Source organism: Micromonospora sp. L5, assembly GCF_000177655.2.
GTDB classification, from domain to species: Bacteria; Actinomycetota; Actinomycetes; order Mycobacteriales; family Micromonosporaceae; genus Micromonospora; species Micromonospora aurantiaca.
Genome location: NC_014815.1, coordinates 5,860,998 through 6,322,370, shown reverse-complemented (window position 1 = coordinate 6,322,370; position 461,373 = coordinate 5,860,998). Strand labels below are relative to the sequence as shown.

At 73.7% G+C, this 461,373-nt stretch carries 415 protein-coding genes, 6 pseudogenes and 2 riboswitches (2 of these 423 running past the window's edge); of the genes and pseudogenes, 225 read left to right on the top strand and 196 right to left on the bottom strand.

Going from position 1 to position 461,373, the window contains the following annotated elements:
• The 6 genes from ML5_RS29050 to ML5_RS29025 all read left to right on the top strand — a co-directional run.
• Positions 1–567, top strand: the 3' portion of a protein-coding gene (locus tag ML5_RS29050; protein WP_013477243.1) for a GMC oxidoreductase. Its footprint begins 1,131 nt before the window's first position; only the last 567 of its 1,698 coding nucleotides appear in the window; its start codon lies off the left edge, out of view; its stop codon occupies positions 565–567.
• Positions 568–698: 131 nt separating this feature from the next.
• Positions 699–1,514, top strand: a complete 816-nt coding sequence (locus tag ML5_RS29045) for a TIGR02452 family protein (protein WP_013285688.1) — start codon at positions 699–701, stop codon at positions 1,512–1,514.
• Positions 1,507–1,959, top strand: a complete 453-nt coding sequence (locus ML5_RS29040) for an OsmC family protein (RefSeq protein ID WP_013285689.1) — start codon at positions 1,507–1,509, stop codon at positions 1,957–1,959. The genes ML5_RS29045 and ML5_RS29040 overlap by 8 nt, the downstream gene beginning before the upstream one ends.
• A 250-nt stretch (positions 1,960–2,209) precedes the next feature.
• Positions 2,210–3,679, top strand: coding sequence for a family 43 glycosylhydrolase (locus tag ML5_RS29035; protein ID WP_013477242.1), 1,470 nt, complete (start codon positions 2,210–2,212; stop codon positions 3,677–3,679).
• A gap of 23 nt (positions 3,680–3,702) precedes the next feature.
• Positions 3,703–5,214 (top strand): family 43 glycosylhydrolase, encoded by a 1,512-nt coding sequence (locus tag ML5_RS29030; protein WP_013477241.1) that lies wholly within the window; start codon positions 3,703–3,705, stop codon positions 5,212–5,214.
• Positions 5,215–5,270: 56 nt separating this feature from the next.
• Entirely contained in the window at positions 5,271–6,932 is a 1,662-nt protein-coding gene (locus tag ML5_RS29025; RefSeq protein ID WP_013477240.1) for an RICIN domain-containing protein, read from the top strand.
• A 44-nt stretch (positions 6,933–6,976) separates the two neighbouring features.
• Here the strand turns inward: ML5_RS29025 and ML5_RS29020 are convergent, their stop codons facing one another.
• A complete protein-coding gene (locus ML5_RS29020) occupies positions 6,977–7,642 on the bottom strand; it encodes a TetR/AcrR family transcriptional regulator (RefSeq protein WP_013285693.1) in 666 nt (221 codons plus the stop codon).
• Between the two features lie 105 nt (positions 7,643–7,747).
• On the opposite strand from ML5_RS29020, the gene ML5_RS29015 reads away from it, so the two are divergent.
• On the top strand, positions 7,748–8,692 hold the full coding sequence (locus ML5_RS29015; protein WP_013477239.1) for an SDR family NAD(P)-dependent oxidoreductase: 945 nt from the start codon (positions 7,748–7,750) through the stop codon (positions 8,690–8,692).
• Between the two features lie 58 nt (positions 8,693–8,750).
• A complete protein-coding gene (locus tag ML5_RS29010) occupies positions 8,751–10,991 on the top strand; it encodes a membrane protein (protein ID WP_013477238.1) in 2,241 nt (746 codons plus the stop codon).
• 42 nt (positions 10,992–11,033) lie between these two features.
• Here the strand turns inward: ML5_RS29010 and ML5_RS29005 are convergent, their stop codons facing one another.
• Complete coding sequence (locus tag ML5_RS29005; protein ID WP_013477237.1) at positions 11,034–13,373, bottom strand: lysylphosphatidylglycerol synthase domain-containing protein; 2,340 nt, start codon at positions 13,371–13,373, stop codon at positions 11,034–11,036.
• A 249-nt stretch (positions 13,374–13,622) separates the two neighbouring features.
• Positions 13,623–14,204: a TetR/AcrR family transcriptional regulator gene (locus tag ML5_RS29000; RefSeq protein WP_013477236.1), complete on the bottom strand. Its 582-nt coding sequence runs from the start codon at positions 14,202–14,204 to the stop codon at positions 13,623–13,625.
• 51 nt (positions 14,205–14,255) lie between these two features.
• Here ML5_RS29000 and ML5_RS28995 point away from each other — a divergent pair, with 51 nt between their 5' ends.
• From ML5_RS28995 to ML5_RS28975, 5 genes are all read left to right on the top strand, one after another.
• Positions 14,256–15,311: a hypothetical protein gene (locus ML5_RS28995; protein ID WP_236619317.1), complete on the top strand. Its 1,056-nt coding sequence runs from the start codon at positions 14,256–14,258 to the stop codon at positions 15,309–15,311.
• 107 nt (positions 15,312–15,418) lie between these two features.
• Entirely contained in the window at positions 15,419–17,374 is a 1,956-nt protein-coding gene (locus ML5_RS28990) for a translation factor GTPase family protein (RefSeq protein ID WP_013477235.1), read from the top strand.
• A gap of 124 nt (positions 17,375–17,498) precedes the next feature.
• A complete protein-coding gene (locus ML5_RS28985; protein ID WP_013477234.1) occupies positions 17,499–18,317 on the top strand; it encodes a hypothetical protein in 819 nt (272 codons plus the stop codon).
• Between the two features lie 96 nt (positions 18,318–18,413).
• Positions 18,414–18,947, top strand: coding sequence for a SigE family RNA polymerase sigma factor (locus ML5_RS28980; RefSeq protein ID WP_013477233.1), 534 nt, complete (start codon positions 18,414–18,416; stop codon positions 18,945–18,947).
• Entirely contained in the window at positions 18,934–20,127 is a 1,194-nt protein-coding gene (locus tag ML5_RS28975; RefSeq protein WP_013477232.1) for a hypothetical protein, read from the top strand. The genes ML5_RS28980 and ML5_RS28975 overlap by 14 nt, the downstream gene beginning before the upstream one ends.
• Positions 20,128–20,181: 54 nt before the next feature.
• On the opposite strand, the gene ML5_RS28970 is transcribed toward ML5_RS28975, so the two are convergent.
• From ML5_RS28970 to ML5_RS28960, 3 genes are all read right to left on the bottom strand, one after another.
• The gene (locus ML5_RS28970) at positions 20,182–22,935 is read right to left on the bottom strand and encodes a beta-L-arabinofuranosidase domain-containing protein (RefSeq protein ID WP_013477231.1); all 2,754 of its coding nucleotides are present in this window, start codon (positions 22,933–22,935) and stop codon (positions 20,182–20,184) included.
• A 52-nt stretch (positions 22,936–22,987) separates the two neighbouring features.
• Complete coding sequence (locus ML5_RS28965) at positions 22,988–24,370, bottom strand: glycoside hydrolase family 43 protein (RefSeq protein ID WP_013477230.1); 1,383 nt, start codon at positions 24,368–24,370, stop codon at positions 22,988–22,990.
• Between the two features lie 244 nt (positions 24,371–24,614).
• Positions 24,615–24,827: a hypothetical protein gene (locus ML5_RS28960; protein ID WP_013285733.1), complete on the bottom strand. Its 213-nt coding sequence runs from the start codon at positions 24,825–24,827 to the stop codon at positions 24,615–24,617.
• Positions 24,828–24,995: 168 nt separating this feature from the next.
• On the opposite strand from ML5_RS28960, the gene ML5_RS28955 reads away from it, so the two are divergent.
• Together ML5_RS28955 and ML5_RS28950 are read left to right on the top strand one after the other, a co-directional pair.
• Positions 24,996–26,222, top strand: coding sequence for a sensor histidine kinase (locus ML5_RS28955; protein ID WP_013477229.1), 1,227 nt, complete (start codon positions 24,996–24,998; stop codon positions 26,220–26,222).
• The gene (locus ML5_RS28950) at positions 26,210–26,863 is read left to right on the top strand and encodes a response regulator transcription factor (RefSeq protein WP_013477228.1); all 654 of its coding nucleotides are present in this window, start codon (positions 26,210–26,212) and stop codon (positions 26,861–26,863) included. Before ML5_RS28955 ends, ML5_RS28950 begins: the two co-directional genes overlap by 13 nt.
• A 60-nt stretch (positions 26,864–26,923) precedes the next feature.
• On the opposite strand, the gene ML5_RS28945 is transcribed toward ML5_RS28950, so the two are convergent.
• Positions 26,924–28,090, bottom strand: coding sequence for a serine hydrolase (locus ML5_RS28945; protein WP_013285736.1), 1,167 nt, complete (start codon positions 28,088–28,090; stop codon positions 26,924–26,926).
• Positions 28,091–28,324: 234 nt separating this feature from the next.
• On the opposite strand from ML5_RS28945, the gene ML5_RS28940 reads away from it, so the two are divergent.
• Positions 28,325–28,795, top strand: coding sequence for a hemerythrin domain-containing protein (locus ML5_RS28940; RefSeq protein ID WP_013477227.1), 471 nt, complete (start codon positions 28,325–28,327; stop codon positions 28,793–28,795).
• A gap of 52 nt (positions 28,796–28,847) precedes the next feature.
• On the opposite strand, the gene ML5_RS28935 is transcribed toward ML5_RS28940, so the two are convergent.
• Positions 28,848–29,732 (bottom strand): hypothetical protein, encoded by an 885-nt coding sequence (locus tag ML5_RS28935; RefSeq protein WP_013477226.1) that lies wholly within the window; start codon positions 29,730–29,732, stop codon positions 28,848–28,850.
• A 339-nt stretch (positions 29,733–30,071) separates the two neighbouring features.
• Here ML5_RS28935 and ML5_RS28930 point away from each other — a divergent pair, with 339 nt between their 5' ends.
• The gene (locus ML5_RS28930; protein ID WP_013477225.1) at positions 30,072–31,691 is read left to right on the top strand and encodes a cellulose-binding domain-containing protein; all 1,620 of its coding nucleotides are present in this window, start codon (positions 30,072–30,074) and stop codon (positions 31,689–31,691) included.
• 141 nt (positions 31,692–31,832) lie between these two features.
• Entirely contained in the window at positions 31,833–33,341 is a 1,509-nt protein-coding gene (locus ML5_RS28925; protein ID WP_013477224.1) for a PLP-dependent aminotransferase family protein, read from the top strand.
• Here the strand turns inward: ML5_RS28925 and ML5_RS28920 are convergent.
• The 14 genes from ML5_RS28920 to ML5_RS28855 all read right to left on the bottom strand — a co-directional run bounded on the left by ML5_RS28920 (position 33,286) and on the right by ML5_RS28855 (position 46,995).
• Complete coding sequence (locus ML5_RS28920) at positions 33,286–34,749, bottom strand: UbiD family decarboxylase (RefSeq protein WP_013477223.1); 1,464 nt, start codon at positions 34,747–34,749, stop codon at positions 33,286–33,288. The genes ML5_RS28925 and ML5_RS28920 overlap by 56 nt on opposite strands.
• Positions 34,746–35,090 carry a chorismate mutase gene (locus tag ML5_RS28915; protein WP_013477222.1) on the bottom strand — a complete coding sequence of 115 codons (345 nt, stop codon included), beginning with the start codon at positions 35,088–35,090 and terminating at the stop codon, positions 34,746–34,748. The genes ML5_RS28920 and ML5_RS28915 overlap by 4 nt, the downstream gene beginning before the upstream one ends.
• The gene (locus ML5_RS28910; protein WP_013477221.1) at positions 35,087–35,434 is read right to left on the bottom strand and encodes a cupin domain-containing protein; all 348 of its coding nucleotides are present in this window, start codon (positions 35,432–35,434) and stop codon (positions 35,087–35,089) included. Before ML5_RS28910 ends, ML5_RS28915 begins: the two co-directional genes overlap by 4 nt.
• Complete coding sequence (locus ML5_RS28905; protein ID WP_041784324.1) at positions 35,424–36,128, bottom strand: flavodoxin family protein; 705 nt, start codon at positions 36,126–36,128, stop codon at positions 35,424–35,426. Before ML5_RS28905 ends, ML5_RS28910 begins: the two co-directional genes overlap by 11 nt.
• Positions 36,129–36,185: 57 nt before the next feature.
• Positions 36,186–37,490, bottom strand: a complete 1,305-nt coding sequence (locus tag ML5_RS28900; RefSeq protein ID WP_013477219.1) for a TrpB-like pyridoxal phosphate-dependent enzyme — start codon at positions 37,488–37,490, stop codon at positions 36,186–36,188.
• Positions 37,491–37,519: 29 nt separating this feature from the next.
• Complete coding sequence (locus ML5_RS28895; RefSeq protein ID WP_013285746.1) at positions 37,520–38,743, bottom strand: MFS transporter; 1,224 nt, start codon at positions 38,741–38,743, stop codon at positions 37,520–37,522.
• Complete coding sequence (locus ML5_RS28890) at positions 38,734–39,969, bottom strand: ATP-grasp domain-containing protein (protein ID WP_013477218.1); 1,236 nt, start codon at positions 39,967–39,969, stop codon at positions 38,734–38,736. The genes ML5_RS28895 and ML5_RS28890 overlap by 10 nt, the downstream gene beginning before the upstream one ends.
• Positions 39,966–40,751, bottom strand: a complete 786-nt coding sequence (locus ML5_RS28885) for a B3/4 domain-containing protein (RefSeq protein ID WP_013285748.1) — start codon at positions 40,749–40,751, stop codon at positions 39,966–39,968. The genes ML5_RS28890 and ML5_RS28885 overlap by 4 nt, the downstream gene beginning before the upstream one ends.
• 121 nt (positions 40,752–40,872) lie before the next feature.
• Positions 40,873–42,162 (bottom strand): amidohydrolase family protein, encoded by a 1,290-nt coding sequence (locus ML5_RS28880; protein WP_236619316.1) that lies wholly within the window; start codon positions 42,160–42,162, stop codon positions 40,873–40,875.
• Positions 42,163–42,167: 5 nt separating this feature from the next.
• Positions 42,168–42,842, bottom strand: a complete 675-nt coding sequence (locus ML5_RS28875; RefSeq protein ID WP_225319513.1) for a prephenate dehydratase — start codon at positions 42,840–42,842, stop codon at positions 42,168–42,170.
• Complete coding sequence (locus ML5_RS28870; protein ID WP_013477216.1) at positions 42,826–44,247, bottom strand: phenylacetate--CoA ligase family protein; 1,422 nt, start codon at positions 44,245–44,247, stop codon at positions 42,826–42,828. Before ML5_RS28870 ends, ML5_RS28875 begins: the two co-directional genes overlap by 17 nt.
• 24 nt (positions 44,248–44,271) lie before the next feature.
• Positions 44,272–44,982, bottom strand: coding sequence for an SDR family NAD(P)-dependent oxidoreductase (locus ML5_RS28865; RefSeq protein WP_013477215.1), 711 nt, complete (start codon positions 44,980–44,982; stop codon positions 44,272–44,274).
• Between the two features lie 16 nt (positions 44,983–44,998).
• Complete coding sequence (locus ML5_RS28860; protein ID WP_013285753.1) at positions 44,999–45,589, bottom strand: aminodeoxychorismate/anthranilate synthase component II; 591 nt, start codon at positions 45,587–45,589, stop codon at positions 44,999–45,001.
• Positions 45,586–46,995, bottom strand: coding sequence for an anthranilate synthase component I family protein (locus ML5_RS28855; protein WP_236619315.1), 1,410 nt, complete (start codon positions 46,993–46,995; stop codon positions 45,586–45,588). The genes ML5_RS28860 and ML5_RS28855 overlap by 4 nt, the downstream gene beginning before the upstream one ends.
• 398 nt (positions 46,996–47,393) lie before the next feature.
• Here ML5_RS28855 and ML5_RS28850 point away from each other — a divergent pair, with 398 nt between their 5' ends.
• From ML5_RS28850 to ML5_RS28830, 5 genes are read left to right on the top strand one after another with little or no spacing between them, the layout of a single operon-like run.
• Positions 47,394–48,803: a PLP-dependent aminotransferase family protein gene (locus ML5_RS28850; RefSeq protein ID WP_236619314.1), complete on the top strand. Its 1,410-nt coding sequence runs from the start codon at positions 47,394–47,396 to the stop codon at positions 48,801–48,803.
• Between the two features lie 41 nt (positions 48,804–48,844).
• Positions 48,845–49,654 carry an ABC transporter ATP-binding protein gene (locus ML5_RS28845; protein ID WP_013477212.1) on the top strand — a complete coding sequence of 270 codons (810 nt, stop codon included), beginning with the start codon at positions 48,845–48,847 and terminating at the stop codon, positions 49,652–49,654.
• Positions 49,655–49,682: 28 nt separating this feature from the next.
• The gene (locus ML5_RS28840; RefSeq protein ID WP_013477211.1) at positions 49,683–50,672 is read left to right on the top strand and encodes an iron-siderophore ABC transporter substrate-binding protein; all 990 of its coding nucleotides are present in this window, start codon (positions 49,683–49,685) and stop codon (positions 50,670–50,672) included.
• Between the two features lie 5 nt (positions 50,673–50,677).
• Positions 50,678–52,780, top strand: a complete 2,103-nt coding sequence (locus ML5_RS28835; RefSeq protein ID WP_013477210.1) for an iron ABC transporter permease — start codon at positions 50,678–50,680, stop codon at positions 52,778–52,780.
• A 45-nt stretch (positions 52,781–52,825) separates the two neighbouring features.
• On the top strand, positions 52,826–53,728 hold the full coding sequence (locus ML5_RS28830; RefSeq protein ID WP_013477209.1) for a siderophore-interacting protein: 903 nt from the start codon (positions 52,826–52,828) through the stop codon (positions 53,726–53,728).
• A gap of 61 nt (positions 53,729–53,789) precedes the next feature.
• Here ML5_RS28830 and ML5_RS28825 read toward each other — a convergent pair whose 3' ends face one another.
• From ML5_RS28825 to ML5_RS28810, 4 genes are read right to left on the bottom strand one after another with little or no spacing between them, the layout of a single operon-like run.
• Positions 53,790–55,574, bottom strand: coding sequence for an IucA/IucC family siderophore biosynthesis protein (locus tag ML5_RS28825; RefSeq protein WP_013477208.1), 1,785 nt, complete (start codon positions 55,572–55,574; stop codon positions 53,790–53,792).
• Positions 55,571–56,155, bottom strand: a complete 585-nt coding sequence (locus tag ML5_RS28820; RefSeq protein ID WP_041784323.1) for a GNAT family N-acetyltransferase — start codon at positions 56,153–56,155, stop codon at positions 55,571–55,573. The genes ML5_RS28825 and ML5_RS28820 overlap by 4 nt, the downstream gene beginning before the upstream one ends.
• 8 nt (positions 56,156–56,163) lie before the next feature.
• Positions 56,164–57,450 carry a lysine N(6)-hydroxylase/L-ornithine N(5)-oxygenase family protein gene (locus ML5_RS28815; protein ID WP_013477206.1) on the bottom strand — a complete coding sequence of 429 codons (1,287 nt, stop codon included), beginning with the start codon at positions 57,448–57,450 and terminating at the stop codon, positions 56,164–56,166.
• A gap of 28 nt (positions 57,451–57,478) precedes the next feature.
• On the bottom strand, positions 57,479–59,035 hold the full coding sequence (locus ML5_RS28810; protein ID WP_013477205.1) for an aspartate aminotransferase family protein: 1,557 nt from the start codon (positions 59,033–59,035) through the stop codon (positions 57,479–57,481).
• A 229-nt stretch (positions 59,036–59,264) separates the two neighbouring features.
• On the opposite strand from ML5_RS28810, the gene ML5_RS28805 reads away from it, so the two are divergent.
• On the top strand, positions 59,265–61,307 hold the full coding sequence (locus ML5_RS28805; RefSeq protein WP_013477204.1) for a penicillin acylase family protein: 2,043 nt from the start codon (positions 59,265–59,267) through the stop codon (positions 61,305–61,307).
• Positions 61,304–61,861: a GNAT family N-acetyltransferase gene (locus ML5_RS28800; protein ID WP_013477203.1), complete on the top strand. Its 558-nt coding sequence runs from the start codon at positions 61,304–61,306 to the stop codon at positions 61,859–61,861. Before ML5_RS28805 ends, ML5_RS28800 begins: the two co-directional genes overlap by 4 nt.
• 10 nt (positions 61,862–61,871) lie before the next feature.
• Here the strand turns inward: ML5_RS28800 and ML5_RS28795 are convergent, their stop codons facing one another.
• Positions 61,872–64,097: a hypothetical protein gene (locus ML5_RS28795; RefSeq protein ID WP_013477202.1), complete on the bottom strand. Its 2,226-nt coding sequence runs from the start codon at positions 64,095–64,097 to the stop codon at positions 61,872–61,874.
• A gap of 207 nt (positions 64,098–64,304) precedes the next feature.
• Here ML5_RS28795 and ML5_RS28790 point away from each other — a divergent pair, with 207 nt between their 5' ends.
• Together ML5_RS28790 and ML5_RS28785 are read left to right on the top strand one after the other, a co-directional pair.
• Positions 64,305–65,207 (top strand): redoxin family protein, encoded by a 903-nt coding sequence (locus tag ML5_RS28790; protein ID WP_013477201.1) that lies wholly within the window; start codon positions 64,305–64,307, stop codon positions 65,205–65,207.
• 22 nt (positions 65,208–65,229) lie between these two features.
• On the top strand, positions 65,230–66,459 hold the full coding sequence (locus ML5_RS28785) for an epoxide hydrolase family protein (RefSeq protein ID WP_013477200.1): 1,230 nt from the start codon (positions 65,230–65,232) through the stop codon (positions 66,457–66,459).
• A gap of 57 nt (positions 66,460–66,516) precedes the next feature.
• On the opposite strand, the gene ML5_RS28780 is transcribed toward ML5_RS28785, so the two are convergent.
• Both ML5_RS28780 and ML5_RS32475 read right to left on the bottom strand, forming a co-directional pair.
• Positions 66,517–67,482, bottom strand: coding sequence for an N-acetylmuramoyl-L-alanine amidase (locus ML5_RS28780; RefSeq protein ID WP_013477199.1), 966 nt, complete (start codon positions 67,480–67,482; stop codon positions 66,517–66,519).
• The gene (locus ML5_RS32475; RefSeq protein WP_013285768.1) at positions 67,482–67,634 is read right to left on the bottom strand and encodes a hypothetical protein; all 153 of its coding nucleotides are present in this window, start codon (positions 67,632–67,634) and stop codon (positions 67,482–67,484) included. The genes ML5_RS28780 and ML5_RS32475 overlap by 1 nt, the downstream gene beginning before the upstream one ends.
• Before the next feature lie 210 nt (positions 67,635–67,844).
• Between ML5_RS32475 and ML5_RS28775 the strand changes: the two genes are divergently transcribed.
• Positions 67,845–69,128, top strand: coding sequence for a glycoside hydrolase domain-containing protein (locus ML5_RS28775; RefSeq protein ID WP_013477198.1), 1,284 nt, complete (start codon positions 67,845–67,847; stop codon positions 69,126–69,128).
• Between the two features lie 56 nt (positions 69,129–69,184).
• Here the strand turns inward: ML5_RS28775 and ML5_RS28770 are convergent, their stop codons facing one another.
• On the bottom strand, positions 69,185–70,075 hold the full coding sequence (locus ML5_RS28770) for an SGNH/GDSL hydrolase family protein (RefSeq protein WP_013477197.1): 891 nt from the start codon (positions 70,073–70,075) through the stop codon (positions 69,185–69,187).
• Between the two features lie 399 nt (positions 70,076–70,474).
• Here ML5_RS28770 and ML5_RS28765 point away from each other — a divergent pair, with 399 nt between their 5' ends.
• The gene (locus ML5_RS28765; protein ID WP_013477196.1) at positions 70,475–71,452 is read left to right on the top strand and encodes a hypothetical protein; all 978 of its coding nucleotides are present in this window, start codon (positions 70,475–70,477) and stop codon (positions 71,450–71,452) included.
• A 54-nt stretch (positions 71,453–71,506) separates the two neighbouring features.
• Here the strand turns inward: ML5_RS28765 and ML5_RS28760 are convergent, their stop codons facing one another.
• The 13 genes from ML5_RS28760 to ML5_RS28700 all read right to left on the bottom strand — a co-directional run bounded on the left by ML5_RS28760 (position 71,507) and on the right by ML5_RS28700 (position 86,456).
• The gene (locus ML5_RS28760) at positions 71,507–73,357 is read right to left on the bottom strand and encodes a BTAD domain-containing putative transcriptional regulator (protein ID WP_013477195.1); all 1,851 of its coding nucleotides are present in this window, start codon (positions 73,355–73,357) and stop codon (positions 71,507–71,509) included.
• Between the two features lie 103 nt (positions 73,358–73,460).
• Positions 73,461–74,417 (bottom strand): Gfo/Idh/MocA family oxidoreductase, encoded by a 957-nt coding sequence (locus ML5_RS28755; protein ID WP_013285773.1) that lies wholly within the window; start codon positions 74,415–74,417, stop codon positions 73,461–73,463.
• Positions 74,401–75,267, bottom strand: coding sequence for an inositol monophosphatase family protein (locus ML5_RS28750; RefSeq protein ID WP_013477194.1), 867 nt, complete (start codon positions 75,265–75,267; stop codon positions 74,401–74,403). Before ML5_RS28750 ends, ML5_RS28755 begins: the two co-directional genes overlap by 17 nt.
• Positions 75,264–75,797: a flavin reductase family protein gene (locus ML5_RS28745; protein ID WP_013477193.1), complete on the bottom strand. Its 534-nt coding sequence runs from the start codon at positions 75,795–75,797 to the stop codon at positions 75,264–75,266. The genes ML5_RS28750 and ML5_RS28745 overlap by 4 nt, the downstream gene beginning before the upstream one ends.
• A complete protein-coding gene (locus tag ML5_RS28740; protein WP_013477192.1) occupies positions 75,797–77,287 on the bottom strand; it encodes an amino acid adenylation domain-containing protein in 1,491 nt (496 codons plus the stop codon). Before ML5_RS28740 ends, ML5_RS28745 begins: the two co-directional genes overlap by 1 nt.
• A gap of 68 nt (positions 77,288–77,355) precedes the next feature.
• Positions 77,356–78,456 (bottom strand): acyl-CoA dehydrogenase family protein, encoded by a 1,101-nt coding sequence (locus ML5_RS28735; RefSeq protein WP_013477191.1) that lies wholly within the window; start codon positions 78,454–78,456, stop codon positions 77,356–77,358.
• Positions 78,449–79,609, bottom strand: a complete 1,161-nt coding sequence (locus ML5_RS28730) for an acyl-CoA dehydrogenase family protein (RefSeq protein WP_013477190.1) — start codon at positions 79,607–79,609, stop codon at positions 78,449–78,451. Before ML5_RS28730 ends, ML5_RS28735 begins: the two co-directional genes overlap by 8 nt.
• Positions 79,606–79,860 carry a phosphopantetheine-binding protein gene (locus ML5_RS28725; RefSeq protein ID WP_013477189.1) on the bottom strand — a complete coding sequence of 85 codons (255 nt, stop codon included), beginning with the start codon at positions 79,858–79,860 and terminating at the stop codon, positions 79,606–79,608. Before ML5_RS28725 ends, ML5_RS28730 begins: the two co-directional genes overlap by 4 nt.
• Positions 79,861–79,864: 4 nt before the next feature.
• The gene (locus ML5_RS28720; RefSeq protein ID WP_013477188.1) at positions 79,865–81,112 is read right to left on the bottom strand and encodes a decarboxylase; all 1,248 of its coding nucleotides are present in this window, start codon (positions 81,110–81,112) and stop codon (positions 79,865–79,867) included.
• Entirely contained in the window at positions 81,105–82,604 is a 1,500-nt protein-coding gene (locus ML5_RS28715) for a class I adenylate-forming enzyme family protein (RefSeq protein ID WP_013477187.1), read from the bottom strand. The genes ML5_RS28720 and ML5_RS28715 overlap by 8 nt, the downstream gene beginning before the upstream one ends.
• Positions 82,601–83,845, bottom strand: a complete 1,245-nt coding sequence (locus ML5_RS28710; protein WP_013477186.1) for an acyl carrier protein — start codon at positions 83,843–83,845, stop codon at positions 82,601–82,603. The genes ML5_RS28715 and ML5_RS28710 overlap by 4 nt, the downstream gene beginning before the upstream one ends.
• Positions 83,846–83,921: 76 nt before the next feature.
• Complete coding sequence (locus ML5_RS28705) at positions 83,922–85,142, bottom strand: inositol-3-phosphate synthase (RefSeq protein ID WP_013285783.1); 1,221 nt, start codon at positions 85,140–85,142, stop codon at positions 83,922–83,924.
• Positions 85,143–85,181: 39 nt separating this feature from the next.
• Complete coding sequence (locus ML5_RS28700; protein WP_236619313.1) at positions 85,182–86,456, bottom strand: DegT/DnrJ/EryC1/StrS aminotransferase family protein; 1,275 nt, start codon at positions 86,454–86,456, stop codon at positions 85,182–85,184.
• A 105-nt stretch (positions 86,457–86,561) separates the two neighbouring features.
• On the opposite strand from ML5_RS28700, the gene ML5_RS28695 reads away from it, so the two are divergent.
• From ML5_RS28695 to ML5_RS28685, 3 genes are read left to right on the top strand one after another with little or no spacing between them, the layout of a single operon-like run.
• Complete coding sequence (locus ML5_RS28695) at positions 86,562–87,761, top strand: glycosyltransferase (protein ID WP_013477184.1); 1,200 nt, start codon at positions 86,562–86,564, stop codon at positions 87,759–87,761.
• 14 nt (positions 87,762–87,775) lie between these two features.
• Positions 87,776–89,215, top strand: coding sequence for a condensation domain-containing protein (locus ML5_RS28690; protein WP_013285786.1), 1,440 nt, complete (start codon positions 87,776–87,778; stop codon positions 89,213–89,215).
• A 38-nt stretch (positions 89,216–89,253) separates the two neighbouring features.
• Positions 89,254–90,489 (top strand): MFS transporter, encoded by a 1,236-nt coding sequence (locus ML5_RS28685; protein ID WP_013477183.1) that lies wholly within the window; start codon positions 89,254–89,256, stop codon positions 90,487–90,489.
• Between the two features lie 21 nt (positions 90,490–90,510).
• On the opposite strand, the gene ML5_RS28680 is transcribed toward ML5_RS28685, so the two are convergent.
• Positions 90,511–91,539: a ribonucleotide-diphosphate reductase subunit beta gene (locus tag ML5_RS28680; protein WP_013285788.1), complete on the bottom strand. Its 1,029-nt coding sequence runs from the start codon at positions 91,537–91,539 to the stop codon at positions 90,511–90,513.
• Positions 91,530–93,926: a ribonucleoside-diphosphate reductase subunit alpha gene (locus tag ML5_RS28675; protein WP_013477182.1), complete on the bottom strand. Its 2,397-nt coding sequence runs from the start codon at positions 93,924–93,926 to the stop codon at positions 91,530–91,532. Before ML5_RS28675 ends, ML5_RS28680 begins: the two co-directional genes overlap by 10 nt.
• A 114-nt stretch (positions 93,927–94,040) precedes the next feature.
• Positions 94,041–94,257: riboswitch (cobalamin riboswitch) on the bottom strand.
• Positions 94,258–94,377: 120 nt separating this feature from the next.
• Here ML5_RS28675 and ML5_RS28670 point away from each other — a divergent pair.
• The gene (locus ML5_RS28670; protein ID WP_013477181.1) at positions 94,378–95,223 is read left to right on the top strand and encodes a PrsW family glutamic-type intramembrane protease; all 846 of its coding nucleotides are present in this window, start codon (positions 94,378–94,380) and stop codon (positions 95,221–95,223) included.
• Between the two features lie 87 nt (positions 95,224–95,310).
• Here ML5_RS28670 and ML5_RS28665 read toward each other — a convergent pair whose 3' ends face one another.
• From ML5_RS28665 to ML5_RS28655, 3 genes are all read right to left on the bottom strand, one after another.
• Positions 95,311–95,934 (bottom strand): LysE family translocator, encoded by a 624-nt coding sequence (locus tag ML5_RS28665; RefSeq protein WP_013285791.1) that lies wholly within the window; start codon positions 95,932–95,934, stop codon positions 95,311–95,313.
• Positions 95,935–95,937: 3 nt separating this feature from the next.
• A complete protein-coding gene (locus tag ML5_RS28660) occupies positions 95,938–96,450 on the bottom strand; it encodes an acyl-CoA thioesterase (protein WP_013477180.1) in 513 nt (170 codons plus the stop codon).
• A gap of 130 nt (positions 96,451–96,580) precedes the next feature.
• Positions 96,581–96,788: riboswitch (cobalamin riboswitch) on the bottom strand.
• 30 nt (positions 96,789–96,818) lie between these two features.
• A complete protein-coding gene (locus ML5_RS28655; RefSeq protein ID WP_013477179.1) occupies positions 96,819–97,385 on the bottom strand; it encodes a DM13 domain-containing protein in 567 nt (188 codons plus the stop codon).
• Between the two features lie 101 nt (positions 97,386–97,486).
• On the opposite strand from ML5_RS28655, the gene ML5_RS28650 reads away from it, so the two are divergent.
• Positions 97,487–98,185, top strand: a complete 699-nt coding sequence (locus ML5_RS28650; protein ID WP_041784320.1) for a response regulator transcription factor — start codon at positions 97,487–97,489, stop codon at positions 98,183–98,185.
• 8 nt (positions 98,186–98,193) lie between these two features.
• Positions 98,194–99,210, top strand: a complete 1,017-nt coding sequence (locus ML5_RS28645) for a sensor histidine kinase KdpD (protein ID WP_013477177.1) — start codon at positions 98,194–98,196, stop codon at positions 99,208–99,210.
• 9 nt (positions 99,211–99,219) lie between these two features.
• Here ML5_RS28645 and ML5_RS28640 read toward each other — a convergent pair whose 3' ends face one another.
• A complete protein-coding gene (locus tag ML5_RS28640) occupies positions 99,220–100,857 on the bottom strand; it encodes an ABC-F family ATP-binding cassette domain-containing protein (RefSeq protein WP_041784318.1) in 1,638 nt (545 codons plus the stop codon).
• A gap of 117 nt (positions 100,858–100,974) precedes the next feature.
• A complete protein-coding gene (locus ML5_RS28635) occupies positions 100,975–103,125 on the bottom strand; it encodes a hypothetical protein (RefSeq protein ID WP_041784316.1) in 2,151 nt (716 codons plus the stop codon).
• 81 nt (positions 103,126–103,206) lie between these two features.
• Between ML5_RS28635 and ML5_RS28630 the strand changes: the two genes are divergently transcribed.
• The 11 genes from ML5_RS28630 to ML5_RS28580 all read left to right on the top strand — a co-directional run bounded on the left by ML5_RS28630 (position 103,207) and on the right by ML5_RS28580 (position 129,703).
• Complete coding sequence (locus ML5_RS28630) at positions 103,207–103,971, top strand: thioesterase II family protein (protein ID WP_236619312.1); 765 nt, start codon at positions 103,207–103,209, stop codon at positions 103,969–103,971.
• A 161-nt stretch (positions 103,972–104,132) separates the two neighbouring features.
• Entirely contained in the window at positions 104,133–105,146 is a 1,014-nt protein-coding gene (locus ML5_RS28625) for a class I SAM-dependent methyltransferase (RefSeq protein ID WP_013285799.1), read from the top strand.
• A complete protein-coding gene (locus tag ML5_RS28620; RefSeq protein WP_013477173.1) occupies positions 105,143–107,770 on the top strand; it encodes an amino acid adenylation domain-containing protein in 2,628 nt (875 codons plus the stop codon). The genes ML5_RS28625 and ML5_RS28620 overlap by 4 nt, the downstream gene beginning before the upstream one ends.
• Positions 107,751–108,902 (top strand): hypothetical protein, encoded by a 1,152-nt coding sequence (locus ML5_RS28615; protein ID WP_013477172.1) that lies wholly within the window; start codon positions 107,751–107,753, stop codon positions 108,900–108,902. The genes ML5_RS28620 and ML5_RS28615 overlap by 20 nt, the downstream gene beginning before the upstream one ends.
• Positions 108,899–110,254, top strand: a complete 1,356-nt coding sequence (locus ML5_RS28610; protein ID WP_013477171.1) for a DUF6002 family protein — start codon at positions 108,899–108,901, stop codon at positions 110,252–110,254. The genes ML5_RS28615 and ML5_RS28610 overlap by 4 nt, the downstream gene beginning before the upstream one ends.
• Positions 110,251–112,599 carry a non-ribosomal peptide synthetase gene (locus ML5_RS28605; RefSeq protein WP_013477170.1) on the top strand — a complete coding sequence of 783 codons (2,349 nt, stop codon included), beginning with the start codon at positions 110,251–110,253 and terminating at the stop codon, positions 112,597–112,599. Before ML5_RS28610 ends, ML5_RS28605 begins: the two co-directional genes overlap by 4 nt.
• Complete coding sequence (locus ML5_RS28600; protein WP_013477169.1) at positions 112,596–114,245, top strand: polyketide synthase; 1,650 nt, start codon at positions 112,596–112,598, stop codon at positions 114,243–114,245. The genes ML5_RS28605 and ML5_RS28600 overlap by 4 nt, the downstream gene beginning before the upstream one ends.
• Positions 114,242–117,754, top strand: a complete 3,513-nt coding sequence (locus ML5_RS28595) for a non-ribosomal peptide synthetase (RefSeq protein WP_013477168.1) — start codon at positions 114,242–114,244, stop codon at positions 117,752–117,754. The genes ML5_RS28600 and ML5_RS28595 overlap by 4 nt, the downstream gene beginning before the upstream one ends.
• The gene (locus tag ML5_RS28590; protein ID WP_013477167.1) at positions 117,751–120,066 is read left to right on the top strand and encodes a lantibiotic dehydratase; all 2,316 of its coding nucleotides are present in this window, start codon (positions 117,751–117,753) and stop codon (positions 120,064–120,066) included. The genes ML5_RS28595 and ML5_RS28590 overlap by 4 nt, the downstream gene beginning before the upstream one ends.
• A complete protein-coding gene (locus ML5_RS28585; RefSeq protein ID WP_013477166.1) occupies positions 120,063–124,400 on the top strand; it encodes an SDR family NAD(P)-dependent oxidoreductase in 4,338 nt (1,445 codons plus the stop codon). Before ML5_RS28590 ends, ML5_RS28585 begins: the two co-directional genes overlap by 4 nt.
• On the top strand, positions 124,397–129,703 hold the full coding sequence (locus ML5_RS28580; RefSeq protein ID WP_013477165.1) for a non-ribosomal peptide synthetase/MFS transporter: 5,307 nt from the start codon (positions 124,397–124,399) through the stop codon (positions 129,701–129,703). Before ML5_RS28585 ends, ML5_RS28580 begins: the two co-directional genes overlap by 4 nt.
• On the opposite strand, the gene ML5_RS28575 is transcribed toward ML5_RS28580, so the two are convergent.
• The gene (locus ML5_RS28575; protein WP_236619311.1) at positions 129,671–131,893 is read right to left on the bottom strand and encodes a lantibiotic dehydratase; all 2,223 of its coding nucleotides are present in this window, start codon (positions 131,891–131,893) and stop codon (positions 129,671–129,673) included. The two genes, ML5_RS28580 and ML5_RS28575, sit on opposite strands and share 33 nt — an antisense overlap.
• A gap of 138 nt (positions 131,894–132,031) precedes the next feature.
• On the opposite strand from ML5_RS28575, the gene ML5_RS28570 reads away from it, so the two are divergent.
• The 6 genes from ML5_RS28570 (at position 132,032) to ML5_RS28545 (ending at position 138,235) form a co-directional block, all read left to right on the top strand.
• Positions 132,032–133,042, top strand: coding sequence for a 3-oxoacyl-[acyl-carrier-protein] synthase III C-terminal domain-containing protein (locus ML5_RS28570; RefSeq protein WP_013477163.1), 1,011 nt, complete (start codon positions 132,032–132,034; stop codon positions 133,040–133,042).
• Positions 133,039–133,278 (top strand): acyl carrier protein, encoded by a 240-nt coding sequence (locus ML5_RS28565; RefSeq protein WP_018786864.1) that lies wholly within the window; start codon positions 133,039–133,041, stop codon positions 133,276–133,278. The genes ML5_RS28570 and ML5_RS28565 overlap by 4 nt, the downstream gene beginning before the upstream one ends.
• Entirely contained in the window at positions 133,275–134,177 is a 903-nt protein-coding gene (locus tag ML5_RS28560) for a thiamine pyrophosphate-dependent dehydrogenase E1 component subunit alpha (protein ID WP_013477161.1), read from the top strand. The genes ML5_RS28565 and ML5_RS28560 overlap by 4 nt, the downstream gene beginning before the upstream one ends.
• The gene (locus tag ML5_RS28555; RefSeq protein WP_013477160.1) at positions 134,174–136,210 is read left to right on the top strand and encodes a 2-oxo acid dehydrogenase subunit E2; all 2,037 of its coding nucleotides are present in this window, start codon (positions 134,174–134,176) and stop codon (positions 136,208–136,210) included. The genes ML5_RS28560 and ML5_RS28555 overlap by 4 nt, the downstream gene beginning before the upstream one ends.
• A 176-nt stretch (positions 136,211–136,386) precedes the next feature.
• Positions 136,387–137,610, top strand: a complete 1,224-nt coding sequence (locus tag ML5_RS28550) for a multidrug effflux MFS transporter (protein ID WP_013477159.1) — start codon at positions 136,387–136,389, stop codon at positions 137,608–137,610.
• A 49-nt stretch (positions 137,611–137,659) separates the two neighbouring features.
• Positions 137,660–138,235: a hypothetical protein gene (locus ML5_RS28545; protein ID WP_013477158.1), complete on the top strand. Its 576-nt coding sequence runs from the start codon at positions 137,660–137,662 to the stop codon at positions 138,233–138,235.
• On the opposite strand, the gene ML5_RS28540 is transcribed toward ML5_RS28545, so the two are convergent.
• The 3 genes from ML5_RS28540 to ML5_RS28530 are packed head-to-tail and all read right to left on the bottom strand — an operon-like array spanning position 138,236 to position 140,385.
• Positions 138,236–139,183 carry an acyltransferase domain-containing protein gene (locus ML5_RS28540; RefSeq protein ID WP_013477157.1) on the bottom strand — a complete coding sequence of 316 codons (948 nt, stop codon included), beginning with the start codon at positions 139,181–139,183 and terminating at the stop codon, positions 138,236–138,238.
• A 48-nt stretch (positions 139,184–139,231) separates the two neighbouring features.
• Positions 139,232–139,543: a TraR/DksA C4-type zinc finger protein gene (locus ML5_RS28535; RefSeq protein WP_013285817.1), complete on the bottom strand. Its 312-nt coding sequence runs from the start codon at positions 139,541–139,543 to the stop codon at positions 139,232–139,234.
• 2 nt (positions 139,544–139,545) lie between these two features.
• On the bottom strand, positions 139,546–140,385 hold the full coding sequence (locus tag ML5_RS28530; RefSeq protein ID WP_013285818.1) for a rod shape-determining protein: 840 nt from the start codon (positions 140,383–140,385) through the stop codon (positions 139,546–139,548).
• A 451-nt stretch (positions 140,386–140,836) separates the two neighbouring features.
• Between ML5_RS28530 and ML5_RS28525 the strand changes: the two genes are divergently transcribed.
• Positions 140,837–141,067: a hypothetical protein gene (locus tag ML5_RS28525; protein WP_013285820.1), complete on the top strand. Its 231-nt coding sequence runs from the start codon at positions 140,837–140,839 to the stop codon at positions 141,065–141,067.
• Positions 141,068–141,109: 42 nt separating this feature from the next.
• On the opposite strand, the gene ML5_RS28520 is transcribed toward ML5_RS28525, so the two are convergent.
• Entirely contained in the window at positions 141,110–142,336 is a 1,227-nt protein-coding gene (locus ML5_RS28520) for a CdaR family transcriptional regulator (protein ID WP_013285821.1), read from the bottom strand.
• Positions 142,337–142,416: 80 nt separating this feature from the next.
• A complete protein-coding gene (locus tag ML5_RS28515; protein ID WP_013477156.1) occupies positions 142,417–143,367 on the bottom strand; it encodes a hypothetical protein in 951 nt (316 codons plus the stop codon).
• Positions 143,368–143,558: 191 nt separating this feature from the next.
• Between ML5_RS28515 and ML5_RS28510 the strand changes: the two genes are divergently transcribed.
• Genes ML5_RS28510 through ML5_RS28480 form a run of 7 tightly spaced genes read left to right on the top strand, consistent with a single transcriptional unit; the run spans position 143,559 to position 151,301 of the window.
• The gene (locus ML5_RS28510) at positions 143,559–146,393 is read left to right on the top strand and encodes a Na+/H+ antiporter subunit A (protein WP_013477155.1); all 2,835 of its coding nucleotides are present in this window, start codon (positions 143,559–143,561) and stop codon (positions 146,391–146,393) included.
• The gene (locus ML5_RS28505) at positions 146,390–146,857 is read left to right on the top strand and encodes a Na(+)/H(+) antiporter subunit C (protein ID WP_013285824.1); all 468 of its coding nucleotides are present in this window, start codon (positions 146,390–146,392) and stop codon (positions 146,855–146,857) included. Before ML5_RS28510 ends, ML5_RS28505 begins: the two co-directional genes overlap by 4 nt.
• The gene (locus ML5_RS28500) at positions 146,854–148,425 is read left to right on the top strand and encodes a Na+/H+ antiporter subunit D (protein ID WP_013477154.1); all 1,572 of its coding nucleotides are present in this window, start codon (positions 146,854–146,856) and stop codon (positions 148,423–148,425) included. The genes ML5_RS28505 and ML5_RS28500 overlap by 4 nt, the downstream gene beginning before the upstream one ends.
• Positions 148,422–149,021: a Na+/H+ antiporter subunit E gene (locus tag ML5_RS28495; RefSeq protein WP_013477153.1), complete on the top strand. Its 600-nt coding sequence runs from the start codon at positions 148,422–148,424 to the stop codon at positions 149,019–149,021. The genes ML5_RS28500 and ML5_RS28495 overlap by 4 nt, the downstream gene beginning before the upstream one ends.
• Positions 149,018–149,281, top strand: a complete 264-nt coding sequence (locus ML5_RS28490; RefSeq protein ID WP_013285827.1) for a monovalent cation/H+ antiporter complex subunit F — start codon at positions 149,018–149,020, stop codon at positions 149,279–149,281. The genes ML5_RS28495 and ML5_RS28490 overlap by 4 nt, the downstream gene beginning before the upstream one ends.
• Complete coding sequence (mnhG, locus tag ML5_RS28485) at positions 149,278–149,676, top strand: monovalent cation/H(+) antiporter subunit G (protein WP_013477152.1); 399 nt, start codon at positions 149,278–149,280, stop codon at positions 149,674–149,676. The genes ML5_RS28490 and mnhG overlap by 4 nt, the downstream gene beginning before the upstream one ends.
• 32 nt (positions 149,677–149,708) lie before the next feature.
• The gene (locus ML5_RS28480) at positions 149,709–151,301 is read left to right on the top strand and encodes an amidohydrolase (protein WP_013477151.1); all 1,593 of its coding nucleotides are present in this window, start codon (positions 149,709–149,711) and stop codon (positions 151,299–151,301) included.
• Between the two features lie 43 nt (positions 151,302–151,344).
• On the opposite strand, the gene ML5_RS28475 is transcribed toward ML5_RS28480, so the two are convergent.
• From ML5_RS28475 to ML5_RS28455, 5 genes are all read right to left on the bottom strand, one after another.
• Positions 151,345–152,274: a phospholipase domain-containing protein gene (locus ML5_RS28475; RefSeq protein ID WP_013477150.1), complete on the bottom strand. Its 930-nt coding sequence runs from the start codon at positions 152,272–152,274 to the stop codon at positions 151,345–151,347.
• 139 nt (positions 152,275–152,413) lie between these two features.
• Complete coding sequence (locus tag ML5_RS28470; RefSeq protein WP_013477149.1) at positions 152,414–153,412, bottom strand: helix-turn-helix domain-containing protein; 999 nt, start codon at positions 153,410–153,412, stop codon at positions 152,414–152,416.
• Between the two features lie 121 nt (positions 153,413–153,533).
• A complete protein-coding gene (locus ML5_RS28465; RefSeq protein WP_013285832.1) occupies positions 153,534–154,025 on the bottom strand; it encodes a hypothetical protein in 492 nt (163 codons plus the stop codon).
• 59 nt (positions 154,026–154,084) lie between these two features.
• Entirely contained in the window at positions 154,085–155,041 is a 957-nt protein-coding gene (locus ML5_RS28460) for a hypothetical protein (protein ID WP_013477148.1), read from the bottom strand.
• A gap of 123 nt (positions 155,042–155,164) precedes the next feature.
• Positions 155,165–155,896 (bottom strand): FadR/GntR family transcriptional regulator, encoded by a 732-nt coding sequence (locus ML5_RS28455; RefSeq protein WP_013285834.1) that lies wholly within the window; start codon positions 155,894–155,896, stop codon positions 155,165–155,167.
• Between the two features lie 138 nt (positions 155,897–156,034).
• Between ML5_RS28455 and ML5_RS28450 the strand changes: the two genes are divergently transcribed.
• From ML5_RS28450 to ML5_RS28415, 8 genes are all read left to right on the top strand, one after another.
• Entirely contained in the window at positions 156,035–157,660 is a 1,626-nt protein-coding gene (locus ML5_RS28450; protein WP_013285835.1) for an ABC transporter substrate-binding protein, read from the top strand.
• Positions 157,661–157,761: 101 nt separating this feature from the next.
• On the top strand, positions 157,762–158,718 hold the full coding sequence (locus tag ML5_RS28445) for an ABC transporter permease (protein WP_013285836.1): 957 nt from the start codon (positions 157,762–157,764) through the stop codon (positions 158,716–158,718).
• Positions 158,718–160,676, top strand: a complete 1,959-nt coding sequence (locus ML5_RS28440; RefSeq protein WP_013477147.1) for a dipeptide/oligopeptide/nickel ABC transporter permease/ATP-binding protein — start codon at positions 158,718–158,720, stop codon at positions 160,674–160,676. Before ML5_RS28445 ends, ML5_RS28440 begins: the two co-directional genes overlap by 1 nt.
• On the top strand, positions 160,673–161,740 hold the full coding sequence (locus ML5_RS28435) for an ABC transporter ATP-binding protein (RefSeq protein ID WP_013285838.1): 1,068 nt from the start codon (positions 160,673–160,675) through the stop codon (positions 161,738–161,740). The genes ML5_RS28440 and ML5_RS28435 overlap by 4 nt, the downstream gene beginning before the upstream one ends.
• Positions 161,737–162,675: a dihydrodipicolinate synthase family protein gene (locus ML5_RS28430; protein WP_013285839.1), complete on the top strand. Its 939-nt coding sequence runs from the start codon at positions 161,737–161,739 to the stop codon at positions 162,673–162,675. The genes ML5_RS28435 and ML5_RS28430 overlap by 4 nt, the downstream gene beginning before the upstream one ends.
• 2 nt (positions 162,676–162,677) lie before the next feature.
• Positions 162,678–163,607 carry an ROK family protein gene (locus ML5_RS28425; RefSeq protein ID WP_013477146.1) on the top strand — a complete coding sequence of 310 codons (930 nt, stop codon included), beginning with the start codon at positions 162,678–162,680 and terminating at the stop codon, positions 163,605–163,607.
• The gene (locus tag ML5_RS28420; RefSeq protein ID WP_013477145.1) at positions 163,604–164,293 is read left to right on the top strand and encodes an N-acetylmannosamine-6-phosphate 2-epimerase; all 690 of its coding nucleotides are present in this window, start codon (positions 163,604–163,606) and stop codon (positions 164,291–164,293) included. Before ML5_RS28425 ends, ML5_RS28420 begins: the two co-directional genes overlap by 4 nt.
• Positions 164,284–165,255 (top strand): acetylxylan esterase, encoded by a 972-nt coding sequence (locus ML5_RS28415; RefSeq protein ID WP_013477144.1) that lies wholly within the window; start codon positions 164,284–164,286, stop codon positions 165,253–165,255. The genes ML5_RS28420 and ML5_RS28415 overlap by 10 nt, the downstream gene beginning before the upstream one ends.
• Here ML5_RS28415 and ML5_RS28410 read toward each other — a convergent pair.
• Together ML5_RS28410 and ML5_RS28405 are read right to left on the bottom strand one after the other, a co-directional pair.
• Entirely contained in the window at positions 165,252–166,295 is a 1,044-nt protein-coding gene (locus ML5_RS28410; RefSeq protein WP_013477143.1) for a polyprenyl synthetase family protein, read from the bottom strand. The two genes, ML5_RS28415 and ML5_RS28410, sit on opposite strands and share 4 nt — an antisense overlap.
• 7 nt (positions 166,296–166,302) lie before the next feature.
• A complete protein-coding gene (locus ML5_RS28405) occupies positions 166,303–166,713 on the bottom strand; it encodes a hypothetical protein (protein WP_013477142.1) in 411 nt (136 codons plus the stop codon).
• 175 nt (positions 166,714–166,888) lie between these two features.
• Between ML5_RS28405 and ML5_RS28400 the strand changes: the two genes are divergently transcribed.
• Genes ML5_RS28400 through ML5_RS28385 form a run of 4 tightly spaced genes read left to right on the top strand, consistent with a single transcriptional unit; the run spans position 166,889 to position 170,987 of the window.
• Positions 166,889–168,451: a phenylacetate--CoA ligase family protein gene (locus tag ML5_RS28400; RefSeq protein WP_013477141.1), complete on the top strand. Its 1,563-nt coding sequence runs from the start codon at positions 166,889–166,891 to the stop codon at positions 168,449–168,451.
• A gap of 3 nt (positions 168,452–168,454) precedes the next feature.
• Complete coding sequence (locus ML5_RS28395; RefSeq protein ID WP_013285846.1) at positions 168,455–168,895, top strand: hypothetical protein; 441 nt, start codon at positions 168,455–168,457, stop codon at positions 168,893–168,895.
• Entirely contained in the window at positions 168,892–169,974 is a 1,083-nt protein-coding gene (locus ML5_RS28390) for a GNAT family N-acetyltransferase (protein WP_013477140.1), read from the top strand. The genes ML5_RS28395 and ML5_RS28390 overlap by 4 nt, the downstream gene beginning before the upstream one ends.
• Positions 169,975–169,976: 2 nt before the next feature.
• A complete protein-coding gene (locus ML5_RS28385; protein WP_013477139.1) occupies positions 169,977–170,987 on the top strand; it encodes a nitroreductase in 1,011 nt (336 codons plus the stop codon).
• 12 nt (positions 170,988–170,999) lie between these two features.
• On the opposite strand, the gene ML5_RS28380 is transcribed toward ML5_RS28385, so the two are convergent.
• The gene (locus ML5_RS28380; RefSeq protein ID WP_013477138.1) at positions 171,000–172,037 is read right to left on the bottom strand and encodes a LacI family DNA-binding transcriptional regulator; all 1,038 of its coding nucleotides are present in this window, start codon (positions 172,035–172,037) and stop codon (positions 171,000–171,002) included.
• A 387-nt stretch (positions 172,038–172,424) separates the two neighbouring features.
• On the opposite strand from ML5_RS28380, the gene ML5_RS28375 reads away from it, so the two are divergent.
• The 4 genes from ML5_RS28375 to ML5_RS28360 all read left to right on the top strand — a co-directional run bounded on the left by ML5_RS28375 (position 172,425) and on the right by ML5_RS28360 (position 179,435).
• Positions 172,425–173,813: a glycoside hydrolase family 43 protein gene (locus ML5_RS28375; protein WP_013477137.1), complete on the top strand. Its 1,389-nt coding sequence runs from the start codon at positions 172,425–172,427 to the stop codon at positions 173,811–173,813.
• Positions 173,814–173,827: 14 nt separating this feature from the next.
• Positions 173,828–175,192, top strand: a complete 1,365-nt coding sequence (locus tag ML5_RS28370; RefSeq protein ID WP_013477136.1) for a glycoside hydrolase family 43 protein — start codon at positions 173,828–173,830, stop codon at positions 175,190–175,192.
• Between the two features lie 36 nt (positions 175,193–175,228).
• Positions 175,229–176,536 (top strand): cellulose binding domain-containing protein, encoded by a 1,308-nt coding sequence (locus tag ML5_RS28365; RefSeq protein WP_013477135.1) that lies wholly within the window; start codon positions 175,229–175,231, stop codon positions 176,534–176,536.
• A gap of 88 nt (positions 176,537–176,624) precedes the next feature.
• Positions 176,625–179,435 carry a glycoside hydrolase N-terminal domain-containing protein gene (locus tag ML5_RS28360; RefSeq protein WP_013477134.1) on the top strand — a complete coding sequence of 937 codons (2,811 nt, stop codon included), beginning with the start codon at positions 176,625–176,627 and terminating at the stop codon, positions 179,433–179,435.
• Between the two features lie 52 nt (positions 179,436–179,487).
• Here the strand turns inward: ML5_RS28360 and ML5_RS28355 are convergent, their stop codons facing one another.
• Entirely contained in the window at positions 179,488–180,201 is a 714-nt protein-coding gene (locus tag ML5_RS28355; protein WP_013477133.1) for a hypothetical protein, read from the bottom strand.
• A gap of 73 nt (positions 180,202–180,274) precedes the next feature.
• Here ML5_RS28355 and ML5_RS28350 point away from each other — a divergent pair, with 73 nt between their 5' ends.
• Positions 180,275–181,102 (top strand): PIG-L family deacetylase, encoded by an 828-nt coding sequence (locus ML5_RS28350; protein WP_013477132.1) that lies wholly within the window; start codon positions 180,275–180,277, stop codon positions 181,100–181,102.
• Between the two features lie 34 nt (positions 181,103–181,136).
• On the opposite strand, the gene ML5_RS28345 is transcribed toward ML5_RS28350, so the two are convergent.
• On the bottom strand, positions 181,137–182,279 hold the full coding sequence (locus ML5_RS28345) for a glutamate--cysteine ligase (protein ID WP_013477131.1): 1,143 nt from the start codon (positions 182,277–182,279) through the stop codon (positions 181,137–181,139).
• 141 nt (positions 182,280–182,420) lie between these two features.
• Positions 182,421–183,845 (bottom strand): type I glutamate--ammonia ligase, encoded by a 1,425-nt coding sequence (gene glnA, locus ML5_RS28340; RefSeq protein WP_013477130.1) that lies wholly within the window; start codon positions 183,843–183,845, stop codon positions 182,421–182,423.
• 233 nt (positions 183,846–184,078) lie between these two features.
• Here glnA and ML5_RS28335 point away from each other — a divergent pair, with 233 nt between their 5' ends.
• Positions 184,079–185,863: an N-acetylglutaminylglutamine amidotransferase gene (locus ML5_RS28335; RefSeq protein WP_013477129.1), complete on the top strand. Its 1,785-nt coding sequence runs from the start codon at positions 184,079–184,081 to the stop codon at positions 185,861–185,863.
• A 14-nt stretch (positions 185,864–185,877) separates the two neighbouring features.
• A complete protein-coding gene (locus ML5_RS28330) occupies positions 185,878–186,138 on the top strand; it encodes a hypothetical protein (RefSeq protein ID WP_013477128.1) in 261 nt (86 codons plus the stop codon).
• A gap of 90 nt (positions 186,139–186,228) precedes the next feature.
• On the opposite strand, the gene ML5_RS32470 is transcribed toward ML5_RS28330, so the two are convergent.
• The 12 genes from ML5_RS32470 to ML5_RS28275 all read right to left on the bottom strand — a co-directional run bounded on the left by ML5_RS32470 (position 186,229) and on the right by ML5_RS28275 (position 198,522).
• Complete coding sequence (locus tag ML5_RS32470; protein WP_013285860.1) at positions 186,229–186,399, bottom strand: hypothetical protein; 171 nt, start codon at positions 186,397–186,399, stop codon at positions 186,229–186,231.
• A 104-nt stretch (positions 186,400–186,503) separates the two neighbouring features.
• On the bottom strand, positions 186,504–187,205 hold the full coding sequence (locus ML5_RS28325; RefSeq protein ID WP_013477127.1) for an aspartate/glutamate racemase family protein: 702 nt from the start codon (positions 187,203–187,205) through the stop codon (positions 186,504–186,506).
• Entirely contained in the window at positions 187,202–188,482 is a 1,281-nt protein-coding gene (locus ML5_RS28320) for an FAD-binding oxidoreductase (RefSeq protein ID WP_013477126.1), read from the bottom strand. Before ML5_RS28320 ends, ML5_RS28325 begins: the two co-directional genes overlap by 4 nt.
• A gap of 13 nt (positions 188,483–188,495) precedes the next feature.
• Complete coding sequence (locus ML5_RS28315) at positions 188,496–189,374, bottom strand: family 3 encapsulin nanocompartment shell protein (RefSeq protein ID WP_013477125.1); 879 nt, start codon at positions 189,372–189,374, stop codon at positions 188,496–188,498.
• Positions 189,375–189,388: 14 nt separating this feature from the next.
• Positions 189,389–190,228 (bottom strand): class I SAM-dependent methyltransferase, encoded by an 840-nt coding sequence (locus ML5_RS28310; protein ID WP_013477124.1) that lies wholly within the window; start codon positions 190,226–190,228, stop codon positions 189,389–189,391.
• Between the two features lie 29 nt (positions 190,229–190,257).
• Positions 190,258–191,088, bottom strand: coding sequence for an SDR family NAD(P)-dependent oxidoreductase (locus ML5_RS28305; RefSeq protein WP_013285865.1), 831 nt, complete (start codon positions 191,086–191,088; stop codon positions 190,258–190,260).
• 4 nt (positions 191,089–191,092) lie between these two features.
• Positions 191,093–192,064: a sulfotransferase domain-containing protein gene (locus ML5_RS28300; RefSeq protein ID WP_013477123.1), complete on the bottom strand. Its 972-nt coding sequence runs from the start codon at positions 192,062–192,064 to the stop codon at positions 191,093–191,095.
• Positions 192,061–193,245: an MFS transporter gene (locus ML5_RS28295; protein WP_013285867.1), complete on the bottom strand. Its 1,185-nt coding sequence runs from the start codon at positions 193,243–193,245 to the stop codon at positions 192,061–192,063. The genes ML5_RS28300 and ML5_RS28295 overlap by 4 nt, the downstream gene beginning before the upstream one ends.
• On the bottom strand, positions 193,242–194,555 hold the full coding sequence (locus ML5_RS28290) for a DegT/DnrJ/EryC1/StrS aminotransferase family protein (protein WP_013477122.1): 1,314 nt from the start codon (positions 194,553–194,555) through the stop codon (positions 193,242–193,244). Before ML5_RS28290 ends, ML5_RS28295 begins: the two co-directional genes overlap by 4 nt.
• A gap of 837 nt (positions 194,556–195,392) precedes the next feature.
• Complete coding sequence (locus tag ML5_RS28285) at positions 195,393–196,130, bottom strand: serine/threonine protein kinase (RefSeq protein ID WP_013477121.1); 738 nt, start codon at positions 196,128–196,130, stop codon at positions 195,393–195,395.
• A 57-nt stretch (positions 196,131–196,187) separates the two neighbouring features.
• Positions 196,188–197,192, bottom strand: coding sequence for a nitroreductase (locus ML5_RS28280; RefSeq protein ID WP_013477120.1), 1,005 nt, complete (start codon positions 197,190–197,192; stop codon positions 196,188–196,190).
• 106 nt (positions 197,193–197,298) lie between these two features.
• Positions 197,299–198,522 (bottom strand): CdaR family transcriptional regulator, encoded by a 1,224-nt coding sequence (locus ML5_RS28275; RefSeq protein ID WP_013477119.1) that lies wholly within the window; start codon positions 198,520–198,522, stop codon positions 197,299–197,301.
• Positions 198,523–198,606: 84 nt separating this feature from the next.
• Between ML5_RS28275 and ML5_RS28270 the strand changes: the two genes are divergently transcribed.
• The 6 genes from ML5_RS28270 to ML5_RS28245 all read left to right on the top strand — a co-directional run bounded on the left by ML5_RS28270 (position 198,607) and on the right by ML5_RS28245 (position 207,482).
• Positions 198,607–199,698, top strand: a complete 1,092-nt coding sequence (locus tag ML5_RS28270) for a ferredoxin reductase (protein WP_013477118.1) — start codon at positions 198,607–198,609, stop codon at positions 199,696–199,698.
• 14 nt (positions 199,699–199,712) lie between these two features.
• Positions 199,713–200,852 carry an acyl-CoA desaturase gene (locus ML5_RS28265; RefSeq protein WP_013285873.1) on the top strand — a complete coding sequence of 380 codons (1,140 nt, stop codon included), beginning with the start codon at positions 199,713–199,715 and terminating at the stop codon, positions 200,850–200,852.
• A gap of 168 nt (positions 200,853–201,020) precedes the next feature.
• The gene (locus ML5_RS28260; RefSeq protein WP_013477117.1) at positions 201,021–202,421 is read left to right on the top strand and encodes a glycosyltransferase family 4 protein; all 1,401 of its coding nucleotides are present in this window, start codon (positions 201,021–201,023) and stop codon (positions 202,419–202,421) included.
• 437 nt (positions 202,422–202,858) lie between these two features.
• Positions 202,859–204,052, top strand: coding sequence for an alanine--tRNA ligase-related protein (locus tag ML5_RS28255; protein ID WP_013477116.1), 1,194 nt, complete (start codon positions 202,859–202,861; stop codon positions 204,050–204,052).
• 132 nt (positions 204,053–204,184) lie between these two features.
• Positions 204,185–205,645, top strand: coding sequence for a 26S protease regulatory subunit (locus ML5_RS28250; protein WP_013477115.1), 1,461 nt, complete (start codon positions 204,185–204,187; stop codon positions 205,643–205,645).
• Positions 205,646–205,661: 16 nt separating this feature from the next.
• Positions 205,662–207,482: an acyl-CoA dehydrogenase gene (locus tag ML5_RS28245; protein WP_013477114.1), complete on the top strand. Its 1,821-nt coding sequence runs from the start codon at positions 205,662–205,664 to the stop codon at positions 207,480–207,482.
• A gap of 287 nt (positions 207,483–207,769) precedes the next feature.
• Here the strand turns inward: ML5_RS28245 and ML5_RS32465 are convergent, their stop codons facing one another.
• A complete protein-coding gene (locus tag ML5_RS32465; RefSeq protein ID WP_168168205.1) occupies positions 207,770–208,294 on the bottom strand; it encodes a hypothetical protein in 525 nt (174 codons plus the stop codon).
• Positions 208,295–208,489: 195 nt separating this feature from the next.
• Positions 208,490–208,812 (bottom strand): annotated as a pseudogene (locus tag ML5_RS33020) (HD domain-containing protein); the annotation flags it as partial.
• 144 nt (positions 208,813–208,956) lie between these two features.
• On the opposite strand from ML5_RS33020, the gene ML5_RS28235 reads away from it, so the two are divergent.
• Positions 208,957–209,739: an IS5/IS1182 family transposase gene (locus tag ML5_RS28235; RefSeq protein WP_013473716.1), complete on the top strand. Its 783-nt coding sequence runs from the start codon at positions 208,957–208,959 to the stop codon at positions 209,737–209,739.
• Between the two features lie 68 nt (positions 209,740–209,807).
• On the opposite strand, the gene ML5_RS28230 is transcribed toward ML5_RS28235, so the two are convergent.
• On the bottom strand, positions 209,808–210,554 hold the full coding sequence (locus tag ML5_RS28230) for a GntR family transcriptional regulator (protein WP_013477113.1): 747 nt from the start codon (positions 210,552–210,554) through the stop codon (positions 209,808–209,810).
• 204 nt (positions 210,555–210,758) lie between these two features.
• On the opposite strand from ML5_RS28230, the gene ML5_RS32170 reads away from it, so the two are divergent.
• Genes ML5_RS32170 through ML5_RS32460 form a run of 4 tightly spaced genes read left to right on the top strand, consistent with a single transcriptional unit; the run spans position 210,759 to position 211,517 of the window.
• The gene (locus tag ML5_RS32170; RefSeq protein ID WP_143766961.1) at positions 210,759–210,956 is read left to right on the top strand and encodes a hypothetical protein; all 198 of its coding nucleotides are present in this window, start codon (positions 210,759–210,761) and stop codon (positions 210,954–210,956) included.
• The gene (locus tag ML5_RS33335; protein WP_013477112.1) at positions 210,953–211,132 is read left to right on the top strand and encodes a hypothetical protein; all 180 of its coding nucleotides are present in this window, start codon (positions 210,953–210,955) and stop codon (positions 211,130–211,132) included. The genes ML5_RS32170 and ML5_RS33335 overlap by 4 nt, the downstream gene beginning before the upstream one ends.
• Entirely contained in the window at positions 211,129–211,347 is a 219-nt protein-coding gene (locus ML5_RS28220; protein ID WP_013477111.1) for a hypothetical protein, read from the top strand. Before ML5_RS33335 ends, ML5_RS28220 begins: the two co-directional genes overlap by 4 nt.
• Entirely contained in the window at positions 211,344–211,517 is a 174-nt protein-coding gene (locus ML5_RS32460) for a hypothetical protein (RefSeq protein WP_013477110.1), read from the top strand. The genes ML5_RS28220 and ML5_RS32460 overlap by 4 nt, the downstream gene beginning before the upstream one ends.
• A 30-nt stretch (positions 211,518–211,547) precedes the next feature.
• Here ML5_RS32460 and ML5_RS28215 read toward each other — a convergent pair whose 3' ends face one another.
• The gene (locus ML5_RS28215) at positions 211,548–212,132 is read right to left on the bottom strand and encodes a GIY-YIG nuclease family protein (RefSeq protein WP_041784312.1); all 585 of its coding nucleotides are present in this window, start codon (positions 212,130–212,132) and stop codon (positions 211,548–211,550) included.
• 164 nt (positions 212,133–212,296) lie between these two features.
• Here ML5_RS28215 and ML5_RS28210 point away from each other — a divergent pair, with 164 nt between their 5' ends.
• The gene (locus tag ML5_RS28210) at positions 212,297–212,641 is read left to right on the top strand and encodes a helix-turn-helix domain-containing protein (protein WP_201766714.1); all 345 of its coding nucleotides are present in this window, start codon (positions 212,297–212,299) and stop codon (positions 212,639–212,641) included.
• A 160-nt stretch (positions 212,642–212,801) separates the two neighbouring features.
• Positions 212,802–213,734: an AEC family transporter gene (locus ML5_RS28205; protein ID WP_013477108.1), complete on the top strand. Its 933-nt coding sequence runs from the start codon at positions 212,802–212,804 to the stop codon at positions 213,732–213,734.
• A 6-nt stretch (positions 213,735–213,740) separates the two neighbouring features.
• Here ML5_RS28205 and ML5_RS28200 read toward each other — a convergent pair whose 3' ends face one another.
• Positions 213,741–214,394, bottom strand: coding sequence for a Type 1 glutamine amidotransferase-like domain-containing protein (locus ML5_RS28200; RefSeq protein ID WP_013477107.1), 654 nt, complete (start codon positions 214,392–214,394; stop codon positions 213,741–213,743).
• 143 nt (positions 214,395–214,537) lie between these two features.
• Positions 214,538–214,900, bottom strand: coding sequence for a nuclear transport factor 2 family protein (locus tag ML5_RS28195; protein WP_013477106.1), 363 nt, complete (start codon positions 214,898–214,900; stop codon positions 214,538–214,540).
• Positions 214,901–215,037: 137 nt separating this feature from the next.
• Between ML5_RS28195 and ML5_RS28190 the strand changes: the two genes are divergently transcribed.
• On the top strand, positions 215,038–215,619 hold the full coding sequence (locus tag ML5_RS28190; protein ID WP_013477105.1) for a dihydrofolate reductase family protein: 582 nt from the start codon (positions 215,038–215,040) through the stop codon (positions 215,617–215,619).
• A 113-nt stretch (positions 215,620–215,732) separates the two neighbouring features.
• On the opposite strand, the gene ML5_RS28185 is transcribed toward ML5_RS28190, so the two are convergent.
• On the bottom strand, positions 215,733–216,713 hold the full coding sequence (locus ML5_RS28185; RefSeq protein WP_013477104.1) for a hypothetical protein: 981 nt from the start codon (positions 216,711–216,713) through the stop codon (positions 215,733–215,735).
• Positions 216,628–217,200, bottom strand: coding sequence for a DUF664 domain-containing protein (locus tag ML5_RS33330; protein WP_369751998.1), 573 nt, complete (start codon positions 217,198–217,200; stop codon positions 216,628–216,630). Before ML5_RS33330 ends, ML5_RS28185 begins: the two co-directional genes overlap by 86 nt.
• Positions 217,201–217,222: 22 nt before the next feature.
• Here ML5_RS33330 and ML5_RS28175 point away from each other — a divergent pair, with 22 nt between their 5' ends.
• Entirely contained in the window at positions 217,223–217,975 is a 753-nt protein-coding gene (locus tag ML5_RS28175; RefSeq protein ID WP_013477103.1) for a GNAT family N-acetyltransferase, read from the top strand.
• A 60-nt stretch (positions 217,976–218,035) separates the two neighbouring features.
• Here the strand turns inward: ML5_RS28175 and ML5_RS28170 are convergent, their stop codons facing one another.
• The gene (locus tag ML5_RS28170; protein WP_236619310.1) at positions 218,036–218,737 is read right to left on the bottom strand and encodes a hypothetical protein; all 702 of its coding nucleotides are present in this window, start codon (positions 218,735–218,737) and stop codon (positions 218,036–218,038) included.
• Positions 218,738–218,902: 165 nt separating this feature from the next.
• On the opposite strand from ML5_RS28170, the gene ML5_RS28165 reads away from it, so the two are divergent.
• Positions 218,903–219,646, top strand: coding sequence for an SDR family NAD(P)-dependent oxidoreductase (locus ML5_RS28165; RefSeq protein ID WP_013285894.1), 744 nt, complete (start codon positions 218,903–218,905; stop codon positions 219,644–219,646).
• A gap of 110 nt (positions 219,647–219,756) precedes the next feature.
• The gene (locus tag ML5_RS28160) at positions 219,757–220,134 is read left to right on the top strand and encodes an MmcQ/YjbR family DNA-binding protein (protein WP_176739821.1); all 378 of its coding nucleotides are present in this window, start codon (positions 219,757–219,759) and stop codon (positions 220,132–220,134) included.
• A gap of 97 nt (positions 220,135–220,231) precedes the next feature.
• Here ML5_RS28160 and ML5_RS28155 read toward each other — a convergent pair whose 3' ends face one another.
• Positions 220,232–220,699, bottom strand: coding sequence for an SAM-dependent methyltransferase (locus ML5_RS28155; protein WP_013477100.1), 468 nt, complete (start codon positions 220,697–220,699; stop codon positions 220,232–220,234).
• Positions 220,700–220,799: 100 nt separating this feature from the next.
• Between ML5_RS28155 and ML5_RS28150 the strand changes: the two genes are divergently transcribed.
• The 4 genes from ML5_RS28150 (at position 220,800) to ML5_RS28130 (ending at position 223,811) form a co-directional block, all read left to right on the top strand.
• Positions 220,800–221,657 carry a PhzF family phenazine biosynthesis protein gene (locus ML5_RS28150; RefSeq protein ID WP_013477099.1) on the top strand — a complete coding sequence of 286 codons (858 nt, stop codon included), beginning with the start codon at positions 220,800–220,802 and terminating at the stop codon, positions 221,655–221,657.
• 270 nt (positions 221,658–221,927) lie between these two features.
• A complete protein-coding gene (locus tag ML5_RS28140) occupies positions 221,928–222,296 on the top strand; it encodes a YciI family protein (RefSeq protein ID WP_013477097.1) in 369 nt (122 codons plus the stop codon).
• A 351-nt stretch (positions 222,297–222,647) separates the two neighbouring features.
• Complete coding sequence (locus ML5_RS28135; RefSeq protein WP_013477096.1) at positions 222,648–223,394, top strand: hypothetical protein; 747 nt, start codon at positions 222,648–222,650, stop codon at positions 223,392–223,394.
• Positions 223,395–223,403: 9 nt separating this feature from the next.
• Entirely contained in the window at positions 223,404–223,811 is a 408-nt protein-coding gene (locus ML5_RS28130) for a VOC family protein (protein WP_013285901.1), read from the top strand.
• A gap of 90 nt (positions 223,812–223,901) precedes the next feature.
• Here ML5_RS28130 and ML5_RS28125 read toward each other — a convergent pair whose 3' ends face one another.
• Together ML5_RS28125 and ML5_RS28120 are read right to left on the bottom strand one after the other, a co-directional pair.
• A complete protein-coding gene (locus tag ML5_RS28125) occupies positions 223,902–224,291 on the bottom strand; it encodes a VOC family protein (RefSeq protein WP_013285902.1) in 390 nt (129 codons plus the stop codon).
• Between the two features lie 26 nt (positions 224,292–224,317).
• On the bottom strand, positions 224,318–224,512 hold the full coding sequence (locus ML5_RS28120) for a hypothetical protein (protein ID WP_013477095.1): 195 nt from the start codon (positions 224,510–224,512) through the stop codon (positions 224,318–224,320).
• Between the two features lie 213 nt (positions 224,513–224,725).
• On the opposite strand from ML5_RS28120, the gene ML5_RS28115 reads away from it, so the two are divergent.
• The gene (locus tag ML5_RS28115; RefSeq protein WP_369752324.1) at positions 224,726–226,117 is read left to right on the top strand and encodes an alpha/beta hydrolase; all 1,392 of its coding nucleotides are present in this window, start codon (positions 224,726–224,728) and stop codon (positions 226,115–226,117) included.
• Positions 226,118–226,129: 12 nt separating this feature from the next.
• Here ML5_RS28115 and ML5_RS28110 read toward each other — a convergent pair whose 3' ends face one another.
• The 5 genes from ML5_RS28110 to ML5_RS28090 all read right to left on the bottom strand — a co-directional run bounded on the left by ML5_RS28110 (position 226,130) and on the right by ML5_RS28090 (position 229,753).
• Positions 226,130–227,191 carry a hypothetical protein gene (locus ML5_RS28110; protein ID WP_013477093.1) on the bottom strand — a complete coding sequence of 354 codons (1,062 nt, stop codon included), beginning with the start codon at positions 227,189–227,191 and terminating at the stop codon, positions 226,130–226,132.
• A gap of 33 nt (positions 227,192–227,224) precedes the next feature.
• Positions 227,225–227,545 carry a PadR family transcriptional regulator gene (locus tag ML5_RS28105; protein WP_013477092.1) on the bottom strand — a complete coding sequence of 107 codons (321 nt, stop codon included), beginning with the start codon at positions 227,543–227,545 and terminating at the stop codon, positions 227,225–227,227.
• Positions 227,546–227,586: 41 nt separating this feature from the next.
• Complete coding sequence (locus tag ML5_RS28100; RefSeq protein WP_013477091.1) at positions 227,587–228,084, bottom strand: YcxB family protein; 498 nt, start codon at positions 228,082–228,084, stop codon at positions 227,587–227,589.
• A gap of 95 nt (positions 228,085–228,179) precedes the next feature.
• Positions 228,180–228,923, bottom strand: coding sequence for a cyclopropane-fatty-acyl-phospholipid synthase family protein (locus ML5_RS28095; protein WP_013477090.1), 744 nt, complete (start codon positions 228,921–228,923; stop codon positions 228,180–228,182).
• Positions 228,924–228,976: 53 nt separating this feature from the next.
• The gene (locus tag ML5_RS28090; protein ID WP_236619309.1) at positions 228,977–229,753 is read right to left on the bottom strand and encodes a hypothetical protein; all 777 of its coding nucleotides are present in this window, start codon (positions 229,751–229,753) and stop codon (positions 228,977–228,979) included.
• Between the two features lie 305 nt (positions 229,754–230,058).
• On the opposite strand from ML5_RS28090, the gene ML5_RS28085 reads away from it, so the two are divergent.
• Positions 230,059–230,934: an alpha/beta fold hydrolase gene (locus ML5_RS28085; RefSeq protein WP_013477088.1), complete on the top strand. Its 876-nt coding sequence runs from the start codon at positions 230,059–230,061 to the stop codon at positions 230,932–230,934.
• 24 nt (positions 230,935–230,958) lie between these two features.
• Here the strand turns inward: ML5_RS28085 and ML5_RS28080 are convergent, their stop codons facing one another.
• From ML5_RS28080 to ML5_RS28070, 3 genes are all read right to left on the bottom strand, one after another.
• Positions 230,959–231,564, bottom strand: coding sequence for a YdeI family protein (locus tag ML5_RS28080; RefSeq protein ID WP_013477087.1), 606 nt, complete (start codon positions 231,562–231,564; stop codon positions 230,959–230,961).
• Between the two features lie 29 nt (positions 231,565–231,593).
• Positions 231,594–232,004 (bottom strand): hypothetical protein, encoded by a 411-nt coding sequence (locus ML5_RS28075; protein WP_013477086.1) that lies wholly within the window; start codon positions 232,002–232,004, stop codon positions 231,594–231,596.
• A 162-nt stretch (positions 232,005–232,166) separates the two neighbouring features.
• Complete coding sequence (locus ML5_RS28070) at positions 232,167–232,823, bottom strand: HAD family hydrolase (RefSeq protein ID WP_013285913.1); 657 nt, start codon at positions 232,821–232,823, stop codon at positions 232,167–232,169.
• Positions 232,824–232,885: 62 nt separating this feature from the next.
• Here ML5_RS28070 and ML5_RS28065 point away from each other — a divergent pair, with 62 nt between their 5' ends.
• Both ML5_RS28065 and ML5_RS28060 read left to right on the top strand, forming a co-directional pair.
• Positions 232,886–233,467: a carboxymuconolactone decarboxylase family protein gene (locus ML5_RS28065; protein WP_236619308.1), complete on the top strand. Its 582-nt coding sequence runs from the start codon at positions 232,886–232,888 to the stop codon at positions 233,465–233,467.
• Positions 233,468–233,701: 234 nt separating this feature from the next.
• A complete protein-coding gene (locus ML5_RS28060; RefSeq protein ID WP_013285915.1) occupies positions 233,702–234,346 on the top strand; it encodes an alpha/beta fold hydrolase in 645 nt (214 codons plus the stop codon).
• 17 nt (positions 234,347–234,363) lie between these two features.
• Here ML5_RS28060 and ML5_RS28055 read toward each other — a convergent pair whose 3' ends face one another.
• Entirely contained in the window at positions 234,364–235,602 is a 1,239-nt protein-coding gene (locus tag ML5_RS28055; RefSeq protein WP_013285916.1) for an MFS transporter, read from the bottom strand.
• A 112-nt stretch (positions 235,603–235,714) separates the two neighbouring features.
• On the opposite strand from ML5_RS28055, the gene ML5_RS28050 reads away from it, so the two are divergent.
• Positions 235,715–236,641, top strand: coding sequence for a LysR family transcriptional regulator (locus ML5_RS28050; protein ID WP_174361709.1), 927 nt, complete (start codon positions 235,715–235,717; stop codon positions 236,639–236,641).
• Here the strand turns inward: ML5_RS28050 and ML5_RS28045 are convergent, their stop codons facing one another.
• The 14 genes from ML5_RS28045 to trxA all read right to left on the bottom strand — a co-directional run bounded on the left by ML5_RS28045 (position 236,642) and on the right by trxA (position 247,396).
• Entirely contained in the window at positions 236,642–237,409 is a 768-nt protein-coding gene (locus ML5_RS28045) for a trans-aconitate 2-methyltransferase (protein ID WP_013285918.1), read from the bottom strand. It lies immediately after the preceding gene.
• A gap of 32 nt (positions 237,410–237,441) precedes the next feature.
• A complete protein-coding gene (locus ML5_RS28040; protein WP_013285919.1) occupies positions 237,442–238,212 on the bottom strand; it encodes a maleylpyruvate isomerase N-terminal domain-containing protein in 771 nt (256 codons plus the stop codon).
• Positions 238,209–238,763: an AAA family ATPase gene (locus tag ML5_RS28035; protein ID WP_013477085.1), complete on the bottom strand. Its 555-nt coding sequence runs from the start codon at positions 238,761–238,763 to the stop codon at positions 238,209–238,211. The genes ML5_RS28040 and ML5_RS28035 overlap by 4 nt, the downstream gene beginning before the upstream one ends.
• 40 nt (positions 238,764–238,803) lie before the next feature.
• Positions 238,804–239,895 carry a winged helix DNA-binding domain-containing protein gene (locus tag ML5_RS28030; RefSeq protein WP_013477084.1) on the bottom strand — a complete coding sequence of 364 codons (1,092 nt, stop codon included), beginning with the start codon at positions 239,893–239,895 and terminating at the stop codon, positions 238,804–238,806.
• Between the two features lie 86 nt (positions 239,896–239,981).
• A complete protein-coding gene (locus ML5_RS28025; protein WP_041784308.1) occupies positions 239,982–240,161 on the bottom strand; it encodes a hypothetical protein in 180 nt (59 codons plus the stop codon).
• Between the two features lie 86 nt (positions 240,162–240,247).
• Complete coding sequence (locus ML5_RS28020) at positions 240,248–241,927, bottom strand: long-chain-fatty-acid--CoA ligase (protein ID WP_013477082.1); 1,680 nt, start codon at positions 241,925–241,927, stop codon at positions 240,248–240,250.
• Positions 241,928–242,028: 101 nt separating this feature from the next.
• Positions 242,029–242,208 (bottom strand): hypothetical protein, encoded by a 180-nt coding sequence (locus ML5_RS28015; protein ID WP_013285924.1) that lies wholly within the window; start codon positions 242,206–242,208, stop codon positions 242,029–242,031.
• Positions 242,209–242,280: 72 nt separating this feature from the next.
• Entirely contained in the window at positions 242,281–242,991 is a 711-nt protein-coding gene (locus ML5_RS28010; RefSeq protein ID WP_013285925.1) for a hypothetical protein, read from the bottom strand.
• 82 nt (positions 242,992–243,073) lie between these two features.
• Complete coding sequence (locus tag ML5_RS28005) at positions 243,074–243,682, bottom strand: bifunctional 2-polyprenyl-6-hydroxyphenol methylase/3-demethylubiquinol 3-O-methyltransferase UbiG (RefSeq protein WP_013477081.1); 609 nt, start codon at positions 243,680–243,682, stop codon at positions 243,074–243,076.
• Entirely contained in the window at positions 243,621–244,517 is an 897-nt protein-coding gene (locus tag ML5_RS28000; protein ID WP_013477080.1) for a sulfite exporter TauE/SafE family protein, read from the bottom strand. Before ML5_RS28000 ends, ML5_RS28005 begins: the two co-directional genes overlap by 62 nt.
• Positions 244,514–245,098: a rhodanese-like domain-containing protein gene (locus tag ML5_RS27995; RefSeq protein ID WP_013477079.1), complete on the bottom strand. Its 585-nt coding sequence runs from the start codon at positions 245,096–245,098 to the stop codon at positions 244,514–244,516. The genes ML5_RS28000 and ML5_RS27995 overlap by 4 nt, the downstream gene beginning before the upstream one ends.
• Before the next feature lie 85 nt (positions 245,099–245,183).
• Positions 245,184–246,584, bottom strand: coding sequence for an MBL fold metallo-hydrolase (locus ML5_RS27990; RefSeq protein ID WP_013477078.1), 1,401 nt, complete (start codon positions 246,582–246,584; stop codon positions 245,184–245,186).
• 138 nt (positions 246,585–246,722) lie between these two features.
• Positions 246,723–246,992, bottom strand: a complete 270-nt coding sequence (locus ML5_RS27985; RefSeq protein WP_013285930.1) for a metal-sensitive transcriptional regulator — start codon at positions 246,990–246,992, stop codon at positions 246,723–246,725.
• A 53-nt stretch (positions 246,993–247,045) separates the two neighbouring features.
• Positions 247,046–247,396: a thioredoxin gene (gene trxA / locus ML5_RS27980; RefSeq protein WP_013285931.1), complete on the bottom strand. Its 351-nt coding sequence runs from the start codon at positions 247,394–247,396 to the stop codon at positions 247,046–247,048.
• Positions 247,397–247,793: 397 nt separating this feature from the next.
• Between trxA and eccB the strand changes: the two genes are divergently transcribed.
• Complete coding sequence (gene eccB / locus ML5_RS27975; protein WP_013477077.1) at positions 247,794–249,203, top strand: type VII secretion protein EccB; 1,410 nt, start codon at positions 247,794–247,796, stop codon at positions 249,201–249,203.
• Between the two features lie 39 nt (positions 249,204–249,242).
• Here eccB and ML5_RS27970 read toward each other — a convergent pair whose 3' ends face one another.
• From ML5_RS27970 to ML5_RS27950, 5 genes are read right to left on the bottom strand one after another with little or no spacing between them, the layout of a single operon-like run.
• Positions 249,243–249,848 carry a bifunctional 2-polyprenyl-6-hydroxyphenol methylase/3-demethylubiquinol 3-O-methyltransferase UbiG gene (locus ML5_RS27970; RefSeq protein ID WP_013477076.1) on the bottom strand — a complete coding sequence of 202 codons (606 nt, stop codon included), beginning with the start codon at positions 249,846–249,848 and terminating at the stop codon, positions 249,243–249,245.
• A gap of 32 nt (positions 249,849–249,880) precedes the next feature.
• A complete protein-coding gene (locus tag ML5_RS27965) occupies positions 249,881–250,483 on the bottom strand; it encodes a phosphatase PAP2 family protein (RefSeq protein ID WP_013477075.1) in 603 nt (200 codons plus the stop codon).
• A 22-nt stretch (positions 250,484–250,505) separates the two neighbouring features.
• On the bottom strand, positions 250,506–251,372 hold the full coding sequence (locus tag ML5_RS27960; RefSeq protein WP_013285935.1) for a carbohydrate ABC transporter permease: 867 nt from the start codon (positions 251,370–251,372) through the stop codon (positions 250,506–250,508).
• A complete protein-coding gene (locus ML5_RS27955; protein WP_013477074.1) occupies positions 251,372–252,331 on the bottom strand; it encodes a carbohydrate ABC transporter permease in 960 nt (319 codons plus the stop codon). The genes ML5_RS27960 and ML5_RS27955 overlap by 1 nt, the downstream gene beginning before the upstream one ends.
• Positions 252,328–253,719, bottom strand: a complete 1,392-nt coding sequence (locus tag ML5_RS27950) for an ABC transporter substrate-binding protein (protein WP_013477073.1) — start codon at positions 253,717–253,719, stop codon at positions 252,328–252,330. Before ML5_RS27950 ends, ML5_RS27955 begins: the two co-directional genes overlap by 4 nt.
• A gap of 121 nt (positions 253,720–253,840) precedes the next feature.
• Between ML5_RS27950 and ML5_RS27945 the strand changes: the two genes are divergently transcribed.
• From ML5_RS27945 to ML5_RS27935, 3 genes are read left to right on the top strand one after another with little or no spacing between them, the layout of a single operon-like run.
• Positions 253,841–254,878, top strand: coding sequence for a zinc-binding dehydrogenase (locus tag ML5_RS27945; RefSeq protein ID WP_013477072.1), 1,038 nt, complete (start codon positions 253,841–253,843; stop codon positions 254,876–254,878).
• Complete coding sequence (locus ML5_RS27940) at positions 254,878–255,696, top strand: sugar phosphate isomerase/epimerase family protein (RefSeq protein ID WP_013477071.1); 819 nt, start codon at positions 254,878–254,880, stop codon at positions 255,694–255,696. Before ML5_RS27945 ends, ML5_RS27940 begins: the two co-directional genes overlap by 1 nt.
• A complete protein-coding gene (locus ML5_RS27935) occupies positions 255,693–257,030 on the top strand; it encodes a hypothetical protein (protein ID WP_013477070.1) in 1,338 nt (445 codons plus the stop codon). Before ML5_RS27940 ends, ML5_RS27935 begins: the two co-directional genes overlap by 4 nt.
• A gap of 47 nt (positions 257,031–257,077) precedes the next feature.
• Here the strand turns inward: ML5_RS27935 and ML5_RS27930 are convergent, their stop codons facing one another.
• Both ML5_RS27930 and ML5_RS27925 read right to left on the bottom strand, forming a co-directional pair.
• Positions 257,078–257,782, bottom strand: a complete 705-nt coding sequence (locus ML5_RS27930) for a CBS domain-containing protein (RefSeq protein ID WP_013477069.1) — start codon at positions 257,780–257,782, stop codon at positions 257,078–257,080.
• A 94-nt stretch (positions 257,783–257,876) separates the two neighbouring features.
• A complete protein-coding gene (locus tag ML5_RS27925) occupies positions 257,877–259,991 on the bottom strand; it encodes a molybdopterin-dependent oxidoreductase (protein ID WP_013477068.1) in 2,115 nt (704 codons plus the stop codon).
• Positions 259,992–260,139: 148 nt separating this feature from the next.
• Between ML5_RS27925 and ML5_RS27920 the strand changes: the two genes are divergently transcribed.
• From ML5_RS27920 to ML5_RS33320, 12 genes and pseudogenes are all read left to right on the top strand, one after another.
• Entirely contained in the window at positions 260,140–260,532 is a 393-nt protein-coding gene (locus tag ML5_RS27920; protein WP_013477067.1) for a DUF2267 domain-containing protein, read from the top strand.
• Between the two features lie 341 nt (positions 260,533–260,873).
• Entirely contained in the window at positions 260,874–264,323 is a 3,450-nt protein-coding gene (locus ML5_RS27915) for an AMP-binding protein (RefSeq protein ID WP_236619307.1), read from the top strand.
• On the top strand, positions 264,320–267,430 hold the full coding sequence (locus ML5_RS27910; RefSeq protein ID WP_013477065.1) for a thioesterase domain-containing protein: 3,111 nt from the start codon (positions 264,320–264,322) through the stop codon (positions 267,428–267,430). Before ML5_RS27915 ends, ML5_RS27910 begins: the two co-directional genes overlap by 4 nt.
• Positions 267,427–269,730 (top strand): lantibiotic dehydratase, encoded by a 2,304-nt coding sequence (locus ML5_RS27905; RefSeq protein WP_013477064.1) that lies wholly within the window; start codon positions 267,427–267,429, stop codon positions 269,728–269,730. Before ML5_RS27910 ends, ML5_RS27905 begins: the two co-directional genes overlap by 4 nt.
• Positions 269,727–273,230, top strand: a complete 3,504-nt coding sequence (locus ML5_RS27900) for a non-ribosomal peptide synthetase (RefSeq protein WP_013477063.1) — start codon at positions 269,727–269,729, stop codon at positions 273,228–273,230. The genes ML5_RS27905 and ML5_RS27900 overlap by 4 nt, the downstream gene beginning before the upstream one ends.
• Positions 273,231–273,259: 29 nt before the next feature.
• Positions 273,260–278,710 carry a type I polyketide synthase gene (locus tag ML5_RS27895; protein WP_013477062.1) on the top strand — a complete coding sequence of 1,817 codons (5,451 nt, stop codon included), beginning with the start codon at positions 273,260–273,262 and terminating at the stop codon, positions 278,708–278,710.
• A 32-nt stretch (positions 278,711–278,742) separates the two neighbouring features.
• The gene (locus tag ML5_RS27890) at positions 278,743–279,696 is read left to right on the top strand and encodes a TauD/TfdA family dioxygenase (protein ID WP_013285949.1); all 954 of its coding nucleotides are present in this window, start codon (positions 278,743–278,745) and stop codon (positions 279,694–279,696) included.
• A 1-nt stretch (position 279,697) separates the two neighbouring features.
• Positions 279,698–279,886, top strand: a complete 189-nt coding sequence (locus ML5_RS27885; RefSeq protein WP_013477061.1) for an MbtH family NRPS accessory protein — start codon at positions 279,698–279,700, stop codon at positions 279,884–279,886.
• Positions 279,883–283,002, top strand: a complete 3,120-nt coding sequence (locus ML5_RS27880; protein ID WP_013477060.1) for a non-ribosomal peptide synthetase — start codon at positions 279,883–279,885, stop codon at positions 283,000–283,002. Before ML5_RS27885 ends, ML5_RS27880 begins: the two co-directional genes overlap by 4 nt.
• Positions 283,002–288,488 (top strand): non-ribosomal peptide synthetase/MFS transporter, encoded by a 5,487-nt coding sequence (locus tag ML5_RS27875; protein WP_013477059.1) that lies wholly within the window; start codon positions 283,002–283,004, stop codon positions 288,486–288,488. The genes ML5_RS27880 and ML5_RS27875 overlap by 1 nt, the downstream gene beginning before the upstream one ends.
• 94 nt (positions 288,489–288,582) lie before the next feature.
• Positions 288,583–289,167: pseudogene (locus tag ML5_RS33325) on the top strand (DUF885 family protein); the annotation flags it as partial.
• 98 nt (positions 289,168–289,265) lie between these two features.
• On the top strand, positions 289,266–290,198 hold the full coding sequence (locus ML5_RS33320) for a DUF885 domain-containing protein (RefSeq protein ID WP_369751997.1): 933 nt from the start codon (positions 289,266–289,268) through the stop codon (positions 290,196–290,198).
• On the opposite strand, the gene ML5_RS27865 is transcribed toward ML5_RS33320, so the two are convergent.
• The 3 genes from ML5_RS27865 to ML5_RS27855 form a co-directional block, all read right to left on the bottom strand.
• Positions 290,144–291,358: a hypothetical protein gene (locus ML5_RS27865; protein WP_013477058.1), complete on the bottom strand. Its 1,215-nt coding sequence runs from the start codon at positions 291,356–291,358 to the stop codon at positions 290,144–290,146. The genes ML5_RS33320 and ML5_RS27865 overlap by 55 nt on opposite strands.
• A 42-nt stretch (positions 291,359–291,400) precedes the next feature.
• Positions 291,401–291,913 (bottom strand): NUDIX hydrolase, encoded by a 513-nt coding sequence (locus ML5_RS27860; RefSeq protein WP_013285954.1) that lies wholly within the window; start codon positions 291,911–291,913, stop codon positions 291,401–291,403.
• A 94-nt stretch (positions 291,914–292,007) separates the two neighbouring features.
• Positions 292,008–292,604 (bottom strand): DUF4291 domain-containing protein, encoded by a 597-nt coding sequence (locus ML5_RS27855; protein ID WP_236619306.1) that lies wholly within the window; start codon positions 292,602–292,604, stop codon positions 292,008–292,010.
• 79 nt (positions 292,605–292,683) lie between these two features.
• Between ML5_RS27855 and ML5_RS27850 the strand changes: the two genes are divergently transcribed.
• Positions 292,684–293,178 carry a type II toxin-antitoxin system PemK/MazF family toxin gene (locus ML5_RS27850; protein ID WP_013477056.1) on the top strand — a complete coding sequence of 165 codons (495 nt, stop codon included), beginning with the start codon at positions 292,684–292,686 and terminating at the stop codon, positions 293,176–293,178.
• A 168-nt stretch (positions 293,179–293,346) separates the two neighbouring features.
• On the opposite strand, the gene ML5_RS27845 is transcribed toward ML5_RS27850, so the two are convergent.
• The gene (locus ML5_RS27845; RefSeq protein WP_030269102.1) at positions 293,347–293,982 is read right to left on the bottom strand and encodes a GGDEF domain-containing protein; all 636 of its coding nucleotides are present in this window, start codon (positions 293,980–293,982) and stop codon (positions 293,347–293,349) included.
• A gap of 223 nt (positions 293,983–294,205) precedes the next feature.
• On the opposite strand from ML5_RS27845, the gene ML5_RS27840 reads away from it, so the two are divergent.
• From ML5_RS27840 to ML5_RS27825, 4 genes are all read left to right on the top strand, one after another.
• On the top strand, positions 294,206–294,463 hold the full coding sequence (locus tag ML5_RS27840) for a DUF397 domain-containing protein (protein ID WP_013285958.1): 258 nt from the start codon (positions 294,206–294,208) through the stop codon (positions 294,461–294,463).
• Positions 294,464–294,567: 104 nt separating this feature from the next.
• The gene (locus ML5_RS27835) at positions 294,568–295,455 is read left to right on the top strand and encodes a helix-turn-helix transcriptional regulator (RefSeq protein WP_013477055.1); all 888 of its coding nucleotides are present in this window, start codon (positions 294,568–294,570) and stop codon (positions 295,453–295,455) included.
• Positions 295,456–295,530: 75 nt separating this feature from the next.
• The gene (locus tag ML5_RS27830) at positions 295,531–296,367 is read left to right on the top strand and encodes an SAM-dependent methyltransferase (RefSeq protein WP_013477054.1); all 837 of its coding nucleotides are present in this window, start codon (positions 295,531–295,533) and stop codon (positions 296,365–296,367) included.
• Positions 296,368–296,429: 62 nt separating this feature from the next.
• Positions 296,430–297,872: a serine/threonine-protein kinase gene (locus ML5_RS27825; RefSeq protein ID WP_013477053.1), complete on the top strand. Its 1,443-nt coding sequence runs from the start codon at positions 296,430–296,432 to the stop codon at positions 297,870–297,872.
• A 3-nt stretch (positions 297,873–297,875) separates the two neighbouring features.
• Here the strand turns inward: ML5_RS27825 and ML5_RS27820 are convergent, their stop codons facing one another.
• A complete protein-coding gene (locus tag ML5_RS27820) occupies positions 297,876–298,568 on the bottom strand; it encodes a carbon-nitrogen hydrolase family protein (RefSeq protein WP_041784304.1) in 693 nt (230 codons plus the stop codon).
• 66 nt (positions 298,569–298,634) lie between these two features.
• Between ML5_RS27820 and ML5_RS27815 the strand changes: the two genes are divergently transcribed.
• Complete coding sequence (locus tag ML5_RS27815; protein WP_013285963.1) at positions 298,635–299,408, top strand: DedA family protein; 774 nt, start codon at positions 298,635–298,637, stop codon at positions 299,406–299,408.
• A 7-nt stretch (positions 299,409–299,415) separates the two neighbouring features.
• On the opposite strand, the gene ML5_RS27810 is transcribed toward ML5_RS27815, so the two are convergent.
• Complete coding sequence (locus tag ML5_RS27810) at positions 299,416–300,774, bottom strand: S9 family peptidase (protein WP_013477051.1); 1,359 nt, start codon at positions 300,772–300,774, stop codon at positions 299,416–299,418.
• Between the two features lie 152 nt (positions 300,775–300,926).
• The gene (gene gdhA, locus ML5_RS27805; protein WP_013477050.1) at positions 300,927–302,258 is read right to left on the bottom strand and encodes an NADP-specific glutamate dehydrogenase; all 1,332 of its coding nucleotides are present in this window, start codon (positions 302,256–302,258) and stop codon (positions 300,927–300,929) included.
• A gap of 92 nt (positions 302,259–302,350) precedes the next feature.
• Here gdhA and ML5_RS27800 point away from each other — a divergent pair, with 92 nt between their 5' ends.
• From ML5_RS27800 to ML5_RS27785, 4 genes are read left to right on the top strand one after another with little or no spacing between them, the layout of a single operon-like run.
• Positions 302,351–302,692 (top strand): MazG-like family protein, encoded by a 342-nt coding sequence (locus ML5_RS27800; RefSeq protein ID WP_013285966.1) that lies wholly within the window; start codon positions 302,351–302,353, stop codon positions 302,690–302,692.
• Between the two features lie 30 nt (positions 302,693–302,722).
• Positions 302,723–303,556, top strand: coding sequence for a hypothetical protein (locus tag ML5_RS27795; protein ID WP_013477049.1), 834 nt, complete (start codon positions 302,723–302,725; stop codon positions 303,554–303,556).
• Between the two features lie 15 nt (positions 303,557–303,571).
• Complete coding sequence (locus ML5_RS27790; protein ID WP_013477048.1) at positions 303,572–304,543, top strand: pirin family protein; 972 nt, start codon at positions 303,572–303,574, stop codon at positions 304,541–304,543.
• 45 nt (positions 304,544–304,588) lie between these two features.
• Positions 304,589–305,257: a hypothetical protein gene (locus tag ML5_RS27785; protein WP_013285969.1), complete on the top strand. Its 669-nt coding sequence runs from the start codon at positions 304,589–304,591 to the stop codon at positions 305,255–305,257.
• 321 nt (positions 305,258–305,578) lie between these two features.
• Here ML5_RS27785 and ML5_RS27780 read toward each other — a convergent pair whose 3' ends face one another.
• Positions 305,579–305,848, bottom strand: coding sequence for a DUF2795 domain-containing protein (locus tag ML5_RS27780; RefSeq protein ID WP_013285970.1), 270 nt, complete (start codon positions 305,846–305,848; stop codon positions 305,579–305,581).
• Positions 305,849–306,025: 177 nt separating this feature from the next.
• Here ML5_RS27780 and ML5_RS27775 point away from each other — a divergent pair, with 177 nt between their 5' ends.
• On the top strand, positions 306,026–306,430 hold the full coding sequence (locus tag ML5_RS27775) for a DUF2267 domain-containing protein (RefSeq protein WP_013477047.1): 405 nt from the start codon (positions 306,026–306,028) through the stop codon (positions 306,428–306,430).
• A 12-nt stretch (positions 306,431–306,442) separates the two neighbouring features.
• Here ML5_RS27775 and ML5_RS27770 read toward each other — a convergent pair whose 3' ends face one another.
• Entirely contained in the window at positions 306,443–307,639 is a 1,197-nt protein-coding gene (locus tag ML5_RS27770; protein WP_013477046.1) for a CaiB/BaiF CoA-transferase family protein, read from the bottom strand.
• 242 nt (positions 307,640–307,881) lie between these two features.
• Here ML5_RS27770 and ML5_RS27765 point away from each other — a divergent pair, with 242 nt between their 5' ends.
• The 4 genes and pseudogenes from ML5_RS27765 to ML5_RS33005 all read left to right on the top strand — a co-directional run.
• The gene (locus ML5_RS27765; protein WP_013285973.1) at positions 307,882–308,916 is read left to right on the top strand and encodes a TerC/Alx family metal homeostasis membrane protein; all 1,035 of its coding nucleotides are present in this window, start codon (positions 307,882–307,884) and stop codon (positions 308,914–308,916) included.
• A 50-nt stretch (positions 308,917–308,966) separates the two neighbouring features.
• Positions 308,967–309,566 (top strand): sulfite oxidase-like oxidoreductase, encoded by a 600-nt coding sequence (locus ML5_RS27760; RefSeq protein WP_013285974.1) that lies wholly within the window; start codon positions 308,967–308,969, stop codon positions 309,564–309,566.
• Between the two features lie 40 nt (positions 309,567–309,606).
• Positions 309,607–310,326, top strand: a complete 720-nt coding sequence (locus ML5_RS27755; protein WP_201766756.1) for a ferredoxin reductase — start codon at positions 309,607–309,609, stop codon at positions 310,324–310,326.
• Between the two features lie 17 nt (positions 310,327–310,343).
• Positions 310,344–310,544: pseudogene (locus tag ML5_RS33005) on the top strand (DUF6510 family protein); the annotation flags it as partial.
• Here the strand turns inward: ML5_RS33005 and ML5_RS27750 are convergent.
• Together ML5_RS27750 and ML5_RS27745 are read right to left on the bottom strand one after the other, a co-directional pair.
• Positions 310,470–312,242: a glycosyltransferase family 2 protein gene (locus tag ML5_RS27750; RefSeq protein WP_013477044.1), complete on the bottom strand. Its 1,773-nt coding sequence runs from the start codon at positions 312,240–312,242 to the stop codon at positions 310,470–310,472. The pseudogene ML5_RS33005 and the gene ML5_RS27750 sit on opposite strands and share 75 nt — an antisense overlap.
• A 172-nt stretch (positions 312,243–312,414) precedes the next feature.
• A complete protein-coding gene (locus ML5_RS27745; RefSeq protein WP_013285977.1) occupies positions 312,415–313,068 on the bottom strand; it encodes a C39 family peptidase in 654 nt (217 codons plus the stop codon).
• Positions 313,069–314,246: 1,178 nt separating this feature from the next.
• Here ML5_RS27745 and ML5_RS32165 point away from each other — a divergent pair.
• Positions 314,247–314,774, top strand: a complete 528-nt coding sequence (locus ML5_RS32165) for a GNAT family N-acetyltransferase (protein WP_236619305.1) — start codon at positions 314,247–314,249, stop codon at positions 314,772–314,774.
• A gap of 32 nt (positions 314,775–314,806) precedes the next feature.
• Here ML5_RS32165 and ML5_RS27735 read toward each other — a convergent pair whose 3' ends face one another.
• Complete coding sequence (locus ML5_RS27735) at positions 314,807–316,252, bottom strand: M20/M25/M40 family metallo-hydrolase (protein ID WP_013477042.1); 1,446 nt, start codon at positions 316,250–316,252, stop codon at positions 314,807–314,809.
• A gap of 100 nt (positions 316,253–316,352) precedes the next feature.
• Between ML5_RS27735 and ML5_RS27730 the strand changes: the two genes are divergently transcribed.
• Positions 316,353–317,651 (top strand): NAD(P)/FAD-dependent oxidoreductase, encoded by a 1,299-nt coding sequence (locus ML5_RS27730; protein ID WP_013477041.1) that lies wholly within the window; start codon positions 316,353–316,355, stop codon positions 317,649–317,651.
• A gap of 27 nt (positions 317,652–317,678) precedes the next feature.
• Here ML5_RS27730 and ML5_RS27725 read toward each other — a convergent pair whose 3' ends face one another.
• From ML5_RS27725 to ML5_RS27715, 3 genes are read right to left on the bottom strand one after another with little or no spacing between them, the layout of a single operon-like run.
• Positions 317,679–318,794, bottom strand: a complete 1,116-nt coding sequence (locus ML5_RS27725; protein ID WP_013477040.1) for an AI-2E family transporter — start codon at positions 318,792–318,794, stop codon at positions 317,679–317,681.
• A gap of 39 nt (positions 318,795–318,833) precedes the next feature.
• On the bottom strand, positions 318,834–319,667 hold the full coding sequence (locus tag ML5_RS27720; RefSeq protein ID WP_013477039.1) for a spermidine synthase: 834 nt from the start codon (positions 319,665–319,667) through the stop codon (positions 318,834–318,836).
• A gap of 26 nt (positions 319,668–319,693) precedes the next feature.
• A complete protein-coding gene (locus ML5_RS27715; RefSeq protein ID WP_013477038.1) occupies positions 319,694–320,665 on the bottom strand; it encodes a DUF2267 domain-containing protein in 972 nt (323 codons plus the stop codon).
• Positions 320,666–320,848: 183 nt separating this feature from the next.
• Here ML5_RS27715 and ML5_RS27710 point away from each other — a divergent pair, with 183 nt between their 5' ends.
• Positions 320,849–321,163, top strand: coding sequence for a hypothetical protein (locus ML5_RS27710; RefSeq protein WP_013285984.1), 315 nt, complete (start codon positions 320,849–320,851; stop codon positions 321,161–321,163).
• Between the two features lie 93 nt (positions 321,164–321,256).
• On the opposite strand, the gene ML5_RS27705 is transcribed toward ML5_RS27710, so the two are convergent.
• Positions 321,257–321,604 (bottom strand): STAS domain-containing protein, encoded by a 348-nt coding sequence (locus ML5_RS27705; protein WP_236619304.1) that lies wholly within the window; start codon positions 321,602–321,604, stop codon positions 321,257–321,259.
• A gap of 43 nt (positions 321,605–321,647) precedes the next feature.
• Entirely contained in the window at positions 321,648–321,992 is a 345-nt protein-coding gene (locus tag ML5_RS27700; RefSeq protein WP_013477036.1) for an STAS domain-containing protein, read from the bottom strand.
• A 253-nt stretch (positions 321,993–322,245) separates the two neighbouring features.
• On the opposite strand from ML5_RS27700, the gene ML5_RS27695 reads away from it, so the two are divergent.
• From ML5_RS27695 to ML5_RS27675, 5 genes are all read left to right on the top strand, one after another.
• Complete coding sequence (locus ML5_RS27695; RefSeq protein ID WP_013477035.1) at positions 322,246–324,006, top strand: PP2C family protein-serine/threonine phosphatase; 1,761 nt, start codon at positions 322,246–322,248, stop codon at positions 324,004–324,006.
• Entirely contained in the window at positions 324,003–325,049 is a 1,047-nt protein-coding gene (locus tag ML5_RS27690) for a B12-binding domain-containing protein (protein WP_013477034.1), read from the top strand. The genes ML5_RS27695 and ML5_RS27690 overlap by 4 nt, the downstream gene beginning before the upstream one ends.
• Positions 325,050–325,125: 76 nt before the next feature.
• Positions 325,126–325,473 carry an STAS domain-containing protein gene (locus ML5_RS27685; protein WP_013477033.1) on the top strand — a complete coding sequence of 116 codons (348 nt, stop codon included), beginning with the start codon at positions 325,126–325,128 and terminating at the stop codon, positions 325,471–325,473.
• Positions 325,474–325,544: 71 nt separating this feature from the next.
• Positions 325,545–325,991 (top strand): response regulator, encoded by a 447-nt coding sequence (locus ML5_RS27680; protein WP_013285990.1) that lies wholly within the window; start codon positions 325,545–325,547, stop codon positions 325,989–325,991.
• 118 nt (positions 325,992–326,109) lie between these two features.
• Positions 326,110–326,595 carry a H+transporting two-sector ATPase B/B' subunit gene (locus ML5_RS27675; RefSeq protein WP_013285991.1) on the top strand — a complete coding sequence of 162 codons (486 nt, stop codon included), beginning with the start codon at positions 326,110–326,112 and terminating at the stop codon, positions 326,593–326,595.
• An 11-nt stretch (positions 326,596–326,606) separates the two neighbouring features.
• Here the strand turns inward: ML5_RS27675 and ML5_RS27670 are convergent, their stop codons facing one another.
• Positions 326,607–327,437 (bottom strand): hypothetical protein, encoded by an 831-nt coding sequence (locus tag ML5_RS27670; RefSeq protein ID WP_369751995.1) that lies wholly within the window; start codon positions 327,435–327,437, stop codon positions 326,607–326,609.
• Positions 327,438–327,801: 364 nt separating this feature from the next.
• On the opposite strand from ML5_RS27670, the gene ML5_RS27665 reads away from it, so the two are divergent.
• Positions 327,802–328,740: an endonuclease/exonuclease/phosphatase family protein gene (locus tag ML5_RS27665; RefSeq protein ID WP_236619303.1), complete on the top strand. Its 939-nt coding sequence runs from the start codon at positions 327,802–327,804 to the stop codon at positions 328,738–328,740.
• A 4-nt stretch (positions 328,741–328,744) separates the two neighbouring features.
• Here the strand turns inward: ML5_RS27665 and ML5_RS27660 are convergent, their stop codons facing one another.
• On the bottom strand, positions 328,745–329,173 hold the full coding sequence (locus ML5_RS27660) for an OsmC family protein (protein ID WP_013285994.1): 429 nt from the start codon (positions 329,171–329,173) through the stop codon (positions 328,745–328,747).
• An 80-nt stretch (positions 329,174–329,253) separates the two neighbouring features.
• The gene (locus tag ML5_RS27655) at positions 329,254–330,201 is read right to left on the bottom strand and encodes a serine/threonine-protein kinase (protein ID WP_013477030.1); all 948 of its coding nucleotides are present in this window, start codon (positions 330,199–330,201) and stop codon (positions 329,254–329,256) included.
• Between the two features lie 128 nt (positions 330,202–330,329).
• Between ML5_RS27655 and ML5_RS27650 the strand changes: the two genes are divergently transcribed.
• Entirely contained in the window at positions 330,330–330,554 is a 225-nt protein-coding gene (locus ML5_RS27650) for a hypothetical protein (RefSeq protein ID WP_013285996.1), read from the top strand.
• 30 nt (positions 330,555–330,584) lie between these two features.
• Here the strand turns inward: ML5_RS27650 and ML5_RS27645 are convergent, their stop codons facing one another.
• Positions 330,585–331,382, bottom strand: coding sequence for an alpha/beta fold hydrolase (locus ML5_RS27645; RefSeq protein WP_013285997.1), 798 nt, complete (start codon positions 331,380–331,382; stop codon positions 330,585–330,587).
• Complete coding sequence (locus ML5_RS27640) at positions 331,379–332,272, bottom strand: SDR family oxidoreductase (protein ID WP_013477029.1); 894 nt, start codon at positions 332,270–332,272, stop codon at positions 331,379–331,381. The genes ML5_RS27645 and ML5_RS27640 overlap by 4 nt, the downstream gene beginning before the upstream one ends.
• A gap of 135 nt (positions 332,273–332,407) precedes the next feature.
• On the opposite strand from ML5_RS27640, the gene ML5_RS27635 reads away from it, so the two are divergent.
• The 5 genes from ML5_RS27635 to ML5_RS27615 all read left to right on the top strand — a co-directional run bounded on the left by ML5_RS27635 (position 332,408) and on the right by ML5_RS27615 (position 339,234).
• The gene (locus ML5_RS27635) at positions 332,408–333,154 is read left to right on the top strand and encodes a response regulator transcription factor (RefSeq protein WP_030269147.1); all 747 of its coding nucleotides are present in this window, start codon (positions 332,408–332,410) and stop codon (positions 333,152–333,154) included.
• Positions 333,132–334,664 (top strand): cell wall metabolism sensor histidine kinase WalK, encoded by a 1,533-nt coding sequence (locus ML5_RS27630; protein ID WP_013286000.1) that lies wholly within the window; start codon positions 333,132–333,134, stop codon positions 334,662–334,664. Before ML5_RS27635 ends, ML5_RS27630 begins: the two co-directional genes overlap by 23 nt.
• A gap of 45 nt (positions 334,665–334,709) precedes the next feature.
• Positions 334,710–337,148, top strand: coding sequence for a glycosyltransferase family 39 protein (locus ML5_RS27625; RefSeq protein WP_013477028.1), 2,439 nt, complete (start codon positions 334,710–334,712; stop codon positions 337,146–337,148).
• 3 nt (positions 337,149–337,151) lie between these two features.
• The gene (locus tag ML5_RS27620) at positions 337,152–338,375 is read left to right on the top strand and encodes a dolichyl-phosphate beta-glucosyltransferase (RefSeq protein WP_013477027.1); all 1,224 of its coding nucleotides are present in this window, start codon (positions 337,152–337,154) and stop codon (positions 338,373–338,375) included.
• A 133-nt stretch (positions 338,376–338,508) separates the two neighbouring features.
• Positions 338,509–339,234, top strand: a complete 726-nt coding sequence (locus tag ML5_RS27615; protein WP_013477026.1) for a helix-turn-helix transcriptional regulator — start codon at positions 338,509–338,511, stop codon at positions 339,232–339,234.
• A gap of 34 nt (positions 339,235–339,268) precedes the next feature.
• Here ML5_RS27615 and ML5_RS27610 read toward each other — a convergent pair whose 3' ends face one another.
• Complete coding sequence (locus ML5_RS27610; RefSeq protein ID WP_013477025.1) at positions 339,269–339,670, bottom strand: VOC family protein; 402 nt, start codon at positions 339,668–339,670, stop codon at positions 339,269–339,271.
• Between the two features lie 182 nt (positions 339,671–339,852).
• On the opposite strand from ML5_RS27610, the gene ML5_RS32450 reads away from it, so the two are divergent.
• From ML5_RS32450 to ML5_RS27595, 4 genes are all read left to right on the top strand, one after another.
• Entirely contained in the window at positions 339,853–340,011 is a 159-nt protein-coding gene (locus ML5_RS32450) for a hypothetical protein (protein WP_013286005.1), read from the top strand.
• Positions 340,008–341,423, top strand: coding sequence for a methyltransferase domain-containing protein (locus ML5_RS27605; protein ID WP_013477024.1), 1,416 nt, complete (start codon positions 340,008–340,010; stop codon positions 341,421–341,423). The genes ML5_RS32450 and ML5_RS27605 overlap by 4 nt, the downstream gene beginning before the upstream one ends.
• Positions 341,416–343,461: a sulfatase-like hydrolase/transferase gene (locus tag ML5_RS27600; RefSeq protein ID WP_013477023.1), complete on the top strand. Its 2,046-nt coding sequence runs from the start codon at positions 341,416–341,418 to the stop codon at positions 343,459–343,461. Before ML5_RS27605 ends, ML5_RS27600 begins: the two co-directional genes overlap by 8 nt.
• A gap of 176 nt (positions 343,462–343,637) precedes the next feature.
• Positions 343,638–344,921, top strand: a complete 1,284-nt coding sequence (locus tag ML5_RS27595; RefSeq protein WP_013286008.1) for a citrate synthase — start codon at positions 343,638–343,640, stop codon at positions 344,919–344,921.
• 177 nt (positions 344,922–345,098) lie between these two features.
• On the opposite strand, the gene ML5_RS27590 is transcribed toward ML5_RS27595, so the two are convergent.
• Positions 345,099–346,496: a glycosyltransferase family 4 protein gene (locus ML5_RS27590; RefSeq protein WP_013477022.1), complete on the bottom strand. Its 1,398-nt coding sequence runs from the start codon at positions 346,494–346,496 to the stop codon at positions 345,099–345,101.
• 317 nt (positions 346,497–346,813) lie between these two features.
• Between ML5_RS27590 and glgX the strand changes: the two genes are divergently transcribed.
• From glgX to treZ, 3 genes are read left to right on the top strand one after another with little or no spacing between them, the layout of a single operon-like run.
• A complete protein-coding gene (gene glgX / locus ML5_RS27585; protein ID WP_013477021.1) occupies positions 346,814–348,934 on the top strand; it encodes a glycogen debranching protein GlgX in 2,121 nt (706 codons plus the stop codon).
• 3 nt (positions 348,935–348,937) lie between these two features.
• Complete coding sequence (gene treY / locus ML5_RS27580) at positions 348,938–351,238, top strand: malto-oligosyltrehalose synthase (RefSeq protein ID WP_013477020.1); 2,301 nt, start codon at positions 348,938–348,940, stop codon at positions 351,236–351,238.
• Positions 351,235–352,968 (top strand): malto-oligosyltrehalose trehalohydrolase, encoded by a 1,734-nt coding sequence (gene treZ / locus ML5_RS27575; protein WP_013477019.1) that lies wholly within the window; start codon positions 351,235–351,237, stop codon positions 352,966–352,968. Before treY ends, treZ begins: the two co-directional genes overlap by 4 nt.
• Before the next feature lie 5 nt (positions 352,969–352,973).
• On the opposite strand, the gene ML5_RS27570 is transcribed toward treZ, so the two are convergent.
• Together ML5_RS27570 and ML5_RS27565 are read right to left on the bottom strand one after the other, a co-directional pair.
• Positions 352,974–355,790: a BTAD domain-containing putative transcriptional regulator gene (locus ML5_RS27570; RefSeq protein WP_013477018.1), complete on the bottom strand. Its 2,817-nt coding sequence runs from the start codon at positions 355,788–355,790 to the stop codon at positions 352,974–352,976.
• A 121-nt stretch (positions 355,791–355,911) separates the two neighbouring features.
• Positions 355,912–356,526: a calcium-binding protein gene (locus ML5_RS27565; protein WP_013477017.1), complete on the bottom strand. Its 615-nt coding sequence runs from the start codon at positions 356,524–356,526 to the stop codon at positions 355,912–355,914.
• A 234-nt stretch (positions 356,527–356,760) separates the two neighbouring features.
• Between ML5_RS27565 and ML5_RS27560 the strand changes: the two genes are divergently transcribed.
• Positions 356,761–357,408, top strand: a complete 648-nt coding sequence (locus ML5_RS27560) for a maleylpyruvate isomerase family mycothiol-dependent enzyme (RefSeq protein WP_013477016.1) — start codon at positions 356,761–356,763, stop codon at positions 357,406–357,408.
• Between the two features lie 53 nt (positions 357,409–357,461).
• Here ML5_RS27560 and map read toward each other — a convergent pair whose 3' ends face one another.
• The gene (gene map, locus ML5_RS27555) at positions 357,462–358,235 is read right to left on the bottom strand and encodes a type I methionyl aminopeptidase (protein WP_013477015.1); all 774 of its coding nucleotides are present in this window, start codon (positions 358,233–358,235) and stop codon (positions 357,462–357,464) included.
• Positions 358,236–358,301: 66 nt separating this feature from the next.
• Here map and ML5_RS27550 point away from each other — a divergent pair, with 66 nt between their 5' ends.
• From ML5_RS27550 to bla, 3 genes are all read left to right on the top strand, one after another.
• The gene (locus tag ML5_RS27550) at positions 358,302–358,592 is read left to right on the top strand and encodes a helix-turn-helix domain-containing protein (RefSeq protein ID WP_013477014.1); all 291 of its coding nucleotides are present in this window, start codon (positions 358,302–358,304) and stop codon (positions 358,590–358,592) included.
• A 45-nt stretch (positions 358,593–358,637) separates the two neighbouring features.
• Complete coding sequence (locus ML5_RS27545) at positions 358,638–359,246, top strand: DUF6518 family protein (protein ID WP_225319618.1); 609 nt, start codon at positions 358,638–358,640, stop codon at positions 359,244–359,246.
• A 153-nt stretch (positions 359,247–359,399) separates the two neighbouring features.
• A complete protein-coding gene (gene bla / locus ML5_RS27540) occupies positions 359,400–360,338 on the top strand; it encodes a class A beta-lactamase (RefSeq protein WP_013477012.1) in 939 nt (312 codons plus the stop codon).
• 24 nt (positions 360,339–360,362) lie between these two features.
• On the opposite strand, the gene ML5_RS27535 is transcribed toward bla, so the two are convergent.
• Positions 360,363–361,841, bottom strand: coding sequence for a glutamate--cysteine ligase (locus ML5_RS27535; RefSeq protein WP_013477011.1), 1,479 nt, complete (start codon positions 361,839–361,841; stop codon positions 360,363–360,365).
• Positions 361,842–361,997: 156 nt separating this feature from the next.
• Between ML5_RS27535 and ML5_RS27530 the strand changes: the two genes are divergently transcribed.
• Positions 361,998–362,369 carry a DUF3817 domain-containing protein gene (locus ML5_RS27530; RefSeq protein ID WP_013477010.1) on the top strand — a complete coding sequence of 124 codons (372 nt, stop codon included), beginning with the start codon at positions 361,998–362,000 and terminating at the stop codon, positions 362,367–362,369.
• Here the strand turns inward: ML5_RS27530 and ML5_RS27525 are convergent.
• Together ML5_RS27525 and ML5_RS27520 are read right to left on the bottom strand one after the other, a co-directional pair.
• Positions 362,350–363,240 carry an alpha/beta fold hydrolase gene (locus ML5_RS27525; protein ID WP_013477009.1) on the bottom strand — a complete coding sequence of 297 codons (891 nt, stop codon included), beginning with the start codon at positions 363,238–363,240 and terminating at the stop codon, positions 362,350–362,352. The genes ML5_RS27530 and ML5_RS27525 overlap by 20 nt on opposite strands.
• A gap of 36 nt (positions 363,241–363,276) precedes the next feature.
• Positions 363,277–363,816 (bottom strand): hypothetical protein, encoded by a 540-nt coding sequence (locus ML5_RS27520; protein WP_013477008.1) that lies wholly within the window; start codon positions 363,814–363,816, stop codon positions 363,277–363,279.
• 151 nt (positions 363,817–363,967) lie between these two features.
• Between ML5_RS27520 and ML5_RS27515 the strand changes: the two genes are divergently transcribed.
• Genes ML5_RS27515 through ML5_RS27505 form a run of 3 tightly spaced genes read left to right on the top strand, consistent with a single transcriptional unit; the run spans position 363,968 to position 367,931 of the window.
• On the top strand, positions 363,968–365,092 hold the full coding sequence (locus ML5_RS27515) for a Vms1/Ankzf1 family peptidyl-tRNA hydrolase (RefSeq protein WP_013477007.1): 1,125 nt from the start codon (positions 363,968–363,970) through the stop codon (positions 365,090–365,092).
• On the top strand, positions 365,085–366,833 hold the full coding sequence (locus ML5_RS27510) for a thiamine pyrophosphate-requiring protein (protein WP_013477006.1): 1,749 nt from the start codon (positions 365,085–365,087) through the stop codon (positions 366,831–366,833). The genes ML5_RS27515 and ML5_RS27510 overlap by 8 nt, the downstream gene beginning before the upstream one ends.
• A 51-nt stretch (positions 366,834–366,884) precedes the next feature.
• On the top strand, positions 366,885–367,931 hold the full coding sequence (locus ML5_RS27505; RefSeq protein ID WP_013477005.1) for an iron-containing redox enzyme family protein: 1,047 nt from the start codon (positions 366,885–366,887) through the stop codon (positions 367,929–367,931).
• A gap of 97 nt (positions 367,932–368,028) precedes the next feature.
• On the opposite strand, the gene ML5_RS27500 is transcribed toward ML5_RS27505, so the two are convergent.
• The gene (locus ML5_RS27500) at positions 368,029–368,253 is read right to left on the bottom strand and encodes a CDGSH iron-sulfur domain-containing protein (protein WP_013286027.1); all 225 of its coding nucleotides are present in this window, start codon (positions 368,251–368,253) and stop codon (positions 368,029–368,031) included.
• Between the two features lie 188 nt (positions 368,254–368,441).
• On the opposite strand from ML5_RS27500, the gene ML5_RS27495 reads away from it, so the two are divergent.
• A complete protein-coding gene (locus ML5_RS27495) occupies positions 368,442–369,857 on the top strand; it encodes a hypothetical protein (RefSeq protein WP_013477004.1) in 1,416 nt (471 codons plus the stop codon).
• 244 nt (positions 369,858–370,101) lie between these two features.
• The gene (locus ML5_RS27490; protein WP_013477003.1) at positions 370,102–371,235 is read left to right on the top strand and encodes a SigB/SigF/SigG family RNA polymerase sigma factor; all 1,134 of its coding nucleotides are present in this window, start codon (positions 370,102–370,104) and stop codon (positions 371,233–371,235) included.
• A gap of 100 nt (positions 371,236–371,335) precedes the next feature.
• On the opposite strand, the gene ctaD is transcribed toward ML5_RS27490, so the two are convergent.
• From ctaD to ML5_RS27470, 5 genes are all read right to left on the bottom strand, one after another.
• The gene (gene ctaD, locus ML5_RS27485; protein WP_013477002.1) at positions 371,336–373,339 is read right to left on the bottom strand and encodes a cytochrome c oxidase subunit I; all 2,004 of its coding nucleotides are present in this window, start codon (positions 373,337–373,339) and stop codon (positions 371,336–371,338) included.
• Positions 373,340–373,426: 87 nt separating this feature from the next.
• A complete protein-coding gene (locus ML5_RS27480; RefSeq protein ID WP_013286031.1) occupies positions 373,427–374,158 on the bottom strand; it encodes an ATP-binding protein in 732 nt (243 codons plus the stop codon).
• 133 nt (positions 374,159–374,291) lie between these two features.
• On the bottom strand, positions 374,292–374,573 hold the full coding sequence (locus tag ML5_RS33145) for a DUF4383 domain-containing protein (protein WP_255348689.1): 282 nt from the start codon (positions 374,571–374,573) through the stop codon (positions 374,292–374,294).
• Entirely contained in the window at positions 374,462–375,613 is a 1,152-nt protein-coding gene (locus ML5_RS27475; protein WP_013477001.1) for a glycosyltransferase, read from the bottom strand. Before ML5_RS27475 ends, ML5_RS33145 begins: the two co-directional genes overlap by 112 nt.
• 28 nt (positions 375,614–375,641) lie before the next feature.
• On the bottom strand, positions 375,642–376,625 hold the full coding sequence (locus tag ML5_RS27470; protein ID WP_225319619.1) for a glucosyl-3-phosphoglycerate synthase: 984 nt from the start codon (positions 376,623–376,625) through the stop codon (positions 375,642–375,644).
• Positions 376,626–376,873: 248 nt separating this feature from the next.
• Here ML5_RS27470 and ML5_RS27465 point away from each other — a divergent pair, with 248 nt between their 5' ends.
• The 6 genes from ML5_RS27465 (at position 376,874) to ML5_RS27440 (ending at position 383,750) form a co-directional block, all read left to right on the top strand.
• Positions 376,874–377,896 (top strand): Gfo/Idh/MocA family protein, encoded by a 1,023-nt coding sequence (locus tag ML5_RS27465; protein ID WP_013477000.1) that lies wholly within the window; start codon positions 376,874–376,876, stop codon positions 377,894–377,896.
• Positions 377,889–378,977 (top strand): zinc-binding alcohol dehydrogenase, encoded by a 1,089-nt coding sequence (locus ML5_RS27460; RefSeq protein ID WP_013286036.1) that lies wholly within the window; start codon positions 377,889–377,891, stop codon positions 378,975–378,977. Before ML5_RS27465 ends, ML5_RS27460 begins: the two co-directional genes overlap by 8 nt.
• A gap of 174 nt (positions 378,978–379,151) precedes the next feature.
• The gene (gene secA2, locus ML5_RS27455) at positions 379,152–381,446 is read left to right on the top strand and encodes an accessory Sec system translocase SecA2 (protein ID WP_030274274.1); all 2,295 of its coding nucleotides are present in this window, start codon (positions 379,152–379,154) and stop codon (positions 381,444–381,446) included.
• 203 nt (positions 381,447–381,649) lie between these two features.
• Positions 381,650–382,366, top strand: a complete 717-nt coding sequence (locus ML5_RS27450; RefSeq protein WP_221488905.1) for a GAF and ANTAR domain-containing protein — start codon at positions 381,650–381,652, stop codon at positions 382,364–382,366.
• A gap of 76 nt (positions 382,367–382,442) precedes the next feature.
• Complete coding sequence (locus ML5_RS27445) at positions 382,443–382,946, top strand: DUF2231 domain-containing protein (protein ID WP_013286039.1); 504 nt, start codon at positions 382,443–382,445, stop codon at positions 382,944–382,946.
• Positions 382,947–382,997: 51 nt separating this feature from the next.
• Positions 382,998–383,750, top strand: coding sequence for a class I SAM-dependent methyltransferase (locus tag ML5_RS27440; RefSeq protein WP_013476998.1), 753 nt, complete (start codon positions 382,998–383,000; stop codon positions 383,748–383,750).
• Here ML5_RS27440 and ML5_RS27435 read toward each other — a convergent pair.
• Positions 383,728–384,708, bottom strand: coding sequence for a DUF3500 domain-containing protein (locus ML5_RS27435; RefSeq protein ID WP_049800121.1), 981 nt, complete (start codon positions 384,706–384,708; stop codon positions 383,728–383,730). The two genes, ML5_RS27440 and ML5_RS27435, sit on opposite strands and share 23 nt — an antisense overlap.
• A gap of 23 nt (positions 384,709–384,731) precedes the next feature.
• Positions 384,732–385,124 carry an ankyrin repeat domain-containing protein gene (locus ML5_RS27430; RefSeq protein ID WP_013476997.1) on the bottom strand — a complete coding sequence of 131 codons (393 nt, stop codon included), beginning with the start codon at positions 385,122–385,124 and terminating at the stop codon, positions 384,732–384,734.
• A gap of 70 nt (positions 385,125–385,194) precedes the next feature.
• Here ML5_RS27430 and ML5_RS27425 point away from each other — a divergent pair, with 70 nt between their 5' ends.
• From ML5_RS27425 to ML5_RS27380, 10 genes are all read left to right on the top strand, one after another.
• On the top strand, positions 385,195–385,572 hold the full coding sequence (locus ML5_RS27425; protein ID WP_013476996.1) for a hypothetical protein: 378 nt from the start codon (positions 385,195–385,197) through the stop codon (positions 385,570–385,572).
• A gap of 105 nt (positions 385,573–385,677) precedes the next feature.
• Positions 385,678–386,130 (top strand): cysteine dioxygenase family protein, encoded by a 453-nt coding sequence (locus tag ML5_RS27420; RefSeq protein WP_013286044.1) that lies wholly within the window; start codon positions 385,678–385,680, stop codon positions 386,128–386,130.
• 38 nt (positions 386,131–386,168) lie between these two features.
• Positions 386,169–386,660 (top strand): rhodanese-like domain-containing protein, encoded by a 492-nt coding sequence (locus tag ML5_RS27415; protein WP_013476995.1) that lies wholly within the window; start codon positions 386,169–386,171, stop codon positions 386,658–386,660.
• A gap of 52 nt (positions 386,661–386,712) precedes the next feature.
• Positions 386,713–387,306 carry a winged helix-turn-helix domain-containing protein gene (locus ML5_RS27410; protein WP_013476994.1) on the top strand — a complete coding sequence of 198 codons (594 nt, stop codon included), beginning with the start codon at positions 386,713–386,715 and terminating at the stop codon, positions 387,304–387,306.
• Positions 387,307–387,597: 291 nt separating this feature from the next.
• Positions 387,598–388,209, top strand: a complete 612-nt coding sequence (locus ML5_RS27405) for a winged helix-turn-helix domain-containing protein (RefSeq protein ID WP_013286047.1) — start codon at positions 387,598–387,600, stop codon at positions 388,207–388,209.
• 99 nt (positions 388,210–388,308) lie between these two features.
• Positions 388,309–388,938 (top strand): uridine kinase, encoded by a 630-nt coding sequence (locus tag ML5_RS27400; protein WP_013476993.1) that lies wholly within the window; start codon positions 388,309–388,311, stop codon positions 388,936–388,938.
• Between the two features lie 182 nt (positions 388,939–389,120).
• Positions 389,121–389,519 carry a TraR/DksA C4-type zinc finger protein gene (locus tag ML5_RS27395; protein WP_013476992.1) on the top strand — a complete coding sequence of 133 codons (399 nt, stop codon included), beginning with the start codon at positions 389,121–389,123 and terminating at the stop codon, positions 389,517–389,519.
• Positions 389,520–389,567: 48 nt separating this feature from the next.
• Positions 389,568–390,437 (top strand): DUF72 domain-containing protein, encoded by an 870-nt coding sequence (locus ML5_RS27390; protein ID WP_013476991.1) that lies wholly within the window; start codon positions 389,568–389,570, stop codon positions 390,435–390,437.
• A 95-nt stretch (positions 390,438–390,532) separates the two neighbouring features.
• Complete coding sequence (locus tag ML5_RS27385; RefSeq protein ID WP_013476990.1) at positions 390,533–390,715, top strand: hypothetical protein; 183 nt, start codon at positions 390,533–390,535, stop codon at positions 390,713–390,715.
• Positions 390,716–390,720: 5 nt separating this feature from the next.
• Positions 390,721–391,149, top strand: coding sequence for a DUF2267 domain-containing protein (locus tag ML5_RS27380; RefSeq protein ID WP_013286052.1), 429 nt, complete (start codon positions 390,721–390,723; stop codon positions 391,147–391,149).
• Here ML5_RS27380 and ML5_RS27375 read toward each other — a convergent pair.
• Both ML5_RS27375 and ML5_RS27370 read right to left on the bottom strand, forming a co-directional pair.
• Positions 391,134–391,328, bottom strand: coding sequence for a hypothetical protein (locus tag ML5_RS27375; RefSeq protein WP_013476989.1), 195 nt, complete (start codon positions 391,326–391,328; stop codon positions 391,134–391,136). The two genes, ML5_RS27380 and ML5_RS27375, sit on opposite strands and share 16 nt — an antisense overlap.
• A gap of 9 nt (positions 391,329–391,337) precedes the next feature.
• Complete coding sequence (locus ML5_RS27370) at positions 391,338–392,081, bottom strand: PIG-L deacetylase family protein (protein ID WP_013476988.1); 744 nt, start codon at positions 392,079–392,081, stop codon at positions 391,338–391,340.
• Positions 392,082–392,266: 185 nt separating this feature from the next.
• Here ML5_RS27370 and ML5_RS27365 point away from each other — a divergent pair, with 185 nt between their 5' ends.
• A complete protein-coding gene (locus tag ML5_RS27365; RefSeq protein WP_013476987.1) occupies positions 392,267–392,569 on the top strand; it encodes a hypothetical protein in 303 nt (100 codons plus the stop codon).
• Between the two features lie 3 nt (positions 392,570–392,572).
• Positions 392,573–393,850, top strand: coding sequence for a cupin domain-containing protein (locus tag ML5_RS27360; RefSeq protein WP_013476986.1), 1,278 nt, complete (start codon positions 392,573–392,575; stop codon positions 393,848–393,850).
• A 69-nt stretch (positions 393,851–393,919) separates the two neighbouring features.
• Here the strand turns inward: ML5_RS27360 and ML5_RS27355 are convergent, their stop codons facing one another.
• The 5 genes from ML5_RS27355 to ML5_RS27335 form a co-directional block, all read right to left on the bottom strand.
• On the bottom strand, positions 393,920–394,591 hold the full coding sequence (locus ML5_RS27355; protein WP_013476985.1) for a hypothetical protein: 672 nt from the start codon (positions 394,589–394,591) through the stop codon (positions 393,920–393,922).
• Complete coding sequence (locus ML5_RS27350) at positions 394,588–397,260, bottom strand: FtsK/SpoIIIE domain-containing protein (RefSeq protein WP_013476984.1); 2,673 nt, start codon at positions 397,258–397,260, stop codon at positions 394,588–394,590. The genes ML5_RS27355 and ML5_RS27350 overlap by 4 nt, the downstream gene beginning before the upstream one ends.
• On the bottom strand, positions 397,253–398,131 hold the full coding sequence (locus tag ML5_RS27345) for a hypothetical protein (protein ID WP_013476983.1): 879 nt from the start codon (positions 398,129–398,131) through the stop codon (positions 397,253–397,255). Before ML5_RS27345 ends, ML5_RS27350 begins: the two co-directional genes overlap by 8 nt.
• Before the next feature lie 8 nt (positions 398,132–398,139).
• Positions 398,140–398,400 carry a hypothetical protein gene (locus ML5_RS27340; protein ID WP_013286060.1) on the bottom strand — a complete coding sequence of 87 codons (261 nt, stop codon included), beginning with the start codon at positions 398,398–398,400 and terminating at the stop codon, positions 398,140–398,142.
• 176 nt (positions 398,401–398,576) lie between these two features.
• Entirely contained in the window at positions 398,577–398,954 is a 378-nt protein-coding gene (locus tag ML5_RS27335) for a hypothetical protein (protein WP_013476982.1), read from the bottom strand.
• 112 nt (positions 398,955–399,066) lie between these two features.
• Between ML5_RS27335 and ML5_RS27330 the strand changes: the two genes are divergently transcribed.
• The 3 genes from ML5_RS27330 (at position 399,067) to ML5_RS27325 (ending at position 402,199) form a co-directional block, all read left to right on the top strand.
• Complete coding sequence (locus tag ML5_RS27330) at positions 399,067–401,616, top strand: ATP-dependent Clp protease ATP-binding subunit (RefSeq protein ID WP_013476981.1); 2,550 nt, start codon at positions 399,067–399,069, stop codon at positions 401,614–401,616.
• Between the two features lie 62 nt (positions 401,617–401,678).
• A complete protein-coding gene (locus tag ML5_RS32445) occupies positions 401,679–401,849 on the top strand; it encodes a hypothetical protein (RefSeq protein WP_013286063.1) in 171 nt (56 codons plus the stop codon).
• Positions 401,849–402,199, top strand: coding sequence for a DUF3140 domain-containing protein (locus ML5_RS27325; protein WP_013286064.1), 351 nt, complete (start codon positions 401,849–401,851; stop codon positions 402,197–402,199). Before ML5_RS32445 ends, ML5_RS27325 begins: the two co-directional genes overlap by 1 nt.
• Positions 402,200–402,246: 47 nt before the next feature.
• Here ML5_RS27325 and ML5_RS27320 read toward each other — a convergent pair whose 3' ends face one another.
• Genes ML5_RS27320 through ML5_RS27310 form a run of 3 tightly spaced genes read right to left on the bottom strand, consistent with a single transcriptional unit; the run spans position 402,247 to position 404,155 of the window.
• A complete protein-coding gene (locus ML5_RS27320; RefSeq protein WP_013476980.1) occupies positions 402,247–402,483 on the bottom strand; it encodes a hypothetical protein in 237 nt (78 codons plus the stop codon).
• A 20-nt stretch (positions 402,484–402,503) separates the two neighbouring features.
• A complete protein-coding gene (locus tag ML5_RS27315; RefSeq protein WP_013286066.1) occupies positions 402,504–403,490 on the bottom strand; it encodes a LysR family transcriptional regulator in 987 nt (328 codons plus the stop codon).
• Between the two features lie 47 nt (positions 403,491–403,537).
• Entirely contained in the window at positions 403,538–404,155 is a 618-nt protein-coding gene (locus ML5_RS27310) for a hemerythrin domain-containing protein (RefSeq protein ID WP_013476979.1), read from the bottom strand.
• A gap of 127 nt (positions 404,156–404,282) precedes the next feature.
• Here ML5_RS27310 and ML5_RS27305 point away from each other — a divergent pair, with 127 nt between their 5' ends.
• A complete protein-coding gene (locus tag ML5_RS27305) occupies positions 404,283–405,611 on the top strand; it encodes a M20/M25/M40 family metallo-hydrolase (RefSeq protein ID WP_013286068.1) in 1,329 nt (442 codons plus the stop codon).
• A 61-nt stretch (positions 405,612–405,672) separates the two neighbouring features.
• Positions 405,673–406,326, top strand: a complete 654-nt coding sequence (locus ML5_RS27300) for a hypothetical protein (protein WP_013286069.1) — start codon at positions 405,673–405,675, stop codon at positions 406,324–406,326.
• A gap of 57 nt (positions 406,327–406,383) precedes the next feature.
• Here the strand turns inward: ML5_RS27300 and ML5_RS27295 are convergent, their stop codons facing one another.
• The gene (locus ML5_RS27295) at positions 406,384–406,575 is read right to left on the bottom strand and encodes a DUF5703 family protein (protein WP_030274256.1); all 192 of its coding nucleotides are present in this window, start codon (positions 406,573–406,575) and stop codon (positions 406,384–406,386) included.
• A 70-nt stretch (positions 406,576–406,645) separates the two neighbouring features.
• Positions 406,646–407,614, bottom strand: coding sequence for an aldo/keto reductase (locus ML5_RS27290; RefSeq protein WP_013476978.1), 969 nt, complete (start codon positions 407,612–407,614; stop codon positions 406,646–406,648).
• A gap of 164 nt (positions 407,615–407,778) precedes the next feature.
• Between ML5_RS27290 and ML5_RS27285 the strand changes: the two genes are divergently transcribed.
• A complete protein-coding gene (locus ML5_RS27285; protein ID WP_013286072.1) occupies positions 407,779–408,831 on the top strand; it encodes an LLM class F420-dependent oxidoreductase in 1,053 nt (350 codons plus the stop codon).
• Complete coding sequence (locus ML5_RS27280; RefSeq protein ID WP_013286073.1) at positions 408,828–409,664, top strand: undecaprenyl-diphosphate phosphatase; 837 nt, start codon at positions 408,828–408,830, stop codon at positions 409,662–409,664. The genes ML5_RS27285 and ML5_RS27280 overlap by 4 nt, the downstream gene beginning before the upstream one ends.
• Before the next feature lie 79 nt (positions 409,665–409,743).
• Here the strand turns inward: ML5_RS27280 and ML5_RS27275 are convergent, their stop codons facing one another.
• The gene (locus ML5_RS27275; RefSeq protein WP_013476977.1) at positions 409,744–410,334 is read right to left on the bottom strand and encodes a hypothetical protein; all 591 of its coding nucleotides are present in this window, start codon (positions 410,332–410,334) and stop codon (positions 409,744–409,746) included.
• A gap of 879 nt (positions 410,335–411,213) precedes the next feature.
• Here ML5_RS27275 and ML5_RS31690 point away from each other — a divergent pair.
• The 5 genes and pseudogenes from ML5_RS31690 to mshC all read left to right on the top strand — a co-directional run bounded on the left by ML5_RS31690 (position 411,214) and on the right by mshC (position 415,604).
• Positions 411,214–412,080, top strand: a pseudogene (locus tag ML5_RS31690) (IS5 family transposase).
• Between the two features lie 20 nt (positions 412,081–412,100).
• Positions 412,101–412,814: a histidine phosphatase family protein gene (locus ML5_RS27260; RefSeq protein ID WP_041784302.1), complete on the top strand. Its 714-nt coding sequence runs from the start codon at positions 412,101–412,103 to the stop codon at positions 412,812–412,814.
• An 87-nt stretch (positions 412,815–412,901) separates the two neighbouring features.
• Positions 412,902–413,483 carry a DUF3090 domain-containing protein gene (locus ML5_RS27255; protein WP_013286077.1) on the top strand — a complete coding sequence of 194 codons (582 nt, stop codon included), beginning with the start codon at positions 412,902–412,904 and terminating at the stop codon, positions 413,481–413,483.
• Positions 413,480–414,298 (top strand): SCO1664 family protein, encoded by an 819-nt coding sequence (locus ML5_RS27250; RefSeq protein ID WP_013286078.1) that lies wholly within the window; start codon positions 413,480–413,482, stop codon positions 414,296–414,298. The genes ML5_RS27255 and ML5_RS27250 overlap by 4 nt, the downstream gene beginning before the upstream one ends.
• 67 nt (positions 414,299–414,365) lie before the next feature.
• Entirely contained in the window at positions 414,366–415,604 is a 1,239-nt protein-coding gene (gene mshC / locus ML5_RS27245; RefSeq protein WP_013476974.1) for a cysteine--1-D-myo-inosityl 2-amino-2-deoxy-alpha-D-glucopyranoside ligase, read from the top strand.
• 426 nt (positions 415,605–416,030) lie between these two features.
• On the opposite strand, the gene ML5_RS27240 is transcribed toward mshC, so the two are convergent.
• Both ML5_RS27240 and ML5_RS27235 read right to left on the bottom strand, forming a co-directional pair.
• Positions 416,031–416,822, bottom strand: coding sequence for a GntR family transcriptional regulator (locus ML5_RS27240; protein ID WP_013286080.1), 792 nt, complete (start codon positions 416,820–416,822; stop codon positions 416,031–416,033).
• A 115-nt stretch (positions 416,823–416,937) separates the two neighbouring features.
• On the bottom strand, positions 416,938–417,807 hold the full coding sequence (locus ML5_RS27235; RefSeq protein ID WP_013286081.1) for a PAC2 family protein: 870 nt from the start codon (positions 417,805–417,807) through the stop codon (positions 416,938–416,940).
• A gap of 241 nt (positions 417,808–418,048) precedes the next feature.
• Between ML5_RS27235 and metH the strand changes: the two genes are divergently transcribed.
• Positions 418,049–421,564 carry a methionine synthase gene (gene metH / locus ML5_RS27230; RefSeq protein ID WP_013476973.1) on the top strand — a complete coding sequence of 1,172 codons (3,516 nt, stop codon included), beginning with the start codon at positions 418,049–418,051 and terminating at the stop codon, positions 421,562–421,564.
• A gap of 166 nt (positions 421,565–421,730) precedes the next feature.
• Here metH and ML5_RS32160 read toward each other — a convergent pair whose 3' ends face one another.
• The 3 genes from ML5_RS32160 to ML5_RS27220 all read right to left on the bottom strand — a co-directional run bounded on the left by ML5_RS32160 (position 421,731) and on the right by ML5_RS27220 (position 424,391).
• Positions 421,731–422,918 (bottom strand): hypothetical protein, encoded by a 1,188-nt coding sequence (locus ML5_RS32160; RefSeq protein ID WP_143766960.1) that lies wholly within the window; start codon positions 422,916–422,918, stop codon positions 421,731–421,733.
• A gap of 549 nt (positions 422,919–423,467) precedes the next feature.
• Positions 423,468–423,923: a hypothetical protein gene (locus ML5_RS27225; protein WP_013476971.1), complete on the bottom strand. Its 456-nt coding sequence runs from the start codon at positions 423,921–423,923 to the stop codon at positions 423,468–423,470.
• Positions 423,924–424,151: 228 nt separating this feature from the next.
• Positions 424,152–424,391 (bottom strand): GntR family transcriptional regulator, encoded by a 240-nt coding sequence (locus ML5_RS27220; RefSeq protein ID WP_013476970.1) that lies wholly within the window; start codon positions 424,389–424,391, stop codon positions 424,152–424,154.
• A 418-nt stretch (positions 424,392–424,809) separates the two neighbouring features.
• Here ML5_RS27220 and ML5_RS27215 point away from each other — a divergent pair, with 418 nt between their 5' ends.
• Positions 424,810–425,028 (top strand): hypothetical protein, encoded by a 219-nt coding sequence (locus ML5_RS27215; protein WP_013476969.1) that lies wholly within the window; start codon positions 424,810–424,812, stop codon positions 425,026–425,028.
• Positions 425,025–425,198 carry a hypothetical protein gene (locus ML5_RS32440; protein WP_013476968.1) on the top strand — a complete coding sequence of 58 codons (174 nt, stop codon included), beginning with the start codon at positions 425,025–425,027 and terminating at the stop codon, positions 425,196–425,198. The genes ML5_RS27215 and ML5_RS32440 overlap by 4 nt, the downstream gene beginning before the upstream one ends.
• A 115-nt stretch (positions 425,199–425,313) precedes the next feature.
• Here ML5_RS32440 and ML5_RS31850 read toward each other — a convergent pair whose 3' ends face one another.
• From ML5_RS31850 to ML5_RS27200, 3 genes are all read right to left on the bottom strand, one after another.
• A complete protein-coding gene (locus tag ML5_RS31850; protein WP_041784299.1) occupies positions 425,314–425,520 on the bottom strand; it encodes a hypothetical protein in 207 nt (68 codons plus the stop codon).
• A gap of 110 nt (positions 425,521–425,630) precedes the next feature.
• Entirely contained in the window at positions 425,631–426,032 is a 402-nt protein-coding gene (locus tag ML5_RS27205; RefSeq protein WP_013476967.1) for a hypothetical protein, read from the bottom strand.
• A 71-nt stretch (positions 426,033–426,103) separates the two neighbouring features.
• Positions 426,104–426,505 (bottom strand): hypothetical protein, encoded by a 402-nt coding sequence (locus tag ML5_RS27200; protein ID WP_013476966.1) that lies wholly within the window; start codon positions 426,503–426,505, stop codon positions 426,104–426,106.
• Positions 426,506–426,721: 216 nt separating this feature from the next.
• On the opposite strand from ML5_RS27200, the gene ML5_RS27195 reads away from it, so the two are divergent.
• Positions 426,722–427,126, top strand: coding sequence for a hypothetical protein (locus tag ML5_RS27195; RefSeq protein WP_013476965.1), 405 nt, complete (start codon positions 426,722–426,724; stop codon positions 427,124–427,126).
• Between the two features lie 3 nt (positions 427,127–427,129).
• Here ML5_RS27195 and ML5_RS27190 read toward each other — a convergent pair whose 3' ends face one another.
• The 5 genes from ML5_RS27190 to ML5_RS27170 all read right to left on the bottom strand — a co-directional run bounded on the left by ML5_RS27190 (position 427,130) and on the right by ML5_RS27170 (position 429,992).
• Positions 427,130–427,828 carry a DUF6069 family protein gene (locus ML5_RS27190; RefSeq protein ID WP_013476964.1) on the bottom strand — a complete coding sequence of 233 codons (699 nt, stop codon included), beginning with the start codon at positions 427,826–427,828 and terminating at the stop codon, positions 427,130–427,132.
• Positions 427,828–428,826 carry an RNA polymerase subunit sigma-70 gene (locus tag ML5_RS27185; protein ID WP_013476963.1) on the bottom strand — a complete coding sequence of 333 codons (999 nt, stop codon included), beginning with the start codon at positions 428,824–428,826 and terminating at the stop codon, positions 427,828–427,830. Before ML5_RS27185 ends, ML5_RS27190 begins: the two co-directional genes overlap by 1 nt.
• A gap of 75 nt (positions 428,827–428,901) precedes the next feature.
• The gene (locus ML5_RS27180; RefSeq protein ID WP_013286088.1) at positions 428,902–429,237 is read right to left on the bottom strand and encodes a YnfA family protein; all 336 of its coding nucleotides are present in this window, start codon (positions 429,235–429,237) and stop codon (positions 428,902–428,904) included.
• 3 nt (positions 429,238–429,240) lie between these two features.
• Positions 429,241–429,663 (bottom strand): MerR family transcriptional regulator, encoded by a 423-nt coding sequence (locus ML5_RS27175; RefSeq protein WP_013286089.1) that lies wholly within the window; start codon positions 429,661–429,663, stop codon positions 429,241–429,243.
• The gene (locus tag ML5_RS27170) at positions 429,663–429,992 is read right to left on the bottom strand and encodes a hypothetical protein (protein WP_013476962.1); all 330 of its coding nucleotides are present in this window, start codon (positions 429,990–429,992) and stop codon (positions 429,663–429,665) included. The genes ML5_RS27175 and ML5_RS27170 overlap by 1 nt, the downstream gene beginning before the upstream one ends.
• An 87-nt stretch (positions 429,993–430,079) precedes the next feature.
• On the opposite strand from ML5_RS27170, the gene ML5_RS27165 reads away from it, so the two are divergent.
• The 3 genes from ML5_RS27165 (at position 430,080) to ML5_RS27155 (ending at position 431,442) form a co-directional block, all read left to right on the top strand.
• Positions 430,080–430,406, top strand: coding sequence for a helix-turn-helix transcriptional regulator (locus ML5_RS27165; RefSeq protein WP_013476961.1), 327 nt, complete (start codon positions 430,080–430,082; stop codon positions 430,404–430,406).
• The gene (locus ML5_RS27160) at positions 430,406–431,080 is read left to right on the top strand and encodes a cation transporter (protein WP_013476960.1); all 675 of its coding nucleotides are present in this window, start codon (positions 430,406–430,408) and stop codon (positions 431,078–431,080) included. Before ML5_RS27165 ends, ML5_RS27160 begins: the two co-directional genes overlap by 1 nt.
• Positions 431,081–431,259: 179 nt before the next feature.
• Positions 431,260–431,442 carry a hypothetical protein gene (locus ML5_RS27155; RefSeq protein WP_013286093.1) on the top strand — a complete coding sequence of 61 codons (183 nt, stop codon included), beginning with the start codon at positions 431,260–431,262 and terminating at the stop codon, positions 431,440–431,442.
• A gap of 9 nt (positions 431,443–431,451) precedes the next feature.
• Here ML5_RS27155 and ML5_RS27150 read toward each other — a convergent pair whose 3' ends face one another.
• Entirely contained in the window at positions 431,452–431,838 is a 387-nt protein-coding gene (locus tag ML5_RS27150) for a hypothetical protein (protein WP_013476958.1), read from the bottom strand.
• 104 nt (positions 431,839–431,942) lie between these two features.
• Here ML5_RS27150 and ML5_RS27145 point away from each other — a divergent pair, with 104 nt between their 5' ends.
• Together ML5_RS27145 and ML5_RS27140 are read left to right on the top strand one after the other, a co-directional pair.
• On the top strand, positions 431,943–432,683 hold the full coding sequence (locus tag ML5_RS27145) for a neutral zinc metallopeptidase (RefSeq protein ID WP_013476957.1): 741 nt from the start codon (positions 431,943–431,945) through the stop codon (positions 432,681–432,683).
• A gap of 115 nt (positions 432,684–432,798) precedes the next feature.
• A complete protein-coding gene (locus ML5_RS27140) occupies positions 432,799–433,437 on the top strand; it encodes an HAD family phosphatase (protein WP_041784297.1) in 639 nt (212 codons plus the stop codon).
• Between the two features lie 52 nt (positions 433,438–433,489).
• On the opposite strand, the gene ML5_RS27135 is transcribed toward ML5_RS27140, so the two are convergent.
• The 5 genes and pseudogenes from ML5_RS27135 to ML5_RS27120 all read right to left on the bottom strand — a co-directional run bounded on the left by ML5_RS27135 (position 433,490) and on the right by ML5_RS27120 (position 440,253).
• A complete protein-coding gene (locus ML5_RS27135; RefSeq protein WP_013476955.1) occupies positions 433,490–436,039 on the bottom strand; it encodes an ABC transporter permease in 2,550 nt (849 codons plus the stop codon).
• Positions 436,039–436,803 carry an ABC transporter ATP-binding protein gene (locus ML5_RS27130; RefSeq protein WP_013476954.1) on the bottom strand — a complete coding sequence of 255 codons (765 nt, stop codon included), beginning with the start codon at positions 436,801–436,803 and terminating at the stop codon, positions 436,039–436,041. Before ML5_RS27130 ends, ML5_RS27135 begins: the two co-directional genes overlap by 1 nt.
• A 260-nt stretch (positions 436,804–437,063) precedes the next feature.
• The gene (locus tag ML5_RS27125; RefSeq protein WP_013286098.1) at positions 437,064–437,747 is read right to left on the bottom strand and encodes a response regulator transcription factor; all 684 of its coding nucleotides are present in this window, start codon (positions 437,745–437,747) and stop codon (positions 437,064–437,066) included.
• Positions 437,748–438,705: 958 nt separating this feature from the next.
• A pseudogene (locus tag ML5_RS31675) lies at positions 438,706–439,061 on the bottom strand (ADP-ribosylglycohydrolase family protein); the annotation flags it as partial.
• Between the two features lie 274 nt (positions 439,062–439,335).
• On the bottom strand, positions 439,336–440,253 hold the full coding sequence (locus ML5_RS27120; protein WP_030274008.1) for a PD-(D/E)XK nuclease family protein: 918 nt from the start codon (positions 440,251–440,253) through the stop codon (positions 439,336–439,338).
• A 214-nt stretch (positions 440,254–440,467) separates the two neighbouring features.
• Here ML5_RS27120 and ML5_RS27115 point away from each other — a divergent pair, with 214 nt between their 5' ends.
• From ML5_RS27115 to ML5_RS27105, 3 genes are all read left to right on the top strand, one after another.
• Entirely contained in the window at positions 440,468–441,526 is a 1,059-nt protein-coding gene (locus tag ML5_RS27115) for a M50 family metallopeptidase (protein ID WP_236619461.1), read from the top strand.
• The gene (locus tag ML5_RS27110; RefSeq protein ID WP_013476951.1) at positions 441,523–442,467 is read left to right on the top strand and encodes a tRNA (adenine-N1)-methyltransferase; all 945 of its coding nucleotides are present in this window, start codon (positions 441,523–441,525) and stop codon (positions 442,465–442,467) included. The genes ML5_RS27115 and ML5_RS27110 overlap by 4 nt, the downstream gene beginning before the upstream one ends.
• A gap of 175 nt (positions 442,468–442,642) precedes the next feature.
• Complete coding sequence (locus tag ML5_RS27105) at positions 442,643–443,215, top strand: hypothetical protein (protein WP_013476950.1); 573 nt, start codon at positions 442,643–442,645, stop codon at positions 443,213–443,215.
• A gap of 59 nt (positions 443,216–443,274) precedes the next feature.
• On the opposite strand, the gene ML5_RS27100 is transcribed toward ML5_RS27105, so the two are convergent.
• Positions 443,275–443,568, bottom strand: coding sequence for a ferredoxin (locus ML5_RS27100; RefSeq protein ID WP_013286103.1), 294 nt, complete (start codon positions 443,566–443,568; stop codon positions 443,275–443,277).
• Between the two features lie 177 nt (positions 443,569–443,745).
• On the opposite strand from ML5_RS27100, the gene arc reads away from it, so the two are divergent.
• The 8 genes from arc (at position 443,746) to ML5_RS27060 (ending at position 451,213) form a co-directional block, all read left to right on the top strand.
• On the top strand, positions 443,746–445,527 hold the full coding sequence (arc, locus tag ML5_RS27095; RefSeq protein WP_013286104.1) for a proteasome ATPase: 1,782 nt from the start codon (positions 443,746–443,748) through the stop codon (positions 445,525–445,527).
• A gap of 167 nt (positions 445,528–445,694) precedes the next feature.
• Positions 445,695–447,212 carry a depupylase/deamidase Dop gene (dop, locus tag ML5_RS27090; RefSeq protein WP_013476949.1) on the top strand — a complete coding sequence of 506 codons (1,518 nt, stop codon included), beginning with the start codon at positions 445,695–445,697 and terminating at the stop codon, positions 447,210–447,212.
• 107 nt (positions 447,213–447,319) lie between these two features.
• Positions 447,320–447,526 carry a ubiquitin-like protein Pup gene (locus ML5_RS27085; RefSeq protein WP_013286106.1) on the top strand — a complete coding sequence of 69 codons (207 nt, stop codon included), beginning with the start codon at positions 447,320–447,322 and terminating at the stop codon, positions 447,524–447,526.
• 3 nt (positions 447,527–447,529) lie between these two features.
• Positions 447,530–447,784 carry an endonuclease domain-containing protein gene (locus ML5_RS31670; protein WP_083816961.1) on the top strand — a complete coding sequence of 85 codons (255 nt, stop codon included), beginning with the start codon at positions 447,530–447,532 and terminating at the stop codon, positions 447,782–447,784.
• Positions 447,703–448,542 (top strand): proteasome subunit beta, encoded by an 840-nt coding sequence (gene prcB / locus ML5_RS27075; protein ID WP_013476948.1) that lies wholly within the window; start codon positions 447,703–447,705, stop codon positions 448,540–448,542. Before ML5_RS31670 ends, prcB begins: the two co-directional genes overlap by 82 nt.
• Positions 448,543–448,596: 54 nt before the next feature.
• Entirely contained in the window at positions 448,597–449,430 is an 834-nt protein-coding gene (gene prcA, locus ML5_RS27070; protein WP_013476947.1) for a proteasome subunit alpha, read from the top strand.
• 146 nt (positions 449,431–449,576) lie between these two features.
• On the top strand, positions 449,577–450,935 hold the full coding sequence (pafA, locus tag ML5_RS27065; RefSeq protein WP_013286109.1) for a Pup--protein ligase: 1,359 nt from the start codon (positions 449,577–449,579) through the stop codon (positions 450,933–450,935).
• 59 nt (positions 450,936–450,994) lie between these two features.
• Positions 450,995–451,213 (top strand): hypothetical protein, encoded by a 219-nt coding sequence (locus tag ML5_RS27060; protein WP_013286110.1) that lies wholly within the window; start codon positions 450,995–450,997, stop codon positions 451,211–451,213.
• Positions 451,214–451,225: 12 nt separating this feature from the next.
• Here ML5_RS27060 and ML5_RS27055 read toward each other — a convergent pair whose 3' ends face one another.
• Positions 451,226–452,170 carry a hypothetical protein gene (locus ML5_RS27055; protein ID WP_013476946.1) on the bottom strand — a complete coding sequence of 315 codons (945 nt, stop codon included), beginning with the start codon at positions 452,168–452,170 and terminating at the stop codon, positions 451,226–451,228.
• A gap of 235 nt (positions 452,171–452,405) precedes the next feature.
• Here ML5_RS27055 and ML5_RS27050 point away from each other — a divergent pair, with 235 nt between their 5' ends.
• Positions 452,406–452,954, top strand: coding sequence for a carboxymuconolactone decarboxylase family protein (locus ML5_RS27050; RefSeq protein ID WP_013476945.1), 549 nt, complete (start codon positions 452,406–452,408; stop codon positions 452,952–452,954).
• 12 nt (positions 452,955–452,966) lie between these two features.
• Here the strand turns inward: ML5_RS27050 and ML5_RS27045 are convergent, their stop codons facing one another.
• Positions 452,967–454,052, bottom strand: coding sequence for a DUF3866 family protein (locus ML5_RS27045; protein ID WP_013286113.1), 1,086 nt, complete (start codon positions 454,050–454,052; stop codon positions 452,967–452,969).
• Between the two features lie 44 nt (positions 454,053–454,096).
• Positions 454,097–455,089, bottom strand: a complete 993-nt coding sequence (locus tag ML5_RS27040; RefSeq protein WP_013286114.1) for a cation diffusion facilitator family transporter — start codon at positions 455,087–455,089, stop codon at positions 454,097–454,099.
• A gap of 104 nt (positions 455,090–455,193) precedes the next feature.
• Here ML5_RS27040 and ML5_RS27035 point away from each other — a divergent pair.
• The 6 genes and pseudogenes from ML5_RS27035 (at position 455,194) to ML5_RS27010 (ending at position 460,529) form a co-directional block, all read left to right on the top strand.
• A pseudogene (locus tag ML5_RS27035) lies at positions 455,194–456,194 on the top strand (helix-turn-helix transcriptional regulator).
• Positions 456,191–457,198, top strand: coding sequence for a YafY family protein (locus tag ML5_RS27030; RefSeq protein ID WP_013286116.1), 1,008 nt, complete (start codon positions 456,191–456,193; stop codon positions 457,196–457,198). The pseudogene ML5_RS27035 and the gene ML5_RS27030 overlap by 4 nt, the downstream one beginning before the upstream one ends.
• A gap of 10 nt (positions 457,199–457,208) precedes the next feature.
• Positions 457,209–457,457 carry a hypothetical protein gene (locus tag ML5_RS27025; protein ID WP_013286117.1) on the top strand — a complete coding sequence of 83 codons (249 nt, stop codon included), beginning with the start codon at positions 457,209–457,211 and terminating at the stop codon, positions 457,455–457,457.
• A 216-nt stretch (positions 457,458–457,673) separates the two neighbouring features.
• Positions 457,674–458,012, top strand: a complete 339-nt coding sequence (tatA, locus tag ML5_RS27020) for a Sec-independent protein translocase subunit TatA (RefSeq protein WP_013286118.1) — start codon at positions 457,674–457,676, stop codon at positions 458,010–458,012.
• A 21-nt stretch (positions 458,013–458,033) separates the two neighbouring features.
• Positions 458,034–458,987, top strand: coding sequence for a twin-arginine translocase subunit TatC (gene tatC / locus ML5_RS27015; RefSeq protein ID WP_013476944.1), 954 nt, complete (start codon positions 458,034–458,036; stop codon positions 458,985–458,987).
• Between the two features lie 462 nt (positions 458,988–459,449).
• Positions 459,450–460,529, top strand: coding sequence for an IS110 family transposase (locus ML5_RS27010; protein WP_013473518.1), 1,080 nt, complete (start codon positions 459,450–459,452; stop codon positions 460,527–460,529).
• A 42-nt stretch (positions 460,530–460,571) separates the two neighbouring features.
• Here ML5_RS27010 and ML5_RS27005 read toward each other — a convergent pair whose 3' ends face one another.
• A protein-coding gene (locus ML5_RS27005) for an ABC transporter substrate-binding protein (protein ID WP_041784295.1) crosses the window boundary here: on the bottom strand, positions 460,572–461,373 show its 3' portion. The gene runs 83 nt beyond the window's last position; 802 of the gene's 885 nt are visible here — the last part of the coding sequence; the start codon falls outside the window, past its right edge — the gene reads right to left on this strand; it ends in the stop codon at positions 460,572–460,574.

Sequence of the window (461,373 nt, the reverse complement as noted above, 5' to 3'; positions counted from 1 at the left end):
GTGGACTGGCTGGCGGAGTCGTCCCGGCTGTCCGGCGCCCCGGCCCGCCGGCTGCGGTTCGCTGTGGACTGGCTGTCGGCCCGGCTCACCGGCTCGCCCCGCAGCGGTCTGGGCGGGGGACTGGCCCGGCTGCTCGGCGACGGCCGGCTCTCCGCCGGCTCGCTGCCGATCCTCGGTATGGGACGGGACGTGCCGGACGGCGTGTTCCGGCTGCGCGGCGACCACCTCGACGTGGACTGGACGACCCGGACCAGCGCCGGCTATTTCGCGGCGGTCCGGTCCACGATGCGAGCGGTGGCCGACGTCCTGGGTGGCCGCTACACCGACAACCCCGCGTGGTGGCTGCGCCGGGTGGTCACCGTCCATCCGCTCGGGGGCGCGCCGATGGGCCGCCACCGGGGGGACGGGGTGTGCGACGGGCACGGCCAGGTGTTCGGTCATCCCGGGCTCTACGTGCTCGACGGCTCGGCGATGCCCGGGCCGGTGGGACCGAATCCGGCGCTCACGATCGCGGCGGTGGCCGACCGGGCCCTGGACCGGCTGCTGGGGGAGCCGGCGGGGCGGTAGCCCTCGGTCCGCGGTCGGGACCGGCTGCACTTGACCCGGCGAGCCGACCGGCGGCGGCCACTAATCGGTTGCCCGACGCGGCAGGGACTGCCTAGATTGCCGATCATGCACGACATCGGCGGGTATGCCGGATGAGTGGCCGTCTCCGCGAGATCGCCCGGCAGACGGTCGCGATCACCGAAGCCGGACGCTATCGCAACAATGCCGGCGAGGACATCGCGATCGAAGCGGCGGTACGCGCCGCCGTCGCCGGCACCCGTGAGCACCTGCCGGACGAGGTCCTCCACGTCGACGGCGCGAAGCCCGGCACCGGCGACCTTGAGGTGACGCACGAGTCGACGTTGCAGGCGGCCCGCCGGCTCGGGCCCGGCGCGGCGTGTCTGGTGTTCGCGTCGGCGAAGAACCCGGGCGGCGGGTTCCTGGGCGGCGCGAAGGCGCAGGAGGAGAGCATCGCCCGCGCGTCCGCGCTGTACCCGTGTCTGCTCGCGGCGCCCGACTTCTACGCCTTCCACCGGGCGCAGCGGGATCTGCGGTACAGCGACCGGGTCGTCTACTCGCCGGGCGTGCCGGTGTTCCGGGACGACAAGGGCGACCTGCTCGACCAGCCGTACACGACGTCCTTCCTGACCGCGGCGGCGCCCAACCTGGGCGCGATGGTGCGCAATCAGCCGGAGCACGCCGCGGACGTGCCGGCGGCGCTGGGCCGGCGCGCCCGGCGGGTGCTGGAGGTGGCGGCCGCGCACGGGCATCGGACAGTGGTGCTGGGCGCGTGGGGGTGCGGGGTGTTCCGGAACGACCCGGCGACGGTGGCCGGCGCGTTCGCCGACGCGCTCCGGGTGGTCGACCGGTTCGACCTCGTGGTGTTCGCCGTTCGTGACGGGTTGCCGGGCACACCGGTGTACCGCACGTTCGCGGAACGCTTTTCGGTAGGTTCGTCGCATGAGTGACGACACCTTCCGGTCGGTGGAGATCGAGCGCACCAGCGTGGGCAGATACGTCGCGCGCAACGCCCGCGGTGGCGAGCTGTCGATGGGTACGGGGGAGGACGCGACCTTCACGCCCGTGGAACTGCTGCTGGCGGCCCTCGGCGGCTGCACCGCCGTGGACGTCGACCACGTGACCAGCCGGCGCGCCGAACCGACCCGGTTCGCCGTCACGGTGAGCGGCGACAAGATCCGTGACCCGGAGGCCGGGAACCGGATGGAGAACCTCACCGTCACGTTCGCGGTGACGTTCCCGGACGGCGCGGACGGTGACCGGGCACGAGAGGTGCTGCCGCGTTCGCTGCGGCAGTCGCACGACCGGCTCTGCACCGTGTCCCGCACGGTGGAGCTGGGCACTCCGGTCTCCATCGTGGACGCGAACGACCCGGGTCCGGCCGACCCGCGCTAAGCCGGCGACGCGGCTCCGGCGTGCGGCCGGAGCCCTGTCAGCAGCTCTGTTAGCGCTAACTAACCGCCCGCGCCGTGAGACGAGTGCGCCGTGATGTGACGTCGGGCGGGAGCGGAAATCAGCGAGACCTTGACAGATATCGATGTTATCGACAACATGACCGGTAACCCGGACGTAACGCCGCCGCCATCATCCTTCGCCCCCGATCGTGCTTCCGGGAGCCGGAGGCGGCCGAGCGCAGGAGGTTTCGGTGACAGGGACCGCTCGGACGACGCGTACGGCCGCGGTCGTGGTCTCGGCGGCGGCCGTCCTCGCCGCGGGGGTGGTGGCAGGGATGCCGCCGGCGTCGGCGGCGACAGTCGACACGTCCGCGTCGTACGTCGTCGTGAACCGGCACAGCGGCAAGGCGATGGACCTGTACGACTGGTCGACCGCGGAGAACGCGCCGGTGAACCAGTGGACGCGCAACGACCTCGCGGTGCAGCAGTGGCAGTTCGTGGACGCCGGCGGCGGGTTCTACAAGGTGCGATCCCGGCACAGCGGAAAGGTGCTGGAGTTGCCGAACGGCGGCGACGGCACGCAGCTCGTGCAGAGCACCGACCGCTCGTCGGCCACCCAGCAGTTCCGGTTGCAGGACTCCGCGGGCGGGTTCGTGCGGTTCGTGAACCGGCAGTGGGGCAAGGTCGTCGACGTGTGGCAGTGGTCGACGGCCGACGGTGGCCGGCTGGCCGGCTACGCCGATCTCGACGGCGCCAACCAGCAGTGGCAACTGATCCGGCTGGGCGGCGGCACACCCACCACACCCGCGCCCACCACCCCGGCACCGACCACCCCGGCGCCCGCCTACCCGCAGCCCGGCCGGGTGACCGGGGACATCGGCGTCCACGACCCGACTGTGGTCAAGCGACCCGACGGCACCTACCTCGTCGCGCACACCGGTGACGGCATCGCGCTGAAGACCTCCGCCGACCGGATCGCCTTCCGCAACGCGGGCGCCGTCTTCCCCGGCGGCGCGCCGTGGACCACCACCTACACCGGGGGAGCGCGCAACCTGTGGGCGCCGGACCTGTCGTACCGCAACGGGCGCTACCACCTGTACTACTCGGCGTCGACGTTCGGTTCCAACCGCTCGGCGATCTTCCTGGCGACCAGCACCACCGGGAACTCCGGGAGCTGGACCCACGAGGGGCTCGTCGTCGAGTCGCGGACCACCGACGACTTCAACGCCATCGACCCGAACCTCACCGTCGACGACCAGGGCCGCTGGTGGCTCACCTTCGGCTCGTTCTGGTCCGGCATCAAGATGATCCCGATCGACCCGGCCACCGGACGCCGGCTCGGCACCGCCATGTACGCGCTCGCCAACTACGGCCCCGGCATCGAGGCGCCCGTCCTGGTCAAGCGCGGCGCCTGGTACTACCTGTACGTCTCGTTCGACAGATGCTGCCAGGGCGCCGCCAGCACGTACCGGATCATGGTCGGTCGCTCGGCGAGCCCCACCGGGCCGTTCGTCGACCGCGCGGGCCGGGACATGCTCGCCGGGGGCGGCACGCAGATCCTGGCCTCGCACGGCAGCGTGCACGGCCCCGGCCACCAGGCGGTCCTCGCCGACACCGACGGCGACGTCCTCTTCTACCACTACTACGCCGAGAACGGCGCGTCGCTGCTCGGCGTCAACCGCATCGGCTACGACGCCGCTGCCTGGCCCTACGCGTACTGAACCGGCCACCAGGGAGGGCGCGCATGTCGCCTCGTCACCTTCGCCACCCGGCCCGCCGCACGGCCGCCGACCCGGCCCGCACCGCCGACCCGGCCCGCCGTCGTCTGCGGCCGATCCTGGCCGCGGCGCTCGCGATGCTCACCGCGTCCGCCGGTCTCACCGCGCCCGGCCCCGCGCAGGCGGCGCCCGCTGTGAACTACGCCAACCCGCTGGTCGACCAACGCGCCGACCCGCACATCGTCAGGCACACCGACGGCTACTACTACATGACCGCGACGGTGCCGCAGTACGACCGGATCGTGCTCCGGCGGGCCACCACGCTGCAAGGGCTGGCCACCGCCACGGAGACGACGATCTGGCGCCGGCACACGAGCGGCGAGATGGGCGCCCACATCTGGGCCCCGGAGATCCACTTCATGAACGGCAGGTGGTACGTCTACTTCGCCGCCGGGCGGACCGACGACGTGTGGCGGATCCGGATGTACGTGCTAAAGAACGCGAGCGCGAACCCGCTGACCGGCTCGTGGACCGAACGCGGCCGGATCACCACCCCGTGGGACACCTTCAGCCTGGACGCCTCGACGTTCGTGGTGAACGGGGTGCGGTACCTGACCTGGGCCCAGCAGGAACCGGGCATCGCCACCAACTCCAACGTCTACCTCGCCCGGACGGGCGCCGAACCGTGGCAGATCACCGGCCCGGTGGCCCGGCTGGTCGTGCCGGCGTACGACTGGGAGACCCGCGGTTACCGCGTCGCCGAAGGACCGGCTGTGATCCAGCGCAACGGCCGGGTCTTCCTCACGTACTCGGCCAGCGCCACCGACGCGAACTACTGCCTCGGCATGCTCACCGCGTCGGCCGGCGCGAACCTGCTCGACCCCGCCTCCTGGAGCAAGAGCCCGACCCCGGTGTTCGCGAGCAACGCCGCCACCGGCCAGTACGGCCCCGGCCACAACTCCTTCACCGTCTCCGAGGACGGGCAGAGCGACATCCTCGTCTACCACGACCGCAACTACCGGGACATCAGCGGTGATCCGCTCAACGACCCGAACCGGCGGACCCGGATCCAGAAGCTGTACTGGAACGCCGACGGCACGCCGAACCTCGGCATCCCCGTACCCGACGGCGCCACACCGGTCCGGTTGCGCTCGCACGATCTCCCGGCCGCCTACGTCCGGCACTACGACTACCGGGCCCGGGTCGAACCGAACGTCACCAACCTCGCCGACTCGCAGTTCCGCCTCGTCCCCGGTCTCGCAGGCGCCGGATCGGTGTCGCTGGAGTCGACGAACTTCCCCGGTTACTACCTGCGGCACCGGGCCTTCGCTCTCTCCGTCGAACGCGACGACGGCTCGGCCCTGTTCGACGGCGACGCGAGCTTCCAGCGCCGACCGGGCCTGGCCACGACCGAAGGGCTCTCCCTGGAATCGCAGAACTACCCCGGCCGGTACGTCCGCCACCGGGACGGACTGCTCCAGCTCGAAACGGCGGGTACGGGCGCGGACCGGGCCGCGGCCACGTTCCACCTGGAGTAGGCGCCCCGACAACCGCTGCGCCGGACTCGGCGTACCCCTTTCTCGGAGGTCGAACGATGCTCAACCCCGCAGTGACGTCGCCGCCCGGCGCCCGCCGGGGCCGGCGCGCCGGCCTGGCGCTGACCCTGGTGGCGGCGCTGGCCGCCGCGATCGGCGTGGCAGTGGTGGCCGCGCCGTCGGCGCAGGCGGCCACCATCGACACCAGCGCCTGGTACGTGCTCGTCAACCGCAACAGCGGCAAGGTCCTCGACGTCCGGGACACCTCGACCAGCGACGGCGCGGCGATCCAGCAGTGGTCCCGCAACGACGGCGAGTGGCAGCAGTTCCAGTTCGTCTCCTCCGGCAGCGGCTACTACCGCCTCCGTGCCCGGCACAGCGGCAAGGTGGTCGACCTGTGGGAGTGGAACGTCGCGGACGGCGCGGAGTACCGGCAGTGGCCCGACCTCAACGCCGCCAACCAGCAGTTCCAGGTGCGCGACTCGGACGGCGGCTACATCCGGCTGATAAACAGGCACTCCGGGAAGGCACTGGAGGTCTGGGAGAGGTCGACCGCCGACGGCGCCCGGGTCAGCCAGTACGCCGATCTCAACGGCACCAACCAGCAGTGGCAGATGGTCCGGGTGGGCACCGGCGGCACGCCGACCACGCCGCCGCCGTCCACCGGGTGCGGCAGCGGCTCCTACCAGGCCGAGGCCGTGCTGAACGGCGGCACCTGGACGGCCCGCAACGGATCGTCGACCGTGTACTCGGGCGGGGACATGCTCGCCGCGATGCAGGCAGCGGTGAACTCCCTGCCGGCGGGACGGACCGCGAAGCAGCGGGTGGTGGTGCGCGGCTCCGGGTCGATGAGCGCGGGGTCGCGGTTGTCGCTGCCGTCGTACACGACGCTCGCGGTCTGCGGCACGATCAACGTGACCGGCTCGGGGTCGGGTGACTACGCGCCCGTGTACTCGCGCGGGACCACCGACGTCGAGGTGCAGAACCTGACCCTCACCGGGGCGCCGCTGTACGGGATCTTCATGCGCAACGTGAACAACCTGACGCTCGGCCAGATCGACATGCGGCTGTCCGGCGGCCTGGGGGTGCGGATCGACAACCACGGCGGCGACCGGGCGGTCAAGGTGCGCAACGTGCGGATCGACACCGTGTACGTGTCGGGGACCGGCGCGCACGGCGTGGAGACGTACGGCGTGGACGGCCTGACGATCGGCACCGTCACCGCGCGCAACACCGGCTACTCCGGCCTGCTGCTCAACGACACGATCAACGCCACAGTCGGCACCGTCGACGCGCAGGGCGCCGGCACCGGAACCGGGTACGCGGCGTTCCGGATGGCCAACCGCAACGGCCGGGTCGGCAGCTCGTACCCGACGAACATCCGGGTCGGCACCGTGATCGCGTCCGGCGGTGGCCGGGGGGTCTTCTGCGTGTCGGAGTCCGGCGGCGCGGTCATCGACCGGGTGACGATCTCGAACACCGGGAACAACTCGATCCTCGTGGAGAACTGCTACAACGTCACCATCGCCGGGGTGTCCGGCACGGTGACGGGCGGTGGTGAGGTGCGGATCGCCTCGCGGACCGAGTTCCCGATCTCCTCCGGTATCCGCTTCCAGAACCTGACGGTCACCAACACGAACATCACCCAGAGTCCGTGCGGCGGGGCGAACAACACGATCAGCAACGTCACGCGGGTCAACTCGACGCTGACCTGGTGCTGACGGTCCGGCTGCCCCGCAGCGCCGGTGGCGCGCGGGGCAGCCGGTCAGGCCCGGGGCAGCACGCCCAGCAGGGTCGCGGTCAGGGCCATCGTCAGCGAGTCCGCCATCTCCAGGTGCAGGCGGGCCAGTTCGGGCTCGGCCCGGTAGGCCGCCGCGAGGCTCGGCGGTGGTGTGCTGTACGCCGACAGCGCTCCCGCCAGAACCATGGTCTGGAGGCTGAACAGCATCGCGTTCCCGCCCAGCTCCGGCAGGTATTTCCGCATCAGGTCGGTCATGGTCGCCAGGCGGTCCAGAGAGGCGCGCTTGTAGCGGGCCACGACCTCGACGGAGACGTTGTGCTCCAGGACGCTGCCCTGTGCCCCGAAGAGGTCGCACATCACCGATCGGCGGGCGAGCGAGCGGCTGACGATCCCGGCCACGGCGGTCGCCCGCTCGGCCATCGGCAGGTTCGCGTCGACGCCGTCGGCCAGCTCGTCGGCCAGCTCGGTCAGCCACTCCCGCAGGTAGCGGTCCAGCAGCTCCAGCAGCACCGCCTCGCGGGACTCGAAGTAGCGCAGCACGTTCGGCTTCGCCAGGCCGACCCGGCGGCTCAGCTCGTTCAGCGTGACGGCGGCGACAGGCATCTCGTCGAGCATCGCCGACGCCACGTCGAGGATCGCCCGCCGGCGGATCTCCCGCTGCTCCTCGGTCCGGGCCCGCTGGAAAGTCACGCCCGCCAGCCTAACTTAGGTACCTCCGGTACGTTGACAACATACCGGAGGTACCTTAACGTCTACGGCACAAGATACTTCCGGTACTTTAAGTGGAGGCGTGGCATGGACGAGATGTGGACGACGGCGGACATCCCGGACCAGCGCGGGCGGGTGGCGGTGGTGACCGGGGCCAACACCGGACTGGGGTACGAGACCGCGAAGGCACTGGCCGAGCGCGGCGCGTCGGTCGTGCTCGCCGTCCGCGACGTCGGGAAGGGCGAGCGGGCCGCGGCCGGCCTCACCGGCGACGTGAGCGTGCAGGCGCTGGACCTGACCTCGCTCGACTCCGTCCGCACCGCCGCGGCGGCGCTGCGGTCCCGGTTCGGCCGGATCGACCTGCTGGTCAACAACGCCGGCGTGATGTACACCCCGAAGCGGACCACCCGCGACGGCTTCGAACTCCAGTTCGGCACCAACCACCTCGGCCACTTCGCGCTCACCGGGCTGCTGCTGGACCTGATGCTGCCGGTGCCCGGCTCACGCGTGGTGACGGTCAGCAGCACCGGCCACCGCATCCGGGCCGCGATCCACTTCGACGACCTGCACTTCGAGCGCTCGTACGGCCGGGCCGCCGCCTACGGGCAGTCCAAGCTGGCCAACCTGATGTTCACGTACGAGCTGCAACGCCGGCTCGCCCCGTACGGCACCACTGTCGCGGTGGCCGCGCACCCCGGCATGTCCAGCACCGAACTCGCCCGCAACACCCCGGCGGCCCTGCGGCTCCCGCTCACCTGGCTCGCGCCGCTGATCACCCAGACACCCGCGATGGGCGCGCTGCCCACGCTGCGGGCCGCCACCGACCCCGCCGTGCTCGGCGGCCAGTACTACGGCCCCGGCGGACGGTACGAGGTGAAGGGTCACCCCCGGCTGGTCACCTCCAGCCCGCAGTCGTACGAGGTGGCCGTCCAGCAGCGGCTCTGGGCCGTCTCCGAGGACCTCACCGGCGTGCGGTTTCCCGTCCGGTCCGGTCCGCACCCGGTTACCGCCGCCGCGGCCGGCATGAGGTGACAGCGGCCCTCTGTTCCGCGTTCGGCAGCGCGGGGCGGGCCGTCTTTGTGACGCTTCGATGGTGGAGATACCCGGCGGCGACAGAGGCGTCGAGCTGCGCATCCACGGGGTGTCCGGTGCGTCGGCGGAGACGATCGTCGACCATCCGATAGTGGTGCGTGTGGCCGGCGACGGGCACGCCGGGTTCTACCGGGTCCGGGAAGGGCTCGGCTCGGCCGGCGGCGCGACTGCCGGGGTGGTGGTGGAGGCGTACCGGTGGGGAACCCTGACCGCCGGGGTGGCGGTGCGCACGGCGTCGATGCTGGTGCTGCTGCCGTTCATGCTGAGCAACCTGGCGGTGTGGATGCGTTCCACGCCGGTGGACCGCTGCGGCCTGCTCGGCGGGCTGTGCCGCCTGCTGGCCGGATCGCTGACCGTGGCGTTCACGCTGGCGCTGGTCGGGGTCACCATGAACCTGACCGGCTGGCAGTGCGTCCCGTACGCCGAGTGCCGGGAGGGGAGACCGTACCTGTCGTGGCTGGTGGCGTTGCCGATCGGCCCGCGCCTGGCCGTGCTGGCACTGGTCCCGCTGCTGGCGCTGCGGGTGTTCTGGGCCGTCGGGAAGCGGTCGGCCGCCGCTTTCGAGGGCTTCGGATCGGCCCCGCCGCGCGGGCGGTTCCTGGAGTCCACCGGGAGTCTCGCCGCCCCCGGGGTCTGGCACGACGAGCAGATGACCTCGTGGCTGCGCCAGATCCACGTGGGTCTCGGTGCCGGCACCGTCGGCGTCAGCCTCGTCGTCGCGGTGTCGCACGGCCGGTGGGGCGCCGTCGCCGTCGGGCTGCTCGGCCTCACCGCCGGGCTCGTGGTCCTCTGCGCCGTGCTGCTGACAGTGACGGTCCCCGCCGGGCGGGCCGGGCCGTTGCGCCGCGTGGTCTGGATCCTGGTCGCGGTCGCCACCGTGTCGAGCCTGGGGTACGCCGTGTCCCGGCGGGAGGTTCCCGTGCCGGCCGGGCAGATGCCCGGCTACGAGGGCGCCGTCGCCGGTCTGGTCGCGGCGCAGGGCCTGATGCTGGTCCTGATCGCCGCGGTGACGCTCGTGCGCCGGCGCGCCCGGCCGGCCGGTTCCCGCGCCCTGCTCCGGGGGCTCGGCACACCGCTGGTCGCCGCCATGTCGGTCACCGTCGCCTCGGCCTACACGGCCACTCTCGTGTTCCGGACGGCGGACCAGCTCGACCGGGGCCGCATCCCCGACCCGATCCGGAACAACCCACCCGCCCTGGGCCCGCTGGAACCCCCCGTCGGGTACTGGTGGGCGGCGCTGGCCGGGCTCGCCGCTCTGCTGGTCGTCAGCGCGGCGATCGCCGTCACCCTGCCGGTGGCCCGGCGCCGGCGGCGGGCGTACGCGCGGCACGTGGTCGAGCACGACTATCCCGACGCGCCCACCGAGGCGACACCACGACTCGACGCGGTCCGCTCCACGATCGCCCGGTCCTTCGTGACCGACGAACTGGGGCCGACGTTCGTGGCGTTCTTCGTGATCTCGTCGGTCGGGCTCGCCACCGTCGCGCTCGACCTGATCGGGATCGGCCCGACCCAGCTCGTCGCCCGCCTCGGCCGCCGGCACGACACGCTCGCCGTGCTGACCGCGTACGTGACGGACGTCGGCATCTGGGCCATCAGTCTGCTCGTCATCGGGCTGCTGATCCTGGGCTACCGGGCGTACCGGTCGCCGGAGACCCGCCGGCTCGTCGGCGTCCTGTGGGACCTGGGCACGTTCTGGCCGCGTACGGTGCACCCGTTCGCGCCGCCGTGCTACGCCGCCCGCGCCGTACCGGAGCTGGCCCGGCGGGTCTCCGCGCTCGCCGCGCAGGGCCCGGTGGTGATCTCCGGACACAGCCACGGCTCCGTCCTGGCCGCCGCCACCGTCCTGCAACTGCCGCCGGAGGCCCTGCCCCACGTCGCGTTGCTGACCCACGGCAGTCCACTGCACCGCATCTACGCCCGCCTCTACCCCGCCTATCTCGGTGAGGAGGCGCTGCGCGACGTCGGCGACCGGATCGGCTGGCGCTGGCGCAACCTGTGGCGCGACACCGATCCGATCGGCGGCCCGATCTTCGCCGACCCGGGTCTGCGGGCCCACCTGCCCCCGGCCGCCGAGGCGGTCGACGTCCGGCTGCGGGATCCGCGCAGCGTCGTCGTGGAGGCGCCGGACACCGTGCCGCCACCCGTCGAACGCCACTGGCACTACCACAACGAGCCGGAGTACCGGGAGGCCGTGCGGGAACTCGTCGACGACATCCGGGCCGGTGCCCCCGGCTGAGGCCGCCCCGCGTACCGCCGCCGGCCGCCGCGACTGTGGCGCTCACAGCAGCCGGCGGCGGGTCAGGAGCCGGAAGGCCACATACCCCGGCGGTACCGGGAGCCAGAACGTCGCGAGACGGTAGATCAGGGTGCCCGCGACGGCGGCGTCCAGTGGCACTCCGTAGAGCAGCAGCCCGGAGACGAGCGCGGCCTCGGTGGCGCCGAGCCCGCCGGGGGTGGGCGCGGCGGACGAGACTCCCTCGCCGACGAGGCAGACCAGGATCACCGGGGGCAGGTGCGCGAGGGGGAGCGGGCCGGTGGCGAGAAGCGCGAGGTAGAGACAGAGGCCGTAGGTGAGCGTGAGCGCCGTGGACGCGACGACGAGCCACCACAGGCCGTGCTGACGGGTCAGGGCGCGCAGGGCGGTGACGACCTGGCCGGCCGCGTCGCGTCCGCGCCGCCGGAGCCGTGGCGCGGCGAGGACGGCCGCCAGGACGAGCAGCACAGCCAGGGCGCCCAGCAGCAGCGGTATCGCCCTGGTCGCGTCATGGGTGAGGATGCGGGCGGGCCGGCGGGCGAACGGCAGCAGCACCGGCAGGAGCAGCACGACCGACACCGCACCGGCGGCGCGGGAGACACCGACGGCAGTGGCCGCGTCGGCGGTGGTGAGTTCCCTCTGGTGCAGGTACCGCAGGCTGAGCGCGGCGCCGCCGAGGCTGCCGGGAGCCAGCCGGTTGGCGAACGACGCGGCCACCTGCACCAGGGTGGCCTCGCCCAGCGGGATCCGCTTGGCCGCGGCGAGCCGGAGCACGACGCCGCTGAGCAGGTAGGTCAGGGCTGAGCCGAGCAGCGCCGCGGCGACCGCGAGCGGATCGGCGTGCAGGATCAGACGCGCCGCGGTGCGTATCTCGCCGAGCTGCGGAAGCAGCAGGTGCACGATCAGCCCCAGGATCAGCAGCTCCAGGACGGTGCGGCGGTTGAACCGGACCACCTTCGCCGCCGGGCGGTCGCGGTCGGGGCAGCGCCGCACGATCTCCTGACGGAGGCTGTCGAGCATGCCGGGACGGCCGCGCAGGGCGCTGCGGCCGGCGCGGGACAGCACCGCGGGTTGCAGGAACGGCACGCTGTCCGCGACCGCCGCGGCGCCCAGACGGTCGACCGCGGCGGCGACCACAGCGGCGGGGTCCACCCGCGTGGACAGCGCGACCATCAGCTCGACGACGTCACGGGCCCGCTGGTCGGCCGGGGCGTCGTCGGCGGCGAAGCCCAGGTCCACCAGGTAGACGTGGTCCCGGCCGACGAGCACGTTCGCGGCGCGCAGGTCGCGGTGTGCGATGCCGGCCCGGTGCAGGCGACCCACCTGGTCCCACGCGTCGCGCACGGCGGCGGGCGGGACCGGTCCGACGACGGCGTGCAGCGGGGCGGCGTCGATGAACTCCTGCACCAGGACGGCGTCCCCGCCGGACATCGCGGCGGTCGTGACGACCGCCGGGATCCGCACGCCTCCGCGCTCGGCCAGCAGGGTCATGCAGGTTTCGTGTTCGCTCTGCTGGCGGGCGCTCAGATACGGGGGCGCGTCGGCCACGTGCCGGTACCGCGCCCGGCGGTAGAGCTTGTAGGCCCAGTCCGCGTCGCGTTGCTCGCCGCCGGTCACCTTGACGAACAACTGCCGCCCGCCGGTGGTGACCGCCCGCCACGGCTGCGAACCCCGGGCGTCACCGTGGATCGGCGTCAGCCCTGCCACGTCGATCCCGCGTCGCCGCAGCGCCGCCCGCAGGGCGGGCACCGACCGCTGCGGCCCGACCTCGCCGACCACGAGCCGTGTCACGCAGACCGCGAGCCAGCCGACGAGGAACCCGCCGAGCACGTCGACCGGCAGGTGCGCCCCGACGTGGATCCGGGCCCCGGCCACCAGGGCGATCGCCACCCAGGCCGCCCGGCGCCACCGGGTGCCCCCGGCCCGCGCCGCGACGAGCGCCAGGGCGGTGGCGACCGCGACGTGTCCCGAGGGGTATCCGTACCGTCCGGTGATCGTCTCCCGCAGGACCACATCGGTGAGCAACGCCGCCGGCCGCTGCCGGGCGACCGCGGCCTTGGCGGCGACCGCGAGCCAGTACGCCAGGTTCCCGGCCAGCAGCAGGCTCCACGCCGTGCCGATCCGGCGGGCCAGGACGGCCGCGGTGGCGGCGACGAACACCGCCGGGTAGGAGCCGAGCTGCATGACCAGGACCAGGACCGGAGTCAGCCCGGCGGGAAGGTGGTTGAGGAGGGCGAACAGGTCCCGCTCCCAGGGCGGCACCCGGCGGCTCCGGACGGCCGCGCTCAGCGCTGCCAGCAGACCGGTCGAGGTGGCCAGGCTGACCAGCAGGGCGGGCGACGGGCGATGCGTACGCGCTGCCACCGGTCCTCGGCCGCCCCTCAGTCGGCGCAGATGCCTGCTGTCGATCCGAACCCTACGGATCGCCGACCCGGCGGATGCTCCGGTTCGCCACCGGTCAACCCGTTGGGGGCGACGATCAGCTGGTGGTGGACAAGGCGGTGGAGACGCTCGTCGGGCTGCCGCCGGTACGGCCCGGGTGTGCTCGCCCGCGCTCCACGGGTGCTGCGCCGGCGCCTCGACATCGCGCGGGTCCGCCGATGAACTGTGGCGTCAGCCGCGACCACGTACCAGGGGCAGGAACACCTCGTCCACGATCTCGACCAGCACCTCGTCGGGGACGGACGGGACGCCGCGCATCGCGTACTCGGCGCGCAGCAGCATCATCGGTACCGTCGCCACCCGGTGACGGACGGCCGCCGCAGGCGCCTCGCCCCGGGCCGCGGCCCGTTCCAGCATCCCGGTCCACGCACGGTCCATGGTGTCGGCGCCGGATCGTTCGCGCATGAGCGTGAGCAGCTCCGGATCGTCGGCCGCGGCGGCGAGCAGGCCGCGCAGGACGGCCCCGTGCGGCGACGACCACGTCTCGTTCGCGAGCCGGAGCATCTCGAGCGCGTCGCCTCGCAGCGTGCCCGTGTCCGGATTCGGCATGGCCGCGTCGGACAGGTGGCGGTACGCCGCGACGCCCAGCGCCGCCCGGTGCGGCCACCGGCGGTAGATGGCGTTCTTGTTGGTTCCGGCGCGGGCGGCCACCCGGTCCATCGTCATCCCCGCGTATCCGGACTCGCGTAGTTCCTCCGCCGCGGCCCGCAGGATCGCCTGTTCCAGTTCCTCGCCCCGTCGCCTCCTGCTCATGCCTTGCAGGGTACGCGCCGTACCTTATAGGGTACGCGTCGTACCCTAAGAGTGGAGTTCTCGATGCGCGTCTTCGGCATGAACTACGACACCGGCTTCGTCAGCGCCGGATCCACCACCCACGAGCCGTTCGACCCCGACGTCGTGCGCAGCGACCTGCGTGTCATCCGCGACGAGCTGCGCTGCGACGCGGTCCGCGTCACCGGCGGCGTGCAGGACCGGCTGGAGCTGACCGCGCGGCTGGCGGCCGAGGCGGGGTTGGAGGTGTGGTACTGCCCGTTCACCAACGGCCTGGACCGCGACGGCCTCATGGCGTTCCTGCTCGACGGCGCCGAGCGGGCCGAGCGGCTGCGGCGTGACGGCGCCCCGGTCGTCTACCTCACCGGTTCCGAGATCTCCCTGTTCACCGACGGTTTCCTGCCCGGCCGTGACCTGACCGAGCGCATGGCGGTGTTCACCGACCCGATGCGGATGCGGGAGGCGGTCCCCGCCGCGCGGGCGGCGGTGCGCGACTTCCTCGCGGAAGCGGTGCCCGCGGTGCGGGAGCGCTTCGGCGGCCCCGTCGGGTACGCCTCGATCCCGCTCGAGGACGTCGACTGGACGGCCTTCGACATCATCGCCAGCGACGCCGGCTACCGTGACGCGACCAACTCCGCGGTGTTCCCGCAGTCCCTGGCGGCGGCCGTGGGGCAGGGCAAGCCGTACGCGGCGACCGAGTTCGGCTGCTGCACGTTCCGCGGCGCGGCCGACGTCGCGGGCGCGACGGAGCCCGTGGCCTACGACGAGCACGGCCGTGCGGCGAAGCTCACCGCGGAGCTGGAGCGCGACGAGGAGGGCCAGGCACGCTACCTCGTCGACCTGCTGCGCGACTACGAGGCCGGCGGGGCGGAGGCGGCGTTCGTGTACACGTTCGCGAACCGGCACCTGCCGACCACCGGCGACCCCGAGCACGACTACGACCTGGCGTCACGGGGGATCGTGCGCGTGCTGCCGGACGGCTCGTGGACGCCCAAGGCCGCCTTTCACGCCCTGGCCGAATATGGCCGCGTCCGTGCGCTGAGCCGGACCGAATTCGGTGGTGGTGGTCGCGGCGGACGGGCAAAGTAGGACTGCGCACCGGCGGCGAGCGCCGCCACCACGACTGTCACCAGGAGAAACAATGCGAGCAGCTTCCACGCTTCGGACCCTTGCCCGTCCTACCGTGGAGCTCCGCCTTGGCCCTGTTGAACCTCGGAATCGTCGCGCATGTTGACGCCGGAAAGACCAGCCTGACCGAACGCCTGCTCTACGAGGCGGGCGCGGTGGCCGAGCCGGGCAGCGTCGACGCCGGCACGACCCGGACCGACTCGATAGAGCTGGAACGCCGCCGCGGCATCACCATCCGGGCGGCCGTCACCTCGATCACCATCGGCGACCTCAGCATCAACCTGCTGGACACCCCCGGCCACCCCGACTTCATCGCGGAGGTCGAGCGGTCGCTGGCCGTCCTCGACGCCGCAGTGCTCGTGGTGTCGAGCGTGGAGGGCGTCCAGCCGCAGACAGTCGCCATCTGGCGGGCGCTGCGCCGCATCGGCGTACCGACTGTGTTCTTCTTCAACAAGGTGGACCGTGGCGGCGCCGACGTGGACCGGGCGACGGCCCAGGTGCGGCAGCGGCTCGGGGCGCGGCCGGTCCTGCTCACCACTGTCACCGGCCAGGGCAGCCGCGAGGCCCTGGTGCATGCCGTGGACCTCGACGCCGAACCCGTGGTGGCGGAGGTGGCCGAGGTCGACGACGCGGTGGCGGCACGCTGGCTGACCGACCGGCCGGTACGTGTCCGCGACGTCCGCCGGGCGCTCCGCCGCGCGGTACGAGGCGCCGAGCTGGTCCCGGCGGTGTGCGGCTCGGCCATCACCGGCGCCGGGGTACGCCGGCTGTGCGACGTCCTGGCCGACCTGCTCCCGTACGGCGAGGCGCGGGACGGTCCGCCGGCGGGCACCGTCTTCGCCGTCGACCGGGACGGGCACGGCCGGCGCGTCTGGCTGCGGTTGTGGTCCGGGCGTCTGCGGGTGCGGGACCGGGTGCAGCTCGCCGGCGGTCGTCCGGAGCCGGTCACCGAGATCGCCGTCATCGAGCCCGCCGGCGTGCTGGTGCGCCGGTCGGTCTCCGCCGGGCAGATCGCGGCGGTACGCGGGGTGTCGGCCCGGATCGGCCAGCACATCGGCGACCCGCCACGGCGGCACGGCTACCGGTTCCCGCCACCGACCCGGCAGGCGGTCGTCGAGCCGGTCGACCCGGCGCAGCGCCTGGCGATGTTCGCCGGCCTGGCCGAGCTGGCCGACGAGGACCCGCTCGTGGACCTGCGCCTCGACGAGCAGCAGGCGGAAGCGGTGATCCGCCTGCACGGCGAGGTCCAGAAGGAGGTCCTCGCCGCCCTGATGGAGGACCGCTACGGCGTCCGGGTGCGGTTCTCCGGCACGCTCACCGCCTGCATCGAACGGGTCGCCGGCACCGGCCCCGCCGAGGAGCGGTTGCGCGAGCGCGGCAACCCGTACCTGGCCGGGCTGGGGTTGCGCATCGACGCCGCACCGGCCGGGCACGGCATCGAGTTCCGTCCCGGGATCGAGCCGGGCCGACTGCCGCCGGCCTTCGTCGCCGCCACCGAGGAGGGCGTGCGGGCCGCGCTGCGGCAGGGCCGGCACGGCTGGCCGGTCACCGACTGCACTGTCACCATGACGGCGTCCCGATACTGGCCCCGGCAGAGCCGGCCGCACCAGAAGTTCGACAAGTCGATCTCGACGGTGGCGGCGGACTTCCGCAACCTCGCCCCGGTCGTGGTCGCCGCCGCGCTGCGGCAGGCCGGTACGCGGGTGTGCCAGCCGATCGAGCGGTTCGACGTCAACCTGCCCCGGCACGCGGTCGAGACGGTGCTGGCGCTGCTCGGCCGGCTCGGCGCGGTCGTCCACGACACCGCAGTCGCTGGCGGCTACCTGGAGGTGAGCGGCACCCTGCCGTCCGCCCGGGTGCCGCGGGTCGTCGCCGCCCTGCCCGACCTCACCGGCGGCGAGGCGGTGCTGACCACCACCTTCGACCACTACGCTCCGGTCACCGGCGAGGAACCCCCGACACTGCCCCGGCGCGGACCGGACCCGGACGACCGGGAGGCGTGGTTCCGGGCCGTACCGAGGTAGGCCGCGCCGGGCGGCGACGGGAGCGTTGCGGCGATAGGATCACCGGCGCCCGCCGCCGCCCGTACCCGTTGGAGCCCCGCTGTCAGCGCAGCCGGTCACCCACCTCGCCCGGCGTGTCCGCCGGGTGCTGACCGCGGTGTGTCTGCTCGTCGTTGCCGGGTTGCCCGCAGGGTCGTCGGGCGCCGGCGCCGCCGGCGCGGGAACGCTGCGGGTGCTCCAGATGAACCTCTGCAACAGCGGCCGGGCCGGCTGCTACACCGGCCGGGCCGTCCCGCAGGCCGCCGACGTCATCGCCGCGGAACTGCCCGACGTGGTCACGCTCAACGAGGTCTGCCGCGACGACATGGCGACGCTTGCGCGTACGCTGCGGGCCGTCCGTGCCGGTGGCACGACGGTGTCCGCGTTCCAGGCCGCCGGTGACCGCCCCTCCGGCGGTCCCACCCGGTGCAACAACGGCGAGCCGTACGGGATCGGGTTGCTGGCCCGCCTCGACGCCCGCGATGCGCGGCCGTCGGTGCACCGGGGGACCTATCCGGCGCAGGACCTCGCCGACCCCGAGGAGCGGGTCTGGCTCTGCGTCCGGGCCGACGGGCTGCACGCGTGCACCACGCACCTGGCGAACACCAGCGGCCAGGTGGCGCTGGCCCAGTGCGGGCAGTTGCTCGGCACCGTCGTGCCGGGCGTCCGGGGCGACGCCGTCGGCGCGCCGACCGTCCTCGGGGGTGACCTCAACCTGCGGGCCGGAGGCATGCCGGACGTGCGGTCGTGCGTGCCGGTGGGCTACCGGCGGATCGACGACGGCGGCCGCCAGCAGATCCTGGCCTCGAGCGGCGTGACGATCTGCTGCCGCCGCGCGGTGGACATGCGCGGGGCGACCGACCATCCGGCGCTGCTGGCGACCATGATCCGCTCGTGGCCGGCGCCGCCACCGGGACGGTACTGACCGAGGTCTCCGGACACGCGGCGGAATTGGTCCGCCGTCCGTGCAACTTCCCGGGCGGGCGTAGCCGTTCTACCTCCGTCACGAGGAGGCAGTCGATTGAAAGCCGAAGACGAGCAAGCGTTCCGCGAGTTCGTGACGTCACAGATGGCGTCCCTGCGCAAGCTGGCGTACATGACCTGCGGCGACTGGCACGCCGCGGAGGACGCCGTGGCAAACGCGCTGGTCAAGCTCTATCCACGCTGGCGGAAGCTGGAGCGGCCCGATCTCTACGTCAAGACCATGGTCTACCGGGCCGCGATCGACGAGACCCGCCGGCCCTGGCGGCGCGAGCGGTCGGCCGGCGACGCCATGCCGGACTCCGCGGTGCGGGACACGGCGGCGGTGACTGACGAGCGGATGCGCCTGCGGGCGGCGCTCGAAGCCGTCCCGGCGGGACAGCGGGCCGCCGTGGTGCTCCGGCACTACCTGGACCTGAGCCTGGAGGACACGGCCGCCGTGCTCGACTGCACGGTCGGCACGGCCAAGAGCCAGGTCTCCCGTGGGCTGGCGAAGCTGCGCGAGTCACTCGGCGGCGAACACCTCAATCTCACCGGCAGGCCGATGGAGGAGTGGACAAATGCAGTTGCGTGAGCTGGTGGACGCCGTGACCGGCGACGAGCCGCCGATGGGCCGTACCGTCGACGACATCGTCGCGGCCGGGCGGCGCGCCGAGCGGCGCCGCCGGAACCGGTTCGCGACAGCCGGCGCGGCGGGCCTCGTCGCGGTGGCGGTCGCCGCCGCGATCACGGTGCCGACCCTGGACGCGAGGCGCACCGCCTCGGCGCTGTCCGAGGCGCCGCGTCCGGGCGTCAGCCCCTGGCCGGACGCCTCGCCGTTCACCTTCACCTTCACCGGGTACGACGCCGGCACGCTGCACGTGCAGGACCCGATCGTCGTGTCGACCGCGTACCAGATCGCCCCCGTCTACTCCGACCGGCACACCTCGAACGACAAGCCCGTCAGCCAGGACGAGGCCGAGGCGTTCGAGCAGGAGAGGACGGCCGCCGGGGCGAAGCCGACTCTGTGGGCGTACCTGACCGTCTACCGGCCCGGCGCCTTCGATCCGGCCGCGGTCAAGGACGGTCGGAGCGTCAGGGTGGCCGGGCGCAGGGCGGTGCAGGCGACGCTGCCGTTCGGCCTCGACCCGCGCAACCCGGTGGATCCGGGCAACAAGCTGTTCGCCTGGGAGTACGCCCACAACGCCTGGGCGGCCGTCACGTCGATCGCCGGCGACGCGGCGACGCCGAGCTTCGCGGACCTGAGCGGCCTGGTCGCGGGCCTGAAGCCGGCCGGGCCGACGCCGGCGCCGCTGCCGTTCACGGTGGGCTACCTGCCGCGGGGTTACGTGCCGCTCCAGGTGGGCACGCACGCCATGCCCGGCCTGAGCGGCATCGCCACCGCCCGCGCCGGTGACTACGGCGGCGCGACGTACACCAGGCCGCCCCTGCGCACCTCGGGCCTGACCGCGCCGTTCGACTCGGTCGAGGGCGGGATCAGGGACGGGTTCCACATCTTCGTCACGCCGAGCACCAGCTCCAACCAGTCACCGGAGCCCGGTGCGACGAAGTGCTACCCGGGGGCGGCCCGCGGAGGCGGGTTCTGCAACATCTGGAGCGCCGACGGCACTGTCGTCGTCCAGGTCAGCTCCGAGGGCGTCGGCGGCCGGCTGCCCCAGGCCGAGCTGCTGCGGATCGCCGAGGGGATCACCGTCGCCGACGACGTGCGGGACGAGTCGACCTGGACTCCCGCCCCGGACGCCCTGACGCCCTGACCGATCCCGGTGGCGGTGGGAGCGGCCGGACCGCTCCCACCGTCACCGCCTGATCTACAGGAACCGCCAGCGCTGGTGCGCGGCCCCGGTGTCGTCGGCGAGGACCGCCTGCGCACCCTGGGCGCCGGAGCCGCCGCTGAGCCCGAGCACCCGGCCCCCGTTCGCGCACTGGATGCGGAACCAGCCGCCTCCGCCGTGCCGCAGCCGCCACCTGTGGTCGGCGGTGCCGTTGTCGGCCCACTGGACGATCCGGGCGCCGGCCGCTGTCGAGCCGCCCTCGACGCCCAGCACCTTGCCGCTGTTGCCGTTGCGCAGCCGCAGGTAGCCGCCGGTGTCCACGAGCGCGGTCCAGAGGTGGTCGGCGGTGCCGGTGTCGCCCCACTGGACGACCAGCCCGCCGTCCGCTGCGGACATGTTCTGCACGCCGAGCACCAGACCGCTGCCGAGGTTCTGGATCCGCCGCGCCCCGTTGGGCAGGAACCGCCACTGGTTGTCCAGGCTGCCGTTGTCCGGGTCCTGCACGGCGAACGCGCCCTGGGCGGTCGAACCGCCGGAGATGCCGAGCAGCTTGCCGGTGTGCACGTTGCGCAGCTTGTGGCTGCCGTCGCCCACGTCGACCACTGTCCACAGGTGGTCGGCGGTGCCGTTGTCCGCCCACTGGAGGATCCGGGCGTTGTCAGCCGTGGACATGTTCTCCACGCCCAGCACCTTGCCGCTGTTGACGTTGCGCAGCCGCAGCGCCGACCCGTCGACCACCAGCTGCCAGTCGTGGTCGGCGGTGCCGGTGTCGCCCCACTGGAGCGCGAGCCCGCCGTCGGCTGTGGACATGTTCTGGATGCCGAGCACCAGGCCGCTCGCCGCGTTGGCGAGCCGGAAGCTCGCCTCCCCGCCGCCACCGCCCGCGCCGACCCGCCAGTAGACCGTGTAGTTGTGCCCGTGGGCGTCGTAGAACGGGCCGAGGTTGACGGTGGCGCCGTCGGCCCGGGCGGTGAACGCGAGACTGCCGGCGGCGGTGCGGGTCACCGAGCCGGGGTCCAGCGTCGGCAGGCCGCTCAACGTGGCGTTGCCGTAGTTACCGGAGAGCACCACCGGCCCGTACGTGACGGCCTGCACAGCGGCGTCGTCGTTGGCCGCCACAGTGGTGACCCGCATCGGCAGCCGGACCGTGACCGTGTCGCCGGACGTCCAGGCGCGGGTCAGGACGGCGTAGCTGCCCGGCGTGGCGGCGATGCCCGCCGCGACGCCGTTGACGCTGACGCTCGCCCCGCTGGTCCACGCCGGGATCCGGATCCGCATCGTCCACGACCCGGCCACCGAGCCGGTGACGGTCAGCGTCGTGGTGTCGCCGACCGGGTACGAGGTGGCCTGCGTGACGGTGATGCCGCGCTGGCTCCAGGTGAGCACCGAGGGGACGAACAGGTTGACGGTCAGCGTGGTGCCGTTGTGGAAGTAGATCGCGTCCGCCAGCGTCGTGTTGGTCTCCAGCCCGGTGCCCTGGCAGCACCAGAACGAGTTGTAGTCGGTGCTCCACGTGCCGCCGCCCCACGCCGGGCCGACACCGCGGCGCCCGCCCGGGTTGAGCGGGGTGAAGTACGTGACGTGGCCGTGCGCGTCGGCCGGGTTCTGCTGGCCGATCATGTGGTTGAGCAGCGCGCGCTCGTAGAAGTCGGCGTACGCGACCCGGTCCGGGTCGAGCTGCCAGAGTTCCCGGGTCAGCTTGAGCATGTTGTACGTGTTGCAGGCCTCGCACGTGTCGTTGCGCAGGTAGCCGGCGATCGCGTTGGGTGCCCGGAAGTGCTCGGCCTGGCTGTTGCCGCCGATGGCGTACGTGTGCGCGCCGACCGTGATGGCCCACGCGTTCGCGGCGATGTCCCGGTAGCGGGTGACGCCGGTGGCCTTGTACTCCCGGGCCGCGCCGATCCACTTGGGCACCTGCGTGTTGGCGTGCAGCCCGTTGAGCTGGTCGGAGTTGGCGGCGAGCGGGTTGAACACGGCGGCGTGGTCGAACCGCTGCGCGACAGTCAGCCACCGCCCGTCACCGGTCTGCTGGTAGAGGTCGGTCAGCACCGCGTTCATGCCGCCGAACTCGGTGCCGAGCATGGCCTGCATCTGGGCCGAGGTGAGCCGGCCGGTGCGCTGGTCGACCCACCCGGCCAGCGCCAGCAGCACGTCCCGGGCCTGGGTGCTGCCGATCAGCCGCCACACGTCCAGCAGCCCGGCGAGCGTCTTGTGGATGCAGTAGTAGGGCACGTTGCCGTTGCTGAGCGTCCGCGCCTCCAGCGCGGTGAAGTCGGACTCCGGGAAGCCGGACAGGTACCCGGCGCTGAACCCGGCCGCGCCGTTGTTGGCCTGGCAGCGGGCCAGTTCGGCGACCATGGTGAGTGCCTTGTCCCGGCAGGTGGTGTCGCCGAGCACCGCCCACGCCTGTGCCCAGGCGGTCAGGAAGTGCCCCTGCATGTGGGTGCGGAACGGGAAGTTGGGCGCGTCCCAGCCGCCGTTGGCGGCGGCGCCGCCGGTGGACAGGCGGTGGTTGGCCCGGAAGTTGTAGAGCAGCCGGTTCACGTCGACGAAGCGCAGGTAGGCGACCGTACGGTTCTGGTTGTCCTGCCAGCGGCCGGCGGTCAGCCGTACCTGGCCGGGGTCGAACGCGTACGCGGACACGCCGATGTCGGGGCGGGCCGGTGGCAGCGCGGCGTGTGCCGTACCGCCTGCGGAGACGGACCCGGCGGCGGCGCCGGCGGTGGCCGCGACGGCTGTCGCGGCGGTCGTACGCAGGAGGAATCGGCGGTTCACCAGGGGAGCGGGCATGGCGGCCTCCGTGGCGGGGGACGGTGGTGGTGGGGGACGGTGGTGGGGGCGGTTACGCGGTGACCCGGAACGTGGCGTCCTGCCTGTCGATCGCGGGGGAGCCGGCGCCGAGCGGGTCGATGCGCAGTCGGTAGTCGTAGTGCCGCAGGTAGCGGGTGGGGAAGTTGTGCGAGCGGAACGACGACCAGGTGCTGTCCGCCAGGCCGGCGGTGAGGTGGAAGGTGGCGTCGGCGCGGAACGTGGCGGTGCCGTCGTTCGGGTCCAGCCGGACCGCGTAGTCGTAGTGCCGCAGGTAGTTGCCGGGGTAGTTGACCGACTCGAACGAGACGGCGGCGGAGTCGGCCAGGCCGGGGACCATGCGCCACATCTGGTCCTGGTAGGGGTCGAACGGGTACGCGTCGACGCGGGCGATCCGGTCGGCGTGCCGGACGTAGCGGTCGGGCAGGTTCGACGACTTGAGCCGCACCCAGTTCGGCGTGCCCCAGCGGTTGACCATCCCGGCGTACTCGGCGTCGCTGATGCCGACCATCGAGCCGTGCTTGGAGTTCAGCGGTGGGGTGTAGTCGCGCTGGTTCAGCGGCGTCCACGAGTTGCCCGCGATGGTGGTGGTGGACCAGGCGTAGTAGTCGTTGTTGACCGGGCTGAACGAGTCGCCCCACAGCCGCCAGCCGCCCTCGTTCGTGCGCAGCAGCAGCGGCGCCTCGATCGCGTTGCCCTGCCGCAGCCCGCTGGTGTACGTGGTGAAGCTGTTCGGCGCGCCGGTGGCGGACCGGGCGCCGTACAGGTACCCGTCGTCGAGGTTCTTGTAGTAGAGGTACGTGGTGCCGCCGTCGACCACCACGTCGCCGTCGAGCACGCCGAAGCCCGGGCTGAAGTAGACCTGCGGTGCGCTGACGGTGCGGAAGTCGCTTGTGTAGTTGACGAACAGCACGTCCCGGCCGTTGTTGGCGGAGTAGACGATGGCGTACTGGCCGCGGGCGGCGTCCCAGAACGCGGTCGGCGCCCACGTGTGGGTGTCCAGCGTGTGCATCCGGATGCGCCGGTAACCGGTGAACGCGGTCAGGTCGGTGGAGTCCCACACGTGCAGGTACTGGCTGGTCAGCCCCCAGTTGGTGCCCTTGAGGTCGGTGGCGAGCACCACGAACGTGCCGTCGGTTCTGCGCAGCACGAACGGGTCGCGCAGGCCGAGCTGCCCGGCGGTCGGGGTGACGACCGGGTTGTTCTGGTTCAGCGGGGTCCAGTTGAGGCCGTCCCGGCTGACGGCCAGGTGCAGGCCGTAGTCGGCGCCGAGACCGTTCGGCGTCTCGGTGAAGTAGGCCATGGCGTAGGCCGTGTTCGGCGCGGCGAGCGCGCCGCGGGGCAGGCTGAGCGCGCCGGAGGCGGCTGCAGCGGTGGACAGGGCACCGAGGGTGAACGCGCGTCGGGTCAGGGGCACGAGGGGCCCTCCTCTGCGGTGGGGATGACGTCCGCGTTAGCGCTAACAATCTCCCCTAGCCTGGCGTTCACATAGTCGTCTGTCAATCGAGTGGTGACGTTAACGCGCTCAGCCGCGGACCTCCCGCGACGACACCAGTCGTACCAGCCGGGGGAGTGGTCGCCGGGCGAACGCCGCAGGGCGGGCCGATCGTCGTCCCGGCCCGCCCCGCCCGGCTTCCCGGCGCCGCCCGCACGGCGGCGGGTCAGCGGTTGCGGTAGTGGTTCACTGCCAGCGCCGCGCCTGATGCGAGCGCCAGCGCGCCGAAGGCCGAACCGGCCCACGGGTTGCCCAGGACGCTCGACAGCGTCACGTTCGCCGCCACGCTGACGACGAGCACCAGCCAGAGCAGCGGGCGCATCCGGGTGACGGGCGTCGTCGCGGCGGTGTTCTCGGCGGTACGGTCCAGGTCGTTCACGGCTGCCTCCTCGGGTGACGTCCTTGCACCTCGACGCTAGGCGCGCGGCCGGCCGGGAACGATCCCGCCAGCACGACGACCGGGGTACAGCAGGCTGTACTTTCCGCGCCCGGACCTGACGGACGGCGACAGCGGTGACCTATCGTGGCGGCCGGGGGTGGGCCGGGGATGGAGTACGTACACAGGCGGTTCCGCGCCGCGGTGGACGCGCTGGAGCACCTCGTCGGCGGGCTCGGCACCGCCGTGCTGGCGCTCGGCGCGCTGTTCGGGGCCGTCGTCGTGGCGGCGGCCTGCGTCGGCGGGGTCGGACTGCTGCTCGTACCCGGGATGCTGCGGGCGGTGCGGTCGGTGGCCGACCGCGAGCGTGCCCGGCTGTCCCGGTGGGGGCCGCCGATCCCGTCGCCCGGCCCGGTGCCGGCCGGGGTTCGCCCGGCGCTGCGCGACCCGGTCGTCCGGCGGGAACTGCGCTGGGTGGCCACCCACGGAACGCTCGGCTTCGGCGCCGGGCTGATCGCGCTCGCGCTGCCGATCTACGCCGTGCAGGACATGACGTTCCCGCTGTGGTACCGGCTGGTGCCGCCGGACGCCGGTGCGCCGGGGATCGGCTGGTGGCGCGTCGACGGACTCGGCGACGCGCTCACTGTCGGCGTGCTCGGCATCGGGTGGCTGGTGCTCGCGGTCGCGACCGGGCCGGCCCTGGCGCGGATCCAGGCCCGGCCGGGCCGCCGGCTGCTGCCCCCGCCGCCCGGGTTCGACCTGTCGCTGCGGGTCGCCGAACTCACCGCCACCCGGGCCGCCGCGCTCGACGCCCACGCGGTGGAGCTGCGCCGGATCGAACGCTCGCTGCACGACGGCACGCAGAACCGGCTGGTCGCGGTGAACGTGCTGCTCGGCGCCGCGCGGCGGGCGGTACGCCGTGACCCGGCCCGCGCCGACGAGATCCTGGAACGCGCGCAGAACGCGGCCGAGCAGGCGCTCGGTGAGCTGCGTACGGTGGTGCGCGGCATCCTGCCGCCGGTGCTCGGCGACCGGGGCCTGGCCGGGGCGCTCGACGGACTCGCCGCGGAGTGCGCGGTGCCGTGCCGCCTGTCGGTGGACGTCGACGTGCGCTGCGCGGCGTCGGTCGAGGCCACCGCGTACTTCGTGGTGGCCGAGGCGTTGACGAACGTGGTCCGGCACAGCGGCGCGAGCGCGGTGGACGTCGCCGTGCGCCGGGAGGGGAACCGGCTGCTCGTCATAGTCACCGACGACGGGCGCGGGGACGCCGACGAGACGCGCGGCTCCGGGCTGACCGGCATCCGCCGCCGGGTCGAGGCGTACGACGGGCGGATGACGCTGACGAGTCCACCGGGAGGACCGACGAGGATGCACGTGGAGCTGCCATGCGGATCGTGATCGCCGAGGACGACGCGCTGCTGCGCGAAGGGCTGGCGCTGCTGCTGCGCGCCGAGGACCTGGACGTGGTGGCCACCGCGGGCACGCCGGGGGAGTTCCTGGCCGCCGTGGACGAGCACCGGCCGGACGTGGCGATCGTCGACGTGCGGATGCCGCCCACGCACACCGACGAGGGGATCGTCGCCGCGGTCGAGGCCCGCCGCCGCCTGCCGGGCCTCGCGGTGCTGGTCCTGTCGGCGTACGTCGAGCAGGCGTTCGCCACCGAGCTGTTCTCGGTCGGTGCCTCCGGGCTCGGCTACCTGCTCAAGGAGCGGGTGGGCCGGGTCGAGGAGTTCCTCGCCGCGCTGCACCGCGTCGCGGCCGGCGGCAGCGTGATCGACCCGGAGGTGGTCGGGCAGCTGCTCGCCCGCAACCGGCGGCCGGACACCGCGCTGGCCGAGCTGTCGCCGCGTGAGCACGAGGTGCTGGCGCTGATGGCCGAAGGGCTGGGCAACGGCGCGATCGCGGAACGGCTGTTCGTCACCGACGGCGCGGTGCACAAGCACATCCGCAGCATCTTCGCGAAGCTGAGCCTGCCGCCTGACGACCGCGCCGGCCGCCGGGTCACCGCCGTGCTGCGCTACCTCGACGGCCGGCGGTAGACGCACGCACGTCCGCGCGCCGCCTCGCGGGAGGCGGCGCGCGTGCGGTGTCGAGGCGGATCAGCGGCGGGTGCCGCACAGGGCCGCGTCGACGGTGCTGGTGACCGCCTCCAGCATCTCCATGCTCGTCGGCAGCCCGGTCACCGCGACCACCGCGCTGCGCCCGTCCGTGGTGGACAGGTTGCGGGTCTGGAAGCCCTGGATGTCACCGCCGTGCCCCCAGGCGTGACCGCCGCAGGGCAGCTCGTGCCGGGCGATGCCCAGGCCGTACTCCCAGACGCCGCTGGGCTCGAAGTCGGGCGCCGGCACGGTACGCGTCAGGGCCGCCTGCTGGGCCGGCTCGAGCAGCCGGCCCGCCAGCAGTGCCTCGAAGAACGTGCGCAGGTCCGACGGCGTCGAGACGAGCTGGCCGGCGGCCCAGCCCAGCGACGGGTCCATCCGGGTCACGTCGACCCACGGCGCGCCGGGCTCCACCGCCACGTATCCGCGCGGCAGCCGGCCGGGCAGGTCCTGCTCGCCGGTCTGCGGCCAGTACGTGTCGCGCAGCCGCAGCGGCTCGATGATCCGCCGGGTGATCTCCTCGCCGACCGGGCGCTGGGTGACCCGCTCGACGATCAGTCCGGCCAGGACGAAGTTGGTGTTGCTGTACTCCCACTTCTCGCCCGGCGGGAAGTGCCGCGACTGGGTGAGCGCCTCGTCCAGCAGCCGGCGCGGGTCGAAGTAGTCGCTGCGCCGGTCCACGAGGTCCTGCGCCTTGCCGAACACCACGTCGTCGTAGTCGGGCAGGCCGCTGGTCTGCTGGAGCAGCTGGCGTACGGTGATCCGCCGCCCGTCGTTGCCGTTGGCGCGCACCAAGCCGGGCAGGTAGCGCTCGACGCTGGCGTCCAGGTCGATCCGGCCCTCGCCGACGAGCTGGAGGACGACCACGGCGGTGAACGTCTTGGTGTTGCTGCCGACGCGCACCCGGGCGTCGCGGGGAATCCCGGCGCCGGTGCGCAGGTCACCGACCCCGGCGGTGTAGTCGCGCACCCGGCCGTCGCGGCGTACGGAGGCCAGCGCCCCGGGGAAGCCGTGCTCGGCGACCAGGCCGTCCAGTCGCTGCTGGACGGCGTCGGCGGCCGGACGCCGGGCGTCGGTGGTGGTGGCGGACGCGGCGGGCACACCCAGCGCGGTGACGGTGAGCAGGGCCGCGGCGCCGACGGCCACCGGGAAGGTACGGCGGGTCATGGGAACTCCTCGACGGAGGTGAACGGGTACGACCTCAAGCCTCGGAGAACCGGGCCCCGCGCTCCATACCGCCAGCTGCCGAACCGGGGTAGCGCTGGCACTACTTGATGGCGCCGATGCCGCCGGTTAGGCTCCGCCCAGCGTCGCGTGCCGGTGGCAGACCGTGTCAGGCATGGAGGCGCCGGATCGAAGGGAGTACGACGATGACACTCGTCGTCCCTTCGCCCTCGCCTCATGGCTGAGGGCGAACAGACCAGGCTGGTGGCCTGGAGCCGCGAGATGCGCGCCGTTCACGAGCGGCTGCGCGAGGCGCTGGCGGTGACCCGGCGGGCGCTCGCCGACGGCGAGCCGGCCCGCCCGGCGACACGTGAGCTGCTGTTGTTCTGCCACGGGTTCTGCGCGGCGCTGACCGCGCATCACGAGGGCGAGGACCACAGCCTCTTCCCGGCGATCGCAGCGCGGCATCCGGAGCTGCGCGGCACGCTGGACCGGCTGCGGCAGGACCACTCGATGATCGGGTACCTGCTGACCGGGCTGAGCGCGGTGGTGGCCCGCGACGCCCCGCCCGGGGAACTGGCCCGGCACCTGGAGGGCGTGGCGGCGATCATGGAGTCGCACTTCCGGTACGAGGAACGGCAACTGCTCACCGTGCTGGAGACGCTCTCGCTGGACGCCGACCCGGGCGACGTGTTCGGGCCGTTGTGACCGCTGTCGCGGCCCGGCGGGATGCGCACCGCCGGGCCGCGACCGGTCCCTGTCAGTTCAGGCCGCAGGTGGCGAACCCGTCCAGGTTCGGCCGCTGCGCGCCGACCCGGTTGAACGCGATCTCGATGCGGTCGAGCGCCGCGACGCGCTTGCTGCGCAGCGGGCCGAGGATGGCGTTGTCGATGAACGCCGGTCCGCCCTCGGGGCGTACCGCGAGCCGGGCCAGCCGGGCGTCGGCCTCGGCGATCTGCTTGTCCAGCGTGGCCAGTTCGGCCTGCACCTGGCCCGCGGCCGCCGCCGGGACGGCGGGGAGCACGACGCGGGGGCAGTTGACGGTCCGCGCCGCGCCGCCGACGTTACCGTTCTGGCCGCCCGCGTTGCCGTTCTGACCCCCGGCGTTGCCGTTGCCGTTCTGAGCGTTGCCGTTCTGCCCGCCGGCGTTGCCGTTGCCGTTCTGGCCGGCACCGTTCTGGCCGGCGCCGCCGTTGACGGCGCTCGGCACGCCCGGGGCGTTGAGCGAGCAGGCCGCCAGCGCGTCCAGGTTAGGTCGCTGCGCGCCGATCCGGTTGAAGGCGATCTCGATGCGGTCGAGCACGGCGACGCGCTTGCTGCGCAGCGGGCCGAGGATGGCGTTGTCGATGAACGCCGGTCCGCCCTCGGGGCGTACCGCCTGCCGGGCCAGCCGCTCGTTCTGCCGGGCGATCTCCTGGTCCAGGTTGGCCAGTTCCCGTTCCACCTGGGCCGACGCCGCAGCGGGCACGGCGGGCAGCTTGTCGCGTACGGTCGGGCAGTTCACGGTCTGCGCGGCGGCTGTGGTGGCCGGGCGGTTGTTCTCGCCCGCCGACGCCAGTTGCAGTCCGCCGGCGAACAACAGCGCCGCGAGGGCGCCCACCCCGCCGAGCTTCAGGACCGCGGTCTTGCGCGTACCCCTGGCCATGCACCTCTCCTCTGGTTGACCGGGAGGGCCGGTGCGGCGGCTGCCGCCCCGTCTCCACGGTGCGAAGTGACGACTGGAGGAATCGTGCTCGTGCCCGCTCCGGCATCGCGGTTCCGGCCGATGTTCCGGTCGGCAGTGGATACGGACGGCGCGTCGAGATCGTTCAGTACGTACCGAGGTTTGACCACATCGACGTCCGTCGTTAGGCTGCGCTGAAAGCGCTTACTGCGCGGGAGACGTGAGCGTTCGTGGGACGTCCGGGTATCAAGGCCCGCCCCCGACACCGACAGGGCATCGGTGCCGGCGCGGGCATGGCACCACCACCCGCAGGAGACCAGCATGATCAACCGACACCACCGTACGGTGTTGTGGACGTCCGCCGCGGCGACGGCCGCGCTCGCCGCGTCCGGCCTGGCCGTCGGCGCGACCGCCGCGCAGGCGGCCGCCGGCTGCCGCGTCGACTACGCCGTCACCGCGCAGTGGGGCGGCGGCTTCACCGCCAACGTCAACCTGACGAACCTCGGCGACCCGCTCAACGGATGGGCCGTCACCTGGACGTTCGCCGCCGGTCAGACCGTCGCCCAGGCCTGGGGCGCCGAGATCACCGCCAGCGGCGCCTCGGTGCGGGCCGCCAACGTCAGCTACAACGGCAGCCTGGGCACCAACGCGAGCACGTCGTTCGGCTTCAACGGCACCTGGAACAACAGCAGCAACCCGGTCCCGGCCTCGTTCGCCGTCAACGGTGTCACCTGCACCGGCGGCGTCACCCCCACCACCGGCACGCCGCCGACCAGCGCCCCGCCGCCGAGTACGCCGCCGCCCAGCAGCCCGCCCCCGAGCACGCCGCCGCCCAGCACGCCGCCGCCGACCGGCGGCGCGATCTACGCCGCGCCGAACGGCACCGCTGGGGCGGCCGGCACCCAGGCCAGCCCCACCACGATCGCCGCGGCGATCACCCGCGTCGGCGCGGGCGGCACGATCTACCTGCGCGGCGGCACCTACAACCTGTCCCAGACGGTCACCGTCGCCGCCGGCAACAACGGCACGTCGAGCGCCCGCAAGAACCTGTACGCCTACCCGGGTGAGACGCCGATCCTGAACTTCTCCGCGATGAGTGAGGACCCGGCCAACCGAGGGCTCGCGCTGAACGCCTCGTACTGGCACGTGCGCGGGATCGTGGTGGAGCGGGCCGGTGACAACGGCATCTTCGTCGGCGGCAGCAACAACATCATCGAGCGGACGGTGACCCGCTTCAACCGCGACACCGGACTGCAACTGTCCCGGATCGCCTCCAGCACGCCCCGCGACCAGTGGCCCGCCAACAACCTCATGGTCAGCGTGGAGTCGCACGACAACGCCGACTCCGACGGCGAGGACGCCGACGGCTTCGCGGCCAAGCTCACCGTCGGCGGCGGCAACGTCTTCCGGTACGCGGTGTCGCACCACAACATCGACGACGGGTGGGACCTGTACACCAAGTCCGACACCGGCGCGATCGGCACGGTGACCATCGAGGACTCGCTCGCGTACAGCAACGGCACGCTGAGCAACGGCACGCAGAACGGCAACGGCGACCGCAACGGCTTCAAGCTCGGCGGCGAGGACATCGCGGTGAACCACACCGTCCGGCGCACCATCGCGTACCGCAACGGCAAGCACGGGTTCACGTACAACCGCAACCCGGGCACGATGACGATCTCGAACAACCTGAGCATCGACAACACCGAACGCAACTTCTCGTTCGACGCCGGCACCTCGGTGTTCCGGAACAACACGTCCTGCCGCTTCGCCGGCAGCGGCTCCAACGACAAGACGGTCGGCAACGTGGACGGCTCGAACCAGTTCTGGTCCGGCAGCAACGGCTCCCGCTGCTCCACGTACTCCGGCGCCCTCGCCTGGTCCTTCACCGGCGACGGCCGCCTCACGGTGACCCTGGGCGGCCGCCCCGTCTCCCTCTGACCCCCGGCCCACCCGGTTGATCATGAGGTTGGCGGCCGGATCGGAGATCGAGAACGCCGTCAACCTCATGATCGACCGGATGTGGGGGTGGGGTGGGACTAGGATCGCGGGAAGGGGCGGCTAGGTGGGGGAGCGTCGCGGGTGGGGTCGTCGCAGCTGCTCGTGGTGCTCGACCGGGACAGCCCGGTGCCGTTGCAGCAGCAGCTCTGCGACCAGATCAGCGGATCCGTCCGCGCCGGCCGGCTGCGCCCCGGCGACCCGGTGCCGCCCAGCCGGGAACTGGCCCACCAGCTCGGCGTCTCCCGCACCGTGGTCACCCGCGCGTACGAGCTGCTGCGCGCCAACGGCGTCCTCACCTCCCGGCGCGGCTCCGGCACCCGGGTCAGCGACGCCCTGCCCGACCTGCCGCACCGCGACCCGCCGGCCCGCGCCCCGCTGCGCCCCGAACCGCCGCTGCCCACCGACGCCGGCAGCCCGCTGTGGCGGCCGTGGGAGCCGGCACCCATGCACCGGCCGGACGGTGCGTACGACTTCCGGCACGGCACCCCGGCGCTGGCGAGCTTTCCGGTGGCGCGCTGGCGGCAGTCGCTCGCCACGGCGGTGAGCCGGGCCGACGCGGTGGCGCTGGGCTACGGCCCGGCGGAGGGCTCACCGGCGCTGCGCGCGCAGATCGCCGCGCTGCTGCGGCGCAGCCGGGCGCTCGACGTCGCCCGCGAGCACACCATTGTCACCAGCGGTGCCACCCAGGCCATGGACATCCTGGTCCGGCTGCTCGTCGGCCCCGACGACGTGGTGGTGATCGAGGACCCCAGCCACACCGTGCTGCGGCAGATCTTCGGCTACTCCCGGGCCGCCGTGGTGCCCGTGCCGGTCGACGAGGAAGGGCTGCGGGTCGGCGAGATCGAGGACCGGGTACGCGGCCACGGCCTGGACCCGGCCCGGGTCCGCCTGGTCTACGTCACACCGTCGCACCAGTTCCCGACCGGGTTCGTCATGTCCGAGCGGCGACGGCGGGCGTTGCTGCGCTGGGCACGCGAGCACGCCGTCACGGTGCTGGAGGACGACTACCACAACGAGTTCACGTTCGCCGCCGAACGGCTGCCGTCGCTCGCCGCCGACCCGCAGGGCGCCGACGTGGCCTACGTCGGCAGCTTCAGCAAGACGCTGTTCCCGTCGCTGCGCATCGGCTACGCGGTGCTGCCCCCGCACCTGGTCCGGCCGTTCCTCGGCATCAAGTGGATCACCGACCGGCTGACCCCGACGCTGACCCAGGAGGCGCTCGCCGAGTTCATCGACTCCGGCGCGTACGCCCGGCACATCGCCCGGATGGACCGCCTCTACCGGCAGCGCCGGGCCCGGCTGCTGGAGGCGCTCTACGAGCACTTCGGCGCCGGGGTGCGCGTCTCCGGCGCCGCCGCCGGGCTGCACGTCCTCGTCACGCTCGGCGGCACGCCCGGCGCCGGCGAGGCGGCGATCGTGCGCGCCGCCGCCGCGCGCGGCGTGCGGGTCTATCCCGCCTCCGGCTACTTCGTCACCCACCCGCCGTCGGAGCCGACGTTCCTGATCGGGTACGCGGCGCTGCCGACCGCCCGGATCAGCGAGGGAGTGGCGCTGCTGGCCGGCGCGGCACGGGAAGTGACGGCTCGGTGAACCGGGGCCGGCGGAACCGGTCCCGCTGGGCGTACGGCACCGTGCAGTCGAACACCGCCTTCGCGGTGCGCCCGTCGGCGGACAGCGACCGGGAGTAGCCGGTGTGCTGGCTCGGGTCGAGCGGGAAGCCCTCCCGGTCGGCCAGTACACGCAGATCCTGGTCCGCCTGGAACCGCGTCACCATGGCCCACCACAGGTCCTGGTCGGACTCCATGTCGACGTCCTCGTCCACGCAGAGCACCAGCTTGGCCATCCGGAAGCCGTCCAGCACCGCCTCCGCCGCGTCCCGTACCGCGTCGTCGTCGGCCGGGCCGCGCTTGGCCGGCCACTGGAGCACCACCATGAGCTGGCCGCCGCCGGCTGTGTGGCAGTGCGCGGCCAGCGCCGGTGTGCCCCGGCGGCGCAGCAGGTCCAGCACCGCGGCCTCCATCCCGAAGCCGAGCAGCACCGACTGCTCGTGCCCGGGCCCGGACACGGCCTGGAGGATCGGGCTCTCCCGAGCGGTGATCGCGGTGACCCGGATCAGCGGCAGCGACGGGTGCGCGCGGCCCTGGTAGCCGAGGAACTCCGGGGTGGCGACCGCGCCGTGCCGGCTCTCCGGCGCGTGCTCGGCCAGCAGTTCGCCCTCGATGACGTACTCGGCGTGCGCGACGAACTCGGCGTCCACAGTGGTGCAGGGCAGCAGCTCGACCGGCCGGCCGGCGAGCGCCCCGGCCACCGCCAGCTCGTCCAGGTCCGGCGGCACCAGCGAGGTGGGGCAGCAGGACGACAGCAGGACCGCCGGGCCGAGCCCGAGGTGGATCGCCACCGGCAGCGCCGCGTCCCGGCGCAACGCGGCCTGGTGGGCCAGTTCCAGGTCGCGGCCGGGGACCATCCAGATGGTCAGCGTGTCCGGACCCTGGACACACATCCGGTGCACGGACAGGTTGCGTACCCCGGTGTCCGGATCGGTGGCGAGCACCGCCCCGAGCGTCAGGTACGGGCCGGCGTCCTCGTCGGTGAGCACCGGCACCGGCAGCGCGGTGAGATCCAGCGGCAGCCGATGCCGGGGCCAGCGCGCCGGGTCGGTGGCGGGCACCGGCGGCCGGGGCGCGGCCACCGCGTCGAGCAGCCGGTGCGGCAGCTCGGCCGGGGTGACACCGAGCAGCCCGGCGGCGCGGCGCCGGGTGCCGTAGAGGCCCATCAGCACGGCCCGGGTGGGGCCGTGCGCGGGGCGTACCCGGTCGAACAGCACCGCGGGGCCGGGGCCGGTGGGCGGCGCGGCGGGCGCGCCGGCCCACCGGGCGTAGTGCGCGGAGACGCCGTAGCGGGCGGGCAGCTCCTCGGCGACCCGGACCAGCTCGCCGGGCAGCGGGTCGAGCGTGGCGAGCGCGTGCCGCAGGTCGACGGGTGCCCGGCCGCCGGTCATCGCCGCTCCGGCGCCGCCGGGGCGGCCGGAGCCGTCCCGGCGGCACGGCGGTCCGCCAGCATGTCCAGCTGCATCCGGGTCAGCTCCTCGATCAGCGTGCGGTACGTGGCCACCGCGACCTCCGGCGGCATGCCGTGCCGGCCGGCCAGCTCGGCGACGCGGTCGAGCACCTGCCGGACCCGGTCCGGCGACCGCACGGCCGCCTCGTCGGACTTGTGCGCGGTCAGCTCCCGGACCACCCGGGTACGGACCGCCAGCAGCTCGACGATCCGCTGGTCGAGCCGGTCCACGGCGGCCCGCAGCTCGGTGATGCGGGCCGCGCCGGCGGGGGCGTCGCTCACGGCTGGTCGACCCGGTCGACCACGAACACGACAGTGGGCTCGTCCGCGCTGCCCTGGGAGCGGTGCTCCTCGTCGTCCGGGATGACGAAGCCCATGCCGGGGCGGCAGGGCACCGAGCGGTCCCGGAAGTGGATGGTGAACTCGCCCCGCAGCACGTAGCCGGTGTGCCCGCGCAGGCACCAGTGGTGCTCGTCGAACCCGGCGGGCAGCTCCAGCAGGCGCAGCCGCTGCCCCCCGACGTACGCGATCTTGACCCGGCCCTCGGCGCCGGGCTTGTCCCACTTCTCCCACTCGGTGGCGGGGAAGTCGATGCCGACCGGAACGGTCGCCTGCTCAGTGGACACTCTCGCTGTCTCCTCTGGTCGGTACGGATTCGGCGCGGCGGGGCCGCGGCACGCGTTCGTTGCGGTCCCGCGAGGGCAGGACCGGGCCGCCGGTGACCCGCTGGTGGCGTTTGAGCAGCTGCACCATGTCGACCATGCGGTGCACCATGCGCTCCAGCGCGTCGACACCCTCGGGGTCGGTCAGGCCGGGCGTGCCGGTGGTGTTGCGCAGCAGGACCGGGAAGCCGCTGCCCACCAGGATCATGCGGTTGAGCAGCAGGTTGTTGACGATCTGGTTGTGCACCGACGAGTCGCTGTAGCGGCGTCCGGTGACGATGATGCCGCCGACCTTGTCGGCCAGCGGGCGGGTGAAGCGCAGATAGCCGACCCCGGCCCGCTCGATGAAGATCTGCATCAGGTGGGCCAGGCCGAACCCGTGCACCGGCGCGGCGTAGATCAGCCCGTCGGCGCGGACCATCTGCTCCACCAGGGCGGGGACGTCGTCGTCCACGGTGCACGGCAGCGTACGGCTGTTGCAGTCGCCGCACGGGCTGCACGGCGAGATCCGGTGCTCGCGCAGCCGGATGGTGCGCAGGACGGCCCCGCGCTCGGCGATCAGGCGTCCGGCGTGCGCGACCGCGAGGTCGGTGTTGCCGCCCGCCCGTTCGGAACCGTTGATGGCCAGGATGGTGGCTGCTTCGCTGGGCAATCGCACCCCCGAGGGCTCGTCGGCCGGGACGCGGCGCCGCACCGCGCCGCGTCCCGGCCGGTGTCAGTCCGTCAGCTTTCCGGCGAAATAGTCGATGTACGCCTGCATGTCGAAGTGGCCGTGCCCGGACAGGGAGAACAGGATCGCCTTCTCCTCGCCGGTCTCCCGGCAGCGCAGCGCCTCGTCCACGGCGACCCGCACCGCGTGGCTGGACTCCGGCGCCGGCACGATCCCCTCGCTGCGGGCGAACCGCACGCCCGCCTCGAAGCAGGCGGTCTGCGGCACCGCCCGCGCCTCGATCAGGTCCACCTCGCTCAGCGCGCTCACGATCGGCGCCATGCCGTGGTAGCGCAGCCCGCCGGCGTGGATCGCGGGCGGCCGGAAGTCGTGGCCGAGCGTGTGCATCTTTGCCAGCGGGGTGAGCCCGACGGTGTCGCCGAAGTCGTAGTCGTAGCTGCCCCGGGTCAGCGACGGGCAGGACGCCGGCTCGGCGGCCAGGAACCGGACGGCCGGACCGCCGTCGAGCTGGCGGCGCAGGAACGGCAGGGCCAGGCCCGCGAAGTTGGAGCCGCCGCCGGCCGCGCCGACCACCACGTCGGGGTAGTCGCCGGCCAGCCCCATCTGCGCCAGCGCCTCCTGCCCGATGATCGTCTGGTGCATCAGCACCAGGTTGAGCACCGAGCCGAGCGCGTACCGGGCGGCGCCGCCGCTGTGCAGCGCGGCCTCCACCGCCTCGGAGATGGCCAGGCCGAGGCTGCCGGGGGAGTCCGGGTCGGTGGCGAGCACCGCCCGTCCGGCCTCGGTACGGTCGCTGGGGCTGGCGGTGACCGAGGCGCCGAACGTCTCCATCAGGCCGCGCCGGTACGGCTTCTGGTCGTAGCTGACCCGCACCATGAAGACCTCGCACTCGAGGTCGAAGTAGGCGCACGCCATCGACAGCGAGCTGCCCCACTGGCCGGCGCCGGTCTCGGTGGTCAGCCGCCGCACCCCGTCGAGCTTGCTGTAGTACGCCTGCGGGACGGCGGTGTTCGGCTTGTGGCTGCCGGCCGGGCTGACCCCCTCGTACTTGAAGTAGATCCGCGCCGGGGTGTCCAGGTCGCGTTCCAGCCGGCGGGCCCGGATCAGCGGGCTGGGCCGCCACTGCCGGTAGATGTCGAGCACCGGGCCGGGGATGTCCACGTCCCGTTCGGTGGAGAACTCCTGCGCGATCAGCTCGGAGGCGAACAGCGGCGCCAGGTCGGCCGGGGTGATCGGTTCCCGGGTGCCGGGGTGCAGCATCGGCGGCAGCCCCTTGGGCAGGTCGGGAACCACGTTGTACCAGGTCGTCGGGATGTCACTCTCGGGCAGGACGAACTTCGTGGCGGTCATGGGCCTCTTCCGGTGAGGGGTCGGGCGGGTCAGGGACGGGCGGGGGCCGGCGCGGCGGGCTCCGGCACCGGCCGGGCCTCGGGTCGGATCCGCAGCGCTGCGAACGCGACGACGCCGGCCAGCGGAGTCAGCAGCAGCAGGAGCAGCACGGGCTGGTGCCCGTGCGCCTGCCAGACGAAGCCCAGCCCCATCGGCACCACCAGCCGGGCGGAGCTGAGCACGAAACCGTTGAGCGCCATGAAGGCGCTGACCCGGCGCGGCTCGACGTGGTCGGCGATGTAGGTGGGCACCACCACCGAGGCGATGATCTCGCCGAGCGTCCAGACGACTGTGGACAGCAGCACCGCGGGCAGTGAGAACGCGAACACCAGCACCGCCATCCCGGCCGACCAGAGCAGGCCGGCGACGACGAGCAGTGTGCGGGTCGGGTACGCCTTGATCCGTTTCTCGATCAGCATGCCGGCGCCCACCACGACGATGCTGTTGATGGTGTAGACCGCGCCGACCACCGCCACCGACGAGTTCAGCACCCCGGTGACCGCCAGCGGCAGCGTGTACTCCAGCCCGATCAGCGGCGCCACGTAGCAGAACGAGAGCACCACCAGCACCGCGACGTCCAGGTCGCGCCGCAGCGCTGCCCGGCGCAGCCCGGTCTTCGCCGGTGTCCCGGCCGCGTCGCGGCCGGTGTCGGCGGGCACGCTGAGCCGGATGGTGAGCGCCGCGAGCAGCCCGAGCAGGATGTTCCCGGCGAACATCAGGCCGTACGAGTACGCCGCGGCCAGGCCGCCCAGCAGCGGCCCGACGCCCATGCCGAGGTTGTTGGCGATGTAGCTGACGGTGTACGCGAACGGCCGCTGCTCCGGCTCGGCGAGGTCGGCGATCAGCGTGTTGGCGGCGGGGGCGAACATGCCCATGCCGACGAGCGCGACGAACAGCAGCGCCGCGTACGTCCACGGCGGGCCGTCCAGCACCGCCAGCCCGAGGTAGCCGGCCGCGTTGAGCAGCAGGCTGGACACCAGCGCGGCCCGCCGGCCGGCGCGGGCGCAGACCGGGCCGCTGAGCAGGCTCCCGGCGAGCAGGCCGGTGCTGCCGACCGAGATCAGCACACCCGCCTCGCCGGTGCTCAGCCCTCGGCTGCGCACCAGGTATACCGCGAGCAGCGGGAAGACGAACATGCCCGCGCGGTTGATGAAGGAGGCGAGCACCAGCATCCGCAGCGGACGGGGCAGCGCCCGGAACCGGCTCAGCCACATGACGCCTCCCCGGCCGGTTCGGTACGCACCTGGAAGGCGTCCCGGATGGTCTTGAACCGGGCCCGCACGTCGTCGAAGTCCCGGCCCTCGCAGACGTACCAGCCGAGCACGTCGTTCGAGGCGGTCGGCGGCGCGAGCACGTCGCCGACGCCCTTCCACACGTCGGCGTCGAGGACCGAGTCCAGCGCCCGCAGCTCGTCGGCGGTGGTGATCGCGGTGATCCGGCCGTACCGGTCGGAGCAGAGGTACTCGGTGCCGGTCTCCGCACCCAGCGCGGCGGCGGGCCGGTGCCCGGGGTCCAGTTCCAGCCGGCACCACTCGCCCGCGAGGTTGATGCCGCGCCCGGCCTCGATGGCCGGGACGATCGATCCGCCGCCGGCCCGGGCCGCCGCCTCGCCGAAGACCACCTCGCCGTCGTCGCGCAGGAAGAACTCCACGTGCGCGACCCCGGTACGCATGCCGAAGCCGCGCAGGAGCCCCGCGTTGGCGGTCAGGATGCGCTGCTCGGCGGGGGTCAGGTCGTGCTTGCGGGAGATCGTGCCGCCCGGCTCGTCGCGGAACTCCAGCACCGAGTACGTGTAGCGGGAGAGCTGCTCGAAGACCACCTCGCCGTCGCGCAGCAGCGAGTCGACGTGGTACTCCGCGCCGCGGACGTACTCCTCGACCCGGTAGTCGTGGCGCGCGTCGGCCACGAGCGGCCACACCCGGGCCAGGTCGTCGGCCGAGTCCACCCGGTGGGTGTCGCCGCAGGCCCAGCCGGCGTACGGCTTGACCACGACCGGCCAGCCCACCTCGGCGGCGAACTCGGCGACCGCGCCGATGGTGTCCGGGCGGCAGGAGCGGGCCACCGGCACGCCCAGCTCGACGGCCCGGCGGTGCATCACGTTCTTGTCCCGGAAGGCGAGCGCCTGCTCGGGGTCCAGGCCGGGGATGCCGTGGTCGCGCCGGCACCGCGCGGCGGTCAGCACGTCGCCCTCGAACAGCGGGAAGATCCGCTCGATCGGACGGTCGGCGACGATCGCCGCGACCGCCGCCCGGACCGCCTCCGGGTCGTCCAGGTCGGCCCGGTGGCAGGGCAGCCCGGCGGTCTCCGGCGCCGGCCCGCCGGTGGGCAGCAGCACCACGCTGTCCACGCCGAGGTCGGTGGCGGCGGCGGCGACGCTGCGGAACTGGGCGGCGTAGCGGCTGGCCGCGGGCCGGTAGACGATCAGGATCGCGCGGTTCACGAGCGGACCCCCGGGGTGCCGGCGGGGCTGAGCGGCGCCTCGACGGGGAACGCGGCGTCCCGGGCCTCCCGGTCCAGCACCGCCCGGTGGCGGGGCGCGGCGGTCAGCTCGCCGAGCACGGCGTCGAGGCGGTCCAGCGCCGCCTCCACCTCCGCCCGGCCGCCCGGATGGGCCGCCTCGACTGTGAGCAGCAGCCGCCGCCGGCCCAGGTCGGTGCGGACCAGGTGGCCCTGGCGCCAGTTCCAGCGCCGGGAGTGGGCCCGCCCGTGGTCGTCGGCGTAGACGACCTCGCCCGGTTCGGGCCGCTCCGGCGCATCGGGCGCGCCCAGCGGCAGGTACGCCTCCGTGCCGTCGGCCGGCCGGACGGCGAGCGCGCCGATGCCGTCCACCGCGCAGGAGGCCACCGGCAGCGCCGAGCCCAGCGAGACGGCGTTGCAGAGGTCCACGAGCGCGTTGATCCGGGGCAGCCGGTCGCCCCGGGCCACCCGGCGGGCGATCGACTCGGCGGCGCACGGGAACCGGTTCGGGTTCACCGCCACCGCCCGGTACGCCGCCCGCCACCCGGCGATGCCCGGCAGCTCGGACACCCCGGCCTTGTCCAGGCCGGCCCGGTGCAGCGCGTCCTCGGCGGCGGTCAGCCGCTCCGCCACGGCCGGGTGGGCCGGCCCGACCTCGATCGCCGGCACGGCGAGCAGGCCGAGGACGTAGTCCGGCACGCTCGCCGTCACCCGGTCGTCGATGCGGACGGACAGCCGGTCGGCGCCGTCGCTGAGCTGGGTCATCGTCATCCCCGTCGGTTCGGTTCACACGGTCGCCCCGACCGTACGAAGCGGGGCCGCCACCGGTTGTGGCCAATCCCCGCCGATCCGGTGAGGCCAATCCGGGCCCGCGCGGCCGGCCGCATCAGGCGACCCCGGCCGGCCGGCGGTCCCGGTAGGCGGCGGCGTCCCCGGCGACCACCCGCCCGCCCAGCAGCACCATCTCGATCGCCTCGGGCCGCCCCAGCACCGTGATGTCCCGCGCCGGGTCGCCGTCGGTGACCACCAGGTCGGCCAGCCGGCCCGGCTGCACCGTCCCGGCCTCGCCGCCGCGCCCGGCCAGTCGCGCGCCGTTGGCGGTGGCCCAGGTCAGCACCGTCGGTGCGGGGATGCCGGCCATGCTCACGTACGTCTCGAGCTCCTCGGCGTACCGGCCGTGCGGGGTCCAGGCGAACCCGAAGTCGTCCCCGGCCACGATCGGGATGCCCATCTCCACCATCAGCGGCAGGATCCGCAGCGTGTTCTCCACCTCGGCCTGGAACTCCAGCGTCTCCAGGTACTCCGGGGTCTTGCCGTGCGCGGTGCCGGTGGTGAGCAGCCGGTGCGGCTGGTGCAGGCTCGGCACCACGAAGATGCCGCGTTCGGCGATCGCCTCCAGCGCCGCGTCGTCGGCGTACGTGGCGTGGTCGATCACGTCCACCCCGGCGGCGATGGCGTTGCGGATGCCGCCCAGCCCGCGTGAGTGCGCCCGGATCCGTACCCCCCGCTCGTGTGCGGCGCGGGCCGCGATCACCAGTTCCTCGGCGGTGAACAGCAGCTCGTGCGAGCGGCCGTTGGGGAACGTGTCGTCGCCGGTGGAGAACACCTTGATGATCTCCGCGCCCTGGGCGACCTCGGTGTCGACGTACTCGACCAGTTCCTCCGGTGTGTCGGCCAGCCGCATCAGGTCGGTGGGGATGCGCTGCTTGACCGCCGGGTTGCGCCGCTGCGGCGGCCCGGAGACCATCAGGTCCCGGCTGCACGGCGTGATCCGCGGGCCGGGCAGCCGCCCGGCGTCGATCGCCCGGCGCAGCGCCATGTCGATGCCGGCCACCGAGCCGGCGCCGACGAACGCGGTGTAGCCCAGCCGGAGCATGGCCGCCGCGTTCGCCGCCGCGCCCAGCGTCACCTCCGGGATCGAGTGCTTGAACAGCGTCTCCCGGCCGTCGAGCACGTTCAGGTAGGCGATGTGGGTGTGGCCGAGCGTCATGCCCGGCATCACGGTCCGCCCGTCCAGGTCCAGCACGTCGACGTCCGGGTCGTGCAGCGGGGCCTGCGCCTCGGGCAGCACCGCGACGATCCGCTCCCCGTCGAGCAGCACGCTGTGGTGCGGCCGGGACGCCACCCCCAGCCCTTCCTGGACGGTGGCGCGGTGCAGCAAGGTTCGTCGGGACACGGCTGTCACTCCGGTTCTCCTCGAAGGTGCGGTCGGCGGTGGCCGAAGAGCAGCCAGACGATCTCCGCGCCGGGGCGGCGGACCACCCAGCGCAGCGCGTGCCGGCGTACCCCCGGGGCGTTCGTCACCGCGAGGTCGGCGGCCCCGGCGGCGAGCAGCTCGGCGGCGTGCTGGGTGGACTCGGCGTCGAGCCACCGCATCGGACGGTCGCGCAGCGCGGGCGGGGCCAGGTCGGCGAAGATCCGCCGGACCTCCCAGAGCGCGGCCACAGTGACCTCGCCGTCGCCCGGGTGCGCGTCCCGTTCCCGCGCCGCGATGCCGTACTCCGGGGTGGCCTGCGCGAAGTAGGCGTCCAGGCGCAGGTCGCGGTGCCAGTGGAAGCGGGTGGCGCCCTGGTACGCGCTGGGCACCAGCGCCTGGTCGACGCGGCGTTCCACGAGCGCGCCGAGCACCTCGTCGAACGTGTCGCACAGCTCGATGCGCAGCGCGTGCCGCTCGGCCAGGAACGCGGCGGTCAGGTGGCTGGACGTGCCGGCCGGCCCGAGCGTGGCCACCGCCGTGCCGGGGTGATCCGCCCACCGGTCCACCACCGTCCGCCACCGCCGCCCGTACGCCCCGGCGAGCAGGCCGGGCAGCGCGGGCACCGGCGCGGCGGCTGCGGTGTCAGGTGTCGTAGCCACGCCTGCCCGCCATCCGCCGGGCCACCCGGGTCTCGTGGTCGTCGGCGACCCGCCGGTCCACGATCCGTGCGGCCTTCCAGCTCACGAACGCGCCGGTGCTGACGATCGGGTCCAGCCCGTCGCTCAGCTCGACCTCCACCGGCACGCCGAGCGCGGCGGCGGCACGCCGGCGCACCCCGTCGGCCACCGTGGCCGGGTCGTCCACCAGGTCCTTGAGCAGCTCCAGCCGGACGGTGAGCCGGTCGCCGCCGGTCGGGTCGTGGTCGATCACCACCTGGTAGCCGGCCGAGCCGGTGACGCCGGTGAGCACCGCGCTCTCGATCTGCCCGGCGGTACGGCGCTGCCCGCCCAGGTCGATGCGGTCGAGCGTGCGCCCGACGATCTGCACCAGGTCGCCGGGCATCTCGCAGTCGCAGTCCGACGCGCCGACCACCACCGCGTCGCCGGTGCGGTAGCGGATCAACGGCTTCACGCCGTCGACGAGCATGGTCACCGTGAGCTCGCCGGTGCCGCGCGGGCCGTGCGACGCGCCCGTCTCCGGGTCGACCACCTCGATCAGGTAGTTGGTCTGGGACAGGTGCATCCGCTTGTTGCGGCAGGCGGTGGCGATCACGAACGCCTCCTGCGAGCCGTACAGGATGTTGTAGACGTCAGCGCCCCAGACCGACTCCAGGTTGTGCGCCAGCGCCGGCGTGCACATCTCGCCAGTGACGAACAGCAGCTTGACCGCGAAGTCCTCGCGCAGCCGGTAGCCGTGGTGCTCGGCGGCCTTGGCCAGCATCAGCGCCACGCCCGGCGTGCAGCAGATCACCTCAAGTTCCAGGTCCCGCATCAGCTGGAGGGCCTTGGCGAACCCGATCACCGGCGAGTACGGCCAGATCTTCGCGTTCATCGCGCCGGTGTTGCGGGCCACGTCGCCGAGCGTGTCGCCGAACGAGTGCACCTCGGTCGGGCCCATCAGCCCCACGCGGGGCGCGTGGTCGCCGAAGTGGTGGCGGAAGATCGACGCCCAGGACTCGGTGACGTGGGCGTTGCTGGCCACCACCTCGCGGCCGTCGCGGGGGCAGGGCGTGGCGGGCCCGGTGGTGCCGGTGGTCTCGTAGAAGAAGACGGCCTCGGCCAGCGGGCGGCTGAGCACGTCGAGCATCTCCTCGCGCAGGTGCGCCTTCGTGGTGAAGGGCAGCCGGTCGAGCGTGGCCGGGGTGATCGTGGACAGGTCGATCCCGGCGAGGTGCCGGGCGTAGAACGGTGAACCGGTGCCGACCTGGTCGAGCACCCGGCGCAGCTGCCGGTCCCGCCAGTCACCGAGCTGCTCGGCGGTGAGCGTGCGGTCGTAGAACGCGCGGTGCAGACGCAGGTAGTCGGCGGCGAAACCGGCTGCCGGGCCGGTGGTGGGAAGCCACATGGATCGGGGTCCTCTCGGTGTGCGTCAGTGCAGGCCGCCGTCGACGTCCAGCACGGAGGCGGTGACGTAGCTGCTGTCCGGGCCGGCCAGCCAGGCGACGGCGGCGGCGATCTCGTCCGGGGCGCCGAAGCGGCCGGCCGGGATACGGGCCCGGTAGTCGTCCCGGCGGGCCGCCGGGATCCGGGCGGCCATCGGCGTCTCGACCAGCCCGGGGGCGACCGCGTTGACCCGGATGCGGTGCGCGGCGAGCGCCCGGCCGAGGCTGCGGGTGAGCGCGACGACAGCGCCCTTCGAGGCGCCGTACGCGGCGTCCGGGCTGCCGATCCGGCCACTGATCGAGGCGACGTTGACCACGGTGCCCGAACGTCCGGCGGCCACCAGCGCCCGGGCGTACGCGAGCGTGCCGAAGAACGTCGCGCCGAGGTTCGTGTCCAGCACCTCGGCGTACGTGCGCGGGTCGTAGTCGAGGAAGTCCCGGGCCGGGTAGACGCCGGCGTTGTTCACCAGCACGGCGGGCAGGCCGTGCCGCTCGTGCACGTCGTCCAGCAGCCGCTGCGCCTGATCCGGCACGGCCAGGTCGGCGACGAGCGCCGCGTACGCGGACGGGTCGGCGGCCGGCTCGCGGTCGACGCTGAGCACCCGGTGACCGGCGCGGGTGAGCGCCGCGGTGACTGCCCGGCCGATGCCGCCGGCCCCGCCGGTGACCACGGCGAGCGGGGGTACGGACCCGGACATGATCCGTCTCCGCCGCTCAGCCGGCGACCGGCAGCGCCGCCGGTACGCCGCGCAGGAAGTTGTCGAACAACCGCAGCCCGTCCTGGGTGGTCACGCTCTCCGGATGGAACTGCACCCCCTCGACGGCGAGCGTGCGGTGGCGCAGGCCCATCACGTAGCCGTCGTCGCCGGAGCGGGCGGTCACCTCCAGCGGGGGCGGTACCGGGTCGGCGACGATGAGCGAGTGGTAGCGGGTGACCGTCAGCGGCGCCGGCGCCCCGGCGTACACCCCGCGGCCGTCGTGCGTGACCTCGCTGGTCTTGCCGTGCATCAGGTGCCGGGCCACAGCGATCGTGCCGCCGTACGCCAGGCCGATCGCCTGGTGGCCGAGGCAGACGCCGAGCAGCGGCACCCGGCCGGCGAACGCGTGGACCAGCTCGACGTGGCCGGAGTCGCCGGGGTGGCCGGGCCCGGGGCCGAGCACCACCGCGTCGGGGCGCAGCGCGGCGAGGTGCCGGGGGCTGCGCGCGCGGGACCGGACCACCACCGTCCGCGCGCCGAGCGTGCGCAGGTACTGGTCGATGATGTGGGTGAAGCTGTCGTACGCGTCGACGAGCAGGACCTTCACGGCAGCAGCTCCTCGCCGGTCAGGGCCCAGTAGGCGGCGCTCATCTTGGCCAGCGTCTCCCGCCACTCGGCGGCCGGTGTGGAGTCGGCGACCACCCCGGCGGACGCCTGGGTGTGGTAGCGGTGCCCGTCGTGCACGACGGTGCGGATGCAGAGCGCGAGCACCGCGAACCCGCGGACGTCGACCAGGCCGATGGCGCCCGCGTAGATGCCCCGGGGCTCCGCCTCCAGCCCGTCGATGATCTCCATCGACCGCAGCTTCGGCGCGCCGGTCATGGTGCCGGCCGGGAACGCGGCGCGGACCGCCGCCCACACGTCCGCGCCGTCGTCGAGGCGGCCGGACACGGTGGAGACCAGGTGGTGCACGTACGCGAACGGCTCGACGTCGAGCATCGCGTCCACCGACAGCGTGCCCGGCTCGCAGACCCGGCCGATGTCGTTGCGGCACAGGTCGACGAGCATGACGTGCTCGGCGCGCTCCTTCTCGCTGGCCCGCAGCTCGGCCACCCGGCGGCGGTCGGTCAGCGGGTCGGCCGAGCGGGCGGCGGTGCCGGCGATCGGGCGCATCGACAGCCGGTCGCCGTCCAGGCGCAGGAACAGCTCCGGGCTGGCGCCGATCACCGTGCGCCCGGCCCAGGGCGCCAGGTACATGTACGGTGACGGGCTGCGGTGCCGCAGGCGCCGGTAGACGTCCAGCGGGGTGAGGGTGGTCTCCACCTCGATGCGGTGGCCGATCTGCACCTGGTAGCTGTCGCCGACCCGGATGTGCCGCAGGCACCGCCGCACCCGCTCGGCGAACGTCTCCTCGTCGACTGTGTCGCGCACCCGTTCCGGCGTGGGCGCGGGTGGCGGCGGCTGGTCGGCGGGCACGCCGGTGAGCAGCCGCGTCACCGGCGGTGCCGGCTGCGGCGGCAGGTGCGGGCCGGTGGCGTGCAGCTGGTGCGCCGTCCCGGCGCGAAGGTCCCACCAGACGGTGTGCCGGAACAGTGTCAGCGCGCACCGGGGGAGGTCGTCGTCGGCCCGGTCCAGGGTCAGCTCGTCCATGTCGCGGGCGGCCTCGTAGGCCAGGGTGGTGAGGAAACCGAAGGCGAACCGGCCGGCTGGCACGGGCGTCTCGACGGTGAAGGCCCGCTGCGCGGCGCGGACCACCGACCAGAGCTGCGCCGGGCCGGGGACGTGCCAGGCGGACGTGGTGTCGCGCTGCCGGGCCGGCGCGCCGAGGACGGCGGTGACCACCGCGCGCAGCGCGTCGCCCAGCGGCCCGGCGGCGGTCAGCTCGCACCTGTCGGCCAGGAACCGCAGCTCGGCGAGGCGGCCCCAGCCCACCGCCGCGGCCTGCCGGTCGGCGGCCGGCCCGTCCAGGCTTTCGAAGAGGTACGCGTCGTGCGCGGCATGGCTTTGTGTCAATGCGGTGTACAACGCGAGCGGATTGATGGACGGCAGTGTGATTGAGGTCACGGAAATCGGAATGCGGTCGGCCGGCGTCGTGCCTCCCGGCGTCTCCGAACGGTGGTCTGTGGTTTCCGCACCCACCGCAGTCGACAATGAGGACACTGTGGAACCCCCCTTTGAGCAGCCCGGATGCCCCCACGCGGACCGGCTGGGCCGCGTTCGGTGACAGATCGGACTTCCCCCGTTGAAAAGGACGCGCGGCACCCCCCGGGTTCGGCCGGGAATGGGTTGCGGTCCCGGGAAACACTTTCACCAAGTGCGGTTCCCGCTGTCCATACCACTTCGGTGACCGGGGAGAGGACCAATCGGTGTGGCATCTGAATCTGTCAATTGACGGCGACGCGCGCGAAACGTTGTCGGCGCAGCTCCGCAACGCTCTGCGCGGCCGGATCACCGACGGCACGCTGCGCCCCGGGACGCGCGTCCCGTCGACCCGGCAGCTCGCGACTGATCTCGGCGTGTCCCGGACCGTGGTCGTCGAGGCGTACGAACAGCTCTGCGCCGAGGGCTACCTGACGTCGCAGCGCGGTTCCGGCACCTCGGTGGCGGACTCCGCGCGCGCCGGTGTCGCCTCCGCGCTCACCGCCGACGAGGCGCCCGCGCCGGAGGTGTGGGACCTGCGCGCCGGCGGCACCGACGTGTCCACGTTCCCGCGCCAGGACTGGATCCGCTGTGTCGGCGCGGTGCTCCGCTCGGCCGGGCCGCGGGAACTGGGCTACGCCCCGCCGTCCGGTCTGCCGCCGGTCCGCCGCACGCTCGCCGGCTACCTCGGCCGGGTCCGGGGCGTCCGCGTCCGCCCCGAGCACCTGATGATCACGTCCGGCTTCGCCCAGGGGCTGGCGCTGCTCTGCCGGGTGCTGCGCGACCAGGGACACGAGGCGATCGGCGTCGAGGATCCCGGGCACCCGGGGGAGTGGGCGTTCATCGCCGATGCCGGGCTGCGGCCGGTGAGCGTGCCGGTGGACCGGGAGGGCATCCGCGTCGACGAGCTGGCCGCCACCGGCGTACGCGCCGTGCTCACCACCCCGGCCAGCCAGTTCCCCACCGGCGCTCCGCTGAGCCGGCCGCGCCGGGAGCAACTGCTCGACTGGGCGCGGGCAGTGGACGGGTACGTCGTCGAGGACGACTTCGACGCCGCGTTCGTGCCACCGGCGCAGCGGATGCCCGCGTTGCAGAGCGTCGCGCCGGACCGCGTGGTCTACGCGGGCAGCGCCAGCAAGGTCCTCGCCCCGGCGCTGCGGCTCGGCTGGCTGGCCGCGCCGACCGGGCTGGCCGCCTCGATCGAGCGGGTCCGGGCCGGCTGGGACATCGGCTGCTCCGGGCTGGACCAGCTCGCCTTCGCGCGGCTCGTGGACACCGGCGCGTTCGACCGGCACCTGCGCCGGCTGCGCGCCGAGTTCCAGCGCCGCGGCCAGGCGGTACGCCAGCACGTCGCGCGCCACCTGCCCGGTGTGGCGCCGCTCGACGCCAGTGGCGGCCTCCAGACGTACCTGGTGCTGCCCCGCTGGTGTGCTGAGGAGTCCATGGTGGCCGCCGCGCGGCGCCGGTCCGTGCTGGTTCGCGGCGGCCGGTTCTACGCCCTGCGCGCCGACGACCGGCCACCGGCGCTGGTCATCGGGTACGCCGGGGTGCGCGGCGCCGAGCTGGGCCGGGGGCTGGCCGGGGTCGCCGCTGCCTACCGCGACGTGACCGCCCGTCACGCGACCGGTGTCAATGCGCGGCGGGTCGCCGATTCCGACCGAAGGACCGGCTTGACAGCGTGATCGTTGATTAGGTTAGCCTAACCTCCGTGACGAGCAGAACGGTGCGAGCCGACGGCTTGAGCGGCAGCGACCTGCGGCTGGGCTACCACGGCACGACGGTGGTGCACGACGCCGCCATCACGCTGCGGCCCGCGGCGGTGACCGCGTTGGTCGGCCCCAACGGCAGCGGCAAGTCGACGCTGCTGCGCGGGCTGGCCCGCCTGCACCCGCTGGAACACGGCGAGATCGTGCTGGCCGACGGCACGCCGGCCCGGACGCTGTCCGCCCGGGACTTCGCCCGCCGGGTCACGCTGCTCGCGCAGAGCCGCCCCACCCCCAGCGGGGTGACGGTGCGGGACGTGGTCGGGTACGGCCGGCACCCGTACCGGCAGCGGTGGCGCGCGAACGACCTCGACGGACCGGCCGCGATCGACCGGGCCATGCGGGTGACGGGCGTCGACGGCATGGCCGGCCGGCCGGTCGACGAGCTGTCCGGCGGCGAGCTGCAACGGGTCTGGCTGGCCACGTGCCTGGCCCAGGACACCGCGATCCTGCTGCTGGACGAGCCGACCACGTTCCTGGACCTGCGCTACCAGGTGGAGATCCTCGACCTGATGCGCGAACTCGCCGACACCGCCGGCGTCGCCGTCGGTGTGGTGCTGCACGACCTCAACCAGGCCGCCGCCGTCGCCGACCAGGTGGTGCTCCTGCACGAAGGCCGGGTCCGCGGCGCCGGCACGCCGCACGAGGTGTTCACCGAGGAGGCGCTCACCGAGGCGTACGGCATCCGCGTCGAGGTGAGCGTCGACCCGGTCACCAACCTGCTCTCCACTCGTCCCGTCGGCCGGCACACGACCCGCGTCTCCGCCTGACCGACTCCTGCACACAGAAGAGAAACCGATGCTGCGTACCCGTCTGACCCTGCTCGCCGCCGCCGCGGCGAGCGCGCTGCTGATCGCCGGCTGCGGCACCACCGAGGAGCCCGCCGCCGCACCGTCCCCCTCCGACGCCGCGTCCACCGGCCCGGTCACCGTCACCGACAGCCGGGGCAAGACCATCACCCTCAAGAGCCCCGCCACCAAGGTCGTCGGCCTGGAGTGGGGCGAGGTGGAGATGCTCGTCGGCCTCGGCGTGATGCCGGTCGGCGTGGCCGACCCGAAGGGGTACGCCACCTGGGTGACCGCCGCCCCGCTCGACGCGAGCGTCAAGGACGTCGGCACCCGGGGTGAGCCGAGCGTCGACTCCATCGTCGCCCTCCAGCCGGACCTCGTGGTGATGGAGGCCGAGCGCGGCTCCGCCGTGGTCACCCAGCTGGAGAAGTACGTCCCGGTGCTGGTCACCAAGGGCAGCGACGCCTCCGACAACATCGGCCGGATGCGCGCGGACCTGAAGATGATCGCCACCGCGACCGGCCGTACCGCGCAGGCGGACAAGCTGCTCGCCGACTTCGACGCCGCGCTCGCCGACGGCAAGAAGAAGATCGCCGACGCCGGGGCGGCCGGTAAGCAGTTCGCCATCGCCGACGGCTGGAAGGAGGGCAGCACCGTCTCGATCCGGATGTTCGGCCAGGGCGCGCTCGTCTCCCAGCTCGGCATCCAGCTCGGCCTCAAGAACGCCTGGACCGGCAAGACCGACGAGATGTGGGGCCTGGGCCAGACCGACGTCGAGGGCATGACCGTCCTCAAGGGCCAGGACGTGCACTTCTTCTACAACGCCTCGGACGGCACCGACGTGTTCGCCGACGGCCTCGCCGGCAACGCGATCTGGCGTTCCCTGCCGTTCGTCCAGCAGAACAAGCTGCACAAGATGCCCAACGGCATCTGGACCTTCGGCGGCACGCTGTCCGCCAAGCAGTACATCGACGAGCTGGTCAAGGTCTACACGGCTTGAGCGCGATGACCGCCCCCGCCCCGCCGGGGCCGGCCACCCGGCCGGCCCCGGTCGGGCCGCCGCCCGCCCGGCGCAGCCGGGTGGCCGGCGCGTTCGCCCTCGCCGCCGCGCTGCTCGTCGCGATCACCGCGGTGCACCTCACCCAGGGCACCTCCTCGGTGGGGGCGCTGGACCTGCTCCGGCTGATCACCGGCGGCGACGACGAGACCGCCCGGGTGCTCGTCGCCTCCCGCCTGCCCCGGCTGCTCACCGGCCTGGCCGTCGGCGTCGCGCTCGGCTTCGCCGGCGCGGCGTTGCAATCGACCACCCGCAACCCGCTCGCCTCGCCGGACACGCTCGCCGTCAACGCGGGCGCCCACCTGGCGATCGTCGCCACCGCCGCGTTCGGGATCGCGCTGCCCGCGCTGCCCGCGGGCGGGCTGGCGTTCTGCGGCGGCCTCGCCGCCGCCTCCCTGGTCATGCTGCTCTCGGCCGGCGGTCAGGCCGCCACCACCCGGCTCATCCTCGCCGGCTCGGCCACCGCGATGGCGCTCTCCTCGCTGACCATGCTGCTCATGCTGCTGTTCGAGCAGGCCACCATCGGCCTGTTCGCCTGGGGCAACGGCTCGCTCGTGCAGGGCGACCTGGTCGCGTTCACCCAGCTCGCCCCCGTGATCGGGGTCGCCGCGCTGGTGCTCGTGGCCCTCGGGCACCGGCTGGACCTGCTCGCCCTCGGCGACGACACCGCCACCGTGCTCGGGCTCAACGTGCGCCGTACCCGGCTGACTGTCGTGCTGCTGGCGGTGCTGCTCTCCGCCGCGGCGGTCACCCTGGCCGGCCCCATCGGCTTCGTCGGCCTCGGCGCGCCGGTGATCGTCCGGCTGCTCGGCCGGTGGGTGCCCGAGGTGCACCGGCACCGCATCCTGATGCCGCTGTCCGGCATCGTCGGCGTGGTCATCGTGCTCGGCTCCGACGTGCTGCTGCGCGCCGTGCTCGGCGGGCAGGCCGGAGTCGACGTGCCGACCGGCGTGGTGACCACGCTCTTCGGCGCGGTGCTGCTGGTCTGGCTGGCCCGCCGCCACCGCGACGCCGGACCGACCCGGCAGGCGCCGGGCGGCCACGCCGCCGTCCGCTCCCGCGGCTTCGTCGCCACCGTCGTCGCGGTCTGCGCGGTCGTCGTCACCGCCGCGCTGGTGCTCGGCATGCTCGCCGGTGACACGTGGGTGCTGCTCGGGGACATCGTCAACTGGGTGCAGGGCCGCACCGGACCGGCGTACACATTCGTGCTGGACGCCCGCTGGCCGCGGGTCGCCGCGGCGCTGCTGGCCGGCGCCGCGCTGGCCCTGGCCGGCACCACCGTGCAGGCGGTGTGCCGCAACCCGCTCGCCGAACCGGGCATCCTCGGCATCACCGGCGGCGCCGGCATCGGCGCGGTGTCGCTGCTGACGTTCGCGCCGATGGCCGGCGTGCTCGCCCTGTCCGGCGCCGCCGGTCTCGGCGCGGTCGTCGCGTTCGCGCTGGTCTACGGCCTGGCCCGGCGGCGGGGGCTCAACTCCGACCGGCTGGTGCTGATCGGGTTCGCGGTCTGGCAGGGCGGTACGGCGATCATCACGTTCATCGTGGTGTCGTCCGACCCGTGGAACACCGGCAAGGCGCTGACCTGGCTGTCCGGCTCCACCTACGGGCGTACCGCGCCGCAGGTGCTGCCGGTGGCGATCGCGCTGCTGATCGCGCTGCCGGTGGTCGCCGCCGTACGCCGCGAGCTGGACCTGCTCGCGCTCGACGACGACACGCCCCGGGTGCTCGGCGTCCGGCTGGAACGTGCCCGGCTGGTCGCGCTCGGCCTGGCGGCGTTGCTCACCGCCACCGCCGTGTCGGCGGTCGGCGTGATCGGCTTCGTCGGCCTGGTCGCGCCGCACGCGGCTCGGGCGCTCGTCGGCGGGCGACACACCCGCGTCCTGCCGGTCGCGGTGCTGCTCGGCGCCACCCTGGTCAGCCTCGCCGACACGCTCGGCCGCAGCGTCATCGCTCCCGCCCAGGTCCCCGCCGGTCTGGTCACCGCCATGATCGGCACCCCGTACTTCGTCTGGTTGCTGTGGCGTTCCCGCGCCGCGGCAGCCGCCCGTTAGCCCGTTCACCGACGCAGCCCCCACCGGCCGTGAGAGGAATGACGCATGACCAGCACCCTGGCCGTCGCGCCCTGGCGAGTCTTCACCGTCGAGGTCCGCGCGCTACGCCGGCTCGGCCCGTCCTTCCTGCGGGTGACGCTCACCGGCCCGGACCTGGACCGGTTCGCCGACAACGGGTACGACCAACGGATCAAGCTGGCCCTGCCGCCGGTCGACGGCGCGCCGGGGGAGCTGCCCGACGGGCCGGACTGGTTCCCGCGGTGGCGTGAGCTGCCGGACGCGCTGCGCAGCCCGATCCGCACGTACACGGTCCGCGCCGTCCGGCCGGAGGCGTACGAGGTGGACGTGGACATGGCGCTGCACGGCGACGGCGGCCCGGCCACCCGGTGGGCCCGGCGGGCGCGGCTCGGCGACCGGATCGCCGTCGTCGGCCCGGACGCCGGCTGGGACGGCCCGCACGGCGGGGTCGAGTTCCAGCCGCCGGCCGGCGCGACGCTGCTGCTGGCCGGCGACGAGACCGCCGCGCCGGCGATCTGCGCGATCCTGGAGCGGCTGCCCGCCGAGGCGCGCGGGCACGCGCTGGTGGAGGTGCCGGAGACCGGCGACGAGCTGCCCTGCCGGGCTCCGGCCGGCGTCACCGTGACCTGGCTGCCCCGCGACGGCGCCCCGCACGGCAGCCGGCTCACCCCGGCCGTGACAAGTCTGGCCGGGCGGCTGGTGCCGGTACCGGTCGCGGTGGCCGCCGCACCGCTGGCCGAGGTGGACGTGGACCGGGACATCCTGTGGGAGGTGCCGGAGCGGCCCGACGGCGCGGCGCTCTACGCCTGGCTGGCCGGGGAGGCGGCGGTGATCCGCGGCCTGCGCCGGCACCTGGTCACCGAGCGGGGCATGGACCGGCGCGCGGTGGCGTTCATGGGCTACTGGCGGGCCGGTCGCGCGGAGAACTGATCGTCCCCACCACCGACGGAAGCGGGCCGGCGCATCGCGCCGGCCCGCTTCCGTCATGCCATCAGTCGCGCGGTGCGTACGGGGCGAGCGGGTTGACCAGCGTGCCGGCGAACTGCAACGCGGCGGACGGGTCGGACAGGTCCACCATCTGCTGGTTGTTGCGCAGCTGGAGCCGGTTGAGGCAGGACAGCGTGAACTCCGGCGCGAACAGGTCGTGCCGGCGCATCCGGTCGGCCAGGTGCGGCACTGTCGCGGCGTAGTCGGCGGCGCACTCGGCGACGGTGCGCCAGAACTCGTCCTGGTCGAGGACGCCCCGGGTGTGCAGGGCGGCGCTCAGGTGCCGCAGGAAGCAGTCGAACACGTCGGTGAAGATGGACAGGATCTTCTCGTCCTCGGGGATCGCGGCCCGGATCCGCCGCACCCGCTCCGGCAGGTCCGCCTCCGGGTTCATCACCACGATCTCCTCGGCGATGTCCTTGAAGACGACCCGCTCGACCACGCCGTCGTGCAGCACCAGGATGACGTTCTCGCCGTGCGGCATGAACGCCAGGTCGTGGGCGTACAGGCTGTGCAGCAGCGGCACCAGGTAGGCGTCCAGGTAGCGGCGCAGCCAGTCGGCCGGCGCCAGCCCCGACTCGTCGATCAGCGCGGCCGCGAGCGACCGCCCGTCCCGGTCCAGGTGCAGCAGCGAGGCCATGGTGGCCAGCCGCCGCCCGGGTTCCAGCCCTGGTACCGGGCTCTCCCGCCAGAGCGCCGCCAGCATCTTCCGGTACGGGGAGTACCTGTCGGTCGCCGCCTCGTACTGCCGGTGCCGGTAACCGATGGCGGCCCGCTCCCGGATGATCGACAGTCCGGTGCGCTTGAGCACCGGGTCGCCCTCGATCAGCCCGGCCAGCCAGTCGTTGATCGCGGGCGTCGCCTCCATGTACGCGGCGGACAACCCGCGCATGAAGCCCATGTTCAGCACCGACAGCGCGGTCTTCACGTAGTGCTTGGCCGGGTCGGTGACGTTGAAGAAGGTACGGATGGACTGCTGCGCCAGGTACTCGTCCGGCCCCTCGCCGAGGCAGACCAGCCGGCGCGCGGCCACCTCACCGGCGAACGTGACGGCGAGCTTGTTCCACCACTGCCACGGGTGCACCGGGACGAACAGGTAGTCGGCCGGGTCCAGGCCCAGCCCGGTGAGCGTGGCGGTGAACCCGGCAATCGTCTGCTCGCCCAGCTCGGCCCGGACCAGCGTGTCGTAGTCCAGGTCGTCGGCGCAGGTGAACGTGGTGTGGTCGCGGTGCGCGGCGAGCCAGAGCAGCCGTACCGGCGCGGCGGCCTCCGGGGCGTACGCGTGGTATTCGTGCACTCCGAAGCCGATGCGGCCGTTGTTGGCCACGAAGCAGGGATGCCCCTCGGTCATGCCGGTCTCGATCGCCTGGAAGTCGGCGGCGGCCAGCTCGGCGGCGCTCAGCGCGGGCTTCGCGAGCTTGTACGCGGTCCCGGCCAGCGTGGAGGTGACCTCCTCCAGGTAGACCGGCAGGATCGCGTCGGTGAGGCCGAGCGCCCCGCGCAGCTCCACGCACAGGTCCACGGCGTCGGGCGGCAGCTCCGCGCCGTCGCGGCGGCGCACGATGCTGTCCGCGTCGACCTCCCAGTGGTCCAGCGCCAGCCGCTGCGCGGCGAACCGGTACTCGACGCTGCCGTCGTCGCTGCCGACCAGCCACCGTCCCGGGCCGTCGGGCTCGGGGGTGATCAGGCGCTCGTGGGCGAACTCGGCGAGCGCCTTGCGCACCAGCAGCCGGTTGGCCGTCGCCCACGCCTCGGGGGTCAGGTGGTCCACGGATGCGCTGGCGTTCACGCCGGTGCCCCTTCCTCGCCTGCGGGCGCGCCGGTGGCGGCCCGGAACTGGTCCCGGGTGCAGACGCTGAGCAGCGCCTCCTTCTCGGGCTTGCGGATCGGGCCGACGACTGTGAAGCCGACTGCCGCGTTGAGCGCGTGCACCGCCGTGTTGCGCACGTCCGGCTCCACCACCACCCGGCGCGTCGCCGGGTCGGCGAACAGCCAGGCCAACACCGTGGTGATGACGGCACGGGTGAAGCCGTGCACCGGCGTGTCGGCGGGTGCGCAGAGGAAGTGCATGCCCACGTCGCCGGGCTCCGGGTCGTACAGGCCGACCAGCTCCACCCGGGCCGGGTCGTACCGCTCGGCCAGGAACGCCGGAGCGCCGCGCCACGAACCCAGGTACGCGTCGTGGTGCGGATGGTCGGCGATGCGCCGGTACTCGGCGGCGACCGCCGCCACGTCGGCGTCCTGCATCAGCCAGAACGCGGACTTGGGATGGGTGACCCAGCGGTGCAGCAGCGCGGCGTCGGCGTCCGGGTCCAGCGGGCGCAGCGTGAACTCGCCCAGCGCGTCGTCGACGCGGGTGAAGGTGGTCATGCGGGCGCTCATGCCGGCGCTCCGGCCGGCGCGCCGAACTCCTGGAAGGCGATGGTCTTCTCCACCGGGTAGTGCTCCCGGCCGGTCATCTCCCGGATCAGCCACGAGTTGCGGTACGGACCCATGCCCAGGTCGGGCGAGGTGATGCTGTGCGTGTGGGTGCCGCCGTTCTGGAGGAACACGCCCCGGCCGGTGTGGTCGATGCTGTAGTTGCGGGCCACGTCGAAGCGGCCGTGCGCGTCGAAGCGGAGCCGGTCGCGTACCGGCGCGAGGAACTCCGGCACCCGGTAGTGGTAGCCGGTGGCCAGCACCAGTCCTTCCGTGTCGAGGGTGAACGCGCGGTCCTGCTCTGTGTGGCGCAGCCCGAGCCGGTAGCGGCCGTCGGTGTACGCCGCCTCGGCCAGCTCGGTGTTGGTCAGCAGGCGCGTCGGCGCCGGTCCGTGCAGGCTCTTGGCGTACAGCAGGTCGTAGATGTCGTTGATCAGGTCGGCGTTGATGCCCTTGAACAGCGGCTTCTGCGCGGCCTCCAGCGCGTAGCGGGTCGGCTCGGGCAGCGCGTGGAAGTAGTCCACGTAGTCCGGCGAGGTCATCTCCAGCGTGAGCTTGGTGTACTCCAGCGGGAAGAACCGTGGCGAGCGGGTCACCCAGGTGAGCTGGTAGCCGTACGTGTCGATGTCGCCGAGCAGGTCGTGGTAGATCTCCGCGGCGCTCTGGCCGCTGCCGACGACCGTGATGCTGTCCTTGGCCCGCAGCGCCTCCCGGTGCTCCAGGTAGCGCGAGTTGTGGATCATGTCACCGCCCAGGCCGGCGCAGGCGGGCGGCAGGTACGGCGGCGTGCCGGTGCCGAGCACGAGGTGCCGGGCCCGGTGGGTGACCGGCCCGTCCGGCGTGTCCGCGTGCACCACGTACCGGTCGTCGCTCTCGTCGTACTCGACAGCGGTGACGCTGTGCCGGAAGCGCAGGTTCGGCAGCTTCCCGGCGGCCCAGCGGCAGTAGTCGTTGTACTCGGCGCGCAGCGGGAAGAAGCTCTCCCGGATGTAGAACGGGTAGAGCCGGCCGGTCTCCTTGAGGTAACTCAGGAACGAGTACGGCGAGGTCGGGTCCGCGAGCGTGACCAGGTCGGCGATGAACGGCGTCTGGAGCCGGGTGGATTCGAGCAGCATGCCGGGATGCCAGTCGAAGCTGTCGCGGGCCTCCAGGAACAGGCCGTCGAGGTCGTCGATCGGCGCGGTGAGGCAGGCCAGGCCGAGGTTGTAGGGGCCCAGCCCGACGGCGATGAAGTCGTGGGTCGACATGGGGATTCTCGTTCTCCTCGACGGGGGGTCAGACCGGGCAGGACAGCTCGGCGGCGGCCGCGGTCCGGGCGTACCAGGCGGCGTGGTCGGCGATGAGGTCCAGCACGTGGGCGACGTCGTCCACTGCGGTCTCGGGGTTGAGCAGGGTGAGCTTCAGGTGGTGGGCGCCGTCGACCTTGGTGCCGGCGACCAGGGCCGCGCCGGAGGCGGCGAGCGCGTCGCGGGCGTGCAGGTTGGCCTCGTCGACCAGATCGGGGGCGAGACCGGACGGCCGGTACCGGAAGACCACTGTGCTCAGCTGCGACGGCGCGGCCACCTCGAAGCGCGGGTCGGCGTCCAGCCGCCGCCACGCCTGCGCCGCGAGGTCGACGACCTGGTCGAACAGCGTGCCGATCGCGTCCGGTCCCATGATCCGCAGGGTCAGCCAGAGCTTGCACGCGTCGAAGCGGCGGGTGGTCTGGATGCTCTTGTCGACCTGGTTCGGGATCCCCTGCTCGACCGCGCGGACCGGGTTGAGGTAGTCGGCGTGCCAGGTGGCGTGGCGCAGCACCCGGCCGTCGCGGACCAGCAGCGCGCTGGAGCTGACCGGCTGGAAGAACGACTTGTGGTAGTCCACTGTCACCGACGCGGCCCGTTCGATGCCGTCGAGCAGGTGCCGGCGGGTGGGTGAGACCAGCAGGCCGCAGCCGTACGCGGCGTCGACATGCAGCCAGACCCCCGCGGCGGCGCAGATGTCGGCGATCTCCGGCAGCGGGTCGACGGTGCCGAAGTCGGTGGTGCCGGCGGTGGCGACGACGGCCATCACCACCTGACCGTCGCGGTGGCAGCTGTCGATCGTGCGGGCCAGCTCGTCGGTGCGCATCCGGCGGGTGGCGTCGGTGGGCACGGTGAGCACCGCGTCGGCGGCCAGGCCGAGCAGCTTGGCGGCCTTCTGCACGCTGAAGTGCCCGGCCGCGGAGGTGAGGATGCGCAGCCTGGACAGCACCTGCGGCCGGTCCGGCCGACCGGTCGTGCCGCCGCCCACCACAGTGCGGTACGCCTCCTCGCGCGCCAGCAGCATCGCCTGGAGGTTCGACTGGGTGCCGCCGCTGGTGAAGACCCCGTCGGCGGTGGCGCCGAGCCCGATGCGCCCGGCGGTCCACTCGATCAGGCGCCGCTCCATCAGCGTCGCACCGGCGCTCTGGTCCCAGGTGTCCAGTGAGGAGTTGACGGCGCTGAGCACCGCCTCGCCGAGCAGCGCCGGGATGACCACCGGGCAGTTCAGGTGGGCCAGGTAGCGCGGGTGGTGGAAGTAGACCGCGTCACGCAGCCACACGTCGTGCAGCTCGTCCAGGGCGGCGTCGGTGTCGCCGAGCGGCCGGTCCAGGTCGATGGCACCGATGAGCGGCGCCAGCTCGTCGGGCGTGACGCCGGTGAACGGCCGGTCCGCCTCGCCCACCCGGCGGGCGACCCGGTCCACGCCGCGCGCCAGCACGTCCCGGTACCGACCGAGCGAGCCGGCGTTGAACAGGTGGCCGCGTGCCGTGGCGGCGGCGCTGCCGGTGTCGGCGGGCGCGGCGCCGGTCGGGCTCCCGATCGAACTCATGCGACTTCCCAGCGGTCGTACGGACAGGACGCGCGGCGATCAGCCGCGGCGATCAGGTTAGGTTAGGCTGGCCTAACTAGCAAGCACGACTCGGGGTGCTTTGTCCCGCATGTACTGCCGGTTGGCGTCCCGCCCGCGTCGCGGTAAGGTCGCCCTCGGTTAGGGGAGGTTATCCTAAGTTGACTGTCGAACGGAACCGTCGCCCGGCGCGCCGAGGCGGCGCGAGACGATGACACACGTCGATCGCGATCAGTGGGGCGTGCCCCAGTTGTGGGCCGGCGACGCCGACGCGCTGGCGCGTCTGCAGGGGCGTGTCGCCGCTGTCGACCGGGCCTGGCAGATCAGTGTCGAACGTTGGCGCGCCGAGGGTCGCCTGGCCGCCCACGTCGGCCCGGCCGAGCTGGCGTGGGACCGGTTCGCCCGCCGCGTACGGCTGGACGACACCGCCCGGCGCTGCTACGAGCGGCTGGACCCTGACACCCGGCGGTGGGTCGAGGCGTACGTCGACGGGGTCAACTCCGGACTCGCCGAGGGCGCCGCCGCCGCGCCGGAGTTCGCCGCCACCGGCACCGCGCCCGAACCGTGGCACCCCTGGTCACCGCTCGGCGTGTTCCTCGTCCAGCACGTGCTGTTCTCCACGTTCCCGAACAAGCTCTGGCACGCGCACGTGGCCCGGACGCTCGGCCCCGAGGCGGCCGGACTGTTCGCGGTCGAGGGACCGGCCTCGTCCGGCAGCAACGCCTGGGCGGTGCCCGCCGATCCGGCCACCGGGCGCGGCCCGCTGATCGCCGGTGACCCGCACCGGCTGCTCGAACTCCCCGGCGTCTACCAGCAGGTCCGGCTGGCCTGCCCGGAGTTCGACGTGGTCGGTCTGGCCTTCCCCGGCGTGCCGGGCGTGCCGCACTTCGGCCACACCGGCCGCGTGGCCTGGGCCGTCACCAACGCGATGGCCGACTACCAGGACCTCTACCGCGAACGGCTGCGCCGCGACGGTGACCGCGTGCTGGTGCGCGACGCCGACGGCTGGACGCCCGCCGCGCGCCACGTCGAGGAGATCGAGGTTCGCGGCGGCGCCCCGGAGACGGTCGAGGTGATCGAGACGCCCCGCGGGCCGGTGATCGACCACGACCGGGTCACCGGCGAGGCGATCGCCCTGCGCACCCCGAGCCGGGTCGAGGCCCGGCTCGGCTTCGAGGCGTTGCTGCCGCTGCTGCGTGCCCGGCGTACGGGCGACGTCGCCGACGCGCTGCGCCACTGGGTCGAGCCGGTCAACAGCGTGCTCGCCGCCGACACCGGGGGAGGCGTCCGCCGCCTGGTCGCGGGCCTGGTCCCGGTACGTGACGAGCGGTGCCGCCGGGAACCCGTGCCGGCCTGGGAGCCGGCCTACCGGTGGCGGGGCGGCTACCTGCCGCTGGTCGACGAGCAGGTCGACGGCGTGGCGGTGTGCGCCAACGACCGGCGCGACGACGTCGCAGCGCACGGTGCCGACTTCGCCCCGCCGCACCGGGCCCGCCGGATCCGGGCGCTGCTCGCCGACGGCGCCGAGCCGTCCACAGTGCACACGGACGACCGGCTCCCGGCCGGACCGCTGTACCGGCTGCTCGACCGGCTCGACCCGGACCGGCTCGACGAACCCGCCCGCGCGCTGCTGCTGCGGCTGCGCGGATGGGACCGGGCGATGGCGGCCGGCTCGGCCGGGGCCGGCGCGTACGCGGCCTGGCGGGCGGCGCTGGCCCGGCGGTTGCGCGTACACCCGAGGTTGCGTGGCCTCGACGAGCCGTGCGGGTTCGACGAGCTGTTCGCCCCCTGGACCGACCCGGCCGCCCGGATCGGCCTGGCGCTGGACCACCTCGCCGCCGAGTTCGGCGCCGGCCTCGCGGCACCGGCGGCCGAGGCGCTGGCCGAGGTGGCCGCCGGCCCGGCGCCCGGTGAGTGGGGCGGCCGGCACCTGCTGCACCCGGTGCATCTGGGTGTCGCCCCGGCGGTCACCGACGCGGTCGCGGCGATGCGGCAGCGGGTGGCGCTGGCCGGTGACACCGACTGCGTGCTGGCCACGTCCAGCGTGCCGGGCGTCTCCGACGCCTGCTGGCGCGGCCCGGTGGCCCGCTACGTGTGGGACCTGACCGACCGGGCGGCCAGCCGCTGGATCGTCCCGTTCGGCGCATCCGGGCGCCCCGGCGACGCGCACTTCGCCGACCAACTCACCCACTGGGCCGCCGGGACGCTGATCCCGGTGCCCGCCGGCCCACTGACGGGAGACGAGTCGACGTGATCCACCTGGAAAGGATCCCCGGCCTCGGCGAGCTGGCGCTGGAGCCGGTACGCCCCGACCGGCACGCCGAACTGCTGCACGGCTGGGTGGTCCGGCCCCGCAACCGGTTCTGGGGCATGGGCTCGCACACAATCGACGAGGTACGCGAGATCTACGCGTTCGTCGACGGGCTGGACACCCACCACGCGTACCTGATCCGGCTCGACGGCGAGCCGATCGGGCTGTTCCAGACCTACCAGCCGGAGGCGGACCCGGTCGGCGACCGCTACCCGGTGCTGCCCGGCGACGTCGGGATCCACCTGCTGCTCGACGCGCCCCGGCGGTATCCCGGTTCGCTGACCGGGGCGGTCTTCCCGGCCCTGGTCCGGTTCCTGCTGCGGGACCCGGCCGCGCGCCGCGTGGTGGTCGAGCCGGACGTGCGCAACGACGCGATGCTGCGCCGGCTGCGCATCGAGGGCTTCACGCTCGGCGACGAGATCGACATGCCGGACAAGCGGGCGAGGCTGGCGTTCCTCACCCGGGACCGGTTCGAGGCGGACCACCCTCCGGCGTGACCCGTCCGCGTCACGGTCCGGTGGCGCGCAGCCGCCCGGCCAGGTCCCGCACCGTCTCGGCGTACGCCGGGTCGTCCTCGGACGGGAGGTGACCCTGGATCGGCGGCGGGACGCTGTCCCAGGCGGGCGCCACCAAACTCTCCGGATCCCGGAGACGGCGATCCACCGCCGCCTCCGGGCCGCTGACGCGGGCCGGCTCGTCCGCGCGGTGTGGGGAGAAGATCCATCCGCCCAGCGCGTCGGTGTCCCGCCACAGGTTGCGCCACCGCCACCCCACCCGGCCGCCGATCCCGCGCAGCATCTCGTCGCCCACGTAGGCGGGGAACAACCGGGCGTAGAGCCGACGCAGCGGCGAGCTGTAGGTGAGCAGGGCGACCCGTGCGCTGATCTCCGCCGGCAGTTGCAGGACTGTCGCGGCGACGAGCACCGATCCGTGGCTGTAGCCGGAGAGCAGCACCCCGCTGCCGCTGTGCACCAGGTACGTGATCCGCCGGGCCAGCTCCGGCACGGCCCGCTCGGCGTAGCAGGGCGGTGCGAACGGGTGCGCCGCCCGGGGCCAGAACGTGGCCAGGTCGAAGAGCACGCCGACGTGGTGCCGGAACCCAGGGCTGCGGTAGGCGAAGACCCCTGCGAGGATGAGGGCCAGCACCGCCGCCGAGATCGCCACCCCGCCCACCTCGATGCCGAACATGACCAGCTCGGCCGGGACGTGCGTGCGGCGTTCCAGCGTCTCGCCCGGCTCGGGACGGACCAGCGCCATCGCGGTGGTCGCCGCGCCCGCCCCGGCCATGACGGCGAACAGCACCGCCAACGGCACCATCAGGTCGGTGAACCGGGCCCGGACGATCATCGTCCGGACCTGCCGCAGCCGCGGCGCCGCCTCGGCCGGCGGCGCCGGGAAGTCCCGCTCGACGATCGCCTGGGCGGCCCGTGTCCGGCCGCGCCGGGACACCAGCGCCACCACTGCGGCGGCCGCGAGCGTGACCAGCAGCGCCCGGAAGAAACCGTAGATCGCCCAGGTGTACGCGCGCGCCGGACCCGGTATGTCGTCCGCCGGGGACACGCCCCGGTCCAGCAGGTCGGCGGTGCGCTGGACCAGCTCGGCGGAGTACGCGACCGCGAGCCCGCCCGCCGCCGCCGCGACCACGAGCGCGCCGAGCCCGTTCGGCGGCCGGTGGCCGCGTACCCGCAGGCGGTGCCAGAGCAGCACGGCACCCAGTGCGCCCAGCAGGACCGCGTGCGTCACCAGCAGCCAGGTCAGGATCGAGCCGTAGCCGGGCAGGCCCCCGCCGGTACGCCAGCGGGCCGGGGCGAACAGCAGGTACCCGGCCACCACGACGGTGAGCCCGACCGCTGTAGCGCGCAGCGCACGGGCGACCCGGTCACGTCGCGGGTCGGTGGGCGCCCGGTCGACGAGCGGCGGAACGCAGACCAGTACCACGCAGGCGAGCAGCACCGCGCCGGTGACCGCCAGCAGCGCCGCCACAGTGGGCGGGACACCCTGCGCGGCCCGGGCGGCCAGCAGACAGCCGTCGAGGGTGGCGAAGGCCGCCGCGATGTGGATCGAACGCAGCCGGCCCATCAGCGGCTCGGCGTCCCACTGGCCGATCGTGCTCAGCGGCGGCCCGGCGGACGCCCGCTCCGGCGCCCGGAACGCGGTGAACGAGCGACCCGGCCGCCGGGCGCCCCACCAGACCAGGCTCACCGCGGCGGCCGGGACCAGCGCCAGCACCACGAGCCGCAGCCCCACCGGCCGCCCGCCCATCCAGGACAGCCACTCCCGGTCGGCGATGCAGGCCGGGACGGACAGGCACTGCCAGGCCACCAGGTCCAGCGCCACCCCGGCGCCGGCGAGCACGTACAGCGCGGTCAGGCTCAACCCCAGCACCCGGCACAGCGCCCGCACGACCGCGCCGCCGACCGCGTCCCCCGGCCGCATCCACACGGCCACGTTGAGCAGCATGAAGGGCATCAGGAACAGCAGCGAGAGGGTACGCAGCGCGGTGCCGGACGGCAGGTCGTTCCACTGGTACGCCTCCAGCGTCACCCCGCCCGCCCCGTGCTCGTCGGCGTGTCCGTGACGGGGACGGTAGAAGCCGGCGCTGCGGTCACCCGCGACCTGCCGGACCAGCGGCCGGTCCAGCACCTCGGCGGCCCCGCCCGCGGAGACGCCGTGCACCCGCAGCTCCACCACCTCGCCCGACGGCGCCTGTGCCCGCCCTGGTCCAGCCGTCATCGACCCTCCGCGACGTCCCGGCCGCCCACGCCGCCTGCACGGCCCGCCCTCGGGTGGCGCAGCGTCCTACCCGGCCGGGCCGGGGGCAAACGCCCGCGGGCCGGGCGGGCGGCCCGTTCGAAGCCGCGCCCTCCGGGTAACCGCCGCCGGACGTACTCGGAAGGGAGCCCGCATGACCGGCACACCATCACCGCGCGGCGCGGCCGGATGACGGGGGCCGCGGTGGCGACCCGGCTGCCGCCGATCGACGTCCACCGGTGGGTGAACTCCGCGCCGCTGACGCCGCAGGAGCTGCGCGGACGCGTGGTCCTGGTGGACGTCTGGGAGTACACCTGCGTGAACTGGATCCGTACCGCCCCGTACGTGCGGGCCTGGCACCGCGACTACCGCGACCTGGGGGTCACGGTGATCGGCGCGCACGCGCCGGAGTTCGCGTTCGGCCGGCTTCCGGAGAACATCGACCGGGCGATCCGCGACCACGGGCTCACCTACCCGATCGCGATCGACGACGACTACACGTTCTGGCGGGCCCTGCGCAACGACGCCTGGCCGGCCAGGTACCTCTTCGACGCCGACGGGCGGCTGGCCGACCGCTGGATCGGCGAGGGCGGCTACGACCGGACCGAGGCGCTGATCCGGCGGCTGGTCGAGGCCGCCACGCCCACGCCCGCGCTGCCGCCGGTCACCGCGGAGGTGACCGCGTTCGTGACCAGCCCGCAGCCCACGTACGCCGGGATCACCCCGGAGACCTACCTCGGCGCCGACCGGGGTGTTCCCGGCACGTACGCGCTGACCGGCGACTGGCGGGTCGAGGGCGAGTACGTCGAGACGGGCAGTGCCGGGGCGGAACTGGTCCTGCCGTTCACCGCCGGTGAGGTGAACCTGGTGGCCGACCCGGGACCGGAGGGACCGGCAGCGGTTCGGGTGCTGCTGGACGGGAAACCGGCCGGTGACGCGCGCGGCGCCGACGTGGACCCGGACGGCACGGCCGTCGTCGACCGGGCCGCGATGATCCGGCTGGTGGACGGCGCGACGCCGGGGGAGCACCGGCTCACCCTGCGCGCCGAGCGGTCCGGTCTCCGCGCGTACGTCTTCACGTTCGGTCCCTGACCCGACCCGAGGAGGACAACCCGTGGCCGTCAAGACCATGACGCCGACGCGTACCGCCGCCGGCATCCGCGACTTCCGCGTCGACGTGCCGGAGGCGGACCTGGAGGACCTGCGGAACCGGATCGCGGCCACCCGCTGGCCGGAACGGCAGACCGTGGACGACCAGTCGCAGGGCGTCCCGCTGGAGACCAGCCAGGCGCTCGCCCGCTACTGGGCCACCGGGTACGACTGGCGCAAGGTCGAGGCGCGGCTCAACGACCTGCCGAACTTCGTCACCGAGATCGACGGCCTGGACATCCACTTCATCCACGTACGCTCGCCGCACCCCGACGCGCTGCCGCTGATCGTCACGCACGGCTGGCCCGGGTCGGTGATCGAACAGCTGAAGATCATCGGTCCGCTCACCGACCCGACGGCGCACGGCGGCCACGCCTCGGACGCGTTCCACCTGGTGATCCCGTCGATGCCCGGCTACGGCTTCTCCGGCAAGCCGGACCGGCCCGGCTGGGATCCGCAGCACATCGCCCGCGCCTGGACCGAACTGATGCGGCGGCTGGGCTACACCCGGTTCGTGGCCCAGGGTGGCGACTGGGGCGCGCTGATCACCGACATGCTCGGCGTGCAGGCGCCGCCGGAACTGGCCGGCATCCACACGAACATGCCGTGCGTGGTGCCGCCGGACATCGACGCGCTGTTGCAGACCGGCATCACCGGCGTGAACAACCCCCTCGCCGACCTGCCGTCCGGGCTCTCGGCCGAGGAACGGGCCGCCTGCGAGCGGATCGACTTCTTCTGGAAGCACTCCGCGTACGCGCTGATCATGACCACCCGCCCGGAGACCCTGACCGCGCTCGCCGACTCGCCGGTCGGGCTGGCGACGTTCATGCTCGACCACGACGCCGCGAGCCTGGACCTGATCTGCGCCGCGTTCGCCGGCCGGCCCGGCGGCCTGAGCCGTGACGACATCCTGGACAACGTCACGCTCTACTGGCTCACGAACACGGGTGTGTCCTCGGCCCGGCTCTACGCACAGAACGCGCTGTCGTTCTTCGCCGCCAAGGGCGTGCAGGTCCCGGCCGCGGTGAGCCAGTTCCCGGACGAGATCCTGCTCGCGCCGCGCAGCTGGGCCGAGCGGGCGTACCCGAACCTGATCCACTACAACACGCTCGACCGGGGCGGGCACTTCGCCGCCTGGGAGCAGCCGGAGCTGTTCGCCCAGGAGATGCGGGCCGCCTTCCGGTCGCTGCGCTGACCGACGGCGGACGCGGCCGGGTGGGGCGCCCACCCGGCCGCGTCGGTACGCCCGGGGTCAGACCTCGGTCAGCCGGACCGCGTCGGCGATGACCAGGCCGGCGGCGGAGCTCCATCGGCTGACCGCGACGCGGTTGGCGTCCCCGGCCGGCAGCGTGAACGTGCCGAGCGAGCGCCACTGCCCGCCGGTCGCCCGCTGGTCGACCACTACCGTCCGGTTGCCGGTGGTGGTGGCGACGACGTACGGCGTGGCCGCGTTGTAGCCCGCGTTCGCCGGCCACCACGCCTCGACCCGGTAGTTGCCGGTGCGGGGAACGTTGAACTTGTACCAGGCCGCGTCGCTCGCGGCGACCGGGTCCGCGTAGCGGTAGTCGGCGCCGTAGCGCTGCCCGGAGTACGTCGAGGTGCCCCAGCTCGCGCTCGCGGTGAACCGGCCCGCCGTCGCGTTGTCCACGATCGACGTCCAGCCGGTGCCACCGCCGGCCATCTTGGCGGCCACGTCGGCGCGCATCGTGTTCAGGTCGATGAAGGACGGGTCGATCTTGCCGGTGGTGCTGGTCTCCCGGTGGCCGCGGGCGTAGCTGGAGTCCCGGCCGAGCCGCTTGAGCACGGCGGCGGTGGCCGCGATGCTCGCGTTGTACTGGGCGGTGGTCATCCGCTGGTCGACACCGTTGTAGTCGATCTCCCACCCGATCATCAGGGTGTTGCCGTCCCCGGCCGGGATCGGGCCGCTGCCGCCGCTGGTGCCGGCGTGGTTGCACCGGCCGGCGGAGATCACGTGGAACACGCCGTGGTAGTCCACGAGCGCCTGGCAGAGCGGGCCGGGCAGGTCGGACCGGCCGTTGATGCAGATGTTCAGCGCCGGGTGCGGGTTGGTGGCGCTGGACGTGGCGGCGGTGTGGTGCCAGAGCACGCCGATCGGGTCGAACGAGCCGGAGCGCATCCGGTTGAGCCAGTCGCCCTCGACCACGACCTGTACGCCGGCGCCACGCAGCACGTCCACCAGCCAGGGAATGGTGGCCATCACTGCTCCCCGAGCAGGTCGGCGAGGCACTCGGCCTTCGGCGCGGCGTGCGCCGTACCGGGACGGACGGCCACCGCGAGGGCGGCGGCCACCAGGGCGGGTACGCCGAGCAGACCTCGGCGTCGCAGACGGGGGGATCGTGACGTGGGCATGGCGCTCCTCGGGTGACGGCGCTTCACCGATCGACGGATGTGAGTGCGGGCACGCTATACCGGCACCCGCCGTTCTGTCGATACCCTTCAATGATCGTTTCCGTCGTGAAAACTTTCGCCATCATCATCTGTCGTCATCCGTCGATGCGTGGTAGAAATCCTGCCCAAGTCTCGCCGTCGAGCGAGGAATCCTTCACAGGAGGGGCGCCGATGAGAGCGATCGCCACGGCCCTGACACTTCTCGCCGTGCTCGCGGCCGCGGCCGTACCGGCGCAGGCTTCGGCCGTCCCGGCCCGCGCCGGGACACCGGCTGTCGCCGAGCCGCAGCCCGCCGCCGGGACAGCGGCCACCGTCGCCGCGGTCGGCCCGCAGCCCGGCACCTTCACCGGCAAGGGCTTCGACACCTGCACCGCGCCGTCGCAGGCCGCGATGGACGCCTGGCTGACCGCGTCGCCGTACCGCGCGGTCGGCGTCTACATCAGCGGCGGCAGCCGGACGTGCGCCCAACCCAACCTGACCGCGACCTGGGTCGCCGACCAGACCCGCAAGGGCTGGCGGCTCATCCCCATCGAGCTGGGCTACCAGGCGCCGTGCGGCACCCGTACGCCGAAGATGTCCGCCGACCCGGCCACCGCCCGCGGGCAGGGGAGAACCGCGGCGGACAGCGCGGTCGCCGCGGCGGTGGCGCTCGGCATCGGCGCCGGCAGCACGCTCTACAACGACATCGAGCAGTACCCGTCGAACGCGAGCTGCCGGGCCGCGGTGCTCTCCTTCCTCTCCGGCTGGGTCGAGCGCCTGCACACGCGCGGCTACCTCGCCGGCATGTACTCCAGCGGCTCGTCCGGCATCACCGACGTCTGCGCCGCCTACCACGACACCCGGTACCTGCGCCTGGACCAGATCTGGATCGCCTGGTGGAACGGCGTCGCGGACACCGACGGGGGCACGTACTGCGCCGACGACCGCTACGCCGACCAGCAGCGCCTGCACCAGTACGCCGGGGACGTCACCGAGACGTGGGGCGGCGTGACCATGAAGATCGACCGCAACTACCTGGACGTACGGGCCGGCACCCCGCCCGCGACGTGGAGCGTCACAGTCGACAACGCCACGTCGGGCGGGTTCAGCGCGGGCGCCGCCTGGGGCACCTCCGCGTACTCCGGGCAGCGCTACGGCGCCGACTACCGCTTCGCCGCGCCGGTGGCGTCCAGCGACGTGGCCTGGTTCCGGGCGAGCCTGCCCGCGACCGGCTCCTACGAGGTGTCGGTGTGGTACCCGGCCGACCCCGGCTACAACGACCGCACCCCGTACCTGGTGGCCACCACGACCGGCAACCGGTCGGTGGTGGTCGACCAGCGCACCGGCGGCGGGCGCTGGGTCTCGCTCGGCGTGTTCACGCTCGCCGCCGGGACCGGCGACAAGGTCGGGGTGAGCCGCTGGAGCGCCGGCACCGGGTACGTGGTCGCCGACGCGGTCCGCATCACCCGGGCGTGAGGCCGCACGCCGGTGAGCCGGTCCCGCCCGAGCGGGACCGGCTCACCCGGGCCGGGTCAGCTCAGGTGCGCCAGCAGGGCGGTGGCCATGCCCTGCTCTCCCCGGGCGTTGGGGTGGAACGGCGCGGCGGCGTTCTGCGGCACCAGCCCCTCCACCCAGCGGGTGCCGCTGCCCTTGCACGAGTCCCGGCCGATCGACGGGGTGTAGACGTCGGCGTAGCTCGCGCCGCCCGCCGCCGCCGTGTCGGCCAGCATCGTGTTGAGCGCCTTCTGGACGCCGCGCAGGTACGGCACGTCCTGGTAGGCGATCGGCACCACCGGCCAGCAGCCGTAGCCGCTGTCGGGCAGGATCGCCGGGTACCCGAGCACCACCACGCGCGCGTTCGGCGCGGCCTGGCGGACCGCCCGCAGCACGGCTGCCACCTTCGGCGCGGCGGCGGCGATCCGGGCCCGCAACTGGTCGGTGCCGCCCGCGGTGAACCGGTTCTTGCAGGGCGAGCCGAGCGGGCTGCTCACGCTCGCCTCGGCGCAGTCGCTGATGATGCCGGAGAAGCCGATGTCGTTGCCGCCGATCTGGACGGTCACCAGCGCGGTGGCCGACGTGACGGCGTTGACCTGCGGCGGCAGCGCGATGCCCAGCGCCCCGTCGCCGCCGTACAGGATGTCCTCGGTGGTGGCTCCGGAGCAGCTCACGTCGGCGAACGACGAGGAGCCGGCGGACGCCGCCACCAGGGACGGGTAGTTGCGGTTGGAGCGCAGGCAGTTCAGGTCGACCTGGGTGGGCACGAGCGGTGCGGAGGTGTAGGAGTCGCCGAGCGCGACGTAGCGACCGGCGGGCGCGGCGGCGACGGCGGGTGCGGCGGCGGTGAGCAGCATGCCGGCGGCGGCCGCGACGAGCGCGGTCATCCGGCCGGCGGTCCGCAGGAGCGGCAGGCGGGGACGGTTCATGGGGCCCTCCCGGAGGGGTCCTGGTGGTGGTGCTGGGATTCTGTCCGCGCCTGTGACGTGCGTCAATATCGACGAACCTCATTAAATGACGGTCCAGGATGTGGTCCGCCGCCGTCCGGCCGAGCGGCCGGAGGTGTCGCGTACATCACACTTTTCGGCGTCGCCGATGTCGGGTACCGGTCGGTCGCCGATCGGTCGATCTGTTGCGTCCCAACGGTCCCCGGCCCGTCACGCCTGATGGGCGGCCGGATGCCGGATCCGGGCACGTACGCACCGGAGTGACCCCGGCACGGCTGGTGAAGAACGTATCGAATGTCGGCGATCGTGAATTTGCAGGCGTCATTACGCTGCGGGGTGGTTGATCGCCGGAACCACGGACGACAGGTGGAAGAACCTCAGATGAGTGACAATCACCCTCCCTACGGAGGCTATCCGGACCCGAACGCCGGAGCGTGGGGCAACCAGCCCGACCCGAACGCCCCGTACGGTGCGCAGCCGGCGTCGGGCGCCCCCTACGGCGCCCAGCCCGCGTCGGGTGCGCCGTACGGTGCCCAGCCCGGGTCGGGTGCGCCGTACGGCGCGCAGCCCGCGGCGCCGTTCCCCGGGCAGCCGGGCTACCCCGGGCCGGCGCCGTACGCGCCCACCCCGCCGCCCCCGAGCGGAGGCAAGAGCAAGGGGCTCATCGTCGGCCTCGCCGCGGGCGCGGTCACGCTGACGCTGCTGTGCTGCGGCGGCGGCCTCGCCTACGTCGCCTTCAACGGCGACGAGGAGGACCCGAAGCCGGTGGCGTCGGGCAGCGCCACCCCCGGGCCGGACACCAGCCCGTCCGCGACCCCCAGCGCGGACGGCCCGGAGTCGACCGGGCCGGACGGGCCCTCCAACAACAACTCGATCACCGCGCGGTACGCCAGCGAGATGTCGGCGGTCTGCGACGGGGGAGCGATCCTCAACGCCGCCCCGTACACCGCGCCGGCGGGCTCGAAGGCGTACGTCTTCTCCAACTCCCCGGACCGGCCGTCGTTCTGGTCGCAGAAGACGGTCAGCTCGGCCAAGCCGTACTACGCGAAGTCGGCCGACTTCGCCACGGTGTCCGTTATCGGCTGCCTCAAGATGGTCGAGGGCAGCGAGGGCACGCCGAAGAAGTGCCAGTACAAGAACAGCGAGGACAAGGTCGTCACCGTCGACTACATCTCCTCGCGGTACACCCTGACCTTCCACGCCGCCAAGACCGGCGAGAAGGTCGGCGACGGCGGCACGGTGACCGCACCCGCCGCCCGGTGCCCGAGCTTCATCTCCTACAACAAGGTGACGATGAAGTCGTACGCGTCGCCGGACAGCGGCACCATCGAGGCCGCGCTGGACCGCTTCCTCAAGTAACGACACCCGATCGCGGTGTGCGGGTCTCACCGACCCGCACACCGCGATCGGTGTTCAGGCCGGAAGCGGCCGGCCGTGCGTCTCCACGCACTCGCGGGCGAAGAGCCGCAGCAACTCCGGCAGATGGAAGCGCTCGGCCGGGGCGCAGGAGTCGACCGGCACCAGCAGGTTGTGCTGGATCAGGTGCTCCACCATCCGGTTGGCCTGCTGCCGGGGCAGGCGCAGGATCTCCACCGCGCTGGCCGGGGTGATGAACGAGTCGGCGCGGGCCAGCGCGTGCAGCGCCAAGCGGGCGTCGACGTCCAGCGCCTGGTAGCTGACCGACAGGCTGCCGCGCACCGAGATGTCCCCGACCGCCAGCTCCGACAGCCGGTTCTCCTCGTCCTCCAGGTGCGCGGCGAAGCCGGGCAGGGCCACGTCGGGCTGGGTGACGAGCCGGCTGCCGACGATCCGCAGCGCCAGTGGCAACCGGTCGCAGGCCGCGGCGATCCGGCCGAACACCTCCGGCTGCTCACGTACCCGGCGCTCGCCCGCGATCGTGGCCAGCAGCTCCACCGCGTCGGCCCGGTCGAGCGCGCCGAGCGTCAACCGCCAGCCCACGTCCAGGTCCAGCAGGCGCTGCCGGCTGTTGATCAGGACCAGGCTGCGGCCCGCCCCGGGCAACAGCGGGCGCACCTGCTGCGCGCAGTCGACGTCGTCGATGATGAGCAGCAGCCGCCGGCCGGCGAGCGCGCACCGCAGCACGGCGGAGCGCTCCCGGATGTCCTCGGACACGTCGGTCAGCGGTACGCCCAGCTCGACCAGCAGCTCCCGGATCAGCTCCCCGCTGCCGCGCGGCGGCTCGTCGCCGCTGTCGAAGCTGACGAAGAGCTGACCGTCGGGAAAGAGGTCGGCCAGGTCGTACCCGCTGCTCACCGAGAACGACGACTTGCCGACGCCCGGCGCGCCGGAGACGAGCACGACACCGGCGTGCTCGTCGGCGCCGGCCGGGTCGGCGATCCCCTCGGCGATGGCGCGCAACTGGCCCGCAGTGGTGTCCCGGCCGACCAGGGACGGCGGCTTCATCGGCAGGGCCTGCGGGCTGGTCGGCGGGCCGGGCGGCGACACGGGCCCGGCGCCGAGGGCCGTGGGCCGGCCGGACGGTGGGTGGACCTCGGCGGAGTCCGCGTCCAGCGCGGTCTGGAGGGCGCCCTGGAGCGTGGGGCCGGGGTCGACGCCCAGCTCGTCGATGATGCCGCCCCGGGCCTGCTGGTACGCGGCCAGCGCCTCGGCCACGCGCCCCTCCCGCGTCAGCGCGGTCACGAGCTGCGCCTGCCGGCGTTCGTCGAGCGGCTCCTCGGCCACCATCCGGCGCAGCGACGGGATGACCCGCGCCGGCTGCCCCAGCCGCAGGCGCAGGTCGATCAGCTCCGTCGTCATCTCCCGGTGCTGCTCCCGCAGTGCCGTGACGGTCGCGCCCAGGTCGGTGCCCAGATCCGTCAGGTCCTCCAGCGGGTGCCCGCCCCACAGGTCGACCGCCCGGTCGAACAGGTCGGCGGCGGCCTGCAGCCGGTCGCTCCGGGCGGCCCGGCGGGCCTCGTCGGCGAGCCGACGGAACCGCAGCAGGTCCAGCTCGTCCTCGTCGACCCGCAGGTGGTAGCCGGTGCCGTCGTGGACCAGCCGGCCGGCCGAGTCACCGCCGCGGTCCAGCGTCTGCCGCAGCCGGTGCACGTACGTGCGCAGGTTGCGTACCGCCGACGCGGGCGGCGACTCCGGCCAGAGGCCGTCGACCAGCCGGGAGGTGGCGACCGTGCGCCCCGGACTCAGCAGCAGCACGGCGAGCAGGAGGCGGGGTTTGGTGCCGGTCAGCATGACGGGGCGGTCGCCCGCGTACAGGCTCAACGGACCGAGAACACTGAACCGCATGGATGTCGTCCCCCGCTCCGGCGCACCGTCCACAGTGTGGTGTGTAAGGCTGGGTTTCCCACCTTCGGCCGGGGAATGCATCGCTCCCAGATGGTGCAAGTAATCACTGATCGGTGTGAACTTCGTGACCCGGAGTCAGTTGCGCCGTCGCCCGCCGCGCCGCGTCGAGCACCGCCACCGCGTCCGTCACCCCGGCGCCCGCCGACCGGCCCTCCCGGACCAGCACGGCGAAGTCCTCCGCCTGACGGGCCAGGGCCGCGTACATGGTGGCGTCCCCGTCGGCCGGGTCGAGGAAGGCCAGCCGCTCGTGGTCGCGGGTGCCGAAGACCTCCACCGTCGCCATGTCGCCGCCGCGGTGGTGCCGGCCGAGCGAGACCAGCGCGGTGCCGCCGCCGGACAGGCCGAGCAACGCCTGGGCACTGTCCACGTCCCGGCCGCGTACCGCCGGGTCGGTTACCGGACCGGCCGGCTGCACCGCGACCCGGTCGATCTCCTGCCCGGTCAGCCACCGGATCTGGTCGAACTCGTGCACGCCCATGTCCACGAAGATCCCGCCGCTGCCGGTGCGGAACGCCGCCGCGGGCGGCTCGCCGTCCCACTGCGCCGCGGCCACGAACAGCACCTCGCCGAGTTCGCCGCCGGCGATCCGCTCCCGCAGCCGGCACAGCTGCGGGACGAACCGGCGCCAGTAGGCGACCTGGAAGGGGATTCCAGCGGCGGCGGCGACCCGCCCCGCCTCGGCCGCCCCGGCCGGGTCGAGCCCGGCCGGCTTCTCGCACAGCACCGGCAGCCCGGCCTTGGCGGCGGCCGCGACCAGCGCGCCGTGCCGCCCGGTGGGCGCGGTCACCAGGAGACCGTCCGGCACGGCGTCCGCGAGCAGGTCCTCCACGCTCGGGTACGCGGGCAGCCCGGCCGCGGTGACCGCCTCCCGTGCCGCCGGAACCGGATCGACCACGTACCGGATCCGGACGCTCCGGTGGTCGGCCAGGGCGCGCAGGTGGTGGTGGCCCATCCGGCCCGCCCCCACCAGCGCCAGCCGGAACTCATCGCTGCCGGTCATCGTCGGTTCCCCTCTCCTCGTCGGTGTCGGTGTCGGTGCCGTCGCGGCCGTCCGTACCGTCGTCGCCCAGCCAGCCGGCCAGCGCGGCCACCACGGCCGGCGCGCCGGTGCCGAAGACCTCGAACCCGTCGTGGCGCCACCGCCGGCTCACCCCGCCGGCGGCCTCGACCAGCGCCGCGCCGGCCGCGATGTCCCACGGCGCGGGGTCGAAGCTGACGAACGCGTCCAGTTCGCCGCGGGCCACGGCCGCCAGGTCGCAGACGGTGGAGCCGGTGTTGCGCAGGTCGGCGACCCGGGGCGCGACGCCGACGAGCGCCTGGTACGCCCGCCGTCGCGGCCCGGGCGCGTTCGGCACCGCGAACGCCACCAGGGCGTGCCCCGGCCGGGCCTCCCGGTTGACCGCGACCGGGGCGTCGCCGTCGAGCGCGCCGCCGTCGTCGAGCACCAGGCAGGCGCCGGTGGCCGGTTGCAGGACGGTGGCCGCGACCACCTGGCCGTCGCCCACGTCGCAGCCGGTCGCCACCGCGATGCTCACCGCGTACCGGCTCGCACCGTGGCTGAAGTTCAGCGTGCCGTCGAGCGGGTCGACGATCCAGCGCAGCCCGGAGCAGCCGGCGCTGGCACCGGACTCCTCGGCCAGGACGGCGTCCTGCGGCCGGTCCCGGGCGAGCAGGCCGAGGATGGCCCGCTCGCTGGCGTGGTCGGCGGTGGTCACCGGGTCCTGGGCCGCGCCGCCCTTGTGTTCGGTCCGGAAGCCCCGGCCCCGCGCCTCGCGGATCGCGTCCGCCCCGGCCCGCGCCGCGCGCAGGCTCAGGTGGCGCAGGTCGCCGGGAGCGGCGCCGATGCTCATCGCGCCACCTGCGCTTCCCGCGGCGCGGCGACCTTTGCGTAGTCGCCGTCCACGAACAGCAGTGGCGGGGTCGGCCGGAGCAGGCCCGCCGAGCGGACCGCGCCCATCAGTACCGCGTGGTCCCCGGCCGGGTCGGCGGAGACCGCCTCGCAGCCGAAGTACGCCACCCCGTCGGTCAGCCGCGGGCAGCCGGTCGCCCGCTCGTCGTCGTAGGCCACACCCGCGAAGCCGTCGGCGCCCGCCGGGCGGCCCCGGCTGGCGAACCAGGCCGCCTCCTCGCGCTGGTCGTCGCCGAGCACAGTCACCGCGAACCGGCCGGTACGACGCACCGCGCCGAGCAGCCGGCAGTCCCGCCGCAGGCAGACCAGCAGCATCCGGGGCGACAGCGACACGGTGGTGAACGAGTTGACGGTCATCCCCACCGGGCCGTCGGGCCCGACGGCGGTCGCCACCGCCACCCCGGTGGCGAAGCGCCCGGCCACCGACCGGAACGCCCGCTCCTGGTCCTGTCCGTTCCCTGTGCCGGTCATCACCGTGCTCCTCTCGTCGCGCTGCCGACCAGGTCGGCGGCCCGCCGCCGGTCGGTCTTGCCGTTGGCGTTCGTGGGCAGCGCGGCCACGTGGTGGATCCGCGCCGGCACCATGTAGGCGGGCAGGCGCTCGGCGCACCTGCGGGTCAGCTCGTCGGTGATCCCGGCGGCGCCGGTGTAGACAGCGCGCAGGGAGACGTCGTCGCCCGTGCCGAACGCCAGCACCACCGCGTCCTGCACCCCCGGGTGGCCGCGCAGGACCATCTCGATCTCGCCCAGCTCGATCCGGTAGCCGCGCAGCTTCACCTGGTCGTCCAGGCGCCCGTGGTGCACGAACGTGCCGTGCTCGCGGCGGACCCGGTCACCGGTGCGGTAGTACCGGCGGTCCGCGTACGTGACGAACCGGCCCTCGTCGTCGGCCGGGTCGAGGTAGCCGTCGAACCGCTGCGGCCCGTGCACGCACAGCTCACCGTCGTCCACGCCGACGGTGCCGTCCTCGGCGCGCAGGATCGCGTCCAGCCCGGGGTGCGCGTCGCCGATCGGGACGGTGCCGTTGGAGGTCGCCGGCCAGGCCGCCGGATCCGCCGGCAGCCGGTGACCGGTGCACGTCACGGTCAGCTCGGTGGGACCGTAGAGGTTCTCCACCACGCTGCCCGGCGCCGCGTCGGCCCACGCCCGCGCCTGCTCCAGCGTCAGCGGCTCGCCGGCGAAGAGGCTGTGCCGCAGGCCGGGCATGGCGCCGGGGGAGAGCATCCGCATCCGGCGGGCCAGCGAGACCACCGAGGGCACCGAGAACCAGTGCGTGATCCGTCGTTCGTTGACGAACCGCACCGGCGTCAGTACCTCGTCCGGCTGTGGCACCACGAGCGTGGCGCCGCCGCCCCAGGCGACGAACATGTCGAACACGGACGGGTCGAAGGTCAGGTCGAAGGTCTGAGACAGCCGGTCACCCGGGTCGGCCGGGTAGCGGTCCCGGCAGTACGCGAGGAACGCGTCCACGTTGCGGTGCCGGACCGGCACGCCCTTGGGCCGCCCGGTCGAGCCGGACGTGAACAGCAGGTACGCCACGTCGTCCGGTGCCACCGGCGCGGCCGGCGGCGGGGCGGCGGGCGCGCCGTCGAGGCGTACCGTCACCGCGTCGCCCGCGACCTGGGCCGCGGTCGCCGCGCCCGCGTCGTCGACCACGAGCGCGTCCACGCCCGCGTCCCGGCACTGCCGGGCGGTGCGGGCCGGTGGGAAGGCCGGGTTGAGCGGCACCACCACCGCTCCGGCGCGCAGCGCGGCCAGATAACCGGCGTACGCGGGCAGGCTGCGGGCGGCCAGCAGGCCGACCGCACGCGGACGGTGGCCCACCTCGGCGTGGATCCGCCCGGCGAGGCCGTCGGCGAGGTCGCGCAGCCGGCGGTAGGTCACCGGCTCCCCGCCGACCTCCAGCGCGACCGCTTCGGGCACGCGTGCCACGGTCCGCTCGAACCAGGAGTAGAGACTCACGGCGTTGCTCCCTTCACTGTGCTGTCGTCGATCGGTCTTCCGGCGCCGCCGCGCGCGGGACGCCGCGCTCAGGTCACCGCGCCCGCCAGTTCGTCGGCGTGGTCGGCGATGCCGGCGAGCATCGCGCCGGTGGCGCCACCGGCGATGCCGAACATGGCCGCCTCGGTGCGCAGCTGCGCCTCCCCGCCGTCGCGGAACGCGTCCGCGCCGCGCAGGCGCACCGCCTCGGCGGCGACCCGGTCCACGGTCTCGGCGGCGCTGACCTTGAGCAGCATCCCGGTGACCGCGGACGGGACGGCCGCCGGCGCGTCCAGCAGCGGCGCGCACAGCGCGTCGAGCTGGTGCGTGGCGACCAGGCACCGGGCGTACCGCTCGCGGACCGCCGGGCGGTCCCACAGCGTGCCCGTCCCGGCCGGCCGCCGCCGCAGCCAGTCGTGCAGGCCGGCAAGCATCCGGTGGCACATCGCCCGGGCCCACAGCGCTCCGGCGACCCGTTCGACGCCGACCTGCCGGGCGAACCCGGCCAGCGCCCGGCCGGGGCGGCCCAGCACGGCGTCCGGGTCGAGCGCGACGCCGGCGAAGCGCAGGTGGCCCACGCCGGATCCGGCGAACGCCCGGCCGGCGGACTCGGCAGTCACGCCGGGCGCGGCGGCGGGCACCAGCACCCAGCAGAAGCTGGTGAAGTGCCGCGCCTCGCGGTGCCGGGCCAGCACCAGCGCCGCATCGCAGCTCGTCGCGTTGGTGATCCAGTCCTTGCCGCCGTCCAGGACGGCGCCGTCGTCGCCGGGCTTCACCCCGGTCGTGGCGTCGAGCAGGTCCGAGCCCGACCCGGCGGCGTCGGTGACGGCCAGCGCCACCACCGTCTCGCCGCGCAGCATCCCGCGTCGCGCGGCGTCCGCCGGGCCGGTCGCGCCGGCCAGCAGCGGCAGCACTGTGGCGACCTGGACGCAGACCGACAGCGTCACGCCGAGCGGGCACCGGGCGTCCAGCTCGGTGAGCAACGCCGACAGCCGCCGGGGGTCCGGCTGGACGCCGTCCGGGTAGAGCGCCTCGATGATCCCGGCGACGCCCAGCGCGCGCCACACGGCGCCGGAATCGGTGGGGTCCACCCCGGACAGGGCCGCCCGCACCGCGGCGGCGTCGTCCCCGGCGGGCGTCGGCTCAGGCAAGACGCACCCCCGGGTCGCGCAGCGACAGCGCCCCGTTGGCCAGGCGCAGCCGGTCGTTGGCGTAGTTCAGCGAGGCCGAGCGCAGATCCCGGAAGGTGCGCTCCAGCGTCAGCGGCGAGTCGGTCAGGTAGCCGTGGCGCAGGCCGGTCAGCTCGACCAGCTCGTCGGCGGCGGCGAAGGACTCCTCGGCCGCCCGGATCTTCAACGTGTTGAGCAGCAGTTGCACCGGCGCCGCCGACATGTCCGGCGCGTCGGTGACCACCGAGACGGTGTGCCGCAGCAGCGCGTGCGCCGCGTCCAGCCGGGCGCGGATGCCGGCCAGCCGGAGCAGCACCAGCTCGGAGGAGGGGGCGAACTGCCGCCGTCCCGCCTCGCTGCGGGCGTGCCGCAGCACCCGGCCGTACGCCCCGGCCGCCGCCCCGATCCAGGCCGCCGACCAGCCCACGTGCGCCAGCGGCGCGAAGACCCGGGTGGCGATCTCCCGGAACCCGCCGTGCTCGCCGATGACCTGCCACTGCGGCACCGCGCCGCGCAGCCGCATCGGGACGCTGTGCGTGGCCCGCATGCCCAGCGGGCGCCACCCGCCGGTCACCTCGATCTCCACCTGGTCCCGGTCGGCGTAGACCAGGTCCACCTGGGCGGCGGAGCCGGCGCCCGGCGCGCGGGTGGTGATGAGGAAGGCGTCCGCGTACGGGCCGCCTGTCACGATCGGGGCCTGACGGTCGATCCGCAGCATCTCGCCGTCGTGCTCCAGCGCCGACTCGGAGGTCAGCAGGTGGCCGCCCTTGCCGGCCTCGGTGGTGACTGAGCCGAGATACCGCTCGCCCCGGGCCACCGCCGGCAGCACCTCGGCACGCAGCTTCTCCCCGCCGTACGCGGTGATCGCCGCGACCTGCTGGCAGTGCATGGCGAAGACCATCGCCACCGACATGTCCACCCGGCCCAGCGCCAGTGTGACGTCGACCAGGTCCGGCAGTGTCCCGCCGGCGCCGCCCTCGGCGGCCGGGACCAGCAGCCCCAGCAGCCCGGTACGGCGCATGGCGGCCAGGGCCTCGGTGGGGAAGGCGGCGTCCTCGTCGGACTGGCGGGCGTGCTCCGCCGCCACGTCGGCCACGGTCTCGACGGCCGGGGCGTACCCGGCGGTCGCGGTCATCGGGAACCACCGCCGACCGGGGCGCGCAGCTCCTCGACCACGCTCCACAGTCCACCGGCGGTGGCGAAGGTGGAGTCGACCAGCTTGTCGTCGGGCACGGCGACCCCGAACGTGTCCTCGATGGCGAACAGCAGCTCGATCTCGCGCATGGAGTCCAGGCCGAGGTCGCGCAGGCGGGCGTCCTCGGTGATCTCGTCCGGCCCGGCGAACTTGAGGAACGGGCGGAGCAGTTCGGTGAATTCGGCGTTCATGACGTCACCTTTCTTCTCGGGGTTCGGCAGTGGCGCCCGGCGTGTCGACCGGGTGCCGCGTCAGGGTCAGCCGGGACGTCTCGACGACGCGGTCGCCGTCGCAGACGACCTCGACCGGCGCGGGGTGGCCGAGGAAGGCCAGCAGGCTCGCCGAGAGCCCGTACGCCCCGACGTTCGGCACGGCGAGCACGTCGCCCGGCCGTACGTCGGGCAGGTTCGCGGCGCGGGCCCAGGTGTCCAGCGGCGTGCACAGCGGCCCGGCGACGATCGCGGCCTCCAGCGGCGCGCCGTCGCGGCCGTCGGCGGCGTGCAGGGCGGGTACGAGCGGCGGCAGCCGGCGCAGGCCGGACATCCCGCCGAGGTGGTTGATGCCTGACTCCAGCACCACCACCGGCGTGCCCTGCGACCGCTTGAAGTCCAGCACGCGGGTCAGCAGCGTGCCGGCGGTGGCGGTGAGGAACCGCCCCGACTCGAAGGCCACCTCGGGGGTGCCGTCGCGCCAGGCGGGGAAGAGGTCGTCCAGCGCCGTGGCGACCCGGTCGGCGAGGCCGGTCAGGTCCGCGTTCTGGCCGGGCCGGGCGAACGGCGCGCCGAAGCCGCCGCCGAGGTCGAGCAGGGTGAGGTCGATGCCGAGCAGGTCCCGCAGCCGCCGGGCGGTACGCGCCGCCGCGGTGAACTGGGCCACCAGCGCGTCCACCGAGTCGACGTTGCTGCCGGTGTAGAGGTGGAATCCGCGTACCGGGGCCGACGGGCGGGAGCGGAACCGCTGCGGTTCCTGTTCGATCCAGTCGACGTCGGCGCCGAACTGCGACGCGACGCCGGTCATGGTCAGCCCCTGGCCCGGGTTGGGCACCCGGTCGTTCACGCGCAGCAGGCAGTGCACTTCGACGCCGTGCGCGGCGGCGATCCGGTCGGCCTGGTCGAGGCCGGCCGGCGAGTCGACGGAGAACCAGCGGACCCCGCCGCGTACCGCCTCGGTCACCTCGGCGTCGCGCTTGCCGGGTCCGGTGTAGAGCATCCGGTCGCCCGGCACGCCGGCCCGCAGCGCCGCTGCCAGTTCGCCCGGCGAGCAGATCTCGGCGTCGCAGCCGGCGGTGTGCAGCGCCGCGACCAGCGCCGGGTGCGGGTTGGCCTTGAGCGAGTAGAACAGCCGGCTGGGCGCGGGCAGCGCGGCGACCAGGGTGGCGTGGCTGGCACGTACCCGGGCCAGGTCGTAGCGGTACGCGGGGGTGTCGAAGGGCAGGTCAGCCACGGTGCTCACCCGCCAGCCGGGCCAGCGCCCGCCGGTCCACCTTGCCGTTGCCGGTCAGCGGCAGGTCGGGCAGCACGACGCAGCGCGCCGGCACCTTCATCTCCTCCAGCTGTTCCCGCAGCCGGCGCAGCACGTCGGCGGGGGTCAGCTCGGCCACCACGAACAGCGTCGCGCCGTCGCGGCCGTCGGCCGGCGGCAGCACCCCGGCCGCGTCCACGCCGTCGACCCGGTACGCGGCGGCCTCCACCTCGGTGGCGCTGACCCGGGTGCCCTTCTCCTTGTAGACGTCGTCGCGCCGGCCGGCGAAGTGGACGTACCCGTCGGCGTCCACGTGACCGTGGTCGCCGGTGTGCAGCTGCGGGAACAGTCCGTGGGCGCGGCGGAAGCGCTGCGCTGTCAGTTCGGGCCGCCGCCAGTAACCGGCCATCACGTGCGGGCCGCGTACCACCAGCTCGCCGCGGACGCCCGGTGGCTGACGCCGCCCCTCGGCGTCGACTGTGAAGATCTCGGTGCCTGGTAGCGCCCGCCCGCAGGCGCCGGGCCGGCGCAGGTCGGCGTCCGGCGGCATGATCGCCGCGCGTTTGCACTCGGTGAGGCCGAACATCAGCTGGACGCTCAGGCCGGGCAGCAGCCGGCGCAGGCCGGCCAGCACCTCCGGCGGCATGGCCGCGCCGGTGTTGGTGAGCAGGCGCAGCGGCGGGCGCGGCGCGCCGGCCCGGCCGAGCAGCCGCAGCAGGTTGATCGCGAGCGACGGTACGCAGGGCAGCACCGTGGCGCCGGACTCGACGAGGGTCGCCAGCAGGCGGCCACCGGTGTCCCCGGGATCACCGAGGCGCAGCCGGGCGCCGGCGACGGTGCTGAGGAAGATCTGGTAGAGGCCGTAGTCGAACGACGGCGGCAGCAGGACGTGCACCACGTCGTCGGGCCGGTAGCGCAGCTCCGACTGGATCGCCCGGACCGCGAACGTGACCTGGGCGTGCGTGGACACCACTGCCTTCGGCATGCCGGTGCTGCCGGAGGTGTAGATCAGGCAGACCGGGTCGACGGCGAGCGGGGCCGGACCGGCGGGCGCGCCGCCGATGGCCACGCCGGACGCGGCGCGGCGCGCCTCGACCGCGCCGCGCACCGGGACGCCGCGGGCGCGGGACAGGCCGGCCAGGACCGGGTCGTCGGTGAGGACCAGGCCCGGCTCGGCGTCGTCGAGCACGTGGGCGAGGGCGACCTCGGGGGCCGGCGTCCGGAGGACGACGAAGACCGCGCCGGCCCGGGCGACCGCGTACAGCAGCGCCGGCAGGGCCGCGTCGGCGGGCAGCGCCACCAGCACCCGGTCGCCGCGCCGGACGCCCTGCCCGCGCAGCCAGCCGGCCAGGCGCAGGCTGTCGGCCCGCACCTGACGGTACGTGAACTCGACGGTCCCGTCCCCGACGGCGGGCGCGTCGGGGCGCGCGCCGGCGGTGCGGTCCAGCAGGTCGTGCAGCAGGTCGGTACTCATCGGGCACCTCCGGTGGCGGCGCCGAACATGGCGCACAGGGAGCCGACGTCGCGCAGGTCGGCCGCTGACAGCGCGGTGGCCGGCACCTCGACGCCGAGCCGGCGTTCGACCCGGTCGATGACGTCGACCAGCCGGAACGAGTCGAAGCCGGGCAGTTCCCGGAGCACGTCGGTGGTGCGCAGGGCCGAGCCGTCCAGGTCCAGGGTGTCGCCGAGCGCGCCGAGCACCGCCGCGCGTACCCCGTCGTCACCGGCCCGCTCCGGCGCGGGCGGCGCGGCGGCGTCGCCGGTCGTGCCGGGCGGCCCGGCGATCGACTCCAGCGCGGCCAGGTGGTCGGCGATCAGCTCGCCGAGCGCGTCCGCCAGTTCCGGCGCGGCCGGCCGGCCCGCCTGGGCCCGCCGCAGCGCCACGTAGCTGCGCGTGGCGAGTTGCTGCCAGCGCGCGGCCTGCCCGGCCAGTGCGGCGACGGCCTCCGGCGCGACCGCGGCGAGCCAGCGTTCGTGCAGGTCGCGGGCGCGGGCCAGCAGCCAGACGTCGAGGACGAAGCGGTGCAGCCCGGCCACGGTGTCCAGGGCGGCGCCGGTGCGGGTCAGGTAGTTGTCGATCTCCGGGCGGGCCCGGCCGGCCCGGGCGGCGTTGCCGGCGAGCATGGCGGGCACGTCGATCTCCGGGGCCGGGTGCGCCGTCACCGCCAGGGTGTGCGCGCCGCCGGCCAGCGCCGTGTCGAACGCGGCGGCGGGCAGCCGCCACACGCCGGGACGCGCGGGGCCCCAGGCGGTGTCGTTGTGGTACGCGTCGACCACTGTGACCTCGTCCGGCGCGGCGGCCGTGACGAGGAAGCTGTGCCGCATGTGTTCGTGTTCGTGGTAGGGGCACCAGGGCAGGTCGTACGCGTCGGCGGTGACGTAGAGCGGCTGGCCGGGCGCGCACAGCCGCCGCACCTGCGGGCCGTCGAGCTGCATCCACCGGCCCTCGACCCGCAGGCCCAGGAGGTCGACCGCCTCGGCGGCCCGGTCGTCCGAGGTCGCCTCGACTGTGACCAGGCCGTCCTGGTCCCGGGTGCGGAACCCGTACCGGGCGCCGAGGGCGAGGTGGCTGCCGGACCCGTTCGCATGGTCGGCCAGCAGGGCGAAGCTCGTCTGGAGACAGTCCAGCGCGGTCGCGTGCAGGCCGGTCAGGATCGGCGTCCACACCGGATCCGTGGTCGGCCGGTCCGGCGCGTTCGGGACGTGGTGGGACATGGGGGACTCCTCGATGCGGGTACGTGGGGCGGGGCCGCCGGCGCGGAGGGTGCCGCGCCGGCGGCCGGTACGAAGGTCAGCTGCCGGCGCGGCCGTCCAGACCGTTGGCCCAGGAGGCGAGTGCCTGCGCCTGCTCGGCCAGCGCGTGCTCGTCGGTGCCGATCGGGTCCTTGAAGAAGAACCCCAGCTCCTCGATCGGGCCGACGTGGCCGGCCCGGTGCGCCGCGGCGGTCAGCCGGGCCAGGTCGAGCACGAGCGGGGCGGCCAGCGTGGAGTCGACCCCGCTCCAGGTCAGCTGCATGGACATCCGGACGCCCAGGAACCCCTCGAACGAGACGTGGTCCCAGGCGGTCTTGTGGTCGCCCAGGTCCGGCACGTTGTCGATGTGCAGCGGGGCGGTGACGTCCTCACCCAGCAGCGCGGGCAGCACGCCCGACTTCGAGCTGAGCTTGCTGCGCGCGTTGCGCGGATCCTCCAGCGTCGCGCCGTCGCCGCCGCCGAGCAGGTTCACCCCGGCCCAGGAGAGCACGTGCAGGGCGCGGGAGGTGAACATCGGCGCCAGGGCGGTACGCAGCAGCGTCTCCCCGGTCTTGCCGTCGGAGCCGGCGAACGGCACGCGCTCCCGCTGCGCCATCATCTCCAGCGCGGGCAGCCGGGCCCCGGTGGACGGGGTGAAGTCGACGAAGCCGCAACCGGCCTGGAACGCCGCGTACGCGACCACCGAGCTGGCCGGTAGCGCCTTGTCGTCCGGGTCGGCCATGGCGCGGGTCAGCGCGTCCAGGTCGTCGTACTCGGGCCGGTGGTCGGCCGGCGGCTCGGTCGAGGACACGTTGATGACGACGACCCGGGACAGCCCGTAACGGCTGCGGAACTCCTCGATGTCGCCGGCCAGCCGGTCGACCACCTCGGCCAGCGGTGCGGTCTCGGTACGCGCGTCGTACCCGGTGCGCAGGTTCTGCTCGACCTCGGGCAGGCTGCCGCGCACGGCGGCCAGCACCGGCGCCGGGATGACCCCGGAGTCGACGAGCGACTCGGCCTTCTTCTCCAGCGGCGTGTCGACGATGTCGTGCCCGCCGACCACCAGGTCGTTCCAGCTCGCCAGCGGCGCGTCGCGCAGCATGCCGGTGTCGGTGACGCAGCCGGTCGAGTCGGCCATGCCGGCGCGCAGCGCCAGCAGACCGGTGATCGCGGTGGTGGCGACCGAACCGCGGGCGCCGTTGAGCCACACGCCGACGGGCGCGTCCGTGTCGGGGGACGGGGTCGGGGCGTGCGAGGTCTCGCGTTGGGTGACGGTCACGGGAAGACTCCTTCTCTGGGTGCGCCGGGACGGCGCGGTTCAGCGGGTGAGCACCTTGGTGACGGCGGCGGCGATGTCCTCCATGTCCTGTTCGGCGCCGAGGAAGGTGCTGTGGTGTGTCTGGACGGTGTGGGCGGCGAGCCACTCGGTGTTGGGGTACGTGCGCTCCCGGTGGATCGCCGCGAAGCGTTCGGCCAGCGGCGCGAGCAGCGGCTTCGTCCACGGCTGGAGCAGCCGGCTGCGGTGCAGCGGCTCGTCGGTGCAGTAGAACCGCCGGCTCAGCTCGGCGGTGAGCGCGGCGGCCACGGCGGCGTTGTCCATGCCGGCCGGGAACTGGTCGAAGACGATCGTGCCCTCGTAGATCGAGATGCGCGTCTGCCCCGCCGCGGGTCGCAGCAGCCGTACGCCGTCCACGCCGTCGAGCAGCTCGCCGAGCAGCCGGTAGTTGTGGTTGCGTACCTCGTGCTGCTCGTCCAGGGTGGTCAGTTGCGCGCAGGCCACCGCGGCGGAGAACTCGTCCAGGCAGAAGTTGGCCCCCTGCACACCGGCGCTCTCCTCCAGGTCCAGTTCCCCCGGGGGCGTCCGGTCGCCGCGGTAGCGGCGCGAGTCGGCCCGCAGCTCCTGGAGCACCGGCGCGAGCGTGTCGTCGTCGGTGACCACGGCCCCGCCCTCACCGCAGGTGAGTACCTTGCCGTGCTGGAAGCTGAAGCAGCCGATCCGGCCGAGCGAGCCGGCTTGACGGCCCTGCCAGGTGGCGCCGTGGGCCTGCGCGCAGTCCTCCACGACGGAGATGCCGCGCGGCCTCGTGACCGCGTCGAGCGCCGGCACGTCGGCCATGTTGGAGGCCCAGTGCACGGCGACCACTGCACGCGGGTCCACCGACAGGTCGAGGTCGTCCGGCCCGACGCAGCCGGTGTCACGGTCGACGTCGACGAGCACCGGGACCAGGCCGGCGCGCAGCGCGGCGGTCGCGGAGGCGGTCCAGGTCAGCGCCGGTACGAGCACCGTCTCGCCGTAGCCGAGGCCGAGTGACTCCAGGGCCACCACCAGGGCGCTCGACCCGTGGTCGACGGGTACGCAGTGGCGGGTGCCGACGTAGCGGGCAAAGTCGGCCGCGAAGCGGCGCTCGAACAGGACGGCGTCGCCGACCGACGGGCTGCTGATCGCCCACCGGCCGCCGGTCAGCACCGCGGAGAGGTTGCCGGCGGCGTCCGGAGCGGGGATCGGCCAGCGTGGCCATGGACGGTCGGGCGGGCGGACCGGCCGGCCACCGTCCACGGCGAGCCGCCGGTCGAGAGGGATGGAGGTCGTCATGCCTTCGACCTTGATGCTCATCGATACATCAGCGGTACACACGCGATAGCCGGGACGGCCGGAGCCGTGTATCGGTGTTGTATCCCGGTGGTCGAACCTCGGGGTATGAGCCGATCCGCATCGCCCGTGGGCGAACCGACCGAACCTCGCGCCGTCGCTCGTGGCGTCTCCGTCGTCATCCCGGTCAAGGACCGGGTGGCGGAGATGCGCCGCCAGCTTCGCAGCCTGCGCGACGCCGCCCCGAACTGCCCGGAGCCGGTGGAGGTGGTGGTCGTCGACGACTCGGCGCCCGCCGCGGCCGCCGCGCACCGCGCCGCCTGCGCCGAGTACGGCGCCCGCTACGTGCGCGGCCCCCGGCACGTCGGGGCCAAACGGAACCTGGGCGTCCGGCACGCCCGCTACGACCTGCTGCTGTTCACCGACTCCGACTGCCGGGTGCCGGCCGATCTGATCACCCGGTACGCGGCCCGGCTGCGCGCCTCCGGCGAGGAGGTCGCCGGCGTCACCGGCCCGGTGGTCGTCGAGCCCGGCGACAGCGCGTTCTTCCGCGTGATGCGCCGCTCGTACCTGCTGCTCGGCGACCTGACCCGGCCGCTGCACTACGAGCGCGTGTCCTGGGGCGCCGGGGCGAACATGGCCCTGAAGCGCTCCGTCTTCGAGGCGGTCGGCGGATTTCCGGAGGACTCCCCGATGCCGCTGGGCGGTGAGGACCTGCACCTCGGGCTGCTGCTCACCGACGCCGGCTACGCGCTGCTCACCGACCCGGGCGGGGTGATCACCCACGACACCGGCGTCGCCGACACCTTCCGCGCGGTCGCCTACCGGTTCACCACGTACGGGCGCTCCGAGCAGTGGCTCTGCCTCGCCCACCCGCACCGGCGCCGGTTCGTGCTCAACACCGCCAGCACGCTCGCGGTGACCGCCCTGGCCGGGCTGCTCACCGCCCGGCGCAGCGGGGGGCGCAGTCTGCTCGCGGTACCGGCCGTCGCGGCCGCCGTGATCGCCGCGAAGACACCCGGCCGGCTCGGCGGTGACCGGGGACCGCGCGCGGTGGCCGAGTCGATGGCCTGCGCGGCGATCGAGACGCTGTTCGACGGGGCCGCGTTCGTCACCTCGCTCCGGCTCGGCCGCCCCGACCTGCTCTTCACCGGCTTCCGCGCGCCGGACGAGGCGGACTACCAGCCGGACGAGGCGGATTACCAGCCGGACGGGACGGACTACCGGCCGGACGGGGCGGACCGTCGGCCGGACGAGGTGGACCGGCGACCGGTCCCGCCGGTGGCCGCGCCGCCGGTGGCGGCCTGACGGGGGGAGTCGCAGTGCCGACGACGTTTCCGCTGGCCCCCGGCCAGCAGATGATGTGGGAGTTCATGACCGCGCTCGACCCGGCCCGTCCCGGTGCCGCCCGGCTCGTGGTGGTGGAGTTCCGCCGGCTGCGGGGCACCCTGCGGGTCGACGTGCTGCGGCAGGCGATGCAGGACGTGGTGGACCGGCACGACGCGCTGCGGATGCGGTTCGACCGCATCGGCGTGGAGCCCGAGGTGCGGATCCTGCCGCACGTCGAGTCGCCGCTGGAGTACGTCGACCTGTCCGGCCTGCCGCCGGCTGAGCAGCAGGCCCGCGTCGAGCGGATCGCGTACGCGCACCGCAACGACGAGTTCGACCCCGGCCGGGCGCCGCTGTGGCGGGCCGCCCTGGTCCGGCTCTCCGAGACCGAGCACGTGCTCGCGCTCTGCTTCTTCCACATGGTCTCCGACGGCTGGTCGTGCCGCGTCGTGGTGGAGGACCTGTGCCACGCGTACGCGGCCCGGCTCGGCGCGGCCGATCCGCAGCCGCCGCTGGGCGTGGACCACACCGCACTCGCCGCGCTCCAGGAGGCGGAGCAGGCCGGGAACGGCGTCGACGCCGCCGCCCGGGCCGCGTACTGGCGGGACCGGCTGCGGCCGGTGGAGCCGTACCAGTTGTTCCCGGCGTCGCCACCGGCGCCGGACGTCGCGCTCAGCGCGGAGGTGGCCACCCGCTTCGCGTTCCCGCCCGAGGTCACCGCGCGGCTGCGCCCGGCCGCCCGGCGGGCCCGCACCAGCCCGTACGTGCTGCTGCTCGCCGCCTACCTGGTGCTGCTGTCGCGGCGGGCCGGCCGGCCCCGGGTGGTGCTGGGCACCACCACGCTGGGCCGGGAGAGCCCGCTGTCCCGGCAGCTCGTCGGCCAGTTCACCAACAACGTCTACCTGCCCGTCGCGGTCGCGGCGGACGCGCCGATGAGCGCGGTGGTAGACGCCGCGCACGCCTCGCTGGCCGAGGCCGTCGCGCACGCCACCGCGTTCCACCGGCTGGCCCGGGCGGTCCGCCCCGACTTCGCGGCGATCCGCCCCTGGCCGGACAACCACCTGTTCGACGCCTGGTTCCAGTCCGCCGCGTCGGCGTCGCCGGTGCTGCACTGCCCGGGGCTGCGGGTGGAGCCGGTCGACATCACCGCCCGGCCCGCGCCCGGCACACCGCCGCCGGTGGTCGCCGCCGACGTGCCGCCCGAATGCCTGCCCGTCTGGGTCAAGCGGGGCTCACCGATCGTCGTGGTGGACGACGACCGGGCCGGCGGCGTGGTGATCCGCAACCGGGGTGTCTTCGGCGACGACCTCGTCCGCGGGCTCATCGACGACTACGTCGCGGTGGTCTCGGCGCTCGTCACCGACCCCGGGACCACCCCGGCGGAGGTCCACCTTCCTGACGGTGCGTGCTTCCTCGACCACGCGATCGGGTAGGAGTTCCGACGGACCGATCGGAGAGAGGTACGACGACCATGACGGACACCTCGACGAACCAGCACACGACGGAGCAGCCCGCGCCGCCGGTGCCACGCTCGGCCGTACGGGCCCGCTGGTCGGTGGCGCTGCTCTTCGTCATCATGGGCCTGGCCATCGGCGGGTGGTCGGCCCGCGTGCCGGAGGTGCGGGACGCGGTAGGCGTCGGCAACACCGGCTGGGGCCTGGCGAACATCGCCACGAACGCCGGGGAGCTGGTCTCCCTGGTCGTGGTGGCGGTGCTGATCAGCCGGATCAACACCCGCCGGCTGGCGCTGGCCGGGGCCGCGCTGATCCTGGTCAACGCGCCGCTGCTGGCCGCGTCCACCACAGTGGTGGCGCTTGTGGGCGGGCTGGCGGTCTGGGGCTTCGCGGCGAACCTGCTGGCCACGCCGATGAACGCCCAGTCGGTCGAGGTGCAGAAGCGTTACGGGCGGCCCATCCTGTCCACCTTCCACGCCGGCTTCAGCATCGGCATGCTGGCCGGTGGCCTCTGCGGCACCGGCGCCGCGGCGATCGGGATGTCCCCGTCGGCGCAGATGGCTGTCACCAGCGTCCTGCTGGGAGCGCTGCTGGTCGGTACGCACCGCTGGCTGCCTGATACGCCCCGGCAGGAGACGAAGGACGGCGAGGACCGGCGGCGGCTGCGTGACCGGTTCACCCCGCAGCTGCTGCTGCTCGCGGTGATCGCCTTCCTCGCCTCGTTCATCGAGATGGCCGGCGCACAGTGGAGCGCGCTGTACGCGACCGAGGTCGCGGGCGCTGCCGCGGTGCTCGCCGCGGCCACGTACACCTGCCTGTCGCTGGCCGCCACCGTCGCCCGGCTGTTCGGCGACCGGCTGGCCGGCCGGTTCGGGCGGATCCGCTTCGTCCGGCTGTCCGCGCTCGTCGCCACCGCCGGCGTGGCGCTGCCGGTGGCGTACCCCCATCCGGCCGCGGTGATGGCCGGCTTCGGACTGCTCGGCTTCGGCCTGGCGTGCGTGACCCCGACGGTGCTCGGCTTCGCCGGCGAGCAGCCCGGCCTCACCTCGGGTGAGGGCGTCTCGGTGGTGGCGATGGGCCAGTGGCCGGGCGCGTTGCTCGCGGCGCCGGTGATCGGCCTGCTCGCCGGCGCCCTGGACCTCCGCAGCGCGTTCGTGGTGGTGGCCGTGATGGCGATCGCCGTGGTGGCGTTGATCGGGCGGGTCCGGGCGACGGCGCTGCCCGGCGAGAGCCCGGTCCCGCCCCGGCCGTGACGGCCGGGGCGGGGGCGGCGGTCAGAAGTCGTCGTCGAAGGTGACCGAGCCGGTCACCCCGACCTGGTACGCCGACACCCGGCGCTCGAAGAAGTTGGACAGCTCCTGCACGTCCTGCAACTCCATGAACGCGAACGGGTTGCCGCTGCCGTACATGGGGGCGATGCCGAGCACTGCGAGGCGCCGGTCGGCCACATGCTGGAGGTACTCGCGCATGTCGGCCAGCGACATCCCGGGCACGCCCTGCCCCAGCAGGTCCTCGGCGAAGCTCACCTCGCACTCCACCGCCTCGGCCAGCATCTCCTTCACCTGCCGCTCCATCTCGTCGTCGAACAGGTCCGGCTCCTCGGCGCGTACGGTCTCCACCACGTCGAAGGCGAACGCCATGTGCATCGACTCGTCCCGGAACACCCAGTTGGTGCCGGAGGCCAGCCCGTTGAGCAGGCCCCGGGAGCGCAGGAAGTAGACGTAGGCGAACGCGCCGTAGAAGAACAGGCCCTCGATGCACGCGGCGAAGCAGATCAGGTTGAGCAGGAACGCCCGCCGGTCCGCGCGGGTCCGTAGCTCGCGCAGCTCGAAGATCGAGTCGATCCACCGGAAGCAGAACTCGGCCTTGCGGGCGATCGACGGGATGTTCTCCACCGCGTCGAACGCGGCGAACCGTTCCTTCTCGTCCGGCACGTACGTGTCGAGCAGGTTCAGGTAGAACTGGACGTGCACCGCCTCCTCGAACAGCTGCCGGGACAGGTAGAGCCGGCCCTCCGGGGAGTTGACGTGCTGGTAGAGGTTGAGCACCAGGTTGTTGGCGACGATGGTGTCGCCGGTGGCGAAGAACGCCACCAGCCGCGACACCAGGTGCCGCTCGGCCGGGGACAGCTTCGCCAGGTCGGCGAGGTCCGAGTGCAGGTCCACCTCCTCGACCGTCCAGGTGTTCTTGATCGCGTCCTTGAACCGGTCGAAGAAGCGCGGGTAGCGCATCGGCCGCAGGGTCAGGTCCATGCCGGGGTCGAGCAGCATGTGCCGGGTCGGTGCGGTGGTGGTCACTGGCATGCCTCGCAGCTCTCGGGGTTCTCCAGGGAACAGGCCAGCGCCTCGTCGTCGCTCACGGCGGAGACCACGCCGGAGACCGGGGCGAGCACCGGCGCGACGGTGGCCTGCTGGATGCGGGTGGCGGGACGGGAACGCAGGTAGTAGGTGGTCTTCAGCCCGGCCTTCCAGGCGTACAGGTACATCGAGGACAGCTTGCCGATGGTCGGCGCGCTCAGGAACAGGTTCAGCGACTGGGACTGGTCGACGAAGGGCGCCCGCGCGGCGGCCAGGTCGATCAGCGCCCGCTGCGGCAACTCCCAGGCGGTGCGGAACAGCTCCCGCACCGGCGCGGGCAGCTCGGTGATGTCCTGCACCGAGCCCTCGGCCCGCTTGATCCGGTCGCGGACCTGCGGCGTCCACAGCCCGCGCGCCTTCAGCTCCCGCACCAGGTACGTGTTGACCTGGAGGAACTCCCCGGACATGGTCTCGCGCTTGAACAGGTTGGACACCTGCGGCTCCACGCACTCGTAGCAGCCGGCGATGGAGGCGATGGTGGCGGTCGGCGCGATCGCCACCAGCAGTGAGTTGCGCAGCCCGTGGACGGCGATCCGCTCGCGCAGCGCCGCCCACCGTCCGGCCTGCGCCGGCTCCGCGCCCCACAGGTCCGGGTGCAGGTCACCCTTCGCGGCCCGGGTCTGCGGGTACGCCGGATGCGGGCCGAACCGCTCGGCCAGCCCGGCGGAGGTCTCCAGCGCGGTCAGCAGGATCTCCTCCTGCACGCGGGTGGACAGCTCCTTGGCCTGCGCCGAGTCGAACGGCAGGCGCAGCGTGAAGAACGCGTCCTGCAACCCCATCAGCCCGAGCCCGACCGGCCGCCAGCGCGGGTTCGACGCCGCCGCCTGCTCGGCCGGGTAGTAGTTGATGTCGATCACCCGGTCGAGGAACACCACGGCGGTGCGGACCGTGGCGCGCAGCCGCTCCCAGTCCACGCCGTCGGCGGTGACGTGGGCGCCGAGGTTCACCGAGCCGAGGTTGCACACCGCCGTCTCGGCGTCGTCGTTGACCTCCAGGATCTCGGTGCACAGGTTGGACAGATGGATCACGTTGCCCGGTTCACCGGTCTGGTTGGACAGCCGGTTCGCGGCGTCCTTGAACGTCATCCAGCCGTTGCCGGTCTGCGCGAGCGTCCGCATCATCCGCCCGTACAGGTCCCGCGCCCGGACCGTGCGCACCGCGTTCTTCTCCGCCGCCCGGTACGCGGCGTCGAACGCCTCGCCGTACAGGTCGGGCAGCTCCGGGGCGTCCGACGGGTCGACCAGCGACCACTCGCCGTCGGCCTCGACCCGGCGCATGAACTCGTCGGGGACCCAGTTGGCCAGGTTGAGGTTGTGCGTACGCCGCGACTCCTCGCCGGTGTTGTCCCGCAGCTCCAGGAACTCCTCCACGTCCGGGTGCCACGGCTCCAGGTAGACGCAGGCCGCGCCCTTGCGCCGGCCGCCCTGGTTGACCGCGGCCACCCCGGCGTCGAGCGTCTTGAGGAACGGCACGATGCCGTTGGAGCGCCCGTTGGTGCCCCGGATCAGCGCGCCCCGGCCACGTACCCGCGACCAGGAGATGCCGATGCCGCCGGAGAACTTCGACAGCTTCGCCACCTGGTGGTACCGCTCGTAGATCGAGTCCAGCTCGTCGCGCGGCGAGTCGACCAGGAAGCACGACGACATCTGGGTGTGCCGGGTGCCGGAGTTGAACAGCGTGGGGGAGCTGGGCAGGTACGCCAGGCTGGACATCAGCCGGTAGAAGCCGACCGCCTCGCCCGGGGTGCGGGACAGCCCGCAGGCCACCCGCAGCAGCCAGTACTGCGGCGTCTCCACCACCAGCCGCGACTGCGGGTGCCGCAGCAGGTAGCGGTCGGCCACCGTGCGCAGTCCGAAGTACTCGAACCGCAGGTCGCCGTCCGGGTCCACGGCGTCGTCGAGCTTGCGGGCGTGCCGGGCCACGAACGCGGCCGTCTCGTCGCCGATCAGTCCCAGCCCGTGCGCGTAGGCGATCGACTGGCTGAAGCTCGCCACGCCCTGTCCGCGGACCTCCTTGTCCACGTACGCGGCGAGCAGCCGCGCCGCCAGCTTCGAGTACTGCGGCTCCTCGCCGATCAGCTCCGCCGCGGTCTGGATCGACAACCGGTCCAGCTCGGCGGTGGTCGCCCCGTCGTAGAGCCCGCTTATCGTCTTCGTGGCCACCCGCAGCGGGTCCACCTCGTCCAGGTCGGCGACCCAGCGCTCGACCGCCCGGACGATCTTGCCGACGTCCACCGGCTCGGTGTCGCCGTCCCGCTTGCGTACCCGCATCGCCGGCCGGCGGGTCTCGGACCCGCCGGTTCCGGACGGGGGACTCTCCTGCACGACAGTCATGACCTCTCCTCGCTGTCACCGTCTGGAGACGGCGGGAGACGCCAACGGGCGCGGCGCACGGCCGGCCCGGCTGCTGGCGTCGGTCGTCCCGCGCGACCTCCGGCCGCCGTACGCGGAGGCGTACGGCGCGCTGGCAGGTCTTCGGACTCGCGGGCCCGACCGGGGTCGCCGGTCGCCTACCGGCCGTCGCTTCCCAGGCCGGTGGCCCAGTGCTGTTGACGGCTGTCGTTCCCACTCACCGCTGCGGGGCAGTCCCGGATTCCCACCGGGTTCCCTCTTGCCTCGGCCCCGCCCCGGAGGGCTCGGCCGAACCAGCTGCGGCACCACCATATATGGCGGTGAGGGCTTGCGTGCAACACCAGATGTCGTGTCGGCGTGTCGGAATGATCTCACTGTCCACAGTGCCTACCCCCGATTCCGGCGCGACCCGGCGGGCGCGATACTCGGCGGTATGGGGAATACCGGACGCCGCTGGGCGTGGGTGGCGGTCCTGCTCGTCGGCGTCGGGCTTCACCTGCTGGTGCTGGAGACACTCGCCGGCACCGGGACCGTCACGTTCGTCCCGGCGCTGATCGTGCTCGGCGCGTGCGTCGCGCCCGCCACATTCCTGGCCTTCGCCCAGGGACGGCCGGCCCGCCGCCCGGTCCCCGGCTCCGTCGTCGGCGTCGCCGCGCTCCTCGGCGGCGTGGTCGGCGTGGTCGCCGCCGGCTGGCTGGAGTACGGCACCCTGCACCGCCTCGGCGTCCTGCCGATGGCGCTCGTCGGCCTGGCCGAGGAGACCGCCAAACTGATCGTGCCGGCCGGCATCCTGCTGCTGTGGCGGCGGCACCCGTCCCCGGCGCAGGGCCTGGTGATCGGCGTGGCCTCCGGCACCGGGTTCGCCGCGCTGGAGACCATGGGCTACGCGTTCGCCGCGTTCGTCGGGTCGGAGGGCAACCTCGGCGCGGTCGAGCGGACGCTGCTGGTACGCGGTCTCACCGCGCCCGCCGCGCACCTGGCCTGGACCGGGCTGACCGCCGCCGCGCTGTTCACGTTCGCCGCCGCGCCCGGCGGCCGGAAGCTGGCGGCGTTCCTGCTCACCTTCGCCGCCGCCGTCACGCTGCACACCTGCTGGGACACGTTCGGCACCCAGCCCGCGTACGTGTTCATCGGCGCCGTGTCGCTGGGCTGGGTGCTGCTGCGCCTGCACCTGGACCGCGAGCGGCCGCCCGCGTCCGGGACGCCGGCGGAGCCGAACCGGGACCGGCCTCATGATCATCGCCAGTTCGCCGAGGTGGCGGGGTCGGAGCACTTCTGATGCCGCCACTTCGGCGTGATGGAGTCGATCAACCGGCCCGGGCATTGCCGACGCCCCACCGCGCTCCGCCACTCGCCCCGGTACGCCTCAGCCGGCGGCCAGCCGGACGCCGAGCGCGACGAAGGCGACAGCGCAGAGCCGGTCGACGCGCCGTGACCAGCGGCTGTCGCCCCACCGCCTGGCGAACCGCCCGGCGCCCACCCCGAGCGCCAGGTCCACGGCGAGCTGCACCGCGACGAACAGCACGCCGAGCAGCACCAGCTGCGCCGCCACCGGGCCCGCCTCGGGCCGGACGAACTGCGGCAGGAACGCCACACTGAACAGGATCATCTTCGGGTTGAGCAGGTTCGTCAGCAGCCCGCGCCGGAACGCCCGCCCGGCACCGCCGTCCGGCCGGTCCGCCGGGGCGCCGGGCCGGCCCGTGCCGCGCAGCGCCCGCAGGCCCAGCACGATGAGGTACGCCGCACCGGCCCACCGGATCGCGGTGAACAGCACCGGGGACGCGGCGATCAGCGTGGCGAGCCCGGCCACCACGGCGGCGACGTGCACCGCCTCCCCGGCGGCGACCCCGAGCGCGGCCACCGCGCCCGCCCGTGGGCCGTACCGGGTGGCGTTGGCGAGCACGAACATCATGTCCGGCCCCGGGGTGAGCATGAGCACCACGATGGCGGCCAGGTAACCCGCGAGCGTGGCCGCCGACAGTCCGAGCACCGGTCAGCCCTCCCCGGCGCCGTCGAGCAGCGCCCGGCGCAGCGCCAGCCGGTGTTCGCGCCGGATCTGCGCCTCCCGGTAGCGCCGCCGGTCGCCGTCGGTCTCGGCGTGCAACGGCGGCACCGGCCGGGGCTGCCCGTCGTTGTCCACCGCCACCATCACCAGGTGCGCGGTCGCCACGTCCACCGGCGGCACCGCGCGGTCCCACCGGTCCGCGCTGACCTTCACCGCCACCTCCATCGAGCTGCGGCCGGCCCAGGTGATCCGGGCGTCCACGTGGACCACGTCCCCGACGCGTACCGCCCGAAGGAACGCGGTCTCGTCGATGGCGGCGGTGACGGCCGGGCCGTCGGAGTGGCGGGCGGCGACCACACCGGCGACCGAGTCGATCAGGTTGAGGATGCGCCCGCCGTGGACCGTGCCCGTCAGGTTGGTGTGGTGCTGGTCCATGATCTGCGACAGGGTCAGGTGCGAGGCCGACGGTGGTCGGCCGGTGAGCGTGATGGTGTCGGGCACTGTGCGGTTCCGTCCTCGCAGAAGCGGACCGCCGACCGGCCGGGGTGTGCACGTCGAGGACACGCCGACGGCCCTGCGTACGACGTGTCACCCGCCCGACCCACCCGCGAGGTCGACGGCGGCGCGCACCGGTGGTACGCGCGACGCGGGCAGGTCTTCGGACTCGCGGGCGTGACACGAGGTCGCCTACTGGCCGTCGCTTCCCATGCCGTGGCCCAGTGCTGTTGACGGCTGTCGTTCCCACTCACCGCTGCGGGGCAGTCCCGGATTCCCACCGGGTTCCCTCTTACGACACCCGGCCGTCGCCGACCGGGTGAACCAGCGCTTCCCGCAGCGTAGACCAGCGTCCGAGGCCGGCGGCACAGGCGTCAGGCCGGCGCCGATCCCGTCACAGCGGCAAGCGGCGCCGCGCCGAACGACACCGCGAACCGCTTGCACCAGATCGACACGCTGCGCAGACCGTCCAGGTCCACCGACGCCGGGATGTCGTACGCCTGGTCGCCGATGTTGCCCTTGAGCCGGCCCAGCTCGACCCAGCGGCCGTCGTCGAACACCTGCCAGCCGGCCCGGCCGGGCAGCACCTTCCGGTCGGTGAGCCACACCCGCAGGTCGGGTCCGTCGGAGGTGTCCAGTCCGCGCAGGAGCAGCTGGCGGCGGCCGTCGGCGAGACGGACGAGCTGCGCCCGGCCGGACGTGTCGTGCTCGTGGGTGACGAAGTCACCGGCGGCGAGCACCACGTCGGCGGGCGCCGCGCCGGTCGGCGACGAGCCGGTCGTGCCGGCCGGCGCCGGTGAGGGCTCCGCCACAGTGGGCAGCGTCTCGCGTACCTCGCGGTCGGTCACCAGCCGCCACGGCTGGAACAGGTACAGGCTCACCCCGAGGCCGGTGACGGCCACGACGGCCAGCACCGACGACACCACACGTCTTCTGCCCATGCTCCGACGGTAGGCGCGTAGCCGGCGGAAAGATCTTTCCGTCCGCTTACGGGTCGACCGCGGGCCGCCGCACCGGGACGCCGATGGGTAGCGTCTGGCCCATGGGGCGCTACGTGCTCGTCGTCGACGACGACCGGACGGTGAGCGACGTCGTCCGGCGCTACCTCGAACAGGACGGCTGCCGGGTCCGGTTGTCCTTCGACGGGCCGGACGCGCTCGCCGCGGCCGAGGAGGAGCCGCCCGACCTGGTGGTCCTCGACCTGATGATGCCGGGTCTCGACGGCATCGAGGTGTGCCGGCGGCTGCGGCGCCGGCTGCCCGGCCTGCCCGTCGTCATGCTCACCGCGCTCGGGGACGAGGCCGACCGGGTCGCCGGGCTGGAGGTCGGCGCGGACGACTACGTGACCAAGCCGTTCTCGCCCCGTGAACTCGTGCTGCGCATCCGGTCGGTGCTGCGGCGCGCGGCCCCGCAGGACCGGGGACCGACAGGGGTGCTGCGCGACGGCGACCTCACCGCGGACACCGACCGGCGCGTCGCCGAGCGCGGCGGGCAGCCGCTGTCGCTGACCGTACGGGAGTTCGACCTGCTCGCGTTCCTGCTCGCGAACCCGGGACGCGCCTGGTCGCGGGCCGAGCTGCTGGACCGCGTGTGGGGCTGGCGGTTCGGCGACCAGTCCACAGTCACCGTCCACGTCCGGCGGCTGCGGGAGAAGATCGAGGACCGCCCGGCGCAGCCGCGCCGCATCGTCACCGTGTGGGGCGTCGGTTACCGGTACGAGCCGTCGGCGGCGTCCCGGTGAACGAACTGATGGTCATCGGGCTCTACGCCCTGCTCGCCGGCGCTGCGGTCGGCGCGCTCGGCGTCGGCGCGCTGCGGCTGGTGCGCCACCGGTCGATCCTCGCGCACATCGCGGTGCTGCTCGCGGTCACCATCGCCTCGGTGACGGCCGGCGTCACCGCCGTCGCCCAGGCCATGTTCCTGTCCGCGCACGACCTCCAGGTCGTCCTCGTCACGGTCGCGGCGTCCGCGGCGCTCAGCCTGGCCGTCGGGGTGGTGTTCGCCCGCCGCCTCGCCCAGGCGGCGGTCTGGGCCGACCAGGCCCGGCAGCGGGAACGGCAGCTGGAGGCCGGCCGCCGCGAGCTGGTCGCGTGGGTCTCCCACGACCTGCGTACGCCGCTGGCCGGGCTGCGGGCGATGGCGGAGGCGCTGGAGGACCGGGTGGTCGACGAGCCAGCGGCGGTGGCCGAGTACCACCGCCGGATCCGGGTCGAGACGGACCGGATGACGCGCCTGGTCGACGACCTGTTCGAGCTGTCGCGGATCACCGCCGGAGCGTTGCGGCCCGCGCTGTCCCCGGTGCCGCTCGGCGACGTGGTCTCCGACGCGATCGCCGCCACCGCGCCGCTGGCCGCCGACCGGCGGGTCCGGGTGCTCGCCCCGGAGACCGGCTGGCCGACCGTCCGGGCCGCCGAGGCCGAACTCGCCCGCGTCGTGACGAACCTGCTGGTCAACTCGGTGCGGTACACGCCACCGGACGGCACTGTCCGCATCGACGCCGGACGGGACGACGCCGACGCGTGGCTCGCCGTCTCCGACACCTGCGGCGGCATCCCGGAGGCGGACCTGCCCCGGGTGTTCGACGTGGCGTTCCGGGGCACCCGGGCCCGTACTCCCGCACCGGCCGGCGCCGACGAGGCGGCACCGGCCGGCGGCGGGCTGGGTCTGGCGATCGTGCGCGGACTGGTCGAGGCGCACGGCGGGCGGGTGCACGCGCACAACGTGACCGGCGGGTGCCGGTTCGTGGTCCGCCTGCCGGCGGTCTGACCGGGCCGGTCAGCCGGCGTCCGGGGGACCGGTCTCCACCAGGCGTCCGTCCGCCAGGCGCAGCCAGCGGCCCACGTCGATCGCGGCGAGGAACCGCTCGTCGTGGCTGACCACCAGCAGCGCGCCCCGGTAGGCGTGCAGCGCGCTCTCCAACTGCCCGACGCTGACCAGGTCGAGGTTGTTCGTCGGCTCGTCGAGCAGCAGGAGCTGCGGGGCCGGTTCGGCGCCCAGCACGCACGCGAGCGTGGCGCGCAGCCGCTCCCCGCCGGAGAGCACCCCGACCGGAAGATGCGCGCGCGGGCCGCGGAACAGGAAGCGGGCGAGCAGGTTCATCCGCTGCGCGTCAGGGGCCTGCGGCGCGAACGCGGCCAGGTTCTCCGCCACGGTACGGTCCAGGTCCAGCAGGTCCAGCCGCTGCGACAGGTACGCGATCCGGCCGTCCGCGCGGGTGATCCGGCCGCTCTCCGGCTCCAGATCGCCGTCGATCAGGCGCAGCAGCGTCGACTTGCCCGCGCCGTTGTCGCCGAGCAGGGCGATCCGCTCCGGACCGCGGATCGTCAGGTCGACACCGTCGGCGGCGAACAGCGACCGCTCACCGTGCCGGACCCGGACCCGTTCGGCGGTCAGCAGCGTGCGTCCGGCCGGGACGGTGGTGGCGGGCAGCTCCACCGTGATCGTCTTCTCGTTGCGCAGCGCCCGCTCGGCCTCGTCCAGCCGTGCCCGGGCGTCGTCGACCCGCCCGGAGTGCATCTCGTTCGCCTTGCCCGCCGCCACCTGCGCGTCCCGCTTCAAGCCGCCGGCGACGATCCTCGCCAGACCCGCGTTCTTCAGGTTCCGGGCGGCGTTGCCGGCTCGCCGGGCCGCCCGTTCGCGGGCCTCCTGCAACTCCCGCTTCTCCCGCTTGAGGTCCTGTTCGGCGCTGCGGACGTTCTTCTCCGCCACCTCCTGCGCGGCCCGCACGGCCGCCTCGTACGAGGTGAAGTCGCCGCCGTGGAAGCGCATCTCACCGCGGTCGAGTTCGGCGATGCGGTCCATCCGGTCCAGCAGCGCCCGGTCGTGACTGACCAGCAGCAGACAGCCGTGCCACTGTTCCAGCACGTCGTAGAGCCGGTGCCGGGCGCCCAGGTCGAGGTTGTTCGTCGGCTCGTCCAGCAGCAGCACGTCGGGCTGCTTGAGCAGTTGCGCCGCCAGGCCGAGGGAGACCACCTGCCCACCGCTGAGCGTGCCCAGGCGCCTGTCGAAGGCGAGGTCGCCGAGGCCGAGCCGGTCGAGTTGCGCGCGCGTGCGTTCCTCGATGTCCCAATCGGCGCCGATGGTGGTGAAGTGCCTCTCGTCGGCGTCGCCGGCCTCGATGGCGTGCAGCGCCGCGATCAGCGGGGCGATCTCCAGAACCTCGGCCACGGTGAGGTCGGCGGCCAGCGGCAGGCTCTGCGGTAGGTAGCCCAGCACGCCGTCGACGGTCACCGACCCGGCGGCCGGGCGGTACTCGCCGGCGATCAGCTTGAGCAGCGTGCTCTTGCCGGCGCCGTTCGGCGCGACCAGTCCGGTCCGGCCGCCGCCGAGGGTGAAGGAGAGGTTCTGGAAGACCGGGGTGTCGTCCGGCCAGGAGAAGGTCAGGTTCGAGCAGACGACGAAGGAATCGGACATCAGGAAGACGACCTCAAGATGAGGGCGGGCGGACCTCAGCCGCCCGGCGGGGGACACGGTCTCGGGGTACGACGGAACGACCACGGCGCTCGCCTGCGGTCGGTCACATGTCCGGTCTCACCCGGAGATGTCGTCGTCACCCGCCATGTCTGGTCTCCCTGCCTGCCTGATCGCCACTGGATCACTCCGGTCCACCGTAGCACCGGCGGTGGTCGCCAGGCGGTCCTGCAGACGGGCGTGCCGGAACTGGTAGACCGGCCCCACCGTACGCAGCACCGACCGGCGGTGCGCGTCGTCGAGGAACCGGAGCAGCCGCAGCGGCGCCACCCCGGTACGGCGCAGCTCGACCATGACGAGCAGGGCGCGCCAGGTCTGCGAGGACGTCACGCCGAGCAGGAAGCCGCCGACGATGCCACAGGCGATGCCACCTTCCGCCGACCCGGCGAGCCGCCCCACCAGGCCACCCAGGACACCGAGCACGGACCCGAGCCAGAGGCCGCCGCCCACCGCGGACCACAGGTCCCGCCGCCAGGACAGCCGCGACGACACCGGGTCGTCCTCGCCCGCCGAGCCGGCCATCGCCAGGTACAGGCCCAGGGAGAGGCAACCGAGAAAACCGGCCGCGGTGAAGGCGAGGAAGACCGGGAAGGCCCGGCCGGACCCGATGCCTGTGACATCGGCGCACGCGGCGACGAGGAGCCCGAAGAAGCCCAGGAACAACGCACCGGTGAGCCCGGCGCCGAGCACGCTCTCCATCCGCTGACGGCTGACCACCCGGCTCCATCTGATCCGGCGGAGCCGCAGCGGACGCCGGCCGATCAGCACGTCCCGGGACAGCTTGGCGGTGAACGTGAGCACCAGCCCGAACGCCAGCCCGGCCAGGACGCCGAACGCCGGCCCGGCGAGCAACCCCGCGCTCAGTCCGGCGCCGAGACCGGTGACGAGCACCGTCGTGACCGCGTACAGGTCCCAGGAGGTGAACGACGCCAGGTGCCACCACACCAGATCGCGGCTGCCCGCCAGGTTCATCAGGTGGGCGAGGTGACCGAGCCAGCGCGCCGCCTGCGCAGCCGTGTAGCGCGGCTCCGGCACGCCGGGCTGGACGGCGTACGCCGCGGGAAGCACCCGGTCGAGCAGGGCGTCCTCCACCGCCTCCCGGCTGTGGTAGCTGTCGAGCAGCTCCGCGGCATCGTCGTCGGTGGTCACCGTGTCCCGGAACAGGCTCAGCATCAGCGGGCTGCGCAGCGCCTGCGCGACGGGACTCTCAGGCCGGTCGCGCACCTCGTCCACCAGCCGCTGCCACCCCGGCGGCAACGGCTGGGTCCGGCTCCGGGTGACGTACGCGGCGATGTCCGCGCCGGTCAGCGGCTCCAGCTCCAGGGCGGCGGCGCCGGAGAGGTGCCGGGCGGCGGCCACCGCCTCCACCAGCTCGCGGCTGCGGGTCGTCACCACCAGCCGGAACGTGGTCTGGACGTCGAGCGCGCGCAGGGCGACCGGTCGCAGGTCCGGCGGCAGTTCGTCCAGCCCGTCCAGGAAGAGCGCCACGTGCCCGCCCGTGACGAGCCGGCGGGCCGGTTCGAGCCCGCCGAGGACATCGTGATCGGCGGCCAGCCGGGCGGCCAGCCAGTCGGCGACCAGTTGCCGGCGCGGATCCCAGCCGGACACGGTCAGCAGCACCGGCACGGGTACCCGTGCGCGTTCCTGCTCCGGCAGGCGCTGCCGGTGCTCCAGCGCGTCGATCAGCAGCAGGACGACCGCTGCCGACTTGCCCGCCCCGGGCCGGCCGAGCAGCAGGAGGCGGCCGGAGCCCAGGCCCGCGTACACCCGGAACAGGTCGTGCAGGTCGCCGTGGGCGAGGTCGGCCGCCCGCACCGGCGGGACGGCCGGCAGGGGCGGGAACCGGACCAGGTCGCCCTCGGTCGCGGCGGCGTCCACCGGCCCGGTGACCGGCCGGTCCGACCACCGCCAGTGGACCCGGATCGGAACCGGCGCCCACAGCCCGCGCTCGGTCGCCGCGCGGCTCCACTGCGCGAGGACGGCGGCGGCCAGCTCGTCGGCCGCCCGCTGCGCCTCGGGGCCGGGACGGCGTGCGCCCCGGTGGTTGCGCCGCCACAGCCAGCCCAGGATCGGCCCGCCGGCCGCCAGGACGGCGAGGATCGACTGCAGCAGGGTGAGCTGCCGGTCGGTGGCGTTCGGCAGCCAGGCGACCGACGCGCCGAGCCCGGCCGCGACGAGCATCGCCAGCACCGACCAGACCCCCCGTCGCATCCCGGTAGTGTGCCAGCCGGCCGGCTGTCCACACAGGCCCGTCCGTCGAGCCGGGAGTGATCCGGCCCTATGCTCCTGGCCATGTCCCAGGTGAGTGCGAGCCGCTGGTTCGGGCCGGCCGGTTCCCCGGCCGGCGACGCCCAGGTGTTCGTCTTCCCGTACGCCGGTGGTGTCGCCGCCTCCTTCGCGCAGTGGCGGGAACTGGCCGCGCCGGAGCTGTCGGTGCAGGTCGCGCTGATGCCGGGCCGGGGCGCCCGGCTGCACGAGCCACCCGTGGACGACCTCGCGGAGCTGGTGGACGCGCTGGCGACAGCCGTCGTCGAGCGGGCGTCCGGGCCGTTCCTGCTGTTCGGCCACAGCCTGGGGGCGCTCGTGGCGTTCGAGGTGACGCGGGAGCTGCGCCGTCGCGGCGCGCCCGCGCCGCTGGCGTTGCTGGTCGGCGGCGCGGAGGCGCCGCAGACCCGGCTGGTACGGCGGCGCGTGCACGACCTCGACGACGCCGGTCTGATCGAGGCGTTGCGCGACTTCGGGGCCACGCCGGCCGCGCTGCTGGCCGACCGCGACCTGATGGAGCTGATCCTGCCCGGGGTACGCGCCGACTTCGCGCTGTCCGAGCGGTACGCCTACCGTCCGGAGCCGCCGCTGGAGGTGCCGGTGCACGTGCTGCTCGGCGACGGGGACGAGCACGTGGACCGGGACCGGGCCGCGGGGTGGGCCCGGGAATGTGTCACCGAGCCGCGATGGCACGTGTTTCCCGCCGGGCATTTCTTCCTTACCGACCATCTGCCGGAAATCATCGACCTAATGCGACACATCGTCGCCAGTCACACCCCTGTGGCGGAATAGGCGACAAAGAACGGGTAAGGACTCGTACCCGTACCGGACCTTCCACAATGTCCGGTATTCGACCTGGTGAACGGCCGAGAAGCGGTGTTAAAGTTCGCCATCCGTTCGCCGAAGGGACGTCGCTGACGAGGCGGCATACTGTCGCGTGCGCCGAGGTGTTCATGAGCCGGCCGTACCTTCCGTCCCTGGTCCTGCGCGATTACCTGCACACCGTGGCGACCCTTCACCCGCAACTGCGCGAGCTGCTCGACTTCGGGCGTCCCGGCGCCGACGAGGCCCTGGCGGAACTGGCCGGCACGGTCAGCGAGTTCGACACCGACTCCACCGGCCGGGGCGATTCCTACCGCCGGGCGCAGCGGGACACGCTCGTCCGCTGGACCGGCATGCGGCGGCTGCTGGACCTCGCCACCCCGGACGCCGCCGCCCCGGTCACGCTCATCCTCGACGTGCTCGGCGGCGACGGCACAGTGGCCCGCGCCGCGAGCAGCCAGTCCGCCTGCTTTGAGTCCAAACTGGCGTTCATCACCGGGGACCTGTCCGGCCACATGGTCGACAAGGCACTGGCCCACGGCCTGCCCGCCGTCCGCCAGGCCGCGCACTTCCTGTTCCTGCGCGACGCCGGCGTGGACGCGGTGCTGCTGGCGTACGGCACGCACCACATCCCGGCGGCCCGGCGGCCGCAGGCGGTGGCGGAGGCGGCCCGGGTGGTCCGCCCCGGCGGCCGGATCGTGCTGCACGACTTCGACGAGTCCAGCCCGATGGCCGGGTTCTTCGGCGAGGTGGTGCACCCGCACGCCGCCGGCGGCCACGACTACCGGCACTTCAGCCGCGCCGAGCTGACCGGCCTGTTCACCGGGGCCGGGCTGCCGGTACGCGTCGTCGACCTGTACGACCCGCTGATCGTGCGCGCCGACAGCGCCGAGTCCGCCTCCGCGGGCATGCGCGACTACGTCGGCGACATGTACGGCGTGCGCGACTACTTCGCGACGCTCACCGACGACGAGGTGTGGGGGCTGCTGACCCGCCACTTCGACCACACCGGCTACCTGGCCGGAATCGGCCGCGACGACGTGCCGGCCCGTCCGCTGGTCTACCGGGCCGACGGGCAGTTCGTGGCCGAGGTGCCCCGGATGGCGATCGTCGCGGTCGCGACGAGGACGCAGGTAGCGCCGTGACCGGCCCGCGCTACCTGACCGACCTGGTGCACCGGCCCGCCGGCGCCGGCGGCGACCGGCCCGCGATCGTCGGCCCGGACGGCGAGCTGAGCTACACCGCGTTGTGGGAGCGGGTCGGCGCGACGGCCGAGCTGCTGCGCCGCGCCCGCGTGCGGCCGGGTGACCTGGTGGGCCTGTACCTGCACCGGTCCGCCGACTACGTGACAGCGTTGCTGGCGACGCTCGCGGTGGGCGCGGTGGCGGTCCCGATCGACCCCGAGCTGCCCTCCGGCCGGGCCGAGCAGATGCTCGCGGCGGCCGCGCCCCGGCTCGTCCTGTACGCCGACCGTCCGCCCGCCGTCGCCGCGCCCGCGTCCACCGGGTGGCGGGACGTGCGTACCGCGCGGGCCGGGTCGCCGGCCGACCTGACCGATCGCACCGGCTGGCTGCCGCCGGGTGAGCACGCCGCGCTCGTGCTGTTCACCTCCGGCTCCACCGGCCGGCCGAAGGGCGTCGTGCTGCACCACGCCGGGCTGGTCAACCGGCTGGCCTGGGGTCACGACCGGTTCGGGTTCACCGCCGACGACCGGGTGCTGCACAAGGCGTCGATCGGTTTCGACGCGTCGGTGCACGAGATCCTCTCGCCGCTGATCGCGGGCGGCGCCGTGGTCGTCGCCGGGCCGGGCCTGCAGTTCGACAGCCTCGGGCTGGTCCGGCTGATCCAGCGGGAGGCGGTCACCACCGCGCACTTCGTACCGACCATGTTGCGGCACGTGCTCGACGAGCCGGAGTTCGCCGGCTGCGTCACGCTGCGGCGGGTGCTGTGCGGCGGCGAGGCGCTGGACATGCGGCTGGTCCGGCGGCTGCGCGAGCTGCTGCCGTGCGGGCTGTTCAACGGGTACGGCCCGAGCGAGACCTCGATCAACGTGTCCTACTGGGACTGCGCCGAGCCGTATGCGGGCAGCATCGCCCCGATCGGCCGGATCATCGACGGCGTCACCGCCCACGTGCTCGACGACGACCTGCGCCCGGTGCCCGAGGGCGGGACCGGCGAGCTGTGGATCGGCGGGGTCGCGGTCGGGCTCGGCTACCTGCGCGACGCCGAGCGGACGGCGGAGCGCTTCCGTCCCGATCCGGCGCGGCCGGGCGCGCGGCTCTACCGCACCGGTGACCTGGTGCGGGTCGCGCCGCAGGGCTTCCTGGAGTTCCGCGGCCGGGCCGACGACCAGGTCAAGATCCGGGGGGTCCGGGTGGAGCCGGGTGAGGTGGCGGCCGTGCTGCGCGAGCATCCGGCCGTGCACGACGCGGTGGTGGTGACAGTCCCCGACGCCGAGGACGGCCCACGCCTGGTCGGGTACGTCGTGCCGCAGCCCCGGCAGGCCCCGGCGGCCGGCGGGCTGCCGCGGTTCCCGCTTCCGAACGGCATGGCGGTCACCGCGGCGTCGCCGGACGAGGCGGTCTTCCTCTACCGGCAGATCTTCGACCAGGCCGAGTACGCCCGTTTCGGCGTCCGCGTCGGCGACGGCGCCGTGGTCCTCGACGTCGGCGCCAACATCGGGCTGTTCTCGCTCTGGGCGTCCCGGCAGGCGCGCGACGTGCGGCTCGTAGCGGTCGAGCCGAACCCGGACACGCTGCCGTACCTGCGCGCCAACCTCGGCCTCTACGCCGGGTCCGCGTCGGTCGTCGAGGCCGCCGTGACCGACGCGGCGGGCACCGCCGAGCTGACCTCGTTCCCCGAGCTGAGCTACCTGTCCGGCCTCGGCGCCGACCGGGCCGGCGCCGCCTCCGACCTGGTCCGGTCGCACTACCGCCACGGCGGCGGCGACGCCGACGAGACCGAACAGGCAGCGCTCCTCGCGGACGCCCGCCGCCGCCTCGCCCCGGTGGCGCACGTGGTGCCGACTGTGACGCTGTCGGACCTGCTGGACCGCTTCGGGCTGGACCGCGTCGACCTGCTGAAGATCAACACCGAGGGTGCCGAGCTGAGCGTGCTGCGCGGGCTGCGCCCCGAGCACTGGCCCCGCATCCGCCAGGTCTGCCTGGAGGTCGAGCGCAGCAGCGTGACCACGCCGCGGGTGCGCGACCTGCTGTGCGCTGCCGGGTTCGAGGTGCACGACATCGGCGACTGGAACGTCGGCGCGGACGCCGACGTCAGCTACGTCTACGCCGTACGGCCGCAGGACCCGCCGCCCGCGGCGACGCCCCGGGACGAGCCCGCCGACCACCTGCTGACCACCGGGCTGCTCCAGGGCTACCTGGCCTCGGCGCTGCCGCCCGCGATGCGCCCGGACCAGATCGTCCTGGTCGACCGGCTGCCCCGCCTGCCCAACGGCAAGGTCGCGCGGCTGGAGCTGCCACCGCCACCGCCCCGGCCCACCGGGCCTGCTGCGGAACCCGGCGGCGGCGCCCTCACCGACCGGTTGCGCGAGGCGTGGCGGGCCACGCTCGGCGTCGACGCGGTGCACGACGACGACACGTTCGTCGCGCTCGGCGGGCACTCGCTGACCGCGCTGCGGATGGCGCTGCGGGTACGGGAGATGGCCGGGCTGGAGGTGTCCCCGGCGAGCTGTCTGCGCGCCGGGTCGTTCGCCGACTGGGTCGACCGGGTCACGGAGGCGGGACGCGATGTCAGCCCGGTCCGCTGACGCGCGGCACGTCGTCGTGGTGGGCGCCGGCCGGCTGGCCCGCTCGCTGTGCCACGCCCTGGCCGCGACGCCCACCCCGGCGCCGCTGCGCGTGACGGTCCTGGCCCGCGACCCGGACGCGGCGCACGCGCTCGCCCGCGCCGCGCGGGTGCGCGCCACAGTCGCCGGAACCCCCGTCGCCGTCACCGCCCGGCCGTTCACCGCCGAACCCGGCGCCGACCCGGGGGAGGGGTACGCCGCCGACGCCGCCTCGATGGCCCGGCTCCGGCCCGACGTGCTGGTCTGCGCCGCGTCCGCGCAGTCGCCGTACGAGCGGGCGGCGGCGCCGTCGGCCTGGACGGACCTGATCGCCGCGGCCGGCTTCGGGGTGACGCTGGCGTTGCAGGCCGAACTGGTGTCCCGGCTGGCCGCCGCGCTGGCCGGCGGCGCGCCCGGCGCGACGCTCGTCAACGGCGCGTTCCCGGACGCGGTCAATCCGCTGCTCGCCGCACGGGACCTGCCGGTGCGCTGCGGCATCGGCAACGTGGCGACGCTCGCCGCGTGCCTGGACGCCGCGCTCGGCCGTCCCGGCCAGCGCCGGCTGGCGGTGCTCGGCCACCACGCCCACCTCGCCGCGCCCGGCCCGGACGGCGACGACACCGCCGAGGTACGCGCCTGGCTGGACGGCCGGCCCGTCCCGGACGTCACCGGGCTGCTCGCCGGCTACCGCGCGCTGCCCCGGCCGGAGCTGAACGCGCTCGCCGGGCACGCCGGGGCCGCCCTGGTGGCGGCGCTCGCCGCCGGTGACGAGGTGACGGCGAGCCTGCCCGGCCCGCTGGGACTGCCGGGCGGCTATCCGGTCCGGCTCACCGGCGGCCGGACCGAGCTGCGGCTGCCGGCCGAGCTGCCGGTGGCGCAGGCGGTCGCCTGGAACACCGCCGCCGGGCGCCGCGACGGCGTCGAGGTCGGCGGCGGCCACGTCCGCTACCCGGAGCGCGCCCGGGCGGCGCTGGCGGCGTACCGGCCGGACCTGGCCGGCGGCTGGCACGCGAGCGAGCTGCCCGAGATCGCCTGCCGGTTCACCGCCCTGCGTGACCATCTGCGAACGGTGCCGCCGGCGCCGGCCCGGAGTGTGTTGGAGGAAGCCCGATGACAGTGACCACCCCGGCCACCCGCAACATGATCACCGACTACTACGACGTCATCGCGTCGGCGGTGCGCCGGTGCGGCGCGGTCCCCGGCGACGCGCCCGGCACGCCCGGCTTCGCGCCCGGCTTCGACCTGCCCGAGCTGACCCCCGCGGTACGCGAGTTCTACGCCGCCGCCACGGTCAGCTGGTCCCCGCTGGGCCACTACGGCGGGCACGACCTGACGATGCTCGACCTGACCGCCAACCCGGGCACCCGGACCACGAAGACGTTCGCCTCGATGGTGATCGTCGCCCGCGCGGTGGAGCACATCCGGCGTACCGGCGAGCGGCTGTGCATCGTCACCCCGACCTCCGGCAACAAGGGCGTGGCGCTGCGTGACTCGGTGGCGCGCGCGTACGCGGCCGGGCTGGTGACCCCGGAGCAGCTGTCCATCGTGGTGCTGGCCCCGGCGGCGACCCGGCACAAGTTCCGCCACGACGCGCTCGCCGCCGATCCCGCGACCCGTGCGGTCAACCCGCTGCTGCGGTACACCGGCGCGGACCCGGAGGGCGTGAAGGCGCTCGGCCGCGCGTTCGTCGACGAGTACGCCGCCACCGCGTACGACAAGCACGGCGTCACCCTCTGGTACACCCTCGACCTGCGCAACTACCTGGTCGCCGACGCCGCCCGGGCCGCGTTCGAGGCCGACGTGTCGCCGGCCACCGGTTCCCGCTGGCACGCGCACGCCGTGTCCAGCGCGTTCGGCCTGCTCGGCTACAACCTGGGTCGTGACGTGCTGGAGGCGGCCGGCGACGCCGACCCGGCCGACCGCCCCGGTTTCCTGCTCGTGCAGCATCTCGGCACGCCGGACATGGTGCTCAGCCTGCGCCACGGCTCGTTCGAGCGGGACCACTGCCCGGCGTACACGCTCGACGAGAGCCGGGGCGTCTGGACGCAGGACGCCGACCTGCGCTTCCCGGCCGTCACCGACGACCCGGCCGAGGTGCTCGACCCGACGTTCTACACCCACCGGCCGGTGACCTCCCCGGCCATGAACGCGCTCGTGCGGCGGCACGGCGGCGACGGCATCGTGGTGTCGCGGCGCGAGTGCGTCCGGCGCTACCCGGTCGCCCGGCAGTGGCTCGCCGACGCCGGCCTGACGCTGCCCGAGGACCCGGCCCGGCTGCGGGAGTGGTCGATCCTGATGGCGCTGACCGGCGTCTGCAACGCCGTCGACCGGGGCCTGGTGCCGGCCGGGCACGAGATCGTGGTGCACGGCACCGGCAGCTACTGCGACGACTTCCGGATCGCCGAGGCCGACGCCGAGGTGTCCACGCTCGCCGACGTGGTCGCCGCCGTCCTGGACCAGCGGTGAGCCCGTCCCCGCAGCCGCTCGGCCCGCCGCCGCGGCTCGCCGCCCGGGCGCAGGCCGCGGGCGTCGACCCGGCCGCCGTCGTCCTCACCGCCACGGCCCTGGTGGTACGCCGGTACACCGGATCCCCTGTGGTGACGCTGCGGCACGGCGACGACCCGGTGACGCTCGACCTGACCGCCGACGCGCCGATCCGGGAGTTGTGCCGCTCGCTGTGCCCGGCGCCGCCGGACCGACCGGTCGACGCCACCGTCGAGGTGAGCCCCGACCTGGCCGGCGTCACCGTGTCCGGGCTGCCCGCCGCGTACGCCGACGACCTCCGCGCCGACCTGGCCGAGTTCCTGTCCACGCTGGACCCGGACGCCTCGTCGGCGGGGGTGCTGCCGTCGGCCAGCTACGAGCGGCGTCCGGCGCCGGACCTCTGGCGGCTGCACGGCGGCGACGGCACCGAGGCCGATCGGGTCCGCGGCGACACCATCCCGGCCGCGTTCGCCGCGGCGGTGCGGGCGTACCCGGAACGGCCGGCGGTGCTCGCCGACGACGCGACTGTGACCTACCGGGAACTCGGGGCGGCAGTCGCCGCGACCGCCGAAGCGCTGGCCGGGACGGGTGACGTCACGGCGCCGGTGGCGGTGCTGTGCCGCCACGGCGTCGCCACGATCACCGGCATCCTGGCGGCGCTGGCGTCGGGGTCGCCGTACGTGCCGCTGGACCCGGCGTACCCGGCGGCCCGCCTGGCCGCGATGCTGCGCGACGCAGGCGTCCGGGCGATCGTCGCGGACCCCGGCCACGAAGGGCGGGCCGCCGCGCTCGCGGCCGACGCCGGGCTGGAGCTGCCTGTCGTGTCGTTGCGCCGGGGCGAACCCGGCGTGCCGGTGCCGTCCGGGCCCGCGCGCCCGGACGACCCGGCGTACGTGCTCTACACCTCCGGGTCCACCGGGAAGCCGAAGGGCGTGGTGCAGAGCCACCGCAACGTGCTGTTCGGCGTCCGCAACCACGTGCGCAACTTCGCCGTCCGGCCGGACGACCGCACGAGCGTGCTCACCTCGTTCGGCTACGACATGGCTGTCACCGACACGTTCAGCGCGCTGCTGTCCGGCGCCGCCGCCGTCCCGGTCGACGTCCGCACGCACGGCCTCGGCCACCTCACCGGCGCGCTCGCGGACCGGGGCGTCACCGTCTACCACTCCACCCCGACCGTCTTCCGGTACGTGGTGGCGAGCCTCGGCGAGCACGGGCGGCTGCCGCCGGTCCGCGCGGTCGTCCTCGGCGGCGAGGAGGTCACCCGGCACGACGTGACGCTGGCCCGGCGGTCGTTCGCGCCGGGCGTGGTGTTCGTCAACGGGTACGGCACCACCGAGATCAGCTTCGCCGCGCAGCACCACCTGCCGCCGGACGCCGACCCGGGGCGCGCAGTCGTGCCGATCGGGCATCCGCTGCCGGGCGTCGAGGTGGTGCTCACCGACCCGGCCGGACGCCCGGCCTGCCTCACCGGCGAGGTGGTCGTGCGCACCCCGCACGTCGCGCTCGGATATCTGGGCCTGCCGGAGCTGACCGCGACCCGGTTCACCGAGCACGACGGGGTGCGCGCGTACCGGACCGGTGACATCGCGCGGCGGCTGCCCGACGGCATGCTCGTCTACCTGGGCCGCGGCGACCGGATGGTGAAGATCCGCGGCTACCGGGTGGAGCTGGGCGAGATCGAGGCCTGCCTGGCGGCGCTGCCGGGGGTGGCCCACGCGGCGGTGGTGGCGCGGCGGGGCGCGTCCGGCGCGGGCGAGCAGGAGATCGTCGCGTACGTGGTCGGCGCCGCCGGGACGCACGTCGAGCCGGGAGCGCTGCGGGAACGGCTGGCCGGTGTGCTGCCGGACTTCATGGTGCCCCGGGCGGTGGTGGCGGTGCCGGAGCTGCCGATCGGGCCGACCGGCAAGCTCGACCAGGCCGCCCTGCCCGACCCGGACGCCGACCGCCCGGCTGCCGGAGGGTCGGACGCTGGGCAGCCGACCGCCGGGGGACCGCCGGCCGGGCCGGTCGAGCAGACCATCGCCGCGGGCTGGTGCACGGTGCTCGGACTGCCCACAGTGGGCCGCCTGGTGAACTTCTTCGAGGCGGGCGGGCACTCGCTCCAGCTCGCCCTGGTGCAGGGGTACCTGGAGGAACACCTCGGCCGCCGGGTGCCGCTGGCCCGGCTGGTGGAGTTCCCGACGGTGGCGGCGCTGGCCGCGTACCTGGAGACGGCCGGGGACGCTTCGGGCGTACCGGAGGACGGCCGGCTGACCGCGGTCGGACGCCGGATGGCCCGCCGCGCCGCCGCGCGGGCCGCCGGCGGCGGGGAGGGACGGGCGTGAGCGAGGACGACCGGATCGCGGTGGTGGGCCTGTCCTGCCGGGTACCCGGCGCGGACGACGCGCCGGCGCTGTGGCGCAACCTGCTGTCCGGGGTGGACTCGGTGCGCCGGACCCCGGCCGGCGAGGGCGTGCCGGGCGGACCGGACTGGGTGCCGGCGTTCGGCCGGCTCGACGACCTGGAGGGTTTCGACGCGGACCTGTTCGGCTGTCCCGCCGCGGCGGCGGCGCTGCTCGACCCGCAGCACCGGCTGTTCCTGGAGGTCGCCTGGCACGCCCTGGAGGACGCCGGGATCGACCCGGACCGCGACCCGGCCCAGATCGGCGTGTTCGCCGGATGCGCACCCAACCGCTACCTGCACCACCACCTGCTGGGCAACCCCGCGCTGGCACCGGCGGCGGGCACGCTCGCCGAGGACTGGGACGACGCGCTGACCGGGTCCGGCTGCGACTACCTGCCGACGCGCACCGCGTTCGCGCTGGGGCTGTCCGGCCCGGCCGTGGCGGTCCAGACCGCCTGCTCGACCTCGCTCGTCGCGGTGTGCCAGGCCGGGCAGAGCCTGCTGGACTACCGCTGCGACGTGGCCATAGCGGGCGGCGCGGCGGTGGTGTCCACCCGGCAGGCCGGGTACCGGCTGCGGCCGGGCGGGCTGCTGGCCGCCGACGGGGTGTGCCGCCCGTACGACGCCGCCGCCACCGGGCAGGTGTTCGGCAACGGCGCCGGGGCGGTGGTGCTGAAGCGGTTCGCCGACGCCCGCGCCGACGGCGACCACGTGTACGCCGTGCTCGCCGGGTGGGCGGTGAACAACGACGGCGCCGACCGGCCCGGATTCACAGTGCCGGGCGTGTCCGGCCAGGCGGCGGTGATGGCGGAGGCGCTGGCGTCGGTCGGCTGGGACGCGGCCGACGTGGGCTACCTGGAGGGCCACGGCACCGGCACGCCGGTGGGCGACGCGATCGAGGTGGACGCGCTGGCCCGGGTACGCCGGGGCGCCCGCGCCCCGCTGCTGCTCGGCTCGGTGAAGGGCAACCTCGGCAACCTGGACGCCGCGGCGGGCGTGATCTCCCTGATCAAGGCCGTGTACGCGGTCCGCACCGGGCAGGTGCCGGGTACCGCGCACTTCACCGCCGCGCACGACGACATCGACCTGGCCGCCGCGGGCGCCGAGGTGGACGCGCAGACCCGGCCGTGGGCCGGGGAGCGGCGCGCGGGCGTCAGCTCGTTCGGCCTCGGCGGCACCAACGCGCACGTACTCGTCGAACCCGCGCCCGCGACGGACGCGCCGGACCCCGGGGCACCCGGCCCGGTGGTGCTGGGACTGTCCGCGGGCAGCCCGGCGGCGCTGCGGGAACTGGCCCGGCGGCTGGCCGTCCGGCTGGCCGCCGGCGACCTGGCGGTGGCCGACGTGGCGCACACGCTCGCGGTGGGACGGCGGCGGCTGGCGTACCGGGACGCGGTCGCCTGCGCCGACGCCGGGGAGGCCGTGGCCGGGTTGACCGCGCTCGCGGCCGGCGACCCGGTCGACGGCGACGAAGCAGTCCGCGCCTGGCGTGCCGGTGCCGACCTGCCCGTGCCGCCGGGGCGGCGGGTGCCGCTGCCCGGCTACCCGTTCCGGCGGAACCGGCACTGGATCGAGGCACGACGATGACCGGCCGCGACGATCAGCGCGACCAGCAGGTCGGCCCCGAGCTGCCCTACCCGCAGGTGTGCCTGCCCGACCTGGTCGCCGCGCACGCCCGGCGGCGTCCCGGCGCGCCGGCCGTGGTGCAGGGCGACCTGACGCTCAGCTACGCCGACCTGGTCGGCCGGGCCGCCGCGCTCGCCGCGTCGCTGCGGGACCACGGCATCGGCGCGGACGACCTCGTCGGCGTCTGCGTGGACCGCCGCCCGGACCTGGTGGTCGCGCTGCTCGGCGTGCAGGCGGCCGGCGCCGGGTACGTCCCGCTCGACCCGGCGCTGCCGCCCGGACGGTTGCGGGAGCTGGCCGCCGAGGCCCGGCTGCGCGTCGTCGTGGGTACCCCCGCCGGCGAGGCGTTCACCGGCCGGACCGTGCTGGACGTCCCCGCCGGCACCGCGCCCTGGCAGCCGACCCCGGCGACGCTCGCCACCACGGCGTACGCGATGTTCACGTCCGGGTCGACCGGGCAGCCCAAGGGCGCGGTGATCGAGCACCGGGCGCTGACCGAGAAGGTCACCTCGATCGCCGAGTTCTCCGGGTTCGACACGGCGACCCGGTGCCTGGCGTTCGCCTCGATCGGGTTCGACGCGTCGGTGGTCGACATGCTCGCCCCACTCGCCGCCGGGGGCACAGTCGTGCTCGCCGGTGACGCCGAGCGGGCCGACCCGACCCGGCTCTACCGGATCTGCGCCGATCAGGCAGTCGACGTGGTGGTGCTGCCGCCGCCGATCCTGCCGCTGCTGGACCCGGACCGGCTTCCCGGCGTACGGCTGGTCATCACCGGCGGCGAGGCCACCGGCCCGGAACAGGTCGGCCGCTGGACCGCGGGTGGGCGCCGCTTCATCAGCGTGTACGGCCCGACCGAGGCGACGGTGCTGGTGACCTGGTTCGAGGGCAGCGGCGACTGGACGCGGCCCATCCCGATCGGCCGGCCCGCCGCCAACCACCGCATCCACCTGGTCGACGACGAGCTGCGCGAGGTCGGCCCGGGGGAGATCGGCGAGGTGCTCGCCGGTGGTCCCGGGCTCGGCCGCGGATACCTGTTCGACGCCGCCCGTACTGCGGAACGGTTCCTCCCGGACCCGTTCTCCGGCCGGCCGGGGGAGCGGCTCTACCGCACCGGGGACCTGGCCCGGTGGCTGCCGGACGGGAGCCTGGAGTTCCTCGGCCGGGCCGACCGGCAGGTGAAGATCCGCGGGCAGCGGATCGAACTGGGCGAGGTCGAGGCCGTGTTGCGCCGCCACCCGGACATCGACCTGGCCAGCGTCCAGGTCCGCGCCGGCGCCGGCGGTCAGGAACTCGTCGCGTACGTGGCCACCGGCCTCGACACCGCCGAGCTGCGCGACTACTGCGCCCGGCTGCTGCCGCCCGCCGCCGTACCGGCCCGGATGCACACGATGCCCGCGCTGCCCATCACCATCAACGGCAAGATCGACACCGAGCGGCTGGCCGAGCTCGACGTCGCCGAACCGGCTTCCGTGCCGTCCGGCGAGCCGCCCGCCACCGACACCGAACGCCTCGTCGCGCAGGCGTGGGCGGCGCTGCTGGACGTGTCCACTGTCGGCCGCGACGACGACTTCTTCCACCAGGGCGGGCACTCGATCACCGCGATGCGGCTGGTCGCGGACCTGCGCGAGCGGCTGGGCCGCGACCTCGCCATCGAGGACGTGCTGGTGGGGCGGACGCCACGCGGCATCGCCGCCCGCGCCGACGCCGCCGCCGGAACCGGCCCGGCCGACGCCGCCGTCAGGGGACGGCCACCGGCGCTGTCCCCGGCGCAGCAGCGGCTGTGGTTCCTCGACCGCTACTTCCCGGCCGCCGCGTCGGCGTACAACGTCGCGTTCGCCGAACGGATCACCGGCCCGCTCGACGTGGCGGCGCTCGCCACGGCACTCACCGCCGTCGCGGACCGTCAGCAGATCCTGCGCTGGCGCATCCCGGAGCGCGACGGCGTGCCGTACGCGGTCGCCGACCCGTCCACACCGGTGCCGCTGCCGGTACGTGACCTCGCCCCGGGCACGGACCTCGCCGGCCACCTCGCGGCGAGCGCCGCCACGCCGTTCGCGCTGGCCACCGACACGCTGTGGCGGGCCGAACTGATCCGCACCGGCGACGACGAGCACGTGCTGGCCGTCTACGCCCACCACGCCGTGTTCGACGGCTGGTCCCAGTCGCTGTTCTACGCCGACCTGGCCGCCGCGTACCGGGCCGCGCTCGGGGACGGGCCGCCGCTGCCGCCGCTGCCCGCCACGTACGGCGACTACGTGGCCTGGCGCGCCCACCGTGCCCGGCGCCGCGCCGCCGCCGACCTGGACTGGTGGCTGGACCACCTGACCGGGGCGCCAGTGGTGCTGCGACTCCCCGGGGGACGGGACCGGCCGGCCGAACAGACGTACACCAGCGCGACGGTGCGTACCCGGCTGGACCGGGCCGCCACCGCCGCGCTCACCGACCTCGCCGCCGGGCTCGGTGCGACCCCCGCCGCCGCCGTGCTCGCCGCGTTCGCGCTGGTGCTGGCCCGGCGCACCGGCCTACCCGACCTGGTGGTCGGCACCCCCACTGTGGACCGGCGCGCCGCCGACTTCGAGGCGATGGTCGGCTTCTTCATCGAGATCGCGCCGCTGCGGCTGCGGCAGACGCCCGGGGCCGGGTTCGCCGCGCACGTCCGCGCCGCCTGGGAGGAACTGCTCGCCGCGCTCGCCCACCCGGAGGCCCCTGTCGAACGCATCGTCGGCGGCCTCGGGCTGGGCGGCCTGCTCGACCGCAGCCCACTGGTGCAGGTGCTGTTCAACATGTACACGTTCGACGAGCCGCGGCTGGACCTGGCCGGGCCGGCCGCCGAACCGGTGCCGGTGCCCGCGCCCGGCTCACCGTTCGACCTCACGCTCTACGGCATCACCCGGGACGGGCGGCTGCGCGTGGAGATCGTCTTCAACCCGGACGTCTACGGCGAGACGCTGATCACCGACGTGCTCGCCGACGTCGAGCGGTTGCTGCGGGCCGGCGCCGCCGACCCGGAGCGGCCGGTGGCCGAGCTGCCCGCCTGGACCGCCGTCCCGGCCGGAACGGCCGACGACGTGCACCGGGCCGCCCGGGTGAACCGGACCGGAGGCCGCGCCGGGGTGCCCGCCGCCCGCCCGGCCACCACCACCGAGCGGCGAATCGCCGCGGTCTGGTGCGACGTGCTCGGCGTACCGGAGGTGGCCGCGACTGACAGCTTCTTCGACGTCGGCGGCGGCTCGCTCGCGGTCGCGGTCGTGCAACGGCAGCTCAACCGGCTGCTCGGCACGAACCTGCGGGTCGTGGACCTGTTCCACCACCCGACCGTCCGCGCGCTCGCCGCGCACCTGGACAGCCTCGGTGCGGCGTCGTCCGGTGAGGACGCCGAGGACGAGGCGGTGGAACGCGCGGCGCGCCGGGGCGCGCTGCGCCGCCAGCGGGTCCAGCGCCGCCCGGTGGTGGAGGAGGAGCCGCGGTGACGTACCTGGTCCCCCTCGGCGACACCGGCTGGTCGGTGTGGCGGGACGTGCTGCTGCGCAGCGCCGGGTTCCCCGCCGACGGACTGGACCGGTTCGCCGCGCCGGACTGCGCCGACGCCGCCGACCGGCACCTGGCCGGCGAGCTGGACGAGACGGCGTTCACGGCCGCGTACGCCACCGCCGTCCGGGCGTCGTCGGCGGCGCTGTGCGGGATCGCCGCCGACCCGCTGTTCCGCGAGGCCGTCGCCTGGCAGAACCCGGAGGTGCTGGTGGCGCTGGACGGGCTGCTCCGCGACGGCCCGGACGCACCCCGCAACGTCCGCCGCCGGGGCCGGGAGAACGTCGTCGCCGGGTACTGGCAGCGCTACGTCGCCAAGTGCGAGACCATCGGCTTCTTCGGGCCGGTGTGCTGGGGCACCGTGGCACCGGGTGCGCCCGGTGTCACCGCCGTGCCCGGCCCCGGGCTGCTCCGTCACCGCGCCGTCCACCTCGAACACTGGGCGCTCGCCGCGTACGCGGACCGGCTGGCCGCCGACCCGCAGGTCCGGCAGTGGCTGGCACCGGTCCGGGCGCCGCACGTCCACCTGGAGGGCCGGGTCGTACACCGGCCCGCCCAGCGCCCGGAACCGGTGTCGCTGAGCGAGTCGATCGCGCTGTGCCGGTGCGACGGCACCCGCCCGGCCCGGGACGTCGTCGACGACCTCGTGCGTGACGGGCAGACCGGCGTACGCCGCGCCGAGGAGGGGTTCCTGCTGCTCGCGCAGCTCGTCGAGCGAGGGCTGCTGCGCTGGGACTTCGACCTGCCGCAGGGCTTCGCCGCGCAGGACCACCTGCGGGAGCGGATCGCGGCGATCGGTGACCGGGAGTGCCGCACGCGGGCGCTGGACGGGCTGGACCGGCTGGCCGCCGCCCGGACCCGGGTCGCCGACGCCGCCGGTGACCCGTCCGCGCTCACCGGCGCGCTGTCCGCGCTGGACGCCGAGTTCACCGCGCTCACCGGGCTGCCGCCGCGCCGCCGGGCCGGGCAGAACTACGCCGGGCGGGCGCTGTGCCACGAGGAGACCGCACGCGACGTGGACCTCACAGTCGGCGGCGGCCTGCTCGACTCCCTGGCCCCGGCGCTGGACCTGCCGCTGCGGGCGGCACGCTGGCTCACCGCCGAACTGGCCACCGCGTACGGCGACGCGCTGCGCGACCTGTACGACGACCTCAGCGGCGACGGACCGGTCCGGCTCGGTGACCTGTGGTTCGTCGCGCAGGGGCCGCTGTTCGGGCCCGGCGACCGGCCGGTGGACCGGGTCGCGGCCGAGTTCGCCGCCCGCTGGGAACGGGTGCTCGGACTGGCCGGACTGCCCGAGGGAACGGCCCGGGTGGAGTTCGCCGCGGCCGAGCTGGCGCTCCTGGTGGCCGACCGCTTCCCGGCGACCCGTCCCGGCTGGAGCGCCGGCCGGGTGCACAGCCCCGACCTGCAACTGTTCGCCGAGTCACCCGAGGCACTGGCCGCCGGTGAGTTCGGGGCGGTGCTCGGCGAGCTGCACGCCGCGTACGCCACGTTCAACGCCGAGCTGTTCACCCACTGTCACCCCGACGTGGACCGGCTGCGGCGCGCGTACGCGGCCGACCTGGGCCCGGGACGGCTGCGTCCGCTCTACCCGGTCGACTTCCCCCGCGTGGGCGGACGGTTGTCCGCGTCCCTGCACGGGCCGGACGACCACCGGCTCGCGTTCGCCGACGCGCCCGGCGCGCCGCGCGACCGGCTCGTGCCGGCGAACGCGGCGATCGTGTCCGAGGTGGACGGGGTCCTGGTGGCGACCGGCCCGGACGGCACGCGCTGGCCGCTGGTCGAGGTGTTCTCCGACCTGATCGCGGTGCACGCCGGTGACGCGTTCAAGCTGATGACCGACCGCCCGCACAGCCCCCGGGTGACAGTCGACCGGCTGGTGCTGGCCCGGGAGACCTGGCGCACCACTGTCGGGGCGACCGGCCTGGCCGACGCCGTCGACCAGGCGCGGCGCTACCTCGCGGTACGCCGCTGGCGGGCCACGCTGGGCCTGCCGGAACGGGTCTTCGTCCGGGTGGCCACCGAACTGAAGCCCACCTACGTGGACCTGACCAGCCCGCTCTACGCCAACCGGCTCTGCCTGCTGCTGCGCGCCGCCCGGCGGGCCGGCGGCGACGACGTGGCGGTGACCGTGTCGGAGCTGCTGCCCGCGCTCGGGCAGGCGTGGCTGCCCGACCGCGCGGGCCGCCGCTACGTCAGCGAACTGCGCCTGCACATCAGCGATTCGGCCGAGCCGGAGGTCATGGCGTGAACGAGACAGTGGAGCCGATCGCGATCGTCGGGCTCAGCCTGCGCGTGCCGGGGGCGGCGTCGGCGGAGGAGTTCTGGCGCAACCTGGTCGTCGGCGCCGAGTCGCTCACCCGGTTCACCCACGCGGAGCTGCTGGCCCGGGGCGTCCCGGCGGAGCAGCTCGACGACCCGGCGTACGTGCCGGTGGCCGCCGTGCTCGACGGCGTGGACCGGTTCGACGCGGAGCTGTTCGGAATGAGCCCCCGCGACGCGGAGCTGACCGACCCGCAGCAGCGGCTGTTCCTGGAACACGCGCACGCCGCGCTCACCGACGCGGGCTGCGACCCGGCCCGCTACGACGGCGAGATCGGCGTGTACGCGGGCGGCAACGCCGACCTGTACCAATGGCTGAACGTCCGGCGGAACCCGCGGGCGCTCGCGGACGCCGGTGAGCTGCGCGTGTCGCTCGGCAACAAGCCGGACTACCTGGCCAGCACCGTCGCGTTCCGGCTCGGCCTGCGCGGCCCGGCGATGACGGTGCAGACCGCCTGCTCGTCGTCGCTCGTCGCGGTGCACCTGGCCGCCGAGGCGCTGCGCAGCGGCGAGTGCGACACGGCGCTCGCCGGCGGCGTGTGCGTGGAACTGCCGCACGGCGTCGGGTACGTCGCCGACGAGGGCTACACCTCCGCCGACGGGCACTGCCGCCCGTTCGACGCGGACGCCGACGGCACCGTCTACGGCAGCGGCGTCGGCGTGGTCGTGCTCAAGCGGCTCTCCGACGCGCTCGCCGACGGCGACGACATCAGGGCGCTGGTCATCGGCAACGCGGTGAACAACGACGGCTCGGCCAAGGCGAGCTTCACCGCGCCGAGCGTCACCGGTCAGGTGGAGGTGGTCACGCAGGCGCTCGCGGTGGCCGGCGTCGCCCCGCGTTCGGTGGGGTACGTCGAGGCGCACGGCACCGGCACCGTCCTCGGCGACTCGATCGAGCTGGCGGCGCTGAGCACGGCGTACGGGCGGCGCACCGCCGAGCGCGGCTGGTGCGGCGTCGGCTCCACGAAGGCCAACATCGGTCACCTCAGCGCGGCCGGCGGCGTGATCGGCCTGATCAAGACCGTGCTGTCGATGCGGCACCGGCTCATCCCGCCCACAGTCAACCACGACCGGCCGCACCCCGACATCGACATCGAGGCGAGCCCGTTCTACGTGGTGTCCACGCTGACCAAGTGGGAGCCCGAGGACCAGCGACCGCTGCGTGCCGGCGTCAGCTCGCTCGGCCTCGGCGGCACCAACGCGCACCTGGTGCTCCAGGAGGCGCCGCCGCGCGTACCCCCGGAGCCGGATCACGGCGGCGGCGAACTGCTCCAGGTGTCCGCCGCGACCCCCGACGCGCTGGCCGCTGCCTGTGCCCGGCTGGCCGAGCGGCTCACCGGCGCGCCCGATGTGGAGCTGCGCGACGTGGCGTACACGCTGCGGGAGGGCCGGCCGGCGCACCGGCACCGGGCCGCCGTCGTCGCCGTGGATCGGGGCCGGGCGGCAGCGGCGCTCACCGACCCGAAACGCCGCGCCACCGGGGACGCCGCCGCGCCGCCCCGGGTGGGCCTGCTCCTGCCCGGCCAGGGCGCGCAGCACCCCGGCATGGGCGCGCACCTGGCCGCTACCGAGCCGGTGTTCGCCGCCGCCGTGGACGAGTGCGCCGCGATCCTCGGCTGGGACGCGAACGGGATGATCTTCGACGCCGGACCCGGTGCGGACGAACGGCTGGCCGGACCGGCGGTGGCGCAGCCCGCGCTGTTCGCCGTCGAGTACGCGCTGGCGACGTTGTGGCGGCACTGGGGCGTCACGCCCACCGCGATGATCGGCCACTCCGTCGGCGAACTGGTCGCCGCGACCGTCGCCGGGGTGTTCGACCTGCCGGACGCGCTGCGGCTCGCCGCCGCCCGGGGCCGCCTCGTGCAGGCCGCGCCGGAGGGCCGGATGCTCGCCGTGCAGCGCGGCGCCGACGAGATCGCGGCGCTGCTGCCCGACGGTGTCGCGGTGGCGATCAGCAACGGCCCGCACACCTGCGTGGTGGGCGGCGCGCCGGAACCGGTCGCCGCCGCCGAGGTCCTCCTGCGCGAACGCGGCATCGGCTGCACGCCGCTGCGGTCGCCGTACGCGATGCACGTGCCGCTGCTGGCGGCGGTGCGCGACGAGTTCGCGGCGCTCGTGGCGGCGGTGCCGCGCCGGGCGCCGGACCTGCCGGTGTTCTCGGCCGCGACCGCCGCGCCGTTCACCGACGAGCAGATCACCGACCCGGCGTACTGGGCCGACCAGCTGTGCCGGCCGGTGCGGTTCGGCGCCACAGTGGCCGCGCTCGCCGCGACCGGCGCCGCCGACGACTGGCTGCTGCTGGAGTGCGGTCCCGGCCGGCAGCTCGCCGGTCTGGCCCGGCTCAGCCTGCCGGCGGGGGCCCGGGCGCCGCTGCGCACGCTGCCCGCGCCGGGGGAGCGGCTGACCGACAGGCAGACCGCGTACGAGGCTGCTGGTCGCCTGTGGTCGGCCGGGGTGCCGGTGCGGCTGCCCGCATCCGGCACGCCGCGCCGGGTGCCGCTGCCCGGCTACCCGTACCAGCGCGCCCGGTACTGGATCGACCCGGAACCGGTGGCCGCGCCCGCCGAACCGGCCACCGACGAGCGGTACGACGACGGCGTGGTCGAGGTGCCGGTCTGGCGCCAACTGCCCGACACGACACCCGTCGAGGCGCCCGGGCCGCTGCTGCTGTTCGCCGCCGGGGAGCGCGGCACGGCGCTCGCGGACCGGCTGCGCGAGCGCGGCGCGGACGTCACAGTGGTACGTCCCGGACCGGCCTTCGCGGTCCGCCCGGACGGCTACCGGCTGCGCCCGGCCAGCGTCGCCGACCACCAGCGCCTGCTCGACGAGTGCGCCGACGACGGCCGCGCCGCCCGGATCGTGCACGCGTGGGCGCTCGACGGCGACCCGGCAGGCCCGGACGCCGACGCCGTGGCGGCGGCCCAGGAACACGGGTACCTCGCGCTGCTGACCCTGCTGGAGGCGCTGCCGGCCGCCGACGTGGCGCTGGACGTGGTGACCGCCGGGACGGCCGACGTGACCGGCGCCGACCTGCTCCGCCCGGAACACGCCACAGTCGCCGGGGTGGTGCGCTCGGTGCCGCTGGAGCGTCCGGGACTGCGCTGCCACTGGGTGGACGCCGACCCGGCCGAGCCGGGCGCGGACGCGCTGGCGGACGAGCTGCTCGGCGCCGAGCGGGCCGAGGCGGTCGCGCTGCGGCTGGGCGGGCGCCGCTGGACATGCGGGTTCGCGGCGGCGCCGGCGCGCCGGCGTACCGGGCCGGCAGTGCGCGACGGCGGGCGCTACCTGATCACCGGCGGACTGGGCCGGGTGGGAGGGGCGTTCGCCGCCGAACTGGCCCGCCGGGGCGCGCGGCTGGTGCTGGTCGGCCGGACCGCCCGGCCGGACCTGGTCGAGGCGCTGGAACGGGCCGGGGCGCAGGTCCGCCACGTGCGCGCCGACGTGACGGACGTGGACGCGCTGCGGGCGGTACGCGCCGACATCGAGGACGACCTCGGCGGACTCGACGGCATCGTGCACGCCGCGCGGCTGCCCGACACCGGGCTGTCCACCGGGTCGCGGCCGGCCGAGGCGACAGCCGAACTGCTGCCGAAGGTCACCGGCGCGCTGGCGCTGCGCGCGGTCTTCGGCGATATGCCGCTCGACTTCGTGCTGCTCAGCTCCTCGGTGACAGCGCTCGCCGGTGGCCTGGGCCGCGCCGACGACACGGCCGCCAACGCGTTCCTCGACGCGTACGCGCGCAGCCCGCACGGCTGGCGGTCGCCGGTGCTGTCGGTGGCCTGGGGCGCGTGGCGGGAGGAGGGCGTACCCGACCACGACGGGCTGGCCCCGGACGCGGCGGTGCGCGCGGCCTGCCGGGTCCTCGCCGAGGGACGGACCGGCTCGGTGGCGATCGGCGCCTACACGGTGGAGGCGGTCGCCGGGCACGAGCGGCGGCTCGCCGCGACCACGGCGGCCACCGCCTCGACGGTGACCACCGCCGACGGCGACCTGCAGGACACCGTCGCCCGGATCTGGCGCGACGTGCTGGGCGTGACCGAGGTCGGCCCGCACGACGACTTCTTCCGGCTCGGCGGCACCTCGCTCGTGGCCGCGCAGCTGGTGCTGCGCATCCGGCAGGCGGTGGGTGCCCGGCTGTCCATGCGGGTGCTGTTCGACGCGCCCACCGTCGCGGCGATGGCCGCCCGGATCGAGTCGCTGCGCGCCGCCCCACCGGCCGAGGCGCCCATCCCGCGCCTGCGCCGGCCGGGACGGCCGGGATGACCGAGTCACGCCACGACGTCACGCCGGTGGACGACGTCTACACCGTTCCCGCCTCGTACGCCCAGGAGCGGGTCTGGTTCACCGCCCAGCTCAGCCCCGGGCAGCCGCTGTTCACGATGACCGACGCGGTCACCCTGCCGGCGGGTGCCGGGCCGGAGCAGGCGCTCGCCGCGCTGCGGACGGTCACCGACCGGCACGAGGCCATGCGCACCACGCTGCGCCTGCACGACGGACGGCTCTACCAGGACATCCACCCCACGGTCCCGGTGGAGTTGCCGGTCACCGACCTGTCCGCGCTGCCCGGGCCGGAGCGGGACGCCGCCCGCGCCCGGATCGTCGCCGAGTACGCCCGCCTCGACCTGCCGATGGACGCGGCCCCGCTGTGGCGGGCCCGGCTGCTGCGGCTCGACCCGGACACCTGGTGGCTGCTGTTCGCCGGGCACCACGTCATCCTCGACGGCACGTCCCTGCTGCACCTGCGCGCCGAGCTGACCGAGCTGTGCGCCGCCGCCGTCGCGGGCCGCGCGCCGGACCTGCCCGAGCTGCCGATCCAGTACGCCGACTACGCGGCCTGGGAACGCGACCGCCTCGACGGCCCCCGGTGGGACGAGCTGCGCGACCACTGGCGGGAGGCGCTGACCGGCCTGCCCGCCGTGCACGCGCTGACCACCGACCGGCCGCGCCCGGCGACGCTCACGTTCGACGGCGCCGACGTCCGCCGGACGCTGCCCGGGCCCGTGACGGCGGTGCTGCCGGAGCTGTCCCAGCAGGCCGCCGCGACCCCGTTCATGGTGCAGCTCGCCGCCTACGTGGCGCTGCTGCACCGGCTGTCCGGAAGCGACGACGTGGTGGTCGGCATGCCGGTGGCCGGCCGGGACCGGGCCGAGCTGGAACCGCTGCTCGGCATGTTCATGAACATGCTGGTGCTGCGCGTCGACGTGTCGGGCGACCCACCGTTCCTGACCCTCGTGCGCCGGGTCCGCCGGGTCGTGCTCGACGCCTGGGACCACCAGGACATGCCGTTCCAGAAGCTCGTCGAGGAGCTGGCGGTACGACGCGACCCGGGCGTGCCGCCGCTCTACCAGCTCACATTCCACCACCTGCCTACCGGCCGGGGTGAGGCGTTCGGCGGCGCCATGGACGACCTGTCGCTGGAGATCGCCGGGGACGAGCTGCGGCTGGAGTACCGCACCGCGCTGTTCGAACGCGCCGCGATGGAGGCGTTCGCGGACCGCTACCTGCTGCTGTTCGCCGCCGCCGTGGCCGCGCCCCGGACCCGGGTGAGCGCGCTGCCGGTCATGCCGGACGCCGAGCACGCGGCGGTCGTGACCGGCTGGAACGCCACCGCCGCCCCGGTGCGCCGGACCACGCTGGCGGAGCTGTTCGACGCCCAGGCCCGCCGTACGCCGGACGCGGTCGCGCTGGTCGACGGCGACACCCGGATGACGTACGCGCAACTGTCCGACGCCGCCGAGCAGGTGGCGTCGCGGCTGGTCGCGCACGGCGTGGGACCGGAGTCGGTGGTCGCGATCCACGAGCCCCGCTCCCGCCGCCTGATCGCCGGGCTGCTCGGCATCCACCGGGCCGGTGCGGCGTACCTGCCGCTGGACCCGGACCACCCGCCGCAGCGGCTGGCCTTCATGCTCGCCGACGCCGGCGCCCGGGTGCTGCTGGCCGACGAGCTGCCGGACGGGCTGACCGTCCCGGGCACAGTGCTGCCGCTGACCGCGCCGGACCGGTTGCGCACCGCCGGGGGCACTGCCGCCGGACCGGGGAACGCGGCGTACGTGATCTACACGTCGGGCTCCACCGGGCGGCCGAAGGGCGTGGTCAACGAGCACGCCGCGATCGTCAACCGGCTCGACTGGATGCAGGACGCCTTCGCGCTCGGACCGGACGACGCGGTGCTGCACAAGACGCCGATCGGGTTCGACGTGTCGGTGTGGGAGGTGTTCTGGCCGCTGCTCGTGGGCGCGCGGCTGGTGCTGGCCGCGCCGGGCGGGCACCGCGACCCGGCGTACCTGCGGGAGCTGATCGAACGGGAGCGGATCACCACGGTCCACTTCGTGCCGTCGATGCTCGACGCGTTCCTGTCCACGGCAGGCCCGGCCGACCCGGCCCGCTGCGGGTCGCTGCGGCGGATCGTGTGCAGCGGCGAGGAACTGCCCGCCGACCTGGCCCGCCGCGCGGTGGCCGCGATCCCGTCCGCGGCGCTGCACAACCTGTACGGACCCACCGAGGCGGCGATCGACGTCACCGCCTGGGCGGCCACCCCCGACGCGCTGACCGGCGTGACCCGGGTGCCGATCGGCGGGCCGATCCGCAACGTCCGCACCTACGTCCTCGACGAGGCGATGCGCCCGGTCCCGGCCGGCGTGGCCGGGCAGCTGCACCTCGGCGGCGTGCAGGTGGCCCGCGGCTACCTGAACCGCCCCGGACTCACCGCCGCCTCGTTCGTCCCCGACCCGTTCGGCGAGCCCGGCGGCCGGCTGTACGCCACCGGCGACCTGGCCCGCTGGCGTACCGACGGGACGCTGGAGTTCCTCGGCCGCATCGACGACCAGGTGAAACTGCGGGGCCTGCGGATCGAGCTGGGGGAGATCGCCGCGGTGCTGCGCGAACAGCCGGGCGTCGGCTCCGCCGCCGTCGTCGTCCGCGGCGCCACGCCCGCCGAGCAGCGTCTCGTGGCGTACCTGACGGGGGAGGCCCCGGACCCGGCGGAGCTGCGGGCGGCGCTGAAGCGGCGGTTGCCCGAGTACATGGTGCCGTCGGCGTTCGTCACGCTCGACGCGCTGCCGCTGTCCGCCAACGGCAAACTCGACACCGCCGCGCTGCCCGCACCCTCGTCCGGCGTCGCCCCCGCGCAGCGCCGTCCGCCGGTGACCCCGGTCGAGCAGACGGTGGCCGCCACCTGGCGCGACGTGCTGGGCGTGCCCGAGGTCGGCCTGGACGACGACTTCTTCGAGCTGGGCGGTCACTCGCTGCTGGCGATCCGGATGCTGGCGCTGCTGCGCGAGGCGTACGGGCAGGTCGACGTCGGCGTGATGGACGTGTTCGCGCACCCGACGGTGCAGGGACTGGCCGCGCTGATCGACGCCCCGGCGGACGGCGACCGGCAGCGTCCGCTGCTGTACGAGCTGACCCGGCCGGTCCCGGCGGACCAGCGGGTGCGCTCGTACGTGTGCGTGCCGTACGGCGGCGGGCTCGCCAGCATCTACCAGCCGCTCGCGGACGCGCTGCCGGCCGGGCACACGCTGTTCTCCGTGGCGATCCCCGGCCACGACGTCGGCGTCCGCGACACCGAGCTGCCCTTCGACGAGCTGGTCGAGCGGTGCGTGACCGAGATCCAGGAGCGGGTGGACGGCCCGCTGGTCCTGTACGGCCACTGCGTCGGCGGCGCGCTGCTGACCGGCATCGCCCGGCGGCTGCACGAGCGGGGACGCCCGATCGAGGCGATCTACGCCGGTGGCGTGTTCCCCACCGCCCGGCCGGACAACATGCTCGGCCGGCTCGTCGACTGGGCCGACTCCCGGGGCGCGGACCGGCGGTACGAGACGTTCCTGCGCTCGATCGGCGCGGAACTGGCCGACCTGGACCAGGCGCAGGTCGACCGGTTCGTGCACCACGTACGCCGGGAGGCCGCCGAGGCGCAGGAGCGGTTCACCGAGTGGCTGGACGGCGAGCCGGTCCGGGTGCCCGCACCGGTGATCTCCGTCGTCGGCACCCACGACGTGCTCACCGAGTACTACGAGGAGCGGTACCGCGAGTGGAGCTTCCTCGGCGAGTCCACAGCGCTCGTGGTGCTGGACGAGGCCGGGCACTACTTCGTCAAGCAGCGGGCCGAGGCGCTCGCCGAGGTGCTCACCCGTACCCATCCCCGGCTCGCCGAGCCGTCCGCCGCGCCGCGACAGCTCGCCGGTAACGGCTGGGCACTGGCGGCCACCAGCACCGATCCGGTCACCGCCGAGACCGGCGTGCAACCGGGCGTACGCCGGTTCCTGGCGATCACCGCCAGCCAGCTCATCTCGTCGACCGGCTCGGCGCTGACCCAGTGGGCGGTGCCGGTCTGGGTCTACCTGGAGACCGGGTCGATGCTGTGGTTCGGCCTGTCCGGGGTGATCGCCTACCTGCCGGCGCTGCTGGCGCTGCCGGTCGCCGGCGCGGTCGCGGACCGGTTCGACAGGCGCCGCGTGCTGCTGGCCGCGTGCGCGACGGCGGTGACAGCGGAGGCGCTGCTGGCGCTGCTGCTCTGGACCGACCGGCTGGGACTGGCGGCCGTCTACACGCTTGTGTGCGTGCTCGGCGCGGCGTCGGTGTTCCAACGCATCACCTACCTGGCCGCGATCCCGCAGGTGGTGCCGAAACGCTACCTGGGGCACGCCAACGGCATCGCGCAGCTCGCGGTCGGGCTCAGCTCGCTCGCGGTGCCGCTGCTGGCTGCGGGCCTGCTCGCCGCGATCGGCCTGGCCGGCGTCCTGGTCATCGACATCGTCAGCTACGTGGTGGCGATCGGTGTGCTGGCCGCGGTGCGGTTCCCCGACCTGCTCGGCCGGCGCCGCAAGGAGCCGTTCCTGGCCGAGCTGATCGGCGGGGCGCGGATGACGTGGGCCGAGCCGGGCTTCCGGGCCATGCTGGGCTTCTTCTCGCTCTACAACCTGTGCCTGGCGAGCCTTCTGCTGGTGCCGCCGATGGTGCTCGCGTTCGGCACGATGGGCCAGGTCGGCACCGTGGCGTTCGCCGAGGCGCTCGGCGCCGTCCTCGGTGGACTCGCCATCGCGGTGTGGGGCGGCCCGACCCGGCGCCGGATGCCCGCGCTGATCGCCATCGCGTTCGGCGTGGCGGTCAGCCTGGTGCTCAGCGGCGTTCGCCCGAGCCTGCTGCTGGTGGCGCTCGGCAGCTTCGGCGTGGGGCTGGGCCTGGGCCTGCACAACGGCATCTACCTGTCGATCATCCAGGTGAAGGTGCCGCAGCGGTTCCACGGCCGGGTGCTGGCGATCATCCAGACGCTGACCTGGGCGACGCTGCCGCTGGGCTTCGCCGTGCTGGTGCCGCTGAGCGGGTCGCTGCTGGAACCGATGTTCGCCCCCGGCGGCGCGCTGGCCGGCAGCGTCGGCGCGTTGATCGGAACCGGCCCCGGCCGGGGACTCGGGTTCGCGTTCGTGGTGTCCGGGCTGGCCCTGGCCGTGGTGGCGCTCGGCGCCTACGGCGTACGCCGGCTGCGCCTGTTCGACACCGAGACCCCCGACGCGCCGGCGGACGCCACCGAGTGGCTACCGCACCTGCGCCGGGTCGACGATCTGTAGCCGCAGCTCCGAGGCGTACGCCCGGCCGGCCCCGTCGGTCAGCCAGGCGTCGTCCGGGCCGGGCAGCAGCTCGGTGACTGTGAGCCCGACCCCGTCGCCGCCCTTGGTGTGCGCGCCGCGCAGCAGCGTGCACAGCAGCCGGGTGTAGACGCCGCTGGTCAGGTCCACATAGCTGGGTTTGAGTTCGGTGTCGACCCGCACGAAGATCCGCTCGGGCAGGCCGAGCGCGAGCCTCCAGCGCCGTACCGCGAGGTAGCGTTCCCGCTCGCCCTTGACCGTGTGCAGGCCGGTCTCGCCCACAGTGGTGCGCCACGTCTCGCGGACCAGCACCAGGTCGTCGACTGTGACGCGCGGCGTGCGCCCGGCGTTGCCGGCCAGCTTCCACGTGTCGAACACCTGGTAGTCGAACAGCGGCGCGAACACCTCCAGCAGCGGCCACCGCCGCCCGTCGTCGGCGTGCGCGGTCAGTGTGCCGTCGTCGTCCGGCCGCACGGTCAGGGTGGTGATCGGCACGAGGCGGTCCGGGTCGGCGCCGGGAGCGCTGACGAACCCGAGCTGGGCGTCGGCGGGCCCGTGCAGCCACTCCGCGATCCTGGCCGTGTGCCGGGGCCAGTTCACCGGCGGCAGCAGCCGGACCCGGCCGCCGGGCAGGTCGGCGCGCATCCCGTCGCGCAGCCGCTGCGGGTCCGGGTGCCCGTACGCGAAGAAGTGCGTGTCGAACGCCGCCAGGGCCACGTGCAGCTCGCCGAGCACGACTGTGAAGTCCCCGCGCAGCAGCGCCGCCTCGTCCGGGGCGCACACGTGCACGTCCGGGCTGTGGATGCGGGCGGCGGCCCAGCCGGGCGCGTCGGCGGGGAACGCGGCGGCGACCCGCTCGGTCAGCGCGGCGGCGTCGAACCGCAGCTCCCGGGCGTCGGAGTCGGCGTCGGCCAGGCCCAGCACCGTCGCCCACCGGTCCAGGAACTCGGCGGTGACGGCGGCGGCGGGCGGATCCGCCCCGAACACCACCGCCTGCGCCAGGAACCACAGGTCGGCCACCGGCACGTCGTCGGTGGCCGACTCCGCCGCCAGGTCGCGGTACAGGGCGGCCAGCGCGTCGGCGTACGCCTGCCCGATCGCCGCGGTCAGCCACCGCGCCGACAGCAGCAGCGGTTCCAGCGGCGCGAGCCGTTCCAGCAGCGCGTCACCGAAGCGGACGTCCAGGTCGCGGACCGTCTCCAGGTGGCACAGCGTGCGCCCGGCGTACACCTCGCCGGGCTGCTGCCGCGCGGCCCGGCCGGTCAGTTCCACGAACCGCCGGTCCAACGCGGACATCGCCGCGGCCAGCGCGTCCGGGCCGTCGGCGGCGGCCACCGCGTCGCGCAGGTCGCTCACCGTCGCGAGGTCGCCGAGCACCCGCTCGCGGACCGTGTCGTCGCCGATCGCGGCGAGCTGCTCGCGCAACGCGTCCTCGGCGGTGAGGTCGACCGGCAGGTCGAAGCCGATCCGCAGCACGCCGCGCCCGGCCAGGTCGTCGAGCTGCGCGTGCACGTCAGCGGCCCGGCGGAAGCCGCTCGCCGGGTCCGCGAGCAGCGCGGCGACCAGGTCGGCCACGCGCGGTCCGCGCCGCACCAGCGCGAGCAGCCCGGCGGTCGCCGCCGGGAGCGTCTGCGGTGGATGGTGCGGATGCCGCAGCACGCGGTCGCGCAGGCTCAGGTGCGGGGCGAGCCGCACCGGCAGCCAGTCCCGCACGCCGGGCACGCGGGCGAAGGCCTCCGCGAGCGCGTCCAGGCCCCACCGCTCCAGGAACACCTTCCGGGTACGCGTCAGCGCCGCGCCGGAACGCACCGTCGCGACCGGACCGCTGCCGCCCAGCTCGGTCCAGCAGATCGGGCCGAAGAAGCCCACCGTGTCGTTCTTCAGGCAGTACCGCTGCCAGTACTTCGCGACGACCTCCTCCCGGTGCCGCCGGCGCAGATTGCGCGGGGCGTGCGGGCCGTCGCGCCGGATCGCGTCGACGGCGAGCAGGACCGCCGGGTTCTGCCAGGTCAGCGCCGTACGGAAGGCGTCGTCGCAGGCGATGTCGTAGACCGCCTGCCCGAGGTCGGCCGCGGCGGCGTCGAACGCCGCAGCGAACTCCGCGGCGTCGCCGTCCCCGCGCAGGTGCCGGTCGGCCGCCTCCGCGAGCGCCGGAGCGGCGAACCGGCTCATCCCGTCAGCCGGAAAACCGGCCGACCGGAGCAACGCGGAACGCCATACGTGCCAACGGGTTCCGGGCAGGGACGTGAGATGCTCTCGGGGCATGGGGGAATGGTAAGCAGCGGCGGATCTGCGGCGGGACGGTCGAGCATGAGCTTCGGGCTGGTGTCCTTCGGTGAGGCGCTCGGCGACCCGGCGCCAGTCGCCGACGTGGTGGCGCAGTACACCGACGACGTCAACCGCGTCCTCGGGTACGGCTACCGGCAGGTGCACCGCGCCGCGCCGGACATCGGCCTGACCGACCTCGCCGAGCGGGCCGCCCGCCGCGCCCTGGACGCCGCCACGCTGCCCGCCGCGCAGGTGGACCTGCTGGTGCTCGCCGTCACCGACCTCACCGAACACCTCTACTGGGACGCCGCCGCCGACCTGGCGTACCGGCTCGGCGCGGCCGGCGCCGAAGCGGTGCTGCTCACCCAGGCGTGCACCACCGGCGTGCTCAGCCTCGACACCGTCGCCGGCAAGTTCGCCACCCACCCGGAGTACGCCACCGCGCTCGTGGTGGCCGCGAACCGGACCTGCGAGGCGTACTGGAACCGGATGGACACCCAGCCGATGGTGTTCTCCGACGGCGCGGTGGCCACAGTGGCCCGGCGCGGGCATCCCCGGCTGCGCTGGCAGGTCACCGAGGCGGCCACCGACGGCCGCTACGCCGGGTTCTACCGGCTCGACGGCGGTGGCGCGGCGGCGCCGTTCGCACCCGGCGCCGAGCCGCCCGCCGCCCGCGACGTGTGGCACGTGATGGAGTTCTTCGACTACGACCCCGAGCAGTTCGCGCAGTACGCCCGCCACCTCGACGAGCGGATGGTGCGGGTCACCGAACGCGCCTGCGAGCGGGCCGGCGTCACAGTCGCCGACCTGGCGCGGCTGATCCTGGTCGCCGACAACGAACGCGCCATGACGTCGCTCGCCGAGGCCCACAAGGTGCCGCCGGAGCGGACCAACCGGGAGCTGGCGGCCGAGTACGGGCATCTCGGCGCGGCGGATCAACTGTTCGGACTGAGCCGCCTGTTCGACGCCGGTGAGCTGCACGACGGCGACCGGGTCGCGTTGATCTCGTTGGGCCGGGGCACCCACTGGGCCTGTACGATCATCGAGGTATGAGCATGTCCAGCCGGCTGGTGCGGCTCGTCGCCGACGTGCTGGAACTGCCCGTCGACCAGGTCGACGCGCAGACCGGCCCCGCGACCACCGCCGCGTGGGTGAGTCTGCGTCACCTCCAGATCGTCGCGGCCGTCGAGGACGCGTACCGGATCTCGCTGACGCCCCGGGAGATCCGGACCGTGCGGTCGGTGGCCGACCTGCGCGCGCTGCTCGCCCAGCGGGGTGTGCCGGAGTGACAGCCGCGCCGGCCCCGCTCGACGACGCCGACCTCGACGCGGGGCTGCTCATCCGCCGCTTCGAGGAGCACCTGCTGCGCCTGTACGCCGACGGTCACCTCGCCGGCACCACGCACACCTGCCTCGGCCAGGAGTACGTCCCGGTCGCGCTGGCCCCGCTGCTGACCGGCGACTTCGTGTTCAGCAACCACCGCGGCCACGGGCACTACCTGGCGCACTGCGGCGACCCGGAGGGCCTGCTGGCGGAACTGCTCGGCCGCGAGGGCGGGGTGTGCCACGGGTACGGCGGCAGCCAGCACCTGCGCCGGGACCGGTTCCTGTCCACCGGCGTGCAGGGGGAGAGCCTGCCTGCCGCTGTCGGCGTGGGGCTGCACCTCAACCGCACCGGGCAGGACGCGATGGTGGTGGCGTACATCGGCGACGGGACCTGGGGCGAGGGCGCTGTCTACGAGGCGCTGAACATGGCCGCGCTGTGGCGGGTGCCGCTGCTCGTGGTGGTCGAGCACAACCGGATCGCCCAGTCCACCCCGACCACCGCGCAGCTCGCCGGCACCATCGCCGGCCGGGTCACCGGGTTCGGCATCACCGTCAGCGAGTCCGAATCGCTCGACCTCACCGAGGTACGCGCCGCCGCCGCGCCGCACGTCGAGCGGGTCCGCGCCACCCGGGCGCCGCACGTGCTCGTGCAGCACACGGTCCGGCTCGGCCCGCACAGCAAGGGCGACGACACCCGGCCCCCCGGCGAACTCGACCGGCTGCGCCGCCTCGACTGGCTCCAGCGGTACGCCGAGGCGTACCCGGAGCGGTTCGCGGCCGCCGACGCGCGGGCCCGGCAGCGGGTCGCGGAGGTCTCGGCCGAGGTGCTGGCCCGGCCGCTCGCGCGCGGAGCGGCGGCGTGACGCGCGCCGAACGGGTCAGCCGCAACCTCAACCGGGCCCTGCACGCGCTGTTCGCCGCCGACGAGCGGGCCTGGCTGCTGGGGGAGGACGTCGCCGACCCGTACGGTGGGGCGTTCAAGGTGACCCAGGGGCTCTCCACCGCCTACCCGGACCGGGTGCTGTCGACGCCGCTGAGCGAGAACGGCATCACCGGCGTCGCGGGCGGCCTGGCGTTGTGCGGCGACACGGTGATCGTCGAGATCATGTTCGGGGACTTCGCCGGTCTCGCCTTCGACCCGATCCTCAACCTGATCACCAAGTCCGTCGCCATGTACGGCGAGTGCACCCCGATGCGGGTGGTGATCCGCTGCCCGGTCGGCGGCGGGCGGGGCTACGGCGCGACGCACAGCCAGAGCCCGCAGAAGCACTTCATCGGCATCCCGCACCTTGCGCTCTACGAGCTGTCCCCGCTGCACGACGCGGCCGACGTGCTGGCCGCCGCGCTGCGCCGCGACGAACCGGCGATGCTGTTCGAGGACAAGGTCCTCTACACCCGGCGGCGGTACGTGGACGGCCGCGTCGACGACCGCCTCGCCTTCGAGCTGCGCGGCGCGGACGGCAACTGGGCCCGCGTCCACGACCCGGACGCCACCGGCGCGCCCACGCTCGTCATCGCGCCGGGCGGGGTCGCCGACCGGGCGATAGCCGCCGCCACCCGGGCCGCCGAGCGGGGACGTACGGTCGAGGTACTGGTCCCGGCGCGGCTCTACCCGGTGGACGTGGACGGCCTGCGCGACCTGCTCGACGGCGCGCACGGCGTGATCGTCGCCGAGGAGAGCACCGCGGGCGGTACGTGGGGGAGCGAGGTCGCCGCCCGCCTGCACGCCGAGGCCTGGCCGCTGTTGCGCGGCCCGGTCGAGCTGGTCAGCTCCGCCGACCGGGTCATCCCGTCCGCGCCGCACCTGGAACGGACGGTGCTGCTCGGCACGGAGGCGATCCTGGACCGGATCATGCGCCTGCCCGCCGCGGTTCCGGTGCCGCGCACCGATTCCTCGCCTGCCGGTCCGCCGCCGCCGGATCCGACCTCGGCGGCGCCGTCGGGCGTCCCGGTGGACGTACCCCGGCTCAACCCCAACGACGACAGCTACGTGCTGCTGGAATGGCTGGTCGCGGACGGCGCCACGGTCGAGGCCGGTGAGCCGGTCGCGGCGGTCGAGACGTCCAAGGCGATCGAGGAGCTGGCCGCGACACAGGCCGGAGTGCTGCGCCAGGACGTGGCCGTCGGCGCCGACTGTGCGCCGGGCGCACCCATCGGCCGGATCCTGCCCGCCCCGGTGCCGCTGCCGGCCGTGCCCGCCCCGGTGCCGCTGCCGGCTGTGCCCGCCCCGGTGCCGCCGGGACGGCCGCTGCCACCCGCACAGCGCCGCATCGCCGACGTGGTGGCCACCTCGCACCGGGAGATCCCGGTGGCCTTCACCGCCGTGCGCGTCGACGTGACGGCCGCGCTCGCGTACGCCCGCCGCGCCGCCGACGAGACCGGCGCCGCGGTCGGCCTGACCGAGGTCGTCATCGCCGCCGTGGCCGCGCTGCACGAGCGGTTCCCCGCTCTCTACGCCCGGCTCACCGACGACGGCCTGATCCTCGACGCGGAAGCGCCGTCGATCGGGCTCACCGTCGACGTCGGCACCGGACTGTTCCTGCCGGTGATCCGGGACGCGGCCGGGCTGGACCTCGGCGACCTCGCCGACGCCGTGGTCGCGCTGCGGATGAAGGCGCTGCGCGGCCGGCTCCGCGAGGAGGACATGGCCGGCATGAACCTCCTGGTCGCGCTCAACGACACACCCGGCGTCACGGTGGCCCGGCCGATCATCCCGCCCGGCGTCACCTGCGCCCTGTCGGTGCCGGACGTGCACCGCGAGGTCGTGCTCGACGGCGACGGCGGGGTACGCGAGCGCACGGTGGCGGACCTGGGCCTGGCCTACGACCACCGGCTGGTCAACGGGGCGCAGGCCGGGGCGTACCTGGCCGCGCTCGGCGACGCGCTGCAACGGTGAGGAGGCCCGCCCGGGGCGCGTGACCTGCGTTACCTCTCGCCGGGACGGGAATGTGATCACCGGGGGCGCATTTGACTCACTGTGTGAGTGCCGCACCCTCCCGCGCCCGGTCGCACGACCGGGCCGGGACGCCCCAGACGACCGATGCCGCCCCGACGCCCACCCCGGGCGACCTGATGAGCCGGAGCCGGCGGCTCAAGCTCGTGCTGGTCCTCGGCTCGCTGATCGCCGTGGGTCCGCTGACGATCGACATGTACCTGCCCGCGCTGCCCGCGATCGTCACCGACTTCGCGACCACGTCGGCGGCGGTCCAGTTGACCCTCACCGGCACGCTCGCCGGGCTCGCCGTCGGGCAGTTGCTGATCGGGCCGTTGTCGGACGCGGTCGGGCGGCGCCGCCCGCTGATCGCCGGTCTCCTGCTGCACATCGTGGCGTCGGCGCTGTGCGTGGTCGCTCCGAACATCGCCGTCCTGGGCGTCCTGCGCGTCGTGCAGGGCCTCGGTGTCGCCGCGACCGCTGTGGTGGCGATGGCTGTGGTGCGTGACCTGTTCACCGGGTCGGCGTTCGCCACGATGCTGTCCCGGCTGCTGCTGGTGATGGGCGCGGCACCGGTCCTCGCCCCGACGCTGGGCGGCGGCGTGCTGCGGTGGACCGACTGGCGGGGTGTCTTCGTGGTCCTGGCCGTCTTCGGGGTGCTGCTCGTCGCGCTGGCCACGCTCGCGCTGCCGGAGACGCTGCCGCCCGCGCGCCGCCGGCGCGGCGGAGTCGTCGCGACCGTGATGACGTACGGCGGGCTGCTGCGGGACCGGGTCTTCGTCGGCCTCGTCCTGGTCGCCGGGCTCGCGATGGCCGCGCTGTTCGCGTACGTCGCGGGCTCGTCGTTCGTGCTGCAGGACGGGTACGGGCTCGACGAGCAGGAGTTCGGCCTGGCGTTCGGCGCGGGCGCGATCGGCCTGATCGGCGCCACCCAGTACAACGTGCGGCTGCTGCGGCGCTACCCGTCGCAGTGGATCCTGGTGACCTCGCTGGTGGCGGGCACGGTGGCCGGGCTGGCCCTGGTGGTGTTCGCCGCGACCGGCTTCGGTGGGCTGCCCGCCCTGCTGGTGTCGCTGTGGCTGGTGCTGGCGGCGGCGGGCCTGGCCATGCCGAACGCCCCGGCGCTGGCGCTGTCCCGCCACGGGGAGGCGGCCGGCACCGCGTCCGCGCTGCTCGGTGCGGTGCAGTTCGGCGTGGGCGCGGTGGCCGCGCCGCTGGTGGGCGTGCTCGGCACCGGCGCGGTGGCGATGGCGCTGGTGGTGGCCGGCGGCATGGTGGCGGCGCTGGTGGTGCTGCTGGTGGTCGTGCGGCCGTCCCAGCTCGCCGGACTGGAGGCGGCGCCGGCGGTCGCCGTCGCGCACTGACCGGGCCGCCCGGATCGCGCCGGGTGCGCGCGGTGCCTACGCTGCTGCCATGAGCGCCCCGGCCCGCATCCTGGTCGAGGGGATCCACGGCTCCGGCAAGTCGACGCTCGCCGCGCATCTGGCGCAGCGGTTCAGCCTGCCCTGGTATCCGGTCGACGACCTGCTGTGGGAGCCCGGCTGGGTCGAGGTGCCGGTGGCCGAGCAGCGTCGCCGGATCGAGGCGATCTGCCGGCGCGACAGCTGGATCCTCGACGGCGCGTACCACGGCTGGCGGGACGTGGTCCTCGGCCGCGCCGACCTGGTGATCGGCCTGGACCTTCCGCGCGGGGTCTCGTTCCGGCGGCTGCTGCGGCGCACGCTGCGGCGGCTGGCCGGCGGGGAGCTGATCTGCAACGGCAACCGGGAGACGCTGCGCAGCGTGCTGTCCCGGGACTCGATCCTGGTGTGGCACCTGACCGGTTTCGGCCGGGCACGCCGACGCCTGCGGGCCTGGGCGGCCGACCCGGCCGGACCGCCGGTGCTGCTGTTCGGCGACCAGGCCACGCTCGACGCCTGGCTGGCCCGCGGAGCGCCGCTGCCGCCGCATCCCGGTCCGGACCGGGGCGGCCTGCGGCCGCTGACGTGACTACATGGGGAAGCGGCCCCGGCGCCACTGCCAGTGGCGACCGGCCCGGAGGTGGTCGATGACCGCGCGCTGGAGCACGGTACGGCGCGGCAGCCGGTCCAGCGGCGTGTCCAGGGTGCGGAACACGAACCGCAGCACCTCGACGTCGCCGTCCAGCCCGGGCTGCTCCTGGTAGGGCTCCAGCGTGAACCGCCGCTGGAACCGGACGATGTTGGAATCCTCCGGCAGGTATTCGCGCAACTGCGGGTCGAGCAGCCAGGAGCCGCAGGAGAACGCGGTGTAGCGCTCGCCGGGGAAGTGGCGCGGGAAGAACGCGCGGGCCCGGTCCAGCGACGCGTCGACCGCCTCCGAGGTCAGCGGTCCGGCGTCCGGGATGTGCAGGTCGATCGCCTCGGCGTCGCCGCGCTGGTGCTGGAGCCGGCCCAGCTCGTAGAGGCCGCCGCGCGCGTGCAGCGTCAGCCAGCACTGCATGACCGGCCAGCCCTCGCCGTTCATCCGCCTGTCGACGGCGAGGTTGTTGCCCAGGTCGGCGAGCGTCGCCCAGGACACGTCGTCGGGGACGCCGTGGTCGCTGTGGTAGGCCCGGACGACGTCGACCAGTGCGAGGTACGCGTACGTGTAGAGGTGCCGCCAGGCCGGGCCCCGTTCGCGGGGCAGCGCCGGGCCGGGCGGTAGCCAGGCGTGGCCGCCGAGGTCGGCGCGGACCAGGGCGATCGAGCGGTCGAGCAGCCAGCGCAGCTCCGGGGTCCACAGTGGCGAGCCGGGCTCCGGCCAGCCCGCCAGGATCTCGGCGGCGTCGTCGGGGCGGACCGCGAGCCGGGCCAGCAGGGCGGGCGCGTCCGCCCGGTCGGGCAGCGGCGCGGAGGGCCGGTCACCGGCGAGCCGGTGAACCCGGTCGACCTCCTCGGCGGGCACGCCGAGCCGGCCGGCGACGTCATCGACATCCATGGCGGTGACGCTACCGGCCGGCGCCTGCCCCGACAGCCCCGTGCGTGCTCAGCGGCGTTGCTGGCACGGCACGCAGAAGCGGGCCGAGGGCAGGATCTCCAGGCGGGCGGTCGGGATGTCCTGCCCGCACCGCTCGCAGACGCCGTACGTGCCCTCGGACATCCGCTTCAGCGCCTGGGCGGTGTCCGCGACGCCCTGCCGGGCGGTCTCGATCAGCCGGCGCAGCGTGTCCGGGTCGTGGCCGCCGTAGTCGGGCTGCCGCGTGTGCAGCGTCAGCTCGGTGAGCTGGTCGGTGTACTCGCCGAACTGCCGGTCCAGCAGTTCGCGCAACGTGTCGGTGCGGTCGAGGGCGTGCGTCATGATCAGGCGCTCCTTTCCGGGCGGCGCTGGGTGTCGTGCGGGTGTCGCAGGGCCGAGATGGCGGCCATGCCGGCGCCGGTCAGCGCGGCGGTACGGGGTGACGCGGCGCGGTGCACCGTCGCGCCGAGCGTGGCGACCAGGCGGGCGGTCACGTCGGGCCGGGTGGCGCCGTCACCGATGACGATCGGGCCACGGGCCAGCGCGTCGCGGACCAGAGGCCGCAGTGTCGCGTCCTGACGCAGCTCGCGTACCAGCCGGGAGGTGGTGTCGGCGAGCATGGCGGCGGTCGTCGCGTGGTTGAGGTCCCGGGTGCCGACCTCGGCCCGGCGGGCGGCGACCACCCGGCCGTCCTCCAGCAGCGCCACCTCGGTGAGCTGGGCGCCGATGTCGGCGACCAGCAGGGTGCCGGCGGCGGCGCCGGCGCCGATGGCGCCCGCCCGGACGCTGTCGAGGAACAGCAGCCGGGACGGCGCGAGCACGGCGGTGAGCACGCGGCGCGTCGCCTCCTGCTCGGCCGGCGCGGCGAGCACCGGACGGCAGGCCACGACGAGCGCCCCGACCGGGACCGGGGTGCGGTGGTCGCGCAGGATCCGGCGCAGCTCGGAGACGCAGGCCGGACCGTCGACGATCCGGCCGCGCCGGACGACCGGGCTGCGCAGGCCGTGACCGAGCGGGACGCTCAGCGTCCGGCCCGGTCCCAGCCAGATCCGCAGCAGGCTGCTGCCGAGGTCCACGGCGATCGGCGCCGCGTCGACTGTGACCGGCGGGCGGCTGCCGTGGGAGCGGCCGATCAGCATGCCGGTACGGGCCGGAGGGCGAATGGCTGTGACAAGGTGCGGCATACCGACCTCTCTCGGATCAGGGTGCCCAACCGGGCGGTGGACGGTGCGGGGAAGGGGCGTGGCCGGGGCCGCGGGCGTCGGATTCACTCGACGACGCCGGCGGCCGGGGGCTCAGACGCGCTTCTGGTCGCCGCTCGCAGATCGGGACGCGAGGAGTCCGGCGGACACCGGTGGCGGAGCCATCGACGTGCGGGTCATGCTCACCACCTCCTCGCTGCTCGGGTACCGCCTCGGACCTCCAGCGTCGCCTGGAACACCACGCGCGGCAGTGCACGCCACCGGCCAACAAAGGGCGCAATGATTGCCGGTGGCCGGAACCCGGATCCGCCCGTCCCCCGTGGCTATGGTTGACACATGGAGAACGCGAGCTCAGCTCGAACGTCCACCGCGTCGCCCTAGCGCCGGCCGGCTCCGGCGGGCCCCACGGCGGCCGCGTCCGAAGGAGGTCCCCGTGATCATCGAACGTACGACCCTCCCCGGCATCGGGGTCCGGCACACGCTGACCACGGAGGAGGGCCGCCGCATCGGCGTGATCGACTACCAGGTCGGCGGCCGGCGCGACGTCGTCCACGACGACCCGGACGACCCGGACCGCATGGTCACGCTCACCCTCACCCGCGACGAGGCGTCGGCCCTGGCCAACCTGCTCGGCTTCCCGGAGCTGGTCGCCGTACCGGCCTGAGCCGCCTGTCACACCGGCGGCGGACCTGGACCGGCGGCGGCGCTATGCCGGCAGCGGCCGGCGCGGCCAGTCCAGCGCCCGCGCGCCGAGCACGGCGGCGTGCAGCGTGAACCGGTCCCGCGCGTCGGCGGGGTCGTAGCCGCTCAACGCCCGGATCCGGGCCAGCCGGTAGGTGACCGTGCGCACCGACACGTGCAGCCGGCGGGCGGCCTCGGTCGACACCTCGCCGCAGGCGAAGTACTCGTTCAGTGTGTCCAGCAGCGGCTCGGCGCCGCCGCGCGCCTGGGCCAGCGGCGTCAGCACCGCCCGTACCAGGTCGACCATGGCGGGCTGGTCGCGCAGCAGCACCCGGTAGATGAGCAGGTCGTGCGCGTCGATCACGGATGCCTCGCTGTGCAGGCGCCGCGCCGTGGTGAGCGCCTCCCGGGCCTCCTCGTACGAGCGGGCGATGCCGTAGACGCCCGGGTGCGGGCGGCCCACCGCCACCTGCCACGGCCGGCCCCGCACCAGCCGGTCCAGCTCGCCGTGCATCAGCGTGCCCAGGTTGCCGGTCGCTCCGGCGCCGCGGCCCCGGTCGGCGGTGACCGGGTCCGCCGGGGCGACCACCACGAGCAGCCCTTCCTTCGTGGCCACCAGTACGTCCCGGTCACCGAGCCGGTCGAAGATGACCCGCTCCAGCGCGCTGATCGCCGCCTCCGTGTCCGGCAGCCGCCGGCCGGGCGCGGCGAGAGCGACCTGGTGCACCCGGGCCAGGTCCAGGCCGAACGGCTCGGCCCGTTCCACCAGCCCGCCCAGGTCGGAGTCGCCGCGCAGCAGGTCGTCGACGAGTTCCCTTCGCAGCGACTCCTCGCGCCGGACGAGTTCCCGGCGGGCCACCGCGTACCCCTCGGCGAGCGTGGCCACGGCGGTGTCGACCACGTGCAGGACGGCGTCGGCGGCGGCGCGGACCGCCTCGCTGTCGTCGGACCGGTCCAGGTGGGGAAGCTGCCGCCAGACACGCCGCGCCGCGGACAGGTAGAGGCGTACCGCGCGGCCGGCGGAGATCCCCTGCTCGGCCGCGCGCCGGCCCAGCGCGCCGACCGCGTCGAGTTCGGCTCGGCGGGGACGGCGGCCGGTCACCGCCGCGTCGGTCAGCAGCCGCAGGTAGTCGCCGAGCAGCTCCACCGGCACGCCGCCCGCGTCGGCACCCGCCTCGCGGGCCACCTCGGCCAGCCACTGCTCGTCCTCGCCGCCCGCCACCGGTGCCGGCCGGCGGACGTTGTCGGTCATCGCGGTCTCCCCGGACGGGGCCGGCATCGGACGCCGGCCCACCACACCAGCCTAGGCGGCGGGTCCGGCCGGTCCGCCGGTCATCCCCGCGACTGTGGTTCCGGGTCGATCACCAGCGCCGGGCCGGTCCGCCGCCCGCCGCGAGGGCCGCGGGTCAGCAGCTGCGCCGTCCGCGCCGGGTCGTCGCCTGCGGCCACCTGATCGAGTACGCGCAACCAGCGCTCTCCGTGCGCGTCGGTGAAGCCGGTGCCGACGACGGCGATCCGGCGGCCGGTGACCGGGCCGGGCGTGGCGCGTTCGGCCGGTTCCGTCGACCCGATCGCCGGCCCGTCCGGCACCCGGGCGGGTTCGGCGCGGTTCCCGGCTGCGACCACGAGATCCGGCGATCCGCACCGCACCGCCCGGACCGCCCCGGCGCGGTCCACGTCCACGATCGTGGCACGCAGGTGACCCGCCGGGGCGAGATCGCGTACCACCCGGTCGAGCGCGTCGACCAGGTGCGGCACTGTGCGCCGCGGTCCGGCGGCGGCCCGGCGGAACGCCTGCTCGATCGCCCGGCGTCCGGCGGGGGTGTCCAGCGCGGCGCCGCTGACCGTGCCGAGCAGGACACGCAGTCCACCGCCGCGGACCGGGACGGCGGCGCCGATCTCGCCGGCGGTGCCGCAGATCGCCAGCGCGGCGCTCCCGGCCCCGGCCGGCACGGTGAACACGGCGACGTCCGGCGGCGCGGCGGCGCGCGCCACGGTCGCGGTACGCGTCCGGCGGCGGGCCCAGGCCAGGACCGGCACCGCGGCCAGGCCGGCCGCCGAGGCGAGCAGCGCCTGCGGGTCGCTGCGGTGGCCGGGGATCACCGGTACGACGACTGATAGCGCGACCAGCACGCCCGCCCACGCCGACACCAGCGGCGCCACCCGGGGCCGGGCCGAGACGCCGAGCAGGCCGGGCAGCAGCACCCAGCCGACCGGCGTGCTGACCTCGGCGAGGCCCATCAGCATCGCGTTCCCGGTGGTGCCCGCCAGGGCGGCTCGCATCGGCAGCACGCCGACCACCCTATCGGGGCGACCGCCGGACGCCGACCGGTGTACCGGGCGGAGTGAACCTCACTCCTTACCCGAAACAGAGCGGAGCCGACACGACACGTTCGCGTGATTCTCTCGACATACCGCCTCGCCGAATCGCCGGTTAGGGTTGACGTACCGCAGGTCGATCTTGAGGAGTGTGTGTGCTGGTTCTGGTGGCGGTCCATGCGTTCGCAGCCGTGACCGCCCCCGTGCTGGTACGCCTCCTCGGTCGGCGGGCGCTCTACCTGCTGGCGGCCGTCCCGGCGGCGGCCCTGATCTGGGCGGTGACCCGCACCGAACCGGTCCGTGCGGGCCGGCCCGTCGTCGAGACCGTCACCTGGGTGCCGCAGCTCGGCCTGGAACTCGCGCTGCGCATGGGCACGCTGTCCTGGCTGCTGGTGCTGCTCGTCGGTGGGGTCGGCGCCCTCGTGCTGGCCTACAGCGCGCGCTACTTCCGCTCCGACGACCCCGGCCTCGGCCGGTTCGCCGCGGTGTTCGTCGCGTTCGCCGGCGCGATGCTCGGCCTGGTCGTCTCCGACGACCTGCTGCTGCTGTACGTGTTCTGGGAACTCACCACCGTCTTCTCGTACCTGCTGATCGGCAGCGACCCGACCAAGCGGGCCAGTCGCCGCGCGGCGATGCAGGCGCTGCTGGTGACGACGCTGGGCGGCCTGGCGATGCTCGCCGGGTTCGTGATGCTCGGCCAGCACGCCGGCTCGTACCGGTGGTCGGAGATCGCCGGGAACCTGCCCGAGGGCGGCTACCTCACCGTCGCGCTGGTGCTCGTCCTGCTCGGCGTGACCAGCAAGTCGGCGATCTTCCCGTTCAGCTTCTGGCTGCCGCGCGCGATGGCCGCGCCCACCCCGGTCAGCGCGTACCTGCACGCCGCGGCCATGGTCAAAGCGGGCGTCTTCCTGGCCGCGCTCATGGGCCCGGCGGTGGGCCAGACCACCGTGTGGCGCGGCGTCCTGCTGGCCGGCGGCCTGGTCACCCTGTTCCTCGGCGGGTGGACGGCGCTGCGGCAGGTCGACCTGAAGCTGCTGCTGGCGTACGGCACTGTGAGCCAGCTCGGCCTGCTCATGGTGATCCTCGGCGCGGGCACCCGCGACACCGCGCTGGCCGGCGCCGCGATGCTGCTGGCGCACGCCCTGTTCAAAGCCACACTGTTCCTCGTCGTCGGCGTCGTCGACCACGTCACCGGCACCCGCGACCTGCGGGAACTCAGCGGCCTGGGCCGGCGCGCCCCGGTGCTCGCGGCGGTCGCCGGACTCGCGGCCGCCTCGATGGCGGGCCTGCCGCCGCTGATCGGCTTCGTGGCCAAGGAGGCCGCGCTCGAGGCGTTCCTGCACGGCGGCACCACCGAACTGGTCGTGCTCGCCGGAGTGGTGACCGGCTCGGCGCTGACCGTCGCGTACACCGCGCGGTTCCTCTGGGGCGCGTTCGCCGCCAAGCCCGGCGTCGCGGAGACCCGGCCGCACCGGATCGAGCCGGCGTTCATCGGCCCGGCGGCGGTGCTCGCCCTCGCCGGCCTCGCCGTCGGCGTCCTCGCCCCCGCGGTGGACCGGGTGCTGGCCCCGTACGCCGATCAGTTCCCGACCGCCGACCCCGGCTACCACCTGGCCCTCTGGCACGGGCTGACCCCGGCGCTCGGTCTGTCGGCGCTGGCGGTGACCGCCGGTCTCGGGCTGTTCCTGCTGCTGCACCGGCGCCGGCCCTACCTGCCGCGGCTGCCGTTCGACGGCGCCACCGGCTACGACCGGCTGGCCGGCGCGGTCGACCGCGCGGCGGTGGAGCTGACCGGCGCCACCCAGCGCGGCTCGCTGCCCTTCTACCTCGGCGTCATCCTGCTGGTCCTGGTCGTGCTGCCGGGCGGCGCGGTGCTCGCCGGCGCGCCGTGGGCCCGGCGGTTCCAGCTCTGGGACACCCCGTTGCAGGCCGTCGCCGGCGCGGTCATCGTGGTCGCGGCGGTGGTGGCCGCGCGCGCCCGCCGCCGGCTGACCGCGATGATCCTGGTCGGCGTGACCGGCTACGGCACGGCGCTGATGTTCATCCTGCACGGCGCGCCCGACCTCGCGCTCACCCAGTTCCTGGTGGAGACCGTCACGATCGTGATGTTCGTGCTGGTGCTGCGCCGCCTGCCGCGCCGGTTCTCGGCCCGCCCGATCCGCGCCACCCGGCGGTTCCGGGTCGCGCTCGGCGTCGCCGTCGGCGTGGTCACCGCCGGGATGGCGTACGTGGCGGCGGGCAGCCGGACCGCCACGCCGATCTCGGTCGGCTTCCCGGAGGAGGCCGTCTCCTACGGCGGCGGCAAGAACGTCGTCAACGTGACGCTCGTCGACATCCGCGCCTGGGACACGATGGGCGAGATCGCCGTGCTGGTGGTGGCCGCCACCGGCGTGGCCAGCCTGATCTTCCGCCGCTCCCGCGCGCTGGACCTGCGCAGCGGCATCCCCGGCGCGGGCCGGCAGCAGTCGTCGCGCCCGCGCTGGCTCACCACCGGCGCGACCTCCCGGCAGCAGTCGGTGATCCTCCAGGTGGTCACCCGCCTGCTGTTCCACGCCATCCTGCTGTTCTCGATCTACCTGCTCTTCTCCGGCCACAACGCCCCCGGTGGCGGGTTCGCCGCCGGGCTGGTCGCCGGGCTGGGGCTCGCCGTGCGATACCTGGCCGGTGGGCGTACCGAACTCAACGGCGCCGCGCCGGTCGACGCCGGCCTGGTGCTCGGCGCGGGCCTGTTCGTGGCGGTCGGCACCGGCGTGGCCGCGATGCTGCTGGGCGGCGAGTTCCTGCAGAGCGCGACGCTCAATTTCCACCTGCCGCTGCTCGGCCACGTGCACTTCGTGACGTCGGTCTTCTTCGACGTGGGCGTCTACCTCATCGTGGTCGGCCTCGTCCTGGACATCCTGCGCAGCCTGGGCGCCGAGATGGACCGCCAGGAGGAGGTCGACGAACAGGAGACCGAACCGGCCGGCGTACGGGAAGAGGAGCTGGTGTGAGCCCGAACATCCCCAACCTGGTCTACGTCGTGGTCATCGGCGTCCTGTTCGCCACCGGCGTCACCCTGCTGCTGGAACGCAGCCTCACCCGCGTCCTGATGGGGGTCATCCTGCTCGGCAACGGCGCCAACCTGCTGCTGCTCACCGGCGGCCGGGCCGGCGGCCCGCCGATCGTCGGCACCACCGCCGAGGAGGACATGTCCGACCCGCTGCCGCAGGCGATGGTGCTGACCGCGATCGTGATCACGCTCGGCATGACCGCGTTCCTGCTCGCGCTGGCCTACCGGAGCTGGCACCTCAACGGGCACGACGAGGTGCAGGACGACGTCGAGGACCGCCGGATCATGGAGCTGGCCGACCGGGACGAGGGCCCGGGCACCTCGGACACCGACGGCGTCGACACCGCCGACGGCAGCCCCGAGGCGCGGGTGCTCGCCGCCGGTGAGGCGGAGGCCGTCCGATGACCTGGCTCGTACCGCTGCCGGTGGTGATGCCGCTGCTCGGCGCCGCCCTCACCCTGCTGCTCGCCCGCCGGGCCCGCGCCCAGCGGTGGGTCAGCATCATCGTGCTCACCGCCACCGTCGCGGTGGCCGCGATGCTCCTGGTCCGCTCGTCGCTGGACGGCCCGCTCGTGGTGGAGGTGGGCGGCTGGGTGGCGCCGATGGGCATCGTGCTCGTCGCCGACCAGCTCGCCGCGCTGATGCTCGTCGTGTCCGCCTCGGTCACCCTGTGCGTGCTCGTCTACTCCATCGGGCAGGGCATGGCCGACGGCAACGAGGAGACGCCGCTGTCGGTCTACCACCCGACCTATCTGGTGCTGACCGCGGGCGTCTGCAACGCCTTCCTCTCCGGCGACCTGTTCAACCTCTACGTCGGCTTCGAGATCCTGCTCGTGGCGAGCTACGTGCTGCTGACGCTCGGCAGCACCGAGACGCGGATCCGGGCCGGCACCACGTACGTCGTGGTCAGCCTGCTCTCGTCGCTGATCTTCCTGGTGGCGATCGGCCTGGTCTACTCCGCCACCGGCACGCTGAACCTGGCGCAGCTCGCCGACCGCCTGGACGCGCTGCCCGACGACATCCGCCTGGTGCTCCAGGGCATGCTGCTGCTCGCGTTCGGCATCAAGGCGGCGGTGTTCCCGCTGTCCGCGTGGCTGCCGGACAGCTACCCGACCGCGCCCGCCCCGGTGACGGCGGTCTTCGCCGGCCTGCTCACCAAGGTCGGCGTGTACGCGATCATCCGCACGGAGACGCTGCTGTTCCCCGGCGGCCGCACCGCCGACCTGCTCATGGTGATAGCGGCGCTGACCATGGTGGTGGGCATCCTCGGCGCGGTGGCGCAGTCGGACATCAAACGGCTGTTGTCGTTCACGCTCGTCAGCCACATCGGGTACATGCTGTTCGGGGTCGGGCTGACCACTCCGCTCGGCCTGTCCGCGGCCATCTTCTACGTGGTCCACCACATCACCATCCAGACCACTCTGTTCCTCGCCGCCGGCCTGGTCGAACGACGCGGTGGCAGCACCGCGCTGGACCGCCTCGGCGGCCTGGCCCGGCTGTCACCACTGCTGGCGGTGCTGTTCTTCGTGCCCGCGCTGAACCTGGCCGGCATACCACCGTTCTCCGGGTTCCTCGGCAAGCTCGGCCTGGTGCAGGCCGGCGTCGACGACGGCGGGTTCCTGGCCTGGTCGCTCGTCGCCGGAGGACTGCTCACCAGCCTGCTCACGCTCTATGCCATCGCCCGGGTGTGGAACCTCGCCTTCTGGCGGGCCCCGCACGCGGACATGCCGGAGCCCGGTGACGCCGACCAGGCGGCCCGCACCGACGGCGCCGAGCAGCCGCACGACGGCCCGGCGCCGGCCGGGGCGGTGCTGCCCCGGCTGATGACGGTGTCCACCGCCGCCCTCGTGGTGCTCGGCCTGGCGCTGACGGTGGTGGCCGGACCGCTGTTCGACATCAGCACCGACGCCGCCGACGACCTGTTGCGCCGTGCCCCGTACGTCGAGGCCGTGTTCCCGGAGGGACCGCCGTGACCAGTCAGCCGAAAGCGCCACTGACCCGCCGTGACCGCTGGCGCAACCGGGCCGTAGCGGTGACCGGCCTCGTCACCGTCTGGGTGCTGCTGTGGGGCACCTTCAGCTGGGCCAACGTGATCAGCGGACTCGTGGTCGCTGCCGTGCTGCTCGTCGTCTTCCCGCTGCCCCCTGTCACGTTCGCCGGCCGGATCCGGCCGGTGCCGCTGCTGCGGTTCCTGGTCCGCTTCCTGTACGACCTGGTGGTCGCGTCCGCCCAGGTGGCCTGGCTGGCCGTCCGGTCCGGGCACCCGCACTCGGCGATCATCGCGGTGCGCCTGCGGGTGAACACCGACCTCAACCTGACCCTCAACGCCGAGGCGCTGTCGCTGGTGCCGGGCAGTCTCATCCTGGAGGCCGACCGGAGTACCGGGACGCTCTACGTGCACGTCATCGGCATCCGGAGCCCCGACGAGGTGGAACGGTTCCGGCGCAGCGTGCTGGAGCTGGAGGCGCGCATCGTCGCCGCCGTCGGCTCGGCCGAGGAGCGCGACCGGATCCGCCACGACGAGGCCGAACCCGCCGGTTCGGTCGAACTGGAAGGAGCACCGACGTGACCGTCGTCGCCGTGATCGTCACCGCGCTGCTCGTCGCGGCCGGTGGACTCACCCTCGTCCGCATCATCCGCGGGCCGTCCATCCTCGACCGGGCCGTCGCCACCGACGTGCTGCTCGCCGTCGCGGTCGCGGCCATCGCCACCGAGGCGGCCTACAGCCGGGACGCCACAGCGCTGCCGGTCCTCGTCGTCCTCGCACTCGTCGGCTTCGTCGGCTCGGTGAGCGTCGCCCGGTTCGCGTCCCGGAGAAGCCCGAAGTGACCGCCGACGCGATCCTGGACATCGTCGCCAGCGTCTGCCTGATCGCCGGCGCGCTGCTCTGCCTCGCCGCGGGCATCGCGCTGGTCCGCTTCCCGGACGTGCTGTCACGCATGCACGCGGCCGCCAAGCCGCAGGTGCTCGGGCTGCTGCTGGTGCTGCTCGGCTGCGCGCTGCGGCTGCGTACCGGGGTGGACATCACCACGCTGGTCCTCGTCGGCCTGTTCCAGCTCGCCACCGCCCCGGTCGCGGCGCACATGGTCGGGCGGACCGCGTACCCGCACGACGACATCCGGCGGGACCTGCTGATCACCGACGAGCTGGCCGACCACATCGACCGGATCCGCGCGGACCGGGCCGGTGAGCCGGAGGAGACGGCGCCGGTCCGCACGTCCTGACACTCCGTACGAGCGCCGAGGCAGGGGAGCCCATGAGCGGCACGGTCTACGAGAACGCCCGCATCCACACCCTCGACCCGGGCCGCCCGTACGCCGAGGCGATGCTGGTCCGCGGCGAGCGGATCGTCGCCGTCGGCGACCTCGCCGAGTGCCGGGACCGGGCCGGCGGCGGCGCGCGCCGCGTCGACCTCGGCGGAATGGCCGTGCTGCCCGGCCTGATCGACAGCCACATCCACGCGGCGTCCTACGTGCGCGGGCTGAACCAGGTGGACCTGCGCGGCACGGCGAGCCTCGACGAGGCGCTGACCCGGATCGCGGGACACGCCGCCACGCTGCCGCCGGACGCCTGGCTGCTCGGCGGCGGGTGGGACAGCAACAGATGGACCCGGCCGGTGCAGCCGGCCCGAACCGACCTGGACCGGGTCTGCCCGGACCGGCCGGCGGCGCTACCGAGCATCGACGGCCACACCATCTGGGTGAACACCGCCGCCCTGGCCCGCCTCGGCATCGACACCACCACCCCCGACCCGCCCGGCGGGCAGATCGCGCGGGACGAGCACGGCGAGCCGACCGGCATCCTGCGCGAGGCGGCGGCCGACGCGGCGTACGCGGTGGTGCGCTCCCCGCACGCCGGTGACCTGGTCGCGCAGCTGCGTGCCCACCTGCCCCGGCTGCTCGCCGCCGGCCTGACCGGCATCCACGACCTCGACGGGCAGGACGCCCGTGCCGCCTACGAGACGCTGTACGCCCGGGGCGAGCTGCCGCTGCGGGTGCACAAGACGATCCCCGCCACCGCGCTGGACGAGGCGATCGACGCCGGCTGGGCCACCGGCGACGGAGACCGCTGGCTGAGCACCGGCCCGGTAAAGATCTTCACCGACGGCGCGCTCGGCTCGCACACCTGCCTGATGACCGAGCCGTACGACGGCGAGCCCGGCAACCACGGCATCGCCGTCACCCCGGCCGAGGAGTTCGAGCGGCTCGTGGCGACCGCCGCCGGAGCCGGGATCGCGGTGGCGGCGCACGCCATCGGCGACGCGGCGAACCGGATGGTGCTGCGGGCGTACGCGCGCTGGCGCGAGTCGGCCGGTCCGGGCCCGGTGGCGCGGCTGCGGCACCGGATCGAGCATACCCAGCACCTGCTGCCGGACGACGTGCCGCTGCTCGCCCGCCACGGCGTGATCGCCTCGATGCAGCCCACCCACTGCACCAGCGACATCCCGCTCACCACCCGGATGCTCGCCGGCCGGGGTCTGGCCTCGTACGCCTGGCGCACCCTGCTCGACGCCGGGGCCACAGTGGCGTTCGGGTCGGACGCCCCGGTGGAGGACCCCGACCCGTTCTTCGGCATCCACGCCGCGGTGACCCGCCAGCAGCCCGACGGCACCCCGCCCGGCGGCGTCGACCCGCACGAGCGGCTCGACCTGGACACGGCGCTGCGGTGCTTCACCGAGGCCGGCGCGTACGCCTCCTACGAGGAGCACCTGAAGGGCCGGTTGCGCCCCGGCATGCTCGCCGACTTCATCGTGCTGCCCACCGACCCGTACCGGGTCGAACCGGCGCGGCTGCGGGACCTGACAGTGGCACTGACGGTGGTCGGTGGCGTGGTCCGCTGGCAGCGCTGACCGTGTCCCGCCCGGACGACGCCGCCCGGGCGGGACACGGCGGTCAGGCGCCCTTCACCCAGTCGAGGCTGAACCGGGCGAAGTAGATGCCGCCGGTGTTGCCCACCTCGTACAGGTTGCCGACCGTGCCGTCGGCCAGCACCGCCATCGTCGAGTAGCCGGCGCCGCCGGGCTTGACCAGCGCCCGCGCCGGCCAGGTCGCGCCGTCGTCGGTGGACAGCCGTACGGTGACGGCCAGGCCGGGGATGCGGACCGAGGCGACGGTGCCGTCGTACCGGCCACCGGCTCCGTTGAGGTCGCGGATCACCGTCTGCGTGGTCAGCAGCGTGGTGGTGGCGAGCTGCGGGTTACCGGCGGCGAGGTCGCAGGAGGTGGTGCCGCGCAGCGTGGTGTCGAAACCCGGCGCGGTGACCCGCAGCGTGTACGGGGTGCCGGCGCCGACGGTCCAGTAGTGCAGGTAGTTGCCGCCGGCGGCGACGGTGCGGGTCCACGGCGAGCCGGTGCGTCCGGGCCAGGTGACTGTGAAGTCCCGGGCCGTCGTGGTGCGGTTCTCCAGGGCGAGCTGGAGGCGGCCGTTCGTGCAGTCGAAGCCGGCCAGCGCGGACATGCCGGTGCCGCAGTGGAAGATGCCGCTGGTGGTGTCGTCCAGACCGGTCGGGGTCGTGGTGCGCAGCGTGTACGGCGTGCCGGGGGACAGCGTCCAGTACAGCTCGGCGCTGCCACCGGCGGCGACCGTGCGGGTCCACGGCGAGCCGGTGCGACCCGGCCAGGTGACGGTGTAGGTCTGCGTCGTGGCGCTGCGGTTGTCGAGGTCGAGCAGCAGGCGGCCGGCGGTGCAGTCGGCGCCGACGGTGGCGGTCACACCGGCGGGGGCGGCGGCCTGGGCGGCGGTGGCGGGCAGCACGGAGAGCAGGGTGAGGGCGGCCGTCGCGAGGACGGTTGCGCGGCGCGGTATGGCGCGGCGAGGGGACACGTGGTTCCTTCCGGGGACGGGGGAGGGGAAATCGGGCATCAATCTGACGTCAGATGTCCGATGTCTGCACGCTAGGCGGCTTCACCCCGGCCCGTCAAGGATCGGTTCCGGTCGACGTCCCCGTCCGGTTCGCGAGCCTTCAGCCGTCCTGCCCGGGCGTCTCGCCCAGGAGCGCCTCGCCCATCGCGGTGAGCCGGTGCAGCATGAGGTTGCCGTGCCGCTGGCTGGTGATCAGCCCGGCCTCGCGCAGGATGGTGGTGTGATGGCTGGTCGTGGCCGGCGAGATGCGGGCGCGCCGGGCCAGCTCGCCGGTGGTGGCGCCGCTCGCGGCGGCGCGCAGGACCGCCACCCGGGTGTGGCCGAGCAGCGGACCGAGCCGGCGTTGCGAGCCCGCCGGCGGCGCCGGTTCCGGTCGCTGCCGGCGCGCCGGATAGACGAGCGTCGGCGGCAGTTCGGGATCGGCCAGTGTGATCGGCGCGTGCCAGCAGAAGTACGACGGGACCAGCGTGATGCCCCGGCCGTCGAGATGCATGTCCCGGTCCTCCGGGTAGCCGTGCACGGACAGCACCGGCGGATCCCAGGAGGTCTCCGGGCTCAGGTCGTCGAGGATCTGCCCGGCGCCGCTGTCGAGGACCCAGGCCCCGCGCAGCGCCCGGTCGCCGGAGACGGCGGCGGTGATCTGCGTCCAGTACGGAGCGAGCGCGACCCGGAAGTAGGCGCGCAGCGCGTCGCCGAGGCCGTGTCGCGCGGCGGGCCGGCCGGCGGCCAGGTCGACCAGCCAGGCGCTGTCGACGGGCGTCACCATCCGCCCCAGTTCGGTGCGGATCCGCCGGGCCGGGGTGCCGAGCACCCGGTCGATCCCCTCGTCGAGATCGGTGACCGGGCCGGGGGTGAGGAAGTCGGGGAAGTACCGCTTGAGCGGCGCGACGGGCAGCAGCCGTTCGCGGACGACCGGGACGAGACCGGCCCGCTCCAGGTCCGGGCGGATCTGCCGGTGCCACCGGGCGTAACCCGCGTAACCGGCCCGGGTCTGGAGGCGGTGCAGGCTGCAGATGATCTCCCACAGTGGATCGGGCCGGGCCGCCAGCCGGGTGCGGCTGAGGTCCCCGGCCGTGAAGTGGATGCGCAGGGTACCCATGACGCACAGTGTTCCGACGTGTGCCGTCGCACTCAGTCTCGTCTGCGACATTGACATCTATCACTGAATAGGGATAGGGCGGGGCGGCAGCCGCACGGCTGCCGCCCCGCCGTGTGTCGGCTCAGCCCGCGCTGCAGCTCGTGCGCCACCGGTGGGAGGCGATGTTGTCGTTGGCGTTCGCCATGTAGCCGTCCCGGTTGGAGCCCCAGCTGAACCAGACGCCGGTGAGGTTGTCCCACGCGTCGCCGGCGCCCAGGCAGGCGTACGCGCCGGTGTAGTCGGGGTGGATGTAGAGGGCGACCGGCCGGCCGCCGTTCGAGTCGTTCCACGCCGAGGACGCCAGGTTGCGCATGCTGGCCCGGTTGTTGTTGTCGCAGTTGGCGTTCTCCGCCGTGTTGATCGTGTCCCAGTTGTTGTCGGCGTTGTACCACCAGCACCACCGGCCGGCCCAGTTGGCGTCCTGGCTGACGTACAGGTAGCCGCTGCCCGCGGCGGCACGCTGCGCGTCGGCGTGCGGGGTCGGCCGCGGCGCGGCCTGGGCGGCGGTGGCGGTGAAGGCCAGCGCGGCTGCCGCCGCGGCCACTGTGGCCAGCACGGACCGTACTGCTCTCATGGTGCTTCCCTCCGGTCGGGTTCTGCCGTGGCGGGCAGCCACGGAAGTCTTGGGGTGGATCAGCCGGCGGCCAGCACGGCGCGGGCCCGCGGCAGCGCGGCGGCCTCCAGGCGGAGCCGTTCGGCGACCTCGGTGTGAAACTGCCGGTCGAGGGCGCGGCGGTGCTCGGCGTCGAGCCGCCGGGCGAGCCGGCCGAGCCCGGTGCGCGTCGCGCAGGTCGCCTCGGACACCGCGAGCCGGATCTCGCCGGGCGTGACGGAGCCGGACGTCGGCTCGGGTGCCGACGCGCGGGCCGATGCCGGGTCGGCGGAGTCGTGCCCGGCGGCGCGCATGCACCGCCGCCACGCCCTCACACCGTCGGCGTAGCGGGGGTCGGCGAGCACCCGGCCGACGCGCAGCCCGGCCAGGTTGTCGGTGATCCTGGTGACGCGGTACCAGCCGGGCAGGTCGCGATAGAGCTGTCGCTCCGCCTCGGAGGTGCAGCTGTGACTGCTGCGGCGCAGCACCCCGCCGGCCGGCAGCGTCGCGCGCAGGGCGTCGGGCTCGCCGGGGTCGCCGTTCACCGCGCGTACGGCGGCGGCGCCGCGCTCCGGGGGCAGGTCCCGTACGTACCGCGCGTTCGGGTCGGCCGCCATCGTCTCCTGGAGGCGGCGTTCCAGGGCGGTGCCGTATCCGTGCCGGCGGGCGTAGGACACGTCGTCGAGGACGTACGGGAATTCGCGCAGCTCCGGCACCGGCTGCCGGGGCACCGGCCAGTAGCGGAATCCGCGACGCTGCATGCAGTCGCGGATCAGCGCCTGCGTGGCGGCGTACCGCACCTCGGCGGGCGTACCGGAGACGGGCGGGACCGGCACGGCGGCCGCGCTCGCCGCGGGCGGCCCGGCCGAGGCGTGACCCTCGGACGGCGGCGCGATGTCCGGGCGGGCGCCCAGCGCCCCGGCCACCGCCGCCGCGAGAGCGACGGGGACCGCGACGGCGTACCACAATGACCGCGTTCGGCGCGACACCACCGCCATGACATGCACCTCGGCCGTCCGGGGCGCCCGATGCGCCCGTCAGAAGACAGCTTCGGCACGGGGCGAGCCCCGGGACAGAGACCTTCGATCAGGCTCGAACGACAGGCCCCGGCGTACGGCGGATCAGGTCTGCGCGGCGCGGGCGATGCTCGCCCGGATGGGCGCGTAGTGCTCGGCGACGGCCGAGCGCAGCGCCGCCGCGTCGGCGGCGGTGAGGGCGGCGACGATCGCCTGGTGCCGCTGGGCGGTGATGACCCGGTCCTCCGGCTCGGTCTGCAGCGTGGGCGCGACGATGGCCTGCACCTGCCAGAACGCCTCGGTCAGCTGGACCAGCAGGTCGTTGCCGAGGGGTTCCATCAGCTTCAGGTGGAACGCGCGGTCGACGTCGAGGAAGTCCTCGCCCCGGGCCGCCCGGCTGTGCATCTCGTCGGCGAGCGCGGACAGCTCCGACCGGTGCTGCTCGTCCAGCGCGTCGATGACGGTGGCGGCCAGCCCTTGCTCCAGCGTCTGGCGGATGTCGACGACCTGGGCCAGTACGCGGTGGTCGTCCTCGCCGCTGAGCAGCCCGCGGAAGGTCAGGCTCTCCACCAGGGCGTTGAGGGACATGCGGCCGACGAACGTGCCGTGGCCGTGGCGCACCTCGACGATGTCGAGCGCGGAGAGGATCTTGACGGCCTCGCGGACGCTGGATCGGCTGGCGCCGACGGCCTCGCACAGTTCCGCCTCGGTGGGCAGGAGGTTTCCCGGCTTCAGGCGGTTGCGCAGGATGTACTCCTTGATCCTGGTGGCGACCTCCTGCCTGCGAGGGCTGGGCCGCTCGGCGCCGCGTAGCGGACTGGCGTCAATGGTCGTCATCTGCCCCTTGCCCTTCGTTCCCGAATCTGACACCCTCACCCTACCGGCATCAGACGTCAGACGTCATACACCTTATGCTTCACATCCCCGAGCGCGAGCGGTCACGCGAGCGCATGAAGAGCCTATGGAGGCAGCTACGTGAGCACCACCGGTAAGCCGTCGAGGAGCCGGCGCGTCCCCCGGGGCCGCGTCCGCTCCCTGGCCGTCGCCACCCTCGCGGGTGGCCTCGCGGTCGCGCTGGCGGCCTGCAGTGGCGGTCCCGCCTCGACCAACGCCGTGGGCGACGGGAAGGGGGGCACGTCCATCGAGGCCACGCTGGCCTTCACGCTCTCCAGCGGTTTCGATCCCAGCAACGCCTCCTCGGCCGTGGCGACGGCGGTCAACCAGCACGTCTTCGAGGGCCTCGTCGACCTCGACCCGATCACGCGGGAACCCTACAACGCCCTGGCCAAGAGCGACCCGACCCCCGGGGCCGACGGCCGGACCTACACCGTGACGCTGCGTGACGGGGCGAAGTTCTCCGACGGCACCCCGGTCACCGCCGAGGACGTGGCCTGGTCCTTCACCCGCGTGCTCAAGCCCGCGGACCCGAAGGCGCCGCCGCTGATGCAGGGCTTCGTGTCGTTCCTCGACAGCGTCGCCGCCAAGGACGCGACGACCGTCGAGTTCAAGCTGAAGTACCCGTTCGCCCTGTTCAGCGAGCGGATCGCGGTCATCAAGATCGTCCCCAAGGCCAAGACCGGCGACGCCGCCGCGGCCAAGGCGTTCGACACCGCCCCTATCGGCTCCGGCCCGTTCAAGGTGGACAGCGCGTCCAAGGAATCCGGCATCAAGCTGAGCAAGAACGCGAACTACAACGGCCCGCGCGCCGCCAAGGTCGAGACGATGACGTGGAACACCACCACCGAGGCGTCGGCCCGCGTGTCGGACCTGCAGGGCGGCCGGGTTCAGGCCATCGAGGCCGTGCCCTACCTGAACGTCGACTCGCTCAAGGACAAGTACACGATCGACGTGAAGCAGGCCTTCAACCAGGTCTTCCTCATGTTCAACAACTCCGCCGCGCCGTTCAGCGACAAGCGGGTGCGCCAGGCCCTGCACTACGCCATCGACAAGGAAGCGGTCATCAAGACCGCGCTCAACGGCTACGGCAGCCCGGCGACCAGCTACCTCGACGAGGGCAACAAGGCCTACCAGAAGGCCGCCACCGTCTACGACTACAACCCGGACAAGGCCAAGGCCCTGCTCCAGGAGGCCGGCGTCACCAACCTGTCGTTCCGGCTCGACACCACCGACAGCTCGGTGGTCAAGGACGTCGCCCCGCTGGTCATCGAGCAGTGGAAGAAGATCGGCGTCAACGCCACGCTGAACACCGTGCCGTCCTCGGCCATCTACGGCGACATCGTCCCCAAGGACACCTTCCGGGTGCTCATGGCCACCGGTGACCCGAGCGTCTTCGGCGTCGACACCGACCTGCTGATGCGCTGGTACTACTTCGGCGAGACCTGGCCGGGCCAGCGCTACCGCTGGAGCGACGCCGACCGCAAGGCCATGGGCGACCTGCTGGACAAGGCCGCGCAGACCTCCGACGAGACGGCCCGCAAGGCGCTGTGGAAGCAGGCCCTGGACATGGCGGCGGACCAGGTGCCGCTGTACCCGATCCTGCACACCAAGGTCGTCACCGCGTACGACCCGGCCAAGGTGGACGGCTTCTCCGGCGCCTCCACCACCGGCCTGTACTTCCTGGGCACCGGCCGGACCGGCTGAGCCCACGCGCGGGGTTCCGGCCCCGCAGACGTCCCGCCCGGCCCACGTGACCCGTGCGGCCGGGCGGGCGTCCCGGCGCCCCGCCACGAGAAAGAGAATCCATGCTGACCGTCCTGAACCTGGTCGCACGACGATTCCTGACGCTGATCCCCCTGGTGCTGGGCATCACGCTCTTCGTCTTCGTGATCATGCAGTTCTCCCCGATCGACCCGGCGTTGTCAGTCCTCGGTGACCAGGCCACGCCGGCGCAGGTCGAGGCGTTCCGTGCCGCCAACGGCCTGAACGACCCGCTGCCGCTGCGCTACCTGCACTTCCTCGGCGACCTCGTCCGCGGCGACCTCGGCATGACGTTCCCGCCGTCGGTCCCGGTCGCCGAGAAGATCGCCATGGCGCTGCCGCTGACCATCCAGCTCACCGCGCTCGGCGTCGTCGGCGCGCTCGTCATCGCGCTGGCGCTCGGCATCCCGGCCGCCCTGTACCGGGACCGCTGGCCCGACCAGGTCATCCGGATCGTCTCCATGGCCGGCATCGCCACGCCCTCGTTCTGGCTGGCCCTGCTGTTCATCCAGGAGTTCTCCGTCCGCCGACCGATTTTCCCGACCGGCGGCTACGTCAACCCCGCCGACTCGGTCGGTCTGTGGTTGCAGTCGCTGGCCATGCCCGCTCTGGCGCTGGCCGTACCGGTCGGCTGCTCGCTGGCCCGCATCGTCCGCACGTCGATGGTCGAGGAACTCGACAAGGACTACGTCCGCACCGCGATCGGCGCCGGACTGCCGCCGCGCGTGGTGATCGGCCGCAACGTGCTGCGCAACGCGCTGGTCAACCCGCTCACCGCGCTCGGCCTGCGGATCGGCTACCTCATCGGCGGCACCGTCGTCATCGAGGCCATCTTCTCGCTACCAGGCATGGGCACCCAGATCATGAGCGCCGTCCAGCAGAACGACACCGCGCTCGCCCAGGGCACCGTGCTGACCATCGCGCTGTGCTTCGTCCTGGTGAACCTGGTCGTCGACATCCTCTACCTCTTCGCCAACCCCCGACTGCGCGGAGGCCACTGATGCGCCGGTCCCTCACCACGCGGCTGTCCCGCCCCGGCATGGCCTTCGCCCGGCTCGGTCTCGCGGCCCGGTTCGCGCTCGGCTTCGTCGCGCTCATCGTCGTGGTCGGCGTGCTCGCCCCGCTGCTGCTGCGCCACGACCCCACCCAGACAGGGCTCGGACCGGCGCTGACCGGCCCGAACGGCGACTTCTGGTTCGGCCTGGACAAGCTCGGCCGCGACGTCTTCTCCCGGCTGGTCGCCGGCACCCGGCGCTCCCTGATCGTCGGGTTCGGCGCGGCCGGCATCGCGCTGGTGCTCGGCGCGATCCTCGGCGCCGTCGCCGGCAGCAGCCGCACAGTCGTCGACGAGATCATCATGCGCTGCCTCGACGTGGTCATGGCCTTCCCCACGATCGTGCTCTCCGCGCTGCTGATCATCTCGTTCGGCAAGAACAGCCTGCTGGTCCTCGTCATCGCGATCGGCTTCGTGTTCACGCCGTCGGTCGCGCGCATCGTCCGCGCCAACGTGCTGTCCCAGTACGGCGAGGACTACGTGGCCGCCGAGCGCATCATCGGTGCCCGGCGACCGCACATCCTCTGGCGGCACGTCCTGCGCAACTGCGCCGCCCCGATCCTCGTCTTCGTCACCGTCATGGTGGCCGACGCGATCGTCTTCGAGGCGTCGCTGTCCTTCATCGGCGGCGGTCTCGCCCCGCAGGAGGCGGCCTCCTCGTGGGGCTCGGTGATCGCGTTCGGCAAGGAGATGGTGCAGATCGGCGGCTGGTGGGCCACGTTCTTCCCCGGCCTGCTGATCCTGCTCACCGTGCTGGCGCTCAACGTGCTCTCCGAGGGCATGTCCGACGCGTGGGCCGCCCCGGCCGCGCGCCGTGCCACGTCCACCACCAGCGGTGACGCGCTGGAGCAGGCGAAGCCCGGCACCGGCGAGGTGGTCGAGCTGCCGGGTCTCGCCGAGGCGGCGCAGCGGCTGCGCGAACGCGCTCGTCCGCTGCCGCAGGGCAAGCCGGTCCTTCAGGTCAGCGACCTGTCCATCGGCTTCGAGGGCCGCCACCGCGGCGTGGACATCGTCGACGGGCTCTCCTTCGACGTCCGCCCCGGCGAGGTCGTCGGCCTGGTGGGGGAGTCGGGCTCCGGCAAGTCGCTCAGCGTCCTCGCGGTGATGGGCCTGCTGCCGCAGGGCGCCCGGGTACGCGGCGAGATCCGCTTCCAGGACACGAACCTGCTGACGCTGAACGCCAGGGGCCGCCGCGCCCTGATGGGCCGCGAGATCGCCATGGTCTACCAGGACGCGCTGTCGGCGCTGAACCCGGCGCTGCGCGTCGGCGCCCAGCTCGCCCAGATGATCCGCCGCGGCGGCACCCGCTCGGCCGAGGAACTGATGCGGCTGGTCGGACTGGACCCGCAGCGCACGCTCGCCGCGTACCCGCACGAGCTGTCCGGTGGGCAGCGGCAGCGCGTGGTGATCGCCATGGCGCTGTCCCGCGACCCGAAGCTGATCATCGCGGACGAGCCGACCACCGCGCTCGACGTCACCGTGCAGGCCCAGGTGATGAAGCTGCTGCTGGACCTGCGCGAGCGGCTCGGCTTCGCCCTCATCCTGGTCAGCCACGACCTCGCCCTGGTCAGCGACGTCTCCGACCGGGTCGTGGTGATGTACGGCGGGCAGATCGTGGAGACCGGCGTGACCGCCGACGTGATGGAGGCACCCGCCCACCACTACGCCCGCGGCCTGCTCGGTTCCGTCCTGTCTCTGGAGACCGGCGCGGAACGGCTCACCCAGATCCGCGGCGTGGTGCCGTCACCCGCCGACTTCCCGAAGGGCTGCCGGTTCTCCGACCGCTGTCCGATGGCGACCGAGATCTGCCGGGACACCGCACCCGCCCTGGAGGGGACGGACGGCCACGGGTACGCCTGCCACCACCCCGCCGTCACCGTCAGCGAGAAGGAGCTGGCCCGATGAGCGCCACCGCCGAGCACCGGCCGATCGCCGAGCTGAGCGACGTGCACGTGGTGCACGCCGCGCGCGGCGGCGGCATGTTCAGCCGGGAGAAGGTCTACGCGCTCACCGGCGCCGACCTGGTCATCCGGGCCGGCGAGACGGTCGGCATCGTCGGCGAGTCCGGCTGCGGCAAGTCGACGCTCGCAAAGGTGCTCGTCGGCCTGCAACGGCCGACCGCCGGCACGGTGTCGTTCGCCGGCAAGGACGTGTGGTCGATGAGCGCCGCCGAGCGGCGTGAGCACATCGGCGCGGGCGTCGGCATGATCTTCCAGGACCCGGCCACCTCGCTGAACCGCCGCATGCCGGTACGCGACATCCTGCGCGACCCGCTCGACGTGCACCGCCGGGGCACCCGGCAGCAGCGCGAGCAGCGGGTGGCCGAGCTGATGGCCCTGGTGGGCCTGCCCCGCTCGGTCGCCGACGTGCTGCCCAGCCAGCTCTCCGGCGGCCAGCGCCAGCGGGTGTCAATCGCCCGCGCGCTGGCCCTGGAACCGGGACTGGTCATCGCCGACGAGCCGACCAGCGCGCTCGACGTGTCGGTGCGGGCCCAGATCCTCAACCTGCTGCTGGACCTCAAGGACCGGCTCGGCCTGGCGATGGTGCTGGTGTCGCACGACATCCAGACCGTCAAGCGGGTCAGCGACCGGGTCGTCACCATGTACCTGGGCCGCATCGTCGAGCAGACGCCCGCCGACCTGCTGCCCGAGGGTGGCCGGCACCCGTACACCCGGGCGTTGTTCTCGGCCACGCCGGGCCTGCTCTCCCCGATCGAGCCCATTCCGCTCGTCGGCCCGGTCCCGTCGGCCACCCGGCCGCCGAGCGGCTGCCCGTTCCGGACCCGCTGCTGGGCCGCCACCGACGGCTGCGCCGTGGACATGCCGGCGCCGCGCCCCGCCGAGGGCGAGGGCCACGAGTTCCGCTGCCACCACCCGGTGCCCGCCGGAACCGCCAACACCGAACTGGTCGCGCTCGCCACCTCGGCGACCGGCCGCACCACAACTGAGTCTGTCGAGGAGAACCTGTGACCACCCCAGCCCCGCGGTTCGCCGGAGTCGTGCCGCCGGCCGTGACCCCCCTGACCGATGAGGGCGAGGTCGACGTCCACTCGCTGGAACGGCTGGTCGAGTGGCTGCTCGACGCCGGCGTCGACGGCATCTTCGCCCTCGGCAGCTCCGGCGAGACGGTCTTCCTCACCGACCGGCAGCGGGACCTGGCCCTGGAGACCATCGTGAAGACCGCCGGCGGTGCCGTGCCGGTCATCGCCGGCTGCATCGAACCCACCACCCGCCGGGTCGTGGAGCGGGCCGAGGCGTCCACCCGGCTGGGCGCGGACGGCCTGGTCGTGACCGCGCCGTTCTACGCCATCGTCGGCCCGCACGAGATCGAGCGGCACTTCCGCGCGGTCGCCGCGGCGGTCGAGCTTCCCCTGCTGGCGTACGACATCCCGGTCTGCGTGCACAGCAAGCTCTCCGTCGACCTGCTGACCCGGCTCGCCGCCGACGGCGTGCTCGCAGGTGTCAAGGACTCCAGCGGTGACGACGTCGCGTTCCGCCAGCTGGCGCTCGCCGTCGCCGAGCACGCGCCGGAGCGCGACTTCAGCCTGCTCACCGGCCACGAGGTGGTGGTCGACGCGATGATGCTCGCGGGCGGCTCCGGCTCGGTGCCCGGACTGGGCAACGTGGACCCGGCCGGGTACGTGCGGCTGCACCGCGCCTGCATGGCCGGCGACTGGGCCGCCGCCCGCCGGGAGCAGGACCGTCTGACCCGGCTGTTCCGCATCGTCGACGCCGCCGACCCGGCCACCTCGGCGGGCGCCACCCGGGGCGTCGGCGCCTTCAAGACCGCGCTGTCCCTGCTCGGCGTCATCGCCGGCAACGCGGTGTCGCTGCCGCTGCGGCCGCTGGACGCCGCCGAGACGGGCCGCGTGCGTACCCAGCTGGAACTGGCCGGGCTGCTCTGACCATGCCCGAGGTGAGCACGACCGGTCTGGTCGCCGCGCTCGACATCGGCGGCACCAAGACCACCGCCGCCCTGGTCACCGCCTCCGGCGAGGTCGTCGGCCGGCGCACCGCGCCGACGCCTGGTCGCTCCGGCGCCGCCGCGGTGCTCGACACCGCCGCCGGCCTGGTGGAGAAGCTGCGGGCGGATGCACCGGGCGTCGTACGGGCGCTCGGCGTCGGCAGCGCCGGAGTCATCGACAGCGGCTCCGGCCTGGTGCTGTCCGCCACCGACGTGCTGACCGGGTGGACCGGCACGGATCTGCGCGGCGACCTGAGCCGGCGCCTGGGCGTGCCGGTCACCGTGATCAACGACGTGCACGCCCACGCGCTGGGCGAGGCGCGTCACGGCGCCGCCGCCGGGTACGACACAGTGCTCTACGTCGCCGTCGGCACCGGTGTCGGGGCGTCGTTCGTCCTCGGCGACACAGTGCTCGCCGGTGCGCACAGCGCCGCCGGGCACGCCGGGCACCAGCCGTCCCCGTACGCCGGAACGCTTGCCTGCACGTGCGGCGGGCGCGGGCACCTGGAGGCGATCGCCGCCGGTCCCGCACTCACCGCCGAGTACGTCCGGCGTACCGGCCGGCCGGTGGCCGACCTGCGGGCCGTCGCCGCGCTCGCCGCGGACGGCGACGAGGCGGCCCGGGAGGTCGTCCGGCTCGGCGGCGCGGCTGCCGGTTCCGCCGTCGGCGGCCTGGTCAACGTGCTCGACCCCGCCGCCGTGGTGATCGGCGGCGGCGTCACCGGCCTCGGTGAGCCGTGGTGGCGGGCGCTGCGCGACGCGGTGCGCGCCGAGACGCTGCCCGGCCTGGCCGGCGTGCCCGTGCTCGCCTCCACCCTCGGCCCCGACGCGCCGCTGCTCGGCGCCGCCTCGCTCGCCTGGAAGGTCTCATGAACGCGCTCGTCGACCAGCTCCGTGACCGCCTGGTCGTCTCCTGCCAGGCGTACCCGGGTGAGCCCATGCGCGACCCGGACACCATGCGCCGGGTCGCGCTCGCCACCGCCCGGGGCGGCGCCGCCGGCATCCGCGCCCAGGGACTGGCTGACATCGCCGCCATCCGCGCGGCGGTGGACCTGCCGCTGATCGGGCTCTGGAAGGACGGCGACGACGACGTCTTCATCACCCCGACGCTGGAGCACGCGCTCGCCGTCGCCGACGCCGGGGCGCACGTCGTCGCGCTCGACGGCACGTCCCGGCCCCGGCCCGACGGCCGCACCCTCGCCGACACGATCGCGGCCGTGCACGAGCGCACCGGCGCGCTGGTGATGGCCGACTGCTCCACGCTGGACGAGGGCATCGCGGCGGCCGCCGCCGGCGCCGACCTGGTCGGCACCACGCTCGCCGGCTACACCGCGTACACCACCAAGGGCGACGGGCCGGACCTGGACCTGGTCGCCCGGCTCGCCGCCGCGGTCGACGTCCCGGTGGTCGCCGAGGGACGCATCCACACGCCGGAGCAGGCCGCGCAGGCGCTGCGGGCGGGCGCGTGGACGGTGGTGGTCGGCACCGCCATCACCCACCCGAGCACCATCACCGGCTGGTTCGCCTCCGCCGTACGGGAGGCCGCGTCGTGCCGCTGACCGACCTCGACCTGGCCGGCTGCCTCGCGTACCGGCCGGAGCTGGACGTGCCGGCGGACCTGGACGCGTTCTGGTCGCGCACCCTCGGCGGCGGCGGCGACCCGGAGGCGGCGGTCTACGAGCCGGTCGACACCGGCCTGACCCAGATCCGCACGTACGCCGCCACGATCCCCGGCTTCGGCGGCGAACCGGTACGCGGATGGCTGCACCTGCCCGCCGGGGCCGACGGGCCGCTGCCCTGCCTGGTCGAGTACCTCGGCTACGGCCGGGGCCGCGGCCTGGCGCACGAGAAGCTGTTCTGGGCGGCGGCGGGCTTCGCGCACCTGATCATGGACAGCCGGGGCCAGGGCTGGAGCGCCGCCACCGGCGGCACGCCCGACCCGCACCCCTACCCGACCGGCACCGTGCCCGGCTTCCTCACCCGGGGCGTCGCCGACCCGGCCGACCACTACTACCGGCGGCTCATCACCGACGCGGTGCGCTTCGCCGAGGCCGCCCGGCGGCACCCCGCCGTCGACCTCGCGCGGGTGGCGGTCACCGGCTTCAGCCAGGGCGGCGGCCTCGCTCTCGCCGCCGGCGCGCTGTGCCCGGACGTCGCCGCCGTCATGCCGGACGTGCCGTTCCTGTGCGACATCCGCCGGGGCGTGCGCGTCGCCGGCCCGGACAGCCCGTACGCCGAGGTCGTCGACTACCTCGCGCTGCACCGCGACCGCGCCGACCAGGTGTTCCGCACCCTGTCCTACCTGGACGCCGCGGTGCTCGCGCCGCGCGCGACCGCGCCGGCGCTGTTCTCGATCGCCCTGCGGGACCAGGTCTGCCCACCGTCGACCTGCTTCGCCGCCTACCACCGCTACGGCGGCGACAAGGACGTGCGGGTGTACGAGTTCAACGACCACGAGGGCGGCGAGGCCGAGCACCAGCGCGAACAGCTCACCTGGCTGCGCGGCATCCTGGGCGGCTAACGCGCGCGTTCCACCACGTAGTCGGTCAGCTCCAGCAGGAAACGGCCGTCGTCGGTGTCGGCAGCGTCGCCCAGCGCCCGCTCACCCTCGCGCCGGGCGGCCAGCGCGAGATCCCGGGCGCTGCGCCGCGCCGACTCCACACAGTCGTACGCGAGCAGCCGCCCGTGCAGCCAGCGCACCTCGGCGTCGGTGCGCTCCGCACGGGTCCGGCTCAGCAGGCGGACGAGCCGTTCGCGTTCCTCCGGTGTGCACCGCCGCATGAAGTCGATCAGGATCAGCGTGCGCTTGCCCTCCCACAGGTCACCGGCGATCTCCTTGCCGTACCGGGCGTAGTCGCCGGTGAGGTTGAGCGCGTCGTCCTGGATCTGGAACGCCGCACCCAGGTACCAGCCGTAGCGGTCCAGCACGTCGACCGCGTTCTCCCGGCCGGTCGCCACGAGGATCCCCGTGCGGCACGGGTAGATGCACGTGTACCAGGACGTCTTCTTCAGGCACATCCGGTAGTAGTCGTCGGCGTCCAGGTCGCACACGTTGTCGCGGATCCAGCCGATCTCGATGGCCTGCCCCTCCAGCGAGTGGCGCATCATCAGCTCGGTCTCGGTGAACAGCCGCCAGGCGATCCCGGAGCCGAGCGCCGCCCGGTTCGCCGCCAGCCGCCGCAACGCCAGCAGGTTCGTCATATTGCCGACGTTCAGGGCCACGCCCACGCCGTACTCGGCGTGCAGGGTCCGCCCACCGCGCCGCTGCTCGCTTTCGTCCTGGATGTCGTCGTGGATGAGGAAGGCGTTGTGGAACAGCTCCACAGTCACCGCGGCGTTGAGGCCCACCGCGTCGCCGCCGCCGAACGCCCGGCACGTGGCCAGGCACAGCGCGGCGCGCAGCCCCTTGCCCCACCGCCGTGGGTACTCCGCGACCAGGTCGTAGAGGTATCGCGGGCCGCCGTCGGGCACGTCGTCGAGCAGCGCGCCGAGGGCGAGCCCGCGATAGCGCTCCAGCATCCGTTCCACGTGCCCGCCGGCCACCCCGGTGGTCGGCGCCATCGCGCGGCTACCGGTCCGTCGGCCGCTTCGGGGCCGGCGACGCGAGCCGGTCCGCGAGCCCGTTTGCGACCTCGGGGGCCAGCCGCGCCAGATTGAGTACGGTGTCCAGCGCGTCGTGGGCATCCGAGGTGTACCGCCGGATCACCTCGCCGCGCTGGTCGTCGGCCATCTTCAGTTGCCCGACCACGGTGTCGATCAGGGCGTGCCCGTCGGTGCGGACCCGGGCGACGAGCTCGTCGAACGCCTCCGGGTCCACGCGCCGGCTCTCGGTCAGCTTCTCCTCGAGCCGCCGGGCGCCGGCCAGCCCCGCCGCGAGTTCCTCCTCCAGCACCGTGGCCGCGTGGGTCACGGTCTCCGAGGTCTCCTCGGCCACCTTCTCGAAGCGCTCGTTCGTGCGCTCACGCTCCACGTTCTCCATGCGGCGGAGTCTCCACCCGGCTCCGGGCGGCGGGCTAGGCATGTGTCGCGATGGTGACTGACGGTAATGATGGCGAGCTCGGCTCGCCATCCGGCGGTGACTGGGTACGCGTACTCAGCGCAGTACCGTCCCGTCGCTCATGTGCGGGCGCGGCGGCGTCGACAGGATGCTTGTCATGGCCGAGACGCTGCACCGACACGCCGCTGCACGTACCGTCGACACGCCCCTGCCCGCCGAGGCCGCGCTGGCCCCCGCCGGCCGCGCGGTCGCCGCGCTGGCCCGGCTCGTCGCCCACCACCCGGCCGGCTGGCGCTGGCTGGCCCGGCGCCACCACCCGGTCCTCGACCGGCTCGCCGCCGCGAACGCGCGGTCGACCTGCGTGCGGGCCGCCCGGCGGGTGCCTGCTTACCAGGCGTTCCTGCGGGCCCGCCCGGGCGGCCTGCGCCGCCGGCTGCGGGACTTCCCGGAGACCGACAAGCACGGGTACGTCATGGCGTACGACGCCTCCGCCCGCTGCCGGGACGGGCGGATGCCGGATCGGGGCGTGGTGGTCGACGAGTCGGCCGGCTCGTCCGGGCGGCCGTTCAACTGGCCACGCGGCGAGCGGGAACTACGGGCGGTGCACCGGGACATCGCCGGCTACACCGGACTGGCGTTCCCGATGCGCCGGCCGTTCGTGATCAACGCGTACTCGATGGGCGCCTGGGCGACCGGCACCACCACCGGTGCGGCGATGGCCCGGATCGCGACCGTGAAGAACACCGGCCCGGACCTCGGGAAGATCGTCGACACGCTGCGCGAGTTCGGTCCCGGCCACGACTACCTGGTGACCGCGTACCCGCCGTTCCTCAAGCACCTGCGGGACCGGCTCGACGCCGAGGACTTCCAGTGGTCGCGGTACCGGATCTTCGCCAGTTGCGGCGGCGAGGGGATGACCGAGGCACTGCGCGACTACCTGGAGCAGCGGTTCGTGCGGGTGCGCTCGGCGTACGGGGCGTCGGACCTGACCATCGGCATCGGCGCGGAGACCCGGTTCACGGTGTGGCTGCGGCGGCGGCTGCGCACCGACGCGGGACTGCGCGCGGAACTGCTCGGCCGGGGCGAGCAGCGGCTGCCGATGGTGTTCCAGTACAACCCGTTCGCCACCTACCTGGAGACGAACGAGCGGCGGGAACTGCTCTGCACTGTGGCCAGCCCGCACGTGCTCCAGCCCCGGCTGCGCTACAACGTCGGCGACGAGGCGCTGCTGGTGCCGTACCGGCGGATCGTCGAGCTGGCCAACGCCGACCCGGTACGCCGCGCCGAGTTCCGTACCGCGGTGGCGGAGGAGCGGATGACGCTGCCGCTGCTGCTGTTGTTCGGCCGCAGCGACTCCACCGTGTCCTACCTGGGCGCGAACCTCTACCCGCAGGACGTCGAGTACGGCCTCTACACCGGCAACCCGTACGCCGCCGAGATCAACAGGTTCTGTCTCACGCTGCACGAGGACGCGGCGCTGGAGACCCGGCCGGTGATCCACGTCGAGCTGCGCCGCCCGCTGGACGCCGCGGCACGCGCGGCGCTCGCCGACGCCTGCCGCGACGGGGTACGCGCGCACCTGACCTCGGTGTCGCGGGACTTCGCGCAGTCCCTGGTGGAGGACCCGACCGCCGGCGACCTGCGGGTCGAGCTGCACGAACCGGACGGCGGCCCGTTCGCCGACATGCAGAAGCTCAAGAACGTCTACCTGGTGAGGTGAGCGATGCGTACCCGTGACTTCTCCCGCGCCCCCGCGCAGGCCCGCGCCGGCGCCATGTTCATCGGCGGCACCCGGTACGCGAACCCGCTGGTGCTGCTGCGCCTGGCCCCCGACTGGATCCGGATGGTGCGCGACATGCGCCGGATGTCCGGCTACTGCTGGCACACCGTCTACTGGCAGTTCCCGCTGACGCTCGGCACGATCGCGTTCTTCACCGACCGGGACGCGCTGCTGCGCTTCGCCCGGACCCGGCACCACCGCAAGCTGATGATGTGGCTGACCGACGGCGACCGCAACGCCACCGCCGGGTTCATCCGGCTCTACACCGCCTCCCCGGACGGCTACTCCAACGGCGCGTGGCGGGCCGAGGACGGCGCGATGGGCCACATCGAGCGGTTCACGCCGCTGGGCGCGGAGACGACCGGACCGGCGGTGCGCCGGTGACCGGCCACCGGTTCGAGCGCGTGACCGGCCGGCGCGGCCTGCGCGACTTCCTCGCCCTCACCGACCGGCTGTACGCCGACGAGCCCCGGTACGTGCCGACGCCCCGGCAGCAGATCCGCCGCTGGTGGCGCGACGGCGTGCCGATGTACGTGCTGCGCGACGCCACCGGCACCGTGGCCGGGCGGACCACACTGCACACCGACGCGGACTTCGACGCCGAGCTGGGCCGCCGCTGCCAGCTGTTCGGGCTCACCGAGTTCACCGCGCCCGCGGCCGGGCCGCTGTTCGACGCGATCGGCGCGTACGCGACGCCGGGCCGGGACCTGCTGTTCGGGCCGGTGGCGCTGCTGCCCAACCAGGCCGGCGGCGTGATCACCTCCGGGTACGCCGACCGGGGTTTCGTGGACAGCGCGTGGAACCCGCCGTACTACCCGGACGCGTACGAGGAGAACGGGTTCGCCGGGCGGTTCGTCTCCGACACGTGGATCTGCCCGGTCCCGCCGCCGGTCGAGCCGCCGCCCGCGCTGGGGGTCCAGCCCGACGGCGCGCGGCTGGAACTGCACCGGGGTAACACGCGGCGGCTCGACGAGCAGCTCGACCTGCTGCGCGGGATGCTCAACGACTCCTTCGCCCAGCTCGGCTACTACACGCCGATCTCCGCGGCGCAACTGCGGCGGCAGACCGACGGCCTGGCGTACCTGCTGGACGAGTCGCTCCTGCTCTACCTGACCCGCGACGGGCGGCCGGTGGCGTTCGTGCTCTGCGTGCCGGACATCAGCGACTTCCTGGTCGCGGTCCGCGGCGACCTGAACCCGGTCAACCAGCTTCGGCTGCTGGCCACCCGCCGCCGGTACCGGCGGGAGGCAGTGCTGATCGTCAAGGGCGTGGTGCCGGAGTTCCAGGGGCGCGGCTACCAGCGGCTGCTCTCCGCGCACCTGCACCACAACCTGCACGACGGCGGCTACACGGCGCTGCGCAGCACGTACGTCGGGCGGGACAACCCGGCGTCGGCGGCCCAGTACCGGCGCCTCGGCGGGCGCCCGCTGCACGGCTACGCGTTCTACGCCAGGGAGCGGTGAGCATGGACCTCGCCGCGTTCCACGCGCTGGAGCCGCTGTGCTGGCGGGCGCCGAGCGCACACAACACCCAGCCGTGGCGGCTGCGCTACGAGCGCTGGGCGATCACCGTCGGCTGGGATCCGGCCGACGCGCTTCCCGCGGGCGACCCGACCGGGCGCGACCTGCGGCTGTCGCTGGGCGCGTTCGTGGAGACCTGCCTCATCGTCGCCGCCGACGCGGGGCTGCGGCTGGACTGGGCCGCCGACCACGACGAGTCCGACCGGCGGGTGGGGCGGCTACGGCCGGGACGGCAGCCGTACCGGACGCCGTTCCGCACCGCCGACGTGTGGGACCGGCGTACCCACCGGGGCCGGTTCACCGCCGGGCCGGACGCCGACGTGGTCGCGGCCGTGGACGCGGTCGCCCGGCGGGCCGGTGGCGCGGTCCGTGCCGTGCCGGCGGCCGGGCGGCTGCGCGCGTTGCTGCGCACGGCCGACCGGCAGGTGTACGCCGACCCGGCGGTGGTCGCGGAGCTGCGCCGCTGGCTGCGCCTGGACCGGTCGGGCCCGCGCTACCGGGCGGACGGGCTCAGTGACAGGTGCCTCGGGCTGGGCCGGGCCACTGCCACCGGACTGCGGGCGGCGCTCGCGGCGTACCCGGCGTTGCGCCCGCTGGGGCTGCCCCGGCTGCTCGCCGCCGCGGGCGGTGACCCGCTGGCGCAGGGCGGCGGGGTGCTGGCGCTCGTCGCGCCGCCCGGTCTGGACGCGGCCGGGCAGGTCGAGTTCGGACGCGTGCTCATGCGGATGTGGCTGACGCTGCACACGGCCGGGCTGGCCGCGCATCCGCTCAGTCAGCTCGTCGACGTGGCCGCCACCCGGGACGCGCTCGGCACGCTGCTGGACGTGGCGCCGGAGCGGATCGTGCACGTGGCCCGGGTGGGCCGGCCGGTCGCGCCCGCGCCCCGCTCGGCGCGCCGGGTCGAGCGCACGGGTGGGGGAGTGCTGATGCGGGACGCCGCGGTCCGGGTGGGGTAGGACCGCCGGGGGTCATCGCGACGGCGGCGCGGTGCTGGCCCGTACCACGAGAGTGGTGCCGAGTTCGTACCGCTCCTGGGCCGGGGCGCGGCCGTCGGCCAGGGTCAGGGCGAGCCGGGCGGCCGTGGCGCCGATCTCGGCGAACGGCTGCCGCACCGTGGTCAGCGGTGGCGCGAGCCAGGCCGCCTGCTCGATGTCGTCGAAGCCCACCACGCTGAGATCCTCCGGTATCCGCAGACCGGCCTCCCGGGCCGCCGCGTAGACGCCCATCGCCTGCAGGTCGTCGCCGCAGACGACAGCGGTCGGCGGGTCGGGCCGGGCGAGCAGCTGAGCGCCGAGGTCGCGGCCGTCCTCGAAGGTGAACACGCCCCGCTGTTCGAGGCTCTGGTCGAACGGGACACCGGCGTAGTCCAGCGCGGCGTGGAACCCGTCCAGCCGGGCGCGCGCGGACAGGTCCCGGACCGGTCCGGTGATCACGCCGATCCGGCGATGGCCGAGTTCGAGCAGATGCCGGGTGGCGGCGAGCGCGCCGCTCCAGTTGTTGGACCCGACGGCGGGGGTGGGGAACAGGTCGCCGGTCGGGTCGATGGCGACCAGCGGTATCCCGTCGGCCTCGAACCGTTCGCCGTCCTCGGCGGTGACCAGGGCGAACGCCGTGATGACGGCGGTCGGCTGCCGCACCAGCAGTTGCTCCGCCCAGGGCAGCCCGGCCGACACGAGCCGGTGCACGTCGGTGAAGCCGACGGTGTGGTCGTGGGCGGCGGCGACCTCCTGGACGCCGCGCAGGATCTGCATGGCGATCGAGGACAGCATCCGGTGGAAGACCACCTCGACGCAGAGGGCCGCGCCGGTGGTCTGCCGTCGCCGGTAGCCGTGGTCGCGGAGCAGGGCTTCCACCCGCTGACGGGTCTGCTCGCCCACCCCGCGCCGGCCGTTGAGGACCTTGGAGACGGTGGGTGGGGACACTCCGGCGAGTTCGGCGATCGTCGCGAGGGGCAGGTCACCGCGCCGGGGCTTGCGCAGGTGCGGCCGCGGTCCTTCTTCGATCACGAGGGAAGTCTATGGCTGCGGCGCGAGGGCGAGTACGGGCCGCTCAGACCGCCCGCGAAAGGTTATCGATAACATTTCGCGCCCCGGAGGACTTCGCCGGGTCGGGTCGTGGATCTTCGGCTTTCCGCGGGAACTTTCGCGAAACCTGTTCGTCACATCTTGACGGCCGACGCCTCCATCCATGAGAGTCCATATAGGCAGATGCGGCGCACGGACGGGAGCCCGGCGCCGGTGGGGTGGCGGAGCGCGTACGGAAAGGATGCCTGGGCAGCATCCTGTTAGCGCTAACACCAGCCCTTCCTGCCGACATCAGACGCCGGTCCGGCCCGCGTCATCACGTCCCACCCATCCACGCGCACGAGCGTGGCGGCAGAGGGGTTCCGATCCGTGGCGATCAGTCGACGAGCACTCATCAAGGCCGTGGCGGCATCCGGCGCACTCACCGCGGCGTCGGTCACCGGCCTTCCCGGCGTGGCGTGGGCGGCGAACACCGCGTACGCGATGGCCTACTTCACCGAGACGCCGAACTTCCAGGGCGCGGACTACGGGCTGCACCTGGCGGTGAGCCGGGACGGTCTGAACTGGACGCCGTTGAACCAGAACAACCCGGTGGTCACCCCGACGCAGGGGCAGATGGGCCTGCGGGATCCGTTCGTGTTCCGCAAGCGGGACGGCAGGTTCGTCATCCTGGCCACCGATCTCAAGGGCACCAACTTCGGCCTGAACAGCCAGTACCTGCACGTGTGGGACTCGACCGACCTCACCGCTCTCACCGGCTACCGCCGGATCCGGATGCACACGCTGCCCAACTCGCACACCTGGGCGCCCACGGCGTTCTGGGACGCCGGCCGCGGCCAGTACGGCATCGTCTACTCCTGCAACAGCGGCGGCGACGTGCTGATGGTCAACTACACAAGCGATTTCATCACAGTCGGCCCGCAGCAGGTGTTCTTCAGCCCCGGCTTCGGGGTGCTCGACGGTGACGTCGTCGTCGACGGTGGCACCACGTACCTCTACTTCAAGAACCTGTCCACCGGCCTGCTGCACGGCGCCCGCTCCTCGACCGGCGCGCCGAACAGCTTCACCACGTACACCAGTGGACTGCGGCAGGGCAACGCGATCGAGGCGCCACTGCTGGTCAAGAACAACGACGGCAGCGGCTGGCGGCTCTGGGGCGACTCGTTCAGCCCGGTCAACGCCGACTACTACATCTGGTCCACCTCGAACATCGGCGGCAACTCGTGGACCGCGCTCCACCAGCGCGACTACACGCCGCCGCTGAACGCCAAGCACGGCTCGATCGTCGGGATCAGCGACGCCGAGTACAACGCGATGATCTCCCGGTGGGGCACCCCGAACTGGGTCCGGCTCAAGTCGTCGAACCTGCCCGACCACGTGGTACGGCACAGCAACGGGGTCGGCCGCGTCGACGCGTACCCGTTCGATCCCTACCAGGACCAGATGTGGCGGATGGTGGCCGGCCTGGCCGACCCCGCCGCCGTGTCGTTCGAGTCGGTGAACCGGCCGGGCAGCTTCCTGCGGCACAGCAACTACGCCATCCGCCTCGACCCGAACGACGGGTCGGCCACGTTCCGGGCGGACGCCACCTTCCACCGCACCGCGGGACTCGCCGACGCCTCGTGGACGTCGTTCCGGTCGCACAACTTCCCGGACCGCTACCTGCGGCACGCCAACTACCTGCTGCGGATCGACCCACTCGGCTCGGCGTCGAGCGCGAGCGACCGCCAGGACGCCACCTTCCGCATCACGCCCTGACCGAGGAGGCCGTCATGACCAGAAGACTCCTGCGACGCGGCGTCGCGCTGTTCGCGAGCATGCTCTGCGCGGTCGCGCTGACGCCTGCTGTCGCCCACGCGGACAACCCCGTCGTCCAGACCATCTACACGGCCGACCCGGCGGCGCTGGTGCACAACGGCCGGGTCTACCTCTACACCGGCCACGACGAGGACGGCTCGACCTACTTCACCATGAAGGAGTGGCGGGTCTACTCGTCGGCCGACATGGTCAACTGGACCGACCACGGCTCGCCGATGAACCTGGCCACCTTCAGCTGGGCCAGCGCCGACGCGTGGGCCGGCCAGACCGTCTACCGCAACGGCCGCTTCTACTGGTACGTCCCGGTCAAGAACCGGGCCACCGGCCGGATGGCGATCGGCGTCGGTGTCTCCGACAGCCCGACCGGCCCGTTCCGGGACGCCATCGGCCGTCCGCTGGTGGAGAACGGTGAGATCGACCCGCACGCCTTCGTCGACGACACCGGGCAGGCGTACCTGTACTGGGGGAACCCGAACCTCTGGTACGTGCGGCTGAACGCCGACATGATGTCGTTCTCCGGCGGCCCGACCCAGATCCCGCTGACCACAGCGGGCTTCGGCGCCCGCAGCGGGAACACCAGCCGTCCCACGCTGTACGAGGAAGGGCCCTGGGTCTACAAGCGCAACGGGACCTACTACAACGTCTTCGCGGCCGAGTGCTGCTCGGAGTTCATCGGCTACTCCACCGCACCCGGCCCGACCGGTCCGTGGACCTACCGCGGCACGATCATGCCCCGCCAGGGCGGCAGCTTCACCAACCACGCCTCGATCATCGACTTCAACGGCGGCTCCTACTTCTTCTACCACAACGGCGCGCTGCCGGGCGGCGGCGGCTTCACCCGGTCCGTGGCGGTGGAGAAGTTCAGCTACCGCTCCGACGGCACCATCCCGACGATCAACATGACCAGCGCCGGCGCACCGCAGGTCGGCACGCTCAACCCGTACGTGCGCCAGGAGGCGGAGACGATCGCCTGGTCCGCCGGCGTCGAGACGGAACCGTCGAGCGAGGGCGGGATGAACGTCGGCTGGATCGAGAACGGCGACTACATCAAGGTCAAGGGCGTCGCGTTCGGCGCCGGCGCCGGCTCGCTAACCGCCCGGGTGGCCTCGGCGACGGCCGGCGGCCGGATCGAGGTGCGGCTGGGCAGCCCCACCGGCGCCGTGGCCGGCACCTGCGCCGTCGGCGGCACCGGCGGCTGGCAGACGTGGACCACGGTCACCTGCCCGGTCAGTGGCGCCACCGGCACCCAGGACGTGTTCCTGCGCTTCGCCGGCGGCAGCGGCTACCTGCTCAACGTCAACTGGTGGCAGTTCCGCTAGACCGGCCCACCCCACCATCACCGGAGGAGACCTCAGATGTCGAAGCGCAGAACGAGAGCCGGGTCGGTCACCGCCGCGATCCTGCTGGCCCTGGGCATGGGCGCCGCCATGGTCGGCGGCTCACTGGGCGGCAGCGCCCGGGCCGCGGACGTCGGCGCGGCGGCCGCGACGGCCGGCTGCGGGAAGGCCCCGACGCTGGCCAGCGGGACGCACACCGTCACCAGCAGCGGCAAGAACCGCACGTTCATCCTGCGGGTGCCCGACGGCTACGACGTCAACCGCCAGTACCGGCTGGTCGTCGGCTTCCACTGGCGCGGCGGCACCGCCACCGACGTCGCCACCGGTCAGACCGTCCAACGCGACGTGTGGTCGTACTACGGGTTGCAGCGGCTGGCGAACAACAGCACCATCTTCGTCGCGCCGCAGGGGCTCAACAACGGCTGGGCCAACGCCGGCGGCGAGGACATCACCTTCGTCGACGACATCCTGCGCCGTGTCGACGCCGGCCTGTGTGTGGACACCAGCCAGCGCTTCGCGCTCGGGTTCAGCTACGGCGGCGCCATGAGCTACGCGGTCGCCTGCGCCCGGCCCACCGTCTTCCGGGCGGTGGCCGTCTACGCCGGCGGCCAGCTCAGCGGATGCAGCGGCGGCACGCAGCCGATCGCGTACTTCGCCGCGCACGGCATCCGCGACGGCGTCCTCGGCATCGCCGGCGGGCGGACGATGCGCGACCGGTTCGTCCGCAACAACGGCTGCGCCACGCAGAACCCGCCCGAGCCGGGCCAGGGCAGCCTGAGCCACCGCACCACCACGTACACGGGCTGCCGGGCGGGGTACCCGGTGGTGTGGGCGGCCTTCGACGAGGGGCACATCGCCGCCCCGCAGGACGGCGCGCCGGGTGACAGCGGCTCGCGTACCTGGCTGCCGGGGGAGACGTGGCAGTTCTTCACCCAGTTCCAGAGCACGACGCCGCCGCCCACCACGCCCGCGCCGACCACCCCCGGCCCGACCACCCCGCCGCCGTCCGGCGTCACCTGCAAGGTCACCGCGACGGTGAACGCCTGGAACACCGGCCTGACCGAAGACCTCACCCTCACCAACACCGGCGGCAGCGCGATCAACGGCTGGTCGCTGGTCTTCACCCTGCCGGGCGGGCAGACCATCACCTCTGGCTGGAACGCCACCTACTCGCCCGGCTCCGGTCAGGTGACCGCCCGCAACGTCTCCTACAACTCCACCATCGCGCCCGGCGCCTCGGTCAGCCTCGGCTTCCAGGCGAACCACACCGGCAACACGGCCGCACCGGCGGCGTTCACCCTCAACGGCGTCGCCTGCGCGAGGTAGCCACCGCACCCGGTGCGCGGGCGGGCCGACGCCGGCCCGCCCGCGCACCGGCCGCACCACCACCCGACCCGCCTGCGAGGAGAAGACCATGTCCGACGTGACCCGAAGGAACATCCTCAAGGCCGGCGCGGCCGGGGCCGGTGCCGCGCTGGTGCCGGCCGCCTGGAGCGCCGCCGCACGCGCCGGCTCGGCGGCGCCACCACAGGTGCTGGCCGCGAACGACCTGGCACTCTGGTACGACGAACCGGCCGGCACCGACTGGCTGCGTGCCCTGCCGATCGGCAACGGGCGGCTCGGCGCGATGGTGTTCGGCAACGTCGACACCGAACGGCTCCAGCTCAACGAGGACACCGTCTGGGCCGGCGGCCCGTACGACTCGGCGAACACCAGGGGCGCAGCCAACCTGGCCGAGATCCGGCGTCGGGTCTTCGCCGACCAGTGGACCTCGGCGCAGGACCTGATCAACCAGACCATGATGGGCAGCCCGGGTGGTCAGCTCGCGTACCAGACCGTCGGCGACCTCCGGCTCGCCTTCGGTTCGGCGAGCGGGGCGACGCAGTACAACCGGACGCTCGACCTCACCACCGCCACCATCACCACCACGTACGTGCAGGGCGGCGTCCGGTACCAGCGGGAGATGTTCGCCAGCGCACCCGACCAGGTCATGGTGCTCCGGCTGACCGCCGACCGCGCGAACGCGATCACGTTCTCCGCCGCGTTCGACAGCCCGCAGCGGACCACCGTGTCCAGCCCGGACGGCGCGACCATCGCGCTCGACGGCGTCTCCGGGTCGATGGAGGGGGTCACCGGCTCGGTACGGTTCCTCGCGCTGGCGAACGCCGCCGTCACCGGCGGCACGGTCAGCAGCTCCGGCGGCACGCTGCGGGTGTCCGGCGCCACCAGCGTGACGGTCCTGGTCTCGATCGGCACCAGCTACGTCAACTACCGCACCGTCAACGGCGACTACCAGGGCATCGCCCGCAACCGGCTGAACGCCGCCAAGAGCGTGGCCGTCGACCAGCTCCGTACCCGCCACCGCGCCGACTACCAGGCGCTGTTCAACCGGGTCACGATCGACCTGGGCCGCACGGCCGCCGCCGACCAGCCGACCGACGTACGGATCGCGCAGCACGCGAGCACCAACGACCCGCAGTTCGCCGCGCTGCTGTTCCAGTTCGGGCGGTACCTGCTGATCTCCTCGTCGCGGCCGGGCACCCAGCCGGCGAACCTCCAGGGCATCTGGAACGACTCGCTGACGCCGTCCTGGGACTCGAAGTACACGGTCAACGCCAACCTGCCGATGAACTACTGGCCGGCCGACACCACGAACCTCTCAGAGTGCTTCCTGCCGGTCTTCGACATGGTCAAGGACCTCACCGTGACCGGCGCGCGGGTCGCCCAGGCGCAGTACGGCGCCGGCGGCTGGGTCACCCACCACAACACCGACGCCTGGCGGGGCGCGTCGGTCGTGGACGGCGCGTTCTGGGGCATGTGGCAGACCGGCGGGGCCTGGCTGAGCACGCTCATCTGGGACCACTACCTGTTCACCGGCGACAGCGGTTTCCTTCAGGCCAACTACCCGGCGCTCAAGGGCGCCGCCCAGTTCTTCCTCGACACCCTGGTCGCCCACCCGACGCTCGGCTACCTGGTGACGAACCCGTCGAACTCGCCGGAGCTGGCGCACCACGCGAACGCCAGCGTCTGCGCCGGCCCGACGATGGACAACCAGATCCTGCGCGACCTGTTCGACGCCGCGGCCCGGGCGAGCGAGGTGCTCGGTGTCGACACCACCTTCCGGTCTCAGGTGCGCACCGCCAGGGACCGGCTGCCGCCGAGCCGTGTCGGCTCGCGGGGGAACGTGCAGGAGTGGCTGGCCGACTGGGTCGAGACCGAACGCACCCATCGGCACGTCTCCCACCTGTACGGGCTGCATCCCAGCAACCAGATCACCAGGCGCGGCACCCCGGCGCTGTACGAGGCCGCCCGCAGGACGCTGGAGCTGCGCGGCGACGACGGGACCGGCTGGTCCCTCGCCTGGAAGATCAATTTCTGGGCCCGGCTGGAGGACGGTGCCCGCGCCCACAAGCTCCTGCGCGACCTGGTACGCACCGACCGGCTCGCGCCGAACATGTTCGACCTGCACCCGCCGTTCCAGATCGACGGCAACTTCGGCGCCACCTCGGGCATCGCCGAGATGCTGCTGCACAGCCACACCGGCGAGCTGCACCTGCTGCCCGCGCTGCCGACCGCCTGGCCCGCCGGGCAGGTCGCGGGCCTGCGCGGCCGGGGCGGCTACACGGTGTCGCTGACCTGGAGCAGCGGCCAGGCCGACGAGATCACCGTCCGCGCCGACCGCGACGGCACGCTGCGACTGCGGTCCCGGCTGTTCACCGGGAGCTTCACCCTCGCCGACGTCACCGACGGCAGCACACCCGCCACCACCCGGCCGGAGTCCGACGTCGTCGCGCTCACCGTCCGCGCCGGGCACACCTACCGCGCGGCCCGGCCCGGCGTGACGCCGTCGCCGACCCCGACCGTCACACCCACATCGAGTACGACGCCGAGCCCGGCGCCCACCACCAGCTCCCCGGCGCCGTCCGGCGCGCGTGCCACGTACGCGATCACCGGCTCGTGGTCCGGTGGCTTCCAGGCCGAGGTCACGGTGACCGCCGGCGCCACCGCGATCCGCGGCTGGACGGTCTCCTGGACGTTCCCGAACGGGCAGGTGATCAACCAGATCTGGAGCGGCACGCACACCCAGAACGGCGCGAACGTGACGGTGCGCAACGTCGACTACAACGGCTCGGTGCCGGCCGGCGGCTCCACCACGTTCGGCTTCATCGGTGCCGTCAACGGCAGCAACAACCCGCCGGCGAACCTCACCTGCACGACCACCTGAGCACCGACGCACCCCGCTTCGGCCACCCGGCCGGGGCGGGGCGTGCCGCCGGTCAGGCCAGCAGCGTCTCGCGCAGCCGCGCGCCCAGGTTCAGCTCGCCGACCACGCGGGGACCGGCCGGGTCGTACACGGCGATGCGGTGATTGCGGCGCATCATCTCCCGTACCGCCGGCGGCAGCCGGGGCGGGTCGTCCATCGTCGCGAGCACCCGCGCGCCGGTGCCCATCAGCCGCTCCACGAGCGTCGCGCTGTCGGTGTCCACACGCACCCGGCCGAACTCCCAGCCGGCGGTGGTCAGGTCGAGCACCTCGAACAGGCGCGTCACGAACGGCTGCGGGTCGGTCACCCGGTCCAGCCGGTCGGCCCGCCCGCCGACCACCGCCACGGCGGCGCTGACCTGCGCGTACGGGTGCAGCCCGCTGGGTAGCGCGCCGAGCGGCCAGCGCAGCGACGGACCGGCCTCCTTCCACAGGGGCCGGTAGTTGCGGCGGTGCACCAGCAGCCGCCGCCCGGTGCGCCGGAACACCTCCTGCGCCTGGCCCTGGAGGTCGGCGTGCGCCTGGTCGGCGGCCTCGCAGACGATCCCGGCGGCCACCACGAGACCGTCGTCATCGGACAGCATCCGGGTGATCGCGTCGGCCTGCTCCGGGAACCGGAGGCGGGCGTGCGCCCCGTAGGACCGCCGCACGTCCCGCAGCAGCTCCTGCTGACGTGCGGGGTCCAGTTCGACCCGTCCGCCACCGAGCAACCGCTGGAGCCAACCCATCGCGCCTCGCTTCCGTCGCCGTCTGCGGACCGGGCAATGCTAGTTCGTCGGCCGATGCTCGTATGGTGACGGGGTGACCGATCGATCCCTGACCCTGATGGCGGTGCACGCGCACCCCGACGACGAGGCGACGAGCACCGGCGGTGTCCTGGCGCGCTACGCGGCCGAGGGCGTCACCACAGTGCTCGTGACGTGCACCGACGGGGGGTGCGGCGACGGTCCCGGCGGGATCAAGCCGGGCGACCCCGGCCACGACCCGAAGGCCGTGGTCGAGATGCGCCGCGCCGAGCTGGCCGCCAGTTGCGAGGCGCTCAAGGTCACCCACCTGGAGACGCTCGACTACGGCGACTCCGGGATGATGGGCTGGGCGACAAACGACGCGCCCGGCGCGTTCTGGAACACGCCGGTGGCCGAGGCGGCCGACCGGCTGGCCGAGCTGATCCGGCGCTACCGCCCCGACGTGGTGGTCACCTACGACGAGAACGGCTTCTACGGCCATCCGGACCACATCCAGGCCCACCGGATCACCATGGCCGCTGTGGAGCAGACCGGCATTCCGGCCAAGGTCTACTGGACCACAGTGCCGCGCAGCGCGTTCCAGCAGTTCGGCACCGTCATGAAGGAGATCGGGGTGGAGTTCCCCGAGCCGGAGGCGACCGACGAGATGCCGGCGCTGGGCCTGCCGGACGACGAGATCACCACCTGGGTCGACACCAGCGGCTACGGCGGGCAGAAGTTCGCCTCGCTCGCCGCGCACGCCAGCCAGGCGGAGAACATCTTCTTCCTGCGCCTGGGGCAGGAGCGGTTCACCGAGCTGATGGGCATGGAGACGTTCGTGCGGGTTCGCGACACCACCGGCGCGGCCACACCCGAGGACGACCTGTTCGCCGGGTTGCGCTGACCGGTCGCCGGTCCGGTCCGGGGAGGTCATCGACTCACGTCGAGACGGTCTGCGCGGCTAGGTGATCGAGCACGGCGCGGACGTCCCCGCCGGTCCCGGCCATGATCCGTCGTTGCCGGGTGGCGCCGGTGCCGTCCCGGCGCACCCGGTCCAGCTCGCGCCGGACCAGATCCAGGTCACCGTGGCGGGCCAGCGCGGGCGTGACGGTGACGACCAGGTCGTCGACGAGGTCCCAGGCCGGCCGGGGCCGACCGGAGCGCAGGTCCACGAGCTTGCCGTCGACGCCGTCGTGGGCGGCCCGCCAGTGCGCGGCGGCGACCAGGCAGTCCCGGATGCGGGGTGCCGGCACACCGGCGCGGCCGTCGTCGATCAGGGTGGCCACGAGCGCCCGGACCAGCCCGGCGACCAGCACCGTGTCGTCGACTGTGGGGCACACGTCGCCGACCCGGACCTCCACCGTCGGGTACGCCGCGGACGGGCGGGCGTACCAGTAGACCATCGCGGCGTCGAGCATGATCCCGGCAGTGATCAGGTCCGCCACCGTGGCGTCGTAGTCGGCGGCGGAGTCGAAGTGCGGTGTCGGCCCGATGCTCGGCCACCGTTCCAGCTGCATCGAGCGCCAGCTCGCGTGGCCGGTGTCCCGCCCGTCGTGCAGCGGCGAGTTCGCGGTGAGCGCCTGCACCACCGGCAGCCACGGGCGCAGGTGGTTGCAGACCTGCACTGCCAGTTCCCGGTCCGGCACGCCGACGTGGACGTGGCAGCCGCAGACCGCCGGGTCGTGGGCCACCGGGCCGAACCGGCGGGACATGTCGTGGTAGCGCTGCTCGTCGGGCACCGTGCGGTGGGCCTCGCAGACCGGGGTGGCACCGACGGCGACCAGCCGCGCCCCGGCCGCGTCGGCCGCCTGCGCGGCCGCCCGGCGCAGCGTGACCAGGTGCTCCCGCAGCTCTCCGAGATCAGGACTGACCGGCGTCACCATCTCGACCATGCTGTGCCGGAACTCCTGCCGGCTCTGCTCGCGGGCGGTGCCGGACAGCGCGCCGCGTACCCGGTCGGCGACCGGCATGCTCTCGCCGGTGGCCGGGTCCAGCAGCAGGAACTCCTCTTCCACCCCGAGGGTCAGGACGGTGGGGATCTGCGGGGTGGTGGTGGCGGTGGTGGTGGGCCGCGGCCTCACCGACGGCTCCACCGGCACGGAACGGTCGGCGTGTCGTCGTGAGGCGGAGTCATGTCTCGACGGTACGAGGGCGGGGGCCGGCCCGAGGCCGTTTCCGCCGACCACCGCCCCCGCGGGTGGCGGGGGCGGTGGCGGTACGGCTCAGCAGTCGAAGTAGAGCGCGAACTCGTGCGGGGTCGGGCGCAGCCGGACCGGGTCGACCTCGTTGGCGTTCTTCCAGTCGACCCAGGTGGAGATCAGGTCGGCGGTGAAGACGTTGCCGTCGAGCAGGTAGTCGTGGTCGGTCTCCAGTGCCGCCAGCGCCTCGGGCAGCGAGCCCGGGACCTGCTTGACGTCGCCCCACTCCTCCGGCGGCAGGTCGTAGAGGTCCTTGTCGATCGGCGCGGGCGGCTCGATCTTGTTCTTGATGCCGTCCAGGCCGGCCATGAGCATGGCGGAGAAGGCCAGGTACGGGTTGCTGGACGGGTCGGGGACGCGGAACTCGACGCGCTTGGCCTTGGGGTTGCTGCCGGTGACCGGGATGCGGGTGCAGGCGGAGCGGTTGCGCTGGGAGTAGACCAGGTTGACCGGCGCCTCGAAGCCGGGGACGAGACGGCGGTAGGAGTTGATGGTCGGGTTGGTGAAGGCGAGCAGCGAGGGTGCGTGGTGCAGCAGGCCGCCGATGTACCAGCGGGCGGTGTCGGACAGGCCGGCGTAGCCGGTCTCGTCGTAGAACAGCGGTTCGCCGCCGCGCCAGAGGCTCTGGTGGGTGTGCATGCCGGAGCCGTTGTCACCGAACAGCGGCTTGGGCATGAACGTGGCGGTCTTGCCGTGCGCCCACGCCTCGTTCTTGATCAGGTACTTGAACAGCTGGAGCTCGTCGGCCGAGTGCAGCAGCGTCGAGAACCTGTAGTTGATCTCGGACTGCCCGCCGGTGCCCACCTCGTGGTGCGACCGCTCCACGGTGAAACCGGCGTCCACCATCCGGCGGACCATGCTGTCGCGCAGGTCGGCGTAGTGGTCGACCGGCGGCACCGGGAAGTAGCCGCCCTTGTAGGCGGTCTTGTAGCCGCGGTTGCCGCCCTCCTCGATCCGCCCGGTGTTCCAGGCGCCCTCGATCGAGTCGATGTAGTAGAACGACTGGTGCGCGGAGGTCTCGTGGCGGATGGAGTCGAAGATGTAGAACTCCGCCTCGGCGCCGAAGTAGGCGGTGTCGGCGATGCCGCTGGCCGCCAGGTACGCCTCGGCCTTCTTCGCCACGTTGCGCGGGTCGCGGGAGTACGCCTCGCGGGTGAACGGGTCGTGGATGAAGAAGTTGAGCGCGAGCGTCTTCTGGGCCCGGAACGGGTCGATGAAGGCGGTGGCGACGTCCGGCAGCAGGAGCATGTCGGACTCGTGGATGGCCTGGAAGCCGCGGATCGAGGATCCGTCGAAGGCGAGGCCGTCGGTGAACACGCTGTCGTCGAACGACTCGACCGGCAGGTTGAAGTGCTGCATCACGCCGGGCAGGTCACAGAAACGTACGTCGACGAACTTCACGTCCTCGTCGGTGAGGTATCGCAGGAGTTCCTCGGAATTGGCGAACACACGTCCTCCTGGCAGGCGTCGTTGATCCTGGCCACGTCCCGTGGCCGGACCGCCCGGGGACATGGCCCGTACCGCCACCGTACGACGGCGCGCCGTGCCCGGCTCGCCAACAGCCCATCCGGGTTTCCTTCGCCACAGGCCGGGTAGTCGCCGTACCCGGCGGACCGCCCGGGAGACGACGTGGCGGGAGGTTGGCGTGGTGGGTGCTCCCCGACTGACCGGTGGACGCTGAGATGTGCGGGATCAGCGGTGAGGCCAGATTCGACGGGGCCGCCCCCGACGCCGCCGCGGTGACCCGGATGACCGCCGCCATGCACTCGCGCGGCCCGGACGGCGAGGGCACGTGGAGTGACGGCTGGATCACCCTCGGGCACCGACGGTTGACAGTGATCGACCTGTCCGAGGCCGGCGCCCAGCCGATGGTCCGCGACGACCTCGGCCTGGCCCTGGTCTTCAACGGCTGCGTCTACAACTACCCGGAGCTGCGCGACGAGCTGCGCGCGGCCGGGCACACCTTCCGCAGCACCAGCGACACCGAGGTGATCCTGGTGGCGTACGCGCAGTGGGGGGAGCGGTTCGTCGACCACCTGGTCGGCATGTTCGCGGTCGCGCTGGTGGACCGGCGGCGCCGCCGCCTCGTGCTGGCCCGCGACCGGCTCGGCATCAAGCCGCTCTACCTCGCCGAGTCGCCCGGCCGGATCCGGTTCGCCTCCACGCTGCCGGCGCTGCTGGCCGGCGGTGACGTCGACACCGGCATCGACCCGGTCGCGCTGCACCACTACCTGTCCTGGCACTCGATCGTGCCGGCGCCCCGCACGATCCTGCGCGGGATACGCAAGCTGCCGCCGGCGACCGTCCGGGTGATCGAGGCCGACGGGCGCAGCCGGGAGCGCGTCTACTGGCGGCCCGAGTACCGGCGCGACCCGGCCCACGACGGCATGGACGCCGGCGACTGGCGGGCCGCCGTCGGGGACGCGCTGCGCACCGCCGTACGCCGCCGGCTGGTCGCGGACGTGCCGGTCGGGGTGCTGCTCTCCGGCGGGCTCGACTCCAGCATGATCGTGGCGTTGCTCGACGACGCCGGGCAGCACCACCTCCAGACGTTCAGCATCGGTTTCGACAGCCGCGGCGACGAGACCGGCGACGAGTTCCACTACTCCGACCTGGTGGCCCGCACGTTCGGCACCGACCACCACCGCATCCGGCTCGCCGACGGCGATCTCGGTCCGGCCGTACGCGCCACCGTGGCGGCCATGACCGAACCGATGGGCAGCCACGACGTGGTGGCGTTCCACCTGCTCTCCGAGCAGGTGGCCCGGCACGTGAAGGTGGCGCAGTCCGGCCAGGGCGCCGACGAGGTGTTCGCCGGCTACGGCTACCACCACCGGCTGGCCCGCTCGCCCCGAGAGGACGCGGTGGCCGAGTTCACCGCCGCGTTCTTCGACCGCGACCACGCCGAGCTGACCGAGGTGGTCGAACCGGCGTACGCCTGCGACGGTGACGCCTCCGGCGAGCTGGTCGCCGCGGACCTGGCCGCGCCGGGCGCGCAGACCGCCGTGGACGCGGTGCTGCGCCTGGACACCCACCTGATGCTGCCCGACGACCCGGTCAAGCGGGTGGACAGCATGAGCATGGCGTGGGGGCTGGAGGTGCGTACGCCCTTCCTCGACCAGGACCTGGTCACGCTCGCCGCGGCGTGCCCGCCGGAGCACAAGCTGGCGCAGGGCGGCAAGGGTGTGCTCAAGGACGTGGCCCGCGAGGTGCTGCCGGCCGAGGTCATCGACCGGCCCAAGGGCTACTTCCCGGTGCCGGCGCTGCGCAACGTCGACGGTCCCGTGCGAGAGTTGGTGGTCGAGGCGCTGGGTGCGCCCGAGGCGCGCCGGCGCGGGCTGTTCCGCCGGGCGTACGTCGACGAGCTGCTGGCCGAGCCGGACCGGGCCCAGGCCGCCGCCGGCAGCAACAAGTTGTGGCAACTGGGCCTGCTGGAGCTGTGGTTGCAGACGCACGGCGTGAGCTGAGCGGGAGGAGCACTGTGAAGTTCGTCATCGAGAGCGAGACCGACGGCAGTGTGGGGTTCACAGTCGTCGGCGGCGACGGTCAGGTGCTCGCCACCGGGGCGCCCTGCCCGGACAAGGGCTCGGCGCTCGCCGTCGTCGGGGAGCTGATGCACGGGCTGGGCGACGCCTGCGTGGAGGACCGGACCGAGGCCGGTGCCGGGCCGGTGGCCGGCACCCGGACCGAGATCGGCGACGACATGTCGGACATCGGCCGCTCCGGCATCCCGCCGGTCTGACCGCGGCACGTCCTGGCGGCGTGACGGCGATCCGCCGGTCCGGCCGCGACACGTCCCGCCCGGCCGACGAGCCCGGGCGGGACGGTGCGCTCACTGCTCGTCGTCGAGCACGTCCGTGTGGCCGTCCCGGGTGACGGTGGGCGGCAGGTGCTCGTCCGGCTGGGGCGCCTCGGCGAGCGTGTGGTGCGGGTCGCCGTCGGGCGAGAACAGCACCCGATCGGTCTTGCGGGTCTTCTCCTGCTCCTCCTCCGGCTCCGTCACCGCGTTCTCCCTCCGCTCACCGGCGCCCCGGGCAGGCCGCCCCTCGTCCCACGCTAAGCGCCGGACGGGCGCCGGGAGCCGGTTTCCGCGCGACGGCCCCGCGGTCACCCACCGGGACGGTACGGCCGCCGGGTGAGGCTCGCGTACGCCATCGTGGTCAGCGTGACGATGTCGAACACCGGCACACCCAACCGCGCCTGGATCCGGTGGGCGAACGGCACCAGGTCGGTGCACTCGACGACCAGCGCCCCCAGGTCCGGGTGCGCGCGGGCCAGCGCGTCGACCCGCTCGTCCACCTCGGCCGCCAGCCGCCCGACGTCGAGGGCGTCGCGCCGCCCCTCCAGCATCACCTCGCGGAACTCCGGCTGCCCGGCCATGCCGGTGACCGCCACCGGGACGTCGGCGGCGCCGATCGCGGCCAGGTGGCGCGGGGTCAGCGCGGCCTCGTCGGCGACCAGCAGCCCGACCGGGCCCTCGACCATGCGGTGCACCATCGGCAGTTGCACCAGGCTCGACGACCACAGCGGGACGCGCACCGCGGCGGCGAGTTCGGCCTGGAACAGCACGAGGAACCCGCACGCCCCGGTGATCCCGGCGACCCCGGCCGCCTCCAGGTCGCGGGCCGCGTCGACGAACGGTCGCAGCAGCGCCGGGTCGGCCTCGCGGACCAGCCGCTGCGGGGTGGCGCCCTCCACCACCCGGTAGCGCACCGGGAAGTCGAACGTGTCCGGGTTGCGGATGTGCCCGGGGATCTTGTCGAAGCTGGTGTCGAGGCAGAGCACGCCGATCTCCGGCCGGTCGCTCACGAGATCCCCTTCCGGAAGCGGTCCAGGGCGAACGTCTCCAGCGGCAGGTCCGGCTCGGCGCCGGAGACGAGCTGGGCGAGCAGCCGCCCGCCGGCCGGGGCCAGGCCCATCCCGATGTGCCCGTGCCCGGTGGCCACGCTGACGTTGTCGTAGCCGTCGGCCCGCCCGATCAGCGGCAGGCTGTCCGGGGTGCACGGACGCAGGCCGCTCCACACGTCCAGCCGGCGGCCGGTGTCCAGCGCCGGCAGGTACCGCCGCGCGGTGTGCAGGATCCCGTCGACGCGGCGCGGTGAGATCGACGTGTCCAGCCCGGACAGCTCCAGCGTGCCGCCGACGCGTACCCGGTCACCCAGCGGCATCACGGCGACCTTGCCCTCGCTGAGCAGCACCGGCCGGGTGGGCGTGCCCGGCCCGGCGGGCAGCGTGACGGTGTAGCCCTTCGCCGGTTGCAGCGTCAGCCCGACGTCGAGCATCCGGGCGCAGGCCGCCGACCACACCCCGGCGGCGATCACCACCTCGGCCGGGCGCAGCTCGCCCCGGGCCGTGCGCACCGCGCGTACGCGCCGCCCGGTCACCTCGAAGTCGCGTACCTCCGCGCCGGTGACGATGTCCACGCCCCGGGCCCGCAGCGCCCGCGCGAGTGCCACCAGGAACGCCGGGATGCGCAGCGCGGCGCCCTCCTCGTTGAGCAGCGTCCCGGCCACCGCGAAGTCGACGCCGGGTTCCAGCCGGGCCAGCTCGGCCCGGTCCAGCTCGCGCAGCGGCACGCCACGCGCGGTCGCCGCCGGGATCGTCCGGCGCGCCTTCGCGTACCCCTGCTCGGTGTGGCAGGCCAGGATCATGCCGCGTTCGGTGAGCGTCCCGGCCAGCTCGTCCTCGGCGCAGATCTCGCGCAGCAGCGCGAGGCTGCGCTGTTTGAGCGCGAGCAGCGTCTCGAACCCGGCGCGGGCGTGCCGTTCGGTGCAGTGCCGGCGGAAGTGCCAGAGCCAGGCCAGCAGCGCGCCGTCCAGCCGGGGCCGGACCGCGAACGGGCTCTCCGGGCGCAACAGCCAGCGGATACCGGTGGCCGGCACCCCCGGCTCGGCCAGCGGCGCCGAGCCCTGGGTGCCGACGAAGCCGGTGTTCCCGGCCGAGCAGGCCGCCGCGTCGCCGACCTCGCCCCGGTCCACCACCGTCACGCTGAGCCCGGCGCGGCGCAGGAACCAGGCGCAGCACAGGCCCACCACGCCCGCGCCGACCACCAGCACGTCGGGGTCGGTACGGCCCGGCGTCGTCATCAGTCGCCGCCGGTCAGAGCGTCACGACGAAGAAGCAGGTGGGCAGGTTCACCACGACCCGCTCCCAGATCTCGGCGCGCAGTGCCACACCGGGTTCGGCGAACGTGCCCGGCGGCGGCTCGGCGAACGCGATGGTGGACCGGCCGGCGTCGAACAGCAGCGCGCCGTGGCCGAAGTCCCCGACGATCGCGGTGCCCGGGTCGACCAGCCGGGTACGCACGATGAACACGCCGTTGTCCTCCACGTCCCGCATCAGCGAGCCGCTGCCCAGCAGGCGGTAGTAGTCGGCCGGGTTGATGATCAGCCCGTCGGCGGTGCTGCCCATCTGCTCGACCTCGTTGCACGCGGCCAGGACGGTGGACGCGAACGGTCCCGGGTCGGTGAGCCGGCCCAGGTCCGGCATGGTCAGCAGCCCGCCCTCGCCGCGCAGGATGGTGTGGTTCTCGGCCGTCGCCAGCCGCACCACCAGCCGGTAGTCGATGAACTGCGCGAAGCTGACCGGGTCCTCCCACAACGTGTCCGGCACCTGCACCCACGCGGTGGTGGTGAGCAGCGGCGGGATGGGGGAGCGATGGAAGTGGTTGGCCGCCTCCCGGCGCAGGTCCGCGCCGTCCACCGCCGGGTCGTCCGGCCGGGGCGGGCTCTCGTGCCAGTAGTAGTCCTGCGGATCCCGGGACAGGTCCACCACCTTGAGCATGTTCCGCGACGGGTAGCGGGGCTTGCGCCGGGAACTGGTGAGCGAGTCGGTGATCGTCACGTCGTAGTCGACGCTGGTGTCGAAGCCGTCCTTGGCGAACGCCTCGACGAACGCCGCGCCGGGCGACATCTGCGTCCTCCGCTCGGCGACCACCTCGGCGATCGTCCGCTTCACGGTGTCGGTGCGCTGCGACATCTGCTGTCCCTCCCTCAGGCCGGCTTGCGGGCGACGAACATGCCCCAGCCGAACTCGCCCCTGTCGATCGCCGCCTGGATCTCGTCGCACGAGTCGGCGAAGCCGAGGATCCAGGTCCGCGCCGCCTCGTCCGCCGTCGTCTCCGCGCGCTCCCGGGCGGTGCGGCCCAGCACCCGGTACGTCTGCCTGATGTGCGCGTCGAGACTGCGCGCGACCACGTCCACGAATCCGGCCTCGGTCAGCGCCCGGCGGTAGCCGTCGAGCGAGTAGCCGTCGTTCCAGCGCACCCGGTCGTAGACGTGCCGGCGGGCCGCCTCGCCGATCCGATCGGTGGGCTGGAGGAAGTCGGACACCGCGAGCACCCCGCCGGGCGCGAGCACCCGGAACATCTCGGCGTGGCTGCGCGGCTTGTCCGGCACCAGGAACAGCGCGTCCTGGCTGACCACGTGCGTGAACGTGCCGTCGTCGTACGGCAGGGCGGTGGCCGAGCCGTGCCGGAACGACACCGGAAGCGAGGCGCCCCGCTCGGCGCGCCGCTGCTCGGCGAAGCGCACCCGCTCGATGCTCAGGTCCAGCCCCTCGCCCCGGCATCCGGTACGGGCGGCCAGGCGCAGCAGGAAGTTGCCGCAGCCGCAACCCACGTCGAGCACGTTCGACGACGCGTCGATCCCGGCGTCCGCGGCCAGGATGTCGGAGGTCCGGTCGGCCGCCGCGTGGTAGTCGGTGTCGTCCTCCCCGGCGAAGTAGCCGGTGTGCAGCACGCCCTCGCTGTCCCAGAAGCTGAGGTACGTCTGCGTGGTCTGGTCGAAGAACTCGGAGACGTCCCGCTCGGTGAACCGGCTGGTCGTGGACATGGGCACTCCCTTGTGCGGCGGTCGGTGGGTCAGGCGTAGGTGTCCTTGCGGACGCCGGTGAGGTGGGGCAGGTCGGGGCCGGTGGCGGCGGCGCCGCCGTCGATCAGGTGCACCCCGGCGGTCACGTACGACGCGCGTTCGCCGGCCAGGAACGCGGCCACCGCGGCGACCTCCTCGGGCCGGGCCAGCCGCCCGACGGCGCTGTGGTGGCCCATCGCGGCCAGCCGCGCCTCGACGTCGCCGTCCGCGCCGGCGAGCCGGGCCGCGGCGCGTTCCATCGGCGGCGTCCGCACCCCGCCGGGCGCGAGCACGTTCACGGTGATGCCGTCGCGGCCCACGTCGACGGCGAGGCCCTGGGCGAAGCGGACCAGTGCCGCCCGGGTCACCCCGGACAGCACGAGCGGGCCGATCGGCACGCAGGCGGTCTCGGAGGCCACCAGCAGCAGCCGGCCCCAGCCCGCGGCACGCATGTGCGGCAGCGCGGCCATCGACACCGCTACCGCCGGCAGCAGCACCCGGTCCACAGCCGCCCGGTAGTCGTCCGTGCCGAACCCGGTGGCGGTGCCCACAGGCGGGCTGCCGCCGCTGACCAGCAGCACGTCCACCCCGCCCAGCTCCTCGGCGACCCGGTCCACCCAGCGGGCGGCGGCGCCGGTGTCGGTGAGGTCCACGCCGGTCGCGCTGACCCGGCCGGACGCCACAGCCGTCAGCTCCCGTTCGGCGGCGGCCAGCCGCTGCGGGTCACGCCCGCAGACCGCCACGTGCGCGCCCTCCGCGGCGAACTCCCTCGCGCAGGCCAGCCCGATGCCGCTGGTGCCGCCGGCGACGAGCGCCACCCGGCCCTTGAGCCCCAGATCCACGTCCTCACCTCTCCGTCTCGCCGACGCGGGCCGCCGCGCCGGGGTACGCCGGGTCGCCGTCCGGCCCGCCGGACCGGTAGCCGTACCGGGTGGACAGCGGCCAGGCCAGCACCGCCACCGCGAGCCGCTGCCGGCCGGTGAGCGTGCGCCGCCACCCGTCGTCGCGGTCCCGGATCACGGTCGGACCGGTCCGGAACCGGTCCGGGTTGCCGGTGACCGTGTGGTTGCCGCGCAGCTCGACGGTCCGCTCCCGTACCGGGTTGGCCGCCGGGTCCACGCCCACCAGCCGCAGCAGGGCGCCGATCGTGCCGGCCGGGTCGGCGGTGAAGTCCTCGTAGCGCAGGAACGCCGACCGGTCCGGGTACCGCCTGTTGATCGCCGCCGACGCGAGGTTGAACCCGTGCCAGTACGCGGTGCTGCGCGCCGCCGACATCGCGTAGACGTACTCCTTCGGCTCCCGCCACGAGTGCGCCACCGCGCGCGGGTCGCGCACCAGGTGCAGCCAGTACGTCTCGACGCCCGGCACGTGCGGCAGCAACGCCGACTCGCCGGGGATCTTGGTGCTGTCCACGATGACCCGGGCGCCGGTGCGCGCGGCCACCTCCCGGTAGACCGCGCCGAGCAGGTCCGCGTGCGCCCGGGTGTCCGCGTCGTACGCGCCCCGGCGCAGCACCCGCCACGTGTGCCGGGTCCGCAGCCGGGCGCGTTGCCGCCGGATCACCTCGGCGGCGTGCGCGTCCGCCGGCATCCCGGCCGGGCGGCCCAGCGGCAGCACCGCCGACCACAGCGGACACGCGGTCAGCGCGGCGCCGCAGCCGCACCTGTCGTTCACCCCGCGCCCGGTCGAGTTCTTCCACAGGAAGTGCAGCTCACCGACGTGCACCACACCGGGCACCTCGCCGAGGACGTTGCCGATGATGGTGCTGCCGTTACGGCACCAGCCGTTGACGCTCAGGACGGTCACCGGTGGGCTCATGCCGCGCGTACCTCCGCCGCCTGGGCGGGCGCGGGCGCCGGCCGGCCGATGCGCAGCGCCATCGCGGCGGCGACGGCCGCGCCGGCCGCGCCCGCGACGAACACCGCCGGATAGCCGAGACCGGCCGCGACCAGGCCGGTCGCCGGCCCCCACACCGCCAGGCCCAGATCCCAGAACGAGGTGTACGCCCCGATCGCCGCGCCCTGCCGCGCCGGGTCGGTGCGGTTCATCACCATCAGCGCCAGCGACGGGTGCAGCAGGGAGAACCCGACGCCCATCACCACGCTGCCGGCCACCGCCACCGGCAGGTTCGGCGCGACGGCGATGACCAGCAGCCCGACCGCCTCGCCGACGCCGCACCAGGCGGCCACCCGGCGCGGGCCGAGCCGGTCCGGCAGGTGCCCGATGACCAGGCGGGTGCCGGCGTACACGGCGCTGAAGCAGCTCAGCACCACCACGCCGTGGCCGATGCCCCGGGCGTCCAGGTGCAGCACGACGAACGCGGCAAGACCCGCGTACCCGGCGGCGCCGAAGGTGAGCGCGATGCCGGGCAGCAGCGCCGGGCGCAGCAGCAGCCCGGCACCCTTGGCCGCGGGTGCGGTACGCGCCGGCGCGGGCACCAGCGCGACGAGCGCCGCGCCGACCGCCGGGGCGACCGCGCTGAGCAGCCACACCGCCGGATAGCCGGCCTGCTGCACTGTCGCGCCGAGGAACGTGCCGGCGGAGATGCCGCCCCACATGCTCACCCCGTACAGGCCGATGAGCTGGCCGCGCCGCTCGTGCGGGGCGAGCTGCACGATCCACACCGCACCGGCGGTGAACAGCGCCGCCTCACCGGCACCGAGCAGCAGCCGGACCGCGACCAGCGCGGGCACGCTCAGCGGGGCCAGGTAGAGCAGGCCGCCACCGGCCACCACGAGCGCCCCGGCCAGCATCACCGTCCGGTGGCCGTGCCGGTCGGCGAGCGCGCCCGCGACCGGCCGGACCAGCAGCGCGGTCACCGCGGTCACCGTGACCACCACGCCGACTGTCAGGTCGCCGGCGTCGTGCCGTTCGCGCAGGAATCCGGGCAGCACCGGGATCACCGCTGTCAGTCCGAGGTAGCCGGTGAACAGTCCGCCGAGCAGCCCGGCGAGCGCGAGCCGGGGCAGGGGCCGGGCGGGGGCCTGCGCGCCGGTCACGACCCGACCAGGGCTGTCTCACGGGCGGCGGCCACCTTGCGGACCGCGCGGACCAGGTCGTCGCAGTCCCCGGGCGTGAGGTTGGACGACAGCGGCACGTCGACGGTCTCGGTCAGTAGCCGTGCGGTACGTGGCAGCGTCGCGCGGATCTCGCCGGGGTCGGCGCTGTCGTACAGGAACCGCCAGTTCCAGAACGCCCGGACGTTGAGGTCGTCGTCCGCGCCGATGTTGCGGGCGTCGACCCCCTCGGCCCGCAGCGCGCGGGCGAACCAGCCCGCGTCGCCGCCTGGTACGCGGAACACGAACGCCTCCCCGAGGTACGCCCCGGGCGCGACCGGCCGCCGGACCGCGATGCCGGGCAACCCGGCCAGGGCGGCGCTGACGTGCGCGTAGTTGCGGTGGAACAGCGCCAGCCGCTGCGGCAGCCGGGTCAACTCGGCGCGCAGCAGTGCCGCCCGGATCTCGTCCATCCGCAGGCTCAGCAGCGGCAGGTCCAGGCCGGTCAGCGGCGGCTCGCCGTCCGGGAAGTGCCGCCGCAGCCGCCCCTCGTACGCCCCGGACAGCGCCACCGCCCGCGCGAACAGCGTGCTGTCGTCGGTGATCAGGAAACCGCCCTCGCCGCAGTTGAGCGCCTTGTCGGACTGGGTGCTGAACGCCCCGGCGGCCCCGAACGTGCCGAGCTTGCGGCCGTTGAGTTCGGCGCCGAGCGCGGGCACCGCGTCCTCGATGAGCGGCACGCCCATCTCGGCGGCGAACGCGGACAGCGCCTCGACGTCGGCGGCGAAGCCGCGCATGTGCACGACCATGACGGCGCGGATCTCGGGGTGCCAGCGGCGGCGCAGGTCGTCGAGGTCCATCCGCAGGTCGTCGTCGACCTCGACCAGGAATGGCCGGCAACCGGCCAGGACAATGGCGCTGGGGGTGGCGACGAAAGTGAATCCGGGGCAGGCCACCAATGATCCCGGCGGCACTCCGGCGCCCATCAGGGCGAGCGCCAGTGCGGCGGTCCCGCTGGAAACGGCCAGCGCGTGCCGGGTGCCGAAATAGCGACACAGTTCGTCCTCGAACCGCCCGCATTCGGTTTCGTTCGGCGGCCGATGGTCGTATCGGAAGTAGAGGTGACTGCGGACGGCGCGAATAGCCGCGTCCTCGTCTTCGGTGTGCACGAAGACCGCGCCCTTGTCGTACGTCGGCCAGGGCGTGCGCCGCACCGGCTGTCCGCCGTGCAGGGCGAGCTGTTCGGGCAGCTCAGAGCCGTTCTGCACCGGCCTCGGCGGGCTCGGTGCGGGAGCGTCGTTGTTCCCGTCCACCGGCGGACTCCTCGGGCGAGCGGCGACAATTCCTATTAGCTCGGTAGGATTGGCCGGGCGTGCGCCGGGCATGGTAGCCCGGCGGAGTCGCAGTCCCGGCGCGATCCCGTCGAGGGGTAAGAAATGCCACCAGATCCGACATTCATGGTACGTCGATCCAGCGAGAGTAATGATTGTCGTCGATCCCGTACTCGTCAACAGATAGACGTGAATATGTTCGGCGCCGGGCCGTGCCGACAGTGGACTATGCGGAATTGTCGCTGCCGTCCCGCTGATCCGTCGGCGTGGCCCGGCGCCTCCGACCGCCGGACCCGGCGCCCGTCCCGTGGCCTCGATCCACTGCCCCAGGGGTCGCCCGGCACGTCGGGCGGCCCCTGGTCGCGCCGGGCCCGATGGCAGCCGGCCTGATCACACCGGGCCTGATCGCACCGGGCCTGGTCGTGCGGCGCCTGATTGCACCGCGCCCGATCGTGCGGGATCAGGCCGCGCCGAGGTCCGGCCGCCGTCGGGACTTGCCGTCACCGACAGTAGCCTCCGCAGCTCCCCGGCAGAACTCACCCCGCGCCCTTTGCTCTGCAGCCATCGGCGCATCGGTGACTCACGGCCACTGCCGCGTATGTGGCTGCAGAGCAAAGGGCGCGAAGGGGTATGCGTCCAGCTCTCGGCTCGCCGCGCATCGTCGCTGTTCAGGAGGATGCTGCGGACAATCCGACCCATTCGGCCTCGGCGACTGCCGTCACCCTCCGTGATTCACTGTCGAATCGGGCCGCGGTAACGGAAAGTTACGCGCAGGGGCGAGCGCGCGTCGTCGAGACCCGGCCTGACAAGGCCCGTCGATCAGGCGGCTCGCCAGGCGCTGACCAGAGCGGCCACTGTGGCGTACCGCGCGGCCGGATCGGACCGGGCGGCCCGGTCGGCGACCGCGCGTTCGGCGGCCGTGCCCCGCCAGCCGGACGGAGCGTCGAGCAGGTGGTGCAGCGTACGACCGAGCGCATGGACCGTGGTGCGCTCGTCGATCGTCGCGCCCCGGGTCAGCTCCTCCGGCGACAGGTAGCGACGGGAGCCGGGCAGCCGGTCGGAGTCGAGCACGAACGGTCCCGGCCGGTACTCGTCCAGGTCGATCAGCCGCATCCGGCGGGCGTCGAAGTCGTAGAGGAAGCATCCGTCGTACAGGTCGACGGCGACGTACCCGGCCGCGCTCACGGCCAGGTGGGCGTCGAGGATGACGTCCAGCGCCGCGCGTACCTCGGCGACCGGCAGCCGCTGGAAGCGGGCCAGCCCGCTCCGGTCGCTGCCGCCGCCGGCTGTGGCGTGGTTGAGCACGACGCCGTCGCACCACGGGTACACCAGCGTCGGGCCGTCGGTGCCGTCGCGGACCAGCTCGGGCCGGACCACTGCCGGGTGCCGGACCGCGGCGTGCAGGCCCAACGCGCGGGTCAGCGACTCTCGCGCCGCGGGTGTCCCGGCCCGCTTCACGAACCAGCGCCGGCCCGCCGACTCCACGCCGTAGGAGACGCATCCGGAGTCCTGGTCGCCGAAGACCACGAACGCGGCGGCCGGGTCCAGATCCCACACGCGTCGAGGCTACGACGACCGCCGCGCCGGCGCGGTGGCCCTCCGGACCGCGCCGGGTCACCGCGGCGGGTCCACCACCTCGATCACGTCGGCGGGCGCGCGGCGCGGCGCCGGCGGCAGCTCCGCGTCCGGGCCCCAGCCGACGCGCACCACCAGGTACGGGTCGCCGATGCCCGCCAGCAGGTCGCGCATCATCCGGCGCGGCCAGGCCAGCTCCACGGCGTCGCTGAGCGGCGCGCTGGCCAGCCCCTCGGCGGTGGCGGTGAGCAGCAGCGCCGACAGCGCCTCGCCGCCGCGCAGCCAGGCGGCCGGCTCGTCGGACTCGCCGAACAGGATCAGGTACGCCGCGCCCCGGTCGAAGTCCGCGCCCGCGCTGAGCCCGGCCGCCCCGCCGGGGGCGTAGTCGCGCAGCGGCACCCGGCGCGGGGACGGCCGCACGGCGGTGGCGGCGGGCACCCCGTCGCCGCTGCCCTCCGGGCGGTGGGTCCAGCGGTGCAGCTCCTCCCGGTACGCGGGGTCGGCCAGCTCCGCGTCGGCGGCGCGACCGGTGGAGACGGCGAGCATCGGCATCTGGTCCGGCCGGACCACGTGCAGGTGCGCGCCCTCGGCCTCGACGGCGTCGCCGAGCCGGGCCAGCACCGCCTCCGGCACCGGCCGGTCCCCGTACGCCCGGCGGTCGGTGCGGCGGCGCGGAATGGCGTCGACCAGGCGGCCCGCCGGGACGTCCAGGTCGGCCGGGCCGGTGGTACGCACCCGGGCCAGCAGCGACGGGTCGCCCGGGTCGGGCAGCCGCTCCACGGTGACCGCCCAGCCGACTGCCGTCAGCGACACGCGCGCGTGGTGCAGGGCGGCGCCGCAGCTCAGCATGAGCAGCCGGCCGTCCGGGTCGGTGTGGGCGAGCTGCCGGTCCGCGTCGGCGCGCAACTCCAGCGCGTCGCCGGTGACCCGCCAGCGCCAGGGCTGGGTGTTGAACACCGACGGGGCGTGCAGGGACTGCCGGGCGGCCGCCTCCAGTACCCGTACCCCCGGGTCCTGCTCGATGCGGGTCGATGAGCTGTTCATGGCGGCCCTCCTGGTTGCTCGTCCCCTTCCGACCCTGCCCGCCGCCGTCGCGGGCGGACAGGGCCGGAGGTCCCGGCCGCACCGGGCCGTGCGCCCCGGCGGGGCGTCAGGCCTCCTCCGGCTCCGGAGGTACGGCCAGAGCGATGGTCAGGTCGAGGACAGTGGCCGGGTCGTGCAGCCGGTCGCCGAACAGCTCCCGCAGCTTGCCCATCCGGTAGCGGACGGTCTGCGGGTGCACGTACAGGTCGGCCGCCACGTCGTCGCGGCGTCCCTGGTGCAGCAGCCACGACCGCAGCGTCTCGGCCAGCCGGTGCGCGGTGGCCGGGGGCAGCGCGGCCAGCGGCGCGAGCGCCTGCGCGCGCAGGTCGGCCAGGGCTTCCGGATCCATGCTGAGCAGCAGCGTCGCCAGGTGGCGCTCGGTGTCGACCGGCCCGGCGTCCGCCTCGCCGAGGCCGAGCGCGAGCGCCCGGGTGGCCCGCTGGTACGACGCGGCGACCCGGTGCCAGGGCCGGGCCGGGCCGAGCACCGCCCGGTGCCCGTGCAGCAGCCGGGTGAGCTGGCGGCGCCGGCCGCCGTGCATGTCCGGCACCAGCAGTACGGCCAGCTCCTCGACCGGGTTCATGCCGGGCAGGTCCTCGCCGCTCTCCAGCGTGTACGGGCTGAGCAGCGCCAGCACCGCACGCAGGTGCCGGCGCGGCAGCAGCACCACTGTGAGGGTCTGCGGCGGCGGCCAGTCGGCGCGCTCCGCGCTGCGCCGCAACGACTCCTCGGGCTCACCGGCCAGCAGTTGCTGGGTGAGCCGTTCCAGGCTGCGGCGGCGCATCCGGCCGGCACTGGCCAGTTCGTCGGCGTGCCCGGCCACGCTCGCCGCGGACAGCTCGTCGATGTAGGCGAACATCAGCTCGGCGAACTCGGCCACCGTCTCGGCGGCCAGCCCGCTGCGTACCGTCGTGGCCGACACCTCGCGCCAGGCCACCCGGGCGCCCACCCGGTACGCGGCCAGCAGCGCGTCCATGCTGCGCCCCGAGCGGGCCTCGCCGCTGCCCAGCGCGTACGCCGCCTCCAGCGCCGGGGCCAGGGGAGTGCTCGGGTCGAACGCCTGGGTACCCTCGATGAGCTGGAGGAACGTGCCGAGGGCGATGCGTACCGCGTTTTCGATCTTCGCCCGCATGGCACCGGTGAGCGCGCCGGAGTAGTCCGGCACCTCAGCGGTGATCGCGGAGACCGTCCGCTCGGCGACCATCGGCAGCCGGGCGCGCAGCGTCTCCGCCACCCCGGCGTCGAGGTTGAGGTGCGCGGCGCGCTGCCCCGTGCCGGCCTCCGACGTCATGTTTGTTCCCTCCGAACAAAAACCTGCGACCGTTTCACCTTTGCCGGTCAAGATGTTATGCGATCGGGCGGTCACGCTGGTCATATGACCACAACTGCCTCCCGTCGCCCTCAGAAGGTCACCTTCCGGGACAGGCTGCTGCGGCTGGCCGGAACGGTCACCACGCCGGTGCTGCCGGACGACTATCTCGACCTGATCGCGCCGCTGCGCGCGGGCGCCCCGCTGCGCGGCAAGATCGTCGCGGTACGCCCGGAGACCCGGGACGCGGCCACGCTGGTGATCCAACCCGGCCGCGCCTGGCAGGGCCACACGCCCGGGCAGTACATCCGCCTCGGCGTGGACGTCGACGGGGTGCGTCAGTGGCGCGCGTACTCGCTCACCTCGCCGCCGGACGCCACGGACGGCCGGATCTCCGTCACCGTGAAGGCCATCCCGGACGGCAAGGTCAGCAACCATCTCGTACGCCGGCTGCGGCCCGGCACGATCGTGCACCTCGACCAGGCCCAGGGTGAGTTCGTGCTGCCCGCCGCGACGCCCGAGAGCGTCCTGTTCCTCACCGCGGGCAGCGGCATCACCCCGGTCATGGGGATGCTGCGCTCCGGGCTGGCCGACCGGGCCGACGTGGTGCTCGTGCACTCGGCGCCGACCCGCGACGACGTCATCTTCGGTACGGAGCTGCGCGCCCTGGCCGACCGCGGCGCGCTGCGTCTGGTCGAGCGGCACACCGACACCGACGGCCTGCTCGACGTCGCCGAACTGGCCGGCCTGGTGCCCGACCACCTCGACCGGGAGGCGTGGGCGTGCGGGCCGATCGGCATGCTCGACGCGGTCGAGGGGTACTGGTCCTCGAACGGTCTCGTCGAGCGGTTGCACACCGAGCGGTTCCGCCCGACGGTGATCACGCCGGGCGAGGGAGGCACCGTGACCTTCACCGGGGCGGGCGTGACAGTCGAGTCCGACGGCGCCACCACACTGCTCGACGCGGGGGAGAACGCCGGAGTGCTGATGCCTTCCGGGTGCCGGATGGGCATCTGCTTCGGCTGCGTCGTACCGCTGCGCCAGGGAGCTGTCCGCGACCTGCGCAACGGCGACGTCACCACTGCCGTACCGGGGGACGGCGTGCTGGTCCAGACGTGCGTGTCGGCCGCCGCCGGTACCTGCGACATCGATATCTGACAGGAGCCACCCACGTGACCGTGATCCAGAAGAAGGCCGTCAACCCGATCGCCCACCTGAGCGCCGAGGACATCGAGATCATCGGCAAGGAACTGGACGCGATCCGGGACCGGGTCCTCGCCGACCGGGGGGAGCGGGACGCCCGCTACATCCGCAAGGTGGTCAAGACCCAGCGGACACTGGAGATGAGCAGCCGTGCGGTGCTGCTGTTCTCGCTGTTCCCGCCGGCCTGGATCGTCGGCACGGCCGGGCTCACGGTCGCCAAGATCCTGGAGAACATGGAGATCGGGCACAACGTCCTGCACGGCCAGTGGGACTGGATGCGCGACCCGAAGATCCACTCCACCACCTGGGAGTGGGACCACGTCTCCCCGGCCGACCAGTGGAAGCAGTCGCACAACGAGCTGCACCACAGGTACACCAACGTGGTCGGCAAGGACAACGACCTCGGGTACGGCATCATGCGCGTGGACGAGGACCAGCCCTGGCACCCGATGCACCTCGGGCAGCCGCTGTGGAACCTGCTCAACGCCGCGTTCTTCGAGTACGGCATCGCCGCGTACGACATGGAGCTGGGCGACCACCTCAAGCAGCGCAAGCTCAAGGACCCCAAGTTCCGGGCCAAGGCCAGGGCCGTCGGGCGCAAGATCCGCCGCCAGGTGCTCAAGGACTACGTGGTGCACCCGCTGCTGTCCGGGCCGTCGTTCCTGTCCACGCTCGCCGCCACGTTCACCGCGAACCTGCTGCGCAACGTGTGGAGCCACTCCGTGATCATGTGCGGGCACTTCCCCAACGGCGTGGAGACGTTCGAGAAGACCTCCATCGACGGCGAGACCCGCGGCGAGTGGTACCTGCGGCAGATGCTCGGCTCGGCCAACATCAGCGGCAGCCGGCTGCTGCACATCATGACCGGCAACCTGTCGTACCAGATCGAGCACCACCTCTTCCCCGACCTGCCCAGCAACCGCTACCAGGAGATCGCCCCGCAGGTGCGGGCGCTGTTCGACAGGTACGGCCTGCACTACACCACCGGCCCGCTGCCCAAGCAGGTCGCCTCCGCGTGGTGGAAGGTCATCCGCCTGTCGCTGCCCAACCGCAAGGACAGCCGGCAGCCGGTCGCCCCGGCCGCGCTGGCCTCCTCCGGTACGGCCTGACCCGCCCGTCCGGTGCACGGCCGGTGAACTTCCACCGGCCGGCACCTGACCGTCGGCTGCACAGTCGGCGTCACCGCAGCTCAGGGCCGGTTTCGCGGCCGTTGTGACGGTCCCGCGTCCCCGTACACTCGCGCCCGTCCGGGCGTACGGGTGAAGGGTGGATCGCCGATGCGGCGCGACGACACGACGCGGCTCGGCCGGCGCGTGGTCATGCTCGTCGACAACGCGGTCGAGGGTGACTCGCGGGTGCAGAAGGCGGCCCGCTCGGCCGCCGACGCGGGCTGGGACGTCACGCTGATCGGCTGCGCCCACGTCGACGCCGAACGCCGCTGGCGGCTCGGCGACGCCGAGGTGCGCGTCCTGCCGCTCGCCGCTGCGCGCGCCACTCCACCGCCCGCCGTCTCCGGCCCGCGCGGCGTGTCCGGGCTGCGGACGCGGCTGGTGGCCCGGGGCGGGTTGCCGTTGCGCGCGGCCCGGCTGGCACGCCGGCCGGTGGAGCACGCCCAGGTCCGCTACTGGCGGGCCCGGCTGCGCGACGGGGCCTGGCGGCGGCTGGAGCCGGGGCTCTGGGACTACGAACGGGTCGCCGGACCGGTCGTCGACGAGCTGCGGCCCGACCTGATCCACGCGCACGACTTCCGGATGCTCGGCGTGGCCGCCCGCGCCGTGGACCGCGCCCGCGCCGCCGGACGTGACACCAAGCTGGTCTGGGACGCGCACGAGTGGCTGCCCGGCGCCCGGCCCCGCCGCGACAACGCCCGCTGGCTGCCCGCGCATCTCGGGTACGTCCGCGAGTATGTCGGCGCCGCCGACGCGGTGGTCACCGTCTCCGACACGCTCGCCGACCTGCTGGTACGCGACCACGCCCTGCCCGAGCGCCCCACAGTGATCCTGAACGCCCCGGTCACCGCCACCCCCGAGCCGACTGCGCCCTCCGAGCCGACCGCCCCCGAGCCCGCAGACCTGCCCGCCCCCGACCTGCGGGAGCGCTGCGGTCTGCCCCCGGACACGCCGCTGCTCGTCTACAGCGGGGCGATGGCCGCCCAGCGCGGCGTGGACACGGTGGTCGAGGCATTGCCGCTGCTGCCCGGCGTACACCTGGCCCTTGTCGTCGCCGACCCGGACGCGGCCTACGTCCGCCAGGTCGTCGCCCGCGCGGCCCGGCATCAGGTGGGCGACCGGGTGCACGTGCTGCCGTACGTGCCGCACCGGCAGCTCGTCGCGTTCCTCGCCGCCGCCGACATCGGGCTGATCCCGCTGCACCACTGGCCCAACCACGAGATCGCGCTGATCACGAAGTTCTTCGAGTACGCGCACGCGCGGCTGCCGATCGTGGTCAGCGACGTACGGACCATGGCCGACACGGTCAGGGCCAGCGGGCAGGGCGAGGTGTTCCGCGCCCGCGACGCCGCCGACCTGGCCCGCGCGGTACGGGCCGTGCTCGCCGACCCGGCCCGCTACCGCGCCGCCTACGAGGGGCCGGACTCGCCGCTGCCCGGGTGGACGTGGGAGGCGCAGGCCGAACGCCTGGACGCGCTCTACCGCTGCCTGCTCACCCCCACCCGCTGACGCCCGCCGCCCGCCCGGGTGGAACGCCACGGGTGTCTCCGGCCCGTTTTGACACCCGTGGCGTTCCACCCGCGCCTTTGGGGGGGCATGGTCAACTCCAGCTCGGCGAAATGGCGGCATCCGAGGGCCGGTGACCCCGCCTTCTCGGGGGAGTTGCGTTGATCTTGCGCCGGCGCGGGGCACGGGGCGCACGGGGCACGCGGGCGCGCGGAAAAGGGTTGGGCGGGACGGTGCGGGGCGGGCTACCGTCGGAGTATGCAGAGCAGGCGTACCTTTACCGCCGCGGCCGCGCGAGCTTCCCGCTCGCCGGCTGCCGCCGCCTGACCTGCCCCACACCCACGCCGGCGACCGGAAACGGTCCGCCGGCGTCGTCGTGTCGACGCCGTGAAACGCGCGCGGCGGGCCGTCCGGTCACCCGTACCCGGAAGGCACCCACCATGACACCCGACGAGATCACCCGGACGTTCCTCGACCACTACCAGCGGCACGACCATCGGCGTGCGCCGGAGAGTTCGCTCGTTCCGCCGCCCGGCGACCCGGTGCTGTTCACCACGTCCGGCATGCACCCGCTCACGCCGTACCTGCTGGGGCGCCCGCACCCGGGCGGACGGCGACTGGCGAACGTGCAGCGGTGCCTGCGCACCACGGACCTGGACGAGGTGGGCGACAGCACCCACCTGACCGTGTTCCAGATGCTCGGCTCGTGGTCGCTCGGCGACTACGACATCGCGACGAGCCTGCGCTGGGGCTTCGAGCTGCTCACCGACGGGTTCGGCATCCCGGCGGGGAAACTGCACGCGACGGTGTTCGGCGGCGACGACCGGCTCGGCCCGGACGACACCGCGCGGGACACCTGGACCGGGCTCGGCGTCCCGGTGGAGGCGCTCGGCGAGGACAACTGGTGGTCCAACGGCCCGACCGGCCCCTGCGGACCGGACTCGGAGATCTTCGTGTGGACCGGCGACGGCCCGCCCACCGGCACACCGAGCACCGACGTGCGGTGGGTGGAGGTGTGGAACCACGTGCAGATGCGCTACCACAGGCACCCCGACGGCCGGCTCACGCCGCTGCCGCACCCCAGCATCGACACCGGCATGGGCCTGGAACGGCTGGAGATGGTGCTGCGCGGCGACCGGTCCGTGTTCACCGGCGACGGGCTGCGGCCGTGGGTGGACGTCGTCCGCGACCGGTGGGACCTGCGCGGTGAGGACCTGCGCGTGGTCTCCGACCACCTGCGGTCCGCGGTGGTCGTGCTCGGTGACGGGGTACGCCCCGGCAACACCGGCCGCGGGTACGTGCTGCGGCGGCTGCTGCGCCGCGCGCTGACAGTGCTGTGGCGCGACGACCCGGCGCGCACCCTGGACGAGATGCCACCCCGGGTGTACGCGGACACGCTGCGCCGCTTCCGCCAGCTGCCCGATCCGAGCATGCGGCCGGTCGACGTCGGCTCGCTGCACACGACGCTGGTGGACGAGGAACGCCGCTTCCGTGGACTGCTGCGACGCGGACGGCCGCTCGTGGACCGGGTACGGGCGCGCGGGCCGCTGACCGAACGCGACTACCACTGGCTGCACGACACCCACGGGCTGCCCCGCGACCTGGTCGACGGCCTGCTCGCCGAGGCGAGCTGAGCGACGGCCGGGCGGGCGGCGGCCAGGTCAGCGGCGGCGGCGCAGCGGTGGCCGCCCGGCCGGGCCGGTGCCAGACTCGGAGGCGGACGCCACGCGAGGGAAGCGGACGCCGCCGCGAGGAGAGGGCTGCCGATGACCGAGGTACGGCCGGACGAGGAGACGGTGCCGCTGCTCGGCGCCGAGGTGCGCATCACCGACGCGGCCGGGCTGCTCGCCGCCGCCGTCGACGGGCCGGTGGACCTGCTGTCCGGCGGCGACTTCCCCGCCCCGGTGCGGGAGGTCCGCTGTACCGTGCGCGCCGACACCGCCGCCGAGCCGCCGGTGCACCGCTTCGAGGCGTACCTGCGGGTGGAGGCCGCACCGGCGGGCCTGATCGCCCTCGGGCTGGCCGGGCCGGTCGGCCTGCTGCTCGCCGAGCGGCTGGCCGCGCGCGGCGGCGACGGCCCGGCCGCCGCGGTGGGCCGGATCGCGGCGGAGGCCGGGCGGCGGATCTGGCCTCGCCCGGTCGCCACGCTCGTCGCGCCGCCGCGCGACCCGGCCGGCCGGGAGGTGCTGCGCGCCGCCGAGGAGGCAGGGCTGCGCCCCCGCGTCGACCAGGACAACGGCACGGTACGCATCCGCGCCGACGTACCGAGCGCGGAGGTGGATCCGGCGCACCTGCGGGCGATGCTGGGCCTGCTGCTCCAGGCCGTACGCGAGTTGTCCGGCGACAGCGAGGAGCCGGCGGTGCTGCGCGGACGGACGTACCTCGTGGGGCGGCGACCGGTCACGGTGGCCGGGCCGCCCAGCGCGGCGGTGACCCTCGACCAGGTCGGCGGCCTGCCCGACGTGGTCGCGCGGTTCCGCGAGGTGGCGGTGTCGTTCCGGCACCCGCAGGCGATGGCCCGCTGGGGCGCGCGCAGGCCGCAGGGCATCCTGATGTACGGCCCGCCGGGCACCGGCAAGACGATGCTGGCCCGCGCGCTGGCGAACGAGGTCGGCGCGGACTTCGTGGAGATCCGTACCCCGGAGATCCTGGACAAGTACCTCGGCGGTTCGGAACGCAACATCAAGCGCATCTTCCGGGAGGCACGCCGCTACCGGCGGCCCACCGTGATGCTGTTCGACGAGTTCGACTCGATCATCAGCTACGCCGGTGCCGGCGGTGACGCGGCCAGCCAGGCGGTGAACGCGGTCGCGGGCATCTTCAAGCAGGAGATGAACACGCTGTTCGAGGAGAACCCCGACGTCATCGTGGTCGCCACGACCAACTTCCCGCAGCGCGTGGACGCCTCACTGATCCGCTCCGGCCGCTTCGACCTGAAGATCGCCATTCCGGCACCCGATGAGGCCGGACGCGCGGAGATCCTCACCAAGATGGTCCGCGAACTGATCGACCGGCACGAGCGGCCGGGCTTCAAGATGTTCGCCGACGACCTCGACCCGGCCGCGCTCGCCGCCGACACGGCCGGGCTGACCGGCGCGGACCTCCGGGAGGCGCTGCGCCGGGTGCAACTCGCCAAGGCGCTCCGGGAGGCGGCGGAGGGTGCGCCCCCGGCTCCGATCGGTCAGGATGACCTGCGGGAGGCCGTCGCCGGGTTGCGCCGCGGCTGACCGGAAGGAGTCCACGTTGTCCTCGTCCGATCTGCTGCTGTCCCGCCGTGACCTCGCGTTCCTGCTGCACGACTGGCTGGACGTGGCGCGGCTGACCGAGCGGCCCCGCTATGCCGAGCACTCCCGGGAGACCGTCGACGAGGTGCTGGACCTCGCCGCCCGGGTCGCCGCCGAACGGTTCGCCCCGCACAACCGGGCCGCCGACACCGGCGAACCCACGTTCGACGGGCAGCGCGTGCGGACCATCCCGCAGGTGAAGGCCGCCCTGGAGGCGTTCGCCGAGACCGGGCTGCTCGCCGCCACCATGGACGAGTCAGTGGGCGGCCTGCAACTGCCGCACACCGTGGCCGCCGCCGCCTTCGCCTGGTTCCAGGCCGCCAACGTGGGCACGTCGGCGTACCCGATGCTCACCCTCGGCAACGCCAACCTGCTGCTCGCCCACGGCAGCGCCGAGCAGATCGACACCTGGGTACGCCCCATGATCGAGGGGCGGTTCTTCGGCACCATGTGCCTGTCCGAGCCGCAGGCCGGCAGCTCCCTGGCCGACCTGACCACGCGGGCCGAGCCGCAGGACGACGGCACGTACCGGATCGTCGGCACCAAGATGTGGATCTCCGGCGGCGACCACGAACTGGCCGAGAACATCGTGCACCTGGTGCTCGCCCGCATCCCCGGCGCGCCGCCCGGCGTGAAGGGCCTGTCGCTGTTCATCGTGCCGAAGGTGCTGCTCGACGACGACGGCAACCTCGGGCCGCGCAACGACGTGGTGCTGGTCGGCCTCAACCACAAGCTCGGCTACCGGGGCACCACCAACACGCTGCTGAACTTCGGCGAGGGCGTGCACCGGCCGTACGGGCGGGCCGGGGCGGTCGGCTACCTGGTGGGGCAGCCGCACCAAGGGCTCGCGGTGATGTTCCACATGATGAACGAGGCGCGCATCGGCATCGGGGCCGGCGCCACAGCGCTCGGCTACACCGCGTACCTGAAGTCCGTCGCGTACGCCCGGCAACGCCCGCAGGGACGGCCGGTCGCCGACAAGGACCCGACCACACCGCAGATGCCGATCGTGGCCCACAGCGACGTACGCCGGATGCTGCTGGCCCAGAAGAGCTACGTGGAGGGCGCGCTCGCACTGGTGCTCTACTGCGGACGGCTGCTCGACGAGCAGAAGACCGCACCCGCCGAGGCCGACCGCGAACGGGCACAGCTGCTGCTGGACCTGCTTACCCCGATCACCAAGAGCTGGCCGGCGCAGTGGTGCCTGGCCGCCAACGACCTGGCCATCCAGGTGCACGGCGGGTACGGCTACACCCGCGACTACGACGTCGAGCAGCACTGGCGGGACAACCGGCTCAACGCCATCCACGAGGGCACCCACGGCATCCAGGCGCTGGACCTGCTCGGCCGCAAGGTCACCATGCGCGACGGGGCAGCGCTGGAACTGCTGCTGGAGACCATCCGCGGCACCGTGACCCGGGCGTGGAAGGCCGAGGGGTTCGCCTCGGAGCTGGCCGGTCAGCTCGGCGCGGCGGTGGACCGGATCGCCGTGGTGACACGGCGGTTGTGGGCCCCTGGTGATCCGGAGCTGGCGCTGGCGAACGCGTCGGTGTACCTGGAGGCGGTCGGGCACGTGGTGATCGCGTGGATGTGGCTGGAGCAGGTGCTGGTGGTGGAGGCGCTGGGGTCGCCGGAGGGGGCCGAGGGGGAGTTCCTGGCGGGGAAGAGGCAGGCGGCTCGGTACTTCTACCGGTGGGAGTTGCCGAAGGTGGGGCCGCAGTTCGACCTGCTGGAAGGGCTGGACCGGACCACGCTGGACATGCGGGAAAGCTGGTTCTGAGGGGTGATGTTTGATAGAGGCAACGGCTCGATCGGTTCAGCGATCATCGGACCCTGCTTCGCAGGGAAACTGTCTGCAGCTGGCTCGCGCCTTCGCTGGCGGGTTCCGCGCGGCTGCAGCCTTTGTGGTAGACGGGATGCTGCCTCCTCAATGGGATCCCGACCTAGTTCCTCGGCTTTCGGCGTGGGTCGGCTACGAATATCTAATATAAAGCATCGTTAACTTCGGGGCCTGGGGGTTGAGGTTAGTGTTGCGCTTGTTCGAGCCTCTTCTTTTCTGTCTGTCAGCTAGTCAATCAGGCGAACGCAGAGGCCGGAATTTGGTCCGGGTGGCAGTCCGAGAAATGTATCCATTCCGACATTTGTCCGGAGATCCCGAAGCAACTCGGCTGGATCGACGACGTTCCCAATCTTGGCCTCCGACTCTAGCCGGGGGTTTTTAACGAGCTTTGCTCGGTATACGCGAACTTTGGTTCCCCGGTTGAGCGCTTGGACGCAGACTGCCCTCATGTAGAAGCGGATGAACTCGCCTTCGGCCAAGGTTTCAGCCGCATTGACTGGGATGTTCTTTTCGTATGGCCGTCCGTTGCGGTGGAAGATTTCTCGACTGTTGAGCAAGGCCTCGGTTCGTATGCGGGCTGCTAATGATGCGGGATCGCCGTTTCTTGCGGCATCGATCAAAATCTGAGGCCATTGGGTTGTGCCGGGGCCATTCAGGCGCCGACTTAGGAAGAGGGTTCCCGCCTTGATATCCGCCTCAACTTCGGTGATCATCACTGTGCGCGTTGCGTCGGTCAAATCGTAAAGTTCCATGGCGCAGCCTTGATCTTGAGGGATGAAGATAGAAGTGTACTTTGAGTGTCGGCTGTGGAGCAAGCGCGGTCGACGGGTGACGATCCGGTTTTGCGGCGAGTTCAGGCGCGAGATGTATAGTAAACTCGCTCCCGTTTCAGGATTCCGGAAATCCGAAGCAGGTGCTAGAGAGGCAGCTAATAGTGCTGCGCCGCCGGGGCGGGGCGGATTTAGACATGCCAGTGGAGTGCTGGTGAGGGCGGCGTCGACGAGATGTTGGCGGACGCCATCTTGAGCGCCACCCGCGAGCTGTCGATCCAGCGCTGAACGCCTGCGACTCCCTCGCGGAGGTACTCGACAGTTTGTGCGAGGCGCTCCACCTTGTCCGCGTCATGGGCCACGACCGCGAGCATCATCCGATGAGCGCGGTGCGGAACGAGTGCTCCGCGATCGACTCAGGGTGCCTCACGCCGGCGAACCAACGTCCAATGCGGGCGGCGGCGCTTGAGCACGCCGGCCTCGAAGATGAAGCTCCGGATCCTGCATGATTGTTGCTCATTGAGCCATTTTCATCGTGACGGCGCAGGTCACGGGCGGTGTGGGAGGCCGGTGTCCAGGTAGGGCGAGGCTCCCGGTAAGACAGCAATCGACCAAGATCAGATGCCCCAACCGGGAGCCTCGCTGTGCTGTCTTACCCTGCCGCGATTCCGTTGTCCACCCGCAGCCTGAACCACCTCGCCGCCCTCATCCGAACCCGCCGCCAGCAGCAACGGTCTCGGTGGCGACGCCTCGACCCCGGCCGGCAAGCCCTGCTCGCCCTGGCCCACCTGCGCAACGGCGACACCTACACCCGCCTGGCCGCCGGATTCGACATCGGCGTCATGACCGCCTGGCGTTATGTCCGCGAGGCCATCGACCTGCTCGCCGCGACCGCCGACGACCTGGCCACGGCCATGACCAGGATCCGTCTGCTCGCCTACGCAATCCTCGACGGCACCCTGATCCCGATCGACCGGGTCGCCAACCAGAAGCCGTACTACTCCGGAAAACACAAGCGTCACGGCGTGAACGTGCAGGTCATCGCCGACGCGGCCGGGCGTCTCGTCTGGGCCTCGGCCGCGCTGCCCGCCTCGACGCACGACCTGACCGCCGCCCGCACCCACGGCATCATCGACGCCCTGGCCAGCACCGACGTGATGACCTTCGCGGACAAGGGCTATCAAGGCGCCCCCGGCAGCGTGCGCACCCCGTTCAAGCGGCGCCGCTTCCGGCCGAAGCTGTCACGCCGGCAGAAGGCCGTCAACCGAGCGCACGCGAAGATCCGCGCCCGCGGCGAACGCGCGATCGCCACCCTCAAGACCTGGAAAATCCTGGTCAAGCTGCGCTGCTGCCCACGCCGAGCGACCGCGATCGTGCAGGCCATCCTCGTCCTGCACCGCGTCGAAGCCGACCGCCACGCAGGATGAAAATGGCTCATTGGGAGCGCCCTAACGTTCGGCGAGCTTGTCGGCATCGCGCCACCCTCGTCAACTCCTCAATCGATGGGGAGGCGGTAGACGAGGTCGTATCGGCCGCCGGGCAGCACGATGTCGGCCGTCTCCACCGGCGTGCCGCTCGCGGTGTAGGTCCGCTCGATGGTGTGCACGAACGTGCGGGCCGGCAGGTTAAGCGCCTCGACCTCGTCGGCGGTCGCCGAGCGAAGGCTGACACGCTCCACGACCTCGTCGACCCGCACGCCGATGGCGTCCATGCGTGCGACCACGCCCTTGATCTCTCCGTCCTCGGGCCACTCGACCGGAGTGCCCTGGGTGACGGCGAGCGGCTCGTACGACACGGAGAGCTGTATCGGTTCGCCGTCGGCGAGGAAGCGGTACGACGTCCGCATCACTGGCGCTCCCGGCTCGATGCCGAGCCGCGCGGCAATCCGCTCATCGGCCTGCTCGTGTCGGCTGTCGTGCTCCCACGTGCCGTGCTGCCCGGCGCCGGCCGCGTCGCGGGCGAACGGGGAAGTCGGGCCGTCGCCGGAGCGAACGTCGCGGCCTCGGGCGTGACGGACCAGCCGGGTGGTGTCTCGGACGTATACGCCGGATCCAGCGCGACCCTCCACGATGCCCTCGCCCTTGAGGACGGCGATGGCCCACTTGGCGACGGTCCGGCTCACGTCGTACTGGCGCATCAGGCCGGATTCGGACGGCAACTTGGCTCCAGCGGGGAGTTCTCCGGACAGGATCGCGGCACGTAGGTCGGCGGCGATCGTCAGGTAGGCAGGCGTGTTCGGCATGTCGGCGGTACCTCCGGTCAGCCCGCCCAGTCGACCACAGACAACCTGGTGTGCCAAGTTCGCGCGCCTCTCTTGCCGACCCCAAACCTGGTGCACTAGGTTCTGTGGCTGGCGACCCGTTACCGCTCGGCTCCGGTCAGCAACCACGCCTTGCGGTAATGGGGAGCCCTTACACGTCATTGGCTGGCTGACGATGGAGACGCGATGGCGGCGAGCATCACCGAACTGCTCAAGCGGTTGCGGCGTCGAACGGAGTCGCGAGAGCGGCGAGCTGGGCAGGCCATCCAAGAACGCGAGCAGGCAGAGGCGCAACGGCGGCTGCTTGATCAGGCCGCCCGGTTACGAGACGCGCACCGTCATGACGAGCCGCTCGCAAGCAACGGCCCGAAGGAGCCGGCATGACCGCCGGGGGTGAAGCGGCGATCCTGGCGGTGCACGTACGGGGCCTGGACGGGATGTGCGTGGGTTGCCGGCTGTGGTGGGCGCGCCTGACTCCGTACCCCTGCTGGCAGGTTGCGTGGGCGACCAGCCGGCAGGCGCGCGCGAGCGTCGCCCGCTTCCTGGGGGTGCGCGGGTGAGCACCCACGGGCCGGTGCTGCCGGTCTGGACGTGCGGTGGGTGCGGTGCGCCGTGGCCGTGCGCGACGCGGCGGCGGGAGCTTCTTGCGGAGTACGAGGGTGCGCCGGTGTCGCTGGCGGTGTACCTGGGGGCGCAGTTGGTGCGGGCGACGGCGGACCTGAGCTGGGCGCCGGCCGGGACGTTGCACCGGCGGTTCCTGGGGTGGCTGCGGTGAGCGTGTTGCGGGCAGGGGACGAGAAGTTCCACTACAGCGACGGGTCGCATCGGTGGACGGCGCCGGATCCGGAGTACGACCAGGAGGTGTGGGAGGAGCAGGTCCGCCAGCACAAGCTGGGTCACCTGCGCAACGAGCGCCCGAAGGTACGCATCCGGCGGATCGGGTGATCCCGGCGGCGTGCCGGGCTGCGGCGTTCGCTAGGGCTGGGCCGGGCCGCTGCTGGTGTTGTACGAGTTCTTGGCGGCGACCACTGCGGCCTGGATGTGCTCGGGGTCGACGCCGTGGACGTTGAGCGGCGGGTGCAGACGCCTGACGAGTTCGGCCTCGATGATCGTCGGCTCGGGGTCCTCCGCCCAGGTCAGGCGCAGGTGCTCGTGCATCCACGCGGTCAGCCGCGTCTCGTCCTCGGGCACCAGGACGACACGGTCGGTCCAGGTGGTGCGGTAGCCCTCGGACACGAGGAGGCCGGCCAGCGTACGGCGCAGGGTCGAGCTGCCCGAACGCCGAAGATGGTTGCGCAGGATCCGGCCCCGCAGGCTGGTCGCCCGGCCGAGATAGAGCATCCGCCGCGACGGGTCGCTGTCGTTCGGCGGTCCGGGGAGGTCCGGGAGGACCGAGGGAGCAGCCCACCAGGCGTACACACCGCTGCCACGGCTGAGCCGCTTGACGGCGACGTCGAGGGCGACCGGCACGCCGGCGAGCAGCCGTAGGGCCTCGTCGACCCGTTCTTCGTCGGTCGGGACGTCGGCGGTTCGCCGTTCGGGGATGCTCACCGGGACCATCCTAGGCGCTGGGCGGGCCGCGATCGGGTGGCAGGGCGACCGGACGCTCCCCGCCGCAAGGCTCCGGGATGCCGACAGGGGGCAGGCGGCGCGCCGGCGGCACGGGGCGAGCCAGGACGCGCAGCGTCGACGAACCGCAGTGTCCATGTCGGTAGTCTGGCCGGGTGAACCATGACGCCGCGTCGATCCTGCGTGGCCTCGCGGCGAACCGTCGTCTCACCCCACGAGCGATCAGCCGTGCCTCTGGCCGAGCTGAATCGACGATCCGGCAGCTTCTCAGTGGTGCCGTCCCGCCAGGAGCCGACGTCCTCCACGACATCGCTCCTGCCTTGCAGATGCCGGTGGCGGACCTCTTGGTGATCGCCGGATTGCCCGTCGTGGATGTCTCCGCGAGGGAAGGCGCCTACGCGGCGAGCCAGGAGATCGGCAGGCTGGTAGCTGTTGCCAGCCGGCTCTCATCGGAGCAGGTGCGGGAGCTGATCACGCGTGCGGAGGACCAGGTTGAGTGATATCTCGCGACCTGCTCGACAGGGGGAGCAGAGGTGACCGAGGCGCCTGCGCGCTCCGCGGCAGATCAGCGCACCTGATCTTGGCCGGCGTTTCTCGGCTCGTACGCTCCGGACGTCCGCCGGTCCCTGACCTGGCGCGACGCTCGCCGGTGACTCCCGTATGAGCCTGGTGTCGGCGTTCGTACCGATCTGGATCCTCACCGCCGTCGGCTACGCGGCCTGCCGTTGGGGCCTGCTGGGCGAGGCGGCGGCGTCGGTGCTCGGCCGGTTCGTGTTCCACCTCGCGATGCCGGCCGCCCTGTTCCTGGCCCTGTCCCGGATGCCGCTGTCCGGGTTTGCCGGCCGCTCGCTGCTCGCCTTCGCGGTGAGCACCGTCGCGGTCGTCGGGTTCGGGTGGGCCGGCGCGAGCCGGCTGTTCGGTCGCGGGCCCGGCGAACGGCCGATCTGGGGCATGGCCGCCGGGTACGTGAACTCGGCGAACCTCGGCATCCCGATCGCGACGCAGGTTCTCGGCGACGTGTCGTTCCTGGCGGTGGTGGTGCTGCTGCAAGTGCTGGTGGTGGCGCCCGTGATCCTGGTCGCCCTGGACCGGCGCAGCGACCCGGCCGGGCGGATCAGGGTGCGCCGGATCGCCTCCCTGCCCGTACGCAACCCGGTGATCCTGGCGTCGCTGCTCGGTGTCGCGTGCTCGGCTGCCGGCCTGCGCCTGCCGTCGGCGGCCGCCGCGCCGCTGACGCTGCTGGCCGGTGCCGCGGTTCCGGCCGCCCTGGTCGCGCTCGGCGCGTCGCTGCACCGCACGGCGCCGTCGCGGGCAGAACCGGCCGAGCCGGCCGGGGCGGCCGAGCTGGCCGCGGTCAGCGCGCTGAAGCTGGTCGCGCAGCCGGTCATCGCGTACGCGGCCGGGCTGGCCCTGCACCTGTCCGCGCCGCAGCTGCTCGCCGTGGTGGTGTGCGCGGGCCTGCCGACGGCGCAGAACACGTTCATCTTCGCCCAGGAGTACGGCGTCGGCGAGGCGGTGGCCAACCGGGCGGTGGTGGTGACCACGACGCTGTCGTTGGCCACACTGGCCGTGGCGGCGACGCTGCTCGGGTAGCCACCGCTACGCGGGGAACCGCCTCCAGTGCCCCTCGGAGACGACCTCGACGGTGCCGTCGGTCACCTTGATGGCCGTCTGGTCGTCGATCGCGTACGCCGGACCGGCGATCTCGGCCGCCCACTTCTCGGCAGCGGCCATGGTGTTGTCCGGTTCGAGGCCCAGGTGCGGGAAGATCGAGAAGTCGACGAGCCCGAGCGTGCGGTCGTCGGGTGCGGACTGCCACTCGACGAAGTCCGCACCGATCCGGGGGGTCAGCACCATGCTTCCCGCACTCAGCCCCACCCAGACGGTGTCCCGCAGTGACGGCAGGAGGTCCGCCAGCCCGGACTGCCGTATCCAGTGGCACAGGTACGTCGCGTCGCCGCCGTGCACGAGCAGGACGTCGGCCTCGCGGACCCAGGGGATCCAGTGCTCCTGGCCGATGCTGGGCAGCGCTGTCAGTTCGAGGACGCCCAGCGACTTCCAGCCCAGGCCGCTCATCGGGAGCGGCGTCTGACCGGTGATGAAGCGCCAGGCCGAGGCCGGTCCGCCCATCGGGTAGGCCGCCGTGGGGATGCAGAGGGCGCTGGATTCGGCGATCGGCTTGCCCAGCAGGTCGACCAGCGCATCACGGATGCTCGGGTTCTGGACGCCTGCGGATGTGAGGAGAAGTTTCACGCTTGCCTCCTGTACGTAGCGGTCATGACGCTCTTCCCCCGAGAGTCGGGAGATCGGGTGCACGGGAATACAGACCGGACGCCGAAACGAAACTCATCGCCGATTCGGATGCATGACCAGCGGACGCCGATAAGGACGTGGCGTCACTCGCGGATCTCCATCTCCGTCACCAAGCCGTCGTCGAGGCGGTAGACGTGCGTGACGGTGTGGTCGGCGAGCTTCGCTCCGGCCTTGTCGTGGACCACCTGATGAACGGTGACGGCGATGCGGCCGTCGGCCTCCGTGCGGAACGCGGTCGGCGTGACGACGGGCTCGATCTGGTCCCACTGTCGGCGCCAGTAGGCACCCACCTGGTCCCGGCCGCGAACGACGCCTCCTTCCCAGCCGTTGGGCCACGAGACGTCCGGCGCCATGGCGGCCAGCAGAGTGGGGATGTCACGCCTGTTGAAGGCCGCGTAGAGGTTCGTGAGCAGGGCCTGGGGAGTAAGGCGTCCGGGCGGATCCATCCAGCCAGCATGGCCGGTGGACGAGACCTCATGAAGCCCACTTCGCGGTCAGCAGAACGCGCGAGCGTCCGGCTGGAATCGTGTTCATAGACTCCCGGCCCGCTAACTTGAGGGCACCCAAGGCAGAGGAGAGGCCCGTGGGCACTGTCGTCATGTACAGCTCGGTGTCGGTGGACGGCTTCGTCGCGGACGAGAACGACCAGCCCGGACCTCTGTTCGACTGGTTGACCAGCGGTGACGTCCCGCTGGACGCCAGCGGTGTGTTGAGGGTGTCGCAGACGTCCCACGACTACATCCGGCCGTACTGGGACCAGATCGGGGTGACGGTCGTCGGCCGGCACGTCTTCGACCTGACCGACGGCTGGGACGGGAAGCCGCCGAGCGGGATCGACCACGTGGTCGTCGTGACGCACCGGCCGGCGCCCGAGGGCTGGGACGCCGAGGCGCCGTTCCACTTCGTCGACGGCGTCGAGGCAGCCGTGACCAAGGCGCAGGAACTCGCCGGTGACCGCATCGTCGAGGTCGCCGCCGGCGACGTCGGAGGCCAGGTGCTCGCCGCGGGCCTGGTCGACGAGGTGCGCATGGATGTCGTACCCGTGGTGCTCGGGTCCGGCAAACGCTACTTCGGGTCGGTCGACGCGCAGCACCTGCTGGAGGATCCCGACGTGGTGATTCAGGGCAACCGGGTGCTTCACCTGCGCTATCGGGTGCGCCGTTGACCGCTCTGATCCGCGGCTGCCGACACCGGCGTCCACCCACCACACGCGCTGGTCGCCGGCGGCAGCGGACGCGCGTCCGACGCCGGACGGGTACGGCCGGCAGGGCGGCGCCGTCAGAGCAGTGCGAGTTGGCCCGGCATCGGCTCGTCGTCGAGGCGAGCGCCGAGCTGCCACAGCCGGAGCTGATCGTCCTCATGATGACGGGTGAGCCATCGGCCTGGCCGGTACGAGGGGTGGACCGCGCCGGATCCGTGGTAGTGCGGGTAGCGCACCTGGGAGCGGCACCGGAGGCTGAGCGCCGACAGCAGTAGATGACCCTCGGCGTCGTTCGGCAGGTCTGCGGTGTTCAGAGCGGCGAGGATCAGCTCCTCGCTCAGGAACACCGCACGGTCCACGTGTCGGCAGCTCGGGAGGCTCGGCGGCGTGCCCGGCAGGTCTTCCAGGTGTCGTTCTGTGAGGACGGCACCGGAGGCGACGTCGCGGACGGACAGGAACCCGTCGAGCGTCTGGGTCACGTAGCGGCCGCCTGCCGGGCTGAAACCGGCGAGACCGCCACCGGCCAGCGGCCGGGACACGATGCGCTCGGCGTCGAGCCGGATGAGCATGGCGCGTGACCGGTAGGGATCGAGCAGCGTCAAGCCGGTCCAGACGCCCTCGGGTGAGTGCATGAACCAGGCGGCCTCGGGACCGGGCAGCGGCGTGCGATGGATCTCCGCGCCGCTCACACCGTGGACGGCGACAAGTTCCGCGGTGTCGCCCAGACGGATCCAGAGGACGTTGTCGCCGTCGAGGTGGAAGCCGGCGCCGGCGCTGCCGCCGAGCCGATCCCAGCTGCTGCGCCACCGAACCGTGCCGTCGTGGTCGAGCACGACGATCTGATGCGCGTCGCCCGCCGCGACGAGTCGACAGGTGGCACTGACCGTCATCGGCGGGTCGTCGAGAGGCGCCGCCAGTCGCGTCACGCGACGCAGGTCGTGGTCGAGCAGGTTGACGGTGACGCTGTCCCGCTCAGTGACCGCCCAGCCGAGGCCGGTTGCCTCCGTGACATGCCGCATGCCGGGCAGCCGCACCTGGTTGATCAAGCGGGGTTGCATCGCGGCAGCATAGAGCCGTTTCGGCGAGCCCGTCGGGCCGTCTGCGCGGACGCCCGTGCTGCATACCGCACTCGTCGGGCTCGGTGCAGCGTGGTCCCAGCCCGGTGCGCCCGTCGATCAGCTCGCGTACGGCGTCCAGGTGACCGGCGTGCCGAGCGGTCTCCTCGATGACGTGCAGAACGACCCGTCGCAGGTCGGTGGCCTGCGACGCCAGCGTCTCGTCCGGAAGACCTCGCCACGATCTCGGACCACAAGCGAGATGATTCTCGACGCCCGGCCGTACGCGATTGACACGTCCAGGTCGGGAAGGGCAAGGTTGCAGTCGGCCACGCGCACCGCGTGGGCACTCTGCATGAAGGACTGACGCCTGTGATCCGGGTAGGCCGAGCGGCCGCCTGAGTGTCGACCACGCGACTGACGACCGTCGCGTGCCTGCGACACGGCGGGGCGGCCCGACGTTTCCTCCGCCCGTCGCAGCTTCTCTCATGCATCGAGGTTTCCCGTTGAGCATGGATGCCCGCATCCAGCAGTCCGTCGTCGTCAACCTGTCCCGCCGGCCCGCACCCGTCGAGGTGGGGCCCTTCGTGATCGGGCTGGACCCGACGACGACCAGCCCGTACGTCAACTACGCGACGCCGCGTCCCGGCGCCGCCGTGACCGCGGCCGACGTCACCGCCCTGGTCGCGGCATTCCGCGCCGCGGACTGCAAACCCCGTCTGGAGTACGTCACCAGTTGTGCCCCCGATCTGGAGGCGCTGCTGACCGCCGCCGGCTTCACCGTGGAAGCCCGGCACACCTACCTGGTCTGCGTGCCGGGCACGCTGGCGTCGCCACCCGTGCCGGGCCAGTTGAGCCTGTGCGAACCGGGTACCGACTCCCGGCGCGCCGCGCTGATCAGGGTGCAGAACGAGGCCTTCGGCGGCGATCCGGTCGCCTCCGAGGCCGACGTGGCTCGCCTGCGGCGCCAGCAGGACGCCGGGGGCGTGGTCGTCGCGGCAGTCACCGAGGGCGGTGGCTGCGCGGGCGGCGGCGGTGCGGCCGCACCGGTCGGCGCGGTCAGCGAGGTGGCAGGCATCGCCGTTCGCGCGCCGTACCGCCGCCGGGGACTGGCTTCTGCGATCACCGCCGAGGTGACCCGGCGGCTGTTCAGCGCCGGTACGGAGGTCGCCTGGCTGGAGGCCGGCGGTGCGGAGTCGTGGCGGGTCTACGAGCGCGTGGGCTACCGGCCCGCCGGTCAGCGGCTCTACATCGCCATGAACTGAGGACGGAGGAGCCCGGGCCGGGTGACTCACCCCCCCCTCGCGCCCCGGCGTGAGGGGGGATCAGGCGGTCAGCTGGTTCGCGTCGAGCCAACGTCGCCAGCTCACCCGGGTGACATTCCGCTCCGGGTGCTCGGCCACGTGGAGGACGAACTGCGCCCGCAGCCGAACCAGTGGATCGTCGGCGTACGTCAGCGTCTCCACCTCGTGGAAGAACAGCGGGTCGGAGAAATGACGGACCAGGCCCGCGTACATCCAGTCCTTGCACCGGTACGGGCGCCTCAGCGCCGCGAGGGTCAACGCGGCGAGCTGTGGCTCGACGCCCTCCGGGACGCCGGCGCGACGGAATCGGTGCAGGAGCACCTCCTTCGTCCCCCAGCGGGACCACATCGACGACTCCCGCGCTCCCCACTCGTCGGGATGGTCCGTCTCCCACTGCAGGTACAGGACGGCGTACGGCGCCCACCGGGCGCGTCTGTCGAGGTCGTCGTCAGGGGAGTCCCGGAAGGCGCCGAGAGGAGCATCGATCGTCTGCCCTTGATGCCGGCAAAGGCGGGCGTGCGCCTCGTCCATCGCCGCCTGGAGCCGAGCCTGACTGGACCTCGACCGGTAGTGCGCCGACCACAGGCCGTTCCACTCGTCCAGCGCGTCGCTCGCCGCGGCGAGGGCTGCCTGGTGACGGGCCAGCGCCTGGTGGCGCGTGCCCGGGTCGCTCGCGACCAGGTCGAAAAGCCAGGAGTAGTCACCGCTCGGCTCCACCAGCATCATGGCAGCTTGCCATCCGCGCCCTTCCGGGAAGCAGCGGGAGACAGAGGTTCGGGAAGAGGAGGTGGATTTCAGCCAGGCCGCTCGTGACGTCCGTGCGGCGTCGCGAACGCGGCGTCCGATCCCCGCCGGACAGCCGGCCCGTCGTCGACCAGGCTTTCCCGCATGAACAACGCACTCGACGGCAAGGTAGCTCTCGTCACCGGCGGTGGCCGTGGCATCGGCGCGGCGGTGGCCCTGCGCCTGGCCGAGGACGGCGCCGACGTGGCGCTGACGTTCCAGCAGAATCAGCGACGCGCCGACGACGTGGTGGACCGGATCAGGGCCGCGGGTCGGCGGGCGATCGCCGTGCGGGCCGACAGCGCCGACCCGGCGGCGGTGATCGCGGCGGTGGACCGGGCGGTCGGTGAGCTGGGCAGGCTGGACATCCTGGTCAACAACGCGGGCGCGTTCCTGCTCGGGCCGCTGGAGCAGTTGAGTCTCGACGAGTTCGAACAGACCGTCGCGGTCAACGTCCGGGCGCCGTTCGTCGCGACGCAGGCCGCGGTGCGCCACATGTCGGCCGGTGGACGGATCGTCAACATCGGCAGCAACACGGCCGAGCGGACGGTCTTCCCGGGCTTCTCGCTGTACGCGATGAGCAAGACCGCCCTGATCGGCCTGACCAAGGCGCTCGGGCGCGAACTCGGCGGCAGGGCGATCACCGTGAACCTGGTGAACCCCGGTGCCACGGACACCGAGCTGAATCCGGCCGACGGTCCGAACGCCGACACGATCAACGGGTTCACCGCGCTCGGCCACTACGCGCAGCCGGCCGACGTGGCCGCCGCGGTGGCGTTCCTCGCCGGCCCGGACGGGCGCTACGTCACGGGGGCGACTGTGAACGTCGACGGCGGATTCACCATCTGACCATCGGGAACGGCCGGGGTCGTGACCGGGCGCTGGTGGCCTGCCCACCGCGGGGCGGAGCGGCGGCTAGGCTGTGCCGGTGTGGAAGGCGGTGTCCCCTGGTGACCGTCATGGTTGACGCGGACGACGTCCGCCGGGTGGCGCTGTCGTTGCCCCACGTGGTCGAGATCGACAGCGACGGCTTCGACTTCCGGGTCGCGGGCAAGGGGTTCGTCTGGTCCTATCCCGAGCGGACGCCCGGCAGACCGCGGCGCATTCGCACCGACATCGCCGTGCTGTACGTGGGCGACGAGGCGGAGAAGCAGGCGTTGCTCCTCGGCGAGCCCGACCTCTTCTTCACCACGCCTGCGTACGACGGGTCACCGCTGGTCATGCTGCGGCTGGCGCACGTCGGCGTCGAGCGTCTGACGGAGCTGGTCATCGACGCGTGGCGGATGCGTGCCCCCGACTCGTTCGCCGGTGACCCCGACGAGGCCGCCGGCGGGTGACGCCGGCGATCGGGCTTCGTCGAACCAGACCTTCTCGACGAGGGTCGCGTGCTTCACCAGACCCGGCAGCGTGGTCCGGGAGGCAGGCAGAGACCTGCTACGGCTGGAAGTATTCGGACATCATGCTGCTGACCCATTCCGGCTGCCGGACGTTCGCGGGGACGAACTCCTCGAGCACCGGTTTCAGGTCGATGACGGGCGTGCCTGACACGGCGTCGAGGCCCACCACCGTCAGTTCGCGGCCGTCGACGGACTCGATCCGGCAGCACGTCACGCCGATCCGGTTCGGCCGGCGGGGGCCACGGCCGGCGAACACGCCCATCGGCGGCAGGTCGGCCCGGCCCCGGTAGGGGCGGGGCTCGCGGTGGTCGCCGTCGTCCGGGAACCGGTCGAAGACGAACAGGACCTCCACGTGGGAGAACTCCTCCAGACCCTGGAGACATGCCTCGCCGAAGCGCTCGTCGACGACGATCGTGCTGCGGACGGCACCCCAGTTGTCGCTGTGCTGGATGTCCGTCCGGTCGTTGCGGACCGTGCCGATCGCAGTGATCTCGAAGCCGCTCATGACCGGAGACTAGTTCCGCATCGATCGCTCCGGGGCCCCGTGTCGCCGTGAGCCGGTCACGGGGCAGACGAGCCGGACGGCCGGCGCTAGGCTCATGATCATGGACGTTCTCCGATACGCGGCGTTCACCGCCGACCCCGCCGGTGGCAACCCGGCCGGTGTCGTCCTGGACGCCACCGGTTCGGGCGACGCCGAGATGCAGCAGGTGGCGGCGCAGGTCGGCTATTCCGAGACGGCGTTCCTCGTGCCCGCGGGCGGGGACGGCCGGTTCACTGTGCGCTACTTCAGCCCGAAGGCGGAGGTGCCGTTCTGCGGCCACGCGACGATCGCGTCGGCGGTCGCGTACGCCGAGCGGCACGGCCCCGGCGTGCTGCACCTGGACACCCGCGCCGGACTGGTCGAGGTCGCCACGAGCGTGCAGGCCGACGGCACCACCACCGCCACGCTGACCAGCGTCGCGCCGCGCACCGAGCCCATGAGCGCTGAGGACCTCGCGGTGCTGCTCGCCGCACTGCGCTGGTCGCCGGACGATCTCGACACGACGCTTCCGCCGCATGTCGCGTACGCCGGGGCCTGGCATCCGATCGTGGCCGCCGCGACCCGGCAGCGCCTGGCGGACCTGGACTACGACATGGCGGCGTTGAGCGCGCTGATGGCCGAGCGTGACTGGACGACGATCGACCTGGTGCACCGGGAGTCCCCGCTGGTGTTCCACGCGCGCAACCCGTTCCCGCCCGGCGGTGTGGTCGAGGACGCCGCGACCGGGGCGGCGGCCGCCGCGTTCGGCGGCTACCTGCGCGAGCTTGGCCTGGTGCAGCCGCCCGCGACCGTGACCGTGCGGCAGGGCGAGGACATGGGGCGTCCGAGCCTGCTCACCGTCGCCATCCCCGCCGGACAAGGTGCCGGGATCGCGGTGACCGGCACCGCCGTGCCCATCCCTGAGGAGGACGTGCGATGAGGCCGGACCACTACGACGGTTTCGTCACTTCGACGGGCAGCGGGCCACGCTCACCTACTGGCACCGGCCGTTGCACGCGATGACGAAGGCGTTCACCGGCGCGGGTTTCCGCCTCTCGGTGATCAGCGAACCGCCCTCCTCACCCGACACCCCGCACCGGTCGCAGAGCGACTGGACCCACTGGGTCCATGACGTCGGATACCGGGCGGCTCGTTCGTAGTACGGGTGAGAGGCGGCCTGACCGGGCCGCCCGGACAAGGGAGTCATGGCATGCCGCGGTACCTGATCTCGTTCAACGACGGCGCGATGGACCACATCCCCGTCGAGGAGATCCCCGAGGTGGGCAAGGACGCGCACGCGGTCATCCAGGAGGCCGTGAACGCGGGCGTGTTCGTGTACGGCACCGGGCTCGAACGCCAGCAGGCGAGCATCGTCGGTACGGACGGGTCGGTCACCGACGGGCCGTTCCCGGAGACCAAGGAGGTCATCGGCGGTTTCGTGGTCCTCGACGTGGCCTCACGCGACGAGGCGCTGAAGTGGGCTGCCAAGATCGCCGTCTCGTGCCGCTGCGCCCAGGAGGTCCGGGAGATCATGCCCGACCCCGAGACGGAGGCGATGCTCCGCGCGGCGGGCCGGTGACAGGTCCGAAGCCGACGCGATGACGGGTGGGCGTGGCACCCGGACGGCAGCCACGCCAACCATGATCGTTAGCCAGGTCGCGGCAGTCGTCGAACCGCACCGGGAAAGACGCCCGGCCCGCTTGCGTGAACTCGGGAACGAGTCGCTGCCTCTCGGTGCGCGTCGGATGGCCGGGTGCGGCGAAAACCGGTTGGCGGTCCCGGCGAGCGCTGCTAGCTTGCCGATGGCCGTGCCGGAGAACGAGGGAGGTGGTACCCGTGACCGCAGTATCGACATGGGTGCTCCCCTCGGGGGTCACGGCCGGGCGACAGGTCGTCCGGGAGCGCCGTCGCACTCCCGAAAGGCACGACCATGCGATTCGTCTCCGACCAGCGCCTCGCCGACGGCGTCCGCGAACGTGAGTTCACTCTCGGCGAGATCCCGGGCATCCTGTGGACGCCCGCATCCGCGCCCACGTCGGCCCCGCTGATCCTGCTCGGCCACCCGGGCGGACTGCGCCGGATGTACCCCCGGCTGGTGGCCCGGGCCCGCGACTGCACGGCGCAGGGCGTCGCGGCGGCCACCCTCGAACTGCCCGGCGGCGGGGACCGGCCCGCGTCCGCCGCAGCCGAGCAGGCCCGCGCCGACCTGCGGCGGGCACTGTCGGCAGGCGAGCCGGTCACCGACGACATCGTCGACCGGCTCGTCCTGCCGCTGGTGGAGAAGGCGGTCCCGGAGTGGCGGGCCGCGCTGGACGCCCTCTTCGCACTGCCGGAGATCGGCGGTCCGGTCGGCTACTCCGGCGGGGTGATCTCGATCGGCGTACGGCTGGCGGTGGTCGAACCCCGCATCGTGGCCGCGGTCCTGTTCGCCGGGAGCTTCGTGCCGCGAGCGATGTTCGCCGAGGCGCGGCGGGTCACCGTCCCGCTGCACGTCCTGTTGCAGTGGGACGACGAGGGCAACGACCGGCAGATGGCGCTGGACCTGTTCGACGCCTTCGGCTCGGCGGAGAAGACGCTGCACGCCAACATGGGCGGGCACACGGGCGTACCGCGGTTCGAGGGGGAGTCCGCGAACCGGTTCTTCGGCCGGCACCTGCGGACGCCGCCGAGCTCATAGGGTGGACGCATGACGCCCGTGACCGGACTGGACCACGTCGTCATCGCCGTGTCCGACTGGCGGGCCGCCACCGACTTCTATCGCGACGTCGTCGGCGCCGAGGTGATCGGCGTCGGCGGCGACCGCGTCGCCTTCCGGATCGGCCCCCACCAGTTGAGCGTGCACGGGCCGGGTCTCGACCTCGGCGGCAACGTCGCCCGAGTCCCGGTCCGCCCGGGCAACAGCGACATCTGCTTCGTCTGGGCGGGGCCGATCGAGGAGGCGGTGGCGCACCTGCGGCGGCACGACGTCGAGGTGGAGACGGGACCGGTCCGGCGGGTCGGCGCCGGTGGCGCCGGGACCAGCGTCTACTTCCGCGACCCGGACGGAAGCCTGCTGGAGTTCATCTCCTACCAGGATTCCTCGCAGCAGCCGTAGGTCCTTGCGCCACCAACTCGCGGTCCAGCTGTGCCAGGGGCCGCCGGGGTGCGTGGAGCGCGCGGAGCCTCGACGCCCGATCTCGGTGCGTCACGCGGACCCACCCACCGGCGACGCCCAGGTGGGGCGCCGGATCAGGCAGAACGGGTGGCCCGCCGGGTCGGCGTACACGTGGTCGCCCGGCAACCGCCGCGCGCCCAGGGCGAGCACCGCCTCGCCCGCCGCGTCCTGGTCGTCGACCATCACGTCGAGGTGCATCTGCTGCGGCACGGCCGGATCCGGCCACGTCGACGGCGTCAGCCCGGGGGCGCGCTGGAACGCCAGCCCGGACGCCGCCGTACTCGCCGACACCACGGTGAAGTCGTCGTCCGCGTACGTGATCGGGTCGCCGAGGACCGCGCTCCAGAACCGCGCCTCGGCCATCGGATCCGGGCAGTCGACGATCAGATGGTGGAGCCGCCCGAGCGGCACAGGGATCACCCCGTTCCTGGCCGTGCTGCCGGGCGTCAGCTCAGCCGCAGGTCGTGCTCGTCGAGGGCGGCCTCGATGACGCCCAGCGCCTTCGGTCCCATGCCGTGCAAGCGGGCCAGATCCGCGCGCGGCACTCCGGCGAGCTGGCGCAACGTGGTGTAGCCGGCGGCGGTCAGCGCCCGCGTGGCCGGTGCGCTGATCTTCGGCAGGCGGTCCAAGGACGAGGTCATCGCCCGATGCTAGACCGCCGGCACCCGGCCCGATGCCCCCGCGAGCGCCCGGCCGGCAGATGCGGACTCGCCTCCGTCGATGCGGCACTCGGGGCGGCCTCGGGGAAAGGCCCGACGGGTATATCGGGGCGTTTCCGTATGGGACTCGGGTGGAGTGCCGCTGAAGAATCGATGAGCATCCAGACACCGGGAGGTGCCGTGTTCCGACGTACCATGGCCGTCGCTCTGGCCGCGCTCACCGTCCTGGCGGGACTGCCCGGCGCGGCGCGCGCCGGTCTTCCGTCGCAGCGGCTCGTCTGGGGCGAGTGCGCCGACGACCTGCCGGGCGTCCCGCCGGATGAGCGCGTGCGGTGCGCCCGGCTCCGGCTGCCGGTGGACTGGGCCCGGCCGAACGGCCCGGCGTTCGACCTCGCCGTGGCACGCCGGTCCGCGCGGCTGCCGGAGCAGCGGGTGGGCACGCTGGTGTTCGGGCCGGGCGGGCCCGGCGACTCGGGGGTGGAACGCATCCGCAGGGGCGACCGGTTCAGCGACGAGTTGCTGGACCGGTTCGACCTGGTCAGCTTCGACCCGCGTACCGTGGCCCGCACCGCCGCGCCCGTCTGCACGCCGGATCCGGCGTTGCGCAGGCCGCCCGTCCCGCTGGCCGGCCAGGCCGACTTCGACGCCGCCGTGGCCTACAACCGGGCGCTGTGGAGCCGGTGCCGCCCGACCAGCCCGGTGTTCGACCACGCCGACACGCTCAGCACGACCCGCGACCTCGACGCGCTACGGCGTGCGCTGGGGGAGCGGCGGCTGTCCTTCCACGGCAGCTCGTACGGCACCCTGCTGGGCCAGCAGTACGCCGAGCGGTACCCCGGCCACGTGCGGGCCGTCGTGCTGGAGGGCGTGTTCGACCACAGCCTCGACGTGCGGTCCTTCGTGCGGACGCAGGCCGCCGCGTTGCAGGACGCGTTCGACGAGTTCGTGTCCTGGTGCGACAGGTCGGCGGACTGTGTGCTCCACGAACGGGACGTGCGATCGGTGTGGGCGCGGGTGCTGGCCCGCGCGGACCGTGGGGAATATGCCCCCCGTACCGCCTTCGACGTCACCGCCGTGGCGCTCGGTATGCTCGCCGGCCCGCGCTGGCCGCAACTCGCCGCGATCGTGCGGGACATGGACGCCGGTACGCCGCCACCGGAGGTGAATCTCTCGATCTCGGTCGCGGCGTTCTGCGCGGACTGGCCCGCCGAGGTACGCGACTACGCCGAGTACGCCGGCCTGGTCCGGGAAGCCAGGGCCGCCGCCCCGGACGTCCGGTACGGCGCCGGTCTGCTGGCCGTGCAGACCTGCCTGGGCCGGCCGTCCCCGGTCCGTAATCCGCCGCACGAGCTGAACGTGCACACCCGCACGCCGCTGTTGCTGCTCAACGCCCGGCACGATCCCCGTACCGGCTACGCCTGGGCGGTGAACGTCGCCCGGCAACTCGGCCGGCACGGACGCCTGGTCACCTACGAGGGCTGGGGCCACGGCACCTACCAGCGCAACGACTGCACGACCGCCGTGGTGGACCGGTACCTCGTCGACCTGACGGTGCCCGCCCCCGGCACGCGATGCCCGGCGAGCTGACCCGGCACGCCGCTAGACCGCCGGGTCTGGTGCCCCGGCGAGCGTACGGCCCGCCGGGCGCCGGTGCGGCAGCGCCGCCAGGCCCAGCGCGAGGAGCAGCAGGACCGCACCGAGCAGGAACGGCAGCGACAGGGTGGGCTGGCCGAGCCACTCCCACGGCACGTGCCAGCGGGCATGCGGCTCGCTCAGGTGGTGCGTGAGCATCAGCGGCGCGCTCAGCAGGATCGGTGCGGCCCAGAACACCATCGCGACGCCGTACAGGACCTTCGCCGGGCCCTGCACCAGCGGGTGCCGTCCCTCGGTGCGGCGGCTGGCCCAGCCGAACAGCACCCAGCCGCCCAGCGTGCCCAGCGCGAAGGCGAGCAGACCGGCGGGGTAGGCGGCGGCGGGGGTGGCGCGGCTGAGGGCGAGGCTCATCGAGCCCTCGGCGTTGATCTGCACCGCGAGGATGTGGTCGCCGCGATCGGCGTACACGGTGATGTCGGAGGGGATGGACGCCGGGTCGCACTGCGGACTGCCGGGGATGCAGCCGTACGCGTCGGTGTGGACGGGCGCGCTCCGCTCCCACCCGGCGGCGTCCAGGCGTTGCCGCAGGTCGGTGAGGCCGCCGGCCGGTGCCTGGTCGAACGACGCGGTCAGCTCGGCCAGCGCGTACTCGCCGCCGTCGCCGAGGAGCAGCTCGGACAGGAGATCCTCGCCGAGCGGGTGGCCGTAGATGAGGAACACGGCGGGCGGGTCGTCCTGGTCGATATGGCTGACCTGCCGGTCCGGGTAGAGCTGCCCGACCACGGCGGCGAGGTCCCGGTGGTCGAGCGGGCGGGAGCCGAGCCACGCGAGCCAGGTGCCGAACGACGCGGCGAACAAACCGCAGACCACCGCGAAGACCGCAGCCCAGGCCACCACGGAACGGCTCGCCGGCCGTCCCAGCCGGGCACGCAGACCATGACGTACGAGATTCGCCGCGACCCGGCCACGCCGGTGGGCCGAACCGACGTCCCGTACCGTCTCCAGGATCTCGGCCCCGCGCGCGCGGCGATAGTCACGGGGGTAGGCCAGCAGCAGCCAGCGGTGCATGGGTTTCTCCCTACGGTGCCGCGACGGCGGGGGTCAGGCGGGGCGAGGGCGCAGAGCGCGCAGCCGGGTCTCGGCGGCGGACGCGAGCTGCCGCAGCCGCTCGGTCTGGTGTGCCAGTTCGGCCCGGCCGTCGGCGCGCAGCCGGTAGTAGCGGCGCAGCCGGCCGTCGACCACCTCTTCGTGGCTGAGTTCGACGAGGCCCTGCGCCACCAGCCGGTCCAGGGCGGCGTAGAGCGTGCCCGGCAGCAGGTTGACGCGACCGCCGGACAGGCCGGCGACCTCCTGGATGATCCCGTAGCCGTGGCGCGGCTCGTCGGCCAGCGCGGTCAGGATCAGGAAGGTCGCCTCGCGCATCTCACTCACCGAGGCAACATATACAGCCGATCAATACATGGTCAACGGTCGCCGAGGAGGTGCCGCTCGGCCATGAAGGCGCGCAACGTCCCGGCGTCCTCGGTGGACATCAGCCAGCGGGGGATCACCGTGGCCGGCATCCGCCCGACGTACACGATCCAGAAGTCAGGCGTCTCGGTGACGCGCGTGACGCCGTCCCAGGCGATGCCGCCGGACTCCGAACCGCTGCGCATCATGATGTTGCGGTCGTCGATGTCGTAGCCGCCCTCGACCGCGTAACCGCCGGAGCGGCGCCGGGCCCGCCACCGCACCCACGGTGCGTACAGCATCGACAGCACGCCGGCCACGATCAACGCGGTCCACAGCGACGCGAAGCGGCCACCCCGCTCCGACGCCTGCGAGGCGACCCACCCGATCACCCCGATCGCGGCCAGGGCCGCGCCGATGTAGCCGAACCGGCGCAGCCGGGCGGCGGCCAGCGCGGCGGCCACGCGGGCCGGATAGGCGGGGTCGGCCGGTACGGCGAAACGGATCTGCATCGGCACCGAGGACCACCCACCGGACTCGTGTTCTGGACGGCGGGAGCGCTGCCCCGCGACGACGTGCGGGTCCACGGTACCGGGGCTTCCGACTCTCAGATCCGGCGCAGCACGAACGTCACGAAGCCCAGCATGTTCCGGTACCCGCGCAGCCACTGGTCACGGTGCTCGCGGGCGGCCGTCAGCGCCCCGGCGGCGTCCGGGTGACCGGGGTTGTCCAGCGCCCACTCGGTGAGCGAACCGGTCCACGACCACTCGTAGTCGTCCCACTCGGTGGTGTCGCTGACGTGCGCGTACACCGGGGCCCAGCCCGCCTGCCCGGCGGCGTCGACCAGACCGGCGAGGTCGGCGTGGTCGTCCGGTTTCGCGCCCAGCGCCGCCAGCGCGTCCGACGTCGGCGGCACCTGCCAGAATCCCTCACCCACCATCAGGATGCCGTCGGGGTTCACGTGCCGGCCGGCCAGCTCCAGCGCTCCACCGAAGCCGCCGAACGCGTGCGTCGACCCGACGCAGAGCACCAGGTCGTAGTCGCCGTCCGGCACGTACGACCGGGCGTTGCGCTCGTGCAGCGTGAGCCGGTCGGCGAGGCCGCGTTCGGCGGCGGCCTCGGCGGCGCGTTCGAGCGCGTACGGGCTGAGGTCCACGCCGTCGGCGTGCCCGTCCGGGTAGTGCGCGAGGGCCTGCAACGCCCAGGCGCCCTCGCCGCAGCCGAGATCGAGGATCCGGGCCGCCGGCCGCCGGCCCGCCCGGCGCAGCAGCCGGTTGAGGTTGAGACCGGAGATCGGGGCCGCGATCGGGTGGTGCGAGTGCGCGATGCTGCTCAGGCGTTGACGGTCCATCGCCGCAGTCAACACGAGGACTGCGGACCCGCGCACGCGGGTTGCCGCGCCGGTCAGTACCGGCAGACGATCGTGGCGTCGTCGGTGGCGACGCCCTCGCGCGCCTCGGCCTCGCGCACCCGGCGGACGACCTCGGCGGGGCCGTCGGTCTCCAGCAGGCGCAGCAGCCCCGGCCAGCCGGTCAGGCCGAAGGTGTCCACGAGGCGGCTCGCGCCGTTGCTGAGCAGAGCCGTCGCGCGGACGTCGTCGGCCGGGCACTCGCCGGTGACGGCCTCGCCGGCCACCCGCGGGTCGTCCTTGGCGACCCAGAACCCGCCCGGACTGTTCCGCCGGGCCCGCAGCTCCATCAGCAGCCGCCGGTACTCGTCGCCGCCCTCGGGCACGTCCTTCAGCCGCTCCTCGAAGGACCGCGCGATCACCACCTCACGCGGATCATGGGCGGCGACGGGCTCACCAGAGGCCCGGCCGATCAGCGCGACCGCGTCGCCGAGGACCAGGTGCTCGACGGTCCCACCGGAGAACCGGAGCATCGCCACCGCCGCGAACGGGCTGATCGGATGGGCGACGTCGCACGTGTCGCGGTGCGCGTCGGTGACGTGCTCGATGCCCTCGGCCAGCACGTCGCGCAGGCTCCGATCCTGGGACAGCGCACCGAGCAGCGCGCCGCCGAGCCGGGTCGCGTACCAGGCGATGCCGTGACGGCAGACCTCGTCCGCGCCGGCGATGCCGCCCGCGCCGTCGACCAGGACCATGCCGCACGGTACGGCGCCGGCGAAGTCCTCATTGGCCCGGCCCGGATGCCCCGCGTCGGTCGCCATCGCTACCCGCATCGGCTCATCATGCCGGGACCGGCCGGAACGCGATGCCCCTCGCGCCTTGATCTGCAGTGTGGTTGAGGTCCTGGCGTCGTGGGCACCCGACCACTGCCGGAGGTAGACCACCATGACGACGCCGAACCTGTCCGACGCCGAACTCGCGGGCCAGCCGGCCTCCTACTGGACGGGCATCGCGGGCGACCTCCCACCGTCGGCTCGTTCGAGCGTACGCCCGGCTCACCCCTGTTCAGCCGCCGGTAATTGTCCCGGGCCGCGGCGATTCGGCAGTACGGGCGCGGCCGGGCGGCCAGGATGAGGTGATGCACGCCAGTCAGAAGATCCGCCACCGGTACGCCGACGTCGACGGTCTGGAGGTGTTCTTCCGCGAGGCCGGCCGCCCCGGCGACCCGGCGGTGCTGCTGCTGCACGGTTTTCCCAGCTCGTCGCACACGTTCCGCGAGGTCATGCCCACACTCGCCGAGGTCGCGTACGTGCTCGCGCCGGACCTGCCCGGCTTCGGCATGTCGTCGTCGCCCACAGTCGCCGAGTACGACTACACGTTCGAGAACCTGTCGTGGACGGTCGAGCGCCTCCTCGGCCGGCTCGACGTGGACCGCTTCTTCGTCTACCTGCACGACTTCGGCGCGCCGGTCGGATACCACCTGGCCACGCGCGCCCCGGGACGGATCCGTGGCCTGATCGTGCAGAGCGGCAACACGCACGCCGACGGGCTCGGCGCGCAGTGGGACACCGCGCGGGCGTACTGGGCCGACCCGGGCGAGGCCACGCGCGCCGCGCTGCCGGACTGGCTGACCTTCGACGGCACCCGGGACCAGTACCTCGCCGGGCTGCCCGAGCACGTACGCCCGTTGCAGGCGCCCGAGGCGTGGCACCTGGACTGGGAACGGATGACCCGGCCCGGCAACGTCGAGGCGCAGTTCGCGCTGTTCACCGACTACGCCGCCCACGTCGCCCGGTTCGGCGAGATCGCCGGGTACCACAGCGCCCACCAGCCACCGGCGCTCGTGCTGTGGGGCCGGCACGACGCGTACTTCGACGTGGACGAGGTGCTCGCGTACCACCGCGCGCTCGACCGGATGGACGCGCACATCTACGACGGCGGCCACCTGCTGCTGGAGACGCACGCGGCCGAGTGCGCCGCGCTCATGCGCGCGTTCGTCCTCGACAACTCGTGAGACGTGGCGGGGGCGCCCGCGACGTCACGGCGTGGTGGAGGGCTTCGCCTTCTGCGGGTGGATCGTCTCGTGGCGGGCCAGCATGGCGACGAACTCGCGGATCTTCCGCTCCCGGGTCTCCGCGCGCTTGACCGCGTTGAGCCGGTGGATGAGCGTGAACCTGTTGGCACTGGTGAGAACGTCGAACATGGCCTGGGCAGCGGGCTCGGCCGCGACGGCGGCGAGCAGGTCGGCGGGCACCTCGGCCTCCGACGGCGGTGCGTACGCCGCCGCCCACCGGCCGTCCGCCTTCGCGGCCTCCACCGCGGCCCGGCCCGCCGGCGTCATCCGACCCTCCGACTCCAGCCGGGCCACGTGCGCGACGTTGCGTTGCGACCAGGAGCTGCGCGCCCGGCGCGGGGTGTACCGGATCCAGGAGCTCTCGTGGTCGCGCTTGCGGCCCTGCCCGTCGATCCAGCCGAAGCACAGCGCCTCGTCGACCGCCTGCTGCCAGGTCAGCGTGGTGATCGTGCCGCCCTTACGGCCCAGCGCGAGCCAGACACCGGGCGACGTGTCGTGGTTGGCGGACAGCCACGCGCGCAGCGCGTCCGCGTCGGGCACGATCAGCTCGTCCAGCTCGTCGCTCGCCATGGCCGGAAGGCTATGCCAGGGGTACGACGCTAAGGCCGGGCGCGCGGCTCAGCCGCCCGCCGGCCGCCGTCGGGCGACGGGTGGGCCGCCCGCCGAATCCGCCGTCCGGCCACCAGCATCGCCACGCCTGCGCCGGCGAGCCCCGCGCCGATCAGCCCGGCCACGATCCCCGCCGCCGGATCGCGCTCACGGAACGCGTACGTCACGGCCGAGGTCAGGATCGGCGCACCGAGGGCGATCGCCATCCACCCGCCGAGGATGTCCGCCTTGTCGGCGAAGGCGTTCGTGGTGACGAGGACGAGCAGAACCATGGCAGCGGCGACGCTGACGAGGAGCAGCGCCGCGAGGATCAGCGCCGGGTCGCGGGGGAGCAGCCCGGCGGCCGCGGCGAGCACGTAGACGATCGCCGCCGCGATGAGGTTCGCGAGGACGTTCGTCATCACGTTCGCGGCGAACCTGCGCAGGCCGCCGCGCCCGGTGTCGTCGTCGCTGATGGCGTCCCCCGATCGCCGTCGATGCCTTCGACGACGAGGCTAGGGCGACCGGGCGGCCCGGCACAACGCCCGGCGCCGGCCGGTGCGGTCACGACGTTCGCGACCGGCCTAGCCGCCCGCCGCGTTGTGCCGCGCGACCAGATCCGGCAGCTCGTCCAGCGAGTCGATGCGGAACAGGCACCGTTCGGCGACGTCCGGCATGTCGAGGATGTGGCCCCACGGTCCGCGCCGGATCAGGCACGCGGTCATGCCGGCGGCCATCGCCGGTGCGGCGTCGTTGTCCGGCCGGTCGCCGACGTACAGGATCGCCGATGCGTCGCCGCCGCCCTCGCGGACGACCCGGTCGAAGAACTCCGGCGCCGGTTTCGCCACGCCCCAGGCCGCCGACGTGCCGATCACGTCCACCGCCAGGTCGAGCGCCCGCAGCGTCGCCTCGGCGTGCTCCGGCTGGTTGCCGGCCAGGCCGACGCGCAATCCCTGCTCCCGCAGGGCGGCCAGGCACGCCCGCGCGTCCGGGTAGAGGTCGTCGGCGCCGAACGACTCCGGGTCGCCGGCCGCGACCCGGCGCGCGAGTTCGGCGGTGAGGTCGAAGTCCGGCCGGAACGCCCGGAACACCTCCTGGTAGTCCAGCCCGCGGGCGATCACCGCGCCGAAGACCGCGGAGAACGTGTGCCGGGGCACGCCGAGCCAGTCCGCCCAGGTCGCGAACTCGCGCGTCTCGTCGAGGATCGTCCCGCCCACGTCGAAGAAGACCGCCCGGATCATTCGCGGATCGTACTGTCGTTGATCAGCCTGTGGGGGGCGCCCGGGTGGCGCAGACTGCCCGCATGAATGCCGCCTTCCTCCCCGAACCGCCGCAGAGCCCGGCGGCGAAAGCCGCCTACGAGGACGACCTCGCCTCCGACGGCTACGTCAACAACCTCACCCGCGTCTGGTGCTGGCGACCCGACGTGCTGATGTCGTTCCAGAACACCCGCACCGAGCTGCTGTCCGAGTCCACGCTGTCCTCGCGTGAGGTGGCGGTGCTGGTCGCCGCCACGGCCGCCGCGCGGGGCGACTCGTACTGCTCGCTGGCCTGGGGCGCGCGGCTGGCCGGGATGAGCGACGAGGAGACAGCCGCCGCGGTGCTGCGCGGCGACGAGGCGGACCTGTCGGAGCGGGAGACGGCGCTCGCGGACTGGTCCCGCCGGGTCGTGACGGACCCGAACGCCACCACCGAGGCCGACACGCGACGCCTGCGCGAGGCCGGCCTGAGCGACCGGGAGATCTTCGAGGCGACCACGCTGATCGCGTTCCGGCTGGCCTTCTCCACAGTGAACGACGCGCTCGGCGCGCGGCCGGACGCGCAACTGGCGGAGAAGGCGCCACGGCTCGTCCGGGAGGCGGTCACGTTCGGCCGCCCGGTCTGAGCGAGCGGCCCTCGGCCCCGGGCCGCGCCTCGACCGGGGCGGTCTCGGGGCACCGGCCCGCCCCGGCTCGCCGCCCGCTGCCTCTACCTCGACCGGATCGAGAACACGATCGGGCGGCGTCAGGTCGTCACCCGCATCGAGGCGTTCCGCGACGAGCTGCCCGCCGCCCGGGTGCCCCGGGCGTGTCCGCACCGACGGCCACTGCATGTCGTACCGGTGTGGGAGGGTCCGGGCATGACGACGTTCGTACTCATACACGGCGGCGGGGGCAGCGCGTGGGACTGGCATCTGGTGGTTCCCGAGCTGGCCGCCCGGGGCCACGATGCGGTGGTGCCGGAGCTGCCCATCGGTGACCGGTCGGCGCGGTTCGCCGACTTCCGCCGGACGGTGGTCGACGCCGTCGGCGGCCGCGACGACCTCGTGGTGGTCGGGCACTCGTACGGCGCGTTCACCGCACCGCTTGTCGCCGACCGGTTGCCGGTGCGGCTGCTGGTCCTGCTCACCCCGATGATCCCGCGGCCCGGTGAGAGGCCGGGGGAGTGGTGGGGCAACACCGGCTACCGCGAGCCGGAAGGGCTCAGCGAGGAGCAGCAGTTCTACAACGGCGTGCCGGCCGAGATCGTCGCCCGGGCGCCGGCGCACGGCCGGGAGCAGGTCAGCGCGGAGTGGGACGAGCCGTGGCCGCTGGCCACCTGGCCGGCCGTGCCGACGGCGGTGCTCATCGGCCGCGACGACCAGTTCTTCCCCGCCGACTTTCAACGCCGGGTGGCCGCCGACCGGCTCGGCGTGGTTCCGGACGAGATCGACGGCGGCCATGCGGTGGCGCTCAGTCACCCGGGTCTGCTCGCCGACCGGCTGACCGCCTACCTGGCGTCCTGACCGTCCGGCCGCCGGTCCTACGAGACCGCAACGGCCGGGCGTGCGGGCTCCGGGTCGCGCGTGTGCCGGCGCGTCGGCAGCAGCAGCGGCGTGCCGAGCAGCAGCACCCCGGACACGGTGATCGCGGCGAGCGGGCCGACGACCGTGGCGAGGACGCCCCACACGGTCATCAGCGCGGCCTGGGTGAGCCGGCCGGTGACGCTCCACGCGGTCAGAACCTGCGCGGTGTGCGCCTGCGGGGTCCGGCGCAGGCGCTCGGTCGCGTAGATCGGGTTGAACACGCCCATGCACGTGATGAGCACCCACTCGACGGCGATCACCGTCAGCAGTCCGCTGATCCCCGGATGGGTGAACGCGAGACCGAGCGGGACGGTCGACCGCAGCCAGCCGGACACCGTCATCGCCCGGTGCCGTCCGTACCGCCGCACCAGGCGCGGGCTCAGCCGCGCGCCGAGCACGCCGCCGAGCGCGGACACGCCGAAGACCAGCCCGTACTGCCACGCCGCCACCCGGTACCCACCCAGCAGGAGCACGGCGAGCAGCGGCGCGGTCGCCATGATCAGGCCGCCGACCAGCACCGAGTTCAGGAACAACCGCCACAGCACCGGGTCGCGGCGCACGAACCGCCAGCCTGCGCCCAGGTCGGCGACGCGGGAGGCGCCCGCCGGGTCACGGGGCGCCACCGTGTCGCCGCTGCGGATCCGCCGTACCGCCAGCGCCGACAGCAGGTGGCTCACGGCGTCGGCGGTGATGGTGACGACCGGGCCGAGCAGCCCGACGAGCGCGCCCCCGAGCGGCGGCCCGGCCGCCGTCGCGGCCCAGCTCGCCGCCTCGAACCGTCCGTTCGCCGCCAGGAGCCGATCACCCCGGACCAGACTCTTCAGGTACGCCCCGGACGCGGCGGTGAACGTGATCGCGGCCGTCCCGCAGACCACCGCGACGACGAGCAACTGGCCGTACGACAGCACCCCGAGCGCGTACGCGGCCGGCACGCTCGCCAGCGCCGCGAACCGGACCAGATCCGTCGCGATCATCACCGGCAGCTTCCGCCGGTAGGCCACCCACGGCCCGAGCGGGACCGCCAGCACCGCCGCCACTGCCAGCCCGGCCGCCTCCAGGAGCGACACCGCGAACGCCGACGAGTCCAGCACCCGCACCGCGATCAGCGGGAACGCGCCGAACGCCAGCCATGTGCCGTACGTGCTCACCGCGTACGCCGACCACAGCCACCCGAAATCCGAACCCAGCTTCCGCACGCCGCCCCCGTCACCGATGCCCCGCGCATCAGACCGGCCGCGCGGACGCCGGAGTAAACAACCGCCGCCCGGCGCGCCACAACCATCGGCTGGGCCCGCCTACTGTGGGCCGGTGGACAGCGAGGCGGTGCGGTCGTTCGTGCGGGCGGCCGAACTCGGCCAGTTCCGGCACGCCGCCGACGAGCTGGGCGTCACCCAGCAGGCCGTGTCGAAGCGGATCGCCGCGCTGGAGCGGGAGCTGGGGGTGCGCCTGTTCACCCGTACACCCCGGGGGGTCGAGCTGACACACGACGGCCGGGCGTTCCTCCCGCACGCCCGGGGCGTCGTCGCGGGCGCGGACCGCGCGGTCGCCGCGGTCCGGCCCGGCGCGCGGGCGCCGCGCATCGACGTGCTCGGCCTGCGCAGCGCGCAAGCCGTCCTGCTGCACGACTACTGGCGCGCCCACCCGGGCGTCGACCTCGACGTGGTGACGCTGCGGGTCGACGACCCCCGGCAGGTCGCCGCCGCGGTCCGGGCCGGCGAGATCGACGCCGCGTTCCGCACCGTCACCGACCCGGCCGCGCTGCCGCCCGAGGTACGGATGGTCCGCGCCTTCGACTCGCCGCTGCAACTGCTCGCCGGACCCCGGCACCCGCTCGCGTCCGCGCCCACGCTCACACCGTCCGAGCTGCGCGGACACCGGCTGCGGGTGCCGGGCATCGTGCCCGGCAGCGAGTGGGGCGAGTTCTACGAACAGCTCGCCGACGCCTTCGACCTGTGGGTGGACGCGACCGGGCCGAACTTCGGCACCGAGGTGCTCCTCGACGAGCTCGCGGAATCCGCGGACGTGGCGACGCTCGTCGGCGCCCGGGACCGCTACCTCTGGCCCGCCGGCCACGACCTGCGCCGCATCCCGATCACGGGTCCGGTGCTCGCGTACCCGATCAACCTCATGCTGCCCCGGACCGGCCCGCATCCGGGGCTGCGGCCGGTGATCCGTCACTTCGCGGGCCTGCCGCCGCTACCCGGACCGGTCTGGCGGCCCGCCTGGCCCGGGTGATCAGGGCTGCGACGTCCGCCGCGCCAGGTGGACCGTGACATCCGAGGTGACCTCGACCGTGCCGGGCAGCACATCCCGGACGCGGCGGAACACCTGATCACGTACCGGCGGCGGCAGTTCGAGATAGGCCGAGACGGTCGACAGGAGACCGACGTAGTCGTCGGCGCTCATCGTGATCCGCCGCGCGATCTCCGACTGGCGCACGTCGGTGAACCACTCGGACGCGCGCAGCTCGGTGCCGGGCCACCGCATGCCGGCCTCCGGTGGCGTCCCGTCCGGCGACGGGATCTCGTCGTCGGCGAGGAACTCGGACCGGGCCGCGGCCACCGCGTCGCGCAGCGCCGGGTCGGCCAGCCGCATCGGCCCGCCGAACGACGCGAACACCCCACCGGACGCGAGCAGCCCGGCGATCCGCTCCCACCGCCGGTCCGGGTCGGTCCAGTGCAGCGCCGCCGCCGCGTACACCAGGTCGTGGCGCTCGCCGGCGCGCAACTGCTCGAACGCGGCCTGCCGGACCCGTACCTCGTCCGGGACGTGCCGGCGCAGTTCGGCGAGCATCGCGGCGTCCGGGTCGGTGGCGGTGACCGCGACGCCGCGCCGGGCGAACAGCCGGGTCGCCTTGCCGGTCCCGGCGCCGATCTCCAGAGCGGTCCGGACGGGCCGGCCCGCGTACGCCAGCACCAGGTCGGCCAGTTCCTCCGGATAGCCGGGCCGGAACCGCTCGTACGCCTGCGCTGCCGCTCCGAAGCTCAACGCACGATCCGGCATACCGGGCATCCTCCCACGATCAGGCCGCCGTCCTACGCGTCCGGATCCCACGCCGCGATCCGGTCGAGCACGCGCCGGTCGCCCTCGACGGCGAGCGCGTCCAGCGGTATCCGGCCGTAGAAGGCCAGGACCAGGTCACCGGCGGTGGAACGGGCGGTGGTGTCGGCCGGCTCCGCCCCGGCTCCGGCGGGCAGGCGGGTCACCCGTGCGCCCTCGGGAGAGAGCCGCGTGCGCCACGATCCGCCCTCGGTGACGTGGTAGTCGAGGACGGCTGGCTCGTACGGCCACGGCACAGTGGTCGCGCAGCAGGTGAACAGGAAGTCCTCCACGCCGTCGAGGGCCACCTCGACCGGCAACGGCTGCGGCGCGCCCACCGTGAGCTGGGCGTCGTAGGTGTGCACAGCGATCTCCTGGAGCTGGTGCCGGGCGACGGCGCCGCAGGTCTGCGGCGACTGCGACGTGTCCCACCACGTCCAGCAGCCACGATCGGGTCCGGCGTCGCGCAGCGCGACCAGCAACTGCTCGGTCGACTCGGCCAGCCAGTCCCGCAGCGCCGTACGCTCCCGGGGTGCGCCCGGACCGCCGGGCGCAGCCCGCCCGGACGCCCCGGGACCGGCGGCGACGGTGGCCGCCCACGAGCGGCGTCCCTCGCCGATGTGCCGGGCGAGGTCGAACAGCGTCCACTCGGGACAGGTGGGCACCGGCGCGTCGAGGTCCGGCGCGGCGGCGACCGCATCCCGGAACGCGGCCGACCGGTCGTCGATCAGCCGCAGCCGATCGGTAAACGTCAGGGGTTCGATCACTCAGGCTGTCTACCAGTGTGCGCGGCGGCCCGACAGCGAGTTTCGGCGAGCACATGCGCGGCGACGACGTCGGCCACCTGCGCGGGCGGGGCGGAGGCGTCGATCAGGCGGGCGTCGGTCACCGACGCGAACGTGACGAGCGCCCGGTCGACGTGGTCGTGCCGCCAGCCGCGCGCGCCGGACTCGACCTGGTCGGCGTCGATCCGAGCCCGCAGCCGGTCCTCGGGGAGCGTGAGCACCACCTCGCGGACGTCGACGCCTGCGGCGCGGATGCCGCCGAGGATCTCCGCGCGGTACGCCGGGTCGAGCAGGCTCATCGGCACGATCCAGACGCCCGCGTGGTGCCGGTCCAGCCCGGTGACCGTCTGCACGACGAGGTGACGCCACAGCGGCAGGTCCTGGAAGTCTCCGGTGGGGGAGGCGACGAACGCGGTGAGCATCGAGCCGAGGAACTCCGGGTCGAACAGCCGCGCGTCCGGCAGCGCGTTCGTGAGCAGCCGCGCGGTGGTCGTCTTGCCGACACCGAACGCACCGTTGACCCAGACGATCACGCGATCATGATGCCATCGCCCGGCGGGTCCGACGTCCCCGTCAGGCGGCGAAGTCGACGCCGGCCAGCGGCACGCCCCGGTACGCGGCGAGGCGCTCGGCCTCCGCCACCACCGCGTCGCGTGCGCTGCCGGTGAGCTTGCGCCACTGCTGAACGGCGACGGTGAAGGTCCGGCCGGACCTGCGGGGCCGCCACGTGCCGGCCAGCTCCCCGTCGGCCAGCACCGCGCCGGGGCGGCCCAGTACCGGCCACAGTTCCTTGACGCGGGTCGCGTCCGGCACCAGCGTCGCCCGGTCCTTCGCCTGGAGGAACAGGTCGAACGGGCCGAGCAGGCGCGTCGTCGTGGTCTCGGCCGACGCCAGCGCGGCCTCGTCGGCGGCGAGCAGCCAGCGCGTCTCGCCGTCGACGCTCACCTCGACCGTGTCGCGCGGCCAGCGGGCCTTGACCTCCTTGACCGAGGCGTCGAGGTAGTCGGCCACGTGCTTCGGGGTGGCCGGGCCGAGCAGCCGCAGGTAGGCGCGGACGAGGTCGAACCGGTCGCCGGGAGCGGCGGCCGGACGGAATCGGGGGATGCGTTCCAGGACCGGCGGCGACGTGTCGAGCCGCAGCTCCAGGCCGGCGCGCACGGCGGCCAGCCGGAACGGCATCTCGTAGAGGTGGGTCGCGTCGCACGGCCGGCAGAACCGCAGGTAGGGCTCCGGCATCACCTCGGCGAGCCGCCCGGAGACCTCACCCTTGACCGTCGGCGTGCGGACGATCTCCCGCATCCGCGCGGCCACCTCGTCGAGCGCGGCGACGATGCCGATGCCGGCCGCCTTCAACGGCTTCGCCGCGTCGTAGATGCGCTTGCCCGCGTCGGCGTCGGAGAACGGCTCGACCGCGGCGGCCACCGCGCCCACGTCGGCACGGCGGTAGAGGTGCGGGGCGCCGCGTACGGTCCAGAGCAGGACCAGGTCGTCGCCGGTCAGCGGAGCCACGTCGACACCGCGCGCGGCGAGCGCCCACCGGCCGCCGTCGGGGCCGGTGTCCTGCACGCCGATGTCGAGCACGGCGGTGCCGGCCAGCGAGCCCTCGGCCCGGTCGAGCTGCTGGGCGCGCACGCGGAAGGCCATGACCTGACGTCTGTCGACCATCGCCACAGCGTAGGCGCCGGCACCGACACGTCCGGCGCACCGACACGTCCGGCGCAGCGCGCGGGCCGGCGTGGCGCCGGGTGCCGTCAGCGGGCGGCGCGCGGCGCGGAGTCCGTCCGCCGGTCCGGGCCGGAGCGCTTGAGCAGGAACACCCCGCCGCCGATGAGAATGAGGCTGAACACGATTCCGAACAGGTTGCCCTCGGCGAGCGTGCCGAAGATGCCGAGCAGACCGAAGATGACGGCCACACCCCCGACCAGACGCATGACGTAACGACCGACTGACTTGCCCCGTGAGTCCACCATGGATGCCCGTCTACCCCTGCCGCCAGGGCGGCAAACGGGCAGCCCCGTCAGCGGGCGGCGAGCAGCCGTTCGCGGACCTCGCGGCGCAGGATCTTCCCGATCTGGGAGTACGGCAGCTCGTCGACGATCACGACCCGGCGCGGCACCTTGTACCCGGCCAGGTGGGTGCGGCACGAGGTCCGGATCGCCTCCGGGCTGCCGGCCACCGCCGGGTCGACCACCACCGCGGCGACGACCTCCTCGCCGTCGTCGGTGGGCATTCCCACGGCGGCGGCCTCCCGTACGCCGGGGACGCGGCGCAGCGCCTCCTCCACCTCGGACGGGTAGACGTTGAAGCCGCCCGTGATGATCAGCTCCTTGATCCGGTCCACCACCGTCACGAAGCCGTCGGCGTCCATGGTGACGATGTCGCCGGTACGCATCCAGCCACCAGGCAGCAGCACCTTGGCGGTCTCCTCGGGCCGGTGCCAGTAGCCGGTGAACACCTGCGGGCCGCGGACCAGCAGCTCGCCGGCCTCACCCGGCGCGCGGTCGTGGGACGGGTCCTCCGGGTCGACGATGCGCACGTCGGTGGAGGGGAACGGCACGCCCACGGTGCCGGGCCTTCGGGTCGGCGCGACCGGGTTGCCCACTGTGATCGGGGACGTCTCGGTCATCCCGTACCCCTCGACCAGCAGGCCGCCGGTCACCTGCTCCCACAGCTCCACGGTGGCCGGTGGCAGCGACATCGCGCCGGACAGCGCGTACCGGATGGAGGTGAGGTCGACGCCGCGCTCGGGGGCGACGCTGGCCAGCTTCGCGTAGACCGGCGGCACCGCGGGCAGGAACGTCGGCGGGCGGCGGCGGACCGCGTCGAGCACCTGGTCGGCGTCGAAGCGGGGGAACAGCACCAGCGTCGCCCCGATGCTGACGGCGAAGGTGAGGCAGAGCGTCAGCCCGTAGGCGTGGAACAGCGGCAGCACCGCGTACACCGTCTCCGCGCCGTCGCGCAGGCCCGGCACCCAGGCCCGGCCCTGCGCGGCGTTGGCGCGCAGGTTGCGGTGGGTCAGCACCGCGCCCTTCGGCTCGCCGGTGGTGCCGCCGGTGTACTGGAGCAGCGCCACGTCCCCGGCCTCCGGCGCGGGATGCCCGGCGGGAAGCGGCCCGGCGGCGGCGACCAGCTCCGACCAGGGCAGCGCGCCGGGCGCGGGGGCGGTCATCGCGGCCCGCGCGGCGCGGACCTTCGGCAGCGGCACCCGCAGCGCCCACCGCTTGAGCCGCGGCAGCGCCGCGGTCAGGTCGACCGCCACCACGGTACGCACGGCGCCGCGTCCCGCCACCAGCGGCGCGACCTTGTCCCACACGATCGCGACGCCTGCGCCGTGATCGGTGAGCTGCCGGTCCAGCTCGTCGGCGGTGTAGAGCGGGTTGTGCTCGACGACCACCGCGCCGAGGCGCAGCACGGCGTAGAACGCGACCACGTGCTGGGGGCAGTTCGGCAGCACCAGGGCCACCCGGTCGCCCGGGCCGACGCCGAGCCGGCGCAGCGCCTCGGCGGCGCGGGCGACCTGGTCGGCCAGCTCGGTGAACGTGGTGGTGGCGCCGTAGAAGTCGAGCGCGACCCGGGGGCCGAACCGTCCGGCCGCCTCGGTGAGCAGGTCGACGAGCGAGCCGTCCGGCTCGGCGATGTCAGCCGGCACCCCGGGTGCGTAGCTACGGGTCCAGGGTCGCTGGGCGGTCGCGTCCATCGCCGTTACTCCTCGTCGCGCGGATGACGCCCCCAGCCTAACTTAACCGCCCGGTAACCTACGCTTACGTAGGTTGCCGGGTCGGTCACACTCTCCGCAGGTCAGCGTCGGCGGGTCGAATGCTGGTGCACCACCTGCCGGCCCTTCACGATCCCGAAGATGATGACCGCGGCGAGCGCGATCACGCCGATGATGACGAGCCAGCGGACCGCCTCCAGCAGCAGCCCGAGCAGGATGAGCACACCGGCGACCACGCCGACCACCCAGAGCAACGCGCGCATGTCCCAGCCTCCCGTCGTACGGTGGGCCGTGCGCTTTCCCGCTGCTCGTGCGGCCATGCGCCGCCGGGTGGATCAGTGCCGGGCCACGTACACGGTGTTCGCCGCCTCCCGGCCCTGCAACGGGTTCGGGAACCGGACGACGTGCGCCACCGAGGTCGGGAACACCTCGGTCAGCGTGCGCTGGAACGCCGGATCCGGCGGGTCGTTCGACCACAGCGCGAAGACGCCCTCCGGATGCAGCAGCGCGGCCAGCCGCCGCAGCCCGTCGACCGTGTAGAACGCGGCGTGGCTGGGGTGCAGCACCTGGCGGGGGGAGTGGTCCACGTCCAGCAGGACCGCGTGGAAGCGGCGCCCGGGCTCGTCGCTGTCGAAACCGTCGCCGGCGACCGCGGCGAAGAAGTCCGCCCGCACGAACCGGGTACGCGGATCGGTGGCCAGCCCGGCGGCGAACGGCAGCAGATCCCGCCGGTGCCAGTCGATCACGTCTTCGATCGCCTCCACCACCAGCAGCGAGCGCACCCGGGGATCCTCCAGCGCGGTACGCGCTGTGTAGCCGAGACCGAGCCCGCCGACCACCACGTCCAGCGCGTCACCGGTCAGCGGAGCCAGCCCGAGCCGGGCCAGTTCGATCTCCGCGACCGGGAAGGCGCTGGACATGAGGTACTCGTCGTCGAGCTTCACCTCGTACACGTCGGAGTCCAGTGCCGGGTCACGGCGCCGCCGCAGGCTGATCTCGCCGATCGGCGTCTCCCGCCAGGCCAGTTCCTCGAAACGCGCGCCCACCCGGTGTCCTCTCCGCCGATCCGTCCCCGGATGCTACCGGCCGGGGCTCGGCCCGGCCCGGCGAAACGGGGGCGGACGGCGGTCAGTCGGCGGGGCGGGTGGCCACCACGACGGTGTCCAGCGCGTCGACGGTGCCGCCGTCGGTGGCCGGGACCGGCCGGCGGGTCGTCTCGGCCCGCTGCACACGCAGCCCGGCCAGCCCGTCGACCACCGACTCCGGCGTGATCAGCACGTCCGGGTCCTGCGGGCCGCCGATGCCGCCGGAGAGGTTGGCCAGGTCGTGGCCCACCACGACGAGCGTGCCGCCGGGGCGCAGCGCGGACTTCGCCGCGGCCAGCACCCCGGCGAACTCCGGCGCGGGCAGGTGCAGGTAGCTGATCAGCACCAGGTCGTAGCTGTTCGGCACCGGCCGGTACGCGGTCACGTCCGCGACCCGCCAGTCGACGGTCACGCCCCGCGCGGCGGCCAGCTCCCGCCCCCGGTCGACGGCCACCGTGGAGAAGTCCACCGCGTTGACCCGCCAGCCCTGACCGGCCAGCCAGACCGCGTTGCGGCCCTCGCCGGCGGCGATGTCCAGCGCTGACCCGGGGGTCAGCCCGGTGACCGACTCGACCACGAAACGGTTGGGCTCAGCGCTCCACACCAGTCCGGGCGTGTCGGCGTACCGGCTGTCCCAGGCGCTGCTGTCCACTGTGTTCCCTCCTCCGGCGGCCCCACACCGCCATGGTGACCGTACCGGCCACGGCAAGCGCTCCCACGGCGAGTCCCCACAGCGGCGGCAACTGCTGCGCGAGCACGAACACGCCCATCACCACGACGAACCAGCCGAACCCCCGGCGCAGCAGGTCGGCCGGGATCCGGCCGGCGAGCCGGCCACCGAGCAGGCTGCCGACGACGGCGGCGGCGGTGACCCCGGCGGCCAGACCCCAGTGGATCTGCACGCTGGACAGGTAGCCGGCCAGGCCGGCGAACGACTTCATCGCGATGACGACCAGCGAGGTGCCGACCGCGATCGGCATCGGCAGCCCGCCCAGCAGGGCCAGGGCCGGCACGACCAGGAAGCCGCCACCCGCGCCGACCAGGCCGGTGACCAGGCCGACGACCACGCCGTCCCCGACCACCCGCAGCATCGGCAGCTCGTGCGGCACCGGGCGGCCCTCGGCGGACCGGCGGCCGCGCAGCATCGCGACCGCGGTGGCGAGCATCATCAGAGCGAACCCGGTGAGCAGGACGCCGGCCGGGACGAACTCGGCCAGCCGGCCGCCCGCGTACGCGCCGGTCATGCCGGCCACGCCGAAGATGAGCCCGGTGCGCCAGCGGACCCGGTTCGCCCAGGCGTGCGGCAGTACGCCGACGGCGCTGGTCACGCCGACGACCAGCAGCGAGGTGGCGATCGCCTCCTTGGCGGGCAGATCGGCGACGTAGACCAGCAGCGGCACGGCGAGGATCGACCCGCCGCCGCCGAGCAGGCCCAGCGTCACACCGATCAGCACCGCGCCGGCCAGCGTCAGCGCGAGGGTGGTCACTTGCGGCTCCCGTCACGCAACTGCCCCACGATCGTGTCGAGGTCGCAGCTCGCGCCGCGGTTGTACGGCAGCTTGCTCAGCAGCATGCCCATGGCGCAGGTGTTGGTGAGCGCGGCGAACGTGAGGCCCCCGCCGATGAACGCGGCGACCCACTTCAGGCCGGGCACGAACACCGACCCGACGACGGCGGCGAGCACGATCGAGCCGGCGACGAGGCGTACCTGGCGCTCCAGGTCCCAGCGCGGGCGGCCCTGGTTGACCGGCGCGTTGGTGGCCTGCCAGGCCAGCATGCCGCCGTCGAGCACCTTCACGTTGGGCAGGCCGACGGTGCCGAGCGCCTGACCGGCCTGGCCGGCCCGGACGCCGGAGCGGCAGATCAGCACCACGTCCTCGTCCAGGTGGCTGCGCAGCTCCGCGCGGTGCTCCCGGAGCAGGTCCAGCGGCACGTTGTACGCGCCGGGGATGTGCGCCGCCTCGAACTCACCGGGCGTGCGCACGTCGAGCATCCGGGGCGTACGGCCGGCGGCGATCAGCTCGCGCAGGGTCGCCGCGTCGATGGTGGTGGGGGTGGTCGTGGTCATGCTCTGTCTCCTTCACGGGGTGTTTTCGGGCAGGCTCGGGCGCCGGCCGGCGTAGGTACACGCCGGCCGGGCGCTCGGGGAGAGGTCAGGCGGTGGGCGCCATGCGTACGCCGGCCTCCTCGGCCCGGCCGTACGAGTCGTCGATCAGCACCACGTCACGGCCGGCGTTGGCGAGCAGGGACGCGGCGGCGGTGGCCCGGTAGCCGGAGCCGCAGTGCACCCAGACGGTCCCGGCGGGGATGTCGGCGAGCCGCTTCGGCACGTCCGGCAGCGGCACGTGCACCGCACCGTCGACGTGCCCGGCCTTCCACTCGTTCGTCATCCGCACGTCGAGGACGACCTGCGGCTCGGGCAGCCCGGCCGGGGTCTTCCCGGCCTGCGCGGCGGCGAGCGCGCCGAAGTCGGCCACCGCCAGCTCCCGCAGCTGCGACGGGTCGCCGGTCCACTGCTCGGGCTCGCCGGTGGCCTGGGCGGCCGGACGGTCGATGCCGATGCGGACCAGTTCCCGCTGGGCGTCGGCGACCTGCTCCGGGGTCTGCGCCAGGAACGTGATCGGCACACCCCAGTCGATCAGCCAGCCGAGCCACGTCGACATCGGCCCGTCCAGGCCGAGGCTGACGGTGCCGGCCAGGTGCGAGGCCGCGTACGCCTTGCGGTGGCGCAGGTCGACCACCCACTCGCCGGCGGCGATACGACGGCGCAGCTCGTCGGCGTCGGCGCGGGCCACCGGCGTGAGGTCGACCGGGGCGGGACCGGCGGCGTTGGCGACGCCCATGTGGGCGTAGTACGCCGGGTAGGCGTCCAGCCCGGCCAGCGTCTCGGTGACGAACCGGTCGGCGGCCAGCCGCAGCACCGGGTTGGCCTCCTTCTCCCGGCCGATCGTCGACTCGGGGGCGTCGGCCTGGCTGGCCGAGCAGAAGCTGCCGAAGCCGTGCGTGGGCCACACCTGCGCGCCGTCGGGCAGCAGGTCGGCCAGCTTGCGCGCCGAGGCGTACTGGTGGTGCGCCAGTTCGTGCGCGTACTGCTGGCCGAGCAGGTCGGTGCGGCCGGTGGTGCCGAACAGCAGCGAGCCGCCGGTGAACACGCCGGCCGCCGTCCAGCCGCCGTCGGTGGCCTCGTCGAGCGCGTACGACAGGTGGTGGAACGTGTGACCAGGTGTGCCGATCACCCGCAGCCGCATCGTGTCGGACACCGGCACGGTGTCGCCGTCGGCGGCCGGGGTCCGGTCGAACTCGACCGTGTCGGCGGCGGCCACCAGGTACTGCGCGCCGGTGATCCGGGCCAGTTCCAGGCCGCCGGAGACGTAGTCGTTGTGGATGTGCGTCTCGACCACGTGGGTGATCCGTACGCCCTTGGCGCCGGCCAGGTACAGGACGCGGTCGATGTCGCGCTGCGGGTCGACCACGATCGCCACCCGGCCGTCGGAGGCGAGGTAGCTCCGGTCGCCGAGCGAGGATGTCGTGATGACGGACACGTCGAGAGTCATGCCGTTTCCTCTCATTGCCTATATACCCCGGGGGGTATGCGTGGGACAGTCTGCGGCCTGGGTCTCCAGGCAGGTGTTTACCCGCCCGCGTCGCTGTCACACGGCGCGGGCGGGACTCAGCCGGTCAGGCGGGCGTCGTCAGGCCAGGGACAGGAAGAGCTTCTCCAGCTCCTCCTCGGTCATCTCCGGCTCCTCGCCCGCCTGGCGGGCGGCGTCGCAGTAGCGCATGCCGGAGGCGATGATCTTGAAACCGGCCCGGTCGATGGCCTTGGAGACCGCGGCGAGCTGCGTCAGCGCGGCGCGGCAGTCCTCGCCGTTCTCCATCATCTCGATGACGGCGTTGAGCTGCCCCCGGGCCCGCTTGAGCCGGGTCAGCGCCTCGCCTGTCATCTCCGGTCGAAGATTCACGTCGTACCTCCTGCGCTCGAAGATACCCCAGGGGGTACCAGTGCCGCCACCCGTCAGGCGGTCTTGGCCCGGACCTCGTCCATGTCGAGGTCGCGCACTGCCCGGATCAGCTCCTCCAGCCCGGCCGTCGGCAGGGCGCCCGGTTGGGCGAACACCAGCACGCCGTCCCGGAACGCCATCAGTGTCGGGATCGACCGGATCTGGGCGGCGGCCGCCAGGGCCTGCTCGGCCTCGGTGTCGACCTTGCCGAAGACGATGTCCGGGTGCTGCTCGCTGGCCTTCTCGTAGACCGGCGCGAACGCGCGGCAGGGGCCGCACCAGCCGGCCCAGAAGTCGACCAGGACGATGCCGTCCCGGTTCACGGTCTCCGCGAAGTCGGTGGTGGTCAACGCCACGCTCGCCATCAGGTACCTCCGTCGGTTTCGGGTTCCGGCATGTGTAACACACCCCCGGGGGTATCCATTCCGGGGGGTGGTGCCGGGCCGCTGGCTTGATCGACTCCAGGTCGGGGAGGTGGTGTGGTCCGGATGGGTGTGATGCAGCCACCTCGGCGTAATTGCGCCGGGGTGCGGCGCGGGCGGGCCTGCGTCGGTGTTCGTGCGAAGTGGGCGGGCGCTCACGCCGTGGCTTGATCGACTCCAGGTCGGGGAGGTGGTGTAGTCCGGATGGGTGTGATCCAGCCACCTCGGCGTACTGGCGGAGCGGGCCGACAACTGAGGGTCAGTGAGGGACACGCAGGGTCGCCGGAACATCGACGGAGCGCTTATCCTGTGCGCCGGCGATCCCGGCGGAAGGGACACGATGGCGTCGCGGCAGGACCAGCTGCACTCGTACCAGTTCACCGTCCAGCGGGCGGTCGCCGCGCTCGTCATGCGGGAGACGGACCCGCCGCAGTCCCCGTTCCGCCGGCTGGCCGGCGCCGGTCTGGCCAGCGTCCTGGTCGCGGCGATCGCGCTCGGCGGCATCGCCCTCTACGGCCTGTTCACCGGCGGCGGTGACTCGTGGCGCGAGACGGGCGCGGTGATCGTGGAGAAGGAGTCGGGCGCGCGATTCGTCTACCGCGACGAGAAGCTGCACCCGGTGTCGAACTACGCCTCCGCGCTGCTGATCATCGGGGCGGAGCGGCCGAAGACGGTGCTGGTCGGCCGCCGCGCCATCGAGGGGGTGCCGCGCGGCCTGCCGCTCGGCATCGCCGACGCGCCGGACTCGCTGCCCGCGCCGAACCGGCTCGTCCGCGACGCGTGGACGCTCTGCTCGGTGGCGGGCGACGAGGCCGGGCGCGGGGAGACCGGGCGTCCGGCGGCGGGGCGCGGCGAGGCACGCTCGGTGCTGCTGATCGGGCGGGAGGCCGCCGGCGGCCGGGCGCTCGGCGACCAGGGCCTGCTCGCCCGGCACCCGGACGGCGGCCTGCACCTGCTCTGGCACGACCGGCGCTACCTGCTGCGCGACACGGACCGGGTGCTCGCCGCGCTCGCCGCCACCCGGGAGCGGGCGGTGCCGGTGGCGGCGGCGCTGCTGAACACGCTGCCGGCCGGAGCCGACCTGGCCCCGCCGCCGGTGGACGACCTCGGCGAGCCGTCCGAGCGGGTCACCGGTGCGACGGTGGGCGACGTCTACCTGGTGCGCAACTCCGGCGGCGGACGGCAGTACGCGGTCGCCAAGCGCGGCGGGCTGGCCGGCATCACCGAGTTGCAGGCGGCGCTGCTGCTGGCCCGCACCGGCCAGGGCGAGCCGGAACCGATCACGCTCGGCCGGTTCGCCGCGCTGCCGAAGCTCCCCGGTCTGGTGCCCGGTGGGGCGAGCGCGCCGCCCGCCGTACCGCCCCGGCTGGCCACCGACGAGGGCGCGCTCTGCGCGCGGGCCGGCGACGACACAGGCGTCCGCGAGCTGCGCCTGGGCGTCACCGCGCCGGACCCGAACGCCGCCGCGCGGACAGCCGGCGGCCGGGCCGGGCTCGCCGACGCGGTGGTGGTCGAGCCGGGACGCGGCGCGCTCGTGGAGGCGGTGCCCGCGCCGGGCGCGACCGGCGGCGCGATCTGCGTGGTCACCGACCTGGGCCGGCGGTACGCGCTGACCGGCGCGGACGTGCCGGGCATGCTCGGGTACGCGGGCGTGCGCCCGGCGCGGCTGCCGGCAGGCCTGGTGGACCTGCTGCCGGCCGGTAGCCCGCTCGACCCGGAGGCCGCCCGCACGGTCGCCGCGCCCGCCTGAGCGCCGAGCGCGCGATCCGCTGGGGAGAAAGAGCAGCGGTCAGCCGGCGGGACGGCGCAGCACGGTGACCGCGAAGTCGGCGTCGTCCCGCCACGGCCGCAGGTCCCAGGTGGCGAAGCGGTGCTCGGGGCGCAACCCGGCGGCGACCGCGTCGGCGTCCAGGTCGGCCACCGGGTAGCCGCGGTCGGTGCCGAAGCCGACCACGACCAGGCCGTCCGGGCGCACGTGCGCGGCGACGCGGGCCAGCACGTCGCGCTCGGTGCCGGGGGCGACGAAGACCATGACGTTGCCGGCCAGCACCGCGGCGTCGAACGGCTCGGCCTCGCCCTGGGCGGCCAGGTCCAGCTCAGCCAGGTCGGCGACCAGGAAACGGGGGCCGGGATGGTCGGCGCGGGCCGCCTCGACCAGCGTCGGGTCGGCGTCCACGCCCACGACGTTGTGCCCGCGCGCGGCGAGCGCGGCGGCGACCCGGCCGGTGCCGCAGCCGGCGTCCAGGACACGCGCGCCCGGCGGTACGAGCGCGTCGAGCAGCCGCGCCTCACCGGACAGGTCGGCGCCCTCGGCGGCGAGCTGACGGAACCGGTCCACGTACCACTGCGAGTGGCCGGGCTTCGTGTCGGTCACCCAGCGGGTCGGCTTGGCCATGGGGCCACCGTAGCTGATCTTGTGGCAACGGGTCAGGCGAGCGCCAGGAACGTGCCGGCGGCGAGCGGCCCGCCCAGCGCGACGCCGGCCAGCACCTGCGGCCAGGTGTGGTCGCCCAGCCGTACCCGGGACCAGCCGACGGCCGCGACGAGCACCCAGCCGAGGCTCGCGGCCGGGCCGGCCAGCGGCACCAGCACGGCGACGGTGGCGGCGGCCACCGCAGCGTGGATGCTCAGCTTCCACCAGTGGTTCACCAGCGCGCAGGCCGCGCCGACCACGAAGACCACGACGATCACGGCGAACAGTTCGGCCGGCGCGCGGACCGCCGCCAGCAGCAGCAACCCGGCCGCGACCGAGGCCAGCCCGATCGACAGCGGCCGGGCCCGCTGCGTGCGGTCGCCGACGTGCCGGTCGGTGAGGCGTCCCCGGCGTACGCCGTGCACGAGTACACCGATCGGGATGACGGCGCAGAACGTGAGCGCGATGCCGCCCCAGAGCAGGAACTGGCCCGCCGAGCGGCTGACCCGGGCGGCGGCGATCAGCGGCAGCGCGGTGACCAGGACGGTCGGGGCGAGCGCCTCGGTGAGCAGCCGGGCCGCCCGCGCGCCGGCCCGGCGCTCCCGTGATCCTCGCACCCGATCATCCTGGCACGGATGCTCAGCCCTTCTCGGCTCCGCTGGTGAGTCCCTCGGTGAGCAGGCGTTCCCCGGCAAAGAACAGCACCACGATCGGCAGCGTGAGAATGACCGAGCCGGCCATCAGCACGGTCTTGGGCACCTCCACGCCGTCGGCGAGCAGGGACAGCCCCAGCGACACGGTCCACCGGTCCGGCCGGTCGACCAGGAACAGCAGCGCGAACAGGTACTCGTTCCAGGCGATCATGAAGTCGTACAGCGCGACAGCCATCACCGACGGCGCCGCGAGGGGCAGGCTGACCCGGCGGATGATGCCGAGCCGGCCGGCGCCGTCGATCGCCGCGGACTCCTCCAGGCTGACCGGGATGGTCTCGAAGTAGTTCTTCAGCATGTAGACCGACACCGGCAGCGTCTGCGAGATGTAGACGAGCACCAGCCCGGTCAGCGACCCGCGCAGCCCGGCCCGGGTGAAGACCACGAACAGCGGGATCGCGATGACTATGGACGGGAACAGGTAGACCGCCAGGAACAGCGCGCTGACCTGCCGGCGGCCGAAGAACCGCAGACGGGACACCGCGTACGCGCCGGGAATGGCGATCACCAGGGTGAGCGCGGTGGCGGCGAGCGCCACCAGGCCGCTGTTGCGGATGAACGTGAGGAAGCCCTGGCCGCCGTCGGAGACGGACTTCAGTACCTCGGCGTACGTGGCGACGGTCAGCTCGCCGAACGGCACCCAGAGCGAGCCGGGTTCCAGCAGCAGGCGTTCGATCGGGCGTACCGACAGCACCAGCATGTACCAGAACGGCAGCAGCGTGACCACCAGGAACCCGGCGATCACCAGCCGGCGCAGCCAGCGCAGGCTCACCGTCTCGATCCGGTCCCGGTCCATCACGCCTCCCGTCGCGCGCCGAAGAAGCGCAGGTAGATCGCCACGAACACGAGCAGCACCACGGCGAGCACGACCGCCTGGGCGGCGGCCGCGCCGATGTCGGTGCGGGCGGTGAGGAACTGGTAGACCCGTACGCTCACCACCTCGGTGCCGGCCGCGCCGCCGGTGAGCAGGTAGACGTCGTCGAACTTGTTGAACGTCATGATGAACCGCAGCACCCCGATCAGCGCGATCACCGGCATGAGCTGCGGCAGCAGGATGTGCCGGAACCGCTGGGTGGGGGTGGCCCCGTCGACCCGGGCGGCCTCCTCCAGCTCGCCGGGCACCGCCTGGAGCCGGGCCAGCAGGAACAGGAACGCGAATGGGAAGTAGCGCCACGCCTCGAACGCGATCACCGTCCAGAGCGCGGTGGACTCCTGGGACAGGAACGGCACCGGGGAGTCCCAGCCGAGGAAGCGCCGCCCCCAGTCGTTGACGATGCCGAGCTGCGGGTCGAGCATCACCTGCCAGACGAACGTCATGGCGACCACCGGCGCCACGTACGGCAGCAGCATCGACGCGCGCACCAGCGTGCGGCCCCGGAACGGCCCACGTACGGCCAGCGCCGCCGCGAGGCCGACCACGATCGAGCCGGCGGTGCCGCCGACGCTGTAGAGCACAGTGGTCCAGAGCGTGTCGGCGAACCCGGGCGTGTGCAGCACCCGGTCGATGTTGTCCAGGGTCAGTTCGCCGAACAGGCCGGTCTTGCGCAGCGTCGCCAGGCGTACCCGCTGGAAGGCCAGCACCACCGTCCAGACGATGGGTATGCCGATCACCGCGACCACGACGAGCAGGGTCGGGGTGACCAGCGCGAGCCCGGCGCGGGACTCGCGGCGGCGCAGCGTCAGCGGGCGTCGGCCGGGTCGGCGGGGTCGCTCCGGAGCGGGGGAGCGGCCGGCCTCCGGCGCGGTGGCGGTCAATTGACGCCCTTGGCTATCGCTTCGACGTCCTTGCGGGCGCGTTCGGCGGCGGCGCGGGCGTCGGACCTGCCGCCGACGACGTCGGCCAGCGCCTTGGGTACGGGCAGCTCACCGAGGATGGCGCCGACGAGCTTGCCCTGGTTCTCGGTCAGGCCCCAGCGCTGGAACGTGTCGGGGCTGCGCCGCAGCGTGGCGAGCACGTCCTCGCCGTAGACCTCGGACAGCGGCTTCTTGGTGTCCACACCGGCCGGGCTGGTGTTCCAGGCGGTCCGGAACTTCTGCTTGTCCTCCGGGGTGCCGGTGCGCACCGGGAAACGCCCCTCGGGGGACATGCCGAACCAGCGCGGGTAGCCGTCGGAGAGCATGTACTCCACGAACGACTTCGCCGGGTCGGCGGCGCCGCCGAGCACCGCCCAGGAGCTGACCTCGCCGTACTGGGCCGGCTCGGTGCCGTTGGGGCCCTTGATCGCGGTGACGAACCCGCTGTTCTTCGCGAGCCAGGCCGGGTCGGACTGGCACTGCGGGCAGGTCGGCCGGGCGTCGGCGCGCAGCCCGGCCAGCTCGTCGAGGATGAACGGCGACCAGATCAGCATGGCCGCCTTGCCGGCGAAGTAGGTGGCCCGGGTGGTGTCGACGTCCTGGGCGCCCTTGACGGAGTTGTTCCGCATCAGGTCGCCGTAGAAGCGGAACGCCTCGACGCACTCGGGGGAGTCCAGAGTGACAGTGCCGGAGTCGTCGGTGAGCCGGCAGTTGTTCGCCAGCGCCAGATGCTCGAACGTCTGCTGGGTGAACACGTCACCGGGGGAGGTGGCCGCGGTGATGCCGGCGACGCCGCCGGTGTTCAGCTTCGCCGCCGCGGCGGCGATCTTCTCGTACGTGTCGGGCGCCGGCAGGCCGGCGGCGGCGAACAGGTCCTTGCGGTAGACGAGCAGCTGGCCCCACCCGTCGCTCGGTACGGCGAGCTGCGTGCCGCCGTCGCTGGTGAGTTCCAGCGCGCGGGGCGTGAACGTGTCCCGGCCGAGCCGGTCGACGACGGCGGCGTTGGCGTCGGCGTCGAGGAGTTCGTTGGCGGACAGCGTGCGCACCCCGGCCAGTGAGACCGAGCCGACCACGTCGGGCAGGTCGCCGGCGGCGGCGCTGGAGGCGATCAGGGACGGGAACTGGTCCTCGTTGACGGTGACCAGGTTGACCTTGACGCCGGTCTTGGCGGTGTAGTCGGCGATGATCGCCTTGGTGGCGGCGACGCGGTCCGCCACGTCTTCCAGGCTCCAGACGGTGATCTGCGAACTGTCGGATTTCTGCCCGTCGTCGCTGCATGCGGCCACGCCGGTCCCGGCCAGTGTCAGGATCAGGCTGATTGCGAGCCGCCGCGTGGAGGGTGATGACATCGGTGGCACTCCTCTCGAAAGAGCACGGCCTGTCGCTAATACCCATCGATTCATCAATCGAATCACATATGCCCATTTTTTGGGTTAGAATCGGGGTCGGCACTTCACTCGGAGCGACGCCATGAGCAACTGGGTTGTCTCTCTGGTCGGGCCCCGGCACGTACGCCTGGAGCCCTGCCCCACCGACCGGCTCGGTCCGGGCCAGGTCCGCGTCCGCACCCGCTACTCGGGCATCTCCGCAGGCACCGAACTGACGCTCTACCGGGGCAGCAACCCGCGACTGCGCAAGGACTGGGACGCCGGCTCCCGCATGTTCGTGCCCCGCCAGGCCGCGCCCGCGTACCCGGTGGTGGGTTTCGGTTACGAGGAGGTCGGCGAGATCGTCGAGGTCGCCCCCGACGTGGCCGGGCGACGGCCCGGCCAGCTCGTCTGGGGGATCTGGGGGCACCGCGCCGAGGCCGTGCTCCCCGCGACGGCCGCGCATCCGCTGCCACCGGGCCTCGACCCGCTCGCCGCCGTGTTCGCCCGGCCCGGTGCCATCGCGCTGACCGCCGTGCTCGCCGGTGACCTGCACCTGGGCGACTGGGTGGGCGTGTTCGGGCAGGGCGTGATCGGGCTGCTCGGCACGCGCCTGGCCGCACTCTCCGGCGCCCGCGTCGTCGCCGTCGACCGGATGCCCGGCCGGCTCGCGCACGCCGTGCGGCTCGGCGCGCGCCGGGTGGTCGACGCCGCCGCCGACTCGCCCGCCGCCGCGCTGCGGGCCGCCACCGACGGCCGGGGCGCCGACGTGTGCCTGGAGCTGTCCGGGTCGTACCCGGCGCTGCACGAGGCGATCCGCGCCACCGCGCACGCCGGGCGCGTCGTAGCGGCCGGCTTCTACCAGGGGTACGCCCACGGGCTGGAACTCGGCGAGGAGTTCCACCACAACCGGATCCAGCTCGTGGCCGCCCAGGTCTCCGGGCCGGACCCGGCACCCGGCACGGCCGGCCGGTGGTCCGGGACGCGGATCGCACACACCTTCATGGACCTGGTGGCCGAGGGCAGCGTCGACCCGCTGCCGCTGGTGAGCCACGTCGTCGACGCGGGCGCGGTGGCCGACGCCCTGGCGTTGCTCGACCGCGGTGACGGTGACGTCCTCCAAGTGGTGCTGAGGTTCTGATGGACATTCCACTCTCGTGCCAGGAGCAGTTGCTTCCCGGCACCGACCTGACCCGGAAGTACGCCCTCGCCGTCTCCCTCGGCTACCAGGGCATCGAGCTGCGCGGGCGGGGCGACCTGGCCCTGGCCCGGCGGCTGCCGGAGCTGCGCCGCGCCCTCGCCGCCGGAGTGGTCATGCCGACCGTCTGCGTCGAGATGGACCACTTCATCGGCGACTTCGACCCGGCCCGTTCCCGCGACGCGGTCGACAATCTGCGCTCCCAGCTGTCGGTGATCGCCGAGCTGGGCGGCGTCGGTGCGATGACCCCCGCCGCGTGGGGCATGTTCTCCTACCGGCTGCCCCCGTTCGAACCACCACGCTCGGCTGACGGCGACCGGCGGGTGCTCGTCGACGCCCTGGGCGAGCTGGCCGGGCACGCCCGCGCCGAGGGGGTCACCGTGTTCCTGGAACCGCTCAACCGGTACGAGGACCACATGGTCAACCGGCTCGACCAGGCCGTCGAGCTGTGCCGCGCGGTCGGCTCACCGGCGCTGCGGGTGGCCGCCGACACGTACCACATGAACATCGAGGAGGACGATCCGCACGCCGCGCTGCGCGCCGCCGCGCCGTACCTCGGGCACGTCCAGGTCAGCGACTCCAACCGGCACCAGCCCGGCGCCGGACACCTGGACTGGGGTGCGCTGCTGGCCACGCTCGACGCGATCGGCTACACCGGCTGGCTGGCGCTGGAGTGCCGGCTGCGCGGCGAGCCGGTCGCCGCGCTGCGCCAGGCCGCCACCGCGCTGGCCCAGGCCCGTCCCCGGCGGGCCGCCGCATGACGCTGACCACCGGGGTACGCGCCGACGCCGACCGCCACGCCCGGCTGCGTCGCCTCGCGCTGGCCACCCTGGACGCCAACTGGGAACACGACCACACGGTCCCCTCGCGCACGCTCTACCCGCACCAGTGGAGCTGGGACTCGGCGTTCATCGCGATCGGCCTGGCCCACGTCCGCCCCGACCGGGCCTGGCGGGAGCTGCGCACGCTGTTCGCCGCGCAGTGGGTCGACGGGCGGGTGCCGCACATCGTGTTCAACCCGGCCTCGCGCGCCGGGCCGTACTTCCCCGGGCCGCAGTTCTGGGACTCGGCCCGCGCCGACGGCTCACCGGCCCGGGCCACCTCCGGGATCGTCCAGCCGCCGGTGCACGCCCCGGCCGCCTGGCTGGTGCACCGCCGCGCGCCCGGCGAAGCGTCGGTGGCCGCGCTGCGGCGGCTCTACCCGAGGCTGGTCGCGCAGCAGCGCTACCTGACCGGCCGGCGCGACGCCGGGGGCGGCGGGCTGGCGTCGATCGTGCACCCGTGGGAGTCCGGACTGGACAACAGCCCCGCCTGGGACGCGCCGCTCGCAGGGGTGCCCGCCGACGAGGCGGTGATGCGCGCGTACCGGCGGCACGACACCGCGCACGCCGACGCGGCGCAGCGCCCCACCGACCTGGACTACGCGCGGTACGTCGCGCTCGTGGAGAGCTACCGGGCCGGCCGCTACCGGGACGAGGGCCTGCTCGGACGGCATCCGTTCCTGGTGGAGTGCCCACTGGTGAACGCCGCGCTCGGCGTCTCCGAGTACGCACTCGCGCGCATCGCCGCTGTGATCGGCGCCGACCCGGGGCCGCACCGCGACCGGGGTGCCCGGATCACCGAGGCGCTCGTCACCCGCCTCTGGGATCCGGTCGCCTGCACGTTCCGTCCCCGCGACGTGCGCGCCGACCGGCTCGTGCCGGCCCGGACCGTGCTCGGGCTGATGCCGCTGGCGCTGCCCGAACTGCCCGCCGCGCAGGTGTCGGCGCTGCTGGCCGAGGCGTGCTCGCCGCGCTTCGGGCTGGCCGCCCGGATGGACCGGCCGCTGCCCACGTACGACCGCACCGCGCCGGACTTCGAGCCGCTGCGCTACTGGCGCGGCCCGAGCTGGATCAACACCGGCTGGCTGCTCTGGCAAGGGCTGCGCACCCACCGCCGCGTCGACCTGGCCGCCGGGCTGCGCGAGTCGCTGCTCGACCTGGTCGACCGGGCCGGCTGCCACGAGTACTTCCACCCGGACACCGGCGCCGGTCTCGGCTCACCGGCGTTCAGCTGGACCGCCGCGCTGGTGCTGGACGCGCTCGCCCAGGAGTGACAGCGGTGGGCGCCGCGCACGCCGGCGCCCACCGGGCCGTCCAGGGCTCAGGCGATGCCGGCCGGGGTGGCGCCGCCGATGCGCAGCGCCGACATCGGCGCGTCGTCGATCGCGTAGCCGAGCGCGTCGACCACCTCGACCACGCCGCTGACCTGCCGGGTCAGCCGGACCGCGAGCTGCGCGGTGGACCGGCACTCCACCTGGCCGGTGAGCGTCACCACGCCCCTGTCGACTGTCACGTCCACCACGCCGTCGCGGACGCCGAGGCTGCGCCACAGCACCTCCTCGACCACGTCCCGCCGGATGCCGGCGTCCGGGCGCAGGTGCACCTTGAGCAGGTCGCCGCGGGTGACGATGCCGACCAGCCGGCCGAGGTCGTTCACCACCGGCAGCCGCTTCACGCCGCGCGCGTCCATCAGCCGGGCCGCCTCCACGATCGTCGCGTCCGGCGTGATGGTGACCGGGGGAGCGGTCATCAGGTCGGCGGCGAGCGTCGCGCCGGCCTTCGCCCGCGCCTCGCGGCGGTGCCGGTCCGGCAGGATCCGCCGCTCCCGGGGCTGGCCCAGGAACTCCACCTTGTACATCAGGTCCGCCTCGGACACCACGCCCAGCACCCGGCGGGTCTCGTCCACCACCGGCGCCGCCGTGACGTGCCGCTCGGTCAGCACGTCGACGATCTCCCGGTAGTCAGTGCCCTCCCGTACCGACGCCACGTCCCTGGTCATCACGTCCTGCACCTGCCACGTACGCATGGCGAACCTCCCTGTGTCCGCCTCCGACGCTAGGCGGCGGCGACGGGCCGGAGCAGGGGCGCAAAGACCAGGTCAGGGGGCCGGAGGTCCCGAATCACCCAGCCGCGACGGGCTCCGCGACCTCGTCGAGGGGCGGCTCGGCGGTCAGCAACTCGGCCGGCACCGGCTCGACCTCCACCCGGCAGTCGTGGAACGTGGGCGCCTCGCCCAGGTCGGTGTCCCGGACGCCGGTGACCGCGTTGACGGTGGACCGCCCCGGGCTGCGTCGCGCCCAGTACGCCTTGTACGTGAACGCGCACCCCGGCCGGGTCGCCTCGTCCACCGCCACCGCGGCGAGGAACGCGCCCCTGTCGTTGTGCACCCGTACCGCGTCACCGTCGGCGAGCCCGCGCGCCGCCGCGTCGTCCGGGTGCAGGTGCACCAGGGGCGGCCCGGCGCGGCGGGTGTGCCACGGCAGCGACGCGAACGTGGAGTTCATCAGGTAACGGTTGGCCGGGGTGAGCAGCGTCAGCGGGAACCGGCGGGCCAGCTCCGGGTCGGCCGCCTCGGCCGGTGGCGTGTACCCGGGCAGCGGGTCCACCCCGAGCGCGGCCAGCTCCGGGTCGTGCAGCCGGGCCCGCCCGTCCGGGGTGGGGAAACCACCCTCGGCGTACGGCGCGGAACCCACCGGCACGCCGGTGAGCCGGGCGTACGTGCGCTCGCGCAGCTCCTCGTACGTGATCGGGGCGTCGGCCAGCAACTGCCGGGCCAGGTCCTCGTCGCTGTCCCGGAACGCCGGGTGGTCGATCCCGAGCGCGGCGGCGATCCGCCGGAAGATCTCGGTGTTCGGCAGCGCCTCGCCCGGCGCGCGGGTGACCGGCAGGTTCAGCGTCGTGTAGTGGTGCCCGTAGGACGTCTGGAGGTCCAGGTGCTCGGGCTGCATGGTGGCCGGGAGCACCACGTCGGCGTAGTCGCAGGTGTCGGTCCAGCGCTGCTCCAGCACCACTGTGAACAGGTCGGCGCGGCCGAGCCCGGTCAGCAGCCGGGCCTGGTCCGGGGCGGTCGCCGCCGGGTTGGCGTTGAACACCACCAGCGAGGTGACAGGCGGGTCGGCCTCCCCGGTGAGCACGGCGGCCAGCCGGCTCATGTTCAGCGACCGGGCCGGCGGGGCGGGCATGCCGGCCGGCCGGATCACCGGGCCGTTGTCGACCCGGTGGTGGCCGCTGGTGGTCACCAGCGCCCCGCCGCCGGGGTACCGGAAGTCGCCGGTGACCAGCGGCAACGCGCAGATCGCCCGGATCGCCTGCCCGGCGCCGTGGTGCCGTTGCAGGCCCAGCCCGACCCGTACCGCTGTGGGCCGGGTGGTGGCGATCCGCTCACCGAGACGGCGGATCGTCCCGGCCGGCAGGCCGCACTCGGCGGCGGCCCGCTCCACCGGCCAGTCGTCGAGCCGGGCGCGCAGTTCCGGCCAGCCGGTGGTGTGCGCGGCCAGCCACGCCTCGTCGGCCGCCCCGGCGTCGCGGACGTGCCGCATCAGCCCGAGAGCGAGCGCCGCGTCGGTGCCTGGTAGCGGCGCGACGTGCTCGTCGCTGCGGGCCGCCGTGTCGGTGCGCAGCGGGTCGATCGTCACCACGTACGCGCCGCGCTCGCGGGCCTGCTGGACGAACGGCCACAGGTGCAGGTTGGTGACGAGCGGGTTGGCGCCCCAGAGCACGATCAGGTTCGCCTCGACGATCGACTCCGGTTCGAAGCCGACCGAGGCGCCGTAGAGCGAGCGCAGCGCCGCCCGCGCCGCCGCCGTGCAGATGGTGGTGTCCAGCCGGGACGCGCCCAGGTGGGCGAAGAGCCGGGGCCCCATGGTCCAGCCCTGAACCAGGCCCATGGTGCCGGCGAAGTAGTAGGGCAGCACCGACTCCGGGCCGTCCCGCTCGATGCTCGTGCGCAGCCCGGCGGCCACCCGGTCGAGGGCCTCGTCCCAGCTCGCCGGCCGGTACGCGACCCGGCCGGTGCCCTTCGGGCCGGTGCGGACCCAGGGCGTGGTGAGCCGGTCCGGCCCGTTCACCGCGTCCAGGTAGCGGTTCACCTTGCCGCAGAGCGCGCCCCTGGTGAACGGGTGGTCGCGGTCGCCGCGCAGCGCGACCGCCCGGCCGTCGTCGACTGTGAGCTGCCAGACGCAGGTGTCCGGGCAGTCCAGCGGGCAGGCGCCGGGGTGGGTCGTGACGGGGGCCATGGGCGGATGCTACCGACGCGACCGGCCACCTGCCCTCCGACTTTTCCGCCTCCCGCTGGGTGGGGCGTTTGGCCGGGGTGGGGGCGGGTACCCGCCGGGGCCGACCGCTGTGGGCGTGGTGCCCGCCGGCGGCGAGGGGAGGGGTGGGATGCGGTTCCCCCTGTTCGTCGAGGCGGTGGCGCGGCGGGCCGAGTTGCCCACTGACGAGGCCGCGACCGTCTCCCGTGCCGTGTTGCAGACCCTCGCCGACCGGATCACCGCGGACGAGACGACGGACCTGGCCGCGCAGCTGCCGGACGACGTGGGCGGCTATCTGGAGCCCGCCGGCACCGCCACCACCGGTGGCGCTGTCGACTTCCTGTACCGCGTGGCCGAACGCGCGGCGGTGGACCCGGCGGTCGCCGAGGTGGGTGCCGTCGCGGTGCTCGCGACGCTGCGCGACACGGTGACGGTGGGGGAGTTCCACGACCTCGTCGCGCAGCTCCCGAAGGGCTTCGACGCCATGGTGGACCCCATCCCACGACCGCCGTACGATGTCTGAGCAGGCTCCCCGCGATCCGGGTCGAGCTGCGGCACCGAGGCCGTCGCGGCGAAAGATTCCACGGCCTGGAAGTATTTTCACCGTAAAATAACTTGTCGCTTGTCACGTACGCTGAAAAACGTCTACGCGCTAGAGGGATGATCGGACGAATTCCTCCGTCCGAGGTTCCAAGGTGCCGTCCCCTCTTCGGCTCAAGCCTCATCGCCGCTCTTCCGGCGCACGGATCGAGCCATATTCTGCTTCCAATGTGAAGTCCTGGGGGGGATCAATGATCACATTCGTCGATTGCTGCCTGCCTGCCCTCTGTGGAGCGCAACCCGCTTCCTGACATGGCAGAGACGATGATCATCAATCGTTTCGGCGCGATCTCGGCGGTACACGGCGGACGTCCGGCACTTCTCGGTGAGACCCACGAGGTCACCTACACCGAGCTGGCCGGAGCGGCCGGCGGGCACGCTGCCGTGTTCGCCGCCGCGGGCCTGCGCGCCGGAGACCGGATCGCGCTGCTCACCGCACACGGTGCGCCCACCGTGGCGGCGATGCTCGGCGCCCTCGCGACCGGATGCGCGTACGTGCCGCTGGACCCGGGCTTCCCGGTCGCGCGGCTGCGCCACATGGTCGACGCCGCCGGGGTCACCGCGGTGGCCTGCGCCGCCGAGCACCGCGACCTGGCGTCCGCACTGGCCGCCGGGCGCCCGGTCGTAGCGCTGGACGAGGCGCCGCCGGCCCCGCTGCGCCCGGTCGCGGCCGACCCGGACGCGCTGGCGTACGTGCTGTTCACCTCCGGCTCGACAGGCGTGCCCAAGGCGGTCGGACAGACCCACCGCAACCTGGCCCACGTCGTCGACAACCAGATCGCCGCGCTCGGCGTCGGCCCGGACGACCGGCTCAGCCTGCTCGCGTCGTTCAGCTTCGACGCCGCCATCCCCGACCTCTACCCGGCGCTGCTCACCGGCGCCGCAGTCGTACCGGTCGACCTGCGCCGCCAAGGGCTGGCGCACGCCGTCGACCAGCTCGACCGGCACCGCGCCACGGTGCTGCACTGCACGCCCACCGTCTACCGCTTCCTGCTCGACACGCTCGGCGCGCGCCGGCTGCCCACGGTGCGCGCGGTGCTGCTCGGCGGCGAGCAGGCCACCTGGGCCGACGCGGCCCGCGGCCGGGACCGCTTCGCTCCCGGCTGCGTGCTCGTCAACGGCTACGGCGCCACCGAGATGACGTTCGCCGCCCGGCACGTGCAGCAGCTGTCCGAGGTGGACCCTGATGCCCGCGGGCCGCTGCCGGTGGGTGTCGCGTTCCCCGGCTACCGGCTGGACCTCGCCCCGGACACCGGCGAGATCGTGGTCCGCAGCCGCCACCTCGCCCCCGGCTACCTCAACCAGGACAGCGACCGGTTCGGCGCCGACGCCGACGGGCTGCTGTCGTACCGCACCGGTGACCTGGGCCGGCTGCTGCCCGGCGGGGAACTGGTCTGCCTCGGCCGGCTCGACCGGCAGGTCAAGGTGCGCGGGCACCGGGTCGAGCTGACCGAGATCGAAGCGGTGCTGTCCGCCCAGCCCGGCGTGGCGGGCGTGCGCGCGATCGTGCGCGACGGCGAGCTGCTCGCGTACGCCCGCCCGGCCGGCGCCCGCCCGGACCCGGCGGCGCTGCGCGCGGCGCTGACCGCCGCGCTGCCCGACTACGCCGTGCCCCGCGCGGTGGTGGTGGTCGACGAGTTCCCGCTCACCGTCACCGGCAAGGTCGACGAGCGGGCGCTGCCCGACCCGGTCACCGAGGTGCCCGCCGAGGAGGCGCCGGCCACCGACACCGAACGCGCCGTGCACGACATCTGGTGCGCGGTTCTGGGCCGTGACGCGGTCGCCCGCACCGCCAGCTTCTTCGACGTGGGCGGGCAGTCGCTGCTGCTGGGCCAGGTGCAGCAGCGCCTCGCCGAGCGGTTCGGCGTACGCCTGCCGATGCTGCGCCTGTTCGACCACCCGACCGTCGCCACCCAGGCGGCGCTGCTCGACGCCCCACCCGAGGCCGTCCGCGCCCCGGTGCTGCCCGCGCCCGCCGCGCCGGTGCGCGCCGCCCGCGACTACACCGGCGACGAGATCGCCGTGGTCGGCGTCGCCGGGCGGTTCCCCGGCGCGCCCGACGTGGCCACGTTCTGGTGGAACCTGTGCACCGGCGTCGACTCGGTGCACGACCACACCGACGAGGAGCTGGCCGCGCTCGGCATCGGCCCCGCTCTGCGCGCGGACCCCCGGCACGTCCGCGCCACCGGCCGCCTCGACGGGGTGGCCGACTTCGACGCCGACTTCTTCGGCTTCGGCGCCGACGAGGCCGCCCGCACCGACCCGCAGCACCGGCTGTTCCTGGAGACCGCCTGGGAGGCGCTGGAGGACGCCGGGCACGACCCGGCGCGCTTCCCCGGGCTGGTCGGCGTCTACGCCGCCACCTCGGCCAACCGCTACTTCCTGTTCCACCTCATGGACAACCCGGCGGTGGTCGGCGACGTCGACCCGGACGACTGGGAGGCCCGGCTCGTCGGCCGCCAGTTCACCGACCACCTGCCCGGGCAGGTGGCCTACCGGCTCGGCCTGACCGGCCCGGCGATGGCCGTGCAGAGCGCCTGCTCCAGCTCGCTCGTCGCGGTGTGCGTGGCCGCGCAGAGCCTCGCCGACTACCAGTGCGACCTGGCGCTGGCCGGCGGGTCCACGGTGATGTGGCCCCGGCACCGGGCGGGCGGGCTCGCCTCGCCCGACGGCCGGTGCCGCGCCTTCGACGAGGCCGCCGCCGGCTCCGGCTTCGGCTCCGGCGCGGGCGTGGTCGCGTTGCGCCGGCTCTCCGACGCGCAGGCCGACGGCGACCGCATCTACGCGATCCTGCCGGGCTGGGCGGTCACCAACGACGGCCCGGACCGGGCCGGCTTCGCCGTACCCGGCCCGGCCGGACAGGCCGCCGCCGTCGCGAACGCGCTCGCCACCGCCGAGGTCGCACCCGGCGAGGTCCGCTTCGTCGAGGGCCACGGCAGCGGTACGCCGCTCGGCGACGCCATCGAGGTCGCCGCGCTGCACGAGGTGTACGCGGGCGCCGCGCCCGCCGAGTCCACAGCGCTCGGCTCGGTGAAGACCAACATCGGTCACCTCGACGCCGCGGCCGGCATCGCCGGGCTGATCAAGACGGTGCTGGCCGTCCGGCACGGGGTGATCCCGCCGAACCTGCACTTCACCCGCCCGCACCCGGAGATCGACCTGGCCGCCGGACCCTTCTACGTGCCCACCAAGGCGCGGGACTGGCCGGACGACGCGCGCCGGGTCGCCGGAGTGAGCGCGTTCGGCCTGGGCGGCACCAACGCGCACGTCGTGGTGGAACAGCCGCCGCCCGCCGAGCCGGCCGACCCGCCCGGCGGGGGACCGTGGCTGCTGCCGGTCTCCGCGCGTACCCCGGCGGCGCTGCGGGCCGCGCTGGCCCGCCTGCGCAGCCACCTCGCCGGGGCCGCCCCGGCACTGTCCGACGTGGCCGCCACGCTGGCGCTGGGCCGGCGGGCGTTCGCCCACCGGGCGGCGGTGGTCGCCGCCGACCTGCCGGCCGCGCTCTCCGCGCTGGACGTGCTGCTGGACACCGGCGCCCGCATCGCCGGTGACGGCGGCCCGCTGCGCGAGACGGCCGCCGAGTGGGTCGCCGGGCGCGACGTCGACTGGCACGCGCTGCACCCCGAGGGCACGGTCCGGCGCACCGGACTGCCCACCTACCCGTTCCAGCGCCGCCGGCACTGGATCGACCCCGTGCAGAAAGGTCCGCGGTGAACTGGTTCGTCTCCGCCGGAAGCCGACCCGAGGCGCCGGTGCGGTTGTTCTGCCTGCCCTACGCCGGAGCGGGCGCCAGCGCGTTCCGGCGCTGGGCGGCCGAGTTCGGTCCGAGCGTCGACGTGGTGCCGGTGCAACTGCCCGGCCGGGAGAACCGGATCACCGAGGACCCGCGCTTCAGCGTCGCCGAGGTGGCCGACGCCATCGCCTCCCGTGCCGACCGCCCGTACGCGATCTACGGCCACTCGATGGGCGGACGGCTCGGCTTCGACGTGGTCCGTGAGCTGCGCCGCACCGGCCGCCCGCTGCCGCTGCGGCTCTACGTCGGCGGCGCGCGCGCCCCGCACGTCGCCACGCCCGGCCCGTTCGACGGGCTGTCCCGGGCCGGCGACGACGAGCTGCTGCGCCGCCTCGGCGAGGGCGGCGGCCTGCCCGCCGAGCTGCTCGACCACCCCGAGCTGGTGGAACTGCTGCTGCCGCTGCTGCGCGCCGACTTCGGCCGGGTCGACGACTACCGCCACGTGCCGGGCGAGCCGCTGCCGGTGCCGATCGTCGTGTTCGCCGGCCGCACCGACCGGGCGGTCAGCCGGGAGCAGAGCGCCGCCTGGGCTGAGCACACCGCGGCCGGGTTCACCCTGCACGAGCTGGACGGCGGGCACTTCTTCCTGCACGACCGGCTGACCGAGCTGGCCGCGCTGATCCGGGCCGACCTGACCGCCGCGCCCACCGACACCCGCCCCGGCACGCCGGACGCGGGTCCGGACCCGGTGCGCGCCGCCGGTCGCGGGACCGCCGGCGCCGCGCACCGGGTTCCGCTCGGCGGCACCGGCTGGTCGGTGTGGCGCGACGCGATGCTGCGGACCACCGGTTTCCCGGCCGACGGGCTGGAGCTGTTCACCGCGCCCCGGGCCGCCGCGGCGGCCGACGAGCTGCTGGCCACCGGCGCCGGTGAGGACCGGTTCACCAAGGAGTTCGAGGAGGCGCTGCGCGCCGGCGCGCAGCGGTTCAGCGAGCTGGCCGCCGACCCGCTGCTGCGCGAGGCGGTCACCTGGCAGAACCGGGGCGCGCTGGTGGCGTTCGACGGGCTGGTGCGCGGCGGCGCCGACGCGGCCCGCAACGTGCGCCGCCGCGACCGGGAACGGGCGCTGCTGAAGTACTGGCAGCGCTACTGCGGCAAGAACGAGACCGTGGGCTTCTTCGGCCCCAGCTGCTGGGTCACTGTCGATCCCGCGCAGCCGGAAGTTGCCCGAGTCAACCCCGGCGACAGCCTGACCCGGCGGCGCTGGGTGTGGTTCGAGTCGTGGGCGCTGTCCGCGTACGCCGAACGGATCGGCGCGGACCTGGCGGTGCGGCGGTGGTGGCCGCCGATGCTGCGGGCCCACCTGGCCGTCCGGGACCGCGACGTGCTGCGGCCCGGCCGCCCGCCGCTGACACTGACCCCGGTCGAGGCCGCGCTGCTCCGCGCGGCCGACGGCCGGCGCGCCGCCGTCGACCTGGTCGCCGACCCGGCGATCGGGCTGCGCCGCCCGGAGGACGGCTACGCGCTGCTCGACCGGCTGGTCGAACGGGAACTGATCACCTGGGACGCGGCCCTGCCGGTGAGCCCGGACGCCGAGCGGGTGCTGGCCGACCGCATCGACGCGATCGGCGACGACCCGGCCCGCGCCGCCGCCCGCGCCGGGTTCGACCGGCTGCGCGCCGCCCGCGACGACGTCGCCGCCGCGGCAGGCGACGCGGACCGGCTGCGGACCGCCCTGGACGCCCTGGACGCCACGTTCACCGAGCTGACCGGCGTGCCCGCGGTGCGCCGGGCCGGACAGATGTACGCCGGCCGCACGGTCTGCTACGAGGACAGCGCCCGGGACCTGGACGTGGTGTTCGGCGCGCCGCTGCTGGCCGAGCTGGCCGCCCCGCTGGACGTGCTGCTGCGCGCCGCCCGCTGGCTCGCCAACGCGCTCGCCCACGCCTACCTGGACGTGCTGCGCGGCCTGTACGAGGAGCTGCGCGCCGAGTCCCGCGGCCCGGTGCCGCTGGCCGACCTGTGGTTCCTGGCCCAGGGGATGTTCTGGGGCGACGGGGACCGGCCGGTCGACGCGGTGGCGGCGGACTTCGCGGCCCGGTGGGCCGGACTGTTCGGCCTGGACACGCTGCCCGCCGGCACCACCGACGTACGGCTGCGCGCGGCCGACCTCGCCGGCCGGATCGACGCCGTGTTCCCCGGCGACGGTCCGGGCTGGTCCAACGCCGCCATGCACAGCCCCGACCTGCAGATCTGTGCCACCGACGCGGACGCGCTGCGGCGCGGCGACTACACGGTGGTGCTCGGTGAGCTGCACGCCGCCTGGTCGTCGTTCGACTGCGCGGTGTTCACCCCGTCGCACCCGGACGTGGAGCGGCTACGCGACGCGCTCGCGGTGGACATGGGGCAGCGGCGGGTGCGACTGCTGTTCCCGGCCGACTGGCCGCGGCGCACCAGCCGTACCGCCGAGTCGCTGACCGGCCCGACCGACCGGCACCTGGCGTTCCTCGACGCCCCGGGCGCCGACCCGGCCCGCGTGCTGCCCACAGTCGACCTGGTCGTCGAGGAGGTGGACGGCGAACTGGTCGCCACCGCCTCGGACGGGCAGCGCTGGCCGCTCGTCGAGGTCTTCGCCGAGCCGCTCAGCGCGCACGCCGTGGACGGGTTCAAGCTGGTCGCCGCGGCGCCGTACACGCCCCGGATCACAGTGGACCGGCTGGTGCTGGCCCGGCAGACGTGGCGGACCACGGTGGGCGAGAGCGGCCTCGCCGTGCCCGACGGCGAGCGGGACCGCTTCCTCGCCGTCCGGGACTGGCGGCGCCGCCTCGGCCTGCCCGAGCAGGTGTACGTCAAGCTCGGCACCGAGACCAAGCCGTGCTTCGTGGACCTGTCCGCGCCGGCGTTCGCCACCACGCTGTGCGCGATGGTGCGCGCCGCCCGGGTCGACGGCGGCGACGACGTGTCGTTCACTGTGAGCGAGATGCTGCCCGCACCGGAGCAGGCGTGGGTGCCCGACGGGCAGGGCCGCCGCTACTTCAGCGAGCTGCGCCTGCACATCACCGACGCCCGGCGGGAGGACCACCGGTGAGCCATCTGCTGCCCCTGGGCGACACCGGCTGGTCGGTGTGGCGGGACGTGGTCCTGCGTACCGCCGGTTTCCCGGCCGCCGGGCTGGACCGGTTCGCCGCGCCGGACTGCGCCGCCGCCGCGGACGCGCTGCTCGCCGGTGACACCGGCCCCGAGGTGTTCGGCAAGGCGCTGGGCGACGCGTTCGCCGAGTCCTCCGCGGTGGCCGGCGAGCTGGCCGCCGACCCGCTGCTGCGCGAGGCGGTGACCTGGCAGAACCCGGACATGCTCATCGCGCTGGACGGGCTGCTGCGCACCGACCCGCAGGTCCGCAACGTCCGCCGCCGCAAGCGCGAGCTGAGCCTGCTGCGCTACTGGCAGCGCTACTGCGGCAAGGCCGAGACGATCGGCTTTTTCGGCCCGGTCTGCTGGGGCACGTTCGACGCCACCCGGCCCGGCGTGCACACCGCGCCCGGCGCCGCGCTGGTGCACCGGCGGCGGGTGTACTTCGAGGCGTGGGCGCTCATCGCGTACGCCGACCGGCTCGCCGACGACCTCGCGGTCCGCCGCTGGTGGGCACCCGCCCTGCAACCGCACCTGACCGTCGCCGGACGGGAACTGCGGGCGCCGCTGCACCCGCCGATCGTGTTGACCCCGGTCGAGGCGCTGCTGCTCGGCGCCTGCGACGGGCGGACCCCGGCGCTGGAGCTGGCGCACCGGCTCTGCGACGCCGGTGAGGTGCACAGTCCCGACGACGTCTACCTGCTGCTGGACCGGTGGGTGGAGCGCGGGCGGCTCAGCTGGGGCGCCAACCTGCCGATCGCGCCCGACGCCGAGCAGGTGCTCGCCGCGCGGATCGCCGCGATCGGCGACGAGCCGGTCCGTGCCGCGACGGCGGCCGAGTTCGGCCGGCTCCGCGCCGCCCGTGACGAGGTGACCGCCGCGGCCGGCGACCCGGACCGGCTCGGTGCCGCGCTCGCCGCGCTCAACGCCGAGTTCACCGCCGTCACCGGCCGCCCGGCCACCCGGCACAGCGGACAGATGTACGCCGCCCGCACCGTCTGCTACGAGGAGACCGCCCGCGACCTGGAGTTCCGGATCGGGTCGGCGGTGATCGATGCGCTGGCCGAGCCGATGGCGGTGGTGCTGCGTACCGCCCGCTGGTTCACCGGCGAGGTCGCCGCCCGCTGCGGCGAGCTCTTCACCGAGCTGCACGAGGAACTGGCCGCCGACGGCCCGGTGCGGCTGGCCGACCTGTGGCTGCTGGCCCAGGGCACGCTCGTGGCCCCGGACGGCCCGATCGGCCGGGCCGGCGCCACGCTCACCGCGCGCTGGGCCGAGCTGTTCGGCCTGGCCGACCTGCCCGAGGGGCAGGCGGAGCTGCGGCTGCGCGCCGCGGACCTGACCGAACGGGCCCGGGAACTCTTCCCGGCCGAGCGGCCCGGCTGGCCGTCGGCCCGGCTGCACAACCCGGACGTGCAGCTCAGTGCGGCCTCGCCGGAGGCCGTCGAGCGCGGCGACTTCCTGCTGGTGCTCGGCGAGCTGCACCCGGCCTCGGTCGCGTTCGACAGCGCGGTGCTCAGCCCGTTCCACCCGGACCCGGCCGCGCTGCGCGCCGACCTCGACGCCGACCTGGGTCCGGTCCGGCTGCGGGTGCTCTGGCCGGACAGCTTCCCCCGCCGCACCACCCGCACCACGTACGCGCTGACCGGCCCGGCGGACCGCCAGCTCGGCATCGACACCGCGCACGGCGCCGACGTGGACCGCCTGGTTCCGGCCACCGCCGTGGTGGTCGAACGCACCGGGGACCAGCTCACCGCGGTCTTCCCCGACGGCGCCCGCTGGCCGCTGATGGAGGTGTTCGCCACGCTGCTCGGCTCGCTGCTGCTGGACGCGTTCAAGCTGCTCGGCGCCGCCGCGTACACGCCCCGCATCACCATCGACCGGCTGGTCGTGGCCCGGCGTACCTGGCGTACCACGGCCGGGGCGTGCGGGCTGGGCGGCCACGCCGACGAGACCGCCCGCTACCTGGCGGTACGCCGCTGGCGCGCCGAGACCGGCCTGCCCGAGCGGGTGTTCGTCAAGGTCGGCACCGAGATCAAGCCCTGCTACGTGGACCTGACCGGCCCGCTGTACGCGCAGTCGCTGTGCGCGATGGTCGACGCCGCGCTGCGGACCGGCCCGGACGTGCCGGTGGTGGTCTCCGAACTGCTGCCCGCACCCACCGAGGCGTGGGTGCCCGACGCCCGGGGGCGCGGTTACGTCAGCGAACTGCGCCTCCAGATCACCGACCCGGCCGAGCACCTTGGAGGACTCCGGTGACCGACACCCTGACCGTCAGCGCCGTCCACGGCCCGGACCTGCCGTGGCCGGACGCCACCCTGGCCGACCTGGTCACCGCGCAGGCGGCCCGTACCCCGGACGCGGTGGCGGTGCGCCAGTGGGACACCCGGCTCACCTACCGGCAGCTCGTCGACCGGGCCGCCGGGGTGGCCGCCGCGCTGCGCGAGCACGGCGTCGGCCGGGGCGACCGGGTCGGCGTGTGCGGCGCGCGCACCCCCGACCTCGTGGTCACAGTGGTCGGCGTGCTGCTCGCCGGCGCCGCGTACGTGCCGCTGGAGCCGGGCGGCCCCCTGGCCCGGCTGCGCGGGATCGCCCGCGACGCGGGCGTACGCGTGGTGGTCGGTGACGCGGCGGCGGCCGAGTTCGGCGACGAGCCCGGCGTGACGGCGCTCGGCCTGCCCGGCCCGGCCCCGCTCGCGCCCTGCCCGGCCCGCCCCGGCGACCCGGCGTACGTGCTGTTCACCTCCGGTTCCACCGGCCGCCCGAAGGGCGTGCTGACCACCCACCGCAACGCTGTCGAGTTCGTCACCGGGGTGAGCGCGCTGACCGGCGCCGACGCGTCGGTCCGCAGCCTCGGCATCGCCTCGCTCGGCTTCGACGCGGCCACCATGGACCTGTTCGTGCCGCTCACGCTCGGCGGCGCGGTGCAGCTGCTCGGCGCCGACGACCGGGCCGACCCGGTACGGCTGGCCCGGTTCGTCGCCGAGCACGAGGTCACCTGGGGCTTCATCACCCCGACCGTGCTGTCGCTGCTGGACCCGGCCGGGTTCCCGTCGTGGCGGGTGCTGCTCTGCGGCGGCGAGGCGGTCCCGGCCGAGCTGGCCGCTCGCTGGGCGCCCGGCCGGCGGTTCCTCAACGGCTACGGCCCGACCGAGACCACCGTGCTGGCGGTCACCTGCGACCTCACCCCGGCCGACACCGACCCGATGCCGATCGGCCGGCCGCTGCCCAACCACCGGGCGTACGTGGTCGACGCCGACCTGCGTCCGGTGCCGGCGGGGGAGACCGGCGAACTGCTGATCGGCGGGCCCGGCCTGGCCGACGGCTACCTCAACCGGCCCGGCCTGACCGCCGAGCGGTTCGTGCCCGACCCGTTCGGCGACGTCCCCGGCGCGCGGCTCTACCGCACCGGTGACCTGGTCCGGCAGGGCCCGGACGGCCGGATCGTCTACCTCGGCCGCGCCGACCGCCAGGTGAAGGTCCGCGGCCAGCGCATCGAGCTGGGCGAGATCGAGGCCGTGCTCGCCGCCCACCCGGGCGTCGAGCGCGTCGCGGTGGAGGCGGTACCCGGCCCGGCCGGCGCCGAGCTGGTCGCGTTCCTCACCCCGGCCGGCGCGCCCGACGACGACGAGCTGCGGGCGTACGCCGCGCCGCGGCTGACCACCGCGATGCTGCCGGCCCGGACGGTGCGGCTGGACGCGCTGCCGGTCAGCGCGACCACCGGCAAGCTGGACCGGCCGGCGCTGCGCGAGCTGGCCGCGGCCACCCCGGCCGCCGTGGCCGACGCGTCCGCCGACGACGACCCGGTGACGGCGGGGGTCCGGCGCGTCTGGACCCGGCTGCTCGGCGCCGCGCCCGCCCCGGACAGCGACTTCCTCGCCGCCGGCGGCAACTCCGTCGCCGCGATGCGGCTGGTCGCCGCGCTGCGCGGGGAGCTGGGCCGGCAGGTGGACACGCGGGTGCTGTTCGCCGACCGCACGTTCGCCGCGCTCGTGGACCGGGTCCGCGCCGCCGACCCCGCCGACGCCGACGGGCTCACCACAGGCAATCCGCCGACGCTGTCCCCGCCGCAGCGGCGGCTGTGGTTCATGGACCAGCTCGCCCCGTCCAGCGCGCCGTACAACATCGCCGTCGCGCACCGGCTGCGCGGGCCGCTGGACGTCACCGCGCTCGGCGCCGCGCTGCGGGCCGTGGCGGAACGGCACGACGTGCTGCGCTGGCGCATCCCGCAGAACGGCGGGGTGCCGTACGCGGTCCGCGAGGAGCCCACCGACGTGGCGGTGCCGGTGGTCGACCTGACCGGCGCCGCCGACCCGGACGCCGAACTGGCCGGCATGCTCGCGGCCGGTGCCGGGCACGCGTTCGACCTGGCCACCGGCCCGCCCTGGCAGGTGACCGTGTTCCGGCTCGCCGCCGAGGAGCACGTGCTCGCGGTGACCGTGCACCACGCGGTCTTCGACGGCTGGTCCGAGGCGCTGCTCTACGACGAGCTGGCGCTCGCGTACGCCCGCGCGCTCGGCCGGTCGGTGCCGGGCCGCCCGCCGCTGCCCGCCACGTACGCCGACTACGCGGTGTGGCGCGCCGACCGGGACCGGCGCCGGGGCGAGACGGACCTGGCCTGGTGGACCGCGCACCTGGCCGGCGCGCCGACGGTGCTGGACCTGCCCCGCGACCGTCCCCGCCCGGCCGTGCAGACGTACGCCGGCGCGGAGGCCGCGGTACGGCTGGACGAGACCGCCGACCGGGGCGTGCGCGACCTGGCCGCGACGCGCGGCAGCACTGTCGCGGCGGTGCTGCTGGCCGCGTTCGGTGAGCTGCTGCGGCGCGTCACCGGCGGCGACGAGCACGTGCTCGGCGCGATCGTCGCCGACCGGCGGCTGGCCGCGTTCGACGAGGTGATCGGGTTCTTCATCGACACCGTGCCGGTGCGGGTCCGCTCCGGCGGCGCGAGCTTCGCCGAGCAGGTCGACCGGGCCGCCGCCGAACTGCACGAGGTCACCGCCCACCCGGGCGCGCCACTGGAACGCATCGTGGAGGCGCTCGGCGTGGGACGGGACACCTCCCGCGCCCCGCTGGTGCAGGTGCTGTTCAACGTGCTCAACTTCGTCGCGCCCCGGCTGACGCTGACCGGCCTGGCCGTCGAGCCGGTGCCGGTACCGAAGCCCGGGTCGCCGTTCGACCTGACCGTCTACGTGGTGGAGCGCGACGGGCGGGCCGGCGTCGAGGTGGTGCACAACCCGGACCTGTTCGAGGGCGAGCGGATCGAAGCGCTGCTGGCCGACCTGGCCGCCCTGGTCGGCGCGCTCGCCGCCGACCCGGACGCCCCGGCCGCCGAGGTCGCGCCCGAGCTGCCCCGCCCGGCGGTACGGGTCGCGGCGCTCGGCGCGATGAGCGTCGCCACCGCCGAACCGGCCCGCGCGCCGCTGCCCGCCGGGTCGGACGCGCTCACCGCGACCGAGGAGCTGATCGCCGGGATCTGGCGCGACGTGCTCGGCCGCGACGCGGTCGGCGTGAGCGACAACTTCTTCGACATCGGCGGCCACTCGATGGCCCTGGCCGCCGTGCACGCCCGCCTCACCGAGGCCACCGGCCGCTCGATCACCATGCTCGACCTGTTCCGCCACCCGACCGTACGGGCGCTCGCCGCCAGCCTCGACGGGGCCGCCGACCGGCCGGAACTGGCCCGCGCCGCGATGTGCGCCGCCGCCCGGCGGGGCCGCGCCCGCCGTACCCCGCCACCACGCCGACCTCACCCGTGACGCGATCCCTTGTGAATGAAGGAACTCCCATGCAGAACGACATTCCCGCCGACGACGGCGTCGAGCCCATCGCCATCGTCGGGCTCGCCGCCCGCCTCCCCGGCGCGGCCGACGTCGACGAGTTCTGGCGCAACCTGGTCGACGGCGTGGAGTCGACGACCGAGCTGACCCGCGAGGAGCAGCTCGCCCGCGGCGCCCAGCCGCAGGAGGTCGACGACCCGGGCTGGGTCAACCGCGCCCCGCTGGTGGACGGCTACGACCAGTTCGACGCCGGCCTGTTCGGGATGACCGCCCGCGAGGCCGAGATCACCGACCCGCAGCACCGGCTGTTCCTGGAGACCTGCTATACCGCGTTGCAGGACGCCGGCTACGACCCGGGCCGCTACGACGGCGCGGTGGGCGTGTACGCCGGCACCGGCGGCAACACGTACCTGCACCGCAACGTGTTCCGCAACAAGCGGGTCGGGGGGAATCCGCACGGCGCCGTCTCGCTCGCCACCGGCAACTCGCCGAACTACGTGGCCACGAACGTGTCGTACCGGCTGGACCTGCGCGGGCCCAGCATGACCGTGCACACCGCCTGCTCCACCTCGCTGGTGGCGTTCCACCTGGCCTGCGAGGCGCTGCGCAACGGCGAGTGCGACATGGCCCTGGCCGGCGGCGTCAACATCGAGCTGCCGCACGTCGGCTACCTCGGCATGGACGGCTTCACCTCGCCGGACGGGCGGTGCCGGCCGTTCGACGCCGGAGCGAACGGCACGGTGTGGGGCAGCGGCGTCGGCGTGACGCTGCTCAAGCGGCTCTCCGACGCGATCGCCGACGGCGACACCATCCGCGCGGTCGTGCTCGGCAACGCGATCAACAACGACGGCGCCGCGAAGGTCGGCTTCACCGCCCCCAGCATCGACGGGCAGATGGAGGCCGTCGCCCAGGCCGTCGAGCTGGCCGGCGTCGACCCGCGCAGCATCAGCTATGTGGAGGCGCACGGCACCGGCACCGCGCTCGGCGACCCGATCGAGGTCGCCGCGCTGTCCGCCGTCTACACCAAGGACACCGACGAGCGCGGCTGGTGCGGCATCGGCTCGGTGAAGTCGAACATCGGCCACCTCAGCCAGCCCTCCGGCATCGTCAGCGTGATCAAGACGGTGCTGGCGATGGAGCACGGGCTGATCCCGCCGACCATCAACTACGAGACGCCGAACCCGGCCATCGACTTCGCCGACACCCCGTTCTACGTGGCGAACACGCTGACCAAGTGGGACACCGACGGCGGACCGCGCCGGGCCGGCGTCAGCTCCTTCGGCATCGGCGGCACCAACGCCCACGTGGTGCTGGAGGAGGCCCCGGCCGCGGGGCGGCACGAGCCGTCCGCCCGCCCGGCGCACCTGCTCCAGGTGTCGGCGAAGACGCCGACCGCGTTGGACACCGCCGTGCGGCGGCTCGCCGACCACCTGGAGAGCGGCAGCGACGTGGCGCTCGCCGACGTGGCGCACACGCTGCGCGTCGGCCGCCAGGTGTACGCCCACCGCGCCGCTGTGGTCGCCGGTGACCCGGCGTCCGCCGCCGCCGCGCTGCGCGAGCGGCGCAAGGGCCACCGGGGCGTCGCCGACGGCCCCGCGCCCCGGGTGGCGTTCCTGTTCAGCGGCCAGGGCTCGCAGTACGCCGGGATGGGCGCCGAACTGTACGGGCAGGACAGCGCGTACGCCGCCGCCGTCGACGAGTGCGCCGAACTGCTCCGCCCCGAGCTGGGGCTGGACATCCGCGACCTGATCCTCGGCCGCGACCCGGAGGCGGCGGACAAGCTCACCGAGACCCGCTACACCCAGCCCGCCCTGTTCACAGTCGAGTACGCCCTCGCCGCCGCCTGGCGGGCCGCCGGTGTCACCCCGGCCGCGATGATCGGCCACTCCATCGGCGAGTACGTCGCCGCGACGGTCGCCGGGGTGCTCGACCTCGCCGACGCGCTGCGCGTGGTGGCCGCCCGGGGCCGCCTCATGCACTCCCTGCCCGCCGGCTCGATGCTGGCGGTCACGCTCGACGAGTCGGAGGTGACCGGCAAGCTGCCCGAGGGCCTGTCGGTGGCCACGGTCAACGGCCCCGGCACCTGTGTGGTCGCCGGTGAGACGGCGCTCGTGGAGGAGTTCGCGGCGAGCCTCGGCGGCAAGAACAAGTCGAAGCTGCTGCGCACCTCGCACGCGTTCCACTCGCCGATGACGGACCCGATCCTGGACGAGTTCACCGCGCTGATGGCCACAGTGCCGCTGCGCGCCCCGGCGGTGCCGTTCGTCTCGAACGTGACAGGCACCTGGATCACCGAGGCGCAGGCCACCGACCCGGCGTACTGGGCCGCGCACCTGCGCCGCCCGGTCCGCTTCGGCGCGTGCGTGGCGACGCTGCTCGCCGAGGGCACCTGGGCGCTCGTCGAGTGCGGCCCCGGCCGGCAGCTGGCCAACCTGGCCCGGATGCAGATCGCCAAGGCCGGCGAGGCACAGCGCGCGCTGACCCCGCTGGGCAGCCTGCCCGGCCCCGGCGAGCAGACCAGTGACGTGGCCGCGCTGCTCGGCACGGCCGGCGCGCTGTGGTGCGCCGGGGTGCCGGTGAGCGTCCCGGCCGACCCGCACGCGCGGCGGGTGCCGCTGCCCACGTACCCGTTCGAGCGGCGCCGCTACTGGATCGACCCGGACCCGGAGCAGGAGCTGGCCGCGGCGCCCGCCGAGACCGGCCCCCGCCCGCTGCCGGAGTGGTTCGCGGTGCCGGCGTGGCGGCAGGCCCCGCCGGTCCGCACGGCCGAGCCGCTGGGCCGCTGCCTGGTGCTGGCCGACGGCCCGCGCGGCGAGGCGCTCGTGGCCGCGTTGCGCGCCGCCGGCGACGACCCGGTCGAGGTACGCGCCGGCGAGGCGTTCACCGCCACCGCGAACGGCTTCCGGCTGCGCCCCGGCGTACGCGCCGACGCCGAGGAACTGGTCGCCGCGCTCGGCGCCGACCTGCCCCGGCGGATCGTGCACGCGTTCGCGCTCGACGGCGACCCGGCCGGCACCGACGCGGCGGCCGCCTGGGCGGCGCAGGAGCGCGGCTTCTTCGGCGCGCTGCACCTGGTGCAGGCCCTGGCCGGCGCCGGTGTGACGGCCGACGAGGCGGGCGTCCGCCTGGACCTGGTCACCGCCGGCATCGGCGACGTACGCGGCGACGACCTGACCCGCCCGGAGCACGCCACGCTGGCCGGCCTGGCCCGGGTGCTCCCGGCCGAACTGCCCGGCCTGACCGTGCGGCTGCTCGACACCGACCCGGCCGCGCGCGGCGTGGCCGCCCTGGTGGCCGAGCTGCGCAGCCCGGTCGACGCCGAGCACCCGGAGGTGGCGCTGCGCGGCGACCGCCGCTGGCTGGCCGGCTACGAGCAGGTCACAGTTGCCGCCGAGGACGAGCCGGGCGTGCTGCGCGAGGAGGGCCGGTACCTGATCACCGGCGGTCTCGGCGGCATCGGCGTCACCCTCGCCGAGGACTTCGCCCGCCGGGTCCGCGCCAAGCTGGTCCTGCTGGCCCGTTCCGGGCTGCCCGAGCGGGACGAGTGGGACGCGCACCTCGCGGTGCACGGCGGCGCCGACCGGGCCGGGCGGGCCATCGCGGCGATCCGCCGGATGGAGGCCGCGGGCGCCGAGGTGCTGGTGCTCGCCGCCGACGTCACCGACGCCGACGACCTGCGCCGGGTCCGCGACGAGGCGGAGCGCCGATTCGGCGGGCTGGACGGCATCGTGCACGCCGCCGGTCTGCCCGGCGGCGGCATGGCCGAGGTGAAGGACCGCGACGAGGCGCGGCGAGTGCTGGCGCCGAAGCTGGCCGGCACCCTGGCGCTGGCCCGGGTCTTCGGCGACCTGCCGCTGGACTTCGTCGTGCTCTGCTCCTCGATCACCGCGGTGATCGGAGGGTTCGGCCAGGTCGACTACTGCGCCGCGAACAACTTCCTGGACGCGTTCGCGCGCTCCGGCACCGGGTTCCGCGCGCCGGTGGTGTCGCAGAACTGGGGCGGCTGGGCCGAGGTCGGCATGGCGGTGGAGACCGCCGCGCCTGCCGCGTTCCGGGCCGCCGGGCGGGACACCGTCACCACGGCGGTCACCCACCCGGTGCTCACCACGATGGTGGCCGGCCCGGACGGCACGGTGCTGCACGGCCTGGTCTCGGCCGACACCCACTGGCTGCTCGACGAGCACCGGATCGGCGGGGTGCCGGTGGTGCCGGGCACCGCCCACCTGGAGTCGGTGCGCGCCGCGGTGGTCGCCGCGCTGCCCGCGCCGGGACCGGACGCCGCGGTGGAACTGCGGGACGTGGTGTTCCTGGAGCCGTTCTCGGTGCCGGACGGCACCGTGGCCCAGTACCGGGTCGAGCTGACCCCGGCCGAGGACGGCACCGACTTCGCCGTCGCCAGCCTCGCCGCCGGCCAGGCGCGCACCCACGTACGCGGCACCGCCGGGTGGACCACCGACGCGGCGCCGCCGGCCGCCGTGCCCGCGGTGGCCGGGCGGCGGGTCGACGACGACGCCTCGTTCGGCCGGGGACGCACCAGCATGCTCACGTTCGGGCCGCGCTGGGCGGCGCTGGCCGAGCACCACCTCGCCGACGGCGAGGAGCTGGCCCGGGTGCAGGCACCCGCCGCCGCGGTCGGCGACCTGCCCTCCTGGGGCATGCACCCGGCGCTGCTGGACGTGGCCACCGCGTTCGGCCGCGGGCAGGGCTCCGGCACCTACCTGCCGCTGTCGTACGGCCGGATCGTGGTGCGCGGCGCGCTGCCGGCGACGTTCCACAGTCACCTGCGGCACCGGCCCGCCGCCACCGACGAGGTGGTCGCCGCCGACCTGTCGCTGCGCGACCCGGACGGGCGGGAGCTGGTCGCGATCAGCGACTTCGTGCTGCGCCGGGTCGACCAGGACGCGGTCACCGGCAACCTGACCGAGGCCCCGGCGGCGGACGCGGACGCCGCGGCACCGGTCACCGAGGACATCCGCCCGGTCGACGGCGCGGAGGCGTTCCGCCGCAGCCTCGCCGCCGGCCTCGGCGCCCAGGTGGTGATCACCACCCGCACCGTCGCCGACATCCGGCGCCGCGCGGCCCGGGTCACCACCGACAGCCTCGCCGAGGAGACCGACGCGCCGGCCGGCCCGGCCGGGGTCACCGGCGGCGGCTCGGCGGCGCCCGGCACCGAGCTGGAAAAGACGATCGCCCAGGTGTGGCGCGACGGCCTCGGCGTCACCGACGTCGGCGTGGACGACGACTTCTTCGCCCTCGGCGGCAACTCGCTGGTGGCCGTGCAGCTCATCGCCGCCATGCGCAAGGCGACAGGCGTACGGCTGCCGATGCGCAGCCTCTTCGAGACCCCCACGGTGGCCGGCCTGGCCGCCCGGATCGAGGAGCTGCGCGCCGAGGCGCCCGCCGACGCACCGGCCGCCCCGGCGGCGATCCCGGCCATCCCGCGGCTGCCCCGCGGCTGACACCCCCGACCAGAACCAGGAGACACCGCACCATGAGCGAGACAACCACGACGCTGCCGGTGGTCGTCGAGAGCGACGGCCGGGCGCTGACCGACCTGATCACGGCCCGGCGTGCCGAGCTGCGGGACACCCTCGTCGCGAGCGGAGGGCTGCTGTTCCGCGGCTTCGACGTGGGCGGCGTGGACGGCTTCGACCAGGCCGTCCGCGCACTGGCCGGCGAGCCGCTGACCTACACCGAGCGCTCCTCGCCCCGGCACTCCATCAAGGGCCGGGTCTACACCTCGACCGACTACCCGCCGGACGAGGAGATCTTCCTGCACAACGAGAACTCGTACCAGGCGCGCTGGCCGCTGACGCTGTTCTTCTACTGCGTCACGCCGCCGCAGACCCAGGGCGCCACGCCGCTGGCCGACGTGCGCCGGGTGTACGAGCTGATCGACCCGGCGGTCCGCGAGGAGTTCGTCCGCCGCCGGTGGATGCTGGTGCGCAACTTCCACGGCGACTTCGGCACCCGCTGGCAGGAGGTGTTCAACACCGAGAGCCGCGCCGAGGTCGAGGCGTACGCGGCTGACAACGGGATCACAGTGGAGTGGGTCGGCAAGGACGGCCTGCGTACCCGCGCGGTCCGCGACGCGGTGCACCACCGGCCCGGCTCGGACACCCCGCGCTGGTTCAACCACGCCACCTTCTTCCACCTCAGCACCCTGCCTGCCGACTACCAGGAGGGGCTGCTGGCCATGTTCGGCGCCGACGGGCTGCCGTCGAACACCTACTACGGCGACGGCGGCGAGATCCCCGCCGACGTCATGGACCACCTGCGCGCCGCCTACCGGGCCGCGACGGTCCGCTTCGACTACCAGCGCGACGACGTGCTGGTGGTGGACAACATGACCGCCGCGCACGGCCGGGAACCGTTCACCGGTCCCCGCAAGATCGCCGTGGCGATGGCCGAGCCGTACACCCCCGAGAACGCAGGAGCGAACTGACATGGCCGAATCCCGATTCCTGGTCGTCCGCAACGACGAGGAGCAGTACTCGATCTGGTCGGCCGACCGGGACCTGCCCGCCGGCTGGCACGACACCGGCTTCGCCGGCAGCCGCGAGGAGTGCCTGGCCCACGTCGACGAGGTCTGGACCGACATGCGTCCCCGCTCGGTGCGCGAGGCCCTCTCATGACGCGGGAGTGGACCTTCCCGGCCTCCTACGCCCAGGAGCGGGTGTGGATGGCCAACCAGCTCGACGCCGGGTCGCCGGTGTTCAACGTGTCCTTCCCGTGGCTGTTCCCGGCCGACGTGGACGCGGACACGGCCGGCGACGTGGTCAACCGGGTCATCGCCCGGCACGAGGCGCTGCGTACCCACCTGCGGACCGACGACGGCGCGCTGGTGCAGGTCGTGCGCGCCCACGAGCCGGCGCCGCTGCCCGTCACCGACATCACCCACCTGCCGGCCGGTGAGCAGCGGCCCGAGTTCGAGCGCATCCGCGGCGAGATGGCCCGCACGCCGATCCCGCTGGACGCGGCGCCGCTGTGGCGGGCCCGGCTGATCCGGATGGAGGAGGGGCTGGCGCTGGCGTTCGTGGTGCACCACGCCGTCTTCGACAGCCACTCGGCGGTGCTGCTCCACGCCGAGCTGGTCGCGTTCTGCGAGGCCGCGCGCACCGGCGCCGAGCCCGCCGTGCCCGAGCTGCCCATCCAGTACGCGGACTTCGCGGTCTGGCAGCGCCAGCAGCTCACCGGCGAGGAGCTGGACCGGCAGCTCGCGTTCTGGACCGGTCACCTGGCCGGGGCGCCGCCGGTCACCGGCCTGCCGCTGGACCGGCCCCGCCCGGCCCAGCTCGGCTTCGCCGGTGACGAGGTGCGCTTCACGCTGCCCGACGGGCTGCTGGACCGCATCGGCGCGCTGGCCACCGGCGCGCAGGCCACCCCGTACATGGTGCTGCTGGCGGGTTTCGCGGCGCTGCTGTCGCGGATCTCCGGCGACGCCGACGTGGTGGTCGGCGTCTCCACCGCGGGCCGGGACAACCCGGAGCTGACGCCGCTGATCGGCATGTTCGTCAACCCGGTGGCGCTGCGCTGCGACGTCTCCGGCGACCCGACGTTCGCTGCGCTGCTGGGCCGCGTCCGCAACGGCCTGATCGACGCCATGGAGCACGGGCAGACGCCGTTCCAGAAGATCGTCGAGGCGGTCGATCCACAGCGTGACCCGTCGGTGCAGCCGATCTTCCAGACCGCGCTGAACTGGATCCCGGACTCCGGCCTCGACCCGGTCGAGCTGGGCACGACGAAGGACGACCTGGCCTTCGACATCACCACCGGCGACTGCCGCCTGGTCTACCGCACCGAGCTGTTCGACAGGTCCACCGCCGAGACCGTGGTCCGCCGCTACGTACGGCTGCTCGCCGCCGCCGTCGCCGAGCCGGAGCGTACGGTCGGCGCGCTGCCGCTGCTCACCGACACCGAGCGGGACCGGGTGCTCGGCGCCTGGAACGACACCGCCCACGACGTGCCGGTGACCACTGTGGTCGACGAGGTGCAGCGGCAGGCCGCCGCCACCCCGGACGCGGCGGCGCTGGTCTGCGACGGCGTGACGCTCGGTTACGGCGAGCTGAACACCGCCGCGAACCGGCTGGCCCGGCTGCTGGTGGCGCGCGGCGCCGGCCCGGAGACCCGGGTCGCGCTGGCGCTGCCCCGCTCCTGCGATCTGGTCGTGGCGATGCTGGCGGTGCTCAAGGCCGGCGCCGCGTACGTGCCGGTGGACACCGCCTATCCGGCCGGCCGGATCGCGTACCTCTTGGAGGACGCCGCGCCCGCGCTGGTGGTGACCGCGCCGGACACGGCCGGCCTGGTGCCCGGCGACGCGCTGGTGCTCGACGGCGAGGTCGGCTCGGACCAGTCCGGCGACGACCTCACCGACGCCGACCGGGTCGCGCCGCTGCGCCCGGAGCACCCGGCGTACGTGCTCCACACCTCCGGCTCCACCGGCCGCCCGAAGGGCGTGGTGGTCGAGCACCGGGCGGTCACCGCGTACCTGGCCTGGGCCCGCGCCACCTACCCGGGGCTGGCCGGGGTGGCGCTGCTGCACTCGCCGGTGTCGTTCGACCTGACCGTCACCGGTCTGCTCGGCACGCTCACCGCCGGCGGCACGGTACGGCTCGCCGCGATCGACGAGCCCGCCGCCCGCGCCGGTGGCCGGCCCGCGTTCCTCAAGGTCACGCCGAGCCACCTGCCGCTGCTCGACGGCGAGCTGTCGCCGACGGCCGACCTGGTGATCGGCGGCGAGGCGCTGACCGGGGAGCAGCTCGCCGCCTGGCGGGCCGCGCACCCCGACGTGGCGGTGATCAACGAGTACGGCCCGACGGAGGCCACAGTGGGCTGCGTCGCGGCCCGCATCGCCCCGGGCGAGCCGGTCCCGGCCGGTCCGGTGCCGATCGGCACGCCCACCTGGAACACCCGGGCGCTGCTGCTCGACGCCGCGCTGCGGCCGGTGCCGCCGGGCGTGGTGGGGGAGCTGTACGTCACCGGCACCCAGCTCGCCCGCGGCTACCACGACCGGCCCGCCCTGACCGCCGAGCGGTTCCTGCCCTGCCCGGACGGCCCGCCCGGCGCCCGGATGTACGCCACCGGCGACCTGGCCCGCTGGCGCGCCGACGGCACGCTGGACTACCTGGGCCGCCGCGACGACCAGGTCAAGGTGCGCGGCATGCGGATCGAGCTGGGCGAGGTCGAGGCGGCGCTGCTGGCCCACCCGGACGTGCGCGCCGCCGCCGCTGCGGTCCGCACCGACGGCGGTGAGCCGACGCTCGTCGGCTACCTGGTGGGCCCGGCCCACGAGGACTCGGTCCGTGCCGAACTGGCCCGCGAACTGCCCGCGCACCTGGTGCCGGCCGCTCTGGTCCGGCTGGACGCGATGCCGCTCACGCCCAACGGCAAGCTGGACCGCGCCGCGCTGCCCGCCCCGGCGGCGGCCGAGCAGGCCCAGGACAGCTACGTCGCGCCCCGCACCGAGGCCGAGGGTCTGGTCGCCGAGGTGTACGCCGAGATCCTCCAGGTGGAGAAGGTCGGTGCCCTGGACGACTTCTTCGCCCTCGGTGGCAACTCGCTGCGCGGCATGCGAGCGATGGCCCGGATCCGCGCCGAGGTGGACGTCGACCTGCCCATGCGGGCGCTGTTCAGCAGCCCCGTGGTGGCGGAACTGGCCGCCCAGATCGAACAGCGGATCGCCGCCGAAATCGACGGGCTCTCCGACACCGAGGTCGCCGCGCTGCTCGCGGCGGAAGAGGGAACCAACTGATGACCGACCTGAAGGATCCGGCCCGCGAGGCGGCCCGGCAGGCGCTGATCGCCCGACGGCTACGCGCCCGCCAGACCGCCCCCGCAGCCCGGATCACCCCCCGCCCGTCCGGCGCGGAGGTGCCGCTGTCCTACGCCCAGGAGCGGGTCTGGTTCATGGACCAGCTCGCCCCGGGCGAGGCGGCGTACCACATCGCGGTGCCGCTGCGGGTACGCGGACCACTCGACGTGGACGCGCTGCGCGCCGCCCTGACCGCGCTCGCCGACCGGCACGAGTCGCAGCGCACCCGCTTCCCGGCCGACGCCGACGGCCGTCCCACAGTGGTCGTCGCGGACACGGCCGACGTGCCGCTCACGGTGGTGGAGGCGCCCGACGAGGCCGCCGCGCAGGCGCTCGTCGACGCGGCGGCCGCCGAGCCGTTCGACCTGGCCGACGGGCCGCTGCTGCGGGCCCTGCTGATCCGGCTGACCGCCGACGACCACGTGCTGTTCCTCGCCCAGCACCACATCGTCGGCGACGGCTGGTCGGTGGACGTGCTGCTGCGCGACCTGATCACGCTCTACCGGGGCGGCGAGCCGCCCGCCCTGCCGATCCAGTACGGCGACTTCGCCGTCTGGGAGGCCCAGGAGCTGGACGGCCCGCAGGCCCGGGCGCACGTCGACTACTGGAAGCAGCGGCTGGCCGGCATCACCCCGCTGGAACTGCCGCTGGACCGGCCCCGCCCGGCCACCCAGACCTACCGGGGTGACTTCGTCGAGTTCCAGCTCGACCCGTCCGCCACCGAGACGCTCAACACGCTCACCCGGGACAGCGGCGGCACCCTGTTCATGACGCTGCTCGCCGCGTACCAGGTGCTGCTGGCCCGGCACGCCGGCCAGGACGACTTCGCCATCGGCGCGTCGGTGGCCGGCCGGTCCGCGCCGGAGCTGGAGAACGTCGTCGGCATGTTCATCAACATGCTGCCGCTGCGCGCCGACCTGGCCGACGACCCGACGTTCGCCGAGCTGCTGGAGCGCACCCGCCGTACCGTGCTCGACGGGTTCGAGCACGCCGAGGTGCCGTTCGCCAAGGTGGTCCACGAGCTGGGCCTGCCGCGCGACGTCAGCCGCTCCCCGGTGTTCCAGACCATGTTCGTGCTCCAGAACTACGAGATGGGCCGCTTCCGCGGCGTGTCCCGCACCGACGAGGTCACGTTCTCCTGGACCCCGATGGAGTTGCAGGCCACCCGGTTCGACTTCGAGCTGCACGCGGTGGAGACCGTCGACGGGCTCTGGGGCAAGCTGGTCTTCAACACCGACCTGTTCGACCGGGCCACAGTGGAGCGGATGGCGCAGCGGTGGACCGCGCTGCTGGACGCCGTCGTCGCCGCGCCGGACACCCCGGTGTCCCGGCTGCCGCTGCTGCCCGCCGCCGAGCGGGACCTGCTGGCCGCCTGGAACGACACCACAGCCGACTTCCCGCGCACCGAGACGCTGCACGGCCCGATCGAGGAGCGCGCCGCGGCCACCCCGGACGCGGTCGCGGTCACCATCGACGGGCACAGCCGCACGTACGCCGAGCTGAACGCGCAGGCCAACCGCGTCGCGCACCGGCTGCGCGCGGCCGGCGTCGGCCCGGAGACCCTGGTCGGGGTCTGCGCGGAACGGTCGGTGGAACTGGTCGCCGGCCTGCTCGGCGTGCTCAAGGCCGGCGGCGCGTACCTGCCGCTGGACCCGGAGTACCCGGCCGACCGGCTCGCGTTCATGGTCGGCGACGCGGACGCGCCTGTGGTGCTGATCCAGTCACACCTGCGCGACGTGCTGCCCGACACCGGCGCCACGGTGCTCGAACTCGACGACGCCACCGTCTGGGCCGACCGGCCCGACACCGACCCGGCACCGGCCGCCGGGCCGGAGAACCTGGCGTACGTCATCTACACCTCCGGGTCCACCGGCCGCCCGAAGGGCGTGCCGAACACACACCGGGGCATCGTCAACCGGCTCGACTGGATGCAGAAGACGTACGGCCTCGGCGCCGACGACGCGGTGCTCCAGAAGACCCCGGCCAGCTTCGACGTGTCGGTGTGGGAGTTCTTCTGGCCGCTGCGCACCGGCGCCCGCCTGGTGCTGGCCAAGCCCGGCGGCCACAAGGACGCCGGTTACCTGCGCGACCTGCTGGTGTCCGAGCGGATCACCACCGCCCACTTCGTCCCGTCGATGCTGACCGTCTTCCTCGCCGAGGACGGCGTGGAGGCGGCCACCGCGCTGCGCCGGGTGATCTGCTCCGGCGAGGAGCTGCCGCTGGCCTCGGCCACCGACTTCACCGCCCGGCTGCCCTGGTGCGGCCTGCACAACCTGTACGGCCCGACCGAGGCGGCCATCGACGTGACCGCCTGGGCGTGCGAGCCGGACCGGCTCGCGCAGGTGTCCAGCGTGCCGATCGGCGCGCCGATCGCCAACCTGCGGCTGCACGTGCTCGACCCGTCCGGCGCGCAGTGCCCGGTCGGGGTGGCCGGTGAGCTGCACATCGGCGGTGCCGGGCTGGCCCGCGGCTACCACCGCCGACCCGCGCTGACCGCGGAGAAGTTCGTCCCCGACCCGTTCTCCGCCGAGCCGGGCGCCCGTCTCTACCGCACCGGCGACCTGGCCCGCTGGGTCGTCGGCCCGGACGGCGCCGGGGTGATCGAGTTCCTGGGCCGCATCGACCACCAGGTCAAGCTGCGCGGTCTGCGCATCGAGCTGGGCGAGATCGAGAGCGCGCTGCGCGATCAGCCGGGCGTCACCGAGGCGACGGTGATCGTCCGCGAGGACAGCCCGGGCGACAAGCGGCTCACCGCGTACCTGGTGGGGGAGGCCGAGCACGCCGCGCTGAAGGCGGCGCTGAAGGACACGCTGCCCGAGTACATGGTGCCGGCCGCGTTCGTCACGCTCGACGCGCTGCCGCTGACCCCCAACGGCAAGCTGGACCGCAAGGCGCTGCCCGCGCCGGTGGTCACCCGCGAGGCGTCGGTGGCGCTTGTGGAGCCGCGCGACGACACCGAGCGGGCGCTCGCCGCGATCTGGTCCGAGGTGCTGGGCGTGGACACGCTCGGCATCGACGACGACTTCTTCGACCTGGGCGGGCACTCGATGCTCGCCACCCAGGTCGTCGCCAAGATCCGCAAGGCGGAGCTGGGCGGCCGGGCGGTCGGCGTGATGGACCTGTTCCAGCAGCGCACCATCCGCGACCTCGCCGCGTTCATCTCCGGCGACGCCGCGCAGGAAGGGCCACGCCGGCTGCTCTACGAGCTGACCAAGCCGATCCCGGCGGGCAGGCGGGTGCTGACGTACGTCTGCGTCCCGTACGGCGGCGGCAGCGCCATCGTCTACCAGCCGCTGGCCGACGCGCTGCCGGCCGGGTACGGGCTGTGGTCGCTGGCGATCCCCGGCCACGACGTGGGCCTGAGCGAGGACGCGCTGCCGTTCGACGAGCTGACCAGCCGGGTGGCCGACGAGATCCTGGAGCGGGTCGAGGGACCGATCGCCCTGTACGGCCACTGCGGCGTGGGCAGCGCCATCCTCGCCGACGTGGCCCGCAAGGTCGAGGCGGCCGGCCGGGAGCTGGAGGCCGTCTACATCGGCGCCATGTTCCCGTTCGCCCGCCCGAAGGGCGTGATCGCGGCGCTCCGCGACCGCCTCGAGCGGCTCAGCAGCAACAGGCACTCCGCGAGCTGGCTCAAGTCGATGGGTGTGGACACCGACGAGCTGGACCCGGAGCAGGCCGACCGGATCATCAGCAACATGCGGGCCGACTCCCGCGCCTCGGAGGAGTACTTCACCCGGCTGCTGGACCAGCAGGCGGCGAAGCTCCGGACGCCGATCATCTCGGTGGTCGGCTCCGAGGACCCGGTGACCGACTACTACCGCGAGCGGTACGCCGAGTGGCAGTTCCTGAGCGACACGCTCGGCCTCGTCGTCCTCGACCAGGCCGGGCACTTCTTCCTCAAGTACCGCGCCGAGGAACTGGCCGAGATCGTCACGCAGGTGCACCCGGCGGTGGTCGCCGGTGACGTCAGCGCGCTGACGCCGGAGGCCCGGGGTGAGGACGCCGGCTGGGTGGTGGCCGACACGCTGCGGGTGGGCGAGGACCGCAAGCCCACCAAGACGGTCAAGCCGAGCATGGGCCGGTTCATGGCCATCACGACCGGTCAGCTCATCTCCAGCACCGGTTCCGCGCTGACCGCGTTCGCGCTGCCGATCTGGCTGTTCAACCGCACCGGCTCGGTGGCGAACCTCGGCCTGCTCTGGGCGCTCGCGCTGATCTGCGGCGTGCTCATGCTGCCGGTGGCCGGCGCGCTGGTCGACCGGGTCAGCCGGCGCCGGATCATGATGACGGCGAGCTGCTTCGCCGGGTCCGTCCAGCTCGTGCTGGCGGCCCTGTTGTGGACCGACAACCTGGTGCTCTGGCACATCTACATGCTGGTGGCGCTCAGTTCGGTGGCCGGTTCGTTCCAGCGGATCGCGTTCCAGTCGGCGGTGCCGCAGCTGGTGCCCAAGCGCTACCTCGGGCACGCCATGGGCATCACCCAGCTGTCCACCGGTGTGGCCACGCTGCTCATGCCGGCGTTCGCGGCCGGCCTGCTCGCCACCATCGAGCTGAAGGGCATCCTGCTGGTCGACGTGGCCAGCTACGTGTTCGCGGTGCTCACCCTCGCCGTGGTCCGCTTCCCGGACGCGCTGGGCTGGCGGCCCCGGGAACGGCTGCTGGTGGCCATCGCCAACGGCATGCGCTACTCGTGGCGGCACCGCGGGTTCCGGCTGATGCTCGGCTACTTCGCGCTGGGCAACATCTTCCTGGCGCCCGCGCTGGTGCTCATCACGCCGCTGGTGCTGTCGTTCGGCAGCCCGACCCAGGTGGCGCAGGTGGCGCTGGCCGAGGCGGTCGGCGCGGTGCTCGGCGGCGTGCTGATGTCGCTGTGGGGCGGTCCGCGCAAGCGCCGGATGATCGGCGTGCTGATCGGCAACCTGGGCACCGCGATCGGCTGCGTGCTGATCGGCCTGGACGCGTCGGTGGCGATGATCTGCGTCGGCTTCTGCTGGCTGGCCATGTCGATGACCACCGCGCAGTCGATCTACGCGACGATCGTCCAGGTGAAGGTGCCGCAGCGCTTCCACGGCCGGGTGTTCAGCCTCAACCAGACCATCTCCTGGTCGACGCTGCCGATCGGGTTCGCGCTGCTCGCGCCCGGCGCCACCGCGCTGTTCGAGCCGATGCTCGCACCCGGTGGGGCGCTGGCCGGTTCGGTGGGCGCGGTGATCGGCACCGGACCGGGCCGGGGCATCGGTTTCGCGTACATCTGCTTCGGCGCGGCGCTGATCCTCATCACGCTGGGCGGGTTCGCGATCCGGCTGCTGCGCCGGTTCGACCTGGAGGTGGAGGACTCCCTGCCGGACGACCTGATCGGCGCCCAGGAGCGTGAGAAGCGCCTGGCCGCCAAGGCCGAGAAGAAGGAACTCGTCTCGGTCTGACCCCGCCTCCCATCAGGTTGATCAAGGAGTTCGCGTCGGTTCCGGGCTTCCGGCTGGCGCGAACTCCTTGATCACCAGGGCTAGCATCGGTGCGATGAGCGAGGACGTCACCGACGCGCTGTTGCGGGAGATGGGGCGCCTCGATCCGTGCGCCGCAGTGGTCGAGGCCGGCGAGCAGGACGCCGACGGCCTCACCGACTACAGCCCGGACGGTCACCAGGCCCGCGCCGACCTCGCCGCCCGCGCCCTGCGCCGGATCGAGGCGCTGCCCGCGACCCCGCTGCACGCCCACCTCGCCGAACGGCTGCGCGCCCGGATCGCCTTCCACGACGCGGGGGAGGACCTGCGGGAACTGCACGCCGCGGCCACCGGCCCGCTCCAGCTCATCCGGCAGTGCGTCGAATCCGCCGTACCGGGCCGCGACGCCGGGCACGCGGCCTCCGAGGACGGCTGGGCCCGCGTCGGCGCGCGCCAGGCCGCGATCCCGGCCGCACTCGACGGGTACGCCCGGAGCCTCGTGCTCGCCGCAGCGCGCGGTCACCTGCCGGCCCGGCGTCAGGTGGAGCTGGTGACGCGGCGCTGCCGCGCCTGGATCGACGACGACATCGCCCTGGTGCAGCGGTACGGCGACGGCCCGCAGCGCGCCTCGTTGCAGGCGGCGGCGGAGGACGCGCGGGAGGCGTACCGGAGATTCGCCGCGACGCTCACCGCGGACCTCGCGCCCCGGGCGCACGACGACGAGGCCTTCGGCCCGGCGCGGAACCGGACCTGCGCGAGTTGTACGCGTGGGGCTGGGACGAGTTCACCGCGATCGAGGCGGAACTGGTCGCCGAGGCGAGAACCCTGGGCGGCACCGTGCCCGAGGTGCGGGACCGGCTCGACCGTCCCGACGCGCCGGGCGTCCTGCGCAGCCGGGACGCGTTCGCCGCCTGGCTCCAGGAGCTGCTGGAGGCCACCACCGAGCGGATGCACGGCACGCACTTCGACATCCCGGCGCCACTGCGGCGCATCGAGTCACGGGTCACCACGTCGGGCGGGACCGCGTACATCGGGCCGTCGCGGGACCTGACCCGGCCGGGCCGGGTCTCGTGGCTGCTGCCCGAGGGCCGGGAGCACTTCTCCACCTGGTGGGCGTACAGCACCGTGTACCACGAGGGCGTCCCCGGCCACCACCTGCACCTCGGCTCGGAGGCGTGCCGGGGCGGCCCCGGTCAGCGGCTGAACCTGCTCGGCGGGCTCTCCGGCGCCCAGGAGGGCTGGGCCCTGTACGCCGAGCGGTTCATGGACGAGCTGGGACTCTACGAGCAGCCGGGCGCCCGGCTGGGACACCTGTTCATGCAGTTGCTGCGGGCGGCCCGGGTGGTGCTCGACATCGGCCTGCACCTGAAGCTGCCGATGCCCTCCGGCGGCGGCGCGCGGTGGACGCCGGACGCCGCGCTGGACCTGCTGCGCGAGCGCTGCCACCAGGGCCCGTACGCGCCACTGGAACTGGCCCGCTACCTGGGCCGGCCCGGGCAGGCGCTGACCTACAAGGTGGGGGAGCGGGTGTGGCGGGACGGCCGCGCGGCGTTCCCCGGCGACCGGCGCGCGTTCCACAACCGGGCGCTGGAACTCGGCTCGCTGGGACTGGACCAGCTCACGAGCGCGCTCGCCGCCTATCCGGCCTCGTCGGCGGGCAGCTCCTCCGGGTCGGCCACCCAGGCGGAGTAGACAGGCAGCGCGTGCCACGGCCCACCGGCCGGGTCGGTGGTCACCGCGACGACCGCGTACGGGTGACCGAACCGCAGCTCGGCGACGCGGGCGACACCCTCCGGCGGCAGGCCGGCCACCATGCCGAACGCCGTCACCGCGGCGGCCTCGAAACCGTAGCGCCCGAACCGGGCCACCGCGGACTGCGCGGCGTCGAACCCCGGCCCGGCCAGGCCCAGCAGTTCGCCGAGCGCCCGGGCCGCCGCGTCGAAGCCGAACCCGGGTGCGGTCAGGTCGTGCCGGCTGCGCGCCGACCAGCAGGGCAGCACCGCCGTGGCGCGTTCCTCCCGGCCGTCCGGGGCGAACGTGTTGACCGGCTTCTCCCGCAGCGTCCACAGCGGCGTCTCGCCCAGCGGCAGGTCGAACAGTGACAGGCGGCCCGGCACGGAGTCCGGGATGAGCGCGGCGGCGCTCGCCAGCTCCTGCGCGGCGGCCAGCACGTCGGCCGCGGGCACCTCGGGCGCGGCGGCCACCGACACCACGAGCATCCCCGCGCCGTCGTCGCCGGTGCGGGCCGGCACCGCGTGCACCGCCACGTCACCGGCCCGGTCGGTGGCCGCCACCCAGCAGCGGTGCCCGAACGGCGGTGTCCGCAGCACCCGGCTCAGCCGCCCGGCCCAGGCGCTGCCCGCGCCCAGATCCGTGCCCGGGGCCGTGTCGAACGGGTCGGCCCACGACACCCGGGTCGCGAGCGCGCTGGCCAGGACCAGCAGGGTGTCCGGGGCGACGTCGACCGGGAAGCGGTCGATCAGCCCGCCGGTACGCTCCCGGGCCCAGGCGTCCAGCGCCGCCTGGTCCGGCAGCGGACCGCGTTCGGTGTTCTCCGGCAGGGCGGCCCGCCACGCGGCCAGCTCGTCGGCCGGGGTGCGCTCCCACAGCGCGGTGGCGGCGGCGACCATCGGGTGCGGCGCGGCGAGCAGCGCCCGGGCCTCGGCGGCGGCGTCGTCCGGGTCGGCGTCGAGCGCCTCGGTCAGCGCCGCGCGGGCGTCGCCGGTGGCGGCCGGGCCGGCCAGCGCCAGCAGCAGCCAGGCGCCCAGCGGGGAGGCGACGTGGTGGGTGTCACCGGCGGCGCGGTGCAGCCGCTCGGCGTAACGGGCCAGGGGTGCGCGCAGAGGAGTCACGGCTCCACTCTGCCCGCCGCCGCGCCCGGTGGCACGTCCCGGTCACGACCACAGTTCGAACGGCTCGTCGATCTCCTTCCCGGCCAGGAACGCCGGCAGCAGCTCGGGCAGCCGTCCGGGATAGCAGCGCGGCCGCTCGGCGAGCACCTCGGCCAGCGGCCACCAGCGGAACCCGAAGTAGTCCTCCACCTCGTAGTCCAGCCGCAGCGCCTCGTCCACGTCCGGCCCGGGGCCGGGCAGCCGTACCGTCACCACCACCTCGTCCTGGAGGTGGCGGCGCTGCCGGTGCCGGAAGCTGGCCCGCCGCCGCCACGTCGGCGCGCCCACCTCGTCCGGGCCGATCGCGATACCTGTCTCCTCGCGCAGCTCGCGTACCGCCGCCTCCCGGTACGTCTCACCCGGGTCCAGGCCGCCGCCGGGCAGCTCCCACCACACGCCGAGGTCCGGGTGGTCCGGGTCGCGGGTGTGGAACAGCAGCAGGCGGTCGGCGGCGTCGAGCACCACCAGCCGCACCGCGCTGCGCTCGAACAGCGGCAGATCGTCGGGCAACTCCACGCCCCCAGCGTAAGGAAGGGCCCCCTATTAACGCCTCCGGTAGTAGAAGGGCCCCTTATTAACATCGCGCCGCCCGGCGCGGCACCGGACCCGCTCAGCCCGCGTCGACGACGCGCGCCACCTCGGCCGGCAGTGGGTACAGCCGCTCCACCGGCAGCAGCGCCGCCGCTCCGGCCTCGTCGCCGTCGGTGAGCCGACCGTGCACCGACCGGGCCAGCCCGGTGACGTCGGTGAGCCCGACCACCCACTCGTCGACGTACCGGCGTACCGCGTCGCCGGTCAGTCCGACCTGTAGCGAGCGGTACGGCAGGGGCGCCAGCCGCAGCGAGCGTTCCGGATCCCACTGCACCCGCACCGGGCTGACCCGCAGGCTGTGCCGCCAGGCGTCCCGGTCCGGGTGCAGGCGCGGGTCGTAGCTGCTGAGGCAGGCGTGCCGCAGGGCCCACTCGAAGCCGGCCCGGCTGATGTCGACCGCCAGCACCCGCTCCTGGCACGGCTTGAGCGCCCAGCCGCAGCGATACATCATCCAGCGGAACGAGGGCTTGATCCAGGTCATCCGCTCCCGCTTGAAGGGCGGCACGAACCGGCCCGCGCGCAGCGCCGCGTCGGCGATCTCCGGCGGGTACGCCTGGTAGACGGTGACGGCGGTGCCGGTGTACGCGGCGCGGATCTGGTGGCGGGGCACTGGCACCGGGGCATCGTCGCACCGCATAGCCGTCCCGGCGACCCGATTCCGGGCCCGGCGCACCCCGGCCGCTAGGCTGCCCGCCGTGGCAGGTCTGTTGAGGAACGTGGCGTCGAAGCTCGGCCGGATCACCCGGGGCGTACCCGCCCCCACCCGCACCGGCGGGCCGATCCCGGCGCAGGTCGCGCGCCGCCGCCAGGTCAGCGCGTTGCAGCGCCGCGAGTTGTCGTACGCCCCGGAGCCGGACGGGCAGGCCGACCCGGGCGAGATCGTGTGGACCTGGGTGCCCTACGAGGACGATCCCCGCCAGGGCAAGGACCGTCCGGTGCTGGTGGTGGGGCGGCACAGCCGCACGCTGTTCGGGCTGATGCTGTCCAGCCAGAGCGACCGGGACGGCCAGCGGCACTGGCTGGCGCTCGGCCCGGGGGAGTGGGACCGGGACAGTCGGCCGAGCTGGGTACGCCTGGACCGGGTGCTCACCATGCGTGAGGACAGCATCCGCCGCGAGGGCGCGGTGCTGGACCGGCCGCGGTTCGACCGGGTCGGGCAGGCGCTGCGCGCCGGCTACGGCTGGCGCTGACCCACCGGACGGAGCCCGCCCCGGCACCCCGCGACGAGCTGGGGCAGGCAAGGCGGACGGGGCCCAGCGGCCCGCGACGGACGTGCCGCCCGGCACCCCACGACGAGCTGGGGCAGGCAAGGCGGACCGTGCCCGGCACCCCGCGACGAGCTAACGGACGAGCCGGACTCAGCACTCCGCGACGAGCTGGCGGGCCGGACGGGCGGCGCCGAGCGTCTTCGCCTCGTACATGGCCGCGTCGGCGCGGCAGAGCGCGTCGGTGAGCTGGGTGGGGCAGTGCACCGGCGCGAGCCCGACCGAGGCGGTGACCTGGATGCTGCGCGCGCCCAGCGGGATCGGCGCGGCGAGCGCCTCGCAGAGCCGCCGGGTGGCGTGCTCGATCCACCGGCGGTCCGCCGTCGGGCTGGCCAGCAGACCGGCGAACTCGTCGCCGCCGAGCCGGGCCACCAGGTTGGGGCCGGCGAACGCGGCGAGCCGCTGCGCCACGCTGACCAGCACCTGGTCTCCGGCGGCGTGTCCGTAGCGGTCGTTGACCTGCTTGAAGTTGTCCAGGTCGAGCACCACCGCGACGAGTGGCTGCCCGGCGGGGTCGGTGAGCAGGGCGGCGGCCAGCCGGAAGAACGCGCGGCGGTTCGGCAGCCCGGTGAGCGGATCGTGGCTGGCGGCGTGCCGCTCGGCGGCCAGCTCGGCCTGGAGCAGCTCGATCTCGGCTTCGGCGCGCAGCGCGCGGCGGCGTAACTGCCAGGCGGAGACGAGCGCGCCCGCCGCGGAGATGCCGGAGGCGATGGTCATCGGATCCGCCAACGCGTCCTCCTCACCGCAGTCCCGAAGCCGCGCGGAGCGGCGTCCCGGGGCCGGGCTCGGGTCACCGTGCGTGAACGAACCGGCACACCGTATTTCGGTTATCATGCTCTCTGTCCATTGCAGATGCAATAGCAGATGCACGTGCATCTCACTCCTCAGTCGACAGACGTCGCCACCCACCGCTCCTCCCGCGGCCTCGGCTGGCTCATCCCGAAGGACGCCCATGCAGCAACCCCCGAACGGCGTGCCCGTGACCGAGTTGCCACCGATGCGCTGGTTGAAGAGCCGCCGCAGCAACCCCAGCGGCAACTGCGTCGAACTGGCCGAGTTGCCCGGCGGTGGCGGCATCGCGGTCCGCAACTCCCGGCACCCCGAGGGTCCGGCACTGATCTACACAGTGGACGAGATCGCCGCGTTCGTGCTCGGCGCCCGGGACGGCGACTTCGACCACCTGATCCCGCCGTCCCGTACACGGGACTGACTCCGTCCGTCCGGAGGAGTTCACCTCACTGTCGGTTCATGGCATGCTTACTCGTCGGTCCGGGAGGGTGCCCGGCCGGGGCGTCGGGATGCGAGGGCGGTCAGGTGGCGACGGTGCCCGTCGAGGGTGGTCCGACAAGCGGTCCGACAGTGCTGCGCATGCTGCTCGGCGGGCAGTTGCGCCGGCTGCGGGAGAACGCCGGGGTCAGCCGCGAGACGGCCGGCTGGGAGATCCGCTCGTCGGAGTCGAAGATCAGCCGGATGGAGCTGGGCCGGGTCGGCTTCAAGGAGCGCGACGTGGCCGACCTGCTCACGCTCTACGGCGTCACCGCTCCGGAGGACCGTGACGCGCTGCTCAAGCTGGCCCGGGACGCGAACAGCCCGGGCTGGTGGCACCGCTACGGCGATGTGCTCCCCGCCTGGTTCCAGTCGTACCTGGGCCTGGAGGCGGCCGCCGCGCTGATCCGCACGTACGAGGTGCAGTTCGTGCCCGGCCTGTTGCAGACCGCCGCGTACGCCCGGGAGGTGATCCTGCTCGGCCACCGCAGCGCGTCGGCGGCGGAGCTGGACCGGCGGGTGGAGCTGCGGATGCAGCGCAAGGAACTGCTGCGGCGCCCCAACCCGCCGCAGTTGTGGGCGGTGCTCGACGAGGCGGTGCTGCGCCGCCCGATCGGCGGTGCCGCGGTGATGCGCGAGCAGATGGACGCGCTGATCGAGGCGACCTCGGGCCCGCACGTGCGGTTGCAGATAGTCCCGTTCGCCGCCGGCGGGCACGCCGCGGCCAGCGGCGCGTTCAGCATCCTGCGCTTCGGTGACGCCGACCTGCCCGACATCGTCTACATCGAGCAGCTCACCAGCGCGATCTACCTGGACAAGCGCGACGACCTCGACTTCTACGCCGAGGCGATGGAGAGGTTGTGCGTGGAGGCCGCGCCGCCGGAGCGGACCCCCGAGTTGCTGGCCCGCATGCGCGACGAGCTGTACCCGGCCTGAGCGGCGCGGCGCCGGGCAGTAGCATGACGGCGACCGGAGACAGTGGACGGTGGCACGCGAGTCGTGGAGGCGGCCTTGACCAGCGACGCACCAGGTACGGCATCCGAGTCGGGCCGGATCGACACCACGGTGGCGCATCCCGCCCGCCGGTACAACTACTGGCTCGGCGGCAAGGACAACTTCCAGGCCGACCGCGACTCCGGCGACGCGATGGCCGCCCGGTTCCCGACCATCCGGATCAGCGCGCTGGAGAACCGGCGGTTCCTGCGTCGCGCGGTGCGGCACCTGGCCGGCGAGGCGGGCATCCGGCAGTTCCTGGACATCGGCACCGGCATCCCCACCGCCGACAACACGCACGAGGTGGCGCAGTCGACCGACCCGCGCGCCCGGGTGGTCTACGTCGACAACGACCCGATCGTGCTGGCCCACGCCCGCGCGCTGCTCACCAGCTCGCCCGAGGGCGCCACCGCCTACCTCGACGCGGACCTGCGTGACCCGGAGCGCATCCTCGCCCACCCCGACCTGCGCCGCACGCTGGATCTCTCCCAGCCGGTGGCGTTGATGCTGCTGGCGGTGCTGCACTTCGTGCCCGACGGTGAAGATCCGTACGCGATCGTCGGCCGCCTGCTGGACGCGTTGCCCGCCGGCAGTTACCTGGCCGCCTCGCACGCCACCCACGACTACCTGCCGGAGGAACTGGCCGCCGAGGCGAAGGCGGCAGCCCGCGGCGGCGGTCCGCACGGCGTGATCAACCTGCGCAGCCGGGAGGAGGTCGTGCGCTTCTTCGACGGCCTGGAGCTGGTCGAGCCGGGCGTCTGCTCGGTCGCCGAATGGCGCGCCGACGGCGAGCCCGAGCCGCGCCCGTCGGTGGTCGACGTCAGCATGTACGGCGGGGTCGCCCGCAAGCCCTGACCCGGGCCCTCGCGACGGGCGGTTGACGGGCACGGGGACCGGACGGGCAGACTGGAGGCATCATGTCGCCTTTCACGCCCGCCCTGCGCCTGCACGACCGATATGTCCTGCGCGAACGCATCGGCCTCGGCGGGATGTCCGAGGTGTGGCGCGCCGACGACGAGGTGCTGCACCGGCCCGTCGCGGTCAAGGCCCTCGCCGGGCAGCTCGCCGCCGATCCGCAACTGCGGGCGGTCATCCAGCGCGAGGCCCGCGCGGCGGCGCGGCTCACCCACCCGCACGTGACCCAGGTGTACGACTACGGCGAGGCGACGCTGGACGGCGGCGTCGTGGTCCCGTACCTGGTGATGGAGCTGGTGGAGGGCCAGACGCTCGCCGACCGGCTGGCCGGCGGGCCGCTGGCCTGGCCGGACGCGGTCCGCACGGCCGGGCAGGTCGCCGGGGCGCTGGCCGCGGCGCACCGGATCGGCGTGGTGCACCGCGACGTCAAGCCGGCGAACGTGATGCTCACCGAGACCGGCGCGAAGGTGCTCGACTTCGGCATCGCCGCGCCCGCCGGCCCGCACCCGGTCACCGGGCAGACCGGCGCGCTGCTGATGGGCACTCCCGCCTACTTCGCCCCGGAACGGCTCGACCCGGGCCCGGCGAACCCGGCCGGCGACGTGTACGCGCTCGGCGTGCTGCTGTACCGCAGCCTCACCGGTCAGGCGCCGCTGCCGGTGCGCAGCTGGGACGACGTGCTGGACGTGCGGCGCAACCGGCCGCCGGTCCCGCCGCTGCGGGTGCCCGGCCTGCCGCCGGAGATCGCCGACCTGGTCCTGGCCTGCCTGGCGGCGGACCCGGAGCGGCGGCCCACCGCGGCCCGGCTCGCCGACCGGCTCGGCGCGGGCCGCCCGGTGGACCCGCCGACCGCGATCCTGCCCACAGTGGCGCCGGTGGCGCACCCGCCCACCCTCGTCGAGCGGTCCCCGGCCGCCGCGTCCCGCCCGGTCCCGCCGGCACGTCCCGTCGCGCCGCCGCGCCCGGCGGTCTCGTCGAACCGGCTGCTCGGGCTGCTCGTCGCCGGTGCCGTGGTGCTGCTGCTCGCGGTGGTCGGCTCGCTGGTGTGGGGCGACGGCTCCGGCACGCCGCCGGCCGCCGCGCCCACCGCCGGCCCGTCGACGCGTGCCGCCGAACCGCCCGCCCCGGAGCCCAGCAGTGCCGCGCCGACGTCGGCGGCAGCCGAGCCGGTGACGCTGCGTCAGCTCGGCGACCGGTTCGGTGAGCTGCTCGACCGGGCCGAGGCGATCGGGCTGATCGACCGCAAGACGGCCGACGACCTGCGGAAGAAGGCCGCCGAGCTGGACCGGGGCAAGCCGAAGGACCGCGACAAGCGGGTCGAGGACCTGCGGGAAAAGATCGAGGACGCGGCCGAGGACGACAAGATCGATCCGGTCACCGCCGCCGCGCTGCGCAAGCTGATCGACGGCTACGAACGGCTGCGCGGCGGCGCCGACGAGGGCTGACGGTCACCGCAGATCGGCGGCCACCACCTCGCCGACGCCGGTGCCGGCGCGGACCACCGGCTCACCCGCCGGCGACCAGATCCCGGAACCACCCGCGGCCCGCGCGTACCCGCCTCCGGTCGAGCCGGCGAAACTGGCCGTCGCCACCCACACACCGTGCTCGGCGGCGACACGGCGGGCGCGTTCGTCCGGCACGGCCGCGTCGTCGGCCGACTCGAGCACCCCGGCCAGGTAGGCGTCCGCGCCGAGCGCCACAGTGGCCGCCGCGTGCTCCGGCGTCCCCGTGTCCTTGCACACCGCCAGCCCCAGCCGCCAGCCGTCCACATCGAGCACCGCCGGCTCCCGGCCCGGTCGCATGTGCCGCGGCTCCGCGCCACCCAGGAACATCTTCCGGTACGCGACCCGCACGCCCTCCGCGTCGATCACGAGCACCCCGATGTGCGGGCCGGGCACCGGCGCCCCGGCCAGCGCCAGCGTGCCGGTCTCGGCGCAGGCCGCCCGCAGAGGCGCGAGCCTCGGGTCGGCCGGGTCCAGCGGCGCGGCGGTCAGCTCGTACCCGGTCAGCGACATCTCCGGGAAGACCACCACGCGCGCCCCGGCGGCGCGTACCGCGTCGGCGTGCCGGGCGGCGTTGCCCTCGACGTCGTGGGAGCGGGTCAGCGGCTGGGCGACGGCGATCCGCAACGGCGTACGCATGACGTACACGATAATGGTTTCCATGACGCGTGGTCGTCCGCGGCTTCGCCCCGTAACGTTGGTCCGATGATCGGAAACGCACAGCTGCTCGCCGTCCCCCGGGCGAGCACCGCGCGGGCCGCGGAACCGTCCGGCGACGGAGTAGCCGGCTGGGTGACCGGCCTGATGGAACGGCTCGGTGGGCCGGGCGCCGGCCTCGCGGTGGCCCTGGAGAACCTGTTCCCGCCCATCCCCAGCGAGGTGATCCTGCCGCTGGCCGGCTTCACCGCGAGCCAGGGCCGGATGAGCCTGGCCGGCGCCATCTTCTGGACCACGCTCGGGTCGATCGTGGGCGCGCTGGCGCTGTACTACATCGGCGCGGCCCTCGGGCGGGACCGGATGCGCGCCCTGGCCGCGCGGCTGCCGCTGATCAAGCTGGAGGACGTGGACCGCACCGAGGCGTGGTTCCTGCGCCACGGCGTCAAGGCGGTGTTCTTCGGCCGGATGATTCCGATCTTCCGCAGTCTCATCTCCATCCCGGCCGGAGTGGAACGGATGCCGGTTCCGGTATTCCTGCTCTACACCGCGCTGGGCAGCCTGATCTGGAACACCACGTTCGTGCTCGCCGGTTACCTGCTCGGCGAGCAGTGGCACGTGGTCGAGGCGTACGCGGGCACGTTCCAGAAGGTCGTCATCGTGGCCGTGGTGGCCGGTGTCTGCTGGTTCGTGGTCAGCCGCGTCCGCCGCTCCCGCCGCACCGCCGGGGACGTGCCGCAGGAGGCGGAGGCGCCGCCGGAGCCGCAGCCGACCCCGCAGGGCACCGTCTACCGGGGCGGCTGGTACTCCCGGGCGGAGGACTGAGGCAGGGTCAGCACGGCGGGTAGAGCGGGCGGGTGCCGGCGCCGGCGGCCCGGGCGGCGTGGTCGCTGAACCGGCAGCCGAAGTCCGGTGCCGCCACCGCACGCCGGTCGGTGACCGCGTCACCGGCCGGCCGCTTGCCGGTGCGGACCCAGCGGACCAGGTCGTCCCAGGCGGCGCCGGCCTCGGCCGGGCTGAACTCGCAGTGCTGCGCGGTGCGCACCGCCCGCTGCACGAGCAGCCGGGACCGGCCGTGCCGGGCCACGTCCCGGGCGTACGCCTGCTCCATACTGAACGGCACGAACAGGTCGCCGAGCCCGTGCAGGCTCAGCACCGGCGCGGTGGGCCGCCCGGCGATCCGGGGCACCTCGGTCAGGCCGGGCGCGAGCCGCTGGCGCAGGTTCTCCGGCGCGACCCGCTGCACCGTGGCGTTGAGGTTCACCGGCTGGTTCGGCGTGTACCTGGTGAACAGGTTCGTGGCGAGCTGGCCGGGCCGCCGGGCGGGGGAGCCGTCCGCCTCGCCGACGGCGATGCCGAACAGGAAGTCCTTCCACACCGCGAACGTGGCGTCGGCGCCCGGCCGCGGCCCGCCGGAACGGTCCACGGTGACCGCGCGTAGCTGCTTGCCCAGCGCATTGGTGGTGTCCGCGCCGCCCGGGGTCAGCCCGGCGAGGCCGAGCGTGACCTGGATCCGGGGCACCGCCGAGGTCAGGTAGTCGGGCGGCGTCGGGTACGCGCGCACCCCGGCCAGCGCCTGCGCGACCAGGTTGTAGTCCAGGAAGAAGTCGAACAGCTCCTGGTCGCCGAGCACCCCGCACATCGGCAGCGCCCCGGCGTAGTAGCCCGGGTACTGCTCCAGCGACCGGCCGATGACGTGACCGCCCATCGAGACGCCGGCGATCAGTACCCGGTGCGGGCGCCGGACGGTACGGCTGAACAGGTCGGCCAGGGCGCGGGTGCCGCGAACGCCGGAGCGCACGTCGTAGCCGTTGCGGTCGTACGACGACGACGCCCACGCGTACCCCTGCGCCACCAGGCGCTGCCGCAGGTCGAAGCCGGGCGGCTCCGGCGACAGCTCGGTGCCCTGGCCGCGGTAGCCGTGCGCCCACATCACCAGCTCGCCGTTCCAGCGCGCCGGGATCTCGATGACGTACCCGGCGTTGGCGTGCACGCCTTGCCGCACGGTGGTGGCGGCCCCGCCGACCACGAGCGGCGGCAGCGGCGGGTTGACGATGGTGTAGCCGGGCAGCGGGCCGCTGCCGTCGTCGCGGCCGGTGGCGGCGGCGGGGGCCGCGCCGGTGAGGCCGAGCGTCAGCGCGAGGGCCGCGCCGACGGCGAGCAGCCGGCGACGGACGGGTGAGGGCTGCATCGCTGCTCCCCGGGGGACGGGTGCCACCCCGGGACGGGGGTGACGACGCGGGACGGATGCCTACCGGCCGGTAGCGCCCTGAACCTAGGCCGGGCGTCGAGAGCTGTCAATCGCTGACTGACCGCTCCGCCGGCGTCCGTCCCGCGGACCGCTCAGACCAGGCCGTGCGCCAGCATCGCCTCGGCCACCCGCCGGAACCCCTGGATGTTCGCCCCGGCCACGTAGTCGCCGGGCAGGCCGAACTCCTCAGCGGTCGCCCAGCACCTGTCGTGCACGTCCCGCATGATCTCGCGCAACCGCTGTTCCGACTCGCCGAACGTCCACGTGTCGCGGCTGGCGTTCTGCTGCATCTCCAGCCCGCTCACCGCCACCCCGCCGGCGTTGGCGGCCTTGCCCGGGGCGAACCGCACCCCGGCCCGGCCGAGGATCCGCACCGCCTCCGGCGTGGTGGGCATGTTCGCCCCCTCCACCACCGCGACGCAGCCGCCCGCTACCAGCGCGGCCGCCTCCGCGCCGCCGATCTCGTTCTGCGTGGCGCAGGGCAGCGCCAGGTCGCAGGGCACCTCCCACACGTTGCGGTCCGCGACCGCCACCGCGTTGCGCGCGTGCTCCGCGTACTCGGCCAGCCGTCCCCGGCGCTGCTCCTTCAGCTCGCGCAGCAACGCCAGGTCGATGCCCTTCTCGTCGACCACGTAGCCGCCGGAGTCCGAGCACGCCACCACGGTGCCGCCGAGCTGGTGCACCTTCTCGATCGCGTAGATGGCCACGTTGCCGGAGCCGGACACCACCACCCGCTTGCCCTCCAGGCTGTCCCCGGCCTGGCGGAGCATCTCGTCGGCGAAGAACACCGCCCCGTACCCGGTCGCCTCCCGGCGAACCTGCGCGCCCCCGTACGCCAGGCCCTTGCCGGTGAGCACGCCCGCGTCGTACCGGTTGGTGATGCGCTTGTACTGCCCGAACAGATAGCCGATCTCCCGGCCGCCCACCCCGATGTCACCTGCGGGCACGTCGGTCTGCGGGCCGATGTGCCGGTACAGCTCGGTCATGAAGCTCTGGCAGAACCGCATCACCTCGCGGTCGGAGCGGCCCTTCGGGTCGAAGTCCGCGCCGCCCTTGCCGCCGCCGATGGACAGCCCGGTCAGCGCGTTCTTGAAGATCTGCTCGAACCCGAGGAACTTCACGATGCCCAGGTAGACCGACGGGTGGAAGCGCAGGCCGCCCTTGAACGGGCCGAGCGCGCTGTTGAACTCCACCCGGAACCCGCGGTTGACCCGCACCCGGCCCCGGTCGTCCTCCCACGGCACGCGGAAGATGACCTGCCGCTCCGGTTCGCAGACGCGCTCGACCACCTCGGCGTACTCCGGATGCCGGGCCAGGGCCGGACCGATGCTCTCCAGCACCTCGCGGACCGCCTGGTGGAACTCGGGCTCTCCCGGGTTCCGGGCGACCACGCCGGCGAACACCGACTCGACGATCTCCGGCATCACGGGCACCTCCTCTCGCCTGGGACGCAGGCCCTCCGGCCTGCGTCGCCCCAGGATACGAACGGTGTGCGGGGTGCGGTTCACTGGTCCGCGTGGACGCCACCATCTGGACGACGGCGCGGGACGCGCGCGCCTGGCTCGACGCCGCGAACGGCCGCGGCGACACCGAACTGACCTGTCGCATCCTCAAGATCGGCGAGGAGGCCGGCGAGGTCGCCGCGGCCTGGATCGGCCTGCTCGGGCAGAACCCGCGCAAGGGGGTGACGCACACCCGCGAGGAGGTCGCCGCCGAGCTGGCCGACGTGGCGTTCACCGCGCTGGTCGCCATCGAGAGTCTCGGTCTGGACGCGCACGCCGTGCTGGCCGCGTGCGCCGGCAAGGTGCGCTCGCGTACCGGAGTGGGAATGAACCGAGACGCCGACGCAGACGTATGACCCGATGGGGACCGGCGAGAGGGGACGACCATGACCGCATCCGAGGACGACCCCGGCCTGGCCAGGCCCCGCTGGTCCGGCGGAGCCCGGCTGCTCGCGGCGGCGGCGGTGCTGGTGGTGGTGCTCGGCGCGGTGGCCGTGGCGGTGACGCTGTCCAACCCGGCCCGTCTCGGCGTGGTCTTCTCCGGCGGCGCCCCGCCGTCGCCCGCTCCCGGCGGCGGCTCCGGCGGGGCGGGCGCCGCCGAGGTGGCCGGCGCCGAGACGCTCGCCGCGCCCCGCGGCAACCGGCAGCGCGCCCAGTTCGAGCTGGTCGACGGGCTGACCCGGTTCACGCTGCGGGCCGCCGACCTCGGCGACGACCTCTACCGGATCGGCGCGCCGGACGGCTCGGGTGTGACGCCCCGCCCGCAGCTCGTGGGCGACCGGGTCCGGCTGCGGATCGAGGAGAACGGCCGCCCCGGCCCGGCCGCCGTCGAGGTGGTGCTCAACTCCCGGGTCACCTGGCGGCTGCGGCTGCTCGGCGGCGTCAGCGAGCAGCGGCTCGACCTGGGCGAGGCCCGGCTCGCCGGGATCGACCTGGTCGGCGGCGCGTCGCGTACCCGGCTGCTGCTGCCCCGGCTCGACGGCTCGCTCACCGTCCGGATGACCGGCGGGGTCAGCGAACTCACGGTCACCGTGCCCGGCGGGCCGCCGGCCCGGGTGCGGGTGGCCTCCGGCGCCGGCTCCCTGACCCTGTACGACCAGCGTCGCGGCGGGATCGCCGCCGGTGACCTGGTCAGCTCACCGGGCTGGGACCGGGCTGCCGACCGGCTCTACCTCGACCTGGTCGGGGGCGCGAACGCGGTGAGCGTCACCGCGGAGTGAGCGTACAGTCGGGCGGTGGACCGCACCGAATCCCTGCCCGCGCAGACGCTCCCGCCGGGCGTCGGCCCGACCGACCCGGGGAGCGTGCTGCTGCCCGGCCACGACGTCCCGCTCGGCCGCTACACCACTGTGCGCCGGCTGCTGCCGCAGCGGCAGCGCCGGATGGTCGGCGCCTGGTGCTTCGTCGACCACTTCGGGCCCGACGACGTGGCCGACCGGCCCGGCATGGAGGTGCCGCCGCACCCGCACACCGGGCTGCAGACCGTCACCTGGCTGCTCGACGGGGAGATCCTGCACCGCGACAGCCTCGGCAACGTCCAGCCCATCCGACCGGGCCAGCTCAACGTGATGACCTCCGGGCGCGGCATCGCCCACTCCGAGCGTTCCCCGCTGGTCCACCCGCCGCTGATGCACGGCGTGCAGCTGTGGGTGGCGCTGCCCGACCCGGCCCGCGCCGGTGACGCGGACTTCGCCCACCACGCCGACCTGCCCCGCTTCCGCGACGGCGACCTGGACGTCACGCTGCTCGTCGGCGACCTCGGCGGGGAACGCTCGCCCGCCGTCGTGCACACCCCGCTGGTTGGCGCGCAGATCGAGGTCCGCGGGCCGGCGCCGGCCACGCTGCCGCTGCGCCCGGACTTCGAGTACGGGCTGCTGGCCATGTCCGGCGCCGCCGAGTGCGACGGCACGGCGCTGGCCCCCGGCGCGCTGCTCTACCTGGGCCTCGGCCGGAACGCGCTGACGCTGCGCGCCGAGCCGGGCACCCGGCTGCTGCTGCTCGGCGGCACCCCGTTCGAGGAGCCGCTGGTGATGTGGTGGAACTTCGTCGGCCGCTCGCACGAGGAGGTGGTGGCCGCCCGGGAGGACTGGATGGCCGGCCGCCGCTTCGGCGTGGTCGCCGACGACGCGGCGCCGCCGCTGCCCGCGCCCGCGCTGCCCACCACCCGGCTCAAGGCCCGTGATCGCGGCGGTGAGGTCCGCGGCTGACCGTCGTACCCCGAATGCCGCGCCGTCGCCGGGGTAGTCGGCGGCATGCCGACAACCACCGCCCCGCGCGACGTCGCGGACAAGAAGCGGCTCGCCCGCCGGCTCGCCGGAGACGGCCGCGGGTTCGCCGAGTGCTTCGGGTTCCGGGTGACCAACAACCCGGCCCAGTTGTTCCAGGTGCTGTACCTGGCCGTTCTGCTGGCCCGCCGGGGCGACTTCCACCGGTCCGTCGACGCGGCCACCGCGCTGCGCGACGCCGGGTGGGACACCGCGGCCCGGATGGCCCGCTCCCGCCACGAGGACCGGGTACGCGTGCTGCGCGCCGCCGGGCTGCGCGGTGACCTGCCCGCGATCGCCGACACCCTCGGCGACCTGGCCCGCACGATCGTCGAGACGTACCGGGGTGACCTGCGCCGGCTGCGGACCGCCGCGCACCAGGATGCGGGCGAGGAACGGCGGCTGCTGACCGCGCTGCCCGGAGTGGACGACGAGGTGTGCGACCTGTTCCTGCGCGAGGCGCAGGCGCTGTGGCGCGAGGCGGCGCCGGTGGCCGACCGGCGTGCGCTCGCGGCGGCCCGCCGGCTCGGGCTGGGCCGTACCGCGCGCGACCTCGCCGGACTGACCGGCAGCGGCGAGTCGGAGCAACTGTCGTGGCTGGTCGGAGCACTGGCGCGAGTGGACCTGGAGCGGCGGTACGCCGAGGTGACCGCCTGAGCGCACACGTGCGCCCGGACACACTTCCGCGATTCTCACCCGTTCGGCTGATGTTGCGTCGTATGATGATCGTGGCAGCGATGCCCGCCCGGTTCGGGCGAACATCTCACCGCTGCGCGGTCGCGACCCGGTTCGGGCGTGAACCGCGGAGGACAGGTGCTGCGTGGCGCCCCAGGTCGCGGTTCGTGACCCGGGGCGCTCGCCTGTCCGGGCACGCCGACCCGCCACAGGGCAGCGCCCACGCGCGACAGTCGTACGCCGGGCCTGTTTCCGCACGCGCAGAGGCCGGCGGCCGTGTCGCCCGCCGGCCCGACGCCGTACTCAGATGCCGCGCAGGTGTTGCGAGACGCGCGGGTGGTTGTCCCGGGCCTGCGCCGCGCGCTGCGACCGGCTCACCTCGGGAGCCGCGTCGATGCCGGCCGACCGGGCCACCTCGGTGCCGTTGGCGTAGTCCACCGGGGGCAGAGCGCGCAGCGCCCGCAACACGTCCGGCGGCGCGCCCTCCCGTTCCGCCTCGCGGATGACGTCGTCCTTGCCGGCCGGGTAGTCCAGCGCGGACAGGTAATCAAGGACATCCGTGTAACTCGCCATGGGTCGGGCTCCTCGTGGCAGTAGTCGGGGTCATGACCGGGCGGCGGTTACCCGTCGCGCCGCCGCTCACGCCCGCGAGCGCGGAAATCCCGCCCCCGTCTCGCGCCGGTGACCGGCGCCGTTTCCGGCGCGCCGTCGCGGGTAGCCGCGGTGGGCGCACCGAAGGGGGTACCACGCATGCACTACCTGACCTTCGTGAGCTGGGTCGCCCGGCTCACCGGCACCAGCGAGGACCGGGCCGCCACGCTCACCGGGGCCACACTGGAGACGTTCGCCGAGCGGCTGACCGGCGGCGAGGTGCTGGACCTGGCCGCGCAGCTGCCGAAGCCACTCCAGGGGCTGCTCAGCCCGTATCCGCGCGACGAGGCCGCGGAACGGTTCGGCGCGGCGGAGTTCGTCGCCCGGGTCGCCCGCCGGGCCGACTGCGACGAGAACACCGCCCGGGACGCCGTACGCGCGGTGTTCGTCACGATGCGCGAGGCGATCCGCGGCGGGGAGTTCCAGGAGGTCGTGGTCCAGTTTCCGCGCGACTACCGGGACATGGTGGAACCGGCCCTCGCCCCGGCCGCCGCGCGCCGCTGAACCGGCGGCCGGTCAGCCGATCACACCTGCGGCGCGCAGAGCGGCGATCCGGCCGGCGTCGATCCCGGCACCGGCCAGCACCTCGTCGGTGTGCTCGCCCGGCGACGGTGGCGGGCGCCGGACAGACGTCGGGGTGGCCGAGAAGCGCGGTGCGGGAGCGGGCTGGGTGACGCCGTCCGGCGCCACGAAGACCTCGCGTGCCCGCAGGTGCGGATGCTCCGGCGCCTCGGCCCAGTCGAGCACCGGCGCCACGCAGGCGTCGGTTCCGCCCAGCAGTTCCGTCCACTCGTCCCGGGTACGGGTGCGGAACAGCCGCGCCCAGGCCGCCCGCAGCGCCGGCCAGTTCGCCGGATCGTCCCGGTCCAGCGCCTCACCGCCGGCCGCCGCGCCGGCGTCCTGCGGGCCGTCGCCGCCGTCGGGCGGGAAGCCGGTGAGCCGGACCAGTTCGGCGTAGAACTGTGGCTCCAGCGCGCCCACCGCCACGTACCGCCCGTCGGCGCACTCGTACGTGTCGTAGAAGGGCGCGCCGCCGTCGAGGAGGTTCACCCCGCGCGGGTCCTGCCACAGGCCGATGCCGCGCAGCGCGTGGATCTGGGTGGCCAGCACCGACACGCCGTCCACGATGGCCGCGTCGACCACCTGGCCGGGTGCGCCGCCGCGTACCGCGTACAGCGCGGCGACCACGCCGAGCGCCAGCATCATGCCCCCGCCGCCGTAGTCGCCGAGCAGGTTCATCGGCGGCACCGGGCGTTCCCCGGCCCGGCCCACGCCGTGCAGCGCGCCGGTCAGGGCCAGGTAGTCGATGTCGTGCCCGGCGCGCTGCGCCAGCGGCCCGTCCTGCCCCCAGCCGGTCATCCGCCCGTACACCAGCTTGGGGTTGGCGGCGAGGCAGTCGTCCGGGCCGAGGCCGAGTCGTTCGGTCACCCCCGGCCGGAAGCCCTCCACCAGCGCGTCCGCGCCGGCGACCAGGTCGAGCACCAGGTCACGCCCCTCGGGCTGCTTGAGGTCGACGGCGATCGAGCGGCGGTTGCGGTTCAGCAGGTCGCCGGGGAAGGCGCCGAACCCGCCGCCGCCGGGCCGGTCGACGCGCACCACGTCGGCGCCGAGGTCGGCCAGCATCATCGACGCGAACGGACCGGGGCCGATCCCGGCCAGCTCGATCACCCGTACGCCGGTCAGTGGTCCCTGGTTGGTCACCCGCGTCACCATAGGGTGCCCGGTGACCTGGCGCCATGCCCTCCACCACCGCACAGCGGTTGACCAGGGCAATCAACCGTGTCCCGACTTGGCGTCCGGTCCGGCGGTGACCTAGCCTTGTGCAGGCGAGGGGAGTACTTCCCACGAATCATTCCGGTCAGTACGGCAAGCCGTCGAGGCGAGCCCCGGGTGGTTGCCCACGAAAACGTGGGTGAAGGAGACCTCGAACATGACACGGTGTTCGAGGAGGCTCCATGCCCGAATTGTCGCCCCTGGCCGCGGCCGGGTTGTCGTCTGTCGGCACGCCCACGCTGTGGGTCGTGACGATCGTCGGCGTGCTCGTCCTGCTGGTGCTCGACTTCCTGGTCACCAGAAAGCCGCACGAGGTCTCGATCCGTGAGGCGCTGGGCTGGTCGGCCTTCTACATCGCCCTGCCGCTGGCCTTCGGCGCCTGGATCTGGTCCCGCTACGGCAGCCAGCAGGGCATCGAGTACCTCACCGGTTACCTGGTCGAGAAGTCCCTCTCGGTCGACAACCTGTTCGTCTTCATGCTGCTGCTGGCCGCGTTCGCGGTGCCCGCCGTGCTCGCCCAGCGGGTGCTGCTCTACGGCATCGCGGGCGCCCTGGTGCTGCGCGGTGTGTTCATCGCGCTCGGCGCCGCCGCGCTCCAGACGCTCGACTTCGCCTTCCTGCTGTTCGCGCTCATCCTGATCGCCACCGCGGTCAAGCTGCTGCGCGACGCCCTCTCCGGGCACGAGCAGGAGGTCGACATCAACAAGATGCGGTCGGTACGCCTGCTCCGCAAGATCATGCCGGTGGTCGACGACTACCACGGCACCCGGATGACGATCCGGCAGGGCGGCCGGCGGGCGCTCACCCCGTTCGCGCTCGTCGTGGTCGCCGTGCTGGCCACGGACATCGTGTTCGCCGTCGACTCGGTGCCGGCCGTCTACGGCATCACCGAGGACCCGTACCTCGTCTTCGCCACCAACGCCTTCGCGTTGCTGGGCCTGCGGGCGCTCTACTTCGTGCTGCACGCCGCGCTGAGCCGGCTCGTGCACCTCAGCTACGGCCTGGCCGCCATCCTGGCGTTCATCGGCGTCAAGCTCGGCCTGCACTGGGCGCACGGCATCTGGGAGGGCGTGCCGGAGATCCCGACGCTCGCCTCGCTCGGCGTGATCATCGGTGTCCTGGTGATCGTCACCATCACCAGCCTGCGGGCCACCCGCAACAGCGGCGACGGCAAGCGCACCGTCGTGCACGAGGTGCAGGGTGGAGGTTCCGCCTGACTCGGTGGGAACCCCTGCCCCGGCGGGACCGGCGGTGGTACGACTGACGGGTGGGAATCGTCTCGCCCGGCTTCCAGGGCCGGCCCCGTACGTCCGCGCCCGACCTGCCGCCGGGGCAGTACCTCACCGAGGACTTCCCGGTGCTCTCCGCGGGCCCGACGCCGCGCGTGCCGCTGGACACCTGGGAGTTCGTGCTGACCAGCGAGACCGGCGCGGAGTACCGCTGGTCCTGGGACGAGATGATGGGCCTGCCGCAGGACACCCCGACTGTGGACCTGCACTGCGTCACCCGCTGGTCCAAGCTCGGCACCACCTGGCAGGGCGTCTCCCTGGACACGCTGCTCGACGGCGTCGACACCGAGGCCCGGTACGCGCTGGCGCACTCCTACGGCGGCTACACCACCAACCTGCCGCTCGACGACCTGCGCGGCGGGCGGGCCTGGGTGGTGCACACGTACGACGGGGGGCCGCTGCCGGCCGAGCACGGCGGACCGGCGCGGCTGCTCGTGCCGCACCTGTACCTGTGGAAGTCGGCCAAGTGGGTGCACGGCATCCGGCTGCTCGCCGACGACCGGCCCGGCTTCTGGGAGACCGCCGGTTACCACGACTACGGCGACCCGTGGCGCGAGCAGCGCTACCAGGGCGACTGAGGTGACGGCGCAGGCCGAGGGCCGCCGCGTCGCGCCGCTGATGTGGCGGGTCGCCCGGCTGGTCGAGCGGCGGATCGAGACGCCCACCGCGCAGACGCTGGTGCTGGACGTGCCCGGCTGGCCCGGGCACCTGCCCGGGCAGCACGTCGACCTGCGCCTCACCGCCGAGGACGGCTACCAGGCCGCCCGGTCGTACTCGCTGGCCGGCCCCGCCGACGGCGAGCGGATCGAGGTGACGGTGCAGCGGGTACCCGACGGCGAGGTGTCGCCGTACCTCACCGACACCTACGCCGAGGGCGACCCGCTGGAGGTACGCGGCCCGGTCGGCGGCTGGTTCGTCTGGCGTACCGACGACACCGCGCCGGTGCTGCTCGTGGGCGGCGGATCCGGCGTGGTGCCGCTGATGGCGATGATCCGCGCGCGCCGCGCCGCGGGCAGCCGCACGCCGTTCCGGCTCGTCTACTCGGTGCGCACCCCCGACGACGTCATCTACGCCGACGAGCTGCGCCGCCGCGCGCGCGACGACCAGGGCGTCGACGTCGCGTACGTCTACACCAGGTCCGCGCCCGAGGGCTGGCGCGGCGAGCCGCACCGGATCGGCCTGGCCGACGTGAACAGCCACGGCTGGCCGCCCGACCTGGAGCCGCTGTGCTACGTGTGCGGCCCCACCGGATTCGTGGAGACCGTGGCCGACCTGCTGGTGGGGCTGGGTCACCCGACCCGGCGCGTGCGGACCGAACGGTTCGGCCCGACCGGCTGAGAACCCGAGGAGGGCGTATGACCGACCTGTCCTACGTGGACGGCAACATGCTCGACGGGCCGTTGCGTGAGTTGTTCGCCGTCGACCTGAGCGCCACCACCGGCCGCTGCGAGACCTGCGGGACGACCGGCCCGATGGCCGGGCTACACGTCTACTCGCACGCCCCGGGCCTGGTCGGGCGCTGCCCCGCCTGCACCGGGGTGATGGTGCGGCTGGTCCGCGCGCCGCAGCGGGCCTGGCTGGACCTGCGCGGCACCACGTACCTCCAGGTGCCCATGCCGGCCGAGCAGGGCTTCCGGGCCGCGCCCTGACGTCTGCGCCGTTACTGGACCGCGCCTGCCGCGCCGGCGCAGCCGCCCGACGAGCTGACCCACCGTCACCGGCACCACGGAGAGCACGAGCTGACCATTGCGCGGGTCGACTGTCGCCGCCACCCCGTACAGCCGGGCGCCGTGCCGCAGCAGCCGGGGCCGCCCGGCGGCGAGCCGGGGCGCGCGCACCGCGGCCCCGCCGCGCCCGTGACCGCCGTCCACCTCGGCGCGGACCGGATGGCGCTGCCCGCTGGCGGAGCTTGCCGCCAGGAGCCGGTCGAGTGCGAAGTCCGTGCGGAGCGTGCGGCCGGTCGGATCGCCGGCGTCCATCCGGGTGGCGCCCACGACCGAACCGGCCAGCATCCGCACCGGCCCGGCCTCCGTGGCGAACCGGGGGTACGGGCTGCGCGTCGTCACCGTCAACGTGTGCCCGTCGACCCAGCTCACGTCGACGGTGTCCAGCCGCGCCAGCCAGTCGGCGCGCACGTCGGTGACGTCGGTCCACCGCGCCGGGGCACCCGGGTAGCCCGCGTGCCAGCGGTCACCGGCGAACACCGTCGCCGGCACGCCCCGGCCGCTGTCCTGCTCGATCACCGCCAGCAGGTCGTCGACTCCGCCCGCGGTCACCGCGCCCAGGCGCAGCCGGGCCTCGATGTCGAGCCGGTCCCGCAGACCGTCGGTGACGTGCCGCCGCACCAGCCGCGCGACCGTCGCGTGCACCCGCTCCTGCGCGGCCCGGTCCAGGTGCCGGAAGTCGTCGCCGACGAGGTTCGCCAGTTCCAGCCCGGCGTGACGGCGCAACACCGCGTCCCGGCGCGCCCCGGCGGGGATCAGGTCGGCCACGTACGCGAACAGCCGCTCCACGCTGACCAGGCGCTGCTCGACCCGGCTGTGGTAGGTGATGTTGCGGGCGTCCAGCCGGCGCACCGCGTGGTAGTAGTCGTAGTCGGCGAGCACCGAGATCCGGCGGGCGTGGTAGCAGGCGGCGAGCGTGAACGGCTGGTCGCTGAGCACCGGCATGTCCTCCGGGAACCGCAGCCCGAGCCGGTCCACGAGGTCGCGCCGGAACAGCTTCGTGTTCGCCAGCGACCAGGGCAGCGCCGAGTCGAACAGGCTCACGTCGACCGCGTTGCCGTCGGCGAACACGTCGGAGAACACGTGCCGGCCGTTGACCCCGACCACCTTGCCGAGCACCACGTCCGAGCCGTACCGGTCGGCGGCGGCGACCAGACGCTCAAGGGCCTCCGGACCGAGCCGGTCGTCCGAGCCGAGGAAGAAGACGTACCGGCCGGTGGCCAGGTCCAGTCCCCGGTTGCAGGGCGACGCCGGGCCACCGGAGTTGGGCTGGTGGACCAACCGCACCGTGCCGGGGTGCTTCGCGGCGTACCGGTCCAGCAGGCGGCCGCTGCCGTCGGTGGACCCGTCGTCCACCGCCACGATCTCCATCCGGCCCGGCCCGATCGTCTGCCGCAGCACCGAGTCGAGGCAGGACCGCAGGTAGCGCAGCGTGTTGTAGACAGGCACGACCACGCTCACGTCGGGGCGGCTCGGCGCGGCTGGGCGGGGCGTGGTCGGTGGGCGGTGCGTCGCCTCCTCGGCTGCCACAGCTGCTCCTTCACGGTCGCCCGGACGATCCGGCGCGACCCAGCGTGGTGGAGCGAGCCGTCCGGGTGACGACACCGGCGTGACGGCGAGGTGACCGGAAGGCAGCCGTTGGATACGCGCGAAAGGGCCCGACCCCGTGGTGGGGGTCGGGCCCTTCGTCATGGTCGTTCGGTCAGGAGCTGTAGCCGCGGCTGGCGATCCAGCGGGCGAGCTCGTCGACGTCCATCCGGTAGGAGGCCTGGTTCGGGTTGGCCGAGTCGGCGATCGTCACGACCTTGCCGCCGTCGCGGTAGCCGACCACGCTGATGTAGTGGCCACCCTCGAAGGAGTGGGCGTTGCCGTCGGTGTCGGTGGCGGTGCCGGCGATGTTGGCCACCACGGCACGGCCGTCGTCGACGGTCTTGACCACGTCGGCGCGCAGCTTGTCGACCTTGTCGCGGTCGCGGGCCTTGTCCACGGGGATCTCGGTGGACTTGTAGACGTCCTTACCGGTCTCCTTGTTCAGCACCGGGGTGATGTCGTTGATGGAGTTGGTGCCGGCCTCGGTGGTGCCCATCTCCTCGGCCATGGCGTGCACGTCGATGTTCTTGCCCTGCACGCTCAGCGCGTTACGGGCGGCGGCGGGGCCGCAGAAGTAGAAGTTGGGCTGCGCCTCGTAGCGCACGTCGAGTTCCCGCTCGCCGTGGCCCTTGCGGTCGGCCACCACGCTCGTGGTGCCGGTGGTGGGGGCGGCATGGGCGGCGATGGCGGGGCCGGCGATGCCACCAGCGGTGGCGACGACACCAGCAGCGGTCAGAACGGTCTTACGCAGCAGAGTGGTAGCCATGATGGTTGCCTCCCTGAAGTGGGGGGTGACGCGGCAAAGGGGGGATGCCGCGAGGGGGAAAAGTCTTGGGGGGCCCGTGGAGAGAGGGCTGGCACGCGGGCGGCTCGGAGGGCCTGCTCTACGCGGCTCGGGGATGTAACGACCTGCGGACCGGGGTCATTCCCGCCGACCGTGGCTCACCCGGTCGGGGCGGTACGGCCCGAGGGGGCCTGTCCGGCGGCGTGGCCTCGCGGTTCGGCCCGGTGGATGTAACGACCGGCGGGCCGGGGTCATTCCGTGGCTCTCGGCCGGGGCGACGACCTGGGGGAGGTAACGGCGTCCGGCCGGCGGCCATTCCGGGGGACGGCGGGGTGCCCGTCGTCCGGGGATGTAACGACGACCGGGCCGGGCCGATTCCCTGACCTATCCGGGCGCCCCTGGCGGGCCGGTGCCCGGCGCTCGACCTGGTGCCTGGGCCGTCAGCCATGTTCAACGCCTCGCGCCCGCCACCGATTCCACCCCCACGGTGGCACCGACCACAGCCCCGCCAGGCTCAGCGCAGCGAACCGGACACCGCGGACCGAACCACCCGACCGGGTGCCGATGGTCCCGTCCGAGGCGCGGACGGATCCGTCCGAGGTCAGCCTCGACGCCGGTCGTCACAGCTCCACCCCGCCCGCCCACGCGATCTTGCAGTTTGGTGCCCGGCGAACCTCGCAAAGCGGGCATCCCTGGAGCGCCAAGTGCAAGATCGCGTGGGCACGTCGGTCCGTCACCTGTGCCGCACAGGAGCCAAAAGGTGCCGTGCGGGGCTACAAGGCGTCGTTCCCCGCACAATGAGATCGGCAGGCCACATCATGGGAGCCGGGGAGATCTTGGTACGAAAGGGCCCCCATGAGGGCCGTTTCGTACCAAGATCTACGGGCCCCGCCTGGGGCGAGGCGGAAGCGGCGTCGCGGCCCGCCTTCCCGGGGCGGTGGACCGGCCGGGACGGGCGGCACGTCGGGGCCGGGGCGGGCGGCCTCACGTCCGGGCTGGGACGGGTCGCCTCACGTCGGGGCGGGACAGGGGGCGGGGAGGTCGTGCCGGAAGTGGGCGCCGGCGCGGAAACGCGCACTCCGGACGCGGCGGGCAGTGTGGCGGAGGGGGAGTGCACCCCCGGATGCGGTGGGGTGGACGCGGTGGCGGAGAGTGGCGCTGTGCGATATCTGCGCAGTGACGGACGCGTCGCCATCCGCCGTCCCCGTCCGGCTGACGAGGCGGAGTTCGTCGCCGCCGTCCGGCGCAGCCGCGACCTGCACCATCCGTGGCTCTCCGCGCCCGATGACGCGCAGCGCTACGCGGCGTACCTGCGCAAGATCCGGGGGCGGGACAGCGCCGGGTTCCTGTTCTGCGACCGGGCCACCGGGCAGATCGCCGGATATGCGAACATCAGCGGCATCGTGCTGGGCGCGCTGCGCGGTGGCTACCTCGGATACGCGGCGTTCCGCCCGTACGCGGGCACCGGGCACGCCTCGGCCGGGGTGCGGCTGGTGATCGAGTACGCGTTCGGGCCGCTCGGTCTGCACCGGCTGGAGGCGAACATCCAGCCCGGCAACGAGCCGTCGAAGCGGCTGGCGCGCCGGCTCGGTTTCCGGCTGGAGGGGTTCTCCCCGGACTACCTGTTCATCGACGGCGCGTGGCGCGACCACGAACGCTGGGCGATCACCGCCCCGGCGCCGGACTGAGTGCGGCGCCGGAGGACGGTGACCGGCCGGTCTCAGCTGCCGGGCTTCGGGAAGGCGACCGGGCTGCGGTGCCCGTCCCGGTCGACCGCCCGTACGCCGAAGAACACGTTGTCCTTGGACAGGTCGATGGTCACCTCGGTGACGTCGCCGACCGGCAGCACCTTCTGCCACTGGTCGGCGGTGGTCTCCCGCCACACCACCTCGTACACGGCCAGGTCCGGCTCGGGCCCGCGCTGCCACCGCAACGTGGTGTCGTTGGTCAGGTTCGTGGTCACCACGGTGACGCCCTTGGGTGTGCCGGGCGCCTGGGCCAGTGACCACAGCGTCGCGGCGTTCACCCGCGCCACCCGGGTGATGTAGCCGAAGTCGCAGAACTGCGGCAGGTCGCCGTACTGCACCCCGTCGACGACCCGCACGTCCTGGTGCTGGTGGGCGAAGTCCTCGTTGGGCTCGGTGAACCGGCCGGCCGGCCAGCCCTCGCGCAGGAACGAGATGTGGTCGCTGCCGCGCAGGTAGCGGTCCCGCCGGTAGATGACGCGCACGTCCATGCCGGTGGCGGAGTTCCCGGCCACGTCGGTGACGAACCGGGCGAGCTGCCGCGACGGCGAGTCGTTCTCGCCGCCGACGGACTGCCGCACGCTCGCCTCGGCCGGGGTCTCGGCGGTCGGCACGCCCTCGGCGAACAACCGCACGGTACGCGGGTCGCGCGTGCCGTCGTCGGCGGTGCTGGACCCGACGATGTCGTTGCTGAACATGGCCTGGACATCGGCGCCGGCCGCCTTCAACTGCGAGGCGAGGTACGCCGAGCCGTACAGCCCCTGCTCCTCGGCTGCGACGGCGGCGAGCACGATGGTGGCCTCGGTGCGGCGGGTGGACAGCACCCGGGCCAGCTCCATCACCACCGCCACGCCGGAGGCGTCGTCGTCTGCGCCCGGCGCGTCGCTGACCGCGTCCATCACGTCGGTCGCCCGGGAGTCGTAGTGGCCGGTGATGACGTACACCCGCTCGGGCGTGACGTCGCCGCGCAGGGTCGCCACCACGTTGGTGATGGTCGTCGGGACGGGGATGCGGGAGGCGGGCTGCTGGACGTACGACTGGAGTTCGACAGTCATCCGGCCGCCGGACGCGGCCGCGTACCCGGAGAGCTGGGCGTGGATCCAGTCGCGGGCGGCGCCGATGCCGCGTACCGGATCGGTCTGGCTGGACAGGGTGTGGCGGGTGCCGAACGCGGCGAGCCGGCGCACGACGGCCTCGATCCGGCGGCCGTCGATCTCGCGCAGCAGCGCGGCCAGCTCGCGGCCGGGCCGCTGCGGCCGGGCCGGACGGCCCGGGCCCGGGGAAGCGCCGGTCGCGGCGGCGGCCGGGGCGGCGGTGAGCGGGGTGGCGACGGCGGCGGCGGTGGCCGCGGCGGAGGCGGTGAGGAAGGTACGCCGGCTGGACCTCGTGGGCCGACCCTCGGCGGTCTCGTGGTTTCCCATCCCGGCATCCTCGCGCCGATCACGAGGAATGTCCATATAGCCGCTGATGGATGGATCACGGGCACGTTTGTCGCAGGTCTGCCCGGGAACGGCAGCAGGCATGACGAAACCACGGGTGGTGATCGTGGGGGCCGGGTTCGCCGGGTACCACGCGGCCAAGACGTTGCGCCGACTGGCCCGCGACCGGGCCGAGATCGTCCTGCTGAACACGACCGACTACTTCCTCTACCTGCCGCTGCTGCCCGAGGTGGCGGCAGGTGTGGTGGAGCCGACCCGGATCGCGGTGCCGCTCGCCGGCACGCTCGACGGCGTCCGCGTGGTGATCGGCGAGGCCGACCGGGTCGACCTGCAGAACCGGTGGGTCGGCTACCGCTCCGTCGAGGGCGACCACGGGCAGCTCGCGTACGACCGGCTCGTGCTCAGCGTGGGCAGCGTCAACAAGCTGCTGCCGATCCCCGGCGTGACCGAGTACGCCCACGGCTTCCGCGGCCTGCCCGAGGCGCTGTTCCTGCACGACCACGTGGTCCGGCAGGTCGAGCTGGCCGAGCTGACCCAGGACCCGGCCGAGCAGCGGGCCCGCACCACGTTCGTGGTGGTCGGCGCCGGCTACACCGGCACCGAGGTGGCCGCGCACGGGCAGCTGTTCACCGACCGGCTGATGGCCCAGCGTCCGCACCTGAAGGTCCGGCCGCGCTGGATGCTGCTGGACGTGGCGCCCCGGGTGCTGCCCGAACTGGACCGGCGGATGTCCGTCACCGCCGACCGGGTGCTGCGCAAACGCGGCGTGGACGTGCGGATGGGCACCTCGGTCGCCGAGGCCACCCCGGACGGGGTGATGCTCACCGACGGCGAGTACGTCCCGACGTGCAGCCTCGTCTGGTGCGTGGGCGTACGCCCCGACCCGTTCGTGGCCGAACTGGGCCTGCGCACCGAGAAGGGCCGGCTGGTGGTCGACGAGTTCCTCAACGTTCCCGGCTACCCCGAGGTGTTCGCCTGCGGCGACGCCGCCGCCGTGCCCGACCCGACCCGCCCCGGGCAGGTGTGCGCGATGACCGCGCAGCACGCCCAGCGGCAGGGCAAGCTGGCGGCGCACAACATCGCCGCCTCGTACGGTCAGGGCGTGCGCAAGTCGTACAAGCACCATGACCTGGGCTGGGTGGTGGACCTGGGCGGCAAGGACGCGGCGGCGAACCCGCTGAAGGTGCCGCTCGCAGGGCTGCCGGCCAAGGCCGTCACCCGCGGCTACCACCTGCTGGCCATGCCCGGTAACCGGCCCCGGGTCGCGGCGGACTGGGCGCTGGACGCGACGCTGCCCCGGCCCGCCGTGCAGCTCGGGCTGGTCCCCGCGAACGCGGTGCCGCTGGAGAGCGAGTCACCGGAGCTGGCCCGCCGCCACTGATCGCCGCACGCACCCGCCGGCCGGCTCTCACCCGCCGGCCGGCGGCCGTTCCGGTGCTCCGGCGCTACCGGCCGCACCCGGGTCGGCCGGTTCGCCGTCGGCGGGCTGCGGCAGCGCCTGCCGCCCGGCGGGCGCGAACTCGCGCAGCAGCACCTGGACGATGCCGGCGGCCGGGATCGCCAGCAGCGCCCCCACCAGCCCGGCCAGCTCGACCGACAGCAGCACGCTGACCAGCACCGTCAACGGGTTCAACCGGACCGCGCGGCCCATGATGACCGGTTGCAGCAGATGGTTCTCCACCTGCTGGTAGACCACGAAGAAGACCAGCACGACGAGGCCGGCGGTGGGGGAGTGCAGGAACGCCGCGCCGGCCGCGGCGAGCGCGCCGAGCGTGGCGCCGACGAGCGGGATCAGGTCGAACACGGCGACCGCCAGCGCGATCACCGCGGCGAACGGCACACCGAGCAGGAACAGTACGACGAACGTCAGACCGCCGCAGATCAGGCTGATCAGCAGGTTGCCGCTCAGGTAGCCGGTGACGATCCGGGACGAGTCACGCCCGATCCGCCGCAGCCGCGCCGCCGCGCCGTCGCCGGTGAGCCGCAGCGTGGCGGCCACGATCTTCGGCGCCTCCAGGACCATCAGGTACGCCAGCACCACCACGGTGACCAGCGCGGCGACCGCCTGGGCCACGCTGCGGACCACCCCTACCGTCGGGTCGCCGAGCCGGGCGCCGTACCGGCGCAGCTGGCCGGGTTCGGCGTAGCGGAGCAGGTGGAAGCGGTCCAGCAGCCGCCCGAGCGGCCCCTGCCCGGCCTGCGCCTCGCGTACGATGTCCGGCGCCCGGTCGGCGAAGCGGCCCACCTCGTCCACCAGCGGCACCACGATCAGCGCACCGACGGCGGCGAACAGCGCGAACGCGGCCAGGAACACCAGCAACGTGGCGAGCGCGCGGCGGCGTACCCGGCGTTCGAGACGGTCCACGAGCGGTTTGAGGGCGACCGCGAAGAACACCGCCACCAGTCCCCACACCAGCACCCGCCGGGTGGCCCAGACCAGCGCCAGCCCGACCCCGGTGGCGAGGACCAGACCGATCACGATCAGCGTCCGGCGCGCGATGGACCGATCGTCGGCGGCGCTCATCCGGCGCGGCTACCCGCGATGGGGGTACGAAAACCCGGCTCAGCCCAGGTCGGCGTCGGTGACCGGGTGGGCACCCGCGGCGAACGCGTCGAGCGTCGCGCCGTGCAGCACCGTTCCGGGCACCGGGTCGGCGGCGACGCGGGTGGCGAGCCGGATCACCGGGATCCGCCCCGCCGTGGGCGTGGCGGCGAGCACCACGTTGCCGTACCGGCATCCGCGCAGCATCCGTCGGTCGGCGACCAGGCAGACGTCGGCGAACACCGCGCGCAGCGTGGCCACCTGTGACCGGGTGTGCGCCAGCGGAGGCAGGTCGGTGAGGTTGATCAGGTAGAGGCCGTCCGGGCGCAGCACCCGGGCCACCTGCGCCGCGAACTCGACCGCCGCCACCTGCGGCGGCATCCGGGCCGCCCGGTACACGTCGGCCACCACCACGTCGTACGTCCCGGGCGGCTCCTCGGCGACCGCCTCCCGGGCGTCGCCGAGCGCCACCACCACCTCCGGCGGCAGCCGTGGCAGTTTCCGCCGGACCAGCTCGACCACGCCCGGATCGCGCTCGATCACCCGCTGCGCCGAACCGGGCCGGGTGCTCGCGAGCCAGCGCGGCAGCGTGAGCGCGCCGCCGCCGAGGTGCAGCGCGGTCAGCGCCGCGCCGCGCGGGGCGGTCAGGTCGATCGCGGCGGCGATCCGCCGCACGTACTCGAAGTGCAGGTACCGGGCGTCGGCCACGTCCACGTACGACTGCTCGACCCCGTCGGCCAGCAGCGTGCGCCCGGACGGGCGGGCCGGGTCCACCACGATCTCCAGGGTCTCGGTGTCGTCGTGATCCACGGCGGGACACGGTACCGCGCGGCCACGGGCGGCCCCGGCCCGCATGGGACCGGGGCCGTTCCGCCGCCGGGTCAGCCGGCCGCCATCCCGGCGCCGGCCTCGTCGACTGCCGCGTCCACCCGGTGCGCGAGGTCCACGTCCGCCGCCGTCACGCCGTCGACCTGCTGGGTCCGGACCGTCAGCACGGCGTTGTCCGGGTCGGGACGCCCGATCTGCGGCGAGCGTCCGACGTCGGACTTGAGCCGGTCCAGCCGGTCGAGCACCCGGTCCAGGTTGCCGCCGGGGAGCTCGATCGTGCGCACGAGCGAGCGCCTGTCACTGGACCAGTAGGGCAGCGTCGCGAGCGCGTCGCGCAGCTCCGCCTCGGTCAGCGGCGCGGTGGCCGAGGACGCGCCCACCAGGCCGCCGCCGAAGTCGGCCGGCCCGAGCAGGTCACGCAACTCGTCGGGTACGCGCAGCGACTCGACCAGATCCGCGTCGGCCTCGGCGAGCGCGGCGAGCGTCGCCTCGGCCTGGTACCGCGCCTGCTCCGGGGTGAGGCGGCTGTACCGGCCGACCTCGGCCAGGAAGCCGGGCAGGTCGCGGCGGCGTTCCATGCCGTGCACCGGCACCACGTCGTGCAGGGTCAGCGGCACCGCCTCCAGCAGCCGCTCCCGTTCCGTCTCGTCCAGCGCCCGGGCCAGGGCCAGCACGGTGGCCTCCGCCGCGACCCTGGCCGCGGAGAAGTCCACCCCCGCACGCCGGCTCACGTCGTCGACGAGATCCCGGTAGCCCATCGAGACCCCGGGTGACGGTGTCGGGTCCGGCAGCGGGCGCGGCCGCTCCGCGACCGCGGCCGGCGGCGGCGCGGGGCCACCCCGGGTCGTGTCCGGCTTGTGCCGTCCGGCCGGCGGCGGGCCGGACCGGTCGTGCTGGTCCAGCGAGGTGACCTGCTTGGACGCGCTGAGGCTGGCGCCGGTCTGGCTCGGCCGCAGCCCTCGCTCGCGGGCCTCGCGGGCCAGGGCCCGGCGGCGCTGGTTGTCGCCCTCCATCTGCTTGCGCATCGTCGCACCTCGTTCCTGGGTCGGTTGCGCTTGCGCCGACCGCGTTCCCGGCGCTGCCGGGAAGGTAACGGCGGACCGTCCGGCGGACGCTTCATTCGCTGCGGGTGAGGAGCGCTCACCCCGGCGGGCGGCAGGCTCGGACGGACCGGACAACTTCCGACGCACGCGGAAGGGCAGGTCGACATGAAACGGATCGTGGAGATCGTCCCCGCCCGTCCCGGCTGGTACGCCCGTTGGCGGATCGGCCCGGACGACACCCGTTCCTACCCGGTGACCCTCTGGGCGCTGCTGGAGCACCACGACGGCAGTGGACGCGAGGTGGTCGGCGTCGACTGCGTCGGGCAGTGGCCCGGAGCGGACGACGACGACATGAGCGGGGACTTCGTCCGTTATCTGTTCCAGACGCCCGATTCCGGCGCGCCGGAGGACGTCGAGCCTCCAGTCGCGGGGCAGTCGCGCGACGAAGCACCGCACCGGCAGGCCGCGCCCGCCGTCTGAGCCATCCTCCCGGCCCCCGGCCCCTGGTCCCAGGGTCGGGGGCCACCCCTGTCCGCGGGGCGTCCGCCCGTCTCGCGGGCGGCGCCGGCCGGGTCAGCCCGCCTCGCGGGCGCCGCCGGTCAGCTCCTGCGGCGGGGCGGCCAGCAACTCGGCCAGGCCGGTGCGGTCCAGCAGGTGCCTGATCTGCGGGTTCAGGTTCAGCAGGCGGATCGCCCCGGTGCCGGCCCGGTGGATCACCACGAGCGCGCTCAGGCCCGAGGAGTCGCAGAGGTCCACCCCGGCGAAGTCGAGTTCCAGCTCCTGGTGACCGTCGCGGCGCAGGCCGGCCACGGCGTCGACGAGTTCCGGCGCGGTGTCGAAGTCCAGTTCCCCGGCCAGCCGCACCCGGGCGGAACCGACGTCGAGCCGGTCCACCTCGATGGTCAACATCTGGGAGGGCACGTACCCATGTTCCCAGCCGGGCACGGCCGGGAAACCCCCGGGGTCACGCGGACGCGGTCGAACCCGGCGCAGCGAGGCCCGGCGCGTCGTCGACCGGCGAGCGGTCGAGCAGACCGGTGACGCCGGTCAGGTCGAGGATGGTCTCCAGGAAGCGCGGGACCGCGCGCAGCTCGATGGCGGTGCCTGCGTGCTGGCCCTCCCGCCAGGCGTGCACGATCACGGACAGGCCGGTGCTGTCCATGAACTGAAGGCCGCCGAAGTCGAACACCAGCGTCGTCGGACGCGCGGTGAGCAGCCGGTCGATCTCGGCGCGCAGCGGGCCCGCCGTGGCGTACGCCAGGTCGCCGCCGACGACGACCACCGGGACGGCCGGGTTCGATCGATCCACGGAGATGCTCAGCGGGCTCGCCTCGGGCCTTCTCCGTTGAGGAACCACGTCACGCCTTTCCGCGGGGTTGCCGGTCGGGCCGGTATTGACAGGATCGTAACAACAGCGCCATCACCTCGCTGGATGCGCGAGCGGGCCGCAGCGCCGTGGGGTGGCGGTCCCGGCATACCGGCGTAGGGTGGGCGGTGATACGTGACCACAGGCGCCGGGTCCGGCGCCCCCGGGTGTCGACGAGGAGAGTGGGGCTCAGCTGGTGACTGCTGCCGACGTCAGGGGTGCCGACCCGGGCGACGGACGGATCTCCACGCCGAGCGCCGCACGGGCTCCGGCGTGGTCCGCCGCCGCGCCGGTGCTGTCCGCCCTGCCGCCGCTGGCAGCCGACCACGACCTTACCGTTCCCAACTGGTCCGAGGTGGTCGAGCACTTCCGTGAGGGCCTGGTCGTCTGCGACGCCGACGGTGTCGTCCAGCACGTGAGCCCGGTCGCGGAGCGGCTGATCCCCGAGGTGACGCCCGGCGAGCTGCTGGCCGCGGCCGGCCCGGTCCCGCTGCGCGGCGACGGCCCGGCCGAGTTCACCCACCACGGGCGGCGGCTGCGCGTACGCCCGGTCGCGTTGTCCCACCGACGGCGCTGCTGGTACGTCGACGACGTCACCGAGAGCGTCAGCCGGGCCGACGCGCTGCTCGCCGAGCGGGCCCGCTCGGCGTTCCTCGCCGTGGTCGGCGAGAAGCTCGGCAACCCGCTGCACCCGGACCGGGCCGCCGCCGCCGTGGTGCGCCTGGCCGTACCCACGGCGGCCGACGTGGCGGTCCTCGTCCTCGCCCCCCGCTCCGGCCGCGCCCGCTGGTGGCGGGCGGTACGCGCGGACGACCGGCCGCCGGTGGTGGACAGCGGGGTGCTGCCCGCCACGGCGCTCCCCGTGGCCATCGAGGCCGGCCTGGCCGGCGCTGAGCCGCACGAGCTGGACTGGCTGGTCGAGCAGGCCGCCGAGGCGGGCTGGCTGCCCGGCCTGGACACCTCCGGCGCCACCGCCCGGGTGGTGCCGCTGCCCGGCCGGGAGGCGCCGGCCGGGGCCCTGCTGGTGGCCCGGCGCGCCGACCGCTGGTACGACGAGGCCGACGTGGACCTGGTCCGCGCGTTCGCGGCCCGCGCCGGCGCGGCGCTGACCACCGCCATGCTCTACCGCGACCAGGCCGAGGTCGCCGACACGTTGCAGGCCAGCCTGCTGCCGGTCGAGCCGGCCTCGGCGACGGGGGTGCAGTGGGGCACCGCGTACCGGCCGGCGCAGGCCGGTCTGCGCATCGGCGGTGACTTCTACGGCTCGCACCGGCTCGCCGACGGCGGCTCGGTCTTCTTCCTCGGTGACGTGTCGGGCAAGGGCGTGGAGGCGGCCGTGTTCACCGGTCAGCTGCGCCAGTGCCTCCAGGCGTTGCACCGGGTCGAGACCCAGCCGGGACGGCTGCTGAAGCTGCTGAACGACGCGCTGCTGGAGACCACGCAGGCGCACGGGCAGGGCCGGTTCGCCACCATGGTGCTCGGCGTGGCCCGGCCGCACCGCGACGGCGGCCTGACGTTGACCCTGGCCGGCGGCGGGCACCTGCCGCCGCTGGTGCTGCGGGAGTCCGGCGAGGTCGAGGTGGTGCCGTTGCGCGGCATGCTGATCGGTGTGGTGCCCGATCCCCGCATCGGCGAGGTGACGGTGCACCTGGCGCCGGGGGAGACCTGCCTGTTCTACAGCGACGGGGTGACCGAGGCGCGCGGCGGCCGGCGCGGTGACGAGCAGTTCGGCGCCGAGCGGCTGCTCAACGCGGTGACCGGCTGCCACCGGATGCCCGCGCCGGCGCTCGCCGAGCGGGTCGAGCAGGTGACCTGCGACTGGCTCGCGCACGGCGACCACGACGACATCGCCGTGCTGGCGCTGCGGGCCACCGGCCCGGCCGGGCGGGCGCCGCGGCACCTGCACGCGGTGCCGGATCCGGCCGTGACCGAACGAACGAGGGAGCAGTTCGCGTGACCGTGCCGACCGTCGAGGCCGACCCGGGCCATGCCTTCCCCCGCTATCTGGAGTGCCTGGCCGACGCCGACGAGTCCGCCGCCGTGTCGGTGGCCCGCGGGCTGCTGGAGGCGGGCGTGCCGGCCGAGCGGGTGCTGCTGGATCTGGTCGCCCCGGCCCAGGCCGAGGTGGGCGAACGCTGGGCCCGCAACGAGTGGAGCGTCGCCCAGGAGCACGCCGCCACCCACATCAGCGAGCGGGTGGTGGCGGCGGTGGCCGCGTACGCCGATCCCCGCCCGACCCGCGGGCGGATCGTGATGGCCTGCATGGACGGTGAGTGGCACGCGCTGCCGGCCCGGCTGGTGGCCGAGGTGCTGCGGCTGCGCGGCTGGCAGGTCGTCTTCCTCGGCGCCAGCGTCCCGGCCGCGCACCTGGTGTCCTACCTGCATCGCTACGACGCCGAGGCGGTGGCGCTGGCCTGCGCGCTGCCGATGCGGCTGCCGCACGCCCACCGGATGGTGGAGGCGTGCCGCCGCTCCGACGTGCCGGTGGTGGTCGGTGGCCGGGGCTTCGGCGACGACGGCCGCTGGGCCCGCGTGCTCGGCGTGCCGTGGGCGCCCGACGCGCCGGCCGCGGCGGACCTGGTGGCCGACGAGCGGGCGCTGCGCGAGACGCCGCCCGCGCGGCTGGATCACCTGGCCGACGACGAGTACGTCAGCCTGGTCAAACGGCGCGGCGAGCTGATCGACAGCGCCCTGGCCGACCTGCGCGAGCGGGTGCCGTCGACAGCGGGCTACACCCCGGCGCAGCTCGACTCCACGATCAGCGACCTCGGCTACATCGTGGACTTCCTGGCCGCCGCGCTCTACGTGGACGACGCGACGCTGTTCACCGGGTTCGTCGAGTGGCTGGTGGAGATCCTGGTCAGCCGCGGGGTGCCGGCGGGCGCGGTCGGGCTGACGCTGGAGCACTATGGACAGCAGCTGCGCGACTTCCCACGCGCGGCCGCCTTCCTCGACCGGGGGAGGGCCCTGGTGGGCGGGCTGTCGGCGGCGGGCCGCTGACGGGCGCCGGGGCGGCCGTCGCATATACTTGCACCACTGCAAGGGTTCGCCTGCGGTGGGAGCGAGAGGGGCCACTGTGACGTTCACCGTCACGTACGCCCAGCGGGACGGGGACGGCGTCTGCCTCCGGCTGGCCGGCGAGCTCGACCTCGGCACGGCCGGAGAGTTGAGCTCGGCGATCGACCGGGTGGTGGCGGAGGGGCACCGCGAGTTGCTGCTCGACCTCACCGAACTGACGTTCTGCGACTCCACCGGCATCGCGGCCTTCGTCCGGGGGGACAACATCGTCGCCGCCGACGGCGGCTGGCTGCGGCTCACCGGGGCGACCGGCCGGGTGGCCCGGGTGCTCCAGGTGACCGGGCTGGCCGAGGTGCTCCACCGCGGCCTCGACACCGCCGACCCGACCGCGCCGGCCGCCTCCTGATCCGGTACATTTCCCCGCCAGCAGCCGGCCGTGCGGCCGGACGCCCTCCTCACCACGAAGCAGGTAAACCGATGGGTCAGACCAGCCCCAGCCCCGTTCGCATCCTGGTGGTGGACGACGACCCGGGTGACGTCCTGATGATCGAGGAGGCGCTGGCCGACTCCGACGTCGACAAGGTCATCGACGTGGTCGCCGACGGCCAGGAGGCGATGGAGTTCCTCCGCCGCGAGGGCCGGCACACCGAGGCGCAGCGCCCCGACGTGATCCTGCTCGACCTGAACATGCCCCGGATGGACGGGCGACAGGTGCTCGGCGAGGTCAAGGGTGACGAGAGCCTGCGGACCATCCCGATCGTCGTGCTCACCACCTCCAACGCCGACACCGACGTGGTCAGCAGCTACACGCTCCAGGCCAACGCGTATGTGACGAAGCCGATCGACCTGGACGACTTCAACGACGTGGTACGCCGGATCGACGAGTTCTTCGGACGGGTGGTCGTGCTCCCGAAGCACCCGTAGGGGCGGGAAGTCCGGGCCTCCGCATCCTGAACATTTTGCGGGAACGGCCGCGCCCGGGAGCGCGGGGACCGCAGGATCGGCAGGTGGGGACGCGCACCGGCTGCCTGGGGGGCGACGCATGAGGTTCTCGGTGGTGGAGACCGGCTACGACAGGCGGCAGGTCGACGCCTGTCTGGACGAGCTGAGCCTGCGGCTGGGTCGGCTGGCGGCGCGAGCGGAGGGCGCCGCCGGGGCCGGCCGGGAGTGGGACCAGATCCGGTCGGACGCCGTGCACCTGTGCGACTTCCTGCATCGCCGTACCGCGCCGGTCGAGCCGGCCGCGTCCCACCCGTCCGTCGCCGAACGGGAGGCCGCCGAGCTGCTGGCGCAGGCTCGCGCCGAGCTGGAGGCCGCACGTGAGGAGGCCCGCCGGTTGCGGGAGGAGGCGTACGCCGAGGCCGTGCGGGCGCGCCGCGAGTTCGAGGCGGCCCTGCTGGCGCGCCGCCGCCGGGAGTCCCGGGTCGACGAGATCCTGGCCGGGGCGCGGGGCGAGCGGGTGGCGGTGGACACCCCCACCGCCGCGGCGAGCGTACGGCCCGGTGGCGCCGGGCGCAGCTCTGCCTGACCGGCGCCGGGTCAGACCAGCGCCGACACCACGGTCGTGGCGCGCTTCTCGTGCCGGGCGTACGCGTCGGGGTAGGCGGACACCTGCACCGCCTGGGCGGCGGCGGTGACGCTCATGTCCTCCCAGCCCGGCACCTCGCGCAGCGCGGCGTAGAAGGCCCGGGCCGCGTACGCCGGCCGCATGAGCTGGGCGACGGTGCCCCAGCCGCTGCTGGGCCGCTGCTGGAACAGCCCGACCGAGTCGTGGTCGGAGCCGCTGCCCTGGTGCGGGTGGTCGAAGGACTGCGGCAGCACGTCGCTGGCCAGGTTGTAGAGGTTGCTCTCCTGCATGGCGGTGGCGACTGCGACGACCAGTGCCCGGCGGGGCATCTTCATCTCCCGCCCCACGTCGACGATGGCCTTGGCGTTGTCCATCTGCCGTTGGTCCAGGCCGGCGACCGGACGGGGGCGCTCGGGCAGCACGGGCTTGCGCGGCGGCTTCCTCGTCGCCGTGGCGCCGGGCGTGGGAGCCGGCGGCGGCAGGGCCGCGGCGGCCGGTGGCGCGACCCGGGTGAAGTCGCGGGAGGCGCGCTGGTCGGCGGCGGCCCGGTCGGCGACCGCCTCGCGTACCTCCAGGTGCGCCGGGCCGGTCTCGCCGACGCCCGCCACGCCGATCAGGCCGAGGCAGCAGGTGACGCCGGTGGCCACCGCGATCCGGCCGGGCACGGACCGGGCCGGGCCTCGTCGTGGCGGTTCCGGGGCGCGGTGACGCCCCACCCTCCGTTCGGCTGATGCCGGGTCAATCGTTCGGCGAACCGGGCGGTTGGCGGGCAACGGCTGATGATCGGGGTCGTCGGGGTGCACCCGCCGAGGCTAGAAAGCTTCCGGCCCTTTGCCATCGGGGTGATTGGTGGCATGCGCCACATTCTGCCGGATTCGCGGGCGACATCAGGGGTGGCGGATCATGAAAACCGCTAACCGCGCGTACCCGGAAGAATGCCTATGTCGGTTTCGGTGGTGCGAAGCGGACGCCGAGCCGACCCGGCGGCGGCCGACGCCCGGCTCCACCGTTCGGCCGATGATGCCCTGGTCGGCCGTCTCTCGCCCAGCGGCGGTCCGCCGACCCGCCGGGATCGACTCCTCGCGATCCGGCGGCTCACGGTGCGGAGACCGTGGATCATGGCGACGCCGCCGCGCGGCGACCCGGGCGCTCGATACGATTCCGACGGTGACGCAGCGGATGGTCGACGAGCGCCCGCCCGGCCCCCGCAGCCGGCGCGGCGCCGTCGTCATCGTCTGCGCCGTGCTGCTCACGCTGCTGCTGGCCGGGCACCGGCTGGTGCCGAACGTCCACGGCCTGGGCAGCCTGGTGGACAGCGTCACCCCGCTGCTCGGAATCGCCGTACCGCTGCTCGCGCTCGCGGCGCTGCTGCGCCGCTCCCGGCCGGCGCTGCTGGCGGTGCTGCTGCCGGCCCTGGTCTGGGCCGGGCTCTACGGCCGCGCGTGGCTGCCCCCGGCCGCCGGCGCGGACGGCGCCGCGGTCCGCGTGGTCAGCCAGAACCTGCGCGTGGGCAACCCCGACCCGGCCGCCACCGTCGGCGCGCTCACCGGCGACGCCCCGGACCTGATCGGGCTCCAGGAGGTCGCCGACGGCGACCGGGTGGCGTCCGTGCTGGCCGAGCGCTACCCGCACCGGACGGTGGTGTCGACTGTCGCGCTGTGGAGCCGGTGGCCGATCCGTGAGGCGCACGGCGTCGACACCGGGCTGGGCTGGGACCGCGCGCTGCGGGCCGTGGTCGCCGCGCCTCAGGGCGACCTGGCCGTGTACGTGGTCCACCTCGGCTCCGCGCGGGCCGGGCACACCGCCACCCGGGACCAGACCGTCGCCGCGCTCGCCGACGCCGTGCGTGCCGACCCGGCCGACCGGCTGGTGGTGCTCGGCGACCTGAACACCGCCACCACCGACCGGGTCTTCGACCCGCTGACCCGGCTGCTCGGCGACGCGCAGGCCGAGGCCGGGCAGGGATTCGGGTTCACCTGGCCGGCCGGGCTGCCGGTCACCCGCCCGGACCACGTCCTCTACCGGGGACTGACGCCGACCGCCGCCGGGGTGCTGCACACCCCGGACAGCGACCACCGCGCGGTCACCGCCGGCTTCCGCTGGTGACCTCTCAGTGCCGGCCGTTCTCCGCCGGGGTCACGGTGAGGCGGTGCCGGCTCGGATCTCCGCTGGAGAAGGGCCAGAGCCGATCGGCGTACGCGACCAGGTCGGCCAGCTGGTCGCGGGTCAGTCCCGCCGAGGAGATCTCGGCGTGCACGTCGGCCCGGTAGCGGCCGTCGTCGTCGCGGCCCAGCTTCGCCTCGGCGGTCACCTGCACTGTGTGCGCCTCGTCGGTGATCTCCCCGGCCGCCTCCACCGCCGCGTGGTGCAGGCAGGAGGCGAACGCCGCGGCCAGGAGCTGCTCCGGCGTCAGGCCGGTGCAGTGCGGCGCCAGCGGGGACGCCAGGGCGGAGGAGAGCCCGCCGTCGTCGGTGCGTACGTGACCGCCCGCCGCGGTCGCCGTGGCCGTCTCGGCCAGCCAGGAACTCGGATCCGGCATCGCGTTCCTCCCGTCACTCACCGGACCGCGTTCCCGGACCCCGACCGGCGAAACCGCGCCCGAGCAGGCAGTAGGAGTGCTCAGCCGATCCGGCCGCCGGGCGCGGCGTCGACGGCCATCGCCTCGGTGGCCTCGGCGGCGGCCCGGCTGGTCCACGGCGACACCTGCGGCGCGCGCTGCCGGGGCAGCATCGCGGTCATCGGCACGTAGACCCGGGCGTCCACGGCCTCGGCCAGCAGCAGCGCGGCCATCGGGCTGGTCGGCCGGGCGCACGGGTCGGCGTCGAGGCAGCGGCGGACGAGCTCGGCCACCTCGCCCGGCAGGCCGGGAACCTCGGGCAGCGGGCGGGGCGGCCGGCGGCGGCGCGACCCGAGCAGCTGGGTGGTGGTGCCGGCCTCGTACGGCAGTTCACCGGTGAGGCAGTAGTACAGCAGCACGCCCAGCGCGTACATGTCGGCGGCCGGGGTGGCCGGCCGGCGGTCGAGCTGCTCGGGCGCCAGGTACGCCGGGGTGCCCACGACGACGCCGTCCGGAGTGTGGTCCGGTGCGCCGGCCGGAGTGGCGATGCCGAAGTCGAGCACCTTCACCCCGCACGGGGTGAGGATCACGTTCGCGGGCTTGACGTCCCGGTGCACGATGTCGTGCGCGTGCGCGGCGGCGAGCGCGGCGCACACCTCGGCGCAGACCCGTACCGCGATGCGCCAGTCCAGCGGCCCGTTGCGCAGGTGCGCGGCGAGCGTCTCGCCCTCGGCCAGCTCCATCACGATGTACGGCACCGGGCGTCCGTCCGGCAGTGTCGCGGTGCCGAAGTCGTGCACGCTGGCGACGTTCGGGTGCACCAGCCGCGCCGCCGAGCGTGCCTCGGCCCGGATCCGGTCCACCGATCCGGCGTCGCCGTCCAGTGCGGGCGAGATGAGCTTCACCGCGACGGTCCGGTCCAGCACGCGGTCGTGCGCGCGCCACACCTCCGACATGCCACCCAGGCCGGCTCGCTGTTCGAGCTCGTACCGCCCGCCCAGCGTCCTCATCGCCACTCCTCGCCTCGTCCGGTGCCCTCCGGTCCCGCTACCCGGCCCCGGAGCTGTGCAAACCGCCGAGGGGCGGCGCCGCGGCGGGGTAGCTTCGCGGCGAGGGCGTCGACGGACGGAGGGCAGCGGTGGCCGTGGTGCGCGTGCGGTTCGTCGGCGGGCCGGCCGACGAGCTGACCCGGGACCTGCCCGCGGGGCCGGACGGCGCGCCGCCGCCCCGGTGGGTGCTGCGTCATCCGGAGGAACCGGCCGAGGGGGTGGCCGACCACCTCTACGAGCGCGACGACCACGCGTCGCCCGGCGGCTGGACGATGCGGTACGTGCACACGTTCCCGTTCGGCGCGACCGAGTGAGGTCGTCTCGCAGCGGCCGGACGCGGCGCGTCAGGCCGGCCGGACGCCGGTGGTGCCGAGGATGACCGAGGCGACCAGCTCCGGGTCGTCGTGCATGGGCACGTGCCCGCAGCCGGGCAGGTCCAGGTGCCGCGCGGCGGGCAGCCGGGTACGCGCCAGCGCCGCCTGCCGGTACGGCAGGATCCGGTCCCGAGTACCCCACGCGACTGTGACCGGCACGGTCGGCGCGCCCGCGTAGGCGTACCCCCGGCCGGCGCGGGCGACGGCGCGGAACGCCCGTGCCTGGCGCAGCGCGCGGGCGTCGGCGAGCGCGTCGTCGAGGGCCATCCGGTTGGGCCGGGCCAGGATCATGCCCATCGCCAGCATCCGCAGCGCGGGCGCGGCGAACAGGCGGCGCAGCACCGGTTCGGGCAGCCGGGCCGCGTTGCGGTGCAGGGCGAGCACGGTCAGCGCCCAGCGCAGCTCGCGCGCGGTGCAGAACCCGGCCGGCGACAGCGCGGTGGCCGAGGAGACCGCGCCGATCGCGGCCAGTTCGAGGGCGATCGCGCCGCCGAGGCTGTTGCCCGCGACGTGCGGGCGTTCCAGCCCGAACGCGGCGAACAGCTCGACCATGGCCACGGCCAGGCCGGGCATGTCGGCGGGCAGCCCGGCGGCGGGCACCGGGGAGCGGCCGAAGCCGGGCAGGTCGACGGCGATCACGTCGTGCGCCTCGGCGAGGCGGTCCAGCACCGGCCGCCAGGCGCCGCCGTGGTGGCCGATGCCGTGCAGCAGCACCAGCGTCGGCCCGGTGCCCCGCCGCTCGTAGACGACGTCCACCGGCGCGGTCACGGCCGCCCCTGCGGCGTGCTGGCGCCGAAGCCCCGGCCCAGCGCCCGGGACTGCTCCTCGATCAGCGGCACGGTGGCCCGGGCGGTGCGGCCCACCAGCCGGTCGGCCAGCGGGCTGACCAGCACCGATCGCATCGCCTGCACGCCGGCCACGGCGCGCGGCACGTACACCCGGCGGCTGCGGCGCTCGATCGCCCGGACGAACGCCTCGGCGCACTCGGTCACCGTTGTGGTACGCCGCAGCGGCCAGGGCAGCTTCGCCAGCGCCGTGGAGAAGGCCGGCAGGTCGGCGCGCGCCTCGCGGACCAGGTCGGTGTCCACCCACGACGGATGGGCGGTGCCGACCGCCACGCCCCGGTGTGCCAGCTCCAGCCGGACCGCGTTGCCGAACTGCTCGACGCCGGCCTTGGAGGCGCAGTAGGCCGCCATGCCGGGCAGCGCGGCGAACGCCGCGGCCGAGGAGACGATCAGCAGATAGCCACCCCGGTCGACGAGCGCGGGCACGGTCGCCGCCGCGGTGCGCATCACCCCGATCAGGTTGACCTCGACGGTACGCACCAGCGCCTCGACGTCGCCGACGGCGATCGTGCCTCGGTTGGCGACCCCGGCGTTCGCCACCACCGCGTCGATCCCGCCCAGCGTCGCGAGTGTCCCGTCCACCGCCGCGGCGAGGGCGTCCTGGTCGGTGACGTCGGCGGCGAACCAGGCGTGCCCCGGGCCCAGCTCGGCGGCGAGCGCGGCGAGCCGGTCGGGTTCCAGCCCGACGAGGGACAACCGCGCGCCGCGCGCCGCGGCGAGGCGGGCGGTGTGCTCGCCGATGCCCCGGGCCGCGCCGGTCACCAGCACCACCTTGCCGGCCAACCGGCCGGAAAAACGACCATCGATGGACATGCCGGGAAGTTACCACCGGGTAGCCCCGGTGCGGAAGACCCCGTCGACCTGCCCGGATCGCCGCCGCGCGGCGCGCACAGCTGGTACACAGGATCGGGACAGCCCGCCGACAGCGGGTCCGCCCACGATGGGGGCATGGTCATGAACGCGCAGTCCGCGCAGGGTCGCATCGAGCTGCGCCGACCGGACGGCGAACCGGTGCGGGTGCTCGTCGTCGACGACGAGCCGACACTCACCGACCTGCTCTCGATGGCGCTGCGGTACGAGGGCTGGCAGGTCGCCACCGCCGGCAGCGGCATGGCGGCTGTCACCACCGCCCGCCAGTTCCGCCCGGACGCCGTGGTGCTCGACGTGATGCTGCCCGACCTGGACGGCTTCCAGGTGCTGCGCCGCCTGCGCGAGCAGTTCCCGAGCGTGCCGGTGCTGTTCCTGACCGCCCGCGACGCGGTGGAGGAACGCGTCGCCGGGCTCACGGTCGGCGGCGACGACTACGTCACCAAGCCCTTCAGCCTGGAGGAGGTGATCGCCCGGCTGCGCGCGCTGCTGCGCCGTTCCGGCTTCGCGGTCGCCGCCCGCCAGGAGGCGGTGCTCACCGTCGGCGACCTCACCCTCGACGAGGACAGCCACGAGGTACGCCGCGGCGACGACCTGATCACGCTCACCGCCACCGAGTTCGAGCTGCTGCGCTACCTCATGCGCAACCCGCGCCGGGTGCTCAGCAAGGCGCAGATCCTCGACCGGGTGTGGAACTACGACTTCGGCGGCCAGGCCAACGTGGTCGAGCTGTACATCTCGTACCTGCGCAAGAAGATCGACGCGGGCCGCGCGCCCATGATCCATACGCTGCGCGGGGCGGGCTATGTCCTCAAACCCGCCGAGTGACAGGGGCGGCCGGCTGCGCCGCCGCCTGGCCGGCTGGTCGCTGCGCCGCCGTCTGGTGCTCTCCGTGGTGGCGCTGCTCGCGCTGGTGAGCATCGGCATCGGCGGCCTGACCACAGTCGCGCTGCGACACTTCCTGATCGACCAGATCGACAACCAGCTCACCTTCGGCGACCGGCGGCCCGCCGACTTCGAACGCTGGGCCCGCCGCGGCGTCGACCCGCCGCGACCGGACCAGCGGCCCACCCCGCCGGACTCCGACGAGGTGGCGCCGGACCCCCCTGGCGGCTTCCCGCCGGGCTCGATCGCCGTCCGGGTGCCCGCCGCCGCCGAACCCGTCGGCCGGGTCCGGTCCGGAAACGGCGACAGCGAGGAGGTGCCTGCCGCCGACCTGACCGCGCTGGCCCGCGTACCCGTCGGCGACCGCCCGCACACAGTCGTCGTCGGCGACCGGGGCGACTACCGCGCGATCGCGCTCCCGTCGCCGCGCGGCGACGGCGACGTGCTGGTCCTCGCGATCCCGCTGGCCCAGGTCGACGACACCGTCATGTGGATGCTCGTCGCGCAGGCCGGGGTGATCGGCGCCGGCCTGGTCATCGCCGGCGCCCTCGGTCTGCTCATCGTCCGGGTGACGCTGCGGCCGCTCAACCGCGTCGCCGCCACCGCCGCCCGGGTCACCGAACTGCCGCTCGACCGCGGCGAGGTCGCCCTGTCCGTGCGGGTGCCGGCCGCCGACACCGACCCCCGCACCGAGGTCGGGCAGGTCGGCGGCGCGCTCAACCGGATGCTCGGCCACGTCGCCGCCGCGCTCGTCGCCCGGCAGGCCAGCGAGACCCGGGTACGCCAGTTCGTCGCCGACGCCAGCCACGAGCTGCGCACCCCCCTCGCTGCCATCCGCGGGTACGCCGAGGTGGCCCGCCGGGGCCGCCAGGAAGTGCCGCCCGACGTGGCGCACGCGCTGCGCCGCGTCGAGTCGGAGAGCACCCGGATGACGAGCCTCGTCGACGACCTGCTGCTGCTGGCCCGGCTGGACTCCGGCCGGCCGCTCGCCGCCGAGCCGGTCGACCTGACCGCCATGGCCGTGAACGCGGTCAGTGACGCGCACGTCGCCGGGCCCGACCACCGCTGGCAACTCGACCTGCCCGACGAGCCGCTCACCGTCACCGGCGACGCCCACCGGCTGCACCAGGTGCTGGCGAACCTGCTGGCGAACGCGCGGGTGCACACCCCGGCCGGCACCACAGTCACGGTCCGGCTCGCGCCCGCGCCCGGCGGCGTCGAACTACGCGTCACCGACGACGGGCCGGGCATCCCGGAGCAGTTGCAGCCGGAGGTCTTCGAGCGGTTCGCGCGCGGCGACACCTCCCGCTCCCGCGCGCAGGGCAGCACGGGCCTGGGCTTGGCCATCGTCGCCGCCGTGGTCGAGGCGCACCACGGGCGGGTCGACGTGGTCAGCCGGCCCGGCCACACCGCGTTCACGGTCTGGCTGCCGGGATCCACAGCCGACGCATAGGCCGCTCACGGGAGCGGGCCAGCGGGCCCGCCGAGGCTTGCCGCCATGAACCGAACCGAGAGCCTGCCGACCGCGCCCACGGCCGGTCCACCCGGCACCGAGCCGGCCCCCGCGCCCGTACCTGAGGAGACCCGCACCGGCCGCGATCCGCGCTGGGCCCGGCCGGCCCTGGCCGGCCTGCTGGTCGCGACCGCGCTGCTCTACCTGTGGGGCCTGGGCGCCTCCGGCTGGGCCAACGCGTTCTACTCCGCCGCCGTGCAGGCCGGGTCGCAGAGCTGGACGGCGTTCTTCTACGGCTCCTCGGACGCGGCCAACTCGATCACAGTGGACAAGACCCCCGCCTCGCTGTGGCTGATGGCGCTCTCGGTGCGCATCTTCGGCCTGAGCGGCTGGTCGATCCTGGTGCCGCAGGCGCTGCTCGGCGTCGCCTCCGTCGGCGTGCTGTACGCGACCGTCCGCCGCTGGTACGGCCCGGCCGCCGGCCTGCTCGCCGGCGCGGTGCTCGCGCTCACCCCGGTGGCGACGCTGATGTTCCGGTTCAACAACCCGGACGCGCTGCTGGTGTTCCTGCTCGTCGCCGCCGCGTACGCCACGGTGCGCGCGGTCGAGACGGCGAGCACGCGGTGGATCGTGCTGACCGGCGTGCTCGTCGGCTTCGGCTTCCTCACCAAGATGCTCCAGGCGTTCCTGGTGATCCCGGTCTTCGCCGGGGTCTACCTGCTGGCCGCGCCGACCGGACTCGGACGGCGGATCCGGCAGCTCCTGCTGGCCGGGCTCGCAGTGGTCGTCTCCGCCGGCTGGTGGGTGGCGATCGTCGAGCTGGCGCCGGCGAGCGCCCGCCCGTACATCGGCGGCTCGCAGAACAACAGCATCCTGGAGCTGACGCTCGGCTACAACGGGCTGGGCCGCATCACCGGCGACGAGGTGGGCAGCGTGGGCGGTGGCGGCCGGCCCGGCGGGGGAGGCGGCGGGCCGTTCTCCGGTCAGACCGGTCTGCTGCGGATGTTCGACACCGAGGTCGGCGGGCAGATCTCCTGGCTGCTGCCGGCCGCGCTGATCCTGCTGGTCGCGGGGCTGTGGCTGGCCGGGCGGGCACCGCGTACCGACCGCACCCGGGCCGGTCTGCTGCTCTGGGGCGGCTGGCTGGTGGTCACCGGTCTGATCTTCAGCTTCATGTCCGGGATCTTCCACGCGTACTACACGGTCGCCCTGGCCCCGGCGGTCGGCGCGCTGGCCGGCATCGGCGTCACGCTGCTGCGGCGCGCCCGCTCGGCGCCGGTCGAGGCAGTCGCGGCGGCTCCGGTTCCCGCTGTGGCGGATGCGCCGGTCGTCGCGGGTGCCTCGGTCGTCGCGGCTCCGGGCCGGCGGCGGGCGCTCGTCGCCACGCTGGTCCTGGCCGGCACGCTGGCGGTCACCGCCTGGTGGTCCTGGCACCTGCTCGGCCGCACCGCCGACTGGCACCCATGGCTGCGCTCCACAATCCTGGCCGTGGGCCTGACCACCGCAGCCCTCCTGGCCACCTCGGCGGTGATCAAGGAGTTCGCGTCCGGGAACGGCGTTCAAAGTGACGCGAACTCCTTGGTCAACTCGGAGACGGGGGTGGCGGCGGGGCCCGGGGCTGGGTTTGCCGGGCGGGTTGTGCGGTGGGTGGTGCCGGTGGTGTCCGTCGCCGGGATCGCGGTGGCGCTGGCCGGGCCGGCCGCGTACGCCATGCAGACCGCTGCCACCCCGCACAGCGGCTCGATCCCGAGTGCCGGGCCGGCCGGAGCTGGTGGCTTCGGCGGCCCCGGCGGACCGGGCGGCCGGATGCCGGGCGGCGGGAACGGACAGTTCCCGGGCTTCCCAGGTGGCCCGAACGGCACCGGCTCGGACGGCACGGGTTCCGACGGCTCCGGCCCGGGCGGTACCGGCCAGGACGGCGGGGCGAATGCCGGTGGGTTCCCCGGATTCCCCGGTGGTGGTTCGGCCCCGGGCGCGCCCGGCGGCACAGGTCAGGACGGCGGCACAGGTCAGGACGGCGGCACCGCGCCGGGCGGCATCCCGGGGCAGGGCGGCTTCCCCGGGCAGGACGGCGGGACCGGGCAGGAGGGGCGGGGGCAGCGCGGCGGCGGCATGGGCGGGCTGCTCGACGCCCGCGAGCCGAGCGCCGAGATGACTGCGCTGCTCACCGCCGACGCCGACGACTACACCTGGGTCGCCGCGACTGTCGGCTCGAACAACGCCTCCGGCTACCAGCTGGCGACCGGCCGGCCGGTCATGCCGATCGGCGGCTTCAACGGCAGCGATCCGTCGCCGACGCTCGCCCAGTTCCAGCGGTACGTCGCCGACGGGCGGATCCACTACTTCCTCGGTGGCGGCGGGTTCCGGGCCGACGGCGGCAGCAACGCCTCGGCCGAGATCGCCGCGTGGGTCGCCGACAACTTCACCGCGACCACCGTCGACGGCGTGACCGTGTACGACCTGAGCAGCGGAAAGCAGGGCTGAGCGATGACTGACACGTACGCGCCCCGGGCCGCCGTGCAGGCCCGGCCCGCCGCCGGCAGCGCGGTGCTCGACGTGGTGGTCCCGGTCTACAACGAGGAGGCCGACCTCGGGCCCTGCGTCCGGCGGCTGCATGCGCACCTGACCGCGCACTTCCCGTACCCGTTCCGGATCACTGTGGCCGACAACGCCAGCGTGGACGGCACCCCGGCGGTGGCCCGGGTGCTCGCCGACGAGCTGCCCGAGGTGGGGGTGCTGCGCCTGGACGAGAAGGGCCGCGGGCGGGCGCTGCGGGCCGCGTGGTCGGCCTCGCCGGCGCCGGTGCTCGCGTACATGGACGTGGACCTGTCCACCGACCTGGCCGCGCTGCTGCCGCTTGTCGCGCCGCTCATCTCCGGGCACTCGGACCTGGCCATCGGCACCCGGCTGGCCCGCACCAGCAGGGTGGTCCGGGGCGCCAAGCGGGAGGTCATCTCGCGCGGCTACAACCTGCTGCTGCGCGGTGCGCTCGCGGCGCGTTTCTCCGACGCCCAGTGCGGGTTCAAGGCGATCCGCGCCGACGTGGCCGCCGAGCTGCTGCCGCTGGTGCGCGACACCGGCTGGTTCTTCGACACCGAGCTGCTGGTCCTGGCGCAGCGGGCCGGGCTGCGCATCCACGAGGTGCCTGTGGACTGGGTGGACGACCCGGACAGCCGGGTCGACATCGTCGCCACCGCGCTGGCCGACCTGCGCGGCATCGGCCGGCTGGGCCGGGCGCTGGTGACCGGGGCGCTGCCGCTGGCGCAGTTACGCGCCCAGCTCGGCCGAGGCCCGTTGCCGGCCCTGCCGGCGCAGGTGCCGATCGGGTTGCCGCGCCAGCTCGCCCGGTTCGCCGCTGTGGGCGTGGCGAGCACGCTCGCGTACCTGCTGTTGTTCCTGCTGGCCCGCGGCCCGCTCGGGGCACAGCCGGCGAACCTGCTGGCGCTGCTGCTCACGGCGGTGGCCAACACGGCCGCCAACCGGCGGCTCACGTTCGGGGTCACCGGGCGCCGCCACGCCGGCCGGCACCACCTCCAGGGCCTGCTCGCGTTCGCCCTCGGCCTGGCACTGACCAGCGGTTCCCTGGCCGCGCTGCACGCCACCACAACCCCGAACCGCGCGTTGGAGCTGACCGTCCTGGTAACGGCCAACCTGGCCGCGACGGCCCTGCGCTTCCTCCTGCTCCGCCTGGCCATGCACCACCGCCCTTGACCCCCACCGCCCCTGACCCTCACCACCCCTGACCCCACCCCGTCGATCATGAGGTTGGCGGTGCGACACGCCGGGCGCCGACACCGTCAACTTCATGATCGACGGGGAGGGTGGGGGGTGGGAGGGTGGGAGGGTGTACCGGGAGTGGAAGGTGGCGGGGGTTCCGGGCGGGGTGCTGTGGAGCAGCGTCTCGGGCGGGAGTGAGACGCGGGTGCTGCCGGACGGGTGCCTGGATCTGCTCTGGTCCAGCCGGTCCGGGCTGCTGGTCGCGGGTCCGGACCGCACCGCGCACCTGTCGCGGTCGGCGCCGGGGGACCGGTGGATCGGGCTGCGCCTGCCGCCGGGGACCGGCCCGGCCGTGTTCGGGGTGCCGGCCGAGGAGTTGCGGGACCGCCGCGTATCGCTCGCCGACCTGTGGGGCCGCGCCGCCGCCGAGGTGACCGAGCGGGTCGAGGCCGCGCTGGCCGCGCCGGGCGACGAGGCCGCCGGGGTGCTCACCCGGGTCGCCCGCGACCGGCTGCGCGCGGCCGGCGGCCCCGACCCGATCGGCGCGCATGTCGCCGCCCGCCTGGCCGCCGGGGCCACCGTCGCCGCGACCGCCGCCGAGGTCGGCCTCGGCCCGCGCGCCCTGCACCGGCGCAGCCGGGACCTCTTCGGGTACGGCCCGAAGACGCTGGCCCGCATCCTGCGGATGCGCCGCGCGCTGGACCTGGCCCGCGCCGGTGCGCCGCTCGCCGAGGTGGCGGTGCGCAGCGGGTACGCCGACCAGGCCCACCTGACCCGCGAGGTGCGGGAGCTGGCCGGGGTGCCGCCGACCCGGCTGCTCGCCCCGGCCCGGAGCCGCCCGCAGGCGACCTGACCGGCCCGGAAGCGGCCCGCGAGCCGCCTCGCGTCTACTCGGCCGCAGGCAGCGGGGCGAACAGGTCCACGCCGTTGCCGTCCGGGTCGTGCAGGACCGCGTACCGCTGCCCCCAGAACGCGTCCCACGGCGGCATCTCGCCGTGGTGCCCGGCACCGGTCAGCTCGGCGTACCAGCGGTCCACCTCGGACGGGTCGGCGCACCGGAAGGCCAGGCTCATCCGGTTGTTGCCGCCGGACGGGTCGAAGTCGGGGTGGAAGCTGCGGATCACCTCGACCGTGTCCCAGGCCAGCCGTACGCCGTTCGGCAGGGTGACCTCGACGTGCCCTTCCGTCTCGGCGCCGGCCGGGATCGGCAGCCCCAGCCGCCGGTAGAAGTCGAGCGTGCGGGCCATGTCGGTGACCACGGTCCCGACCAGATCGAACTGCGGTGTCATGCCGGCCACGGTAGGCGCGACCGGCCCGGCCCGTCTTGAACGGATCGGACGGGGGACGAGTGGCCGGTGTGGCCGCGGACCCGGACGCCGAGACGTTACGGTGAGGGACAAGTCCGGCTCCGAGCAATAAAGCTCGCATTCCGGGCGTGCTTCGATGACCGGCGAGGGAAGGAAAAGTAGCCGTGACGCATCTGGCCTACCTGGACGCGGGATCCGGCAGTCTCATCGTGCAGGCGGTGGTCGGCGGGGTGGCCGGGGTGGCGGTGGCCGCCAAGCTCTACTGGCGCCGCCTGGTGTCCCGGTTCCGGCGTCAGCCCTCCGACCAGGGCCCGGCGGCGTGACGATCCCCGACACCGGCGTCCGCGTCGAGCCCGGCTCCTTCCGCGACCCCGGCAACCGGGTGTTCCACCGGGGCGATGAGGTGCTGCGCGGGCTCGACGAGCGCTCCGCCCGGGACTGGCGGGCGCTGTCCGTCACCGACTTCTTCCGGCAGGCCACCAGCACCGGGCAGATCGTCGGCACCGAGGAACTGACCCCGACCCCTGTCGACGCGCCCTGGACCACGGTGCTGCGGCACGAGCGGATCCCGTTCGTCTCGCACCCCTACGAGTGGTCGTCCGCGATGCTGCGCGACGCGGCGCTGCTGCACCTGGACGTGCTGCGCGCCGCCCTGGAAGCAGGCTTCACCACGAAGGACGGCTCGGCGTACAACGTGCAGTGGCGCGGCGCCCGGCCGGTCTTCATCGACGTCGGCTCGTTCGAGGCACTGCGCGACGGCGAACCCTGGGCCGGCTACCGGCAGTTCTGCCAGACGCTGCTCTACCCGCTGCTCATCCAGGCCCACCTCGGGCTGGACTTCCAGCCGTTCCTGCGCGCCCGCGTCGACGGCGTCGAACCGGACCAGATGCGCCGGCTGTTCGGCGGTGCCCGGCGCTGGCGAGCCGGCGTGCCCACCCACGTGCACCTGCACGGCGCGATGCAGGCCCGCAACTCCGCCGCGAGCACCACCGACGTCCGCGCCCAGTTGCGCGCCGCCGGGTTCTCCCGGGAACTGGCGCTGGCCACGGTACGCGGGCTGACGAAACTGGTCCGCCGGATCGACCACCGGCCCGGCGACAGCCACTGGTCGGACTACCAGCGCACCTGCGCGTACTCGGTGCCGGACCGGCAGGCCAAGGAGGAGTTCGTCGACCGGGCGGTGGCCGCCGTAGGCGGAGGATCGGCGCTGGACCTGGGCGCCAACGACGGCCGGTACGCCCGCATCGCCGCCCGGCACGCCGCGCACGTCGTCGCCGTCGAGCAGGACCCGGCAGTGGTCGACACGCTCTACCGCGCGCTGCGCGACGAGGGCGAGACACGGATCCTGCCGCTGGTGATGGACCTGGCCGACCCGTCGCCGGGCGGCGGCTGGCGCGGCGTCGAGCGGGCCGCGTTCGCCGACCGGGCCCGCGCGGACACCGTCCTGGCCCTGGCCGTGGTGCACCACCTGGCGATCGGGCGCAACGTGCCGCTGCCCGAGGTGCTCGACCAGCTGACCGCGCTCACCGCCACCGGCGGCAGCCTGGTGGTGGAGTTCGTCCACCCGGACGACCCGATGGCCCGCCGGCTGCTGGCGAACAAGCCGGACGGCCTGTTCCCGGACTACCGGCGGGACGCCTTCGAGGCGCTGCTGGCCCGCCGGGGCCGGGTGGTCGCCCGGACCGAGTTGCCGTCCGGCACCCGCACGCTCTACCAGGTGGTGGTGGGTGGCTGAGGACACCCTCGCACCACCCCGGGAACGCGCGGCCGGACCGGACCGCCGGGAGCGCCGGCCCTGGTGGCGGGCCGAGGCCGCCCGGCTGGCCGAGGTCGCCGCGCTGATCGGGCTGGTGGTCACCCAGCCGCTGCTCGACGTGCTCGGCCGCAGCCCCGACTTCTTCCTGTTCCACCGCGCCTCCCGGGCCGACGTGCTGCTGCTGGTCGCCCTGATCGCGCTCGCGCCGACGATGGTGTTCGCGCTGCTCGGCGCGCTCGCGCTGCCCGCCGGACGCCTCACCCGGTCCGTCGCGCACACCGCGCTCGTGGGACTGCTGCTCGCCGCGCTGGCGGTCCAGGTCGGCCGGCACGTCACGCCGCTTCGAGGCGTACCCCTGCTTGTCGTCGCCGGTGCGGCCGGAGCCGCGGGCGCGGCCGCGCACCGGCGGTGGCGGGCGCCCCGGCGGGTGCTGCGGGTCGCCGCCGCCGGGCCACTGGTGTTCGTCGGGTTGTTCCTGTTCGCCTCGCCCGCGTCGGCGGTGGTGCTGCCGCGCGGTGAAGGGGGCGCGGCCGGCGTGGCCGGTGCGGGTGCGCACCCGCCGGTGGTCATGATCGTGCTGGACGAGTTGCCGCTGGTGTCCCTGCTCGGTCCGGACGGCCGGATCGACGCCGAGCGCTACCCGAACTTCGCGGCGCTGGCCGGCGGGTCGACCTGGTACCGCAATGCCACCGGCGTCAGCGGCTGGACGCCCTACGCGCTGCCCGCGATGCTCACCGGGCGCTACCCGGAGCGGGGGGCGGCGCCGCACTACTCGCAGTACCCGGACAACCTGTTCACCGCGCTCGGCGGCCTCTACCGGATCAAGGCCGAGGAGAGCATCACCCGGCTCTGCCCGCCGAGCCGCTGCGAGCAGGCCACCACCCCGGAACAGGGGCTCGGCGTGCTGGTCCGGGAGAGCGGCCGGCTGCTCGGACGGATCGCCGCGCCGGTGGACAGCCGGATCGACCCGGAGGACTCCTACCGCGAGCGGACCGCCGCCGAGGCCGGGCTGGACGCCGCCGAGCCGGTGCCTGACGACCCGAAGTTCCGCTGGGACACCCTCGACGACAACCAGCCGGCCCGGTTCACCTCGTTCCTGGCCGGGCTGCGCCCCGACACCCGGCCCACGCTGCACTTCCTGCACCTGCTGATGCCGCACTCGCCGTGGGCGTACCTGCCGTCCGGGGCGCATTACGCGGCGCCGGACGACCTGCCCAACGACGGCGCCGGCTGGGTCGACCTGGCCCGCGCCCGGCACCTCGCCCAGCTCGGCTACACCGACCGGCTGATCGGCGAGACGCTGCGGACGCTGCGCGCCACCGGCCTCTACGACCAGTCGCTGGTCGTGGTCACCGCCGACCACGGCGTCAGCTTCCGCCGGGACTGGCAGGGCCGGGGGATGGACGCCATCGACCACGCCGCGAACGAGGTGGCCTGGGTGCCGATGTTCGTCAAGGAACCCGGCCAGCGCGCCGGACGGGTGGACGACCGCAACTGGGAGCACGTCGACCTGCTGCCCACGATCGCCGACGAGACGCACATGCGGGTGCCCTGGCGGATGGACGGCCGGTCGGCGAAGGCGGCCCCGCGCGAACGGGCCGACAAACGCTTCTACGACCGCCCCGGCCAGCCGGTCACCGTCAACGGCGGTGTGCCCGCGCCGCTCCCGCCGCCTCCCGTCGACCCGCTCGTCGGCACCCGGGTCGGTGACGTGCCGGTCGCCGGGACCGCCACGGTGGCGAACCGGGACGCGTTCGACGCGGTCGACCCGGCCGGCGGCGGGCTGCCCGCGATGGTCTGGGGCACCGTGCCGGACGGCGTACCCGACGGCACCCGGCTGGCCGTGGCGGTCAACGGCACCGTCGGCGCGGTGGTGCCGGTGGTGCCGCCGGACGCCGGTGGACGGCGGTTCGCCGCGCTGCTCGCCGACGACCGTCTGTTCGCCGCCGGAGCCAACCGGCTCGACCTCTACCGGGTCGGCGACGACGGGACGCTGCGGCGGCTCACGCTGTCGTGACGGACCTCCCGAGCGTGCCCATGGCCGCGCTCCCATCCGGTTTCCGGACCGGCTGGCCGGGAAACAGGTGACGCACACCTCACCCTCAAACCATGACGAGCGGTGTTCTCCGCGCCGTGATTACGGTAGAAGCGAAGGCAATTCAACGAAGATCTTGCCGGCGAAGCGAGGAACAGATGACGGAAGTCAAGCTCGACCACCCCGGTGGGCAGCTGTCGATGCCGGTGCAGTCCGCGGTTGAGGGCCCCGCCGGGATCGGGGTGAGCAAGCTGCTCAAGGAAACCGGGATGACCACGTACGACCCCGGTTTCGTGAACACCGCGTCCTGCTCGTCCGCCATCACCTACATCGACGGTGATGCCGGCATCCTGCGGTACCGGGGTTACCCGATCGACCAGCTGGCCGAGAAGTCCTCTTTCCTGGAGGTCTCCTACCTGCTGATCTACGGCGAGCTGCCGTCCCAGACGCAGCTCACCGAGTTCAGCGAGCGGATCCGGCGGCACTCGCTGCTGCACGAGGAGATGCGTCGCTTCTTCGACGGCTTCCCCCGCGACGCGCACCCGATGGCCGTGCTCTCCTCGGCCGTCAGCGCCATCTCGACCTTCTACCAGGACAGCCTGGACCCGTTCGACTCCGAGCACGTGGAGATGTCCACGGTGCGGCTGATGGCGAAGGTCCCCACCATCGCCTCGTACGCGTACAAGAAGTCGATCGGGCAGCCGCTGCTGTACCCGGACAACTCGCTGGGCTACGTCGAGAACTTCCTGCGGATGACGTTCGGCGTACCGGCCGAGCCGTACGAGGTCGACCCGGTCGTCGCCCGGGTGCTGGACATGCTGTTCATCCTGCACGCCGACCACGAGCAGAACTGCTCCACCTCGACCGTGCGGCTGGTCGGCTCCAGCAACGCCAACCTGTTCGCCTCGGTCTCGGCCGGCGTGAACGCGCTGTTCGGCCCGCTGCACGGCGGCGCCAACCAGGCCGTCCTGGAGATGCTCCAGAAGATCCAGGCCGACGGCGGCGACGTCCGCTCCTTCGTGCAGAAGGTGAAGGACAAGCAGGACGGCGTGAAGCTGATGGGCTTCGGGCACCGGGTCTACAAGAACTACGACCCGCGCGCCGCCATCGTGAAGAAGGCCGCCCAGGACGTGCTCGGCCGGATGGCCAAGCCGGACCCGCTGCTGGACCTCGCCGTGCAGCTCGAGGAGATCGCGCTCGCCGACGACTTCTTCGTGTCCCGGCGGCTCTACCCGAACGTGGACTTCTACACCGGCCTGATCTACAAGGCCATGGGCTTCCCGACGAAGATGTTCACGGTGCTGTTCGCGCTCGGCCGACTGCCCGGCTGGATCGCGCAGTGGCGCGAGATGATCAACGACCCGGAGACCAAGATCGGTCGCCCGAGGCAGATCTACACCGGCGCCACCGAGCGGGACTACGTCCCCGCCGCCCAGCGCTGAGCGTGCAAGGAAGGGCCCCTTCTTAACGCCTCGGGTAGAGGAGGGGCCCCCTTTTAACACGCGGACCACGAAGGCCGCCGACCCGAGCCGGGTCGGCGGCCTTCGTCGTGTGCACCGGGCGGCGGGCGTTAATAAGGGGCCCTTCCTCTACCCCAGGCGTTAACAGGGGGCCCTTCCTTACCTCAAGCCGGCGGCGGTGAGGAGGTTGCCCTCGGGGACGCGCGGCGTGGGGTGACCGTGTGCCATGCGGTGCTGTGCGCGGGCGGCGGTGAACGCCGGGTCGCCGGCGATGGCTGCGGCGTACGCGGCAGCCGTGCGGGACGCGATGGCCGCCCAGCCGTACTGCTCGTGCACCATGGTGCGGGCCCGCCGGGCGAGCGCACGCGCCCGGTCCCGGTCGGACAGCAGCGTGTGCACCGCCTCGGCGAGGCCGTCCGGGTCGTGCGGGGCGAACGTCATCCCGGTGACGCCCGGCTCCACGATCTCGGCCAGCCCACCGGTACGGGCGACGGCCAGCGGCGCGCCCGCGGCGGCCCCCTCCAGCGCCACCATGCCGAACGGCTCGTAGATGCTCGGCACCGCGAAGCAGTCCGAGGCGGCCATGACGGCGGGCAGGTCGGTGCCGCCGAGGAACCCGGGCATGCTCACAGTGGCGCCCAGCCCGAGGCGGTGCACCTCGGCCTCCAGTTCCGCCTTGTACGGCCCGTCGCCGACGATCACCGCGCGCAGGCCCGGGTGCCGGTCGCGCAGCCGGGGCAGCCCGGCCAGCAGGTGCTGCACGCCCTTCTCGTACACCAGGCGCCCGGCGAACGTGACCAGCGGGCCGTCGGCGGCGAACCGGGCCCGGGCGGCGGCGACCGCCGACGCGGGCACCCGCCAGCGGTGCGGCTCGACGCCGTTGGGGACCACGTCGACGCGGGCGGCGTCCACGCCGAACAGCGCGCCCACCTCGTCGCGCATGTAACCGGAGCAGACGATCACGCGCCCGGACTCGCCGGCGAGCCAGTGTTCGACGCCGTGGATGGTGCGGTTCATCTCCTCGGGCAGCCAGCCCTGGTGCCGGCCCGCCTCGGTGGCGTGGATGGTGCTGACCAGCGGCACGTCCAGGTGCTCGCGCAGCGTCATCGCGGTGTGCGCGACGAGCCAGTCGTGGGCGTGGATGACGTCGTAGGTGCCGGAGGAGGCGGCGCGCAGCGCGGCCCGGGTGAGGGTGTGGTTGAACGCCATGGTCCAGGCCAGCAGCGAGCCGGTGGCGAGGGGGAAGGTGACCGGGTCCTCGGCGGCGCGGACGATGCGGACGCCGTCGGCGTACTCCTCCAGGGGAGCGCCCTCGGCGTGGCGGGTGACGACCGTGACCTCGTGCCCGGCGGCGGCCAGGGCGACTGACAGCGCGTGGACGTGGCGGCCGAGCCCGCCGACGAGCACCGGCGGGTACTCCCACGACAGCATCAGGATGCGCCGGGTCCGGGGCGCGGACCCGGCCGGCGACGGGGGCGCCGGGCGGGAGGTGAGGGTGGGCCGGTGGAGCCGGTCCGTCGCGGTGGCGGGCTGAGCGCCGACCCGCAGAGTGGTCACGGGGATCTCCGTCCATGCATGGTGAGGCACGCCGGCTTCGGTGGCGGCGTCGAGCGGTGGTGAGGTGTGGCCGAACGGCCGGGCGGGCCCGCGCGCGCGTGGGCCCGGATCCAGGAAAGTCCATCCGCCGCCGGTCCGCATCTCGAAAAGGGCGATCGTGACGGATGACACCCGAACGTCTATCCGTTCGCACGAGGGCGGATTCGGTTACGGTCCGAACGGGTGGATTGACGGCGGGTACGACTGGGCATCACCGGCGTGCGCATCGGCGGTTCCCCCTGTCCGGTGCGCTCACGATCATGGGCCGAAGGAGCGACATGCAGGTCTGGCCGGGCGAGAGCTACCCCCTCGGCGCCACGTACGACGGGATGGGCACCAACTTCGCGATCTTCTCCGAGGTGGCGGAGAAGATCGAGCTGTGCCTGTTCGACGAGTGGGACATCGGCACCGAGCGGCGGGTGGAGCTGCGCGAGGTCGACGCGTACGTCTGGCACGCCTACATCCCCGGTGTCGAGCCCGGCCAGCGCTACGGCTACCGGGTGCACGGGCCGTGGAACCCGGCCGAGGGGCTGCGATGCAATCCGCACAAGCTGCTGCTCGACCCGTACGCGAAGGCGGTCGACGGGGAGATCACCTGGGATCCGTCGGTCTACGACTACGAGGTCGGCGGCGACCCGGACCGGATGAACACCGCCGACTCGGCGCCGTACATGCCGAAGTCGGTGGTGGTGAACCCGTACTTCGACTGGGGCAACGACCGGCCGCCGCGCACCCCGTACCACCACTCGGTGATCTACGAGGCGCACGTGCGCGGCCTGACCATGCGCCACCCGGACATCCCGGAGGAGCTGCGCGGCACGTACGCGGCGATCGCCTCACCGGTGATGATCGAGCACTTCAAGCGGCTCGGCGTGACGGCGGTGGAGCTGATGCCGGTGCACGAGTTCGTGCACGACCACCGCCTGGCCGACCTGGGGCTGCGCAACTACTGGGGCTACAACACCATCGGCTTCTTCGCCCCGCACCACGGCTACTCCGCGCTGGGCCGCCTCGGCCAGCAGGTGCAGGAGTTCCGGGGCATGGTCAAGGCGCTGCACGCCGCAGGCATCGAGGTCATCCTCGACGTGGTCTACAACCACACCGCCGAGGGCAACCACCTCGGGCCGTCGCTGAGCTTCAAGGGCATCGACACCCCGAGCTACTACCGCCTCTCCGAGGAGGACAGGCGCTACTTCGTCGACTACACCGGCACCGGCAACAGCCTCAACGTCCGCAGCCCGCACTCACTGCAACTGATCATGGATTCGCTGCGCTACTGGGTCACCGAGATGCACGTCGACGGCTTCCGGTTCGACCTGGCGGCCACGCTCGCCCGCGAGTTCTACGAGGTGGACCGCCTGTCCACGTTCTTCGAGGTGGTGCAGCAGGACCCGGTGGTCGGCCGGGTGAAGCTCATCGCCGAGCCGTGGGACGTGGGCCCCGGCGGCTACCAGGTCGGCAACTTCCCGCCGCAGTGGACCGAGTGGAACGGCAAGTACCGCGACACCGTCCGCGACTTCTGGCGCGGCGAGCCGGCCACGCTCGCCGAGTTCGCCTCCCGGATCTCCGGCTCCGCCGACCTCTACCAGGACGACGGCCGCCGCCCGTTCCACAGCATCAACTTCGTCACCTGCCACGACGGGTTCACGCTCACCGACCTGGTCTCCTACAACGACAAGCACAACGAGGCGAACGGCGAGGACAACCGGGACGGGGAGAGCCACAACCGGTCCTGGAACTGCGGCGTCGAGGGGGAGACCGACGACCCGGGCGTACGTGTGCTGCGCGACCGGCAGCGGCGCAACTTCCTGGCCACGCTGATCCTGTCCCAGGGCGTGCCGATGCTCGGCCACGGCGACGAGCTGGGCCGCACCCAGCGCGGCAACAACAACGCCTACTGCCAGGACAGCGAGATCGCCTGGGTCGACTGGGACCGGGCCGACACCGAGCTGCTGGACTTCGTCCGCCGGCTCACCGAGTTCCGCAACCGGCACCAGGTGTTCCGCCGCCGCCGGTTCTTCACCGGCCTGCCGGTGGGCGGCCGGGCCGCCGGCTCCGGACTGCCGGACCTGGCCTGGTACACCCCGGACGGCCGGGAGATGACCGGTGAGGACTGGGGCAACGACTTCGGCCGCTCGGTGGCCCTGTTCGTCAACGGCGACGGCATCGGCGAGCGCGGCCAGTACGGCCAGCGCCACCGGGACGACTCGTTCCTGCTGCTGTTCAACGCGCACGACGCGCCGCTGGACTTCACGCTGCCCGGCGAGGAGTTCGGCACCCGGTGGGAGCTGGTGATCAGCACCGCGGAACCCGATCCGGAGAAGACGACGCTCGTCGAGGCGGGCGGCACGGTCTGCGTGCCGGACCGTTCGCTGCTGGTCCTGGAGAGGACGGCCTGACCGATGCCCGACACCCCCCGCTCGACGTACCGGGTCCAGGTGCGTCCCGGCTTCGACCTGGACGCCACGGCCGAGCTGGCGGGCTACCTCGCCGCGCTCGGCGTCACCCACCTCTACACAGCGCCCCTGCTCACCGCCACCCCCGGCTCCACGCACGGCTACGACGTGGTGGACCACCGCACGGTCAACCCGCAGCTCGGCGGCGAGGCCGCCCGCGCGCGGCTGGTCCGGGCGCTGCGCGCGGCCGGGCTGGGCCTGGTCGTGGACATCGTGCCCAACCACGCCGGGGTGGCCCGGCCCGAGGCCAACCCGGCCTGGTGGGACGTGCTGCGGCGGGGACGCGAATCGGCGTACGCGCGCTGGTTCGACATCGACTGGGACCGCGGTCGGCTGCTGCTGCCGGTGCTCGCCGACACCGCCGACGCGCTCGACGACCTGAAGCTCGTCGACGGAGAGCTGCGCTACCACGAGCACCGCTTCCCGGTCGCCGACGGCACCGGCGACGGCACTCCCCGGCAGGTGCACGACCGGCAGCACTACGAGCTGGTGAACTGGCGGCGCGGCGACGCCGAGCTGACGTACCGCCGGTTCTTCGCCGTGTCCGATCTGGCCGGCCTGCGGGTGGAGGACCCGGAGGTCTTCGACGCCACCCACGCGGAGATCCTGCGCTGGGTCGCCGCCGGCGAGGCCGACGGCATCCGGGTCGACCACCCGGACGGGCTGCGCGACCCGGCCGGCTATCTCGCCCGGTTGCGCGCCGCCGCACCGGCGAGCTGGCTGGTGGTGGAGAAGATCCTGGAGTACGGCGAGGACCTGCCGGACTGGCCGGTCGACGGCACCACCGGCTACGACGCGCTGGCCGCCGTGTCCGGGCTTTTCGTCGACCCGGACGCCGAACCGGAGTTCACCACGCTGGACGGCCGGCTGACCGGGCGGCACACGTCCTGGGCCGACCTGACGCACGCCACCAAGCTGGAGGCCGCCACCCGGCTGCTCGCCGCCGAGCTGACCCGGCTGGCCGCGCTCGTGCCGGAGCTGCCCGGCGAGCAGGTCCGCGCCGCCCTGGCCGAGCTGGCCGCCTGCTTCCCGGTCTACCGCGGCTACCCGCCCGCGGGCGCCCGGCACCTGGCCGCCGCCCGCAGCGAAGCAGGCCGCCGCCGTCCCGACCTGATCGGCGTGCTGGACGCGGTCACCGCCCGGCTGCGCGACCCCGGCCACGAGCTGGCCGCCCGGTTCCCGCAGTTCACCGGCGCGGTCATGGCCAAGGGCGTGGAGGACACCGCGTACTACAGGTGGAGCCGGTTCGTCGCCCTCAACGAGGTCGGCGGCAGCCCGGCCCACTTCGGCGTACCAGCGGCCGAGCTGCACCGGTTCGCCGCCACCCGGCAGGTCCGCTGGCCGGCGAGCATGACCGCGCTCTCCACCCACGACACCAAGCGCGGCGAGGACGTCCGCGCCCGGCTCGCGGTGCTGTCCGAGATGCCCGGCCGCTGGGCCGAGCGGGTCGCCGACTGGATGTCCCGCGCGCCGCTGGCCGACCCCGCGCTGGCCCACCTGCTCTGGCAGACCGCCGTCGGGGCGTGGCCGATCGAGCGGGAGCGACTGCACGGGTACGCAGAGAAGGCCGCCCGGGAGGCGTCGGTCACCACCAGCTGGGCCGACCCGGACCCGTCCTTCGAGCACGAGATGCACGCCCTGGTCGACCGGATGTACGACGACCCGGAACTGCACGCCCAGATCACCGCGTTCGCCGCCGAGATCACCCCGCCCGGCTGGTCCAACGCGCTCGGGCAGAAGCTGGTGCAGCTCGCCATGCCCGGTGTGCCCGACGTCTACCAGGGCACCGAGCTGTGGGAGAACTCGCTCGTCGACCCGGACAACAGGCGGCCTGTCGACTTCGCCGTACGCCGGGACATGCTGGCCCGGCTCGACGCCGGATGGCGGCCCGCGGTGGCCGACGACGGCGCGGCCAAGCTGCTCGTGGTGTCCCGGACGCTGCGGCTGCGCCGCGACCGCCCGGACCTGTTCGGCGGCTACCGGCCGGTGCCGGCGCGCGGCCCGGCCGCCGCGCACGCGGTGGCCTTCGACAGGGGCGGCGCGGTGGCGGTGGCGACCCGGCTGCCGCTGCGGCTGGCCCGCTCCGGCGGCTGGCGGGACACGACGGTGTCACTTCCCGTTCATCAGTGCACCGACTTGTTCACCGGGCGGGTCTACAGTGGTTCTGAGCTGCTCCTGGATGATCTGCTGAGCACCTATCCCGTCGCCCTCCTCGCACCCACCGACTCTGTGGAGGCCGCCGCATGACCGAGTTCACGGTGTGGGCGCCCGAGGCCGCCCGGGTGCGGCTGCGCCTGCCCGGCGCCGCCGACCACGCGATGCGTCAGGGGCCGGACGGCTGGTGGCGGGTCGAGGTGCCCGACGCCGGGCCGGGCACCGACTACGCGTTCCTGCTCGACGACGACGAGCAGGCCCTGCCGGACCCGCGCTCGGCCTGGCAGCCGGCCGGGGTGCACGGGCCCAGCCGGCTCTACGACCACGCCGCGTTCGGCTGGACCGACGCCGCCTGGACCGGCCGGCAACTACCCGGCAGCGTGCTGTACGAGCTGCACATCGGCACGTTCACCCCGGAGGGCACGTTCGACGCTGCGATCGCGAAGCTCGACCACCTGGTCGACCTCGGCGTCGACATGGTCGAACTGCTGCCCGTCAACGCGTTCAACGGCGAGTACAACTGGGGCTACGACGGCGTCTGCTGGTATGCCCCGCACGAGCCGTACGGTGGCCCGGACGGCCTGAAACGGTTCGTCGACGCCGCCCACGCCAAGGGCCTGGGGGTGATCCTCGACGTCGTCTACAACCATTTCGGGCCCTCCGGGGCCTACGCGCCGCGGTTCGCGCCGTACCTCACCGAGCAGAGCAACACCTGGGGCCGCACCGTCAACCTGGACGGCCCGCACTCCGACGGGGTGCGCCGCTACATCGCCGACAGCGTGCTGACCTGGCTGCGCGACTACCACGTCGACGGGCTGCGGCTGGACGCCGTGCACGCCATGCCGGACGGCCGGGCCGTGCACTGGCTGGAGGAGGTCGCCGCCGAGGTCGAGGCGCTGTCCACGCACCTCGGACGGCCGCTGTCGCTGATCGCCGAGAGCGACCTCAACGACCCGCGCCTGATCACGCCCCGCGAGGCGGGCGGGTACGGCCTGCACGCCCAGTGGAACGACGACGCCCACCACGCGCTGCACACGCTGCTCACCGGCGAGCGGCAGGGCTACTACGGCGACTTCGGCTCCCTGGAGTGCCTCACCGACGTGCTGACCGGCGGCTTCTTCCACGCCGGCACCTGGTCCAGCTTCCGGGGCCGCAGTCACGGCCGCCCGGTCGACAGGCAGCGCACGCCCGGCCACCGCTTCGTGGCGTACCTGCAGAACCACGACCAGATCGGCAACCGGGCCACCGGCGACCGGATCTCCGCCACGCTGTCGCCCGGCCTGCTGCGCGTCGGCGCGACGCTGCTGATGACGGCGCCGTTCACGCCGATGCTGTTCATGGGGGAGGAGTGGGCGGCCTCCACGCCGTGGCAGTTCTTCACCAGCCACCCCGAGCCGGAACTCGCGGCGGCGGTCGCGACCGGCCGCCGACGCGAGTTCGCCGACCACGGCTGGGCCACCGACGACGTACCCGACCCGCAGGACCCGCAGACGTTCCTGCGGTCCCGGCTGGACTGGGCCGAGCTGGACAAGCCGGAGCACCGCGAGACGTACGACCTCTACCGGCGGCTGATCGCGCTGCGCCGATCCCGGGCCGACCTGTCCGACCCCCGGCTCGACCGGGTCGACGTACGCCACGGCGACCGGTTCCTGGTGATGCGGCGCGGCGAGACGCTCGTGGTGGCGAACCTGGCCGGCCGGGCGCAGCGGATCAACCTGCCCGGCGTGGTACGCCGGGTGCTGCTCGCCACGTCCGAGGGCGTCACGGTCATGCGCGACGGCATCGAGCTGCCGCCGGAGTCGGCCGCGATCGTGGCGCTCTGACCACCTCAGGTGCTCAGTTTCCGCCGTACCGCCTCGGCGTCGGCGTGACCGAGTTCGTCGAGCAGCGCGAGTGACCGCCGCCAGGCGTCCCGGGCCGCGTCCGCTCGCCCGGCCGCGGCCCACGTGTCGCCGAGGTGGTCCAGCACGATGCCCTCGGCATGCCGGTCACCGATGTCGGTGAACAGGGCGAGGGCCTGCCGGAAGCAGTCGACTGCGTGCTCGTACTCGCCGAGGTGGTGGTGGGCGAAGCCGATGCTGTCCCACGTGTTCGCCTGCCCGTACGCGCTCCCGGCCTGCTCGGACAGGGCGAGCGCCCGGCGGCAGAAGGTGATCGCGTCGTGGTGCTCGCCGAGCTGCGAGTGGTACCAGCCGATCGCGTTGAGCGCGACCGCCTGCTTGAGCGGGCCGCCGACCCGTTCGTAGAGGGCGAGGCTCCGCCGCGCGTGCGGCAGGGCCTCCCGGGGCTGCCGCTGCCGGTCGTGCAGCATGCTGAGGTCGAAGTGGGTGTGCGCCCGCCCCTCGTCGTCGCCCAGGGCGGCGAACAGGTCGAGCGCGGCGAGCAGGTTGCGCTGCGCCTCGTCGTACCGGCCGAGGTTGGAGCAGGCCCCGGCCAGGAGCCGGTGCGCCTGGGCCTGCGCGGGACGGTCACCCGACCGCCGGGTCGCCTCGACCGCCCGGCGGGCCACTGTGGCCCAGTCGTGCCAGTGGCCCTGCCTGTCGAAGTAGGTGGCCAGGGTCCACGACAGCTGCCCGGCAGCGGTGTCGAGGCCGTTGCCGGCGGCGTAGTCGATGATCGCGAGGAGCACCTGGTGTTCGCTGGTGAACCAGGCCAGCGCGGCCGCCAGGTCGTCGAGCCGTTCGGCGGTCACCCCCGGCGCGGCGGGGGCCAGGGTCAGCGGGTCGCGCTGCGGGGACAGCAGCAGTGCGGCCGCGTGCGCCGTGTGCAGGTGGTGGTCGACCAGCCGGCACAGCGCGGGCCGGGTACCGGCCGGGTCGCCGGTCGCCCGCTCGACCGCGAAACTGCGGACCAGGTCGTGCATGCGGTACCGGCCCGCGACGTGCTCCTGCACGAGATGCGCGTCGACCAGCTCGCGCAGCGGCGGGCGCAGCTCGTCCGGCGTACGGGCGGTCAGGCCGGCCGCCGCGGCCCGGCTGATGTCCGGGCCCGGGGCGAGTCCGAGCAGCGTGAACACCTCCGCCGCGGCCGGTGTGAGCGCCGCGAGCGAGCGGGACAGCACCACGCGCAGGTTCGTCGTCGCCTCGTCGCCGGCCAGCGCGTCCAGCGGGTGGACAGCCGTGGTCAGCTCCGCCGCGACCGACGACAGGGGGAGTTCGGGGTGAAGCGCGGCACGGGCCGCCACGATCCCGAGCGCCAGCGGCAGACCTCCGCAGAAGCGCAGGATGTCCGCGACGGCGTCCGGGTGTTCCGCCACCCGTGCGGCACCCACCTGCCGGACGATCAGCTCGTGGGCCTCGTCGTCGGGCAGCACGTCCAGTGGCAGCGGACGCGCGCCGTGGGTGGTGAGGAGGCCGGCCAGCTGCCGGCGGCTGGTCACCAGGACCGCACTCGTGGGCGTGCCGGGCAGCAGTGGGATCACCGTGGCGGTGTCGCGGGCGTCGTCGAGAACCACCAGCAGCCGGCGGCCGGCGACGAGCGTGCGGTACAGCGACGCCCGGGCGTCCGGGTCGGCCGGGACGCGTGCCGGTTCGACGCCGAGCGCTTCGAGGAATCCGCGCACTGCCGCGGGCCACGCCACCGGGTCCGCGGCCGGGTCGAAGCCGCGCAGGTTGACGTAGAGCTGCCCGTCGGGGAAGCGGCCGGCGTTGGCGTGCGCCCAGCGCAGGGCCAGCCAGGTCTTTCCGACGCCACCGCCACCGCCGATGGACGAGATCACGACCGGCGACCCGACGCCGTCCGGGCGTCCCGCGTCGCCGAGTTGTTCGTCGAGGCGCGCGAGCTGGGCGGTCCGGCCGGCGAAGACCCCTGGCGACGCTGGTAGCTGCCGGGGCACGGCACCCGCATCCCGTGCCGTGCCGGTGGCCGTCGCGCTTGATTCGCCGCCGCCCGGCAGGTCCGGCGGCGCGATCGCCGCGTCGGCGCTGAGGATCTGCTGGTAGAGCTGTGCCAGCGGCGGGCTGGGGTCCGTACCGACCTCGGCGGCCAGCCGGCGGCGCATCCGGTGGAAGTGCTCGAGGGCGTCGGCCTGCCGCCCGCACCGGTACAACGCGAGCATCGCCTGCGCCGCCAGGCGCTCGTCCCACGGGTGCCGGCCGCTCAACGCCAGGACGTCGGGGAGAAGGCGGACGTGCCGGCCCCGGCGCAGGGCGATGTCGTTGCGGTCCAGCGCGGCGGCGAGCCGCTGCCGGTCGAGGGTCTGCCGGTAGGCCGCCAACCACGGCGTGGTCAGCCCGTCGAACGCCTCGCCGCGCCAGAGACCCAGCGCCCGTTCCAGGCAGCTGATCGCTGTCGCGTCGTCCCCGGCGCGCCGAGCCTGCTCGGTCAGCTCGCGGAAGCGGTGCAGGTCGACGCGGTCCGGGTCGACGGCGAGCAGATAGCCGGGATGGCGCCGGACGATGCGGACCTCGTCCGTGCCGGCCAGGGCCCGGCGGAGCCGGGACAGGTAGCCACGCAGGGTGGCGGTGGCCCCGTCCGGCACCTCGTCGCCCCAGACCCGGCTGATGAGCTGTTCGGTCGCGACGACACGGTTGGGCTCGACCAGCAGGGCGGCGAGGACGCACTGTTGACGGGCGTGACCGATCCGGACCGTCCGGCCGTCGACCCGGACGTCCAGGTCGCCGAGTACCCGGAACTCCACCGCCACGGACTGTCACGGTAGCCGCGGACGGCGATGGTCGGACCGGGCCTGACGACGATCCGACAGGCGGCAGCGCGACGGTCCGCGTTCCCGGTCTCCCGGTGCGCGGACCGCCGTGCCGGCGGGATCACGGGCAGTTGATCGGGAGATCCAGGGTGGGCCGGGGATCGTCGATCACCGCGTCCGGTCCGCAGTCACCGTCGTCCCAGCCGGGGCCGCCGACCAGGGTGTCCACGCCCTGGTCGCCGTAGAGGTGGTCGTCGTTGCTGCCGCCGTCCACGCGGTCGTTGCCGTCCAGGGCGCTGGGCCCGATGAAGCGGTCACCGTGGATGGTGTCGGCGCCGCCGTCGCCGTGGAGGTTGTCGTTGCCCAGGTCGCCCCAGATGTCGTCGCCGGTCAGCCCGCCGTAGACGATGTCGTCGCCGCTGTTGGCCTGGATGTCGTCGTTGCCGTCGAGCCCGCAGATGATGTCGTCGTAGACGCTTCCGACGATGACGTTGCGAGTTGTCGTGCCGATGATGAACTCCGGGCCGTTGGCGTTGTTGCTGACGTAGAGCGCGCCGGCGAATCTCAGGGTGTATCCGGCCGGCACCGGCGCCCCGGAGTAGGGGCCGCAGTCGGCGGGGACGATGTAGGCCGCCGACGCCGGGGCGGCGCCACCGGCAAGGCCCGCGGCGGCCAGGACGAGCGCACCGACCACCGAGGCGGCGGCACGCGAGGTGGAGAGGAAACGGTGTGACATGACGCTTCTCCCTTGCGGTTGATGGATGCGAAAAGCGTCACCGGCGAGCGTTCAGCGGACGTGCAGCAAACGTTGAACCCGACTCGCCCCCGTCGATCTCGGAGTTGTGGCGCCTCGAATGTCGCCGATGCCGGGTTGGTGAACCACCACAACTCCAAGATCGGCGAAGAGGGGAGCGGTGAGTTCGCCGCGGCGGCGCGGTCCAACCTCCGACGGCCCGACTCTGGAGGTTCCATGTCCGACACGCTGACCCGCAGCGAGCTGTGGGCGCTCGCGCACGCCGAGCGCGCCGCCCTGGCCGACGATCTCGCCGGGCTCGACGCGGCGCAGTGGGCGCGGCCCTCGCTGTGCAGCCGGTGGACGGTGGAGGAGACGCTGGCGCACATGACCGCGGCGGCGAGCATCGGCCGCGTCCGCTGGCTCGCGAGCGTGCTCGGCGCCCGGTTCGACTTCGATCTGCACAACGACCGCCGGCTGGCCGAGCACCAGGGCGCCGACCCGGGGGAGAGGCTGGACCGGTTCCGCCGGATCATCCGCAGCACCACCTCGACGTTCGGGCCGACCGAGGCGTGGCTCGGTGAGGTGGTCGTGCACGCCCAGGACATCCGGCGTCCGCTCGGCCTGACACGGACGCCGTCGGTCGAGGCCGTCACGCCGGTCGCCCGGTTCTACGCCGGGCGGGACTTCACGGTGGCCGGGCGCAGCGCGATCGACGGCCTGCGGGTGGAGGCGACCGACGGACCGTTCACCGCCGGCGCCGGCCCGCTGGTCAGCGGCACCACGCTCGCGCTGATGATGGCGATGGCCGGGCGGGCCGCCTACTGCGACGACCTCACCGGCCCCGGCGTGCCGGCGCTGCGGGAGCGCTGCGCGCCCGCCTGACGACGCCCGGCGGCGGCAACGCGGGAGAACGGCGACGCCTGCCGCAGCGAAGGTCACTGCTTCGGCAGCGTCAGGATCTCCGCGCCGTCGTCGGTGATGGCGATGGTGTGTTCGCTGTGCGCGGTGCGGCAGCCGGTCGCGCTGCGCAGCGTCCACCCGTCGGCGTCGGTGACCAGCGTGGCGGTGTCCGCCATCACCCACGGCTCCAGCGCCAGGAGCAGTCCGGGACGCAGCGTGTAGCCGCGCCCGGGGCGCCCGGTGTTCGACACGTGCGGGTCCTGGTGCATCGTCGACCCGACGCCGTGGCCGCCGAACTCGGTGTTGACCGTGTATCCGGCTTCGGTGAGGACCGAGCCGATGGCGTACGAGAGGTCGCCGACGCGGGCGCCGGGGCGGGCCGCGGCGATCCCGGCCTGCAACGCCCGTTCGGTGGCGTCGATGAGCGCGACGCTCTCCGCGGGCCGGGCGTCACCGACGACGAAGCTGATCGCGGAGTCGGCCACCACCCCGCCCAGCGAGACGGCCAGGTCGAGGCTGAGCAGGTCGCCGTCGGCCAGCGTGTAGTCGTGCGGCAGCCCGTGCAGCACCGCGTCGTTGACCGAGGTGCAGATGTAGTGGCCGAACGGCCCGCGCCCGAACGACGGCTCGTAGTCGACATAGCAGGACTGCGCCCCGGCCTCGGCGATCATGCGCTGCGCCTGCCTGTCGATGTCGAGCAGGTTCGTGCCCACGGTGGTGCGGCTGCGCAGCGTCCGCAGGATGTGGGCGACCAGGGCGCCGGTGTCCCGCGCCCGCCGTACGTCGGTGGGGCTCAGGATCTCGATCATGCAGGCGCCTTCCTCACGCGACCAATAAGTATCCCGGTCATGTTATCCCGGTATTAGAATCCTGGCATGGTCAGGTTGCCCCTCACCCCCGCCGAGGTCGAGCGCGGGCAGCGCCTCGGTGCGCTTCTGCGCCGCGCCCGGGGCGAGCGTTCGATGCTGCTCACCGCGCTCGACGCCGGTGTCTCCCCGGAGACGCTCCGGAAGATCGAGTCCGGCCGGGTCGCCACGCCGGCGTTCCCCACCATCGCCGCCATCGCCGACGTCCTCGGCCTCTCCCTCGACGAGGTGTGGGCCGAGATCAACCGCTCCGACGCCGCGGTGCGTCTCGCGCCGTCCGAGCGGCGCCTGGCTTCGTAGGGCCACCCTGGCGACCCGGTGAGCATACTGAGTATGCTCCCCCGCATGCCACCCTCACGTCGCGCCGTCGCGCTTGTCGTCCCCGTCGCCGGTTTCCTGCTCGGCTTCCTGGACTTCGTCTGGATCAAGTGGGTGCCGTTCCCGTTCGCCGAACTCGGCAACTCCACAGCCACCTGGGCGGTCGCCGCGTTCGCGCTGGGCTGGTGGATCCGGTCGGGCGCGGTGCGCGCCGCCGTGGCGGCCAGCGTCCTGCTGATCGTCGCGGTGCCCAGCTACTACCTGGCGGCGACGCTGCTCCAGGGCGACGACCTCGCCGTGATCTGGTCGCCCACCTCGATCGTCTGGATGGCGTTCGGCGTGGTGGCGGGCGTGGTGTTCGGCGTCGGCGGCATCTGGGCGCGGACCGACGGATGGCGGCGCGTCGTCGGGGTCGCGCTGCCGGTGGCCGTGTTCGTCGAGGAGGCGCTGCGGTTCGCGCTGAAGTCACGGTCCGGTTATCCCGGAGCGTGGTGGAACGTGGCGATCGACCTCGCGCTCGCCGCGCTGCTCGTGGTGCTGATCGGCCGGTCCGCCCGGGTGCGGCTGCTGGCCGCCGCGGTGGCGCTGCCGGTGGCCGCGCTCGGCGCCGTCACGTTCGCCGCCGTCGCGGGCTGACCCGCCGCGTCGGCCGGCGAACCAACCGGTCCTGGCCGGCGCGGGCGGGCGGCAGGGCCACCGCGCCGGCCGAGAGGCTGCGGACCACCGGCGACCGGGATCGGCGACAATGGCCCGGGAACGGCGTGGTCCGGACGACGGGGGAGGAAACGGATGATCCGACGGCAGGTGCTCGCGGCGGCGATGCTCACGGCGACGGCTCTGGTGGCCGGCTGCACCACGGACCGGCCCGGAGCCGCACCGGCGACCAGCGCCCCGGCCGCATCCACCGCCCCGGCCACGCCGAGCGCCACACCGAACGCCTCGCCGGTGCCCGCGCCGCCGGAACTGGCGGCCCTGGAGCGGCGCTCCGGCGCCCGGATCGGCGTCTTCGCCCTCGACACCGGCACCGGCCGCACCCTCGCGCACCGGGCCGACGAGCGGTTCGCGTACGCCTCCACGTGCAAGGCGCTCGCGGCGGGCGCGATGCTGGCCGCCACGTCGGACGCCGACCGGGACCGGGTGGTCCGCTACCGGCGCGCGGACCTGGTGGCGCACTCCCCGGTGACCGAGCGGCACGTGGAGACCGGGATGACGCTGCGGGACGCCGCCGAGGCGGCGGTGCGGTACAGCGACAACACCGCGGGCAACCTGCTGTTCGACGCGCTCGGCGGCCCGGCCGGTTTCGAGCGGGCGCTGCGGGACGTCGGCGACCAGGTGACCCGGCCCGCCCGTACCGAGCCGGAACTCAACGCGGCCACACCCGGCGACGAGCGCGACACCAGCACGCCCCGCGCGCTGGCCGGCTCGCTGCGGGCGTACACGCTGGGTGAGACCCTGCCGCCCGCGGACCGCGACCTGCTGCTGGGCTGGATGCGGGCCAGCACCACCGGGAGCGGACTGGTCCGGGCCGGCGTGCCGGCCGGCTGGCAGGTGGCGGACAAGTCCGGCACCGGCGGGTACGGCACCCGCAACGACATCGCCGTGGTGTGGCCGCCGGACCGGGCGCCGATCGTGCTCGCAGTCATGTCCAGCTGGGACAGCCGCGACGCGGAGCCCGACGACGCGCTGGTGGCCCAGGCCGCGCGGGTGACGGTGACGGCGCTGCGCTGACGCGGGGCACCGCGCCGGCCCGGCTCAGGGGATCGGCCACTCGTGCACGGGCCGGTTGCTGTGCATCAGGTCGACGTAGTGGCGGACCACCTCGCGCAGCGCCGCCGGCCGGTCCATGTGGTCGGCCGACTCCAGCCGGTGCAGCGTCTCCACCTGCCACGTCGCGCCGTTGCGGCCGGTCAGGCAGCGCTGCTCGACGATGCCGAGCAGCCGGTCCCGCTCCGCCGGGTCCAGGCCCCACCGGTCCAGCCCGTGGTGGGCCATCGGCAGCAACCGGCGCAGCACCAGCTCGGTCACCGGCAGGTAGCCCAGCCCGGGCCAGTACACCTGGGCGTCGATGCCGTGCCGGGCGCAGGCGTTGAAGTTCTCCTCGGCCGCGCTGAACGACATCTGCGACCACAACGGGCGGTCGGACTCGGCGAGCGCCCGTACCAGGCCGAAGTAGAACGCGCCGTTGGCGACGGTGTCCACCACCGTCGGCCCGGCCGGTAGCACCCGGTTCTCCACCCGCAGGTGCGGCCGGCCCTTGAGCACGTCGTAGACCGGCCGGTTCCACCGGTAGATGGTGCCGTTGTGCAACCGCAGCTCGGCCAGCTTCGGCACGCCGCCGCTGTGCAGCGTGGCCGCCGGGTCCTCCGGGTCGCAGACCGGCAGCAGCGCCGGGAAGTAGCGGACGTTCTCCTCGAACAGGTCGAACACCGACGTGATCCAGCGTTCGCCGAACCACACCCGCGGGCGTACGCCCTGGGCCTTGATCTCCTCTGCCCGGGTGTCGGTGGCCTGCTGGAACAGCGGCACCCGGGTCTCGCGCCACAGCTCCCGGCCGAAGAACAGCGGGGAGTTCGCGCCGAGCGCCACCTGGATGCCGGCGACCGCCTGGGCCGCGTTCCAGTAGTCGGCGAACTGCGCCGGGCTGACCTGGAGGTGGAACTGGGTGCTGGTGCACGCCGCCTCCGGCGTGATGGTGTCGGCGGTGGTGGCCAGCCGCTCCACCCCGCTGATCGCGATCGGCAGGTCCTCGCCCCGGGCGGCGAAGATCTGCTCGTTGAGCAGCGCGTACCGGGGATTGGCCGACAGCGTCTCGGCGGTCAGGTGCTCCGGGCGCAGCGTCGGCAGGATCCCGATCATCACCATGTGCGCGCCGACCGTGCGGGCCTTGGACTCGGCGGCGTTCAGGCTGGCGCGGACGTGCTCCTCGAACGCCGCGGTGCCGGTGCCGGCGAGCCGCCGCGGCTCGACGTTGATCTCGACGTTGAACTGGCCCAGTTCGGTCTGGAACGCCGGGTCGGCGATCGCCTCCAGCACGTCGGCGTTGCGCATGGCCGGGTCGAAGCCGTCGTCGACCAGGTTCAGCTCGATCTCCAGGCCGGTCATCGGCCGCTCCACGTCGAACCGGGACTCGCGCAGCATCTCGGCGAACACGTCCAGGCACCGCCGGACCTTCTCGCGATAGCGGGCCCGGTCCTCCCGGCTGAAGGTACGCACGCCGACGTCCTCGCCCATGGTCACCACCCTGTCACCGTTGGTTCTCCCCAACCTCGCACGGAGTGGCGGGTCAGGAAAGGCCCGGAGGCCCTTTTCTGTACCCCGTGGCGGCCCCGGTGATCCCCGTCGCGGGGCAGCGGGTTCCGTCCGGGCGGCCCGGCCCGGGCGGCTAGCATGGCCGCCGACGGTGAAGGGGAGTGGCTGATGCGCGACGGGTGGATCCGGGCGTTCGTGGTGGCGGCGTTCGCCGAGGCCTGCTCGTGGGCGGCGCTGCTGGCCGGCATGGCGGTCAAGTACGGCCCGCCCGGCGACGAGATCGGCGTGAAGATCTTCGGCCCGATCCACGGCGCGCTGTTCGTGGTCTACGGCCTGCTGGCGCTCGTGGTGGCCCGGCGGCGCCGCTGGACGCTCGTGCAGACCGGGCTGGCCCTGGCCAGCGCGGTGCCCCCGTTCGCCACCGTGCTGTTCGAGCGCTGGGCGAGCCGCCGGGGCCTGCTCGAAGCGCCGGCTGTCGCGCAGCGGCCGCTCACCCCCGCGGGTCGCTGACCGCGGCGACGTCCTCGGCGAGGAACCCGGCCAGCACGTCGGTCAGCTCCCGCGGCGCCTCCTCGGCCATGTGGTGCCCGGACGGGATCGACGCGGTCCGCACGTCGTCGGCCCAGTCCCGCCAGATCGCGGCCGGGTCGCCGTAGAGGTCGACCATGTCGTCGCGCTCGGACCAGGCGAACAGCACCGGGCAGCCGATCCGCCGCCCGGCGGCCCGGTCGGCGTCGTCCGCCGTCCGGTCCGGCCCGAGCCCGGCCCGGTAGTCCTCGCACATGGCGTGCACCGTCGCCGGGTCGTGGATGGCGCGCCGGTAGTCGGCGTACGCCTGCTCGCCCATCTCCTCCGGTGATCCGCCGTACCAGGCGTCCGGATCGGCGTTGATCACCCGCTCGGCCGGCTTGGCGAGCTGACCGAGGAAGAACCAGTGCCACCAGCGGGCGGCGAACCGGGCGTCGCAGCGGGCCAGCGCCTCACCGATCGGCACCCCGTCCAGCACGCCGAGGCGGCTCACCCGGTCCGGATGGTCCAGGGCGGTCCGCATGGCCACGTACGCGCCGCGGTCGTGACCGATCACTGCGGCCCGGCGGTGGCCGAGCGCGTCGAGCAGCCCGACCACGTCGGCGGCCATCGCCCGCTTCGAGTAGACGGTGTGCTCCGGGTCGCTCGGCGGCTTCGACGAGCCGCCGTAGCCGCGCAGGTCCGGGCAGATCACCGTGTGCCGCGCGGCCAGCCGCGGCGCCACCCGGTGCCAGGTCGCATGGGTACGCGGGTGCCCGTGCAGCAGCACCACGGGTGGCCCGGAGCCGCCGTGGCGTACGCGCAGGCGGACCTCGCCGACGTCGATCTCGGTGAGCGTGAATCCGGCGAACATGGCCGCAGCGGTGCCCGCCTCCGGTGACGGGGAAACCTAGGTCAGGGCCGAGCAGGCGGCCACGCCGAACAGCAGCACGGCGCCCAGCATGGCCTGGAGCAGCAGCGCCGGACCCAGGTGGGACCAGAGCGTCGCGGTACGCGGGGTCAGCAGTTGCCCGGTGGTCAGGTTGACGATCCGCTCGATCCGTGGCGGCAGGTCCTCGTCACGTTGCGCCCGCAGCGTGAGCTGGACGTGGTCGCCGGGGTGCAGCGCGCTCTGCGGCAGGTGGCCGTGCAGCTCGATCTCCACCAGCCGGCCGGCGGCGTCGCGTACCCGGACCGGGGTGACCAGGAACTCCGGCCCCTTCTTCAGCTCCTTGAAGCTGCGCCGGGCCCCGCCGCCGCCGCTGCTGAGCAACGCGCGCACCACCTTCAGCAGCAGCCCCACCACGCCCGCGGCGGTCAGCACCGCGACAAGCGCGGGCTGCCCGACCCGGACCTCCCGGGCGTAGCCCTCCATCAACCGGACGAGACGCCCGGTGACGACGCGTTCCGTCGGGTGGACGACGCGTCGGCTGTACAGCTCCGTGTCCATGTTCACCACCGAGAGTCCCGTTCCGTGCACAGATGGTATCGGCCCTTCGGGTTGAACGACGTGAATGAACGGTGGTCACGCCCCGGCCGCCGGCAGGTGACATCCGCCGGGGTGCGGGTATGCGTGCGGCCGAGCCGGAAAGGGGTCGAGCATGCAGCTGTCCTTCCTGCGCCCGCTCTACAACCGTCCCGGGCCCTGGTGCTCGGTGTATATGGACGCCTCCCGCGACACCCAGGACGCGCGACCGCAGGTCGACCTGCGCTGGCGGGCCCTCAAGGGCGACCTGCTGGGGCAGGGCGCCGACCCGGTCACCGTCGAGGCGGTGGAGGAGGTCGTCCGCCGGCACCAGCCGATGCCCGGCGACTACGGCATCGCCGTGTTCGCCACCCGGGGCCGCGTGGTGCTCACCGAGTACCTGTCCGCGCCGCCGCTGCGTGACCTGGCGAGCTGGTCGGCGCTGCCGCACACCATGCCGCTGGTCGCCCAGCGCGGCGAGCAGGTGGCCTGGGTACGGGTGCTGGCCGACCGTACCGGCGCGGACGCGATGGCGGTCAGCGCCGGTGGCGTGCCCCGGCGCGCCCAGGTGAAGGGCGGGCAGAGCCGCCAGCTGCGCCGGGTGCAGCCGGGCGGCTGGTCGCAGTCCCGCTACCAGCGCGCCGCCATGGAGGCGTGGCACCAGAACGCCGGTGACGCCGCCGCGGCCACCGCCGACCTGGCCGAGCGCGTCGGCGCGGACGTCGTTCTGGTGGCCGGGGACGTCCGGGCCACCGGCATGATCGCCGCCCAGCTCCCCGAGCGCTGGCAGGACGTGCTGGTCCGCACCGACGCGGGCGCCCGCGACGTGGGCGCCGACGACACGCTGATGGACGACATCATGGTGCAGACCGTCGCCGAGGTCGCCGACCGGCGGATCGCCGCCGCGCTGGACCGCTTCGGCGTCCAGGAGGACGTCGGCTCCGGACTCGACGCTGTGGTCTCCGCGCTGCAACGCAACCAGGTCGACACGATGCTCATCGTGGACGACCCGTCGGCCGACGGCGAGCTGTGGGTGGGCCCCGAGCCGACCGAGATCGCCACCGACCCGGGGCAGCTGGCCGGCATGTCGGTGGCCGACCCCCAGCGGGTACGCGCCGACGCGGCGCTGCTGCGCGCGCTGATCGGCACCGACGCGGACCTGACGGTGCTCGCGCCCGAGGAGGCGCCGGAGCTGACCGACGGGGTCGGCGCGGTGCTGCGCTACGTCGACGCGAGCACGCCGGGGCGGGGTAATGGCTGAGCGCATCGTCGCCGACCTGGTGGTCGAACGCCTGCGGGCCTGGCGGGTGCCGCGGGTGTTCGGCTGTCCGGGCGCGGCGATCGCCCCGCTCGTGGGCGCGCTCGACGACGCGGGCGGGGACCCGGCGTTCGTCCCCGCCCGGCACGAGGAGACCGCCTCGTACATGGCCACCGGGCATGCGAAGTTCACCGGCGGCGTCGGGGTGTGCCTGGCGACCCAGGGCCCGAGCGCGGTGCACCTGCTCAACGGGCTCTACGACGCCAAGCTCGACAGCAAGCCGGTGGTCGCGATCATCGGCGAGGACGTCACCGGCCCGCTCGGTGGCGCGCACGAGGAGATCGGGCTGAGCCGGCTGTTCGGCGACGTGTGCAACCAGTTCGTCCGCTACGGCCGCCGGCCCGAGCAGGTGCCGGCACTGCTGGACCAGGCGTTCCGTACCGCCGCGGCGACCCGCAGCCCGACCTGCGTGGTGCTGCCGCGCGCGTTGCAGGTCACCGCCGTACCGGACCTGCTGCCGCAGACCGCCGGGGTGGTCACCGCGACGCCCGGCGAGCCGCTGGCCCGGGTGCTGCCGCACGACGCCGACCTGGACGCCGCCGCCTCGCTGCTCGGCAACGGGCGGCGGGTGGCGGTGCTCGTCGGCCAGGGCGCGCACGGCGCGGCCGAGGAGATCGTCGCACTCGCCGACCGGCTCGGCGCGGGCGTGGCCACGTCGCTGCTGGGCAAGCCGGTGCTCGACGAGCGGCTGCCGTTCCACACCGGCGTGCTCGGCGAGGTCGGCACCACCGCCGCCGCGCAGCTCATGGGCTCCTGCGACACGCTGTTGATGATCGGCACCAACGATCCGTGGACCGACTGGTTCCCGATGCCGGGCCAGGTACGCACCATCCAGATCGACATCGACGGCCGGCGCATCGGCACCCGCTACCCGGTGGACGTGCCGCTGGTCGGCGACGCCGCCGAGACGCTGCGGGCGCTGCTGACCCGGGTGCCGGAGAATCCCCACCGCGAGTGGCGCGGCATGGTGGAGAAGATGGTGGACCGGTGGCGCGTGGCCGCCGCCGAGCGCGCCGCCACACCCGCCGATCCGGTCGACCCGCGGCTCGTGCTCCGTGAGCTGTCCACCCGGCTGCCCCGGCACGCCGGCGTCGCCGTCGACGTCGGCTCGGTCGTCTACTGGTACGCCCGGCACCTGGAGCTGCCGCCGGGTGTGCAGGCGCGGCTGTGCGGCACGCTCGGCTCGATGGGCTGCGCACTGCCGTACGCGGTCGCCGCCAAGCTGGCCCGCCCGGACGAGCCGGTGTTCGCGCTGCTCGGCGACGGCGCGATGCAGCTCAACGGCCTGGCCGAGCTGATCACTGTGGCGCACCACTGGACGCGGTGGCGCGATCCCCGGCTGATTGTGCTGGTGCTGAACAACAGGGACCGGTCCGGCGTCGGCGGCGGCCGGTCACCCGGGGAGCGGGGGCCCGAGGTGCCGTACGCCGGGTGGGCCCGCCTGCTCGGGCTGCACGGCGTCCGGGTGGACCGGCCGGACCTGGTCGGACCCGCCTGGGACGAGGTGCTGGCGGCCGACCGGCCTGCCGTCCTGGAGGCGGTGGTGGACCCGGCCGTGCCGCTGGACGCGCCCGAACCGGCGCTGGCCGACCTGCGCGGCCTGGTGGCCGACGGGGACGCCGCCCGCCGGGTGCGGGAGCGGGTGATCCAGACCGAGGCCATCGCGGCGGACGAAGTCGTTTAGCGGCATCCGGGCGGGGCACTGCGACCGGGCGCAACCGTCCCGGGAGGTCACATGTCCGTCGCCGCCGACAGTCGTTACGGCCCCGCTCCGCTGCCCGCGGCGCGCGGGCCCGTCTCCGCCGCGCTGCTGACCGCGCTGCGCGCGGCGCCGGGCGAGCTGCCGGCCGGGCTGGGCACGCACCTGGACGCGGCCGCCGCGCCGCTGACCGACGAGGACCTCCAGCTCACCCTGTTCCTCTGCTACGAGCTGCACTACCGGGGCTGGTCCGGCGTCGACGAGGCGTGGGAGTGGGAGCCGTCGCTGCTGGCGCTGCGCGCCCGCGCCGAGCGGCCGTTCGAGGCGGCGCTGCGCGAGCTGGCCGGCCCGCCGCCGGCGGTGCTGCCGGCCGCCGTGCCGGGCGCGCTGGCCGACCTGGTGGCCGCCGCCGACGGCCCGCCGCTGGCCGCCACGCTGCAACGCCGCGCCGACCTCGACCGGTTCCGCGAGTTCGTCGTCCACCGCTCGATCTACCACCTGCGCGAGGCCGACCCGCACAGCTGGGCGCTGCCCCGGCTCGGTGGGCCGGCGAAGGCCGCGCTCGTGGAGATCCAGACCGACGAGTACGGCAACGGCCGGCTGGACCGGATGCACGCCGAGCTGTTCCGCACCACGATGGACCGGCTCGGCCTGGACACCGGCTACGCCGCCCATCTGGACCGGGTGCCGGCGGTGACACTGGCGACGAACAACCTGATGTCGCTGTTCGGCCTGCACCGGCGGCTGCGCGGGGCGCTGCTCGGGCACCTGGCCGCGTACGAGATGACCTCGTCGCTGCCGAATCGCCGCTACGGCAACGGACTGCGCCGGCTCGGCTTCGACGAGGTCGCCACGCGCTTCTACGACGAGCACGTCGAGGCCGACGCCGTACACGAGCAGATCGCCGCGTACGACATGTGCGGCGGGCTGGTCCGGGCCGAGCCGGCGCTCGCGTCCGACGTGCTGTTCGGGGCCGCCGCCGCGCTGGCACTGGACGCCCTCTTCGCCGCACACCTGCTCACCGCCTGGTCGACGGGCGAGTCGTCCCTGCGCCCACCCCAGCACGCCCTCGCCGCAGCCTGACCCCACTTTTCGCTCGCGATCTTGCAGTTCGGGCCCCCTGCGTGCCCGGTTCGGGAGGTTTGCCGGGCACCGAAGTGCAAGATCGACGAGGTGGGGGTCAGGACTCGCGGTCGCTGCCGGCCCGGAAACCGCTCACCTTGTGCGTGCCGTCGCAGAACGGCTTGATCGCGCTCTTGCCGCATCGGCACAGCGCCACCGTGCCCCGGCGCGTCTCGATCGGCGTGCCGTCGGGCGTGACCAGCGCGAAGTCGCCGCGTACCAGCAGTGGTCCGTCCCGGTACGGGGTGATGGTCGCCGCCGGGGTGCTCTCGTCGTCGGGCATGCGCGGTGCAGTGCCCGTCCCGGTCCGGCCCAAACCCGCACCCGAGCGCTGTTGCGCCCGCGACGGCGGGCACGCGGCGCGACGGCGTACCTGGGTGTCGCGGGCGGTGCGGTTACCGGGCGGGCCTTGGTCCTCACCCGTGGGGAGATGCCCCGTTTAGACCCCAGAGGGACGGGAAGCCGGGCCGCGTGGTGAGCGAACGAGTCGAACGGACGCCGGTCAGCGGCGCGGGGCTGCCCGTGGATCGGGTGGTGGCGGCCGGCAGCGCCGCCCGGGTCCTGGTCGCCGCGACCGCCCGGGCGCTGCGCGGCGACGACTGCGGCGACCTCGGTCACCCGGGAGGACTGTCCCGCCTCGGCGGCGCGCCCGAGCCGGTACGCCGCGCCGCCGCCGTCCGGGCCGCCGGGCGGTCGGCGCTCACCGCCGGCCAGATCGCCGCCGTGGACGCCGAGCGGGTGGCCGGGTGGTTCGCCGGGCAGTACCCGGACCGGCGCTGGCCCGGCGTGGTGCTCGGCTCCCCGCACGGCGCCGCCGCCCACCTCGCGACGGCGCTCGGGGTGCCCTGGCTCCCGGCCGGGTTCGAGGTCGCCGGGCAGTGGACCCGGGGAGCGGTGGACCGCCCGGACGCCGCGTTCGCGCACGGGGCCACGCTGGCCGCCCGGCTGCTCGACGCCAACCCGCGTGTGCACGTACGCCAGGTGCACTGCCCGGCCAGCCGGGGTGCGGCGGCCGGCGCGGCGGTGACGTTCGCGGTGCGCTGGCGCACGCTGCCGAAGGCGTACGCGCGCTTCCTGGCCGACCGGCTGGAACCGGCCGCGCCGGTGCTGCTGCTGCACGACGCCCGGACCTGGCCGGTGCGCGACTGCGGCGACGGGCACAGCTTCCAGGCCGGCTCCCCGGCGGGCGGCCTGGACCCGGTCGACTTCCACCCGGACGCCCGCGCGCTGGGCCAGGTGCTGCGCGCGGTCGGCGGGGAGAAGACGCGCTGGGAGGCGCCGGAGGTCACGGTGGCGGGCGCGTTCGCCGAACACGGCGTGGAGTCCGGTTTCGAGCACGACGCCCGCTGCTGGAGCGACCGGCACGGGCATCCGCTGCACCGGGTGGTCGTGCCGCAGCCGGACGCGCTGAGTGCGGTGACCGCCGACCTGTACCGGCGCTGGCTGCGGCGGGCCGGCAAGACCGGGAACCGGCTGGTGGTGGAGTGCGGCCGGCTGCTCGACCCGGCGCAGGTGCTGCGGGCCGGCCTGGTGCCCTACTGGTGCGAGAACGCCACCGCGCGCCGGGTCGCCGGCGTCGAGTGGTGGCTGGCCGGCAGCGAGCCGTTCAGTTCGGTGGACGTGCTGCCGGAGCCGCCGGGCCTGCGCTCGCCCGCGTACGCGGGACTGCCCCAGTGGCTGGCGGTGGCCGGCTTCGGGCGCCGCAGGCGGGCCCTGGACCGGGGTGCCGCGCGCGGCTACCCGGTCGCCTCGGTACCCACCCGACGTGCCACGGAGGTGTTGCGCAACCAGCCCTGCGACCTGCCCGCGCCGCCGCCGCTGCGGATGGCCGAGGCCCTCACCGCGCTACGTGACGCGGGCGCGCACCAGGGCCTGCTGGTCTGCTGACCGACCGCCGGGAACGGCTGGCCGGCCAACCTGGCGAAACTTCCTCGCGATCCTGCGGTCCGTGATTGAGTACCTACGGAGCGGGAAGACCGCTCGCCGCGAAACGGCCCACGACGCCGTGCGGCGGGCAGCCACCGCTTTCGACGTATCCGTCACGTAACCCAACTTCCTCACCCGGTGCGTGGTCCGACCACGCGCACGACCGGTTCCGACCGGGCGGGGGCTCTTCGGCGAGGGGGCGCGGATGTTCGGACAGACCACCACACCCACACCACCGACCACCGACCGGGGTCTGGAGGACCTGGACGCGGCGGCGCTCGCGTACGCGGCCCGCATCGAGGGCCTGCCACCGGAGCGGCGGCAGGAGGCGCGGGACGACCTGGTCCGGTTCGCGCTGCCGTTCGCCGGCCGGCTCGCCCGCCGCTACCGCGGGCGCGGTGAGCCGCTGGAGGACCTGGAGCAGGTGGCCCGTCTCGGCCTGGTCAACGCCGTCGACAGGTACGACCCGGAACGCGGTTCGTTCACCGCGTACGCGGCCATCACCATCGTCGGCGAGATCAAACGGCACTTCCGCGACCGCACCTGGGGCGTGCACGTGCCGCGCCGGCTGCGGGACCTGATCCTCGAGGTGGGACAGGCCACTGCGACGCTGACCAGCGAGTTGTCCCGCGCTCCGACGGTGGCCGAGTTGTCCGCCCGGCTGGAGACGCCGGAGGAGGAGATCCTCGCCGCGCTGGAGTCGGCCGCCGGCTACAGCCCGGCCTCGCTCAACGCGCCGGTGGGCGGGGAGAGTTCGGCCGAGTTCGGTGACCTGGTCGGCGAGTCCGACCACGCGCTGGAGTCCGTCGACGACCGGGTCACGGTCAGCGGCCTGCTGCACCGGCTGCCGTGGCGGGAACGTCGCATCCTGGCGATGCGCTTCTACGGCAACCAGACCCAGGCGGAGATCGCCGCCCGGTTCGGCATCTCGCAGATGCACGTGTCCCGGCTGCTGTCGCGGGCGCTGACCTGGCTGCGTCAGGCGATGCTCGCCGACGCGCCGCCGCCCTGGCAGAACGGCGCGGCCGAGGCCGAGCCGGGCAAGGCGCGGATCTCAGTGAAGCAGAACGGCGACCGGGTGGTCGTCGAGGTCGGCGGCGAGGTGGACCGGGCCGGCGCGGACCAGTTGCGCCGGGCGATGCTCCAGGCGGTCACCGGGCAACCCCGTGAGGTGGTGGTCGACCTGGTCGGCGCCGGTGGCTTCGACGCCGGCGGGATCGCCGCGCTGATGGCCGGCCGGGAGGCCGCCGCGCGTACCGGGGTGCCGCTGCGGCTGACCCGGGTGCAGCCGGCGGTGCGCCGCTCGCTCACCGCGGCCGGACTGCCGGCCGCCGACTGACCTGCGCACGTACCGCGCCGGCTCCCCACCACGGGGAGCCGGCGCGCGGCGTACGACGAGAGGGCCGGCGCCCGGGCGGCGCCGGCCCTCGTCCGGTGTCTCAGTTCTCCGGGGTGTCCCCGTGCCCGCGCGGGTGCCGCCACCTGTCGTTCGGCTGCTCGTCGCGTTCGGCGTTGAGCGCGCTGCCCTCCGGCTCGTCGGTCTCCTCGAAGCTGGGCCGGCGCACCTCCTCCGGCGCCGGCACCTCCACCGGCCGCGCGCCGGACTGCGGCGCGGGCTGGTAGTCCACCGCCTCGGGCGCGCCGTACGCGCCGCCGGCCGACGGCGACTCCGGCACGTGCCGCTCGTGGTGCATCTCCTCGCGGAACGACTGCGGCGGCTTCGTGGTGCGCTGCGGCAGGTCCCGGCCCAGGTCGGAGACGAGCGGGCCGTACTTGAGGTCGAACGCCGGCCGCTCGGAGCGGATACGGGGCATCCGGTCGAAGTTGCGCAGCGGCGGCGGGCAGGTGGTGGCCCACTCCAGCGAGTTGCCGAAGCCCCACGGGTCGTCCACTGTGACCATCGCGCCGTACCGCCACGACTTCCAGATGTTCCAGATCACGAACAGGGTGGACGCGCCGAGCACGAACGATCCGATGCTGGAGATCGTGTTCAACGTGGTGAAGCCGTCGCCGGGCAGGTAGTCGGCGTACCGGCGCGGCATGCCCTCGTTGCCCAGCCAGTGCTGCACCAGGAACGTGGCGTGGAAGCCGATGAACATGGTCCAGAAGTGCATCTTGCCCAGCCGCTCGTCCAGCAGCCGCCCGGTCATCTTCGGGAACCAGAAGTAGAGCCCGCCGAACGCGGCGAATACGATGGTCCCGAAGAGCACGTAGTGGAAGTGCGCCACCACGAAGTACGTGTCGTGCACGTGGAAGTCCACCGGCGGGCTGGCCAGCAGCACCCCGGTCAGGCCGCCGAGCAGGAACGTCACCAGGAAGCCGATGGCGAACAGCATCGGCGTCTCGAACGTGAGCTGTCCCTTCCACATGGTGCCGATCCAGTTGAAGAACTTCACGCCGGTGGGCACCGCGATCAGGTAGCTCAGGATGCTGAAGAACGGCAGCAGCACCTGCCCGGTGGCGAACATGTGGTGCGCCCAGACCGTCATCGACAGCACCGTGATGGCGATGGTGGCCAGCACCAGGCCGGTGTAGCCGAAGATGGGCTTGCGGGAGAACACCGGGATGATCTCGGTGATGATGCCGAAGAACGGCAGCGCGATGATGTACACCTCGGGGTGGCCGAAGAACCAGAACAGGTGTTGCCAGAGCATCGGCCCGCCGGTCGTGGGGTCGTACACGTGCGAGTGCAGGATCCGGTCCGAGGCGAGCGCCATCAGCGCGGCGGCGAGCAGCGGGAACACGAAAATCACCAGGACGCTGGTGAGCAGCGCGTTCCAGGTGAAGATCGGCATCCGGAACATCGTCATGCCGGGCGCGCGCAGCGTCACGATCGTGGTGATCAGGTTGACCGCGCCGAGGATTGTGCCCAGGCCGGACACGGCCAGGCCGACCACCCACAGGTTTCCGCCGACGCCGGGGGAGTGCTGCGCGGTGCTCAGCGGCGTGTACGCGGTCCAGCCGAAGTCCGCCGCGCCGGCCGGGGTGGCGAATCCGCCCATGACCATCAGCGCGCCGAGGAAGTAGAGCCAGTACGCGAACGCGTTGAGCCGGGGGAACGCCACGTCGGCGGCGCCGATCTGCAGCGGCACCAGATAGTTCGCGAACCCGAAGAACATCGGTGTGGCGAACAGCAGCAGCATGATCGTGCCGTGCATGGTGAACATCTGGTTGTACTGCTCGGGGGAGACGATCTGCATCCCCGGCCGGGCCAGCTCCGCCCGGATGATCAACGCGAGGACCCCGCCGACGATGAAGTACCCGAACGACGTGACCAGGTAGAGCAGGCCGATCTGCTTGGCGTCGGTGGTCCGCAGCAACCGCCACAGCGCGTTGCCCTTCACCGCCTCCCGTACGGGCCCGGGGTAGCCCCCGAACCGGGCCGGCGCGAGGATCGCGGGCCCTCGGTCTCGTGCCGGTTCCGTGACTACCCGCTTGGGCATGGCATCTCACCCCGTGTGACGACAGACAGGACGGGCGGGCGTACCCGGCCCTCTGCCCATGTAACCAGGCGAGAGCGGAGAATTCGGTCAATTAGCCGGGAGCATGGCCCAGACGACCTTGCCGGCGCCGACCGGAGTGCTGCCCCAGCGCTGGGTCAGCTCGCGGACCAGCATCAGCCCGCGGCCGCCCTCGGCGCGCGGATCGCGGCTGCTCGCGGCGCGGGCGTCGGCCGGGCTGCCGTCCATCACCGCGACCCGCAGGTACGGCCGGCGCAGCGTCAGCGTCACGTGCATCGGGGTGCCGGCGTGCCGCACCACGTTGCCGACCAGCTCGGTGAGCACCAGCGACGCCGGGCCGGCCAGCTCCGGCACGTTCCACCTGCCGCACGCCTCCGTGACCAGCTCCCGGGCCCGCCGGCAGGCGCCGGCGACCGGCTCCAGCCGGGCCCGCAGCCGGGGCGCCGCCTCCGCGCCGGCCAGCGCGGTCGCCTCGGCGCAGTCCCGGCGCACCGGCACCACCCGGCAGGCGGTGGTCTCGTTCAGCCAGGCCGCCGTCTCGGCGCAGGGAGCGGCGAGCACCATCGGCACCGCCGGCCAGTCGGCGGCGCGCCGCGCGGCGGCGGCGAAGACGGACAGGGCGAGCGGCTCGCCGACCTCGATCTCCTCCAGGTCGACCACAAGAGCGTCCGGCTGCGCGGCGAGGCAGTTGTCGAGCACCTCGTGCACCGCGCGCATCGTGCCCAGGTCGAGCGCTCCGGCCAGCCGTACGACAGTGACCGGCGACTCGTCGCGGACCTCGCACCTGATCCGGGTCACCATCGCCGCCTCGTTTCCATCTCGTCGGGGAGGGTCGCCCGGCCGGGACGCTCGCCGCCTCCCGTCGCCGGAGGACTACGGACGTACCCGCGCCCCGGACCGGCGAAACCGGGCATCCGGGCTCCCGAGGCGCAGGTCAGCGGCGGTCCCCGCGCCGCGTCGCGACCAGGCCCAGGGCCAGCATGGCGGCGCCCAGCAGCAGGTGCAGCCACGAGTCCGCGCGGTTGACCGCGAGCACGTTCGCCGCGTCACGTCCGTCGATCGCCAGGCCGGCCCGGCCGCGCGGGGCAGCCGGGCCGGTGCGGCTCAGGCCGGCTGCAGCGGCTTCGTCACGCCCGCCCGGACCCGGTCGTACAGCTCGACGTACTGCTGTGCCATCCGGGCCGGGGTGAACCGCCGGGCCGCCTCCCGCCGGCACTCGGCCGGCTCCAGCCCGGCGGCGAGCACCAGGTCACCCAGCTCACGCTCGTCGTCGGTGAGCAGGCCGGTGCGGCCGTGCTCGATCAGCTCCGGCAGGCAGCCCCGGGCGGTGGCCACCACCGGCGTGCCGAGCGACAGCGACTCGACCACAGCCGTACCGCCCGGCTCCTCCCAGCGCAGCGGGAACAGCGACGCCCGCGCCGAGGCGACCAGGTCGTCGCGCTCCCGCCCGGCGACAGTGCCGACCCAGCGCACCCGGTCGCCGTCGACGTACGGCGCCACCTGGTCGTAGAAGAAACGCACGTCCGGGTTCTGCCGGGCCTCGTCGCCGGCCGCGGCCAGATCCTCCGGCCGGTGGTACGGGCCGACCGGCCCGGCCAGAACCAGCCGGAAGCCGGTCTCCTGCGCCAGCCGGGCGCCCAAATCCTGCCCCTTGCCCGGGTTGATCCGGCCGAGGATCACCACGTGGTCGCCCTTGGCCACCGGCGCGTGCCGGTCCGCGTCGACCGCGAGCGGGGTGGACAGGTGCACGTGCCCCACCGAGTGCGCGCGCAGCGCCTCCGGAGCGCGCGCCAGCTGCGATGCGGAAACGCCGTTGACCCGTACCCGGTCGCCGCCGTCGAGGTTGCCGTACAGCTCCGGGTGCTTGGCCAGGTCCCAGTGCAGCGTGTGCAGCACCGGCGGGGCGTCCGGGCCCATCGCGGCGAGCGTGGCCAGGCCGACCGCCTCCACGTGGTCGTGCACCAGGTCGATGTCGTCGCGGGCGTGCAGCGCCCGCACCACCTCGGACAGGTGCGCCTGGGAGACGCCGCAGACCTGGTTGTACGGCCGCTGCAACGCGTGGAACTGGCCGTCCGGGAAGACCGCGATCCGCTCGTCGACCGGCAGCGTGCTGCTCTCCACCGAGGCGAGCACCACCCGTACGCCCAGGCGGCGCAGCTCCGGCACCAGCGTGGCGATCACGTTCTCGATGCCGCCGTAGCCCGGCGGAGGCACGGACAGCCACGGCCCGGCGTTCATCAGCACGGTGAGCGTCATGCGCTGTCCTCTCTCAGGGTTTCCCCACTCACGCGGCCGCCACCCGGCGGCGGGGAAGGCGGTGCCGCATCTGCGCCAGCGGCGGGCGTTCCTGCACCGACACGTCGTTGACCACGATCTCGCGGTCCAGGTTGGGCAGCGTCTCCGAGCCGCCCCGGCGGAACTGGGTCAGCAGCGCGGTCGGCGCCACCCCCGGCGCCGCCCACCCGCGTCGTTGCAGCCGCGACCAGGCGGTCAGCATGATCTGCGCGGACATCCGGCCCAGCGCGGCGGTGTCCTGGTGCCGGTGCTTGCGCTCACCCAGGTCGACCTGGGCCAGCGCGTCCAGCCCGACCATCTCCAGCAGGTCGATCAGCATGGCCGTCTCGACGCCGTACCCGGTGACGAACGGCACCCGCTCCAGCACCTCGCGGCGGCCGGCGTACTCGCCCGCGAGCGGTTGCACGAAACCGGCCAGCTCCGGCCAGAACAGGTTCAGCAGCGGCCGGGCCATCAGCTCCGTCACCCGCCCGCCGCCGTCGGGCTCCACACTCGTCGCACCGACCAGCGGCCGGTGGTAGAAGCCCTTCACGAACTCCACGCCCGGATCCGTCAGCAGCGGCCCGAGCAGCCCGGTCACGAAATGCGGCCGGAACTCGCGCAGGTCGGCGTCGACGAACGCGACCACGTCCCCCTCGGCCGCGGCCAGCCCGGCCCAGAGCGCGTCGCCCTTGCCGGTCAGGCGGGGCAGCCCGCGCGTCATCGCGTCCTGGCTGACCACCTCGGCGCCGGCGGCGCGCGCCACCTGCGCGGTCCGGTCGGTGGACCGGGAGTCCACCACGATCAGCTCGTCGACGAGCGGCACACGGTCCATCAGGTGTTCCCGGACGGTCGACACGATCGCGCCGACCGTCGCCTCCTCGTTGCGGGCCGGCAGCACCACGCTGACCCGGCTCGCGCCCTTGGCGCGTACCAGTCGCCGCGCCGGCCAGTCGTCGGCGGTGCTGGTGCGGTACGTGGCCCACGCCTCCACCACAGGTGAGACGGTCGAATCTGATTCCCGCACGGGCACCCCCCATTAGTGGTGGAATCGCGAATCATGGTTTTCCCAATCCCGCATCCGCGCTAACCGGATCTTGCCTAACAACCTGATCACCAGGTGCGTACCGGGCGGTTCCGGGCGGATGAACGTTGCGTTGCGCCCCCCGGCGGCGTTTCGCGGGCGGCCGCCGGGGGGAGTGGTGACCGCAGTCTTCCAGTCGTGGCGAGAGGGTTGGTCGGATGCGTACCTGCCGGGTGGGACTAGTCGGAGCCGGTGGGGTGGCACAACGCCACGCCCGGGTGCTCACGGGCTTCGAGGACGTGGAGCTGCTCGGTGTGACGGACGTCGCGCCGGACGCGGCGGGGGCGCTCGCCGGCACGTACGGCGGCCGGGTGTTCCGCGACGTGGACGAGCTGCTCGCGGCCGGGCCGGACGCGGTGTACGTCTGCGTGCCGCCGTTCGCGCACGGCCCGGTCGAGGAGGCGGTGGTCGCCGCCGGGGTGCCGATGTTCGTGGAGAAGCCGGTGGCGCTGGACCTGGAGACCGCCGAGCGGGTCGCCGCGCTGGTGCAGCAGCAGGGGCTGCTCACCGGCGTCGGGCACCACTGGCGTTACCTGCACGTCGTGGAGGAGGCGCGGCGGCTGCTCGCCGGCCGTCCGGTGCGGATGGTCAACGGCGCCTGGCTGGACAAGGTGCCGCCGGTGGCCTGGTGGGCGCGGCGGGACCGCTCCGGCGGCCCGGTGGTCGAGCAGGCCGCGCACGTGCTGGACCTGGTCCGGCTGCTGGCCGGTGAGGCGGTCGAGGTGACCGCGTACGGCGACGGCAGCCCGCCGCCGGTCGACGGCGCCGACATCGACTCGGTGACCGCCGCCACGCTGCGGTTCGGCTCCGGCGCGGTCGGCACGCTCGCCGCGTCCTGCGTGCTCGGCTGGAAGCACCGGGCCGGCGTGGAGATCCTCGCCGACGGGCTGGCGCTGTGGCTGGCCGAGGACGGCCTGACCGTGCGTGACGCCGACGGCGAGCGGCACGTTCCCGCCGACCCGGACGGCGCGCGGGTCGCAGTCGACCGGGCCTTCGTCGACGCCGTCTGCGGCCTCGGCGACGACGTCCGGGTGCCGTACGCGGAAGCGCTGCGCACCCACCGGCTCGCGCTGGCGGTGGCCGAGTCGGCGCGTACCGGACGGCCGGTGGCGTTGCCGACCGGGCCGGCGTCCCGACTCTCCGCGCCGGTCGCGGACGCGGGGGTGAGCGTCGATGCGTGACCGGGTGGTGGTGGTCGGCGGTCCCGGCCGGGTCGAGCTGGCCGAACTGGACGCGCCGGAGCTGCGCGAGGGCACGTTCCGGGTGGAGACGCTCTACAGCGGCGTCTCGGCCGGCACCGAACTGAGCTTCGTCAAGGGCACCAACCCCTACCTGCACGTCACCTGGGACGCCGCGCTCGGGCTGTTTCGGCCCGGCGGGGCGAGCACGCCGTACCCGGTCACCCGGCTCGGCTACATGCAGGTCGGGCGCGTGGTGGAGAGCCGGACCCCGGCCGTCGCGGTGGGCGAGGTCGGCGCCATGACGTACGGCCACCGCAGCGGCTGGGTCGCCGACCCGCTCACCGAGCGGTTCGTGCCGCTGCCCGACGACCTTGATCCGCTGCTCGGCGTGTACGTCGCGCACATGGGCCCGATCTGCGCCAACGGGCTGCTGCACGCCGCGGCCGACCTGTGCGGCGCCGACGTGCGCACGCTCGGCGACGGCGTACGCGGCCGCCGGGTGGCCGTGGTGGGTGGCGGCGTGGTGGCGCTGCTGACCGCCCTGTTCGCCCGCAGGCACGGCGCCGCCTCGGTGGTCGTGGTCGACCCGACGCCGGCCCGGCGGCAGGTCGCCGAGGCGCTCGGCCTGGACACGCTTGACCCGGACGCGGACGACCCGGCGGTGGTGCTCAAGACGCGGTGGAACCACGCCGCCGGGGACCGGGGCGCCGACGTGGTCTTCCAGTGCCGGGGCCAGGACTGGGCGTTGCAGCTCGCGCTGCGCCTGCTGCGCCCGCAGGGCACCGTGGTCGACCTGGCGTTCTACCAGGGCGGCGCGGACGCGGTCCGGCTCGGTGAGGAGTTCCATCACAACGGGCTGTCGCTGCGCTGCGCGCAGATCGGCCGGGTGCCGCGCGGGCTGGCCCCCACCTGGGACCGGGAGCGGCTGTCGGCGGAGACGGTGGAGCTGCTGCGCCAGTACGGGGACGTGATCCGTAAGCACCTGATCTCCGCAGTGGTCCCGCTGGACGAGGCTCCCGCCCTGCTGACCGACCTGGCCGACCGCCGCCGCACAGAGCTCCAGGTGGTCCTCACCCCCTGACCCCCACCCCCACCCCCACCCCTTTCCAGGGCGTCGATCATGAGGTTGGCGGCGACAAAACGGGCGCCGGACGCCGCCAACCTCATGATCGACCGAAGCGGACGCGAAGGGCGGAACCCGGCGCGCGGCGGGCGGGGGTCACAATCGGCTCCGGTTCGCGTACCGTTGCCGCTCATGGGTGTGTCGCAACGGTTGAAGACCAGGTTCCGCCGGTTCCTCCAGCGCCCGGGGACGACTGTCGACCTGGCGCCGCTGGAGAAGCTGCTGCCGGCGATCGAGGCGCGCGAGGCGGACCTGGAGCAGCTCTCCGACGCCGAGCTGACCGAGGCCGCCGGCCGGGCCACGGGCTACGAGGAGATCTGCGCGATCGGCCGCGAGGCGGCCCGGCGCGGGCTCGACCAGCGCCCCTACGACGTGCAGCTGCTCGGCGCGATGGCGCTGCTGTCCGGCAAGGTCGCCGAGATGGCCACCGGTGAGGGCAAGACGCTCACCGCGACTGTCGCCGCGTACGGGCACGTGCGGCTGGGCAACGGCCCGGTGCACGTGCTCACCGTCAACGACTACCTGGCCCGCCGCGACGCCGAGTGGATGACGCCCGTCTACGACCTGCTCGGGCTGACCGTCGGCTGGGTCAACGAGGCCTCCACGCCCGACGAGCGGCGCGCCGCGTACGGCTGCGACGTCACGTACGTGTCGGTCAGCGAGGCCGGCTTCGACTTCCTGCGCGACCAGCTCGTCACCGACCTGGCCGACCGGGTGCAGCCGCCGCTGAAGACCGCGATCGTGGACGAGGCCGACTCGATCCTGATCGACGAGGCCCGGGTGCCGATGGTGCTGGCCGGCGCGGTCGGCGGCGAGCAGGACCCGGTGCACGCCGCGGCCGCGCTCGTGCGCGGGCTGCGCAAGGGCAAGCACTACACGGTCGCCGAGGACGGCCGCAGCGTCGCCTTCACCTCGGTCGGCCTGGCCACCGTCGAGGCCAAGCTCGGCGGCATCGACCTGTACGACGAGGAGCACGTCGGGCAGCTCTCCGCGGTGAACGTCGCGCTGCACGCGCACGCCCTGCTGCACCGGGACGTGGACTACATCGTCCGGGACGACTCGGTCGAGCTGATCGACGAGATGCGCGGCCGGGTCGCCCAGCGCCGCCGCTGGCCGGACGGGCTCCAGGCCGCGGTCGAGGCGAAGGAGGGCCTGGACGCCACCGCCGAGGGCGAGGTGCTGGGCACGATCACCGTGCAGGCGTACATCGCGCTCTACCCGACTGTCTGCGGCATGACCGCGACCGCGGTGCTCGTCGGCGACCAGCTCCGCGAGTTCTTCGGCCTCGAGGTCGCGGTGATCCCGCCGAACACCCCCTGCGTCCGCGAGGACGAGCCGGACCGGATCTACGCCACCCGCGCCGAGAAGGAGGAGGCGCTGGTCGACGAGATCACGCGCTGCCACCAGGCGGGGCGGCCGGTGCTGGTCGGCACGCTCGACGTCAAGGAGTCCGAAGGGCTGGCCGCCGCGCTCAACGCCGCCGGCGTCTCCTGCGTGGTCCTCAACGCCAAGAACGACGACGAGGAGGCCGGCATCATCGCGGAGGCCGGCGCGTACGGCGCGGTGACGGTCTCCACCCAGATGGCCGGCCGGGGCGTGGACATCCGGCTGGGCGGCAGCGACCAGGCCGACCGGGACCGGGTGGCGGAACTGGGCGGCCTGTACGTGATCGGCAGCGGCCGGCACGACAGCCGCCGGGTCGACGACCAGCTCCGCGGCCGGGCCGGCCGGCAGGGCGACCCGGGCGGGTCGGTGTTCTTCGTCAGCCTGGAGGACGACCTGGTGGTCCGGCACGCCGGCGACACCGTGCCGGCCTCGCCCCGGATGAACGCCGACGGCCTGGTCACCGACCCGCAGGTCGACTACGCGGTCGAGCACGCCCAGCGCGTCGCCGAGGGCGTCAACCACGAGATCCACCGCAACACGTGGCGCTACAGCCAGGTGATCGAGCAGCAGCGCAAGGCGCTCGCCGAGCGCCGGGAGCGGCTGCTGACCAGCGACATCGCCGCGCTGATGCTGCTGGAGCGGGTGCCGGAGAAGGCCGGCGAGATGGACGAGGACCTGCTCGCCGACGTGGCGCGCAAGATCGCCCTCTATCACCTGGACCGGCTCTGGGCCGACCACCTGGCCGAGCTGTCCGAGGTGCGCGAGGGCGTGCACCTGCGGGCGCTGGGCCGGCTCGACCCGCTCGACGAGTTCCACCGCAGCGCGGTGCCGGCGTTCAACGCGCTGGTGCCCGAGATCGAGACGCGGACCGTGGCCACGTTCGAGGAGACCGAGTTCGACGAGGGCTGGGAGCCGGACTCGTCGAAGCTGGTGCGCCCGAGCGCCACCTGGACGTACCTGGTGCACGACAACCCGTTCGGCTCGGAGCTGGACCGGCTGATCGCCTCGGTGGGCCGGCGGCTCATCTCCGGGTCGCGCTGACCCGCGCCGAAGGCCCCTTCCGGTGCAACCGGGAGGGGCCTTTTTGCGCGGTTTCGCCCGCGGTCTGCGAGGGTAGTAGGCCGGGGCCCGGCCACAGGAGGGACGGACATGGGACAGGCAACGGTGCCGGACGGGGAGACCGCGTGGACGTACGCGGGGACGGTGGAGGCCCCGGCCCGGTGAACCTCGACACGCGCCAACCCATGATCGACAACCTCGGTGTGCTGGAGACGGCCGCGCTGCTGCGCGAGCTGACCGCCGGTCTGATCGGCGTGGCCGGGTTCGACGAGGCGCTCGACCGCCTGGTCCGGATCGCCCGCGACGCCGTGCCGGGCGTGGACTGCTGCGGCTTCACCGCGCTGCGCGCCGGTGAGCCCGCCGGGGTGGCCGCCTCCGACCCGGACCGGGCCGAGCTGGACGACCTGCGGCACGGCCCGGACACACCGGCCCTGACGGCGATCCGCCGACGGGAGATGATCATCGCGGGCGGGCTGTCCGACGAGACGCGCTGGCCGGCCTGGAGCGAGCGGGCCCGCGTGCTCGGCGTGCACGGGGTGATCTCCGCGCCGGTCGACGTGGACGAGCAGGTCATCGGCGCGATCAACCTGTACGCCGAGTCGCCCGACGCGCTCACCCCCCGGCACCAGCTCACCGCGATGCTGCTCGCCGAGCACGCCGGGCTGCTGCTGGCCGCCGCGCGCGACCGTGAGCGGGCCGCCAGCCGGGCCGGTGAGATCGACGACTCGCTGCTGGCCGAGGGAGTGGTCGGGCAGGCCGTCGGCGTGATCATGACGCAGCGCGGCTGTCCCGCCCCGGAGGCGCTGCGGGTGCTGCGCAGCGCCGCGTCCTCGCTGGACATCCCGCTGCGCGAGGTGGCCGAGCGGCTCGTGCTGACCGTCTCCCGGCCCCGGGACAACTGAGCGACAGTCGTTTCACCCCGCGGCGCCTCGGGTAGCACTCTGGACTGGTGAGCTGCGCCGACCTGGGGAGGAAGCGATGCAGAGCCGACTGCGGGTGCAGGGGCATCCCATCCAACCGATGCTTGTCACGTTCCCGTTCGGCCTGTTCGTCTGCGCCGCGGTCTTCGACCTGGCCGACGTGGCGGGCGGTCCGGCGTTCCTCGGTGAGGTGGGCTACTGGACCGCGGTGGCCGCGCTCGTCGCCGCCGGGCTCACCACCGTCGCCGGCCTGGTCGACCTGTGGGACGTCCGCGCCGGGCGCACCAGCCGGACCGTCCTGACGTTCAACCTCGTCAACGCCGTGATGGCGGGGCTGTTCCTGCTGTCCTGCCTGATCCGGGCGAACGCCCCGCAGCGCGGCGCGAACGGCGCCCTGCTCGCCGCCGAACTCGTCGCGCTCGCCGTCGGCGCGGTCGGCGTGGCCCTGGGCGCGCGGCTGATGCAGCAGTTCGACCGGGCCACCGAGCCGACCGGCTTCGAGACGTTCGGCGACGTGCCCCCCGGGTCCACAGTCGAGATCGCCCGCCCGCGCCCGTTCTGACCCGGCCGAAATCCGTTGCCGCGGCCGTCGCCGGGCGGCAGGCTCGCGGGCATGGTCCGCACGTTCTCCGAACTCGTAGCCGAGGCCGAGGCCGCGCCGGTGGAGGGCTGGGGCTTCGACTGGCTGCGCGGCCGCGCCACCGAGGAGCGCCCGCCCTGGGGGTACGCACGCCTGGTGGGCGACCGGATGGCCGCCGTGAGGGCGGCGCTGGACGTCGACACCGGCGGGGGAGAGGTGCTGGCCGAGGTGCCCGCGCCGCCGCCGCTGCTGGTCGCCACCGAGGCGTGGCCGCCGAACGTGCCGGTGGCCCGGCGCAACCTGCGTCCGCTCGGCGCGACAGTGGTACGGGTGGCCGACCGGCCGCCGCTGCCGTTCCGGGATGCCGCCTTCGACCTGGTCGTGAGCCGTCATCCGGTGCACACCTGGTGGGACGAGGTGGCCCGGGTGCTGCGCCCCGGCGGCACCTACCTGTCCCAGCAGATCGGCCCCGGCACGGTGCGGGAGCTGAGCGAGGCGATCCTCGGGCCGCTGCCGCCACCGGAGCACCGGCACCCGGAGGTGGCGGTCGCCGACGCGCGGGCCGCCGGGCTCACAGTCGTCGACCTGCGCGAGGCGACGCTGCGTACCGTCTTCCACGACGTCGGCGCGGTGGTCTGGTTCCTGCGCAAGGTGGTCTGGACGGTGCCCGGCTTCACAGTCGGCCGTTACACCGACGAGCTGCGCCGCCTGGACGAGCGGATCCGCGCCGAGGGGCCGTTCGTCGCGTACGCCCGCCGTTTCCTCATCGAGGCGCACCGGGGCTGAGCGGGCCGGGCCGGTGCGCCTCGGCGTGGTGCGCGGCCAGCACGTCGGCGCCGAAGTCACCGGCGGGGCGGCGCAGCACGGTGTGCGCGTGGTTGCCGTCGTCGGTGGTGTTGTCGTACTCGATCAGCAGGTCGTCGCCCTGCACCCGGTAGTAGTGCCGCCGGCCCGGCTCGACCGGGCCGGCCCAGGCGAAGTGCAGCTCGCCGCCGTCGAGCCGGTCGGCCTCCCGGGCCGCCAGCTCCGGCGGCAGCCGGTCCAGGTAGAGCGCGACCAGCCGGTCGAGCAGCGCCCGGCCGGTGGGCCGCAGCCGCCCTCGGGGTACGCCGGGCGGGTCGAGCCGGCCCGGCGCGGTGGCGCGGGTGGCGCTGATGATGTCGGCCGGCGCCTCCTCGGCGATGATCGCGGCGGACCGGCCGGCCGGTCCGAGCACGTCGAGCAGTTCGCGGGCCAGGTCCTCCTCGGGGCCCAGGGGCCGGGAGACCGGGCGCCCGGAATGCCGGACGGTGGCCGGGTTGGCGCCGAGGAACACCGGCGCGGGGGAGACACGGTCGTCGGCGACTGTCATGCTCACCGACAGGTGGTGTCCCTCGAACCGCCACGCCCAGTCGTCGTCGCGGGCCGGGTCGCCGAAGACGGCCACCCAGTAGTCGCCGCTGTGCCGGCCGCGCCGCCAGTCCTCGGCCCGGTCCAGCACCTCTTCCAGGGCCATCACGGCCATGGCCTGCGCGTACGCGGCCGGGCTGAGCGCGGTGGCGAGCAGCCGGTGCGCGGCCTTGCGGGCGGTGACGTCCAGGCCGGCGAGCGTGACGCCGGGCCGGGGCCGCGGCCGGTACTCCAGCCACCGGCGGGCCGGCTCGTCGTCGAAGGCGTGCCGGGCGGCGTCGCGGGCCGGCTCGTCCAGTGCCGCCAGGAACGCCGCGGCCGCCGTGCGCATCTGCTCGGGTACGGGATCCTCCACCGTCCCTGTATACCGCCCGCCGCTCACGCGCGGCCGAGCAGCGCCAGCATGTCGGGCAGCTCGAAGAACCGCGCGGTCTCGACCGCCGACGGGCCGCCATGGTCCGGGTCGGCGCCGGCGTCGAGCAGCGCGCGGACCGCCGCCTCCTGACGCCGGAACACGGCCGCGGCGAGCGCGGTCTGCCCCCTGTCGTTGACCCGGGCCGGATCGGCGCCCCGGGCCAGCAACGCGGCAACCGTGTCCGGGTGGGCGTGGTACGCGGCGAGGATCAGCAGCGTGTCGCCCTTGGCGTTGGTGAGGTTGACTGGCAGCCCGGCGTCCACGTTGGCCGCCAGCTCCTCGGTGGCGCCGGCCCGGGCCAGGTCGAACATCCGGTGGGCGAAGGCGATGGTCTCGTCGTCGAGTTCGTCGGGCATCCGCCCAGGCTATGGCGTCGCGGCCGGGCGCGCCTGGTAGCTTGCGCAGCCGGGCACGGGAGGCGCGCGCATGGACGATCGGGTGTACGTGGGCAACGCGGCGGTGGACGGCGCGACCGACGCGGGCTGGCTGCTGGGCCACTTCAAGCCGGCCGGGGACGTGCGGCACAGCACCGACGTCGAGGTGAAGTGGGGCGTGCACCCGGCGGGGGAGACCCGGTCCCGGTGGGCCACCGGTGAGCGGCGTACCGCCCTGCTGGTGCTGATCAGCGGCGCGTTCCGGATCGAGCTGCCGGACCGCACGGTGGTGCTGCGCGCGCCCGGTGACTACGTGGTGTGGGGCCGGGGCGTGGACCACTCCTGGTACGCCGAGCGGGAGTCCACGGTGCTCACCGTCCGCTGGCCGTCCGTGCCGGGTTACAAGGTGGATCCGCCGGTCCTCCGCTGAGCCGCGCCCGGCGTCCCAGCATTCGGTATTACCTACTAAACCGATAGGCTTTACCGTCTAAGCTGTGCGGGTACACCCGCTCCGCACCGTGAGGACGCACCGCCGATGACCAGCACCGCACCGCCCGACCTGCTCGCCGTCGCCGCCCGCTGGGCGAACCCGGACGGCTGGCCGGTGCCGTTGCGGTTCGATGCGCCGCAACGCTGGTACGCCCGGCTGGACGCCGACGACGCGCACGAGGTGTGGGCGCTGAGCTGGCTGCCCGGACAGGCCACCGACCTGCACGACCACGGCGGCTCCGCAGGCGCCTTCCTGGTCGTGGCCGGCGTGCTCACCGAGGAGACGGTGAGCGGCGGACGGCTGCGCCCGCACCGGCTCGCCGCCGGAGCCGGCCGGCGCTTCGGCGTCCGGCACGTGCACCAGGTCACCAACCGCGGCGACGAGCCCGCCGTCAGCGTGCACGTGTACCGGCCGGCGCTGACCCGGATGACCCGCTACCACCTCGTCGCCGGCCGGCTCCGGGTCGCCGAGGTGGCCCGAGCCGGCGTGGCCTGGTGAGCCGCACCCGCAACCCCGACGAACGGAAGGACGCCACGATGGCGCAGACCCCCACCCGCACCGAGCGCTGTCCGGTCCCGCCGCCCGGCTCGCGGGGCATCGACGAGATCCTCGCCGCCGCCCGGACCCGCCTTCGCCGCCTCGACCCGGAGCAGGCCCACCTGGCATGCCGGGGCGGCGCGCTGCTGGTGGACATCCGCCCGGCCGCCCAGCGCGCCGCGCAGGGCACCGTACCCGGCTCTCTCGTGGTCGAGCGCAACGTGCTGGAGTGGCGCTTCGACCCGCGCTGCGCGGCGCGGCTGCCGCAGGCGTCCGGATACGACGTCCCGGTGATCGTGCTCTGCCAGGAGGGCTACACCTCGTCGCTGGCCGCCGCCGCGCTCCAGGACATCGGCCTGCACCGGGCCACCGACGTCGTCGGCGGCTTCGCCGCCTGGCAGATCGCCGGCCTGCCCACCCTCGGTCCCACCCCGCCGACCCGACCCTCGTCCGCCGCGCCCCCGGTCACCGCCGGCGGGGCGCTCCGCTGACCGTCCCGCCGCATCCGGCGGGGCGGGGCGACCGCCCGCACAGGAGGCTCCCATGTCCGTCGTCGCCCTCACCACCCGTCAGGCCCGATCGGGCCGCCCCGACCGGGCCGTGCCGCCCCGGCCGCGTACCGCACCGACGCTCACCATCACGCTCGACCTGGGTACCGGGCCGCTGACGCCGGGCCTCGCGCGCCTGGTCGACCTGCTCGACGAACTCGCCGCCACCGGCGAGGGGCATGCCGCCTTCGGCGAAGGACCGGCCGGACCGGACGGCCGCCCGGTCGCCCGTACCGTGCTCGACCTACGCCGCGGCGACGCGCCCGCCCCCGCCTCGCCCGCCCCCGGCGGCGTGCGCATCCTCACCGGCACCCGGCGCGTCCGCCGCGGCGGCGCCGAGATCCCGCTGACCCGCATCGAGTACGACCTGCTGCTGTTCCTCGCCGAACATCCCCGCCGCGTGTTCACCCGCCTGCAACTTCTCGCGAACGTCTGGGGCTACGAGCACGCGGTGGCGCGCACCGTCGACGTGCACGTGCGCCGGCTGCGGGCCAAGTTCGGGCCGGAGACGCCGCTGGTGACCACCGTGTACGGCGTGGGCTACCGCCTCGCCGACGACGCCGCGATCGTCGTGGACCGCGACGCCTGACCTCGGCCGACCGGCACGCGGCGCACCCGGTCCCGGGGTGCGCCGCGTTCACGTCTGCGGCTGATCCGCCACTGTGAACCCCTGGGGAGACCCCCCGTACCATCTCGAATCGGTGCTCTGCTGTAATCAACGGGCCTCGCACGCAGAGCGAGCGCACGGCTGCGATGTGTTCGTCAAATGTCACATTCATGCAACGCAGCCGCCCCTTGACCCTCGCAGAGACGCCGGGAAGCATCGATGAAGCGGCGTCCCGGGCCGTGGGGAGATACCCGGACCAGCCCAAGGAGGACCATGTCGGTCAGCCCCGCCTCGTCGCGCGCCGGATGGCATACGTCCCAACCCGCGGTCCCCGGTCGTCCCCCCGGCGGCCAGCGTCGTCCCGCCAACACCGCTGCCGCGCCCATGCTCACCGTCACCCTCAACATCCCCCTGGCCTGCGAGGAGTCGCTCACCCCGGCCGCCCGCCGGCTGCTCGACGCCGCCCGCGAGATGCTCGAACGCGGCGACGCGGTGGTCAGCGCGGGCACCGTCCCGGCCGAGCGCCGTCCCGACACCGTCCCGGGCGGCCGCGCTCCGGCCCGCCCGCTCGCCCCGACCATCCCGACCCTGCACATCCTCGCGTCGTCCCGGTCCGTGCTGCGCGACGGCGAGCCGCTGCCGCTGACCCGCCTGGAGTTCGACCTGCTGCTGCACCTGGTCGCCCACCCGCGCCGGGTGTTCACCCGGCTGCAACTGCTCAACGCGGTCTGGGGGTACGAGCACGCCGGCGTCCGCACCGTCGACGTGCACGTACGCCGGCTGCGCGGCAAGGTCGGTGTGGACGTCCCGCTCGTCACCACCGTCTACGGCGTCGGCTACCGGCTCGCCGACGACGCCCGCGTCACCATCGACCGCACCGGCTGACCACCCGGGACCACCACCCGACGATCGCCGCCGGACGGAGCCCCGACCGCCCGAACCGATCATGTGGTGACCCGCCCTCCCGCGCGGCACGATGGTCCGATGCGCGTGCGCCCGATCAGCCCCGACCGGCTCGTCACCGAACTGGCCGAGCGTCTCGCCCGCACCGGGACGCCCGGCCGGCTGCGGGTCGCCGTGGACGGCCCGCCTGCCGCCGGGCCGGACACGCTCGCCGAAGCGCTGGTCGAACCGCTGCGCGCCGCCGGCCGTCCGGTGCTGCACGTCCGCGCCGACGACTTCCTCCGGCCCGCCTCGGTGCGCCTGGAGCACGGCCGCACCAACCCCGACGCGTACTACGAGGGCTGGCTCGACGAACCGGGACTGCGCCGCGAGGTGCTCGACCCGGCCGGCCCGGACGGCTCCGGCCGGCTGCTGCCGTCGCTGTGGGACGCCGACGCCGACCGGGCCAGCCGCGCCGCGTACGTGGATCTGCCGCCCGGCGGGGTGGTCCTGGTCAGCGGCGCGCTGCTGCTCGGCGGCGCGCTGCCGTTCGACGTCACCGTCCACCTCGTGCTCTCCCCGGCGGCGCTTGCGCGGCGCACCGACCCGGCGCTGCGGTGGACCCTCCCCGCGTTCGCCCGCTACGCCGGCGAGGTCGACCCGGCGTCCTTCGCCGACGTGGTGGTCCGGGCCGACGACCCGCGCCGTCCGGCGCTCGTCGAGGCCGCCTGACCAGCGGCTGCGGACTCACCGGAAACACTCAGGAAACAGCCGGTTTGACCCGCCGAGGGCGGGGGTAATCGCCCGGCTCACAGAGCACGGGTGATCTCGTCGCCCGCGCATCCACAGTCGGACCGGATCCGGGGCGCAGGCCGCCCCGGTCCGGTATGAGGGCGCAGGAAAGGCAGGCAGCGATGCTCGTCCACGACACGACAGCCACGGGCCGCTCCCAGGCGGAGGTCGACCAGATCCGGCAGTCCCTGCGGTCGCGGTACGACGAGCTGACCGCCGAGTACGAGCAGACCGTGGCGCAGAGCCAGGTGCTCCGGCTGGTGGAGGTCGGCGACACCGCCGGCGACGACCAGGCCGACAGCGGCACCAAGACCGCCGAGCGGGACACCGCGCAGTCGCTGCTGCGCACCATCCTGGACCGGCGGGCCCAGTTCGAGCACGCGCTGAGCCGCCTGGACGAGGGCACCTACGGCTTCTGCGAGGGCTGCACCGCGCCCATCCCGGTGGAGCGGCTGGAGATCTTCCCGTCCGCCACCTCCTGCGTGGCCTGCAAGCAGACCCGGGAGCGGCGGGCGGCCTGAACGCCGTTCCGGTTGCCGGTCGGTCCTCCGACGCGGTGGACTGTCCCCATGGGTGAGATCAAGGTGGGCACCGCCTCGTGGACCGACCGGACCCTGCTCGACTCCGGCTGGTACCCGGCGAGCGCCGACACACCGGAGAAGCGGCTGTCCTACTACGCCCGGCAGTTCCCGCTGGTCGAGGTGGACGCCACCTACTACTCGCCACCGGCCGAGCGCACCGCCCGGTTGTGGGCCGAACGCACCCCGGCCGGGTTCACGTTCAACGTCAAGGCGTTCAGCCTGCTGACCGGCCACCCCACCCGCGTCTCCGCGCTCTACAAGGACCTGCGCCCGGAGACGGACAAGCGCAACGTCTACCCGGACGACCTGCCCGCGCAGGCGTACGAGGAGGTGTGGACCCGGTTCCTGTCCGCCCTCGACCCGCTCGTCGAGGCCGGCAAGCTGGGCGCGCTGCTGTTCCAGTTCCCGCCCTGGTTCACCATCAAGCGGGCCAACAAGGAATACCTGCTGGAGGTGGAGCGGCGGTGCGCGCCGCTGCGCCCGGTCTTCGAGTTCCGGCACGCCTCCTGGTTCGACGGCGACAACGCCGAGGAGACGCTCGGCTTCCTGCGCGAGCACGAGCTGCCGTTCGTCTGCGTGGACATGCCGCAGGGACACAAGTCGTCCATCCCCCCGGTGCTGGCGGCCACCGCGGACCTCGCTGTGGTCCGGTTCCACGGGCACAGCGACAAGTGGACGAGCAAGGACATCCACGAGAAGTTCGGCTACGACTACTCCAAGCGGGAACTGCGCGACTGGGCGCCAAAGCTGCGCGAGCTGGCCGGCCAGGCCGAGCAGACGCACGTGCTGATGAACAACTGCTACCAGGACTACGCGCAGCGCAACGCCACCACGCTCGCCGGCCTGCTGGATTCCTGAGCAGCTCACCCGGTACGGGTGAGGCCCGCTCACCCGCCTCCGCCGCAGCATGGATTGTGGGCGCCGGCTCGGGCGCCGCGACGAGGAGGTGGGTCATGACGGTACGGGTGGTGGCGGACCGACGCCGCGGTGGCGTACTGCACGTGGTCGGCAGCTCCGAGGCGGCACGGCGGGGCGAACGGCCCGGCCGGTTCAGCCCGACCCGGCTGTGGCGGGGCCCCAGCGGCCCGCCGCGCCGCGCCGACGACCGACGCTGGGAGACCGAAGCACGGGGGTGAGCCCGATGGCCGAACAGCTGTTGTCCGCGTTCGAGTCCTCGCTGGACAAGACGAACGTGATCCTCAAGGAGATCGAGTCCGCGTACGGCTGGCCGAAGGAACAGCGCAACCAGTCCTATGCCGCGCTGCGTACCGTCCTGCACCTGCTGCGGGACCGGCTGCCGGTGCAGGAGAGCACCGAGTTCGCCCAGCAGTTGCCGGTGCTGGTGCGCGGGATCTACTTCGACGGCTGGCAGCCGGAGAACGTGCCGATCAAGCTGAACCGCGACGACTTCCTGTACGAGGTGCGCCAGGGCTTCCCGTACGACGCCGAGGGCGGCGCGCAGCGGGTGGTGCAGGTCGTGCTGGACACGCTGCGGCGGCACGTCACCCAGGGCGAGTGGGAGGACGTGAAGGCCACCATGCCGGGTGACCTGCGTCAGATGATTCCCTGATCCGGCACCGGACCGGCCCGTCCCGCCCCCTCGGCGGGGCGGGCCGCCGGCTCGGCCGGGTCTCGCAGCCGCTTGACGTGCGTGAGGTAGCGGCTCATCTTCACCGCCACGCAGACGTCGCCGGGCGTACGCTCCCGCCAGTCCCGGTAGTGCCAGCCCGACGTGCCGACCAGGAACATCGCCGCGCCCTAGTGAAGGTTGATCTGGAAGACCTCGAACGTGGCGCCGAACCGCGTGCCGAGCCGGCTGCCGGCCGGCCGGGCCATGCCCTCCAGGAACTCCTCGGCGTCGAAGCCGCCGTCGCCGAGCCCGCTCAGGTACGCCCCGTGCGCCCGCAGCGACGCCACGCCCCGGTCGAACGTCCCGGTCACGTCCACCCCGTGCCCTGCCGCCGGCGATCCGGCCGCCCACACCTCACGCACCCGCGACCACGGCTGCGTGCCGTCGATGAGCTGCTCCGGGAAGATCCACCGGTTGCCGGCGTCGCGGACCGCGTCCAGCGTGGCCCGGCCGCAGGCGATGTGGTCGGCCTGGTTCAGCGCGTACGCCCCGTCCCACGTCTCCCGGAAGTTGTTGGTCAGCACCACGTCCGGCCGGTGCCGGCGCACCACGGCGGCGATGGCCCGGCGCAGCGGCACGCCGTACTCCAGCAGCCCGTCGGGCAGGCCGAGGAACTCGACCTCCGACACCCCGACCACGGCGGCGGAGGCCCGCTGCTCCTCCTCGCGCACCACCCGGGCGCGTTCCGGCGTCATCCCGTCGATGCCCGCCTCGCCGCTGGTGAGCAGGCAGTACACGACCTCCTTGCCCTGCCCGGTCCAGCGCGCCACCGCGGCGGCGGCGCCGAACTCCAGGTCGTCGGGGTGGGCCACCACTGCGAGCGCCCGCTGCCAGTCCTCGGTCAGCGGGGTGAGCGGCTCCGGCTGCGTCACGTGCGTCTCCTCGCGTCGTCCTCCCGCCATCCTGGCATCCACCCGTCCCGGCCGCTTGCCCCGCGAACCGTCCGTACGGCGGCGTAAGGGCGTCTACGGTGTGGTTAGAGAAGATCGGGCGTGGGGTACCACCCGCTGCACACGGACCCCGGCACCACGCGGGGCGGCACACCGAGGGAGCACCCATGGCATTGAACGACGACGACATCCAGAGCAGCGGCGGCAGCGGCCTGGAGGGCCCGGCCGACGGCGGTGCCACCCCGGGTCAGCACGACGGTGGCGCGGACGGCGGCGCGGAGGGTCCGGCTGACGGCGGCGCTACTCCGGGTCAGCACGACGGTGGCGCGGACGGCGGCGCCGAGGGCCCCGCTGACGGCGGCGCTACTCCGGGTCAGCACGACGGTGGCGCGGACGGCAGCGCCGAGGGCCCGGCCGACGGCGGCGCGACCCCCGGCCAGCGCGACGGCGGCGCCGACGGCAGCGCCTGACACATGAGCACCACGCACGTCGACCCGCCGGGTGGCCACGGCCGCCCGGCGGTTCCGTTCTCCGCGACCGAGGCGCTGGCCCGGTGCGTGGCGGTGGAGCCGGCCAAGTTCGCCGCCGACCACTGGGGGCGCAGCCCGCTGCTGTCCCGCGCCGCCGAACTGCCCAACGCCGACGGCTTCACCGACCTGCTCAGCCCCGCCGACGCCGACGAGCTGCTCAGCCGCCGCGGTCTGCGTACCCCGTTCCTGCGGGTGGCCAAGGACGGCCAGCTCGTGCCGGCGGCGCGGTTCACCGGCGGCGGTGGCGCGGGCGCCGAGATCGGCGACCAGGTCCTCGACGAGAAGGTGCTGGCGCTGTACGCCGACGGCGCGACGCTGGTGTTGCAGGGCCTGCACCGCACCTGGCCGGCGCTCGTCGACTTCGCCCGCGACCTGGGCACCGCGCTGGCCCAGCCGTTGCAGGTGAACGCCTACCTGACGCCGGCCGGCAGTCAGGGCTTCGCCACCCACTACGACACCCACGACGTGTTCGTGCTCCAGGTGGACGGGCGCAAGCACTGGCGGATCCACCCGCCGGTGCTGGCCGACCCGCTGGAGCGCCAGCCCTGGGGCGGCCGGGCCGACGAGGTGTCCGCGACCGCCGAGGGCCGCCCCGAACTGGACGTGGTGCTCGAACCGGGCGACGCGCTCTACCTGCCGCGCGGCTGGCTGCACAGCGCCCAGGCGCAGGAGTCCAGCTCGCTGCACCTGACAGTGGGCATTCGGGCGCTGACCCGGTACGCGGTGGTCGAGGAGCTGCTCGCCCTCGCCGCCGAGGACGCGCGGCTGCGCGCGAGCCTGCCGTTCGGTCTCGACCTGGCCGACCCGGACGCGATCGAGCCGGAGCTGACCGAGACCGTCGAGGCGCTGCGCGACTGGCTGCTGCGGGCCGACCCGGCGGCGGTGGCCGGCCGGCTGCGTGCCCGGGTCTGGCCGGCCGCCCGCCCGGCGCCGATCCGGCCGCTGGCCCAGGCGCAGGCGCTGGCCCGGCTGACAGCGGACAGCGAGGTCGCGGTGCGTGGCGGGCTGCGCTGGCAGCTCACCCCGGCCGCCGACGGACGGGTCACGCTGCGCGTGCCGGACCGGACGCTCACGCTCCCCGGCACCTGCGAGGCGGCGCTGCGCGCGCTGCTCACCGGGGAGGTCACAAGGGTCGGCGACCTCCCCGGCCTCGACGACGACGCCGACCGCCTGACACTGACCCGCCGCCTGCTCAAGGAGGCCGTCCTGACCCCCGCCTGACGGGCGCGATCATGAGGTCGACCGGCGGCGCGACGGCGTGTCGCGCCGCCGACCCATGATCGCCGGCGGTCAGCGGGTGTATGTCACAGTGAGCAGGAGCAGCGTCGTCACCAGGCCGGATACGGCCACCAGGATCATCGGGCGAGGGGTCAGCACCGCGTGGCGGCGGTCGGCCAGCAGCCGGGCGGGCGCCAGCCCGATCACCGGGCCGAGCAACGTCACCACCAGCGCCAGCACCGGCAGGCCCACCGCCAGGTCGCCGCTGGAACCGGCGGCCAGCGCCCGCGCAGCCACCCCCAGGGCGTACGCCACCAGCGCCCCGCCGATCCCGCACGCGACCAGCAGCGGGTTCACCGAGCCGGGCAACTCGCCCGGCGCCCCGGTGCGGTCCAGCAGGTCCCGGACCGCCCGCAGCAGCGGCACCGGGTCACCGGCGGCGCCGCGTACCGGGCCGGGCGGGTCACCGAGCCGCCGGGCGCCCACACCGAGCCGGGCCCGCAACTGCGTCCACAGGTGAGTGACCTCGCCGTCGACGCGCTCCACCATCCGGGACGCCTCGGCCACCTCCGCCTCGGCCTGCCGCACCTGCTCGGCGGCCTCGGCGACCGCCCGGTCCGCGGCGGCCACCTGCTGGGCGTACCAGGTGTGCGCCTCGGCCCGCTGGGCGGACACCCGGGAGGTCAGCTCGGCGAGCCGGCGGATCTGCGCGTTGTACGTCTCACTGGCAACCGGTTCGTTCATCGGGACGGACCATAAGGGATGATCACCTGTCCGGTGCGGTGCACCGCGCGGTCGAAGTAGAGACCGCGCCACGGCCGGGGATACCAGTCCGGCCCGCCGCTGCCCGGATACAGCGAGGAGCCCAGCTCACCGCCCTGCACGTCCAGCGCCACCCAGGCGCCGATCTGGTCGGTGCGCGCGCCCGCGCCGCCCAGGTCGACGCGCATCCGGGCCACGCCGCGCCACCACGCCAGCACGTGCGTACGCCGTTCCGGCCCGTCGTGCAGGATCCGGCGCAACTGCTCCAGCCCGGTGCGCGTACCGGCCTTGCCGGCGAGCGCCGCGGCGGCCGCGTCCACCGCGTACAGCAGCAGGAAGTGCGGGGTACGCGCCGCACCCGGCGCGCCGAGTCCGTCGCCCACCTCGGCCATCAGCTCCGGCACCGTCTCCTCGTCGTACCAGGAGGCGTCGCCTTCCAGATCCTCGTACAGGGCGCGGGCGGCCGGGTCGGCGTCCGGGTCCAGGCAGGCGATGGAGAACCGGGCGGTGCCGGGCCGGTACTGCCGGGCCAGCGACCGGGCGGCGGCGTCGAGCACCGCGCACGCCTCGTCCACCCGGGTGCCGAGCACCGCCAGGTTGCGGCCGGGAGCGCGGGGCAGCCGCAGCGCCGCCGAGCGGGACTGCACGTCGATGATCTCGCCGAGCAGCGCCACCGGGCTGCGGGGCACGCCCTGCTCCGGCGCGGTCAGCGCGCGGAAGTCCGGCGCGTCGGCCAGCTTCGGGATCGCGTCGCCGTCGAACAGCCGGGCCGGCGCGGCGTCCTGCGGGCGCATCCGCCACAGCCGGTGCTGAAGCTCGCTCCACGTCTCCCAGTCGCTCGCCGACGGGATCCGGGCCACCTCGTTCCCCTCGGCCAGGCCCGACTCGGCGTTGATCACCGCGTGGTGGCGGGGCAGCGACTGCGCCGCGTCGTTGCGCTCGGCCAGGATGCGCAGCGCCTTCGGCAGCGCGATCCGCAGCGTGAACTGGGCGACCAGCGCGGGCCGCCCCCACAGCGCCTCGATGCCGCGCACGTCCTGCGAGGCCAGCACCAGGTGGATGCCCTGCGACCGGCCCCGCCGGGCCAGGTCCTCCAGCAGGTCGGCGGCCTCCCGGGCGACCACGTCCCGGCCGGCGAGCAGCGCCTGGAACTCGTCGACCACCGCGACGATGCGCGGCCAGTGCCCGTCCGGGTCCACCGCGCGCAGCTCGGCCAGCTTGGTGACCTCGTGCTTCTTCGCGGCGTCGGCGCGCCGGCGTAGCTCCTCGGCGAGGAAGCGCAGCAGCGCCAGGCCGAACTCCCGGTCGGTGTTGACGTTGATGCCGACCAGCCGCATGTGCGGCAGCCAGCTCGGGTCGCGCCGGCCCTGCGCGAACCGGGCGAAGGACACGCCCTCCTTGAAGTCGAGCAGATAGAACTCCAGCTCGGCGGGGGAGTAGCGGGCGGCGAGCGCGCCGATCCAGGCGAAGATCAGGTTCGTCTTGCCGGTGCCCGACGGGCCGCCGATCAGCGCGTGCGGCGGGTAGTCGCCGAGCGTGAGCAGCACCTGCCGCCCGTGCGGGCCCTCGCCGATCGGGGCGCTGAGCCCGTGCGCCGAGTCCTCCCGCCAGTACTCGTCCGGCGGCGGGAGCAGGTCGGTGAACGGCGTCGGCGGCGGGCCGGCGGCCACCCGGGAGGCGACGGTGCGGCAGGTCTCGGTGACCAGGGCGGGCGGCGGCGGCGCGTCGAGCACCACCGGCAGTCCGGCCACCCGGGCGTCGTCCGGCTCCACCGTGATCCGGGTGACGGTCGGGTCGTCGGGCAGCTCGATGCCGCGGACCACCAGGTGCACGCCGCAGGCCGCACCGGTACGCACCACCCGGTCGAGCTGGCCGCGCTCGTGCCGGGACAGCTCGTCGCCGCCGAGCAGCACCGCCACCCGCCACGGCTCCGGCCGGCGTCCGGTGGCGGCGGCCAGTTCGCGCAGCGAGCCGTACTCACCGGCGAGCACCGTGGCGTTGATCCGGCGGATCTGCTCCACCAGGTCGTCCAGCAGGCGGCCCAGCCCGCCCGGCCCGACGAACGTGAGCAGCCCGGCCGTGCCCAGCGGCGCGAACCCGGCCAGACCGCCGCCCAGGTGCTCCGGGTCGTATCCGTACAGCCGCACCGCGCCCGGGTCGGCCCGTCCGACCGAGCGCAGCAGCAGCGCGGGGACCACGGCGGCGAGCCCGTCCCGGTCGCCGCCGGCCAGGTGCGCGTGCCCGGCGTCCAGGAGCGGGACCAGCGCCGGCACCGGTTCGGCGCCGTCGAGGCGTACCGTGCCGACCCGCAACGAGCCGGGCGGCTCGGACCGGCCGGCGGACGTGGCCTGCCAGCGGTCCCAGGGCGCGGACGCCGCGCCCGGCGCCTCCCGCTGTGCCGCGGCGGCGGCCCGCCGGGCCAGCTCGGCGAGGCGGGCCGTGTGCCGGGCGTCGATCTCGGCCAGGCGCCGGTCGCGGGCGGCGCCCACCCGGGCGGGCACGGCCGCGGCGGCCCGGCGGGTACGCGCCAGCCGCTCCCGGCTCGCGGCCAGCTCGGCCTCGGCGGCGGTGAGCCGGGTACGGGTGGCGCCCAGGGCCTCGGAGAGCATCCCCCGGACCCGCGTCACCAGTTGAGCGCGGACGTCAGCCACGGGACGGCTCCCGATCGTCGGTGTCCTTGGGCAGGTCCCGGCCGAGCCGGTCGAGCAGCACCCCGGTGAGCACACCCGCGGTGACCGCCGGGTCGGCCGCGTGCGGCTGCTCCGCGTCGTCGTCGCGGCGCGGCGGGGGCATCCGGCACACCCGGGTCAGCAGCGTGTCCAGCACCGGCCGCGGCAGCCCGGGCAGCAGGTCGCGGACCCGGGAGTCCAGCGCGCCGCGCAGCCGGGGCAGGTCGTCCGCACGGGGCGGATGGCCGAGCAGCTCACCGGCCAGCTCGCGCAGCAGCGGCGGGGTGATCGCGGCCAGCCCCAGCCCCACGTCGGCGTGCGCCCGGCGCAGCTCGCGGTGCAGCCGGTCCCGGTCACCGGAGCGGATCCCGGCGACCACCCGGCGCAGCAGCTCGTGGGAGTCCTCGACGCGTTCGTCCGGCTCGTCCGGCGCGCCCTCCCGGCCGCCGGTCAGCTCCGCCACCCGCACCGCCCACCAGCGCCGTACCGCCGGCTGCTCACCCGGCTCGGCGGCCGGGGCGGCCGCGGGCGGCTCCTCGCCGCGCGGCGTGTCGTGCTTCGGCGGCCGCTCGCCCGGCGGCGCCGGCCGCGCCCCGTCCGGCGCCAGCCCGATCGCGGCCAGGTACGCGGTGAGCTGCTCCTGCGCCACGCGCAGCGCGTAGCCGGCGGTCTCGGCGTGCTCGGTGGCCGAGGACAGCTCCGGTACCCCCATCGGGTCGGACGACTCCTGGCGCACCCAGCGCAGCCGCTCCTGCGCCTGGCCGAGCTTCTCCAGCGCGGCGGCGAGCTGCGCCAGCGGCAGTTCCTCGGCGGCGGCGCGCACCTGCGCGCCGATGTCCTCGACTATGGACACGGCCGGCCTCAGAGCGTCGCGACGTAGAGCTGTGCCTGTTCCACCGCGACCAGTGTCGCGGCCAGACACTCCTCCAGTTCCTGGCCCGCCTGTGTCAGCGAGGCCTGGGCCGCCTCGACCGTCTCGTGACCGCTGCCCTCCAGCGCGCCGGCCAGCGTCTGCTGCGCCTCGGCCAGCTTCTCGCCGGCTGCCTGCACCGCTGTCTGGCCGTCACCGATCTGCTGGAGAGCGACATCGATGGCGGCCTTCAGCTCGGCGACGCTCGCCACGGGGACCTCCTGGGGGCGGAAGAGATCTCCATTACAACCCATCGGAACGGGTGGACGAACATCCACCCTCGCGTGGTTGCGGCCCTCGTGTCCGGTTCCCGCGTTGACGTGCGCGAAGACCCCGGCCGGCGGTCCCGCCGGCGGACGCCGTGGTCCCGCTCGCGGGACCGGCCGGGCTAAGGGCGCAGCCAGCGCGGGCCGCGTACCTCCGCGCCCAGCGCGGTCACCCGCTCGCGCAGCTCCCGGTCGGCGGTGACCACCACCCGCCGCCGATCCGGTGCCGCGGCGACCAGCTCGACCATCGTGTCGTCGCCGGAGCCGGGCGCGGAGACCACCTCCACGCCGGGCGCGGGTGCCACGTGCCGGGCCGCGCCCTCCACCACCAGCACCACCTGCACCGGTGGCGGCAGCTCCGGCGGCACGCCCGCCTCGCCGACGGGCACCAGCGCGTCGCGCAGCCGGACCGCCGCGCCGGCCCGGTCGCGCCACCAGCCGTCCGGGCGCGAGCCCACCACGTTCGCGCCGTCCACGATCAGCAGCGGTCTGCTCTCCATGCCCCCCAGCCTGCCATCCGGTCGCGTTTGTCGCGCCGACCGCCGGGTAGCCACCGCCGACCGTGCCGCGCGTGCCGGGTGCCGGTCGTGCCGACTGACTGCGGAGGACGAGATGATGGGACCGGGTGACTTCGGCAACGACCCCTGGGACGAGTTCCTGGCCCGATACTTCGGCCGGGGCGAGGGGGGACGCCGGCCGGCGCACCGGGTCGACATCACGCGCCTGATGACCGCCGACGCCCGGGAGATGCTCGCCGACGCGGCCCGCCGCGCCGCCCAGAAGCACAGCAACGACCTGGACACCGACCACCTGCTCTGGGCGGCGTTGCAGCGCGAGCCGTTGCGTGACCTGGTCCGCCGGGCCGGCGCCGACCCGGACGCGCTGCTGGGCGCGCTGGGCGGGCGCGGTGAGGGCGCACCGCGCGGCGAGGTGCCGCCGAACCTGTCGCTGACCCCGGCCGCGAAGCGGGCGCTGCTGGACGCGCACCAGCTGTCCCGCGCCATGGGCGCCAACTACATCGGTCCCGAGCACATCCTGATGGCGTTGCCGCTGAACCCCGAGTCGCCGGCCGGCCGGATGCTCGCCGCCGGCCGGATCCAGCCCGAGTCGTTGCAGGCGGCCAGCGCCGAGCGCGGCGCGGCGAACGCCCCGCGCCCGGACCGGGGCACCCCGACGCTCGACCAGTACGGCCAGGACCTCACCGAGCTGGCCCGGATGGACCAGATCGACCCGGTGATCGGCCGGGCCGACGAGATCGAGCAGGCGGTGGAGATCCTGTCCCGGCGGACCAAGAACAACCCGGTGCTGATCGGTGAGGCCGGTGTCGGCAAGACCGCGATCGTGGAGGGCCTGGCCGAGCGGATCTGTGACGGCGACGTGCCGCAGACGCTGATCGGCAAGCGGGTGATCCAGCTCGACCTGTCCGGCCTGGTCGCCGGCACCCGCTACCGGGGTGACTTCGAGGAGCGCCTGAAGAAGGTGATCGACGAGATCCGCGCCCACCGCGAGGAGCTGATCATCTTCCTGGACGAGATCCACACGCTGGTCGGCGCGGGCGGCGCCGGCAGCGAGGGCGGAATGGACGCGTCGAACATGCTCAAGCCCGCCCTGGCGCGCGGCGAGCTGCGGGTGATCGGCGCGACCACGCTCGACGAGTACCGGCGCAGCATCGAGAAGGACGCCGCACTGGCCCGCCGGTTCCAGCCGGTGCTGGTGCCCGAGCCGACGGTCGACGACACCATCGCGATCCTGCGCGGCCTGCGCGACCGGTACGAGGCGCACCACCAGGTCCGGTTCACCGACGAGGCGCTGATCGCCGCCGGTGAGCTGTCCGACCGGTACGTCACCGACCGGTTCCTGCCGGACAAGGCGATCGACCTGATCGACCAGGCCGGCGCGCGGGTGCGGCTGCGCACCCGTACCCCCGCCGAGGACGTGCGCGAGCTGGAGCAGCAGCTCGACGAGACGCGCCGGGACAAGGAACAGGCGGTCTCCGACGAGCAGTACGAGCGGGCCTCCGCGCTGCGCGACCGGCTAGCCGAACTGGAGGACCAGGTCCGCCGCGCCCGCGGCGACGAGGGCCCCAGCCACGTGCCCGAGGTGGGGCCGACGGAGATCGCCGAGGTGGTCTCCCGGGCCACCGGCATCCCGGTCACCCAGCTCACCGAGGAGGAACGCGACCGGCTGCTGCGCCTGGAGGGGCACCTGCACGAGAAGATCATCGGCCAGGACGACGCGGTCAGCGCCGTCGCCGAGGCGGTACGCCGCTCCCGCACCGGGCTGGCCGACCCGGACCGGCCGATGGGCAGCTTCCTGTTCCTCGGCCCGACCGGCGTCGGCAAGACCGAGCTGGCCCGCGCGCTCGCCGAGGCGCTGTTCGGCGAGGCGGACCGGATGGTCCGGGTGGACATGAGCGAGTTCCAGGAACGGCACACGGTCAGCCGGCTGGTCGGCGCCCCGCCCGGGTACGTCGGCTACGAGGAGGCCGGTCAGCTCACCGAGGCGGTCCGCCGCCGCCCGTACGCGGTGGTGCTGCTCGACGAGATCGAGAAGGCGCACCCGGACGTGTTCAACATCCTGCTCCAGGTGCTCGACGACGGCCGGCTCACCGACAGCCAGGGCCGCACCGTGAACTTCAAGAACACCGTCCTGATCATGACCAGCAACCTCGGCTCGGAGCTGATCACCGGCACCCAGCGCACCGTCGGCTTCGCCACCGGCGGGCCCGGCGAGCAGGAGAGCGACGAGCTGCGGGAGCGGCTGATGCGCCGGCTCCAGGAGAACTTCCGCCCGGAGTTCCTCAACCGCATCGACGAGGTGATCATCTTTCAGCGGCTGGAGGCCGAGCAGCTCCGCCAGATCACCGGGCTGCTGCTGGAGGAGACCCGCCGCCGCATGCACGCCCAGGACATCCAGGTCGACTTCAGTACGGCGGGCGTCGACTGGCTCGCCGAGCACGGCTACCAGCCGGAGTTCGGCGCCCGGCCGCTGCGCCGGGTGATCCAGCGCGAGGTCGACAACCGGCTGTCCCGGATGCTGCTGGAGAACAAGGTCTCACCGGGGCAGAAGGTCACCGTCGACACCCGTGACGACCAGCTCGTCTTCGACGTCACCGCCGGTGAGCGGGGCTACACACCGGCCACCACGTCCCATCCCCGATGACCGGCCGGGGCCCGTCCCGGCCGGGCCGGGACGGGCCGTCACCGAAGGACCGGAGGGCGGACATGACCGAACCCGAGGAAGTCCCCGACGACGACACCGGAGCCGGTGAACCGATCGAGGCGGCCCCGACGGCGAACCCGTCCCGGGTCCGGGTGCCGCCGGAGGGTCTGAAGCAGCACACACCGAACGAGGGCGAGCCGGCACCCGGGCCGCCGCCGGGAGAGGAGGCGTGATGGTACGCGAGGCGCGACTCGACCCCGAGGTCGAGGTGATCTGGGACGACTTCCACGCCGAGGTGAACGTGTCCTCCGAGACGCTGCGGCAGTGGCTGCTGACCCGCGGCTCGGGAGAGGAGGCGTTCGGTCCGGGCCCGGACCTGGACCTGCCCGAGCCGGGCCGGCAGATCCTCGCCGTGCTGCGCAAGCGCAAGGTGGACCTCACGCCGGAGGACATCGAGGTGATGCGGGAGGCGATCAGCCGGATCCGGGAGCTGACCGCGCAGCGGCCACGCCGGGGCAACGCCGACGACGAGTGGCGCCACGCCCTGCTCGACCTCGGTCACGACGTACTCGTCGAACGCTGAGCCGGTGCGGCGGCGCCCGGGCGGACCACCCGCCCGGGCGCCGCGCGCTACTCCGACTCCAGGCTGGGCAGCCGCAGCCCGGCCGCGTCCGCCGCGGCCTGCCGGTCGGCCCGGGCGCGTTCCTCGCGGCTGAGCAGGTTGGCATACTCGGTCACGTCGGCCGGCCCCGGCACCTCCGGCAACCGGCGCAGGAACGCCTCCACCTCGGCGGAGGCGGTGGTGTGCGCGGTGGCCGCCTGGCGCAGCAGCTCCCGCTGGTCGGCGGCCGGATACAGATCAGTCATGTCGCCGGTGATACCCGGGTTCAGGCGATTCGCACCCCGCCCGAGCCGTTGGGCTGCACGCCGAACTCCGGGTGCGCCAGCAGCCAGCCCAGGTATTCCGGATGGTTCGCCAGCGCGTCCGTGTACGCGGCGACGGCCGCCGCCAGCACCGGCTCGGCCACCGCCGCGGCCGGCACGTCCGGATGCCAGCCCAGCAGCAGCCGCCAGCGCAGCGGCGTGCCGGCGAGCCTGCGGGTGACCAGCCCGGCCACCGGACGGAACGTGGCCTGGCACAACGCCACCGCCTCGCCCGCGTCCACCAGGTCCAGCGCGGCCCGCACGTCCGCCTCGTACACCTTCTTCGGGGTGAAGCCGGAGCGGGCGCAGGCGGCGGCGAAGCAGTCGCCGAAGCAGCCGTCGCCCGGCGCGGCCACCCACCGCTCGCGCCGCAGATCGACCAGGTCGACGTCGGCGCGGCCGGCCAGCGGGTGGGTCTGCGGCAGCAGCACGCAGATCGGCTCGACCGCCACCTCCCGCCAGCTCAGCCCGAACCCGGCCGACGGCGTCGAGTCGCCGCACACCCCGGTCAGCGCGAAGTCGAGCCGGCCACCGGCCACCATCTGCGCGAGTTCGTCCACCGACCACGAGCCGTACGTGGTGATCTGCGCGTCCGGACGCTCGGCGGCCAGCCGGTGCACCAGCCGGCCCAGGATCGGGCTGTTCACGCCGCCGAAGCGGTACCGGCGCAGCGGATCGCCCGCACCGGCCATCCGGGCCGCCTCGTCCCGCAGGCCCTTCATCGCCGGCAGCAGCACCCGCGCCCGGTCCAGCACCAGCTCACCCAGCGCGGTCGGGCGGGCGCCGCGGCGGTCCCGTTCGAACAACGGCCCGCCCAGCGCCCTTTCGATCCGCTGAAGCTGGGCGGTCAGCGCCGGCTGGGCCAGGCCGAGCGCCGAAGCGGCCTTGGTGACGCTCCCCGTCTCCGCGATCGCGCAGACCACACGCAGGTGTCGCAGCTCCAGATCCATACCGTGACGGTAGGACCACGAACCGATACACGGAAGGGGCGATCGGCTCACCCCTCGCGGCGATGTTCCAGGTCGCTCAGCCGCGTGCGCCGTCCGGTGACCGCGTCGCGCACCTTGTCCAGCACCCCGACCGCCGGTTCGACGATCTTGTTCCAGGGCGGCGTGGCGGGCGTGCCGGGGTGCGGACGGGTCGGCGCCGCCTCCTCCGCGATCTCCCACCGGTTGCCCAGCCGGATCAGCTCGGCGTCGCTGGCCACCTCCCGCAGCGGCGTGACCAGCGCCGCGACGCGGCTGACGTGCCGGCGTACCCGCTCGGCCACGTCGGCGACCGCCGGGTCGTCCGCGCCGGACAGCTCCTTGAGCGCGGTCAGCAGCCCGGCGTCCGCCTCGATCTCCCGCTCGACCAGCTCCGCGGCGTCCGGCACGGCGGCGCGGGCCGCCGGGAACAGGTACTGCTCCTCGGCGGACAGGTGCCGGGACACCGCAGCGGTCAGGACGTCGAGCACCTCGCGCCGGCCGGCGGCGTCCAGCGTCGGGTCGGTGACCCGGTCGGCCAGCCCCAGCAGCACCCGGTGCTCGGTGTCCACGAGTTCGGCGACGCTGCGCCCACCCGGCCGGTACGTGTCGTCGGCGGCGGGCGGCAGCGGCGGCAGGGGGACGGTCATGGTGCCCTCCTCGTGACGGCCGGAGTCGATGTCCGGGCGGTCCGGCGGTACCCGGCCGGACGATCCGCGAAACCGCCGCCCGACACCGGCGGCCCGCGACCACCTCACCTGCTGGTATAAGGAAGCGATGACGAGCGACGCCGCCCCCGCCCGACCCGACGCCACCGACGAGGTCGTGGACCTCTGCCGCGACCTGCTGCGCATCGACACCACCAACACCGGCGACAACGACACCAGCGCGGGGGAGCGGCGCGCCGCCGAGTACGTGGCGGAGAAGCTCGCCGAGGTCGGCGTCGACGCCGAGATCCACGAATCCGCGCCCGGCCGGGCCAACCTGGTCGCCCGGATCCCCGGCACCGAGCCCGGCCGCGACGCGCTGCTGGTGCACGGCCACCTCGACGTGGTGCCCGCCGACCCGGACGAGTGGTCGGTGCACCCCTTCTCCGGCGAGATCCGCGACGGCTACCTGTGGGGCCGCGGCGCGATCGACATGAAGGACTTCGACGCGATGGTGCTCGCCGTGGTCCGCGACTGGCAGCGCACCGGCGTCCGCCCCCGGCGCGACGTCGTGCTCGCGTTCACCGCCGACGAGGAAGCCGGCAGCGACTACGGCGCGCACTTCCTCACCCGGCGCCACCGGGACCTGTTCGACGGCTGCACCGAGGCGATCGGCGAGGTCGGCGGCTTCTCCTACTCCGTCGACGAGCAGCGCCGCCTCTACCTCATCGAGACCGCCGAGAAGGGCATCGACTGGCTGCGCCTGCACGCCAAGGGCCGGCCCGGCCACGGCTCGATGGTGCACGACGACAACGCCGTCACCGCGCTCGCCGAGGCGGTCGCCCGGATCGGCCGGCACCGCTTCCCGGTCGTGATGACCGACACCGTACGAGCGTTCCTCGCCGAGGTCTCCGACGTGCTCGGCATCGAGATCGACCCGGACGACCCGGAGACCGCGATCGCCAAGCTCGGCCCGATCGCCAACATCATCGGCGCGACCGTCCGCAACACCGCCAACCCGACCCGCCTGGCCGCCGGCTACAAGGACAACGTCATCCCCGGCCGGGCCACCGCCACCATCGACTGCCGCAGCCTGCCCGGCCAGAGCGAGGAACTGGAGCGGCAGCTGCGCGAGCTGGTCGGGCCGGACATCGCCATCGAGTACGTCCAGCGCCAGCCGGCCCTGGAGACCACGTTCGACGGTGACCTGGTGGCGCACATGTCGGAGGCGCTGCGCGCCGAGGACCCGGGCGCGCACCCCGTGCCGTACATGCTCTCCGGCGGCACCGACGCCAAGGCGTTCTCCCAGCTCGGCATCCGCTGCTTCGGGTTCGCGCCGCTGCGGCTGCCCGCCGACCTCAATTTCTCCGGCCTGTTCCACGGCATCGACGAGCGGGTTCCGCTGGACGGACTACAGTTCGGCGTGCGGGTTCTGGACCGCTTCCTCCGTACCTGCTGACCGCGCCCGCCGCGGCGCCGCCGGCGCGGAACCTCCCCCCATCGCGAAGGGACTGCCACACATGACCGACCAGCACGGTGAGCTGGACGCCGCCCTCGAGCGGGTGATCGACGCGGCCCGCGCCCACCTGGCCGCCGTCCGGGCCGCCCAGGGCCGGATCGACGACGACGCCGTCTGGCAGGCGTACGTCGCGTTGAACAACGCCTCGTTCGCCTACGACGAGCAGCTGCTCGACGCGTTCGGCGAGGTGACGCCCTGGGACGTGGAGTCGATCGACCCGGACGAGGCCGACGAGCGCTTCGGCGCCGTCGAGGGCGGCGAGCCCACCGACCCGCACCCGCGGGTCATCTCGGTGCGGCAGCGGCGCGACTACCGGGTGCCCAGCGTCGCCGCGCTGCTGCGCGCGGCCGAGGCGGCCCGCCGGGAGGGCACCCCGGAGGAGGACGAGCCGGCGCCGGTGGAGGGCGTCGGCGAGGCGGTGCTGGAGCTGCTGCAGAGCGGCGACGGTTCGCTGTCCGCGCTCGACGTGCCGGAGCTGGAGCCGCTGGACGGTGTGGTGATGGTCAGCGAGGTCGGCACCCCCGTCGACCTGGAGTCGTTCGACGACGACGACCCGGTCGGCCCGTTCCAGCCGGCCGCCGACGACCGGCTGGTCGGCCGGCTCGACGAGCACCCGTTCATGGAGCTCGACGAGGAGCACGACCACGCGCACTAGGCCGTGCGCGTCCCCGGGGCGGCGCCGCGTCGCGCGGCCCCGGGGACGGGCCCCTCGTCAGTACGACAGACCCGGCTGCGACTGGTTGACCAGGCGGCGCCGCAGCACCACCTGCCGCGTGCCGTCCCGGTAGAGCCGCACCCGGGCCAGCTCCCAGCCGGAGAACTCGGCCTGGATCGCCAGCTGCGCCGCGGCGGTCAGCCGATCGACGTTCGAGGGCAACCGCAGCGGCGCGTATTCGTAGTCCATGCCCCTATGCTGCCCAGGTCGTGGGCCCTCCGCCACCCCCTGCGGGTGACCCGGATCGCCCTCGTACGGCTCAGCCGTCGCGCTCCGGATAGCCCACCGGCACCGCCGACACGTCGTCCAGCGCCGTGACGATCTCCTCCGGCAGCGTCATCCGCTCCACCTGCAACGCGCCGAGCAGCTGCCCGACGGTGCGGGCGCCCAGGATCGGCGCGGTCACGCCCGGCCGGTCCCGCACCCAGGCCAGCGCCACCTCCAGCGGCGACACGCCGAGCCCACCGGCCGCGATCGCCACCGCCTCCACGATGCTGGAGCAGCGCGGCTCCAGGTACGTCGCGACGAACCGCTCGAAATGCGGCGACACCGCCCGCGAGTCGGCCGGGCGGCCGTTGCGGTACTTGCCGGTGAGCACGCCCCGGCCCAGCGGCGACCAGGGCAGCACGCCCAGCCCCATCCCGGCGCAGGCGGGCAGCACCTCCCGCTCCACGCCGCGCTCCAGCAGCGAGTACTCCACCTGCGCGGCGACCACCGGGGCGCGCCCCGGCCAGGCGGCCTGCCAGGCGGCGGCCCGGGCGGTCTGCCAGCCGGAGAAGTTCGACACACCCACGTAGCGGGCCTTCCCGCTGGACACCGCGTGGTCCAGCGCCGAGAGCGTCTCCTCCAGCGGGGTGTCCGGGTCGTACCCGTGCACCTGCCACAGGTCGACGTGATCGGTGCCCAGCCGGCGCAGCGAGGCGTCCAGCGTACGCAGCAGGTGACCGCGCGATCCGTCCCGGCGGCGGCTGCCCGGCCGCAGGCCCGCCTTGGTGGCGATCAGCAGCTCGTCGCGGTCCACCAGGCTGCCCAGCAGCGAGCCGATCACCGACTCGGCGTCGCCGTCGGCGTACACGTCGGCGGTGTCGAGGAGGTTGCCGCCCGCGTCGAGGTAGCTCTTCAGCTGGGCGGCCGCGTCGTCGGCGTCGGTGTCCCGTCCCCAGGTCATGGTGCCGAGCGCGAGCCGCGATACCGCCAGCCCGCTTCGGCCGAGCGGTCGCTGTTGCATGCGTGAACCTTATTTCGAACCCGGCGTCACGGATATCCTCGCCGCAGTCAACTTCCCGCGCGAGCTCCACCCGGTGTGACATGTTCGGGGCGAGCCGGACGTCGAGGGCGCCACGCTCATTGCGTAACCTGATGCGACCTGTGGTGCGGACGGTGGGAGGATCAGTGCGACTCGGGCTCAACCTCGGATACCAGACGGCGTGGAGCACGCCCTTCGACCACCTGGCGCTGGCCCAGGAGGCGGACCGGCTCGGCTACTCGGTGGTCTGGGCCGCGGAGGCGTACGGCTCGGACTCGCCGAGCATGCTGGCCTGGATCGCCGGTCAGACGGAGCGCATCGACGTGGGCTCCGCGGTCATGCAGATCCCGGCCCGTACCCCCGCCATGACCGCGATGACCGCCGCGACCATCGACACGCTCTCCGGCGGCCGGTTCCGGCTCGGCCTGGGCGTGTCCGGCCCGCAGGTCTCCGAGGGCTGGCACGGCGTGCGGTTCGCCAAGCCGCTGGCCCGCACCCGGGAGTACGTCGACATCGTCAAGCTGGCGGTGGCCCGCAAGGAGGTCGCGTACGACGGCGAGCACTACACGCTGCCGCTGCCCGACGGCCCCGGCAAGGCGCTGCGGCTGGGCTTCCACCCGCCGCGCGACCACATCCCGATCTACCTGGCCGCAGTCGGCCCGAAGAACCTGGAACTGGCCGGCGAGATCGCCGACGGCTGGCTGGCCGTCTTCTACTCACCGGAGTTCGCCGAGGAGCACCTCGCCTCGGTGCGCGCCGGGCGCGCGGCGGCGGGCAAGGAACTGGCCGGCTTCGACGTGGTGCCGTCCGTGCCGGTCGTGGTCGGCGACGACATCGCCACCTGCGCCGAGCTGGTGCGCTGGTACGCCGCGCTGTACGTGGGCGGCATGGGCAGCCGCAAGCAGAACTTCTACAACCAGCTCGCCACCCGGATGGGCTACGGCGACGCCGCCCGCGAGGTCCAGGACCTCTACCTGGCCAAGCGGCAGCGCGACGCGGCCGCCGCCGTACCGATGGAGTTCATCGACCGCACCTCGCTGCTCGGCCCGAAGGAGCGCATCGCCGAGCGGATGCGGGAGTACGCCGCCGCCGGCGTGACCACGCTGTCGGTGTCGCTGTTCGTGGCCGACCGGGACAGCGGGGTGCAGACCCTGCGTACCGTCGCCGAGGCGCTGGAGCTGTCCGGAGTCGGCGAGTGACCTGGATCGAGGCCATCGTCCTGGGCCTGGTCCAGGGACTGACCGAGTTCCTTCCGGTGTCCTCGTCCGGGCACCTGCGGATCACCTCGGCCCTGTTCTTCGGCCGGGACGCGGGCGCGTCGTTCACCGCGGTGACCCAGCTCGGCACCGAGGCCGCCGTCCTGATCTACTTCGCCAAGGACATCTGGCGGATCGTCCGGACCTGGTTCGTCGGCCTGGTCGACCGTTCGGTGCGGTCGAGCCTCGACTACCGGATGGGCTGGTACGTCATCGTCGGCACCATCCCGATCGGCATCTTCGGGCTGATCTTCAAGGACCAGATCCGCACCGCCGGCCGGAACCTCTGGCTGATCTCCTGCACGCTGATCATCGGTGCGATGCTGCTGGCCTTCGCCGAGTACTGGGGCCGGCAGACCCGTACGCTGGAGAACTTCCGGATGCGCGACGGCGTCATCATGGGCTTCGCCCAGGCCGCGGCGCTGGTCCCCGGCGTCTCCCGCTCGGGCGGCACCCTGACCGCGGGCCTGCTGCTCAACCTCACCCGGGAGACCGCGGCCCGCTACTCGTTCCTGCTGGCGATCCCGGCCGTGGTGATCTCCGGCGTGTTCAGCCTCCCGGACGTCTTCGAGCCGTCCGCGCCGGGCACCGCCGCGCCGAGCGTGGCGCAGATGGTGATCGCGACGCTCATCGCGTTCGCCGTCGGCTACGCGGCCATCGCGTGGCTGCTGCGCTACGTCGCACACCACACGCTGTACGTCTTCGTGCTGTACCGGGTGGCGCTGGGCAGCCTGGTGATCTGCCTGCTGGCGACCGGCACGATCAGCGCGACCTGACGCTGTCTTCTGGTACGCGAAAGGCCGGCACCCCGTTGGTTCGGGGTGCCGGCCTTTCGCTGTTCTTACTTGGTTCGTCTCAGCTGTTCCAGTGCTGGGCGACGAGGTCGGCGGCCTGCTGTTCCCACTGGGCGTAGTGGTCGGGGTAGGCGGAGACCTGGACGGTCTGGGCGGCCTTGGTCAGGGGCATGTCGCGCCAGCCGTCGACCTGCTTGAGGCCCTTGAGGAAGGCGGTGGTGGAGTATTCGGGGTCGGTGATCTGCTCGACCGTGCCCCAACCGGAGGAGGGGCGCTGCTGGAACAGGCCCTGCGAGTCGTGGTCGTTACGGTCGCCGAGGTGGCCGAGGTTCTCCAGCTTCGACTCCTGCAGCGCCGTGGCGATGGAGACGACGGCGGCGCGCTCGTCCATGCCGGCCTTCTTGGTGGCGGCGATGATGGCCTTGACGTTGGCGGTCTGCTCGTCGTTGAGGTCGATGTGGGACTGGGTGCCCTGCACGCCGTGCGGGATGAGTGTGGCGGTGTCGAGCTTCGCGGCGGCCTGAGTGGTGGTGACCGCGGCGTCCCGCGTGGTGGGGGTGGTGGTGTCGTGGTTGAGGGGGCCGGCGGCGAGGCCACCGGCGACGGTCAGACCGGCGATACCGAGGATGCTCTTCCGCAGGATCGTGTTCATGAGGGGGCTCCATTCGGGGGTCGACGCCCGCGCCGAAGGGGGGTTCGGTGCGGGTGCGAGCACCGTCAGGCGCTCAAGAAAGGTTCGGGGGATCCGGCGTCCTGCTCACGCTGCCCGCGGCACGCCCGGGGGTGGCGTGCGGGGTTCGGCTGGGTGGCGCCGGAGACATCCACAACGACCGCCTGCCCGGGATCATTCCGGGGGCCTGCACCCGCGTTCGCGTGCTGCGGGGGTGCTGCTGCGGTCGTTCACCAGGTATAACGCCCCGGCCCCGCCCACGATTCCGCCAGCCGGGTGTCCCCGACCACCCTGAAACCGGACACCCGACGCAGCCCGGACACCGCCCCCATCCACCCGAGCCCGCCATGTCCCCGCCACCGACGTCGCGCCCGCCCCGCGTCCCGCCGCGTCGATCATGAACTTAGCGGCATCGTCTGTCCGGTTTGTCTCCGCCAACCTCATGATCGGCCGAGTGGGTGGGTCCGCGAGGGTGGAGCTATTGGCGCGAGCCCGGCCGGAGCGGGGCACCCGGCATCCGCCCACGCTCGGCGGGAGATCTTGGTACGAGAAGGCCCTCAGAGGGGCGCAAACCTTCCAAGATCTCCGCCGCCACGCACCTGATCCCGTCGAGCGCGGGCTGGGCGTCGCCCACGGGACGCCTTCCGTCGGTCGATCATGAAGTTGGCCGGGATTGCCGTCCGATTTGTCCAGGCCAACCTCATGATCGACGCCGAAAGGGGGGCGAAGGGGGCGGAGGCGGGCCGGGAGCCGGGAGCGGCCGGGAACGGGCTGTCGTGGCGGGACGATCATCGGGGGACGTACCGCCTAGGGCGTGTCCTGCCGATCTTGTAGTGGTTGATCGTTGACGATGTGTCGGTGGTGCGTCGTGGTGAGTTGACCGATGAGGCGTGGGCGGTGATCGCGCCGCTGCTACCGGAGCCGGGCGGTGCTCGTGGGCGGTGGCGAGATCACCGGCAGGTCATCAACGGGATTTTGTGGAAGCTGCGCACGGGTGCGCCGTGGCGTGACCTGCCCGAACGTTTCGGGCCGTGGAAGACCTGCCATGAGCGGCTGCGTCGGTGGAGCGCCGACGGGACATGGGATCGGATCCTCGCGGCGGCGCAGGTGCACGACGACGGCACACCGGTGCAGTGGACGATCAGCATCGACTCGTCGATCGTGCGGGCGCATCAGCATGCCGCTGGCGCCCGCAAAAAGGGGGCTCCCCGACAAGTCCGGCGACGCCTGGTGCGCAAGATGGCGAGGCCATCGGCCGATCACGCGGAGGACTGAGCACGAAAATCCACCTCGCAGTCGACGGACGCGGCCGGCCGTTGTCGATCCTGCTCACCCCGGGCCAGGCCGGCGACAACCCCCAGCTCCTCGCCCTGCTCGACGCGATCCGCGTCAACCAGCCCGGACCGGGCCGGCCCCGCAAAGCGCCCTGACGTGCTGATCGCGGACAAGGGCTACGCCCATGACTCCACCCGTCGAGCCCTGCGCCAACGCGGGATCCGGCACGTCATCCCCGAACGCGCCGACCAGATCGCCCGCCGCGCCGCCAAGGGCAGCACCGGCGGGCGACCACCCGCCTTCGACAAGGCGACCTACCGCAAACGCAACGTCGTAGAACGCTGCTTCAACCGACTCAAGCAATGGCGTGACCTGGCCACCCGCTACGCCAAACGCGCATCCCTCTACCGAGCCAGTCTGATCCTCATCGCCGCTGTCATCTGGCTTCCATGATCGACAGGACAGGCCCTAGGGTGGTCTGCGTGGCGACCCTTCTGCTTCTGCGACACGGCCGGACCACCGCGAACGCCGACGGCGGCCTGGCCGGGCGGCAACCGGTCGAGCTGGATGACACCGGCCGGGCGCAGGCCACGGCGGTCGGCGGGCGCCTCGCCGGGCTCCCGCTGGCGGCGGTGGTGACCAGCCCGCTCATCCGCTGCCGGCAGACCCTCGAGCTGGCGCTTCCCGGCACCGAGCCGGTCGTCGACGAAGGGCTGATCGAGTGCGGGTACGGCGACTGGGAGGGGCAGTCGTTGAAGAAGCTGGCGAAGGAGCCGCTCTGGCCGGTGGTCCAGCAGCACCCGAGCGCCGCCGCGTTCCCGCAGGGCGAGTCGATGGCGGCGATGTCCGCGCGCGCGGTCGCCGCGGTACGGGCGTGGGACGCGCGGGTCACCGCCGAGCACGGGCCGGAGGCCATCTGGCTGGCGTGCAGCCACGGCGACGTGATCAAGGCGATCGTGGCGGACGCGCTCGGCGTACACCTTGATCTTTTTCAGCGGATCGTGGCCGACCCGGCGTCGGTGACGGCGATCCGCTACACCCCGTTGCGGCCGTTCCTGGTCCGGCTCAACGACACCGGCGGTGACCTGTCGGCGCTGGTCCCGCCGCCGCGCAAGCGGCGCCGGCGACCGGCGCGGGCGGCCGAGTCCGACGCGGCGGTCGGCGGAGGCGCGGGCGCGGCCGGGTGAAGCGGGTGTACGCGGCGCGTTCGCTCTGGGCGGATTCGGCGTCGGTGGGCTGCGCGGTGCTTCCACACGCCGGATAGGGTCGTGGGTATGACGCACCAGGTGCACGCCTTCGAGCCGCCGGAGCGGTTCGTCGCCGGTACGGTCGGCCCGCCGGGGGAGCGCACGTTCTTCCTCCAGGCGCGCGGCGGCGGCCGGCTGGTCAGCGTGTCGCTGGAGAAGGTCCAGGTGTCGTTGCTCGCCGAGAAGCTGGAGGAGCTGCTCGCCGAGGCGCAGCGCCGCTTCGGCGTGAAGCTCCCGGAGCCGGTCACCACCGTGACCGGCGACAACGAGCCGCTCGACACGCCTGTGGACGAGGAGTTCCGGGTCGGCACGCTGGGCCTGGCCTTCGACGTGGACACCGCCACCGTGGTGATCGAGGCGATCGCCGTCGGTGAGGCCGAGGTCGAGGTCGAGCTGGGCGACGCGGACGACGACGCCGACGAGGACCCGGACGAGCCGGACGACGACCTCGACCGCCTGCGGGTGCGGCTGACCCCGGAGGCGACCCGCGAGTTCATCGAACGGGCCAAGCGCGTCGTCAACGCCGGCCGGCCCCCCTGCCCGCTGTGCGGCCAGCCGCTCGACCCGGCCGGTCACCTCTGCCCCCGGCACAACGGCTATCACCGGTGACCTCGTCGGAACTGCAGCCCCGACAGGACGGCGCCGAGGCGCTGCGGCTGCTCGCCGACGGTGAGCTGACCCTGGAGGGGCGGCTCGTCGACGCCTCCAACGCGACGCTGCGCGGCGTCATCGCGCTCGGCGACGTGACAGCGCACTGTGTCTACAAGCCGGTACGCGGCGAGCGCCCGCTCTGGGACTTCCCGGACGGCACGCTCGCCGGCCGGGAGGTGTCCGCCTACCTGGTGTCCCGGGCCACCGGCTGGGACCTGGTTCCGCCCACGGTGCTGCGCGACGGCCCGTTCGGCCCCGGCTCGTGCCAGCTCTGGATCGACGAGCCGGACGACGCCGAGCCGCTGGTCGGGTTCGTGCCGGCGCGGGAGATCCCACCGCGCTGGTTCCCGGTCGCCGCGGCGCGCGACGACGACGGGGCGGCGTACGCGCTGGCGCACGCCGACGACCCTCGCCTGGCCCGGCTCGTCGTGCTCGACGCGATCATCAACAACGCCGACCGCAAGGGCGGGCACGTGCTCGTCGGCCCGGACGACCGGATCTACGGCGTCGACCACGGCGTGAGCTTCCACGTCGAGGAGAAGCTGCGTACGGTCCTGTGGGGCTGGGCCGGCCGCGAACTGCCGCCGGACGCGGTGGAGATGCTCGACGGCCTGGCCGGGCAGCTCCGCGGGCCGCTCGGTGAGGAACTGGCCGAGCACCTGACCATCGGTGAGCTGGCCGCGCTGGCGGAACGGGTCGAGCGGCTGCGCGAGAGCGGCCGGTTCCCCCTGCCGCCGCAGGAGTGGCCGGCGATGCCCTGGCCACCCATGTGAGCTGCTGTCGCGTTGATCACCCGTAGGGCGGCACCCGAGCGTCTGACGGATCGTTAGGCTGGCGGTCATGGAGTCTTGGGCGGGACATGACGTGCCACGGCTGCCCGGCGAGGGCGTGTCGCTGAGGTTGTACGACTCGGCGCGGCAGGGCGCCCATCCCAGCCGGCCCGAGGGCGCGGCCTCGATGTACGTCTGCGGCATCACCCCGTACGACGCGACGCACCTCGGGCACGCCGCCACCATGATCACGTTCGACCTGGTGCAGCGGATGTGGCGCGACGCCGGCCTCGACGTGCGGTACGTGCAGAACGTCACCGACATCGACGACCCGCTGCTGGAGCGCGCCGAGCGCGACGGCGAGGACTGGAAGGTCCTGGCCATGCGGGAGACCGCGCTGTTCCGCGAGGACATGGAGGCGCTGCGGATGATCCCGCCGGCGCACTACGTCGGCGCGGTCGAGTCGATCCCGGACATCGCCGAGAAGGTGCTGATGCTGCTCAAGGACGGCGCGGCGTACCGGCTCGACGACGGCACCGGCGACGTCTACTTCGACATCTCCGCCGCGCCCCGGTTCGGCTACGAGTCCAACCTGACCCGCGAGCAGATGATCGAGCTGTTCGCCGAGCGCGGCGGCGACCCGGAACGCGCCGGCAAGCGCGACCCGCTCGACCCGCTGCTGTGGCGCGGCGCCCGCGAGGGCGAGCCGTCCTGGCCCGGCGGCGACCTGGGCCCGGGCCGTCCCGGCTGGCACATCGAGTGCACAGTCATCGCGTTGAACCTGCTCGGCGACCGGATCGACGTGCAGGGCGGCGGCAACGACCTGATCTTCCCGCACCACGAGTGCTCCGCCGCGCACGCCGAGCGGCTGACCGGCGAGGCACCGTTCGCCGACCACTACGTGCACGCCGGCATGATCGGCCTGGACGGCGAGAAGATGTCGAAGTCCCAGGGCAACCTGGTCTTCGTGTCCCGGCTGCGGGCCGACAAGGTCGACCCGATGGCGGTCCGGCTGGCGCTGATGAGCGGGCACTACCGCAGCGACCGCTCCTGGACCGACGACCTGCTCACCGAGGCGCAGGAGCGGCTGGGCCGCTGGCGGCGGGCCGCCGCCGCGCCGGCCGGGCCGTCGGGGGCGGCGTTGCTGGCCGCGGTACGCGAGCGCCTGGCCGACGACCTGGACACGCCGGGTGCGTTGGCGGCGGCCGACAGCTGGGCCGAAGGCGCCCTGAACGGCGTCACGGACGACGAGACCGCTCCGGCCCTCTTCCGAGACACGGTGGACGCCCTCCTAGGCATCGCCCTCTAGCCCCGCCCCGCCCTTCCGCCGCGTCTCATCGCCCTCGCGCCGCGCCTTCTCGCCCTGCTCGCGCGTCGATCTTGCACTTGCGGCCCACGTTCCGGCGTTTTTGCCCCGTTCGCGGGGGCCGCAACCGCAAGATCGCGCCGTCCGGGGGCGGGTGTGGCGTGGGTGGAACGTGGTGGGTGCGTCGAGGACGGTTTGACACACGTGATGTTCCACTCGGGCGTGGCCGGCCCCGGCTGCTCCGTGCGCTGGCGACCCGACCGCTGACTCGGCGATCTTGCAGTTGTGGCCCCGTGGGTGTCGTGAATGTCCCGTTCGCCGGGGCGGGAAGTGCAAGATCGCCGGGGTGCCGGGGTGCCGGGGTGCCGGGGTGCCGGGGTGCCGGGGTGCCGGGGTGCCGGGGTGCCGGGGCCGGGCGACGAGGGCGGGTCAGCCCAGGACCAGGCCCGGGTCGGGGTCCTGGTCGGGTGCGGGGGCGGGGATCTTGTACTCCTCGGTCAGCGTGGTCATCGGGCCGGGCCAGGTGGCCTGGGCGACCTCGATCGGCTTGTGCCGCTCGTCGTAGGCGACGTGCAGCAGGTGCAGCACCGGCGTGTCCGGGCGGATCTGGAGGATCTCCGCCTCCTCCCGGCTGGGCTGGCGGGCGCTGATCGTGTCGGTGGCGGTGACGTACCGCCGGCCGGTGACCTCCTCCGCCTCCTGGTACAGCGGCCGGCCGAATGCCTCGGCCCGCTCCAGTGACGTGCCGGCGGTGTCGGCGGGCAGGAACCAGGACGCGCCGACCTCGACCGGGGAGTCGTCGGTGCGTACCAGGTGCCGCCGGCAGAGCAGCTCGGTGCCGTCGGCGACGCCGAACGCGTCGGCCACCTCGGACGGGGCGGGGGAGCGGCCGACGGAGACGAGCTGCTGGCGGTACCGGGCGGCCAGGTCGGTGTGGTAGCCGCGGAAGCCGCCGTATCGGCCCCGGGACAGGCGGTTGAGGCGGCGCCGGGTGCCCCGGACGTACGTACCGGAGCCGGGTTTGGTGATCAGGATGCCCTCGACCCGCAGCTGGTCGACGGCGCGCTGCACGGTCTGCTTCGCGACGCCGAACATCTCGGCGATGGCCGGGATGGACGGCAGCCGCTCGCCCGGACCCCAGTCGCCGCGGCGCACCTGGGCCTTGAGCTGCGCGGCGATCTGCCGGTGCGGGAACTCGGCCGCGCCGGGGTTGATCTGCATGCCCGCCTCCTCACAACAGCTAGGTTCCTAGGATGCCCTAGCGGGTGTGACGGCGCCACCCCGGACACGAAGAAGCCGGGCCCCGGCAGGGGGGCCCGGCTTCGACGGAAGGGTGCTACCAGGAACCCGCTGTCGGCCCGGCGGAACCGCCGCGGCGGCGCAGGTACTTCTCGAACTCCTGGGCGATCTCGTCCCCGGTCAACGGGGTGATGCCGGCGTCGCCGACCCGTTCCTCCAGCTCACGGACATACTCGCCGAGTTCGGCGTCCTGCTCGGCGGCGCTGCGCACCCGCTGCTCCCACTCGGCTGCCTCCTCGGCCAGGTCGGCCATCGGCACCGGCAGGTCGAGCACCTCCTCGACCCGGTGCAGCAGGGCGAGGGTGGCCTTCGGGCAGGGCGGGTTGTTGGCGTAGTGCGGCACGTGCACCCAGAACGACACCGCGTCGACCTCGGCCCGGGTGCAGGCGTCGTGCAGCACGCCGACGATGCCCGTCGGCCCGTCGTACCGGGTGGGGGTGAGCTGGTAGCGCTTGGCCGCGTCGGCGTCCGACGCGCTGCCGCTGATCGGCAGCGGCCGGGTGTACGGCACGTCGGCCAGCAACGCGCCGAGCAGCACCACCCGCTCGACCTCCAGGCTGTGGCAGATCTCCAGCACCTGCTCGCAGAACGTACGCCAGCGCATGCTCGGCTCGATGCCGCGGATCAGCACCACGTCGCGCTCGGTGCCCTCCGGGCTGGCCACCATGAAGCGCGTGGTGGGCCACTCGACGCGCCGGGTCTCCCCGTCGGCCATGGTGATCGTCGGGCGGCTCACCTGGAAGTCGTAGAAGTCCTCCGGGTCCAGCTCGGTCACCTCCCGGGCCTGCCAGACCTGTTCCAGGTGTTCCACGGCGGCGGTGGAGGCGTCGGCGGCGTCGTTCCAGCCCTCGAAGGCCGCGATGGCGACCGGCGAGCGCAGTACCGGCAGCCCGTCGAACTCGGTCACGCCGTCACCTCACCCTGCTCGTCGGGCGCGGCGCCGCCCCGTCGCACGGTCGCACCCCAGTTGTCCTTCACGTCCGTCAGCCTACGTGCCGCCGCCGGGCCCGGCCCGTCGGCCGCGCCGGTCGCCGGGCCGGACCACTCGGGCGAACCGGCGGAAAGGTGTACGCCGGCCCGGTGGGCAGAATGTGGGAAGGCCCGGTTCGGGTGACTCTGCCGCACTCGGGCGCACTAACCTGGGGCATGTGCCTATTTCGTTGCGTGACCTGCTGGCCGATCGGATCCTGATCGCGGACGGCGCGATGGGGACGATGCTCCAGGCCGCCGACCTCACCCTCGACGACTTCGACGGCCTGGAAGGCTGCAACGAGATCCTCAACGTGACCCGCCCGGACGTGGTCCGCGGCGTGCACGACGCCTACCTGGCCGCGGGCGCCGACTGCGTGGAGACCAACACGTTCGGCGCGAACCTGCCCAACCTCGCCGAGTACGGCATCCCCGGCCGCATCCGGGAGCTGTCCGAGGCGGGCGCGCGGATCGCGCGGGAGGCCGCCGACGCGTACGCGACGGAGGAGCATCCCCGGTTCGTGCTCGGCTCGATGGGTCCGGGCACCAAGCTGCCCACCCTCGGGCACGCGAGCTACGCCTCGCTGCGCGACGCGTACCAGGAGAACGCCGCCGGCCTGATCGCCGGCGGAGCGGACGCGCTGATCATCGAGACCTGCCAGGACCTGCTCCAGGTCAAGGCGGCGGTGGTCGGGTCGAAGCGGGCCCGCGCCGAGGCCGGCCGGGACGTCCCGATCATCTGCCAGGTCGCGGTGGAGACGACAGGCACCATGCTGCTCGGCAGCGAGATCGGCGCCGCGCTGACAGCGATCGAGCCGCTGGGCGTCGACCTGATCGGGCTGAACTGCTCCACCGGCCCGGCCGAGATGGGCGAGCACCTGCGCTACCTGGCGCAGCACTCGCGTATCCCGATCTCGGTGATGCCGAACGCGGGCCTGCCGGTGCTGACCGCCGACGGGGCGTACTTCCCGCTCAGCCCGGACGAGCTGGCCGACGCGCTGGAGCAGTTCGTCACCGACTACGGCGTGGCCCTGATCGGCGGCTGCTGCGGCACCACCCCGGAGCACATCCGGGTGCTGGTGGAGCGACTCGGCGGGCGGGCGCCGGTGGCGCGGGAACCCGAGCCGGAGGCCGGGGTCTCCTCGATCTACCACCACGTGCCGTTCGCCCAGGACGCGAGCATCCTGATGGTGGGGGAGCGGACCAACGCCAACGGCTCGAAGGCGTTCCGCGAGTCCATGCTCGCCGGGGACTGGCAGGCCTGTGTGGAGGTCGCGCGCAGCCAGGCCCGGGACGGCTCGCACCTGCTGGACCTCTGCGTCGACTACGTGGGCCGTGACGGCACGCAGGACATGCGGGAGCTGGCCGGCCGGTTCGCCACCGCCTCGACGCTGCCGATCGTGCTGGACTCCACCGAACCGGCCGTGATCGAGGCCGGGCTGGAGATGCTCGGCGGCCGGTGCGTGGTCAACTCGGTCAACTTCGAGGACGGCGACGGTCCCGAGTCCCGCTACGCGCGGATCATGCCGGTGGTCAGGGAGCACGGCGCCGCCGTCGTGGCGCTGCTCATCGACGAGGAGGGCCAGGCCCGCACCCGCGAGTGGAAGGTACGGGTGGCCTGCCGGCTGATCGACGACCTGACCGGCCGGTGGGGGATGCGCCGGGAGGACATCCTCATCGACGCGCTGACGTTCCCGATCGCCACCGGGCAGGAGGAGACCCGCCGCGACGGCATCGAGACGATCGAGGCGATCCGGGAGATCGCCGCGCGCTACCCGGGGGTCAACTTCACCGCCGGGATCTCGAACGTCTCGTTCGGCCTCAATCCGGCGGCCCGGCAGGTGCTCAACTCGGTCTTCCTGCACGAGTGCGCCCAGGCCGGGCTGACCTCGGCGATCGTGCACGCCAGCAAGATCCTGCCGATGTCGCGGATCCCGGACGAGCAGCGTGAGGTGGCGCTCGACCTGGTGTACGACCGGCGTCGCGAGGGCTACGACCCGGTGCAGCGGTTCATCGAGGCGTTCGAGGGCGTGGACGCGGCCTCGGCGCGCGCCACCCGGGCCGAGGAACTGGCCGCGCTGCCGCTGGACGAGCGGCTCAAGCGGCGGATCATCGACGGCGAGCGCAACGGCCTGGAGGCCGACCTGGACACCGCGATGGCGCAGGGGCGTACGCCGCTGTCCATCATCAACGACCTGCTGCTGGACGGCATGAAGGTGGTCGGCGAGCTGTTCGGCTCCGGCCAGATGCAGTTGCCGTTCGTGCTCCAGTCCGCCGAGGTGATGAAGACCGCGGTGGCCTACCTGGAGCCGCACATGGAGAAGACCGACGACGACGGCAAGGGCCGGATCGTGCTCGCCACGGTGAAGGGCGATGTGCACGACATCGGCAAGAACCTGGTCGACATCATCCTGTCCAACAACGGCTACGACGTGGTCAACATCGGCATCAAGCAGCCGATCAACGCGATCCTCGACGCCGCCGAGGAACACCGGGCCGACGCGATCGGCATGTCCGGCCTGCTGGTCAAGAGCACAGTCATCATGAAGGAGAACCTGGCCGAGATGGCCTCCCGAGGCGTGGCCGAGCGCTGGCCGGTGCTGCTCGGCGGCGCGGCGCTGACCCGCGCGTACGTGGAGGACGACCTGCGGTCGATCTACCCGGGCCAGGTGCACTACGCCCGCGACGCGTTCGAAGGGCTGTCCCTGATGGACCGCGTGATGGCGGCCAAGCGCGGCGGCGCGCCGATGGTCGACCCGGAGCGCGAGGCGGCACTGGCGGCCCGCCGGGAGCGCCGCGAGCGGCAGCGGGCGCAGGTGCGCGAGGCGTTGCCCGAACTGGACGACGCGTCGGTCCGCTCCGACGTGGCGGTGGACGTGACGGTGCCGAAGCCGCCGTTCTTCGGCACCCGCGTCGTCAAGGGTGTGCCGCTGGCCGACTACGCGGCACTGCTCGACGAGCGGGCCACGTTCCTGGGCCAGTGGGGCCTGCGCGGCGCCCGTGGCGGGAAGGGCCCGTCGTACGAGGAACTGGTCGAGACCGAGGGCCGGCCCCGCCTGCGGTACTGGCTGGACCGCCTGATCTCCGACCAGGTGCTGGAGGCGGCCGTGGTGTACGGCTACTTCCCGGCCTACTCCGAGGGCAACGACCTGGTGGTGCTGGACGAGAACGGGCACAGCGAGCGGGCCCGGTTCTCGTTCCCCCGGCAGCGGCAGGAGCGGCGGCTGTGCCTGGCCGACTTCTTCCGGCCCAAGGGCGACCAGCTCGACGTGGTGGCGTTGCAGCTGGTCACCGTGGGGCAGCCGATCAGCGAGTACACGGCGAAGATGTTCGCCGGCAACGAGTACCGCGACTACCTGGAGGTGCACGGCCTGTCCGTGCAGCTCACCGAGGCCCTCGCGGAGTACTGGCACCGGCGGATCCGGGCCGAACTGGTGCTGCCCGGCGGCGGCACTGTGGCCGACGACGACCCGGCCGACCTGGCGGGTCTGCTGCGCACCGACTACCGGGGCTGCCGGTACGCGTTCGGCTACCCGGCCTGCCCGGACCTGGAGGACCGGGCGAAGATCGTGGAGCTGCTGGGCGCGGAGCGGATCGGGGTGCAGTTGTCCGAGGAGTTCCAGTTGGTGCCGGAGCAGGCCACCGACGCGATCGTGGTGCACCACCCGGAGGCGAACTACTTCAACGCCAAGTGACGCCGTCACCCTTCCTGAGCTGGGCAAACAGGGCCGGGGCGCCCTGCTACAGGGGCCTGCCCGGTATGCGCGCGCCGCATCCCCACCACGGCCTCGTCGCGACGACCGCGCCGGTCGACGTCCGAACATCCGTCGTCAAGGCGCACTTGAGGTAAAGGCCTTTTCTTTATTTAGTCGGACGTTGCTTGTGAGATTTAGAACGTCGACCAGGGGCATTCTCACTGCCTTTGGAAGCATCTCCGCGGGGCCTTTGCCGAGGAGTCAGCAGATTGGAAGAGCTTTTCGTCTTGCTCTCAATGCGGTCCCCGCCTCCGAATGCCTGCAAGTAAGGAAGCGCCATGAGGAGATACGTGTCGGCAGGCTTCTGAACGACCGTTTCCCATAATGCGTCAGAATGCTGATCCTCGGTCAATGCGAAACCGAAGAACCCTGCGCACGCGACGATCGCCAATAATGTGGATACCCACACGTAAGGCGCTACCGGCACCGTAATGTTGACCCAAAAAATATTCAAAGTCTCAAAGGTGACCTCTGCCTTCGACCAGTCGGCTGCTAGCGAGACAGGCATTGAGGCCCAAGCTAGAGAATATATTAACGCCCATATAATAACGGACACCCCGAGAGCGAGAGAGCCTAGGCGGCGAGCCGCCCTTAGGCGCGTTGAAGTTCTGGCGGCTTCGAGGATTCGTGCCGCCGCTTCCTCGGGTTGATCCGTCTCCATAGCGGAACGGATTTCGCGTCTCATTGACGCCTCGTCAAGTTCCTGATCACGGCTATGGCGCATCTTCTTGATCTCCCGGAGGGCAACTGCATCACGATCCGAAAGCCCCGAAAGGCGATCCGCTGCCGTGTGAAGAACGTTCGCTGATTGGGTGCGCATGATGCGCCAAGCCAAGAGCATCATCGGTGGTAGAAGGGCGAGAGCGGCAAACCACCCAAGTCGATCTCGTGCTGCCGCTGCCAGCCTCCATGGATCCTCCGTTAGCAATGGTAGGAGAACGATAATCAGCGATACAGGAATGAAGAGCGGAAGCTGAGTCGCGATCGTGGCGGCGCTTCCGACTCCCCGAAGGGTTGGAACAATGACCAGCGGAAGCACATGGGTTGGTAGAACCGCGTCGAATCCATCAACGATAATTAGGTGGGCGAACGATGCGCCCCACAGTCCAAGGAAGAAGAGATAAAAGGCCTTGGCCGACAGTTTGGCGTAGCCTATCAATGCGCCGCCCACGAAGAGGGACATGATAATTGCTGTGAGAGCCCACCATGCATTCCAATCTAGATGAGTGATGGAGTATATCCAGAGCCCCAACAGGATGCTAAACATCAAGTAGATGCTCATCCGGTTGCCCATCAATGAATAGTCTGGCGGCTCGCTCTTACATAATTTGCCATAGCCATTACGACGAAGCCAGCGGACCAGTAGTATCCGCAATAAGCTGCGCTGATCAGACTCGACACTCAACGGATCACTGCACCATTTCTATCGTTGTTCCTGACGGCAAGTGGCGATCGTAGCCGCGCAGCGCTGGGTATGGCAGGTGGCGCGCCGTACGAACAGCACTGCCGGCGGCTCGTTGCGGGGCCCGCGTAAGCGGCACGTCCAACCGGCTTCGGCAGGTGTGTGTCACTCGATGACGTCTGACCCAGAGGTGCTTTCGGATGGCCCTGGGCCGTCTCGGCACCCGACACTATGGCCTTAGGGTTGTAAGGCGGCTCGGGATGTGGGGCACACAGGGGGCACAAGACACCGTCAAACGTCGTCAACCAGCAACCAACGTCGGCAGCCCGAGACGCCGTCTGAGCAGGCACCGGCTAGCGTCTCTGCTGGTAGCGGGACAGCGGCTCTCAGTTCCGCTTCAACGTCTGACGGTTCGCGCGACGAGAACCGGGGGCATGCGTGTCAGACGGAGACCCAGCAGTACAGGCGTTCGTGACGTGCTGTCGCTAGACGTGCCAAGGCTGCCAGCTCGATCAGAATCTCTGCCAGATGTGAGGGCTCTCCCTGCCCCCAGAACTCCTCGATCTGCGACCACGGCAACGCCACTCCACGCAGCTCGGCTTCCGACGCGGTAGCCAGCGCCGCCTGGACCTCATCCGTTAGCGAGACGACAAGTAGCTCGCCGTCATGACGAACAGCGACGGCGTGACCCCACCTCAGGTTCTCTGTTACCGAGTCGTAGTCGAGGCCGGTCAGCAACTCCTCCAGCTTCCCCAGCACCACGAAGGGCTCAATACCCTTCAGCTCGACAACCTCCGATCCGGGATCTGAGGCGGCACGCGGACCGCCAAGGACATCGATCACGGCGGCGGCTGCATCATCAGAGGCGGCCGAGAAGTAATCGCAGAGAAGTCCCACGGCATGATCATGGCAGTCGCGCCCCTCCGGTGCAGTCCCTGCTACGCCCGATGCGTTTAGGGCTCATCTGTCGACAGCAGCGGTGACAGCAACTGGCGCGAACGGAGCCACGCTCTCCCAAGCACGGCTGGACAGGTGCCCGAGGCCAGGGACGCGGACGGGCCCCGCCGGTCGACGCGCCCAGAACTTACAAGCGAGGGGTCCAGGCGGCTGGCTGACCTTGGGCGATTATTCGGCGACGAAGACGCCCACGCCGGGCAGCGTCTCGGTCATCCCCTTGATCCGTAGCACCTGCATGGCGCGGTCGATTACCGGCTCGGTAACGCCGTAGTGCTCGATCAACTCTCGACGGCTGGGCAGCTTGGAGCCCGGCGGGAACTCGCCGGAGGCGATGCGCTCGGCGAGGTCGTCGGCAATCTGCTCGTAGCGGTAACGCGGTGGCACGGTGTTCCCCTCGGTTGGCAACACGAGTAGACCACCTACGTCAGCCCTTGACTACCCAACGGTACCTATGGGAGGTTGCCGAGGAGGTCGATTCCCTCGGTTGGCGCTGTGGGCCGTCCTCACCGGCGTGGGTGCCCGACGCATCCCCCGTGATCGGGCATCCACGCCCCCGGACACCTGCGGCACGAGGAGGCGGCAGTGCTCCCTTCCGATCCCCTGACGCGGCGAAGAGTCACCACAACGGCTCCGGCGAGCCGATGAAGCGCGTCTCGTACGACGAGTACGTCCTGGCGGTGGCGCTTACCCTCGCCCGCCGTCATCGGCCCGTCTGGTCATGGCGGCACTGGCGGCACGTCTGCCGCTGCGGAAGCAACCTGCCCTGCCGAAGCCGCCACCGCATTCCGATCAACCGCGGCCACTGGCCCAGCCAGGACGGCCCGCGATGACCACCCACCAACCGATCAAACCGGCCTGGACGTGCGGCGGTTGTGCGGGGGAGTGGCCATGCCAGACCCGGCGGCGCGAACTGCGAGCGGAGTACGACCGCGCCCCGGTGTCGCTTGCCCTCTACCTGGCTGCCCAACTCGTCGACGCCGCCCAGGACCTGCCCCACGTCCCCGCCGGCCACCTGCACCATCGCTTCCTCGGCTGGACCCGATGAGCATCCTTCGAGCCGGCGACGAGAAGTTCCACTACAGCGACGGCTCCCACAGGTGGACCCCGCCGGACCCGGACTACGACCAGGAGGTCTGGGAGGAGCAGGTCCGCCAGCACAAGCAAGGCCACCTCAGAAATGAGCGATCGAAGGTTCGCATCCAACGTCTGATCTGAGGCCGGCAGTACAGCAGCGAAGTACAGCAACCGTGCCAGCCGAACCAGACCGAGCAGTACACCAACAGGTTGTCCGACCTCGCATCGAGCCTGATCCGACCGGCTCGCCGACAGTTCACACCGAAGCGGTCACCATGCCCGATACGTGACCGTTGGTTACCCGACACGGCAGAAGCTCAATCACTCGGCGGGCGCGGTCCTCGCTTGTCGGCAGCAGGTAGGTGTTGACCCGCAGCGTGAAGCTCAGGTCGGCGTGGTCGAGGTACAGGGACAGCGCCTTGATGTTCTCGCCCGCACCGCCGGGGACACGAACTCCGATCACAAGGGTGTCGTGGCGTACTTCTTCCTCGCACCCTGACCGGCGGGACGAACGGGTCGGCGTCAACGAGCGGTTGGCGGAGCTCCGACCTGTGAGGACCACAACGCCAACCGTCACGTGTCGTAGAGCCCGTCCCACGGCTCGTGGAATCCGAGGCGATCCGGATACAGCTCGACCCAGTCCACGTGGCTGCCGTCGCCCGCCCGGTCGCCGGACTCGTCGATCAGGCCGAACACGACGCCGTCGTGACGGGTCTGGAACAGTCGTACGGCGATGTCGCCGTACGACTTGCCTGGCAGGCTCGCGAGCGGCCCGTCGAGTGCCTCGCTCAGCGCGCCTCGATCCGGAACCCTCGTGATGGTCGAGCTCCGGTACGTCCCGTCGTGGTCGAAGAGATGCACGTACGCGTGGTGGTCCCACGCCGAGGCGAGGAACAGCCCGTCGTCGTAGCGGCCGATCGTGTCCGTCCGGTGGCCGGGCTCGTGTGCGATGGGAATCAGCCGGGGTACGGGCACTCGATCAACGTAGCGTACGAGCGCGGGGCGCCCGCCAGGATGGCGGACGCCCCGAAGCGTCGACGTGCCGGTCAGCCGATCAGCGTGACCGAGTAGTCGTACGTCGTCCCGGTCACCGAGTAGGTCGCGGTCTGCCCGTTCTCGCAGTACGACACGAAGCTGCTCGGCGTGCGCTGCGCGCCGGCCACCGCGTCCACCACCGGCCGGACGTCGGCGCCGACCGGCAGCGCGGTGGTGGTGAGATCGATCGTCCGCGACTGGTTGATCGGGTAGTTGTCGGTGTTCGCCGTCTCCAGGCCGTTGCTCGCCTGAACACTGAAGGACATCACGAAGGCGGCGTTGTTCACCACGGCGATGCGCTGAACGCAGGGTTCGGCCTGCGCGCTGGCCGCGGATGCCCCAGCCAGTGCCGATGCACCGGCGGCGAGCGTCCCGGCGAGTGCGGCTCCGACGAGCCTGGCGCGGAAGGTCATGGTGTCACCTCTCGGTCGTACGTGGCGCCGGGCGCCGACTGGCGGCGCCCGGCGTGTGGTCCGTATCGAAGTGCCCGAGTGGTCTCGATCGAACCCTGTGGATCGCATCATTCTGTGTCGGGCCTACGGCTCCCGGTCGATCCGACGGCTCGACCGGTGCCAGACTGAGGGATCGATTTCGATGGCGTGCGAGCGTCCCGGCGCGAGGAGTCCGAAGTGGTGAACTCCGCCCTCTCCGCTGTCGTCCACGCGGTCGGAGCCGGCCCGCCACCGCTGGCGGACCCGGCTCTCGACCCCGGTGCGACCTACTACACCTTCGTCGTCCTGTCCGGTATGTACCTCGCCCCCGTCGTCATGTCCGGGCTCGGGTTCCTCTGCGCCGCGGGCATCGGGCTCAGCCGCCGGATCGGTACGGCTGCCGCGATCGCGATCGTCCTGTTCTACGCGTTGTCGCTGCTCGGCAGCGCCTTCACCTGGCCCGGCCTGGAACACCAGGGAAAACCGACTGAGACGCTGTGGCTGATCGTCATCGGTTGCGGCGGCTTCCTGGTGTTGCCCTGGCTCGTCGCGTTCGGCGGCACCAAGGTGGCCCTCCGCCGTCGCGGAGCCACGACCCGGTAGCCGTCAGGCACCTCGCGAAGGGTCTGCGCGCAGGCTCCGCGTCAGGGCGGGGATCATCACCGCCGCCGCGACCAGGTGCAGCCCGACCAGCGCGACAGTGGTGGCTGCGTCGCCCCCGGCGATCAACGGCGGCACCATCGACAGCGCGGTCAGGGACACCGCCGTCCACACGAACCGCCGCGCGGGGTAGGCGCTGAACCGCAACAGGACGGCGGCGATGACGACGCCCACGAGCGAGAAGAACCCGGTCACCACGGCGAACCCGCCCAACGGGATCGTCTCGCCGCCGTCAGGGATCTCGAAGTCCACACCGGCGGCCCGGGCGAGCGCCGCCGCGAGCGTGGTGACCGCCATCGCGGCGATCGTGGCGACCAGGCCGGTGACGGCGAGCCGCCGGAAGCCGTGCGGACGGCCCGAGACGGTGCCGGTGTCGGTGCTGCTGATCATGTCGTTCCTCCGAGCTTCGAGGTGAGGGGTGAGGATCCGCACGGTCGCGGTGCGACGGCCGGGGTTGCGCAACGCGCGTACGCCGGTGCCGCGCAGCCAGAAGCCGGCGTCACGGCCGAGGACCGGCCCGGGGGTGCCGTCGCGCAGCTCCAGCTGCACCCGGCCGCGCGTGACCACGCCGTACGCGTGACGCCACTGGGCCGCGACCACCGGAACTCGCGCGCCGCCGGGCAGCGCGAGCGTCCGCGCGGGCACTACGGCGTACGGTCGGCCGGCAGGCGCTCCGGCAGCCCGAGCCGCGGGAACTGGTCGGCGTGGAACGTGACGATCTCGGTGATGGCCCCGCCGGTGATGCGCAGGGCGTCGACTGTGAGCGGCAGGTACGCGCCGTCGCTGTCCTGCCAGAGGTAGAACGCGACGGCGGGCTGCCGGTTCACGGCGGTGGGCACTGCTCGCAGGCTGCCCAGGCTCTCGAAACCGTCTGCGATCCAGTCGTTCACCACGGCGTCGCGGCCGATCTGGAGGCCCGGGGTGGGCGGCATCGAGCAGCGCACGTCGTCGCGCAGCATGGCGGCGAGACCGTCGACGTCCTTGGCGATGCTGGCGTCGGTGAAGCGGCGTACCAGCTCGCGCGTCCGGGTGTCCGTCTCGTCGCCGGTCCAGTCCTGCCGTTGCGCGGGTAGGTGTTCCCGCATGCCCGCGCGGGCGCGCTGCAAGGCGCTGTTCACCGAGTTGACCGAGTCCCCGAGGAGTTCCGCGACGTCCTTCGCGGGCCAGCCGAGCACGTCCCGCAGGATCAGCACTGCGCGCGGGCGCGGCGCCAGGTGCTGCACCGCGACCAGGTACGCCAGCTCGATCGTCTCGCGCGCCACCGCTACGGTTTCCGGCTCGTCCGCGTCGGCGGCGGGCAGCTCGTCGAGCAGCCGGTCCGGGTACGGCTGGAGCCACCGCACCTCGCCGCCGGTCGCCGGCTCGGGCCGGCACTTGGCGAGCCGGTCCAGGCAGGCGTTGGTGGCGATCCGGTACAGCCAGGCCCGGAACGTCGACCGTCCCGCGAACGTGTCCCGCCGCCGCCACGCCCGCAGGAACGTCTCCTGGACGGTGTCCTCGGCGTCCTCGAACGACCCGAGCATCCGGTAGCAGTGCACGTGCAGCTCCCGCCGGTGCCGCTGCGCCAGCCCGGTGAACGCCGGTTCGTCGACCTCAGCCAGATCGCTCACGCCCAGCTCCTGCAGCTGCGTGTCCATACCCATGACGTCATCCCTCCGCGTCGTCGTGTCCCTTCGCAGGTGTGACGGGCACGGGCGCGGAAACTCATCACCGCGACGTCAGCTCGCGCGCGGGGCGTACATGATGACGGCGACGCCGACCAGGCAGATGGCCGCGCCGACGAGGTCGTAGCGGTCGGGCCGGAACTTGTCGACCACCATGCCCCAGGCGAGCGACCCGGCGACGAAGACGCCGCCGTAGGCGGCGAGGATGCGGCCGAAGTTCGCGTCCGGCTGGAACGTGGCCACGAACCCGTAGGCGCCGAGCGCGATCACCCCGGCGGCGATCCAGAGCAGCCCGCGGTTCTCCCGCCAGCCCTGCCACACCAGCCAGGCGCCGCCGATCTCGGCGAGCGCGGCGAGCAGGAACAGCAGGATGGAACGCACGACCGTCATGCGTCAGACCGTAGCCGGGCCTCGGTCCGGACCGGTGAAGGGCAGGGGACAGTGCGGGCTTTCGGCGCAGGTGACCAGGTCGTCGCAGCCGGCCGAGACGGCGGCCCGGAGCGTGTCGCGGACGGCGGTGAGGTCCGCGAGCCGTCGCTCCACCTCGGCGAGCTTGTCGCGGGCCCGGGTCCGCAGGCCGGCGTCGTGCCGTCCGGCCGCCAGCAGGTCGGCGACCTCGGCGAGCGTGAAGCCGAGACGTTGCGCGGCCTTCACCACCCGCAGCAGGGTGACCGTCTCGGCCGGGTAGAGGCGATGCCCGCCCGGCGACCGCCGGGGCGCGGGCAGCAGCCCGCGCCGTTCGTAGTAGCGCAGCGTCTGCACGTTGACCCCGGCCGCGTCGGCGAGCCGGCCGCTGCGCAGCTCCGGCTCGCCCATCACCGGCCCCGCGCGGCCGTGGCCCGCAGGGCCAGGGCATCGAGTACGGCGACACGGGTCGCCGGAACGCGGATGTCGAGCGTCAGCGTGTCGCCGTCCGGGCGGGCGAGATCGAAGGTGAAGAAGGAGCAGCAGGCGGACTCGCGGGCGATCAGGTCCCGGGTGAGCGCTTCGGCGCGGCCGTCGAGGTGCAGCCGCAGATGCCCGGCGGCCGGCCGGTCGGCGCCGCGCAGCGCGTCGTGGAACAGCCCGTCGAACTCGGCCAGCCGCAGCGGCCGTTCGGCGGTGGGCAGCGTGCAGGTGCCGGGCACCCAGGAATCGTCGGTCACGTCTCGACGGTAAGCCCGTACCGGGGTACCGGATGCAACCGCCGGTTCATCCTTCCCTGAATACAGCAGACGCTGTACAGTCACGGCATGCGGACGCTGCACCACTCCCAGGCGCTGTCCCGTTTCGGTCACGCGCTGTCCGACCCGCTGCGTGCCCGGCTGCTGCTGGCCCTGCGCGACGGGCCCGGCTACCCGGCCGAGCTGGCCGAGGCGCTCGGCACCAGCCGGCAGAACCTGTCCAACCACCTGGCCTGCCTGCGCGGCTGCGGCCTGGTCGTGGCCGTGCCGGAGGGTCGCCGCACCCGGTACGAGCTGGCCGACGCCCGCCTCGCCCACGCGCTCGGCGACCTGGTCGGCGTCGTGCTCGCGGTCGACCCGGCCGCCTGCCCGGACGCTGCGGACGGATGCTGCTGATGAGCCTGCCGCTGATCCCCGTCACGCCCGCAGGCCCGGCGCCGGACCGCCGTGCGCTGCTCACCCGCCGGGTACGCCTGCTGGTCGCCGCGACGATCACCTACAACGTGATCGAGGCGGTGGTGGCGATCGGTGCCGGTACCGTCGCGTCCTCGACCGCCCTGATCGGTTTCGGTCTGGACTCGGTCATCGAGGTGGCCTCCGCGGCGGCGGTGGCGTGGCAGTTCGCCGGTCCGGATCCGCAGGCCCGGGAGCGGGTCACGCTGCGCGTCATCGCGGTGTCGTTCTTCGCGCTCGCCGCGTACGTCTCAGTCGAGGCGGTACGGGCGCTACTCGGCGGCGCCGAGGCCGCGCACTCACCGGTCGGGCTGGTGCTCGCCGGGCTCTCGGTGATCGTGATGCCGGTGCTGTCGGCAGCGCAGCGGCGCGCCGGGCGTGAACTGGGCTCCCGGTCGGCGGTGGCCGACTCGAAGCAGACGTTGCTGTGCACGTACCTCTCGGTGGTCCTGCTCGTCGGGCTGGCCCTCAACGGCCTGTTCGGATGGTCCTGGGCCGACCCGGTCGCCGCCCTGGTGATCGCCGTGGTCGCGGTCCGCGAGGGCCGCGACGCCTGGCGCGGCGACACCTGCTGCGCCACCTGCGGCCCGGGCGGCGGGCGCGACGCGCGGGCCTGATCACCGGCCGCGACCTGCGGCGACGTCGGGAATACGGCTGTGCTCGACGGCCCGGCGGGCTACCGTCACCGGAGTACGGGCCGGTGCAGGTCAGGCGCGCCGCGTCCACGCCCGCGCCGTCGGAGTTGACGTGGCGGAAACGCCCGCAGACGAGCATGGGTACGACGAAAGGGGCGGACATGACCGACGAGGTGACGTCGCAGGTCCCGCCGGAACCGGCTCCCGTGCTGACCACCACGCCCGCCGGAACCGGACCGGTCGGACCGCCGAGCAGCCTGGACCTGTGGGCGCGCGCCCAGGTGCTGCACCGCTGCTTCGGCGACGACGACGGCGAGCCGCACATCATGCGCGGCCTGGACTGACCGCGCCGGTCAGCGCACCGTCACGCCGGCCCCCGCCAGCACCTCCCACCACGACGCGAGGTCGGGAACAGGCTCGGCGCGGGCCGTGTACTCATCCAACCGCCGCCGCTGCTCCGCGCTCGGCGCCGGTGAGACGGTGGCGCCCACGCCGACCAGGGCGTACCGGTGGCCGCCGACGGTGAGCAGCATCGTGCCGACGATCGTCCCCCGGGCCTCGACCTGCCCGGCGGGCGCGGCGAACACCTCCGCGCCGCGCCGGTCGCGGGCGCGCAGCCGGCCCTCGTCGAGCGTCAGCAGCACCGGTACGCACCGCATGCCGTTCCAGAGGCTGCGTCGCCAGTAGACGATTCCCGCGTACGACCGGTCCACGACGCCGACCGTACCGTTCCCGCGCACCGGTGAACGATTCCCGGCGGCGGTGCGTGAGAGCCGGTGAGCATCACCGGCGGCCGCCGGGGGTACTGCTGCGGGACACGGAAACGAACAGCCGGGAGGTCACGGTGGGGGACAGGGCGGGACGTCAGGGGCGCGGGCCGATCGCCGGACTGGTGGTGGCCGCGCTGGTGGCGGCCGGCTGCATGGCCGGCGGCATCGACCAGGGCGAGCCGCAGCAGCCCGCACCCCCGCGCAGCGCGCAGCCCGAGTCGCAGACCACCCGGGCGGACGGCACGACGAGCGTGGCCGAGTTCAAGCAGGACATCCAGGACGCGGTCCGGCTGGCCGAACGCTACTGGGCGGAGCAGTTCCGCGCCTCCGGTGAGCGGTTCACCCCGATCCGGCGGGTGGTGGCCTACAGCCGCGAGGGCGAGGTGGCCTGCGCCGGGCAGGGGCTGCCGCGCAACAACGCGGTCTACTGCTCGGCCGGCGACTTCATCGCCTACGACGTGAACTGGTCGGTGGCGGCGTTCCGGCAGATCGGCGACGCGTTCCTGTTCTACCTGCTCGGCCACGAGTACGCCCACGGCATGCAGGTGCGGCTGGGCATCCGCTACAACTTCACCATCCAGCAGGAGTTGCAGGCCGACTGCATGGCCGGGGCGTACCTCGGTGACAGCGTGCGGTCCGGGGCGCTGGAGCTGGAGGACGGTGACCTGGAGGAGTTCCGGGAAGGGCTGCTGGCGGTCGGCGACGACCCGGACCAGCCGTGGTTCGCCGAGGGCTCGCACGGCACCGCCGAGCAGCGCAGCGAGTCGTTCTTCCGGGGGTACGAGAAGTCGCTCGGCGCCTGCGGCCTCGGGTGATGCCGCGGGTCACCCCGATCGGGGACGGTGACGGGCGCACCGGACGCGGCTGGCAGGATCGGCGGGGTACGCGTATCGAAGGAGGCCCCCGCTGAGTAGCAAGCACCCCGCCGCCGTGCTCTTCGACATGGACGGCACCCTGGTCGACAGCGAGAAACTGTGGGACGTCGCCTTGCAGGAACTGGCCGCCGTGTACGGCGGTGTCCTGTCCGAGGACGCCCGCCGCGCGATCGTCGGCACCGGGATGGCCGACGCGATGCGGATCGTGCACGACGACCTGGGCCAGCCGGAGCGGGACGTGCAGGAAAGCGCCGACTGGATCAGCGCCCGGATCCTGGACCTGTTCCGCACCGGGCTGCGGTGGCGTCCGGGCGCGCTGGCGCTGCTGCGGGCGGTACGGGACGCCGGCATCCCCACCGCGCTGGTCACCTCCAGCGGCCGGTCCCTGGTCGAGGTGGCCCTGGACACGCTGGGGCGGGACAGCTTCGACGCGGTGGTCTGCGGCGACGAGGTGGACTCGGCGAAGCCGCACCCGGAGCCGTACCTGACCGCCGCGCGTCTGCTGGGCGTGCCGGTCGAGCGGTGCGTGGCGATCGAGGACTCACCGACCGGGGTGGCCAGCGCGCTCGCCGCCGGGGCGGCGGTGCTGGCCGTACCGGCCGAGGTGCCGCTGGCGCCCGCCGACGGCGTACACCAGCTGGAGAGCCTGCTCGCGGCGGACCTGGAGCTGCTCGCGGCCCTGCTCAACCGTTAAGAAGGGCCCCTTCTTATGCGCGAGGCGTTAAGAAGGGGCCCTTCCTTTCACGTCAGTCGTGGGCGATGGCGCCCAGGACGTTGATCCGCGCGGCCCGGATCGCCGGCAGCACGGCGGCGACCACGCCGATGATCGCGGCCAGGATCAGGAACGTCACCATCTGACCCCACGGCAGGACCAGGTCGGTGATGCCCTCGTCCTTGAGCGCCTCGACCACCGCCGCGCCGAGACCCGTGCCGACCACCACGCCGAGCAGTGCGCCGAAGATGGAGATCACCACCGCCTCGACCGTGATCATGCGCATGGTCTGGGCACGGCGCAGGCCGATCGCCCGCAGCAGGCCCAGCTCCCGGGTCCGTTCCAGCACCGACAGCGCGAGCGTGTTGATGATGCCCAGCACCGCGATCACGATGGCCAGCGCCAGCAGGATCTGGATCATCTGGAGCAGGGAGTCCAGCTGGCCGGTCTGCTGCTCGATGAACGCGGCCCGGTCGGCCACCGATACCTCGGGGCTGTCCGCCAGCAACCGCTCGACCTGCGGCTGCACCGCGTCCACCGACGTGCCGGGGGCGAGCTGGAGGAAACCCTGGATCGGCTGCGGGATGGCGAAGTCCGCGGCGGCCTGCGGCGGCAGCGTCACCGGGTTGGTCAGCTGCGAGCTCTCGTAGATGCCGCTGACCGTGTAGGTGCGGGCGTCGCCGCGGGACAGCTGCACCGGCACCGTCGAACCGACGCTGAGGTTGCGTGCCTTCGCGGTGTCGGAGCTGACCAGCATCTGGTCCGGCGCCAGCTTGCTGATGTCACCGGCGGTGGCCTTCGCCCCGAAGATCTGCTGGAGCGCGGCCACGTTGCTCGACACGGCCACCCAGGTCCGCTCGCCGCCGACCACTGCCATGTCGCCGTACTCGCCGTCGACCATCTGGACGCCCGGGATCGCGGCGGCCTTCTCCAGCACCGCCGGGTCGAAGCTCGCCGGGCGCGGCCCGGACGACGCCCCGGAGATCACCAGTTCCGCCTTGATGGTGTCCTCGGCCAGCGCGCCGATGCTGCCCTTTGCCGAGTCCAGGATCACCGTCACGCCGGTGACCAGGGCGATGCCCACCATCAGCGCGGCGGCGGTGATCGCGGTGCGGCGCGGGTTGCGGCCCGAGTTGAGCCGGCCCAGCTTGCCCGGCACCGACCAGGAGAAGATCGCGCCGAGCAGCGAGACCACCGGCCGGCTGATGATCGGCGTCAGCAGCGCCACGCCGATGAACGCGAACAGCACGCCGCCGAGGATGGTCGCCAAGGTGCTGTCGCCGGCGTGCCCGCCGAGACCGAGGAACAGCAGCACCGCGCCGATGCCGGTCACCACCGCGCCACCGATGGTGACCTTGGTGAGCGGCCGGTCCGGCGTGGCGACGTCCTGCATCGCGGCGATCGGCGGGATGCGCGAGGCGCGCACCGCCGGCAGCAGCGCGGCGATCACCGTGATCAGCATGCCGACCGCGAACGCGCCGATCACCGCCGAGGCCGGCACACCCAGCCCGGCCAGGGTGAGACCCCCGGCGAGCTGACCGAACAGGTACGCCAGCAGCGCGCCCACGCCGATACCGGCGGCGAGCCCCAGCACCGAGGCGATCAGGCCGACCGCGAGCGCCTCCAGCACCACCGAGCCGATGACCTGCTTGCCGCTGGCCCCGATCGCGCGCATCAGGGCCAGCTCACGGGTGCGCTGGGCCACGATGATCGAGAACGTGTTGAGGATCAGGAACGTGCCGACCAGCAGCGCCACCGCGGCGAACCCGAGGAGGATCTTGTTGAAGAACGACAGCCCCTCCTTGAGGCCGGCCGAGGCGTCGGCGGCGAGCTGCTCGCCGGTCTTGACCTGGTAGTCGGCGCCCAGGGTGCGGGCCAGCTCGTCGCGCAGCGCGGCCGGCGTGGTGCCGTCGGCGGCCTGGACGCTGACGTTGCTGAACACGTCCGGCTTGCCCAGCATCAGCTGCTGCGCCACCGGGGTGGTGAAGTAGACCTCGTTGGCGCCACCGATCGAGTCCCGGCCGCCGCTGTATCCGAACACGCCGACGAGCGTGAACTCCTTCTTCGGGGCGAGCGTCAGCACGCCGACCCGGTCGCCGACCTTGACCTTGCCCGCCTCGGCCAGCGCGGTGTTGATCACGATCTCGTCGTCGGCCTGCGGCGCGCGGCCCTCGCGGATCTCCACCAGGTCGCTCTCACCGAGCCAGTTCTGGCCCAGCTGCGGCGGACCGAACGAGGTGACCACCTTGCCGTTGCTGCCGATCATGCGGGCGCCGTCGGCGGCGACCACGCCCTCGGCGTCGGCGACGCCGGGCACCGCCTTGATCCGGTCGAGCACCGACGCCGGCATCGGGGTGCTCAGCGGCATGCCCTCCGTAGTGGAGACGTCGATCTTCGGCTTCGCCTCGACACTGACGTCGACCTCGGCGTACGCGTCGGCGAAGACCGCGTCGAAGGACCGCCCGAGCGTGTCGGTGAGCACGAACGCGCCGGAGACGAACATGACGCCGAGCACCACCGCCAGGCCGGACAGCAGCAGGCGCAGCTTGCGCGCCAGCAGGCTCTTGAGCGTTGCCCGCAGCATCAGTTGCCCACCTCGACCGGGGCGTCCAGCTTCTTCATCGTGTCCAGCACCGTCTCGGCGGTCGGCTCGATCAGCTCCGAGACGATCTGCCCGTCGGCGAGGAAGACCACCCGGTCGGCGTAAGCGGCGGCGGTCGGGTCGTGCGTGACCATCACGATGGTCTGGCCGTGCTCGCGCACCGAGTTGCGCAGGAACTTGAGCACCTCGGCGCCTGAGCGGGAGTCCAGGTTGCCGGTCGGCTCGTCCGCGAAGATCACCTCGGGGCGGGCGACGAGCGCCCGGGCGCACGCCACGCGCTGCTGCTGGCCGCCGGAGAGCTGAGCCGGGCGGTGCCCGAGCCGCTCCCGCAGCCCGACCGTGTCGATCACCGTGTCGTACCAGGCCGGGTCGGGCTTGCGCCCGGCGATCGACAGCGGCAGCAGGATGTTCTCCTGCGCGGTGAGGGTGGGCAGCAGGTTGAACTGCTGGAAGATGAAGCCCACCTTGTCCCGGCGCAGCTTCGTCAGACCCGCGTCGTTGAGACCGGTCACCGTCGTGTCACCGATCATCACGGTGCCCTTGGTCACCGTGTCCAGACCGGCGAGGCAGTGCATGAGTGTGGACTTGCCGGAGCCGGACGGCCCCATGATCGCGGTGAACCGGCCGCGTTCGAACTCGGCGGTCACCCCCCGCAGCGCGACGACCTGCGCCTCACCGCTGCCGTACACCTTCCACACGTCGTTCGCCCGGGCCGCGGCCTGCTCTCGGCCTACCGTCGCGGTCACGTCATCTACCTCTTCCGTATGTCGTTCTCATGCCGCACCGCCCCCGCTGGCCGGTACGGCGGAATCCATCCTCGGGGTCGCGAGCCCGAAAGCCCTCCGACCTGGGGTGGAATCCGCGCCGATCTTCCGGTGAGGGTCGACCCCCATCCGGGCTCAGGGTGACCCCTGACCGGCAGGCGACGCCGACGTCAGGGCCTGACCCCGCGTGATGGTCAACACATCAGCCCCGCCGCTGGTCACGGTAGGCGACCCGCGCCACCTCAGCCGCCGGGACGGACCAGGCCCGTCTCGTACGCGAGCACGACCGCCTGGACCCGGTCGCGCAACCGTAGCTTCGTCAGCACATGACCGACATGGGTTTTCACAGTGGTCTCGCTGACCGACAGCAACCGGGCGATCTCCGCGTTGGACAGTCCACGCGCCATGTGGGTGAGCACCTCGCGCTCCCGGTCGGTCAGCGGCTCCAGCGCCCGCGCCGGCGCGGCGGCCGGGTCCGGCAGCACCTGGGCGAAGCGGTCGAGCAGCCGGCGCAGGATGCGTGGGGACATCACCGCGCCCCCGGCGGCCACAGTTCGGATCGCGGCGACGAGGTCCTCGGCCGGCACGTCCTTGGTGAGGAAGCCGCCCGCCCCGGCCCGCAGCGACCCGACGACGTGTTCGTCCTGCTCGAACGTGGTGAGCACGAGCACGCGGACCGGCAGCCGGGCCGACACGATCGCCCGGGTGGCGGCCACTCCGTCCAGGCGCGGCATCCGGATGTCCATCAGCACCACATCGGGCAGCAGCCGCCGGGACAGCTCCACCGCCTCCACGCCGTCGCCGGCCTCACCCACCACGTCGAGGTCGTCCTCCGCGCCGAGCACCATCCGGAATCCGGTACGCAGCAGCGGCTGGTCGTCGGCGAGCAGAATCCGCACCGGCCGGGAGACGGCGCCCTCGGTCATGCATCCCCCTCGTCGTCCGGTCGGCGGTCCGGCCGGAGCCCGCCGGCACGCGCCCGCGATCCATCCAGCGGGAACCGGGCCGCGGTAACCACCGTAGAGGGCGCCGGCCGCCCGGTCGCCGATCAGGCCGCCCCGATCCCGCGGGTTGGCCGGGCTCCGCGCGCCGGCCCTCACGGGATCCCGGGTGCCCTGCGCGCACGGCCCTCACGGGATCCCGGGGGGCTCTGTGCGCACGGCCCGCGCGGGATCGCGGGGCAGTCTGCGCGCACGGCCCGCGCGGGATCGCGCACGGCCCTCACGGGATCGCGGGCGGTCTGCGCGCACGGCCCGCGCGGGATCGCGGGGCCGACGGTGACCCGGCGCCGCATTCGTCCCAGAGTGACCCGGCACCCGATTCCGCCCCGCGGTGACCTGACACCGGACTCGCCCAGCTCGGGGAGCGCCGCGCGCCGGCTCGGCGAGCCCGTCCCGGCCGGTGGTGCACGCCCCGCACGCATGATCGACCCCACTTCGCCGAGGTGGCTGCATCCCACCCCTATCGACCCCGCCACCTCCCCGAGGTGGCGTCCCGCCCTCGTCGGCCCCGCCACCTCGGCGAGGTGCTGCGTGCCCGGTCATCACCGGTCGTGATCCACACCTGCTCGGGGAGGTTGCGGCATCATGCACCCGTCGACCCCGCCACCTCCCCGATGTGGCGGCGTCCCACCCCCGTCGACCCCGCCACCTCCCCGATGTGGCGGCGTCCCATCCCCGTTGACCCCGCCACCTCCCCGATGTGGCTGCGTCACGCCCCCGTCGACCCGCCACCTCCCTGACCTGGGTGCATCCCGCCCGTCAACCTCGCCATTTCGGTGAAGTGGTCCGGGTGCCCGGTCGCCACCGATGGTGATCCACACCTGGTCGGGGAGGTTGCGGCATCACGCACCGCTCGATCCCGCCACCTCCCCGAGGTGGCGCCCCAGGCGGCGGGAAGTGGGCGGTCGCGCCCGCTCAAACCGGTGTACGCGGCAACGGTCCTGCCCGCGATGGCGGCTGTGGTGTCCACGTGGCCGCCCGCCTCCACGCAGACACGGATCGCGGCGGGACAGTCGTGCGGCAGCGTGGCGGCGACCCAGCCGCAGGAGCCCTGCCCGTCGAACGCGGACGCGGCAGCCACCGGCCACGGGCGTGCCGGTACGGATCAGCCGCAGCACCGTCACCGCGCCCGGCCCGTACCCCCGGGTATGGGCCCCAGCGCTGCGCGAACGCCAACGCCAGCCGGTTCCGGTCGATCCGTCCCCCGGCGGCCAGTCCGGCCACCACCGAACAGGCCATCTCGGTGTCGTCGGTCCACTCCCACGGCGCTCTGCGCGCCGGGTCCGCATCGGGCTCGGACGCGCTCCCCGCGACCGAGCTGCGCGCGGGATCGCGGGCGCTCCGCGCGCCGGTCCGCACGGGATCGCGGGCGCTCTTGTGTGCGGTTACGGTCCGAACGGGTGGATTGACGGCGGGTACGACTGGGCATCACCGGCGTGCGCGGGATCGCCCGTCGATCCGGGCACCCTCCGGCCAGGCGTCAACCCCGGGCACCCTCCGGCGGGAGCGGAGGTCACTCGTCGGCGCCGGGCGCCACCGGGCGGGAACGGGCGTCCACGAGCGGGTCGGGCGCGGCGGCGGCCACCGGGAACGGCGGCGGTGTCCCGCCGTAGCTCGGGCACAGCGCCTGGTGGTTGCACCAGTCGCACAGGCGGCTCGGCCGGGGACGGAAGTCCTGCCGGGCGGTGGCCTGCTCGATCGCCCGCCACAGCGCCACCACGGTGCGCTCGAAACGCACAAGCTCGTCGGCGTCCGGCGCGTAGTCGCAGACCTCGGCGTCCTTGAGGTAGAGCAGGCGCAGCACGCGCGGCACCACGCCCCGGGTGCGCCACAGCACCAGGGCGTAGAACTTGAGCTGGAACAGCGCGCGCGCCTCGAACGCCTCGCGCGGCGCCCCGCCGGTCTTGTAGTCGACCACCCGCAGCGCGCCGTCCGGCGCGACGTCGAGCCGGTCGAGGTAGCCCCGGATGAGCAGCTCGTCGTCCACCACCGCGGAGATCAGCGCCTCGCGCTCGGCCGGCTCCAGCCGGCGCGGGTCCTCCACCGCGAAGTAGCCGTCCAGCAGCGCCGTCGCCGACCGGAGGAACTCCTGCGGTCCGACGGCGTCGCCGTCGGCGAACAACGTCGCCAGCTCCGGCTCCTCGGTGACCAGCCGGTCCCACTGCGGGGCGACCAGGTCACCCGCCGACTCCGGGGTGCGCGCGGCGGCCGGCAGGTCGAACAGCCGCTCCAGCACGGCGTGCACGAGCGTGCCCCGGGCCTGCTCGACGGTCGGCCGCTCGGGCAGCCGGTCGATGCTGCGGAACCGGTAGAGCAACGGGCAGGTCTTGAAATCTGCCGCCCGCGACGGCGACAACGAGGCCCGCACGGTGACCGGCGCCGGTGCCGCCGTCTGGTCGCCGTGACTGTCGATCATCGGTTCCGCCGTCATGACCGGAAGGTTAGGGCACGCGTGTGACAGGGCCGGCGTCGCCGCACCGAAGCATGATCGGGATCGCGGCGCCCTGGGTCGTCCCCGGCTGCGGGGCTCGCCGGAGCTCAGCTCACGTAGCATCGGGCCGGTGCAGAAGCGGAGCCGAGGACCCCGCCGGCCGGGGCTCAGCCTCGGCCGGGTCCTCGGGGTGCCGCTGCGCGTCGACGCCTCGATGCTGCTGCTCACCGTCGTGGTCACGGTGCTCTACGCGGCGCTGGCCCGCCGTCAGCTCGACCTCGGCCCGCTCGGCGGCTCTTTGGTCGGCCTCGGCTTCGTGATCTCCCTGCTCGGTTCCGTGCTGCTGCACGAGCTGGGCCACGCGCTGACCGCCCGCCGGTACGGCATCGGTGTGCGGGGGATCACGCTGGAACTGCTCGGCGGCTACACCGAGATGGACCGCGACGCCCCCAGCCCTCGGGTCGAGCTGCTGATCTCCCTGGCCGGTCCGGCCGTCTCCGCAGTGCTCGGCGCCGGCGCGGTCGCCGCCACCCTCGCCCTGCCCGCCGGCACGCTCGGCCACCAGCTCGCCTTCCAGCTCGCGGTCAGCAACGTGGTGGTGGCGATCTTCAACAGCCTGCCCGGCCTGCCGCTGGACGGCGGCCGGGCGCTGCGCGCCGCCGTGTGGGCGCTCACCCGCGACCGGCACCGCGGCACCGAGGTGGCCGGCTGGGTGGGCCGGGCCGTCGCGCTGGGCACGCTGGCGCTGGTCGTGGTGCTCACCATGCGCCGGGCGCTGGCCCCGCTGGCCCTGCCGCTGCTGCTGCTCGTCGCGCTGACGTTGTGGCGCGGCGCCGGCCAGTCGATCCGGATGGCGCGCATCGGCCGCCGGCTGCACCTGGTCGACCTGGCCCGGCTGGCCCGCGCGGTACTGCCGGTGCCCGCCGGCACGCCGCTGGCCGAGGCCCAGCGCCGCCGCGACGAGGCGGGCACCCCCGAGGCGGCGCTCGGCGTGGTCGACTCGGCCGGCCGTACGGTCGCCCTGGTCGACCCGGCCCGCGTCGCCGCCGTACCCCCGGAACGGAGGCCGTGGGTCGCGGTGGACGAGGTGGCCCGCGACCTGTCCGCCGTGCCGGCCCTGCCGCTCGGGGCGGACGGCGAGCGGGTGCTGGAGACCGTGCGCACCCACCCGGGCGCGCAGTACGTCGTGACGGCAGGCGAAGATGTGGTCGGCGTGCTGCACATCGCGGATCTCGCCCAGCTCCTGGAACCCGAACGGAAGACGAACACGTGACCGCAGAGATCTCCACCGTCCCGGCGTTGCCCCCGGTCCACCGCGGGCCGTTCCGGCCGGGCGACCGGGTCCAGCTGACCGACCCGAAGGGCCGGATGCACACCGTGACGCTGGAGCCGGGCAAGGAGTTCCACACCCATCGCGGGATCCTCAAGCACGACACCCTGATCGGCCTGCCCGACGGCAGCGTGGTCACCACCGCCGGCGGCGGCACCGCGTTCCTGGCGCTGCGGCCGCTGCTGTCGGACTACGTGCTGTCCATGCCGCGCGGCGCCCAGGTGATCTACCCGAAGGACTCGGCGCAGATCGTCGCCATGGGCGACGTCTTCCCCGGCGCCAAGGTGCTGGAGGCCGGCGCCGGATCCGGCGCGCTGTCCTGCTCGCTGCTGCGGGCCGTCGGCACCGAGGGTGAGCTGCACTCGTTCGAGCTGCGCGACGACTTCGCCCAGATCGCCCGCCGCAACGTCGAGGCGTTCTTCAACGGCCCGCACCCGGCCTGGAACCTGCACGTCGGCGACGTCGCCGACTGCGCCGAGACCGGATTCGACCGGATCATCCTCGACATGCTCACCCCGTGGGAGATGCTCGACATGGTCGAGCGGGCACTCGTGCCCGGCGGCGTGCTGATCGGCTACGTGGCCACCACCCCGCAGCTGTCCGAGCTGGTCGAGGCGCTGCGCGAGCGCGGCGGCTGGACCGAGCCGCGCGCCTGGGAGTCGCTCGTGCGCGACTGGCACGCCGAGGGGCTCGCCGTCCGACCGGACCACCGGATGATCGCCCACACCGCGTTCCTGGTCTCCGCGCGCAAGCTCGCCCCCGGGGTCACCGCGCCGCCGCGGCGGCGCAAGCCCAGCAAGGGCGCCGAGGCGTACGCGCAGCGCCGCGACGCCCTGCGCGCCGCCGCCGCGGCCCGCGCGGCGGAGGAGCCGGAGCAGTCCTGACCCCCGCCGCGCGCCCGCGCGCGCACGGGCGGATCATGTGTGCCGGTGGGGACGACACCTGAGCGGGTGGAGACGGTGGCATGAGCGAGCGGATCGGGGCGCGCGTCGGGCGGCGCGCCCGTGCCGGTGACCGGAACCGACGGCGGCGCCGCGGCGCGGGTCGGCGGGAGGCGGCGTGAGCAACCCCGGCTACGGCAACGGCGATCTGCCCGCCGTCTTCCCGGACTGGTCGCCCTACACCGACCTGGAGTCGGCCGCGCGGGCGTACCTGCGCGACCCGGACATCGCGCTGGAGGCGCTCGACGGCGTGCTGCGCGGCGCCTCAGTGCTCGGGTTCACGCTGGAGCGCTTCGTCAACGAGGTGAACGGCGTGTGGCAGGAGGTCGTCGTCTGCGACGGCAGCCGGCTGGTGCTCTGGCACGGCGAGGACGTGCCGCCGGGGGAGGGGCCGCCCGGCGCGATGACCTCGTCGCTGCGGGTGGTGCCGCTGTCCACCGTCACCGAGGTCGGCTGCCGGCGGCGGCTCATGCGCGCCGACAACGGCACCGTACGGGTCGACAGCATCGACGTGTACCTGCTGCTCAGCTCACTGGACGAGGCGCCGCCCAGCGACGAGGCGATCGGCGCGCCCCGGCACGACGCGCTGCGATTCGGCAAGACCCTCGACGACGGCGGGGCCGGGCAGATCGCCCGGCTGGAGGAGTTCGCCCGGCTGGTCGCCTCGGTCGTCGGCCGGCCCCTGCTCTGAGGCGGACGCACGACGGGCCGGGGACCACACGTCCCCGGCCCGTCGTGTCCGTCTCCGCCTCAGTCCTCGGCCTCCGGGCCGGCCACCTCGACGCCGTCGCTGCCGCGCACCACGTGGATGCACTCGCCCGGGCACTCCTTCGCGGAGTCGATCACCTCGAGGCGCAGGTGCTCCGGCACGTCCACCCGGGCGCCGGGGGCCTGCCGCAGCTCGCCGTCGGGGCCCTTGACGTACGCCAGGCCGTCGACGTCGAACTCGAAGACCTCCGGCGCGTACTGCACGCAGAGCCCGTCACCGGTGCAGAGATCCTGATCCACCCAGACCTGCAACTGGTCGGTCGCGACGTCGGTCACGAAGCACCCCCCATGTTCTCCCGTCCCACGCTCCGACGGTACCCGAACGCCCGTACCCGCCCCGCGACCAGCCCTTCGCGATCAAGCTTCGGTGACGAGCGCGTTGCTGTGGACCGAATCGGGCTCATAGCGGCTAGTGTTAGGTCAGAACGTTCAAGCCCCCCGGGGAGGTGGGACGTGGCACGCAGCGACGACGCGGACTCGCGCGCCGCACGGTGGGAAAAGGAAGCCCACGATCTCTCCACGCAGGTCGCGTTCCTGCAAGAGGAACTCGCTCTGGTGCGGCGCAAGTTGACCGAAAGCCCTCGACACGTCCGGCAGCTCGAAGAGCGGCTGGCGGCCACCCAGGCACAGTTGGCGCGGCTGACCGAGAACAACGAGCGGCTCGTGAGCACCCTCAAGGAGGCTCGCGCGCAGATCGTGACGCTCAAGGAGGAGATCGACCGGCTCGCCCAGCCGCCGAGTGGCTACGGCGTCTTCCTGGCCAAGCACGACGACGGCACGGTGGACGTGTTCACCGGCGGGCGCAAGCTCCGGGTGGCCGTCTCGCCCTCGCTGGAGGTCGACGAGCTGCGCCGGGGCCAGGAGGTCCTGCTCAACGACGCGCTCAACATCGTCGACGCGTTCGGCTACGAGCGGGTCGGCGAGGTGGTGATGCTCAAGGAGATCCTGGCGGGCCCCGAGGGCGCTCCGGGTGACCGGGCACTCGTGGTCTCGCACTCCGACGAGGAGCGCATCGTGCACCTCGCCGAGACCCTGATCGGCAGCGCGATCCGGGCCGGCGACTCGCTCATGATCGAGCCCCGCTCGGCGTACGCGTACGAGCGGATCCCGAAGAGCGAGGTCGAGGAGCTGGTCCTGGAGGAGGTGCCCGACGTCGACTACGAGGACATCGGTGGCCTCCAGGCGCAGATCGAGCAGATCCGCGACGCGGTGGAACTGCCCTTCCTGCACTCCGACCTGTTCCGCGAGCATCAGCTCCGGCCGCCGAAGGGCATCCTGCTCTACGGCCCGCCCGGCTGCGGCAAGACGCTCATCGCCAAGGCGGTGGCGAACTCGCTGGCCAAGAAGATCGCCGAGCGGGAGGGCAAGGATCGGCACACCAGCTTCTTCCTCAACATCAAGGGCCCCGAGCTGCTCAACAAGTACGTCGGCGAGACCGAGCGGCACATCCGGCTGATCTTCCAGCGGGCGCGGGAGAAGGCCGGTGAGGGCACTCCGGTGATCGTGTTCTTCGACGAGATGGACTCGGTGTTCCGCACCCGCGGCTCCGGCGTCTCCTCCGACGTGGAGAACACCATCGTCCCGCAGCTGCTCAGCGAGATCGACGGCGTCGAGGGCCTGGAGAACGTCATCGTCATCGGCGCCTCCAACCGGGAAGACATGATCGACCCGGCGATCCTGCGCCCCGGCCGGCTCGACGTGAAGATCAAGATCGAGCGGCCGGACGCCGAGGCGGCGAAGGACATCTTCTCCAAGTACATCCTCGCCGGCCTGCCGCTGCACGCCGACGACCTGGCCGAACACGGCGGCGACGCCCAGGCCACGGTCGCGGCGATGATCGACGCGGTGGTCCTGCGGATGTACTCCGAGACCGAGGAGAACCGGTTCCTCGAGGTCACCTACGCCAACGGTGACAAGGAAGTCCTCTACTTCAAGGACTTCAACTCCGGCGCGATGATCCAGAACATCGTCGACCGGGGCAAGAAGATGGCCATCAAGGAGTTCCTCACCTCCGGCCGCAAGGGTCTGCGCCTGCAGCACCTGCTCGACGCCTGCGTCGACGAGTTCCGCGAGAACGAGGACCTGCCCAACACCACCAACCCCGACGACTGGGCCCGCATCTCCGGCAAGAAGGGCGAGCGGATCGTCTACATCCGCACGCTCGTCTCCGGCGGCAAGGGCGCCGAGGCCGGACGGTCCATCGAGACCGCCAGCAACACCGGCCAGTACCTGTAGTCCGACCCCCTCGACGAAGGCCCGTGGCCTACGCGCCACGGGCCTTCGCGCGTACCCGGGGAAGCCGCCACACCGGACCCGGCGCTGCCGCCACGCCCCCTCGGCGCGTCACGCCGACTACGCTCGACGTGACGGGGACCGGGACGGCGAGCGGAGCGGGCAGGTCGATGAGCGTTAGACGGATCATGGGCACCGAGGTCGAGTACGGCATCTCCGTGCCCGGTCAGGCCGGAGCCAACCCGATGGTCACCTCCTCCCAGGTGGTCAACGCCTACGGGGCGCGGCCGGAACTCAACCGGGGCGGCCGGGCCCGCTGGGACTACGAGGAGGAGTCGCCACTGCGCGACGCCCGGGGGTTCACGTACTCCGGCGCCGCGTACGACCCGGCCGAGGCGCTCGCCGACGAGGATCTCGGGCTCGCCAACGTCATACTCACCAACGGCGCCCGCCTCTACGTCGACCACGCGCACCCGGAGTACTCCACACCCGAGGTCACAAACCCCCTCGACGTGGTGCGGTGGGACAAGGCGGGGGAGCGGGTGATGGCCGAGGCGTCCCGCCGCGCCGCGACCATCCCGGGCACCCACCCGATCCACCTGTACAAGAACAACACCGACAACAAGGGCGCCAGCTACGGCGCGCACGAGAACTACCTGATGCGCCGGCAGACGCCGTTCGCCGACATCGTGGCGTACCTGACGCCGTTCTTCGTCACCCGGCAGATCGTCTGCGGCGCCGGGCGGGTCGGCATCGGCCAGGACGGCGGCCAGAGCGGTTTCCAGATCTCCCAGCGGGCCGACTTCTTCGAGGTCGAGGTGGGACTGGAGACGACGCTCAAGCGGCCCATCATCAACACCCGCGACGAGCCGCACGCCGACGCCGACAAGTACCGCCGGCTGCACGTCATCATCGGCGACGCCAACCTCTCCGAGATCTCCACGTTCCTCAAGGTCGGCACCACCTCGCTGATCCTCGCCATGATCGAGGAGAAGGCGCTCGGCGCGGACCTGGGCATCGCCGACCCGGTGGCCGAGCTGCGCGCGGTCAGCCACGACCCGTCGCTCAAGCACCTGATGCGGATGCGCGACGGCCGCAGGCTCACCGCGCTGGACGTGCAGTGGGCGTACCTGGAGCGGGTGAGCTCCTTCGTGGACGACCGCTACGGCAAGGACGTGGACGCGCAGACGGCCGACGTGCTGCGCCGCTGGGAGAGCGTGCTGGACCGGCTCGGCCGGGACGCGTTCGAGTGCGCCGACGAGCTGGACTGGGTGGCCAAGCTGCGGTTGCTGGAGGGCTACCGGGAGCGGGAGAAGCTCGCCTGGGGCTCGCACAAGCTGCAACTGGTCGACCTCCAGTACTCCGACGTGCGGCCGGAGAAGGGCCTCTACCACCGGCTGGTGCAGCGCGGCTCGATGAAGACGCTGCTCACCGACGAGCAGACGCGCGCCGCGATGACCGAGCCGCCGGAGGACACGCGGGCCTACTTCCGGGGCCGCTGCCTGGACCGGTACGCCTCCGAGGTGGTCGCCGCGAGCTGGGACTCGGTCATCTTCGACGTGGGCCGGGAGTCGCTGGTCCGGGTGCCGATGATGGAGCCCGAGCGGGGCACCCGCGCGCACGTCGGCGAGCTGTTCGACCGCTGCGAGAGCGCGAAGGATCTGCTGGAGACGCTCACCGGCGGGTGACCCCGATGCCGGAAGGCCCGCCGGGTGCCGGAAACGGGCACGCGACGGGCCTTTCGTCGCTCCCGCGAGGTAAGTTGATCGCAGGCGATCGTGGAGGAGGCACCACCATGGCGACGCAAGAGGGTGGGCAGACCCAGTCCGGCAAGTCCCGCGAGGAGGTCGAGGAGGTCACCGCGGAGGCCAACCCCGAGGTGGCCGAGCGGCACGCCGAGATCACCGAGGACGTGGACGACCTGCTCGACGAGATCGACTCCGTCCTGGAGGAGAACGCCGAGGAATTCGTCCGAGGATATGTACAAAAGGGCGGCCAGTGAGTCATATGTCCGTTTTGCCCGTCAGGGCGAAGGGCAGCCGTCGACCGCCGGCACCACGATGATCGCACCGGACGGGTGCGCGGGATAATCTGCTTCAACTGCAACGGTGGTCTTGGCCGGTCCCGGGACGCTCCCGTGGGGCCGGCCAGGGCGATCACGTACCTGAGAGGAACCACGTGGCAGCGGGTTTTGATCCATCCGGGCGTCTTCCAGATGTGTTCACCAACGCGGGGACGTCCTCCTTCACAGCGTTCCTGAGCAAGGTGGCCCCCGAGATGCTGCCCGGCCGTCGGCCGCTGCCGCCCGGCATGGCCGCCGACATGGCGCCGCACGCGACCACCATCGTGGCCATCTCGGCCGCCGGCGGTGTGGTCATGGCCGGCGACCGGCGCGCCACGATGGGCAACCTGATCGCCCAGCGCGACATCGAGAAGGTGCACCCGGCCGACGCGTACTCGCTCGTCGGCATCGCGGGCACGGCCGGCATCGGCATCGAGCTGATGCGACTGTTCCAGGTGGAGCTGGAGCACTACGAGAAGATCGAGGGCGCGATGCTCTCGCTCGACGGCAAGGCCAACCGGCTGGCGTCGATGATCCGCGGCAACCTGGGCGCGGCCATGCAGGGCCTCGCCGTGATCCCGCTGTTCGCCGGCTTCGACCTGGCCGCGAGCGACCCGCAGCGGGCCGGGCGGATCTTCAGCTTCGACGTGACCGGCGGCCCGTACGAGGAGACCGGTTACGACGCCATCGGCTCCGGTTCGCTGTTCGCCAAGTCCGCCCTGAAGAAGCGGTTCCGGGCCGGCCTGTCGGTCCAGGACGCGACGCGGCTGGCGGTCGAGGCGCTCTACGACGCGGCGGACGACGACACCGCCACCGGCGGCCCCGACCTGACCCGGCGGATCTACCCGGTCGTGATGACCGCGACCGCCGAGGGCACCCACCGGCTCACCGACGCCGAGACGGCGGCGATCGCGGAGAGCGTGGTGTCCGGCCGGATGGAGAACCCCGGCGGCTGAGGCCCCTCCCACCGTCCACCGAGTCAGCAGTCCCGCAGAAGGAGAACCGCCGCCGTGGCCATGCAGTTCTACGCCTCGCCCGAGCAGATCATGCGCGACCGCTCCGAGCTGGCCCGCAAGGGCATCGCCCGGGGCCGCAGCGCGGTGGTCCTGAGCTACGAGGGCGGGGTGCTCTTCGTCGCCGAGAACCTGTCCAGCACGCTGCACAAGGTCAGCGAGATCTACGACCGGATCGGCTTCGCCGCTGTCGGCCGGTACAACGAGTTCGAGAACCTGCGCCGCGCGGGCGTGCGGATGGCCGACCTCAACGGGCTCAGCTACGACCGCCGGGACGTGACCGGCCTGGCGCTCGCCAACGCGTACGCGCAGACGCTCGGCGCGATCTTCACGGAGCAGTCGAAGCCGTTCGAGGTGGAGATCTGCGTGGCCGAGGTGGGCGCCACCGCCGAGGACGACTCCCTCTACCGGGTGACCTACGACGGCTCGGTGAACGACGAGCCGGGCCGGATGGCGATGGGCGGACAGGCGGAGGCGATCAGCGGGGTGCTGAAGAACGAGCACCGGCCGGAGATGTCGCTGTCGGAGGCGGTCCGCGCCGCCATGAAGGCGCTGAGCAGCGTCGGCGGCGAGGGCGGGGCGGCCCGCACGATCGCCGCGAACCAGCTGGAGGTGGCGGTCCTGGACCGGCGCCGGGTGGGGCGTACGTTCCGGCGGGTGACCGGCGCGGCGCTCACCGCGCTGCTGGAGGGCGACGCCGAGGCCGACACCGCGCCCGCGCCGGGCCGGGCGAAGACGCCGACCGTGCCGACGGAGGAGGCGAAGAAGCCGACCACGTCGGCGGGTTCGGCCGATCTGGAGGGCAACGCGGAGGACAAGCCCGCCGAGTGACGACCGTCGCGGACCCCGCCACCTCGCCGAGGTGGCGGGGTTTTTCGCGTACGGATGCCGCCACCTCGCCGATCTGCGTGGGGGAGATCGCAAGCGGCGAGCGTCGGCGCTGCCCATCGGAGGCTCCGGGCGGCTAATGTCTCATCATGGAGCGGCGAATCTTCGGCCTCGAAACCGAGTACGGCGTCACCTGCACCTATCGCGGGCAACGCCGACTGTCCCCCGACGAGGTCGCGCGGTACCTGTTCCGGCGGGTGGTGTCGTGGGGCCGGTCGAGCAACGTGTTCCTGCGCAACGGCGCCCGCCTCTATCTCGACGTCGGTTCGCACCCGGAGTACGCGACTCCGGAGTGCGACTCGGTGACCGACCTGGTGGCACACGACCGGGCCGGTGAGCGGATCCTGGAGGGCCTGCTCGTCGACGCGGAGAAGCGGCTGCACGACGAGGGCATCGCGGGCGAGATCTACCTGTTCAAGAACAACACCGATTCGGCCGGCAACTCGTACGGCTGCCACGAGAACTATCTGGTGTCCCGGCACGGCGAGTTCGGCCGGCTCGCCGACGTGCTCATCCCGTTCCTGGTCACCCGGCAGTTGATCTGCGGCGCGGGCAAGGTGCTGCAGACGCCGCGCGGCGCTGTCTACTGCCTGTCCCAGCGGGCCGAGCACATCTGGGAGGGTGTCTCGTCGGCGACCACCCGCAGCCGGCCGATCATCAACACCCGCGACGAGCCGCACGCGGACGCCGAGCGCTACCGCCGGCTGCACGTGATCGTCGGTGACTCGAACATGAACGAGGTCACCACGCTGCTGAAGGTCGGCACCGCCGACATCGTGCTGCGGATGATCGAGGCCGGCGTGGTGATGCGCGACCTGACACTGGAGAACCCGATCCGGGCCATCCGCGAGGTGTCGCACGACATCACCGGCCGGCGCAAGGTGCGGCTGGCCTCCGGCAAGGAGGTCTCGGCGCTGGAGATCCAGCAGGAATACCTGGCCAAGGCGACGGAGTTCGTGGAGCGCCGGGGCGGCGACCAGACCGCGAAGCGGGTGGTCGACCTGTGGGGCCGGGTGCTGCGCGCGGTCGAGACCGGCGACCTGGACCCGGTGGCCCGCGAGATCGACTGGGTCACCAAGCTGAAGCTGATCGAGCGTTACCAGCGCAAGCACGACCTGCCGCTGTCGCACCCGCGGGTGGCGCAGATGGACCTGGCCTACCACGACCTGCGGCGCGGGCGCGGCCTGTACGGGCTGCTGGAGCGCCGTCGTGAGGTGGACCGGGTGGCCACCGACCCGGAGATCTTCGAGGCGAAGGAGACGCCGCCGCAGACGACCCGGGCGCGGCTGCGCGGCGAGTTCATCCGCCACGCCCAGGAGAAGCGGCGCGACTTCACCGTGGACTGGGTGCACCTGAAGCTGAACGACCAGGCGCAGCGCACGGTGCTGTGCAAGGACCCGTTCCGGGCCTACGACGAGCGGGTGGAGCGGCTGATCGCCAGCATGTGATCGTGCGGGCGGCCGGTGCCCGGCACCGGCCGCCCGTCCACAGGTACGCTGGCGTCGCGATGAACACTTCCGAATCCGCCGGTGGGTCCGGCCGCGAGACGTCCTCGGACCGTGACGGCACCGAGAAGCTCAACTGGATCGACCGCCGGCGGGAGAAGATCCGCGCCGAGATCGAGCGCAACAGGCGCGGCGACTACACGGTGCCGACCTGGGTGCTGGCGGCGGCGCTGGTGCTGATCGTGGGCGCCTGGCTCGGGCTGATCCTGTTCCTCGGCTGAGTTCCGGGCCGGTCAGTTGTACGGCATCCGGGGGAACCAGCCGAAGCCGAACAGCGCAGGCACCCGCACGTCCCAGTAGACGACTGTGAAGACGCCGAGCGCGACGAGCAGCGCTCCGGTGACCACGGCGGCGCGGCGGGGGTCGGCCATCCATGCGAGGAAGCGTCCCCGGCTGATCGCCACGGCGACCGCGAAGACGACTGTGACGAGCACGATGTTGCCCAGCGACTGGAGCGTGAACGCCAGCGCTCCGTAGAGCGGGTTGCCGGTGTCGACGGCCCAGTGGAACAGCTTGTTGAACATCGGGTAGGGCCGGCCGACGAGGAAACCGCCGACGAGCGCGCCGATCGTCACCACCCGGGCGACGGGCCGGTGCGCGAAGACGTCCGGCACCAGCTTGAGCGCGGCGAGTCCGAGGTAGGTCAGGGCGAGTCCGATGACGCCGAAGACGACCGACGACTGGATGAGGCGTACCGGGACGCCGCCGACCACGTCGGTGGACAGCTGGGGCAGCCGGTCGCCGGCCAGCACGCCGACGACGCCGTAGCTCGCCGAGACGGCGACCATGCCGAGGGTCAGCCAGCCGACCGGGCGCAGCAGGGCACGCAGCGCCTGCCGGGTGCCACCGGCCGGGTCGGCGCCGGAGACCTGGCTCATCGGCCCGACCGAGGCCGCGACGGCGATGTTGCAGGCGGTGAAGGTGCCGGCGAAGCCGGAGACGAAGGCGAAGAGCAATCCGGCGACGGTGCCGGTGATGGCGGTCTCCTTGGCGTCGTGGCCCAGCACGGTGTTCGCGACGTTGTCGCCGATGACCTTGTCGACCAGCTCGAACGACCACAGGACGGCCAGCAGCACGCCGGCTGCCGCGCTGACCAGGGCGAGTCGGAGCCGGTGCCGGGGGCGATGGGGGGAGATCCCGGCGTCGGGGGTCGCGTCCGGGAACTGTCGCAGTGCCATGAGGGGCCTCCTAAACGGCGGCCGCACGCGTCCCCCGGGCAGCCGGGAACGACGCCTGTCAGTGGGGAGTGGTGGGGCCGGAGTCGAGTACCCGGCAAGTATGGGGAGGCCGGGCAGGGCCCTGGTTCTTCCATCATGCTGACCTGTCTCCGGCGTCTTCTCCGGCGCCGGCGGTGACGGCACTCTGGACGGCGAGGCCGCCGGCACCGCCGGCACGGACAGGGAGCGTGACGTCATCGCACACATCGATCTCGGGCTGGACGAGAAGGCACATCCGGGCATTCGGGGGCCGTTGCGGTTCCGGCCGGATACGGCGAAGCCGCTGGGCGAGCTGGCGGAGGTGCTGCTGCGCGCGCCGCATCCCACGCTGACGCCGGGCGAGCGGGAGCTGATCGCGGCGTACGTCTCCGGCCTCAACGACTGCGACTTCTGCTGCTCGTCGCACGCGGCGTTCGCCGCCGCGCAGCTGCCCGCCGGGATGCCGTTGGTCGACCAGGTGCGCGCGGACGTCGGCACGGCCCCGGTCGACGCCAGGCTGCGGGCACTGCTGCACATCGCCGCCGCGGTGCGCCGCAGCGGCCGGGAGGTCACCACCGAACTGGTCGAGGCGGCCCGCGCGGAGGGCGCCACCGACCTGGAGATCCACGACACGGTGCTGATCGCCGCCGCGTTCTGCATGTTCAACCGCTACGTCGACGGTCTGGGCACCTGGACGCCGCGGGATCCCGAGGCGTACGCGCGAGCCGCCGACCACCTCGTCGCGAACGGTTACCTGGCGATCTGACGGCGGCGCGGCTCAGCCGAGCAGGCGGGCCGCGTACCGGCCGGCGGCGGCGGCGGCCAGGAAGTAGGCGTGGTCGGCGTCCAGGCCCCGGCCCATCGTGGACAGGCCGACCGGGGTGGCCCGCAGCGCCGCGTCGAGGCCGTCGGCAGGCACCGTGACGATGCGGTGCCGGTCGGCCAGCGGCGTCAGCGCCGCGGCGACCTCCGCGGCCAGGCCGGGGGCGAGGCCGTCCGGCACGACCAGCTCCGCGGGGGCCAGCGCGACCCGGCCGTACGCGGTCAGGCTGTGGTGGGAGACGCCACGGTGCCGGGGGCGGGCGTCGGCGTCGGAGATGCGCAGCGAGCCGACCGGGCGCCCGCCCAGCGTGGCGACCGCGTTCACGGCTTCGCCGACCGCGACGCCGGAGAAGCCCCAGCGGGTGCCGGTGCCGAGGTTGCCCGGCCCCTGGGCGACGATCGTCAGGTCGGCGTCGAGCACGTGCCGGGCGGCGAGCAGGCCGCTGTGCAGTGTGCTCGCCTCCAGGTCACCGCCGAACGCCTGGCCCACGCTGACCGTGCCGGCGAGGTGCCCGGACAGCCCGGCCAGGGTGCGGGAGAACCACGCCGGCAGCGCGCCACCGTCGGTCAGCACGTACGCCACCCGGGCGTCGGGCGCGTCGGCGCGTACACCGGCCAGGATCGCCGGCAGCGCGGAGTGCAGATCGGCGGTGACCACCGGCATGCCGTCGACCGAGTCCGCGGCGGCCAGCCGGTCGTGATGCGGCGACGCCTCCTCGTCCACGCCGAGCAGGATCGGTTGCAGCGGCGTGTACCGGGCCTTGACCAGGTGCCCGGCGTCGCGGCTGTCACCGGCCTGCGGCGGGTCCGGCGGCAGCCGGTCGGGCAGCGCCACGACCAGCGCGTAGCCGCCGGTGCCGAGGCCCATCAGCAGCGCGCCGGCGTTGAGCAGCACCCGGTCGCCGGGTTCGGGCTCGCCGACCAGGGCCGGGTAGGCCAGGGCGCGCATCCGGGCGCCGTCGGGCAGGTCGACGTCGAGTTCGACAGCGCCGGCCCACCGTCGCCGTACCGCCGTGACCGTGCCGGACCGCCATCGCACCATGCGGTGCACCGTATCGGCCGCCGCCGGGACGGCCCCCGGGCGGGTCAGGGGTTCCGGTCGTCGACCGGGCGGCCCGCCTCGTCCTGGGTGGTGCGGGCGGTCCGGCCGGCCGAACCGGACCGGGTGGGGTCGAGGAAGACGTACGCGATCTCCGGGAAGTGCCCGGTGAGCCGGCGTTCGGCCTCGTCGGCGGCGGCCTCGATGTCGGCGCCGGTGGCGTCGTCACGGAAGTCGACCTTGGCGGCGACGAGGATGTCGTCGGGACCGAGGAACATGGTCATCAGGGTGTCGACGTGGTCCACCGTCGGCACGTCCGTCAGCTCCCGCTCGATGCGCCGGTGCAGCCGGTCGGAGACGGAGCGGCCGACCAGCAGCGAGATGTTGCTGCGCGCCAGCACGACGGCGACCACCAGCAGCAGTACGCCGATGAGGATCGAGGCGACGCCGTCGTACAGTTCGTCGCCGGTCAGGTGCGACAGGGTGAGCCCGCCGGCGGCGATCAGCAGGCCGATCAGCGCGGCGCTGTCCTCCAGGAAGACGGCCTTGACGGTGGTGTCGGCGGTCAGGCGCAGGTAGCGGCGCGGGGTGGTGCCCCAGCGGCGTGACTCGCCGCGCACCTGCCGGACCGCCCGGGCCAGCGACACCGACTCGATCGCGAAGGAGACCGCCAGCACCACGTACGCGACGAGGTATTCGCCGCTGTGCTCGTGCACCAGGATGGTGGTGACGCCGTGCGTGACGGCGAAGCCCGCACCGGCGACGAAGGTGAACAGCGCGGCGAGGAACGCCCAGACGTAGCTCTCCTTGCCGTACCCGAAGGGGTGCCGGGTGTCGGCGGGCCGCGCGCCGCGGCGCAGCGCCAGGTAGAGCAGCACCTCGGTGGTGGTGTCGGCGAGCGAGTGGGCGGCCTCGGAGAGCATCGCCGCGGAGCCCGAGATCAGGCCCGCTACCAGCTTGGCGACCGCGATGGCGAGGTTCGCCGCGCCGGCCACCACGACAGTGCCGACGCTCTCGGTCTTGACCTCCGGTTCCGCCATGCGATCACCCTATGACCGGTCGATGCCCGCCGCCGGGTGGGAAGACCCCCGCGCCGCGCCGCGCGGGTGCCCGCGCCCGACGCGCGGGCTGCTAGCGTTTGGGCGTGTCCCGGACCCGTACCGAACGCCTGGTCAACCTGGTGATCTGCCTGCTGTCGACGCGACGCTTCCTGACCGCCGCGCAGATCGCCGCGACCGTGCCCGGCTACGAGCACGACCCGGACGACGCCAAGGACCACGAGGCGTTCCAGCGCAAGTTCGAGCGCGACAAGGCCGAGCTGCGTGAGCTGGGCGTGCCGCTGGAGACGGGCACGGCGAGCGTCTTCGACGCCGAGCCGGGCTACCGGATCGCGCCGCGCGCGTACGCGCTGCCCGACATCCCGCTCGAACCGGACGAGGCCGCGGCCGTGGGCATCGCCGCCCGGCTGTGGCAGCACGCCGGGCTGGCCGCCGCCGCGTCGTCGGGGCTGGCGAAGCTGCGCGCCGCCGGCATCGACGTCGACCCGCAGGCGACGCTGGGCCTGGAGCCGATGGTCACCGTCGACCCGGCGTTCGCGCCGCTCACCGCCGCCGCGCGGGACCGGCGCGAGGTCAGCTTCGACTACCGCGTGCCGGACCGGGACGCGCCCACCCGCCGCCGGGTGCAACCGTGGGGCGTGGTCTGCTGGCGCGGCCGGTGGTATGTCGTCGGCCACGACCTGGACCGGGCGGCGACCCGCTGTTTCCGGCTGTCGCGGGTGGTCGGCACGGTCCGGGCGACCGGCGAGCCGGGGGCGCCTACGAGCCGCCCGCCGGGGTCGACCTGATCAGCCACGTGGCCCGCTGGTCCGGGCCGGTGGAACGCACCGGCCGGGCCACGGTGCTGGCCACGCCGGGCCGTGCCGCCGGGCTGCGCCGCTGGGCCGTCGAGTGCCAGGCCGGCCCCGACGGCGACCGGCTGGTGCTGCCGTACGCCGACGCCGACTACCTGGCCGGCCAGATCGTCGGGTACGGCCCCGACGTCCGGGTCCTGGAGCCACCGGAGGTACGGGAGGCGGTCATCCAGCGGCTCAAGGAGGTCGCCGCCCGGCACGACGAGCTGGCAGTGACCGGAGGTGCCCGGTGACCCGCCCGGCGTCCCGCGCGGGCCGTGCCTCCGCCGACCGGCTGGCCCGGCTGCTCAACCTGGTGCCCTACCTGCTGGCCCGCCCCGGCATCGAGATCGCCGAGGCGGCGCACGACCTCGGAGTGACCGAGAAGCAGCTCCGGGAGGACCTGGAACTGCTCTGGGTGTGCGGGCTGCCCGGCTACGGCCCCGGCGACCTGATCGACATGGCGTTCGACGGCGACCGGGTCACCATCACCTACGACGCCGGGATCGACCGCCCGCTGCGGCTGACCCCGGACGAGGCCCTGGCCCTGGTGGTGGCGCTGCGGATGATCGCCGAGACGCCCGGCGTGGCCAACCGGGAGGCGGTTGAACGGGCGCTCGCCAAGATCGAGAATGCCGCCGGTGACCTGGCCGGCGCGCCGGTCGAGGTCCGCCTGCCCGGCGACAGCGCCCGGGTACGCGAGCTGCGCGCCGCCGTCGAGCGCGGCCGGGCGCTGCGGATCACCTACTACACCCCGGCGCGGGACGAGACCACCGAACGCACCATTGACCCGCTGCGGATGCTGATGGTCGGCGGCCGGGCGTACGTGGAGGCGTGGTGCCGCCGCGCCGAGGGGGTACGCCTGTTCCGGGCCGACCGGATCGACGCGGTGACCGAGCTGCCGGAGCAGGCGGTGGTGCCGCCGCAGGCCCGCCCGCACGATCTCAGCGACGGCGTGTTCCGCCCGTCGGCGGACCTGCCGCTGATCACGCTGCGGATCGGCCGGGGCGAGCGGTGGATCACCGAATATTATCCGTGCGAGCGGGTCGAGGCCGACGGCGAGCAGTGGCTGGTGTCGCTGCGCGTCACCGACCTCGGGTGGGCCCGGCGGTTCGTGCTCGGGCTGGGCCCGGAGGTGACTGTGGTGGCCCCGGCCGAGCTGGCCGAGCAGGTACGCGCCCAGGCCGTGGCCGCGCTCGACGCGTACGCCACCCCGGCCGGCAGCGCCGACCCGGCAGCCGTCGGCGGCACCCGATAGGCTGACCGCCGTGGTGACGTGGATCGTGCTCGGGGTCGTGGTGTTCGCGCTGGTCGTACTGGCCCTGGCGATCCGTCCGGTGGTGAGCCGCCTGCCGGGGCTGCGCCGTTCCGCGCTGGCGTTGCAGCGCCGGGCGGTCGAGGCCGAGTCGCTGCGGTCGGCCGCCGAGCAGTTGCAGGCGCGGGCCGAGTCGCTCCAGGAGCGGGCGGCGGTCGCGCAGGAGCGGATCATGTTGATCAAGGCCAAGCGCGGCGACTGATCGACGCCGATCGGCCCGGTGAGCGTCGGCTGCGCGTTCCCGGGCGGTTGCGCGCAGAAATGCGCGGACCTGGACGGTTGACGGGACACTTCGGGTTGGTCGAAACTTCACCGATCGGGCCCGCACGAGCAGGCCCGCGGGGGTGGCAAGCCGCTGCGACACACGTACGATGGGCGACGACCCACCCTCACCGACACAGAGCGACTGGAGCTTCCCATGGGTGCCCTCAAGCCGTGGCACATCGCCGTACTCGTGGTCGTGCTGATCCTGCTGTTCGGCGCGAAGCGGCTCCCCGACGCGGCCCGCTCGCTGGGCCGCTCGCTGCGGATCATCAAGGCCGAGACCAAGAGCCTGCACGACGACGACCGCGATCTCGCCGAGAAGGCCGACGCGCAGTCCGGCTACCAGCCGCTCCCGCCGCAGCAGGGGCACGTGCAGCAGCAGCCGTACGCCCAGGGCCAGCAGCAGTACGCCCAGCAGCAGCCGTACGCGCCGCAGCCGCAGCAGCCCGTGGCCCCGCCGGCCGACCCGGTGCAGCGCGTCCGCGAGAACTGATCCGAGAGGGCCTCAACCACCGTGGCCTTCGGGTTGAAGAAGCGCGGCCCGAGCAGCTTCGCGCGCGCGGCCGACGGCTCGATGACGCTCATCGAGCACATCCGTGAGCTGCGCAACCGGCTGTTCCGGGCGTCGCTGGCGATCCTGGTCGGCTTCGGCTTCGGCATCTGGCTGGCCGAGCCGGTCCGGGTGCTGCTGTCCAAGCCCTACTGCGACCTGCCGCAGTCGTTTGACGCGGCGACGGGCAAGTGCAAGTTCGTGCAGCTCGGCGTCGCCGACGTCTTCCTGCTGAACCTCAAGATCGGCCTCTGGGTGGGCCTGATCATCGCCGCGCCGATCTGGCTCTACCAGCTCTGGGCGTTCATCGCGCCCGGCCTGCACCGCCACGAGCGGCGGTACGCGTACGTCTTCACCGCCCTGGCGGCCCCGCTGTTCGCGGCCGGCGCGGTGCTGGCGTTCTTCGTCACCACCAAGGGGCTCGAGTTCCTGCTCGACATCTCCGGCGACGACATCGCGACCAACCTTGAGGTGACCCGCTACATATCGTTCGTCACGAACCTGATCCTGCTGTTCGGTGTGGCGTTCGAGTTCCCGCTGATCGTGCTGATGCTCAACTTCGTCGGCCTGGCCAGCGCCAAGCGGCTGCTGAGCTGGTGGCGGGTGGCGGTGTTCGTGTTCTTCGCGTTCTCCGCCGTGGTCACGCCGACACCCGACCCGTTCGGCATGACCGCGCTGGCGATCTGCCTCTGCGCGCTCTACTTCGCCGCGGTGGGGGTGGCGTTCATCAACGACAAGCGGCGCGGTCGCGGGCGTGAGGTCTACGCCGGCATCGCCGACGACGAGGTGTCACCGCTTGACCTGTCGGACGAGCCGGTGCCCGCCGGCGGCCGGATCGAGGCGTCCGAGCCCATCGGCACACCCGAGCCGATCGTCGCCCCGAAGCCGATCGAGCGCCGGTACGACGACATGACCTGACCGACCCCGCTCACCGCCGGACGCCGTCCCCGCCTCACGGGGACGGCGTCCGCGTCTCCCCAGCCGCCCACCGCCGCCCGCCGAGGACGCTGACGCCCTGTCCCGCGCCGATCATGGACTTGGCGCCCCTCGAACGCCCGATATGAGCGGCTTGACCGGGCCGTAACTGCAAGACGCTTCTATGTCTGTGGTGATCGGTTCGGCTGATTGCCGTTAGGGTTCGGCGTTGGTGATCACTTGGGTGGCTCTTCGTTGATCCGGCCGCCTGTGGTGTGGGTGTGCCTTGTGCAAGACCTGTCCCCGGGTGATCGTCGGCGCCGGCCCGGCCCACCCTGCTGGCCTGATCAGAAGCCTGCCCGTGCGAGCACACGTGGCCCATCACAGATTTGCCGCCGAGGTGATGTCTTCCCGAGCCGACGCCGACTGTCCCGGTCGTCGCTGGCAAAGGAGCAACAATCCGAGATGAGAAGGATCGTAGAACGGGTCGCGGATCGCTATGACGTGGTGGTGGGGGTCGATACTCACACCGATACGCATACCGCCGCCGTGGTGGACCGACTCGGTGGGGTGTTGGCGCAGGTCACGGTGTCCACTGACCCGGACGGGTTGAGCCGGTTGTTGGCCTTCGCCGTCGCGCACACCCCACCGCAGGGGCGCCGGTTGTGGGCGGTGGAGGGCACCCGGTCACACGGGCAAGGGCTGTGCCGGCTGCTGACCGCTGCTGACGAACCCGTCTGCGAGGCACCCAAGCCCCCCGCTGCGGCCCGTCGTCGGGGCGGCAAGTCCGACCAGCTGGACGCGGTCGCCGCCGCCCATACGGTGCTGGCGCTGCCCGCTGAGCGCATCGCCGTGCCCCGCAGCGACGGCCCACGCGAGGCCCTGCGTCTGCTGCTGATCTGCCGCCGGCACCACACCGATGCCCGCACCGCCGCGGTCAACCTGGTCAAAGCGTTGATCCTGACCGCTGACGACACTCTGCGCGAGGCGCTACGCGGGCTGTCCACCACCATCCAGATCGCCCGCCTGGCCGCCCTCGAACTGCCCGAAACCACCGCCCTGCCCTGCGAGGAACACACCCGCCGCCGCGAACTGGTCACCCTCGCCCGGCACATCCACATCCTCGACGCCACACTGGCCGACAACCACCAGCGCCTACGAGCCCTCGTCACCGAACTGTGCCCGCCCCTGCTCGACCAACCCGGAGTCGGACCCGTCACCGCCGCGATCGCCCTCACCGCCTGGTCCCACCCCGGCCGCGTCCGCTCAGAAGCCGCCTACGCCACCCTCGCCGGCGCCGCCCCCATCCCCGTGGCCAGCGGCCGCACCGACCGACACCGCCTCAACCGCGGCGGCGACAGAACCCTCAACAGCGCCCTGCACACCATCGCCCTGACCCGCCGACGCATCCACCCCGAAACACGCGACTACATCACCCGACGCCACGCCGAAGGCCGCACCACCAGAGAAATCACCCGCTGCCTCAAGCGCTACATCGCCCGACAGCTCTACCGCACCATCACCACCCACCACCAAACCCCTTGACAACCCCACTCACAGATCAACGAGGCTGGGGCGGCGGGGTGGTCAGGGGATGTGGTGGGCTGCTTCGGGGTGGGGTGGGGGGACCGCGTCGGGGTGCAGGATCGCGGCTATCGTCTCGGCGCCGTCGACCAGGCGCGGGCCGGCGCGCACGATCAGCCCGTCCGCGTCCAGCGCCCACACCTGCGCGTCCGGGAAACGCCCGGCCACCGCGGCGGCCTGCTCGGCCGCGCCGTCGAGACGGAACCCGCACGGCGCCACCAGCACCACCTCGGGGCGGGCGGCCCGCAGGGCCTCCCAGGTGGTAGGCGTGGACCGGGCGCCGCGATGGGTGGCCACCGGTTCGCCACCCGCGACGTCGACGAGGTCCGGGATCCAGTGCCCGGCGCCGAACGGCGGGTCCACCCATTCGACAACCGCGACCCGTGGCCGGGGCCGGCCCGCCACCGCCGCGCCGACCGCCGCGAGCCGGGCGCGCAGGCCGTCGACCAGCGCCTCCGCGCGGTCCGGCACCCGGGCCGCCGCGCCCACCGCGCGGATCGACTCCAGCACGTCGTCCAGGGTGTACGGGTCGAGCGACAGCACGTCGGCCCGGCATCCCAGGTGCTCCACGGCGTCGGCGACCCGGCCGGACGGCAGCGCGCAGACGCGGCACAGGTCCTGGGTGAGGATCAGGTCCGGGTCCAGCCCGGCCAGCGCGCCGGCGTGCAGCGTGTAGAGGTCTGCACCGGCCGCGACCTGCGCCCGGACGTACGCGTCGATGTCGCCGGGACTCATACCCCGGGTGTCCCGGCCGCCGACGACCACTGTGGTGCCCGACCGGTGGCGGGCGGGCACCTCGCACTCG

Coding starts and splice junctions, on each gene's coding strand:
- ML5_RS29045 (WP_013285688.1), top strand. CDS start 699: ATGAGTGGCCGTCTCCGCGAGATCGCCCGGCAGACGGTCGCGATCACC.
- ML5_RS29040 (WP_013285689.1), top strand. CDS start 1,507: ATGAGTGACGACACCTTCCGGTCGGTGGAGATCGAGCGCACCAGCGTG.
- ML5_RS29030 (WP_013477241.1), top strand. CDS start 3,703: ATGTCGCCTCGTCACCTTCGCCACCCGGCCCGCCGCACGGCCGCCGAC.
- ML5_RS29025 (WP_013477240.1), top strand. CDS start 5,271: ATGCTCAACCCCGCAGTGACGTCGCCGCCCGGCGCCCGCCGGGGCCGG.
- ML5_RS29015 (WP_013477239.1), top strand. CDS start 7,748: ATGGACGAGATGTGGACGACGGCGGACATCCCGGACCAGCGCGGGCGG.
- ML5_RS29010 (WP_013477238.1), top strand. CDS start 8,751: ATGGTGGAGATACCCGGCGGCGACAGAGGCGTCGAGCTGCGCATCCAC.
- ML5_RS29000 (WP_013477236.1), bottom strand. CDS start 14,204: ATGAGCAGGAGGCGACGGGGCGAGGAACTGGAACAGGCGATCCTGCGG.
- ML5_RS28975 (WP_013477232.1), top strand. CDS start 18,934: ATGCAGTTGCGTGAGCTGGTGGACGCCGTGACCGGCGACGAGCCGCCG.
- ML5_RS28970 (WP_013477231.1), bottom strand. CDS start 22,935: ATGCCCGCTCCCCTGGTGAACCGCCGATTCCTCCTGCGTACGACCGCC.
- ML5_RS28955 (WP_013477229.1), top strand. CDS start 24,996: ATGGAGTACGTACACAGGCGGTTCCGCGCCGCGGTGGACGCGCTGGAG.
- ML5_RS28950 (WP_013477228.1), top strand. CDS start 26,210: ATGCGGATCGTGATCGCCGAGGACGACGCGCTGCTGCGCGAAGGGCTG.
- ML5_RS28945 (WP_013285736.1), bottom strand. CDS start 28,090: ATGACCCGCCGTACCTTCCCGGTGGCCGTCGGCGCCGCGGCCCTGCTC.
- ML5_RS28940 (WP_013477227.1), top strand. CDS start 28,325: ATGGCTGAGGGCGAACAGACCAGGCTGGTGGCCTGGAGCCGCGAGATG.
- ML5_RS28935 (WP_013477226.1), bottom strand. CDS start 29,732: ATGGCCAGGGGTACGCGCAAGACCGCGGTCCTGAAGCTCGGCGGGGTG.
- ML5_RS28930 (WP_013477225.1), top strand. CDS start 30,072: ATGATCAACCGACACCACCGTACGGTGTTGTGGACGTCCGCCGCGGCG.
- ML5_RS28920 (WP_013477223.1), bottom strand. CDS start 34,749: ATGACCGGCGGCCGGGCACCCGTCGACCTGCGGCACGCGCTCGCCACG.
- ML5_RS28900 (WP_013477219.1), bottom strand. CDS start 37,490: ATGACCGCCACGAAGTTCGTCCTGCCCGAGAGTGACATCCCGACGACC.
- ML5_RS28895 (WP_013285746.1), bottom strand. CDS start 38,743: ATGTGGCTGAGCCGGTTCCGGGCGCTGCCCCGTCCGCTGCGGATGCTG.
- ML5_RS28885 (WP_013285748.1), bottom strand. CDS start 40,751: ATGACCCAGCTCAGCGACGGCGCCGACCGGCTGTCCGTCCGCATCGAC.
- ML5_RS28870 (WP_013477216.1), bottom strand. CDS start 44,247: ATGTGGCTTCCCACCACCGGCCCGGCAGCCGGTTTCGCCGCCGACTAC.
- ML5_RS28865 (WP_013477215.1), bottom strand. CDS start 44,982: ATGTCCGGGTCCGTACCCCCGCTCGCCGTGGTCACCGGCGGGGCCGGC.
- ML5_RS28840 (WP_013477211.1), top strand. CDS start 49,683: ATGCTGCGTACCCGTCTGACCCTGCTCGCCGCCGCCGCGGCGAGCGCG.
- ML5_RS28835 (WP_013477210.1), top strand. CDS start 50,678: ATGACCGCCCCCGCCCCGCCGGGGCCGGCCACCCGGCCGGCCCCGGTC.
- ML5_RS28830 (WP_013477209.1), top strand. CDS start 52,826: ATGACCAGCACCCTGGCCGTCGCGCCCTGGCGAGTCTTCACCGTCGAG.
- ML5_RS28820 (WP_041784323.1), bottom strand. CDS start 56,155: ATGACCACCTTCACCCGCGTCGACGACGCGCTGGGCGAGTTCACGCTG.
- ML5_RS28815 (WP_013477206.1), bottom strand. CDS start 57,450: ATGTCGACCCACGACTTCATCGCCGTCGGGCTGGGCCCCTACAACCTC.
- ML5_RS28810 (WP_013477205.1), bottom strand. CDS start 59,035: ATGAGTTCGATCGGGAGCCCGACCGGCGCCGCGCCCGCCGACACCGGC.
- ML5_RS28805 (WP_013477204.1), top strand. CDS start 59,265: ATGACACACGTCGATCGCGATCAGTGGGGCGTGCCCCAGTTGTGGGCC.
- ML5_RS28795 (WP_013477202.1), bottom strand. CDS start 64,097: ATGACGGCTGGACCAGGGCGGGCACAGGCGCCGTCGGGCGAGGTGGTG.
- ML5_RS28790 (WP_013477201.1), top strand. CDS start 64,305: ATGACGGGGGCCGCGGTGGCGACCCGGCTGCCGCCGATCGACGTCCAC.
- ML5_RS28780 (WP_013477199.1), bottom strand. CDS start 67,482: ATGGCCACCATTCCCTGGCTGGTGGACGTGCTGCGTGGCGCCGGCGTA.
- ML5_RS32475 (WP_013285768.1), bottom strand. CDS start 67,634: ATGCCCACGTCACGATCCCCCCGTCTGCGACGCCGAGGTCTGCTCGGC.
- ML5_RS28775 (WP_013477198.1), top strand. CDS start 67,845: ATGAGAGCGATCGCCACGGCCCTGACACTTCTCGCCGTGCTCGCGGCC.
- ML5_RS28770 (WP_013477197.1), bottom strand. CDS start 70,075: ATGAACCGTCCCCGCCTGCCGCTCCTGCGGACCGCCGGCCGGATGACC.
- ML5_RS28765 (WP_013477196.1), top strand. CDS start 70,475: ATGAGTGACAATCACCCTCCCTACGGAGGCTATCCGGACCCGAACGCC.
- ML5_RS28760 (WP_013477195.1), bottom strand. CDS start 73,357: ATGCGGTTCAGTGTTCTCGGTCCGTTGAGCCTGTACGCGGGCGACCGC.
- ML5_RS28755 (WP_013285773.1), bottom strand. CDS start 74,417: ATGACCGGCAGCGATGAGTTCCGGCTGGCGCTGGTGGGGGCGGGCCGG.
- ML5_RS28750 (WP_013477194.1), bottom strand. CDS start 75,267: ATGAGCATCGGCGCCGCTCCCGGCGACCTGCGCCACCTGAGCCTGCGC.
- ML5_RS28745 (WP_013477193.1), bottom strand. CDS start 75,797: ATGACCGGCACAGGGAACGGACAGGACCAGGAGCGGGCGTTCCGGTCG.
- ML5_RS28730 (WP_013477190.1), bottom strand. CDS start 79,609: ATGACCGCGACCGCCGGGTACGCCCCGGCCGTCGAGACCGTGGCCGAC.
- ML5_RS28725 (WP_013477189.1), bottom strand. CDS start 79,860: ATGAACGCCGAATTCACCGAACTGCTCCGCCCGTTCCTCAAGTTCGCC.
- ML5_RS28715 (WP_013477187.1), bottom strand. CDS start 82,604: ATGAGTACCGACCTGCTGCACGACCTGCTGGACCGCACCGCCGGCGCG.
- ML5_RS28710 (WP_013477186.1), bottom strand. CDS start 83,845: ATGTCCCACCACGTCCCGAACGCGCCGGACCGGCCGACCACGGATCCG.
- ML5_RS28700 (WP_236619313.1), bottom strand. CDS start 86,456: ATGACGACCTCCATCCCTCTCGACCGGCGGCTCGCCGTGGACGGTGGC.
- ML5_RS28695 (WP_013477184.1), top strand. CDS start 86,562: ATGAGCCGATCCGCATCGCCCGTGGGCGAACCGACCGAACCTCGCGCC.
- ML5_RS28685 (WP_013477183.1), top strand. CDS start 89,254: ATGACGGACACCTCGACGAACCAGCACACGACGGAGCAGCCCGCGCCG.
- ML5_RS28680 (WP_013285788.1), bottom strand. CDS start 91,539: ATGCCAGTGACCACCACCGCACCGACCCGGCACATGCTGCTCGACCCC.
- ML5_RS28675 (WP_013477182.1), bottom strand. CDS start 93,926: ATGACTGTCGTGCAGGAGAGTCCCCCGTCCGGAACCGGCGGGTCCGAG.
- ML5_RS28670 (WP_013477181.1), top strand. CDS start 94,378: ATGGGGAATACCGGACGCCGCTGGGCGTGGGTGGCGGTCCTGCTCGTC.
- ML5_RS28655 (WP_013477179.1), bottom strand. CDS start 97,385: ATGGGCAGAAGACGTGTGGTGTCGTCGGTGCTGGCCGTCGTGGCCGTC.
- ML5_RS28650 (WP_041784320.1), top strand. CDS start 97,487: ATGGGGCGCTACGTGCTCGTCGTCGACGACGACCGGACGGTGAGCGAC.
- ML5_RS28645 (WP_013477177.1), top strand. CDS start 98,194: ATGGTCATCGGGCTCTACGCCCTGCTCGCCGGCGCTGCGGTCGGCGCG.
- ML5_RS28640 (WP_041784318.1), bottom strand. CDS start 100,857: ATGTCCGATTCCTTCGTCGTCTGCTCGAACCTGACCTTCTCCTGGCCG.
- ML5_RS28635 (WP_041784316.1), bottom strand. CDS start 103,125: ATGCGACGGGGGGTCTGGTCGGTGCTGGCGATGCTCGTCGCGGCCGGG.
- ML5_RS28630 (WP_236619312.1), top strand. CDS start 103,207: ATGTCCCAGGTGAGTGCGAGCCGCTGGTTCGGGCCGGCCGGTTCCCCG.
- ML5_RS28625 (WP_013285799.1), top strand. CDS start 104,133: ATGAGCCGGCCGTACCTTCCGTCCCTGGTCCTGCGCGATTACCTGCAC.
- ML5_RS28615 (WP_013477172.1), top strand. CDS start 107,751: ATGTCAGCCCGGTCCGCTGACGCGCGGCACGTCGTCGTGGTGGGCGCC.
- ML5_RS28610 (WP_013477171.1), top strand. CDS start 108,899: ATGACAGTGACCACCCCGGCCACCCGCAACATGATCACCGACTACTAC.
- ML5_RS28595 (WP_013477168.1), top strand. CDS start 114,242: ATGACCGGCCGCGACGATCAGCGCGACCAGCAGGTCGGCCCCGAGCTG.
- ML5_RS28580 (WP_013477165.1), top strand. CDS start 124,397: ATGACCGAGTCACGCCACGACGTCACGCCGGTGGACGACGTCTACACC.
- ML5_RS28575 (WP_236619311.1), bottom strand. CDS start 131,893: ATGAGCCGGTTCGCCGCTCCGGCGCTCGCGGAGGCGGCCGACCGGCAC.
- ML5_RS28570 (WP_013477163.1), top strand. CDS start 132,032: ATGAGCTTCGGGCTGGTGTCCTTCGGTGAGGCGCTCGGCGACCCGGCG.
- ML5_RS28565 (WP_018786864.1), top strand. CDS start 133,039: ATGAGCATGTCCAGCCGGCTGGTGCGGCTCGTCGCCGACGTGCTGGAA.
- ML5_RS28550 (WP_013477159.1), top strand. CDS start 136,387: ATGAGCCGGAGCCGGCGGCTCAAGCTCGTGCTGGTCCTCGGCTCGCTG.
- ML5_RS28545 (WP_013477158.1), top strand. CDS start 137,660: ATGAGCGCCCCGGCCCGCATCCTGGTCGAGGGGATCCACGGCTCCGGC.
- ML5_RS28540 (WP_013477157.1), bottom strand. CDS start 139,183: ATGGATGTCGATGACGTCGCCGGCCGGCTCGGCGTGCCCGCCGAGGAG.
- ML5_RS28535 (WP_013285817.1), bottom strand. CDS start 139,543: ATGACGCACGCCCTCGACCGCACCGACACGTTGCGCGAACTGCTGGAC.
- ML5_RS28530 (WP_013285818.1), bottom strand. CDS start 140,385: ATGCCGCACCTTGTCACAGCCATTCGCCCTCCGGCCCGTACCGGCATG.
- ML5_RS28520 (WP_013285821.1), bottom strand. CDS start 142,336: ATGACCGACAACGTCCGCCGGCCGGCACCGGTGGCGGGCGGCGAGGAC.
- ML5_RS28515 (WP_013477156.1), bottom strand. CDS start 143,367: ATGCGAGCCGCCCTGGCGGGCACCACCGGGAACGCGATGCTGATGGGC.
- ML5_RS28500 (WP_013477154.1), top strand. CDS start 146,854: ATGACCTGGCTCGTACCGCTGCCGGTGGTGATGCCGCTGCTCGGCGCC.
- ML5_RS28480 (WP_013477151.1), top strand. CDS start 149,709: ATGAGCGGCACGGTCTACGAGAACGCCCGCATCCACACCCTCGACCCG.
- ML5_RS28470 (WP_013477149.1), bottom strand. CDS start 153,412: ATGGGTACCCTGCGCATCCACTTCACGGCCGGGGACCTCAGCCGCACC.
- ML5_RS28465 (WP_013285832.1), bottom strand. CDS start 154,025: ATGAGAGCAGTACGGTCCGTGCTGGCCACAGTGGCCGCGGCGGCAGCC.
- ML5_RS28460 (WP_013477148.1), bottom strand. CDS start 155,041: ATGGCGGTGGTGTCGCGCCGAACGCGGTCATTGTGGTACGCCGTCGCG.
- ML5_RS28455 (WP_013285834.1), bottom strand. CDS start 155,896: ATGACGACCATTGACGCCAGTCCGCTACGCGGCGCCGAGCGGCCCAGC.
- ML5_RS28445 (WP_013285836.1), top strand. CDS start 157,762: ATGCTGACCGTCCTGAACCTGGTCGCACGACGATTCCTGACGCTGATC.
- ML5_RS28440 (WP_013477147.1), top strand. CDS start 158,718: ATGCGCCGGTCCCTCACCACGCGGCTGTCCCGCCCCGGCATGGCCTTC.
- ML5_RS28435 (WP_013285838.1), top strand. CDS start 160,673: ATGAGCGCCACCGCCGAGCACCGGCCGATCGCCGAGCTGAGCGACGTG.
- ML5_RS28425 (WP_013477146.1), top strand. CDS start 162,678: ATGCCCGAGGTGAGCACGACCGGTCTGGTCGCCGCGCTCGACATCGGC.
- ML5_RS28420 (WP_013477145.1), top strand. CDS start 163,604: ATGAACGCGCTCGTCGACCAGCTCCGTGACCGCCTGGTCGTCTCCTGC.
- ML5_RS28410 (WP_013477143.1), bottom strand. CDS start 166,295: ATGGCGCCGACCACCGGGGTGGCCGGCGGGCACGTGGAACGGATGCTG.
- ML5_RS28405 (WP_013477142.1), bottom strand. CDS start 166,713: ATGGAGAACGTGGAGCGTGAGCGCACGAACGAGCGCTTCGAGAAGGTG.
- ML5_RS28400 (WP_013477141.1), top strand. CDS start 166,889: ATGGCCGAGACGCTGCACCGACACGCCGCTGCACGTACCGTCGACACG.
- ML5_RS28395 (WP_013285846.1), top strand. CDS start 168,455: ATGCGTACCCGTGACTTCTCCCGCGCCCCCGCGCAGGCCCGCGCCGGC.
- ML5_RS28385 (WP_013477139.1), top strand. CDS start 169,977: ATGGACCTCGCCGCGTTCCACGCGCTGGAGCCGCTGTGCTGGCGGGCG.
- ML5_RS28370 (WP_013477136.1), top strand. CDS start 173,828: ATGACCAGAAGACTCCTGCGACGCGGCGTCGCGCTGTTCGCGAGCATG.
- ML5_RS28365 (WP_013477135.1), top strand. CDS start 175,229: ATGTCGAAGCGCAGAACGAGAGCCGGGTCGGTCACCGCCGCGATCCTG.
- ML5_RS28360 (WP_013477134.1), top strand. CDS start 176,625: ATGTCCGACGTGACCCGAAGGAACATCCTCAAGGCCGGCGCGGCCGGG.
- ML5_RS28355 (WP_013477133.1), bottom strand. CDS start 180,201: ATGGGTTGGCTCCAGCGGTTGCTCGGTGGCGGACGGGTCGAACTGGAC.
- ML5_RS28335 (WP_013477129.1), top strand. CDS start 184,079: ATGTGCGGGATCAGCGGTGAGGCCAGATTCGACGGGGCCGCCCCCGAC.
- ML5_RS28320 (WP_013477126.1), bottom strand. CDS start 188,482: ATGACGACGCCGGGCCGTACCGACCCCGACGTGCTGGTGGTCGGCGCG.
- ML5_RS28315 (WP_013477125.1), bottom strand. CDS start 189,374: ATGTCGCAGCGCACCGACACCGTGAAGCGGACGATCGCCGAGGTGGTC.
- ML5_RS28310 (WP_013477124.1), bottom strand. CDS start 190,228: ATGTCCACGACCAGCCGGTTCACCGAGCGGGACGTCTCCGAGTTCTTC.
- ML5_RS28300 (WP_013477123.1), bottom strand. CDS start 192,064: ATGAGCCCACCGGTGACCGTCCTGAGCGTCAACGGCTGGTGCCGTAAC.
- ML5_RS28280 (WP_013477120.1), bottom strand. CDS start 197,192: ATGAACAGCTCATCGACCCGCATCGAGCAGGACCCGGGGGTACGGGTA.
- ML5_RS28275 (WP_013477119.1), bottom strand. CDS start 198,522: ATGACGTCGGAGGCCGGCACGGGGCAGCGCGCCGCGCACCTCAACCTC.
- ML5_RS28270 (WP_013477118.1), top strand. CDS start 198,607: ATGACCACAACTGCCTCCCGTCGCCCTCAGAAGGTCACCTTCCGGGAC.
- ML5_RS28260 (WP_013477117.1), top strand. CDS start 201,021: ATGCGGCGCGACGACACGACGCGGCTCGGCCGGCGCGTGGTCATGCTC.
- ML5_RS28255 (WP_013477116.1), top strand. CDS start 202,859: ATGACACCCGACGAGATCACCCGGACGTTCCTCGACCACTACCAGCGG.
- ML5_RS28250 (WP_013477115.1), top strand. CDS start 204,185: ATGACCGAGGTACGGCCGGACGAGGAGACGGTGCCGCTGCTCGGCGCC.
- ML5_RS32465 (WP_168168205.1), bottom strand. CDS start 208,294: ATGGAACTTTACGATTTGACCGACGCAACGCGCACAGTGATGATCACC.
- ML5_RS28230 (WP_013477113.1), bottom strand. CDS start 210,554: ATGCCGAACACGCCTGCCTACCTGACGATCGCCGCCGACCTACGTGCC.
- ML5_RS32170 (WP_143766961.1), top strand. CDS start 210,759: ATGGCGGCGAGCATCACCGAACTGCTCAAGCGGTTGCGGCGTCGAACG.
- ML5_RS33335 (WP_013477112.1), top strand. CDS start 210,953: ATGACCGCCGGGGGTGAAGCGGCGATCCTGGCGGTGCACGTACGGGGC.
- ML5_RS28215 (WP_041784312.1), bottom strand. CDS start 212,132: ATGGTCCCGGTGAGCATCCCCGAACGGCGAACCGCCGACGTCCCGACC.
- ML5_RS28205 (WP_013477108.1), top strand. CDS start 212,802: ATGAGCCTGGTGTCGGCGTTCGTACCGATCTGGATCCTCACCGCCGTC.
- ML5_RS28195 (WP_013477106.1), bottom strand. CDS start 214,900: ATGGATCCGCCCGGACGCCTTACTCCCCAGGCCCTGCTCACGAACCTC.
- ML5_RS28185 (WP_013477104.1), bottom strand. CDS start 216,713: ATGCAACCCCGCTTGATCAACCAGGTGCGGCTGCCCGGCATGCGGCAT.
- ML5_RS33330 (WP_369751998.1), bottom strand. CDS start 217,200: ATGAGAGAAGCTGCGACGGGCGGAGGAAACGTCGGGCCGCCCCGCCGT.
- ML5_RS28175 (WP_013477103.1), top strand. CDS start 217,223: ATGGATGCCCGCATCCAGCAGTCCGTCGTCGTCAACCTGTCCCGCCGG.
- ML5_RS28170 (WP_236619310.1), bottom strand. CDS start 218,737: ATGCTGGTGGAGCCGAGCGGTGACTACTCCTGGCTTTTCGACCTGGTC.
- ML5_RS28165 (WP_013285894.1), top strand. CDS start 218,903: ATGAACAACGCACTCGACGGCAAGGTAGCTCTCGTCACCGGCGGTGGC.
- ML5_RS28160 (WP_176739821.1), top strand. CDS start 219,757: ATGGTTGACGCGGACGACGTCCGCCGGGTGGCGCTGTCGTTGCCCCAC.
- ML5_RS28155 (WP_013477100.1), bottom strand. CDS start 220,699: ATGAGCGGCTTCGAGATCACTGCGATCGGCACGGTCCGCAACGACCGG.
- ML5_RS28150 (WP_013477099.1), top strand. CDS start 220,800: ATGGACGTTCTCCGATACGCGGCGTTCACCGCCGACCCCGCCGGTGGC.
- ML5_RS28140 (WP_013477097.1), top strand. CDS start 221,928: ATGCCGCGGTACCTGATCTCGTTCAACGACGGCGCGATGGACCACATC.
- ML5_RS28135 (WP_013477096.1), top strand. CDS start 222,648: ATGCGATTCGTCTCCGACCAGCGCCTCGCCGACGGCGTCCGCGAACGT.
- ML5_RS28130 (WP_013285901.1), top strand. CDS start 223,404: ATGACGCCCGTGACCGGACTGGACCACGTCGTCATCGCCGTGTCCGAC.
- ML5_RS28120 (WP_013477095.1), bottom strand. CDS start 224,512: ATGACCTCGTCCTTGGACCGCCTGCCGAAGATCAGCGCACCGGCCACG.
- ML5_RS28115 (WP_369752324.1), top strand. CDS start 224,726: ATGGCCGTCGCTCTGGCCGCGCTCACCGTCCTGGCGGGACTGCCCGGC.
- ML5_RS28110 (WP_013477093.1), bottom strand. CDS start 227,191: ATGCACCGCTGGCTGCTGCTGGCCTACCCCCGTGACTATCGCCGCGCG.
- ML5_RS28105 (WP_013477092.1), bottom strand. CDS start 227,545: ATGCGCGAGGCGACCTTCCTGATCCTGACCGCGCTGGCCGACGAGCCG.
- ML5_RS28100 (WP_013477091.1), bottom strand. CDS start 228,084: ATGCAGATCCGTTTCGCCGTACCGGCCGACCCCGCCTATCCGGCCCGC.
- ML5_RS28095 (WP_013477090.1), bottom strand. CDS start 228,923: ATGGACCGTCAACGCCTGAGCAGCATCGCGCACTCGCACCACCCGATC.
- ML5_RS28090 (WP_236619309.1), bottom strand. CDS start 229,753: ATGCGGGTAGCGATGGCGACCGACGCGGGGCATCCGGGCCGGGCCAAT.
- ML5_RS28085 (WP_013477088.1), top strand. CDS start 230,059: ATGCACGCCAGTCAGAAGATCCGCCACCGGTACGCCGACGTCGACGGT.
- ML5_RS28080 (WP_013477087.1), bottom strand. CDS start 231,564: ATGGCGAGCGACGAGCTGGACGAGCTGATCGTGCCCGACGCGGACGCG.
- ML5_RS28075 (WP_013477086.1), bottom strand. CDS start 232,004: ATGACGAACGTCCTCGCGAACCTCATCGCGGCGGCGATCGTCTACGTG.
- ML5_RS28070 (WP_013285913.1), bottom strand. CDS start 232,823: ATGATCCGGGCGGTCTTCTTCGACGTGGGCGGGACGATCCTCGACGAG.
- ML5_RS28065 (WP_236619308.1), top strand. CDS start 232,886: ATGAATGCCGCCTTCCTCCCCGAACCGCCGCAGAGCCCGGCGGCGAAA.
- ML5_RS28060 (WP_013285915.1), top strand. CDS start 233,702: ATGACGACGTTCGTACTCATACACGGCGGCGGGGGCAGCGCGTGGGAC.
- ML5_RS28045 (WP_013285918.1), bottom strand. CDS start 237,409: ATGCCGGATCGTGCGTTGAGCTTCGGAGCGGCAGCGCAGGCGTACGAG.
- ML5_RS28030 (WP_013477084.1), bottom strand. CDS start 239,895: ATGGTCGACAGACGTCAGGTCATGGCCTTCCGCGTGCGCGCCCAGCAG.
- ML5_RS28025 (WP_041784308.1), bottom strand. CDS start 240,161: ATGCGTCTGGTCGGGGGTGTGGCCGTCATCTTCGGTCTGCTCGGCATC.
- ML5_RS28020 (WP_013477082.1), bottom strand. CDS start 241,927: ATGGACGCGACCGCCCAGCGACCCTGGACCCGTAGCTACGCACCCGGG.
- ML5_RS28015 (WP_013285924.1), bottom strand. CDS start 242,208: ATGCGCGCGTTGCTCTGGGTGGTCGGCGTGGTCGCCGGTGTGCTCATC.
- ML5_RS27995 (WP_013477079.1), bottom strand. CDS start 245,098: ATGACCACGACCACCCCCACCACCATCGACGCGGCGACCCTGCGCGAG.
- ML5_RS27990 (WP_013477078.1), bottom strand. CDS start 246,584: ATGACTCTCGACGTGTCCGTCATCACGACATCCTCGCTCGGCGACCGG.
- trxA (WP_013285931.1), bottom strand. CDS start 247,396: ATGGCGAGCGTGGCGTTGACCACCACCGACTTCGCGGAGACCGTGAAC.
- eccB (WP_013477077.1), top strand. CDS start 247,794: ATGGCGTCGCGGCAGGACCAGCTGCACTCGTACCAGTTCACCGTCCAG.
- ML5_RS27970 (WP_013477076.1), bottom strand. CDS start 249,848: ATGGCCAAGCCGACCCGCTGGGTGACCGACACGAAGCCCGGCCACTCG.
- ML5_RS27960 (WP_013285935.1), bottom strand. CDS start 251,372: ATGGACCGGGACCGGATCGAGACGGTGAGCCTGCGCTGGCTGCGCCGG.
- ML5_RS27950 (WP_013477073.1), bottom strand. CDS start 253,719: ATGTCATCACCCTCCACGCGGCGGCTCGCAATCAGCCTGATCCTGACA.
- ML5_RS27945 (WP_013477072.1), top strand. CDS start 253,841: ATGAGCAACTGGGTTGTCTCTCTGGTCGGGCCCCGGCACGTACGCCTG.
- ML5_RS27940 (WP_013477071.1), top strand. CDS start 254,878: ATGGACATTCCACTCTCGTGCCAGGAGCAGTTGCTTCCCGGCACCGAC.
- ML5_RS27935 (WP_013477070.1), top strand. CDS start 255,693: ATGACGCTGACCACCGGGGTACGCGCCGACGCCGACCGCCACGCCCGG.
- ML5_RS27930 (WP_013477069.1), bottom strand. CDS start 257,782: ATGCGTACGTGGCAGGTGCAGGACGTGATGACCAGGGACGTGGCGTCG.
- ML5_RS27925 (WP_013477068.1), bottom strand. CDS start 259,991: ATGGCCCCCGTCACGACCCACCCCGGCGCCTGCCCGCTGGACTGCCCG.
- ML5_RS27920 (WP_013477067.1), top strand. CDS start 260,140: ATGCGGTTCCCCCTGTTCGTCGAGGCGGTGGCGCGGCGGGCCGAGTTG.
- ML5_RS27915 (WP_236619307.1), top strand. CDS start 260,874: ATGATCATCAATCGTTTCGGCGCGATCTCGGCGGTACACGGCGGACGT.
- ML5_RS27895 (WP_013477062.1), top strand. CDS start 273,260: ATGCAGAACGACATTCCCGCCGACGACGGCGTCGAGCCCATCGCCATC.
- ML5_RS27890 (WP_013285949.1), top strand. CDS start 278,743: ATGAGCGAGACAACCACGACGCTGCCGGTGGTCGTCGAGAGCGACGGC.
- ML5_RS27885 (WP_013477061.1), top strand. CDS start 279,698: ATGGCCGAATCCCGATTCCTGGTCGTCCGCAACGACGAGGAGCAGTAC.
- ML5_RS27880 (WP_013477060.1), top strand. CDS start 279,883: ATGACGCGGGAGTGGACCTTCCCGGCCTCCTACGCCCAGGAGCGGGTG.
- ML5_RS27875 (WP_013477059.1), top strand. CDS start 283,002: ATGACCGACCTGAAGGATCCGGCCCGCGAGGCGGCCCGGCAGGCGCTG.
- ML5_RS27840 (WP_013285958.1), top strand. CDS start 294,206: ATGCAGCAACCCCCGAACGGCGTGCCCGTGACCGAGTTGCCACCGATG.
- ML5_RS27825 (WP_013477053.1), top strand. CDS start 296,430: ATGTCGCCTTTCACGCCCGCCCTGCGCCTGCACGACCGATATGTCCTG.
- ML5_RS27820 (WP_041784304.1), bottom strand. CDS start 298,568: ATGCGTACGCCGTTGCGGATCGCCGTCGCCCAGCCGCTGACCCGCTCC.
- ML5_RS27815 (WP_013285963.1), top strand. CDS start 298,635: ATGATCGGAAACGCACAGCTGCTCGCCGTCCCCCGGGCGAGCACCGCG.
- ML5_RS27810 (WP_013477051.1), bottom strand. CDS start 300,774: ATGCAGCCCTCACCCGTCCGTCGCCGGCTGCTCGCCGTCGGCGCGGCC.
- gdhA (WP_013477050.1), bottom strand. CDS start 302,258: ATGCCGGAGATCGTCGAGTCGGTGTTCGCCGGCGTGGTCGCCCGGAAC.
- ML5_RS27795 (WP_013477049.1), top strand. CDS start 302,723: ATGACCGCATCCGAGGACGACCCCGGCCTGGCCAGGCCCCGCTGGTCC.
- ML5_RS27785 (WP_013285969.1), top strand. CDS start 304,589: ATGCCGACAACCACCGCCCCGCGCGACGTCGCGGACAAGAAGCGGCTC.
- ML5_RS27780 (WP_013285970.1), bottom strand. CDS start 305,848: ATGGCGAGTTACACGGATGTCCTTGATTACCTGTCCGCGCTGGACTAC.
- ML5_RS27775 (WP_013477047.1), top strand. CDS start 306,026: ATGCACTACCTGACCTTCGTGAGCTGGGTCGCCCGGCTCACCGGCACC.
- ML5_RS27770 (WP_013477046.1), bottom strand. CDS start 307,639: ATGGTGACGCGGGTGACCAACCAGGGACCACTGACCGGCGTACGGGTG.
- ML5_RS27765 (WP_013285973.1), top strand. CDS start 307,882: ATGCCCGAATTGTCGCCCCTGGCCGCGGCCGGGTTGTCGTCTGTCGGC.
- ML5_RS27755 (WP_201766756.1), top strand. CDS start 309,607: ATGTGGCGGGTCGCCCGGCTGGTCGAGCGGCGGATCGAGACGCCCACC.
- ML5_RS27745 (WP_013285977.1), bottom strand. CDS start 313,068: ATGGCTACCACTCTGCTGCGTAAGACCGTTCTGACCGCTGCTGGTGTC.
- ML5_RS27735 (WP_013477042.1), bottom strand. CDS start 316,252: ATGGGAAACCACGAGACCGCCGAGGGTCGGCCCACGAGGTCCAGCCGG.
- ML5_RS27730 (WP_013477041.1), top strand. CDS start 316,353: ATGACGAAACCACGGGTGGTGATCGTGGGGGCCGGGTTCGCCGGGTAC.
- ML5_RS27725 (WP_013477040.1), bottom strand. CDS start 318,794: ATGAGCGCCGCCGACGATCGGTCCATCGCGCGCCGGACGCTGATCGTG.
- ML5_RS27720 (WP_013477039.1), bottom strand. CDS start 319,667: ATGCGGGCCGGGGCCGCCCGTGGCCGCGCGGTACCGTGTCCCGCCGTG.
- ML5_RS27715 (WP_013477038.1), bottom strand. CDS start 320,665: ATGCGCAAGCAGATGGAGGGCGACAACCAGCGCCGCCGGGCCCTGGCC.
- ML5_RS27710 (WP_013285984.1), top strand. CDS start 320,849: ATGAAACGGATCGTGGAGATCGTCCCCGCCCGTCCCGGCTGGTACGCC.
- ML5_RS27680 (WP_013285990.1), top strand. CDS start 325,545: ATGGGTCAGACCAGCCCCAGCCCCGTTCGCATCCTGGTGGTGGACGAC.
- ML5_RS27675 (WP_013285991.1), top strand. CDS start 326,110: ATGAGGTTCTCGGTGGTGGAGACCGGCTACGACAGGCGGCAGGTCGAC.
- ML5_RS27660 (WP_013285994.1), bottom strand. CDS start 329,173: ATGCCGGATCCGAGTTCCTGGCTGGCCGAGACGGCCACGGCGACCGCG.
- ML5_RS27655 (WP_013477030.1), bottom strand. CDS start 330,201: ATGAGGACGCTGGGCGGGCGGTACGAGCTCGAACAGCGAGCCGGCCTG.
- ML5_RS27640 (WP_013477029.1), bottom strand. CDS start 332,272: ATGTCCATCGATGGTCGTTTTTCCGGCCGGTTGGCCGGCAAGGTGGTG.
- ML5_RS27635 (WP_030269147.1), top strand. CDS start 332,408: ATGGTCATGAACGCGCAGTCCGCGCAGGGTCGCATCGAGCTGCGCCGA.
- ML5_RS27630 (WP_013286000.1), top strand. CDS start 333,132: ATGTCCTCAAACCCGCCGAGTGACAGGGGCGGCCGGCTGCGCCGCCGC.
- ML5_RS27625 (WP_013477028.1), top strand. CDS start 334,710: ATGAACCGAACCGAGAGCCTGCCGACCGCGCCCACGGCCGGTCCACCC.
- ML5_RS27620 (WP_013477027.1), top strand. CDS start 337,152: ATGACTGACACGTACGCGCCCCGGGCCGCCGTGCAGGCCCGGCCCGCC.
- ML5_RS27610 (WP_013477025.1), bottom strand. CDS start 339,670: ATGACACCGCAGTTCGATCTGGTCGGGACCGTGGTCACCGACATGGCC.
- ML5_RS27595 (WP_013286008.1), top strand. CDS start 343,638: ATGACGGAAGTCAAGCTCGACCACCCCGGTGGGCAGCTGTCGATGCCG.
- glgX (WP_013477021.1), top strand. CDS start 346,814: ATGCAGGTCTGGCCGGGCGAGAGCTACCCCCTCGGCGCCACGTACGAC.
- treY (WP_013477020.1), top strand. CDS start 348,938: ATGCCCGACACCCCCCGCTCGACGTACCGGGTCCAGGTGCGTCCCGGC.
- treZ (WP_013477019.1), top strand. CDS start 351,235: ATGACCGAGTTCACGGTGTGGGCGCCCGAGGCCGCCCGGGTGCGGCTG.
- ML5_RS27565 (WP_013477017.1), bottom strand. CDS start 356,526: ATGTCACACCGTTTCCTCTCCACCTCGCGTGCCGCCGCCTCGGTGGTC.
- ML5_RS27560 (WP_013477016.1), top strand. CDS start 356,761: ATGTCCGACACGCTGACCCGCAGCGAGCTGTGGGCGCTCGCGCACGCC.
- map (WP_013477015.1), bottom strand. CDS start 358,235: ATGATCGAGATCCTGAGCCCCACCGACGTACGGCGGGCGCGGGACACC.
- ML5_RS27550 (WP_013477014.1), top strand. CDS start 358,302: ATGGTCAGGTTGCCCCTCACCCCCGCCGAGGTCGAGCGCGGGCAGCGC.
- ML5_RS27545 (WP_225319618.1), top strand. CDS start 358,638: ATGCCACCCTCACGTCGCGCCGTCGCGCTTGTCGTCCCCGTCGCCGGT.
- bla (WP_013477012.1), top strand. CDS start 359,400: ATGATCCGACGGCAGGTGCTCGCGGCGGCGATGCTCACGGCGACGGCT.
- ML5_RS27535 (WP_013477011.1), bottom strand. CDS start 361,841: ATGGGCGAGGACGTCGGCGTGCGTACCTTCAGCCGGGAGGACCGGGCC.
- ML5_RS27530 (WP_013477010.1), top strand. CDS start 361,998: ATGGCCGCCGACGGTGAAGGGGAGTGGCTGATGCGCGACGGGTGGATC.
- ML5_RS27525 (WP_013477009.1), bottom strand. CDS start 363,240: ATGTTCGCCGGATTCACGCTCACCGAGATCGACGTCGGCGAGGTCCGC.
- ML5_RS27520 (WP_013477008.1), bottom strand. CDS start 363,816: ATGGACACGGAGCTGTACAGCCGACGCGTCGTCCACCCGACGGAACGC.
- ML5_RS27515 (WP_013477007.1), top strand. CDS start 363,968: ATGCAGCTGTCCTTCCTGCGCCCGCTCTACAACCGTCCCGGGCCCTGG.
- ML5_RS27510 (WP_013477006.1), top strand. CDS start 365,085: ATGGCTGAGCGCATCGTCGCCGACCTGGTGGTCGAACGCCTGCGGGCC.
- ML5_RS27505 (WP_013477005.1), top strand. CDS start 366,885: ATGTCCGTCGCCGCCGACAGTCGTTACGGCCCCGCTCCGCTGCCCGCG.
- ML5_RS27500 (WP_013286027.1), bottom strand. CDS start 368,253: ATGCCCGACGACGAGAGCACCCCGGCGGCGACCATCACCCCGTACCGG.
- ML5_RS27490 (WP_013477003.1), top strand. CDS start 370,102: ATGTTCGGACAGACCACCACACCCACACCACCGACCACCGACCGGGGT.
- ctaD (WP_013477002.1), bottom strand. CDS start 373,339: ATGCCCAAGCGGGTAGTCACGGAACCGGCACGAGACCGAGGGCCCGCG.
- ML5_RS27480 (WP_013286031.1), bottom strand. CDS start 374,158: ATGGTGACCCGGATCAGGTGCGAGGTCCGCGACGAGTCGCCGGTCACT.
- ML5_RS27475 (WP_013477001.1), bottom strand. CDS start 375,613: ATGACGCTCACCGTGCTGATGAACGCCGGGCCGTGGCTGTCCGTGCCT.
- ML5_RS27465 (WP_013477000.1), top strand. CDS start 376,874: ATGCGTACCTGCCGGGTGGGACTAGTCGGAGCCGGTGGGGTGGCACAA.
- ML5_RS27460 (WP_013286036.1), top strand. CDS start 377,889: ATGCGTGACCGGGTGGTGGTGGTCGGCGGTCCCGGCCGGGTCGAGCTG.
- secA2 (WP_030274274.1), top strand. CDS start 379,152: ATGGGTGTGTCGCAACGGTTGAAGACCAGGTTCCGCCGGTTCCTCCAG.
- ML5_RS27450 (WP_221488905.1), top strand. CDS start 381,650: ATGATCGACAACCTCGGTGTGCTGGAGACGGCCGCGCTGCTGCGCGAG.
- ML5_RS27445 (WP_013286039.1), top strand. CDS start 382,443: ATGCAGAGCCGACTGCGGGTGCAGGGGCATCCCATCCAACCGATGCTT.
- ML5_RS27440 (WP_013476998.1), top strand. CDS start 382,998: ATGGTCCGCACGTTCTCCGAACTCGTAGCCGAGGCCGAGGCCGCGCCG.
- ML5_RS27430 (WP_013476997.1), bottom strand. CDS start 385,124: ATGCCCGACGAACTCGACGACGAGACCATCGCCTTCGCCCACCGGATG.
- ML5_RS27425 (WP_013476996.1), top strand. CDS start 385,195: ATGGACGATCGGGTGTACGTGGGCAACGCGGCGGTGGACGGCGCGACC.
- ML5_RS27420 (WP_013286044.1), top strand. CDS start 385,678: ATGACCAGCACCGCACCGCCCGACCTGCTCGCCGTCGCCGCCCGCTGG.
- ML5_RS27415 (WP_013476995.1), top strand. CDS start 386,169: ATGGCGCAGACCCCCACCCGCACCGAGCGCTGTCCGGTCCCGCCGCCC.
- ML5_RS27410 (WP_013476994.1), top strand. CDS start 386,713: ATGTCCGTCGTCGCCCTCACCACCCGTCAGGCCCGATCGGGCCGCCCC.
- ML5_RS27405 (WP_013286047.1), top strand. CDS start 387,598: ATGTCGGTCAGCCCCGCCTCGTCGCGCGCCGGATGGCATACGTCCCAA.
- ML5_RS27400 (WP_013476993.1), top strand. CDS start 388,309: ATGCGCGTGCGCCCGATCAGCCCCGACCGGCTCGTCACCGAACTGGCC.
- ML5_RS27395 (WP_013476992.1), top strand. CDS start 389,121: ATGCTCGTCCACGACACGACAGCCACGGGCCGCTCCCAGGCGGAGGTC.
- ML5_RS27390 (WP_013476991.1), top strand. CDS start 389,568: ATGGGTGAGATCAAGGTGGGCACCGCCTCGTGGACCGACCGGACCCTG.
- ML5_RS27385 (WP_013476990.1), top strand. CDS start 390,533: ATGACGGTACGGGTGGTGGCGGACCGACGCCGCGGTGGCGTACTGCAC.
- ML5_RS27380 (WP_013286052.1), top strand. CDS start 390,721: ATGGCCGAACAGCTGTTGTCCGCGTTCGAGTCCTCGCTGGACAAGACG.
- ML5_RS27375 (WP_013476989.1), bottom strand. CDS start 391,328: ATGTTCCTGGTCGGCACGTCGGGCTGGCACTACCGGGACTGGCGGGAG.
- ML5_RS27365 (WP_013476987.1), top strand. CDS start 392,267: ATGGCATTGAACGACGACGACATCCAGAGCAGCGGCGGCAGCGGCCTG.
- ML5_RS27360 (WP_013476986.1), top strand. CDS start 392,573: ATGAGCACCACGCACGTCGACCCGCCGGGTGGCCACGGCCGCCCGGCG.
- ML5_RS27355 (WP_013476985.1), bottom strand. CDS start 394,591: ATGAACGAACCGGTTGCCAGTGAGACGTACAACGCGCAGATCCGCCGG.
- ML5_RS27335 (WP_013476982.1), bottom strand. CDS start 398,954: ATGGAGAGCAGACCGCTGCTGATCGTGGACGGCGCGAACGTGGTGGGC.
- ML5_RS27330 (WP_013476981.1), top strand. CDS start 399,067: ATGATGGGACCGGGTGACTTCGGCAACGACCCCTGGGACGAGTTCCTG.
- ML5_RS32445 (WP_013286063.1), top strand. CDS start 401,679: ATGACCGAACCCGAGGAAGTCCCCGACGACGACACCGGAGCCGGTGAA.
- ML5_RS27325 (WP_013286064.1), top strand. CDS start 401,849: ATGGTACGCGAGGCGCGACTCGACCCCGAGGTCGAGGTGATCTGGGAC.
- ML5_RS27320 (WP_013476980.1), bottom strand. CDS start 402,483: ATGACTGATCTGTATCCGGCCGCCGACCAGCGGGAGCTGCTGCGCCAG.
- ML5_RS27315 (WP_013286066.1), bottom strand. CDS start 403,490: ATGGATCTGGAGCTGCGACACCTGCGTGTGGTCTGCGCGATCGCGGAG.
- ML5_RS27310 (WP_013476979.1), bottom strand. CDS start 404,155: ATGACCGTCCCCCTGCCGCCGCTGCCGCCCGCCGCCGACGACACGTAC.
- ML5_RS27305 (WP_013286068.1), top strand. CDS start 404,283: ATGACGAGCGACGCCGCCCCCGCCCGACCCGACGCCACCGACGAGGTC.
- ML5_RS27300 (WP_013286069.1), top strand. CDS start 405,673: ATGACCGACCAGCACGGTGAGCTGGACGCCGCCCTCGAGCGGGTGATC.
- ML5_RS27295 (WP_030274256.1), bottom strand. CDS start 406,575: ATGGACTACGAATACGCGCCGCTGCGGTTGCCCTCGAACGTCGATCGG.
- ML5_RS27290 (WP_013476978.1), bottom strand. CDS start 407,614: ATGCAACAGCGACCGCTCGGCCGAAGCGGGCTGGCGGTATCGCGGCTC.
- ML5_RS27275 (WP_013476977.1), bottom strand. CDS start 410,334: ATGAACACGATCCTGCGGAAGAGCATCCTCGGTATCGCCGGTCTGACC.
- ML5_RS27255 (WP_013286077.1), top strand. CDS start 412,902: ATGACGCACCAGGTGCACGCCTTCGAGCCGCCGGAGCGGTTCGTCGCC.
- mshC (WP_013476974.1), top strand. CDS start 414,366: ATGGAGTCTTGGGCGGGACATGACGTGCCACGGCTGCCCGGCGAGGGC.
- ML5_RS27240 (WP_013286080.1), bottom strand. CDS start 416,822: ATGCAGATCAACCCCGGCGCGGCCGAGTTCCCGCACCGGCAGATCGCC.
- ML5_RS32160 (WP_143766960.1), bottom strand. CDS start 422,918: ATGGGCAACCGGATGAGCATCTACTTGATGTTTAGCATCCTGTTGGGG.
- ML5_RS27215 (WP_013476969.1), top strand. CDS start 424,810: ATGACCACCCACCAACCGATCAAACCGGCCTGGACGTGCGGCGGTTGT.
- ML5_RS32440 (WP_013476968.1), top strand. CDS start 425,025: ATGAGCATCCTTCGAGCCGGCGACGAGAAGTTCCACTACAGCGACGGC.
- ML5_RS27200 (WP_013476966.1), bottom strand. CDS start 426,505: ATGACCTTCCGCGCCAGGCTCGTCGGAGCCGCACTCGCCGGGACGCTC.
- ML5_RS27185 (WP_013476963.1), bottom strand. CDS start 428,826: ATGGGTATGGACACGCAGCTGCAGGAGCTGGGCGTGAGCGATCTGGCT.
- ML5_RS27180 (WP_013286088.1), bottom strand. CDS start 429,237: ATGACGGTCGTGCGTTCCATCCTGCTGTTCCTGCTCGCCGCGCTCGCC.
- ML5_RS27175 (WP_013286089.1), bottom strand. CDS start 429,663: ATGGGCGAGCCGGAGCTGCGCAGCGGCCGGCTCGCCGACGCGGCCGGG.
- ML5_RS27165 (WP_013476961.1), top strand. CDS start 430,080: ATGCGGACGCTGCACCACTCCCAGGCGCTGTCCCGTTTCGGTCACGCG.
- ML5_RS27160 (WP_013476960.1), top strand. CDS start 430,406: ATGAGCCTGCCGCTGATCCCCGTCACGCCCGCAGGCCCGGCGCCGGAC.
- ML5_RS27155 (WP_013286093.1), top strand. CDS start 431,260: ATGACCGACGAGGTGACGTCGCAGGTCCCGCCGGAACCGGCTCCCGTG.
- ML5_RS27135 (WP_013476955.1), bottom strand. CDS start 436,039: ATGCTGCGGGCAACGCTCAAGAGCCTGCTGGCGCGCAAGCTGCGCCTG.
- ML5_RS27125 (WP_013286098.1), bottom strand. CDS start 437,747: ATGACCGAGGGCGCCGTCTCCCGGCCGGTGCGGATTCTGCTCGCCGAC.
- ML5_RS27120 (WP_030274008.1), bottom strand. CDS start 440,253: ATGACGGCGGAACCGATGATCGACAGTCACGGCGACCAGACGGCGGCA.
- ML5_RS27115 (WP_236619461.1), top strand. CDS start 440,468: ATGCTGCTGCTCACCGTCGTGGTCACGGTGCTCTACGCGGCGCTGGCC.
- dop (WP_013476949.1), top strand. CDS start 445,695: ATGAGCGTTAGACGGATCATGGGCACCGAGGTCGAGTACGGCATCTCC.
- ML5_RS27085 (WP_013286106.1), top strand. CDS start 447,320: ATGGCGACGCAAGAGGGTGGGCAGACCCAGTCCGGCAAGTCCCGCGAG.
- pafA (WP_013286109.1), top strand. CDS start 449,577: ATGGAGCGGCGAATCTTCGGCCTCGAAACCGAGTACGGCGTCACCTGC.
- ML5_RS27060 (WP_013286110.1), top strand. CDS start 450,995: ATGAACACTTCCGAATCCGCCGGTGGGTCCGGCCGCGAGACGTCCTCG.
- ML5_RS27055 (WP_013476946.1), bottom strand. CDS start 452,170: ATGGCACTGCGACAGTTCCCGGACGCGACCCCCGACGCCGGGATCTCC.
- ML5_RS27045 (WP_013286113.1), bottom strand. CDS start 454,052: ATGGTGCGATGGCGGTCCGGCACGGTCACGGCGGTACGGCGACGGTGG.
- ML5_RS27040 (WP_013286114.1), bottom strand. CDS start 455,089: ATGGCGGAACCGGAGGTCAAGACCGAGAGCGTCGGCACTGTCGTGGTG.
- tatA (WP_013286118.1), top strand. CDS start 457,674: ATGGGTGCCCTCAAGCCGTGGCACATCGCCGTACTCGTGGTCGTGCTG.
- ML5_RS27010 (WP_013473518.1), top strand. CDS start 459,450: ATGAGAAGGATCGTAGAACGGGTCGCGGATCGCTATGACGTGGTGGTG.